Genomic DNA, 461,373 nt, shown 5'->3' on the forward strand with positions numbered 1-461,373 from the left:
ATTGCGATGGTTTTTTCATCGCCGGCACCCAGTAATATCGCAGCAATGCCCAGGAAATAGGTATACCAGAGCGGGTATTCCAGCATGCTGTGGATGCCTAAAATCGTCAGCAGGCTGATTAGCCACCATGTCTCGGGATTGAGCCGGTGCCATTGGAATCCCCGGAACCATACGACCAGGCCGGTCAGCACGATCAGGAATGCAGTAATGCCCATTTCAGCGAGCAGATGCAGGAATAGATTGTGCGCATGTTCAAAAATACGGTTGGCTGATAGCGCTGCTGGACTATCCAGCAGCAGGAACGATGCTGAATTCATGTTGCCGGCACCGATGCCCAGCCAGGGGGATTGCAGGAACAGGCGTATGCTGTCGTACCAGATCTGCAAGCGTGCCGATGGCGTGTCGATATTGATGCCATTCACGATGCGGTCGGTGGTCAGCCTGAACAGGCCGTCAGGCGCAACGTAATATGCCAGCACATGTACGACTGCAAATGCCGGGATTGCAGCCAGGCTCATGTAAAGCAGGCGGCGGGTGGCAGCCGGGTCCTGGCCTTGTTTAACGGTTTTTGCATGCGAGGCCCATGCGAGCAGGGCGACCGCGCACAAATATAACCATGAACTCCTGGATCCTGAAACTGCAAGCATCAGCAGGAACCAGGCGAGTAGCAATGAAAAGAAAGCGAGCGTGAAACGTCCTTTTGCGTACAGGTATATCAGCGATACGGTTGCCAGGGCGATAAAGTCGGCAAAATGGTTCTCCTGTGCAAATGGCCCGTAACTGGGCAGATCCGGCAGGAATGAAATTGCCCCGCCAGTGCGCGTGACGATCTGTAGCACCATCATGCCGCCATTGATGATGCCGGCACTCACCATAAAGAATGCCAGGGTGTTTGCCAGTTTCTCCCATCCTAGCCGGCGGCGCAGGTGGTAGCCAAGCAGTGTGAGCAGGAAGGCCCAGCCCAGGTAAGAAAGCACCAGCAGGACATATTGGGCGGAATGCAGCATGCCGATTGCCCATTGCGCGCTAACAATGGTCGCTAACCCTAAAAAAACCAGTGATATCTGCGGGATTCGAATGCCTGCCGGCGGGAGGCTGCGAAATATGGGGGCTAATGCGGCCAGCCCCAGTACTGCCGTGATCCATTCCGTATAAAAGGCGGTGATCGGCAAACGATGGTACATGTTGATGGCCGGCAGCATCAGCATCAGGCCGACCAGTATCAGGCTCATGTTTGCAGGATCGGGCAAGGATAAACTGCGTTTTGACATTCAGCGGCCATTCGATTTCAAGTGTGCATGACATAACATATCAGTGTGTCTCCATAAAAAAAGAGACCATGGAATGGTCTCTTTTTTTAAGTCAGGTGCTTAGATGCTGCCTACACCTGTTTTGTACATTATGATGACAATGTGCAAGTTGCGCCTTGAGCTAAGTCGCATGTTACAGTTTTTACACCTGGTGATTTAGGACTTGCGGTAATTGTTGCGGTAGCACTTGCTGGTGCACTGAATGGTTGACATGCACCATTTTTAGGATCGCTAACTGAAGAAGCTCCCTGAGCAAATTCAACTAACGCGCTATTAGCATAAGATTTTGCTTCCATCATGCATGATTTCTCAGCTGAAGTGATGGTGTAGTTCTGGTAAGCAGGAATCGCTACTGCAGCCAGAATACCGATAATTGCAACAACAATCATCAGCTCGATTAAGGTAAAACCTTTTTGTACTTGTTTCATGTGAGACCCCTTTGTTATTAATGTGTAATTTTCGTACAACGCAGCCAGCAGGCTGCTTTGTTATTTTTTAAGTAAGCAACGGTTATGCCAACATCTGTCTGAGGTGGTAAATTGTGTTTAATGCACTGTCATCGATATGCTGTGGCAATAGCAAATGCGAGCCTGACCTGCAAGTGCGGGTGGTGCTTTGTTTTTATATATAGTTATTAAAAATCATGTAGATACCGTGGTTTATGAGATGTTTTCGGTGATAGGGTGCCAGTGTCTGTCTGTTGCTGCAGCTGGTGATGCCAGTGTGTTCGTATGCAGTACAAGCAATAAAAAAGCGGAGCAATTGCTCCGCTTTTTTATTGCTTGTACTGCCTGTTTTTGTCATGCCTGCTGCATGGACTGTCAAAAATGGTCACGTATCCATTGCGTGAGTGACCATTTTTGTGCGTTTTTGCGGTCTTTTATTTTGCAGATTCGGCAGCTTTTTGTAAGCCGGCTAAACCGCTATCAAAAATTTCGTTGATCGCTTTTAATGCGGTCTCATCATCCTGGCCAGCCGGGATAGGTGGGTTCAGTTTGTACAGGCGATAGAAGCGGCCAACCCATTGCACATTGGTCTCACCTGGTTTTGCGCCTTTGGTCACGACCATGAATGCGTTGTAGTCGGTGAGTGGTAAACCGCTGCTTACGATCTCGTATCTGATTTTCATGTCACCTTCATCGATGCTGCGCAGTTTCTCGTAGATAGTGCCACCGCTTTTAAGCGTCAGTGTACGGAACGTCTCATCACCTTTTTTCTCCAGTTTGGTGCTGGCGATAGCCGGGTGCCATTTTTGCATATTGCCAAAATCTTTTACCAATGCCCAGACTTTTGCAGGCTCAGCTTTAATGGTGACTGATTTGTCCACTTTCAGTGGTGATGGGCCATGTGCAGCCGCTGTGAAAGAAACTAAGCTGGTGCTCAAGCTAAGTGCGATTAAAGCCAAGAATTTTTTCATTCATTTTTCTCCAGATTTCTCATGTGTGAGACGATTAATTCAAAAACAACAGTGCATTATAAATGACAAGCTTTGTTTATAGAATCTAAATTTGATCGCCCCGGTGTGAATCGTCGCGGATTGTCGCCTGTCACGCTATGCCAGCGGCAATCCTGTTTCCATCATCAATAAACCGTAGCCAATCAACAAGTGCTTCAGATCCAGTTCGCTCAGCTTTATCAATAGTGCTGCTGATGTTCGGTTAACGCCGGCTGTGATGCCAAGGTTGACAGTATTGTGCGGAGATGTGCGTTTTTATCGAAAGCGGCGATGTGGCATGCAGCCGGTGCCTATTCAGGTGATGGGCGGCTCAGGATGAATTGCCCGAAAGCGCGGCTTTTGTCGCCGGTTTTAATCGTGGTTAACAGGCGATTGGTCTTTGTATCGATCACGCTGACATTATTGCTACCCCAGTTGGCGATGTAGGCGCGCTGCAGGTGGTGGTCTATGCTGATGCCCTCCGGCGTGCTGCCTACATTGACTGTTGCAATCGGTGCTCCCGAACCCACATCCAGCACCGATACGCTGTCATCCTGGGTGTTGGTCACATACAATGTTTTTTCGTCCAGGCTGAATGCGGCACAGTAGGGGTGGTAGCCCACTTTGAGCGTTTGTTTGCGCCCGGATTCTGTATGGATGATATCGACGGTGTCATCCTGAACGTTGACGCTTGCCAGCAGTTTCCCGCTGTGGCTGAGTGCCAGGCCGAACGGGTGCTTCCCTACCGGGATGCGTCTGCTGATGGTGAGCGTAGCGGTATCAATGACTGCAATGTCGTTGCTGTCCCGGTTGGCGATATACAGTGATCGGTTATCAGGGCTGACTACCAGGCCGGCGGGTGCGTCACCCACACTTAATTCCCGGATGTCGCTGAAACTTCGTGTGTTGATGGCCAATATTTTATTTTCAAACCAGTCTGCAACATAAAGCGTTTTATTATCCGGCGCTAAAGCCAGGCCTACCGGGGAGCCCTTGATTTTTATCATGTCGATAAGCTTGTTATTTTGCGTGTCAATGACAGATATTTCCTGGCTTTCCACATTGGAAACAAAAGCGCGCTGCAGTTCTGTGGAAACCGCAACGCCTACGGGTGCTTTGCCGACGGGAACCGTAGTTGTCACCAGGTTGGATGCGGTGTTGATGACGGAAACGCTGTGTTCACCCTGGTTGGTGATATAGGCATAGCTGTCCTGGGTTAATGCAGGCGCTGATGCGCATGCCGTTAACAGGAGGCCGGCGAGTAGTGTGCATGTATGCCGGTAGTGGTTTAATAAAACAGTAGGCTGAAAGGTCATGTCAATTCTTGCTTTAATTGGGGCTGAGATAAATGGTTGCTTTCAATAATGCTGGAAATATGAAAAAATTGCATTAAATTATTAAGGCAGTATATAGCTATGTTAGATCGTGACGGGTTTCGCCCGAATGTTGGCATTATTTTATGCAATGCCAGCAATCAGGTATTTTGGGGTAAGCGTATCCGTGAGCATGCCTGGCAGTTCCCGCAAGGCGGCATTAACTATGGCGAAAGTCCAGAGCAGGCCATGTATCGTGAACTGATGGAAGAAGTTGGCCTGAAGCCGGAACATGTGAAAATTCTCGGGCGCACTAAAGACTGGCTGCGCTACGAGGTGCCGACCAGCTGGATCAAGCGCGAGTGGCGCGGCAGTTATCGGGGACAGAAGCAGATATGGTATCTGCTGCGTTTGCTGGGGCGCGACAGCGATGTGTCTTTGCGTGCAACCAGTCATCCGGAGTTTGATGCATGGCGCTGGAGTGATTATTGGGTGCCGCTTGAGGATGTGATTGAATTCAAACGCGCCGTGTATGAATCCGCCTTGAACGAGCTGGCCCCACATCTGCATCATAAGTCAGTACACCATAAATAGATCGGCAGCTTGCAGGAGCTGATTGACTCCTGCAAAGTCTGCATCAACACTGGAGTGAATGCTAGCGGCTGATACCGTTAGCCATCATTTCACCGAGTTTTACCGCACCTGCGGCTTGCCAGTCTGCGTTGAATTGCAGTGAGCCTTTACGGAACAGCATGACCACGGTGGAGCCCAGCAGGAAGCGCCCCATTTCATCACCCTGTTTCAGGGTAATGTTCTGGTCTGCATAAGTCCATACTTGGATATGTCCACGTCGAGGCGGGTTGATGATGCCGTCTTTTGCATTGTGCCACACGGTAGCCATGCTGCCGACAATGGTTGCGCCAACGAGTACCATGACGAAATTGCCGTGTTTTTCTGATGAGAACTCGCATACCACGCGTTCGTTGCGTGCAAACAAGCCTGGCACGCCCTGTGCGGTGACCGGATTCACCGAGAACAGGTCACCGGGCACGTATGTCATTTTTTCCAGCTTGCCGTCACACGGCATATGAATGCGATGATAATCCCTCGGGCTTAAGTAAAGGCAGGCGAAATTGCCGTTCAGATAATACTGTGCGGCAGACTTGTCACCGCCCAGCAATGCCGTGGTGGAATAGTAATGACCTTTGGCCTGAAAAATCTGATCCTGTTCGATGTGCCCCAACTGGCTGATTGCGCCATCTACCGGGCATATGAAGTCTGCCTGTGCGATGGGCCTTGCACCTTGCCGTAATGGGCGCGTAAAGAACGCATTAAATGTTTTGTAGCTGCTGATGTCAGGGTTGGCTGCTTCGGCCATGTTGACGTTATAGCGTTTTACAAACCATTTAATGACTTTTGTTGTGGTGTTTCCGCCTTGGTGGTGCGCCAGCTTCCCGGCAACGGCAGTGATTGCCTGCTTGGGAATGGCATACTGAGCTAAAACTTTAAGACGATTTTTCATGATGGTTTCTTGTTGTTCAGTATCACAAATAAAATAGGGCAAAACGCATAACGCTTTGCCCTACAAGTACTAATTGCCAATGAGTTTGACTCGATCAGCTTTTAGGATTAGTTCTTAGATTGGTCAACTAACTTGTTTTTAGCAATCCAAGGCATCATGGCGCGCAGTTGGCCGCCAACTTGTTCGATTGGATGTGCTGCGTTCAGGCGACGGCGTGCCGTCATCTCTGGGTAGTTAGTACGGCCTTCCAGGATGAAGCGTTTAGCGTACTCACCGTTTTGGATGTTAGCCAGGCACTCTTGCATTGCGTAGCGTGATTCGTCATTGATCACTTTAGGGCCGGTTACGTATTCACCGTATTCGGCATTGTTTGAGATCGAGTAGTTCATGTTGGCAATGCCGCCTTCGTACATCAGGTCAACAATCAGTTTCAATTCGTGCAGGCACTCGAAGTACGCCATTTCAGGTGCGTAGCCAGCTTCAACCAGTGTTTCAAAACCGGCTTTAACCAGCTCAACCGCGCCGCCGCATAGAACAGCTTGTTCACCGAACAGGTCAGTTTCTGTTTCTTCACGGAAGTCAGTCTCGATTACGCCGCCTTTGGTGCCGCCGTTTGCCGCTGCGTATGAAAGCGCGATGTCTTTTGCTTTACCTGATTTGTCCTGGTAAACAGCGATCAATGATGGTACGCCGCCGCCTTTCAGGTACTCTGAGCGAACAGTGTGGCCTGGGCCTTTTGGCGCGATCATGATCACGTCCAGGTCAGCACGTGGTGTGATCTGGTTGTAGTGAATGTTGAAACCATGAGCGAAAGCCAAAGCCGCGCCTTGTTTCAGGTTTGCAGCAACTTCTGCGTGGAAAATTTCCGGCATGGTTTCGTCAGGCAGCAATAACATGACTACGTCAGCTTGTTTGGTCGCTTCTGCGATTTCCAATACGTTGTGGCCCGCTGCAACGGCTTTAGCCCATGAGCTGCCGCCTTTGCGCAAACCGATGGTTACGTTAACGCCGCTGTCTTTTAAGTTGGCTGCGTGTGCGTGACCTTGTGAACCGTAACCTACGATCGTTACTTGTTTACCTTTGATTAAGCCAAGGTCTGCGTCTTTGTCGTAATAAACTTTCATTTCTTTTCCTTTAAAAAGGGGGTTGGGAGCTGGTCCCCAGCTCCTGGCCCCTGATGTTAACTATACCTTTAAAATTCTGTCGCCACGTCCGATGCCGGATGCACCGGTGCGGACTGTCTCTAAAATTGCTGTTTTATCCAAACCTTCAATAAACGCGTCCAGCTTGTGACCGGAACCTGTTAATTCAATGGTAAAAGTGCCGTCGGCCACATCGATAATACGGCCGCGGAAAATATCGCACATGCGTTTCATCTCTTCGCGGAATGCGCCGGTGGCTTTCACCTTAACCAGCATCAGTTCCCGCTCGATGAATTTTCCATCGTTCAGGTCAAGCACTTTGACCACATCTACCAGCTTGTTTAGCTGTTTGATGATTTGTTCAATAACGTCTTCTGAGCCTGAAGTCACAATCGTCATGCGTGACAATGTGGCGTCTTCAGTCGGTGCCACGGTCAGTGACTCGATGTTGTAGCCGCGCGCAGAGAACAGGCCGGCAACGCGCGAGAGGGCGCCGGCTTCGTTTTCCATCAGCAGTGAAATAATATGGCGCATTTATAGATCCTCCGCCAAAATCATTTCAGACAGACCTTTTCCGTTAGGAATCATCGGGAATACGTTTTCTTTCTGATCGGTGATGAAGTTCATAAATACAAAACGGTCTTTCATTGCAAATGCATCGGTGAGGGCACCTTCAACATCTTCCGGTTTTTCAATTTTCATGCCGACGTGACCATAGGACTCGGCCAGTTTTACAAAGTCAGGCAGGCTGTCCATGTAGGATTCCGAGTAGCGGTTCTCGTAGAAGAACTCCTGCCACTGGCGAACCATGCCCAGGTAACGGTTGTTGAGCAGAATGACCTTGATCGGCAGGTTGTACTGTTTACAGGTTGAAAGCTCCTGGATATTCATCTGGATACTGCCTTCACCCGTCACACAGGCAACCTGTGCTTTCGGGTCTGCGAACTGACAGCCCATCGCGTATGGCAAGCCAACACCCATGGTGCCCAGCCCGCCGGAGTTGATCCAGCGACGTGGTTTATCAAACTTGTAGTACTGTGCCGCCCACATCTGGTGCTGGCCGACGTCCGAAGTCACGTAGGCGTCGCCTTTAGTAACTTCCCACAGTTTTTCAATGACATACTGCGGCTTGATCAGGCCGTTAACATTGTTGTAGCTCAGGCACAGTTTGCTGCGCCATGCTTCGATTTGAGCCCACCAGGCTTTAAGCGCAGGTGACTGCTGTGGTTTTTCCTGTGAAACCAGGTCGTTCATTTCACCTAGCACGGATTTCACATCGCCTACGATAGGCACGTGAACCTTGACGCGTTTGGAAATCGAAGACGGGTCAATATCGATATGGATAATGGTGCGGTCTTTGTTGTAGAAATGTTCCGGATTGCCGATCACGCGGTCATCAAAGCGCGCGCCCACAGCCAGCAGCACGTCACATTCGTGCATCGCCATGTTCGCTTCGTAAGTGCCGTGCATGCCCAGCATGCCCAGGAACTGTTTGTCTGTGGACGGATAGCCGCCCAGGCCCATCAGCGTATTAGTGACAGGCAAGCCCAGTGCCTGAACCAGCTTTACCAGCAACTCCGAAGCATCGCCCAGCACTACGCCGCCGCCGGTGTAAACCATAGGGCGTTCAGCTTCCAGCAGCAATTTAACCGCTTTTTTAATCTGGCCGCTGTGACCTTTGGTGACCGGGTTGTAAGAGCGCATTTCCACCGTGTTCGGGTATACGAACTCGGCAAGGTTGGCGGTAATGTCTTTAGGGATGTCGATCACTACAGGACCCGGGCGACCGGTTCTTGCAATGTGGAAAGCTTTTTTCATGGTGGAGGCGATGTCTTTGACATCTTTTACCAGGAAGTTATGTTTGACACAGGGGCGGGTAACGCCAATCATGTCGACTTCCTGGAAAGCATCCAGGCCAATGGCGGCAACAGGCACCTGGCCACTGATGACTACCATCGGGATCGAGTCCATGTAAGCGGTTGCGATGCCGGTAATCGCGTTAGTGGCGCCAGGGCCGGAGGTGACAAGTGCTACGCCAACCTCGCCGGTTGCGCGTGAGTAAGCATCTGCGGCGTGAACGGCAGCCTGTTCATGACGCACGAGAATATGTTTGAAGTGGCCTTGTTTGTATATTGCGTCGTAGATATGTAGAACCGCACCGCCTGGATAGCCAAAAACGAATTTGACATTTTCCTGCTCCAGGGATCGGATTACAATTTCTGCGCCAGTGATTTGACTGGTATCTTGATGCGGTTGAGATGTCTCTGCCATAAATCTTTATGATTTTTAAATAGTTTATTCGGTAACCCTACACGATAACCGTTTGAGCAGTTTTGGTCAAGAATAAAAGTGTCAGGAATGAAAGGCTTAACATTGAAACATGCCTGGCTGGATGCGATTGGCATGCCGGGTTTCGCATCGGTAAAACCACGTTTTAAAAGTAGTTTTATTCAATTTCCAGGGGTGGTGCCACTTTCAGCAGTTCTTCTATCGTGGTGAGACCCGCAGCCACTTTTTCAGCGCCGTTGATAATCAATGGCTGCATGCCTTCCTGGTAAGCCTGTTTGGTAAGCTTTGCCAGGTTGGTGTCAGGCGTGATGAGTTTTCTCAGGGATTTGCTCATTGACAGCATTTCATAAATGCCGCTGCGGCCTTTGAAGCCGGTGTTGCGGCATTCCGTGCAGCCGACCGGCCGGTAGATATGATCGGGTTTAGGGATGTTGAATGCGCCAACCAGTGCGCTCCAGTCGCTTTGCGTGATCGGTTCCGGCACTTTGCAGCTGGGGCAAAGCGTTCTCACCAGGCGCTGCGCCATGATGCCGAGCACGGTCGAATGTATCAGGTAGGACGGTACGCCCAGGTCCAGCAGCCGGGTGACGGCAGAAGGGGCGTCGTTAGTGTGCAGCGTTGACAGCACCAGGTGGCCGGTGAGCGCGGCCTGGATGGTCATCTCGGCGGTTTCGATATCGCGGATTTCGCCCACCATCACAATGTCCGGATCCTGCCGCATCAGGGTGCGTATGCCTTCTGCAAAGCCAAGCCCGATATTATGCTGGACCTGCATCTGGTTGAAAGCAGGCTCGACCATTTCTATCGGGTCTTCCACCGTGCATACATTGACCTCGGAAGTGGCGAGCATGCGCAGGGTCGAGTAGAGTGTCGTGGTTTTGCCGGAACCGGTAGGGCCGGTTACCAGAATGATGCCATTGGGTGCGGTGGCCCATGCGTTCCATTTGTCAGCCTGGGTCTGCGAAAAGCCCAGTGCTATGAAATCTTTGTTTGAGATGTCGGGTGAAAAGATGCGCATCACAAGTTTTTCGCCGAAGGCGGTCGGCATGGTCGAGAGGCGTAGCTCGATTTCACTGCCTTCCGCGGATAGCGTTTTAATGCGGCCATCCTGCGGGCGGCGTTTTTCAACCATGTCCATGCGGCCCAGCAGTTTGATGCGGCTGGTGATCGCATTCATGATGTTGGGCGGAATCTGGTATACCTGATGCAGCACACCGTCTATCCTGAAGCGCATCAGGCCTATGTTGCGCCTGGGCTCCAGGTGAATGTCGCTGGCGCGCTGCTCGAAAGCATATTTGAACAGCCAGTCTACAATGTTCACCACATGCTGCTCATTGGCATCGAGGTTCTTATCCTTGCCCAGCTCCACCAGCTGTTCGAAATTCTGCACCCCGACAATCTGCCCGGCTTTGGCCAGGTTTGCCGCATGCATGGAGTTGGCAAGGTTATACATTTCCGGCAGGTAACGGTTGAGTTCCAGCGGGTTAGCTACCACCAGCCTGATTTTCATTTTGAGCATGCGCTCCAGGTCTGACACCCAATCCGTGTTGAATGGCTCTGAGGTGGCGATAAGCGCCTCGCCGTTCCTGACTGAGATCGGCATGATTTTCAGGCGTTCTGCGTAGCCTTTGGAAACGACCTGGGAGGCATCGCCAAAATCCAGTTTGAGCGGGTCGATCTGGTAATAATCCAGCCCTGAATGTTTGGCAAGCCATGATGACAGCCATTCTACCGACAGCGCGTCATGAGATGGCTTAAGGCTTTTCCACTTCTGCTCACCGATGACAACCAGTGGATGCAGGTTGGAAGTATCCAGCTTGCGGTCTTTATACAGTTTTTCAGCCTGGGCTTTGTCGATAATACCGTCGTTGATCAGCATGCGCAGCGTGTCGCCTAAGGTGATACGCCCGCTGGGCTTGATAAACGCGGTGGCTTTGTTCATGGCTGATGTCTTCTTGTTTTGGTATGGTGAGAATGTTTAACGAATATTAGCATGCACCAATTCATCAACACGCATCGAGAGGTCAATCGCCCGGATGTTTTTTGTGAGGGAGCCAATCGATATGCGGTCAACCCCGGTCAGTGCTACTGCGCGGACATTATCCAGCGTGATGCCGCCTGAGGCTTCAAGGGTCGCTTTTTTGCCTGCCTGCTGATTGATGTTGACTGCTTCGCGCAGCAGGTCGTTGCTGAAGTTGTCAAGCAGGATGCTGGTTGCGCCAGCTTCCAGAGCCAGTTTCAGCTGCTCCAGGGTTTCTACTTCAATCTGTATGCTCTTGCCTGTATTCAGCGCAAACGCCTGCTGCATGACATTGGCAATGCTGCCTGCGGCAGCGATGTGGTTTTCCTTGATCAGTATGCCGTCGTATAGTGCGAGGCGCTGATTATGGCCGCCGCCGACGGTCACTGCATATTTCTGCGCCAGCCGCAGGTGAGGAATGGTTTTGCGTGTATCCAGGATTTGTGCGCCGGTTCCCGCTACGGCATCTACATATTGATGTGTTTCGGTAGCGGTGGCCGAGAGTGTCTGCAGAAAATTCAGCGCGCAGCGTTCTGCACTCAGCAGCGACCTGGCCGGGCCGCTGATCCTGCATAGCAATTGCCCCGGTTGTACACGGTCACCTTCATGGATCAGCCATTCGAGCTGTACGCTGGTGTCAATCAGGTTGAAGCAGGCGTTCACCCAGTCGATGCCGCAGATAATCGCAGTTTCACGCGCAGTGATCGTGGCATTGACCTGCTGTTTTTCCGGGACCAGCAATGCCGTGAGATCGCCGCTGCCTATATCTTCCTTAAGCGCAGCCTGTACCTGTGTGTTGACCAGCTCATGAAAAGCGGCTGAACCGATCGGGTAGTATTTATTAAATAGCGTCATATAGTTATCGTGAGCAAAGCGGAGTTTGAATTATAATGCTAGCGACAAACTAATGTGACCAAATAACACCATCCAAATAACACCATAAGTAAAAATCATGAAGCTTTTATATACCCCTAATAGTCCTTATGCCCGCAAAATCCGCATTGTGGCAGCCGAGAAACACATTGATATCAAACTGGAAGAAGTGGTGCTGTCTGCGCCGGATTGTCCCGTGAAACAGTACAACCCTTTGGGTAAGGTGCCGGTGCTGGTTCTGGGTGATGATAACGATAGCTTATACGACTCACGCGTGATAGCCGAATACCTGGATAACCGTACACCGTTGGCACATTTGATCCCTAAGGACAATACGGCTAAATCAGCGGTACGCAGATGGGAGGCTCTGGCTGACGGCGTGTGTGATGCGGCGGTAGCCATCATCATGGAGCAGCGCAAGCCTGAGCAGAAGCAGGATGAAGCGTTTGTAGCCAGGCAGATGGATAAAGTGACGCGCGGCCTGTCTGTGTTGAATAATGATCTCGGCCATAACAAATGGTGCGTAGATGATACATTCAGCCTGGGTGACATTGCTGTTGGCTGCATGCTGGGCTATATCAAGCTCAGGTTCGGCAATACGATAGACCTGGCTGGCGACTACCCGAACCTGGAACGGTTGCAGTCAGTTTTAGTTAAACGACAGTCATTTATTGACAGTATGCCGGTTCCGAACTAAGCGGTCATCGCCTGATGGCGGCATCAGGCGATATGCCCGTTGTCATCGAGCAGGCTTGATAGCTGCGTTTTTTTACGCAATGACTGCCTGTCGTTCAGACGTTTTTGCGCTGCCGGTGGAAAGTCGGTAAAGCGTATCATATTGCGTTCGACCATCAGCGTGATTAAATCCTCCAGCACGCGCGCCAGATGGATGTCGCTCTCGCGGAACGGGTCACTTTTTGCGAGAGACCTTTCCAGAAAATCCAGATACTCTTTTGACGTATCCTCTACGAAAGTCCAGTTGGCGCCCTGGTTTTCAGGTGTATTGGGGTTTTCAACCGAACTTGCGGCAACCACTTCACCTTGGGAGTTCTTGATTATATATGCCATAGCGACCTCAATTGCCCGGAGTTGTTTTTCAGGATTAATTGTTCAGGGTTGTTTTAAAGCGCGCCGGTAATGATACCGCCGCCCAAGCAGACATTGCTTTCATAGACGACGGCAGACTGGCCTGGGGTGATCGCCCATTGTCTCTGCCCGAATTTGATCGTGGCTTCTTCAGCGTCGACCGCGTCAATCTCGCAAGGGGCATCCGGCTGGCGATAACGTGTTTTTGCAGCATAGACCCAGTTGGTGATCGGCTGCTCCTCGCTGATCCAGTGCAACTGGCCGGCTTTTAAGCCGTCGTTAAGCAATAAGGGGTGTTCATGCCCCTGCACGACAATCAACTCATTCCTGGTCATGTCCTTTGCTGCGACAAACCATGGTTCTCCGCTGCTATCGCGGCTGCCGCCGATTTTCAGGCCCTGGCGCTGCCCCAGGGTGTAATACATCAGGCCTTCGTGGCGGCCGACTATTTTGCCCTCCGGTGTCTTCATGTCACCGGGTTCACGCGGCAGATACCTGCTCAGGAACTCCTGGAACGGGCGTTCGCCGATGAAGCAGATGCCGGTTGAATCTTTTTTCTCGGCATTGATCAGGCCGGCATTGCGCGCGATTTCGCGCACTTCGCGTTTCAGGTAAGTGCCGAGCGGGAATAGCGTTTTTGAAAGCTGCGCCTGGTTGAGGCGGTAGAGGAAATAGCTCTGGTCCTTGCTGCCGTCGTCTGCTTTCAGCAGCTGGTATTTGCCGGGCTGCAATGGGTTTTCACGTACCTGCGCGTAGTGGCCGGTTGCAATCAAGTCTGCCCCCATGCCCATGGCATGGTCGAGAAATGCCTTGAATTTGATTTCGGCATTGCACAGGATGTCAGGATTAGGGGTGCGTCCCGCCTGGTATTCGCTCAGGAAGTTTGCGAATACGCGGTCTTTGTATTCTGCGCTGAAGTTAACCGCTTCTATATCAATGCCGATTTTATCCGCCACGGATACCGCATCAATCAGGTCCTGCTTGCTTGAGCAGTATTCATCGGTATCGTCATCTTCCCAGTTCTTCATGAACAGGCCGGTGACTTCATAACCTTGCTGCTTAAGCAGCAGTGCCGTAACGGAAGAATCCACGCCGCCGGAGAGGCCGACCACGATTTTTTTCTTTTGTGATTTGTTCAGGTTCATAGGTGTTTATTTTATAAATGCGTAACAACTGATAGTGGATAACGCTGTCCGTGCAGGTAATCTTCGATGCATGTGATCACCTGCGGGCTGCGCATGAGCGCTGCATTGCTGCGAATTTCTTCGGCCGTCATCCAGACGCTGCGGATGATGCCGTCATCCAGCGCAAGCAGCGGCTGGTGATTGCTCACACTGCCGATGTAGGCAAAGCGCAGGTAAGTTGTCTGGTTATGCTCATGCTTCCAGTGGTAAATCCCCAGTAATGCACTTGGCTCAAACGTGTAGGCGGTTTCTTCCAGCGTTTCGCGGATAACCGCTTCAAGCATCGTTTCGTTATCTTCCAGGTGGCCGGCCGGCTGGTTAAAACGATTGCCGCGATCGGTTTCTTCTTCTACCAGTAAAAATTTGCCGTTTTCTTCAACAATTGCCGCGACGGTGGCATGTGGCTTCCATTGCATAATCGATATTTTAAATTTAAGTTAATGCGTATTTTACCCGATGCAACAATATTCGCGGGTTTTGATTTTCAGTCATCTGTCCGGAAAGCATCAGGCAAACAGTTTAGGAAACAGTCCGCTGAGTCCGTGGGCGATAAATTCAACGGACATGGCTGCCAGGATCAGCCCCATGATGCGCGTGACGATATTGATGCCGATTTTCCCCAGCTTGTTTGCAATGACAACCGCCAGGGTCAATACCAGCCAGATGATGAGGGCTACCACAAAAATCGGAATGGTTAACGACAGGTGGCCGGCGACGCTGCTGTTTTGCTGGGCTGCAATAATCATGTTGCTGATAGACCCTGGCCCTGCCAGCAGCGGAATGCTGAGAGGCACGATGGCGATCACTTCTTTTTCCGCCAGTGAATCCCTTTCTTCCAGGGTCTGGTGCGCAGCGCTTTGTTTTGCATGCATCATTGAAATTGCGATCAGCATCAGCAATATGCCGCCGCCGACCTGGAATGAGGGAATGGACACCCCGAAGAAATCCAGTACCTGGTCACCGATAAACGCAGAAATAGTGAGTACAATGAATACCGTGAATGCAGCGGTTTTTGCGGTACGTGCCCGCTCCTGGTGGCTCCAGCCGCTTGTTGCGCTGATAAATACGGGAACGCTGCCGATGGGGTTTACAATCGCAAACAGGGCGATACCGATTTTGAGGAGACTGGGCCAATCAATCATATAAGCTACCTTTGTAAGTTCTTTTTATAATTAAGAGCGAATGTATTTAATCTTTGTGAATTTAGAGATAGTAAATTAAAGTGCGAACATGCGTAACCATTTTGAACAACATCCGGCACTCTACCTTGCTTCGCGGAGCCCGCGCAGGGTAGAGCTATTAAAACAGATCGGCATTCATTGCATCACGCATCCTGCCGATATCGATGAAACCCAACTGCCAGGCGAATCGCCCGAGCATTATGTCAGCAGGCTGGCGCAGGAGAAGGCTGAAGCCTGCCTGCGCGGGCTTTCTGCCGCGCAGCGCAACCATCCGGTGCTCGGCGCGGATACGACCGTGTCATTGGCTGGCAAGGTGTTGGGCAAGCCTGAGGATGACAATGATGCGCGCAACATGCTGATGGAGTTGTCAGGGAGTACGCACCAGGTGCATACGGCAGTGGCACTTGCTGTGATGAACAAAATAGAAGTCGTCCTGTCCTCTACTACTGTAGAGATGGTCGGTTTCTCAGAGCGGCAGATTGAATATTATATCGCATCCGGGGAGCATCGTGACAAAGCCGGTAGCTACGGCATACAAGGTTTGGCTGGGGCGTGGATTAAAAAAATCGAGGGTAGCTACACCGGAGTGATGGGGTTGCCGATATGCGAAACCGCCGCGCTGCTGAGAAAACACCATATTATCCAGATATAAATTTTATTTAAATTCCTTTACCAGGATCAAAAAAAGCCGCAGTCAGGAAGTGTAAATTGAGCGAAGAAATATTAATTAACGTTACTCCACAGGAAACGCGTATCGCCATGATGGAAAATGGCGTCGTACAGGAGTTGCAGATCGAACGCAGCTCATCATTGGGCTTGGTCGGCAATGTTTATCGCGGTGTGATTTGCCGCGTACTGCCAGGCATGCAGTCGGCGTTTGTAGAGGTCGGCCTGCAGCGGGCGGCATTCCTGCATGCGGGTGATGTCATTGAATGCGGTGTTTCTGAAGGGCAGCGGCCGATTCAGGAAGTACTGCACGAGGGGCAATCGGTGATGGTGCAGGTGATCAAGGAGCCGATTGGCACCAAAGGCGCCCGCCTCACAACGCAAATCAGCATAGCCGGCCGTTTCCTGGTGTATCTGCCGCAGCAGGGCCATATCGGCGTGTCGCAGCGGATTGAGCTGGAGACCGAGCGAGAGTCATTAAAAGCGCGTCTGTTAGGCCTGCTGCCCGAGCAGCATAAAGGCGGCTATATCATCAGAACCATGTCGGAAACCGCAACGGATGACGAGTTGCGGGCAGACATCGATTACTTGACCAAAACCTGGAAACATATCCAGGAAAAAAGTGTGACGGTGCCTGAACGCACGTTGATTTTCCAGGACCTCAACCTGCCGATGCGCGTGCTGCGCGACGTGATGTGTGAAAACACCGAGGTAGTGCGGGTGGACTCAAGCGAGACTTACCAGAAACTGATTGATTTCGCGAACCTGTATGCCATCACTGCACTTGATAAGCTCGCGCATTACCAGGGCGAGCGACCGCTATTCGATCTGTACAGTATCGAGCAGGAAATTGAAAAGGCAATGTCGCGTAAAGTTGAGCTCAAATCCGGAGGTTACCTGATCTTTGACCAGACGGAAGCGCTGACAACGGTAGATGTGAATACCGGCAGTTTCGTCAGTGGAAAAAATCTGTCGGATACCATATTCAAAACCAACCTGGAGGCTGCGCAATCAATTGCGCGGCAGTTAAGGCTCAGGAACCTGGGCGGCATCATCATCATTGATTTTATCGATATGGATGAAGATACCCAGCGCGAGGCCGTGCTTGAAGAGCTGAAAAAAGAAGTGGCACGCGACCGCGCACGCACCGGTGTCAATGGATTTACGCCTTTGGGGCTGGTGGAGATGACGCGGAAACGCACGCGGGAAAGCCTGGCACATATCCTGTGTGAGCCCTGTTCCTGCTGCCAGGGCAGGGGGGAGCTGAAGACTGCGCAAACCGTGTGCTATGAGATATTGCGTGAACTGCTGCGTGAAGCGCGCCAGTTCAATGCACGGGAGCTGCGCGTGCTGGCGGCACCCAAGGTGATTGATATGCTTTCGGACGAAGAATCGCAAAGCCTGGCCAATTTATCCGATTTTATTGCCAAGCCGATCTCATTGCAGGTAGAAGCCAGCTATGGCCAGGAGTCATTCGATATTATCCTGATGTAGTTTGTAAAGGAAAAGGAGCCGCCTGCATATCAGTACCTATCCCGCGTATTGCTGATATGGAAACGAGGCGCAAGCTGAATGGCGATCAGCGTGCCCAGCTACTCGGAAAAATACTGGATCGGCTTCGGGTGCAGTGCCTTTAAATGTTCCAGGCATTCATGACGCCATTGGTTGAGCTGGTCGATGCTGATGTTTTTCAGCTCCGGCTCAAATAAGGGATTGTTGCCGCTGAACACCTGACCTACATCCTTCATGATGACTTGTGTTTTAGCAAGGTAATAGACAAAGTTCTGGTGGATATCCTTATCCAGCACGCGCATTACCCTATAAATGACATGCGGCAACCTGACCAGCCTGAGCAGCCCGTCCGCATAGGCCAGTTTTTTCAGTGCCGAGCTGGTGACGTTCTCGGGGCAGCTGAAATGCGGGGAAATGAATTTTGATATGGCAGTGCGATGCTTATTCAAAACCCGCCTTGGCGTGGTATCCATCAGGGGTGTCAGGTAGGCATCCATTGCCCATTCAGATGCGATATGCGTCGCAATCGTGCGTTTGAACCACATGGCTTCGTGCGCCGGCACGAAATGGTGATGTGCAATGACATCAATATACAGGTGGCTGACATAGCCGGCCGCAATCGCGACTTCCTCATCCGTTTGTGCATGCTGTAAAAGCCGGTGGGCATTCTGCCAGACATGTGTGTACCTGAAGCGGTAACTGATCAATGCCAGATCCGGTAAGCAGGCCCCGGCCATGACCAGCTCAGGGAAGCGCCTGATCGCATTCTGCACACGTGCATCCAGCAGCGGCATTGCCCAAACCAGGGATTGCGCAAAATACAGATGCGTTACCAGCCCCCATGCGTAAGCATCATTTGAATAAATGCAGCATGGAAGCCACCACCAATATTTCTTGCAATATTTCCTGATAAAGGCACGCATCTGCATGCTGCCGACTATGGCGTGCGTCTATGAACGCAGCATGTCAGCCTAGTTAAAGTTTAATGACAATCCAAGCTGCTGATTGACAGCAGCTTGTTCCAACGGGCAGCCTGCCTCATCGGGTGAAGTTTCATGCCAGGCCTTGTTATTGGACTTTTCCACTGACCAGGTAAAGCTGCCCGTCCTCAACCAGTTCAACGTCGTCAGATTTCGCGTGTATCTGCATTACGCCTAGAAAATACCTTTTATCTTTTTCAGCCCAGCTTGCATTTTGAACCAGGTGCGTGATTTCAATGATGCCGGAGTTTTCTTCATCTTCAGTAACGTAGAGCGAACTGTTTTTGTCCAGAAAGTGCTTGGGGTCAGATTCCAGCACTTTTTCAGCCTTGCCGGTTTTAGGGTCAAAAAGCCAGATCGCCGCCAGGTGCTGATGGTTACCGGGATCCTCCTCAATTAAAAGGCTGCCGTTACCCATTACAGTCAGATTATCAAACATCTGCGCGCCTATTGCCTTAGCGTTGAGTATGGCTTTAATCTCACCGCCTTTTTCGGGGTGGTTTACATCATCAAACTTCAACCGGAAAATCTGGCTTTCCCCATCGATCTTCGCGGTGGTTGCAAAATAAAATATATTGGGGTTCTGGGTGTCCCAGGCCCCATCCTCCGGGCGCATGAATTTGCTGACGGCAGACTGTTCGCCTGCTTTTTCAAGATCGGCGCCGCTCATTGCCGATACGTCACCAAAGCCTGCCAGGCTGAAGCGTCCGCCATCGGCTTTGATGGCATACAACTGCCCTTTTGACAGGCCGGCTTTTTCTACCGGGTTACCTGTCGCGCTTTTTTCACCGGCATATACATAAATCTGCCCGTCCTGGTTGTCGTCCATGCCAACGACTAGGGTAAGGTCGCCTGTGGCAGGGTTGGCAACGGCATTTTCCCATGCGAATTTACCCAGGTACGGCAGTTCATAGCTGGTTCCGGCTTCCTCCCCGGAAACGATATGGGCAAAGGCGCGTCCGCCATCCTTGCTTTCTTCGCCGTTAAGGAATAAGCGTTCTTTGTAGCCTTTTCCGGAGCTTGGGTTAAAAAACGCGGATGCCGGCGCCAGGTCGGCAGAGCATAGCTTATTGAATTGATTGCCGGTACTGGTGGAGTAGCGCTGGTCTGTTGCAGACCATAACATCACTTTTTTGATCAAGTCCTGCCCGCTGATGACGTTCAGGTTCTCAACATCAAATGTCCATCTGGAAACAAAAGCCCCGTTTGCGCCATGCAGGCGCTTGATGCCTTTGTCTTTTCCCAGTTCATGGTTCATTAATACCGTCATTGTCCCGTCAGCGTTCCTGAAAGCACCCAAGCCGTCAGGAATGCCAACCATGCGATACGCGTTGGCAGCGTGCTGGCCGACATCCAGAAGTGGTTTTACGCTCCACTGGGCACTGGTTGGGTTGATTAGAGCAGCGCCTGGTTCGGCATGGCTTGCGCATATGCCGGAAAATGAGAACACAAGGCAGACTGCTGTACGGGCAAAGTTAGAGGTATTCATGATAGACATTCGGGTCAGGTTGAAAAGGTTCGATCAGTATGACGTATTAATTTGACAGAATTATTATCGGGTATTGCATATATAAATACTTGTTACTGGAATACCAAGCGCAGAAATACCAGGCACTGATGAAATCCAGCCCTGGCGCTCTTGCCATATGGATTGATATAGCATTTATGTAATGAAGGTGTCATATCAATTTAATATAAATGCATTCTGAACCTAAGCAGGAAAGAATATTATGATTGGCAGGACCATCGTTGGTAAATCCTATAATGTGCTCATTTTAGGGACTGCAAACTCTGCAACCAGCATTATGGCGGAAGCGCTGTTCAACATTATGGGGCACGGCGTTTTTCATGCGTATAGTGCTGGCAGCACCCCGGCCGGCGTGGTCAGCCGTTTTGCGGTGGAAGAGATCAGGAATACCGGATACCCGACTGAAAAATTCAGGAGTAAAAGCTGGCATGAGTTCACGCATCCCGATGCGCCGGTAATGGATTTTGTCATTACCGTTTGTGACCATGCTGCCAAAGAAAGCCCCCTGGTCTGGCGTGGGAAGCCTTTGATGGCGCATTGGAGTTTCGATGACCCGACGGCTGTCAAAGGGACTTTTGAGGAAAAACGGGCGGCGTTTAAAAAAACATTTCTGCAGATAAGGGACAGAATCGATCTGTTTGCTCAACTGCCTTTAGCGCATCTGGATCAGATGACCTTGAACCGCAGCATGGCGAGGCTGGAAAAGGAGTTCGCCGATATGGCAAGCGGGGAGCCGGTTGCTGTGGCAGGGTAAGCCGCAGCGGCTTAAATAGCCGGTTTTAATCAACGGAATGCCACATGGCTATCGCAATCTTTGAATAATGATTCGTAGCGGCAGGGCGCACAGGTTTACCGTGCGCCGCATATTTTTATTATGGTTTACAGGATGGAAAGCAGGTTGTTCTCTAATGGCACCAGTATGGTGGTGAGCACCAGCTGTGCTGCAATAATGAACACCAGCGGGCTTAAGTCGAAATTCCCGGCAGGCGGAATGTACTTCCGGAATACCCGCAGTACAGGGTTGGTCAGGCTGTTCAGGATCGGTGCCGCAGGGGTGTGCGGATTGATCCAGCTTAAAACCGCCTGTATCAATACTGCGTACAGGAAAATGGAAAGGCTGAGGCTTATGATGCCGATCAATGCCAGGCCTAGCATCACAAACCAGACGGTATTCCCCGCAACAAATATAGGAAAGCCTTTCAGTAGGAAAGCCAGGAAGTGAAGAACCAGTTGTGTTAAATAGGCCAGCAGCAGGGTTGAGACATCAACCTTGCCCAGGCCGGGGATCACGCGCCGGAATGGCTTGACCGCAAAGTTGGTCACGGTGACGATGAGCTGTGCGAACTGGTTCTGGAACGAGGCTTTTGTCAGCTGGAAATAGAAGCGCAGCAGGAATGCAATTGTGAGCAGCCCCAGCGTGGTTTCCAGCAGAAATAAAATGGCATTGTTGATCATGATCATTGCACCCCGGCAGGTTTATTTGCCCAGCAGGTCTCCAAGCATTACGGATTTGTCAGCGGCTGCTTTGGCGGCTTTGCCGATAATGTCCTTGATATTGCCCGTTTCTAAAGCCAGTATGCCTTGCTCTGTGGTACCGCCTTTGGAGGTTACCTGGGCACGCAGGGTTTTGATGTCGTCTTTGCTTTGCGTCGCGAGCAGGCTCGCTCCCGCAAATGTTTCCAATGCCAGGAGTTTTGAGGCTTCGGCATCTAAACCGAGCGCCAGTCCTGCATCCTGCAATGCTTCAATAAAATAGAACACGTAAGCGGGACCGCTGCCGGAAATGGCGGTCACCGCATCCATTTTTGCTTCATCATCCAGCCAAAGCGTTTTGCCGGCAGCTGCCAGAATCATGCCGGCCTGGTCGCGCTGGGCCTGGCTGACTTCAGGCATGGCATACAATGCCGAAATGCCGGCGCGGATCTGCGCCGGCGTGTTGGGCATGACCCGGACAATAGCCGCGTAGTTGCCCAGCCAGCGCGAAATGTCGTTGCTTCTTACGCCGGCAGCGATCGAGACCACAAGCTGCGACTTCAAAACCGCATTCAAGTCCGTGCATACCTGCTTGAGCTGCTGGGGTTTTACCGCCAATACAATGACATCGGTATTGCTGAAACCTGCATAGCTGTCGGTCACCTGGACATTGAATTCCTGCGCCAATGCTGCGCGCTTTTCTGCATCCAGTTCCAGTACGGTGATGGCTGACATGTCCAGGCCGTTTTGTTTCAGGCCGCCGATGATGGCGCGTGCCATATTGCCGCCGCCGATAAAATTAATTTTCATATGATGTTTCCAGACCTTCTGTTTTTATATTCGATTGTTCCGTATCAGCCATTGCCCTGTTATGGCAATTTTAACCGGTCGTTCAGCTACCCCTGCGCCTTGGCTGGCCTGGCGCCAAACAATGCCGACCCGATGCGCACCAGGGTTGCCCCCTGGGCGATTGCAGCCGGATAGTCATCGGACATGCCCATTGATAGCGTATCAAGGCTAAAGCCTTTTGCCAATAACGCATCATAGCATTGCCTAAGCTGTTTGAACTGTGCGATTTGCCGGTTTATATCCTGGGTAGGGGCGGGTATCGCCATCAAGCCGCGCAGTTTTAATTTCGGCAGTTGATTGATTTCTGCCGCCAGCGCGGCGAGGTCATCCGGCAGAACGCCGCTTTTGCTTTCTTCATTGCTGACATTGACCTGGATGCAGACTTGCAGCGGCGGTAGGGCCTGCGGGCGCGATTCATTCAGGCGCTGGGCGATTTTCAGGCGGTCTACGCTGTGCACCCATGAAAAGTGCTGGCTGATCGGCTGTGTTTTGTTGCTCTGTATCGGGCCGATGAAGTGCCATTCAATATTCAGGTCGGTCAGCTGCGCCTGTTTTTCCAGCGCTTCCTGCAGGTAGTTCTCACCGAATACCCGCTGGCCGGCCTGATAGGATTCGCGGATTGCCGAAGCTGGCTGCGCTTTGCTCACCGCCACGAGCTGAACCGGCTGGCCTGGCGAATTCGCTGTCCGGGCCGATTCAATAGTTGCTAGAATATCTTGCAAGCGATTGCTAATTGTGGTCATAATTCATGAGGCCTAGTTTATACACATATAACAACCAAAAATTATAACAGGAGCAGGTTGTGGACATTTCAGATTTACTCGCGTTTTCAGTTAAAAATAAAGCATCAGATTTACATCTTTCCGCAGGCCTGCCGCCGATGATCCGCGTACATGGCGATATCCGTAAAATCAATGTACCGGCAATGGATCACAGCCAGGTGCATGACATGGTGTATGACATCATGAATGATGGGCAGCGCAAGGTGTATGAAGAACACCTCGAATGCGACTTTTCTTTCGAAATCCCCAACCTGGCGCGTTTCCGTGTCAATGCGTTTAACCATAACCGTGGTTCCGGTGCGGTATTCCGTACCATTCCCTCAAAAATCCTGACGCTGGAGCAGCTGAACTGCCCGGCAATCTTTAAAGAGATCGCTGAAACGCCGCGCGGCATCTGCCTGGTGACCGGCCCGACCGGCTCAGGGAAATCAACCACGCTGGCGGCAATGATTGACTACATCAACGATAATGAATATGGGCATATCCTGACCGTAGAAGACCCGATCGAGTTCGTGCATCAGTCCAAGCGATGCCTGATCAACCAGCGTGAGGTCGGGCCGCATACGCTGTCATTCAACAATGCGCTGCGTTCTGCACTACGTGAAGACCCGGATGTGATCCTGGTCGGCGAGATGCGTGACCTGGAAACGATACGCCTGGCACTGTCAGCCGCGGAAACCGGCCATATGGTGTTTGGCACCCTGCATACCAGTTCAGCCGCTAAAACCGTAGACCGGATTATCGATGTGTTCCCGGCCGCCGAAAAGGAAATGGTGCGCTCCATGCTTTCCGAGTCGCTGCGTTCCGTGATTTCGCAGACCCTGCTGAAAACCAAGGATGGTCAGGGCCGCGTTGCTGCGCACGAGATTATGATCGGCACCCCGGCCATCCGCAACCTGATCCGCGAGAATAAGATTCCGCAAATGTATTCAGCGATCCAGACCGGCCAGAGCGTGGGCATGCAGACGCTGGACCAGAACCTGCAGGATATGGTCAAGCGTAATGTGATCTCAGCCAATGAAGCGCGCTCCAAAGCTGCCAATAAAGACTCCATCATCGGGTAAGGGCAGGGCGTAGCGCCAGCTTATGAGCAATGTGTACGGTAATGCGCTAACCGTAAATTAAGTGTAGTTGAAAGGGAATTAACGTGCAGAGTCAGATGGAAAAAGGTCAGGCCGAAAAGTTTGTATTTGATTTATTGAGATTGATGCTGGCAAAAAAAGCGTCCGACATGTTCATTACGGTCGGCTTTCCGCCGGCAATCAAGATCGACGGCAAAGTGACGCCAGTGAGCAGCCAGCCCCTTTCGCCGCAGCAGGCACGCGAGATTGCGCGCTCCATCATGAACGACAAGCAGACCGCGGAGTTCGATGCGACAAATGAGTGTAACTTTGCGATCGGCATCCCGAATGTTGCGCGTTTCCGTGTCAATGCATTTGTGCAGCGCGGTTCGGTAGGGCTGGTGTTTCGTACCATTACCACCAGGATTCCGGAGTTTGAAGAACTGGGTTTGCCGGATGTACTTAAAGATGTGGCCATGTCTAAGCGCGGCCTCGTGATTTTTGTCGGCGGTACCGGCTCCGGCAAGTCTACCTCGCTGGCTGCAATGATCGGTTACCGCAACCAGAACAGCCATGGGCACATCATCACGATTGAAGACCCCGTTGAGTTTGTGCATGAGCACAGAAACTGCATCATTACGCAACGTGAGGTCGGGGTGGATACCGATAGCTGGGAGATCGCACTTAAAAACACGCTGCGGCAGGCTCCGGATGTGATTCTCATTGGTGAGATCCGTGACCGTGAAACCATGGATTACGCGGTTGCATTTGCTGAAACCGGCCACTTATGCATGGCTACCCTGCACGCCAACAGCACCAATCAGGCGCTGGACCGTATCATCAACTTTTTCCCGGAAGAACGCCGTCACCAGTTGCTGATGGACTTGTCATTGAATGTCCGCGCTTTTATCTCGCAGCGCCTGATTCCTAAAAAAGAAGGTAAAGGCCGCGCGGCTGCCATGGAAGTCATGTTGAACTCACCGCTGATCTCTGACCTGATTTTCAAGGGTGAGGTGCATGAGATTAAAGAGATCATCTCCAAATCCCGCGAGATGGGCATGCAGACTTTTGACCAGTCATTATTCGACTTGCATGAGGCGGATGTGATTACCTATGAGGATGCACTGCGCAATGCGGATTCCGTGAATGACCTGCGCCTGAAAATCAAGCTGGAAGGCAAAGGCGCGCATGACAAAGACTTGTCAGCTGGGCTTGATTCGCTGGGGATCGTTTAGATAGCGCTTTGCACGAAAATCACGAGATTAATACGAAGTCATTCCGGCCTCCGCCGGAATGACGAAATCAATAGGTTTTTAGGTTGAAAGTAATTTGTGCAAAATGTCTCAGATAAAATTACATATTAATTTTAGCGCTATGAAAAAAGGCGCGCTGAATTTATTCCAGCGCGCCTTTTGGTTGTTTAAAGTACAGATGTTTTTTTAGGTTCTCTGCTGATAGACGATTTGCCCATGCACTAAAGTAAACTTCACTTTCCCTGCAAGTTCCAGATTGGTGAACGGTGTGTTTTTACCCTGGCTTTTCAGGGTATCAGGGCATACTTTCCAGTATTCGTTAGCATCGAAAACGCATAAATCCGCATCGCTGTTCACGCTTAAATCACCGGCAGGAACGCCCAGTATCCGGGCGGATGTCTGAGTAATCGAACCGATAGCCTGCAATAGACCGACTTTCTGTTCGGTTGCCCATTTTAATGTAAGCGGCAGCAGCAGTTCGAGGCCGGTTGCGCCGATTTCCGCTTCAGCAAATGGCGCCAGTTTTGCATCATCATCGACTGGCGTATGGTCTGAGCAAATGGCATCAATCGTGCCGTCTTTCAGGCCTGCACTCAACGCTTCTTTATCACGCTGTGTACGCAGCGGCGGTTTGAGGTGGCAGTTGGCATCAAAATAGCCGATATCATGTTCGGTCAGGTGTAAATGATGGGCGCTGACATCGCAGCTGATTTTTAGACCCTGTTTCTTGGCCGCACGCACCATCTCCACGCCTTCAGCAGTAGACAAGCGGCTGATATGCACTTTTGCGCCGGTTTCCTGGGCGATGCGCAGAATCGTCGACAGCGCCAGGGCTTCCGCGGCGCTAGGAATGCCTTTCAGGCCCAGTCTGGTTGCAACCTCGCCGTCATGCGCTACGCCTTTTGCTGCCAGGAATGGTTCCTCTGCATGCAGGAATAATGTAAAGCCAAAGGTGGCGGCATATTCCATGGCGCGCCACAATACCTGTGTATCGGTGATGGCGACATTCGCCTGCGAAAACCCTACGCAGCCTGCGGTAGTAAGTTCGCTCATTTCCGACAGGGCTTTGCCTTCCAGCTGGCGGGTGAGTGCGCCCAGTGGATATACATGGGCAAGCCCCTGCTGTTTTGCACGGTGCTTCAGCATTTCCACCAGCCCCGGCTCATCCAGCACCGGGTCAGTGTCCGGCGGGCATGCCAGGCTGGTGACGCCGCCTGCGACAGCAGCCTGCAATTCGCTTACCAGGCGTGCTTTATATTCATCGCCCGGCTCACGCAGCCTTGCGGATAAATCTACCAGGCCCGGACAGACAACCAGGTTGTCTGCTTCAACGACCTGGTTGGCAACAAACCCTTCAGGGCTGTGGCCGATGGCAACGATTTTCCCGGCGGCAATAAATACATCCAGTTTGCTGTCGATATTGTTTTTGGGGTCTATCAAGCGACCGTTTTTTATTTGTATTTTCAAGACGCATCTCCTGCCGTGGCAGTCGGGCTGCCTCCGGTACCCTGTTGTTGTGCCGGCGATCCGCCTGCCAGCAGTGCCATGACCGCCATGCGGATTGCGATACCATAAGTCACCTGCGGCAGTATCACCGACTGTTTGCCATCGGCAACATTTGAATCGATTTCAACGCCGCGATTCATCGGACCCGGGTGCATCACAATCGCGTCCGGTTTTGCCAGTTTAAGTTTTTCCTGGGTCAGGCCGTAGGTTTTGAAATACTCCTGCGAACTCGGCAGCATGGCACCGTTCATGCGCTCATTCTGCAGGCGCAGCATCATGATCACATCAACGTCTTTCAGGCCTTCTTCCATGTCGTGGAACACATGCACGCCCAGTTTTTCCACCTGGGCTGGCAGCAATGTCTTGGGTGCGATCACGCGGACTTCAGGTACACCCAGAGTCGTGAGCGCGTGGATTTCAGAGCGAGCGACACGGGAGTGCAGGACATCGCCGACGATTGCGATTTTCAGGTTATGCAGATCAGGTTTGTATTTACGTATGGTAAAGACATCCAGCAGACCTTGTGTCGGGTGTGAATGGCGGCCATCACCGGCGTTGACCACGTGAATGTGCGGCGGTACATGTTTGGCGATCAGGTGTGCCGCGCCAGACTGCGCGTGGCGTACCACAAACATGTCAGCGTGCATCGCGATCAGGTTGTCAACGGTGTCGAGGATGGTTTCGCCTTTTGATTGTGAAGATGTGCTCACATTCAGGCTGATGACGTCGGCAGAAAGGCGTTTTGCGGCGATTTCAAAAGTAGTGCGGGTGCGGGTGCTGTTCTCAAAGAACAGGTTGCATACGGTTTTTCCGCGCAGCAGCGGCACTTTTTTAACTTCGCGTTCCGCAACCCCGACAAACGACTCTGCGGTATCCAGTATCTGGTTGAGTATCCTTTTAGGCAGGCCTTCGATTGAAAGCAGGTGTTTCAGGTTGCCGTCACGGTCGAGTTGAGGATTATTCATGCTCTTGAGTTCTCGCGCTGTTGTTTTTAGTTAGTTCAAGGGCCAGGGTGCCGTTTTCCAGTTTGGTTAACTGTAAGTGCTGTGCGGCATCCAGCAGTATGTCGGCCGCCGTTATCTGCGGCACGATCGGCAATTCGCGCCCGCCGCGGTTGACCAGGGCAACCAGACTGATGCTGGCAGGGCGTCCGTAATCGAATAGTTCGTTCATGGCCGCACGTGTGGTGCGTCCGGTGTAGAACACGTCGTCGATCAGGATGATATCCTTGTTCTCTACGTCGAATGGGATCTGGCTGGGGCGGTTCTCTGCTTTCAGGCCGCGCTGCGCATAGTCGTCACGGTAAAATGATACATCCAGTGTGCCATGTTCGATTTCGTGCCGGCTGATGGTGTTTTCCAGCAAGGCCAGCAACCTGTGCATGAGCCATACGCCGCCGCTATGAATACCGACGAGCGCGGTATTTCTCTGCAATAAGGGTTCCAGTTTCTGTGCGAGAACCTTTAACAGGTCTTCTGCATCGGGCAGCTGCGGGGAGGTCGGGTTGGAATGATTTTCTGTCATGCCGTTATTTTACTGAATATTTATCGTTGCTAGTAAATCTTCTTGTCGGCATGGTGCAAAAAACCTCTTAAATCATTGTGATAGGCCATCAAAATAACTGCGCAGAATGGTCTGCGCGGCAACCTGGTCCAGCATGGCTTTCTGCGCACGGCCTTTGATGCCGGTTTCATTCAGCAGCTGGCTGGCTTCTGCTGAGCTGTAGCGTTCATCGACCAGGGCTACAGGCAGGTTGAAGCGGCCATTGAGGCGGCGTGCGAATTTTTTGCAGAGCTGGGTCATATCGGTTTCGCTGCCGTCCAGGCTTAATGGCAACCCCACTACCAGCAGCGTCGGCTGCCATTCGTTCACTAGCTGGGTGATCGCGGTAAAGCGCACCGCATTGCTTTCGCTGTCTATAGTGGCAAGCGGATTTGCGCTATGAATCAAATGCTCTCCTACCGCAACGCCGATGCGCCTTTCACCGAAGTCAAAGGCTAGCACCGTGCCCGACTGCACCTTGCTTTTGTCGTAAACATTTTCATTGTCAATGAGCTGCATAGAGTGGCGGTTTTGGCGTCAGGCGTGTCCTGCCACGTCTGACAGCATGGATGCATCAAAGCCGAGCAGCGCCATCGCGGCTTTCAGCTGTTCTTCATGCGGTGTGTCAAACAGCACTTTGTTCAGTGTTTCCTGATCCTCTGGTTTGACGGACAGCCAGGCATTCTGGGAAATTTCCTGTTCCAGCTGGCCAGCCGTCCAGCCGGCATAGCCAAGTGAAAGCAGCAGTTTTTCAGGGGCATTGCCGCCGGCCACGGCATCCAGGATGTCTTTTGAGGTTGTCAGTGCGGTATTGCCCGATATGGTGATGGAGCTATCCCAGGCGCCGGGCGGCTGATGCAGCACAAAACCGCGTTCTGGCTGTACCGGTCCGCCATAAAGTACAGGTTTGGCCGCCAGTGCCTGATCCTCCAGCTTGAGATTGATCTTTTCGAACAAAGTCCCGTAGGTCATTTCGGTAGGCTGGTTGATTACAATACCCATCGCACCATCCTGGTTGTGTGTGCAGATGAAGGTGACCGACTTTGCAAAGTAAGGGTCGGTCAGGTTGGGCATTGCAATTAAAAAGTGCCCGGTGAAGTTGGTGTTTTCTAGTGTCATAACGTTTAAGCTGCGGAGCCTGCTTCCAGGTATCCGGTCACCTCCAGGCCAAAGCCCGCCATGCTTGGCATTTTGCGTGGGCTGGCCATCAGTTTCATTTTTCTTACGCCGCAGTCCAGCAGTATCTGCGAGCCGATGCCGTAGGTTCTGAGTTCCTGGTTGACGCGTATCGGCTCATCTGCGCCCTGGATGCGCTCGATGATGTCCTGGCCGGTCTCCTGCTGGCGCAGCAGCACCATGACGCCGACATCTGCCTTGGCGATCACTTCCATGGCCTGCAGTGTGTTCCAGCTATGCGAGCGATTGGTGCTGTCCAGTAAATCGAATACTGAAAGCGGTTCGTGTACGCGAACCAGCACCTCTTTATCCGGAGCAGGGGTGCCTTTGATGAGTACCAGATGCGTCTCTTTGCCGATTTTGTCGGTGTAGGCGATCAGCTTCATTTCACCGTAAGGTGTTTCTATCATGCGCTCGGCGCTGCGTTCGATAAAACTCTCGGTTTCGGCACGGTAGTGGATCAGGTCTGCAATCGTGCCGATCTTGAGCTGGTGTTCTGCTGCGAACAGCATCAGATCGGGCAGGCGTGCCATGCTGCCATCGTCTTTTAATATTTCGCAGATGACGCTTGCGGGTTCCAGGCCTGCCAGCGCAGCCAGGTCACAGCCTGCTTCGGTATGTCCGGCGCGTACCAGTACGCCGCCATCCATGGCGGTGAGCGGGAAAACATGCCCGGGGCTGACGATGTCCTGCGGCTTGGCGTTTTTTGCTACCGCTGCATGCACGGTACGTGCGCGGTCGGAAGCCGAGATTCCGGTAGTGACGCCTTCGGCGGCTTCAATTGAAACGGTAAAGTTGGTGCCCATGCGTGCGCCATTTTTCTGTACCATTTTTGTCAGGTTCAGCTGGTTGCAGCGTGCTTCGGTCAGCGTCAGGCAAATCAGGCCGCGACCGAATCTGGCCATGAAATTGATATGTTCCGGCGTAGTGAATTCGGCGGCTAAGACCAGGTCACCTTCGTTTTCACGGTGCTCGTCATCCACCAGGACGACCATGCGCCCGGATTTGATTTCTTCAATGATTTCCCTGGCAGGGCTGATCTGGTTGCTCATGTTGCTGTTGCCCTTTATTGTTGTGGTTGACCTGTATTCCCGGCTTGCTGCGGGGTTTCGTTTTCCCACAGTGTCATGCGCTCTACATAGCGTGCAATCTGGTCGACCTCAAGGTTGACTTGATGGCCGCTCGCCAGTGATTTCAGCGTTGTATTATCGAGTGTATGCGGAATCAGGTTGATGCTGAATATGTCGTTGGCAATGCTGTTTACGGTGAGGCTTACACCGTTGATGCAGATTGAACCTTTGACCGAAATGTATTTTGAAATGGCATGCGGCGCGCGGATATTAAGGCGCCAGCAGTCGCCGAGCGGCTCAAAGCTGACCACCTGGCCTACGCCGTCAACGTGGCCGCTGACCAGGTGACCGCCAAGCCGGTCGCTCAGGCGCAGCGCCTTTTCCAGGTTCACCGGGTGTGGCTTGTCGAGCCCGACGGTCACCGATAGTGTTTCCCGGGACACGTGGGCATCGAACTGGCCGGGCGCCAGTTTGATGACAGTCAGGCATACGCCGTTAACGGCAATGCTGTCGCCTAACTGGACATCTTCCATGTCAAGCTGATGGGTTGCAATAGCAAGCTGTATATCTGTACCGACCGGGGTAGCTTGCGTAATCGCGCCGACGGATTGAATGATTCCTGTAAACATGGATGGAATTTTAACAGATAACGCTGGATAACAATTAGAAGCCTGCTAAAATCAGTGATATGAAATCACTACCCTATGAGTTATTTGTCGGCTGGCGTTATACGCGGGCCAAACGTAAAAATCACTTTATTTCCTTTATTTCCCTTACCAGCATGATAGGCATTGCGCTTGGCGTGGCTGCGCTGATCGTCGTGCTGTCGGTGATGAACGGTTTCCAGAAAGAGCTGCGTACGCGCATTCTGGGGGTGGCCTCTCACCTGGAGATCACCGGAACCAATAATCAGCTTGCCGACTGGCCGCGTATCAGTGCGTTTGCCGACAAGGCTCCGCATGTGCTGGCAAGCGCGCCTTATATTACGGCGCAGGGTATGCTGAGTTATGATCAGGGCGTGCAGGGCGCCATCATCCGTGGTGTTGTGCCGGATGCTGAAGATAAAGTTGCAGATCTGGGTCGCCATATGAAAGCGGGCAAGCTGAGTGATTTGCGCCCCGGTGAGTTCGGCATTATCTTAGGCGCAGACCTGGCGTTTGCCCTGGGGGCGCAGATTGGTGACAAGGTGTTAGTGATGGCGCCGAAAGGGCAGTTCACGCCGACAGGCGTGGTGCCGCGCCTTAAGCAGTTTACGCTGGTCGGCCTGTTCCAGATCGGCATGTATGAATATGATGCAGGCCTGGCGCTGGTGCATATCGACGATGCCGCCAAGCTGTACCGTATGGGCAGTTATGTATCCGGTGTGCGCCTGAAACTGAATGATCTATTTGATGCGCCTGCGATTTCAGCTTCGATGAGTGAGCAGCTGAACCGGCAGGGCAACCCGGACGGCAATTATTATGTGACGGACTGGACGCAGCAGCATGCCAATTTTTTTCGCGCAGTGCAGATGGAAAAGCGCGTGATGTTTATCATCCTGACGCTGATTGTTGCAGTAGCTGCTTTCAATATCGTATCCACGCTGGTGATGGCGGTGACCGACAAGCGCGCTGATATTGCGATCATGCGTACCTTCGGCGCCAGCCCGGCCAGTATCATGAAGATATTTATTGTGCAGGGCGCCATGATCGGGGTCATCGGTACGGTGCTGGGAGCCGTTTTCGGCATACTGGTTGCGCTCAACATAGAAACCATCGTGCCTTTTATCGAGAATCTGTTCAACGTGCAGTTCCTGGCAAAAGATGTGTATTACATCAGCGACCTGCCTTCCGACCTTGTGTGGTCGGATGTGTCTACGATCGTTGTCGTATCTTTCATGTTGAGCTTGCTGGCTACGCTCTACCCAAGCTACAAAGCAAGCAGAATCAATCCGGCAGAGGCATTGCGTTATGAGTAGTTCAGTTCCCCAATCTATTATTTCCTGTGTCGATCTGCATAAAACCTATCAGGGGCTGGACGTTGCCGTGCTGAATGGCATTGATCTGGCAGTCAAGGCGGGTGAGCAGGTGGCCATTGTCGGTGCCTCGGGTTCCGGCAAAAGTACATTGCTGCATCTGCTGGGAGGGTTGGATATCCCCAGCCGCGGCGACGTACATATACTTGGCAGCCATCTCGCGCAGCTATCCGAAACGCAGAAAGGGCAGTTACGCAATCAGGCTTTGGGTTTTGTTTACCAGTTCCATCACCTGCTGCCTGAATTCACTGCGCTGGAGAATGTCGCCATGCCGCTGTTTATTCGCCGCATGGCACGCGAGCAGGCGCTTGCACAGGCGAGTGAAATGCTTGCCAAAGTAGGGTTGGCGCATAGGCTGGAGCATATGCCGGGTGAGCTTTCCGGCGGTGAGCGCCAGCGCGCGGCGCTGGCGAGGGCGATGGTGACGCAGCCGCAATGCATACTGGCCGATGAGCCTACCGGCAATCTGGATCGGCATACTGCACATGCCGTATTTGATTTGCTGCTGGAAATGAACAGCACGCGGAAGGTAAGCTTGATCGTGGTGACGCATGACACAGAGCTGGCTTCAAAAATGCAGCGTCAGTACAAGCTGGTTGACGGCAGGTTGCTGCCGATCTGAGTCAATGGTTTTTCCGGCACTGATTTTTGTTTTCGGTGCTTTCTGCCTGCAGCAGCTGCCTGTGTTGCCGGATCCCCTGTGGGTGTTGGTGTTTGTTCCGCTGTTATTGATTTGCATCGGTGCTGCGCGTGTTAATCAATACGCCTCTTCTTCACTGAATCGTCCCGCGCTCGTACTGCTCAGTTTCTTTCTTGGTTTTTTCTGGGCGGCTGCAATGGCCGCATTCCGTCTTGGCGATGCATTGCCTGCGGCCTGGGAAAACAAACCGATACAGATTGTTGGCGTGGTGGCAAGTGTTTCCGAACTGCATGAACGGGGTGAACGTTTCCGCTTCGATGTGGAAGAGGTTCTGACAGAGGCAGCCGTCGTTCCCAGGCATATTTCCCTCAGCTATTACCAGCCGCGGGTTGCGGGCGATATTTCTACCTACCAGGGCAAAAATGCCGCAAAGTTCCGGGCGGGTGAGCGCTGGCAGTTTATCGTGCGTTTGAAGCGCCCGCATGGGGTGCAGAATCCATATGGGTTTGATTTTGAAGCCTGGGCCTTATCCGAGAATATTCGTGCCACCGGCAGTATCAAGGCCAAGGCAGGCAATAAAAAGCTGCAGGATTTTGTCTGGCGCCCCGGCTACATGGTTGAGCATGTACGTGAAATGGTCCGGCAGCGCATCACTCGCGTGCTTGCAGGAAAGCCATATAGCGGAATTGAACAGGCGCTGGTGATGGGCGATGATAGTGCAATCGACGCCAATGACTGGCAGTTGTTCCTGCGTACGGGCACCAGTCATCTGATGAGCATTTCCGGCCTGCATATCACGATGCTGTCCGGGCTGGTATTTGCATTGGTCAGTTTTGTATGGCGGCGCGTGCCTGCATTGACGATGCGTTTGCCTGCGCGCAAAGCTGCGGTGGCTGCCGGCATGCTGGCAGCGCTGGTCTATGCATTGGTTGCCGGTTTTTCCGTACCTACGCAGCGCACTTTATACATGCTGGTGATATTGGGCCTTGCTTTGTGGTCGGGGCGGCAACTGGTGATTGCCCAGGTGCTTGCGCTGGCGCTGGTGGTGGTTGTGTTGATTGACCCGTTTGCCGTGATTTCCCCGGGTTTCTGGCTGTCGTTCGGTGCCGTGGCAATGCTGGGTTACGCACTCGGTGCGCGCATCGGCCAGCTTCATTGGTTAAGAATCTGGCTGCATACGCAGTGGGCGGTGACTATAGGCATGGTGCCGCTGCTGCTGATCATGTTTAACCAGGTTTCAATCGTTTCACCGCTGGCCAATGCGATTGCAATTCCGTTAATCAGTTTTGTTGTGACGCCGCTGGCATTGCTTGGCAGTTTTTTGCCTTTGGATATTGCATTGATGCTTTCGTATCAGGTGCTTGATTTCTGCATGCATCTGCTGGAGTGGTTTAACCGGCTGCCTGTTGCGGTATGGCAGCAGCAGGCTCCGCCGCTATGGACATTGCTGCCGGCGGTAATCGGTGTGTTATGGCTGCTGCTGCCGCGCGGAGTACCTGTGCGCTGGCTTGGATTGTTTGGTTTTCTGCCGATGCTGCTGATTGCGCCGCCGCGGCCGGATGCAGGCGATATGAAAGTGACGGTGCTGGATGTAGGGCAGGGCCTGAGCGTGGTTGTGCAGACGGCAGCGCATACTCTGCTGTATGACGCGGGCGGTAAATTCAGTGAGCAGGCTGATGCCGGTAGCCGTATCGTATTGCCTTATTTGCGGGCTGCGGGCGTCAGCAAACTGGATGGTTTTGTTGTGAGCCATAACGATACTGACCATAGCGGCGGCATGCCGGCGATATTGGCGCAAATGCCTGTGGCCTGGCTGCTCAGTTCCTTGCCAGGCTCCGCAGCATTGCATTCTGATGTTCACCATATAAGATGTTTTGCAGGACAGCGGTGGCGTTGGGATAAAGTCGATTTCCAGGTGCTGCATCCGCAGTCGGGCAGTGATGCGGATACCCTGACGGACAATGACCGCAGCTGTGTCGTCAAAATCACCAGTGCATCAGGCAGCGTGCTGCTTACTGGAGATATAGAAAAACAGGTTGAGTCGGCTCTGGTCGGACAGCAGTGGCCGTCCTCAGGGCACGTGTCTTTGAAAAGTGACGTCATGATTGCGCCGCACCACGGCAGCAAGACCTCATCCAGTAAGGAATTTATTGCGGCTGTGCAGCCTGGTCTGACGATATTTACAGTCGGATATTTGAATCGGTTCCGGCACCCCAGACCGGAAGTCGTAAAGCGTTACCAGGATGCGCAAAGCCGCATCCTGCGCTCGGATTATGACGGGGCGGTCACGCTGGATTTTGTTGCCGGCGATCCTTCCCGTGATTCCGGGGTTACGGTAAAAGCTGCTGGCTGGCGTAAACAGGGCAGGCGTTACTGGCATGATGTTTATTAGCGTACGGCAGGTGCTGCGACTGATGCTGAATGCAAAGGGATTGCAGCGGGAGCTTGCCGAAAAGCGGGCGACAGGCTAAAGTATCGCACGGATTAAATTTAGGAAATGCAGAACCAGCGCTTGCGCAGGCAAGTGGATGTGCCGGCCGGTAATCGTAATCTCGCTGTATCACATATATAGCGTCCAGGCTTTTGTGATTTGTACGGCTTGCGTTCTACGTCGCTTGGTGGCTTGGTTCTGTAATTTAGCGTTTTTATTTGGATATTGAATTTAGGGAGTTCCACTGTGTGGCAAATTATTTTAGCAGCCGGTTGGCCTATCTGGCCGCTTATCATCGCATCAGTTGTTGCTGTGGCCATTATAGGCGAGCGGCTTTTTGCGTTGCGTGAAGGCATTATCGCTCCAAAAAACCTGCTGCCGGAAGTGCAGAAATGGCTTGCCGCAGGCGGCATTAACCGGGATATGATTGAGCGTTTGGAGCAGAACTCCCAGCTAGGCCGCGTTTTTGCAACTGCGCTGGCAACAGCGAAACAGTCGCGCGATATCACTAAAGAGTCTATTGAAGAAACAGCGCGTGCAGTAGCACATGACCTGGAAAAATATCTTGCGACATTGGGTACGATTGCTACAGTGGCGCCATTGCTCGGTTTGCTGGGTACCGTTATCGGTATGGTGGAACTGTTCGGCGCCTTTACGACTACCGGGCATGATGTGGCGCAATTTGCGCGCGGTATTTCAGTCGCACTTTACAACACGGCGGCAGGTATCGTGGTTGCAGTGCCGGCGATGATCGCTTATCGTTATTTCCGTACCAAAGTAGATGCCATCCTGATCGACATGGAACAGCAGGCAATCAAGCTGGTTGAAATCCTTCACGGCGAGCGTTAATCCTGGCGTTTGAATAAATTAACGCTGGTTTGTAGAATACTTGAATTTGCAGATTGCAGGGGCGGGCGGTTTGGCCCTTGCCAGAAGGAATAACAAATGAATTTTCAACGTGGAAAAAGACACGAAGAGCTTGAAATCAACTTCATTCCGTTGATTGATGTATTGCTGGTGATCATTATTTTCCTGATTATCAGTGCGACATTTTCGCGTACCAATGAGTTGCAGATCAATTTGCCGACTGCGGAAGCAAACGCGCCGCAGGATAAACCATTGATGATCGAGGTGGCGGTGGACGCCACCGGGAAATACCTGGTCAATGGCAAGTCCCTGGCTGATAGTTCAGTGACCGGCATCAGCGCTGCGCTGCAGGCCGCAGCCAATGGCGGCGGCAAAGAGCCTACGATCGTGATCAATGCCGATGCCAACAGCACGCACCAGTCCGTGGTGAATGTGATGGAAGCATCGCGTGTGGCAGGCTACACACATATTACATTCGCTACACAAGTACAGTCAGGGCATTAAGCTTCAGGCTTCATGTCGCACCAGTTTCCATTAATCGCAGTTTTATATAGTCAATCGACGTAACGCATGTCGTCAAAAATCAAAAAATCTAAAACCCATCTGCAGGATGCAGTGCATGTTCCAAACGCAAAAGCTGTTTATTTGCGTTTGTTTCGTTATGCATGGCATTACAAATATGTCTTTAGCGTGAGTATTCTTGCGCTTGTTATTTTATCGGCCAGTAATACGGCTTTTCTTGCGCTGATCAAACAAGTCACCGATGAAGGTTTTGTAAAAAAAGCGGAAGGCCAGGCAATCCTTTTGCCGCTGATGCTGATTGCATTGATGGTTGCCAGGGGCTTGGCCGGATTCGTATCGGCTTATTGCATGCGTGTGGTTGCGCGCCGTGTGGTCGAAGATTTCCGCAAGGAAATGTTTGCCAAATTGATGCTGTTGCCCGTGCATTATTTTGATGCAAGGTCCGCCGGTTCAGTGGTATCTAAATTCACCTATGATGTTGAACGCCTTTCCGTTGCAACCACGCGCTCCTGGATGAATGTATTGCGCGATACGCTGACCGTAATCGGCTTGATTGGGTACATGTTTTATCTGGATTGGAAGTTAACTTTGATATTTGCGGTAGTGCTTCCTGTCATCGGGCTTTACCTGAAAAAAGTTACGCCCAAGTTGAAAGCAAACGCTAAAGAAGTACAACACAGTGTCGGTGAAATGACTAAATCCGCAGAAGAAGCCATTGCCGGCCAGCGTATTGTCAAGATTTTCGGGGCCCAGGAGTTTGAATATAACCGTTTTGCTCAAATTGTGAGTAACAACCGTCGCATAGAGCTGCGGGTGACCCGCATTTCAGGATTGAGCAGTTTTGTCGTTGAGGTGTTTGCGGCATTGGCGTTGGGCTTGGTGATTCATTATGCGATCGGTCATTTTTCGGTGGGTGAGTTTGCAGCCTTCGTGGGCGCCTTGCTGATGCTGATTTCACCGATTAAGCATATTGCGGCCGCCAATGAGGATCTTCAGGTTGGTTTAACTGCTGCGCAAAGCATTTTCGATGTCATTGATTCACAAAAAGAAGTCGATGACGGTCAGAAGCTGATTGGCCGCGCCAAAGGTGAAATTGAATTCAGGAACGTCACCTTACGTTATGAAAATGCGTCTGCACCGGCGCTGGATAACCTGAGCTTTAACATCAAGGCTGGTGAAAAGGTCGCGCTGGTAGGGCGGTCGGGTGGCGGCAAAACGACGCTGGTGAACTTGTTGCCGCGCTTTTATGAACTGCAGCAGGGGGCAGTGCTGCTGGATGGCGTTGATGTCCGTGAATTGAAGCTGAATAACTTGCGTGAGCAATTTGCGCTTGTAAGCCAGGACATCATTTTATTCAATGATACGATCTTCAATAACATTGCTTATGGCGTGCTGCGTAGCGCTACAGAAGAAGAAGTGATTGCCGCAGCAAAAGCTGCCCATGCCTGGGACTTTATTCAGCATCTCCCGAATGGTTTGCAGAATGAAATCGGCGACCGCGGGATCCGCTTGTCTGGCGGACAGCGCCAGCGTATTGCCATTGCACGTGCCATTCTGAAAAACGCACCGATTCTGTTGCTGGATGAGGCAACCTCAGCGCTTGATACTGAATCTGAACAGCATGTACAGGCAGCCATGGATGCATTGATGCAGAATCGCACCAGCATTGTGATTGCACATCGCCTGAGCACGATTGAAAATGCAGACCGTATCATGGTCATGGAGCGTGGCCAGATTGTTGAAAGTGGCACGCATGCTGAGCTGATGGCTCTGGCGGGTCATTATGCCAAGTTATATCAGAAGCAATTTAACTAGTATTATTCCAGGTCAATGATGACTGATTGGTTTCAAAAGCAATGGGCTGGTTTTACATACTGGCACATCGTCCTGATTCCGTTATCCTGGCTTTTTGGGATGGTTGTCGGTTTGCGCCGGTATCTCTACAAGCGTGGCTGTCTTAAAAACACTCGCTTGCCGGTTCCTGTCATCGTCGTTGGTAATATCAATATTGGCGGTACTGGCAAAACCCCGCTCGTCATCTGGCTCGCGGAGCAGATGAAGCTGAGGGGCTACAGACCGGGCGTTATCAGTAGGGGGTATGGCGGCAATGCCCTGCAAGTAAGCGAAGTGTTTCCTGACAGCGATGCGCTGGTGGCAGGAGATGAGGCGGTCCTGATCGCAGCGCGTACCAATTGCCCGGTATTCGTCAGCACAGATCGAATATCTGCCGGGCAACACCTGTTAAAAGCACACCCTGAATGCAACATCATTATCAGTGATGATGGTTTGCAGCATTACCGCATGCAGCGCGATGTCGAAATTGTCGTGTACGACAGCGCTAAAGGTTTTGGCAATGGTGCTTTACTGCCTGCGGGACCGCTGCGTGAATCGCAAGACCGGTTGAAGACTGTAGATGCCATTGTGCGCAATGGTGCAGAACATGGAAAAAATTTGCATGGCATAACATCTATCGATATGCGGCTTGTTGCGACGGATTTTTACAATCTGGCCGATCATCAACTAAAATCAGCTGCACAGGCGTTTATTGGCCGAAAAATAATAGCGGTTGCCGGCATAGGCAACCCTCAGCGCTTTTTTGACCAGTTGAGTGATATGGGCTTGCAATTTGAAAACCGTGCTTATGCTGATCATTATATATTTCAGGCACAAGACTTCGCAGGTGTGAATGCCGACGCGATCCTGATGACAGAAAAAGATGCGGTTAAATGTAAGCCGTTTGCTGCCGCCAATTTCTGGGTATTGCCGGTGAATGCTCAAGTGGATAATGGCTTAATGCCCATTGTATTGAATAAGTTAAATCGTAAGTGAATCGAGGCGTATATGGATGCAAAGCTCCTGCAAATTCTGGTTTGTCCTGTGACTAAAGGGCCATTAATCTACAACAAAACTACAAACGAGCTGATTTCAAAAGCCGCACGTTTGGCTTATCCGATCAGGGATGGCATTCCAGTCTTGCTGGAAGATGAGGCGCGCAAGTTAACGGATGATGAAGAAATTGCCTGATATGCAAGCTGTGGTTCCCAAATTTTATGCAGTCATTCCTGCGCGTTACACCAGTACCCGGCTGCCGGGTAAGCCTCTGCTGGATATTGCCGGGAAGCCTATGGTGATTCATGTGGCAGATCGTGCCAGGTTGAGCGGCGCAGCCCAGGTTGTTATTGCGACAGATGATTTGCGTATCGCGGAAACTGCTAAACAGTATGGTTATGATGCAATGCTCACGCGTGCAGACCATGTCAGCGGAACAGATCGCATCGCTGAAGTTGCGTCGCGCAAAGGCTGGCAGGAAGATGTGATTGTCGTCAATGTACAGGGTGACGAGCCTTTGATCGATCCGGCACTCATTTCCGAAGTCGCAACTACATTGGCTAATAGCAAAGACGCTGTGATGGCAACTGCATGCCATCACATTCATGTTAAAGCTGATTTCATTAATCCTAATATTGTAAAAGTGGTATTGGATCGATATGGGCATGCACTTTATTTCAGCCGTGCGCCAATTCCATATCCCAGGGATACCTTTTTCGGCGATGCTGAATTGCCTTCCGATATGCCGGTATATCGACATATCGGTATATATGCCTATCGTGCGCAATTTCTAAATCAATATGCACATATCCAACCAGCAGCAATCGAACAGTATGAAAGCCTGGAACAGCTGCGTGTATTGTATCAAGGTTATAAAATAGCCGTTGCTGTTACTGACAATGCCCCGGCAACCGGGGTTGATACCGAGGCTGACCTGGCGTACGTGCGCAGCGTGATGAGTTAGCTTCTACATATATTTGAATGTGAATCATCAAAATTATTGTAGAAATTTACAATAATGCTTGCGGTAGGTGTCATGGTTTGCTATAGTTTCACCTCTCGACAGCAATCAAGTCGAATCGGACGCGGGATGGAGCAGTCTGGCAGCTCGTCGGGCTCATAACCCGAAGGTCACAGGTTCAAATCCTGTTCCCGCAACCAATAAATCTAAAGTGTGTAACACTTTAGATTTTTGCAGTAAAAGAAGTAAAAAGGCGTTAAGAAGTACGGTTAATTTTAATTAAGAAATAATTCGAAATTAAGGTTGACGAGCTCGGAAAGCTCTGTATAATGCGCACCTCGTTAACGCAAAGCGTAACGCGGATTGAAATAAAAAGCTCTTTAACAATATAACAACTGATAAGTGTGGGTGCTTGTGAACTAGGCAACTGACCTGATCGCTACGGGATTTATCCGGTAGTTTGGTATCAGGATCAGACCTCAGAAAATACAAGTGCTTACACTTAAATTTATGACAAGTATGTACATGTGCTTTTATAGCAACACATACCTTGAAATGAATTTGAGTCACCGGCCTTTAAATAGGCTGGTAAAGCAAAAGCGAAATACCACCTCGCAAGAGGAAAAAAGTAATAGTTGTGAATTAAACTGAAGAGTTTGATCATGGCTCAGATTGAACGCTGGCGGAATGCTTTACACATGCAAGTCGAACGGCAGCACGGACTTCGGTCTGGTGGCGAGTGGCGAACGGGTGAGTAACATATCGGAACGTATCCAATAATGGGGGATAACTAATCGAAAGGTTGGCTAATACCGCATACGCCCTACGGGGGAAAGCTAGGGACCTTCGGGCCTGGCGTTAATGGAGCGGCCGATATCTGATTAGCTAGTTGGTGAGGTAAAGGCTCACCAAGGCGACGATCAGTAGCTGGTCTGAGAGGACGACCAGCCACACTGGAACTGAGACACGGTCCAGACTCCTACGGGAGGCAGCAGTGGGGAATTTTGGACAATGGGCGCAAGCCTGATCCAGCCATTCCGCGTGAGTGAAGAAGGCCTTCGGGTTGTAAAGCTCTTTCGCAAGGGAAGAAAACTTACCCTCTAACATAGGGTGAGGTTGACGGTACCTTGATAAGAAGCACCGGCTAACTACGTGCCAGCAGCCGCGGTAATACGTAGGGTGCGAGCGTTAATCGGAATTACTGGGCGTAAAGCGTGCGCAGGCGGTTTTGTAAGTCAGATGTGAAATCCCCGAGCTCAACTTGGGAACTGCGTTTGAAACTACAAGACTAGAATATGTCAGAGGGGGGTAGAATTCCACGTGTAGCAGTGAAATGCGTAGAGATGTGGAGGAATACCAATGGCGAAGGCAGCCCCCTGGGATAATATTGACGCTCATGCACGAAAGCGTGGGGAGCAAACAGGATTAGATACCCTGGTAGTCCACGCCCTAAACGATGTCTACTAGTTGTTGGTGGAGTAAAATCCATGAGTAACGCAGCTAACGCGTGAAGTAGACCGCCTGGGGAGTACGGTCGCAAGATTAAAACTCAAATGAATTGACGGGGGCCCGCACAAGCGGTGGATTATGTGGATTAATTCGATGCAACGCGAAAAACCTTACCTGGCCTTGACATGTAACGAACTTTCCAGAGATGGATTGGTGCTCGAAAGAGAACGTTAACACAGGTGCTGCATGGCTGTCGTCAGCTCGTGTCGTGAGATGTTGGGTTAAGTCCCGCAACGAGCGCAACCCTTGCCATTAATTGCCATCATTTAGTTGGGCACTTTAATGGGACTGCCGGTGACAAACCGGAGGAAGGTGGGGATGACGTCAAGTCCTCATGGCCCTTATGGCCAGGGCTTCACACGTAATACAATGGTCGGTACAGAGGGTTGCCAACCCGCGAGGGGGAGCCAATCCCAGAAAGCCGATCGTAGTCCGGATTGTAGTCTGCAACTCGACTACATGAAGTCGGAATCGCTAGTAATCGCGGATCAGCATGTCGCGGTGAATACGTTCCCGGGCCTTGTACACACCGCCCGTCACACCATGGGAGTGGGTTTTACCAGAAGTAGGTAGTCTAACCGCAAGGAGGACGCTTACCACGGTAGTATTCATGACTGGGGTGAAGTCGTAACAAGGTAGCCGTATCGGAAGGTGCGGCTGGATCACCTCCTTTCTAGAGACGACCGAATTTGCAAGCATTCACACTTATCAGTTGTTAGAAGTCAGCAGCATCAATGATTGACCAAACATTGGCGGAAACGCTAAGTAAACCTTGAGGGTCTGTAGCTCAGCTGGTTAGAGCACCGTCTTGATAAGGCGGGGGTCGATGGTTCGAGTCCATCCAGACCCACCAGATTCACCTGAAAATGGGGGATTAGCTCAGCTGGGAGAGCACCTGCTTTGCAAGCAGGGGGTCAACGGTTCGATCCCGTTATCCTCCACCAAGTATTGATGTTGTATGTAAGAAATTAGAAGTAAGTGTTCGCTTGAATATTTACTTCTGGTTTTTAACTAGACTGTTCTTTAACAAAATGGAAGAAGTAAAGAGAATGCACACTGTGTGATGACAGTGATGTATTCAAAATGGGCAATATATCTTAGTCGGATATATTGAATGATTGCAAAATCGAAACATTTGCTTCGTTAAGTCTCAATACTGCAGCAATGCGGTATTCAGAAATAATGAAACAAATAAACCATCTTAATCTGTACAACCTTGCAGATTAAGAAAAGTTGCTTTAGAAAGCCTATGACGGGTGTCTCATGCACCATGAAAACTGGATAATTAAAAGGGTTCAGGTTTTAACGTTATAGGATCAAGTGAATAAGTGCATATGGTGGATGCCTTGGCGATTACAGGCGATGAAAGACGTGATAGCCTGCGAAAAGGTTCGGGGAGCTGGCAAATAAGCTTTGATCCGGACATGTCTGAATGGGGAAACCTACCCGCAAGGGTAACCGCTCCTGAATATATAGGGAGATGGTGGCAAACCGAGTGAACTGAAACATCTAAGTAGCTCGAGGAAAAGAAATCAACCGAGATTCCGTAAGTAGTGGCGAGCGAACATGGAATAGCCTGTTATTTTTAGCACATGCGATAGTAGAACGGAATGGAAAGTCCGGCCATAGAGGGTGATAGCCCCTTATACGAAATCCCGTGTGTGGAACTAGGGTAACGAAAAGTAGGGCGGGGCACGAGAAACCTTGTCTGAACATGGGGGGACCATCCTCCAAGGCTAAATACTCGTAATCGACCGATAGTGAACCAGTACCGTGAGGGAAAGGCGAAAAGAACCCCGGGAGGGGAGTGAAATAGAACCTGAAACCGTATGCATACAAACAGTGGGAGCGGACTTGTTCCGTGACTGCGTACCTTTTGTATAATGGGTCAGCGACTTACATTCAGTAGCAAGCTTAACCGATAGGGGAGGCGTAGCGAAAGCGAGTCCGAATAGGGCGTCTAGTTGCTGGGTGTAGACCCGAAACCAAGTGATCTATCCATGGCCAGGATGAAGGTGCCGTAACAGGTACTGGAGGTCCGAACCCACAAATGTTGAAAAATTTGGGGATGAGCTGTGGATAGGGGTGAAAGGCTAAACAAACTTGGAAATAGCTGGTTCTCTCCGAAAACTATTTAGGTAGTGCCTCGTAAATCATTCTTGGGGGTAGAGCACTGTTATGGCTAGGGGGTTCATAAGAACTTACCAAACCATTGCAAACTCCGAATACTGAGAAATGCAATTACGGGAGACAGTCCATGGGTGCTAACGTCCGTGGACAAGAGGGAAACAACCCAGACCGACAGCTAAGGTCCCAAATGACGTGCTAAGTGGAAAACGAAGTGGGAAGGCATAGACAGCCAGGATGTTGGCTTAGAAGCAGCCATCATTTAAAGAAAGCGTAATAGCTCACTGGTCGAGTCGTCCTGCGCGGAAGATGTAACGGGGCTAAGCACGTAACCGAAGCTTCGGATGCTGCATTCTTCGGAATGTATGCATGGTAGGAGAGCGTTCTGTAGGCCTGCGAAGGTGTGCTGTGAGGCATGCTGGAGGTATCAGAAGTGCGAATGCTGACATGAGTAGCGATAAAGGGAGTGAAAAGCTCCCTCGCCGAAAACCCAAGGTTTCCTGCGCAACGTTCATCGGCGCAGGGTGAGTCGGCCCCTAAGGTGAGGCAGAGATGCGTAGCTGATGGGAAACAGGTTAATATTCCTGTACCTGTATACAATGCGATGTGGGGACGGAGAAGGTTAGGTCAGCCGGGTGTTGGATGTCCCGGTTCAAGCGTGTAGGTTGGTTCTTTAGGCAAATCCGGAGAGCTAAGACTGAGACGTGATAACGAGCGTACTTGTACGTGAAGTGATTGATACCATGCTTCCAAGAAAAGCCACTAAGCTTCAGTTGTATAGAGACCGTACCGCAAACCGACACAGGTGGGTAGGATGAGAATTCTAAGGCGCTTGAGAGAACCCGGGAGAAGGAACTCGGCAAATTAGCACCGTAACTTCGGGAGAAGGTGCGCCCCGGTAGAGTGTAGCGACTTGCTCGTGAAGCTCGATGGGGTTGCAGTGAAAAGGTGGCTGCGACTGTTTAATAAAAACACAGCACTCTGCAAACACGAAAGTGGACGTATAGGGTGTGACGCCTGCCCGGTGCTGGAAGATTAAATGATGGGGTGCAAGCTCTTGATTGAAGTCCCAGTAAACGGCGGCCGTAACTATAACGGTCCTAAGGTAGCGAAATTCCTTGTCGGGTAAGTTCCGACCCGCACGAATGGCGTAACGATGGCCACACTGTCTCCTCTCGGGACTCAGCGAAGTTGAAATGTTTGTGAAGATGCAATCTCCCCGCGGCTAGACGGAAAGACCCCATGAACCTTTACTGTAGCTTTACATTGGACTTTGACAAGATTTGTGTAGGATAGGTGGGAGACTATGAAGCGGTGTCGCCAGATATCGTGGAGTCATCCTTGAAATACCACCCTGATGTTGTTGAGGTTCTAACCTAGGTCCGTAATCCGGACTGGGGACCGTGTATGGTGGGCAGTTTGACTGGGGCGGTCTCCTCCCAAAGAGTAACGGAGGAGTGCGAAGGTAACCTAGGTACGGTCGGAAATCGTACTGATAGTGCAATGGCATAAGGTTGCTTGACTGCGAGACGGACAGGTCGAGCAGGTGCGAAAGCAGGTCATAGTGATCCGGTGGTTCTGTATGGAAGGGCCATCGCTCAACGGATAAAAGGTACTCTGGGGATAACAGGCTGATTCCTCCCAAGAGTTCATATCGACGGGGGAGTTTGGCACCTCGATGTCGGCTCATCACATCCTGGGGCTGTAGCCGGTCCCAAGGGTATGGCTGTTCGCCATTTAAAGTGGTACGTGAGCTGGGTTTAAAACGTCGTGAGACAGTTTGGTCCCTATCTGCCGTGGGCGTTGGAAATTTGAAGGGACCTGCTCCTAGTACGAGAGGACCGGAGTGGACAGATCTCTGGTGGACCGGTTATCACGCCAGTGGTATAGCCGGGTAGCTAAATCTGGAAGAGATAAACGCTGAAAGCATCTAAGCGTGAAACTCGCCTTGAGATGAGATTTCCCTGGGGGTTCAACCCCCCTAAAGAGTCGTTCGAGACCAGGACGTTGATAGGTCGGATGTGGAAGCGCAGTAATGCGTTAAGCTGACCGATACTAATTGCTCGTGAGGCTTGATCCTATAACCTTAAAACTTGAACTAAACACCGTAAAAAGTGAAATGTGAAAAGTGAAACGGTTGTTTAAAGCACGATAATGTAGTCATACCCATTTGAGTTCATGTGATACACATGAATGACTTTACTTCTTCCAATTTGTTACAGACGCCTCATGAAAATGAGACGGCAACACAGCATTTCTGCTGATGAATCGACTGAAAAGTCAAAGCATCGGTGATACCAGTTATGCTTGGCGGCCATAGCGGTTTGGACCCACCCCTTCCCATCTCGAACAGGGCCGTGAAACGAACCAGCGCCAATGATAGTATGCTTCTTGCATGCGAAAGTAGGTCACTGCCAAGCTATTTATACCAAAACACCCCTCCATGAAAGTGGCGGGGTGTTTCTATTTGGGAAGCGCGAATTTAATCTTCTAAACTGCATCCGCTCAATCTATATATCCTCGACGTGGGGGGGTGGCTTGTTGTGCAAGCGGTACCAGGCAACGTGTTTATTTGTTTTCAGATGAGGTGTTTTCGGCACCTGCCTAGTAGGCAATTAAAAGCCCACGATATGTGGGCTTTTGTCTGCATGGCATCTGCTATAGCGTAGGATGGCTTAAAAACCTTTGGTTAAGCCGGTATTGCGCTGTTGATGTCAGTGACCAAAATACGTTCTCTGCGCTTATGTTTTCTGTCGGCATTCATTTCCCATGGCTGTACGACAAACGGGTAAAATTTGCTGACATTCTTAAATGCGATTTGTAGCAGCATACCCCAGGATAGCCCCCCTTTAGGCAGTATGAATGTACTTTGTACACCTGCAGGTATTTCTAGCTTAATAAGCATATCTTCAAGCGCTTTAATAATTTCTGCATGTGACAGCTCGCAGTCATTTTTCGGAATATGATCAGGGATCTGTTTAAATACAAGCTGCTTAACTGCACCGGTGCTGATTGTATTGATCTGTTCAATCACCATTTGCTGTTCGATAGGCGATAGCGGTTCATCTATATAGTAAGTTAGCAATTCACGTTTCCTGTTCAATTAATCTTCAATCAGCGATTTCAGCATTTCGATACCAAAACCTACGCCAAAGCCATTTGTGTCAGCTTCAATAGCGCCAAGGCCGCCTTTGCGGTTGGCCGATGACAGGTCGGTGTGTAGCCATGGAATGTCGTGTTCAATGAATTTCCCCAGGAATCTTGCGGCATGTATGTGATCGCCGCCGCCTTCCAGGGTGCATTGTTTTATGTCTGCGACATCACTTTCCAAATCACTGTCAAAATCTTCTTCGTATGGAAAGGCGACGACTCTTTCGCCAGCCATATTACCGGCCCCGATGGCTTTGCAGGCAAGAGCGGGACGATTAGAAATCACGCCGCTGATGCGATCACCCAGTGCCGTGATCATGCTGCCCGTTAATGTCGCAAAGTCGATCATGTAATCAGGTTTCTGACGAGATGCTAATGTGAGTGTATCTGCCAACACCATGCGGCCTTCAGCATCTGTGTGTACGATTTCAATCGTCATACCGTTTAATGCTGTTACGACGTCATTTTGCTTATAGGCGGTTGGGCTGATATGGTTTTGTGCAATTGCCAGCCAGCAATCGATTTTGACCGGCAATTGCATTTCGCTGGCAGCTAACAATATCCCCAACGCGACGGCTGAGCCATTCATGTCTTCATGCATGCCAAGCATATATTTCGCTGGTTTCAGGTTATGGCCGCCGGTATCGAAGCAAATACCTTTACCGATGATTGCAATATGTTTTTTTGCCAGTGCCGGCTGATAAGTGAGGTGCACAATTGCCGCATCTTGCGGGTCTGAACCTTGACCTACTGCAACAAATGCACCGGCACCGATTTCTTTGAGTTTCTGCATGTCAAATTCTTCGTGCTGCCAGCCATGTTGTTTTGCGAGCGTGCTAACTTTTTCTCTGTAGCTTGAGGGCGTTAAATCATTGGGTGGGGTGGTTGTTAATTGCCTGCATAGCGTATTGCCTGCCACGCGTGCATTAACAAAACTGAAATCATGCTCTGCCTGGTATCCAAACAGGTCTATAATCTTTAAATGGCTTTTTGCATGATCTTTTTTACGGTTCGTCAGCTGCGCAGCATTTGCGGTCAGTACGTAATAGGCTGCGCAGGCATTCATGCTGCGTGCAGTTTCACTGCCATAAACGCATAACGCTATGTTCTCAGGATGCTCTTCAATAATCTGTTTTATGGCTTTCCGCAGCAGTGTGTGGCGCTGGAATGGTGTCAGGTTTTCATTCAAAATGATGAAACTTGCTAGTCCACCATGAGGTAAATCCACGGTAAGCGGTGATTTCTCCAGGTCTTTATATTTTTTCTTGACTCTACTTAGCTTTGTAAATAACGTCTGCGAAAAAGGCAGGTTCCTGTCTTCGTTCTCAGGTAGGACAAAAATCGCATATTGATAGCTGTTAAGTGTATTTTCGGTGGCATTAGCGACATTTTGTGTTAATTTTATTGACATTTATGATCCTGTAATTGATGTGTGATTGATGTTAACTGGCGCGTATTAACTGGTTTGCAAACACGAGTAAACTTGACCAAAACCCCTAAAAAAGACACACTACGGTTTTATAAAAAATTTTAATTACATCGCATCCGTATGGTGCGGTGTATTCAGACACGCAGTATTTGATTTTGTTACTTTTAGTCCATGGGTAATTATACCCATCCAAGTCAAGGCATGAAGGCTAAATTTATTCCACAAATACCGCAACACGGAGTCCTAACTGAATGTCATTGAACACAAATTTGAACAGTCCAGATATTGATAGTCAAGAAACCCAGGAGTGGCTTGATGCATTGATGGCCGTTATTGAAAACGAAGGTCCCGAGCGCGCGCACTTTTTGATAGAGTCTATGATCGACAAAGCTCGCCGCACAGGTGTTAACCTGCCTTATAACGCGACTACTGCTTATTTAAATACCATTCCTACGCATCTGCAGGATAAATTGCCCGGAGATCCTGAAATGGAACGCCGCATCCGCGCACTTGTGCGCTGGAATGCGATTATGACAGTGCTGCGCGCTAATGAAAAATCACCAGGCGTGGGCGGGCATATCGCAAGTTTCCAATCCGCTGCTACGCTTTACGATACTGGCTTTAACTATTTTTTCCGTGCGCCTAATGAAAACTTTGGCGGCGATTGTGTTTATTTCCAGGGACATTCTTCACCGGGCGTTTATGCGCGTGCCTTTCTTGAAGGCCGCATCACGGAAGAACAGATGGATAATTTCCGTCAGGAAACAGGTGGCAATGGCTTGCCAAGCTATCCGCATCCGTGGCTGATGCCTGATTTCTGGCAATTCCCAACCGTTTCCATGGGCTTGGGGCCATTGGCCGGTATTTATCAGGCGCGTTTCCTGAAGTACCTGCATGATCGCGGTATTGCTGATACCAGTGATCGCAAGGTATGGGTGTTCTGCGGAGACGGTGAGATGGATGAGCCTGAGTCATTGGGCGCTATTTCGCTGGCGGTACGTGAAAAACTGGATAACCTGATTTTTGTGATCAACTGTAACTTGCAGCGTCTGGATGGCCCTGTGCGCGGTAACGGCAAGATCATCCAGGAACTGGAATCTGATTTCAGAGGCTCAGGCTGGAATGTGCTGAAGGTCATCTGGGGTTCTTACTGGGATCCTCTGTTGGCGATGGATAAAGATGGCCTGCTCAAGAAACGCATGGAAGAATGCGTAGACGGTGAATATCAGAATTTCAAGCAAAAAGGCGGCGCTTACACACGTGAGCATTTTTTCGGAAAATATCCGGAGCTGAAAGCAATGGTCGCAGCCATGAGTGACCAGGATATATGGCGCCTGAACCGTGGCGGTCATGATCCGCATAAAGTATTTGCGGCTTACAATGCAGCTGTGAATCATAAAGGCCAGCCTACAGTGATTCTTGCCAAGACCGTTAAGGGGTATGGTATGGGTGAAGCTGGCGAAGGCCAGAACACGACGCACCAGCAAAAGAGCATGGATATCGAGTCACTTAAGAAATTCCGTGACCGCTTCGACTTGCCATTGACTGATGCACAGGTTGAGAGCCTGAGTTTCTACAGACCGGCCGAAGATTCACCGGAAATGAAATATATGGCTGAACGCCGTGCCGCCATGGGTGGTTTTGTGCCGCAGCGCCGCCGTAAAGGTAACGAACTGACCGTTCCGCAGTTGTCGGCTTTTGAGAATATGCTCGGGGCTACCGGTGAGCGTGAGATTTCTACCACGATGGCGTTTGTGCGTATCCTGTCAACCTTGGTACGTGATAAGGAGCTGGGCAAGTATGTAGTACCTATCGTGCCGGATGAGGCTCGTACTTTCGGTATGGAAGGCATGTTCCGTCAGCTTGGTATCTATGCGAGCCAGGGGCAGCTTTATGAACCGCAGGATTCTGACCAGGTGATGTTCTATAAAGAATCTAAAAATGGCCAGATTCTGGAAGAGGGCATTAACGAGGCTGGTGCATTCTCAAGCTGGTTGGCAGCGGCAACGTCATACTCTGTCACCGGCACGCAGATGATTCCGTTCTATATCTATTATTCAATGTTCGGCTTCCAGCGTATTGGCGACCTGGCATGGCTGGCAGGCGACTCCCGTGCGCGTGGTTTCCTGCTGGGTGCGACTGCAGGTCGTACAACATTGAACGGTGAAGGCCTGCAGCATGAAGATGGCCATAGTCACCTGATGTCGGCAACAATCCCGAATTGCGTGTCTTATGACCCGACATTTGCGTATGAATTGGCTGTGATTATTCAGGATGGTTTGCGCCGCATGGTGCAGAACCAGGAAGATGTGTACTACTACATCACCTTGATGAATGAAAACTACAGCCATCCGGAAATGCCAAAAGATTCTGCGGAAGGCATCCTGAAAGGTATGTACAGCTTCAGCAAATCCAAGGTCAAGGGTGAGCGCGTGCAGTTGATGGGTAGCGGTGTGATCTTGCGTGAAGTTATCGCTGCCGCTGAATTGCTTGAGAAAGACTGGGGGGTCGCTGCTGATGTATGGAGTGTGCCTAGCTTTACGGAATTACGCCGCGAAGGCCTGGATTGCGATCGCTGGAACATGCTGAATCCGGACAAGCCGCAAAGGGTCAGCTATGTTGCAGAATGCCTGAAAGATGCAAAAGGCCCTGTCATTGCTTCTACAGATTACATGAAGAGCTTTGCAGAGCAGATTCAGCGTTTTGTGCCCAATAGGTTTGTAGCGCTTGGTACGGATGGTTTCGGCCGTTCAGATAGCCGTGAAGCCTTACGTGACTTCTTTGAAGTGAATAAATACTACGTTGTGGTTGCCGCATTGAAAGCTTTGAGCGATGACGGAAAACTGCCTGCTGCCAAAGTGGCAGAGGCGGTTAAAAAATACAGCTTAGATTCCAACAAGCCAAACCCAACGACAGTTTAAGGAAACACACAGATGGCAGTTCAAGACATATTCGTCCCTGATATCGGTAATTTCGATAGCGTGGATGTCATTGAAGTATTAATAAAAGCAGGCGATACCGTTGCCAAAGATGATTCGCTGATGACGGTTGAGTCTGATAAAGCGTCTATGGATATTCCTGCCCCGTTTGCAGGTGTGGTGAAAGAAGTCAAGATTAAAGTGGGTGACAAAGCCGCACAAGGCACTTTGATCCTAACCATGGATGTCAATGATGCAGCAGCCGTTGCCGAACCGCCCGCCCCAGTCAAGGCGGAGCCTGCGGTACAGGCGCCTAAAGCTGTAATTCCTGAGCCTACCCGGCCTGCTCCAGAGCCGCCAAAACCAATCGCACCGGTACATCAGCCGGCGCCAGTGGGTGAGAGTGTGGTTGTAGCCCCTGGCAAGCTGTCTCATGCCAGCCCTTCCATTCGTCGCTTTGCGAGGGAGTTGGGTGTGAACCTGGCGCTGGTGAAAGGTACCGGACCTAAAAACCGCATCGTGCAAAGTGATGTGCAGGCTTATGTGAAGGGTGAGTTAGCCAAACCACGTACCGAAAATATGGGTGCTGGCCTAAGCAGCCTTGCAGCGCTGCCGATGCCGGTCATTGATTTCAGCCAGTTTGGCGCGATTGAGACCAAGCCTTTATCACGCATCAAAAAACTGTCTGGTGCCAACCTGCACCGTAACTGGGTGACGGCTCCGCACGTGACCCAGTTTGATGATGCCGACATTACGGATCTTGAAGACTTCCGCAAGTCCATGCAGGGGGAAGCCGAGAAACGTGGAGTTAAACTCACGATGCTGGCTTTCCTGATCAAGGCTTCAGTGAATGCATTAAAAGCTTACCCTAACTTTAATGCTTCATTATCACCGGATGGCGATAGCCTGATCCTGAAAAACTATTTCAACATCGGCTTTGCCTGTGACACGCCGGATGGTCTGGTGGTGCCGGTGGTGCGTGATGTACACCAGAAAGATGTGCTGGACATCGCACGTGACCTCGGGGAGCTTTCAGCCAAAGCGCGTGAGCGTAAATTGAAAGTTGAAGAGATGCAGGGCGGCTGTTTCACAATCTCAAGCCTGGGCGGTATTGGCGGCACGATGTTTACGCCGATCATCAATTGCCCCGAGGTAGCGATTCTAGGCGTATCCCGTTCATCCATGCAGCCGGTATATGATGCAAAAACCAAGACATTTGAACCGCGCCTGATTTTGCCGATGTCACTTTCATATGACCATCGTGTGATCGATGGCGCTGACGGTGCGCGTTTCACCAGCCATATGCGTATGATGCTGAGTGATGTAAGAAGGTTGCTGCTGTAATTTTTACAGGCAGTGAAGAGGGTGCGAAATTCGCGCCCTTTTTATTTAATGGATTGAATGTTTTATTGCTGTGACTGACCGTGCGATTGCGCAGCCAATGGCGGTGAATGGCATGGTTTAATGATAAAATTGCAGCAAATAACCAAAGTTTAGAGCAAGGGATAGGCATGAGTAATTTAGTTGAAGTATTGGTACCTGATATCGGCAACTTTGATAGCGTTGATGTGATTGAAGTGCTGGTGAAAGCAGGCGATGTGATTGCGAAGGAAGACTCCTTGATTACGGTAGAGTCTGATAAAGCATCTATGGATATTCCATCCTCCCATGCCGGTACGGTAAAAGAAGTTAAGGTTAAGGTTGGCGATAAAATCGCGAAAGACACGCTGATTTTGTTGGTAGAGGCGGAAGCCGCAGTGGCTGCTGCTCCAGCTAAAATAGAAACAGCTGCAGCCAGCCCTGCACCGGCAGCGCCCGCTGCGGCAGTTCCATCTCCGGCGCCAGCTGTTGCACCAGCTGGCAGCAGTGATATCAATACGCAAGTTGTAGTGCTGGGCAGTGGCCCAGGCGGTTATACCGCTGCTTTCCGTGCTGCTGACTTGGGTAAACAGGTAGTGCTGATTGAGCGTTATGCAACTTTGGGTGGAGTTTGTCTGAATGTCGGCTGTATTCCATCAAAAGCGTTATTGCACACGGCAAAAGTGATTACAGAAGCTGAAGAATCCAGCCATCACGGTGTGAGCTTCGGTAAACCTAGCGTAGATCTCGACCAGTTGCGCAGCTGGAAAGCAAACGAAGTGGTGGGCAAGCTCACTGGCGGCCTGGCAGCGATGGCAAAACAGCGCAACGTTACGGTGGTGCAAGGTGTAGGTAAATTCACCAGCCCTAATCAGATTGCGGTCACGGCTGAAGATGGCAAAGTGACTACGATAGGGTTTGAAAATGCAATTATCGCAGCTGGCTCGCAAGCGACCAAGTTCCCGGGTGTGGCTGCAGATGAACGCATCATGGATTCTACCGGTGCGTTGGCACTGGCTGACGTACCAAAACGCATGCTGGTGATCGGCGGCGGTATTATCGGCCTGGAAATGGGTACGGTTTACGATGCGCTGGGTACCAAAGTGAGTGTGGTTGAGTTTACCGATGGCCTGATCCAGGGTTGCGACCGCGACTTGGTACGCCCACTGCAAAAACGCATGGAGAAACGCTTTGAAACGATTATGCTCAACACGAAAGTGGCGAGCATGGAGCCTAAAACAGATGGTATCCATGTGACATTTGAGGGTGTTAACGGCAATGCGGAAGCGCCTAAAGGTGTGGAAGTGTATGACCGTGTGCTGGTTTCTATCGGCCGCCGCCCTAACGGCAAGAACATCGGTGCCGAAAATGCGGGCGTCGCGGTCGATGATTACGGCTTTATTGCCGTCGATAAGCAGATGCGTACCAATGTGCCGCATATCTTTGCGATTGGCGATATTGTCGGTCAGCCTATGCTCGCGCATAAAGCAACGCATGAAGCTAAAGTCGCGGCTGAAGTGATTGCCGGTGAAAAAGTTGAGTTTGTTGCATCCGTGATCCCGTCAGTTGCCTATACCGACCCTGAAGTGGCTTGGGTGGGCGTGACGGAAACAGAAGCCAAAGCCAAAGGCATTGCCATTGAAAAAGCCAGCTTCCCATGGGCAGCCAGCGGCCGTGCATTATCCATTGCACGTACCGAAGGCACCACCAAGCTGATATTCGATAAAGAAACCCATCGCGTGATCGGCGCCGGTATCGTCGGTACCAATGCCGGTGAATTGCTGGCTGAAGCCGTGCTGGCGATTGAAATGGGCGCAGATGCACATGATTTGGGTCTCACCATTCATGCCCACCCGACTTTGTCTGAAACGGTGTGTTTTGCCGCCGAGATGAAAGAAGGCACGATTACGGATCTTTACATCAAAAAGCGCTAATTTACAGAATCGGTGTCAGTTTTCATTATCGTTTAAGCAACCCACAGGGTCTGTATAGCCCCTGTGGGTTGCTTGCGTAACTATCATGTGCTGATTGAAGCGGTGTTTGTACTGAATCCGGGCCAGCTGTTCCAGCAGCCTTGCTTATTGGCAGCGGACTTCTTTCAGTTCAGCCGCCGGAAAATCCGGTTTTAATTTCTTAAGCTTGGCAATGTCGCTCTCGGTCATGTTGTTAAGTGCAAGGCTGTGGTGCCCTTTACCGTTGCTGCGCAGGGTTTTTTCAAGATTATTAATCCCTTTCTCCCGCAGTTCCCGGATCAGCTTGTCGGCCAGTTGTTCATCTTCAAAGATGCCGAATGAAATAGCGTTTTTCCATTTTTCTTCCTGCACCACAAACAGGTCGTCAACGCCAAGCGCCTTGAATTCTGCGGCTTTTCTTTGTGCTTCGGCTGCAGTTTTTAGTGGCGCTTTATAAACCCAGTATCGTTTGGGTTGGTCTGAATTTTCTTCTTTTGCGGTCGCCTGAATTTCTATTTTGGATAACGCTTTTTGCGCTTTTAAAAGACTGGCGTCAGAGAAAATCCCCCATTGAAAACACATGGCTACAGGCTGTGGCTCGATGACAGCTTGCGGTTCAATGATGGGCCGTGATGGTTCTGCTTTTTTAGGCAGGCTATCGATCTCTGCCTGTGTCAGCAATTTGATTTTATCCGGGTGGATTTCTGTCAGTTTGATTTCCGGTTTGCCTGGCAATATATAAGCAATGTTGAAATAGGCCAGCAAACCTATGTTGATGAGAGCCGATAACCAGAAAAAACGTTTCATTGCATGTCACTTTATATTTTTTATACGTTATATTTTTTATTATAAAGGTAATCAGGCACAAGTTTAAACATGACAGCCATGTTCACGCTGCTGTTTGATTTCAGCTGCCTTGGGCTGAATACATGATTACGCCATGCGGTATTGTCCAGCAAACCAGCCTGGGTGTCTATCATCGCTTTGTTCCCTGCTGTGAGACGTAAACACTGCGAGCCGGTTTCTGGGCGCGGTTCAGTAGCGAGTCTCGCTCATTGCTGAGGCGGTTGTTCAGTCTGGTTGAAATAATCCAGCAGATACAGGCCGTTCAGAACCAGGTTGTCAATGATTACGGTCGGGTTTGTCACGCGGTCAGTGAGGTGGTGCTGGATGACGTCGGCGTCACCGCCGCTCAGGATAATGAAAGGTGTTTGCCAGCATTGTGCTTCCAATGCAGCGGCCATGCGTTCAACGGCGCCGGTGATCGCATTCAATGCCCCGGCATCCATGGCTTGTGCGGTCGATTTTGCAAAAATATTGACGGGAGTGTTCTCAGCGGATTCACGTATTGCGTTTTTAAGCGGCAGCTGTGCCGTACCAACACCAAGGCTCGCTTGCATCAGGCGGATTCCGGGAAGTATCATGCCGCCAAGGAATTCGCCTTGCTGCTTGCTGCCTGATGCGCCATGCAGTGCATCTACAGTGACTGCTGTTCCGGCGTTAACCACTACGCAGGCGGTATGCTTACTGTGCCATGCTGCAATCAGTGCGGCCCAGCGGTCGGTGCCCAGCGTTTCAGGCTCGGCATAACCATTGATGACATTGCAGGCTTCGGGGCTGGCAGTGACACACAGCACCGGCTGGTGATGGCTTGCCAGCAATTTTTCAAGGCGGGAAGCATGGACTTTGCCGGCTACGTTGGAAATAATGACCCGTTCGTAACCTAGTGTTCTGGGGCTAAGGTCAATACCTGCCAACTGGTCATTGGCACACACGCCATTGTGGGTGATTTCACCATTCCGGTTAAATACCGCCCACTTGGTTCTGGTGTTTCCGGCGTCTATAGTCAAAAGCATATTTTTCCAGAGGATTGAACTGGCATTAGCTGCATTCTATCACCAAGTGTTGCAACGGCGGAGCTGCTGCAAACCTGCGTCAGGTTCCGCGCAGGCTGATTTCACCGGATATGAAACGCTGCATGCCGGCTGCGGTTGCGACCAGCAAACTGCCATCCTCGGTAATGCCTTTTACTACACCGTGTATTTCACGGCCATCCGGCATCAGCATGCGTACATCCTTTTCATGGTAGGCGTGGTGTTGCGTCCATTCGTCACGTAATGCAGCAAAACCGCCTTGCTCGAATGCAGTCAATACATCAGCCAGGTGTTTCAGCAATGCAGCCAGCAAGTGGTTAGGGTTAAGTTCGCCATTCAATAGGCTTGCCAGATCTGTCACCGGCTGGTCGATCTGCTGCTTCAGCTTGTCCGGCAGATTCAGGTTGATGCCCATGCCGATTACGGCGGTACTCGGGCCTTCCATGTCTCCTTGCAGTTCAATCAGGATGCCTGCCAGTTTTTTACGGCCGATCAGCACATCATTGGGCCATTTAAGCTGCGTGCCGGTCATGCCAAGCCCATGCAGGCTGCGCATCAGCGCTATGCCTGCGGCCAGGCTCAGGCCCGACAATGCCGATGCCCCGCACTGAAAGCGCCACAGCACGGAAAAAGTCAGGCTTGCGCCTAGTCCCGCATGCCAGCTGCGGCCACGCCTGCCGCGGCCGCCGGTTTGCAGGTTGGCCGCAACGCAGGTGGCGTGCCTGGCTGTGCCGATGTTCTGCATAAGGTAACTGTTGGTAGAGGCTAAGTGGTCATGCACCTCTACGTGCAGTGACGTGCCATATTCATCAAGTGCGCCTGATATGGTTTGCGCATCAAGCAAAGTGACAGGCTGCGGCAGTTTATAGCCGCGTCCCGGTACCGAAAAGATTTCGACGCCCAGTTGTCCCGCATATTGCAGGGCATTCCATACCGTTGCGCGGCTGACATGGAAATGGCGGGCTATCGCTTCGCCGGAATGAAATTTTCCGTCTGCCAGGAGTCTTAAAATAGGAAAGGTGAGGGCGTTCATGACGGCCATGATTTTAGCATAGGCGTTCCGGACCCCATGTAATCAATTTCCTGAGCTAGCCCATACAATACGGCAAGCTGGTGTAAAATAACGGTAACTTAAATTAGAACGTGTTGCCATGTCATCCGAAAAAAATCCAAATAGCGCATCAGCGCCAGCTTCCAATTTTATTCGCGCCATTATTGAAAAAGATTTAGGCCAAAACAGATACGCCGCAAAAAAGTGGGCAGGCAATCCAGGTGATGCACAGCATCATGAGGCCGGCCAGGTTGATTTTGCCAAAATCCGCACACGCTTTCCGCCGGAGCCGAATGGGTACCTGCATATTGGTCATGCCAAATCCATTTTCCTGAATTTTGGCCTGGCGCGTGATTTTGGCGGCATATGCCATATGCGTTTTGATGACACCAATCCGGAAAAAGAAAGCCAGGAGTATGTAGACAGCATTTCAGACGGCGTGAAATGGCTGGGCTTCGGCTGGGAGAATCAAGGTCCGAATGGCACCGAGTCCAATCTTTATTTTGCCAGCGACTATTTTGATTTCATGTACCGCGCGGCTGAAAGCCTGATTGAAAATGGCTGTGCTTATGTAGATGAGCAAAGCGCAGATGAAATGCGCATCAACCGCGGTACACTTACCGAACCAGGCAGGAACTCGCCGTTCCGTAACCGCACTGCGGCTGAGAACCTGGCGCGTTTCCGTGAAATGCGCGACGGCAAGCATGCAGACGGCAGCATGGTGCTGCGCGCCAAGATCGATATGGCATCGCCAAATATCAACATGCGCGACCCCGCGATCTACCGTGTGCGCCGCGCGCATCATCATAACACCGGCGACAAATGGTGCATCTACCCGATGTACACGTTTGCGCATCCGGTAGAAGATGCGCTGGAGCGCGTCACACACTCAATCTGCACACTGGAATTCGAAGACCAGCGCCCATTCTACGACTGGCTGCTGGAGCGGCTGGCCGATGCCGGCCTGCTGGCACATCCGCTGCCCAAGCAATACGAATTCGCGCGTCTGAACCTGACTTATGTCGTGCTTTCGAAACGCAAGCTGATTCAGCTGGTGGAAGAGAAGCACGTGACAGGCTGGGATGATCCGCGCCTGCCGACGCTCGCCGGCGCGCGCCGCCGCGGCTATACAGCGGCCGGTTTCAGGCTGTTTACCGATCGCATCGGCGTCAGCAAAGCTGATTCATGGATCGAATACACGATACTTGAAGACTGCATGCGCGAAGTGCTTAATGTGGATGCAGAGCGCCGCATCGCCGTGCTCGACCCGATCAAGCTGGTGATTGATAACTATCCGGAAGGTCAAAGTGAAGACTGCTTCGCTCCAAATCACCCGTTGAAAGCGGAGTTGGGCAAACGCACCGTGCAATTGTCGAAAGAGCTGTGGATCGAGCGTGAAGACTTTATGGAAGCGCCGAGCAAAGGCTTCTTCAGGCTTACACCAGGCGGCATGGTGCGCCTGCGTTACGGCTACGTAGTGCAATGCACCGGCTGCGAAAAAGATGCAAACGGCAATGTGACCGTAGTGCACTGCGAATACTTGCCCGACACAAAATCCGGCACCCCGGGTTCTGACAGCGTGAAAGTAAAGGGCAACATCCACTGGGTATCGGCGGCACATGCTTACGAGTGCGAAGTGCGCCTGTATGACCGCTTGTTCAAAGAAGCGAACCCAGGCAGCGGTGACCGTGACTTTCTGGATGACATCAACCAGAACTCCGTGCAAGTGATCACGGCACAGCTGGAGCAAAGCCTGCGCGATGCCAGAGCGGAAGACAGCTTCCAGTTCGAGCGTCATGGCTACTTTGTGGCAGACAGTAAAGACAGTGTCGCCGGCAAGCCTGTATTCAACCGTACCGTGACCTTGCGGGACGCATGGCAGAAGTAGCGATGCGGCGTGTAGACCTGGCAAAAGCTTATTACCTGCTTAACCATGGCCCTACCATTCTTGTGACTTCCGCCCATGCCGGCAGGCGCAACATCATGGCCGCGGCATGGAATGTGCCGCTGGATTTTGACCCGCCAAAGCTGATTGTGGTCATAGACAAAAACACCTATACGCGGGAGCTGGTTGAAGCCTCCGGCACTTTTGCGATCAACGTGCCGTGTGTGGCGCAGATAGACACCGTTTATTAGGTCGGCAGCAGTTCAGGCCGAGACCTGGAAGGTACCGATAAATTCACTGAATATCACCTGCAAACTTTCCCTGCCGAAGCAATCGATGCGCCGTTGCTCAAAGGCTGCGTGGCATGGCTGGAATGTAAAGTCATCCCTGAGCCGCATAACCAGAACACTTATGATCTGTTCATTGCCGAAGTGGTGGCTGCCCATGCCGATGAGCGTGTGTTCTCGCAAAATGAACATGGCCAATATCGCTGGCATTTCGAGGGGCATGATGATCTGCGCACGATTCATCATGTGGCAGGAGGCAGTTTTTTTGCCGCCGGTGCCATGCACCAGGCTGGCCATTCCGGTTAAAGTTTGTTACGGTAACCATTTCACTGCGGAAATGCCTTATGAAAAAAACGCGCTTACATGGTCGCAGAAAGCATCATGCCAAGAAAAGCGGCCTGCCGCCGGGCTCCCTGATCTATGTGGGGCCGGGGGATGAGGATGTGACCAAGCTGGCATCGCCCAAGCTGACTTTGATCAGCTATGATGCTGCCGGCCTGTGCGAGAAGATTATTCATGTCGATGAGCTTGCTGCGCTGGATCTGGGGAGTGCAGACAAGCTGTGGCTGAATGTGCATGGTATCCATGACGCTGCTTTGATTAAACAGATTGGCCTGGTGTTCGGTCTGCATCCGCTGGTGCTTGAAGATATCCTGAATACGGAGCAACGCCCCAAACTGGATGAGTATAACCAGTATTTATTCCTGGAAACGCGGCATTTCTATTACGAAAAAGACACCTTGTCAGTCAGCTCCGAGCAGATCAGCATGGTGCTTGGGCATCATTTCCTGCTGACGTTCCAGGAGCGGTCAACCGGTGCATTCGCCCCGGTGCGGGAGCGCCTGCGTGCGGAGCATTCGCCGATGCGCGCGCTGGGTGTGGATTATCTTGCCTATTCGCTGCTGGATAGCATCGTTGATAAATATTTCAATGTGCTGGAAGCCATGGGGGATGACAGCGAAACGCTGGAAGATGCACTCCTTGCCAAGCCGAACATCACGCAACTGCACAGCATACACCAGCTGAAACGGGCAAGCATTGAATTGCGGCGTGTGGTGTGGCCGATGCGTGAAGTGGTCAATCACCTTACCCGTAATGAAAGCGGTTTTTTCAAGGCAGGCACGATCCCTTACCTGCGTGATGTTTATGACCATACGGTTAATTTTATCGAGTCCCTGGAATCTATCCGGGATAGCCTGGGCGGGCTGATGGATATTTACATGACCAGCGTCAGCAACCGTGTGAACCTGGAAGTGCGCGCATTAACCGTGGTTGCCATGCTGTTTATGCCGGCCACCCTGATTGCCGGTATTTTCGGCATGAATTTTCATGATATGCCGTGGGTTGCCGAACCCAATGGCTTCTGGTGGGCCATGGCGGTCATGGGCGGCATAGCCCTGTTCATGCTGATGATCTTCTGGCGCAGGCAGCTGCTGAGCAGCAAGGGTTAAGCAAGACCGGGTCGTTCGCAATGCGGGCTGCCGCTACAGCGTTACTTACCTTTCATCCTTCACCAATTGTGCATATTTTGCCCTTATTTTCGCAGCCTTGGGGGCGGCTACTGCCATGCAGTATGGCTGGAACGGGTTGTTGGCAAAGTAATATTGGTGGTAATCCTCTGCCGGGTAAAATGTTTCTGCGCCGTTTACCTGCGTCACGACCGGGTTCGGCCAGATCCCCTCGGCATTCAGCCGGTTGATCATGGCAACGGTCGCCGCCTTCTGCCCATCATCCTGGCAAAACACCGCAGAGCGGTATTGCGTACCGACATCATTGCCCTGGCGGTTTAACGTGGTGGGGTCGTGCGACACAAAGAATATTTCAAGCAGCGTTTCGAAATCGATGATGGATGCATCAAATGTAATCTGGATCGCTTCGGCATGACCGGTGTCGCCGTTACAGATCTGTTTGTAGCTCGGGTTGGCGGTGTGGCCGCCAATATAACCGGAGACCACTTTGCTGACACCTTTCAGCTGGCTGAAAACCGGTTCGGTGCACCAGAAACAGCCGCCTGCGAATACTGCAATTTGTTCGTTACTCATTTTTTGGACCCTGCCTTGATTTGTGTATATCCTGATTTTAAATCCAACAATATTTAATTGTTTTACCTTAGTCAGTTCAATTCAGCAAAGATTACAATTTTAAGTATGAAATTAAATGCACTTTACGTCGACTTTAACTCCTACTTTGCTTCCGTGGAGCAGCAATTGGTTCCGGAGTTGCGCGGGAAACCGGTTGGTGTGCTTGCCGTCATGGCAGAAACCACCTGCTGTATTGCCGCGAGTTACGAGGCCAAGGCATTCGGCGTCAGAACCGGAACGATCGTCAGCGATGCGCGCAAAATGTGCCCCGGCATCATTTTTGTAGAGGCGCGCCCGCCGGTTTATGTGCAATACCACCATCAGCTGGTTGAAATGGTCGAAAGCTGTGCGCATGTAGAAAAGGTGCTTTCAATCGACGAAATGGTATGCAAGCTGACCGGCAGCCAGCAATTGCCGGAAAATGCGCTGAAGCTGGCTGCAAAAATCAAACAGGCAATTGCCGCCAATGCGGGTGATTACATTAAATGTTCTATCGGTATCGCCCCCAATACTTTCCTGGCGAAAGTGGCTTCCAATATGCAGAAGCCGGATGGCTGCGTGCTGATTGAGCCACACGAGCTGCCGCAGCGTTTGTATGCGCTGAAATTACGCGACTTGAACGGCATAGGCAAGCAGATGGAAGCGCGCCTGAACCGTTATAAGATCACGACCGTTGAGCAGTTGTATGCAGCGAACCGCCAGCAACTGCAAACCGCGTGGGGTAGTGTCGAAGGTGAGCGCATGTATGACAAGCTGCGTGGAATTGAACCGCATTACGTCAAAAATGCACGCAGCAGCCTGGGACATTCCCATGTGCTGCCGCCTGAGCAGCGTAATGAAGCAGGTGTCAGGGCGGTGCTGCACCGCTTGCTGCAAAAGGCCTGCATGCGTATGCGCAGCTATGACTTATTAACCTCGCGCATCAGCGTGAAAATCAAGTTCCGGAATATGCCGAGCTGGCTCATGGAAAGTGCGCTTTCACCAACCGACAACACTTTGCAGCTGATCCATGCGCTTGAGCAGTTCTTGCAGCATTACCCCGAGACCCGGCATGAGCCTTATGCAGTAGGCGTGTCTTTTTCAGGTTTGTTAACTGCTGATGAGGCTGCACGTGACCTGTTTCAGGTGACCCCGCTGGAAAACGTGCAGAAACTTAACAAGGCGATTGATACCTTGAATCTGAAGTTCGGTAAAAATACCATCTACTTTGGCGGCGCACATGAAGCCCTGAAAGATGCGCCGATGCGCATTGCATTCAATCACATTCCGGATCTGGTCGTAGAGGGTGATGAGGCCGATGACAGCTCATGAAAATCATGAGTTACAAATATTAACAACTCTTCTGTAAGCCATATCCAGTGAAGCACCGTTGAACGGCTACCTGCATGATTCACAAAGATGCAGAAACCGGATCGCCAGGTTTCATTTTAGGTGTGCAAATAGCTTGATAAAAACAGGCAATAAAGGAGAAGTTAAATGCGTAGTTTCGAGTTGAACGTTGTAAATGTCCTGCGAGTTTCCATGCTGGCGCCGGCTTGTGTGGCAGCTGCATTTGCAACGCCGGCACTGGCAGATGACCAGTATATGGACACAGCGCGGGTGCTTTCAGTGACGCCGCAGACAGAACGTGTGAATGTGCCGCGTGAGGAATGCCGCACAGAATATCAGCAGCAGAGTTACAGCCGTGACAGCGACCATTCCATTGCCGGTGCCGTCATCGGCGGTGTTGCAGGTGGCCTGTTAGGCAGTACTGTTGGCCGCGGCAGTGGCCGTGTGGCAGCGGCAGCCGTGGGTGCCGGCGTAGGCGCCATCGCAGGTGACCGTATCGCCAATAATAGAAATAATGTTGTGACGACACGTACGGTCCCGGTGCAATCCTGCTATCAGGTTGATAACTGGCAAACGGTGACTTCCGGTTATCTGGTGGCGTACGAATATAACGGCAGAACCTACAATACGGTTACCGCTGAGCATCCGGGTAGATATATTGATGTCAATGTTGCGGTTGCGCCCAATAGCCGGGTAGTGTCACAAGTGGGCTATCTTGAACCTGGGTATTACGAAAAGCCGGGCAAACGTAAAGGTCATGGCAGAGATCGTGGCTGGGATGACAGGGATGACCGGGAGTACCGTGATGCGTACCGTTATTATTAGAATCATTTACATGTAGTTTGTGCCGTCAATATCCCCGGCAGCTTTAACAGGCTGCCGGGTTTTTTATGGCTTTTCGCGTAGATTTGCCCCTGTTGCCGCGACTTACAAGTAAAATTGCAGCTAATCTAATTTCTGCAAATGGACCCCGTGAAACTTACCGTAGATTGCGCTTTGGGCAATAGCCTGCTCGCCCTGGCTGGTGATAGTGCTTTGGCGCGCTTGCTATCAAAGGCAAGCGTCAGGCTGCTGGATTTGCCGCTGGAGGCGGTAATCTGCATGCAGCATGGGCTGGCAGCCGGGCCGGATTATCCAATTGCGCCAATCGCGGCACATGCGGATGGCCTGGCTGTAGGGGATGCCTACTGGCTGCGCGCGGATCCGGTGCATCTGCTTTTGCAGCGCGACAGCTTCAGCCTGAGCGAACCTGTTCCCTTGCCGGTGACGCACGCACAGGCCGAGCTGATGATCGCCACCCTGAACCGCCATTTTAGTCGGGATGGCATGACGTTCTTCACCGGCAGGTCCGGCGCTTGGTATGTCCGCCTGGACAAGACTCCTCAGATACAGACCACCTTGCCTTGTGTTGTGCTGGACAGGAATGTCTATCCATTCATGCCGCAGGGTGCCGATGCCCCGGTCTGGATTTCATACCTGAATGAAATCCAGATGCTGCTGCATGACCACCCGGCTAACATGCAGCGTGAATCCGGGCACCAGGCGGTGATTAATAGCGTATGGTTTTCCGGCGGCGGTGTGATGCCGCAGCAGCCAGCCGGAAATGATGTTGATCGGTTTGTTGCAAGCAGCCCTTTCTACCATGGCCTCGCGCAGTGGTCCGGTGTGACGGTACAGCTTGTACCGCCACTAGCTGAACTGTTTCGGCACTCAGGCGATAGCCTGCATGTGCGGCTGGAGCTGCCGGGGCAGCATGTGTCCGATGATATGCACTTCGACGCGATATATGATGCGTTAAGAGCCGGAAAAATCAGGCAGCTGACATTAAACCTGGGTTGTTATGAGAAGACGCTGACGGTTACACTGCGGCCGGTCGATACCTGTAAATTCTGGCGCAGCCGTAAACCTGTCAGTACTTATTTTAAAGATGACGGTTCAAAATGACAGTGATCAAACAGCGCCCCGTTTCGCAAATTGCCGCCGATTCTTTACAAAGTGCTGGCCTCACGCCGCTGATGTCACGCCTTTTTGCTGCGCGCGGCGTGGCGGATATCGCGCAGGTTTCCGTTAATTTAAGTGGTTTGCTGCCTCCGCATACGCTCACGAATAACCGCAGGATGGCTGGATTGCTGGCGGATGCGATCCAGGCCGGTAAAAAGCTGCTGGTGGTCGGCGATTACGATGCCGATGGCGCTACAGCAACCGCAGTTGCCGTTAAAGGCTTGCGTGCATTCGGTGCGGATGTGGGCTTTCTGGTTCCGAACCGTTTTGAATACGGGTACGGCTTGACGCCGGAAATCGTAGCGCTTGCGGCCGCACGGAAACCGGATCTGATCATTACCGTAGACAACGGCATTGCCAGTGTTGATGGCGTGGCTGCTGCCAATGCGCTTGGCATGCAGGTGCTGATTACCGATCACCACCTGCCGGGGCTGGAAACGCCGCAGGCGGCCTGCATCATCAACCCGAATCAGCATGGATGCAGCTTTGCCAGCAAGAACCTGGCGGGTGTGGGCGTCATGTTTTATGGTTTGCTGGCCTTGCGTGCAGAATTTCGCGAGCGCGGTGTTTATGCGCAGCAAGCGGAGCCTAACCTGACGGAACTGCTTGACCTGGTGGCTTTGGGTACAGTGGCGGATCTGGTGAAGCTGGATGAGAATAACCGCATATTGGTAGAGCAGGGCCTGCGCAGGATCCGCGCCGGTGCGTGCTGTGACGGTATTGCGGCCTTGTTGCGGATCGCCGGTCGCGAGCCTGCAAGAGCCACGGCGCAGGATCTGGGCTTTTATGTGGGCCCCCGCCTGAATGCCGCAGGGCGCCTGGATGATATGACGCTGGGGATTCAGTGTCTGCTTGCCGGCTCGGAGGCGGAGGCCGCGCAAATGGCGCAGCAGCTTCACAGCTTGAACCTGCAGCGGCGCAGCATCGAAGCCGATATGCAGGATGGTGCCAATGTTGCGCTGGATGAAATCGAGATGGAAAGCCAGTATTCCATCAGCATGTTCCAGCCGGATTGGCATCAGGGCGTCATCGGAATTTTAGCTTCACGCATCAAGGAGCAGTATCATCGGCCGGTCATTGCCTTTGCAGATGCCCAACAAACGATTGATGGGCATGGCCTGCTCAAAGGTTCCGGGCGCTCGATCCCCGGTTTGCATCTGCGTGATGCGCTTGATCTGTTAAGCAAGCATCAGCCGGACCTGATCCTGAAATTCGGCGGCCATGCCATGGCTGCCGGCTTAACGATAAAAAGCGATGATTTTGAACTGTTCAAGCATGGTTTTGAGGCGGTAGTCAGAAGCCTGATTACAGAAGCGGATCTGGAATCTGTGCTGGAAGTGGATGGTGGCCTGGCTGTGCAGGATATGACATTCCAGACTGCGCAGCTGTTGGAGAACCAGGTATGGGGGCAGGGTTTTGCACCGCCTTTGTTTTTTGGTGAGTTTGAAGTGCTTGCGCAGCGGGTACTTGCCGAAAAGCACTTGAAGCTGACGTTAAAGCCGTTATCCGGTCAGACGGTTCAGCATCATTCTGGCATGCAGGTGGATGCCATTTATTTTAACCGGACTGATGTGCCCGGTCATCGTATCCAGGCGGCTTATCAGCTGCAAACCAACAGTTATAATGGTGCGCAGAAGGTGCAGCTGAACCTGCGCTACGTCAGCGGGTAATCAAAACGGGATTGGGGCATATTATGGATAATCGCCAGGCTGATCAGCACTTGTTGGTGGAAAGCATGTTTTATCATACGCTGCCGCCGCGTCAACGCGATGCGCACAAAGGCAGCTGTGGCAGTGTTGCGGTTATCGGCGGCGATGAAAGCATGGTCGGCGCTGTGCTGCTGGCCGCGCGTGCCGCACTGTACAGCGGGGCGGGCCGGGTGTATGCCGCAATGCTCAGTAAACATGCACCGTCCGTAGATATGCTCCAGCCGGAAATCATGATGCGCAGCCCTGCGGCGCTGGCGCACCTCAAGCAGCTTGACTGTGTTGCAATCGGGCCAGGCCTTGGGCAGTCCGTTGCGGCGATTGAGTTGCTTATCTTGTGGCTGACCGAACCGGCCGGGCAAGATACACCCATGGTACTGGATGCCGATGCACTGAATCTGGTGGCTGAGCATGTGCACCTGGCCAAGCTGCTTAAGGGCAGGCGGGCGCAGACCGTGATTACGCCGCATGTGGCTGAGGCGGCGCGGCTGTTGGGAACCGAGGTTGAGTTCGTGCTGAATAACCGCATTGATACGGCTTTAAGGCTGGCCGAAGCTTTCAAGGTGACTTGTGTGCTTAAGGGTGCGGACAGCATCTGCGCACATCATGACGGCACTCTTTTTGTAAATAGCACCGGCAATCCGGCACTTGCCAGCGGCGGTACCGGCGATGTGCTGACCGGGCTTGTTGCCAGCCTGATTGCACAGGGCGTTGCACCGCTGGCTGCCGCAAAGCTGGGGGTTTTTGCACATGGGCTGGCGGCGGACAACCTGGTGGCAAAAGGTGTTGGCCCCAGAGGCGTGACTGCTTCGGAGGTGCTGCATGAAGTGCGCGATGTGCTCAATCGGCTAAGCCGGCATGGGTGATGCAGTCACGGCGTATTTATTTCAGCTGCCAGCGTAGCCATGTAAACAGGATATTGCCATTGTCCCGGCCGCCGAAGATGTAAGCGGATTGCAGTGCCAACTGTTTGTATTCAATCGAAGCTACGGGAGCCAGTACGGGTAGTGGCAGGTAGTTGAAATCTTTACGCAAGGTGAGTCCGGCCGTATAGCCGGCGCCCAACCGGAATTCATCAGTAGGTCGCCACATTTTCTGGAATGCGTAACCGGCTACCGGCTCCATGTCGTTGTGCGAGTCGGCAAACGCCATCATATAAAGGCTGTGCCAGTCACCATCGCGGTCATACCTGTATTTGCCTATACCCAAGCCCCAGGGCTGTTCGTTGTAGCCGTCAATTTTTTCTGAGCTGTAGTAATGGCGGTTATGCCAGGTGCTGACTGGAACGAACAGTTCGTAATCGTCAGCTGCCCAGGTCTGGGATAGGGTATCTTTAATATAGCTATAAGTGCTGCCGGATTGGGGTTCGTCCGCATGCGAGAGAGGAGGCGGTAGCAGGAGAGCGACCAGTGCGGCCGATAGGTAAAATCGTTTCATGTTGGAATGCTGCAAATATTCATCATCGTTAATTTTAAACTATACAGGGTTTTCATTGGATGCCGGATCCATCTTAATGTAAATACGCTACAAATGTGAATCTCTGATTAGCTAACCGGACAAGATGCGCTACAATTACGCAATATTATAGTAAGGCTAATATTGCGGTGTTGCCTGCCCATTACAGCGCTCAGTACTCTGGCTGGAATTGGGGCTGAGGCTGTATTTGGATTTAAGAAAAATTAGGGATAGCATGCATCGAAAACTAGTGGTTGCCAATTGGAAAATGCATGGCAGCTTGGCTGCAAATCAGCAGTTGCTGGAAGGATATATTCAACGGTTAAAACCGTTGGAAAATGTTGATGTGGTCGTTTGTGTCCCTTACCCATACCTTGGGCAGGCGCAGTCATTATTGCAGGGAACTTCCATTGCATGGGGTGCGCAGAATCTGAGCAAAGATCTGGCAGGGGCCTATACCGGTGAAGTTAGTGTTGCGATGCTGCAGGACTTTGGTGCAACTCATGTCATTGTGGGGCACTCTGAGCGGGCGACTGCTTATTGCGAATCTGATGAAAATATCGCGACAAAATTCATGCAGGCCAAGTCGCATGCGCTTACGCCGATTCTGTGCGTGGGTGAAACGCTGATTGAACGCGAAGCCGGTGTGATGGAAATGGTTGTTGCCAAGCAGATCGACACCATTATCAGCATGTATGGCGCATCGATGTTTGCGGGTGCGGTAGTTGCGTATGAACCGATATGGGCAATCGGTACGGGTTTGGCAGCTACACCCGAGCAGGCGCAGGCTATGCATGAGTTTATCCGGGGAAGAATCGCCGCCCACGATAAAGATGCTGCAAATAGCTTGAAAATCCTTTATGGGGGCAGCGTAAATTCCCAAAATGCGGTACAATTATTCGTTATGCAGGATATTAATGGCGGTTTGATCGGCAGGGGCTCGTTAAACGCTGAAGAATTTGAGGGAATATGCCGCGCAGCGAACTGATTTCAGCCTTGAGTTAAGGTGTTTCAGGTCTAAATTTTGATTGGGCTGGCTGGCGTTAAAGGTTAAAAATGGAAAAATTGGTTTTAGTGATTCATGTGTTGGCTGCTATTGGTGTAATTGGCCTGGTGCTTTTACAGCATGGCAAGGGTGCGGATATGGGCGCATCCTTCGGTAGCGGTGCATCTGGAAGTCTGTTTGGCGTATCCGGATCTTCTAACTTCATGAGCCGTGCAACTGCGGGTTTTGTTGTGGTGTTTTTTACCACAAGCCTGGCGCTTGCTTATATGGCAAGCAATAAGGCTGGGCATGTGAGTGTGGTGAAATCGCATGCGGGTCAGGTGGTTGGTGCTGAAAAAGCGGTGCCTGCTGCCAAGCCTGAAGCGCCTGCTGCTGAGGTTGTGCCTAAGTAATTGAAGTATTGGGCGTTTGCCCAAAAATGCCGTCGTGGTGGAATTGGTAGACACGCTATCTTGAGGGGGTAGTGACGAAAGTCGTGAGAGTTCGAGTCTCTCCGTCGGCACCAGATGTTGGTAATGTTGTCGGTATGTATCGGCAATGTGTTGTTTGAGTGGTGGTTGGTTGTTTCTGGCAGTTTGGTTGTTTATGAAAAGTGTCTTTGTCATTAAAGTGTGATGAAGCCAAGTGAAAATGATGTTTTTACGTATTTGTAAATTTATTTATTGCGATAGTGTGATTCAGTCTGGGGTTTTCCGGTGCTAGAAAATTATTACCCGATATTGTTGTTTATTCTTGTTGGTCTGGGTGTGGGTGTCGGCCCGTTGGTTCTGTCGAGGCTGGTCTCTCCGAGCAAGCCTGATTCTCAAAAAAATTCTCCTTATGAGTGCGGCTTTGAAGCGTTTGAAGATGCGCGTATGAAATTCGACGTGCGCTACTATCTGGTTGCCATTCTGTTTATTCTTTTCGATCTTGAAATTGCATTTTTATTCCCATGGGCTGTAGTGCTGCAGGAAATTGGCCTGTTTGGATTTGTTTCCATGATGATATTTTTGGGTGTGCTCGTGATTGGCTTTATCTATGAGTGGATGAAGGGTGCGCTGGAGTGGGATTGATTTCTGGCTTTGGGGCAGGTGGCGAAAATCAAAACCTGCTCTGTCAGATTCAAACTGCTGTACCGGCTTGCGCTGCCTGGGCTTCACCTCCTTGTCCTTTTTGATTTTGAAACGAAATTATTCGTATGAGTATTGAAGGTATTTTAGAAAAAGGTTTTGTCACCACTACGCTGGATACGGTGATTAACTATACGCGTACCGGTTCCTTATGGCCGATGACCTTTGGCCTTGCCTGCTGTGCGGTTGAGATGATGCATGCGGGTGCGTCACGTTACGATCTGGATCGTTTTGGCATTGTGTTCCGTCCAAGTCCTCGGCAGTCTGATGTGATGATCGTGGCCGGCACCCTGGTCAACAAGATGGCACCGGCACTGCGGAAGGTGTATGACCAGATGGCTGAGCCGCGTTGGGTGATCTCGATGGGGTCGTGTGCGAACGGCGGCGGTTATTACCATTATTCATACGCTGTGGTGCGAGGCTGTGATCGCATAGTTCCTGTGGATGTATACGTGCCGGGCTGTCCGCCAACGGCAGAGGCGCTGCTCTATGGTATCGTGCAGTTGCAGAAGAAGATCAAACGTACCAGCACCATCGCCCGCTAGAATTCAGATACGAAATCAAGAGAATATGTCAGCTAAATTAGATCAGTTATCGGCCAGTTTGAAAGCTGTGCTGGGTGAAAAGATCACCAGGCAGGTAGTAGCGCTGGATGAGGTCACCATTGAGTGTAAATCGTCGGATTACCTGGAAGTCTGCCAGTTGCTGCGTGACGATGCCAGTTTGAAATTTGAGCAGTTGATTGATTTATGCGGTGTAGATTACCAGGAGTATGGCGATGGCAGTTACGATGGCTTGCGTTATGCGGTCGTCAACCATTTTCTCTCTGTGAGCTTGAACCAGCGCTTGCGTTTGCGCGTGTTTGCTGCAGATGAAGACTTTCCGATCCTGCCGACTTTGGTCGATCTGTGGCCTGTCGCCAACTGGTTCGAACGTGAAGCGTTCGACCTGTATGGCATCATGTTCGAAAACCATCCTGACCTGCGCCGTCTGCTTACAGACTATGGTTTTGTGGGTCATCCATTCCGTAAAGATTTCCCAATGATAGGTAACGTTGAAATGCGTTATGATCCAGAGCAGCAGCGTGTGATTTATCAGCCTGTTTCAATCGAACTTCGCAACAATGTCCCGAGAGTCATCCGCAGCGAAGGAGCGCACAATGGCTGAGATTCGTAATTACACGATGAACTTTGGCCCGCAGCACCCGGCTGCGCACGGCGTGCTGCGTCTGGTTCTGGAGCTGGATGGCGAGGTGATCCAGCGTGCCGATCCGCATATCGGCCTGTTGCACCGCGGTACTGAAAAACTGGCTGAGAATCGCACTTATCTGCAGAGCGTGCCGTACATGGACAGGCTGGACTATGTTTCCATGATGTCCAACGAGCACGCTTATGTCATGGCCATCGAGAAAATGCTGGGTCTGGAAGTGCCGGTTCGCGCCCAATATATCCGCGTCATGTTTGATGAGATCACCCGTGTTCTGAATCACCTGCTGTGGCTGGGTGCGCACGCGCTGGATGTGGGTGCGATGACGGTTTTCCTGTATGCGTTCCGTGAACGTGAAGACCTGTTCGATGTATATGAGGCTGTGTCCGGCGCGCGTATGCACGCTGCTTACTATCGTCCAGGCGGCGTTTACCGCGATCTGCCTAATGTGATGCCGCAATATGAGGTGTCGCCGTTCCGTAATGCTAAAACCGTAAAAGCGCAGAATGAGAACCGCCAGGGTTCATTGCTCGATTTTATCGAAGATTTCACCAAGCGTTTCCCGGCCTATGTGGATGAGTATGAAACACTGCTGACAGATAACCGTATCTGGAAACAGCGTACCGTCGGTATCGGCGTGGTCACTCCTGAACGGGCGCTGGCGCTGGGGATGACTGGCCCGATGCTGCGTGGTTCCGGCATTGAGTGGGATCTGCGTAAAAAGCAGCCTTATGAAGTTTATGCTGATCTGGATTTTGATATTCCGGTCGGCGTGAATGGTGACTGTTACGATCGCTATCTGATCCGTGTTGAAGAAATGCGCCAATCGAATCGTATCATCAAGCAGTGCGTGGATTGGCTGCGCAAGAACCCAGGTCCTGTCATTACGGCTGACCATAAAGTTGCGCCGCCTGACCGTGAAGGTATGAAAACCAACATGGAAGACCTGATTCATCATTTCAAACTGTTTACAGAGGGTTTTCATGTGCCTGCAGGTGAGGCTTATGCGGCTGTTGAGCACCCGAAAGGTGAGTTCGGTATTTACATGGTTTCAGATGGTGCCAATAAGCCTTATCGCCTGAAAATACGCGCACCTGGCTTCCCGCATCTGGCGGCGCTGGATGAGATGACCAGAGGTCACATGATTGCTGACTTGGTGGCTATCATCGGTACCCAGGATATTGTATTTGGCGAAATAGACCGATGAGATATTTTTTGTTCCGCTGTGTCGGCGTTAATCGGCGGTTTTAAAGAATTTAGATTTGAATAGACCATAAATGTTAAGTCCAGAAGCTATTGAAAAAATTGATTACGAACTGACCAAATATCCGGCTGACCAGCGTCAGGCAGCGGTGATGAGCGCATTGCGCATCGTGCAGACCGAGCGTGGTTGGCTTTCAAAAGAGAGCATTACGGAAGTGGCGCAATATTTGGGCATGCCTGAGATTGCAGCAATGGAAGTGGCTACTTTCTACAATATGTATGACTTGAGTCCGGTAGGTCAGTATAAGGTCACCATCTGTACCAATATCTCCTGCATGCTGCGCGGATCCGATGAGATCGTGAATCACTTGCAGACAAAGTTGGGTGTAGGCTTTAATGAAATCACCCCGGATGGAAAATTCTGCCTCAAAGAGGGGGAGTGCATGGGCTGCTGCGGCGGTGCGCCTTTGATGCATGTGAACAACACGCAGATGCATGAGTTTCTGACCACTGAAAAAGTGGATGCGATTTTAGAAGAATTAAATCAAAGGGGGCTGAAATAATGGTTACCTCTGCGAGACCAGTCGTAAAGACGGATCTGACAGGCCAAACGCTGGTTACCCTGCGTACGCTGACCGAAGAAAATCCGGCGTCATTAGATACGTATCTTAAATTAGGTGGCTATGCGGCATTGAAGCGCATCGTTACTGAAAAGGTAAAAGCGACGGACATTATCACCGAAGTCAAAACTTCAGGTTTGCGTGGCCGTGGCGGGGCGGGTTTTCCTACCGGCCTTAAATGGAGCTTCATGCCGCGCTATTTCGACGGCGTGAAATACCTGGTGTGCAATACCGATGAAGGTGAGCCGGGTACGTTCAAAGATCGCGACATCATTCGCTACAACCCGCATCAGCTGATCGAAGGCATGGCGATCGCCGCCTACACACTGGGTGCGCGCGTCGGTTACAACTACATACACGGTGAAATCTGGCAGGATTACGAAACGTTTGAAGCCGCTTTGCATGAGGCTCGGGCTGCCGGTTACCTGGGTGAGAACCTGTTCGGCACCAATTTCAGTTTTGACCTGTATGCAGTGCATGGTTACGGTGCCTATATCTGCGGCGAAGAAACCGCATTGATTGAGTCCATCGAGGGCAAAAAAGGCCAGCCACGCTTCAAACCGCCATTTCCCGCCAGCTACGGCGTTTTTGGCAAGCCGACCAATGTAAACAATACTGAAAGTTACACCAGTATTCCATGGATTATGCAGAATGGCGGACAGGCATTTGCGGATCTGGGTGTGGCGAACTCCGGCGGTACAAAATTGTTCTCGATTTCCGGACATATCGAAAAGCCGGGCAATTATGAAGTCAAAATGGGTATGCCGTTCGCTGAACTGCTGGCAATGACCGGCGGTGTCTGGAAAGGGCGCAAATTAAAAGCGGTCATTCCAGGCGGTCCATCAACAGCCGTCGTGCCGGCATCAGTCATGCTGGAAACGACCATGGATTATGACGGATTGAGCAAAGCCAGGTCCAGTATCGGTGCCGGCTCCATGATCGTGATGGATGACAGCACATGCATGGTGAAAACCTTGCACCGCCTGTCTTATTTCTTCTATGAAGAGAGCTGCGGCCAGTGTACGCCATGCCGTGAAGGTACCGGCTGGGTGTATCGTGTGCTGGATCGTATTGTTAATGGTCAGGGCAAGATGGAAGACCTGGATCTGCTGACGGACATCAGCAATAACATTTCAGGCCGCACCATTTGCGCCCTGGGTGAGGCGGCTGCTACGCCTGTATTAAGTTTTATCAAACATTTCCGTCCTGAATTCGAGTATTACATTCAGCACGGCAAGAGCATGGTTGACGGTAAATGACAAATCTATTTATTGCGTACATTGCATTAAATAAATTTTAGAGATTGATTAAATGTTAAATATTGAAATAGATGGCAAGTCAGTAGAAGTCGAACACGGCAGCACCATTATTGATGCTGCGGACAAAATCGGTGTTGCGATTCCGCGTTTCTGCTACCACCCGAAACTTTCTGTGGCTGCCAACTGCCGCATGTGCCTGGTGCAGGTTGAGAAATTCAACAAGCCATTGCCAGCCTGCGCGACGCCAGTTGCAGATGGTATGAAGATTTTTACGCGCTCAAAAGCTGCGATTGAAGCGCAGCAGAGCGTGATGGAGTTCCTGCTGATCAATCACCCGCTGGATTGCCCGATCTGTGACCAGGGCGGCGAGTGTGATTTGCAGGACATCGCCGTAGCCTATGGTGCCAGCGGCTCACGCTACACTGAAGAAAAACGCGTTGTGTTCAATAAGAATATCGGGCCTTTGGTGAGCACCGATATGACACGCTGCATTCAATGTACGCGTTGTGTACGCTTCCTCAAAGAGGTAGGCGGCATGCAGGAACTCGGTATGGTTGGCCGCGGCGAGCATGCTGAAATTACGGCATACGTTGATAAAAGCGTTAACTCAGAGCTGTCGGGAAACATTATTGACTTATGTCCGGTAGGCGCATTGACCAGCAAGCCATTCCGCTACTCTGCCCGCAGTTGGGAGCTGACACGCCGTCCAAGCATCGCGCCGCATGACGGCCTGGGTTCGCATATTGAAGTGCAGGTTAAAGATAACAGAGTCATGCGTGTAGTTCCGCGTGAAAAAGAGAGCATCAATGAATGCTGGCTATCAGACCGCGATCGTTTCTCATACGAAGGCCTGAATAGTCCCGACCGCCTGAAGGCGCCAATGATCAAACACAATGGCGCATGGGTTGAAACAGACTGGAAAACCGCGCTGGAATTCGCCGCCGGCCAGCTGAAAGACATCACCAATGAATTTGGCAGTGAGGCGTTGGGCGTTCTGGTTTCACCAAACAGCACTATGGAAGAAGGTTACCTGGTTAAAAAACTGGCGAATGGCTTAGGCTGCGGCAACGTAGACTATCGTCTGCGCCAGACTGATTTCAGGCTGGACGGCAAGCGTCAGGGTACGCCCTGGATGGGCTGCAATATTCAGGAGATTGAAGACCTGGACCGTATCCTGGTGATCGGTTCAAACCTGCGCAACGAGCACCCGTTGCTGGCGCAGCGTTTCCGTAAGGCCGTTGCCAATGGCGCCGAACTTTCAATCGTGAGCCCGCTGGATAATGACCCGCTGATGGATGTTGCGCATAAAGTGGTTGTGCGCCCGAATGACATGGTGAATGTGCTGGGGCAGATTCTGAAAGCGATGTCCGGTTTGCAGCGCCTGTCACTTTGCCTGCCGCCGTCACTGACTGCATTGCTGGAAGATATCAAGGTGCGTCCGAATACACAGGCGATCGCCGAAAGCCTGGCCGGCCATGGTAAAGATTATGACCTGGTGGCGCCAAGGGTGGGCCTGTTCCTGGGCAACATGGCATTGAGCGATCCGCGTTTTACCGAAATGTACAGCATGATGGAAGCGATTGGCGGTATTTCTGGCGCCAAAGGCGGCATCTTGCCGGCAGCCGCAAACAGTACCGGTATGCACCTGATGGGCGTCATGCCATCAAGCACCGGCATGCATGCACGTGCCATGCTGGAAGTGCCGCGCAAAGCGTACCTGCTGCTGAATGTGGAGCCGGAGCTGGATTGCCAGCATGCTGCACTGGCAAAAGCGGCGATGGAAAAAGCTGAATGCGTGATTGCGTTGACTGCGTTTAAATCAGAAGCGCTGGAACATGCAGACATCCTGCTGCCGATAGCGCCGTTTACGGAAACATCTGGAACCTTCATGAGCATGGAAGGCCGTGTGCAGAGCTTTGCCGCTGCCGTCAGGCCGCTGGGCGAATGCCGCCCAGCCTGGAAAGTGCTGCGTGTGCTTGCCAATACACTGGGCTTACAAGGTTTTGACTATGAGTCAAGCGAACAGGTCAAAGACGCCGTGTTTGCCGGCGAGAAGCCTTCATCGGTGGTATGGCGCAGCCTGAACAACAACCTGAAGGAACTGGTGGAAATTCAGGTCAATATCAAAAAAGAAGGCCTGCAGCGTATCGGTGAAGTGCCGCAATATGAGTCTGATCCTATCGTGCGCCGTTCTGCACCATTGCAGAAAACAAAATACAATATCACGCCGATGGCACGCATGTGTGCCGCACAGTTGGCAGCGTTAGGCCTGACCGAAGGTGAAAAGGTGCTCGTGAAACAGGATAACGGCAGTGCAGTGCTTACCGTACGCCTGGATAACCATGTAGCGATGGGGTGCGTACGCGTTGCTGCTGCGCATGAAGATACCGTTGGCCTGGGTGACCTGATGGGGGATATCACAGTTGAAAGACTCCCGTCATCACAAGTGCAGGCCGATAAAACAACATTGACAGAAGAGCGTGCCTAATGGAATGGTTGGCAAATCTATTCGGTAGTTACTGGCCTGGTGTGGAACTCACGGGCTGGACTTTGATTAAAATCGTGGCGATTGTCGCACCGCTGATGGGTGCCGTTGCTTACCTGACCTTGGCCGAGCGTAAAGTCATCGGCTATATGCAGGTACGTATCGGGCCTAATCGTGTGGGGTATTTTGGTTTGCTGCAGCCGCTGGCTGACGGTATCAAGCTGCTGTTCAAGGAAGTGGTATTGCCTACGGCAGCCAATAAAGGGCTGTTCCTGCTGGGACCGGTACTGGCGATCGCACCGGCTTTTGCAGCGTGGGCAGTGGTGCCGTTCGACATGAACATGGTACTTGCCGATATCGATGCAGGCTTACTGTATATCCTGGCGATGACTTCTGTTGCCGTTTACGGCGTGATTATTGCGGGTTGGGCTTCCAACTCCAAGTATGCGTTCCTCGGTGCCATGCGTTCGGCAGCGCAGATCGTTTCTTATGAAATTGCCATGGGTTTTGCGCTGGTGGGCGTGCTGATGTGTGCAAACAGCCTGAATCTCGGCAAGATTGTCATGGGTCAGTCCGGCGGTTTGCTGCATTGGTATTTCCTGCCATTGTTCCCGCTGTTTGTCGTGTATTTCATCAGTGCGGTGGCTGAGACCAACCGTGCCCCGTTTGACGTTGCCGAAGGCGAGTCCGAGATCGTTGCGGGTTTCCACGTTGAGTATTCAGGCATGGCGTTCGCGGTGTTCTTCCTGGCTGAGTATGCCAACATGATCCTGGTTTCCATGCTGGCGGCGCTGATGTTCCTTGGCGGCTGGCTGTCACCGGTGTCATTCATTCCGGACAGCTTCCTATGGCTGCTGGCGAAAGTCGGTTTCCTGCTATTCCTGTTCCTGTGGTTCAGGGCTACATTCCCGCGCTACCGTTATGACCAGATCATGCGCCTGGGCTGGAAAGTATTTATCCCCATTACGATCGTCTGGATTGTATTTGTAGGCGGTATGATGCAAACCCCTTGGGCACACCTGTTTCACTAGGCTCCGCGAGGCAGGCGTAACGATTAGGCTTTGATGATTAGAAAAACATGATTAAATCAATTAAACAGACACTTGGCAGCTTGATGCTGTGGGAACTGCTGAAAGGCATGGCACTCACGGGACGCTACTTTTTTGCACCAAAAATCACGGTGCAATATCCGGAAGAAAGCACGCCGCAGTCAAACCGTTTCCGCGGTTTGCATGCGCTGCGTCGATATCCCAACGGCGAAGAGCGTTGCATCGCATGTAAATTATGCGAAGCCGTTTGCCCGGCCATGGCAATCACGATCGAATCCGAACAGCGTGAAGACAACACACGTCGCACCACGCGCTATGACATCGATTTGACCAAATGCATTTTCTGCGGCATGTGCGAAGAGTCATGCCCAGTAGACTCCATTGTCGAGACCCGCGTATTCGATTATCACGGTGAACAGCGCGGCGACCTGATCTATACCAAGGAAATGCTGCTGGCAGTTGGTGATAAGCATGAAAAACAGATTGCGGCTGACCGCGCGCAAGATAAACAATTTAGATAGAAAGGCAGTGAAGTGTGAACTAGAGAATATGAAATGCCGATGTGTACAGGGTTTCATTTTTCAATTTTCATTTTTCACGGAGTTTAGATGACATTTTTTGGCTTACCTTTTCAAGACATAGTGTTTTATACACTAGCCGCCATTTTGCTATATGCCGGCCTGCGTGTAATCACCACTCGCAACCCTGTGTATGCAGCGCTGTACCTGGTGCTGGCGTTCTTTACGGCAGCCGGTATCTGGCTGCTGCTGCAGGCTGAGTTCCTGGCTATCGTGCTGGTGCTGGTCTATGTAGGTGCCGTGATGGTGCTGTTCCTGTTCGTAGTGATGATGCTGGACATTAACCTGGACAGGTTGCGTGAAGGTTTCTGGAGCGCATTGCCGGTTGCGTTGCCGGTTGGCGGCCTGATGGCTGTTGAAATGGTGATGATCGTAGGCGTGCGCAATTTTGGCGTGGATAAAGTGGCTGCACCGGCGCCGCATCCTGCTGATTACAGCAATACAGCAGAGCTTGGCCGTGTGCTGTACACGGATTACCTGCTGCCATTTGAGTTGGCGTCTGTCGTGCTGCTGGTTGCTATCGTTGCCGCAATCGCACTGACGCTACGTGACCGTAAAGACAGCAAGTCAATGGATCCTGCGAAACAGGTACTGGTTAAAAAGGCAGATCGTATGCGTATTGTGAAAATGCAGGCTGAAGTGACAAAAGCAGCGGCAACAGAGAATGCTGAGGAGGCTAAATAATGGTCGGGTTGTCTCATTACCTGGTGTTGGGATCGCTGTTGTTTGCAATCAGCGTGATCGGCATTTTTCTTAACCGTAAGAACGTGATTATCCTGTTGATGGCAATTGAGTTGATGCTGCTTGCGGTCAACCTGAATTTCGTTGCTTTCTCGCATTACCTGAATGATGTTGCAGGCCAGGTTTTTGTGTTTTTCATATTAACCGTAGCGGCGGCTGAGTCTGCTATCGGTTTGGCGATTCTGGTGGTGCTGTTCAGGAACTTGCGCACTATTAATGTTGACGACCTAGACTCATTAAAAGGCTAGATAGTTTGAAAGGCTATGTAAATTAGTATGACCATGCAACAAATTTATCTCGCAATTCCACTGCTGCCATTGGCGGCGGCTATCATCATCGGCCTGTTCGGCAAGCAGTTGCCGCGTGCCGCCGCACATATCGTGACGATCGCCGGTGTGGCGGTTTCCTTCGCGCTTTCTCTTTATGTGCTGAAAGATGCACTGGTCAGCGCGCCGTACAACGGAACCGTTTACTCATGGCTTAAGAGCGGTAATTTTTCTTTCGAAATCGGTTTCCTGATTGACCGCCTGTCAGCAATGATGATGGTGGTGGTCACCTTCGTGTCATTAATGGTGCATATCTACACCATCGGCTATATGCATGAAGACAAAGGCTATGCGCGCTTCTTCAGCTATATCTCATTGTTTACGTTCTCCATGCTGATGCTGGTCATGAGCAACAACTTCATGCAGCTGTTCTTCGGCTGGGAAGCAGTGGGGCTGGTGTCATATCTGCTGATTGGTTTCTGGTACACACGCCCGACGGCTATCTATGCAAACCTTAAGGCTTTCCTGGTGAACCGTGTAGGTGACTTCGGTTTCCTGCTCGGTATCGGCCTGGTGCTGTTCTATTTCGGCAGCCTGGATTACGCGGCTGTGTTCTTCGTTGCACCGCAGATGGCTGACATCAAGATCAACCTGATCGGCAACGCTTCATGGTCATTGATGACCGTGACCTGCATCCTGCTCTTTATCGGAGCAATGGGTAAATCTGCACAAGTGCCCCTGCATGTATGGCTGCCAGACTCCATGGAAGGCCCGACCCCGATTTCAGCGCTGATCCATGCCGCAACGATGGTAACGGCCGGCATATTCATGGTGGCACGTATGTCACCGCTGTTCGAGCTATCGACCACGGCACTGTCGTTCGTGCTGGTCATCGGCAGCATCACTGCATTGTTCATGGGCTTCCTGGGTGTTATCCAGAACGACATCAAACGTGTAGTTGCATATTCGACTTTATCTCAATTAGGTTACATGACGGTAGCGTTAGGCGCTTCAGCTTATTCAGTGGCGATTTTCCACCTGATGACGCACGCGTTCTTTAAAGCGCTGTTGTTCCTCGGCGCCGGTGCAGTCATCATGGGCATGCATCACGATCAGGATATCCGCAACATGGGTAACCTGAAAAAGTACATGCCTGTCACCTGGATCACTTCCCTGATTGGCTCATTGGCATTGATTGGAACCCCGTTCTTTGCCGGTTTCTACTCTAAAGACAGCATTATTGAAGCCGCTAAATTCTCTACCATTCCAGGCAGCGGTTTTGCTTACTTTGCTGTGCTGGCCGGTGTGTTTGTCACGGCGTTTTACAGCTTCCGCATGTATTTCCTGGTGTTTCATGGCAAGGAGAAATGGCGAGAAGTGAAGCATGACGCACATCATGATGATGCGCATGACGATCATGACCACCACCACGGCTTAAGCCCAAGCGATGATCCACACGAGCCGGGCTGGGTCGTCAAGCTGCCGCTGATCCTGCTGGCGATACCTTCATTGCTGATCGGTTATGTTGCAATCGAGCCTATGCTGTATGGCGACTTCTTTAAAGGCGTGATTTTCGTGAACGCTGAAGCGCATCCTGCAATGCACGAACTGACGCACCATTGGCATCATATATTCCATTCGGCTGCAGGCATGGCGATTCACGGCTTTATGACATTGCCGTTTGCATTGGCGGCTTCCGGTGTTTTCGTGGCATGGTTCTTCTACATGAAGCGCCCGGATATTCCGGCCGCGATCCAGAAACGTTTTGCCTTGATCAATACCATACTTGAGAACAAATACGGTTTTGACAGCTTCAATGACCGGGTCTTTGCGGCAGGCTCACGTTTTATCGGTGGTAAACTGTGGCAGATCGGTGACGTAAAACTGATCGATGGTGCAATGGTTAACGGCACAGCCAATTTGATCGGCAAGTTATCTACCGTTGTGCGTAAACTGCAGACCGGTTTGATTTACCACTATGCATTCGCCATGATCATCGGCGTATTTTTAATGATCACGTTTTTCTCTAAAGTGTAAAAAATGCTTGAATACTTTTTGCAACATATCTTAAGTTTCTCTATCTGGCTGCCTATCGCCTTCGGTGTGGCTGTGCTGTTTACGGCTGATGATAATAAACCTTGTGTCACCAGATGGCTGGCATTAGCCGGTAGTCTTGCCAGCTTCCTGGTAACGATTCCGTTATATACGCATTTCAATTTTGCAGATGGCGGCTTTCAGTTCCAGGAGCGTTTCCTGTGGATCGCATCATTCAACATCCATTACCATCTGGGCGCCGATGGCTTGGCGGTACCCCTGATCCTGCTGACCAGCTTTACTACATTGATCGTGGTGCTGTCAGCGTGGGAAGTGATTGAGAAACGCGTTGCACAGTATATGGCATCATTCCTGATCATGAGTGGCCTCATGATCGGCGTGTTCAGTGCGCTAGATGCGATTTTCTACTATGTGTTCTGGGAAGCGATGCTGATTCCGATGTTCCTGGTGATCGGTATCTGGGGTGGACCGAACCGCGTCTACGCTACGGTCAAGTTCTTCCTGTATACCTTGCTCGGCTCACTGCTGATGCTGGTGGCATTCATCTATATGTATCACCAGACCGGCAGTTTCGCGATTACCGACTACTATGAGATGCCGATGCCGCTCAATGTGCAGATCCTAGTGTTCTTGGCATTCTTTGCAGCATTTGCGGTGAAGATTCCGATGTGGCCGGTGCATACCTGGCTGCCGGATGCGCACGTAGAAGCGCCTACCGGCGGTTCCGTCGTGTTGGCGGCAATTGCCCTGAAACTGGGCGGTTACAGCTTCCTGCGCTTTGCAATGCCGATCGCACCTGATGCGTCCCATTATTTATCAGGCTTTATGATCGCATTGTCACTGATAGCAATCGTTTACATTGCATTGGTGGCACTGGTGCAGAAAGACATGAAAAAGCTGATTGCCTATTCATCCATTTCGCACATGGGTTTTGTGACCTTGGGTTTCTTTATTTTCAATAACCTGGGTCTTGAAGGCGCAATCGTGCAGATGATTTCACACGGCTTCATTTCTGCGGCAATGTTCCTGTGCGTCGGCGTACTGTACGACCGCGTGCATAGCCGCCAGATCGATGCCTACGGCGGTGTTGCCAACACCATGCCTGCATTCGCAGCGTTTGCGGTGCTGTTCGCAATGGCAAACAGCGGCTTGCCGGGAACTTCAGGCTTTGTAGGTGAGTTCATGGTGATACTGGGTTCCATCCAGGAGAATTTCTGGTACGCATTCCTGGCATCATTTACGCTGATCTTCGGTGCGGCCTATACCTTGTGGATGGTTAAGCGCGTGTTCTACGGCGAAGTCGCCAATGAAAATGTAGCTGCACTCAAAGACCTGAATAAACGGGAGTTCCTGATCCTGGCGATTCTGGCTACGCTGGTATTGGCATTGGGTATCTATCCTGAGCCTTTAACCAATGTCACAAACGCTACCGTTGACCAACTTCTTTCACACTTATCTCACAGCAAGCTGCCGACAGGCTTTTAATTCATGGAAAATATTCGTTACGATCTTATAACCGCCTTACCTGAAATGGTTCTTTTGGGTATGGCGATGCTTGTTTTAATCGCTGATCTGTTCTTAAAACAATCTAACCGCATTGCTATTTATGGTTTGTCGCAGCTTGCATTGCTGATGGCTGCCTATATTACGTTCACAACCCATTCACCTGGCGCTGGCTATGCATTCACCGGCACATTCGTAGATGATTCGATGTCCGATGTGCTGAAACTCATGATCTATCTGGGTACATCGCTGATTTTTGTCTACAGCAGGCAGTATCTGCAGCAGCGCGATATGTTCCGCGGCGAGTTCTATGCGCTGACGCTGTTCTCGGTCGTCGGCATGATGATCATGGTGTCTGGCCAGAATATGCTCACGCTATATGTCGGCTTGGAGCTGCTGTCATTAAGCCTGTATGCACTGGTGGCGATGGATCGTGATAATGCCCGTGCCACAGAAGCTGCGATGAAGTACTTTGTGCTGGGCGCACTGGCATCAGGCATGCTGCTGTACGGCATGAGCATGATTTACGGCATGACCGGCAGCCTGAACCTTGCAGACATCCATAATGCGTTGATGGCAACAGAGAAAACGCATTCGGTATTGATCCTGGGCCTGGTGTTCATTGTGGCTGGTCTGGCATTCAAGCTGGGCGCCGTGCCGTTCCAGATGTGGGTTCCTGATGTGTATGAAGGCTCGCCAACTGCGATCACCATGCTGATCAGTTCCGTGCCGAAACTTGCTGCATTTGCATTTGTCATCAGGCTGCTGGCACAGGGCCTGCAGACCATGGCGGTTGACTGGCAGCAGATGCTGCTGGTCATGGCGGTGCTGTCCATTATTATCGGTAACGTGACTGCGATTGCACAAACCAACCTGAAACGCATGCTGGCTTACTCTACCATTTCGCATATCGGCTTTGTATTGTTTGGCCTGATGAGTGCGAGTATCAACGGCTTTGCATCCGCGCTGTTTTATATTGCAAGTTATGTGCTGATGTCACTGGCTGGCTTCGGCATCATCCTCCTGCTGTCACGCAAGGGCTTTGAAGCTGACAAACTAGATGACCTTAAAGGCTTGAACCAGCGCAGTCCATGGACCGCGTTCCTGATGCTGATCGTGATGTTCAGTATGGCCGGCGTGCCGCCTACCTTGGGTTTCTATGCCAAGTTTGCCGTGTTGCAGGCTGCGCTGCAGGCCGGTTTCCTGTGGCTGGTCGTGTTTGCAGTGTTAATGGCAGTGATTGGTGCCTTCTACTATCTGCGTGTGATCAAGCTCATGTACTTTGACGAGCCGGTGGATCATCACCCGATTCAGGTACCTGCCGACATGCGCGTAGCCTTAAGCGTAAACGCTTTTGCGCTGCTGTTCATCGGCTTGATGCCGCAGGGCCTGATGAGCTTGTGTGGCTATGCTATTGTCAGAAGCCTGAGCTGATCCCTGCTTTTTAATCAATGATTATCCGGTATGCACGCCCGCAAAGGCTGTGCATATCAAAGTGCAGGCAGCCCGGTTTTGCGTCATAGCGCGATACAAAACCGGGAGCCTGTACGTGATACAACGAGGTTGCGGTTACCGTATAAGCTGGTAATGTGGCTGAAGAATTTGTTTTTAGAGGTGACTGAATGACTAACTGGGCAATATTAGGGCTGATATTCTTTGCTGCGAACTTACCCTGGTTTTCGGATAAGCTGTTTTATGTCGTGCCGCTGAATCGTTCTGCCAAGCCGGGATTCAGTAAAAATATCGCGTGGTGCCTGCTTGAACTCAGTATCCTGTATTTTCTGACCGGTGCCTTCATGCGTTACGCCGAGCATGCTACTTTGGGTCAGGTTGCGCCTCAGGGCTGGGAGTTCTACGCAGTGACTGCCTGCCTGTTCCTCGTGTTTGCTTTTCCCGGTTTCGTTTACAAAGTGCTGTGGAAAAGAACAAACTAGGAAAGCTCCGGTAAAAAGTTGTATTTTTGATATTTTTTAAAATATCATTAAACCATCACGCTTTAATTCCCTCTTTTGATCGCTAGTGCGATCAAACCGCTGCCAAGTTATTTGCATATTTCCATCTTTTATTCAAGAATGCCTACTGTGCCGGTTAAGTCCGGCTTCTGATATTTCATACTGTTGCGGGGCTTAAAATGCGCTTAGATGATGAACGTGAAAGTAACAACGTAGAAGACAGGCGAGGCGGGGGTGGCCTGCCGGTCGGCGGTAAAGGCATCGGCATTGGTACCATTGCGCTTGTTTTGCTTGCGATGTATTTCGGGGTTGATCCTTCCACCGTGCTGAACCTCACTCAAGGCCTGGGGCAGCAGGCACCTGTAGAGGCGCGGCCTATTCCGGCAGATGACCCTATGGCCGTATTTGTCGCCAAAGTTCTGGCAAGCACGGAGGACACATGGGGTGCCATATTCCAGAATGCAGGGCATGCGTATCCAGCGCCAAAACTGGTTTTATTCACTGGTCAAACGCCTACGGCCTGTGGCTCAGGCCAGGCTGCGATGGGGCCGTTTTATTGTCCTGCCGACCGGAAAGTCTATATCGACCTGGGTTTTTACCAGGAGATGAAGACACGTTTTAAAGCCCCTGGTGATTTTGCGCAGGCCTATGTGATTGCGCATGAGGTCGGTCATCATATACAAAACCTGATGGGTACTTCAGATAAAGTGCAGCAGGCAAAACAGAACGCCCGTTCTGAAGCGCAGGCGAACCAGTATTCCGTAAGGCTGGAGCTGCAGGCCGACTGTTATGCCGGGGTATGGGCAAATCATGCCGATGGCACTAACCGTATCCTGGAGCAGGGCGATGTTGAAGAAGCAATGACAGCCGCTGCCGCAATCGGTGATGATGCATTGCAGAAACAGGCGCAAGGGTATGCGGTCCCCGATAGCTTTACCCATGGTACATCGCAGCAGCGCATGCACTGGTTTAACCTGGGCTTGAGCTCAGGTGATATCAGGCAGTGCGATACATTCAGGGCTGCGTCACTTTAGGATTTCTGATGGATCTGACCGAACACTGTTTAAGTTCAGAAGTATTGGCGCAGGGCGATATGCTTACGGTCAGGCGTGACAGCGTACGTTTGCCTGACGGCAACGTCAGCCGCCGTGAGTATGTGGTGCATCCCGGCGCGGTTGTCATCGTGCCTTTGCTGCCTGGCGGCAACGTAGTGCTGGAGCGCCAGTTCAGGTATCCCTTGCATCAGGTATTTATTGAATTGCCGGCCGGTAAGATCGACCCGGATGAAGATGTTTTAAGCACCGGACAACGCGAACTGCTGGAAGAAACCGGCTATACAGCGCAAAATTGGGTCAAGCTTGGCATACAGCATCCCTGCATCGGTTATTCCAATGAAGTGATCCATATTTATCTTGCAGAAAACCTTACGGCGGGCGCCCATCAGCGCGATGAAGATGAAATGCTGGAAGTGTTTGATCTGAAAATGGAAGATTGCCTGACTATGATACAGCGCGGAGAGATTACCGATAGCAAAACGATAGTCGCGTTGTTCATGGCGTGGCAGTATCTGCAGCAAGATGGCAGGTAGCACATGATGGAAAGCACGTTGACAAAAGTATTAATTGTCGGGCTGGGTGACCTTGGCGCCGAAACCGCCAGGCGGCTGGCACAGTCCGGTATCCAGGTTGTCGGGCTCAGGCGCACTGTTGCAGCAGCCATGGAACAATCCGCAAATGACGGCACAGGGATGATCGCGGCAGATGTCACGCAGCCTTCAACTCTGACCGGGCTGGAATCGCTTTGCCCCGACATGATTGTTTATTGCGTCGCGGCTGGCGGACAGACCGATGCCGAATATAAGGCTGCCTACGTGGATGGCTTACGTAATGTGCTGGCAACCCAGGTGAATAACAGCCGTTTAAAACATGTGTTTTTTGTTTCCAGCAGCCGGGTGTATGGTCAGGATAGCCAGGCATTGCTGGATGAGAACACGCCTGCGCTGCCGGCAGATTTTGGCGGTCAGCGCCTGCTGGAAGCGGAACATTTGCTGCAGGCACTGCCCTGCGGTACAACTGTTTTGCGTTTATCCGGCATATATGGCCCCGGCCGGCTGCGCATGCTGAACCTTGCAAAATCGCCCGGCCACTGGCCTAAGCAGAATACCTGGAGTAATCGAATACACAGGGATGACGCGGCGGCATTCATTGCATTCCTGATCCATCAGGTTCTGGCAGGCAGCACGGTTCAAAGCTGCTATATCGTGACCGATTCCAGGCCGGTGCCGCAGTACGAGGTTCTGAGCTGGCTGGCTGCACAGCTGCAGATGCCTAAGCCAGCGCAATTGCCCGCGAGCGCCGGCAAGCGGCTGAGCAACAGCAATATGCTGGCAACCGGGTTCAAGTTGCAGTATGCTGATTATGAGGCGGGTTACCGCACGTTGCTGCCGCCGATTCCGGATTGATGTTTATGAAACACATGAACAGCCGACTATCCAAACTGGCATCAGTGCTGGCTTTGGCGCTGGCATCCTTTGCTTCATGCGCACAGGATGGATTTTCAGGTTTTCTGGAAGATTTACGCATAGAGGCCATGGTCTCCGGTATTTCTGATGAAACCGCCAATAATGCAGTCAGCCATATCGAATTCCTCCCCGATGTGATTGCCCTTGATCGCTCACAGCCCGAATTTATCAGCCCATTCCTGGATTATTACCAGAAACGGGTCAATGCCGCCAAGGTGCAGAGAGGCCGACAGTTACTGTTGGAGCATGAGGCGATGTTTAACCGGATCGAAGCTCAGTATGGTGTATCTAAATATACGCTGGCGGCATTCTGGGGCATGGAAACGCAGTACGGCCGCAATCAGGGTAAGCTCGATATCCTGTCGTCACTGGCGACCCTGGCCTATGACGGGCGGCGCACCGAGTTCTTCCGTGGTCAGTTGCTGGATGCAATGCGCATGATTGACATCGGGCATGTTGCGCCTGGCGCCCTGACTGGTTCATGGGCAGGGGCTTTTGGCAACATGCAGTTCATGCCGACCACATTCATGATGTATGCCGTAGATGGTGATAGTGACAACTTGATCGATGTTGTGGATTCATTGCCGGATGCAATTGCGTCGGCAGCCAATTACCTATCCCAGGTGGGCTGGCATAGTGACGAACCGGCGATGCTGGAAGTGCAGTTGCCGACCGGCTTTGACTGGGGGAGTGCGCAATTGTCAGTCAGGAAGCCGGTGGCTGAGTGGTCCCGGCTCGGTGTGCGAGCCTTGCATGTTGATGCAGGGGCGCCTGGTTTTGGTTCAGGGGCGGCAGTGGGGCAAGAGGTGTCCAATAAAAAAACGAGATTAAATCCGGAAAACATTAAAAAACCTGCCACTCATAAAACGGACAAATCTAAAACGCAGAGGCCTGCACAGCCGGAGCAGCAGAATGTTTCGGTCGGCACGGTAAGCCTGGATGTTTTAGGGCTGCAGGTAAAAGGGCCGGCAGCCATCCTGTTGCCGCAGGGTTACCGTGGCCCCGCCTTCATGGTGTTTGATAATTTTGATGTAATCATGGATTGGAACCGATCCGTAAACTATGCGCTTTCTGTCGCACAATTGGCAGAACAGCTACGGCATGAGTCAAGAATCGTAGGTGGAAAATTCGCAGAGGAGGGCGCACTCAGTTTTCAGGAAATGCTGGATCTGCAAACCATGCTCAACACGCGCGGCTTTGATGCAGGTGAACCAGACGGCTTGCCTGGCCTGATGACGCAGGAGGCCATCCGCAAGTACCAGGTGGCCAACCAGTTGCCGGCGGATGGCTATGCCAGCCGCAGCCTGTATCAAAGGCTCTACGCCGAGCAGCAGTGATGCCTGCCTGGCGGATCAATCAGCCTTGCGCTACTGCTGCGGCCTTGACAGAAACCAGCCGGTCAGGCTGATTCTTTCTTTGTAGGTTGGCATCACTTCGTGATAGAACGTATCGGATAGGAAAATGACCGCCCTGCCGGCCAGCGGGGAGATCAGGATTGATTTGTATTTGTCGGATTCATCAGTCTCATTCAGGTAGAGCTTTAACTGGCCGCCATCCTGCATGTGCCAGCCCTGGTTCAGGTAAACGATGCAGCTGATCTTGCGCTGCGGTTTTTGCGGGTTGTGGCCGGCGAAGCAATCCAGGTGTTTTTTGTAGAACCCGCCTTCGGGATAAACAGCCAGATGGCTTTCCAGCCCGAACAAGCCTAAATAAAGATGCCGGTTTAATTCAAGCCTCAGGTTTTCCATCTGCCCGAAATAACTGCGCTGTGCTTCTGTAGCATCGCCTTCATCCAGCCAGTAAATGCTGTCGCCGCGAATTTCCTTATTGACGTTCAGGTGCTCACGGCCGATACCGGCCTCCTGCATGACCTGAGTGTGTTTAAGCCTTTGTGCTTCATTGGCCAGTGCGTTAACGGTAGCTTCCGGCAGGAAGTCATTAATGACACAGAAGCCATGCTCGGCGATGTGGTCAACCAGTTCTTCGAAATTTGTACTTTGTGTGGAAATGCGCATATAAATAATATTATATGTGATAGTCAGTTTGCGTGCGGAGCAACAATAGGCTAAAATCGCGTTCTGTTTGAAATCGCAGGTTCAAAAGAACTGTGTTTTGAAGCAAGAGGCGGTTAGCTCAGTTGGTTAGAGCGCTTGGTCGACATCCAAGAGGTCAGCAGTTCGAATCTGCTACTGCCTACCAGAATTTTAAGTTTAATATAATTATTCAAGTTCAATATTTAAGCCAAAGCCGTTCATTTAAACGGCTTTAATTGTTTTTACGGGATACAGTTATGCCTATCATACGCTTGCCAGATGGCTCACAACGTCAATTCGATGCGCCGGTGACGGTTGCCGATGTTGCCATGAATATTGGTGCAGGCCTGGCTAAAGCAGCGCTGGCTGGCAAGGTGAATGACAAGATCGTTGATACCAGCTTTCTGATTGAAGCCGATTGCGATTTGGCGATTATCACCGATAAAAACCCGGAAGGACTGGACGTTATCCGCCATTCAACAGCGCACTTGCTGGCTTATGCCGTAAAAGAGCTGTTTCCTGATGCACAAGTAACGATAGGCCCTGTGATTGAAAACGGGTTTTATTATGATTTCTCCTACAAGCGTCCGTTTACCCCAGAAGATTTAATTGCCATTGAAAAGAAAATGGCGGAGCTGGCGAAGAAAGACGAGCTTGTAACGCGCAAAGTAATGCCGCGTGATGAGGCGATTGCCTATTTCACAAGCATCGGTGAAGCCTATAAGGCAGAGCTGATTGCATCTATCCCGGCTGGCGAAGATGTCTCGCTGTACACCGAAGGTAACTTTACCGACTTGTGCCGCGGCCCACATGTGCCGAACACAGGAAAATTAAAAGCTTTCAAACTGATGAAATTGGCCGGTGCGTACTGGCGCGGTGACAGCAGTAACGAAATGCTGCAGCGCGTTTATGGCACTGCGTGGCGCAATAAAGAAGAGCTGGATGCGTACCTGTTTCAGCTGGAAGAAGCCGAAAAGCGTGACCATCGCAAGCTGGGCAAGCAGCTGGATTATTTCCACATGCAGGATGACGCACCGGGCATGGTGTTCTGGCATCCGCGCGGCTGGAGTATCTGGCAGGAAGTTGAGCAGTATATGCGCCAGATGTTCCGTGATTACGATTATCAGGAAGTGCGCACCCCAACCGTCATGGATAAAACCCTGTGGGAGAAATCCGGGCACTGGCAGAACTATCGTGACAATATGTTCGTGACCGCATCAGAGAGCCGTGACTATGCGGTGAAGCCGATGAACTGTCCTGGCCATGTGCAGATTTTCAATAACAGCCTGCACAGCTACCGTGACTTGCCTTTGCGTCTGGCTGAGTTTGGCTCATGCCACCGCAACGAGCCATCCGGTTCGCTGCATGGCCTGATGCGCGTGCGCGGCTTTACGCAGGATGATGCGCACATTTTCTGCACCGAGGAGCAGATTGAAGCGGAAGTGGCTGATTTTATCCAGATGCTGTACAAGGTGTATGGCAACTTTGGCTTTAATGACGTGTTGGTGAAATTATCTACCCGTCCGGAAAAACGCGTGGGCGCTGATGAAACCTGGGATAAAGCTGAAGCGGCGCTGGCAAATGCGTTGAACCAGAATAACCTCGCTTTTGACCTGCAGCCGGGTGAAGGTGCATTCTATGGTCCGAAAATCGAATTTACATTAAAAGACAGCCTGGGACGTTTGTGGCAGTGCGGCACGATACAGCTGGATTTCAACTTGCCGGAACGCCTTGGCGCCGAATATGTGGCAGAAGACAACTCGCGCCAGCGTCCGGTGATGCTGCACCGTGCGATTGTTGGCTCCATGGAGCGTTTCATCGGTATCCTGATCGAGCATTATGCCGGGGCGATGCCGTTGTGGCTGGCACCGGTGCAGGTGATGGTGTTGAATATTTCTGAAAGCCAGGCGGACTATGTGCGCCAAGTGGTTGAAACTTTGAAGAAAAGTGGCATCCGATGCGAATTTGACTTGAGAAATGAAAAGATTACCTATAAAATACGCGAACATAGCATGCAAAAAATGCCTTATCTGCTTGTTGCGGGTGAGCGCGAAATGCAAGCCGGACATTTGGCCGTGCGTACCAGAAAAGGTGAAGACCTTGGATCTATGCCGATAGATGCCTTGATTGAGCGTCTGAAAGCAGAGATAGGATCTAAGGTTTAACTGTTGGTGCACGGCTTAACTATTTGAGCGTCATCACTCGTGATTTAATTTGGAGAATTTGATATAGCACAGGATAAAGAAACCCGGATCAATGGCGACATTACAGCGCCACAAGTCCGATTGGTGGGTATGGAGGGTGAGCCCTTAGGTATTGTGTCTTTGGCTGAAGCGTTTGCGAAAGCTGAAGAGGCAGATATTGATCTTGTAGAGATTGCACCGAATGCGGCTCCGCCTGTGTGCAGGTTGATGGATTACGGCAAGTTCAAATATGCCGAAAGTAAAAGACAACACGAAGTTAAGCTCAAGCAGAAACAGGTTGTTGTTAAAGAGATTAAATTCCGTCCGGGTACAGATGATGGTGATTACGCGATTAAAGTGCGTAACATCATTCGCTTTATCCAAGATGGAGATAAAGCAAAAATCACGCTCCGTTTCAGAGGCCGCGAAATTACCCACCAAGAGTTCGGTATGGCGCTGTTGAAACGTGTTGAAGCGGATTTAAAAGAATATGCAATGGTTGAGCAGTATCCTAAAATGGAAGGTCGCCAGATGGTGATGGTTTTAGGGCCAATCAAAAAAGCAAAATAATTTAGTTTGTTGCTGAATTATTGAAAGAAGTAGTCAGCAAAACTGATAAGCAACACTAACTTGCTTCGCAAGAAAGTGTTGCTAATAACCCTGGGTGATACGGCTAAAAGGCATGCCTAAGCACTCTTAACCTAAGTTCAAGGAGAACAAAATGCCAAAGATGAAAACCAAGAGTGGCGCCAAAAAGCGCTTCAAATTCTTGGGTAATGGTAAAGTGAAGCGTACACACTCTCACTTGCGCCATATCCTGACTAAAAAGACCACCAAGCAAAAGCGTAAATTACGCGGCACGGCGATCATTTCTTCAACTGATGTCAAGCGCGTCCGCGCTATGATGCCAACACAATAGGAGTAGAACATGCCTAGAGTAAAACGTGGTGTCATCGCTCGCGCTAGACACAAAAAAGTATTAAAAGCTGCCAAAGGCTACCGTGGTCGCCGTAAAAACGTTTACCGCGTTGCCAAACAGGCGGTAATGAAAGCTGGTCAATATGCTTACCGTGACCGTCGCCAGAAAAAACGTCAATTCCGCACCTTGTGGATTGCGCGTATCAACGCGGCTGCACGTGAGTGTGGTTTGACTTACAGCCGATTCATGAATGGTTTGAAAAAATCATCAGTGGAAGTGGATCGTAAGGTATTGGCTGACGTTGCTGTGTTTGATAAAGCTGCTTTCGCTAAATTCGTAGAATTGGCAAAAGCTGGTTTAGCTGCATAACTTGTCAAGCTGAAAATTTCACACTTAGCAATAAGTTTGAGTAAAAAAAGAGGCTTCGGCCTCTTTTTTTTGCGGTAAAATTCAACTTTTGATTTTGTGCGCAAAATCAAAGCATTATGAAGTTAATCTGGTGGTTTTTTGGTATCTTCACCAGTCGATTGATAACAACTAAAGATCAAAAATCTCATGGCAGACTTAACGCATTTAATTGCAGAAGCAGCAGCTGACTTCGCAAACAGCGCTTCAATGAACGACTTGGAAATTGCCAAGGCGAAATACCTGGGTAAATCCGGCTTGCTTACAGATGCTTTAAAAGGCCTGGGCAAATTAAGTGCAGAAGAGCGTCCGGCAGCAGGCGCTGCGATCAACGTCGTCAAACAGGCCGTTGAAGCTTCGCTCACTGCACGCCGCGAGGCAATCCTGAATGCTGAGCAGGCAAAACAGCTCGCGCAGGAGTCTATAGACGTAACGCTACCGGCACGTACACAGTCGCAAGGTGGCTTGCACCCGGTGACGCTGACATTGAAACGCGTTGAAGAACTTTTTCACTCCATTGGTTTTGAAGTGGCAACCGGCCCTGAAATTGAAACCGATTTTTATAATTTCACGGCACTGAATATCCCTGAAGATCATCCGGCACGTGCTATGCATGATACGTTTTATATTGATGAAGCCAACGTGCTGCGTACACACACCTCACCGGTGCAGGCGCGTTACATGGAAAACGCATTAAAGAACAACCAGACGCCGCCATTTAAAATCATTGCCCCTGGCCGCGTTTATCGTGTGGATTCGGATGCAACGCACTCGCCGATGTTTCATCAGGTTGAGGGTTTATGGGTGGATGAAGAGATCAGCTTTGCAAATTTAAAAGGTGTGGTGCAGGATTTTCTGCAGAAATTCTTTGAGCGTGACGATTTGACCGTACGTTTCAGGCCTTCATTTTTCCCGTTTACCGAACCTTCAGCTGAAATGGATATGAGCTGGAACGGCGGTTGGCTGGAAATTGGCGGTTGCGGCATGGTGCATCCGGAAGTGTTCAAGCACGTGAATATCGACAGTGAAAAGTATCGCGGATTTGCATTTGGTCTAGGTATCGAGCGTTTGACCATGCTGCGCTACGGCGTGAATGATTTGCGTCATTTCTTCAATAACGATTTGCGCTTTTTAAGCCAATTTCGATAGTTTAAATCTTTTAATTAGCCACTGATAAACACAGATACACACAGATTTAAAAAAATCAGGTTTTATCCGTGTGTGTCTGTGTTCATCTGAGGCAAAAATATTTTTTTCGCAAGTGCGTTTATCACTATAAGGCATTAAAGCATTATGCAATTTTCAGAAAACTGGTTACGAAGTTTAGTTGACACCAATTTAGATAGCGAGGCACTGAGCCACGCTTTAACCATGGCCGGGCTGGAAGTGGAAGAGATGCAGCCGGTCGCTGCGTCTTTCAGCAAGGTTGTTGTTGCCAGAATTGTTTCCGCCGAAAAACATCCTGATGCTGACCGTTTGCAGGTGTGCAAAGTGGATGTGGGTTTGGCTGAACCTTTGCAGATTGTCTGCGGCGCTGCCAATGCCCGTGCCGGTTTGCTGGCGCCATGCGCAATGGTAGGTGCTGAGTTGCCGGGTTTTTCAATCAAGCAAGCCAAAGTGCGTGGTGTTGAGTCATTCGGCATGATGTGCTCATCCAAAGAGCTGGGCCTTACCGCTGAAGCGACAGGCTTGCTGGAGCTTGATAGTGATGCTGTTGTCGGACAGGATATTCGCGAGCATCTGGATTTGAACGATCATCTGTTTACACTGAAACTGACCCCTAATCGCAGCGACTGCCTGAGCATTACCGGTATTGCCCGTGATGTAGGTGCTATTACTGGTGCTGCAACACGGTTTGAAGCAATCAGCCCGGTTGCCGTTGCGTTGCCGCAAACTAAAAATGTGACTGTAGCCGAACAGGCAGCCTGTCCGCGCTATGCTGGCCGTTTGGTAGCTGGCATCAACGCCAAAGCTGCAACGCCGGCCTGGATGGTGAAACGCCTGGAGCGCAGCGGCTTGCGCAGCATCAGCGCGGTTGTTGATATTACCAACTATGTGCTGTTGGCCTTGGGGCAACCTATGCATGCGTTTGATGCAGCCAAGCTCAATGGCGACATCAATGTGCGTTTTGCAAAAACAGGCGAGCCGCTGGAGTTGTTGAATGACGCAACAATTGAACTGAAAGCTGATGACCTGGTGATTGCAGATGCCCAAGGTGCTGTTGCCCTGGCAGGGATCATGGGCGGCAAGCCTACATCCGTGAGTGACGAAACTGTAGATGTATTTCTGGAGAGCGCATTCTTTGTGCCGTCCGTGATTGCGGGCAAGGCGCGTCGGCTAGGATTAAGCACGGATTCATCCTATCGTTTTGAGCGTGGGGTTGATTTTGGCAACACACGCAATGCGCTTGAGTATGCCACAGCGTTGATCCTGCAGATTTGCGGCGGCAGTGCCGGTGCGGTCACTGAAGTGCTTGGCGCATTGCCGGTACGTCAGGCTGTGCAGTTAAGAATGCCTCGACTGGTTTCTGTATTGGGTATTCCTTTCGCGCAGGAAAAAGTCGCTCAGTTACTGAGCCAGCTTGGTTTTGCGTATACTGTGGCTGGTGATGTTTTTACCGTGACGCCGCCTAGCTATCGCTTTGACATTACGATCGAAGAAGACCTGATTGAAGAAGTGGCGCGTTTGCATGGCTATGACCACATTCCTGCAACAGCGCCGGTTGCCGCATTGAGCATGCTGGCTGCGCCTGAGCGCCAACTGCACCTGAACCAGGTGCGTGATACGCTGGTTGCAGCAGGCTATCAGGAAGTGGTGACTTACAGCTTTGTGGATGAAAGCTGGGAACGTGACCTGTTAGGCAACCATACGCCAATCAAGCTTAAAAACCCGATTGCCAGCAATTTAAGCGTCATGCGCACCAGTTTATGGGGCGGCCTGCTGGATACGCTGGGCTATAACCTGAACCGCAAGCAGGATCGTGCGTACCTGTTTGAAATCGGCGCAGTGTTCCATCAGGCTGATGGCGCATACCAGGAGACCGCCCGTATTTCCGGCCTGGCTTATGGCAGTGCAAAACCTGAGCAATGGGCTGTCGGTAACACTGAGGTTGATTTCTTTGATGTAAAAGCCAATGTCAGCGCTTTGGTTGGTCAGGAATGCAGTTATGAAAAGGCCGAACACAGTGCCCTGCACCCAGGCCAGACAGCACGCATTCTGCTGAACGGTAAAGCAATCGGCTGGCTGGGTAAACTGCATCCGAAATGGCAGCAGCATTATGATCTGCCTAAAAGCGCGTACCTGTTCGAACTGGATGCGAACGCTGCGCTGAACCGTCAGTTGCCGGCTTATCAGGAAGTGTCAAAACTGTTGCCGATTCGTCGGGATGTTGCGATTGTGCTGGATGAAACGATTGCAGCGGAAGCCGTATTAAGCACGATCAGGAAAGCCAATATTCCGCTGCTTCTGGATGTTGCACTGTTCGATTTGTACCAGGGTAAAGGTATCGCTGATAACAAAAAAAGCCTTGCATTATCAGTACTTATGCACGATACTCAAAAAACTCTGACAGATAGCGATGCCGATACAGTCATTACTAATTTGCTCCAGTTATTGCAGAATAATTTTGATGCGGCACTCAGAAACTAAATAAAAAGACACCAGAAACCAAAAAAATATCCTGTTGTCAGGGTTGTTTGAATTTCACTTGAAGTTTGCCGCTGCGAAAAGTTTGCTGCAAACTTTATCAATGAATATTTAAATATAAAAAAATCGTTATTGCTTTGAAAAATGGGAGTGTAGTATGACTTTAACAAAAGCTGAACTTGCTGATTTATTGTATGAGCAAGTTGGGTTAAATAAACGTGAAGCCAAGGATATGGTTGAAGCGTTTTTCGAAGAAGTGCGCATCGCGTTAGAAGCAGGGGATAGTGTTAAATTATCAGGTTTTGGTAATTTTGAATTACGCAAAAAATCCGAACGACCAGGCCGTAATCCAAAAACCGGTGAGGAAATACCAATTACGGCACGTCGCGTAGTGACTTTCCACGCCAGCCAGAAGTTAAAAAGCAAAGTTGACGCAAACTTTGCCAGTTAAAGTGTCCGTGTACTGAAATCGTTGTTGAATATTAGTTTTTAAAGCATTTTGATGTTCTCCTAATTTATTTCGTAAGCAAGTGAGAAAGTCGCAAGTATGATCGAGCAATCCGCCAAGCTACAATTGCCGCCTATCCCAGCAAAACGTTACTTTACCATCGGTGAAGTCAGTGAGCTGTGCGGTGTCAAGCCTCACGTGCTGAGGTATTGGGAGCAGGAGTTCACACAGCTCAAGCCGGTGAAGCGCCGCGGGAATCGCCGTTACTACCAGCATCATGAAGTGCTGCTGATCCGTCGTATCCGTGAGCTGCTGTATGAGCAAGGGTTCACGATCAGCGGCGCACGCCATCGCCTTGATGATGGCGATTTCAAAGAGAGCGACCTGCACTTGCATTCAGAGACATCTGCCAATGGCAAAGATGCAGCCGGCCTGTCGACTCAGCCTGATTTGGCGTTGCGGCCAGTGGGTGCGGAGCAGGGTCATTTTGATTTTGCATCCGTTAAGGCAGAATTGCGTTCAATTTTAAACCTGCTGCGTACAGGGGCAGATCTGCGCACGTCTTGAGCGTTTCAGTATTTATTTCTTGCTGCGGATTCATGAGAACTGCGCTTTACGCTATAATGCCGCCTGTTGCATGAAAATGTAACAACGGTTCGGGGCGTAGCGCAGCCTGGTAGCGTACTTGCATGGGGTGCAAGGGGTCGTGTGTTCGAATCACACCGTCCCGACCAAGTAAACAAGCCATTCTAAATGAGTGGCTTTTTTTATTTAGCCTAAACGTAGCTGATTCGTAACTTCCTCTTTTACACCGCTTCTAATAATTCCAGAAACGTTCTCAACATGCTCTGATAAATGACTGGGTGATAAATGTGCGTACTTCTGCACCATGTCCATATCAGCCCAGCCGCCTAGTTCTTTTAACACATATATCGGCGTGCCGTTTTGCACATGCCAGCTTGCCCATGTATGACGTAAGTCAGGCCATCTAAAATCTACAATCTGTGCACGTCTTAAAGCAGCCTGCCAAGCCTTTGTATTAACTTGTGTAATAGGCTTGCCTCTGAACGTAAAAACATGTGTAGGATGTTTAAAACGTTCTTTACGCAGCACTTCTAATGCTTCTGTAGACAAAGGTACAGGAATAGCTCGTTTACCTTTGGCTTGGTCAGCATGAATCCATGCGCGCCTATCTTGCAAATTAACCTGCGACCACAACTGTGAAAAATATATACCGGAAATTAAATATTTCATCCCGTGCTGAAGCCGCGCTCTCGGCGCAGCGCATGGGATTGATTTGAATGCCGTCACTCATCAGGCCGGAGTGGACAATCGGATAGTTGATGGCGATCTGTATTTTTACGTTATGGTTATAAACATATAAAATATAATTATTAAAAGTTATAAGCAACCCATTATATTATCGTGCCAAATTCAATTGGAGCACTTTATGGGACATATCGCATTTAATGATTATGGTGAGGCAGAATATAAAGCATTAAGCGGCCCTTCCGTTATCACATTCAAGAATCCAAGCCAGGTAAGCTTATCCATAAGGGCAAGCGCCCTAGTTTTTGAGGATGCTGAATCACGTAAGCTGCTTTCTTTGATTGAACGCGTTGCCCCCAGTGACGTGACTGCTTTCATCATGGGAGAAACGGGAACCGGTAAAGAGTTGGTCGCACGGCATTTGCATGCGCTAAGCCCCAGAAGGTACGGGCCATTTGCAGCCATCAATTGCGGCGCATTCTCGGAGTCTTTGGTCGAAAGTGAATTGTTTGGACATGAGAAAGGTTCTTTTACCGGTGCGATTGCCAGTAAACAAGGATGGTTTGAAAGTGCAAACGGCGGCACATTGTTTCTGGATGAAATCGGTGATCTTCCCTTGTCGACGCAGGTCAAATTATTGCGTGTGATCCAGCAGCGTGAGATCGTGCGTGTTGGTTCCAGAAAGGCGATACCCATTGATGTAAGGCTGGTGGCCGCAACCAATGTGAACCTGGAAGATGCGGTCAAAGCCGGGCGCTTTAGGGAGGACTTGTACTATCGGATCAATGTCGTGCCTATTCAGATCGCGCCGTTGCGCAATCGGCCTGGCGACATTCTGCCGCTAGCAGAGCATTTTTTATCCATCTATAAAAGCAGGCTGCAAACCAGGCAGCCTGCATTATCAGCTGAAACCATACAGTTGCTGCACCAGTATCCATGGCCGGGCAACATACGCGAGCTGGAAAACGTGATTCACCGGGCACTGCTGGTCAGTGATGGCATCGAACTGCGCCCGCGTGACCTGAACTTGCCGTCAATACAGCTGGGTTCAGGCACATCTTCAGCCGGTGCTGTGCACGAAGCAGGATCCCATTCGGTAAACCAGCAAACATGCACATTGGATAAAGCCCTGGCTGAAATGATTCAGCATGAGCCTGAGAAACTGTATGAGACCGTTAACCGTAAATTAGTGCTCGGCGCTTACGCATATTGCAGGGAGAACCAGGTGCAGACAGCCAGGGTGCTTGGCATCAGCAGAAATATATTACGCACGCTCCTTAAGCAGTTCGGCGTGATTCAATAATCTGGAAATACCCTTTGTTAGCTTTGCAACACCTCTGCTTCCAAATGAGCAGAGGTGTTTTTTTTTAGCTAAGAATTCAGCAGAAACCTACTGTTTCAGTCATTTTATCCGGGCACGGATCGTGCTAACCCTATTGATGGATAGCATGGCTATGTTTAACTTAATGACGCATTATTTGCATAAGGATTAAAAAATGAAAATCGTTGGTATATCAGGAAATATCAGTGCGCCTTCCCGCACCAGGGCTTTGGTTGAGAATATAACGCAGCAAGCTGCGCAGAAAGCGCACACCAAACCCACGCTGATCGATATTGCCCAGTTTGCAGCTGAGCTTGGCAGCACGGTGAGTTATGAAAACTTCCCGCAGGTACTGTCGGATGCCTATCAGGCGATTGAAGCCGCTGATCTGATTGTCATTGGCACTCCAGTATACAAAGCCTCATATACCGGGCTGTTAAAACACTTCTTTGACTTGCTGGATCCTAAAAAGCTGACTGGCAAGGTTGCGATCCTGGCTGCCACTGGCGGTACAGACCAGCATGCGCTGGTGCTGGAGTATCAGCTAAGGCCACTGGCCAGTTTCTTTGGTGTGGCAACGGCGCCCACCGCAATATATGCACGTGATAATGAGTTCATAGATTACCGGCTGAATAGCGATGCCATAGAAAGCAGGATCGATACTGCGGTTAATCAGGCGTTTAATTTATTGGATCACAAGGCCGCACAGGCACTCGCAGCTTAACGGTTGTAGCGGTTGATGTAAAAAAGCCCATGCATTCCCCGCATGGGCTTTTTATTGGTTCATTGCGGCTGTTTTAATTGGATTGCGTTATTACCGCAAGCTTGGTGATGCCGGACCGTTCAATCGCAGCCATTACTTTGGCTACGGACCCGTATTTAACGGACTCGTCTGAACTCAGGTGGTATACCAGCTCAGGGTTGGCGTCGTGTCTCGATTTCAGTTCCGGTTCAAGTGCTGCAAGTGTCACGGCCTGTTTGTCGATGTAAACATTGCCTTCAGCATTTACGCTGATCGTCACCGGTTTACCTGGATCGGGTTCTTTGGTCGCCGCGGTCTTGGGCAGGTTCACGTGGATCGCATTATTCAGCAGCGGCGCCGTGACGATAAACACCACCAGCAGCACCAGCATGACATCCACCAAGGGCGTCACGTTGATCTCGCTCAGAACGTCATCGCCATCACTTTGAGATGAGAAAGCCATTATGCTATCGCTCCTTTCAGGCTATGCACCACCGATTTTTCAGTTGAAGCGGCAACCGCTTCAACATTCTTCCTGAACGTTGCTTTACGTGACAATGTGATAAAGTCTTCAGCAAAGTCATCCAGGTTGTTGCTGCTGGTTTTTAGCCTGCGCAGGAAAAAGTTATAGGCCAGCACCGCCGGTACAGCCACAGCGATACCGACCGCAGTGGCAATCAGCGCTTCACCGATCGGCCCGGCAACCACGTCAAGGCTGGCAGAACCGGTCTTGCTGATTTCAGTCAGTGCATGCATGATGCCCCAGACGGTGCCGAACAGACCCACAAAAGGTGCCGTGCTGCCGATGCTGGCAAGCACGACCAATCCGCTCTCACGTGTGACGCGCTCTTTTTGTATCTGCTGACGCAGCGCACGTTCCAGCACTTCCTGCCTGTCACCGAAATGCTGTAAATCATTGGCTGAGTTTGAATCGATATCCTTCAGCGCGTTAAAACCTACCGTGGCCACCCTGAACGCCGGGCCATTGTGGCTTTCCAGGCTCGCTGCGGATTTAAAATCAGGCGCGCTCCAGAACGCGGCGCGGAACCTGACGTTCTGTTTACGTATCAGCCATACCTGCAATGATTTGGCGAGTATCAGTGTCCAGGTGATGACCGATCCTGCGATCAGCGTGAAAAGCACGCCCTGAACCACGATTGATGTAGAAGAAGAAAAATTAAACATTGTTATATCACCTTTATTTAGCTAGTTTGAATTCAATAGGGACAGTCGCCCAGCCATCGATGGCAGTGCTGCCACGTTTGGAAGGAATGAATGTCCAGTTTCTGACGGCAGTAAGTGCTGATTCATCCAGGGTTTTGCGGCCACTGGATTGTTTTATTTCCACTTTGTCTGGCTTACCGCTTGCCAGCACGTGAACGCGCAGCAATACTTTTCCTTCCCAACCCTGGCGTTGCGCGAATGCAGGATAGTCCGGGGACGGGTTGTTTAAATACGCCGCGTTGCCGATTGCCTCGGTAACGGGCTCTTCTGCCTTCACAGCTTGCGGAGCCTCAGGCACCGGTGCGGCAGCAACCACAGGTGCGCTACTGACCGGAGCCTCACGGTTCTCAGGCACGGTAATGGCGGCGGGTGCTGCATTCTCCTGCGCGGCGGCAGTACGCAGGGCAGGCGCCGGTTTGGCCACGGGCGGCGGCGCCTGTTTGATCACTTTAGGCGGTGGCGGCGGTGGTGGTTTCGGCGGTTCAACTACCTCGGGCGGCTGGGGTTTGATAAACTCAATTTCGACTTTGTTGACCTTAGGCTGCGGAACGGTTGTTGATTCCGGGTAGTTCAGGTATGCAAGCACCGCAGCACCATGCAGTAAAACGGTCAGGCCAGCCAAAGCCCAGGTGCTGCGGCCGGCAGGAATTGCGTGACCAGCCTCTTTGTCAGGATGCAGATCGCCTGGTGCCGCTGTCCGTCTTGCCGCAGCTTCAGGCTTATTTGAAGTCGCCACGGCGCTGTTTTCATCAAGCTCATAAAATGTCGCTGTAGCGTTTGTGAATGTTGCCATGCTATCTCTCCTGCCAAATGCGTTTATTTACAGATCGCATCACTCAACCTCGACGATTGCAAAATCAGCCATGACATCAGCCTTGATGCTCTGGAATAAAAAAGATGACCTGTCGCGTGGCCGGGCCAGCGGCACCGGAACGATACGCCGGATGCGGCCAGGATGGGATTCCATGACCACGATACGGTCGCCGAGAAACACAGCCTCCTCAACATCGTGCGTTACCAGGATAGTAGTCAGGCCTTCATGTTCCCACAGGCGCTGCAGTTCCTGCTGCAATTTGAGGCGGGTAAGTGCGTCCAGTGCACCGAAAGGCTCATCCAGCAACAATAGTTTCGGCTTCAGAACAAGGGCTCTGGCAATCGCGACCCGCTGTGACATGCCGCCTGATATCTGGTGCGGATAGGCTTTTTCGAATCCATTCAGGCCTACCGTGCTGATCTGTTTTGCCACGCGCAGCTTGCGCTCTTCCCTGGAGACGTCGGTTGCAGTGAAAGCCAGTGCAATATTTTCTTCAACCGTGAGCCAGGGGAATAAGCGGTGTTCCTGAAATACTATGCCCCGGCTTAGATCGGTGCCGGTAATGGCCTGACCCTGATAAATGATGGATCCGGTATAGCTGGTATCCAGCCCTGCTATCAGCCTGAGCAGTGTGGATTTGCCGCATCCGCTGGCACCGACGATGGAAAGGAACTCGCCAGGCTTGATTTCCAGGTGAATACCATTCAGGACATTCAAAGACACATCATGCAGCTGATAGCTCTTGCTGACATCTTGAATGAGCAAAGAAGCATCATTAATTTCCTGATGGCTCCCTTCGATGCCAGAACCTTCAGCGTTACTGGCTCCTGAATGGTAATTTGCCGCTATCTGAACCCTCGCTGAAGGCGCCGCTCTTTTGTCGAGGCTGATAGCTACGTTATATGTTGTCATGCCTTTGATTCTCCATACCGATAAACAATAGCCATAAATGGCGATAAACCTATACAGCAATCGCTATGCCAATATATTTTTATCATTTAAATCATATGGTTAACATTTTTTGACATGGGGTCGCGGGCTTGGTTTGCTGTTTAAGCAGCAGTTGTTAAAAACATGCTGTTGAATTAGCAGCATGTCGAATCTGCTGCCTGTACAGCAGGGCTGCTGCCCTTTGCGCATATCCGCTGTATTTTATCCAGCAGCTGGCAATCGTCTTTCAATCTATTTTTTTATAAGTTGTTGATTTTTATTTATTTATTTTTATGGCACGAAGTGTGCTCATGCCTATATGTAAATAAATACAACATCAGGCACGGGCCTGCATTTATATAACTTAGGAGAGATTCATGAGTAAAGTCTTAGATACGCTTTGGTATACACGCTGCCCTGTGCCGACAGGATTGGGGATCGCCGTGCAGAAAGGCTGGCTGGAAGAGAGCTTCCGCGCAAAAGCCACAACCATCAGATCACTGCGCGAATCCGCCGATCAATCAGTGCGTGAATCGCATTTTGATCATACGCTGGCCAATTCAGTCAGGCATGGTGGCAATATCCCTGCGATATGGGCACGTTCAGCTGGCCGTGAAACCAAAGTGATCGGTCTCTCATGGGCAGACGAAACGCAGCTGATCCTGACACTGCCCGGTTCAGGAATACGTCATGTCAAGGATCTGAAAGGGCGTAAATTCGGTTTGCCGAAATGGGTGAATGTGCAGATTGATTTTGTGCGTGCCCAGGCATTGCGCGGTCTCGAAAACGCGCTCAGTCTGGAAGGTCTGGCCGTGAGTGATGTTGAGCTCGTGGACTATGTGATTGATAGCGGCTACAGCGATGCGCCGGCCAAAAAAAGCGAAGATGGCAGCTATATCTTCGGCAGCCAGTCAGGCAGCCGTAATGACGAGCTGATTGGCCTGCTGCGCGGCGAAGTCGATGCGATCTTCCTGAAAGGCGCCAGTGCCGCGGCGCTGGCATATCAATTTAACCTGGTTACGGTCATTGATACCGGTGTGCATCCTGATCCGCTGATACGTGCCAATAATGGTACGCCGCGCACGCTCACGGTTGATGCCAGCCTGATTGAGAACCACTTTGATGCTGCGGAGCGCATTGTCGAACAGGTGCTGCGTGCCGAAGACTGGGCACATGAACATCCTGATGAAACAAGGCGTTTCCTCGCCAAAGAGACCAACAGCAGCGAGTATTGGGTAAGCGTTGCTTATGGGCAGGATGCACATCTGCGTCTGCGTACGGATTTTGCCCGGGAATCTGTAGATGGACTACAGGATTTCGTGAACTTCCTGCATCGCTGGCAATTTATTCCCAAGCGATTCGATGTGAATGACTGGATCGATACCCGGCCTTTTGACGCAGTGATCCGCAAGCGCCTGATCAGTGCTGCCTGATTGCATAAGGCCTGCTTCCGTCAGGCCTTATCTTGTTTTTGAATGTGAGAATAGAATGATTTTTAATATTAAAAAAAATATATCTTTGGCAGGTTTATTCCTGCTGGCCATTTCTTTTGTGTTTGGATTGCTGTCAGATGCGCAGGCGGCTGATAGCGCCAGGGAGGTCAGGATCGCTACCGTTGCCTATAATGTGAACGGTAAAATCGGTTTGAATGGAAGCGCTGCAATTGTAGAAAAGCAGGGCTGGTTAAGGGATGAACTCGCCAAACAGGGGGTAAAACTGACCTGGGTTCCCGTCACGGCACAATCCGTGGGGGTTACGATTAACGAGGCATTCGCCAATAAGAGCATCGATTTCGCCGGTTACGGCGACCTGCCATCGGTGATCCTGAATGCAGGCGGGGTAGAGACCCGTATTGTGGTGCCAGGCGGACGCGGCAATAATGTATACCTGCTTGTATCCCCGAACTCCACTGCAAAAAGCCTGGCTGACCTGAAAGGAAAACGCATCGCCCTGCATCGCGGCCGTCCGTGGGAAATCACATTTGCCCGCTATGTCGAGTCGAATGGATTGAAGTTCTCTGATTTCAAGATATCCAACCTTAACCCGGGTGCCGGTGCCGCGGCGCTGGCTGCCGGTAATGTGGATGCTTTTGTGACGCTCAGTGATGCCTTCCAGCTGGAAGATAAAAAGATCGGAAAGATCATATGGTCAACCAAATCTTCTACTCAGGATTGGAAAATGCGCGCCGAGTTATGGGGAGCCAGGGACTTCATCGCCAGCAACCCTGCCATTACACAGGTGGTGGCCACTGCTTATGTGAAAGCTGCCCATTGGACATCGCAGCAGGCTAATTTTAATGAATATCTCAAAATAGCCAACCAGAACGGTCAGTCTGAAGACGTTTTCAGGCGTGAATATGCCGATGACTCTACGACATGGCAGTCACGCTGGAGCCCGCTGTTCGATGATCTGGTTCTAGACCATTATGCAAACGCGGCGCAATACAGCCGCAAAGCCAATCTGATCCGCAAGGATCTGAACGTCAGCCAGCTGTTTGAGCCACGGTTTTTAAACGCAGCACTCAAAACACTCAAGCTCGAAGGCTACTGGCAGCCGAGAAAAACCGCCGGTAAAGTTTCCTGATGAATGGGGTTGGTCATGATTGATTTACGCGTTCCGGCTAATCGTTTCCGCACGCATGCGCTGTATTTTATATCGCCGCTGCTATTACTGCTTATCTGGGCATGGGTATGCCGTGCCGGCATATTCCCGGAACAGATTCTGGTATCGCCGGCCGGCGTTCTTGAAACCGGCCACGAACTCTGGGCCAACGGAGAACTGCCTGCACACTTGCATGATAGCCTGTTGCGGTTAAGCTGGGGTTTTGCTATCGGTGCTTTCCTGGGCCTGCTGTTTGGCGTATTGATGGGCTTGTTCAAATCAGTGGATAGCTTCTTTGCGCCATCGTTCAATGCGATACGCCAGGTACCAACCATTGCTTTTATCCCGATGCTGATCATGATTTTTGGTGTGGAAGAGACATTCAAGATCGTGGTCGTGGCAAAAGCTGCGTTCTTCCCTGTCACGCTGGCAACTTATGATGCAGTCAAGGGTATTCCGCGGACATATTTTGAGGTGTCCAGGGTATATCAGCTGCCAACATGGCATTTGATTACGCGTATTGTATTGCCGGCAACGACGCCACCGGTGCTGACAGGGTTCCGTTTGGCTTTAGGCCGTTCATGGATGGTGCTGGTGGCAGCCGAACTGATCGCTGCCGATAGCGGCATCGGGCAGATGATGGAAATGGGCAGGCAAATGTTCCGAATCGACATCGTGCTGGTGGGCGTGCTCGTCACCGGTTTGATAGGTTTCCTGCTAGACCGCGGCTTGCGTTCTGTTGAAGCACACCTTGGGAAGTGGAAATACAGGTAATGGCTACTCTTATCAATTCAATCTTTTTTCTGGAAGTGCCAGAATTGTCAGGGACAACACGATGAAAAAAATAAAACAGTTCACATCCAGGCTGTCGCAGGTAAACGGGCTCTGGCTGCCGATAGCCGTGGCTTTAATCTGGGAAATCATGTCGCGCCAGGGAGATGCTTACGCTTATACGTTTGTATCCTTGTCGCAGATCGCGATTGGTTTTTCGGAGCTGGTCACAAGCGGCGAGCTGCTGGTCAACCTGGCGGCGACATTGCAGACTACGGTTATCGGGTTATTGATCGGAGGCATTACAGGCTTGCTGGTTGGCGGCCTCATGGCTGTTTCACCCACCGCCGATAAATTGATCGGGCCGCTATACCACACCCTGCGGCAAGTGCCGTTATTGGGGTTGATTCCTTTGATCGCACTCTGGTTCGGTAATGGCCTGTCTTCAAAAATCCTGATTGTTAGCCTGGCTGCGTTCTACCCGGTAGTGCTGAATACTTATGAAGGCATGCGCGGTGTGGAAAAGAAATTGATAGAAGTGTCTTCCGTACTTAAGTTAAACCGCCTGCAGCTGTTCCTGAAGGTTCTGCTGCCGGCAGCGATGCCATCCATCCTGACCGGGGTTTCCCAGGCCTTGGCTTTTGCCTGGATTTCCACGGTGGGGACTGAACTGCTGTTTTCTACCGGGCCAGGTCTTGGCGGCTTGATGCAGATCGCACAGGAAGCCTCCAGGATGGACATCGTCATTATCGGGGTTGCCAGTATCGGCTTGACGGGATTGCTGATGAACGCGGGCCTGTCTCGCCTGAGTCAATATCTGCTGCGCTGGCGCAGCGTCAGATAAGCACAATTGATCTACAGGCAATTGAATGCGGTGCATTGGAAAATGCGCCGCATTTTTTTATACGCCTCAGCCAGGCAATCTTTACGCCAGCCAGGCAATCAATGCATCGACGCGCCTATGACGCTACTGTTTCTAAGCAAGCAGTTGTTCAATACCCTGTTGCCAGCACAACACAAGCCAAAACCAAAAAATGCGTTTATGGTTTTTTTAATCAATTAAATCAATTGGTTATTATTTTGATTGCCACTGGCACAGATTCTGCAATATCTCTCTTGTTGATGCGCATGCAAGCGCAAGGCAGATTTTATTAACAGTAAAGAGAGTATTCAATGAGAAGTGAAGCAATCAATCACGCTTACCAGCGTCACGGTAAATTTAAATTAAAGCCATTGGTCAAGCATGTATCCATTGCACTGGCAATCGGGTCCGGTGTTGTTTTAAACGGTGGCTATGCCTATGCAGAAGAAGCTGCGCCAATTCAGGCGCAAGACAAATCCTCAATAGATGACAAAACAAAGTTAGATGACAAAACAAAAGCAGAAGGCACGGCTTTGCCTTCTGTCACGGTGACGTCACAGAAGCGTGAAGAAAGCGTACAGGAAGTCAAGACTGCGATTACCGCGCTGAATGGCAAGGATCTTTTAGACCAGGGGGTAGGGCGCTCTGCAAGTGAAGTGCTGAACTATGTACCTAACGCTTCTGCCGGCACGCAGCTGCACGGTCGCCCACGCTGGTGGATCCGCGGTGTTGGCGCTGGACAGCAGCAGTTCGACCTTGCGAGCCCGGTCGGATTCTATCTGGATGAAGTGTATATCAGCAATGCCACGGCGACAGGGTTTCCTTTGTTTGACCTGGAGCGTGTTGAAGTACTGCGCGGTCCGCAAGGGACGCTGTGGGGCAAGAACACGACCGGCGGCGCCGTGAGTGTCGTTTCAAAAAAACCGTCATTCAACGCCGATGCCAAAGATAATTATGTGAAGGTTGATTATGGCAGCTATAACGATAGGATCGTGCAAGGCGGGGTAGGCGGTGTGATTCTGGATGAACGCCTGGCAGGACGCGTTTCTTTCTATCAGCAGGATCAGGATGGGCGCCTTAAAAATGACTTTACCGGCGGTAAAGATGGCGGCCTGAGTGAAGGGGCGATTCGCGGCCAGTTGTCAGCCATCCTGACACCGAACCTGGAAGCGCTCCTGAATGTGCATTACCGTAAATATGAGACTGATGGTGCCATCACCACTACCAAAAGCTATGCGCCGAACGGCGTGGTGCGTAATGGCTATGCGCCGAATACCGATATCAAGCATGTCAGCACGAATGCGCCGGATTCAAGTGACTCAACCCAGAACGGCATCAACCTGAACCTGAAATGGCAGCTTGGCCGCTATGCATTGACTTCCATTACCGCCTATGAAGATTTTGAAACCAATATCCTGACCGATAATGACTACACGCCATTAGAGATTTCCAGGTCACATACCGATGGCAAGAGCAGGCAGTTCACGCAGGAAATCAGGCTGGCTTCACCCAGGGAAGACCGCTGGAACTGGTTGGCCGGCGCACATTATTTCAATGAAAACATTGATTTCACCACGCAGGGCGCCAAGCTGCCGTCCGCTTCAGTGCCGGGTCTGGCAGGCGCTCCGCCTGGCGCGACTTACAATAGCTCAGACCTCAATCATAAGGCTGAGAGTTTTGCATTGTTCGGCAGTAATACCTATAACTTTACCGACCAGCTGAATGCGACATTGGGCTTGCGATGGACGCGCGAGACCAAAAAATATGACCTGGACAGGAAAGCCTCAACAGGCGCGGGGACATGGAGCAACCTGTCGCAGTGGTGGGATACTTACACCGGCGCGTATGCGGCAGCAGGCCCGTTGGGTTCCGGTACATTCAGCAGCAGTGATTCCAAGACCTGGAATGCGTTTACCTATGACATCACGCCTGAATACAAGATCACGCCGCATGACCGCGTGTATGCAAAATATTCGCATGGCGTGAAGTCCGGTGGTTTTAATACTGCCGCCACCAGCCTTGCAGCGGTGAATACGGTGAAACCTGAGCAGTTAAATGCGTATGAGATCGGCTACAAGTCAGAATGGCTGGGAGGCCGGGTTAACTTCAATGCCAGCCTGTTCCATTACGATTACCAGGATGTGCAGGTGAACGTGGTCGGGTATAACGCCAATGCCGGCGCCACCGTTTCTTATCTGCAGAATGCCAAGAAGGCGACTGTGAATGGCGCGGAGTTCGAAATCGAAGCGCTGCCTGTCGAGAACCTGCATGTGAATGCAAGCCTGGGCCTGCTGGATACCGAATATGATGAGCTGAATGTGCTTAACGGCGGTGCCGATTTGAAAGGACGTTCCCTGGTGCGTTCTCCGCATGTCACAGCCCAGATCGCGGCTGATTACACGATCCCTGTGCAGTACGGAAAAATCATTGTCGCGGCAGATGCACGTTATCAGGGTAAACAGTATTACTTTGTTGACCCGCAGTCTGAAGCGCGTGAGCACTTGAATCAGGATGGTTACACACTCGCAAATGCAAGGCTTTCGTTCGCCACCCATAACGACAAGTATGTCTTTACAGGTTATGTGAATAATCTTTTCGATAAAGAATACAAGAACCATTCACTGCCGGCATTCAATCCGGGATTGGGTGTCAATGGCGACAGCGTCTACTGGGCAGCACCAAGAACGGTAGGCGTTTCCGTAACGACCCGCTGGTAACGCGTTATCACGTAGTTGGTTCCGATGACGCCAGATTTCCGCACGGTGATCTGGCGTCATTTTTATCGGCAAACCGACCCATCTCCGTTGCATCAGCACGAAGCACCATCATTTATCCAATTAGAATTTGAAAGCGCATCAACATGAGTCAGTCGAATACGCTCAATACACAGCCACGATTATTGGCGACCAACCATTTTACATTTGCATTTGTAGGCCTTGCCTTGATGAGCGGCATCACCATCGGTATGAACAAGATACTGGTGACGCTGCTGGCATTGCACCTGAATGCGGAGTCCTGGCAGATCGGGCTGCTGATCGGTGCGGAAAGCCTGTCCATGATGCTGATGTCGCTGCCGGCAGGTATTTACATCAGCCGTTTCAGCGCCCGCTGGGTATATGGCATCTCCAGCCTGGGCGCGATGGCGCTCTACCCATTGATCGGATACTCCAGTTCCTGGTATCTGGCAGCGCTGTTTTTATTCATTGCGGGCATCTGTATCCCATTCCGCGTGGTTGCCATGAACACGTCATGGCTGGAGCGCCTGCCGGAGGTCGGTACCAGCCGCGGAGGCTGGTACCGGGGCACGCTGATGCTGGGCATAGGCCTGGTTGGGCCGCTGCTGGGCAATCTGGCTTCCAGCCATTTCGGGGTGCATGGCAGCTACTGGATCACCAGCATCCTGTTTGCGGTGATGGCGTTCTACGGCTTTTCCATTCTCTCGCATACACGCAGCATGGATGACGCCAGAAGTGTCAGCGGCGGCGTAAAAGACATGCTGCGCTACCTGACAGACCCGATGGTGCGCCAGGTATGCATCTATGATGGCCTGGGCGGCATGGTGCGCGGTTTCTTTGGCACCTTCATCATCATCATTGCCGTCAGGCAGTTCAACTGGAGCGCACAGCAGGGGATTACGCTCATGGTGGTGGAAGGGGCGACTTTTGTTGCCGTACTGCTGCTGCTTGGCCATTTTGTGGCGAAACTGGGCGAGAAAACCACTTATAACTTGAGCCATGGCAGTTTGATCACTGGCCTGCTGTTCCTGGGCTTGAGCAGCAGCGTTATCGGCCTGTTGATTGGCGCTGTGCTGCAGGCGATCGGGCAGGCGCTTAACCATCTGGTCAATATTTCGCGGCTGGCGCATTCCGGCAAGAACATGGGGCATGTTTCCGGATTGTTCACCATGGTAGGCATGGCTGGCGGCTTTGCCGGTGCAACCCTGGGCGGCTTTCTCAGCAAAGGGTTTGTGCTGCAGGATATATTCCTGCTCTGGATTCCGGTCTGGCTGGCGGTATGTCCGGGTTTCAGGGCATTCATAAAGAACATCTTCAAAAAAACGGCATAGCTGTCATTTCAGTGTTTTGTCCATGTTCTGCAAAATCAACAGTGCTGCTTCCGGCTTTGTTGATTTTGCAGCAGAAATTCACCCTATCTCTCATTCACAGTTCATTCGTATTTAAAAATACCTATATCAATCATATGGATATGGTTATTTTGATTGATGCCTGATATTGGCATGCATCCTGCAATTTTAAGTGCATTGTCGCTATATTTTTGTAGCTAACGGATTCAGATTAACTTAAGGAGCCAATGCATGACGACTGAATTTTTATGGCAATTACCGACCAGCGGTGATGGCCGCTATGGGAACAGTAAAAAAGAACGCCGCGGTGAACGCAGTTCAGCCCGCCACCCTTATTCGGAAGGGGTGACTGACCCGCGCGGTCTGAATTTTAACTATTTTGATTACCTGCACCAGGTAGCCCGTGCTGCCGAGCTTGCCGGCTTTGAAGGAATCCGTATCCCTGAAGACATCAATGGCGATGAGCCTTGGATCGTTGCCGGCTATGTTGCGCGCGGCAGCAGGCATTTAAAGCTGTTGACCGAGTTTGACGCTTCGCGCGGCTCTTCGGTATATGCCGCAAAGAACACCGTAAGTTACCAGCGCTTCACTGATGGCCGGTTTGCATGGCAGATCAGCGCTGGCGGCAATGCGCAGCATCGCCGCTCATTGGGCGATTTTGCCGCAGATGATGAAATCATCCCGCGTATCGAGGAGTTCGTGACAGTTGCCCGCGGCGTGCTGACGCAGGCTCCTTACACCTTCAAAGGTAAATATTTCGAGGTGTTGAATGGCGGCTTCCAGGGTGCGCTGGCTAACCATAAAGTACCGCCGGTATATCTATCCGGCAATAGCAGCGAAGCATTGGCACTTTCTGCAAGAAGCGCTGATGTACATATTTTTGACGCTGCAGGTGTGGATGAGATCAGGCAACAGGTCGATGGATTAACTACGCTTGCCAGGCAGCATGGACGCAAGCTCGGTTTTGGCCTGCGTATCGATATCGTTGCGCGTGAAACGGAGCAGGAGGCCATTTCTGACGCACATAGGTTCCGTGAGCAGTCAGCTAACAAAAACGGCAGCCATGCCCAGCTTGCAGGCAGGCATCTATGGGCAGGGCTTTCAGCAGACATTACCGGCGCCAGCGCTACCCTGGTAGGCAGTTATGCGCAGGTCACGCAGGCGCTGGTTGATTACGCATCAGCCGGCATCACGAGCTTTCTGCTTTCATCGGTTCCCCATTTTGAAGAGGCCTGCCGCCTGGGGGAATACGTATTGCCTGCTGTTCGCGCTCAAATCGCACGTGACCAACGCCGTGCGGCTTAATTAACTAAAGGAATATTTTATGACTATTGATGTTTTTTGGCGTATCCCGACTCACGGGGAACCCAGTTCACACCGCAACCGTACTCCGCATCGCGGCGACTGGTTCCCGGGTGACGATTCCAAGGCTGAGTCCGGCAGCGTGGGCAAAGGAAGCAACGGTGCGAACTACATAGATTACATTGCCGAGATCGCACATGCTGCAGAGATTTCAGGTTTCCAGGGCGGGCTGATCCCATCGTTCCCGATGACGGATGAACCGTGGGTGATTTCTTCATTGCTGGCACGTGAGACCTCTACTTTCCGTTTCATGATCCCATTCCAGCCTGGCTTCCTGAACCCGGTCGTGGCTGCGAGAATGACCGCGAGCCTGCAGCGTGCGACCGGCGGCCGCGCCTTGTATAACATCATTACCGGTGGTGGTGGCCCGGCACAGTTATGGTGGGGTGATTCCGCATCGCATGATGACCGCTATGGCCGCACAACCGAGTTTCTGGATGTATTGAAAGGTGTCTGGAACGGCGGCCCGTTCTCGTATCAGGGCAAGTTCTATCAGGTGGAAGATGCCGGTCTGGCCGATCCCTTATCCAAAGAAGAATATCCTGAGATCTATTTTTCAGGTTCATCCGATGCAGCGCTCGCTTCCGCCTCCAGGCATGCGGATTATTACCTGACCTGGCTGGAGCCGTTTGACCAGCTGCGCGAGAAATTCGACCGCGTGAAGACGCGTACGCAAATCCTGGGCCGCAAGATCAAATGCGCCATTCGCGTAGACATTATTGCACGCCCGACAGAGGAGGAGGCCTGGGCCGAGATTGAAAAAGGCTTTAACAGCCTGAGCCGCGAGGCTTTGGATAAGTTCCAGAATCCGGACGGCAGCGATTCCGTAGGCGCTGCACGCCAGCGCGGCAACCGCCCGACCACGATCAACAGCTATAAAGACCTGATTATCGAGCCCAATGTCTGGTCTGGCTTCAGCTTGCTGCGCGGCGGACAGACTAACGGTATTGTCGGCAGTTACGAGCAGGTGGCGGAACGGCTTGACGAGCTGGTGGCCTTAGGCGCTGACGCATTCATTCTGGCCAGCACCCCGCATCTGGAAGAAGCGTATCGTGTCGGTGAAGAAGTGCTGCCGCTGCTGCGCGGTAAAACCGATACTGCAATCCTGCGTGCGGTGGGTTAATCGATATGGCAAACCAATTATCGTCATCTCAGGCTGATGCATCAGCGCTGAAGGAAATCTGGTTTACCCGCTGCCCGGTACCCACGGCAACCGGCCTGGCATATAAACTGGGGTGGCTGCAGGATGAGTTCGCAGGCGATGGCATATCGGTGGCAACCATACAGGACGCACCGAAAGCACTGGCGCGCCATCATTACGACCATGAAATCAGCAGCCTGATCCGCGAGGGCGGCAGCCTACTGGCGCTTGCGGCAAAAGCGCAGGGGGCGAGGACAAAGCTCATCGGCCTGACATGGATAGATGAATGGCAGGTGATCCTGGTGCGGCCTGGTTCCGGCATCAGCAAACCGGCTGACTTGAAAGGCCTGCGCGTGGCCTTACCCGCTTATGTAGCGCGTGAAATTCCTGCCCATGTCCGCGGCAGCAGCATTGCCCGCGGCATGAGCCTGCAAGGCATCAAGGGTGCGCTGGCACATGACGGCCTGACGCTGGATGACGTGAACTTTGTCGAGGTGGGTTCCGGCCAGGAGACCGGGGCTGGCTTGGGCAACCTGTGGGAAGGGCTGGAATATCTGGCGCGCGGCGAAGTGGATGCGGTTTATGTCAAAGGCGCCTCTGCGGTAGATGCAGCCAAGCGCTACGGTGCAGTGGTGGGTATCGACATCGATCACTTTACCGACCGCAGGTACCGCGTCAATAACGGCACGCCGAGGCCTATCACCGTGCATGAAGATTTCATTGAAAACCACTTTGATCTTTTAGTGCGGTTTCTGGCGCAGACCTTGCGTGCCGCAGATTGGGCGGCGTCTGATCTGGCAGGCGTGCATGCCATATTGAAAAGTGAGACGCGCTCCGGTGATGAGGGTGTCGCCACCGCATACCGCAACGGGTTTCATCATTCATTGCAGCCGACCCTATCCGGAGAGTTGCTGGATCTATTCAGGATACAGAAGAATTTCACACTGCTGCATGGGGTGTTGGACCGTGATTTTGATCTGGATGCATGGATCGATCCACGTCCATTGGCTGCTGCCCGGCAGTGGCTGGATGCACATGATCAAACGCAGGTAAAAGCTGCGTGATTTTTTATTTATTCATATTCAAGGAGTTTTAAAATGGGAAAGATTGATACCGAATTAGCCGCCGATGTAACGGCATTTGCACAGAACGTAGCGCGCGAGGCGGCTCATGCCTTTAAGGTGCTGCGTGAGACGGATACGACAACGGCCTACGGCACAGTAGGTTTTACCGTGCGCGTTCCGGGGCATGAGAAACTGGTGGTGGTGAACGATCCCGGCCCATGGGATAGAGGTGCTGAAATCACGCCGGCAATCATCGGCTTTGACGGTACTGTCTATGCCGGGCACCACACTGGCGGCAAGCGCTATAACAAACTGTTCATCGAGCGTCCTGAAGTCAGCATCATTTCACATGTCCACACCCTGTACCTGGCGGCGTGGGGGCAAACGCACCGTACTTTCCCTATCAATTATGTTGCGCTGAACCGTCACCACCTCGTGCGTGAACTCCCGGTCTACATCAACCGCCTGCAACCGGAAGTGGATTTTATCGTCGAAAAAGTAAATGAGAACCCGCACAATTTTGCCATCGTGGAAGCCAACGGCGGCGGCACCGTCTGGGGCAAGGCCGGTATCCGCGAGCTGACGGATACCATCATCCTGCTTGAAGAGGCGGCACGCTTGCAGCTGCTGGCTGAGGCTGTAGGCGGCTCACGTAATTATGGCGCCGGTGCACTGCGGCAGAACTGGAAGATGACGGGTCTGTTCGATGAAGCCAAGACCCTTGGTTTGCTGCCGATCACGGATATTTAATCCCTGCTGAATGGCCTCCCGGCGATTCAGGTGATTTCAATCGCCTGATTGCCGGGAGGCAACTTCTTGATTTGCATGCCCGTGCCCGCCTTCGGGGGCTTGATCTGCCATCATAGAGTGGTTCAAAACCGTCTGGTAAACGCGTGGTGGTTCCTTCCCATCTGTTATGCTTTTTTTTAGCGCAACTGTCTCTGTTGTAAAAACCGGCAAATCTATATCTTGATCACTGTTAAAACAACCCGGCATTTCAGTCAGCCGGAAATTTAAGGTGATGGCATGTATATCTATGATGAAATTGACCAGAGGCTGGTAGAGCAGCGCGTTGCGCAATTCAGGGGGCAGACGCAGCGGTTCCTGAAAGGCCAGCTGACAGAGGAGGAGTTCCGCGTTCTGCGGTTGCAGAATGGCCTGTATATCCAGCGCCATGCGCCTATGCTGCGGGTTGCCATTCCCTATGGCATGTTAACTTCAAAACAGCTGCGGACACTGGCTTATGTCGCCCGCCGCTGGGATAAGGGTTATGGCCATTTGACCACCAGGCAGAATATCCAGTTTAACTGGCTGCGGCTGGAAGATGCCCCCGATGTGCTGGCCAAGCTTGCAACGGTGCAGATGCATGCGATCCAGACCAGCGGGAATTGCATCCGCAATACCACCACGGATCACTTCGCCGGCGTTGCTGCTGATGAACTCATCAATCCCCTGGTCTGGTGCGAAATCATCCGCCAATGGTCGATGCTGCATCCTGAATTCGCATTCCTGCCCCGTAAATTCAAAATCGCAGTGAGCGGATCCATGACCGACCGGGCTGCCGTCGGCGTACATGATATCGGCCTGCAGGCTGTAGAGCGCAATGGAATATTCGGTTTCAGGGTTTTCGTAGGCGGCGGTTTAGGCAGGACGCCGATCGTAGGCAAACTCATCAAACCTTTTGTGGAGTGGCAGGATTTGTTGACCTACCTGCAAGCCACGCTGCGGGTGTACAACCTGCATGGAAGGCGCGATAACAAATACAAGGCGCGCATCAAGATACTGGTGAAAGACCTGACGCCGGAAGTGTTCGCGCATGAAGTCGATGCGCAATGGCAGCTGATCAAAGGCGGCCCGGATACCGTAAGCGAAGCGTTTGTAACAAGCATCGCAGGCAAATTCAGGTGGCCGGAATACGACCTGGATACTGAAATCAGCGAGACATTCTATTTCAGCCAGTTATCAGCCGACGCGAAATTCAATCGCTGGTCGCGCACCAACGTCCATCCCCATAAAGTGTCCGGATATGCATCGGTCACCATTTCATTAAAGGCAACCGGTGCGCCTCCCGGTGACATTAGCGCAGACCAGATGGATGCGGTAGCCGACCTGGCTGAGAAGTATGGTTTCGGTGAGCTGCGCATCTCCCACGAGCAGAACATCATCATGCCGGATGTCAGGAAAAGCGATCTTTACATGCTGTGGCAGGAGTTGCAGCTGCTGAGCCTGGCTACGCCGAATATCGGATTCATTACCGATATCATTGCCTGCCCGGGCGGGGATTACTGCAGCCTGGCGAATGCGGTCACGCTGCCGATTGCAGAAGCCATACAAAGCAGGTTTTCCGATCTTGATTATATCTACGATATTGGCGAGCTGGACCTCAATCTGTCCGGCTGCATGAATTCCTGCGGCCACCACCATATCGGGCATATCGGCATACTGGGTGTCGATAAAGCCGGGGAGGAGTGGTACCAGATCACGATAGGCGGCAGGCAAAGCGGGGCGCTGGACAATCACCTCGGTCATGGCCTGGCTCATCGCGCCCGGGCTGATGCAGGCGCTGGCGGTTCAGGAACTGACAGCGCTGGAGCCAATGGCGCCGGCGCTGCAATCGGGCGGGTGATTGGGCCTTCATTTGCCCGTGAACAGATACCGGATGTGATCTCCCGCCTGATAAACACCTATCTGAGGCTGCGCGACAGTGAAGAGGAGCGGTTTGTCGATGCGGTGCATAGGCTTGGAATCGAGCCATTCAAGAAAGATGTCTATGCCGATCCTTTATTTTCCAAATCTTTGACTTTATCGAAAGAGACCCATGTTTGAGGTGACCCCAAGGCTGCTGCGTAACGGCCAAATTGAGTTGAATGAAGCGCTTTTGTTCGATGCAGGCGCTGAAACGAACGGTTCTGAAATCAATGGTTTTTCAGGCATCCCGCCTGACCAGAAGCATTGGATGATGCGACTGGATGCCTGGCTGGAAAAGCGTGAGCTCTTATTAAACCGCAGATTTCCGGTCGGCATATTCATTTCGTCCGACACGGATCTGGCCGCTACATTAGGTAAGCAGGGCGCTCTGCTGCAAACCGGGCTGTTTCAAACCGCGGATGTCGCATTTATTGCGATTGATTTCCCAAGTTATACCGATGGCCGTGGTTATTCCTTAGCCCAGCTGATTAAAAGCATTTACGGCTGGCACGGAGAATTGAGGGCGGTCGGCGACGTCATGATAGACACGGTCTTTTATATGGCAAGGTGCGGCTTTGACAGCTTCCTGATTAAAGAAGGGCATGATCCCCAGCTGGCATTGGAAGCGCTGGGTACTTTTACCGAGCCGTATCAGAAGTCCTATCAGTTGCCGGGCGTGCCCCTCAGTTAAACGCATCGGTCACGGCCAGACCCAGGGGTGTGGGTTTGAATAATGCAATCATCAAGTAAGGAAACAGCATGACAACAGCTAGCAAGCCATCAAGGAAAGTGATTCCAATCGCAAGCGATCATTCGGCAGATAAGTTGAGGCCAACCTATGAAGCGCAGCACAAGATATATCCACGCAATATATCCGGCATCTTCAAGAACTGGCGCTGGATCATGATCTGGGTTACGCAGATCGTGTTCTACGGCACGCCCTGGCTGATGTGGAATGACAGGCAGGCGATGCTGCTCGACGTCAGCACGCATCGTTTTTACATTTTTGGTCTGGTGCTATACCCTCAGGATCTGATATACCTTGTCATTATCCTGATTATCTCTGCACTGGCATTGTTCCTTTTTACGGCGGTTGCCGGGCGATTATGGTGCGGTTTTTCGTGCCCGCAATCCGTGTATACCGAAATATTCTTATGGATGGAACGCAAGATTGAAGGGGACCGCGCTGCCCGCATGCGCCTGGACAGTATGCCCTTCGGTTTCAGGAAGTTTTATAAGAAATTCCTGAAACACGCCGCCTGGATCGGTTTTTCAATGGCGACCGGGTTTACTTTCCTTGGCTACTTTTCGCCGGTGCGGGATCTGCTGGATAACATCATCCAGTATCGATTAAGCCCATGGGAAACATTCTGGATCTGTTTTTATGGCTTTGCCACTTACGGCAATGCCGGTTTCCTGCGTGAACAGGTCTGCAGGCACATGTGTCCATACGCCCGCTTCCAGAGCGCCATGTTTGACAATGACACCCTCATCGTGACTTATGACCAGGCGCGCGGCGAGCCACGCAGTGGCCGTTCGCGCAGCGTGGATGCGAAAAAGGAAGGCCTGGGTGACTGTATCGATTGCAGCTTCTGCGTGCAGGTATGCCCGGTTGGGATCGATATCAGGAATGGCCTGCAGTATGAGTGCATCAGCTGCGGCCTCTGTGTTGACGCATGCAACAGCATCATGGACAAGATGCAATACCCACGAGGCTTGATTAGGTTTTCGACCCAGAATGGCGTTGAGAAACATTGGTCACAGCGTGAGATCATCAGGAAAATATTACGTCCGCGCGTACTGATCTATAGCGGACTGTTAATCCTGCTGTCTTTAGGGCTGGTATTCTCCCTGTCGATACGCCCGGCGTTCAAGGTCGATGTCAACCGTGACCGTGGCGTCATGTCACGCATGGCTCCCGGAGGCATGGTGGAAAACGTATATCAGATACAATTGACCAATGTGACGGAAAGCCAGCACGCTTACAGGGTATCGGTGCATGGCCTGCAGGGCGTCTCGATCGCTTCAGAAACCGAGTTTACCGTCAATCCGGCAAGTGAAAGACTGGTCGCCGTGCGCTTGCAGATTGCCGACGGGTCAATCCGCAGAGGCACGCATCCCATTATGTTTGACGTTGAATCCGTTAACTCTAAAGAGCATGTGAAGCAGAAATCCAGTTTTTACATGCCCTGATGATTAAACGGTGCGTCAACCCCGGCTTCCCAAGACGGTAAAGCGCCAGGTCTGGCCTGGCCGCAGTTTTCCGGAGTTGACTTCAATGGCAGTAGCGTGTCTACTAGTGTACGAGTGTAAAAAAAGAACTTCTGATGACACCTGTAAATCCACCGCTACTTTCGGTCATTGTCTGCGTTTATAACGAGGCACTGGTATTGCAGCAATTCTTCGCGCGCTTGCTGCCGGTTGTTGAAGCGGTCGCGCAGGGGGATTATGAGCTGGTCTGTGTCGATGATGGCAGCACGGACGACTCGTTATCCATATTGATGCAGATGGCGGAAGCCAACCCCAGGCTGCGCGTGGTCGAGCTGTCGCGCAATTTCGGCAAGGAGGCCGCGCTGACTGCCGGCATTGAATATGCCACCGGCCAGGCGGTCATCCCGATCGATGCAGATTTGCAGGATCCGCCGGAGCTGATCCATGCGTTGGTCGCACAATGGCAGAAAGGCGCGGATGTAGTGCTCGCCCGGCGCAGCAACCGGGATTCCGATTCATTGTTAAAACGCCAGAGTTCACAGTGGTTTTACCGTCTTTATAACAAATTATCCAATACGCATTTGCCGGACAACGTCGGTGATTTTCGCTTGATGGACCGCATGGTGGTAGATGCGGTGCGTGCATTGCCGGAGCGCCAGCGATTCATGAAAGGTATTTTTGCCTGGGTTGGATTCAAGACCGTGACTGTAGACTACACGCGTGCGCCGCGGGTAGGGGGTAAAACCAAATTTACAGGATGGCGGCTTTGGAATTTCGCGCTGGAGGGGATCACCAGTTTTACCACAGTGCCTTTAAGGGTCTGGACTTATATCGGCCTGATCGGTGCCGGCCTGTCTGCCGCCTATGCCTGTTTTATCATCCTGCGCACACTGATTTCGGGGGTCGACGTGCCTGGCTACGCTTCACTGCTGGTCGCGGTTCTGTTCATGGGCAGCATGCAGCTCGTGAGCGTCGGATTGATCGGTGAATATATCGGGCGCCTTTATGTCGAGGCCAAGCAGCGGCCGATTTTCATCGTTCGCCGTACGGTAGGCTTTGATCCCGCCGTGGGCGGGAGTGATGCCCACGAAGCGCGTCATGGCGCAGCATGAATCCTGAAGTCTACCTGCAGATGGAGTCAGTGGAACGTGAGCACTGGTGGTTCCAGGGCAGGCGGGCGATCATTTCACATGTGATCGGCAAGATGGATCTGCCGCAGAACCCTGCGATCCTGGAAGCCGGGTGCGGTACTGGCGGTAACCTCGCAATACTTTCTCAATTAGGCGCCACCTGCGCATTCGAGATGAATGATGCCGCATTGGATATCGCGCTCAAGAACGCATGCGGCGCAGAAATCCACCGTGGGCAGCTGCCCGATGCCGTGCCGTTCCAAGGGCGGCAGTTTGACCTGATCTGCATGTTCGATGTGCTGGAACACATCGCGGATGATGTGCTGGCTGTCGAGGCGCTGTCGCACCGGCTGGCGCCGGATGGCTATCTTTTTGTGACGGTGCCTGCGCTGCCCATGCTGTGGAGTGAGCATGACGTCAAGCTCCATCATCACCGGCGCTATGCGCGCGGGCAGCTGATGCGGGTGATGGAGCAGGCCGGGCTGGCGGTGTCATGGGTTTCATATTTTAATTTCTCTTTGCTGCCGGTTGCGGTAGCCAGTCGTTTATATGCAAAGATACGCGGCATCCGGCCTACCGGTGATGAATTGCCGCCCGCATTCGTAAACCGTGTGTTTGCCGGCATGCTTTCCATGGAAAGACATATGCTTTTCCCGGGGCGCCTGCCGATAGGCCTGTCGCTTGCTGCAGTGGTACGCCACCGGCGGTGATAAGGGCTGCGGTTGCATTGGTTCACAGCCCGGCTGCCTGTCCTGGTGCCGTCATTTTTATAAATCAATGATGAACAGTTGTTGAGTTCATCAACATCATTTATATTGTCTTCAATGATGTTGACATGAGTAGATGCGATGAAAGTTAACCTGATTCCCACCCAAGCTTTTAATGACCAGAAACCCGGCACTTCCGGGTTACGCAAAAAAGTTAAAGTTTTTCAGCAGCCTAATTATCTGGAAAACTTCGTACAAAGTTTTTTTGATACGCTGACCGTGCCGGCCAACGCTACGCTGGTAGTCGGCGGTGACGGGCGTTACCACAATCGCCATGCGATCCAGACCATCATCCGCATGGCTGCCGCGAATGGCTTCTCACGCGTTCTTGTCGGCCAGGCCGGCATACTGTCTACGCCTGCGGCATCGCATGTCATCCGCAAATACCGCACATTCGGCGGCATGGTGCTATCTGCCAGCCATAACCAGGGCGGCGTGAACGGTGACTTCGGCATTAAATACAATATCGGCAATGGCGGGCCGGCACCTGAAAAAATCACGGATGAAGTGTACGCAAAAAGCAAGCTGATTACACAGTATAAAGTTGCCGATGTGCCGGAAGTGAATATCGATGCGATCGGCTGTACTGAATTTTCGGGCGTGAATGCCGGAGAGACGTTCACGGTGGAAATCATCGACGCGGTGCAGGATTATGCTGACCTGATGCAGAGCCTGTTTGATTTTCCCGCGATCAGGAAACTGCTGGCGAATGGTTTCGAGATGAAGTTTGATGCCATGCATGCGGTCACCGGGCCTTATGCCAAAGAAATCCTGGTGAACCGGCTGGGCGCATCCGCAGACAGCCTCATGAACTGTGAGCCATCAGAGGATTTCGGCGGCGGCCATCCCGACCCGAACTTAACTTATGCTGAAGACCTGGTGAACATCATGTTTGCCGGCGAGGATGCACTGGACTTTGGTGCGGCATCGGACGGTGACGGTGACCGCAACATGATACTTGGTCAGAATTTCTTCGTGACGCCTTCAGACAGCCTGGCAGTTCTGGCAGCAAATGCAACGCTGGTGCCGGCTTATGCAGGCGGCCTTGCGGGTGTGGCCCGTTCGATGCCGACCAGCGGCGCGGTGGACAGGGTTGCCGCCAAGCTGAATATCCCATGTTTTGAAACGCCCACCGGCTGGAAGTTCTTCGGCAACCTGATGGATGCCGGCAAGGTCACCCTGTGCGGTGAAGAAAGCTTTGGCACCAGCTCCAGCCATGTGCGCGAGAAAGACGGTTTGTGGGCGGTATTATTCTGGCTCAATATCATTGCTGCCAGGAAGCAGGGCGTAGAGGCGATATTGACTTCACACTGGCGCGAATTTGGCCGCAATGTGTATTCACGCCATGATTATGAATCCATCCCGACCGATGCCGCCAATAGCGTGATCGCGCATATCAAATCGCAGTTCAGTGCTTTGCCGGGCCAGGGTTTCGGCCGCTATACAGTGAGCAGCTGCGATGATTTCAGCTACCTGGACCCGATCGATGGTTCGGTCAGCACTAACCAGGGTACGCGTATCCTGTTTACCGACGGTTCCCGTATCGTGTTCAGGCTGTCCGGAACCGGAACAGAGGGTGCAACCTTGCGTATCTACCTGGAAGCATTTGAACCGGATAGCGCCAAACATTATCTCGATGCACAGGTCGCACTGGCAGAAATGATCCAGATTGCGCTGCAGATCTCGCAGCTGGCGGAAAGAACCGGCCGCACTGCGCCAACCGTCATTACTTAGAGCGTTTGCAAGTGATTTGAATGGGGGCTGGCGATCAGGCAACCCCATTCAAACCATGGAACTGTTCCGCTTATTCGTAGACCTGGCTGATGGTCATCTCGCCTTTGTACAGCCGGACATCCATTCTCCCCAGAAACGACATGCCGAGCAGCACATCGCCATCCAGGCCGGGAGCGATCATTGCCGCAACATTGTTGGCACTCACCCCGCCAATCTTTACTGACTCCAGGCGTACCATGTAAGCTATGCTCTCACCATTGGCGGTAGTGGTGCGCACGGCGTTGATGCTTCTGAGCTTGAGCCGGTCTGCGACTTTCTGTGATATCGCTACCCCGGTGGCGCCCGTGTCAACCAGCACATTTACTTTTTCGCCGTTGATGAGCGCTTCGCTGCGGTAATGCCCATCCGGGCCGCGCTTCAGCACGACCGAATCAGCATTGCCCAGGCGGCTGAGTTTGTTCGGGTTCTGTATGTTATCGGCAAAGTAATAGATCAACGCCGCCAAGCTTAGCCACACGATTAACGAGATGAATGTATTCTTGGTCATGGGTGTGAACGTGCTAAGGGCGGGTTGGGCGCATCAGGCCCTGAATGCCCACCAGACAATGGCGAAGTAGGTGAGATGGTGCAGCAGCTGGTCTAAACCCAGTAAAAACCAGAACCATTCGCTGTTGTCGGCATTCAGTTTGAATTTTTTATTGATGTTCATCTTTGCCCAGTCGATATGGTAGTGAACCGCGAGGTCAGCCAGCGCCAGCACCCATGCATCGTTCACCTGCAATACACTCAGCACGAGATAGGTGCCGGCGCCATGGATCGCGGCGTGCGTCAGGCCGCCCAGGTGCCCATAGCTGGCTTTGTTCTGGTACATCCACGGATGCGCCTGCAACGGGAAGTCACAGATAAAGTGTTTGATGAACAGCCATAACAGGGTTTCAAACATGCGGGTGCTTATGCTGCTTCGTCAATCCACGCGAGCTGTATGGCTTCCAGAATGCGTTCGCCGCAATGGTCTGCCGCATCGTTAAAGCCGTCCAGATGCATGACCCATTCCATCAGGTCGGTAAAACGTATGGTCTTGGGATCGGTGTCGGGAAACTTGTCGTAGAGTGCTTCTGCAATAGCCTGGCTATCTGTCCATTTCATATCGGTATTCCTTTTGATTGATTTAGTGCAATTATAGTCCTGTAGCCGACATGCAACAAAATATGAAAATATTTTTATGGAATGACAATTTGTAGAACGGTAAAAAAAGCCCGCAGTGCCTGAAAAGGCAGTGCGGGCGAGGTGAGCGTTATTTTGGAGAAGTACGCAATTGAATATATGCAAGACTGATGCCAAGTATTAGTTTCATATGATTCAGTCACTTAGTGTGTTTCATGGTGATTCCTCATGCACCAATTTAAACCAGGCTGGTTGAATTCAGCCATGATTATTGAGTGACGTTACGTGTTTTGAATATTAATGGAGGCTTTAACGTTGCGGCGTTGGCGTGGTAAAATGCAACAGCTTCTTTTTATTCAAATATTTGGAAAACTAAAAACCATGTCACTTGCTTCACCAAATCAGGCACCATTTAACTACGCAAATACCTTAAACAAAGCCGATCCTGCTTTATGGGGCATGATCGAGCAAGAGGTTGTGCGTCAGCATGAACATATCGAGTTGATTGCCTCTGAAAACTACACCAGCCCGGCAGTGATGCAGGCACAGGGTTCTCAGCTCACCAATAAGTATGCTGAGGGTTATCCGGGTAAACGCTTTTACGGCGGCTGTGAATTTGTAGACCAGGTCGAGCAGCTGGCGATTGATCGCCTGAAAGCGCTTTACGGTGCCGAATATGCCAACGTGCAGCCGCACTCAGGCTCACAGGCCAATCAGGCCGTTTATTTCTCCATCCTGAAACCGGGCGATACGGTCATGGGCATGAACCTGGGTCATGGCGGGCATTTGACCCACGGCTCACCGGCCAACCTTTCCGGCAAACTGTTCAATATCGTGCCTTATGGCCTGAACGATAAAGAGGAAATTGATTACGACGAGATGGAGCGCATTGCCGTTGAATGCAAACCTAAACTTCTGATCGGCGGCGCTTCTGCTTACGCCTTGCGCTTTGACTGGGCGCGCATGGCCGAGATCGCGAAAAAAGTAGGGGCTTATTTCATGGTGGATATGGCGCATTATTCAGGCCTGATTGCCGCCGGTGTTTATCCGAACCCGGTGCCGCATGCTGATTTTGTGACTTCAACCACTCACAAAACGCTGCGTGGGCCACGCGGCGGTATCATTCTTGCCAGGGCCGAGTTCGAAAAATCATTGAACTCCAATGTATTCCCAAGCCTGCAAGGCGGCCCGCTGATGCACGTGATCGCAGCAAAGGCGACTGCGTTCCTTGAAGCATCACAGCCTGAATTCAAAACCTATCAGGCACAAGTGCTGAAAAATGCACAGGCGATGGCGGAAACGCTGGCCAGTCGTGGTTTACGCATTATCTCAGGCCGCACCGAGTCACATATGTTCATGGTGGACCTGCGTCCTAAAGGCCTGACTGGCAAGGCTGCCGATGCCGCACTGGGTCTGGCGCATATCACCGTCAACAAGAACGCCATTCCTAACGACCCGGAAAGCCCGTTCGTGACTTCCGGCATCCGTATCGGCGCGCCGGCAATCACTACGCGTGGCTTCAAGGAAGAAGAGGCAAGGCAAGTGGCTAACCTGATTGCCGATGTGCTGGATAACCCGGCTGATGAAGCCGTGATTGCAGCGACAAAAGCTAAAGTGCATGCTTTGACAGCCAGGTTCCCGGTTTACGCTTGAAAACCTGTGAAAGGTGAAATGTGAAAAGTGAAAAGTGTTTAGATGTGAGGCGTAACCTACATAATGAAACTGTTGGTGATTTCCCACGTTTCACATTTCACGTTTCACCCACTGTGTGTTTTTCACGTTTCACGTTATCATGAAATGCCCTTTCTGCGGTGCTGACGATACACAGGTCATTGATTCACGGGTCAATGACGAGGGTGACTCCATTCGCCGCAGGCGTAAGTGCGTGGTCTGCGATAAACGTTTCACGACTTACGAAACGGCAGACCTGCACCTGCCGCAGGTAGTCAAGCAGAATGGCACGCGCGAGGAATTCAAGCGTGATAAATTGCGGCTTTCATTCACGCGTGCGCTGCATAAGCGCCCGGTGCCTACAGAGTATGTAGATAAGGCGCTTGACCATATCACGCAAAAAATCCTGGCGCGCGGTGACCGCGAAGTGCCGGCGCGCGATCTGGGTGAGATGGTCATGCATGAACTAAAAATGATGGATAAAGTCGCTTATATCCGCTTTGCATCGGTATACCGCAGTTTCTCTGATGTGGATGATTTCAGCGATGTCATCCGTGACCTGGATTAACGGCATCATTATCAGGCTATACCTTTGGAGGCTGCATGAAACTGATCAGGAACGCGACAATTGCTTTCGCAGTATTTACATTCATTCTCACGATAGTGTTTTTTACCTGGTGGGCATTCAAGGATAAATTCGTGTTTAACGGCGAGAAGTTTGACCAGGTGAAATGGATACAGCTTGCCACCAGCACTAAAAATGAATGCAAGCGCGGTGACATGGCTTATGACCTGCAGCAGAACATCCTTGCCAGGGGCGCACAGCGCCAGGCTGTCACGGCTTTGCTTGGGCGTCCTGCATTCGAGGATGAAAGCTCGATTGAATATGACCTGGGTAAATGCATGCACGTCTATCATGGCTTGCTCATTTTCTTTGACCAGGATGGCCGCTTGGTCAGCAGCCGCATCTCTTCTCACTAAATTTCACGATATTTCATTATGGCAGTGCCTACCAATCAAGATTTCCGCTGGATGGCGCAGGCGTTGCGCCTTGCCGCGCAGGGTTTGTTCACCACCACCCCTAATCCGCGGGTGGGCTGCGTGATCGTTAAAGATAACCATATGGTCGGATCCGGTGCGCACCTGAAAGCGGGCGAGCCGCATGCGGAGGTGCATGCGTTGCGCCAGGCAGCTGCGCAGGCCGAAGGTGCCGATGTTTATGTGACGCTGGAGCCATGCAGTCACCATGGCAGGACGCCGCCGTGTGTGGAGGCCGTGATTGGCGTAAAGCCCAGGCGCGTGATTATCGCGATGCAGGATCCGAATCCGCTGGTGGCCGGACGCGGCGTTGCCGCGCTACGGGCACTGGGCATAGAGGTGATTGTAGGCGTCATGGAGCATGAGGCGCGTGCCTTGAATGCGGGGTTTATCTCGCGTATGACGCGTGGCTTGCCTTATGTCCGTTCTAAAATTGCAGCGAGCCTGGATGGGCGTACCGCGCTGAACAACGGTAAAAGCCAGTGGATTACGGGTGAACAGGCGCGGCAGGATGTGCAGCAGTGGCGGGCGCAATCTTGCGCCATTATCACCGGTATCGGCACGGTGCTGGCCGATGACCCGAGCATGACGGTGCGGCTCGAAAATACCACGCGGCAACCGCTGCGGGTGATTGTGGATAGCCGCCTGCAGACGCCGCCAGATAGCAAGATCCTGGATCCTGTGATCCTGAAGCATAGCCCGGTACTGGTGGCATACGCGGAAGGCCATCCGCAGCGCGCCGCCAGGCTCATGCAGGCGGGTGCGGAACTCCTGCCGTTGGCTGACCCTGCAAGCAAAGTAGACCTGCAAGGCTTGCTGCGTGCGCTCGCGCAGCGCGGCATCAATGAAGTGCTGGTGGAAGCCGGGCAGGGCCTTAATGGCGCGCTGCTGCATGCAGGCCTGATCGATGAGTTTATTTTCTATTACGCTCCCAAACTGATGGGGGATGCTGCAAAGGCGATGTTTGCGATGCCGGAGCTCACGCAGATGCAGCAAGTGACGGTTCTGCAGCTGCTTGATGTGCGTCAGGTTGGCCGTGATCTGCGGATACAGGCAAAACCTGCCAAGACGCTCACTTAAGGTTTATCCAGTCCATGATGCTCATCGATACACATTGCCATCTTGATGCAGCGGAATTCGATGCGGACCGGGACAGTATTGCCGGGCAGGCCATGCAAAAGGGCATCTGCGGCATCGTGGTGCCGGCTGTGGCGCGAAATAACTTCGACGATGTGATTGCGTTAGGGGCCCGGCACCAGAATTGCGTTTATGCCCTGGGTATTCATCCTATGTATGTTGATGCGGCACAGCCGGAAGACCTGCAAATACTGGAACAATATGTCCGGGATAATGATCCGGTGGCGATCGGTGAAATCGGTCTGGATTATTTTCTGACGAACCCGCGCGATAATCCTGATAATACCGGGCGCCAGCACCTGTTTTTTGTGGAGCAGCTGAATATTGCCCGGCATCACGGGCTGCCGGTGATTCTGCATGTGCGCAATGCCATTGATGATATTCTGAAACAGCTGCGCAAATATAAACTGTCGGGTGGTATCGCGCACGCATTCAACGGCAGTTTTCAGCAGGCGCAGCAATTGATTGACCTGGGTTTTAAGCTTGGGTTTGGCGGTGCCATGACTTACAGCCGCGCATTGAAGATACGTGAGCTGGCTGCGAAACTGCCTTTGGAGGCCATTGTGCTGGAAACGGATGCCCCGGATATACCGCCTGAATGGGTAGGCCGCGGGGGCAGGAATAGCCCTTTGGAATTGCCTGGAATCGCACAGGTTTTAGCCGGATTAAAGCAGCTCAATGTGTCGCAAGTGGTTGATATTACTAGTGCCAATGCCTTAAAAGTTTTGCCGAAAATGGCTGACTTATGCACATCAGTTAAAGTGCTACTTTAACGATTTGTTAAAAACGCTTATTAATCAATGGGTGTTATGTAAGCTATTGATTTATAAAGGTTAAATAATAGATTAAAAAATAGGCGTTTTTAAAAAAACCTTATAAATTGGTATGTTACATTTTGTAATCACAATTATTCACAAAGTTATCCACAGATATTGTGGAGCATTTTTTTCAATTTTTTGAACTCGTTAAAAGTCAACTTTTAAATTAAATTTTTTTAACGCTAAACAGTATAAAAAGTTAGTATTTTTATGTTAGTAGACAATCAGCATTATCGGACGATCTGGCCTGATACCAGCGGAGGTGTCCCATCGGTCAAAATAATAGACCAGACCAGGCTGCCTCATGAGTTTAAGGTGGAAACCATTACCAGCCTTGAGCAGATGGTCGTCGCAATCAAAACGATGCAGGTGCGCGGGGCGCCCTTGATTGGCGCTGCTGCCGCTTATGGCATGGCACTGGCGCTGCTTAATGCGGCTGATGATGCCTATCTGCACATCTCGGCAGAACGGTTGATCGCCAGCAGACCGACTGCGGTGAACCTGAGGTGGGCGGTCGAGCGCATGCTGCTTCGCCTGCTTGCCTTGCCTGAGCAGGCGCGGCGGCAGGCAGCGTGGGATGAAGCCGCATTGATCTGTGAGGACGATGTGCTGCTCAATCAGGCAATCGGCACACATGGCCTGCAACTGATTGAACGGATGCAGGCTGAAAAATGCCGCACGCTCAATATACTGACACACTGCAATGCGGGGTGGCTGGCAACGGTTGATGTTGGTACGGCGCTGGCACCGGTGTATGCGGCACACGATGCCGGCATCGATGTGCATATCTGGGTGGACGAAACCAGGCCGCGCAACCAGGGAGCCAGCCTTACCGCGTGGGAGCTGGCGCAGCACGGTGTGCCCTATACGGTCATCAGTGACAATGCAGGTGGTCATTTGATGCAGCAGGGGCAGGTGGATATGGTGGTCGTAGGCGCGGATCGCGTGACGTCAGCCGGGGATGTATGCAACAAGATCGGCACTTACCTGAAAGCGCTGGCCGCTTTCGACAGTGCCGCATTCGGTCACTGGGTGCCGTTTTATGCGGCGGTGCCATCGCCAACCATAGACTGGAATGTAAGCGATGGCGTCAAAGCGATTGAAATTGAAGAACGCCATGCCGATGAGATGGCATGGATGAGCGGCAGGCTTGCCAGTGGCGAGGTTGCGCGCGTGAATATCCTGCCGCAAGGCGCAAATGTCGCGAATCCGGCATTTGATGTAACACCGGCGCGCCTGGTGACCGGCATCATTACCGAACAGGGCGTATTTGCACCGGACCAGCTGCATATGATGCAGAGAACCCATTTCTAACCGTTCTGGAAAGATAAGCATGCAACAACAGCGGCAGCAATTATTGGATGCCAGCCGGCAATTATGTCACCTGGGTTTGAACCGCGGTACGTCCGGCAATGCTAGCGTGCGGGTCTGTGCTGATGATGGGCAGCCGGGTTTCCTGGTCACGCCGTCCGGCATGGCTGTGGACCGGATGACGGTTGACGATATGGTCTGGATGGATTTTTCCGGGCACTGGCACGGACGCTGCGAGCCCTCCAGCGAGTGGCGCTTCCATTCCGATATCCTGCAGCACAGGCCGGAAATCAATGCAGTGATTCATACGCACAGTATGTTTGCCACCACGCTCAGTACATTCAGGCGTGATATTCCGCCATTTCATTACATGATTGCCGTTGCAGGCGGCGATACGGTACGCTGCGCGCCTTATGCGCTGTTCGGCAGCCAGCTGCTGTCGGATCATGCCCTGGCGGCATTATCCGGGCGCAAGGCATGCCTGCTTGCGAATCATGGCTTGATCGCGATCGGCGCGGATCTGCATCAGGCTTTGCAGGTGGCAGAGGAAGTCGAGACGCTGTGTGAACAGTACCTGCGCGCTTTGCAGGTAGGGGAGCCGCACCTGTTGACGCATGAAGAAATGCAGGAGGTGCATGAAAAATTCAAAAGCTATGGCGCATGGGCCAGGCGGACCTAGCCCATGTGACTGTAACTATGTGACTGTACCCATGTGGCTTAGCCGGGCATGTATTATTTTTTATCGCTGTCCAGCGGCTTTGCCGTCAGGAACAGGCGAAGAAAAAATGCTGCCATGAGCAGTACAAATACGATGACACCCAGGCTTAGCATGCCGGTATATGAGCTGAATAATTCCTTGTACATAATTTAAATCCCCCAGTGTTGATTGTTAGGCAGAATCGCTAAGCTTAATTTTATGGAGGAGCGGGGATATTCGCTTGATTTATATCAACTACCGCTTAATCAGCAGTCATTCCGCGACTGTGTTATGCAAAGCGGCATGTTTAAAATTAACATTCAATTAAGAGTTTTTGTTTGTAGGCTAGGGGGCTTTAAAGTAAAATAGACTCCCGTCTGAAACAAATAATTTAAAGCTCCTTTCCCATGACCAAATATGTATTCGTAACCGGCGGTGTTGTTTCCTCTCTTGGTAAAGGTATCTCCGCTGCCAGCCTTGGCGCAATCCTGGAATCACGTGGTATCAAAGTCACCATGCTGAAACTGGATCCTTATATCAACGTTGACCCCGGTACCATGAGTCCATTCCAGCATGGTGAAGTGTTTGTGACGGATGATGGGGCGGAAACCGACCTTGACTTGGGTCACTACGAACGCTTTATCAGCCAGCGCATGGCTAAACGCAATAGTTTTACTGCCGGCCAGATCTACGAAACAGTGATCAAAAAAGAACGCCGCGGTGAGTATTTAGGCAAAACCGTACAGGTGATCCCACACATTACCGATGAAATCAAAGCCCAGGTGAAACGCGGCGCAGCTGGCGCCGATGTGGCTATTGTTGAGGTTGGCGGCACGGTGGGCGACATTGAGTCACTGCCATTTCTTGAAGCTATCCGCCAGATGGGTTTTGAAGAAGGCAGGGAAAATACCTGTTATATCCATTTAACCCTGTTGCCATGGATTCCAACCGCAGGCGAACTCAAAACCAAACCTACCCAGCACTCGGTAAAAGAGTTGCGTGAAATCGGTATTCAGCCGGATATTCTGCTGTGCCGTGCTGACCGCGACATTCCTGAAGAGGAGCGCAGAAAAATTGCCCTGTTTACCAACGTGGCTTCCGAAGCGGTGATCAGCGTGATTGATGCGGAGTCTATTTACCGGATTCCCGGCATGCTGCATGGCCAGCACCTGGATAGCATCGTTTGCAAGAAACTGGCGATTGCCGCTAAGCCAGCAAATCTTATTGAGTGGGAGCGCATTGCTACCGCGCTTGCTAATCCGAAACACCTGGTCAATGTGGCGTTTGTTGGTAAGTACGTCGACTTGACAGAATCTTATAAATCGCTGACAGAAGCATTGATTCATGCCGGTATCCACACCGAGTCGAAAGTTAAAATCCATTACATAGACTCGGAAGATATTGAGCAGAATGGTACCGGCGCACTTGCCGGCATGGATGCGATTCTGGTGCCCGGCGGCTTTGGTGTGCGGGGTACGGAAGGCAAGATCGCGGCGATCCAATACGCACGTGAAAATAAAGTGCCTTACTTAGGCATCTGTCTTGGTATGCAGTTAGCAGTAATTGAGTTTGCCCGTCATGTTGCAGGCCTGGAAGGTGCGAACAGCACCGAGTTTAACCCGGATGCGGCACACAAGCTGATCGGCCTGATCGATGAGTGGCAGGATGCCTCGGGCAATACGGAAAAACGCGATGAGAATTCCGATCTGGGCGGCACCATGCGCCTGGGTGCGCAAAGCTGTCCAATCGTGCCTGGCACCTTGGCTGCCGGCATTTATGGTTCACATGTCAATGAACGGCACCGTCATCGTTATGAGGTGAATAACCATTATGTAGAGCAGCTTAAAGCGGCTGGCCTGGTGATCTCTGCGAGGACGCCGACAGAAGACCTGTGTGAGATGGTTGAATTGCCGCAGAACGTGCATCCATGGTTTGTGGCGTGCCAGTTCCATCCTGAGTTTACGTCTAATCCACGCACCGGGCATCCGCTGTTTACGGCTTATGTGAAAGCGGCATTGGCGAATAAGAAATAATTTAACCGCCGATGAACGCCGATACACGCCGATAATTCAATTGCGTGGGATGTAGAATCGAGAGTTAAATCAGCGTTTATTCAGTAACATCACTATTAAGGTTTTATCCGTTTTTATCGGCGTTCATCGGCGGCTAAAAAGAATTTAAGGTTTAACTAAATGAAACTATGCAACTTTGATGTAGGTATTGAGCACCCACTGTTTTTAATCGCCGGCCCTTGTGTCATTGAATCACAGCAGATGGCGATCGACACCGCCGGCCAGCTTAAGGAAATTGCGAGCGCGCTGAATATTCCGTTCATCTATAAATCTTCTTACGATAAAGCGAATCGCAGTTCCAACAAGACTTTCCGTGGCTTTGGCATGGAGCAGGGGCTGAAGATCCTTGACGAAGTGCGCCGTCAGATCGGCGTGCCGATTCTGACCGACGTGCATACCGAAGAGCAGGTGCCGCACGTGGCCGCCGTGGTAGATGTGCTGCAGACGCCTGCATTCCTGTGCCGACAGACCGATTTCATCATGGCGTGTGCCAAATCCGGCAAACCGGTGAATATCAAGAAAGGCCAGTTCATGGCGCCGGGCGACATGAAGAATGTGGTAGAAAAAGCCAAGGAAGCCAATGGCGGTGCAGACAATATCATGGTGTGTGAACGCGGTGTTTCATTCGGCTATAACACCCTGGTATCCGATATGCGCGGCCTGGCCATTATGCGCAATACCGATTGCCCGGTGGTGTTCGATGCAACCCATTCAGTGCAGCAGCCGGGCGGGCAAGGTGACAAGAGCGGCGGCCAGCGTGAGCATGTGCCGGTACTGGCGCGTGCGGCAGTGGCCAGCGGCATTGCGGGCGTATTCATGGAGACGCATCCGGATCCTGCCAAGGCATTGTCAGATGGCCCGAACGCATGGCCACTGCATAAGATGAGAGATTTGCTGGAAGTATTGGTGGATTTAGATAGGTTGGTAAAAAAAGCTGGTTTTATTGAAACAACGCTTTGATTTTCGACCGCCGATAAACGCCGATGCACGCCGATAAAAACAGTTAAGATGAATTTATTGTTATGTTATTGAAATAGCGGTGGTTATCCTTATTCAAAAATTTAAATTTTTGATTTAAGTCATCGGCGTGCATCGGCGTTTATCGGCGGTTAAATTGGTTTTAATGTTGTTTGGTAAGCGGCTAATAATAAATTTAGTTAAATTGAGGAGAAAATAATGAGCGCGATTGTAGATATTATTGCCCGCGAAATTTTGGATTCACGTGGTAACCCGACTGTTGAGGCTGACGTATTGCTGGAGAGCGGCGTAATTGGGCGCGCAGCCGTGCCTTCAGGCGCTTCTACCGGCGCTAAGGAAGCCATGGAGCTGCGTGACGGTGACAAAAACCGTTACCTGGGCAAAGGCGTGTTGCAGGCGGTTGAAAATGTAAATACTGAAATCACCGAAGCGATCATCGGCTTAGATGCTGAAGAACAAAGTTTTATCGATAAAACCCTGATTGAACTGGACGGCACGGAAAACAAGGACCGCCTGGGCGCCAATGCGATCCTGGCTGTTTCCATGGCATGTGCGCGTGCAGCAGCTGAAGAATCAGGCTTGCCCTTATACCGTTACCTGGGTGGTTCAGGCGCAATGCAATTGCCAACCCCAATGATGAACATCATCAACGGTGGTGCCCATGCCGACAACAGCGTGGATATGCAGGAATTCATGATCATTCCGGCTGGCGTGCCTACATTCCGCGAAGCGATTCGCTGCGGTGCAGAAATTTTTCATGCCCTGAAAAAAACACTGCATAAAAAAGGCCTGGCAACGACAGTGGGCGACGAGGGTGGTTTCGCACCGAATCTGCCATCTAACGAAGCTGCGATCCAATATATCCTGGAAGCGATTTCAGACGCAGGCTACGAGCCTGGACGTGATGTGTATCTGGGTCTTGATTGCGCAAGTACCGAGTTCTACAAAGATGGCCGCTACCACCTGGAATCAGAAGGCCTGGCACTGACTTCAGCACAATTTACCGATTACCTTGCTGCATGGTGTGATAAATACCCGATCATCAGCATTGAAGACGGCATGGGCGAGTTTGACTGGGAGGGCTGGGATATCCTGACCAAGCGCCTGGGTAAAACCACACAGCTGGTGGGCGATGACCTGTTCGTGACCAACAGCAAGATCCTGCGTGAAGGCATCCAGCGCGGTGTTGCAAACTCCGTGCTGATCAAGGTGAACCAGATCGGTACGCTGACCGAGACATTCCAGACCATCGAGATGGCGAAGCGTGCAGGGTATACCGCCGTGGTTTCACACCGTTCAGGTGAAACGGAAGACAGCACGATTGCGGATATTTCAGTCGCAACCAATGCATTGCAGATCAAGACCGGCTCACTGTGCCGTTCAGAGCGTATTGCCAAGTACAATCAATTATTACGTATTGAAGAAGAACTTGGCGATGCAACCAGCTATGCAGGCAAGTCTGCTTTCTACCAGCTCTTCAAGTAACCATCTTGTATTCGAACCGACACCTTGCCGTATGTGCCAGCCGTGCTGATTGCGCGGCGTCTGCCCATGCGCCTGGTGTTGCTTCCGATGCAAGCGTACTGCGTTTAAAGCGTTAAAATTGAAAGCCCTTACGCTCATCTTCGTTATCCTGATTGCCCTGCTGCAGTATCCGCTGTGGCTGGGCAAAGGGAGCTGGCTGCGCGTGTGGGAACTCAATCGCAAAGTGCAAGTGCAGCAGGAAAAAAATTCTGCATTGAAGGCGCGCAACGCGATGCTGGATGCAGAAGTGCGTGATTTGAAAAGCGGTAAGGCCGCTATTGAAGAACGTGCCAGAAGCGAGCTCGGCATGATCAAGCAGGATGAAGTGTTCTTCCAGGTGATTGAAGCGCAGCCGCAGCAGCAAGCCCAACCTCGGGCGCAATTACAGCAGCAGGCCCAGCCTTAGCGCTATAGAGGCCATCAAACCTGCGTTTGTCAGGTTCAACAGCACTGCATCACATTTTTATTTCAAGCTTGGATTTTATAAGGCGTAGGGCAATTGCAGGATGTCCAGGGCACTGCCATTCACATTTAACGATCCAGCTTCAACACTTTCCAGCCTGATTTCTGCCAGCAAGTCATAGCCGCCGTTATAAGAGGGCGCGCATCTTGCAACTTTACCTACGATGTCGCCGCTGCTGTTGAGCACGTTGTCGCCAGGCTTTGGCGGGGTTGTACTATTTTCAGTATGCGTTTCAATATGCGCCAGGTGGCTGCGGCGCTTGACGGTACCTAAATAATGGGTGCGTGCCACAATTTCCTGCCCGGTGTAGCAGCCTTTTTTAAAGTTGATGCCATTCAACAGGTCAAGATTCAGCATTTGCGGTACGAACTCCTCCTGCGTGGCCGGGTACACTTCAGGAATGCCGGCCTGAATCTCCAGTAGTTCCCAATAGGCTGCATTGACGGTTTTGGCATGCTGCGACAGCTTATCCCAGATGGCAGGCGCATGGGCGATGTCGGTAAAAATCTCGAAGCGTGGCTGGCTGCCCGGCAGCCTGATGAGTGCGCCGCTATCCAGAGCGGTCAGCGCATAGTCGGTTTGCGGTATTTCTGGAAACAAGCTGCCCAGCAGCTCGATCGACCTGGCGCCATATACACCGATTTTAATGATGGATTCGCTGACATCCTGAATCTCGACTTTGCTGCGCATCACGTACATCTTAAGGCGTTTGGCAATCGGGGCGATTAAATCCTTAGGCAGCTGCAAATGTATATGCTCCTGATGCGCAAATGCCAGGAACAAGGCCAGCAAGCGGCCTTTAGGGTTACAGTAGCCACTGTAGTGCGCCAGATTGCCATTCAGCTGTTTGACATCATTCGTGACCTGACCCTGCAGGAAAGTAAATGCATCCGCGCCTTGCAGTTGCAGCAGCCCCAGGTGAGAAAGGTCGCAAATGACGGTTTCATTGATTAACGATGGTGAAATTTCACTCAGAGGATGTTGTTGGGCAGAGGCCTGGAGAAATTGATGCCATTGTTGTGTACTCATGTTAACCTTTATTGAAATAATTGATATGCAGTCATGAACGATAAGATGAAGCCCATACGGCTTAATTTCAAGCCCTCGATTACACTCACCTTGATGATCTGCATGATGGGTCTGGGTGCTGCTGCCATTTTAATACTGCCGGCCCTGTCTTGGCAGATTAAATTGCTGGCGGGCATGGCGGTGTTCACGGCTGTTGCTTATGCGGTGTGCCGGCATGGCCTTTTGTGGCTGCCATGGTCATGTGTTGCCCTGCGCGTGAGCAGCCGCAATCAATTGCAGCTTGTACGCAGGGATGGCAGAGTCTTATCCGTGGATGTATGCAGCGATTCGGTAGTCACGCCATATCTAACGGTTGTGAACTGCAGGGAGCCGGATGCAAAATGGCTTGCATGCATATTTGCGCCGCGGCTGGTGATTCTGCCGGACATGCTTGATGCGGAATCATACCGGCAGCTTCGGGTCTGGCTGCGCTGGGGCAGGGCGCGCGACGTCTCAGGAAGCAAGCCCAGTGAACGAAACCCCTTCTGATTTTACTGAATGCGCTGAAAACCTGTCCCGGTTCAGCGGCGCTTGTCAGCCTCGTTCTGCTGTTCCCTGGCCAGCAGTTCCGCAACACTGCATAACTGACTCGCCATCAACAGCAGCAGGTCATCAAGCGTGATGATTCCGGTCAGCCCGCCGTCTTTCCTGACTACCGGCAGGCGGCGCACCCCTTTATCGGCCATCAGCCTGATGGCGTCGGACATTCCGGCATCTTCTTCTATGGTGAAGATGACCGGCAGCATGATGTCGCCAACGGTGATGACATGAGGATCCAGCCCCGGCGCGACTATTTCTATGACCACATCACGGTCGGTCACAATGCCTGCCGGCAGGACTGCATCCTGTATTTTTTTGACAACCAGCACATCTCCGATATGATTCTGGCGCATCAGTTCCGCGGCTTTAAAAACCGTATCGTCGCGGCCGACGGCAACAAAATCTCGTTTACAAAATTCTCTGATCGACAAGATATTCCTCCATGTTTCCGGTTAGCGCTGCGGGCTACGCTTCATGTTTCAGGGTTCGTATAAGTCACGCCGGGTCAACGGCAATGGCGGAAAGCTGTTGTTCTTGCGCACGGCCAGTATCTGGTAAATTCCGGTCTGCCCCTGTTCGAACTGCAATGCGCAGCCTGTCATGTAAAGCCGCCAGATACGATAGTTGCGCTCTCCCACCAGGCTGATGGCTTTTGCATGGTTTTTTTCAAGCCTGTGCACCCAGTGCCTGAGCGTCAGTGCGTAATGCGGGCGCAGGCCTTCAACATCGTAGATTTCGAAGTCTGCATCTTCCATCAGTGATTGAATCGTGCTGACCGTTTCCAGTTCGCCATCCGGAAAAACATGGCGGTTGATGAACCTGCTGGAAACGCAGTTGCCCCAGCCTGACTCGTCCGTAGTGATGCCGTGGTTAAGGAACAGGCCATTCGGTTTCAGCAGGCGGTTGACGATAGAAAAATAGCCCGGCAGGTTTTTGATGCCTACATGCTCAAACATGCCGATGCTGGAAATCTTGTCATAAGAGACCGCCTGGTCAAGCTCACGGTAATCGCGCAGCTCTATGAATACCCTTCCTTGCAGGTGCTGCCTGTTTACTTCTTCACAGGCATGTTCATATTGGCTCTGGCTGAGCGTGATGCCGTGTGCATGTACCCCGTAATGTTTGGCTGCCCAGCATGCCAGCGCACCCCAGCCGCAGCCGATGTCAAGAAAGCTTTCCCCGGGCTGCAAACGCAATTTACGGCAGATATGGTCAAGTTTGTTGCACTGCGCCTGTTCAAGGTTCTGCTGCGGATGTTCAAAATAGGCACAGGAGTAGATCATGCGCTCATCCAGCCATAAGCGGTAAAAGTCATTCGATATGTCATAATGAAAGGCGATGGTTTCCCTGCCGTTATCGCGCGCAGCTTCTCCATCCCTTACAAACTCTATCGGCCGTCCCGCTTTGTATCTATTCAGGAACAACACTTTCATCAGCAGCGTCAGCTTTTTGCCCAGCGGCAGCTTGAGGTCTTCCAGGTAATGACGCAGGCCAAGTGCCGCATTAAAGTCACCGTCCACTTCAATTGCACCGTCGAAATAGGCTTCGGCAAGCCTGACCGGGTCGCGGAACAGTATCAGGTCACGCAGTACGCCGGCATCTTTTATTTTCAGTGTGAATTCGGAAAGGTCGCTGCCTATGCGCAGTTTGCTGTCATTCCATAAGTGGATCACAAATGACCCCAGATAATCACTGAACAGGTACGACAGAATCTGCTGTGCCGCGATATGGCGGTCACTGTGATCGAATTGCAAGTTTGGGTTGATATCCATTTCCATCATCATTACCTTTCTGCATGAGGACTTTTAACCAGCAAGACCGGCACATGGCTGGTCCGCAGCACATTCTCCGCATCGCTGCCCATGACCAGGCGGCTGATACCCCTCAGACCGTGCGTTCCCATCACGATGAGGTCTGCAGGCCATCTTTCCGCTTCTTTAACAATGTAGAAAGCTGCCCTGCCGCCGACAGCTTCCATGCACTTTGTGTCGGCAGTCACGCCGGATTTCCCGGCGGCGGCAAGCGCTTGCCTGATGATTTTATCTCCGTTTTCCCGCAGGATGTCGATCATATAGGTGACGTTGAAATCGCCCGCCATATCGACTATCGGGATATAAGTGTCTATCACATGGAAAAAATGCAATTCTGCATGCTGCTCTTTCGCTAACTTGATCGCTTCAAGCATGCCCGCGGTTGAGGCCATGCTGCCATCAATCGGGCAGAGTATGTGTTGGTACATGGGGTCTTCTCCTGGTAGCGGAAAAAGCGGCTTCAGAACATGCAGTCAAGTGGGGATGTGGCATAAGAATCACTGGGGAATCGATTTAAGTATCAGGGGCGCTTTACGCGAGCTGGGGCTGGCTTCCGTTCTTGGGTAACCGACAATGATCGGTGCAACCGCTGTAAATTCCGGAGGAATGCCCAGTGTCACCTTGACATCCGGCAGGCACATCGCCGGCAATGCCGATGCAATGACGCAACTGCCCAGATTCATGGCACAGGCGGCCAGCATCAGGTTTTCCGCCGCCATCCAGCAATCGGCAATCGGCATCTGGCCATTAGCCCTGGCGCAGATGATGATCAGGGTGCCGGCATCATAAAAAAGGTTTCCCGCGGTGTTTTTTAAAATATCCTCCCTGGTGCCTGTTTTCCTGAGCTCTTCAAGAAACAGCGGTTTTGCGATCGTAGAAAGGTTTTGCAGGAGATCTTTATTCTGTACGATAACAAATCCCCATGGTTCTTTATGCATGGCCGTAGGTGCCCACACGGCTGCTTCCAGCAGTGTTTTCAAGACCCCATCTTCAACTTTTCTTAGCGCATAGCTCCGTACCGAGCGCCTGCCAAGGATGGTTTCAAATATGGTTTGTTCCAATTCGGGTAACGGCATGGCATATCGCCTTTGTAATGCATTACTTCAGAAAATATTTTCTGACCGAGTGTGGATAAAGTAGCAATATTTTTGCACTAAGATAATCCGCGCGAACACGTATATTGATTTATCCAGTGCTGATATCCGGGTGTAAGGAGCATGCAGGCGGCGTTGATGCACCAGTCTGGCCATTCTTTATTCATGTGCCATGCGCTGGTGCAGGCATTGCCGGGATCGAAGTTTTTTTGCCAGGAAAAACGGTTGAAGAAAATAAAAAATCCCCTGTTTTTCTATAGTCCGCATGGATAAAAGGATTGAGTGACTACGTGTTAGCCCTTACGTGTTTACACTCATTTTGTTAGTCGAAATTAGGTTGTAAATTTGACGCTATTGAATTAATTGTAGTCATCCGCATACTTTTGGGCACGGAAATCAGGCACGGTGTTTTTGCAAACGGGTAAGTGTCGTGAATTATTAGTGCCGTGAATGAAAAGTATTTTGTCCTGAAGCGTAATTGTTCATCCTTAAATCAGCAGGTAACCGCCGTATCCATTGGTTTCAGTACCGTAACAGGTGTTAATAGCAACTAGGCAAGTGGATTCCGGGTGAGGTGTGAGGCGGATGAGCTATAGAATGCAAACAAGGAGATACAGCAATGATTGCCCAGCGTACCCCCCCTTTGATTGAGTATAAACATTTTTCAGTGAGCAAAAAGCCGCTTGCAGTAGAAGATGATGACGAAAATAGACTGGTTTTAACGCTGCATTACAACGGCATGATTACTGAATGCAATAAAGCCGGTAGCAGGTTGCTGCACTGCATGCCATCGGAACTGATCTGGCAGCATATTTCCAGGTTGTTACCGCAGCTAAAGAACGTCGCGCTCATGGAAGGCTCAAACCTGAACCCATACCTGCATTTCCTGACACGCGTCGGATATAAATTCGAAGTGATCAGCCTGAACGGCGCACGCTTGGTTGCGCGCGTGTTTTTTTGCGAAATCGGGAGTACCGAGCACAGGTTCCTGCGGGTCATTATCTGCCCGCTTAGCCAGGAGAGAATGGCGTCGTAGCTGATGCTTGAATAACCTTGCGAGGCATGTCTTTTTATTGGTGCTGGGTATGGGTGCTTGCGATACGGAATGATCTATTTTAAACTGGGTTCAGGCGTAAACTGGTCTGGTAGCTTATTTTCATTCAATAACAAGAAAGAAGTGCCATATGAACTATTTTAAAGTCGTTCTTGCCACAATCATGATCCTGTTCCTGGGTTCATTTCACGCTACGGCAATGGGGTTCCTGCCACCGGAAAACCTGGCGGAAACGCCAGCGGAAGCATTCGCCCCCGATCATATAAGCACAGAGGTGGATTTCGCAAAATGCCTGTCCTATACGGCTGCGGATGGCGCCTGTTATATCTCCGGAGGCATCAGCGGCGATGAGGTCAGCCAGTTCAAATCACATGCCAAGGAATACCTGCTGGAGATCGTATTCGTACGGAAAGCGGATGCCGAAGACAATGACCGCATAGAAGAGTACATTGCGGACGTGCAGCTGCAGATCAAGGATGCCAAGGGCAATGCCGTTGTCGAGACGGTGACTGAAGGCCCTTTTTTCCTGGCAAACCTGCCGCCGGGAAAATACCAGATCAGTGCTGATTATGCAGGTGTGGTGAAACATAACATGGTGACTATCTCGGCAAAGAAACATCTGAGAATCGTATTTCTCTGGCCTAGATAATTTTTGCAGGTCACTTTATTCAGGTCACTTTATCCGGGTAGCTATATTCAGGCATAAGCGCCGATCACGATCGGAATGCGTTTCCTGCCGAAATCTCCTGCCATGCGGTCAAAGTGCCCGGCAATCCGGGCATTGCAGTCCGGGCAAAATCCATTTTCGGTCAGCCGGTACTGCTTGATCTGATACCAGTCGCGCACGATCAGCGATGTCTTGCATTCCGGGCAGAAAGTAGTATCGCCTTGCTGGTTATGCACATTGCCGGTGTAGACGTATTGCAGGCCTGCCTGCATGCCGATTTCACGCGCGCGTATCAGTGTGGCGGGCGGTGTGGCCGGAATGTCCGGCATTTTATAATCGGGGTGGAACGCCGAGAAATGCAGCGGCACACCGGTGCCCAGCTCCTTTTTTATCCACTGGCACATGGCAGCGAGTTCTTCATCTGAATCATTCTGGCCAGGAATCAGTAATGTGGTAATCTCGAACCATACATCGGTCTCATGCCTGAGGTAGCGCAGGGTATCCAGTACCGGCTGCAGTTGTGAGCCGGTAAGCCGGTAATAGAATTCTTCAGTAAAAGCTTTAAGGTCAACATTGGCGGCATCTATTTTCGCGTAAAAGTCGCGCCTGGGAATGTCGTGCATATATCCCGCAGTGACGGCAACGGTTTTGATGCCGCGCGCATGGCAGGCATCGGCGACATCCATCGCATATTCGGCAAAAATGACCGGGTCGTTATAGGTAAATGCCACGCTCCTGCATTGATGATGTTCGGCAGCCATCGCGATGGCCTGGGGGGAAGCCTGATTCATCAGCCGGTCCAGGTCCCTGGATTTGCTGATATCCCAGTTCTGGCAGAATTTGCATGCCAGGTTGCAGCCGGCAGTCCCGAAAGACAGCACACTGCTGCCTGGGTAGAAATGGTTAAGCGGTTTTTTTTCTATCGGGTCTATGCAGAACCCGGATGAGCGTCCGTAAGTGGTGAGTATCATCTGGCTGCCTTCACGCATGCGCACAAAACAGGCACCGCGCTGACTGTCATGCAGTTTGCAGTCCCTGGGGCAGAGGTCGCACTGCATGCGGCCATCATCCAGCATATGCCAGTAACGCGCCTGATAGTGGGTTTCGTTCATGATGCCAGCCTTTCTGTGCCGTACTGCCGCAGGTTTTCTTCTTCGAATTCTGTAACCGTGTAGCGGTAAATTTCAACGTCATCGCACCAGAAATCCGGACTCAGTCCGGCTTTACGTTTCAGCTGTGCCATGAATGCTGCCGGGTCGGTTAATTGTTTCCATACCTGCGGCAGGAAAGTGCTGCGGTAATGGCCGTACTTGAACACCAAGCCGTCAATCTGCGGGCGCAGCTGTGCCAGGGCATCGGCCTCATCTTTAAACGAAAGCGGTTGCAGGGTGGATAGCAGCGAGATTTCGATATGGATGGCATCCAGTTCGGCTGCGGTCAGCGGCGGGAACCTGGGGTCGCGGAAAGCTGCGGCATAAGCATTGGTTTTGATATCCTGCAGCAAAGGCTGCACGGCCTCAAGGGTGCCAATGCAGCCGCGCAGTTGGTGGTTCATGGTCAAGGTGACAAAGCTCGCGCCTTTGTCATGCAGCCATGGCAGGTTTTCGTCTACCGGTTCCCCCTGCCTGCCTAAGGCTTCGGCAATCACGCTACGGGCGATGGACAGTAATATCCTGCCTTTCTGTTCTAAGCTGCCAGGTATTTCAACCGGATTGCGATTATTTATTGTGTTATGCATTGGCTGTGTCCTCTGCGAACGCAAATGCGGCGTAACCGACCACGCGATTCTTATCACCGGCAGTGTCGCCGGAATTGCATAAATCCAGCAGCACGGGATGTAGCCCATGTTTTTTTGCCGACAGGATCAGCCCATTGACCGGTGTGCCGCCACAGGCTTGCTGATGCGTCAGTCCGCCCTGCATGCCGAGTATGTTTCTGACAGTGGATTTATCCACCTCGCTGGCGACGGCGTAAGGCAGAAAGTGGGACAGGTCCGAGCTGACTATTATCATGGTTTCCGGGCCGCCCCATAAGGTTTCCATGACTTCGGCCACTTCCTGCGGTGTGGCATCCCCAACCGCCAGCGGTACCAGTTTGAAGTCGTCCAGCACTGATTGCAGGAACGGCAGCTGCACTTCCAGGGCGTGCTCCTGTGCATGTGCAGGGTAGCTATGCACCACTTGTTGCATGTGGGAGACAGAGGCTATCGCTGCCTTGTCCAGCTTCACTTCACCCAGCGGGGTGGTGAACGCATCTACATCCGGCAGTGCCAGTCCCCTGACTGGCACTCGATGCACCGGCCCCAGCAGGATGACGCGTTTGATGACGGTGCGCCATCTGGTGAGATGGCTGTAGGCAATGGCCGCAGTCTGCCCTGAATAAATATAGCCCGCATGCGGCACTATGATGGCTTTGGGCGGTGCCGTGCCTGTGCCCAGGCTGACAGGGGTGCCGGCAGCGGCCTGCTGAAGCAATGCGCCAATATTGTCAGCCAGCGCTTGGCGATCACCCGGATAAAAACTGCCGGCAACTGCGGCGGGGCGTATAGTCTGCACCTGATCCTCCATCACCTGACCCTTCATCACCTGGCTCCCCATTAAGCTGGATCAATACATCCATGCGACTGGAGCATGACCATACCCTGGCCAGGCATTAAAAACACTTGAATTGCAGTTACTCTAGCAAAAACGCGAGCGCAGGATAATCCGCGCGAGCACTTATTACAGGGGAGGCCGGGCTAGAGGTTTCAGGTGCAGGCTATTCAAGCAGCCGGCCTTCACTGGCGATCCTTGCCAGGTCCAGCAGGTTGGTGGCGCCGGTTTTATGCATGATCTTTGATTTATGGATTTCTACAGTGCGGTGGCTGATGCCCAGGCGCCGTGCAATTTCCTTATTGGGGGAGCCGGCGACCGCGAGTGTCATGACTTCGCGTTCCCGTTCGGTCAGGTCTGCCAGTTTTGATTTTGCATCCTGGCCATTCTCCAGCTGGGTAACCAGCCTTTGGCTTTCCAGCAGTGCAGACTTGACTGAAGACAGCAGGTTCTCGCGCGTGACGGGTTTGGTGAGGAAATCAACGGCGCCTGTTTTTACTGCCTTGACGCTAAGGGGAATATCGCCGTGACCCGTCAGGAAAACAATCGGCAATTTGATATTGCGCCGGTTCAGTTCCTGCTGCAATTGCATGCCATCCATACCCGGCATGCGTATGTCGAGTATCGCGCAGCCGTAAATGCCGTTCTGGCAGACGCTCAGGAAATCCTCACCATTACCGTATGTTTCTACCCTGATGCCTTCCTGCTCGATCATCAGCATCAGGGAGTCTCTTACAGCCGAATCATCATCTACAATAAAAACCGTGGCTTCGGAAATATTCATATTGATTTTTTCATGGTGCGAATGGTCGCGTGAGATGAATTATAGCCGCTGTTTCCGGATTTGGTACATGTAAAACGTATCGTCGCGAGCCGCAGCCAATGTGTAACGATAGCCGTGATTGGCAGGCCGGATTGATAGATGCGCGTCACTTAACATATCGCCTGACCTGAATTAACTTGAATGGTGATTGGCTTGATCTGGATTAAACCCTGATGCCGTGCATCGTGTATATTGCTTTTAATTGAACCCATTCAGATAGAGGGTATATTCAGGCGCAGGCATGCCGGTGTCTGTACCGGGTTTGTTCGCCAACATGTATCGTCAGGCACGCTATTTGCAGTGTAAACTAATTGAACGTGCTGCTAAGCAGATAATGAAACCAAAAGATAACTAACGATAAGGCAGGATGGATGAGTATCGAGGGCTTAGACCAAGTAAAAAGCGATGGCACAGGTGACTCTTTATTAGATAGCCTGGCATTGATTTGCCGCCTTTATGGCGTGGCGACTTCCAAAGACGCGTTAGTGTCAGGTTTGCCTCTGCGTGATGGCAAGATGACGCCGGCGCTGGTGAAACGATCAGCGGATCGCGTTAACCTGGCCGTGACTATTTTAAAGAAACCCCTGAATGAAATCAGGCCGGAGTTCTTGCCGGCTATCCTGCTGCTTAAAGATGAAGAAGGCTGTGTCATCACCAGGCTGGACCCTGCCAGAAATGAGGCGGGTGTCATTTTTCCCGAACTCGGTGAAGCCGAAGTCGTGATGCCCTTAGGCGAACTGGCCGAGCGCAGCCTGGGTTATGTGATTGTTGCAAAACTGAAATATGTGTTTGACCAGCGAGCGCCCAGTATCGGCAAGGTGCGTCTGCAGCATTGGTTCTGGGGGTCGCTGGCTGAAAACAGCCGTATTTACCGCGATATTATGATCGCGGCTTTTGTCGTGAATATGTTCGCGCTGGCCATGCCGCTTTTTACCATGAATGTTTATGACCGGGTGCTGCCAAACCGCGCTACGGAAACCCTATGGGTGATGGCAATCGGCATATCGGTTATCGTGATCGGCGATCTGATGCTGCGCACCATGCGCGCTTACTTTCTGGACTGGGCAAGCACCAGGATCGATGTGAAACTGACCCGGCGCATCATGGAACATGTGTTGGGAATCCGCCTGGAGCAGCGCCCTAATTCGGTAGGCTCATTTGCGAACAACCTGCGCTCATTCGAGACTGTCAGGGATTTCATCACATCTGCCACAATTACGACATTTATTGATATTCCGTTCGGCCTGATTTTTGTCGGGGTCATTGCCTGGATTGCCTTGCCGATGATTATTCCGGTTCTGCTGGGTGCGGTGGTCATCCTGATTTATTCATTCAGCGTGCAGACCAAAATGCATGACCTGTCAGAGACCATGTACCGCGCAAGCGCAATCCGCAATGCAACCCTGATTGAGAGCCTGGTCGGCCTTGAAACCGTCAAGGCGCTGGGCATCGAAGGACAGATGCAGCGCAAGTGGGAGCATAGCTCGCATTTCCTGACGGAAGTCAGCAGTAAATTGCGCCTGCTGACTAACTCTATCAACAACGGCGCCGCCAGCATACAGCAGCTTATTACCATTGCGATCGTGGTGCTGGGCGTGTACCTGGTGATTAACGGTGAACTGACCATGGGCGGCCTGATTGCATGTTCCATGCTGGCGTCCCGCGCCCTGGTACCTGTCGCGCAGACAGCCGGCCTGCTGACGCAATACCATAACGCGGCAACCTCTTTGACCTCGCTGGACGAAATCATGAACCGTCCGGTTGAACGGCCTCTGGATGGCACGTTCCTGTCCAGGCCGCAATTCAACGGTGACATTGAGTTCAGGGAAGTGACATTCCGTTACCCAGGTGCTGAAGAAGATGCTTTAAGCAAGGTGTCTTTCAAGATCAAGGCCGGTGAGCATGTGGCGATATTGGGTCGCATGGGTTCGGGCAAAACGACCATACACAAATTGATACTGGGCTTATACCAGCCTACTGCAGGCGCGATTCTGGTTGACGGTATCGATGCGCGCCAGATTGACCCGGCGGAGTTGAGGCGCTGTGTGGGCTATGTACAGCAGGATACGCAGCTGTTTTATGGATCCATGCGTGACAATATAACGATTTCATCTCCGCATGTGGATGATGACACCGTGCTCGCAGCGGCGCATGTGGGTGGTATCGATGAGTTTGTGAACGCACATCCCAAGGGGTTTGATATGCTGATCGGCGAACGGGGCGAAACCTTGTCCGGCGGGCAGAAGCAGGGGGTAGGCATCGCACGCGCCTTCATTGCCAGGCCATCGGTCATATTACTCGATGAGCCAACCAGCGCCATGGATCACTCCGGCGAAGAAGCGATTAAACGCAGGCTGGTTGAAGCGACCAGAAGCAAAACACTGTTGCTGATTTCACACAGGTCTTCCTTATATGACCTGGTAAACAGGATCATTGTGATTGATTCCGGCAGGATCGTGGCTGACGGCCCTAAAGACCAGGTAACTGATGCACTGAGAAACGGCAAGATAGGTAAGGCGCTATGAGTGAGAAACTGTTTGATAAGCTGGGAACCCTCAATCGCGTTCTGAAGAGCCAGACTTGGCTCACCAAGCCGATTTATTATTTTATTGACCGTACCGTGCCGACCGAAACCCGGGAAGACCTGCATTGGGAGGATGAGGCCGACCTGGCCATACTGGAGCAGACCCCGGTCAAAGCCAAAGCCCTGCTGTATGCAATTGCCATTGCGCTGGGTGCGCTGATTCTCTGGGCATCGATAGCCAAGGTGGATGAAGTCACAAGGGGCGAAGGGCGGGTCATTCCATCCAGGCAAGTGCAGGTGATCCAGTCTCTCGATGGCGGTATTGTGGCCGATATTCTGGTCAAGGAAGGTCAGGTGGTCACGGTTGGCACGCCGCTGGTACGTATTGATGAAACGCGGGCAGTCTCCTCCCTCAGGGAAAACCAGGCGCAGTACCTGGCATTCCTCGCCAAGCAGTCCAGGCTCAGGGCGCTGGCGGAAGGCAAACCGTTTACACCGCCTCCTGAGGTGCGCAGTGAGGCGCCGGAGGTTTATGACCAGGAGTATGCTTTGTATATCTCCAGCCAGGAAGAACTGGCATCGGCAATTGATATTGCGCGCAACCAGATGGTGCAGCGTGAAAAAGAATTGCAGGAAGTTCAGTACAAGAAAGAGATCGCGGAAAAGAATTTTGAATCTGCGAACAAAGAACTGGCTGCAAATAAGCCCTTATTGGCCAGTGGAGCCGTATCGGAGATTGATATCCTGAAGCTGGAACGTGAGGCGACCAGGGCCAGGGGCGATATTGACCAGTCACGTGCGCAGATCGCCAGGATCCAGAGCGCGATTGGTGAGGCGCGTCGTAAAATCAGCGAAGTGGAGCAGAACTTTAGAAGCAAGGTTCGTACGGAACTGAGCGATGTCACTGCGCGGCTGAACAGCCTGTCTGAGGTCAGCGTTTCACTCCAGGACAAAGTCAATCAGACCACGTTGAAATCACCGGTGAACGGTAAGGTTAGCCGCTTGTTCTTTAACACGGTTGGCGGTGTGATACAGCCCGGAAAAGAAGTGCTGGAAGTGGTGCCTACAGATGATGCGCTGATCCTTGAAACCAAGATCCAGATCAAGGATATTGCTTTTATCCGCATGCTGCAGCCTGCTGTTGTGAAACTGACGGCTTATGACTATACGATTTATGGCGCCCTTGATGCCGTGGTCGAAAATATCGCAGCTGACTCTATTGTGGATGAAGAGGGCAATGCTTATTATCTGGTGAGGGTGCGTACACTGAAATCCAGCCTTGGTAAAGGTTTGCCGATTATTCCTGGCATGGTGGCCCAGGTGGATATTATTACGGGTAAAAAGACGATTCTTTCTTATTTGCTAAAACCGGTGTTAAAAGCAAAGTCATACGCTTTCAGTGAGAGATAAATGCAGGATATATTTGTTAGTACGTTGCCCAAGTTGGTGAGCAGCTGGGTAGAAGCTTTCCCGGATGCATTGTTGATTCAAGATGTTCTAGAAGCGGGTTCGAATTTAGAGATTGTTTCCAGTTACAGTGCTGCCCTGGTATTCTGGCTGCATATCAATGACAGCCAGAATGGCTCGCTGCCTGCAGCGATAGCATCAGTGCTGCGCAGTTACCCGGATGCCAAAATCGTGGTTCTGGCCAATACGCCCGGCCATGCCGAGACCTTGCAGGCTTTGAGTGCCGGGGCAATGGGCTATGCGCATGCGTATTCGGCTCCGGAAATGCTCAAGGAAATAAAGACCGTGATTCATCATGGCGGTATCTGGCTTGGGCACCAGCTTTTAAAACGGCTGATCGAGACTTCGGTGAAGCTTACGGGCAATTCACCTGAACTGGTTGAAGAGTTGCTGGGCCGTTTGACCAGCCGTGAAAAAGAAGTTGCGATCGAAGCGGCCAAAGGCATGAGCAATAAGGAAATCGCACGTGTATTGCAGATCACGGAGCGTACGGTTAAGGCGCACCTGGCCAAAAGTTTTGAGCGCCTGGGCGTGAAAGACCGGCTGCAATTGGCGCTGATGCTCAATAAAAAATAACCTCTGGCCTGAGTCCAGGGGTTATTTGCAGGGTGTCAGGAGATTCATCCCTGATCTCCTGACCCATCTTAATCCATCTTATATCCTGATGCCCGGCCCGGTCATGCCATCAATGCCGATTTGTTTTAACACGGCGATTTCAGGCTGCGTGTGTACGCCTTCGGCGATTGCGATGACGCCGATCGAATGCGCAATCATGCACAAGCCGCGCAGCAATGTTTTGTTTGCCTCACTGCTGTCAATGTCGCGAATCACTGAAGCATCGATCTTGATGTAGTGCAGGCCGATGTCGTGCAGTTCACCCAATCGCGAAATGCGCGTGCCAACGTGCTCGATGCCGATTTTGCAGCCGAGTGCCCTGATTTTTCTGCAGAACTGGTGAAATTCCGGCAGGTGGTCAAAGGCTTCCTGTTCCGGTATTTCAAAATACAGCTTATCGGCAATATGCGGCCGGGCACGGACGGTGCCGGTGATTTTTTCTATAAAAGACTGGCTGCGCATGGCGCTGGCCGATACATTGAGGCCAATGGCCTGGGCGCCATTGCTGAGGGATTCGGCTGCGGTTTCAAATGCCAGTTCATCCAGGCGCGTCATCAGGTTGAGCTGGGTTGCCCAGGTGATGAACTCACCGGCACAGAACCATTTGCCATCAGGTTCGAGCTGCAGGCGTGCTGGCGACTCGAAATGCAGCAGATTGCCGGCCTGGTTGATGACAGGATAACGCTCAAGTTTGATTCTCCTGTTATCCAGCGCCGAAGTGAGCAGGTTCAGCCATTCGTTTTCATGGTGATCCTGGTATTGATCAAGGTCGCCGGAGCTGATGACGTGCAGTACGTTGCTGTGTTCAGCGCCAATTTCATTCAGCAGTTTGTTGCTGAGCGCGATCATTTTGCCAGCATCGTCCGTGCCGGTAACGCGCATTGCAACGGTAGTGAAGTTGATGTTGATCGATTTGTTATTGGTACCTTCGATTTTTTCCAGCAGTTTTTTGATGTGATTGCCGAAAGAATAGCTGTCAGCGGGCTGGTTGGAAAAAACGGCAAAGTCCGTACCGTTTAAACGTCCGACAGATAAGCCCGGTTGCAGGCTGCAAGCGTTTTGCAATGTGTCGCTGATCGCTTTCAGCAGGGTGTTGGTTTCTTTATAGCCCAGCTTATGGTCAATGGCCGCGAGGTTGGTGAGCCTGGAGATAATGAGCGCACCTTCATGAAAGTATTCTTCGTGGCTGATGTTCGCATCCAGGTTTTTAACGAAATAGTCATGATTCATGAGGCCGGTGATATGGTCATAATTGTTGTCCAGGCGCAGCTGATCCAGCCTGGCGGATTCCTCGCTGACGGTTTTCTTAACGCGGTTGGAGAGGGTGTTCATCGCATTTACAACTGCTTTGAACTCCTTGGTTCTCGGCACGCTGATGGTAATGAAACGATTTTCGCCTATGGACTCGGCCTGGCTGACGACATCGCTCAGCGGATTTAATATCCGTCTCAGGATCTGGCTGCCGGCCACGCCGCTAAGGAATCCGATCAGTAACACCCAGAGCGCTGTCAGTACCGTGTTATCCCATAATTTATCGTAAACAACATTGGAATCGCTTTCGATTTTCAGCGTGCCGTATTGTGACCATCCATCCTGAATGTCTGCCTGGCCGGGCTGCAGCCGCAGCGGGGTGAATTTTACAAACCAGTCCGGCGCCTTGGTTCTGCTTGTGTTGTTGATGCGCTCGCTGATGACTTTTCCGTTCGGGTCCACCAGGCCAATGTAATGGTAATGACCGGTATCAAACTGGGCGGAAATCAGCAGGTCCAGCGCAACAGGATCTTTCTCGATCTGCGTGATCGACAGCGCAAGCGTGGTGGCATTGTCATCGTTCTTTGCCTGAAGCTGCTGCTCGAAATAGTGTTTGCTGGCTACCGTGCTTAAAATAAACGCCCCGGCAAACGCCAGTGACAGGATCACGACAATCGCCAGCCATAATTGCTTAATTAAAGACATATCATCTTCCTAACCATCATTTATTCTAGACCTTCCATCTGCATACGCAACAGCACATCACGCCACTTTGAAAGGTGTGATTGTGCATCGTCTTTTGGGTTCGGGTTGCTGCCGACCCAAATACCTTTATCGTTAAAGCTGAAAATAGGGGATAAGTCTTTTCTTTCGGATGCAGGGTAAATCCCGGGGACCAGGTTATCCAGAATCAATGGTTCCGCCTGCGGCGTTGCATAATAGCTCAGCACCATGTGTGCCCGTACTGACTTCTGGCCGCCATTATTGAGCTGTGCCTTGACATAAGTGAGCCTGAGCTTGTTGTTCGGTATATTCGCGGCCTTGAGGAACATGTATTTTGCGATGCTGAAATCTTCGCAGTCGCCAGCCTGGCGCCCTATAGACTCAAGAGGCGAAGACCAGTAATCGGATTGCCCCCAGATTTCAATATCGTCGGCAAACAGCATTTTTTTATTGAAAAAATCGTTTATTTTTCTGAGTTTTTCAACATCAGGCGCGGTTTTCAGCTGAGAGACCAGCTGCTGCAGGTCTTCAATATCTTTTTGTGCCTCTTCGCCATATCTTTGCCTGGCAAGCGTGCCTAATTTATCGAAATCATAACCCGCTGCAAAAATACAGGAAAAACAGAACAACATCAACATCATGCAAACGGCAATGCAGAATGGATGCTTGAATGTTATTGGATTTATTTTAAGACCCGTAGGCACTTACACTCCATTGGTGCAATGAGGGGCTGCCGAGCTTGACGGTGAAGCAGTGCCCATTAAATTAACCGAAAGCTACCCAGGCTATGCATTGTTGCCATCTCCAGCAGCACGGTTTCAATATCTTACCTGTATTGGCCATCAGTACAATATGTTCGTTTACAAATAACGTGTTTAATGCGAAAGCGGTAAAAGAAAAAAATACTAAACACACTAAAAAGTTAAGGTGCAAAAAATGGCATTAATCGGCAGAATCGTTGGCATGACAGGCGTAGCTTCACTGATCACAGGTAATGGAGAGAAACGCGACCTGCATCTTGGTGACAGCATCCAGACCGGCGATACCATCCAGACGCCGCGTGGCGTGGAAGTGGATCTTGAACTGGCTAACGGACGTGTGATCCATATCAGTGCCGAACAACTGGTCGCTTTTACCGAAGATCTGGGCAGCGTGTTTGTGCCCGATCCGCTGGATAGCTCCATTAACCTTGCCACCATTGATACCGTCATTAAAGCCATCGAAGAAGGCAAAGACATCAACGCGGTATTGGAAGAAACCGCAGCCGGTATCGCCGGGCAATCAAATGCCTATGGTTTTGGTTTTGTGGATTTGCTTAGGATCAGTGCTGAGCTGATAGGCGGCCAATATGCACTGGATGCAGATGCAACCCGTGTAAGCGATTCATCTGTTGTGAGTAGTTCATCGTCGATTAATAATCAAATAATCGGCGATGAAACCGCCCCTGTAATTAATTCTGGCGGCACTGCTGCCGCGATCGATGAAAATACCGGAGCAGGTCAGGTTATATATGTTGCGACTGCCACAGATGAAAGTGCCGTGACCTTTAGCCTTGGTGGTGCTGATTCAGCATTGTTTAGTATTGATGCGGTTACGGGAGCGGTAACGCTGATTGGCAATCCTGATTACGAGAGTCAGTCAAATTATAATTTCATTGTCATTGCAACAGATACATCAGGTAATGTTTCCAAGCAAGCGGTGACGCTCGCCGTCACCAACCTGGACGAAGTGGCCCCGACCATCACCAGCGGCACCACCGCGACCGCCATCGCAGAAAACTCCGGCGCCGGCCAGGTCGTGTACACCGCGACCGCCACCGACAACGCCGACATCAGCGCCGGCATCACCTACAGCCTGAGCGGCACTGACGCTGGCCTGTTCAGCATCAACAGCAGCACCGGTGCGGTGACCCTGATCGGCAACCCGAACTATGAAGGCAAAGCCAGCTACAGCTTCACGGTCGAAGCCAGCGACGGCGTCAACGCGGCGACCACGCAAGCGGTCACGCTCGCCGTCACCAACCTGGACGAAGTGGCCCCGACCATCACCAGCGGCACTACCGCGACCGCCATCGCCGAGAACTCCGGCGCCGGCCAGGTCGTGTACACCGCGACCGCCACCGACAACGCCGACATCAGCGCTGGCATCACTTACAGCCTGAGCGGCACGGACGCCAGCCTGTTCAGCATCAACAGCAGCACCGGTGCGGTGACCCTGATCGGCAACCCGAACTATGAAGGCAAAGCCAGCTACAGCTTCACGGTCGAAGCCAGCGACGGCGTCAACCCGGCGACCACGCAAGCGGTCACGCTCGCCGTCACCAACCTGGACGAAGTGGCCCCGACCATCACCAGCGGCACTACCGCGACCGCCATCGCCGAAAACTCCGGCGCCGGCCAAGTCGTGTACACCGCGACCGCCACCGACAGTGCCGACATCAGCGCTGGCATCACCTACAGCCTGAGCGGCACTGACGCCAGCCTGTTCAGCATCAACAGCAGCACCGGTGCGGTGACCCTGATCGGCAACCCGAACTATGAAGGCAAAGCCAGCTACAGCTTCACGGTAGAAGCCAGCGACGGCGTCAACCCGGCCACCACGCAAGCGGTCACGCTCGCCGTCACCAACCTGGACGAAGTGGCCCCGACCATCACCAGCGGCACTACCGCGACCGCCATCGCCGAGAACTCCGGCGCCGGCCAGGTCGTGTACACCGCGACCGCCACCGACAACGCCGACATCAGCGCCGGCATCACCTACAGCCTGAGCGGCACTGACGCCAGCCTGTTCAGCATCAACAGCAGCACCGGTGCGGTGACCCTGATCGGCAACCCGAACTATGAAGGCAAAGCCAGCTACAGCTTCACGGTAGAAGCCAGCGACGGCGTCAACCCGGCCACCACGCAAGCGGTCACGCTCGCCGTCACCAACCTGGACGAAGTGGCCCCGACCATCACCAGCGGCACCACCGCGACCGCCATCGCAGAAAACTCCGGCGCCGGCCAGGTCGTGTACACCGCGACCGCCACCGACAACGCCGACATCAGCGCTGGCATCACCTACAGCCTGAGCGGCACTGACGCTGGCCTGTTCAGCATCAACAGCAGCACCGGTGCGGTGACCCTGATCGGCAACCCGAACTATGAAGGCAAAGCCAGCTACAGCTTCACGGTAGAAGCCAGCGACGGCGTCAACCCGGCGACCACGCAAGCGGTCACGCTCGCCGTCACCAACCTGGACGAAGTGGCCCCGACCATCACCAGCGGCACTACCGCGACCGCCATCGCCGAGAACTCCGGCGCCGGCCAAGTCGTGTACACCGCGACCGCCACCGACAACGCCGACATCAGCGCCGGCATCACCTACAGCCTGAGCGGCACTGACGCCAGCCTGTTCAGCATCAACAGCAGCACCGGTGCGGTGACCCTGATCGGCAACCCGAACTATGAAGGCAAAGCCAGCTACAGCTTCACGGTAGAAGCCAGCGACGGCGTCAACCCGGCGACCACGCAAGCGGTCACGCTCGCCGTCACCAACGTGGACGAAGTGGCGCCGACCATCACCAGCGGCACTACCGCGACCGCCATCGCCGAAAACTCCGGCGCCGGCCAGGTCGTGTACACCGCGACCGCCACCGACAACGCCGACATCAGCGCCGGCATCACCTACAGCCTGAGCGGCACTGACGCCAGCCTGTTCAGCATCAACAGCAGCACCGGTGCGGTGACCCTGATCGGCAACCCGAACTATGAAGGCAAAGCCAGCTACAGCTTCACGGTAGAAGCCAGCGACGGCGTCAACCCGGCGACCACGCAAGCGGTCACGCTCGCCGTCACCAACGTGGACGAAGTGGCGCCGACCATCACCAGCGGCACTACCGCGACCGCCATCGCCGAAAACTCCGGCGCCGGCCAGGTCGTGTACACCGCGACCGCCACCGACAACGCCGACATCAGCGCCGGCATCACCTACAGCCTGAGCGGCACTGACGCCAGCCTGTTCAGCATCAACAGCAGCACCGGTGCGGTGACCCTGATCGGCAACCCGAACTATGAAGGCAAAGCCAGCTACAGCTTCACGGTCGAAGCCAGCGACGGCGTCAACCCGGCGACCACGCAAGCGGTCACGCTCGCCGTCACCAACCTGGACGAAGTGGCGCCGACCATCACCAGCGGCACTACCGCGACCGCCATCGCCGAGAACTCCGGCGCCGGCCAGGTCGTGTACACCGCGACCGCCACCGACAACGCCGACATCAGCGCCGGCATCACCTACAGCCTGAGCGGCACTGACGCCAGCCTGTTCAGCATCAACAGCAGCACCGGTGCGGTGACCCTGATCGGCAACCCGAACTATGAAGGCAAAGCCAGCTACAGCTTCACGGTAGAAGCCAGCGACGGCGTCAACCCGGCGACCACGCAAGCGGTCACGCTCGCCGTCACCAACCTGGACGAAGTGGCGCCGACCATCACCAGCGGCACTACCGCGACCGCCATCGCCGAGAACTCCGGCGCCGGCCAAGTCGTGTACACCGCGACCGCCACCGACAACGCCGACATCAGCGCCGGCATCACCTACAGCCTGAGCGGCACTGACGCCAGCCTGTTCAGCATCAACAGCAGCACCGGTGCGGTGACCCTGATCGGCAACCCGAACTATGAAGGCAAAGCCAGCTACAGCTTCACGGTCGAAGCCAGCGACGGCGTCAACCCGGCGACCACGCAAGCGGTCACGCTCGCCGTCACCAACGTGGACGAAGTGGCGCCGACCATCACCAGCGGCACTACCGCGACCGCCATCGCCGAGAACTCCGGCGCCGGCCAGGTCGTGTACACCGCGACCGCCACCGACAACGCCGACATCAGCGCCGGCATCACCTACAGCCTGAGCGGCACGGACGCCAGCCTGTTCAGCATCAACAGCAGCACCGGTGCGGTGACCCTGATCGGCAACCCGAACTATGAAGGCAAAGCCAGCTACAGCTTCACGGTAGAAGCCAGCGACGGCGTCAACCCGGCGACCACGCAAGCGGTCACGCTCGCCGTCACCAACCTGGACGAAGTGGCGCCGACCATCACCAGCGGCACTACCGCGACCGCCATCGCCGAAAACTCCGGCGCCGGCCAGGTCGTGTACACCGCGACCGCCACCGACAACGCCGACATCAGCGCCGGCATCACCTACAGCCTGAGCGGCACTGACGCCAGCCTGTTCAGCATCAACAGCAGCACCGGTGCGGTGACCCTGATCGGCAACCCGAACTATGAAGGCAAAGCCAGCTACAGCTTCACGGTAGAAGCCAGCGACGGCGTCAACCCGGCGACCACGCAAGCGGTCACGCTCGCCGTCACCAACCTGGACGAAGTGGCGCCGACCATCACCAGCGGCACTACCGCGACCGCCATCGCCGAAAACTCCGGCGCCGGCCAGGTCGTGTACACCGCGACCGCCACCGACAACGCCGACATCAGCGCTGGCATCACTTACAGCCTGAGCGGCACGGACGCCAGCCTGTTCAGCATCAACAGCAGCACCGGTGCGGTGACCCTGATCGGCAACCCGAACTATGAAGGCAAAGCCAGCTACAGCTTCACGGTCGAAGCCAGCGACGGCGTCAACGCGGCGACCACGCAAGCGGTCACGCTCGCCGTCACCAACCTGGACGAAGTGGCCCCGACCATCACCAGCGGCACTACCGCGACCGCCATCGCCGAGAACTCCGGCGCCGGCCAGGTCGTGTACACCGCGACCGCCACCGACAACGCCGACATCAGCGCCGGCATCACCTACAGCCTGAGCGGCACTGACGCCAGCCTGTTCAGCATCAACAGCAGCACCGGTGCGGTGACCCTGATCGGCAACCCGAACTATGAAGGCAAAGCCAGCTACAGCTTCACGGTCGAAGCCAGCGACGGCGTCAACCCGGCGACCACGCAAGCGGTCACGCTCGCCGTCACCAACCTGGACGAAGTGGCGCCGACCATCACCAGCGGCACTACCGCGACCGCCATCGCCGAGAACTCCGGCGCCGGCCAGGTCGTGTACACCGCGACCGCCACCGACAACGCCGACATCAGCGCCGGCATCACCTACAGCCTGAGCGGCACTGACGCCAGCCTGTTCAGCATCAACAGCAGCACCGGTGCGGTGACCCTGATCGGCAACCCGAACTATGAAGGCAAAGCCAGCTACAGCTTCACGGTAGAAGCCAGCGACGGCGTCAACCCGGCGACCACGCAAGCGGTCACGCTCGCCGTCACCAACCTGGACGAAGTGGCGCCGACCATCACCAGCGGCACTACCGCGACCGCCATCGCCGAGAACTCCGGCGCCGGCCAAGTCGTGTACACCGCGACCGCCACCGACAACGCCGACATCAGCGCCGGCATCACCTACAGCCTGAGCGGCACTGACGCCAGCCTGTTCAGCATCAACAGCAGCACCGGTGCGGTGACCCTGATCGGCAACCCGAACTATGAAGGCAAAGCCAGCTACAGCTTCACGGTCGAAGCCAGCGACGGCGTCAACCCGGCGACCACGCAAGCGGTCACGCTCGCCGTCACCAACGTGGACGAAGTGGCGCCGACCATCACCAGCGGCACTACCGCGACCGCCATCGCCGAGAACTCCGGCGCCGGCCAGGTCGTGTACACCGCGACCGCCACCGACAACGCCGACATCAGCGCCGGCATCACCTACAGCCTGAGCGGCACTGACGCCAGCCTGTTCAGCATCAACAGCAGCACCGGTGCGGTGACCCTGATCGGCAACCCGAACTATGAAGGCAAAGCCAGCTACAGCTTCACGGTAGAAGCCAGCGACGGCGTCAACCCGGCGACCACGCAAGCGGTCACGCTCGCCGTCACCAACCTGGACGAAGTGGCGCCGACCATCACCAGCGGCACTACCGCGACCGCCATCGCCGAAAACTCCGGCGCCGGCCAGGTCGTGTACACCGCGACCGCCACCGACAACGCCGACATCAGCGCCGGCATCACCTACAGCCTGAGCGGCACTGACGCCAGCCTGTTCAGCATCAACAGCAGCACCGGTGCGGTGACCCTGATCGGCAACCCGAACTATGAAGGCAAAGCCAGCTACAGCTTCACGGTAGAAGCCAGCGACGGCGTCAACCCGGCGACCACGCAAGCGGTCACGCTCGCCGTCACCAACCTGGACGAAGTGGCGCCGACCATCACCAGCGGCACTACCGCGACCGCCATCGCCGAAAACTCCGGCGCCGGCCAGGTCGTGTACACCGCGACCGCCACCGACAACGCCGACATCAGCGCTGGCATCACTTACAGCCTGAGCGGCACGGACGCCAGCCTGTTCAGCATCAACAGCAGCACCGGTGCGGTGACCCTGATCGGCAACCCGAACTATGAAGGCAAAGCCAGCTACAGCTTCACGGTCGAAGCCAGCGACGGCGTCAACCCGGCGACCACGCAAGCGGTCACGCTCGCCGTCACCAACCTGGACGAAGTGGCGCCGACCATCACCAGCGGCACTACCGCGACCGCCATCGCCGAGAACTCCGGCGCCGGCCAGGTCGTGTACACCGCGACCGCCACCGACAACGCCGACATCAGCGCCGGCATCACCTACAGCCTGAGCGGCACTGACGCCAGCCTGTTCAGCATCAACAGCAGCACCGGTGCGGTGACCCTGATCGGCAACCCGAACTATGAAGGCAAAGCCAGCTACAGCTTCACGGTAGAAGCCAGCGACGGCGTCAACCCGGCGACCACGCAAGCGGTCACGCTCGCCGTCACCAACCTGGACGAAGTGGCCCCGACCATCACCAGCGGCACTACCGCGACCGCCATCGCCGAGAACTCCGGCGCCGGCCAAGTCGTGTACACCGCGACCGCCACCGACAACGCCGACATCAGCGCCGGCATCACCTACAGCCTGAGCGGCACTGACGCCAGCCTGTTCAGCATCAACAGCAGCACCGGTGCGGTGACCCTGATCGGCAACCCGAACTATGAAGGCAAAGCCAGCTACAGCTTCACGGTAGAAGCCAGCGACGGCGTCAACCCGGCGACCACGCAAGCGGTCACGCTCGCCGTCACCAACGTGGACGAAGTGGCGCCGACCATCACCAGCGGCACTACCGCGACCGCCATCGCCGAAAACTCCGGCGCCGGCCAGGTCGTGTACACCGCGACCGCCACCGACAACGCCGACATCAGCGCCGGCATCACCTACAGCCTGAGCGGCACTGACGCCAGCCTGTTCAGCATCAACAGCAGCACCGGTGCGGTGACCCTGATCGGCAACCCGAACTATGAAGGCAAAGCCAGCTACAGCTTCACGGTAGAAGCCAGCGACGGCGTCAACCCGGCGACCACGCAAGCGGTCACGCTCGCCGTCACCAACGTGGACGAAGTGGCGCCGACCATCACCAGCGGCACTACCGCGACCGCCATCGCCGAAAACTCCGGCGCCGGCCAGGTCGTGTACACCGCGACCGCCACCGACAACGCCGACATCAGCGCCGGCATCACCTACAGCCTGAGCGGCACTGACGCCAGCCTGTTCAGCATCAACAGCAGCACCGGTGCGGTGACCCTGATCGGCAACCCGAACTATGAAGGCAAAGCCAGCTACAGCTTCACGGTCGAAGCCAGCGACGGCGTCAACCCGGCGACCACGCAAGCGGTCACGCTCGCCGTCACCAACCTGGACGAAGTGGCGCCGACCATCACCAGCGGCACTACCGCGACCGCCATCGCCGAGAACTCCGGCGCCGGCCAAGTCGTGTACACCGCGACCGCCACCGACAACGCCGACATCAGCGCCGGCATCACCTACAGCCTGAGCGGCACTGACGCCAGCCTGTTCAGCATCAACAGCAGCACCGGTGCGGTGACCCTGATCGGCAACCCGAACTATGAAGGCAAAGCCAGCTACAGCTTCACGGTCGAAGCCAGCGACGGCGTCAACCCGGCGACCACGCAAGCGGTCACGCTCGCCGTCACCAACGTGGACGAAGTGGCGCCGACCATCACCAGCGGCACTACCGCGACCGCCATCGCCGAGAACTCCGGCGCCGGCCAGGTCGTGTACACCGCGACCGCCACCGACAACGCCGACATCAGCGCCGGCATCACCTACAGCCTGAGCGGCACTGACGCCAGCCTGTTCAGCATCAACAGCAGCACCGGTGCGGTGACCCTGATCGGCAACCCGAACTATGAAGGCAAAGCCAGCTACAGCTTCACGGTAGAAGCCAGCGACGGCGTCAACCCGGCGACCACGCAAGCGGTCACGCTCGCCGTCACCAACCTGGACGAAGTGGCGCCGACCATCACCAGCGGCACTACCGCGACCGCCATCGCCGAAAACTCCGGCGCCGGCCAGGTCGTGTACACCGCGACCGCCACCGACAACGCCGACATCAGCGCCGGCATCACCTACAGCCTGAGCGGCACTGACGCTGGCCTGTTCAGCATCAACAGCAGCACCGGTGCGGTGACCCTGATCGGCAACCCGAACTATGAAGGCAAAGCCAGCTACAGCTTCACGGTCGAAGCCAGCGACGGCGTCAACGCGGCCACCACGCAAGCGGTCACGCTCGCCGTCACCAACCTGGACGAAGTGGCCCCGACCATCACCAGCGGCACTACCGCGACCGCCATCGCCGAGAACTCCGGCGCCGGCCAGGTCGTGTACACCGCGACCGCCACCGACAACGCCGACATCAGCGCCGGCATCACCTACAGCCTGAGCGGCACTGACGCCAGCCTGTTCAGCATCAACAGCAGCACCGGTGCGGTGACCCTGATCGGCAACCCGAACTATGAAGGCAAAGCCAGCTACAGCTTCACGGTCGAAGCCAGCGACGGCGTCAACCCGGCGACCACGCAAGCGGTCACGCTCGCCGTCACCAACCTGGACGAAGTGGCGCCGACCATCACCAGCGGCACTACCGCGACCGCCATCGCCGAGAACTCCGGCGCCGGCCAGGTCGTGTACACCGCGACCGCCACCGACAACGCCGACATCAGCGCCGGCATCACCTACAGCCTGAGCGGCACTGACGCCAGCCTGTTCAGCATCAACAGCAGCACCGGTGCGGTGACCCTGATCGGCAACCCGAACTATGAAGGCAAAGCCAGCTACAGCTTCACGGTAGAAGCCAGCGACGGCGTCAACCCGGCGACCACGCAAGCGGTCACGCTCGCCGTCACCAACCTGGACGAAGTGGCCCCGACCATCACCAGCGGCACTACCGCGACCGCCATCGCCGAGAACTCCGGCGCCGGCCAAGTCGTGTACACCGCGACCGCCACCGACAACGCCGACATCAGCGCCGGCATCACCTACAGCCTGAGCGGCACTGACGCCAGCCTGTTCAGCATCAACAGCAGCACCGGTGCGGTGACCCTGATCGGCAACCCGAACTATGAAGGCAAAGCCAGCTACAGCTTCACGGTAGAAGCCAGCGACGGCGTCAACCCGGCGACCACGCAAGCGGTCACGCTCGCCGTCACCAACGTGGACGAAGTGGCGCCGACCATCACCAGCGGCACTACCGCGACCGCCATCGCCGAAAACTCCGGCGCCGGCCAGGTCGTGTACACCGCGACCGCCACCGACAACGCCGACATCAGCGCCGGCATCACCTACAGCCTGAGCGGCACTGACGCCAGCCTGTTCAGCATCAACAGCAGCACCGGTGCGGTGACCCTGATCGGCAACCCGAACTATGAAGGCAAAGCCAGCTACAGCTTCACGGTAGAAGCCAGCGACGGCGTCAACCCGGCGACCACGCAAGCGGTCACGCTCGCCGTCACCAACGTGGACGAAGTGGCGCCGACCATCACCAGCGGCACTACCGCGACCGCCATCGCCGAAAACTCCGGCGCCGGCCAGGTCGTGTACACCGCGACCGCCACCGACAACGCCGACATCAGCGCCGGCATCACCTACAGCCTGAGCGGCACTGACGCCAGCCTGTTCAGCATCAACAGCAGCACCGGTGCGGTGACCCTGATCGGCAACCCGAACTATGAAGGCAAAGCCAGCTACAGCTTCACGGTAGAAGCCAGCGACGGCGTCAACGCGGCCACCACGCAAGCGGTCACGCTCGCTGTTATTAACCTCAATGACAATGCACCAGACATTGTGAATACTACGGTTGCTTTTGATGAAAATATCGACCCTGGTACCCTGATATATAACGTAAATGATAGTTTCACGGGTACGGACTTTGACCGTGATGGCAATAGCATTACTTACAGTATTACTGGAGGCAATGCGGCCGGTATCTTTGAAATTAACTCAGCTACGGGTGTAATCACGATTGCCGCCGGCAAGACGTTGAATTACGAGGCTGCAACCGTACATAACCTGACTATTACGGCTTCAGATGGTAGCTTTAGCGATACTGCTACGGTGACTGTTAATGTGAATAACCTGGTTACGGAGGCATTCAATGATTCAGGGGCGGTCAATGAAAATGCTACGCTGACCGTAGGTACGCCCGGCGTGCTTGTAAATGATTTCGATAATAACGCTAATCCAATCCACGTATCTGCCGTGAATGGTGTTGCCGGTAATGTCGGAACATCTATTCCAGGTACTTATGGTTCGCTGACGCTGAATGCAAACGGCAGTTATACCTATGTGGCTAATAATGCCGAGAGCCTGGCGGCAGGCGTTACCGTGAATGATGTCTTTAACTACACTATATCCAATGGCTTGTCCGGTGCTGATACTGCGACACTGACGATTACAATTACCGGCACTAATGATTTGCCTGTATTCAGTGGCGCTGATACCGGATCCGTAACAGAAGATCTAGCAGTTGCCGGAGGTATGCTGACTACGGCAGGGACCCTGATTGTGACTGATCCTGACAGCGGGCAGTCATTGATTGACACATCCGTTCCTGTCATCAGCAATGGCAATCTTGGTACTCTGATGATCAACTCTGCTGGCCAATGGACTTACGCAGTATCGAATGATGATGTTCAGTACCTTGCGGAAGGCCAGACGCGTTCGGAGGTCTTTACTGTTACCAGCAAAGACGGAACGACCCATAATATTACGGTAACGATTACCGGTGATCAGGATAATCCTACAGCGCAGGATGCGACTATTCCTATTCCGAAAAATGCTACGCATGTGCTGACGGCTGACGATTTCGGTATCATTGATAAAGACGCAAATGATGCGCTGGTTGTTACGATTACCTCCGTGCCGGGTCAGGGATTGCTGAAATATTACAATGGCACTGCATGGGTAACCGTCACTGCTAATACGCAGATTCCATATACGAATATCGAAAATGGTTTGCTGGTGTATGTGCCTGCCACAAACGATACCGGTAATGAATCCTTTACCTATACCGTGACTGATGGTACTTACACCACTACGGGCAATACGGTTACATTCAGCATCAATATCGAGTTGTCGGTTTCCAGCCCGTTACCGGTGGATGAAGGTAAGGCGACCGTGTTTGCAGTAGAATTGAGCGACCCACGCACTGTCAGCACGACCTTGAATCTGACTCTGGGCGGGGAGGCGACAAGCGATGATTACGTGACGCCGATGCAGTACCGCATTCAGAATGCGGATGGTTCTTATACTGCATGGCAGAATGTGAGCGGTAGCCAGATTACGCTGGCAATCGGCCAGACCAGGGCTGAAGTCAAAGTCAAGACCGTGGTCAATGATGATGGTTCAGGCGTAGTAAGTGAGTCATTGACGCTGACCGCCACCACAACGGCTGCGGCTGACTTGGCAAATACAAGTGCTACCGGCGAGACCTCGATCAATGATTTACCATCACTGCTGGTGAGCGGGGCTTCGTATGTGTCTGAAGGCAATACAGCCATTTTTGCACTGGAATTAAGTTCTACCAAAGCAAGCGCTACGGTTGTGAGCCTTACATTTGAAGGTGTTGCGACACCGGGTGCGCTGGCGGATTATGAATACAGCCTGAATGGTGGCGCGACATGGTTGAGCTTAGCCAGCAATACGATAACAATTCCCGGCAGTACTACCAGCAACCCGACGGCAGAGATCCAGGTCCGAACACGTGCTGATGCGCTAGCAGAGCCTGATGAAGTGATCAGGCTGGTGGCGACCACAGCAGATGCCGGTATTGCCAATAGCGGTGTGGGTGTCAGCGCTTCAACCTTGATTGTGGATCCTATCGTAGTCAGTGCTACTGAAGATACGGCGCTGACGATTCTGTCCGGAGCCAGTTACGACTATGCGGTGCTGGGTCAGGCTGCACACGGTACGGTAACGAACTCAGGCGGTGACCTCATTTACACGCCGAATGCCAACTGGTCCGGCACTGATAGCTTTACGATCACCAAAACCAATGAGGTAGGGCTGAGCGTGACTTCTGTAGTGACGGTCAATGTTGCAGCGGTAGCGGATGCTCCAGGGGTTACGATCAACGTGAGCAGTGTGCCTGTGAACGCCGGCACTACATCACAGAATGTCATTACGAATGGTGATTTCTCCCAGGCGCTGACTACAGGCTGGACCACAGGCAATTCTGGCGGTGGTACAGCAACGCTGACTTCCAGCGCACTGGTGCTTAAAACAGGTAACGGCCAGGCTACTCACACGGCATATGCCGAGCAGGCGGTAAGCGGCTTGACGAGCGGTCAGAGTTATACATTTACCGTTGCTTCCTCTACTGCACCTAGTGCGGCAAACGGTATCGTGCGCTGGAATGGCGTTGCCCTGACGCCAAGCAGTTATACGGGCGGCATTGCAACATTCACTGTGACAGCCGGGGCCAGCAATACACTGCGGCTTACTTCGCCATCTACGGCTGGTGCAAGCGTAACGCTTGATAACGCCACGCTGAATGTCACCGGCGTATTCAGCTATACCTACACCGTGAATGCGGCGGCGGCGCTGAAGGATACCGATGGCAGTGAAACCCTTGGTAACACTATCACCATTACCAGTTCAAACCTGCCTGCAGGCGCCGTGTTGAAATTAAGTGACGGTACAACGCTGGTGGCGGATACCGATGGCTCGAGCGCTTACAGCTGGACCGTGACGCGTGCCCAGGCTGCCGGTCTGCTGTTAACGGTGAATAAATCCGCCGGGACCCAGTTTACGCTGACCGCCAGCGCAACCAGCACGGAATCCGCAGGCGGCACGGCAACCGGTTCAATCACCACAGCCTTGATCACCATGCCGGCCAGCGGTACCGGTACCGCTAATCCGGTACCGACGATTGCCGATGCAGTGGCGACCTTGAACAATGCGATACAGACGCAGAATATTACGACTTCGTTCGGTGATGGCACGAATACATTCTCCTGGGTAACGGTCGCAAATTCGCTGCCGAAGATTTATGCGAATGGCGAGGTGGTTCAATACTCCATGAGCGTGAGCCCTGACGGGCAATTAGGCACCATTACCGGTACGACTTCAGTCGGTACCGTGTTTACTTTAAGCATTGCCTTGGGCACGCCAAATGCCGTTGCTACTTATACGCAGTACACGAGTCTGCAGGGTACCTTGGTGACGGCTTCCGGGTCGAACATGCTGACCAGCGGCAATGGCAGCGAGCTGCTGCTGAATTTTGATGCGGGCGGCGGAACAACGGTCAATGCGGTTGTTACCGGGGAAAATTATATTGATGGCACGACAACTACCATTAATACCAATAATAAATATATCGGTGCTTCCAACAACCTGATGAATCCTGGTGAGCGCGTGACGATGGACTTTGCCGGCGGTACCAGTGGCAATGCCGTTGCGTCCATGAAGATATCGTTCTTTAACTTTGACAGTGCATCTGCCAGCGCGCCGGATGAGTTAACCATTTACGGTACGACAGTAGATGGCTCGACATTCACTTATCGTGTGACGAATGCAAGCCTGGATGCAAATGGCATGTATACCATCGTGGCACCCGGGAATGAGCTGATCAGGGAGCTGGTATTTGAAGCCGGAAGCCAGGGCTCATTCAAGTTGGGTATCGAGACCATAAGTGCGGTGAACGATGTGCCGAGTTTCACCGTGCCACTGACATATGCGCTTACGGATGCAAGCGGCGATACCGATACCGGTACGATCAGTGTAACGCTGGGCGGCCTGAGCGGTACGTCAGGTAACGATACCTTGAATGGCGGCGCTAACAGTGATGTAATCAGTGGCGATGCCGGTAACGACATCATTAACGGCGGCGCCGGCAATGACATGCTCAACGGCGGCGCTGGTGATGATGTGATTACCGGCGGTAAAGGTGATGACGTTATGACCGGCGGCCTGGGAGCCGATACCTTCAAGTGGATGCTTGCAGATGCAGGTACCGCTGGCTCACCGGCACGTGATGTGATTTCCGACTTTGATACTACCGTCAATAGCGATAAGCTGGACTTGCGTGACCTGCTGACAGGTGAGAATTCAACTAACCTGGCTAGTTTTCTGCATTTTGAAAAATCAGGCACCGATACCATTGTTCATGTAAGCAATAACGGTGGCTTCTCCGGCGGTTACAACGGTGCTAACGAAGTGCAGACCATTACCTTGCAGAACGTGGACCTGGTAACAGGTTTTGCTAATGACCAGGCAATTATTGCAGACCTGATCAGCAAGCAGAAACTGATTACCGATTAACTGTGATTTAAAGTGAGATAGTTGAACATAAAGCCCTTAACCGTATCTGGTTAAGGGCTTTATTGTTTGTTACGGAAATTCAGCTTGATATTTTCAGCTTAGCGTTGTTGATGCAATTCTTGTAACAAGTGATGAATATATGACACATTCAGTCACCATGATATGGTTGCTGATATGGTTTTAAAAGGCATTCATGGGAGCCTGTCTGGCAGATGCGCTTTTTGTTTTGTGACCGAATGTAAAATTTTGTTAATATCTTCATATATTTTATACAAATTAACATACAAGTGATTGATACAGTTAGAATTACTCGCTTGAAATTGTTGTGTAACTATTAACCGGCTGAATTCAGCCAATCGGTTAAATCATGTTGATTTATTTCGGGTATGGATTTTGCTTGTAGATTTTAAGCATTGGTTGCGATGTGGCGTTCGTAATTGCATCGTTTAAAGATCACCATGTTAAAGATCGCCATGTGAAATATTTTTATTAACTGCCATAGTTTTTCTAGGTATCTAAACTAGCCAGATTTGAACTATGTCTGGCTGATTTGCCAAATTTCGGAAAGTAAAGATTTGAATAAAAAATATAAATTTACAGCACGATTGATACTGCTTTGCATGACCGCAATGACAGCTGAGATTTCAACAGCGCAGCCTTTGGTTTCATTAAAGGACATGGTTGAAAAAACAATCACTTCCAATCCTGAAGTCCAGGCGCGCTATCACAAGTTTTTAGAGGCGGGCTATGAGCAGGAAGTTGCGCGTGGTAATTTTCTGCCTGATGCCAATATCGTTTCCACCTACAGAAAACAGGAGGAAATGATTAAGCTGAACAATGGCACGGCTACACCCCGTATGAATAATGAGCTGGTTTTAAGGCAGATGATATTCGACGGTTTTGCAACAAGCAATGATGTGAAGCGCTTGGGGCACACTAGCCGCGTCAGGTATTACGAGTTGCAGAGTGCGATGCAGAACACTACGCTGGAATTTATGCGCGCCTATATTGATTCCTTGCGCTACCGTGAACTGATCCAGTTTGCCAAAGATAATTATGTCGTACACAAGCAGCTTTTTGACCGTATCCAGGAACGCGTGACTGCCGGTGTGGCGAGAAAAGTTGACCTGGAGCAGGCAGGCGGACGTTTGGCATTGGCTGAAGCTAACCTGCTGACGGAAATGACCAACCTGCATGATGTAACCGCACGTATGCAGCGTTTATATGGCGATTTGCCGCCAGATACTCTGGAAGCGCCTACGTTTTTTAATGGCGGTGTGCAGCCCAGCGCTGCCGAGGCATTGAAGCTGGCTTATCTGCAGAACCCAGATTTGCTTGCAGCGATGGAAGATATCCAGGCTAAAGAGAAGGAAATCAAAACCAGCGAGGCACGCTATATGCCTAGATTGGATCTGCAGGCACGTAAAAACCTCGGTACCAGTTCCGATGGTGAAAACAGCAATGCTGCGGCCGACGTGCTGGAACTGACAATGAACTTTAACCTGTTCAATGGTTTTTCAGACAGCAACCTGGTCAAGCAATCGGCGGAAAGATTGAATGGCTCGCGTGATTTGCGTGATAAGGCTTGTGTTGATGCACGCCAGATCGTTTCTATCGCGTACAACGACATTAACCAGTTGGCTGTGCAGCGTACCTATCGTGAACGACACACGACCTCTATCGAAAACGCGCGTGAAGCTTACCGCAGGCAGTTTGACATCGGACAGCGCACCTTGCTGGACTTGCTTGATACTGAAAATGAGTATTTCCAGTCCAAGAGAAGTTTGGCGAACACACAATATGATTTGCAGGTTGCTTATGCCCGTGTGTATGCGGGGCAGGGTGAACTGTTAAGGAAAGTGGGTGCGGCACGAGGTAACTTGCCTGAATATTCCAGGGAAGAATATATGGATGCCGAGAATGTGTGCCAGGCTGTAGCGCCCGTACAGATCATTGTGGATAAAGAGGCTTTGCTGGCAAATGCAAAACCGTTAAGCAGCACTTACACATCATTGGCAAAACCCTAACCAGGACGTAAATCCCCGCACCTCAATAAGCTGGATAAAGTGTCTAGTTTTTGGGGTGCAGTTCACTTACAGACATTGCTTTTTTGGTTGACTTCACTGATTCAAACCATGTGCCTGCGTTTTTGATGGCATATCTAAAAAAATATCAAAATTTCCATGAAATGATGATGAAAAAATCCCAGTAAGTGTTAGAATACGCACCGCAATTTGATGAACACCTTCCATCCGCCCGGGTGGTGAAATTGGTAGACACAAGAGACTTAAAATCTCTCGCCTCTCAAGGGCGTGCCGGTTCGATTCCGGCCCCGGGCACCACATTTTTCCCCTTGTATTTACGCCAGGCTCTATTCGGATTACATCGCCGATACGAGGTTTCTTTTAGGCTCATAGTGTTGACTCCTGCTGGTATGTAACCTGCATTTAGCTGGCTTCATTGCGCTATGGATTTTTTGGCTCCGGACGTTTGCTCACCATGCAGGAATTCAGTGCTTATACGATTGCCGATGGTTTGCAGGTCTTGATATTGTGTCATTCAATCATCCATGGCTTATGAATAAAAAAAGAAGGTAGCCGAAGCTACCTTTAAAGGGGCCTCGCATGATGCGAGGATTCTATGGCCTATGACCAGACCATAAAATTCTTTTCAGATTTTTCTTTTTGATAATCCTTATATATCTGGGTGACGCATTTGAATGTGATGCATTTAAATATTAAGTGCAGCATATTCTGCCTTGATTCCACACTGGCTGATTGCTGTCTGTGGCAATGGCACGTCAGTCAGATAGTATTATGGCATAACGAAATTAAAAATGGAAATTTTTCCCGTTTATTTTGCGGGTTTCTACAAATCGGCGCGAGGTCATGGAAGGCGATGGCTGTAAGGCCATCGTGTCTATGTGCGCCTTAAGCGAGCATGCAGTTGCAGGGGTCGGGTCAATACCCGTAGCGTACTGCAGGTTTGAGCTGATTCAGTTCATCGTCGCTGTACAGGCGGCCTTTGGTGATAAAGGCCTGACCCGTACCGCATTCCAGTGAAAATGAGCCGCCAGAGCCAGGCACGGCATCGAGAGTGGTGTGTGTATTCGCGCTGAATGAGAAGTGGCTGTCACTCATGTAAAAAACAGCGCCGGCAATTTCCCCTAAAATGACGTCTGATGGACTTGGCCTGAATTCATTTGCGGGCATGCAGAGCGGGCCGCTTCCTTCGCAGCAGCCGCCAGACTGCATGAATATGAGCGGGCCATATTGAGCGCTAAGCTTTTGGATAAGCTCGATAGCTGATGGTGTTGCAGAAATGCGATCTGTCATAAGGCAGGTTCCCTGATCAATAAAAAAAGAGGCGGTATAGCCGCCTCTTTAGTCTTTTATAGCCACCATGAAATAATGGCCGCTGTCGCTAACGCAATTGCATTAGAAGAAGCCTAGTTTTTTAGGACTGTAGCTTACCAACAGGTTTTTGGTTTGCTGATAGTGATCCAGCATCATTTTGTGCGTTTCGCGGCCGATGCCAGATTCTTTATAGCCACCAAATGCCGAGTGGGCAGGGTAGGCATGGTAGCAGTTTGTCCATACGCGGCCAGCCTTGATGCCACGGCCCATGCGGTATGCCTGGCTGCCATCGCGTGTCCATACGCCTGAACCCAGGCCAAAGACCGTATCATTAGCAATTGCCAGCGCTTCAGCTTCATCTTTAAAGGTGGTCACAGCGAGTACCGGGCCAAAAATCTCTTCCTGGAACACGCGCATTTTGTTGTGGCCTTTAAGCAGTGTTGGCTGTACATAGTAGCCATCGGTAAAGGTGCCGCTGATGACATTGCGTTCGCCACCGATCAATACTTTAGCGCCTTCATCTTTGCCAATGTCAATGTAAGACATGATTTTGTTGAGCTGGTCCTGGGAAGCCTGTGCGCCGATCATGGTGCTAGGGTCTAGCGGGTTGCCTTGCTTGATGGCTGCAACACGCGGCAGAACGCGTTCAATGAATTTCTCGTAGATGGATTCCTGGATCAATGCACGTGTCGGGCTGGTACAGACTTCACCCTGGTTGAAAGCAAACAGCACCAAACCTTCAACGGCTTTGTCCAGGAAGTCATCATCTGCATCCATGATGTTTTCAAAGAAGATGTTAGGTGATTTGCCACCTAATTCCAGCGTTGCAGGAATCAGGTTGCTGGCTGCAGCTTGTGCAATCACGCGGCCAGTAGCGGTGGAGCCTGTGAAAGCGATTTTGGCAATACGTTTGCTGTTTGCCAATGGCGCGCCTACATCGCGACCGTAACCGTTAACAATGTTGATCACGCCTGGCGGCAAGATGTCAGCAATCAGTTCCATCAGAATCAGGATGCTGATAGGCGTGAATTCAGCAGGTTTCATGACCACGCAGTTACCCGCTGCGACAGCAGGCGCTAATTTCCATGCAGCCATCAGAATCGGGAAGTTCCATGGAATGATCTGGCCGACAACGCCTAATGGCTCGTGGAAATGGTAGGCTACCGTGTTCTCGTCCAGTTCGCTGATGCTGCCTTCCTGTGAGCGCAGGCAGCCTGCGAAGTAACGGAAATGGTCGATCGCCAGCGGAATATCAGCATTTACGGTTTCGCGAATCGGTTTACCGTTATCAATCGTTTCTGCGGTGGCCAGCAATTGCAGGTTAGCTTCCAGGCGGTCTGCGATTTTCAATAGCAAATTGGAACGTTGTGCCGGAGGGGTTTTAGCCCAGCCATCAGCCGCGGCATGCGCTGCATCTAGAGCAAGTTCAATGTCTTCGGCACCCGATTTAGCCGCTTGCGTATACGGTTTGCCGGTGATGGGGGTGATGACATCGAAATATTCACCCTTGACAGGGGCTACCCATTTGCCGCCGATAAAATTATCGTATTTAGCTTTGTAAGGTATATTTACGCCAAGACCTTTTAGTAAATCTAAACTCATGCTAACTCCTCTAGGATTCTATTTAATAACTACAGTAATGCCTGTTCAATTTGCCGCTTAAATCCTGCCGCGTCAATTGATCAGTGAATAGCCTGCAATTTACCTATTTAATCTAATAGGTAAATATGCAGGAATATTAGTTTAGGAACAATAAACATAAGTCTGGTTCAAATCAAGTAATAGATATAGTTTTACTAAAATTAAGTATTTTACTTAGTCATATATAATATCTATATATCTTATATATGACATCTTGTAGTGTTATGATTTTAAAAGGATTTTGTTTTTCAATCCTTGCGTGTGCTGTTGCGCAAAGCCAAAGCCTCCAGCGATGTTTTCTTGTCCGGTGACCAGTATGCAAGCAAGTCGGTCGTGTGGACGCAAAGTATCCGGCGGCCTAAAACACGATTGATTGAACGGATGCGATTAAATATCTCCATCATTTAAACAGATTAGGTAAGATTTTTGTGTCGATTTGGACTATAATGCGCGCGTCTTCGGAAGAGTGGATGAGTGGTTTAAGTCACCACCCTGGAAAGGTGGCATAGGGGTAACCCTATCGCGAGTTCGAATCTCGCCTCTTCCGCCAGTTATATAGTAAATACGCCACTCTCGTGGCGTTTTTGTTTTATACCCGCCATAAATCCCACCAATAAAATATATACCATCAATGCTTATTCAGCATTTCAATAGTTCAATCTAATTGGTTCCTTTAAGTTTGTGCATAGTAGTGTATTTAACTTGACATTAAATGCAATTATGTGCGCCACAATTCATTGTCAATTAAAAATTAGGGGCCTTGTGATGGGGCAGTCCGGCAGCAGGTTTTATTTTGCTGTGTACCGACGAAGTATTAAGACGCATGAGTGTCTTAATAGGTTTGGGGTGAGAGCCAATGACTTTGTCATTAGATAGTTAGTTGATCTAATGATATGGGGCACCGCCAAATTGTGTTTTACACCACCTAGTTTTTATTCTTGCAAAGAGCGCTTATATACCTAGCGGGCAACAAGGTCTTTGTAGCTGGTAAGTCACCATCTGCGTAACTTGCTTTTTGATTAAACCCAAAAAGCGCGTTATGAGACTTTAATTATTATGAACGCAAATACAAAAGAATGGGGAACCGTTAAAACGGTTGCTGCAATTACTGAGACTTCAGTGCGATGGGTTTGGAATAAAACAAAAGACGGCACTCTGCCCCAGCCAGTTAAATGGGGGCCAAGAACGACAAGGTGGGATTTAGATGAAGTAAGAGCCGCCCTTAGAAATTTTAAGGGGGCTACAAAGTGAAACCTTTAAATATTGAGCTGAAAACAAGAAAAGATGAGGCCGCCACTGAAAACGACCTCACCCAAAATCACACCAAAGGCAATTCTACACTCAGTAATTGCATTACAAATATTGACAGTAATGACGCTGAATCTCAGCGATCAAGACTTTTGGAACATATTCAGCGGTTTGGTTCAGTCACAACAATTGAAGCAAGAAGAGACCTAGATGTTCTTGCTCCGGCGCCACGCATGTACGAGCTGCGGCATTGGTATGGCTATCAGATTGATACTGTTTTGGTATATCAGCAAACTGATTGCGGTAAAGCGCATAGGATTGCTAAGTACGTTTACCGTGGTAATGGCAGTACCAATGATTTATTTGGAGGTGCTGCATGATTGCACTTCAAAAACTGCTAGTGGCATACGAATGTCGTGATTTCACAACTCTGAGTTTGTCAGAAATTTTTCAATTATTAGAACGGCGCTACATCAGCATTGAAACGGCTAGAAGGTTAGCAATGGAGGTGCAGCATGGCCGTTAGAGTGCTTTCTAAAGTGTGGGACGGCTTTCCAGGTGGAGGTACTGAGTTATTAGCTTTGTTAGCTCTAGCAGATTGGAGTGATGACGAAGGCCGCTGTTACCCATCAATAAAATCTATCGCAAAGAAAATGCGTTTAAAAGAGCGGCAAGCCCAGCGTGTAGTAAATAAATTAATCAATGATGGTTTTGTAAAAATAATCGGCAATAAATTTGGAGGTGCGCCAGGAGCAACTCGTCAATATCAGATAATTATGAGTGCTTTGACGGGTGTACTAGATGACACCCCTAAACATAAGACGGGTGTCATGCAGGACGCAGACGGGTGTCATATCACGCCGGAGACGGGTGTACTAGATGACACCCAAACCGTCATAGAACCGTCAATAACCGTCAGTGAAAAATTTTCTAAATTTTGGAACGCTTATCCTAAAAAGAAAAGCAAGGGTGATGCAGAAAAAGCATTTAAAGCTATCAATCCAGACTCAGAAACTTTTGAGCAAATACTTGCTGCTATTGAGATGCAAAAGAAAACTGACGAGTGGGCTAATAATAACGGTAAATATATTAAATATCCTGCAACTTGGCTTAGGGATAAAGCCTGGCTAGATGAGTTGTCAGTCGAGAATAATAGTGACCTTATGGATGGTGTGCTATGAGTAGCGTTCACAATTTACTAAATAGGTTGGATAAGGTAAGGAAAACTGGCAAGGATAGTTGGAAAGCTTGCTGCCCAGCGCACAGAAGCACTAAGCAAAGCCTGGCAATACGTGACGACAACGGCAAGGTGTTAATTCATTGCTTTGCCGAAGGCTGCGCTATTGAGGATGTGTTAGGTGCTGTTAAATTAACCTTTGCCGATATTATGCCGGAACGTATTGGAGAATCTAAAGCCAGCAAGAAACCGTTTTACGCAGGTGATGTTTTGCAAATTGCTAGGGATGAAATCCTAGTGGCTTACCTGATTGTTAAAAATGCACTTGGCGCCATGGCTAACACTAGTGACACACAGAGGTTGCTTACATGTGCCAGCCGCTTACGCCATGCATGTGAAATTGCTAATGATGGCAATGGCGTGCCAGTGATGGAAGCTGCTAGAAGTCAAATGCACGTTGAAAGGATTTCAAATGCGAAATGACAAATTAGCTGCCTTTGATGACAGTGCGCAAAACTCTCAAGGCTACTTGAGTTCACTCATGATAAATGAGAGTGAATTAAACAGCTACATGGTTGAACGCGATGCTTCTGAACATGCAAATGTTAAGCCAGCTAGTGAGTTTCTTAATGAGCTCATTACTTTTTTTAACTCAGATAGCGTTTATTCCGGAGCCTCTCTGCCATGGCAAAAGACGCATGAGCAGTTTAGATTGCGCCCAGGTGAAGTGACATTGTGGGCGGGCTTCAATGGTTCAGGTAAAAGCCTAGTACTAGGACAGATCATGTTGCATCTGCTTAAGGAGCAGAAAGCTTGTATAGCCTCGTTAGAAATGAAGCCAGTTACAACACTAGCGCGGATGTGTCGGCAAGCGCTAGGATCAAACAAACCAACTGACGAATATGTAAAGCGATTCTGTGAACGTGGTGGCGATAAGCTTTGGCTCTATAACCAACTAGGTACCGTAAACTCGGAGCGCATTATTTCAGTTATTCATTACGCAGCGGAAAAGTTAGGTGTACATCACTTCGTAATAGATAGTTTGATGAAGTGTGGAATTTCCGATGATGACTACACAGGACAGAAGCATTTTGTAGACAGATTATGCGCTGCAGCTAAAGACACTGATTGCCATATTCATCTAGTTGCACACTCTCGTAAAGGTCAGGATGAATTAACACCACCTGGCAAGATGGATGTAAAAGGCTCTGGTTCGATTACAGACCAAGTTGATAATGTCATGACAGTATGGAGAAATAAACGCAAGGAGCAGGCTATAGCGTCAAGCAAAGCAGATGAAAAAATACTTAACGAACCTGACACGCTTGTTATTTGTGACAAACAACGTAATGGCGAATGGGAGGGCAAGATCGGTCTTTGGTTTAATCAGGCGAGTATGCGTTTTTTAGAGAGTAGGAATAGTTTTATTGGAATTAGTGATTAGGAGATCAGGCTGATTATATTTTTTAACTATTCGATAATATCGGACAGTTGAAAATTAAGTTTTAAACATTAGATAGACCGTCATCAAGACGGTCTTTTTTTTATGCCTATAAATAAACTATAAATAAAAGCTTTCAGAAAAACGGCGATTTTCTGAAAAAATGTGCAGCATTTCATATGCAATTATTGGGGATAAGATTCTGCAATGTTCTTTGATTTACACAACAAAGTAGGCATTTTCCAAGGATATTGAAAGGAGTATCAAATGCATTTAGCAACTCAAGAAAATATAGAGGCCTGTTTTTCAACTAATGAAGTAGCTAAAAAGCTAAAGGTTTCACAAAAGCATCTAATTAATCTTCGCAAACTCGGCACGGGACCTGCCTATTTTCGTGTAGGTAACCTGGTTAGATACTCTGCTGATTCAATAGATAATTTCATTAATGGACAAAAAAATGGTGTTTAAAAGTGGATTGCCAAAAATTAGATTTTTGCGCCGAACAATTAGAATTTGAAGCATGAGGAGGATTGCAGTGAAACCACAGATACAAGAGTTTCCTACTCATGATCCTAAAAATGGGTTAATTGGAGATTGTTTTCGCGCTGCCATTGCGTCTGTTTTAGGACTTAATATCAAACGTGTTCCACATTTTGTACGTGATTATTATGGTGATAATGATGGCTTATACAATGCCATTTATTCTTATTTAGCTAAGCACGGCTTCTTTATGCTGGATGTGCTATATCCAATAGGATTGAAGCTGTTAAAACATCAAAATAAAACCTTAAATATAAACTGTTACCATCTGATTACAGGTATTGATCATGATGGTAATCCACATGTATGTGTTGGACTGAATGGTAAGTTAATTCATGATCCACATCCTTTGCATCGTGGGTTTGTAAATCCGCCTAATGAATGGAAGATTTTATTTTTTGTTGCACTCGATCCGAGTATAAACAAAGACGATAGTGTAACTACTAAGGCCACAAGGCAGCAAAGTGGATCTATACCAATTAACCAATATAAATTAGGATTAAATCAAAGAAGGCTGGAATCTTAAGCTTTGTTATATTTTTGGTATCTATAATCTAGCTAGGTTAAATGTAGCAGAAATGATATTCGGGGGTAAGGTTAGATTTGTGTCCAATAAGCATCTGCTAGGACACAGCAAGTTGTATCACCCAACTCTGTCAGATATATATTAGAGCGCGTTAAAAGCTAATACAGTAGGCTTGATGTAAGTCAGTATGAATATGACAGTGTAAATTAAACAGCAATGCTAGAGCTGATGATCTGGCAAACGTAAGGAGTATGTTATGAAGTATGCACTAGTCGTATTAGCCTTGGCGTTTTCTCTTTCAGCAGTAGCTCATTCTGGCCGCACCGATGCTAATGGATGCCATTATGATAGAAGTGCCGGCACGTATCATTGTCACTAACCATTAAATAGTAAACACAGCTTAGTCTAAGTAGGTTAATATTAAATTGTTCGCTGTTGACACTGTTAAGCAATGCAATGATAATCGCGAACTTTTGAAACGCAATGAAGTCAGAATGTGCGTATTAAAGAAATTAACTATATATTTGGAGAGTGTATGAAAGCAACATTTAATGAAGGCTGGGATGGCTACTAATGGCAGCAGCAGAGTGTGCTAAAGCAGTATTATTTCTTGGTGAATCAAATGGCTTCTGGATACAAACAGGAGCCATTATTTTATCTGCAATTGCAGGTGTTTGGGTTATTAGAAGTAATGGCTTTTCCTCTCGGCGCAGGGCAACAATAGACCACATCATTCATCAAAAGACTGATGAAAAACTAATACAAGATACAAGAACTGTATTTGATTTACATAGAAAAAATGTAAAGTTTAGTGAGTACAGCGATAAAAAAGACTCTGCTGAACGGAAAGCCATACTCTCAGTTCTAAACAACCATGAGTTCATTGCATTAGCAATTAGGCGTGGGGCATTTGAGGAAAAGATATATAAAGAATTGCAATTCACAAACTTCAAAAAAGTTCACACAGCCTGTGTTGGATTTGTTGCTGAAATTAGAAAAAGCGAAAATAACCAGATGATATTTCAAGAGTTTGATTGGCTAATTGATAAGTGGGATTCATGCCCATTAAAAAAAATTAAAGACCAAAAATCATGGTGTAACCCAATGCGATTTTTTGAATAACCACAACCTGCTTCGGCAGGTTTTTTTACGTCCATTAAGTTAAATTAACCGTAAGATTCCCCAAAGTAGCTTGGCATTCAAGGGATGCCATCCATAAAAGACGGTAAGGCCAAGGGCGAGATTAGGGCGATTTTGATTGTAATAACTTTGATCTTGATTACACTAAGGTTACAGCGACATTGCAGCGAGGTTGGAATAAGTCTGACGGGGAGATTACGGGGATGTATAGCGTCAACAGAAAGCAAAAAGGTAATGGGCAACGGCAAAATTACGGCAAGGTTTAATACGATTGTTTCTTGTAAATTACTACAAGATTATAGCAAGATTACAGCAAGAATTAGAATCAATTAAATATTATGATCAGGATAATTTCAGAGGTGGCATGATGTGTATCTATGACGAGCCCCTTACGGAAGAGGCTACAGTAATGTTATTGCAAATTGATAAAGAATCAAAAGGATTGCATCCTGCAAAGCAAGACGGTAGAAATAGTGGGGTATGGCGCCCCATTGTACCTGGGTTTGAATCTTTGTCTGAAATGCGGAAACAAGTGTTTGCAGAGCATTTAATCGAGTGTTACCCGGATATTACGAAAGAACAGCTGGAAACGGTAGATCATCAACTGCTGATGGAAGTACGCAAAATGCTGCCATCAACACCCCTAAAAAGAGCAATTCTTATCGCGCAGGAATCAGAACGGCAAAGAGAGCAGCTCTCTTCAATACCTTTTTACGCGCACAGAGCGGCGAATTACGGAATCAGTTATTGGGTTCGTATGTGCGCGAGTTACAGAGCTTGTGATTTTTAAGCGATAATATTTTTATGAATTTTTGTGGTGCAGACGCGATGAATAGCTCAGAGTCAGATCCAGTAAGGAAAGAGAAACTGCTACAGAGGCTCGCGTCTTTAACGCCGGCAGCGAGAATGGCGGTGCTGGAAGCGGCGTTAGAGCAGAAGGTTTTGCGGACAGGCACCCAAAAATCAAAAGACCCAGTGCAAGACAGGAGGCTAGGCGGAAGTGTTTAGTAGTTTTAAGGATAACTTTTGGAGTGATGCTTATGAGCAGATTTTCTTGGCGTTCACAAAGCAGCAACAATTGCGTAGGCTATATTGCTAAAAGTAAGCTTAGTGATCCATACGAGCTTAATCCCTAGTGGCAGTGATAGCCACCAGTCTTTCTATCATGATGGCAGCCATTAGCATCGGTACGGCCAGAGTGTGCAACTGCTGAGAGTGAAAATGCGAAAGCTAAAACGATTAGTGCATATTTCATAATATTACTCCTTGCGTTTGCCAGATCATCAGCTCTAGCGTTGCTGTATTAAGCCTATAAAGCTTATAAAGCAATATCTACGTATAGGCATTGGCACCATTAGGTTCAAATGTTGTAACTGAAGCTACTATCTTATCAGCAGTTATAGTAATCCAATTTTCTATCTATAGACTCGTGAACATTTTTGTAAGCGCTTATATTATCTTTGTGCCTGTTCTGCGAACAGTATCGATATTAAGTCCTAGAAAAAGGCCGCTATCGTGAAGAGATTGTAATCTAATGTTAGTGTCTTATGGAGCCTTATGGAAAAATGCGGTCTTTGTTTTTTGTGCTATTAGGGCGGTAAGTTACGTTACTGTGCGCTTTGTTCGCTAAGCATGCCTATATTTTTTAACTGGTTAAAAATGTCATCAAGCTCAGGTGGCATTTCCTTTGAGTTGGAAATTAATTTTTTAACTTTTCGTTTTGTGTTTAGGGAATGTCTCCCTGCAAGTTCAATTACTGCTTCGTCAAGATGTGGGGCTAAGCTAAGTCTTAATGTACTCTCAATTTGAACAATATCATCTTTCGATAGTCCCGCTGATTCAGTTATGCTACGAATGGTTGCCAGGAGGTTGGGGAGGGTGTTTTTTGATCTCAGATGAAATGCCAGCATAGGATCTAATCCTGCCAGTAAAGAAATCGCATTGTCATAGCGTTTGTGAACATCATTATTTAACGGGGACATCTGTTCAATTAATGTTTGCAATATTAATGATGCCTCTGCTGGAATATCAAAGCGTTTGTGCATCGCTTCAAATATAACTTCTATGCCTGATATGTGATGCCTGATTTCTAATAAATCGGTAAGCGCCAGTGCAATTGTGCGTTTGCGTTCTAGTTTCGCTTGAATGTAAGTCCCAAGACCTGTTAGTAAAGAGCCAATTATTACACCAATAAGAGGTAGTGCTACTTGAAATAATTCCATGTTTTATTATGAGATGCCACTTGAATTAAGATTAACAACAAGATGTTTAGAATTAAAATATATTAACTAACTTTATTTGGGCAATTAAGTTAGGGTGCTTGATTGAGTACCGCACGCCCTGTTTCTACAACATGGCTCTGAGCTCCAAGTAGCACTGACACATTGCGCTTACCGGAGGCGGCGGCTTGTATGGCAAGTCCTAGTTTAGTTGTTGCATTATTAAGTGCGGAATCGGCCTGGTTTGTTGGATTTAATAGAAGTTGAACACGATGAATTAATGTGACTACCTTACTGTAGTCAAACTCTGCATGAAGTTCTGGGTCCGTAGATGCGATAAGATCGGCAAGTGCATCCATTAGCAAGTCTTGTTTTCGGCCTAGCAAGCGTGTGCGAGCCTCACCTTTAATTTGGAATTGGAGCTTGGTAAGTTCTGCAGCTATGAGGGATTTTGTATTTGCTCGCTGGAACCATCCAGTTAAAATGCCTCCAAGCGCAACGCCGGCGAGTGCAATAAATGCGACTTGCAATGACTCACTCATATATTACTCCCGTAACTTAACAGTTGAATTTAAGGATGCCCGTTGGCAGTTTTTGCAGATTGGCTTCATATGCCAAACTATTATAAAGAACGAGTGACGTTCATTTGATTGTAAATCAAACAGTAATATAAAATTAGATAATTTGGTGTATTAATGGAGTTTGCTTAACATTTAGCAAAAATTAATTAAATATAAAAAGCCCACGACTTAGGTGGGCTTGTGTAGTTATAGTCATTATAGGAACGCTATGTTGCAGTTCCATTCTGATTGGATTGAAGGCCTATTGTTATAGGGCTTTCGTTCCATCTTGGGCGAGGTTTTACATGGTCTGGCTTGGGGATAAGTCCTGACTTGATATAGCGAGATACCGTTGATCTGCTTGCGCCCAGGTACTCCATCCAGTCTTTAATTTCGTAAATGCTCTTCATTATTAACTCCTTTAATTAGTGTCAATACTGATTAAACCTAGATTGATAAATGTCTTTTACTTGTCCAACAACCTTAATTTTTGCCAACATATCCGGTGTTGCAGCTTCGTCATGATGACTGCCTATAATTCTTAATCTAGGCTCTATAGGTGAAAAATGAAAGCGCCTATAGCCTATCCAGCCATCATCTAGTGTTATGACATACAGGCCATCTCTATCAATTTTATTTGCCGTAAAATCAATTCTTAAAAGATCATTGGCTTTTATGCCAGCAGTAATATCTTCATGATTTGCCACTACAATCGCATTATCTTTGTCGCGGTGCGGATCGCTGAATAACAAGGTACCAAGTCTAAGATTAAAACCGCTGTTATTCATTTCTGATTGCACTAAACTACTCATGATCAAAACCTCTAACAGCGTAACCAATTGCGCTATCTGTTGATAAACAAGCTATACGTGCTGCTTCAAGCGCATTTTCATAACTTATTATTGGCTCCAAGCTAATACTTTTACCAACATCCAAACCAAGTTCTTTATCATATTCGCAATCCATCAATATGATAGGGGTGTATGCTGAATAATGTTTAGGTGCCGCATTAGAAAAGTAAGATGGAATAGTGACAAAATTAAAAGCTTTATAATTGGCTAGATTAGCTAGTGTAGAATTGGCGTTAGCCATGGTGTGATACTCCATTAAAGTATTTCATTGTGGTTAGGCTTCGCTGGTAGCTTTTCGACGGGTACCGGCGTTGCCGCTTTTGCTCATGATCCGCATGAGTAACGGTGTTGCTCTTTTAAACAGCTACCATTTCATTGATGTTAATCACGTTGTCTGCTTTTATATGAACTATGTCACAGTATTTAGCCCACTCATTCATCAATCCAATTCGCTTATCAAATAAGCTACCACGCTGATAAGCAGCTTCGGCTTTATCTTTCAGTCTGTGGGCGAGGGCGTGTTCACAGACTTCACGTGGAAAGTTTGTTTTTTCGCCAGCCCAATCTCTAAATGTTGATCTAAAGCCGTGTACGGTTATGTCTTTGCGTCCCATTCTCTTCAATACGGCAGTTAGTGTCATGTCAGACAGCATGCCTTTCGTGCCTGAGAAAACATAAGGATTGTCAGACATTACGGGCATAGCCTTTAAAATATCAACAGCTCTTTTTGATAATGGGATGTAGTGTTCCTTACCCGCCTTCATTCGCTCGGCTGGAATAATCCAGAGTTTTTTATCTAAATTAAATTCAGACCAAGTTGCGCCTCTAACTTCACCTGATCGAGCTGCTGTTAAAATGGTAAATTCAAGCGCTTTGGCACCAAAGCCCTCAAGTAATCTAAGTTTTGCCATGAATGAGCCAATGTCATCGTAATGAAGAGCAGGGTGGTGTTCTATGGTTTTAACTTTTGATGAGGGGGCAAGCTTAAATTCTAGATTGTCTTTCCACCTGGCAGGGTTGTCGCCGGATCTATACTTACTTGCTATAGCCCATCCTAAAACCTTTTCTAACCTGCCTCTTAGTCGTGATGCTGTTTCATTTTTGCTTATCCATATTGGGTTGAGAATTTTAAGGATATGGGCTTCATCAACATCTTTAATCTGTACATTGCCAATAACAGGATTAGCATAGGTTTCAATAGTATTTTCCCATTGAGACGCATGTTTTGCATTCTTCCAGCCATGTGACTGAATGGCAATATACTGATTAGCGGCCTCTTTAAATGTGATTGCCTTGGCTAGTTCTGCTCTTAGCTTATTTTTCTTTAATTGTTTCTCAGCAACCGGATCAATGCCTTGAGAAATTTCATCTTTTATTTTTCTTGCTTTGTCTCGTGCGTCAGATAAGCCCACATCTGGGTAGCCGCCCAACCCGATCTCTTTCCTCTTGCCACCAACTACAGTACGAAATATCCAAGATTTTGCGTTTGTTGAGCTGACCTGCAGATACAAACCAGCAACGCCTCCTACTGAGAAGAAGCCTTGGTTTTTTAATCTCGATACGGCTAAAGCTGAAAGTTCTTTTGCACGTCTTGGCATAAGCCCACCTTAGTACCCACCATAAAATAATTCATTTTATAGTATCTAAAATACACTTATTGCACAATCTATTTTTTAACTTGTTGATTTTTTAAGTAATAAATTTAATTTATTGCATCTTGATGCACTACGTTTATACAGACGCCTCTTCCGCCAATATATCAATAGATAGCACATCAGTAGAAAATACATTCATAGAAAATCTTTGTTAAGCCGCTTGCAAGCGGCTTTTTTATTTTCCGCGCTGGTTTTTTTCTGCTGCAATATCAATACCAGGCTACTTTGCGCCGCATCTGATTCCACAGTTTCTGTGGATAAGCTTGTTGAACCGATGGGGATAGACAGGTTAAGTGATTGGTGTGGCAATGAAAAACTGCATGCATGAAGTTTTAATCAGACAGGCGCAACAATCGATGTGTCACGTTTAATTCCGGCTTTGGGATATTCAGTTATGCCCACTATAAGTGAACCATAAAAAGGCATATGATATTGGTGCAGTACATTTAATCCACCAGGAGAATGTTATGAAAAAACTAATACTCACAATACTTATGACCACATTCTGTCTTTCAGCAAATGCAGGACCCCAGCAGGAAAAAATGAAAGCCTGTAACGCGGATGCCGCTAAGAAGGAGCTGGCCGGTGATGCGCGCAAAGCGTTCATGAAAGACTGTCTGTCTGCCAAGAATGATTCAGGGATGCACTCGCAGCAGGATAAGATGAAGATGTGCAATGCAGACGCAGGTAAAAAAGAGCTGAAAGGCGATGAGCGCAAGGCTTTCATGAAAGATTGTCTATCCAGCAAGCACGACACGGCAATGGCTGCTACGCCAATGACTGCACAGCAGGGCAAGATGAAGACCTGTAATGCTGACCCGAAAGCAAAGACATTGAAAGGCGATGAACGTAAAGCCTTTATGAAATCCTGTTTATCAGGAAACTGATGCAAAATCGCCCCAATTCAAACGCACGGGAAACTGGGTTGGGGCGTAATTAATGAGTATGGGAAACAGCATGCCCGTTATGGGATCAGACATTTTCTGACCATGCTTTCACTGATTCAGTACCGGGAGAATCCCGAAATAATTGATAAGCTACGCACTGGTGAGCGCGCGTAGGACGGATTGCAATATACCCGGAAACTTCTGTTCGATTTCTTCCACCCTGAGCGAGTTCATGTGCTCGGTGCCTTCAATGAGCGTCTCAACCAGGCCTGCTGCCCTAAGGATTTTAAAATGATGGGACATGCTTGATTTCGGGCGATTCAAATCCAGCTCCCCGCAGGTCATCTTACGTCCTGCCTTTGCAAGACGTCCTATAATTTCGAGACGTGTAGGGTCGGATAGGGCATACATGATGTCCGTCAGTTCTACTTGATCCATATTGGGATGTTTTATTTGCCGCATACATGAAATCTATCATAATGCTTGATATTATTCTATAGTTCGATTATATTCGAACTATAGAATATAAACCGTCATTTGAAAGGACTATCATGGCTGACTTGTTTTCAAGCTACAAATTGAAGGATATTACCCTCAGGAATCGCATAGCAATACCGCCAATGTGCCAGTACATGGCGGAGGATGGCTTTGTCAATGATTGGCACAAAGCCCATTATGCCAGCCTGGCACGTGGCGGCAGCGGCCTTGTGATTGTGGAAGCTACGGCTGTTTCGCCAGAAGGGCGTATTACGCCGGGATGTCTTGGCATATGGAATGATGCGCAGGCAGAAAAGCTCAGGGAAATCGCTGCATTAATCATAGCTGCCGGCGCTGTCCCCGGTATCCAGATTGCACATGCCGGTCGCAAAGCCAGTGCAAATAAACCATGGGAGGGTGATGACCATATCCCGGAAACCGACGCAAGGGCATGGCAAACGATCGCACCTTCTGCAATTGCCTTTGGCGGAGATTTACCCCGCATCCCTCACGCAATGTCCATAGAGGATATTGCACGTGTTAAGAATGATTTTGCCGCGGCTGCCAAACGTGCGCACGATGCCGGATTTGAATGGCTGGAAATACACTTTGCCCATGGCTACCTGGGACAAAGTTTCACTTCTGCGCACGCCAACCAGCGCACTGATACCTATGGCGGCACCTTCGAAAACCGTTCACGATTCACGGTTGAAACGCTGGATGCCATCCGCGATGTGTGGCCAGATAAGCTGCCGCTCACGGCACGTTACGGCGTGATTGAATATGACGGCAGGGATGAAGAAACATTCAGTGAGTCAATCGAACTGATCAAAACATGGCGTCAGCGCGGTCTCGATATGCTGAGCGTAAGTGTAGGCTTTACGATTCCTGAGACCAATATTCCCTGGGGCCCGGCATTCCTGGGGCCAATCGCAAAGAGCGTAAGAAATGAAACAGGCCTGCCGGTTTCTTCTGCCTGGGGTTTTGGTGCGCCGTCACTGGCGGATCAGGCTATACGTCAGGAGCAACTTGACCTTGCGATGATCGGGCGCGCTCACCTGGAGAATCCTAACTGGTCATATTTCGCCGCCAAAGAGCTTGGTGTGGATAAGCCCGCATGGGTTTTACCTGCGCCATATGCGCACTGGCTTTCAAGGTACAGAAGTCCTACCCTGTCGTGATTCTGGCCTGGCCATTCCTGATATGTCCCGCTGGGAGTCCGCTGTTAAAAATACACGGGGCATCATTGAATGCCGGCCAGGGCTCATGATTCACGATATATGGTAAAAGTATTCCTGCCGCTTGCTTTGGATTGATACAGGGCGATGTCTGCTTCTTTATTCAGCTGGTTCAGGGTGGTGGCAGTCCCGGGCCGGTAGACGGAAGCGCCCATGCTGAGATGTACGGAGATTTCTTCCCCCAGGATCACCAAAGGCAGGGTAAAGGCTTGTTTCAGCTTGTCGGCGATTGCGACTAAATTTTCTTCCGAATGCAGGTCCCTTAATACGACTATAAATTCATCCCCGCCGATACGGCTTACCGTATCGCCAGCCCTGAGCGAGGTTTTGATCGCCAGCGCGACGATTTTCAGCACTTCATCCCCAAAGTCGTGGCCATACGTGTCATTGATCTTCTTGAAGTAATCAATATCAACCGCCATGATCGCCATCAGTTTCTGGGAGCGCATGGCACCGGCAAATGCCACTTGTATCCGGTCGTTCAGCAGTCTTCTGTTGGGCAAGCCGGTCAGGCTATCCAGCATGGCATCATCCGAGAGACGGTAACGCTCTTTTATCAGGTAATAGACTAGGAAACCCGTTATCAGGCTGATAAAAATGCTGCCTGCCTGATAAAAAACCATCTGGTTCGCAAAGCTGGATGCATGGTTCTTGATCGCCCATTCCCATTTCCCGTTGGGCACCAGGCTCGTTTGCTTGAAGGTATCTTTATCCATGAACAGGTTAGGATCGCCGTAAAAAACCTTTTTGTTATCGACAGTCCTGATCGCGAATTCATGCATATCGCCCGACAGGTTCTTGAATGCGGCTTTCAGGAAGGTATCCGTGTTGATCACCGTGGACATGATGCCCCAGTATTGATCGCCAATGAATATCGGGTAGCGATAGATGATCCCGCTGCCGCCTTGTATCAGTTGTACTGGCCCATCCAGCACGCCTTGGCGCGTGTCAATCGCTTGCTTGACCTTCGGCCATTGCTGCGGAATCTGGCGGAAATCCTTACCGATGATCTGCTGGTTGCTGGATTCCGGATATACATAAGTCAGCTTATAACCTACCGCTACGCCCAGGTTGCGTACATGCTTGGTCTGCAGCCACAGGTCTTTAAGAACCGCCTTGATTTTTTTTGGTTCCAGCTGGTCATGATAGACATTGATATAGCTTGCCATTCCATTGGAAATGAACAGCAGGGAGTTGAGCTCTCTGTCCACTTCCGTCCACAGCAGGTTGCCATAAACCGCAGAGCGCAGCTGTTCATCAGCCTGGTATCTGTGGTTCTGCAACTGGATCAGATACTGGCATAGCACCAGAACAAGCAGGCTCGCTACCGCAGCAATTACCTGGCACCTGATGCATACTTTTGGGCTGTCATTCATTAACATTTTTTTATGATGGGCATTGTTAAGTCTTTCATCTATTGGCAGTCTAAATGAGCTGCTGGATAAAATAAAGCACGTTCAAATGATGGCAGCCGGTACTTTTGTCTGGTGCATAAACGCCGCCAGGTTTATTGCATTGGCTGGATAGTGCGTTTTTGGCTGCGGCAAAGTATTGCAAAGTGGCTAAGGCTTTTTTCAGCACAGACAGGGCTTTACAAGGCAGGAACTAATAGTATACTGAATTAGTCAACTTAATAGGAAGGCTCAACCGGTCACCGGAAAAACGAGACCGGTAGCGTAGCCACCTGATAAGGTTGAGGAGGCAGTATGAGTACTGCAACCAGACAATTGGATGAACTGATAGGCCGTGAATACAGCCATGGCTTCTATACGCCGATCAAAACGGACAAAGTGCCGCGCGGACTGAGCGCAGATACCATACGCATGATTTCAGCCAGGAAGAATGAACCTGAGTTCATGCTGGAATGGCGCCTGAATGCTTATCAGCACTGGCTGACCATGAGCGAACCGCATTGGGCAAACGTACGCTACGCGCCGATTGATTATCAGGACATCTACTATTACTCCGCGCCAAAAACCGATAAACCGGGGCCACGCAGTCTGTCGGAAATTGATCCGGAACTGCTGCGCACTTACGAGAAACTGGGCATACCGCTCAAAGAGCAGGCAATTTTGGCCGGTGTGGCCGTTGATGCGGTATTTGATAGCGTATCGGTTGCGACCACTTTCAAGGATAAGCTGGCGGAACTCGGCATTATTTTCTGCCCGTTTTCCGAAGCGGTGCAGCGGCACCCTGAGCTGGTTCAGCAGTATCTCGGCACAGTCGTGCCTTATACCGATAATTTCTACGCGTGCCTGAATGCCGCCGTGTTCAGTGACGGCTCGTTCTGCTATATCCCGCCGGGCGTGCGCTGCCCGATGGAGCTTTCTACCTATTTCCGCATCAATGCCAGGAACACCGGGCAGTTCGAACGTACATTGATCATTGCGGATGAAGATGCCTATGTGAGCTATCTTGAGGGATGCACGGCACCGATGCGCGACGAAAACCAGCTGCATGCGGCCGTGGTGGAGCTGGTCGCAATGAAAGGCGCGCGTATCAAGTATGCCACAGTGCAGAACTGGTATCCGGGTGATAAGGAAGGCAAAGGCGGTATCTATAATTTTGTGACCAAGCGCGGTGATTGCCGCGGCGAGCGTTCGCATATTTCATGGACACAGGTGGAGACCGGCTCCGCCATTACCTGGAAATACCCGAGTGTGATCTTGCGCGGCGATCATTCAATTGGCGAGTTTTATTCCGTTGCGCTTACCAACCATTTTCAGCAGGCCGATACCGGCACCAAGATGATTCATATCGGACGCAATACCAAGAGCACCGTGCTATCCAAGGGTATTTCCGCCGGACATGGGCAGAACTCATACCGGGGTTTGATCAAGGTGCTGCCCAGTGCCGAAAATGCGCGTAACTACACACAGTGCGATTCATTGCTGCTGGGCGGTCAATGCGGCGCGCATACCTTTCCGTATATCGAGGTCAAGAACCCAAGTGCCAAAGTCGAGCATGAAGCGTCAACCTCGCGCATCGGCGAAGACCAGTTGTTTTACTGCACCCAGCGCGGCATTGCAGCGGAGGATGCGGTCTCCATGATTGTGAGCGGGTTCTGCAAAGCGGTGTTCCAGGAACTGCCGATGGAGTTCGCAGTCGAGGCGCAGAAATTACTGGGTGTAAGCCTTGAAGGCGGTACCGGCTAGAGAAGGGAGTCATCATGCTTGCCGTAAAAAACCTGCACGTGGAGATTGATGGTAAGGAAATATTAAGCGGACTGGATATTGATATCAAAGCAGGCCAGGTGCACGCAATCATGGGGCCGAACGGCTCAGGCAAAAGCACGCTGGCACAGACGCTGGCCGGCCGGGATGGCTATGCCGTCACTGCAGGCAGTGTACGCTACCTGCAGCATGACCTGCTGGCAATGACGCCGGAGCAGCGCTCACGTGAAGGCCTGTTTCTGGCATTTCAGTATCCGGTGGAGATTCCGGGGGTCAGCATTGCGCTGTTTCTCAGGACTGCGCTGAACGCGATACGTAAACAGCAGGGGCTGCCGGCGCTGGATGCCATGGATTTTCTGGGCTTGGTGCGCGCCAGGATGCAGCAGCTTGATATGGATGAGTCGTTCTTGTCCCGTGCGGTGAACGATGGGTTCTCCGGCGGCGAGAAAAAACGCAACGAGATCCTGCAGATGCTGATTCTTGAGCCGCGCCTGATTATTCTTGATGAGCCGGATTCCGGCCTTGATATCGATGCGCTGCGGTTTGTGGCAGACAGTATCAATAAAATGCGCAGCCCGCAGCGTGCAATCGTGCTGGTAACGCATTACCAGCGCTTGCTGAACTACATTGTGCCGGATGTCGTGCATGTACTGTCGCAGGGGCGTATCGTGAAATCCGGCAGCGCGGCGCTGGCGCGCGAACTGGAAAAACATGGCTACGGATTGATAGAGACTGAAGCCGCAGCAGGGCAGGTAGCCTAGGGGGCCGCAATGAGTGCGCAGCTTGAATCATGGCGTAATATGGATCTGGAGCATGTGCCGCACAGGCTGTCCGGCTATGATGCGCCGTGGGTACTGGCTGCGCGGCAGTCTGCATTCCAGCGTTTTTCCCTGCATGGGTTTCCGGCGCGGCGTGAAGAGGAGTGGAAATATACCGATGTGACTTCAATCGGCAGGCGCACCTCGCTGGCACCCGATACCATTCCGCCGGAACCCTCGTCTGACGCTAAATTGCTGGCGTGGACGCTGGCTGTTGAAGGCATGCACCTGATGGTGTTTGTTAACGGCCATTATGACGCCATCCTGTCTGCCGCCGGCAACCTGCCGCCCGGCGTGCGGCTGGAAAGCCTGGCAAAACTGCTGGATAACGGAAGCCGCCTGCCCGAAAGGTTTTTTGAACAGCGCCATGAACATACGGTTTTCTCCAGCCTGAACAATGCCTTTACTACCGGCGGGGCAGTGCTGATCATACCGGCCAATGTCGTATTGAAAGCACCGGTTTACCTGCTATTTATTGCCAGCGGGCACGGTGCGGCCATTTACCCGCGCAATATTATCATTGCCGGTGAAAACAGCCAGGCCACGATTATCGAGCATTACACGGGTACGCTGGATGTGCATAACTTTACCGATACCATCACCCAGCTAGACCTTGCCGCCGGCGCGAACATCGAACACTGCAAGCTGTTGGAAGAAGGCCCGGCGGCGGCGCATATTGGCGGTATCCATGCGGAGCAGGCCGCTGCAAGCCACTTTACCTCACATTCCTTTGCGCTGGGCTGCCACCTGGGGCGTAACGACATTACCGTCAAGCTGCAGGGACGCGGTGGCTGTAGCACGCTCAATGGTTTGTATGTGCTGAATGAGCGCCAGCATATGGATCACCATACGCGTATAGACCACCTGTCGGCAGCCTGCGTCAGCCGTGAATATTATCGCGGCGTGCTGGATGGTGCCGCGCATGGCGTGTTTAACGGCAAGGTCGTGGTGCACGCATCGGCATACGGCACGGATGCCCATCAGGAAAACCATAACCTGCTGCTGTCGAGAAATGCGGAAATCGATACCAAACCGCAATTGGAAATATTTGCCGACGATGTTAAATGCACACACGGCGCAACGGTAGGGCAGCTGGATGAGGACCAGCTGTTTTACCTGCGTTCACGCGGAGTCGATGCTGATCTGGCGCGCTCGCTGGTGATTTACGGTTTTGCCGATGACATCATCGGCCGCATTAAGGTGGCATCCCTGCGGCCGCATATCGAGAGCAGGCTGCTGGATCGGCTGCCGCAGGGTGAACTCGTGAAGGAGCTGTTATGAGCAGGTCTGAACATGAGCCTGTCCGCAACCATATGCCGCCAGCGGAACTGATAGGGGATGATTTCCTGGTTTTGCTCTGGCGCAATGATTTTCCTATCCTGCAGGTCACCGTGCACGGCGTGCCATTGGCTTATCTGGACAACGCAGCAACAACACAGAAACCCTTAAGTGTCATTGATGCTGAAAATCACTATTACCGCAATAATAACGCTAATGTGCATCGGGGCATCCATGCGCTGAGCCAGCGCGCGACTGATGCATTTGAGGCCGCGCGCGTGAAAGTGCAGCACCTGATCAATGCCGCAAGCGCGAATGAAATCATTTTTGTGCGCGGCACTACTGAAGCGATCAATCTGGTGGCGCAGAGTTATGGCCGCAGCTTTTTTAAAGCCGGTGATGAAATTATCGTGAGCGGAATGGAGCATCATTCCAATATCGTTCCCTGGCAGATATTGTGCGAACAGACGGGTGCAGTTTTGCGCATCATTCCGGTGAATCATAGCGGCGAGCTTGAGTTCGAGGCCTACAACCGCTTGTTTAACCAGCACACCAGGCTGGTCGCGGTAACGCATGTTTCCAATGCCCTGGGTACAGTCAATCCGGTCAGGGCAATGATAGACCTGGCCCATATTCGCGGAGTTCCGGTCCTGCTGGATGGCGCGCAGGCCATCGCCCACATGCCGGTTGATGTACAGGGGCTGGATTGTGATTTCTATGCATTCTCCGGCCATAAACTATACGGCCCGACCGGCATCGGCGTGCTGTACGCCAAGTCAGCTTTGCTGGACATCATGCCACCCTATCAGGGCGGGGGCGACATGATTCGTTCGGTCAGTTTCGATGGCACTGTTTATAACAGCATTCCGTATAAATTTGAGGCTGGCACACCCAATATCGCCGGTGCTATCGGCCTGGGGGCGGCAGTGGATTATCTGTCGAATATCGGTTTTGATAAGGTGATCCGGCATGAGCAGGCGTTGCTGAGCTATGCGACGCAGTCGGTCATGCGTGTGCCCGGTGTGCGTATCATTGGTAACGCCCTGGAAAAAACCGGAATCCTGTCATTTGTGCTGGAAGGCGTGCATCCGCATGATATTGGCTCCATACTGGATCTGCAGGGCGTAGCGATTCGCGCAGGCCATCATTGTGCCATGCCGCTGATGAAGCATTTTGGATTGTCAGCCACAGCCCGCGCTTCGTTCGGCCTTTACAACACGAAGGATGAAGTGGACAAACTGGTGGCGGCGATCTTTCATGTCAAGGAGGTGTTCGGCGTATGAACGACCTGCGGGAGCTGTATCAGGAAACGATTCTTGACCATTACCGCCAGCCGCGTAATTTCAGCAGGCCTGCCCATGCCAACTGCATGGCGTCCGGCCATAACCCGCTGTGCGGAGACCAGCTCAAGCTGTACCTTCAGCTCGAGGATGGCATTATCCGCAACGCTGGGTTTGAAGGTTCCGGCTGCGCGATATCGACGGCTTCCGCCTCGCTGCTGACAGAAACCATCAAGGGGAAATCCAAAGCGCAGGCGCTGGATTTAATGAGCCGGTTCCAGGATATGGTCACCGGCCATGCGCCGTCTGCCGACATGGGCAAGCTTGCAGCGCTGGCAGGAGTATGCGAGTTTCCGCAGCGCGTCAAATGCGCCACACTGGCCTGGCACACGATGAAGGCCGCTTTGGAGGATGAGCATGAAGCGGTCACTACAGAATAGGTGAGTAGATGTTTGACTGGAAAAAATTCAGCGAGCAGCAGCAGGAACAGCTGCCCCCGGATAAAGGCGAGCTGGAAGCGCGTGTCGTTGAAATGCTGCGCACGATTTACGATCCTGAGCTTCCGGTCAATATCTATGACCTTGGCCTGGTTTACGCGCTGGAAGTGCAGCCCGCAGGCAAGGTGAATATCCGCATGACGCTCACGGCGCCCAATTGCCCGGTCGCGCAGACTTTTCCGCAGAGCGTGCAGGAGGCGCTGGCATGTGTGCCCGGCGTCAGTGAGGTTCAGGTGGAGCTGGTCTGGGATCCCCCCTGGAGCCGCGAGCGCATGACCGAGGCGGCAAAGCTGGAGCTTGGGATGCTATAACGTGTGCAGGATATGACAGGAGGTAATATATGAGCGAATGGATCGATGTTGCCGCAGTTGAAGATTTCCCGTCCGGCAGTTTCCGCCTGGTGACAGCCAATGAGATGTCTATTCTTGTATTTAACCTGAGCGGCCGTTATTACGCGGTTGATAATATATGCACGCATGAATATGCGCAGCTGTGCGAAGGCAAGCTGGAAGGTGAACATATCATCTGCCCGCTGCATGGCGCCCATTTCTCGGTCATTACCGGTGAGGCGCTGACTGCGCCGGCTTATGAGAATCTACGCACTTTCCCGGTCAGGGTGACTGATGGCTGGCTGGAGGTTGATGCCGAAGCCGAATCGGATATTGCATAGCGCTGGCATGATGCAGGCATGAAGGCACCGCGGGGTAGTGACCCCCATTGTGGATATGGCCTACACTTGCAAGCGGCGCGGCGCCTGGCTAAGCGCTAGGGGAATATGACATGCTCGGTAGGCCAGATGCCGCTGAATGCCGCTTCAGGATGCTGGTCTGCGACCAGTTTGCGGATTTCCTGCACGCGGTGGAATGGCGCGAGCACAATCATCAGCACCTGCCCTCCGGCGATCCGTTTTTCGAATTGTTTCAGCTGGCTGTTCGGGATGCTGGTGGCGGCCAGTGCCGTCCACATGCCGCCGGCCACAAAGCCGACTGCCGTGCAGATCAGTATGGTGGCAACAAAAGGGATAGGCTTGGTATACCACCAGGTTGGCACCATGATGGCTACAAAACCCAGCGCAAGCCCAACCAGTGCTCCCAAGCCCATGCCGGTCTCCCATCCTTCAATCAGGTCGGTACGTTCGGAAACGGAAGCTTCCGGCAAATTCTGCATCGGTGTGCCCGGCTTTGCCAGAAAATGAATATGGCTGGCGTCTATGCGAGCCAACAGCAAGTCATTCAGCATTGCGTGCGCGCTTTTTACGTCAGGTAACATGAAATATAGTCTGCGGTTCATTTGAGTCTCCTTGTAACAGGGTCAAAAAATATAAAAGGTCAGCCTACCCACTTCCGTATGGCGGGGCATCATGTCGTAAAGCAGGTCTATCCTGAACTGTCTTATCCGGCCCGGCCGGTTTCCAGCGGCCATCGGTTCAGGGTCAGTGTCCTTTGCTTAACTGGCTGCCGGGCAGTTTCTTCATCGAAAAATACCAGTCGGAAACCTGGTATTCCGCATTGTCCGCACGCAGTTCAGCATCTTCCAGTGTCATCGGCGCCGGGATGATCACATCCTGGCCGCTGGTCCAGTTGGCAGGGCATGCCACTTTATTGGCGTCGGCTGTCTGCAGGGCGTCGATTACGCGCATGATCTCAGCGAAATTACGGCCTACGTTCATCGGGTAGTAAATCATGGCGCGCAGTACGCGTTTGGGGTCGATGAAAAATACACAGCGTACAGTGGATGTGTTACTGCTTAACTCATGGATCATGCCGTAAAGACGTGATACTTTCTGGTCAAGGTCGGCAATGATGGGGAATCTGATGTTAACCCCGAATTTATCCTGGATGTTGCGCATCCAGGCAATATGGCTGTAGATACTGTCTACCGAGCAGCCCAGCAGGGCTACGCCTTTGTGCTTGAACTCATCCTGCTGTGTGGCAAACGCCATCAGTTCTGTTGTGCAGACTGGCGTAAAATCGGCCGGGTGCGAGAACAGGATAACCCATTTGCCCTGTTCCCATTCCGATAGACGTATCATGCCATGCGTCGTCTGCGCGTCAAAATCGGGAACAGGCGCATTTAACTCTAACCTGACCGGTGCGGTATCTACTGAAGTTGCAGTCATGGCACACCTCCTTGTCCGTATACCGAAGCAATGCACTTAAGGCAATGTGCCGAGGTTTACGTACCAGTTCCGGACATTGTTCAAGCATTACTTACTCACATAAGATTAGGCCGCATCATGCAGTAAAAGTTCTGGTGGATTCCAGTTGTTTGCTGTGCTTTCATTTATGCATGGTTTACGCATGGCCTGATGGTTTCCATGATGGATACGATAGGTCAATTTCCATATCGGCATGGTGTCGATAATTAAATGACAGGATTGCCTTTCAAATCTGCTTATTGTTGTTACAATAATCAAATGAGTGACGTCCATCATAAAAGTACCGGCAAGCATGGGGGTGTCCGGCAAGGTGCCGGTCGCAAACCCGGCACCGGTAAGTTCGGCGAACCGACTTCGGTGTTGCGTGTGCCTTCCAGCCAAACCGCGAATATTAAAAACTTCTTAACAGCCTACCAGCAAAAACGTATGAAAACAGATTTAGACAGTGTCGGTGAGTTTGAGTATCCCAGCATGGAGATGGTGCCGGTACCTTTGCCTTTATATTCTTCCAAAGTCTCAGCTGGCCTGCCTAGCCCGGCTGACGAGCATGTGGAAAAACGCCTGGATCCAAGCGAGTTCCTGATTGACCGTAAAGATTCGACCTTTTTTGTCACGATCCAGGGCTACTCCATGGTCGATGCAGGGCTGCTGCCGGGAGACAAGGCGGTTGTTGACCGCTCCAAGCTTGCATCCGTGGGGGATATTGTATTGGCCGTGTTAAACGGTGAATTTACGATTAAGACCCTGAGCCGCCACAAATCAGGCGCTCCCAGGCTGCTGCCTGCCAACTCAAGCGGTGAGTATGTCCCCATAGAAATTACCGAAGACATGCAGTTTGAGATATGGGGCGTCGTTATCGGGTCGTTCCGTCGCTTTAAATAATCCTTTTATGCCTGTTGGCGGTTGCTGCCAGGCGTTTGCGGGGTCGCGCCATCCTTGATTAAATAATCACCATTGCTGATTATCCATCACCAAACAGTCACTTATGCGGCTTACCCTAAGATGATTAACAGCGTTATCCACAGATAATGTGGGTTGCAGGAGGCGTTAATTATTCTGCCCCGCCTGATCTTGCCGTTTAAACCGCTTTGTTTGAAGTTCTCTGACCCATAACCGCTGCCAAGTCATTTCAAATGAACCTGGCATGCTTATTGGAATGCGTAATGATGACCCATGGTCTAGCGTTTAAGCAGTCGGTAGATTGCCATGCCGATCAGCATGGCAATGACAAACAGCAGCACTTCAAAACCTCCGGTAGCAATGGATGCTATGGCAGGGCCCGGACACAAGCCGACCAGCCCCCAGCCAATACCAAACAGCACGGCCCCTATTATCAGCGGCAAGTCGATTTGCCTGGCGGTTGGCAACTGCATCTGCTCTTTAATCAGGCTCAGGGATAAACCGCTGGCTTTTCTGAACGCAAAAAAGCTGACGCCAATCGCGCCAATCATCACGAACATCAATGAAGGATCCCAATCACCGAAGATATCGAGAAAGCCAATCACCTTGGCCGGATTGGTCATGCCTGAAAGAATCAGGCCGATGCCGAATAGCAAGCCCGCGAATAATGCGGATAGATTTTTCTTGAACATATTGCGTTAGCCCATGTGATGCGTGATGTAAACGGTGGCAATACCGGCTGCCATGAATACTGCGGTGGCAATGATGGAGCGTCTGGACATTCTGGCAATGCCGCAAACGCCGTGACCGCTGGTGCAGCCGGAGCCATAGCGGCTGCCTATGCCAACCAGCAAGCCTGCAATGATAATCTGCAGATCGGGTACAGCAAGCTTCGCTGCAAACGGCTGACTGAACAGCATGTATGCAAACGGTGACAGCACCAGCCCGGCAAGAAAGGCCATGCGCCAAGGCACATCAGATTTGTGTGCATCGGCTATGCCACCAAGAATGCCGCTGACGCCGGCAATTCTGCCGTTAAGCAGAATCATCATCGAAGCGGAGAGTCCGATGAGAATACCGCCGATGAGTGATGCAATAGGGGTGAAGTCTTCCATATATGCTCCTGGTTCAAATCAACGCCATATTTAGCCGTGCTGCACATCGGGCACGCCGCATTTGCGGTTGGCAGGCACAGCAATGTCGATCATTTTAGGTTTGGGCAGATTAAGGTTTGCCATCAGTTCAATGAATTCATCTCTGGTTTTATTGGCCAGCCGCGGGTTAATGCCTTTTTCCTGCGCGATTGAGCTGACGCGCCTGCCGTTATAATCGTGCCCCGGGTAAACCAGCGTTTCACCAGGCAGTGTGAACAGGCGTTTAGTAATGGCATCGTAGAGTTTACCTGCGTCCCCACTCTGGAAATCAGTACGCCCGCAGCCGTTAATCAGCAGGCTGTCGCCGGTAAACAGGCGGTCGCGCCACAGGAAGCTGACACTGCCTGCTGTATGCCCCGGGGTGGCAATCACCCGGATGCTCTCTTCGCCAAATGTAATCACATCCCCGTCGTTGAGCTGAATATCCGCCGTGTCAGCACCGCAGGCTGTGCTGACGGCTGTTTTTGCCTGCGTGATGTTCTTCAGCTTGCCTCCACCGGTAATGTGGTCGGCATGCACATGGGTTTCCAGTGAATACAGCAGTGCTAACCCATGCTGGTTAATGATCCCCAGATAGTCATCAATATTTTCGGTAACCGGGTCTATCAATACTGCCTGCCTGCTGTTTGCATCTGCAAGCAAATAAGTGAGCGTGGATGATGCTTCATCATAAAATTGTCTGAACATGATTATTTCCTTTGCAAAAATATGCTTGCGCTATTATACACATCAATATACAATTTTATATATTATATTTACTTTAATCAATACTGACGATGCAAAACAAAAATATTGATTTTGATGCGCTGAGAACTTCTGCCGATAAAGCCTGCACCTTAATGAAAATTATGGCAAACAGTGACCGCCTGATGCTGCTGTGCCAGCTGTCACAACAGGAAATGTCAGTGGGCGAACTGGAACAGGCGCTGGATATTCGCCAGCCTACGCTTTCGCAGCAGCTTACTGTGCTGAGAACAGCCGGTCTGGTGAATACCAGGCGTGAAGGCAAGAATATTTATTACTCCATTTGCAGCCAGTCTGCATTGGCTATCATGAATGTACTTTATCAGGAAATTTGCCTGAAGAAAGAATAAGGAGCAGATGATGCAGATTCATAAACTTAATGAGAACTTCAGCTTTACTGCACAGATTACAGCAGCTGATATTGCTGAACTGGCCAAACTTGGCTTTAAAACCATTATCAATAACCGCCCTGATGGCGAGAGTGAAGACCAGCCATCCAGCGCTGATCTGGCAGCCGCGGCGCAGGCACATGAGCTAAACTACGTGCATATCCCGGTGATTCCCAACCATATTCAGCCTGCGCAGATACAGGCTTTTCTACACACGTATCAGACATCGGCCAGGCCCATCATAGGCTTCTGCAAAACCGGCAATCGCGCTTCCACTTTGTGTAGGCTGGCATTGGAAGACCATGATGGCTGATCCTGCCATCATAGCGGCGCTGATCGGCCTGTTTATCGGCTTGCTGGTAGCCGTCACCGGAGCTGGCGGCGGCATATTATCCGTACCGCTGCTGATGTTTTTTCTGTCGCTGAGCATGCAGCAGGCCGCCCCCATCGCGCTGATGGCAGTTTTTGCTGCAGCTGCTTATGCCAGCGTCATCGGCCTCAGGCAGGGGATTGTGCGCTACAAGGCAGCTACGCTGATGGCGATTAGCGGGGTGATACTGGCACCGCTGGGAGTGATGGCTGCACATCAATTGCCATCACTGTTGCTGCAATTATTGTTTGTTGCGGTACTGGTATATGTAGCAGGCATGGTATTGATTAGAGAAAAAGATCACGTGCATATGAAAGAAGATATCTGCAGCACGGTCGCCCCCTGTGAAATCAACCCGGTAACTTCAAAATTTTTTTGGACAACCAACTGTATCAAGCGACTGACTATCACCGGTGGCGTTGCTGGGTTTCTATCAGGTTTGCTGGGCGTAGGCGGTGGCTTTATCGTAGTGCCCAGTATGCGCAAAATCAGCAACCTTGAACATCGCATGATTGTAGCGACTTCACTTGCGGTGATTACACTGGTGTCCCTTGCCGGCATCGTGTCTTATGCCGGGCATGCAGATATCAACTGGAATATCGCCCTGCCGTTTGTAGGGGCAAGTCTGGCGGGCAGTCTTGCCGGGCGACATTTTTCCGGAAAGCTGTCGCCGCGTGCCAGTCACGTAATCTTCGGCATGATGGCCATTACCATTGCAGCGAGCATGCTGCTTAGAATCATTCTTTAAGATAAGTCGTGGACAATAAGGAGCTATAACGGGCAGACCACGGTTAATGATGGGGTTTCGGCATGTGAGTTAAAAAAACACGGACTGTTCCAGATTGCTGTCCGCTGCCAGGCATTCGCGAAGACGCCTCCATCCTTGATTAAATAATCACCATTGCTGATTATCTATCACCAAACAGTCACTTATGCGGCTTACCCTAAGATGATTAACAGCGTTATCCACAGATAATGTGGGTTTGAAATTTACAATGTTAATGATTGTAAATTCAAATGTAATAATTTCCCATTTAAACTTTGGCGGTATATGATGTCACATTGGTTGATTGCCGCTGACAGCCTTAGCGTAATTGTTTGCATTATCCCCATGATTAAAAGTGCTGCATTCATTTCAAAATAATTTTAATGATCCATAATGAAGAAGTTGATTAAGATTTTACAATTACAGCCATTCTATAACGTTAAGTCCGATGACACTTCAGATCTGGCCGAGCAAATCGTCAATGCCTTTCCCAAAGATAAGTATGAAGTAACATCGGCTTACTTGAGCGGTAACCCAGGGGCTACCGGGTATAAGAGCAGCGCTGCGAAATCTCATTATTTTAATTTCAAGCAAAAGGATCTTAAAGGATTAAGAATCAAGCCGCTGTATGAGATTTATAAACATTGCAAAGAAAACAATTACGATGCGGTGATTTGCAATAGGTTTAAAACTGTAAGCCCCATGCTTCAGCTTAATAAGTTATTAAAAATACCATTATGTATAGGAATATCACACATCATGGATGAGTACGCGAGGAACTACCGCAGGTTGCAGGTAAGGTTGCTTGCAGACAGCAGGTGGCATATGGTGGCGGTGTCAGGGGCAGTTAAAGAAGTGTTGATCAGTTACAGGTGTGGTTTTAATTCGCACAATACATCTGCGATCACCAATGCGATCGATACGCAGAAACTGATCGGGCTCATGTTAACTAAACAGGAGGCTAGAAGTAGGCTGGGCTTGCCGTTAGACCTGAAAATTATCGGGGCCATCGGCAGGTTGGTCGGGGTTAAAGGGCATGAGTATTTGATACAGGCCTTTGCCGCTATTGAAAATGATTACCCTGATGCAATTCTAGTTATCATTGGCGAAGGTGGAGAACGAAACAGATTAACCCGATTGATCAATGATCTGAATATCAGTCACAAGGTCTATTTATTGGGTTCTAAAGAAAATGCAGCGCATTATATTAAAGCTTTTGATATTTTTACGATGCCTTCTATTCAGGAAGGATTGGGCCTGGCTTTACTTGAGGGGATGTGTGGCAGCCTGCCTGTCATTGCATCTGATATTCCCGCAATGCGGCCGCTTATCAACGGTGCAGGCGGGGCGGCAGTAACGCCTAAGGATGCGCATGCATTGGCGGAAGCAATCCGCGATTATTTAGATCTTAACGAGTCAGAATTAGCGCTTAAGGGAAGTAACTGCCTTGATTATGTATTGCACAATCATACGATTACCCAATATCGCCAAGATTTTTTAAGTTTGATCGAGAGACATATTCGTGAGTGAATCTGCAAATGGAATTGTGAGGTTACTCAACGATAAAAGATACTGGAACGGTATTTTTATTATCTGGATTTGCAGTTTCTTCATATTGCCTGATGCTACATCGGTAAGACTTCTGTTTTATTGCTTTATTACGATCCCATCACTTTTCTTAATCAGCCAGATCAAAATATCCCAGCATGCAAAATTTGGTTTGCAGAAGTCATTATTGGTTTTAATGATCGCAATCCTGCTTGCCAGTTCACTGCATCATGACCTGCTAAAGCAAATCAAGTATGTCGGGATACTGATCCTGTTTTACTTTGCGGTAAGCAGGCTGGATGTCTCGAACCTTAAGGATGTCTGGAGAGTTGCCTGGTTTTTCCTGGCAATCACATTTGCTTATATACTCATTAATATGTTGCTGAAAAGCCAAACAAATGAATATGGCTTAGGCCAGCGGCTGAGTCATTTAAGCGGAAAGATCAGTAATCCGATATTTGTAACAGACTTTATGGCAATCATGCTGGCCGCAATTACGGCATTAAGCCTGAAACTTCAGAAATTCAGATCATTAATATTGGCTCATTTTCTTGTGCTTTTATTCAGCCTGCTGGTATTGCAGTCGCGTAGCATTATCCCGGTATGGATTGCGATTCTGGGGCTCACCATATTGGATATTCGATTGGTGAATGGTCAGTATAAATACATCATGGTCAGCCTGCTTTTATTATTGGCGTTTATAACGGCTTTCATCCTGATGAACACAGATATCGGAGCTGCAATATTACAAAGAGGCGATAGTTACAGGCTGGAAATATGGAGCGCTTATATCGCAGCTGCACGTGAGTGCGGGGTCGTTGTTGGCTGTGGCAACCTTGACAAATTCCAGTTCATTGCTAAAGATGGATTACGTATCTCGCACGCACACAATATTTTCATAGCCTATTTCTTTAAATATGGATTGATAGGGCTGATTCCATTATTGTCAGTGGTTGTTTGGGCCGTTTATTATGGTTTAAAAAAAATACCCTGGGCTGCCTGGATGTTGATTGCAGGCGTCGTGAGCTTATCTTTTGACGGAAACAATATATTGAAAAGAGCGAATGAAACCTGGTTAATATTTCATTTGCCGCTAGCCATAATATTGGCCGCTTATTTCGAAGGGCTTTGACCTGCGGGTTGGTTGCCGAGCTAGATACTGTCGGACAATACGCACCGCCTACGCAGTATTTATGGGCTCTACACATCTATTGCAACCTTAATTCTTTATCGCATTGGAAAGATTAAGTAACCTAATAAGTCTAAGTCGTTAAATCCTAGCATGGTTATTCGAGCCTATATTAAATCAATGACCGTCCACTTTGTCCGGCAAATTTGCCAAAGGCGTGTTAATCCGAAAGCTGACTGTTAACTATAGAAGCTAACTGACTGTGATCGGCCCGTTGCTGCCATTCACTCAAATGCCCCTAAACGACCGCTAAGCTGTGAGTTCGATCTCTGCAACGAACTAACGGTAGGCCCTATTTCCGCACGAAACCGAGCGGTCAAGCAATGCCTCGACTTAGCATTCGCGAAGCCCTATAATAAAAACTTTGTCGAAAGAACCGTCATGGCCGCAGCCATGAAGGGCTTTCATTCTTTCAGCTAAGTGTGGTGAAGATGAGTAAGCCTTTCATTTCCCTGTGTCCCGAGATCACTAGGGCAGACGCGCTCAAGCTCATGGACTGGTTAGAAGACGAGTGCGTCACCCGCTACCTGAGCGATTCGCGCCATGTCTCCCGGTTCATCGAACAGGTTATCGGACGGGTCCAATTGCCTATCCTGACCCATCTGTTCAACCAGGGCGGTCGGTTCTTCATGGCCTACGACCAGCATGACGTGCCTGTGGGGTTCGTACGCCTCGTCAAGACAGGCACGGACTGCGAAATGGTCCTGGTCATCGGCAACCGCGACTCTTGGGGGCGAAAGCTCGGGGCCAGCACCATCCGCGAAGGCATGAAGCTCGCGTTCTTCGAAATGCGGGCCGATAAGCTCATTGCCAAGATCCACGTGGAAAACATACGCTCGCTGAGGGCTTTCGAGCGCTGCGGCTTCCTGCTTGAAAGTCAGATGCCTAGCATGAAGTCCTTCACCATGACCTCTGAGCGTTATCTTCGGCTCTTGCGCGAAAGTTCTGCGGATCATGACAGCGGCATCCAGATCACCGAAATCGACAAAGCACGGCTCACGAACCTGCTCGCGCTCGAACATCCCTCGGCTGTTTTCGAACTTGAGCATGAGATCGAGCGAGCCATCATTGTCGATTCGTACCAAGTGGCGCAGGATGTCGTCACGATGAACTCCAGGGCCCTAGTGCAGTTGGACGACGAGGAAGTGGAAGTCGCCGTGGTCTACCCAGAGGAAGCGGATTGCAGTGACGGGAAACTGTCGGTTTGCTCAGATATTGGTACCGCGATACTGGGCTACAAGGAGGGCGATGCCTTCGACTGGCGCATAACGAACCGTACCCGCCATATTCGGATTGGGAAAGTGCTTTATCAGCCGGAGGCCGCAGGCGATTTTCACCTATAGGTTCGCACGCTTCGCCATAGTCGCCGATCGCTGAAGTCAAAAAAACCTAAGCTGAACGACAGCTTTGTCCCGCTTAGTTGCCGTTCATGCATAATTATCAACTGCCCCTGTTGACAAAATGGGAGCATTCATAAATTTTCAACGTGACAGTTTTGTCACGTTATGACGAGTCTAAACAAGTAAATGCGGGCCTAAAACACTATATAAATGATGATTTTTAAAGTTGAAAAAACACTATAATCTACGTAGCGCATCATTAATTAAATGCGTTCCAATCACTATTGAGTGTGGGTATCGCCTGTTAAGTGATAAGTTAATCTGTAAAGGAAAAATGTAATGAAATTGAATGCGTATGCAGCATTATTCGCAGGTTTTATATTCGCAAACCATGCAATGGCTGAAAATAGCACGCTCAAAACCGCGGTTGGCGGCGGCGTAGGCGCTGCAGCTGGTACGGCGGTTGGCCAGGCTGTCGGCGGCAGCACCGGTGCGATCGTAGGCGCTGCAGTTGGTGGAGGTGTCGGCGGTGCTGTGACCACTAAAGGCGACGCACGCACGGGCGCAATCATCGGCGGTGCTGCAGGCGGGGCGACCGGAGCGGTAGTCGGGCAGAAAGTCGGCGGCAGTACGGGCGCAATCGCGGGGGCAGGTGTTGGCGGAGCGGGTGGGGCGGCTGTCGGCAAGGCGATTGCTGAACCGGATAATAAACGTGCTTCAGTGCGAAGAGGCAGTGGTGTTTATAGTGGTGTATATTATGACGATTCATATCCTGTGAAAAAAGGACATCCGGGTAATGGTCATGCTTATGGGCATTACAAAAATAAAAATAAACATAAGCATAAACATTAATTCCTCACGTTAACTGGATAAAACAAATGAGGCGCCTTAAGGCGCCTCATTTGTTTTATTGCTGCATTTTTTATGGTTTCTTATCGGTTGGCTGTTGTTTGCTTTTTCAGGCGTTGGCTGGCCTAGGCAATTACAAGCGCCTGGTTTGTTCGAAAATAGCTTTATTCTTCTATTCTAAAGCCTACTTTAATCGTGACTTGAAAGTGGGCGACTTTACCGTCCACAATGTGGCCGCGCGTTTCTATGACTTCAAACCAGTTCAGGTGCTTCAGTGTAAGCGATGCCTTGGTGATGGCTGTCTGGATTGCGTCATCTGAGCTGATGGGGGAAGAACCTACCAGTTCGATCACTTTATAAGTATGTGCTGACATATACCCTCCAATGTGTTGATGAAAGATTCACACTGCCATAATAGCGCTAATTCAAATATAAAAACACCGCTTATTCATTCACCAAGCCAGTCTTTATGCATGAAGATGCAGAGATAAAAAAAGCCCGATTTCTCGGACTTTTTCAATTTTAAATCAGCTTACTTATTTTGTGTTTCAACCATCACCAAAGGTTCAGTTGCTGCTGTTTCGGTGGCCTGTTTCTGCCATGAGGCAGCCCTGCGGGGGGCGCGAGGTTTTTCTTCAGTAACCGGAGCAACCACTTTTGCAGCATCAGCTTTGGTTTCCACCAGCTGCAGGCCTGCTGCTGCCAAGTCTACCGGGGCTGATTCCGTTTTAGCTTTGCGTGGACGGGCAGGGCGTTTTTTATCTCCTTTTGCCGCTTTTTCAACAGCATCGGTAGCTATTTCAGCCGTTTCACCAGCAGGCTCTGCTTTAGCTTCCGTTTTTTCATCTGAGGCTGCATTGTTTGCCGGTGCTTTTTTAGCAGCGTTTTTTGCCGGCCTGGCTTTTTTGGATTCAGCTGCTGGTGCAGTTTCCTGGCTAGGCGTCTCACTGCCTGTAACAACGGCCTTTACCTCTGCAGGTGATTCTGATGCAAGGGCTTTTTCAACCGGAGCTGGCGCAGCGCTTTCAGCTTTGGCTTCTGCCTGGCTTGGTACCTCGACAGTGACGTTAGCCTGATTTGCAGTAATCTCTTCATTAGGGACAAAAGGACGATTGCTGTCGCGTGCTGCATTCTCATCACGGTCACGGCGGCCACGGCGATTGTTGCGGTTACGGCGGCCGCTGCGCTCAGAGCGCTGCTCAGCAGTTTCGTTAGCTGCGCCTTCATTGGTCACATTTGCAGCTGCTACGTTTGCCTGCTGGTTGCGTTGGGGTTCCTGGCGTTGCTGCTCATTACGCTGCTGCTGTGGTCTAGGCTGACGTTGTTCCTGTGCCTTGTTCTCAGCAGGGCGTTGTTCTTGCGCTTTTGCTTCCGGGTTGCGGTTCGGGCGGTCTTGTGCTGCATTTTTCTCGCTGCGTTCACCACGGCTACGTTCGTTGCGGTTACGGTTGCGATTGCGGCCACGGTTGTTATCTCGGCGTGATTCACCGGTTTTCTCTTCAGATTTTTCTTCTTTAGCCTTGCTTGCTGAGGTAAAGAAGTTCTTAATGCGGGCAAACAGTGAAAGCTTAGGTTCAACCTTTTCGGCAACAATCGGTGCCGGTGCTGCCGGGGTAATGCCTTTTACCGCAGCTACGGGTTTTGCCGCCTTGGCTTCTTCGGCTGCATGTGCCACATAAGTGGTTTCCGTCGGCAGTTCTACCATGTTGTAGCTGGCGCGGTTGTTATCCTGGTTAACATCATCATGTTTAATGCGCATGATGTTGTAGTTAGGTGTCTCAAGATGGATGTTAGGAATCAATACGACTTCTACACCCATGCGCTGTTCGATTTTATGAATGTCTGCACGTTTTTCATTAAGCAGGAAGGTTGCCACTTCAACCGGCAATTGCACCTGGATAATTGCGCTGTTTTCTTTCATTGCATCTTCCTGCGTGATACGCAGAATGTGCAGTGCCGTTGATTCAATACCACGGATATGGCCAGTGCCATGGCAGCGTGGGCATGGGATATGGTTGGTTTCACCAAGGCTCGGACGCAGACGCTGGCGTGATAGTTCCAGCAGGCCGAAGCGCGAGATCTTGCCGGTTTGCACACGGGCGCGATCCAAATGCAGGGCGTCACGCAGGGCGTTTTCAACTTCACGCTGGTTGCGTTGGCTTTCCATGTCGATAAAATCGATGACAACCAGGCCGCCCAGGTCGCGCAGGCGCAGTTGGCGAGCGACTTCTTCAGCGGCTTCCAGGTTGGTATTCAATGCGGTTTGTTCAATGTCGCTGCCACGGGTTGCGCGGCCTGAGTTGACGTCAACAGAAACCAGGGCTTCCGTGTGGTCGATTACGATTGCGCCGCCTGACGGCAGACGTACTTCACGTGCGAAAGCGGATTCAATCTGGTGTTCGATCTGGAAACGTGTGAACAGCGGGATTTCATCCTGATACAGTTTTACGCGCGCCACATTGCCTGGCATCACGTGGTTCATGAACTGTACAGCCTGCTCGTGGATGTCCGGCGTATCGATCAGGATTTCGCCGATGTCTGAGCTGAAGTAGTCGCGGATCGCACGGATTACCAGGCTGCCTTCCTGATAGATCAAGTATGCGCCCGGCTGCATGGCTGAAGCGCCATCGATGGCTGTCCATAATTGCGTCAGGTAGTTGAGGTCCCATTGCAGTTCTTCAACGCTGCGACCAATGCCGGCGGTGCGTGCAATGATGCTCATGCCTTTAGGCACTTCAAGTTTGGCTAATACGTCACGCAGTTCGTCGCGGTCTTCACCTTCGATACGGCGTGATACACCGCCTCCGCGCGGATTGTTTGGCATCAGCACCAGGTAGCGACCAGCCAGTGAGATAAAGGTGGTGAGCGCGGCGCCTTTGTTGCCGCGTTCGTCCTTATCGACCTGAACGATGATTTCCTGACCTTCTTTTAAGGCATCCTGAATGCGGGCGCGGCTGTCGGCACCCTCTTTATAGTAGCTGCGGGCGACTTCCTTGAATGGCAAAAAGCCGTGGCGATCTTGTCCGTAATCGACAAAAGCCGCTTCTAATGATGGTTCTATGCGGGTGATGACGCCTTTGTAGATATTGCTTTTGCGCTGTTCTTTACCGGCGTGTTCAATATCCAGGTCGATGAGTTTCTGACCATCTACGATCGCAACGCGTAATTCTTCCGACTGCGTTGCATTAAATAACATGCGTTTCATTGTTTGCTCCTGCGCTTCATTGCGCGAGCAGACTTATTGCTTAAATGTAAGCTCCGAATAAAAGGTGAAAGTGCCAAACTGCGGCGGAATCACTGTAGAAGCGCCATGTTTTTGTGGTGACATGGGCCGGTTGAATTTCAACGATTGCGAATGCAGCCATTGTGCAATTTAACGAGATATTGCGCATGAGCGCTATACATTTAGATCTGGTTGAGTCGGTCAACTGGACCGAGTCTGTGTAAATGATCTAAATTTTATTGTTTAAACAGAGTGGCTCATGTTGAAACAGGTATATTCGTTCGTTAAAGCAAACTAATTGCTATATTTATGCTTAAATGCGGCCAGGTAATCTGCCTGCTGTAGCTTAAATTCGTTAAAATTCTATCTTTAGTAAATTCCAATTTGTAAAATCGGTGAGCTGCTTATAAGCCGGCCTAACCGATATATGCCAAATTTGACGATCACTTTAAGTCGCGCTTTATCTTTGTTTGTCTGCGGCGGCTTGAGCGCTATTTTTTACTTACCGCTACTTTATAATATGGCGAGCGGCGTTAACCAAGTAATTTTTTTGCCACTAATTTTTTATAAACACACCATCTACAATAAAATGTCCTGATGCGATGTGTTTACTGATATTAAGTGTATTCTTATCGGGAATTTAACATTAACTCCATTTGTTAAACCATTAAGAATCATCGCAGTATAAGCTACATCAATCATTTAAGCAAAGCATGAACAATTTAATTACAGAAAATCAAGGCGGTAAAATTTCTAAAGTCAGTGAATCGGCTGCGGCATTCCTGACTGTTGATGAGGCTAGCGAAGGTCAGCGCGTTGATAATTTTTTGACCAAGACCTTAAAAGGCGTGCCGAAAAGCCACGTTTACCGCATTTTGCGCAGCGGCGAAGTGCGCGTGAATAAAAAACGCATAGATGCAGACTTTCGCCTGAGCCTGGGCGATGTTGTGCGGGTACCACCAGTCCGGGCAACCATCGCAGAGAAACCTGAAGGCGCAGTACCTGCTGCTTCAAAGTTTGAAAACGCAATCATTTACGAAGATGATGCGATGCTGGTCATTGATAAAGCGGCCGGTTTTGCTGTTCATGGCGGCAGCGGTGTCAGCCGTGGCGTGATCGAGCAGTTGCGTATGGAACGGCCAAAAGCCAAGTTCCTGGAACTGGTGCATAGGCTGGATCGCGAAACTTCAGGCGTGCTGATGCTAGCCAAAAAACGAAGTGCGCTCGTTGCCTTGCATGAGGCGATCCGCAATAACCAGACTGACAAACGTTATTTGATGTTGGTGCAAGGTGAATGGCTGGAGCAGAAAAAACGTGTAGTGCTGGATTTGCAGAAATATGTTCTGCCAAATGGTGAGCGCAGGGTGAACGTGGTGACTGATGCCAGCAAAGATAAATTCGGTGAACGCCAGACTTCAGAAACCATGTTCCGCTTGATAAAGAACTATAGCCACCCCATTATAGGTAAGTACTCCCTGCTGGAGGCACAATTAGTGACAGGCCGCACCCATCAGCTGCGGGTACAATTGTCGCATTTGGGTTTTCCGATTGTTGGAGATGATAAATACGGTGATTTTGCATTGAATAAGGCGCTTGTAAAACATGGCCTTAAACGCATGTTCCTGCATTCGTCAGTAACAAAAATCAGGCATCCGCTCACACAGGAGAAGCTGGAGCTGGTCGCGCCTATGCCGACAGAGTTGGGTAAGTTTCTGAAGAATTTAGAGAAAGAATAATAGCAGTATGGTAAAGCAGTATGATTTGATCGTGTGGGATTGGGATGGCACGCTCGCCGATTCAACCGGCATGATCACAAGGGCAATTATCAAGGCGGCAGAGCAGGCGGGCCTGCCACCGTTAACAGCGCAGGCAGCCAGCAGCATTATTGGCTTAGGCCTGCGCGAGTCGATTGATACCTTGTATCCCGGCATTTCTGACACGCAGGCCAAGGTGCTGGCCACGCAGTACAATGTGAATTATTTTGCAGGCGAGAGCGACATTCCATTGTTTGCCGGTGCTGCGGATACGATCAGGGCACTGAACCGGCGTGGTTTCAAATTGGCCGTGGCTACCGGAAAAAGCCGCCGCGGGCTTAATCTTGCCCTGGAGCACACACAATTGCGCAATTTCTTTCATGCGACCAGAACCGTGGATGAGTGTTTTTCAAAACCGCATCCGCAGATGCTGGATGAACTCATGGATGACCTGGTTGTACTGCCGGAACGCACCTTGATGATTGGCGACACCAGTTATGATCTGCAAATGGCAAAAAATGCCGGTGTACAGTCTATCGGCGTGAGCTATGGCGCCCAATCGGCTGATGCCTGGCAGGATTTGAGCCCGGTTCAGCAATTTGATGATTTTAATGCATTAAGTCAGTGGCTGCTTGAATATGCATAATTTACCAGGCATGGATATTGATGTGGATTCAGTGGTTTTAAACAGCGCAGACCTCGAGGATGGCGGTAAAGGCCTGCGTTTTGCGCTACCGGCCTTGGGGCAGAATGTGACGGGGTTTGTTGTCCGGTATAAAGGTAAGCCTTATGCTTACGTAAACCAGTGTGCGCATGTTTCGGTGGAGCTGGATTGGAATCAGGGTGAGTTTTTCACTGCGCAGCAAGACTTTCTGATCTGTGCAACACATGGCGCGCATTATCGTCCGGACAACGGGTTTTGTGTCATGGGGCCGTGCAAAGGAAAAAGCTTGAAGCCATTGAAAGCCATTGAACAAAATGGCCAAATTATCATCAACATCACATCCGCTATTTAAACGGTATTTTATTAATCGCGATATTTAAGCGTTAACTCAGGAATTTTGAATCATGTCAGAACAGAATCAGCAAACAGAAGCTGCAAATGAAGCAGGGCAGAAACCTAATACCATTGAAGATGCAAAATGGCAGCGAGACGTGATCGAAAAGCTGGCTTTTTCCGCATTGACCGAACAGAAAACGGCTCGTCGCTGGAGCACGCTGTTTAAAAGCCTGACCTTTGCATACCTGCTGGTGTTGTTGTTGATGGCGCTGGGTGTGTTTAATGACGGTAAAAAGACTTTTGATACGCATACCGCACTCATCGATATTTCCGGCGTGATCGAGGCCGGTGGAGAGGTGAATGCCGATGCCGTGATGAACAGCCTGCATGATGCATATGACAGCAAAGGCACCAAAGGTATTATCCTGCGCATCAACAGCCCGGGCGGCAGCCCGGTGCAGGCTGGCATTATCAATGATGAGATCAAGCGCCAGAGAAAACTGCATCCGAATATTCCGGTTTATGCGGTAGTGGAAGATATCTGCGCTTCAGGCGGTTATTACATCGCAGCGGCAGCTGATAAGATTTATGTGGACAAGGCCAGTATCGTTGGCTCTATCGGGGTGCTGATGGATGGCTATGGCTTTACTGAAGCCATGAAAAAAGTCGGTGTCGAACGCCGCCTGATGACTGCCGGTGAAAACAAAGCGATGCTTGATCCATTCTCGCCGGTTAATCCCAAACACCAGGAATTGGCGCAAGCGATGCTGAATGAAGTGCATGAGCAATTTAAAACCGTGGTGCGTGAAGGCAGGGGCACACGCCTGAAAGAAACGCCGGAAGTTTTCAGCGGCCTGTTCTGGAGCGGCGAGCAAAGCATCAAGCTTGGCCTGGCTGATGCTTTGGGCAGTGCCGATTATGTCGCACGTGAAGTCATCAAGCAGGAAGAAATTGTAGACTTTACCTATCAGGAAGACTTTGCCAGCCGCATTGCCAAACGCATTGGCGCCAGCGTGAGCGCTACGCTGGGCGAGGTGATTGCCAGGCAGTTGATCAGCTCGGGCGAGGTCAAGCTGCGTTAAGCGGCATTTGCAGGGGCTAATCCTCGATCCTGATGGATTTATATTCTGCCGGTGCGGCAGGATATTTCAGGTTAAGGTTTTTTAAGGTTTTGAGCAGCAGCCTTGATACCAGCAGGTTCCTGTTGGTTTTGGAATCTGCCGGCACGATGTACCAGGGAGCATGTTTGCTGGAGGTGGCTTTGATTGCCTGTTCGTAAGCCACGGCATAGTCTGGCCATAATTCACGCTCCTTGAGGTCGGCTGGGTTGAATTTCCAGGTTTTTTCAGGGTCGTCCAGACGTTCCTGCAGGCGTTTCTTCTGCTCGTCTTTGGAAATATGTAAAAAGCATTTAATGATAGTCGTGCCGGTCTCTGCCAGCATGCGTTCAAAATCATTGATCTGTGCGTAGCGCCGGGTGCATTCCTCGTGATCAATCCAGTCGTGCACTTTCACGATAACAACATCTTCATAATGGCTGCGGTTGAAAATGACCAGTTCGCCTGATTTAGGCACTTGCTGATGCACGCGCCACAGGTAGTCATGCGCCAGTTCCTCGCTGCTTGGTGCCTTGAAATTAGCCAGGCGTATGCCCAAGGGGTCGCACTCGCTGAATACATGGCGAATCGTGCCATCCTTGCCGCTGGTATCCATGCCCTGTAGTACCAGCAGTATCTTGTGCTTGCCTTGGGCATGCAATATATCCTGGTATCGGTTGATTTCCGACACCAGCTCTGCAAACGCAACCGTATCTTCTTCCTTGGTAACGCTACGCTCGGATTTATCCCGTGGGTTGAAGTCCTTGAGTGAAAAGCTCTTCGGATTAACGCGGTATTGATCAAGGTTTGCCATTTTTCGTCCCTGAAATAATTTTTGGATATTGTGAATATTAAACAACAAAAAAGCCCAATAGTGTTATCTATTGGGCTTTTGCGTCTGAGGCGACAATACTTAATGTATTTTACACATCAATTTTGAGTAATTTGGTGTAATTGATCAAACCGTTGGTCGAGCTGTCGTAGTTGGTCACGACTTCGTCGCTGATCAGCTGCGGCAGGATCTGTTGTGCAATCTGCTTGCCGTACTCAACACCCCATTGGTCGTAGCTGTTGATGTCCCAGATAATGCCTTGTACGAATATCTTGTGTTCATACAGTGCAATCAGTTTACCCAGGGTGTTCGGTGTCAGTTTGTCGAACATGATGGAGGATGTAGGGCGGTTGCCTTCAAACTCTTTATGCGGCAGCAGGTCTTCAAGCGCTTTGCCGCTGAACCCTTGCTGTTCAAGTTCGGCGCGCGCCTGGTCTCTGGTTTTACCCAGCATCAGTGATTGCGTCTGCGCCAGGAAGTTGGCAAGCAGGATCTTGTGGTGTGTGTTACCGTTTTCGCCAACTTTGTATTGGCTGTGCACCGGCATCAGGAAATCGGCAGGCACGATCTGCGTACCCTGGTGAATCAGCTGGTAGAACGCATGCTGGCCGTTCGTTCCAGCTTCGCCCCAGACGACCGGTCCGGTCTTGTATGGCACACGCGAGCCGTCACGGCAGATGAATTTACCGTTGCTTTCCATATCTGCCTGCTGGAGGTATGCCGGGAAGCGCGCCAGACCCTGGTCGTAGGGCAGGATAGCCTGCGTGTCGATATGGAAGAAGTTGTTATACCACACGCCGATCAGCGCCATAATCACCGGCATGTTCTGTTCCAGCGGAGCTGTCCTGAAGTGTTGGTCCATTTCAAATGCGCCGGTGAGCAAGGCTTCAAAATTATCCATGCCTACATATAAGGCGATAGATAAGCCAATCGCGGACCATAGTGAGTAACGGCCGCCTACCCAATCCCAGAATGTGAACATGTTGGCGGTGTCGATACCGAAATCCTGGACGGCTTTGGCATTGGTTGAAAGCGCAACGAAGTGCTTGGCAACGTGGGAATCGTCATTGGCTGACTTCAGGAACCATGTGCGCGCGGAACGTGCGTTGGTCATGGTTTCCTGTGTCGTGAATGTTTTTGAAGCCACAATGAATAGCGTGGTTTCCGGATCGCATACATTGAGCGCGCGCATCAAATGAGCGCCATCGATATTGGATACGAAATGTACATTCAGGTCTGGGCTGGCATATGGTTTCAGTGCATCGCACACCATGACCGGACCCAAGTCAGAGCCGCCGATACCGATGTTGACGATGTCGGTAATGCGCTTTCCGGTATAGCCAGTCCAGCTGCCGTTACGCACTTTATCTGAAAACTCGCGCATCTGAGCTAATACTGCATTGACGTCAGGCATCACATTGTGGCCATCGACCATTACTGGCGTATTGGCACGGTTACGCAGCGCGGTATGCAGAACGGCGCGGTTTTCTGTGATGTTGATTTTTTCACCGGCAAACATTTTGTCGCGCCAGTCTTCAATTCTGGCTTCACGTGCCAGCTGGAACAGCATGGGCAATGTTTCATCGGTGATGCGATGTTTGGAGTAATCAAACAGAATGTCGGCAAATTTAAGGCTGAATTTGTCAAAGCGCTGCGCATCCTGAGCGAATAAATCGCGCATGTGCAGTGATGCGATATTTTGCTGATGCTGGTTAAGTTTATGCCATACCGGAAGTTTGTGAAGTGTAGCCATTTATGTCTTTAAAGTTTTTTATTCAATGAGTTATTTAATTTGCAGTACGATCCCAGCCAGTGGCGGCAAGGTGATTACAAGCGATTGATGATGGTGCATCCATGCTACATTCTCAGTGCTTAATCCGCCGCCGTTGCCTTGGTTGCTACCGCCATAACAGCTGGCGTCGCTGTTGAAAATTTCCTGGTAATTTCCAGCTTGCGGCACACCGATGCGGTAGTTACTTCTTAAAACAGGCGTAAAGTTAAGTATTATTATAGCAAAACTATTGTCTAATCCGCGCCTTAGATAACTGATAATTGATTGTTCCGTATCGTGACAATCTATCCATTCGAAACCCTGCACTTCAAAGTCCAGTGTATGTAATGATTTAAGGCTTTTGTACAGGTTGTTCAAGTCAGTATTCAGTTTCTGGATACCCTGGTGCCACTGGTGTCCGGGGTAACTGTCGCCAAGCAGGTGCCAGTCCAGGCTGCTGTTGACATTCCATTCGCGGCCTTGCCCGAATTCATTGCCCATGAAGTTGAGTTTTTTACCGGGCGAAGTCATCTGGTAGGTGGTCAGCAGGCGCAGGTTGGCAAACTTCTGCCAGGTGTCGCCGGGCATTTTGTCCAGCAGTGATTTCTTGCCATGCACGACCTCATCATGGGAGAACGGCAGTACAAAGTTTTCCGAGTATGCGTAAAGCTGGCCGAAAGTCAGTTTCTCATGGTAGTAGCGTCTGTGTACCGGATCGTTTTCTATATAGCTCAGCGTGTCGTTCATCCAGCCCATATTCCATTTCATGCTGAAGCCTAAGCCACCCAGGTAGACCGGGCGTGACACCATCGGCCATGCGGTTGATTCTTCTGCAATCGTCAGCGCGCCGGGAAAATCTTCGCCGACCATGACGTTGAGCTGCTTCAGGAAGTCGATCACATCCAGGTTTTCACGCCCGCCAAATTTGTTCGGCAGCCATTCGCCGGCCTTGCGTGAGTAATCCAGATAAAGCATCGATGCAACGGCATCCACGCGCAAACCATCAATGTGGAATTCGTTGAGCCAGAAGTAGGCGTTGGCAATCAGGAAATTGCGGACCTCGTTACGGCCATAGTTGAAAATGTAGGTGCCCCAGTCCTGGTGTTCACCGAGCCGCGGGTCTTCATGCTCGTATAGCGCCGTACCGTCAAACCTTGCCAGCGCCCAGTCATCTTTCGGGAAATGTCCCGGTACCCAGTCGAGGATAACGCCGATATTCGCCTGGTGAAACGCATCAATCAAAAAGCGCAGGTCATCCGGCGAGCCGAAACGGTTGGTGACACCGAAGTAGCCTGTGGTCTGGTAGCCCCATGATTCATTCAGCGGGTGCTCGGTAATCGGCAGCAATTCAACATGCGTATAGCCCATGCTGGCTACGTGCGGCACCAGTGATTTGGCAAGTTCGCGATAAGTTAAAAAGTGGCCTTTTGCATTACGCTGCCAAGAGCCCAGGTGTACCTCATAGCAGTTGAACGGGCTGTGCAGCCAGTCACGTTTCTTGCGTGCAACCAGCCATTCCTTGTCCTGCCACTGGTGGTGGCTGGCGCTGATTTTAGCTGCAGTGCCCGGGCGCTGTTCGTATTCGAAACCGTAAGGGTCTGTTTTGACCAGGACAGCGCCGCTGTGGCGATTGCGGATCTCGAATTTATACGTGTCGCTCGTGCTGAGGCCGGGAATGAAAATATCCCAGATTCCGCTGGAGCCATGAGCGCGCATTGGATGTATGCGGCCATCCCAGTTGTTGAAGTTGCCGATGACGCTGACGCGCTCGGCGTTAGGCGCCCAGACGGCAAAGCGCACACCGGGTATGCCGTCCTGCGACATGCACTGTGCGCCTAATGTTTTATAAGCCTGTTTCAGGCGGCCTTCAGCAAACAGGTAAAGTTCATCCTGGCTGATGCTGCTGTTGAAGGTGTAGGGGTCATGAATTTCATAGCTATGGTCAGCGGACTGAATTTTTAGCTGACATGGGGTTGGCAATGCGGTTTTGTAGCAGAGTTCGAACAAGCCGTCCTTATGTGTTTTTTCGAGCTTGTCCCAGGCTGCTCCATTCTTGATGAACACCTCTCCGGCACTTGGAATGAATGCCCGGTAAACAAATCCGCTGCCGCTGTCGTCATGGTTCACATGCTGTCCCAGATAGCTGAAAGGATCGTGGTGACTGGCATGTAAAATGAGCTGGCGCGCGTGAGAATTTGCTTTGGATGTTTTGGAATTTACCAAGATGGATAGCCCCTGATGTATTTAAGGATATTTCGGCTTTTATTTGTGAAAAATTAACTGTTTAAGCTAGATTATAGTGCTTTAAGCTGATTATAATGTAATCAATCGCAGTCGGAAGTAAAAATTAGCCGGTTGGCCCAGCCGGCACAGATAAAGTAACTATACAAACTTCAGGAGGGCATCATGTCGACTAATCGGCAAACAGACCAGCATTCAGATCGTTTTATTAGTACCTTAACCAAAAACACTGTCGCGATTATTCTTGCGGGTGGACGCGGTAGCCGATTAAAGAGCCTTACCGACTGGCGAGCGAAGCCCGCAGTGCAGTTTGGCGGCAAGTTCCGCATCATCGATTTCCCTTTATCCAATTGCGTCAACTCCGGCATTCGCCGCATCAATGTGGCAACGCAATACAAAGCACAGAGCCTGATCCAGCATATTCAGCGTGGCTGGGGGTTTTTACGCGGCGAGTTTAATGAGTATGTGAACATTATCCCGGCCCAGCAGCGCATCTCTGAAGAATGGTACAAGGGAACGGCCGATGCGGTCTACCAGAACATAGACCTGCTGCGCGAGGGCGGCGCAGAATATATCCTGATCCTGGCCGGTGACCATATCTATAAAATGGACTACGGCAAAATGCTGGCAACGCATGTGAGAAACAATGCGGATATGACGGTAGCTTGCATTAATGTGCCGCTTGAAGATGCCAAAGGTTTCGGTGTGCTGGCAGTGAACGAAACGGACAGGGTGGTGGAGTTTGCAGAGAAGCCGGCAAACCCTAAACACATGCCTGGTGATCCGACCAAAGCGTTTGCCAGCATGGGGATTTACGTATTCAACGCCAAATTCCTCTATGAGCAGCTGATCCGTGATGCGGGTGATCCGAAATCAAGCCACGATTTTGGCGGCGACATCATCCCTTACATCATCAAGAAATATAAAGTGCAGGCACACCGCTTTACCGATAGCTGCGTAGGTGCCAAGAATGAGAATTTCTACTGGCGTGATGTCGGAACGATCGATGCCTATTGGGAAGCGAATATGGAGCTTACCAAGGTCATCCCCGAACTGAACCTGTATGACCGTGAATGGCCGATCTGGACTTACCAGGAGCAGTTGCCACCGGCCAAGTTCGTGTTCAATGATGAAGGGCGCACCGGCAAGGCGACTGATTCGCTGGTATCCGGCGGCTGCCTGATCAGCGGCTCCTGTGTCACCAATTCCGTGCTGTTCTCGGATGTGCGCGTGCATAGTTATTGCGATATTCAGGGAGCGGTCATTCTGCCGAAAGTCACCATCAACCGTAACACGATCCTGAAAAACGTTGTGATTGACCGCGGGTGCATCATCCCCGAAGGCATGCAGATCGGCGTGGATCTGGCGCTGGATGCCAAGCGGTTTTATGTATCGGAGAAAGGTATCGTGCTGGTGACGCCTGATATGCTGGGCCAGGACCTGTACCGTGTCGTTTGATCGCGCCTGAAAGTTTCAAACCAGAATACTTAAGTCAAGAGCGCGGGCTGCTGGATGATTAAGTATTCGCCCCGGTGTTAAAAGTGTTTTAAAGTATTGATTAATAGTTAAGGTTTATTCTGAAGTGAAAGCTGACCGTCCAAAGTTATATCTCAACCTGTACTGGCATATGCACCAGCCTGATTATAGGGATCTGGTGACCAATGAGTATGTGCTGCCGTGGACCTATCTGCACGCCATCAAAGACTACAGCGATATGGTGTACCACCTTGAGGCGAATCCGCAGGCGCGCGTGAGTTTTAATTTCGTGCCGATCCTGTTGGAGCAGCTTGAAGATTACGCGCTGCAATTCAAAAATAACACGATACGCGATCCGCTGCTGGCGTTATTGCAGAATGATGATTTGAATGCAATCAGTCACGAGCAGTGCTGCCTGATCGTGGATAGCTGCTTTAAGAGCCATCATGAACAGATGCTGAGCCCGTTCCCGCATTATCAGCGCCTGCTGCAGCTGTATCAGCTTGTAGAACCCATCATGAACGAGCAATTGGGCGGCTCACAGGATGAGTTCCATTATCTGTCTGCCCAATACAAAGCTGATCTGCTGGTGTGGTATCACTTGGCATGGTGCGGCGAGAGCCTGCGCCGCAACAACCCGGTAGTACTGAGGCTGATGGCGAAAGGCGTGCTGTTCACGTATGAAGAGCGTATCGAGCTGTTTGCAGTAATCACCGAAACCATTTCGGGCCTTATCCCGCGTTATAAGGCATTGATGGCACGCAAGCAGATCGAGATTTCGACCACGCCTTACTACCACCCGATACTGCCTTTGCTGCTTGATTTCAGGTCGGCACTGGATGCAATGCCGGAAGCCCCGTTGCCAAACAGCTTGGCCTATCAGGGCGGCCAGGCGCGTGCGGTTGCGCACCTGCTGTCCGCAAAGCAATCCCATGCACATCATTTCGGTGAGGTGCCGCGCGGTATGTGGCCGGCGGAAGGCGGCGTTTCGCATGCAGCGCTGTCATTGATGGCCGAGCATGGCGTGGAGTGGGCGGCAACCGGCCAGTCGGTTCTTTCAAACAGTCTGCTCAAGTCACATCTGAGCAATGCCCATAAGGATAACTACCTTTATCAGCCTTACCGGGTGACCAATGGCGTGAATGATATCCTGTGTTTTTTCAGGGATGACCAGCTTTCCGACAAGATTGGCTTTGAATACGCAAAGATACACTCGCGTGATGCCGTGAATGATTTCATCAGCACACTTGAAAATATCCAGCAGAACAATACGACTGAGCAGCCCAGGATCGTGAGTGTGATTCTGGATGGTGAAAATGCATGGGAGTATTTCCCTTACAACGGCTATTACTTCCTGACCGAGCTGTATGCAGCGCTCACCAGCCATGCAGATATCAAAATGACGACATTCAGCGATATTGTTGACATGTATCAACATGCAAACGCCCCTGATCAGGGATCATCGGCGCCTGTGCTGCCGCAGGTTGCTGCCGGCAGTTGGGTGTATGGCACTTTCAGCACCTGGATCGGCAGTAAAGACAAAAACCTGGCCTGGGACTTGCTGTGTGCCGCCAAAAAAACCTATGACAGCGTGGTGTCACAGCACACCTTGACGGCAGACCAGCTCAAGGCCTGTGAACGGCAGCTGGCGATCTGTGAAGGCTCCGACTGGTTCTGGTGGTTTGGTGACTATAACTCGTCGGATAGTGTTGCAAGTTTTGACCAGCTTTACCGCCGTAATTTAATCAACCTGTACAAGCTGCTTGGCCAGCCGGTGCCGGAGATCCTGCACCAGAAGATCAGTGCAGGCGGCGGTAATTCCGAGAATGCCGGAACCATGAGGCGAGGGCAGTCATGATGTAATACTGCTATTACAGCTGCTATGTCTGATTCTGACGTGCAATACACAGTGGAAGCTCATCACCTGACCGAGTTTTTGAATTGAAGTACGGACCTTTAAGAATAAAAAATATCTATGACATTGCAAGCGAATCCATTATCGAACAATCCACGCCACGCTGGTGTCCTGCTGCACATCAGTTCATTGCCCAGTGCTTATTACACCGGCGACCTGGGGGCAGAGGCTTACCGGTTTGTCGATTTCCTGCATGAGATCGGCGCCACTGTCTGGCAGACGCTGCCGATCAACATGACGCATGCCGATAACTCGCCGTACCAATGCCTTTCAGCCCATGCGGGGAACCCCGACTTTATCAGCCTTGAAGCTTTGCAGGCACAGGGCCTGCTCACCAGGCAGGATTTAAGCGGCCTGATCACAGAAAAATCCGAATTGCTTGCCAAGGCATACTCAGCTTTTGCCGAGCGGTCCGATACCCAGGAGTTCACCGATTTCATGAACTTCTGCGACAAGCAGGTTGATTGGCTGCATGATTTTGCCTTGTTCCTGGCCTTGCGTACAAAATTCAACCAGGCCGGCTGGCAGGCATGGCCGGAGGCGTATAAAAAACGCTATATCCCCACATTGAGAGAAGCAAGGGAGGAGCTGGCTCAGGAAATTGCGGTCATTAAATTCACGCAATTTGTATTTTTCAGGCAGTGGATGGCGCTTAAGCAATATGCAAACCAGAGGAACATTAAATTGTTCGGGGATATACCGATTTTTGTTGCCTACGACAGTGCCGATGTATGGTCGCACCCGTATCTGTTCAAGCTGGATGCAGAGCAGAATATGACGGTAGTGGCCGGCGTGCCGCCCGATTACTTCTCGGCTACAGGCCAGCGCTGGGGTAATCCGCACTATAACTGGCAAGCCATGGCCAAGAAGAAGTTTTCCTGGTGGGTAGGGCGCATGACCACGCAGGCCGAACTGTTTGATATCGTGCGTATTGATCATTTCAGGGGATTGGAAGCCGCATGGGAAATCCCGGCCAATGAAGAAACGGCCATTAACGGGCAGTGGGTGGCTGCTCCGGGCGATGCTTTGCTTGGCGCAATTAAAACCGCGCTGCCGAATCTTGACCTGGTGGCTGAAGATCTGGGTATTATCACCGCGGAAGTCGATGCCTTGAGGAAAAAATATCATCTGCCCGGCATGAAAATCCTGCATTTCGCATTCAGCGGCGAGTCTGATAATCCTTACCTGCCGCATAACATCGAACCTGACAGCGTGGTTTATACCGGCACGCACGATAACGATACGACCATAGGCTGGTATGACAGCCTGGATGAACGGCAGCTTGAGCATGTCCATGCGTATCTGCGCGAGAATGGAAAACAGGGTCAGAATCAAGGCCAGTGCCAGGACTTTAATATACTGGATACCCTGATTGAAATGGCGATGATGTCCGCGGCCAACCTCGCGATCATTCCCATGCAGGATATTCTGGCGCTGGATGCAACGCACAGGATGAATACGCCCGGAACTGCGTCAGGTAACTGGCACTGGCGTTTTAACTGGCAGCAGCTCACGCAGCAGCAGAAAACATCATTTAAAAACCTGGTTGCACGCAGCGACCGGCACTGAATCATGGCTTTGTTGATAGGGATCGATGTCGGCGGCACAAACCTGCGTTTAGGCGTAGTAGAGTGTGGCGATGCAACTGGCGCCCCTCCGCAGCTGCTCGAGGAGATGCGGTTTCAGGCAGATTTTTCCGGATTCTGCAAATCTCATCAGCAAGCGCCTGAACAAGCCTGGCGAAAAATCCTGGGTACGATAGCGGACGCAATCGACACCGTGCGTGCGTCATATCCGGCCGTTGCCGCTGTCGGTATCGGTTTTCCCGGGTTTATCGATCCGCACACACAGAAAATCTCCCTATCCCCGAACCTGCCGGGCTTGTCTGATGTGGATTTAAGCCAAGACCTCAGCGCATTGATCGCAATGCCTGTGATTACCGAGAACGATGCGCTGGCTGCGGCATACGGTGAGCTTGCGGCTGCCGGGACTGTTGGCAGCCTGGTTTACCTGGGGCTTGGCACCGGAGTGGGCGGCGGCTTGATACTGAACCGGCAGCCTTTTGCCGGGCAGCACGGTGTAGCGATGGAAATCGGGCATTTGATCGTTGCGCCAGGTGGCCGTTTATGCGGCTGTGGGAATTATGGCTGCATGGAGCAGTATGCCTCAGCCAGTGGCGTTGCGATCACATATGAGGCATCTACCGGCAGCAGTTGCAGTGCGGCAGAAATCGCTGCCCGCGCCGAGTCCGGCGACCCGCGTGCGCAGGCTGCTTATACGCTGGCTGGCGAATCGCTGGCACAGGCGTTGGCGCATATCCTGAAAGTCATCGATGTCACGGATGTGGTGATTGGCGGCGGCATGAGCGCCGGCTGGCAGTTGATGCGGCAGGCGTTTGAGCAAAGGCTGGATCAGGACTTGATTCCTGTACTGCGCGGCAAGGTCAATGTGCGTATTTCCGCTATGGGCGACCAGGCTGGCATCATCGGGGCGGCGCTGCTGGCACGGCAGAAAACCTGCGGCTGAAATACAGCGCCGCGTTCCAGCACTATCAATATCGGTGCTATAGGTTCAGCACTACAGGTTCAGCACTACAGGTTCAGCGCTACAGGTTCAGCTTCAATAGAGCCGCAGCCTGTATCAGCCTGTCATGCCGGGCCGATAGAAACGGCTGTCCTGACATAGGTTTCAAATTGTTCCGCAGGCATCGCTTTGCTGAAATAATAACCCTGCACTTCATTACAACCTTGCAGACGCAGGAAAGCCAGCTGGCCTGCTGTTTCCACGCCTTCGGCAATGGTGCGTACCCCCAGGCTGGTCGCCATGTTGATGATGGCGGCTACAATGGCTTTGTCTTCAGCATCTTCCGTGATGTCGTGTACAAAAGAACGGTCGATTTTCAGCTTGTATACCTTAAAGCGTTTCAGGTAGCTTAATGATGAGTAACCGGTGCCAAAGTCATCTATCGACATGCGTATGCCCAGGCTGTCCAGCTTGTCCATCATCGTGACCGCGGCTTCCGGGTTATCCATCGCGGCCGCTTCCGTCAGTTCCAGTTCCAGGTAATGGTGCGGCAGGTTTTCCTCATCAAGGATGGAGGTGACCAGTACCGGGAATTTGCTGTCACGGAACTGTATCGCCGAGATATTCACAGCAATCACTGGTATGGTCAGACCGGCATCGAGCCATGCTTTCATCTGCCTGGCTGCGTTACGCAGTACCCATTCACCGATTTTCGCAATCTGTCCAGTATTTTCGGCAACAGCAATGAATTCAGTGGGGGCTATCATGCCCAGGTCAGGATGCTGCCAGCGGATTAAAGCTTCTGCGCCGATGATATGGCCATCATCTACAGAAACCTGCGGCTGGTAATGCAGCGCCAGCTGGTTGCGTTCAATCGCAAAGCGCAAAGCGTTTGCCAGCTGCAGGTTGCGTTCAGTGTTGGACTGCATTTCCTGTGTAAAGAAGCGGAAGCCGTTGCGGCCAGCCTGCTTGGCCTTATACATCGCGTTGTCGGCATTTTTATAAAGCATTTCTATGTCGTTGCCATCATCCGGGTAGATGGCGATGCCTATCGAGGCGGTGGTAATCAGTTCATGCTGGTCGACGACGAAAGGGCCGGAAATGATTTCCAGCAATCTATCAGCAAGATTGGCGGCATTATTTGCCGATGCCGTAGGTAGGACGATCACGAATTCATCACCGCCTGAGCGTGACACGGTGTCTTCGTCGCGCAGTACGGATTTGATGCGTTTTGCCAGTTCTATCAGCATCTGGTCGCCTATGCTATGACCCAGGGTATCATTGATGTATTTGAAATGATCCAGATCTACGAGCATGATCGCAAGGTTATTGCTGCTGTGCTGCGCCAGGCTGAGTGCATACCGGAAATGATCCTGCAGCAGGGTGCGGTTAGGCAAGCCGGTAAGCTGGTCGAAATGCGCAAGAAACTGGATGCGTTCACCAGCCTGTAATTTCTCGGTAATATCGTCTTTGATGGCAAGGTAGTTCGAGATATTGCCTTCATCGTCACGAATCGGGGAAATCATGACATATTCAACATATTCAGTGCCGTCTTTGCGGCGGTTGATGAGCTCGCCTTTCCAGATTTCGCCGCGGGTGATGGTTGCCCACATATCGGCGTAGGTTTGTTTCGAGGTCTTGCCGGATTGAAGGATGCGCGGGTTCTGGCCGATGACTTCGCTTTCGCTATAGCCTGATGACTTGAGCAAAGCCGAGTTCGCGAACACAATTCTGGCATCCAGGTCGGTAATGACGATGGAGTTCGGGCTTTGTTCTACGGCTAGTGATAATTTACGCAAATCGTCCTGCATCTTGTTTTTTTGCAGCGCATCTTCAAAACGGTTGATGGCAGAACTGATGTCCGATGCCATCTCCGACAGCAGTTTCTGCACATCTTTTTCGAATGCATTGAGTTCGGTAGAGTAAAAAGTAATGGCGCCAATGACTTTTTCTTTTTGATGAAGCGGCAAAGAGGCTGATGCATTCCAGCCGAATTTCCTGCCACGCTCATGCCACGGCGCTGTCATCGGGCTGTGTGTAAAGTCCTGGCACCAGACCGGCCGGTTTTCACGTATGGAGATGCCGGTAGGGCCCTGGCCTGAAGGGTGGTCGGCAAGCGTCGATATCTCAATGCCGTTCAGGTATTCGGTATATTGCCCATAGGCTGCAACCGGGTTCACGAGATGTGTGGTTTCATCGTGAATGCCTATCCAGCACATGCTCATGCCGCCATGCGCCACCGCATCACGGCAGATGGTGTCAAACAGTTCCGTCGTGTCTTTGCTGCGCACAATGGCTTCGTTGCAATAGCTGAGCGCAGCATAGAAACGTGTGAGCCTGTCGTTATCGGCGCGTGCTTTGGAAAGTCGCCGCTGTGTTTCCGAAAGCCAGCCCATGACACTGTTTTCCATGCCTTTGCTGACCGGGATCGCATCTTCGAAGTCGCCGCTGCCTATCCTGGCGATCTGTGACTGCACATCGTAAAGCGGGGCGCCCAGCGTTGCGCGCATGGATTGGTATGTCCTCCATAAAAAAAAGATCAGCATGAGCCCAGCCAGGATAAGCGTATAACGGCTATAGAGGGCGAGCTTTAACTCGGAGCCCACCAGGTCGGATGTACGTTTCTCCATCATGCGGTAGCCATCGGCGATGAGTTTCATGATCTCGGCTTTTGCCTGATTGTAAGCATCGTCATGCAGCAGTTGCAGCGCCGCGGTATGATGTTCATCGTCGGCATGTTTCGAGGCCTCAAACAGCTTCATCGCCGCGAACTCGGTACTGGTGAGCTGGTCAGATTTCTTTTTGGCTTCGGATAGCTTGGCAAGCTCTTTTTCACTGAATCCCGCTTTGCTTATCAGTTCCATCAGCGGATGTGTCTCGCCGGGAACAGAGCCTGATGGCCGGTTATCCTGATGGCTGAAATCCCAATAGGCAATGTCATATTCATGGCGGCGCGGGAGCTTGCCGTCACGGATGGCAATGATTTCAGCATGGTACTGTTTGTAAAAGGGATTGCCGCTGGCGACATAAGCGCGTGCGGTGCGGGTAAGGTCATCCGAAGACTGACGCAGTTCGTTTGCCAGCAGGAAGGATTGATGACGTAACTCATTCGCGGAATCGATCCGTTTTTCCGCCAGTACATAAACCGTGAATAAAATACTGTAAATCACCAGGCAAATCGATGCCAGGAGCAGGTTGAGCATAAATGAGCTGGAGTTGTTGTTGCGCGCGGTCATGAGTGAGGATTGTAGATGAATTTGATTGCTTGTACATTCATATCTGCACGGCATGTTTTATGTTTTGGACAGGCATCGGATGCAGCATCTGTTTTGACTAGGTTTAGCGTTATCGGTATGGGCGGCATGATACCTCTTTTGCGGCAGTTGAATTTGCTGCAAATCAAGTCTTGAAGAAATCATCATGCCATAATGAATTAAATGGCTTGCATCCAGTCTATCGACAAGCGCACGGTGATAACAAAAATAAATAATAGTGGATGACGAAAAATAATAGTGAAACTTTAATCGGCTACAATCGTTGCAGTGATAGCTGCGATGCAAATTTCAATGAGAAGGTCATGCATGCTGGATCGAACTTTTAAGAATATTTTTAATGATGCGCATAAATAATGTACGGGAGTGATACCCAGAAATGATACCCAGAAATGATACCCAGAAATGATACCCAGAAATGATACCTAGATATGTTGCGTAGACCTATTATTACTGCACTGGTGCTGACATCCGCCCTGGTGGCAGTTCCACAGGCCATGGCCGCAGGCTCGATCTGGTATGGGGATGCGGATCCTTTATCTACCGCACTGGAATTGCCGCCTGCTGTGTATGGCGCAGGATTCAAACCTGAAATGGCAGGACAGACCTGCACCGGCCTGGATGTCAGCCGGGCGCTGACTCTGGCCGATGTTACGGAAGCGGCTTTATGCAACAACCCGCAGACGCGGGAATCCTATGCAAATGCCAAGGTGCAGGCGGCGCAGCTGGGCATTGCCAAGTCAGCCTTTCTGCCGACCGTGACTGACAGTATCAGCGCGAATCAGAACTTCGTGAGACCTGAATCAGCCAGCAGGGGGCGTGAGTTCAATAATCTGAGCAACAGCCTTGCCGTTTCTTACCTGCTTTATGACTTTGGCAACCGTGATGCTGCGCTGGAAAACGCGCGCCAGTTGCTGAATGCAGTCAGCGCGACCCAGAGCGCCATTGTCCAGAATATATTGCTGTCGACCGTAAAAGCCTACTATCAGGTGCAGACGGACATTGCCTTGCTGGACGCCACCCGGGAATCGGAGCGCTTTAACCTGGAAAGCTTCAAGGCGGCAGAGGCTAAATATAAAGCCGGTGTATCCACGCCGGCTGATAAGCTGCAGGCAGAAACCGCTTATGCCCAGGCTGTGCTGAACAGGATCAGTGCCGAAGGCACCCTTAAAACCGATTACGGTATCCTGGCCAATGTCATGGGCTTGCATGCCAATACGCCGCTCAAGCTGGCGCCTGGCGTGAATTCGCCGGTCAATACAGCGGAAATAGAGCGTGATATCAACCAGCTTATCGAATATGCACGTGTGCGCCGTCCGGACCTGATGGCGAGCGAGGCGCAGGTCAGTGCGGCAAAAGCCAGTATCGAAGCAAGCCGTGCGGCGGCCAAGCCAACTGTTTCTGTCGGGGTATCCAACAGTTTTCAGGATGGCAGCAGCCTGTCTTCCAGCAGCACATCCACACTGGGGCTGACGGTGACAGTGCCGATCTTTGCCGGTTACGGGCCAACGTATAGAATACGTGCGGCAGAAGCAACGGCAGAGGCCAGGGAAGCGCAGCGCGAGCAGCTGAAACTGCAGATATCGCTGGATGTATGGACTGCGTTCCAGAACCTGCGGACTGCACATGAAACGATCAGATCGGCCGAGGCACTGGTCAGCAGCGCAAAAGAATCAGCCCGTGTGGCGCTCGGGCGTTACAAGGCTGGTGTCGGCAATATCATCGATACACTGAATGCGCAGAGTGCGCTGGCAAGTGCGGATCAGCAGAAAATCAAGGCCGATCTCGGCCGGAATATCGCCCGTGCCGCATTGGCACAGGCGATCGGCTCGCTTGACAGTGTGATGATCCAGTCCTTGCCGGGTGGCGGTAAGGCACTTACAGAAGAGGCTCCTTAAAAGTACATCCATGAGAAAAATCATTAAACAATCCACCCTGCCGCTGGTCGCGATCCTGTTGCTGGCAGGCGGCTATTATTTCTATCAAAACAGCAGGCAGGCACAGCCGGAAGACCTGTATAAGTTCGGGGCGGTGACGCAGGGCAATGTGGAACAGGCCGTCTCCGCCAACGGCACGATCAACCCGGTCACACTGGTAAGTGTAGGCACGCAGGTTTCAGGCCGGGTCAGCAAGCTGTATGTGGATTTCAACGATAAGGTGGAAAAAGGCCAGGTGCTGCTGGAGCTGGACGATGCTTTATTTACAGCACAGATAGCACAATCGCAAGGCAGTGTGCGCAATGCAGAAGCCTCGGTAGAGCTTGCCAAAGCGAATGAGGCCAGAATCAGATCGCTATATGAGCAGGAGTATGTGTCCAGGCAGGAGCTGGACCAGTCGGTACAGGCATTGAAGTCTGCCAGGGCGGTGCTGGAAAGTGCGCGAGCCCAATTGCAGCGTGATAAAACCAATCTGTCGTATTCGATCATCCGCTCACCGGTATCGGGGATTGTGATCGACAGGCAGATCGACGTCGGCCAGACAGTCGCCGCGAGCTTCCAGACGCCGACATTGATCAAGATCGCACAGGATCTGTCCAAGATGCAGATTGATACCAGTTTTGCCGAGGCGGATATCGGCAACATCAAAGTCGGGCAGGTTGCCAGATTCAGTGTTGACGCCTTCCCGAACCTGAATTTTGAGGGAACGGTCAAGCAGATACGCCTGAATCCGGTCACGACCTCTAATGTGGTTTCATATAATGTGGTGATTTCCGTGGATAACCCGCAGCAGATACTGCTGCCCGGCATGACGGCTTATGTGAGCATTGTGTTCGCAAAGCATGAAAACGTCATGTTGGTGCCCAATGCCGCGCTGCGCTATAAGCCCAAGCTTGATAGCGATGCCGAAGGCGTCAAGGCGACTGGGAATGGCAGCGATGCCGGCCAGGGGCAGGGCAAGAGCCGCAGGAAAAAACCTGCCGAGATGGCGGAGGCCGGTGGTTTCGGGCGTGGCAAAGTATTTGTGCTGCAGGATGGCAAGCCGCAAGTGCGGCAGGTCAAGGTCGGCATTACGGACGGCAAGCTGACTGAAATCATCAGCGATACGCTGAAGCCGGGCGACCAGGTGATTACCGGCAATGCCCAGGCTGATGGCCAGGCGCCGGCTAACGCGATGCGTGCGCCGCGAATGTTTTAACTCTTGACGGCAAATACCTCCAGATGAGCAATGTGATTGAAGTGCACCATATCTACAAGGATTACCAGACCGCGGCTGGCGCTTTTCCTGTGCTTAAAGATGTGAACCTGAGCATAGCACGCGGTGACTATGTGGCTATCATGGGGCCTTCCGGCTCCGGAAAATCCACGTTCATGAATATATTGGGTTGCCTGGATCGGCCAACAGACGGCGATTACCTGCTGGATGGACATCAGGTCGCGCAGCTGGAGGGTAATGCCCTGGCACGGCTGAGAAACAAGACGATAGGCTTTGTGTTTCAGGGTTTTAACCTGCTTGCCCGTTCCAGCCTGCTGGATAATGTCGCTTTACCGCTGGTGTATTCCGGTGTGGATAAAAAGACGCGGCATGAGAAAGCGGCGCAGGTGCTGGCTAAAGTCGGCCTCGGCAATTATCTTAACTCGCGTCCCAGCCAGATATCAGGCGGGCAGCAGCAGCGCGTGGCGATTGCCCGGGCGCTCATCAATACCCCGCGCCTGATACTGGCCGACGAGCCCACCGGCAACCTTGACAGCAAGACCAGTGAAGAGATTATGCAGCTGTTTGATAGCCTGAACAGCGAAGGAATTTCCATCGTACTGGTCACGCATGAAACCGACATTGCCGAGCATGCAAAACGTCAGGTGCGTTTCCTGGACGGGAAAATCGTGCATGACAGCTACGCATTGCCCGCGGCAACGGAGGCAAACTGATGTTTACGGCAATGCTGGGTGAAGCATGGCATGCCATGGGTGCAAACCGCATGCGCACATTCTTGACCATGCTGGGCATGATGATAGGGGTGGGCGCGGTGGTGATGATGATGGCCATAGGCGAAGGCGCGCAGCAGTCCATCAAAAAGTCCATCAGCTCCATGGGCAGCAATCTGTTTATTGTGCTATCCGGGCCACCGAATGCCGGCGGAGCTAGGTCGGCCACGGGCAATGCGCTTTCGTTGAACGTAAAGGATGCCGACGCCATTGGCGAACTGGATGGCATCGCAGGCGTTGCGCCGACCACGATGGGCAGTGCGCAGGTGATCTATGCCGGCAACAACTGGAACACGACGATTATTGGCACTACGCCAAGCTATATGGAAATTCGTGACTGGGTGATTGATGACGGTTATGTCTTCTCCAATTCTGACATGCGTTCTGCCACGCGGGTTGCCCTGGTCGGCAGAACCGTTGCAGATAACCTGTTTGGCGACACTGTTGATCCGGTAGGCAAAACGATCCGGATCAGGCAAAGCCCGTTTATGGTGGTCGGGGTCCTGAATCCCAAAGGCCAGAGCCTTGATGGACGGGATCAGGACGATACCATCATCGTGCCGCTGACTACGGCGCAGCGTAAGTTGTTCGGCAACCAGGTGCCCGGCAGCGTCAGGATGATGATGGTGCAGGCTGAGTCAGATAAAGCCATGCCGCAGGCTGAAGAAGACATCAACAACCTGCTGCGGCAGCGGCATAATATACGCGAAGGTTCCGACAGCGATTTCTCCGTGCGCAACCTGACCGCCATTGCGAATACCGCCGCTGAAACTACGCGCACGATGGCGCTGCTGCTGGGGGCGATCGCTTCAATCTCGCTGCTGGTGGGCGGCATCGGCATCATGAATATCATGCTGGTGTCGGTGACGGAGCGTACGCGTGAAATCGGCATCCGCATGGCGATAGGCGCCCGCGAGCGCGACATCCTGCTGCAGTTCCTGCTGGAAGCGTTTGTGATTTCTATCGTGGGTTGTGTGATCGGCATACTGATAGGCGTAGGCGGGGCGATGCTGGTAAAGAACTTCACCGGTACTGATGCAATCGTGACTACGCAGTCAATTACACTGGCGTTTGCGGTAGCGGCCAGTGTCGGCATTTTTTTCGGGTTTTACCCGGCACGCAAGGCGGCGCGGCTGAATCCGATTGAAGCGCTTCGTTATCAGTAGTTAAAAGTGTAACTATTAGTTAATTAACAGCCAGAAACGCTGCAATTTGAAAAACATCCCGTGAGAATTAATACATGAAGTATCGCTAATAATAAAAGGTAAATTTTCTTCATTAAATTTTTCTTTTTGAATCAAATATTTCCTGCCAAATGTTTATCAAGCGCCCAGCTGATATGTTCCCGCAACATCTCAGAGGCTTCATTCAGGCGTGATTGCAGTGCGGCGACAATTTCAGGCGAGGTCTTTGCGTTGCCCAAGCCGATTGCAATATTGCGCAGCCATTGCTCATAACCGATACGGTAGATGGCGCTGCCTGCCATGTTGGCCTTGAACGCATCTTCACTCCAGTTGAAGCAGTCGATCAGGCTGATGTCATCCAATCCGTTCCTTACTGCGAAATCGGTTTCTCTGGTGATTTCGGCGAATTTGTTCCACGGGCAGAACAGCTGGCAGTCGTCGCAGCCGTAAACGCGGTTGCCGATCAGCGGGCGCAGTGCAAGCGGAATGCTGCCTTTTAATTCAATGGTCAGGTAGGAGATGCAGCGCCGCGCATCGACTTCGTACGGCGCGGTGATGGCTTGGGTCGGGCATACCTCCATGCAGCTGGAGCAGGTGCCGCAGTGGTTGCTTGCCGGCGCGTCGGTTGCCAGCGGCAGGTTGGTGTAGATTTCGCCCAGAAAAAACCATGAGCCGCGATCTTTGTTGATGAGCAGGGTATGCTTGCCACGCCAGCCCAGCCCGGCTTTTTCTGCGAGAGCGACTTCGAGCACCGGCGCGCTGTCGGTGAACACGCGGTATTCAAATACGGGGGTGGTTTTATCGCCACCCCCACCCTGACCCTCCCCCTCGCAGGGAGAGGGAATGTTGAGTGTGCTGAGTTCGGCCTGGATCTTTTCACAAAGTTTCTGCAGCCTGCTGCGCATGACTTTGTGGTAATCGCGACCCAGTGCGTAGCGTGAAATAAAGGCTTTTTCACCGTTGTGCAGGATACTTTCACTGTCGGCTGCATTCGGCGGCAGGTAATCCATGCGCACGGAAATCACGCGCAGTGTTTTTGGCACTAATTCGGCAGGGCGGGTGCGCTTAATGCCATGTTTTGCCATATAATCCATTTCACCATGGAAACCTTTTTTTATCCAATCCTGATGCCTGGCTTCGGCCTCATGCAGGTCAGTGTCGGTAATGCCGACATGATTGAAACCCAGTGCCAGTCCCCAGTCTTTGATGCTGGCACTCAGTTTTTGCATTTGCAGATTGACGGGTTGGGTGGTGGAGTCGGTCATGGGGGATGATTTTACACTTGATTTGGCAGACGAAGCGGCAACGATTGAGTTTGGTGCTGCGATAGCCGGGGTGATCATACCTAACCTGACCATTTACCTGCATGGGGATCTGGGCGCCGGCAAAACGACCCTGGTACGCGGGTTGCTGCGTGGCCTGGGGTATGTGGGGCGCGTGAAAAGCCCGACTTATACGCTGGTCGAGCCTTATGAAATGCTGGATAGCCATTCAGCGCAGCTGGATCTGTATCATTTTGACCTGTACCGGTTTAACGACGATGAGGAATGGGAAGCCGCCGGGTTCCGGGATCACTTCAATCCGCATAGCGTATGCCTGATTGAATGGCCGGAAAAAGCGGCACAGGTATTGCCGGAACCTGATATTGAAATCAGTTTTATTATCAGGGAAACTGGCCGCAGTGTCCGTGTTTCAGCGCACACTGCACGCGGGCAGCAGTGCATTCAACACATCAAATTCAAATAAGTATGTTTGGTATTCACAATATGATTCGATACTTGATGACTCACGGCATGGAAAATTTTATGGCAAAGCGCATATTCGCTGCAGTATCAGGCCTGGCCTTTGTTTTTGGCATTTTCGCCACCCAGGCAGCATATGCGGCCGACAACATCGTCACCGCCGCACGTGTCTGGCCGGCTCAGGACTATACGCGCATCACGCTGGAAGCCGGTAAGCCGATTGCTTATAAAATGACGCTGCTCAAAGACCCTGAGCGCATCGCGATCGATATTGATAATGTCGATATCAATCCTGCCCTGAAGTCGTTAAGTGAAAAGATACTGAGCAATGACCCGTATATCGCTCAGCTGCGCATGGCCAGATATAAACCAGGCACAGTGCGCCTGGTCGTGGATCTAAAAACGGAAGTCAAACCTGCGATCTTTACGCTGCCACCGGCGGGTGATTATAAACACCGGCTGGTATTGGATATTTACCCGGTTAAAGACCCGCTCATGACCATGCTTGCGGAGCTTGACCAGGGCACCAGACCGGCAGAAACCACTGCGGCAGCGCAGCCGCAGCTGACAGCGGAACCTAAACCGTTACCGCATGGCAATGTTGAGCAGCAGATCATTACGCAGAAGAATGAAGTCAAGCCTGAGGTTGAACCGGCAATGCAGGACGTGCAGGCTGCAACCGCCAGCCCAAGCCCTGCATCTGGCGCGAGCGCTGCAAAAAGCGGTGATAAAGCCGTTGAAAAAACCGTATTCGTTCCGGATGGCGCAAGCATCAAGAACATTCCCAATCCGGGCATGGATAGTAACGGGGTACGTAAAATCACGATTGCGATCGATCCGGGGCATGGCGGGGAAGATCCGGGAGCAATGGGCGCCAGCGGCAGCCGGGAGAAAGACATCACTTTGATGGTGGCGAAAAAACTCAAAGCTAAAATTGATAGCGACCCTAATATGCAGGCAGTACTGACGCGTGACGGCGATTATTTTATTCCGCTGCATGGCCGCGTGGTGAAGGCGCGTAAATTGCAGGCTGATCTTTTTATCTCTATCCACGCCGATGCGTTCACCAACCCGGCGGCACGCGGTTCATCGGTATTTGCGCTTTCTGAAAAAGGGGCAACCAGCGCCAGTGCACGCTATCTGGCTAAAAAGGAAAACGAGTCTGACCTGATCGGTGGCGTAAGCCTGAATGTTAAAGACCCGGTGCTGGCGAGGACACTGCTGGATTTATCGCAGACGGCCACGATTAACGATAGCCTGAAACTTGGCAAGGCTGTGCTGGGTCAGATCGGCAACATCAACAAGCTGCATAAGAACCATGTGGAGCAGGCCGGTTTTGCGGTACTGAAATCACCGGATATTCCATCCATACTGGTTGAAACTGCGTTCATCAGCAACCCGGAAGAAGAACGCAAGCTGAATGATGAAACTTATCAGGATACTTTGGTCACTTCTATTTTTGAGGGTGTCAAAAAGTATTTTGCGACCAACCCCGCGCTGGCCAAGACCAAGATTGCGCTGGATTGACCAATGCCAGGCTAGGCCGGGTGATGTCGCAGGTTTGAAGGCGGGCAGTTTTTACCAAGGAGGGATGGCATGCAACTCAAGTTTTTAGGCGCAACGGGTACTGTAACCGGATCCAAGTATTTACTGACCAGTGATAAATATCGTGTCCTGATCGACTGTGGCCTGTTTCAGGGGTTGAAGCAACTGCGCCTGAAAAACTGGGCGCAGCTGCCGATCAAGCCTGCAGAGGTCAATGCGGTGGTGCTGACCCATGCACATATTGACCACACCGGCTACCTGCCGCTGTTCGTGAAGAACGGTTTTTCCGGCAAGGTCTATTGCACGGAGGCAACGCGCGACCTGTGCAAGATCCTGCTGCCCGACTCGGCGCACCTGCAGGAAGAAGAAGCGGAATATGCCAATCGCCGCGGATTTTCCAAACACCATCCGGCATTGCCCCTTTACACAACGGAAGATGCCTTCAAAGCACTGGAGTTGCTTACCCCGGTGCCGTTCGACCAGGACATCAATATCGGCGATGACCTTACGCTCAGGTATTATCCTAACGGGCATATCCTGGGGTCGGCATTTGCGCGCATCCATAACAAAAAGACATCCGTCCTGTTCTCCGGCGATATAGGTCGCTCCAATAACATCCTGATGAAACCCCCGGTGACGGTGAAACAGGCGGACTACCTGCTGCTGGAGTCGACTTACGGCAACCGCCTGCATGAGCGTGACGACCCGATGCTGAAGCTGGCGACCATCATCAACAGAACCGTGAAGCGCAAGGGCGTGGTCGTGATACCGGTGTTTGCCGTCGGGCGCGCGCAGGAGCTGCTGTATTACATTCATCTGCTTAAGGCTTCAGGCGCTATCGCAGACAATATCCCGGTGTACCTGAATAGCCCGATGGCCGTGGATGCAACGGCGATATTCAGCAAACACCGCGGCGAACACCGGCTGTCAAAAGAAGAATGTGCCGCATTGAGCCGCACCGCGCGTATGGTAAACAGCGTCGAGGAGTCGCGCGCCCTGAACCAGATGAAAGGCCCGATGATTATTCTGTCAGCCAGCGGCATGGCCTCGGGCGGGCGGGTGGTGCATCACCTGAAAGCATTTGCGCCAAAATCCAACAATACCATTCTGTTTGCCGGATTTCAGGCAGCAGGCACACGCGGCGCAGCCATGCTTGATGGCGCAAAAGAAATCAAGATACATGGTGAATACGTGCCGGTAAGGGCAACTGTTACCTCCATCACCAATCTTTCGGCACATGCCGATTATTCCGAGATCATCACCTGGCTCCGGGGTTTTGAATCTGCACCTAAAAAGACCTTTATCGTACACGGTGAACCGGTAGCCGCCGATAGCATGCGGCGCCATGTTGAAGAAGAATTGCATTGGCACGCGGAGGTGCCGGATTACCTGGAAACAGTGAATCTCGATTGATGTATCGTCTTGATGGCACCCATCACCGTTTCCCGGTCATCAGGTAATCGATTTCACGGCTGGTATCACCGTAGCCAGACTGCGTGAGCAAGGCACGCTCAATGTAGCGGCTGACTTGCTGCCGTAACGCAGTGACCAGCCTGCCGTCCGTGAAAAACTGCGGAAACTTGAAACTGAGCCATGCATACAGGCTCAGGTTGTGGCTGAGCAGTTCCGCTTGTTCCAGATGCTTCGGGCTTTCTGAATCGAGCCAGGCAGGGCGGAGAGGGAGGTGTCTTGCCCTGGATTGTGCGACACTTTGCAGGCATAGCAGGTAATAGTCTTTTTCAAACGCTACATTGAGCGAGATAGGTGCACAGGTAAATATGTACTTGTCTTTCAAGGACATGTCGGGAGCGTATTCATCTACCAGCAATGCCTGGTTGATCTGGCTATTAACTGAAGCCATTGCAAAAAGCGCATGCGAAAAACGCGTACGCTCCTGGTGGTAGATCAGGATCTCGGATATTTTGCGCGTGTGCAGTTTAGCGGCAATGCCATCAATCTGCATCATGTCGATATTGACAGGCAGCTTTGCCAGGTCTGCGGTATCATCTGCTGTCAGCATGTGCTCAATATGGATCAGTTCATCCTCCTCCAGCACATTCACGTAGCCGGTGTCATAAATGCCAAACCTGCCGGCGCGGCCTGCGATCTGCCGCACTTCTGTCATGTTGAGCATGCGCGGGGCAATGCCGTCAAACTTGTGGATATGCGAAAAGATCACGCGCCGTATCGGCAGGTTCAGGCCCATGCCAATCGCATCGGTGGCCACCAGTATGTCTGCCTGGCCGCTGCTGAAGCGCTCGGACTCGGTGCGGCGCACTTCCGGTGCCAGTGCCCCGTAAATGGTGGCTACCGTAAATCCCCATTGCCTGAACCTTGCGCTGAACGTCAGCACGTCCTTGCGGCTGAAGGCAATCACTGCATCGCCTTTCTGCAATTTCGGCTTTAACTTCTGTTTGCTGTAGCGTTTGCCGCACAGGCTTTCATGTTCCAGCACCAGCGGGGTTTTACGTTCCAGATAAGTGACATCATAGCTTTCGTCCAGCGTTTCAATCACGTCGATACAAGGCTTGGTGACCGCAGTCGAGCCGCAGATGAAAACTTTGGCGGCAGGGGCGCCCACTAAAGCAGCCGTCCATGCCGAGCCGCGATCCGGATCCAGCAGCATCTGGATTTCATCAATAACGGCAACTTCAACCTGCGTGCGGGGGTTCATCATTTCAATGGTGGAAGCGGTATGCCTCGCGCCTTCCATCAGCACGCGCTCTTCGCCGGTAATCAGGTTGCAGGGTACGCCTGCAGCAACCAGCCTGTCGCGGACTTCCATTGCCAGCAGCCGCAGCGGCGCCAGGTATACGCCGGACTGCGCTTTCTCCAGTGCAAGCAGTGCCTGATAGGTTTTGCCGGAGTTGGTCGGCCCCAGGTAAAAATGATGGTGGCGTTTCAGGCTGCGGGCAACGCTGAAACTATCCGTGAAACCGGTGACTGATAAATCTTTGGAGTTTGAATGCATACTTTCAGGAATTTAGCTTAAAACAGGTAAAATAACCATCGTTAAAGTTAACTTGAACCTATTGATCAATCCCATGCATATTCAGTTATTACCCGACCAGCTTATCAGCCAGATCGCCGCAGGCGAGGTGGTGGAGCGGCCGGCATCCGCATTGAAAGAGTTGCTTGAAAACAGCCTGGATGCAGGCAGTACGGATATTCAGGTGGCCCTGCTGCAAGGCGGCATCAAGCAGATACGGGTGGCGGATAACGGCAGCGGTGTGGCGAAAGAAGACCTTGAACTTGCGTTGACGCGCCATGCCACCAGCAAGATCGCCAGCCTTGAAGACCTGGAATCGGTCGCCAGCCTGGGTTTTCGCGGTGAGGCGCTGGCAAGCATCGCTTCCATTTCGCGCACGCAGCTGCTAAGCCGGCAGGTTCAGGCAAAACACGCATGGCGCATCACTTCGGAAGGCAGCGATATTTCCGCGATTGAACCTGCCGCGCTGGACGCCGGCACGGTGATCGAGGTTTCAGACCTGTATTTCAATACGCCGGCACGCCGCAAATTCCTGAAAACGGAAGGCACCGAATTTGGTCACTGCGAAGAGGTGTTTAACCGGATCGCGCTTTCGCGCCCGGATGTCGCGCTGATGCTGCAGCACAATGGCCGTGCCCTGAGCCGCTATGCGGCGAGCCAGCCGGAACGCAGGTTTGCCGAGGTACTGGGCAGCGAGTTTGCCGCAGAGTCGATCAGCCTGGATGAGTCCGCGGCCGGCTTGCGTTTATGGGGCATGGCAGCCAAGCCTACGTTTAACCGTAACAGCCGCGATACCCAGTATGTCTATGTGAATGGCCGTTTTGTGCGCGATAAACTGATTGCGCATGCGATTCGCCAGGCATACCAGGATGTGCTGCATCATGACCGCCATCCGGCATTCGTGCTGTTTCTGGAGCTTGACCCCGTACTGGTCGATGTGAATGTGCATCCTGCCAAGACCGAGGTCAGGTTCAGGGATGCGCAGTCAATGCATCGTTTTATATTCCACTCACTGAACAAGGCTTTGGGCACGCCTACCGGCGTATCCAGTGCGGTGACGGCCAGCCAGGCCGGGTATAACCCATTCAGCCAGCAGCAGCCTTCGAATACTCCTTACCCTGCTTATCAGTCGCAGATCAACCTGCGTGCAAGCGAGCCGGCCGGTTTTTACGACACCATGTTCGGCACAAGGGGAATGGGTGCAGGAGGCAATGGCAGCGCGCAGGTGCAATATGCAAGCCCGGTGTGTTACGCACCTGAATTTGAAACTGAAAGTGCGCTTAACCAGCCACAGCCGCATACGGAAGAATACCCGCTCGGTTTTGCCGTAGCGCAGATCCATGGCGTTTATGTACTGGCACAGAATGCGCAGGGACTGGTCGTGGTGGACATGCACGCCGCACATGAACGCATCATGTATGAAAAACTCAAATCCGCGCTGGATAGCCAAAGCGTGCCGATGCAGCCCTTGCTGCTGCCGGTGAGTTTTAATGCAGACAAGCTTGAAGTGACAGCGGTGCAGGAAGTGCTTGGCATGAATGATGACAGCTTGCGGCAGCTGGGTTTCGATATTGCCGTGCTGTCACCGACCACACTTGCGGTACGCGCGGTGCCAACCATGCTGCAGAATTCGGATGTGGTGGAACTGGCGCGGGATGTGCTCAGGGATTTACGCGAATACGGCGCGAGCAGGGCGCTGACCGAGCGGCGCAATGAATTGCTGGGAACTATGGCCTGCCATGCGGCCGTGCGCGCAAACCGCAGTCTGACGATCACTGAAATGAATGCATTGCTGCGTGATATGGAAGCGACTGAACGCTCCGGCCAGTGCAACCACGGCCGCCCAACCTGGTTCCAGGTGTCCATGGGTGATCTGGATAAGATGTTCATGCGGGGGAAATAATGCTCATATCATTCCAGGGCTCCGTCAGAATGATGTGATTGGTAGGCATTTAGCCTAAAAGATGATTTGCACAAAGATTATCCATTGATATTTCGTACGTAAAAGCGTACCATTGTTTCTGGTTTATCGGAGATTTAATTATGCAGACATTATCAGCCAGTACAGCACGTACTAATCTATATCGCTTGATTGATGAAACGGCTGAATCACATCAGCCTTTGGTGATTACAGGTAAGCGCAATAACGCTGTGCTGGTTTCAGCAGAAGACTGGGCGGCCATGCAGGAAACCTTGTTTTTACTATCCGTTCCCAATATGCGTGAGTCTATTCGTGAGGGCATGAGCACGCCTGTGACCGAGCTTGCCGATACGCTGGATTGGTAATAAATGGCAACTTGGCAGCTGTTGTACACGAAAGCGGCGCAGAAAGATGCCAGGAATCTTGCGGCAGCAGGGTTGAAAGACAAGGCTTTGCAGCTGTTGGATATATTGGCTGAAAATCCGTTTCAGAACCCTCCGCCTTATGAAAAGCTTGTGGGGGATTTAACAGGCGCCTATTCGCGTCGTATCAATATCCAGCATCGTTTGGTTTATCAGGTGCTGGATGCAGAAAAAATCATAAAAGTATTAAGGATGTGGTCACACTATGAGTAGTTTACTGCAATGAGTAGTTTATTGCAGTTTCTGCTTTAGCCAGCGCCAGACCAGGCTATCCGGTATTTCAATGCCATCTATGACGTAGGTCAGTATTTTGCTGTTGTTGAGTAGCGTGGGCAGCGCAGACCTGGCATCAGGGGTGCCGCAGAACAGGACACGGTCACCCATTTGCAATGCAGTCGAAACCGGCGGTACCAGCATGGGCACACCATCGCGCAGCAGTAGCAGCGGTACGAGATTGAGCCGGATGCTGCGGTTGGCAGGATCCTGCGTCAGGTTGTGCAGGGAGACCGGGGTGCTCTTGCCCAGCAGTTCTGCAATGGCCGGCGTGCTGTCTTTACTGACTGTGATCGCCCATCTTTCCGGCACGGTTTCGCCGACGACCGAAACCAGTTCACTGATGAGCTGATTCGCCCAGCTGTTGCTCTGGTTGCGCACCAGGGTCAGGAATTGGGCTAGCAGGGGTGCAATCATGTGCGCCAGGCACTCGTGCGCAATGATTTCGGTAGGCTGCATGGTGATGTCGGCATTAAACTGCCTGAACAGGGTATCGTTATGGCGCCGGTTTTTCCGTATCACCACAAACAGTTTTGGATTCAGCTCATAAGCCGTCATGACGATAGACAGATTATTGATGTCATTGTCGGTGCCGGCTACGATGCCGACAGCGTTTTCAATATCCGCTTCCAGCAGTGTTTTCGACTCGGTGCCGCTGCCGACAATACATTCATCGCAGCCAGTCAGTTCCGGCATCGCTTCTACGATAGTGGTCGTAATGTTTTCGCGCTCCAGGTTTTCCACCACGGATTTTCCGAAACGACCGTAGCCGCATACGACCCAGCGGCCCCTAGGGGGCGTTTCAGGCGGCAGCAGCGTGTCACCCGGAACATCCGTCAGCCATTCATGCAGGATATAAGTGCCGATGGCATGTACCCGCATTGCCAGCTGGTCACCAAACAATGTGTAGGGGTTGATGATGTGGTCGGTGCCGAACGATGCCATATTGGCTGCAATATCATCACGCTCGGCGCGTGCCAGTACCGGCAGGGTCGGGTTCATCAGCTTGACGGCAACCGCCACGGCAAGGTTGACTTCGTCGTTGTCGGTCAGCGTGACTACGCCACTGCAAAGCGGATGATGCACGCCTGCGCGGATCAGGTTTTCTGGTAGTTTTGCATCTGCGCACAGGTGTGGAATCACGCTGTAGGTTTCGGCCAGGTCCAGTTCGTTTAAACGCTCCTGCTGCGATTCAATGACCACGACACGCATGCCTTTTTCATCCAGTGTCCTGGCCAGTACGCTGGCAGATTCGCCATAACTGCATAATATGTAGAACGGTTCCTGCAGCGCTTTTACGGCGCGGGCGAAACGCTCTGTCGTAATTGCCGCCCTCAGCGCGGTGTCCTGCAGCAGCGTGATGATTTTGCCGATGGCGTAAAACCATGGGATCACCGTCAGGTAGATCGAGATCGTCAGCCACAGCCGCTGGGATTGGCTGTAGGCATACGGGATTTCGCCAAACCCGATGGTGGTTGCGGTGTAGCTGATGACATAGAGCGCTTCGAATATGCTCATGTGCCATGGGCGACCTTCGTTGTCGAGCCCGGGCATGAGCGTAAGCCCGAAAATGGCAATCGAAAAGCAAACGATGATCAGGATCAGCGGCCGCCGCAGGCGACGCAAGATCAGGAACAGGATGCTATTCATTTAGGGCTGTACGCACTGGTTGATGATGTGCCAGCCTCGATTAACGGCGCTGGCCTATGGTTTCCGCAATCAGCAGTATTACTGAGACAAAATTGGCCATCAGCGCGCCGCCTGAGAGTGAAACAATATAGGTGATCAGGCTTGGCTCATCCATTTTTCCACTCAGGGCCGCCCATAGTATGGCGGCAGTAATCAGCTGCAGGTCGGCAGCCAGGCTTGTGGACAACAGGATGGCACCTACATGTGTGCGGTCGCCGAATTTAAGCACGGTGGCAATCAGGCTGACAACGATTGCCGCATATAACTCATAGACATGGTGGTGGCTGGGGTTGTCGATATCACCCAGGAAAAAACCGAAATTCAGTGTCATTGCCAATACGATAAAAAAACCGAAAATAACTTTTTCTAAATTCATGGATGGGCCCGTCAGTAAAATGAGTACTAAAAATTGGATGCGATGATGAGTAACATCATATGGGTGAAATCATAAAGCTACAGTAAGATGTATTATATACGCACTTATATTCACTTTCTTAATTAAGCACATAAACCCGCCGGCATGCGGCAAGTATAGATTGCATCATGCCGGCAATATACCACTGCAGAACCATAGCTGATGAACCATACCGCATTACCCCCTGCAATTTTCCTGATGGGCCCGACCGCCAGCGGCAAAACCGGCGCTGCTGTCGCACTGTATTCCCAATTGCCGATAGAACTTATCAGCGTCGACTCGGCGCTGGTGTTCCGCGACATGGATATTGGCACGGCAAAACCCGATGCTGAAACGCTGGCAATAGCCCCGCATCACCTGATCGATATCATTCCGCCGACAGCCGCTTATTCTGCAGCTAATTTCAGGACGGACGCCCTGCGCCTGATGGCCGAGATTACGGCGCGCGGCAATGTGCCTGTACTGGTAGGCGGCACCATGCTTTATTTCAGGGCGCTGCAGAGCGGTTTAAGTCATTTGCCTGAAGCAGATCCGCAAGTACGGCAGCAGATCGAGCATGAAGCTGCGCAGATCGGCTGGCCTGTCATGCATGCAAAACTGGCGCAGGTTGACCCTGAAACGGCGGCGCGCCTGCAGCCTAACGATGTACAGCGTATAGAGCGTGCTCTGGAAGTGTATCGCCTGACCGGCCAGACCATGACCGCTTTGCACCAGGCATCTGCCGGTGAGGCGTTGCCATATCGCCTGCTCAAGATTGCACTGGTACCCAGCGACCGCAAAGTGCTGCATGAACGCATTGCGCTCAGGTTTGACCAGATGCTCGCCGATGGATTTATCGATGAAGTGAAAGCGCTCGTGAAAAAATACCCCGAGCTGACCGCAGACAGCACATCCATGCGCTGCGTGGGTTATCGCCAGGCGCTGGAATACCTGGCCGGCCTGTATGACAGCAAGGAACTGCGTGACCGGGGCATTTTCGCAACGCGCCAGCTGGCTAAACGCCAGTTGACCTGGCTGCGCGCCATGGATGATATTGTAGAGATCGATTGCCTGAGCCCGAAACTGCATGAAACAGTACTGCATGAAATAACCGCATTCATTAAGGAGTAAAGTCATGAAGGATTTCATTAAAGCCAATCTGGTGCTCGTGGTTGGCCTGACATTGCCGCTGTTGTTGGTCGTACTTTTCTTTGCTGCGACGGTAGTCCCCAAGGCATTCGGTACGCCGCCGCAATATGAAATGCTGTTTACCACGATGCGTTATGATTACCGGGCTGCTCCCGATTATGAGATTGATTTTGCAGTGAAAAATCAAAAGCTCATGGTTAAATCCCGCAAGAATGAACATAAAGACCGTGGCTATCACTCGAAATTATTGATGGTCTACGATGCACAAAGTGAAACCGTCCGTGAAATCAATGTAGATGCCGTTAAAGCCGGCGCTGCGGTAAATAATAATGAAACTGTGCTGGATGAAACGGCTGGCTGGACTATCGATACATCCAAAGTGTCTCCGGATGGTTATATTCTGGACGGGCCCAGCTACAGCGGTGGCGGCATGCTCGTTGGCATGTTCGGTGCTGGTTATCGCAATGACGGTTTCAGGATCAAAAAGGGCAGTGTCGCTTACCGGATACCTGACACACAGGGTGATTATTACTACAACCAGGTGCAGTTCGTCGGCTGGGTCATCAAAAAATAAGGGGGCAATATGTCGCTTAAAGAAGATGCATTGCAGGACATCGTTTCACTCGCCAGGCACCACCAGCTTACGCTTGAAGAAATAGCCCAGGCGCTGAATGACCCTGAATCCGGCCGTGAAAAACAGTCAGCCGGTATTTTATCCAGGCTTTTTGGCTATGTAGGCGGCATTTTTGTATTTGCAGGTATCGGCGTCTTTATCTCAATGTATTGGGATGACTTTGGGTCGGCAGCACGGGTGATCGTTACGCTCGGGGTTGGGCTGGTGGCTTTTTTGATGGGGCTGGTGTGCCTGGCTGAGCAGAAATATGAGCGTGCCGCTACGCCGCTGTTCCTGATGGCATCGTTGCTGCAGCCAACCGGGATTCTGGTGATGCTGCAGGAATATGCCTCAGGCGGTGATGCGCGGCACGGTTTGCTTTTTATGGCGACTTACATGCTGATTCAGCAGGGGAGCGCTTTCTGGGCCAGGCAGCGCAGCGTCCTTGCCTTCAGTGCCATCCTGTTCGGCTGTGTTTTCTTTGCCAACCTGTTCGATATTCTGGACATCAGCGAAAAGCTTACCGGGCTGGTGATCGGCACCTCACTGCTTTTTGTTGCGTATGCGCTTAACCAATCCAGGCACATTGCGATAGCGGCTTTCTGGTATTTTGCCGGCGCTGTGATACAGCTGTGGTCGATATTCGAGCTGGTGAAGAACTCGTCACTTGAACCTGTATACCTCGGCGCATCTGCATTGATGATATTCATGAGCACCTATGTGCGCAGCAGGACGCTGCTGCTGGTTGGTACGCTGTCCATGCTGTGCTACATCGGCTATTACACGGCAAAACATTTTGCGAATGCCGTAGGCTGGCCGATTGCGCTGGTGCTGATCGGTATCGCCCTGATAGGGCTGAGCTCACTGGCCGTGAGGCTGAACAACAAATATATCAGAGCAGCAGCTTAAAAAAAAGCACCGGTAAATCTGCAAGCAGAACTCAGCGGTGCTTTTTATCCTGGGTTTGAGTCATCATGGCTTTGCGTGACGGGCTGTTCCAGTTTCGGGGGTGCAAATTACAGATGCAGGTGCTCGCGTATGCGCTGCGCTGCTTCCATGCACTCATCATAAGAGGCAACCAGCGCGATACGCACGAAGTTCTTCCCTGGGTTGACGCCATGTGCCTCGCGCGCGAGAAAGCTGCCCGGCAATACCGTGATATTCAGGTCGCGGTAGAGTTTTACAGCCAGTTCAGTGTCGGAAATGTTCTGATCTTTGATTCTTGCCCATAGATAAAACGCAGCATCCGGAATAACCGCTTCCAGCACATCGGTCAGCAGCGGTGTAACGTCTTTGAATTTCCGGGCATACTGAGCGCGGTTTTCAATGACATGCGTCTCATCGTTCCATGCGGCAACTGACGCAGCCTGCACGGCAGGGTTCATCGCGCAGCCATGATAAGTGCGATACAGCGTGAATTTTTCGATAATGGCTTCGTCACCGGCCACGAAGCCTGAACGCATGCCGGGCACATTGGAGCGCTTGGAAAGCGAGCTGAAAACAACCAGGTTCCTGTAGTTTCTGCCAAGCTGGTGCGCTGCCTGTAACGCGCCTAATGGCGGGTGCGCTTCATCAAAATAGATTTCCGAATAGCACTCATCTGCCGCAATGACAAAGCCATGACGGTCTGACAACTCAAAAAGATCTTTCCATTGTGCCAGGCTCATTACTTTGCCGGACGGATTGCCGGGGCTGCATACATAAACCAGCTGGGTGCGGGCCAGTATATCAGCCGGTACGCTGGAAAAATCCATGACATGGTTATGTTCCGCATCCTCGTGCGGCAATGTGTTCAGGAAATAAGGCTCGGCGCCGGCCAGGAATGCCGCGCCTTCGTAAATCTGGTAGAACGGGTTTGGCGAGATCACGACGGGGGTGATCTCTGATGCATCGATGATGGCCTGTGCGAAAGCAAATAGCGCTTCACGGCTGCCGTTGACAGGCAGTATTGCTTTTTCGGCGCTTAATGCCGGGATGTTGTAACGCCTGGCAATCCAGCTGGAAATTGCTTCGCGTAGCTCGTTTGAGCCGATAGTCGTGGGATAATTGGCTAAGCCGGACAGGTTTCCAACCAGCGCATCTTTTATCAGTTGCGGCGTAGCGTGTTTAGGCTCTCCGATTGATAAATTGATCGGCGTAAAAGCAGGGTTGGGAACAATCCCTTTAAACAGGTCGCGCAAGCGCTGGAAAGGGTAGGGCTGCAGTAAATTCAGATTAGGATTCATAGGCATCATTATAATGAGCAATAGCGATAATAAAAACTCTTTTGCAGTCTTCGGTTTACTTTTTGGCGCCCTGTGCTGGGGCATTATCTGGTATCCGTACCGCATCATGGCTGATGCCGGTGTGTCGGGCATCGTTTCCAGTTTCTATACCTACAGCATTGCCGTAGCGCTGGCAGGGGTCTATTTTGCTGCCCACTGGCGGGGCATATTCAAGTTACCGTTGAGCATAGTGTGGCTAAGCCTCGTAGCAGGGTGGACCAACCTGAGTTATGTACTGGCGATTATCGACGGCGAAGTCATGCGCGTGATGCTGCTGTTTTATCTTTCGCCGCTGTGGACGCTGATACTCGCGCATTTCTGGCTTAAGGAAAAGACGCACCTGCCTGGGGTGGCCGCCATCATTACATCGCTGCTTGGCGCTTATATCATGCTGTATGACCCGGCTGCCAGCCGGTTTCCTGTGCCTGCAAACAACGCGGAGTGGCTGGGGCTTTCTTCCGGATTCGGCTTTGCGCTGACCAATGTCATGGCAAGAAAATCCGTACATCTGACGCTGCGTGCAAAATCTTTCGCGATATGGACAGGCGTGATGCTTGTCTGCCTGATCGCCATGCCGCTGATGCAGGTTCCTCTCATGTCACCTGTAGTGTTCACATCAGGCAACTGGCTGATTATGGGCTTGATTGCGATTCTGCTGATTGCGGCTACGTTTCTTGTGCAATATGGCGTAACCTTGATCAAGGCCACCAGGGCTTCAGTGCTGTTTTTGTTTGAACTGGTGGTGGCGGCAATTGCTGCATATTTCCTGACGGATGAAACAATGCAGATGAATGAATGGATAGGTGGTGCCCTGATTGTGGCAGCTTCCATATTTGCTGCATTCAATCATCGGGACTGATGACTGCCGTAATTGAATCAAGCGATCATGACTGTTGCTACAAGGGAGCCCCAGGCTCCTTTTTACTGGCTGTCATATTTCCGGGGTATGCAAGGGCATGATACAAGGGAAAGCCAAGTGCAGACTTGCATAAAAAAACACCCCGACGAATCGGGGTGTTTTCTTTGAATCAACTAGGTATTAGCTAGTAATCTTTTGTTTTGCAACAAGCGATTACAGGCTGAATACTGTCAATGCACCGCCGCCAGGAGCCGCGTTGTATTTAGTCAATTCTTTGTAACCACCAGCAGCACCCAGTGCGTCTGTGTCGTTAGTCATACCAAGGTTCATCGCTACGCCAGCCCAGCCGCCGATACCAGACAGCACGCCAACGTATTGTTTACCTTTAACACCGTAGGTGAATGCATTACCAATCACGCCTGAACCCACTTGGAATTTCCAGAGTTCTTTACCTGATTTGGCATCAACAGCTTTGAACCAGCGGTCCAGTGTGCCGTAGAATACCAAGTCAGTAGCTGTTGTCAAAGCACCGCCCCATGCAGAGAATTTCTCTTTGTTGTACCAAACTTTTTTGTTGGTCATTGGATCATAAGCAGCAAAGCCACCCATTACGCCGTCAGGACCAGCAAACATCGTCAAGGTAGCACCAACCCATGGTTGACCTGCAACGTATTTAGACTCAACTGGCTCGTATGTCATACATACGTGGTTCAGTGGAGAGTACACTAAACCAGTTTTTGGTGAGTATGCAGCTGGTTGTTGGTCTTTTGTACCCAATGCAGCTGGGCATACGCCTTTAGCATTGTAGTCTTGGTGAGTTGAAGCTGATGCCAGTTTGTTTGGTACACCAGTTTTCATGTCAACGTCAGTTGCCCAGTTAACGAATGGGTGTACTTTTTCTGCAGCTTGCAGTTTACCGTTGTGTGCGTTCCATGTGTAAGCGAAGCCGTTACGGTCATGGTGCCATGCGTAAGTTTTGCCGCCTTTGTCGAACAGGATGACTTCGTTGATGCCGTCATAGTCCCACTCGTCGTGTGGTGTCATTTGCATGCCCCATTTTGCAACGCCTGTGTCCAGGTCACGTGCAAATACAGTCATTGACCATTTGTTGTCGCCTGGACGTACGTCCGGGTTCCAAACAGATGGGTTACCTGTACCGTAGTAAACCAGGTTGGTACGTGCATCATATGGCCACCAGCCCCATGTAGAGCCACCACCATGTTGCCAGCCGTCTTTCACAGCTTGTGGTTTCAACCAGGTACGTGTACCCAGTTCTTTTTCGCCGATTTTCAGTTGGTCGTTAGGGATCTTTTTGAAAGAACCGCCCATTTTGTTACCGCCGTTTACGTCTTGGTAAACTGACAGTGCGCTGTATTCTGGTGTGTCTTTGTTGAAGTCTGCACCGATCAGCATTTCAGCGTCTGGGCCTGTTGAGTAGGCTTTCCATGCCAGTGAGCCGTCTTTCAGGTTGTAGGCTGCCAGGAAGCAACGTACGCCGAACTCAGCACCTGAGCAACCAGTCAGTACTTTGTCTTTGATTACGTGTGGTGCGTTGGTGTTAGTTGCACCTACTTTTGGATCTGTGTTTTGTACAGACCATACTTTAGCACCGGTTTTTGCGTCTAAAGCAACCAGGTTGCCGTCGTTCTGTTGCAGGAAGATTTTACCGTCGCCGAAGCCAAGACCGCGTGATACGTTGTCACAGCACAGTACAGCTTGTACTGATGGGTCTTGTTTTGGGAAGTATGACCATACGATTTTTTGGTTGTCGTTCAGGTCAAGTGCGTATACGTTGTTTGGGAATGCAGTGTGAACGTACATTACGTTGCCAACCACAACTGGTGAACCTTCGTGACCACGGTTTACACCAGTGGCGAATGTCCAGGCTGCTTTCAGGTTTTTAACGTTGCCTTTGTTCACTTGTGACAAAGCGCTGTAGCCTTGGTTGTTGTGCTGACCGCGTGGGTGTGCCCAGTTGTTCGCGTCTTTCATCGCTGCTTCTTGATCTGCAGCTGCTGAGGCTACCAATGGCAGCGCCATTGTCATACCTGCAACTAAGCCAAGTGCTAACTTGATTTTGTTGATTTGCATATTATTCTCCAAATATTTTTCTGCATCGGGATGTAAAACATAACAAAAATGATCGCAAGAGTGATCCTGCAAAATTAATTTCAAACAGTAATCTTTTGGAATCGCTTTGTTATCGGTACTCCACATTCGTGGAATGCAGCCAATGTATTAGGTATTAATACGAATAGCAACATATATTTTTTACAATTTTGTTACATGTTTGTGTAATTTGACATGGTGCAATAGGCCTGAGCCTTTCTGCGCCTGGCTTACAGCGAAATTTTACCTGTATGTTTATTGGTAATGTTTTTTACAGGTTTGCTGTCAGCGATCAAACCATCGTTCAGGCTGTTTTTTAGGGATGCTTATTATTCGCGGCTCTTCAGCCAGTCAGGCTTGATTCACGCCGCTTGATTTTTAAAGTGGATTCATTTTTTTCTGTAACATCTTATTTACAAATAGTGAAAATGCGTTAATACTTGTTTACGCAAGCATCGTGTTAAGGATAGTGACAAAGTAAGACTGAATTAAGAAAAACAAATACAGTGTAGGCAGCGTTTTTTCAGCTGCAACGCATTGCCCGATTGCCATATTTTGCGTAAAGGATAATGTTCATGAGTCTGTTAAACTTATTTTGGCTGTTTGTAGTACCTAACAAAGGATGGCGGCGTCTGGTGCAGTCCAAACCATCGATGCACCGCCTTTTCTTTCTGCATGTTGTTCCGCTTTCACTGATTCCCCCTTTATTTATTTATTACGCTGCCGGTGATTTTGCAGGAGATTTGCTGCCGGTTTTATCCAGTGCCAAGCTGCTGCTGGTCTCGATTATTCTGTTTGTCGTTGAGCTGGCAATCGTGCCGATCATGGGCCTGGTCGTGCGCCAGCTGGCCGAGGTGGCGGAGATTCACCCCAGTTACCATGATTCATTCATCCTGGCGGCAGTGGCGCCAACGCCGTTATGGCTGATGCCGGTATTTTTCCTGATCCCGAGTATGCTGCTGAGCCTGGTGGTGCTGACGGCCGCGCTTTTGTATACGACCAGCTTTATCTACTATGGCATCCCTGCCGTGTTTCATATCAAGGAGCGCGGACATGCCATGCTCCTGTTCGGTGCGGTGTTGACTGCCGGCGCGGTCGCATGGGGGTTCCTGATGGTTGCAACACTGGTCATATTGGGCAGTGTGCAGAGCCTGTAGCTCAGATTGCGTGTCATTGTATGAACGATACAAGCGGTCAGGCTTCTAGCCGCTGACCGCTTGGTTATATAGGTTATGTACGCCGTTTTAATGTCGACTTATCCGTCAGATTGCAGTTAAAATTGTTTAATGCAATTAAATGGGTATGCACATGACATCAAAGTATTCTAGCCCCTGGTTATTTATCCCGATTGCGCTGGCAATGGTTGTGGCAGCACTATTCTCATGGCAATATTTTCACCGGGCAAAAACCCCTGAATCGTTTGCGTCCGGCAACGGGCGCATTGAGGCTACCAGCATCAATATCGCAACAAAAATGAGCGGCCGCATCAAAGAGGTTCTGGTGCGTGAGGGGGATGACGTTGTCAGCGGGCAGGTGCTGGCTTATATGGATACCGCCACGCTTGTGGCCGACCTGCATGAGGCGGAAGCACAGGTCAAGCGCGCCAGAAGCGCCAGGCAGATAGCACAGGCCAATGTAGCGCAGCGGGAAAGTGAGAAAGCCGCAGCCAATGCCTTGATCGCACAGCGTGAAAGTGAATTGGCATTGACCGAAAAAGACCTGCAGAGAACGCAGCAGCTGATCGATAAAGGCTTTGTTTCCCCGCAGAAGCTTGATGTAGATAAATCCAGAAAAAACAGCGCAGCGGCTTCAACCCGGGCTGCCAGGTCGCAGCAGAACGAAGTCCAGTCATCCATCAGCGCAGCCCAGGCTGCCGTGAATGAAACGCAGTCTGCCATAGAGGCAGCAGAAGCCAAGGTTGAAAAAATCAAGGCAGATATCAGGGATGCCGCCCTGACGGCACCGATCAGCGGCCGTGTCCTGTACCGTCTGGCAGAGCCGGGCGAAGTGCTGGGTGCAGGTGGCAATGTTGTGACACTGCTTGATATTACTGATGTTTACATGACCATTTTTCTGCCTACATCACAGGCCGGGCGCATCGCTATCGGTACTGATGCCCGGATTGTGCTGGATGTACGGCCTGATATTTCCATTCCGGCTACGATTACTTTTGTCTCGCCCGAAGCGCAGTTCACGCCAAAATCCGTAGAAACGCGCACCGAACGCGAGAAGCTGATGTTCCGTGTGAAGGTCAAGATTCCAGAAGCCCTCCTGAAAGCGCACGCCAGGCGCGTGAAGACCGGCTTGCCCGGAGTCGCTTATGTGCGCCTCGATGCAAACGCAGACTGGCCGGATACTTTGCCGCCTTTAGTGAATGATAAAAATTCACGATGAGTGAAGGTATTGTTGCCAGCCTGAACGGAGTCAGCCTGCGCTATGGCGACCATATCGCGCTGGAAAATATCAATCTGGAAATTCCAGCCGGCGTAATGGTCGGGCTCATCGGGCCGGATGGTGTCGGCAAATCCAGCCTGCTGGCACTGGTCTCCGGTGTGCGCAGGATACAGTCCGGCACCGTAGTGGCGCTGGGCGGCGACATGGCAGACAAAAGCCACCGGCTTGCAGTCTGCACCCGTATCGCCTACATGCCGCAGGGTTTGGGTAAAAACCTTTATATGACACTTTCCGTGTTTGAGAATGTGGAATTCTTCGGCCGCCTGTTTGGACAGGGGCGGGCGGAGCGTGAGGCGCGCATCGCGGAACTGCTTGAGAGTACCGGGCTGGCGCCATTCCGGGATCGGCCAGCCGGCAAACTTTCAGGCGGCATGAAACAGAAGCTGGGGCTGTGCTGCGCCTTGATCCATGACCCGGATTTATTGATCCTGGATGAGCCGACTACCGGGGTTGATCCATTGTCCAGGCGCCAGTTCTGGCGGTTGATTGCGCATATCCGTGAGCGCAGGCCCGGCATGAGCGTGATCGTTGCAACCGCATATATGCAGGAAGCCTCCGGTTTTGACTGGCTGGTTGCAATGGATGGGGGCAAGATACTGGATACCGGCAGCCCCGCAGCCCTGCTCAGCCGTACAGGTGCAGATGACCTGGATGCGGCATTTATTCAGCTGCTGCCTGTAGAAAAACGTCGGCATCACGAACGGCTTGCCGTGCCGCCCAGGCAAGTGCAGGCGGATGCATCGCCGGCCATTCGTGCAGAGAACCTGACCATGCAGTTTGGCGGCTTTACCGCAGTCGACCATGTGGATTTTGAGATCAGCCGCGGCGAGATATTCGGGTTTCTTGGATCTAACGGCTGCGGCAAAACCACTACGATGAAAATGCTTACCGGTCTGCTGCAACCGAGCGAAGGCCAGGCCTGGCTGTTCGGCAAGCCGGCAAAGGCGCATGATCTTGAAACCCGTAAACGTGTCGGTTATATGACGCAGGGATTTTCCCTGTACGGCGAATTAACGGTGGTGCAGAATCTTGAATTGCATGCCCAGTTATTTCATCTGCCTGCCGGGCAGATCGCATCGCGCGTGCAGGAGATGGTCGACCGTTTCGGCCTTGGCGGCCACCGGAACGAGCGCGCGGCCAACCTGCCGTTAGGTATCCGCCAGCGCCTGTCACTGGCGGTTGCGGTGATCCATAAACCGGAAATGCTGATACTGGACGAGCCTACATCCGGTGTAGACCCGATCGCGCGGGATGGTTTCTGGAAACTGCTGATCGACCTGTCACGCCGCGATGGCGTGACGATTTTCATATCCACGCATTTTATGAACGAGGGCGAGCGCTGTGACCGCATTTCGCTGATGCATGCCGGCCGCGTGCTGGCATGCGACGCTCCGCAGAACCTGATCGCCCGGCGCGGAAAAGCTTCGCTGGAAGATACCTTCATTGATTACCTGGAGCAGGCCACCGGTGATGATGGTGGTGCGCCAGGAGTGGAACCCGACGCTGCAGCCATTCCTGCACGCACGACGGCCTTGCCGTCAAGGTTTAGCCTGCGCCGGTTGTTTGGCTACGCTAACCGTGAGTTCCTGGAGGTCATGCGCGATCCGGTGCGGCTGGTATTTTCCCTGCTGGGATCTGTACTGCTGATGTTCCTGATGGGTTATGGCATCAGCATGGATGTGGAAGACCTGCGTTTTGCGGTGCTGGATCGTGACCAGACGCCGGAGAGTCGCAGCTATATCCAGAATATTGCCGGGTCACGCTATTTCAGTATGCAGCCGGAGATCAACAGCAGCAGTGAGCTGGATCTGCGGATGGCTAGCGGGGAGGTCAGTGTGGCGCTTGAGATTCCCCCGGACTTCGGTAAAGACCTGATGCGCGGCAGGGCGGCTGAGATCGGGGTGTGGGTCGACGGTGCAATGCCGTTTCGCGGTGAAACCATCGTGGGTTATATGCAGGGCATGCACTATGATTACCTTGCCAAAGCTGCAAAATACCAGCCGGGTGGTGTGGCCGTGCAAAGCCCTGCCGATATCGAGATGCGATACCGTTACAACCAGGATTTCAAAAGCCTGTATGCGATGGTGCCGGCGGTCATTCCATTGTTGCTGGTATTCATTCCGGCGATCCTGATGGCGGTAGGCGTCGTGCGCGAGAAAGAACTGGGCTCGATCACCAATTTATACGCCACGCCGGTGACGCGCCTGGAATTCCTGCTTGGCAAGCAACTGCCTTACGTGGCGGTGAGTATGCTCAGTTTCTTCGGCCTGGTGGCACTGTCGGTTTTTATCTTCGACGTGCCGCTTAAAGGCAGCCTGTTTACCTTGAGTTGTGCGGCTTTCATTTTTGTCACCGCAACCACCGGCATCGGCCTGCTGATGTCGTCATTCACCAGGACGCAGATTGCGGCACTAGGCGCCACTGCCATTGCCACATTGCTGGCGACGGTGAGTTTTTCCGGCCTGACGAACCCGGTGTCTTCGCTGAGCGGCATGGGCGCGCTTATCGGGCAGCTGTTCCCGGCGACGTATTTCCTTAACATCAGCCGCGGTGTGTTTACCAAAGCGCTTGAGTTTAAAGACCTGTATATGGATTTTCTGGCGCTGGCCGCATTCATACCCGTGCTGACCCTGTTAAGCGTGGTATTCCTCAGCAAGCAGGAGAGATGACGATGCGGCGCATCTGGAATGTTTACAGGCTGGGAATCAAGGAGCTGCGCAGCCTCGGGCATGACACGATACTGCTGGTGCTGATCGTCTGGGCGTTTACCGGTGCGATTTATGCCATTTCAACCGCAGCTTCGCAGGAGCTGCATAATGCGCCGATCGCATTTGTTGATGAAGACCAGTCTAACCTTTCCGCACGCATGATCAGTGCTTTTTATGGCCCGTATTTCAAAAAGCCGGTCATGATCAGCGAAAACCAGATTGATCCTGGGCTGGATGCCGGCATCTATACCTTTGTCGTCAATATCCCGCCAGATTTCGAGCGTGATGTGGTGGCTGGCCGCAGCCCGGATATCCAGGTCAATATTGACGCCACGCGGATGTCGCAGGCTTTTATCGGTGCCGGGTATATCCAGAATATCATCAACGGTGAAATCTCGGGTTTCCTGCAAGGCTTCCGGAAAGATGCGACGCTGCCGGTCAGCCTGAATACACATGTTAAATTCAACCCCAATTTAAGCAGTGCATGGTTCAGCAGCATCATGGAGATCATCAATAACATTACCATGCTTTCCATCATGCTGACCGGCGCCGCGCTGATACGTGAGCGTGAACACGGCACGCTGGAGCACCTGATGGTGATGCCGCTGAATGCCGCCGAGATCATTCTCGCCAAGATATGGTCGATGGGCCTGGTGGTGCTGGTGGCAGCATGGCTATCGCTGCAGTTCATGGTCAAGGGCGTTCTGCATGTGCCGGTGCAGGGGTCGATCGCATTGTTCATGTGCGGCGTCTTTCTGCACTTGCTTGCGACGACTTCTATCGGTGTTTTTATGGGGACGGTTGCCCGCAATATGCCTCAGTTGGGATTGCTGATGATACTCACGGTGCTGCCGCTGCAGATGCTGTCGGGCGGCGTGACCCCCAGGGAAAGCATGCCGATCGTGGTGCAGAGCCTGATGCAGGCTGCGCCAACCACGCATTTTGTCAGCATGGCACAGGCGATTCTTTACCGTGGCGCCGGTTTTGAAGTGGTATGGCCCAGCTTTGCCGCGGTTTTTGTGATCGCCGTGGTCTTTTTCACCCTGTCGCTGGCGCTATTCCGCAGAAGCCTGGCTTCTGCGTGACAGCGATTTGTCCTGTGCTATCGCTACCTTATTGAATAGTTTGTCATTTATTTACGCAGCCTGGATACCAGCCTCCGCTGGTATGACGCATAAGTGGTCATGATTAGATCATTGGACTATTTGAAAAAGCAGCTAAAATTCAGCCACTGAAGCCGCCGCGGCTGCCTTCTGCTGCAAAGCGGATTTTCAGTGACAGGTCATTGCGCGAATCTGCGTTGGCCAATGCATTATCCTCATCGATTTTTCCGCTGGAAAACAGCTTGAATAAAGACTGGTCAAAAGTCTGCATGCCGATATCCGTGTTCTCGCCCATGATTTCCTTGATTTCACTCATCTTCTGCTTCTGGATCAGCTCCGCCATATAAGGGGTATTGATCAGGACTTCGGTCGCAGCCACGCGTTTGCTCTGTTTCCCCGGAACCAGACGCTGCGAGATAATGCCGACAAGGTTCATGGACATTCCCAGTAGCAGGCCGGCCCTGCCATCTTCAGGGAAGAATGAAATGACACGCTCCAGCGCCTGGCTGGCATTGTTTGCATGCAGGGTCGCCAGGCACAGGTGCCCGGTTTCGGCATAGGCGAGTGCGTTTTTCATGCCTTCCATATCCCGTACCTCGCCGATCAGGATCACATCCGGCGCCTGACGCATTGCGTTTTTGAGGCCATTCTCGAACGATAATGTGTCGATGCCGACTTCGCGCTGGTCCACTACGGATTTCTTGTGCGGATGAACGAACTCGATCGGGTCTTCAAGCGTCAGGATATGCCCGTTTGAAGTTTCATTGCGGTAGTCGATCATCGAAGCCAGCGTGGTGGATTTGCCGGAGCCGGTTGCACCTACTACCAGTAGCAGGCCACGTTTGCGGGTTACCAGTTCCTTGAGGATCGCAGGCAACCCCAATGTGTCGATGGAGGGGATTTCGGTTTTGATATGACGAATCACCATGCCAACTTCGCCGCGTTGCCTGAACACGTTGACACGGAAACGGCCAATATCGTTTTTACTGAGTGCAAAGTTGCATTCCAGCGTGGATTCGAATTCACGGATCTGGTCTGCACTCATGAGCGAGTAGGCGATTTCCTTGATCATGCCAGGTGCCATGGGCTGGTTGTTAATCGGGATAGTATCGCCTTCTATTTCGATATGGATGCTGGCGCCGGTACTGAAAAACAAATCTGAACCGCCCTTATCCAACATGAATTTTAAAACCGGGGAAATATCAATGGCTGCCATAAGTGTGTCCTGAAACTATTTTTAAGTATTATTGTTTTCGTCACAGCCTTGCTTATCGATTCATTGGCTGTGCGCTAAAGTTAGCATGACTTTAGCATATATTTTATATGCTTCGCCAAGCCGGAATTTCGATTTTGCCGGTTGCAGGCACTTTAACCCCGGTTGAAATATGCATGCCACATGTCTTCGTAAATAGCTTCTAGCGATCTGGCGAAGCTGGCGGTATCGAAGAGTGGGGAAGACATTTTCTCCGCAATCAGCTTTTGCCGCATGGGTGCAAGAAGTTGCGGGTTACAGGCCAGATGCAGTGCTTTTGCTTCGTAATCCTTCAGCGAACCGGTCACCAGCTCGTCTAAACCTGCTGCTTTGAGCAGGCTGCCCGCAACCCGAGAGGCGAAGGTGTCGCCTGTGCAGGTCAGTACCGGCAAGCCCATCCACAGCGCGTCGCTGCAAGTGGTATGTGCATTGTAGGGCAGCGTGTCGAGAAACAGGTCAGCATGTGTATGCCGGGCCAGGTGGCTTGCCAGGGAAACACGCGGCGCAAAGATCAGGCGCTCAGCTGCGATACCGTACAGTTCAGCCTGTTCGATCAGGTTCTGCCTGGCCCAGCGGTTGCAGTCCAGCAGCCATAGCACGCTGTTCGGCACCGCGTTGAGCAGGCGCATCCATATATTGAAAAAATCGGCGGTGATCTTGAATGTCTGGTTGAAGCAGCAGAACACAAAGGCATCATCCGGCAGAGCGCAATCAGCGCGTGGCGGTATTGGATCGACAGGGCGCTTGCGATCATTGGGCTGGTAGCTGTGGGGCAGGGCGGCCAGCTGTTCTGCATAATTGCCGGCGGCTTCGGGCAGCGTAATGAAGTGATCCGTCAGCAGGTAGTCGAACAGGGGGAGGCTGACCATGCCGTCCTTGGTGAAACTGCCCATGGTTCCCGGAAACCCCAGCCAGCTGACGCTCACGGGCGCCGGGCGCAGAGCGACGATGCCGCAGCGGCTGTTCTGTGTGAAGCCGGTCAGGTCTACCAGAATATCAATGTCGCAGTCATGTATTTTCCTGGCGGCATCGATTTCAGGGAGGCAACGGATATCATGAAACGCATCAAAGGCTTTTTCTATGCGTTTCCTGGCGTCGGTACCATCATCCGCGCCATAAGAGAAACCGATGATTTCGAACCGGCTCCGGTCATGCAGTTCCAGCAGTTCGCTGATCAGGAACGCAAGCGGATGCAGCCTGAAATCCGCTGACATATAAGCGATCCTTATCTTTTCCTGGCCAGGCTTTTTCTGGTGTTGAAAGTTGAGCTGCCTGCCATGTTCAATCAGGGAGGCGTAGCGGTTATTGACCCAGTTGTCCGCACACAGTTTCTGTTCTTCTGCGGTGGTGCCGGGCATCGCCAGGAATGCAAACGGCGATATCTGGGCTTGTGGCCGCGTTCTTACCCAGTTGCGGATTTCGGCAATCTCCGTATCAAGGTCATTCCAGTCGCAGATATGCTGTTTCTGGTGAACCAAATGCACCTTGGCATGGTAGAGCTGCGGATTGAGCGCCAGTGCCTGCCGGTAGCTGGCAATCGCGAGGTCGAGCTGGCCTGATTCACGCTGCACATTGCCCAGGTTGTTGTAAATATCCGCATCATCGGGCGTAAGCTGAAGCGCTTTGGCATACTGCCTGGCGGCTTCCGCCGGTTTGCCGAGTTCGCGCTGGGCGTTGCCCAGGTTGTAAAGAGTGGCGGCATCGTGTGGATTGCATTGCAGCGCCTCCTCAAAACAGGCTTCAGCCCGTGCGAAGTCGCCGAGGCTGTGTGCCTGGTTGCCAAGACTGGTCAGGCAATGGCACAAAGCCTCGCGCACCTCATCATTTTTTGGCATTGCACGCAGTATACGGCGATAGTAACCGGCGGCTTCTTCATGGCGGTCCAGCGTGAGCAGGGTGTTGGCAAGGTTGAACTGGATGTCCAGGTCTTTAGGCTGCAGCAGCACTGCCTGCTGCAGGCTTTTGACTGCGGCTTCCGGCTGGCTGGCGGCTCGCAGGCTGAGCGCGTAATGGTTCAGGTAGTCCGTGTTTTTCGGATGGATTTTCAAAGCCTGTGAAATCGCGCTGACCGCCTGCCCTGCGCGGCCGGTCTGGTAGAACACGACACCCAGCATGTGCAGCGCATCGGCGTGTGCCGGGTTTGACTGGAGTACCCGCTGGTAAAGCGATTCTGCCTGCGCCAGCTGCCCGGCACGGTGATGGTTGACGGCGGTGAGATATAGAGTTTGTGACATGCCTTGATTTTAACCTGAATTCCGGCATTGGCTTCAAGCAGGCATCATTTTTGCCAGGCGCTTGAGGCCCATCTGCCTGAGCTGGAAGCGGTTGGGGTTAAGCAGCCCGGCAAGCGCGTCCGGAACAGGCAGCGCCTGGCCGAGCGCCATGCATGCGATCAGCTCCGCGCATAATGGTGCAGTAGTAAAGCCTTTGCTGCCATGGGCAATATTCATGTATAGCCCATCGACCCATGGCAGCGAGCCTGCATTTGCATTGGCGCGCGGCGGGGCATGGTTCAGCTTGCCGGCATCCAGCAGCTGGCCTGCCAGCGGCCAGTAATCCATCGCGGCACAGCGCAGCGATACACGGCCGCCAGTGATATGGTCTTTAAGTTCTGCATGCAGCGAGCCGGAGATGTGATGCAGTTTTTCGAGATTAGCCAGGTGATCCTGGTTTTCAACGGTGAATGCGCCCAGGGTATTTTCACCTGCGGCGATATTGGAAAAAGTGGCTCCCAGGCAATGCAGCTGTTCGGCGTGCCTGCGGTATGTGGCCGGGCTGAGGTAGCCATCGCTGCATACGATCTTTTGCAAAGGCCTGCTGGCGCCGGTGGCGCTGACCAGGCTCACTTGCCCGCGCACGGCCTGAATGTTGAGCTGCAGTTCCGGGTACAGCTGCCTTGCACTGTTTGCATTTGCGATGACGACAATATCCGCCGTGTGTACGCTGTTTTGATTGCTGATGACTTCAAACGAATCATTTATTTTGCGTATGCTGAACACATTTTCATGTGTCGCGGTGGTGATGTTTTCATGCCGGGTCAGGCGTCGGCACAGCTGCTGCGGGTTTACCCAGGCTGCGTCGGGGAAATGCAGCGCATCGTGTTCGATGTCGATCCCGGCCAGTTCACTTGCCTGAGTCCGGTCTGCATACTCCACAATGCTGCTGGCGTGGCCTTGTGCCGCCACCTTGCGGATGCGCGCCGATTCTTTGGGGTTGAAACCTAATTGCAGCATGCCGCAGCAATCAAAGTCAGCTGCCGGCAAGCCTAATGAACGATATAGCCGCAGGCTATGCAAATAAGCAGCCAGGGCAAACTCGGTGGCTGAGTCACTGCTGTTCAGGCGCGGGTAAAGCATCGCCAGCGGATTGCCTGAGGCCTCGCCGGCAATCTGCGCGTTGCGCTCCAGCAGCGTGACTTCCAGGCCGCGCTGCGCGAGTGCGTAGGCCGTGCTGCAGCCGGCAATGCCGCCGCCGATAACGATCGCATTTTTAGCTGCCATGGCCGTGCCCGATAAAGTAGCCGGTGATCATTTCACGTTTTCTGCCAAATCCCGGTATTTTAACTACCTTGAACCCTGTCGCAGTGAGTCCGCGCCTGACGATGCCGGCGCTGGTAAAAGTGGCGAATGTGGTTTGCGGATGTGAAAGCCTTGCCATTTGGGCAAATAACGCAGGTTGCCACATGTCAGGGTTTTTGGCAGGTGCGAACCCATCAAGGAACCATGCATCGGCTTTTGTGCTGCACCCGGATAAACAGGCAGTTGCATCCCCGAACAGTACCTGTAGCTGTACGCGGTCATTAAAAAGGCTCGCCGTACCTGTTTCCAGCAGCGTGTCATAGTGCGTGAGCAGTTCACTGGCCATCGCATGCAGGGGCTGCCAGTGCAGCAGTGCTTTGTGCATGTCAGCGGCGCCCAAAGGGTGTTTCTCTACGCTGATAAAGTGCAGTGCCGCATTGACCGGGGCATGTGTCAGCCAGGCCCTGCACGCACATAGAAAGTTTAACCCGGTGCCGAACCCGGTTTCCAGGATGGTGAAGGTGTCGCCTGGCAGCTGCTGCCAGCGGTTAACAAGCGCGTTGCCCTGTATGAAAACATGCTCGGTCTCAAGCAGGCCATCGTCACTGGAAAAATACACGTCATTGAATGCCGGTGAGTAGGGCAGTCCATCCCGCCATTCTAATGCTGCCTGGGTGATTGGTTTTTGCGTCATAGTGAAATCAGTGTTCGTTCTTGTGGCCGATAATGCCTAACAGAAAGCGTACGGCGCCGTACGCGATCCATGATGCGATACGTTTGACGATGCTGGCTTTCACCCACTCCTGCGGGGTGATTGCAAAGCTGCCATTTTGGATCAGGGATTCGATGTCGGCATGCAATTCCGCCGCAAACGGCTGGTCCTGGATGATCACATTCGCCTCGCGCGCCAACAACAAACTAAAGGGATCGATATTGGATGAGCCTATGGTGGCCCAGTGCGTATCGATCACCGCAACTTTGCTGTGCATGAAGCTTTTGCGGTATTCATGGATTTCGATGCCGTTACTCAGGAACTCATTGTAGAAAGCATGCGTTGCAAACATCAGGAAATACTCTTTGCGGCCTTGCAGCAGCAGCCTGACTTTGACACCGCGTTTTGCCGCACTGATCAGCGCCTTGCGGAACTTTCTGCCGGGGATAAAGTAGGCATTGGCGATCAGGATTTCCGTATGTGCGGCTTTAATCGCACGCAGGTAGGCACTCTCGATGTCGCGGCGGTGCAGGATGTTGTCGCGGATGACAAAAGCCGCCTTGATGTTGCCTGTGCCGTGATACTTGTGGTGGCTTTCCTTGATGGGCGGCACGTACAGGCTATGCAGGTGCATCCATTCCAGCCGTCGCCAGAGCTTATGCACGCTGGCACTGATCGCGGGCAGCAGGTTGCCTTCGATCCTGACGGCATAATCGATCCTGGGCGGCGTCTGGTGCGGCGAGTTATGGTCATCAATGATATTGATGCCACCGACAAAAGCGATGCGGCCGTCAATGACCGCTACCTTGCTGTGCAGGCGGCGCAGGCGGTTCTTCTTTAAGGTCCATGGCGAGATCTTGGGCCGATAGAACATCAGCTTTACCCCGGTATCCCGCATGGTCTGCACATACCGGCTGGGCAGGTGCTGGGAGCCGAAGCCATCGAGCAGGACATTGACACTGACGCCGCGCTGCGCCGCCTGCATCAATGCATTGCCAATGCGGATACCGGAAACATCGGGTTCGTAGATATAGGCCTGCAGGTAAATTTCCTTAGCTGCGTTCCGGATCGCCAGTTCCAGCGCAGGGAAATATTCAACGCCGCTGCGCAGTAGCTTGATGTCATTTCCGCCGATGAAACGCATGTTTCCTATACCGCCCTGGCTAAAGTCGCAGAAAGCAGGGCATGGTCGGATAGCTTGAGGAAACGCGGCCCGGCATGTACTTCAACGTGCTTGACATGAAAACCGCGTATATAGATACGGTCCAGCCTCAGGATAGGCAGCCATGAAGGAAAGCTGCGTGCCGGCCGGCCGGCATGATGTTCGAACACTTCATGCAGCTGGGCATTTTCGGCAAATATCCTGCCGGCACGCGTACCCCAGTCGTTGAAATCGCCGGCCACGATCAGCGGCTCATCTGGCGGTATGTGCTGCCTGATATAGTCTGTGACCATGAGCAGCTGCTGGCGCCGCCAGTGCGCGAACAAGCCCAGGTGCACGCAGATGGTGTGCAGTGGTTTATCCCATTTCGGCATATCTATCACGCTGTGCAGCATGCCGCGTTCCTCGGTGATGTGTGCTGAAATGTCGGTATTGGTAGAACGGATAATCGGGAATTTTGAGAGCAGTGCGTTGCCGTGGTGACCGGCAGGGTAAACTGAATTCTTGCCGTAAGCGTAGTCATTCCATATCGCATCGGCCAGGAACTCGATCTGGCCTGCGTCCGGCCATCCGGCAAAGCGTTTGCTGTGCTCGGAATGCTCATCGCGCACTTCCTGTAAAAACACCACGTCTGCATGCAGTTTCCGCAACAGTTCGCGCTGATGGTGCAGCGAGAATCTGGCATTGAAGTGGGTGACACCTTTATGGATATTAAAAGTCGCAATACGTAGCGTGTTGTGCAAGATCGACTCTCTAGGTTGGATTTACATTGATGGCCTGCCTGATTGGATCAATCAGTCTTCCGCATCCGGACTGCTGCTTTTATGTTTCTTCAGCACCTCGGCTGCTTCTCCTATATGCGACTTTCCGCGCTGCTTGGCTAACTGCACCTGTTTCTGGCGTTCTTTAAGCCGGGCACGTTTGTCTGCCGAAACTTTATCATAGCAGTGCGGGCAGGATATGCCGGGCTCGTACCTGTCACTTTTCATTTCTTCAGGAGACAGTGGATGGCGGCAGGCGTAGCATTGGTCGAACTCGCCAACTTCAAGGTTATGTTTGACGGCTACGCGCTGGTCGAACACAAAGCACTCGCCCTGCCACAGGCTTTCGGCTTCGGGTATGGTTTCCAGGTATTTAAGAATACCGCCCTGCAGGTGGTAAACCTCATCGAAGCCCTGGTCCAGCATGTAGGACGACGCTTTTTCACAGCGGATGCCGCCGGTGCAGAACATGGCTACCTTTTTGTGTTTGGTTTTATCGAAATGCTGTGCCACATATTCCGGAAACTCCCTGAAAGTTGTGGTTTTCGGGTCGATGGCTCCCTTAAAGGTGCCGATGTCGACTTCGTAGTCGTTGCGCGTGTCTATCAGCACTACCTCCGGGTCAGAGATCAGCGCGTTCCAGTCTTCCGGTTTTACGTAGGTGCCTACTTTTTTGGTCGGGCTGACGCCAGGCACGCCCAGGGTGACGATCTCTTTCTTGAGCTTTACTTTCATGCGGTAAAACGGGTGCTCGTCCGCGTAAGACTCTTTGTGTTCCAGGTCAGAGAACCGGCCTTTAAACAGGGGGTCTGTGCGCAGGTAATCCAGGATTCTATGTATATCGTCGGGCAGGCCGGCGATGGTGCCGTTGATGCCTTCTTCCGCCAGCAGCAGGGTGCCTTTGATGCTGTTGGATTTGCATGCCTCAAGGACAGGCGATTGCAGATCCCTGAAATCAGGCAGGCTTACAAATTTATAAAGGGCGGCGGTTAAATACTTAGGCATAGTGAATTCGATAAAACGGGTAAAACGTCATTCTAACAGAGGCACCCCTGTCATGACTGATAATACTTGTACATCAGGCACTTAAAATCAATATCTCACCGTTGCCGCCGTATGCGCTGTCGCCCACAAAACGCTGTGCGCGCAGTGAGTTCAGTGCGCTGAAGCTGGTGTTGTATTTTGAAAACGATTTGAACAATAAGTTTAGGAACGGCAAGGTATGTATGCCGCAATCCTGCATGGTGGCATGCAGCTGCGGTTTTTTCTTTAACAGCAAAGTGCCGCGATGCATGTTGAATGCCGTGTAAACGCCCAGGTCGCCAAGTACGCCGATGGTGCCTGCGATCATGCGGCTGCCGCAATAATCGCCGGCATTGCCTTCAATCAGGATCAGGCCGCGCCGCATCTGGTCGCCGGCACGGTCACCGGCATTGCCTCTGACAATCACCGTTCCGCCCAGCATGCCTTTGCGCGAACCTTCAGAACCGGCACCTAAAAAGTCACCGGTATTGCCGTTGATGGTTAACAGGCCGCCCCGCATATTGCTGGCGGCAAATGCCGCGGTATTGCCTGTGCAGAGTATTTCGCCGTTTCTCATGCCGGAACCAAGGTATGCCCCGGCATCACCTTCAACGGTGATGCTGCCGCTGCTCATGCCGGCGCCGATATAATCAAGTCTTGCCGTGGCATTTTTAAAGCAAAGCTGCTGCGTATCGCTGCCGCTGATTTCAAAAACATCAGCCGCCCGTAATGGATGCTTATCGGATGTCAGGCTGATGCTGCCGATCTCGGCCGCGGTTTTTCCGGCCAGGTTATCCGGCGTTAAAGCACTGCAGTTAATGCTTTGCTGCAGGTTTTGTTTCAAGGTAAAGGTTAATGCATTCATAATAACTCCGTCATGCCAGCGGAGGCTGGCATCCAGACAAGTCTCGTTACTAGGAGTTTTGCTGTATTCATAAAATTCATATTGTAAATTTCAAGGTTAGTGCATCAAAGATGCTCATTGCAATTTCACCCTGACTGGATACCAGCCTTCGCTGGTATGACGAATTGTGGGGTGATTTTAGAAATCTGAAATACGGGATAAGCATTAACCAGTCTTTTTCAGGATTTCATGTAAATTAAACAAATGCGGTCCCAGCTTGCCGCCATAGTTGCCGGCGGAGATGCGCTTGACGCCGCTGGCAGGGCCCAATGCACAAATGGCTTCAATGCCTGCTTTCATCGATAGCGCAATATCGTCAAAGGTCAGGCCGTCGATCACGATTTCCATCACGCTTTCGATTTCGGGCGATAGTTCGCTGTTGGTAACGCCTTTGAGGGTGGGGCAGAACGCATCATTGGTGGAGGCGAACATGCTTTTGTATTTGCTGCCGACTTTAGAGCCGGAGCGCACTACGCCGCCGGGGAAGGGCATGATGACGTTGGGTATTTTTTTCATGGCGTCAATCGCAGTTTCGGCTGCGGCTAATGCCGCCGGCTGCGAGGTGGCCAGAATCAGGAAGTTGCCGCCGCCGATGGCGCGCACCATGCCGGTGGTTTCTTCGGTCAGGAACTCGCCATCCATGACCGGTATGCGCCAGTAACGTTTGCCGGCGATGAGTTTCGAGGTCTGGTAGCCATCACCGAAGTAGCGCAGGTGTTTACCCAGGCTGATCATGTCTTCACTTGCAATGCCGGAAAATGCCGCTGCGGTAGGGCAGGTCAGGATGCATTGTCCCATGCGCGTTTCCAGCTGCTGCATCAGCACTTTGCTGCCCATGGCAAACATCAGGATGCTGACGCCTGGCCTGCCGTCCGGCGTTTCTTCCGCGGTCATTTCCCGCTCGATGCCGGCTTCAACACCGCAGCCGATCACCGAGGTGGCAAAGCCGGTCATGGCGTTTGCGGCATGGTATGCCCATTTGTGATTCTGGGCGGTGATGATGACGCGGGTGCCGCGCATATTGAATGCTTCGGCAAAGGTGTCGTCGATTTGTATGCTGTTCAGTAACATAAGTATAGGGTTCTGGGTTTAAGCCGTCGGGTCGCCCGATTTGATTTTTTCTATCCATTCTTCAATCTGAATGGTGCCGGTTTTTTCCACTTTTTTCAGGTCAGCTTCAGGAATCACATCCTGCATCAGGTCGATGCGCTTCCATTCCGCCACCGGGGTTTCGCATGCGGCCCTTGGCACATAACGCGAATCGCGCACTTTGGTGCGCTGATGGATGTAGCGCGGGCAGTTCTGCCATAGTTCGGATAAGGTCACGCGCACGATGAACTCCGCTTCTTTGTATTCCTGCATCAGCGGGTCGGTGCGGGAAACGGTGGCCGTGCCCTGCACCCGGATGCGGTGCGGTGTTTCGAATGAGATGAACAGTAGCCCGACCTGCGGATTGGTGCTGATGTTGCCCATGGAAAAAAACATGCCGTTACCATCGTAACTAGGGAAAACCAGGGTCTTGCTGTCAATCACCTTCACAAAGCCGGCATCGCCGCCTTTATAGGAAACGGTAGGGCGACCCTGGTGGTCGACCGTGGACAGGAAAAACATATCCATATGCTCGATGAAACCTTTTGCTTCATCGTCAAATTCGGTTTTACAGGCAATATCTTCAACGCGGTCCGCCATTTTGCGGGTGCCGAACTCGTCCTGGAATTTGCGATGCTGCTCGCCGTACAGTCTGCTCATCATTGATCCTTTATTTTTTGTTGTTGTGATGCGCGACAACCTGGCCGCGGCCATCGCTGCTGATTTCATCATCACTGATTTTAAAATTATCCATCTGCATGGTCTGGTAGCGATCGAAATACTCTTTCAGGTCTTTTTCCACGCCGATATCAAATGCCGGTTTTGCGGTGTGGGTCACGCCCCATACCACTTTGACGACGCGGCCGTCTTTAACCGCCAGGTCGCCATTCTTGAAGACATAATCCGGTTTGCTGAACATGGCTTCGCGGTCGGCCTGGTCGGTATATACGGTAATGTCAGCCGCGGCACCTGTACCCAGGTGGCCGCGGTCATGCAGGCCGATCAGTTTGCCGGCGCCGGCACGGGTCATGATGGCGATCTCATACAGGCTGTATTCGCGATCCAGACTGGTCAGGTTGCTCATGGCTTGCGCATCCAGGTTCAGCTTGGCAAAGGCTTCGTTCCTGAAGGTCTTGTCCATCAACAGACGAATCAGGTGCGGGTAGCTGGTAAACGGTGCGCCGTTGGGGTGGTCGGTGGTTAAGAAGATGCGCCACGGGTCTTCCACCGAGAGGAATAACTCCAGGCCAATCGCCCATTGCAGGGCGTTCACGTAATTCTGGTCACGGTATTTGAATGGCAGCACACCGCAGCCGGCGTCGCATTCAATATCCATGATTACCGATTTTTTCGGGTTCGCATGTTTTGCATTCAGGTGCTGCATCATGGAGTCGCCGGAGGCGGTCACAGTTTGCCCGAACAGGATCTGCCCGACATCGGTGGTGATATGCTTGTTTTTATTGATGGCCTCGGCAATCTGTGCCGCAGCGGATGAAAACTTCTTGTCGCCTTCCGTGCCGTAGCTGTGGAACTGGATGTGGGTGAGGTGCATAGGCAGGCCGCTGCTGGCACTCATGGTGTCTAAAGTAGTGGCAAAGTTGCCCGCAGCCCCGAGGTTGTTGCAATGCACATGCAGCGGTTTGGCAATGCCAAGGTCATGCACGGCACGGCTTAAGCTTTGCAGGATTTCACGCGGCGTGACCTGGTAGTGCACATTGTTTTCATCCAGGTTCAGCCTGCGCTGGTTGAATTTGAAAGCATTGATGCCGCCGGGGTTAACGACCTTGATGCCGATAGCCTGCGTCGCATGCAGTATCCATGCAACATAGTCATTGATGGCTTTCTGGTCTTTTTTTGCCGCTAGCATGCGCAGGAAGTAATCATCATTGCCCAGCATGGCGTAGCCGCCTTTGTCTATCATCGGCGTGTCACCCATTTCCAGGTGTGCCTGGCGGGCGTTGACCGGGGAGATTGCAGGCTCGAATGCTGCGGTATAACCCATTTCGATATACCTGAAGCCGGTGTCGGTCGTGCTCGGTGTTGCATGGTGGCTGCAATGCGGCGTGCAGATGTGCGCTTCCGGCTCGCTCAGGTTTTTGATTTCCTGCCGCTGCTTTTCCTGATATTCCGGCAGCATCATGCGTGCAATGTTGATTTTGCCGCCGCCGATATGGCTGTGCATGTCGATCGCACCTGCCATGACCACTTTACCGCTCAGGTCAAAGGTCTGGCTGATTTTTTCTGTGTCCGCAGGTTTTGCGATGATGCGGCCGTTATGGATGTAGATATCCTCAATCACGCCATTTTTCTGGTGTGCAGGGTCATAGATTCTGCCGTTCTTAAGCAGGGTAATCATGCTGTAGTCTCACTCAAAAGCTGTGCTTCAATTTTTGCCATGACTTCATTCAGGCTGGGCAAACCGCTGTCACGCACCTTTTTCAGCGGCAGCGTGATGGAGCTGTCCATGCGGAACATCAGGCCGGCATGGTCAACACCGGGGATTCCTGTCGGAATGAACACATCGGGGACGTGCCCACATTGAATATCCGGGTGGCCGATCACGATCGCAGGGGGTTGGGTTTCCGGCACCTTATGCGGATTGAACGTGCTGATCCACATGACAGCATCGCAGCTGTCCAGCTGTTTTTGCGTCGAGAAGTGGTATGTGTCATATTCAGGTATGCCGTTGCGGTAGCGGCTTCTGGTCGGGTAGCCCGAGAGCCATGTGCTCACGTTGTTGACCGAGCTGTCGCCGTCCCCTGAGTTCAAAGGCAGGCCAGCGGCGCGAGTGCTCTCGTTGAGCTTGCTGACCAGCTGTACGATGCTCTGGATGGCCAGTTCCGCATGCGGGATTTTCAAGGCGCCGGCTGACCATACGATGACTGCGTATTTTGCGGCTTTTAATTTCTCTATCAGTCCGGTCAATGTTTCCGGTGCAATGCCGGCGATGTGATCAGCGTTTAATTTCTTTCCGCTCAGCAGGGCGTTAAGCGCATTGATGACTTCCGGCAGCTGGCTTGTGGCGGCGGGGATGAGCGTCGGCGCCTTGCCGTCAGGTGCGACATTCGCTTTTGCCGTTTCAGCCGGTGCCCCCAGGAAAATGAGTTCCGGTGTTGGCTTGCTGAAGAGCTGGTCGGTGTTCCACGCCAGCTTTTCAAAAAAACGCGGGTGGCTGCCGGTAATGTCGGTGCCGATGGCCAGTATCAGGTCTGCGCGGTTTTTGATTTCAGAAAGTGTAGTGGTGAGCCATCCGCTGTTCTGCATGGTGCGGGTATTGTTGACGGTCCCTTCGCTATGCATATGGTCCAGCGTGGCATTGGTTTTTTCTGCAAGGCTGGCTACTGCGCGCATGCCCTGGACTTCAGTTCCCAGCCCGGCAAATAAAGGCTGCCTGCTTTTGCTTAATATCCGCGCAGCTGCAATGATTGCATCTTCCAGGCTGGCTGGTTTGCCTGCCAGCAGCGGGGTGGCGGATGCTGGAGTCGCCAGCGCCCGTTCGAAAAAGCGGATGCCTTTGGTACAGCCGTTTTGCATGGACAATGCAGGATTTGTACTCAGGCTGACATCGTCACACAGCAGGCCACATGCAGGGCAGGTTATGCTAATCGGTACGTCTTCGAGATTGCTATTCTTCATGTTGATATTAATTTTGCCACATTGAGCGGCTATTCTAAACCTGTTTTATTAAAAACTAATCTTAAAAGTTGGTTTATTTTAAGTGCTAAAAATGGTATTTTAACGGTCTTTTCAATAAGTAAACTTAACGGAGTAGTTATGGCAATTCAACGTACGCTTTCTATCATCAAACCTGATGCAGTTGCAAAAAATGTGATCGGTAAAATTTACACGCGTTTTGAAAACGCCGGCTTGAAAATCGTTGCTGCAAAAATGGCGCAATTGACTCAGGCTGAGGCTGAAGGTTTCTATGCTGTGCACAAAGAGCGTCCTTTCTTTGCTGACCTGGTTAAATTCATGATCTCAGGCCCAGTGATGATTCAAGCGCTGGAAGGCGAAAACGCAGTTCAGGTTAACCGTGACCTGATGGGTGCTACCAACCCTAAAGAAGCGGCTGCCGGCACTATCCGTGCTGACTTTGCAGAAAGCATCGACGCTAATGCCGTTCACGGTTCTGATTCTGCTGAGAATGCAGCGATCGAAATCAAATACTTCTTTGGTTAATCGTTTTATTTAGCCACAGATGTAACCGTGAAGGTCATCAACACCCCACTAAAGGGCTAAGTCAGTGTATGGCTTGCCTGTAGAATATATGCACTAAAGTGCATTTTCACATGTCCAAGCCCTAAGTGGGGGGCGTGACACACAGATAAGCACGGATAAAACCAGTTCTGAGATTGTAGTTTTGTTCGTGTGTTCCATTATTAATAGCAGGTATCAACTTTGGTCAATTTACTCAATTTCAATCAGGCACAGCTCGCACAATGGTTCACGGAACATGGTGAAAAGCCTTTTCGTGCCAAGCAGTTGATGCGCTGGATGCATCATTTCGGCGTGCATGATTTTGAGCAGATGACCGATATTGCCAAAAGCCTGCGCGAAAAACTCACAAGAGAGGCAGAGATTGTCCTGCCTGCCGTGCAGCACGAACAAGTATCCAGTGACGGAACCCGCAAATGGCTGGTCGGCACCGATGCCGCCAACAGTATCGAAACCGTGTTTATCCCCGAGGATGACCGTGGTACTTTGTGTGTTTCGAGCCAGGTTGGCTGTGCGCTGGAATGCACCTTCTGTTCGACTGGCCGCCAGGGCTTCAACCGTAACCTGAGCGTATCCGAGATTATCGGCCAGTTGGCAATCGCTGACCGCTCATTGCGTCAGGAAAGCGGCTACGACCTGTTGCCGCCCGGTGAGCGCATCATCAGCAACGTGGTGATGATGGGTATGGGTGAACCGCTGGCTAACTACGATAATGTAGTGACCGCGATGCAGATCATGCTGGATGACAGCGCTTATGGATTAAGCCGCCGTCGCGTGACCCTTTCAACCAGCGGGCTGGTGCCTGCAATGGACAGGCTGAAAGAAGACTGTCCGGTTGCCCTTGCTGTTTCGCTGCATGCGCCAAATGATGCGCTGCGCGATGTGATTGTCCCGATCAATAAAAAATATCCGCTTAAAGAGTTGATGGCTGCCTGCAACCGTTATCTTGAAAAAGCGCCGCGCGATTTTGTCACGTTTGAATACGTCATGCTGGATGGCGTCAATGATACCGTCGAGCATGCACACCAGCTGCTTGAGCTGGTCAAGAATGTATCCTGCAAGTTTAATTTAATCCCTTTTAATCCTTTTCCCAATAGCGGGTATGAGACTTCCAAGCCCAGCCATGTCAGGGTATTCCGTGACATTCTGATGCAGGCCGGATATGTCGTGACCGTGCGCAAAACCCGCGGTGAGGATATTGATGCCGCATGCGGCCAGTTAGCTGGTAAAGTGCTGGATAAAACAAAACGTACTTCCAAGCGAATTCCAATTGAGGCGGTTGAATGAATAAGATAAGTTTTAGCAGGCTGGTTCTGATAGCGTTTATTTCAATGCTGGCTGCCGGTTGCGCCAGCCAGCAACAGCAGGAAGCTGCTGACCGGAACCTGAGGGAGCGCGCGCGTTCCCATACGGATCTGGGAGCGGCCTATTACCAGCAGAAGCAATTGGATATCGCGCTGGAAGAGTTCTCCCTCGCTGCGAAAATTGATCCTAATTACGGGTTGGCCTATAACGGCCTGGGGCTGGTCAATGCTGCGCTGGGCCGTGATGATCTGGCTGAAAAGAATTTCCAGAGAGCGTTGCAGATCGAGCCCGGAAATTCCGAGTCACATAATAACTTCGGTAGTTTCTTATGCTCCAGAAACCGGATTGATGAGTCGATAAAAGAGTTCATGGCAGCAGTCAGGAACCCGTTGTATGTAACCCCGGCGGTTGCTTACACGAATGCCGGCATTTGCTCTGTGCGCAAGCAGGATGTTGCAAATGCCGAGATTTACCTGCAAAAGGCTTTAGAGTTGGAGCCGTTAGCTTCAACCGCTGCATACCAGCTTGCTTTGATCCAGTTTAACCGTGATGATGCGGCCAAAGCTAAAACTACATTGCAGAATGTGGTGTTGAGCCAGCCAACGCCTGAGAATTTATGGCTGTCCATACTGATTGCGCGCAAATTGGGCGCTAAAAACGATGAAGCCAGTTATGCGCTGCAATTGCGCCGTCAGTACCCTAATTCAGAGCAGGCAAAGCTGCTGGCTAGCGGTAAGTAGGGACAGGAAGCGTTATGGCTGAATTACAGGAAATGGAAAAAGAAGCAACGGTCACTGAACAGCAGGATCAACCGGTAACATTGGGGCAGGTTTTGCAGGCGGCGCGGGTAGCCAAAGAGCTTTCATTGCAGGATGTTTCCGATAACCTGCGCTTCAGTGTCAAGCAGATCAGCGCCCTTGAAAACGGGCAGTATGATTTGCTGCCTGATGCAATGATCACACGCGGATTTATCCGCAACTATGCAAGGCTGCTGGAACTGGATGCAGAACCTTTGCTTGTAAGCTACCGTCAGTCTGTGGCCTCTGAAACAGACCGGGGCATTACTGTGCGGTCATCCATGCGTCCGGTGCAGCTCACTAAAGAGAGTCTGCCCTGGCTGAAATACATGCTGGCCAGTATCCTGGTGCTGCTGTTCCTGCTCGCGTGGCTGTTTTATGTGGATTACATGCCTAAAACTCCAGCGGTTGCGGTCGATAAAGCCCCTGAAGTCGCTGCGGAAGCCGCACCTGTTGCTGAGCCTTTGCCGGAAATCGCTTTGCCGGCCGCACAGCGCGAGACTGAAAGCGCAGTCTCCGTGCCTGATCTGCAGGCAGATCCCCAAGCTGCTTTAAACACCGCTGCACAGCCCGCAACTAATGCTGCTGATGTAAAACAGCCATTGGGTACGGTTACACAGGCTGACCTGAAACCGTTAGCGCCGTCGATTGTACCGAGCCAGCCACCTGCCGCCGCCAGCCCGGTTAAACCTGCCGATAAAACCGTCACCATGGTTTTCACCGCAAAAACCTGGGTGAGCGTGACGGATAAATCCGGTAAAGTGGTGTTTGAGAAAATGACCCGCAGCGGGGATCAGGAAACGATCAATGCAGTGCCGCCACTCAACGTGGTGATCGGCAATGCGAGCGGTACTAAATTAAATTTTGGCGGCAAGGATATTGATCTTGCCCCCAATACTAGAGATAACGTAGCACGTATTACTTTGGAGTAGCTGTTGAGCTTGTCTATACAAATTAAGCCACGTCACACATTGCAGGTCATGATCGGCCACATTCCCGTCGGCGGTGGCTTGAACGGCACCATACCGGCGCCGGTGGTGGTGCAGAGCATGACCAATACCGATACCGCCGATGCCGCTGCGACGATTAGCCAGGTTTATGAGCTGTGGCAGGCCGGTTCTGAAGTCGTGCGCATTACCGTCAACTCGCCTGAGGCTGCTGCCCAGGTCGGCAATATCCGTCGCGGGCTGGATGCCTTGGGCTGCAATGTGCCGCTGGTGGGTGATTTCCACTATAACGGCCATAAATTGCTGGCACAGTATCCTGAGTGTGCCGAGGCGCTGGCAAAATACCGCATTAATCCGGGTAATGTAGGCAAAGGCTCCAAACGGGATGAGCAGTTTGCCTACATGATAGAAGCGGCTATCCGCTATAAAAAATGTGTGCGCATCGGCGTGAACTGGGGCAGCCTGGACCAGGCCAAAATGGCACAGATGATGGATGATAATGCCAAGCTTGCAGCGCCGCTGAGTGCGGATGCTCTCATGCGTGAAGCATTGATCCAGTCTGCGTTGGAGAGCGCTGAGCAGGCAGTGGCGCTGGGGTTGCCTGCGAACCAGATTATTATTTCCTGCAAGGTGAGTGATGTGCAGGATCTGGTCAAGGTTTATACCGAGCTGGCTGCACGCTGCGATTACCCGCTGCATTTAGGCCTCACTGAAGCCGGAATGGGGTCAAAAGGCATTGTGGCCTCAACGGCTGCGCTGGCTTTGTGCCTGCAGCAGGGCATCGGTAACACGATCCGCGTTTCCCTGACGCCGGAGCCGAATGAATCACGTACCAAAGAAGTGGTGGTCGCGCAGGAAATCCTGCAAACCATGGGGATACGCTCATTTACGCCGCTGGTGACTGCATGTCCGGGTTGCGGCCGCACGACCTCTACCTATTTCCAGGAGCTGGCCATGCAGATTCAAAGTTATCTGCGCAACCAGATGCCGGTATGGCGCAGCCAGTACGCCGGCGTGGAAAACATGAATGTAGCGGTAATGGGTTGTGTGGTGAATGGCCCGGGTGAGTCCAAGCTTGCGAATATCGGCATCAGCCTGCCCGGTACCGGTGAAGTGCCGGTTGCCCCGGTATTTGTCGATGGCGAGAAGACGGTAACGCTGAAAGGCGATAATATCGCGCAGGAATTCCAGGCGATTGTTGAAGATTACGTGCAAGCGAATTATGGTGAAGGTGGTAAATTACAATTTACTCGTAGGGTAATACCACTAGGGGTAGTTAAATAATGCGTAGATTAAAGAGCCTTTCAGTATCAGGTTATAAATCAATTAAAGACGATACCATCGTACTAGGTACGCTTAATGTGTTGATAGGTGGTAATGGTGTTGGTAAATCGAATTGGATTAGCGTATTTAAGTTTTTGCGCCAAATAGTAGAGGGGCGTTTACAACTCTCTGTAGGTACAAGTGGACGTAGTTTACTTTATAGAGGGGGTAAAGAAGTTAATAGTATTGGTATCAAAGCTGTTTATGAAGAGCCTGTCACTAATGGCGTACTTGAAAACAGTTATGACTTAAAACTAAATGTTACTGATGAGGATGCATTGATTTTTGCAGACGAAACTGTTTGGTTTCATCGAAAACCTCAGTACCCTCATCCTATAAGGCGACCATTAGGTTCAGGTCACAGCGAATCAAAACTATGCAAGACTAAAACAGACATTTCCGGGTGGGTAACTGAGGATTTGGCTAGTTATCGTATATATCATTTCCACGATACTAGTGCCTCTGCGAGTATCAAGCAAATGCAGGACATAGAAGATAATAAAGTTTTATATATGGATGCCGCTAATTTGGCGCCTTATTTATATTGGATGAAGCGGCAACACCCAGATCATTTTGAGGCGATTGAAAGTGCCATTCGCCAGATCGCACCATTTTTTGATAAATTTGAATTAAGTCCATCCAAAAATAATCCGGAAAAAATACGTTTGGAATGGCGAGAAAAAAGCTGGGAGCAGAATCTTAACCCACATTTGTTATCTGATGGTACCTTGCGTTTCATGTGCTTAGCCACATTGTTGTTGCAGCCGATGCTACCTAGAATGATTTTGTTGGATGAACCAGAACTTGGATTGCATCCGGCTGCCATTAAACAGCTCGCGGAACTTTTGAAAGAGGCTTCGCAACAAACACAGCTTTTCGTTGCTACACAGTCTGTTACTTTAATTAATCAATTGGAATTATCAGATATTTTCGTTGCAGATAGAATAGAAGGCGCGACAAAAATACGCCAATTTACTGAACAAGATATGGTTAGCTGGATTGATAGATACTCTATTGGAGAGTTATGGGAGAAGAATTTAATAGGCGGTAAGCCTTGAAGCGTATTTTGATTTTGGTTGAAGGTGAAACGGAGTATGAGTTTATCTCCAGAGTTCTTGCTCCTTATTTACTGGAAAAATTGATTGTACTTACACCTACTATTGTTGAAACAAAAAAAGTAATTGGTGGTGCTTCCCACAAAGGTGGAGGAGATTTTTCTAAAATTAAAGCCGATATTCTCGATTTACTCAATGATAGCAATGCTGTAGCAGTTACAACTTTGTTTGATTTTTATGGCTTCCCGAAAATTCAAGGAGTAGAAGATTCTGTTTATGTTGATATAACACAATTAGAGAAAGCGATAGAAAATCAAATAAATCATCGTCGATTCAAACCTTATTTGCAACGCCATGAATTCGAGGCTTTTTTGTTTATTGATCCAGAATTAACGGCAAAATCTGCATTCAAAAGTGAGTCAGTGACTAGGTTAAGGCAGCATCGCGATGAATTTGATCATGTAGAAGAAATCAATCTTGATATTACAACTGCACCTTCTAAAAGACTAATTGCAACTATCGGCAAGTATAATAAACCAAGAATAGGTGCCGCTGTAACTCAGGAACTGGGCGTTTTAAGACTTGTTAGGGAATGCCCAAAATTTGCAATTTGGGTTAATTGGATGAGTTCTTTTTCTACTAATCTTTAAAAAACAGAAAAAATATAAAGTTAATGAGCAATAAAATTCAAAGTAACGCTAAGTTTCAAAGCATCAAGGGCTTCTACGACATACTGCCTGAAGCAACCCCATTATGGTTCAAGCTGGAAGACACGGCACGCCGGGTCCTTGCGCAATATGGCTATAAAAACATCCGCATGCCGCTGGTGGAGCCAACCGAGCTCTATGTACGCAGTGTAGGCGAGCATACCGATATTGTAGAAAAGGAAATGTATGCGTGGGAAGACGCGCTTAACGGCGACAAGCTGGCACTGCGCCCTGAAGGGACGGCAGGTTGCGTGCGAGCCGTGGTCGAGCATAACCTGACTTACAATGGCCCGCAGCGCTTGTGGTACAGCGGCCCTATGTTCCGTCACGAGAATGTGCAGAAAGGCCGCCAGCGCCAGTTTCACCAGATCGGTGTTGAGGCCTTCGGTTTTGATACGCCGGAGGTGGATGCCGAGCAGATCGTTCTGCTGGCAAGGCTCTGGCGTGAGCTGGGTATCCAGGATGTGGAGCTTCAGATCAACAGCATCGGCGATGCGCATGAGCGGGCTGAATACCGCAATGTGCTGATTGCCTATTTTGAACAGCATGCAGACCTGCTGGATGAAGATGCTAAACGCCGGCTGCATAGCAATCCGCTGCGCATTCTGGATACTAAAAATCCGCGCATGCAGGCGATGTGTGAAGCTGCGCCAAAACTCATAGATTGCCTGGGTGATGAAACCCGTGCACATTTTGATGGTCTGTGCAAAAGATTAACCGAGGCAGGGGTGGCCTACAAGATCAACCCGCGCCTGGTACGTGGCCTGGATTACTACAATCGCACCGTTTTTGAATGGGTCACTACGAAGCTTGGCGCGCAGGGCACGATAGCCGGCGGTGGCCGCTATGACACGCTGGTGGAACGCCTGGGCGGCAGCGCAACGTCAGCCTGCGGTTTTGGCATTGGCCTGGAGCGCGTGTTTTTGCTGATGCAGGAATATGGCGTTACGGCGATAGATGCGCCTGATGTTTACCTGGTGAATGTAGGGGAACTGGCAGAGTCTGCCGCGTTTGCAATTGCCGAGCGGTTGCGTCATGCAAATGTGGAGGTTGTCCTGCACGCCGGTGGCGGCAGTTTTAAATCGCAGATGAAAAAAGCCGATAGAAGCCAGGCAAGATATGCCTTGATTTTAGGCGATGACGAAGTGAATACGCAGCAGGTGACATTAAAGCCTATGCAGTCTGAAGCGCAGCCTGACAGCAAGCCAGAGCAGGTGCAGTGCAGCGTTGAGCAAGCCATAGCGCTGATATTGGCAAGCAGAGCTTAAAGTTTTATCAATTTTGAAGTTTTCTTTGAATCTTGGTAACGTAAGTTTTACATATCAATTGGATGAATATGGCGGTCGACTTACAAACTGATCATTCTGCAAAATCGCGGCCCTTGCTGCAGATCGAGCATCTCAGCATCTCATCCAAAAAAATGCCGGATCGTTTGCTGGTGAATGATGTCAGTTTCAGCATCGAAATCGGGAAGACCACATGCGTGGTTGGTGAGTCGGGCAGCGGCAAGAGCCTGACGGCTCTGGCGATCATGGGTTTGTTATCCAGACAGTTACAGCTTAATGGCGGTAAGGTTCTATTTAATGATATTGATAAAGGCGTTGTCGATCTGACCAGGCTGGATGATGAAAGCCTGCGTAAACTGCGTGGCGATAAAATCGCCATGATTTTCCAGGAGCCGATGACTTCACTGAACCCGGTGCTGACGGTAGGCTATCAGATCGGGGAGAGCCTCACGACGCACCTTGGCCTTAAAGGTGAGCGCTTGAAAAACAAGATTGCCGGTCTTCTTGATATGGTCGGCATTCCGCCCGAGCGTGCAAACAGTTATCCTGATGAGTTATCCGGAGGGCAGCGTCAGCGCGTGATGATTGCAATGAGCATTGCATGCGAACCCAGCCTGCTGATCGCCGATGAGCCGACTACGGCGCTGGATGTGACGGTGCAGGCACAAATCCTCAAATTACTGAGTGACCTTAAAAGCCGCATGAATATGGGTATGCTGTTTATTACCCATGATTTTGGGGTGGTGGCCGATATTGCCGATAATGTCGTGGTCATGTTCAGGGGGCAGATCGTCGAAGCCGGAACCAGGGAGCAGGTGCTGGGTACGCCGCAGCACCCCTATACCAAAGCTTTATTGGCGTGCGTGCCGGACGCCGAAGGCACCAAGCAGTTAAGACCGATTGATTATGCATGGCTGGCTGATGAAGGCAAAGAAGTTGCAGCCACGGGAGTGGTGCATGGATGAAAATATCCTGATAGCGAAGAACCTGGTTAAAACTTACACGCAGCGAAGCGGCAGGTTTGGCTTTGGTTCTACGCAAGTAAAAGCCTTAAATGACGTCAGTATCAGCCTGAGTGCAGGCAAGACGCTTGCGGTAGTCGGTGAATCTGGCAGCGGTAAATCCACGCTGGCGCGTTGTCTGTTACAATTGCAACCCTTGGATAGCGGAGAGGTGTTGTTTCAAGGCCAGGATCTAGCCAGATTGCAGCCATCTGCATTGAGGGAAATGCGTAAAAACCTGCAAATGGTGTTTCAGGATCCGTTTGCCTCGCTTAACCCGCGGATGCGCGTGGGTGAGATCGTCGGCGAAGGTTTGCTGATACATGATATTGGCAATGCTGCGGAACAGCAGAAAAAAGTGCTTGCTATGCTGAAGCGTGTTGGCCTGACTGAAGCCGATATGCAGAAATATCCGCATGAGTTTTCTGGCGGGCAGCGGCAGCGTATCGGTATTGCCCGGGCTTTGGTATTGCAGCCGCAGGTGGTCGTATGCGATGAACCTGTTTCTGCACTGGATGTATCGATACAGGCGCAGATTTTACTGTTGTTAAAGGAATTGCAGCAGGAAATGGCGTTAAGCTACATTTTTATCAGCCACGATCTGCGTGTAGTTCGGCACATTGCGGATGACATGGTGGTGATGTATCGCGGCCAGGTTGTAGAGCAGGGTGCGGTGGCAGATATTTATGTACGGCCTGCACATGCTTATACGCAGAACCTGCTGGCGGCGATCCCCGGCAAAAGAGTGGTCAGCGGATAATTTATACGTAACCTTAAGTGTTTGGCTTAATGTTAATTTGGGCGTTATTATCTTGGCGTTATTATCAAAGTACAGTGCATTAAAAGATTTACATCAGATTGGAATATAAATGGCATACGATTTAGAAGAACAAGAGCAGTTGGATGAATTAAAAGCTTGGTGGAAAACTTACGGAAAACTGGTCAGCAATACCGTGCTGGGCTTGGTGGTCGCTTATGCTGCATATCAGGGATGGAATATTTACCAGGGTAAGCAGTCGGTAGAGGCTTCTACCGAGTACCAGGCACTGCAGGTGACGGATGAAAAAGACGTGAAAGCCATTCAGTCAAAAGCAGCCGTGATCATGGATAAATATTCATCTACTCCCTATGCTGGCCGCGCCGCACTGTTTGCAGCCAAGGCAAATTACGCCAGCAATGATGCGAAAAGTGCAAAATCCCAGCTGGAATGGGCGATCAAGCATGCAAAAGAAACCTCTGTAAGCGCCATCGCGAGTTTACAGTTGGCGAATATTCTGGCTGAAGAAAAAGACTACCAGGGTGCGCTGAAACTGCTGGAAGCGGAGCATGATGCAGGTTTTGACGGTTTGTTCTCTGATCTGAAAGGCGATGTCCTGGTTGCATTGGGCAAAAAAGCCGAAGCAAAAGCTGCCTATGAGCATGCGCTGACTAAATTAGACGCTCAGGGCAAATATCATGTATTGACCCAACAAAAACTTGAGGCTTTAGGTTAAAAATTGACGCAACTCATTAAAAAATCAAAATTACTGCTGCTGTTGAGCAGCCTGCTGCTGCTCGCATCGTGCGGCACGCTCTCGGATTTAAAAACCGATTTGTCTGAACGTGTGTTTGGACGTGAAGCAGCTGAGCCACCCGAGCCTCTGGCTGAGATCAAGGAAACCGCCAGCGTAAAAATGCTATGGCAGGCTAAACTTGGCGGCACCGGTATTTATGATTTTACGCCAGCGGTAGAAGCCGGCTATGCTTATGTAGCGAGTGCCGAGGGGGAATTGGCTAAGCTGGATGTGACTAACGGTGCCCAGGCTTGGCGTATCAATGTCGGCGAGAAACTGACCGGCGGAGTCGGTGCAGGCGGCAGCCTCGTTATCGTCGGTACGCAAAAAGGCTCAATCTATGCCTATGATATTTCAGGCAAGCTGCAGTGGAAATCAAAATTAAGCAGTGAGGTTTTAAGTGCGCCCAAGTATTTTGACGGGTTGGTCATTACCCGTACCGGTGATAACCGCATCTACGGCATCAATGCGAATGACGGCAGCCGCAAATGGGTTTATGACCGCACTGGCCCAGCGTTGAGCTTGCGCAGCAGTGCCGGCGTGGTGGTTGACAGCGGTGCCGTTTATGCCGGTTTCGCCGGAGGCAAGCTGGTTTCTATCCGTGCCGACAATGGCAAGATGATGTGGGAAGCCTCTGTCGCACAGCCCAAAGGCGTGACTGAAATCGAGCGTATCGCAGACATTACCAGCCTGCCGGTTGTAGATGGCCCCCTGGTATACGCGGTTGCGTACCAGGGACGCATCGCGGCTGTTGATAGAACCAACGGCCGAGTGATATGGAACCGTGATATTTCCAGCCTGTCAGGCCTGACTTTTGAGGATGGCAGGATTTTCGTATCACATGCTGCCGGGTCGGCTTATGCCCTTGATTACAGTACCGGTAAAACATTCTGGCGGCAGGGTGCGCTTAAGAACCGCCAGCTTACTGCGCCGTTAGCCATGGGGTCATTGATTGCCATTGGCGATGTTGAAGGCAATGTACATTTCCTGAGCCGCGAAGATGGCGCATTCAGTGCGCGTGTGAAAACCGGTGCTGAACAGATTTTGCCGCAGATGGTGCTAATTAATAGCAGCACACTGCTGGCACAGGCACGCAGTGGCGGTGTTTACGCGCTGCAGATCAAATAATCGGCAGTTGCAGCGGCGCAGGGTTGTTTAACCCTGGTCTGCCATGCAACTGCAACTCAATCAATAACTTAGCTTGATAAGATTATTAAAGAATCATTTCAGGAAACGCTGATCAGCAAGGCGGGCAGGATATAAAGCGAGGCGCGGAATAGCGTAACCGGGATGATGTATGCCTGAGGTTACGCGTGCCGTGCAGCGCAGCAATCCGCTTTTGCCTGTTTTAACAGCGTTTCTTTGGCTTAGGCACTAAATAGAAGGCTTTTATGATACCTACCATTGTACTGGTTGGCCGACCCAATGTTGGCAAGTCAACCTTATTTAACCGACTTACAAAAAGCCGGGATGCGCTTGTCGCGGATTTTCCTGGACTCACCCGGGATCGCCACTATGGTCGTGGTGTAGGTGCAAGCCAGCCTTATCTGGTGGTAGACACCGGTGGTTTTGAACCGAATACCGATAACGGCATTCTTAAGGAAATGGCAAAACAAACCCTGCAGGCGATCGATGAAGCCGATGCGGTTATTTTTCTCGTGGACGGGCGCCAGGGTGCTACCCCACAGGATATGGACATCGCTAATCGCCTGCGTAAGTGTAAATGCCCGGTATTGCTGGCCGTGAATAAAACCGAAGGCATGCAGAAAGCGGTTGTCAGTGCGGACTTTCATGAATTAGGGCTTGGTTATCCCTTATCTATCTCTTCTGCGCATGGCGAAGGCGTACGCGACATCGTTGAGCTGGCGCTGGAAAACTTCAACGTAGACGAAGATGAACCTGTCACCGATTATACCGGCGACAGGATTCCTAAAGTGGCTATTGTTGGTCGCCCTAATGTCGGGAAATCCACACTGGTGAATGCATTGCTCGGTGAAGAACGCGTGATTGCGTTTGATGAACCGGGTACCACGCGTGACTCCATTCATATCGATCTGGAAAAGAACGGCAAGCATTACACCTTGATTGATACTGCCGGTGTGCGTAAACGTGGCCGCGTGTTTGAAGCGATTGAGAAATTCTCCGTCATTAAAACCATTCAGGCGATCGAAGAGGCCAATGTCGTGATTCTGGTTGTGGATGCACAGGAAGGCATTACCGAGCAGGATGCGCATGTGGCAGCCTATATACTGGATGCCGGCCGTGCGCTCGTGGTGGCCATCAATAAATGGGATGGCCTCAAAGAGGATGAGCGTGACTGGATCAAGCGCGAAATTGACCGTAAATTGCAATTTCTTGATTTTGCCGAGTTTCACTATATTTCAGCGTTACGCAAGAAAGGCTTGCCTGAGCTGTTCAAATCAGTGGATATCGCCTATAAAGCCGCATTTGCAAAACTGGCAACACCGCAGCTGACGCGAGTGCTGCTTGATGCGCTGCAGCAGCATCAGCCGCCAATCAGTAAAGGCATACGACCCAAGCTGCGCTACGCGCACCAGGGCGGCAGCAACCCGCCTATTGTCGTGATTCACGGCAGCCATGTGGATGGCGTGAAGGATGCCTACACGCGTTTTCTGGAAAAAACCTTCCGCAGGACTTTCCAGCTTTCAGGTACGCCGCTGCGTGTACAATACAAGCAGGGTCACAATCCGTTTGCCGAAGATGAAGAAAAACGCAAGCCGGGTGAGGGTATCGTAAGCATGCGTCGCCGCAAGACTGCGCAGCGTGCCGAACTTAAAGCCAAGAAAGATGCAGAGGAAAAAGATAGAAAAGCTAAAAAGCGTTAATCAAGACAGCGCTGGCAATGAGAGCCGGATGATGGCTGTTATCTATTCGGGTATTGCTCAAGCTTTTTGTTTTCTTTAGGTAATTCATAAGGGTCTGCGACATAAGCAGGCCCTTTCATGATCATTACCACGATACAGCCGATTGCGGCTGCCCCGACAAAGAAAAAAATACTGAACAGTATGCCAAGGCACAGGTAGATTGTTTTCAGCTGCTCCGGATCAAGTGTCTGGTTGCCGAAATAAAGCAGTAGCATCGCAGTAACTGGTACTGCCGCACTCACCGCAAAGATTAAAGGTAATTTTCTTAGGAGAACCCATTCAATCCCTGAGGGTGTTTTAATAAATCCCGGAAGTTTATTAAAGTATCTCATTGATTAAATGATTGTATTTTCAATGATTAGTTCAAACCATTAGTTCAATACATACTTTCCCAGAATTTCCACCAGATGCGTTCGTCGGTTGGAGCATTCTTGTTCAGCAGGGCGCTGTCCGGATAGTTTTGTTTCAATACGCGCAGCGTGTCATTTTTAAGGTCTTCCACTCCCAGCAAGTCGTATGCGCTGATTTGAATCACTAGCGCTTCTTCAACGCCGGGTGACTGCGCGTAGTTTTCGATGACATATTTGGTGCGGTTAACCGCTGCCAGGTAAGCCTGACGTTTCATGTAGTAACGTGCAACGTGCAGTTCATGCTCTGAAAGGCTGTTTGACAGGTATACCATGCGCTGTGAAGCATCTTTCGCATAGCGGCTTTTCGGGAAACGGGTAACCAGGTCTTTGAATGTCATGAAAGAATCACGCAGTGCACGCGGGTCACGGTCACTGACCTGTTGTTTGGTCGCTTTTTCGATAATGCCGCGCTCGGTGAAAATCGCCAAACCTTTTAAGTAGTATGCATAGTCGACGTTGGGGTGATTAGGGTGCAGTTTTATAAAGCGGTCTGCCGCGGCAACGGCTAAAACGGGGTCTTGTTTTTTATAATGAGCGTAAGCGGTTTCCAGTTGCGCTTGCGTTGCATATTTACCATGCGGGTAACGTGATTCAAGTTTTGTGAAATACTCGATGGCTTTCACATAATCCCTGTCGGTCATTTTTGCCGCACCCATCTGGTAGATACGTTCCGCAGATAAACCCCTGGTGTCATCAAGCTCGGTGGGCTCGCCGAAAATCGCACAAGCATTGAGTAACAAGGTAAATGTTAAAATTAAGATATACTTCATGCCAAACCACCTTTATGAATTTGCAGCAATTATAACCGATGACAGACGCTACTCCACAATCTCTTAGCAATTCCCTCACATTAACTGTACCACATGATTTAGGCGGCCTCAGGCTTGATGTCGCTTTGCAGCGTTTGCTGCCGGAACACTCGCGTTCCCGTTTGCAGGCATGGATCAAAGATGGCCTAGTGACCGTTGATGGAAAAGCCTCAACCGCTAAAACTAAAGTGTGGGGCGGGGAGCGCGTTCTGGTCGAAGTGCAGGCAAAGCCTGAACAGCATGCTTTCAAGGCGCAGGATATACCGCTGAACATCGTTTATGAAGATGACCATATACTCGTCATTAATAAACCTGCGGGCATGGTGGTACACCCGGCAGCAGGAAACTGGGAAGGCACCTTGCTCAATGCCTTGTTGTTTCATGCGCCGCAACTGCATGACGTGCCGCGTGCCGGTATCGTGCATCGCCTGGATAAAGACACCAGCGGCTTGCTGGTCGTGGCAAAAACCCTGAACGCGCAAACGCACCTGGTGCGCCAGCTGCAGGCGCGCACGGTCAAGCGTGAATACCGCGCTATCGTGTGGGGGCAGCTATGGCGCAACGGTACCGTTGACCAGCCGATAGGGCGCGACTCGCGCTCCCGCACCAAAATGGCGATTAACCGCATGGGCAAGCCGGCGATCACGCGTTATGAAATCCTGGAGCGTTTCTCGGTGCAGACCTATCTGCGCTGCAATCTGGAAACCGGACGTACGCACCAGATCCGTGTGCACATGCAGTACCTGAAAGCACCGTTAGTGGGTGATCCCGTATACGGTTATCGCGGCATTGTGCCGATTCGTTCCATGACGCAGACACTGCGCGACGCGGTCAGCAATTTTAAGCGCCAGGCCCTGCATGCCATTAAATTGGGCTTGATCCATCCTGACACCAACGAGTTTATGGAATGGCAGATCGAACTTGCGGATGACATGAAAGTGCTACTGGAAGCGATGCGGCATGAAGACGTGAAAGAAGATGAAGAAGCGTTCGAATTCAGCACGGAACCATACCTGGCCGATGAAGACTATGAATACGACGACGAAGATGATGATTTCGAAGACTTGGACGAAGACGACGATTTAGACCTGGATCAGGAAGAAGAATAGCTTGGCGTTACAGCCCTGCGCTGGAAACTTGAATCAAAGGGCTGGTTCAGGCCAGCCTTGCACAGGGCGTGGAATGGGGTTTCGCTTAGCGGATACGCTTGATGATGAATCCATTTTCCACCTTCTCGAATCCTAGTTTGGGGTAATACTCCATAGCCTCAGGCGCTGACAGCAGAATCAGCGCCACCTCATCACCAATCGCTTGCTGCACGCGGGCAATCAGTTCCTTGCCAATGCCATGTTTCTGGTAAGCTTTATCCACCGCAAGGTCAGATAAGTAACAGCAATAACTGAAATCAGTCAGCGCCCGGCATACCCCAACCAGCTTGTTTCCATGCCAGGCGGAAATGACAAGGTTTGCATTCGCAAACATGCGCTCGATCCGCGCCAGGTCTGCAGAAGGCCGGCGAATGCCGGAAGCGTCAAAGACTGCAGCGATGTCTGCGGCTGCAAGTGAAATGTTTTGGCGGTATTCAATTGTCGTCATAAAAACCTGGTGTCTAAAGTAAGCTGTTTCGTCAGAATGGGCTGGTTAGCCATCTTAGGTCGCCTGACCAATCATCAAGTTTAGAAAAGATAAGCCGTTTTTTGTTGTTAACAGCCAGGCTAGGATAGCGCAATTGGCAATCACTGTAACCCCAAAAACGGTCTGGAATGTCTGTTTTTTTGATTTATGACGCAAGGTTTTCTGTGCCACTAAAGCGCCAGGCCAGCCACCAGCCAGGCTGAACAAATGCAAAGTGCTTTCTTTTGTTCTCCAGCGATTATTCTCTGCGGCTGATTTATCTATGACATACGCAATAAAAGTGACGATGCTTAAAGTGAAGTATAAGCCTGCAATTTCTAATGGTAGCCGCCCCAGTAAGGCAGACAGGGCGAGAAACAGGCCAAAAATAATAGTGAAATAGGTGCTGAATGCACTGGATTTATCCGAAGCGCCGGGTGTTGCTGCATCTCGTGCAAATCGAATGTTTTTTGCAATAAAGCGACCGCGCTCATCAGTCGCAAGTTCGTAAGTAATGATGTCGCCCTCTGTGGGGCGATGAGCATGATGAGAAAATGCCTTGATGTGCACGAATGCTTTTTGGCCACCGCCGTTAGGGGTGACAAAACCAAATCCCTGATCGTCTTTCCAGCCTGAAACTTTACCCTGATAACGCATGTAAGCTCTTGAAATAGTTAGTTTGAGTTAAGGAAAGCGCTTCTACTCATAATAGGTTTTAGCATATCTATCCTGCGGGGTACTTTTAACGGCTTAGCATATCCTGTTCGAATGAGAGGTTAACTTATGAACGGAAGAAAGCAACACCATGCCCCCTCAAATGCTGCCCATTTAGTACAAAATGAAGCTTTACTATTGATTTTATTGCTTGTGATTTTATTGCTTGATGAGTCATGCTTCTGCTCCGATAGTAAAACATAAGCAGAGTAGCATTTCTTTGCTTGTGAGAAAACTGACAATATACCTGCAATCGTACCGTGATCATAAAAGACATTTTTTACTGCATTGGAGCATGAATCTTGGCCATGCAATACATGATAAGCACAGCAAAAGCCTTTTTTTAGGTGAAATTTCTCTCTGATACCAGTTAATGGCTGAAACCGCATCGTTTGCAAGAAATTTTATGTGACCTCTAATGTTCGATATTTAGCGTAGCGTCCCGCTTGATGGATGGGTTAGGCATCGGGCTATTTTAAAGTCTGAATTTTGGTTGGTTCGCACCATACATATGTATCGATGCATCTGAGCATATTTTGACGATAGTTAGCAGGGCAGGTGTCATTCATATTTTTGATACGAAACCCTTGACGGGCTTTCATTGTGTGCATCGATGCGAGGCAACAGCTATTTCCTTTGCACGCACGTTCCATAGCATAATAATCGTTATCGGACGATGTCTGAGCTGGCGGTTCGGTGGCACAGCCTAATCTGAGGTATGACATTAAAAGCAGAAACGCGACGATGCGCTTACGGTCCCAAATAACAACCGGATTAGTTACGGCGCTAATGGCATGCAGAGCAATGCTGCGATAGTTTCTGGGATGAACAGGTATCAGCCTATCTCTTGCCATATCTCTTGCTTCCTAACGTTTGAATTAAGGGGCGCCGTTAGGCGTCCCGCTTGAATGATGGGTTAGGCATTGCTTGCTTCATCCTTGAGTTGCCCTCTGAGGAACTTTCCTGAACCACCTTTTAGCTCACTTCGATTAAATATCTTGCCTGTGAACTGAAAATCCTCATCAATGCGCACGATGAGCAGTTGCTCAAAGTCTCCTTGGCTCTTAACAATGACATGATCGTTGGCTTTCTCTGGAGAGATAGTTTTTACTTCGACTAGTTTTCCTGCAATCGTGCCGTCAGAACCTTCCTTGTGAGAACCATGACGGCAGAGGCCGAATTTGATCTCTGCGTAAATCTCTCCGAGCTCTCCCCAAATTTGCAAGTACCTACCAGTATTTTCAAAATGACGTGTAGCACAATCAATCAGATCGTAAAAAATTTCAGCTTGTTCTAGCGTGCTATATGGAAATCCATCTCTACTCTTAAATATTTTTTTCGGTTGGTCTTCCGTGGGTTCTTGCAACTGAGAATCAACCCAGGCGGGGTCAATATCAATGTATGTGACCTCCCAAGGGTTATATCCACAGGCTGCGGCATCAGCTATTTGTTCTGGGCTGTAGCCGTCGCTATGCATGTCATGAAGAAAATCCCAGTCGCTCATATTAATTGCCTAACGTTTGAATTAAGGGGCGCCGTTAATGTCCCGCTTGAATGATGGGTTAGGCTGCGCGTGATACACGGCTACCAACCCAACTGCCAATAAAAGCCCCAACCGCAAGGGAAGCCGGGGAACCCAATAAATAGAGAAACCACCCATTTGCAGCCTCATGGGAGCTAGAAGTGAATACAAGTATTGCTGTAGCTACCAACAAAAAGTGTGTGCCGAAGAAGCCTCCAAATGCACAAGGGCGTGATACATCTAAATATCCAGAGAGCAAAAACCAAAGCCAATGCGGAGCAGAGAACATGATATAAGTTACCCACATATTCGATGCGCCCCAACCCCCAACAAAAACGGCGATGAAAGTAGCCAAGAGCGGAAAGGAAAGGTGAAGAACCCAAGACATAGCAGCCTAACGTTTGACATAAGGGGCGCGATTTAGCGCGTCCCGCTTGATGGACGGGTTAGGCGATATTGAATTATTTTGGCCACTTGGTAGATTATGGCTTTTCTTGAGCATTTGGATTTCCACCTTGAGCCAAATAATTGAACCACAATAGCTTTTTACCGTTTTTAAAAGCTGGCTCTAACGCGTGGAATTCAGAAAAATAATAGCCTTCGTATTTCTCGAACTCTACTGCCAATTGCCCTAGTAGACCTTTCATTAGCCAAATATCTTTTTCATTAGAACTAGTGTGAAATTTCTCTTCGGCTAAACTGTATTCTTCGGCCTCGCAACTAGCTTGAATAATTCGTGCAAGTTCCGAAATTATTGGTTCGTAGTCTGCCAAACAGATGTGGTACGTGTTCGCCATTTTCGCCTAACGTTTGACATAAGGGGCGCGCTTTAGCGCGTCCCGCTTGATGGATGGGTTAGGCATTATTACCTTTGACCGACAAGCTCGGATGTGCATTTTGAGAAGGGGAATGTGGAGGCCCGTCATCATTTGAAGAGTAGTCATCAGCGAAATCCATAAGCTGACGTCTGCGATCCCCTAGTTGCTGGAGTATTTCGCGAACGGAGCTTGTGTCGAATTCATTCTGCGTCCACTCGTCGGGGGAGCCTCTCTTGCCCTTTCGAACTTTGGCTAGGAAGAGCCTTTCCTCGTGCTCAAAGAACATACCATGAAAAATCTTGTTCCTTTCTATGAAGAGTCTATGAATGTCTTCAATGGCGTCGAACCAGGCATCCAGAGCCCCGGGGGAAACTCTGTGATGGCAAAGACGACGAAGTAAGTCGAGATTCTCTGAGACACCGTTTGATGACGGCACGAGTGCCTTTGCAAGATTATGCTCCCGCGAGAGCACGATGATCATTGTGCGAATCGCAGACTCCATGAAGCCGAAGTCCAGCACGGCCTGCCCTAAAGCATTTACGAAATCAGGTGTAATTTGAGTTTGTCGCATAGTGCCTAACGTTGAATTAAGGGGCGCGTGTTAGCGCGTCCCGCTTGAATGCCGGGTTGGGCAAGACTTCAATCTGAACTTGACCCGATAAAAACAATTGCATCATTGTTTATCTCAATTAAGTATGCAAAGTCCCAGAACACGGGATAGAAAGGATGCCCTTCTTTTAGCCAAAACGACATGATTGTGTCGGCTCCATCAACCAGCTTTCCCACTTCGGACATAACTAATTCTGCATTTCGTTGAAACTCGACGCTTGCCAAGTAACCACGATCTGGATGTGATCCATCGTCCCCTTGGTAATAAAGCGCTTCTTTCACGCTCACCAATAAATCAGCTTCTTTGGCTGATTGCGTACCACCGATTACTACGGTGCGCCTAATGGCTAAATCAATCAGCTTTTGAAGTGATTGACCTGCCATGCCTTTTAATTCAACAACTAGAAAGCTTGGAGAGTAATTCAAGCTCCCAACATAAAGTCCGTGCGAAATACTGTCGAGCGTAGTGCCAATAGATTTAGTCATGCTTTTATGGCTCCGCCCAACGTGAAGGTAACCGGACGCCGGAGCGCGAAGCGCGGAGGGAACCAACAGCGCAGCTGTTGGCGTTCCGGTTGACCGTAGGGTTAGGGCTTGGGGGCAAAACAAACATTGGGTGTTTCGTTATTGTGCTCATTTATACCTCCGGCAATATCCAAGTTTTCAATGTTCCCTCATATTCAAACTCAGCTTGTTCTTTCGCATCTTCTAGCGTTTCGTGCCAAGTGTCGGAAAGGCTATTCCAGTTTTCGTCGCAGCCGAACAAGTAGAAGGCGTCTTCGCCTTCGTATTGGCATATGGCTAGACCGCTGGTCGGTCCGAGCACAACACCATCAACGATTTGTTTCGTGTTGCCGGTATGGCGGTGGCGCAAGTCTATAGCCGTGCAGCAGATTACTTTTGCACCGCCTACAGTTGAAGGCACTGGCTGCATGTATTGGGGAGCCCTAACGTTGAATTAAGGGGCGCGCGTTAGCGCGTCCCGCTTGATGGATGGGTTAGGCGACCTGGCATGAAAGCTGTGCTATCCGGGCCACCAAACCGCGTACCGTTGACAAGGGCAACAAACGCCTCTCCGACCTCAATGAGGCTAGAAGTCTCAAAGTCGGTTGTGAATTCGCCGCTAATACCCATGAGATTGATAACACTTCTGTCCAAAAAAGGGGGGGGCTTTTCCTCAGTGCGTGTAATAGTGAATCAATTGCAGAGAGAACAATGACCTTTCCTTTTGGCGAAGCTGTATTTGACTCCAATGACAAAGGTACAGAGCCATTGAAGTAGCCGCGTGATGCAAGAAGCCATTCATCTCGAATTTTGTGGGCGATTGAGTCAGTTTCGACCTGATCTTCGATATGAAGTGCTGCGAGACGCAGGAATAATTCTAGGATGGAATCACGCATCCAAAAGCCATTTCCACAGATTTCAACAAACGATGTTCCCATGCGCACGCCTAACGTTTGAATTAAGGGGCGCCGTTAGGCGTCCCGCTTGAATGATGGGTTAGAGAGCTTAGGATATGATGAAACTGATGACCTTGTTTTAGTAAAGCTACACCTGCTATAAGTAGCAAAGACGTTGAAAACAACCCTTTTAGTAGTTTTAGATTTGTGTACTCTGTAAAAAAGCATAAATTGACTAGCAATGCAATTGCACCTGTGAAAAGCACGGTGCATATAATTGAGGCGGCGCCACCCTTGTATGATTTTTTTTGCGCAATACCCAAAAGAATGCTCCAAAAAATAATTATTAGGCCTGAAGTTATGCCGGAATAGGCGTATAAATATGTGGCCTCGGCCATATTCCAATAAATAACGAATGCACCAAATGTTGCTAGCAAGAGTGCAGGAGTAAGTTTTATTAGTTTCATAATCTCTAACGTTTGACATAAGGGGCTGCGAAGCAGTCCCGCTTGATGGATGAGTTAGAGAGTTTATCTTTATATGACATTGCAGAAATATATCAATAAACGGGAAAATATACCATTTATTTTTTTTGTGGTATGAATGATAGGTATTTAATAAGACTAAATGATGATGTTTTGAAACATAGCGACTGAATGGTTTTAATTGATGAGAGAGAATGGTTAGTCAGAATGGTGGTGCTGTTTCTTAAAGAATCTATGTCAATTACACATTATCTCTAACGTTTGAATTAAGGGGCGCCGTTAGGCGTCCCGCTTGAATGATGGGTTAGCCTTGCGATGCACTTAGACTGCCAAGTGAGAACCCGCCAACCTCACAAATACGGCCGCGCCACCACACCCCCTTGTTGCCAGGGATTGGGTTGCCAGCGGTATTAAAGAACCGAGTATTTTTTAAATGAATATATTGTGGTGGGGGTTGAATTTTATTTTCGTCATTAGACTTATATAAATCGCCATAAGAAGAAATATTGGTTTTTATCGATTCTGCGTCCTCGGAATTTGTGAATGCGCTAGAGAATTCTGTAGCAAAACCATCGAAGTATTGCTTATGACTGACTAAGTTTCCAGACACGAGCATGCCACTAACTTGTAAAGTTATACCGATTTCTAATGATGCTTCATTAGCGAAACTTACTAGTGATTGAAGAAACCAATCAGTTTCAGCGACTAGAGGTGGCGCTATGATTTCTGCTTCGTTTGTCATTTAAATTTTCCTGTTGTAAAAGGGCTAACATTTAACATAAGGGGCTGCGAAGCAGTCCCGCTTGATGGATGGGTTAGGGAATAATGCGGCCTAGGCACCATGTATTGAAACCCAAAGGATAATAACGGTAAACCCAGATATTGCAATAAGTGGTGGAGAGTAGACTACTTTTTTGGCTAGAACCCCATTGCCTTTTTGCTTTAGTGAATATGCTACGGGAAAGGCAATAAGGATAAAGGCTGGGTAAAGGTGAAATAGGATTAGGCTGACATTCGTAAAGCTAAAGCCAGGAGAATATCCCATCCCTGCGAGCGCCGCTAGAGGAGCCCAGAGCACCAAAGAAAGTAACTGAGCTATGAGGGGAATTCGCAAAGAAAATTCTGTATTTAGTTTTTCATCGCCGGGAAATTGGTTAGTAACTTGCATCACTCTCCCTAACGTCTGACATAAGGGGCGCGCTTTAGCGCGTCCCGCTTGATGGATGGGTTAGGCATTTGAGGCCTCATAGCTTGCAAAGGGACCGAAAAACAGAAGTTTAGAAGGTAACTTGGAAATTACCTCACTTTGCTTTGGAAAATGCGCCACGAATTCAGGCCAAGCATCCATCACATATGAATCCCATTTCAGAGGGTCGAGCTGATGAATTTTTCCATCTGCAATATCAATAAATTCGTAGCCTTGACGGGTGAGGTTGGATACAACTTCGTGAGCCGCAGCCTCATGGTTTGGGGCTGCAACGAACGCTGGAACATAAGCCCCAACAAGATTTGTTGGTATTTCTGTATTTGTTCCGCGACCAATGTGCATATTTATCAAAAACAATATGTTCTCAGGTGTCTTTTGCTTCTTGTTGAGCATTCCAAACATAACGTTTTGCCTAACGTTTGAGGTAAGGGGCTGGCCGCCCCAAAAGCTGGCTGAAGCCACCGAAGGAAACTTTACCACCGACCGTAAAAACTGCGACCATCGGCCAGTCCCGCTTGACCGATGGGTTAGGCGCAGTTAAGTGCGAGGTGCCTAATATTTTCAGACTCCTTGGCATAGCCGTCTTTTTCAAGTGCTTGAGCCAGTATTTGAAGGTAGTGTTTTTCGCTCACCATAAAATGTTCACTTTTGGAGCAAAATCCAGCGTCGATATAAAGTTCAACTTGGCCTTCGGGGATGAAATATTTTTCAACTTCTTTGTCGTATTCGTCAAGATCGCCAGGGTACAAAACACCGTATGGTTCAGAGCCATAGCCATGGCGCTCTTCAGCGAATGTTGCGAGTTGAGCCTTATCGTGCCAATGCGAAATTAGTAGTCGAATAACAATATCAATGTCCTCCTGACTCGCCGAAGTATCCATTTCTAATTCGCCTAACGTAAAGTATGCATCCTAAAATGTACTTATGACTACGTCAATAGAGCCACCTAAGTTGTTAGATCAAGTGCGCGGAAAAATCCGTTTGAAGCATTACAGTATCCGCACAGAGCAGGCATATGTAGATTGGATTAAACGCTTTATTTTATTTTTTGACAAGCAGCACCCCAAAGACTTGGGTGTAACAGAAGTTGAGCGGTTTCTGACTTACTTGGCTGTAGAGAGTAAGGTTGCGGCAAGCACGCAGAATCAGGCAAAAAGTGCTTTGTTGTTTCTTTATAAAGAGGTATTGGGCGTTGAGTTGCCGTGGCTGGATGATGTGGAGCGTGCTAAAGCGCCTAAACGCTTGCTTGTGGTATTAACACAGCAGGAAGTGCAGGCTATTTTAAAGCAATTGGAGGGTACGCATCATTTGGTGGTAAGTTTGCTCTATGGTACCGGCATGCGTATTTTAGAGGCCTTGCGCCTGCGAGTTAACGATTTGGATTTTTCACGTAAAGAAATTTTAATCCGTGATGGCAAGGGTTTTAAAGATAGGGTCACCATGCTGCCTGTCAGTTTAGCTGCGCCATTAAAGGCGCATCTGGAAAAAGTAAAGATTTTGCATGAGCAGGATTTGCTGGCGGGCTATGGTGCAGTGCATTTGCCTTATGCGCTGGCTAAAAAGTATCCTTACGCAGCGCGTGATTGGTCATGGCAGTACGTGTTTCCTTCGGGCAAGTTGTCAGTTGATCCGCGTAGCGATGATGCAGTTATCAGGCGGCATCATGTGCAGGATCAGGCTATTCAGCGCGCGGTGCGTCAGGCGGTGGTAGATGCCGGCATTACTAAGCCAGCCACGCCGCATACTTTCAGGCATAGTTTTGCTACGCATCTGCTTGAGAATGGTTATGATATTCGCATTGTTCAGGAATTATTGGGGCACAGTGATGTGGCAACAACCATGATATATACGCATGTGTTAAATAAAGGCGGGCGAGGTGTGAGCAGCCCGTTAGATGTGTTGTAGCTTGTACAGTAGAAACTGCATATAGCTGCGAATATACCTTCAATCAAATCGTTCATGGCTATATGCTGCTTTTACACATTTGCGTTTATTGCACCCTAGTAACAATCGGTTTATTATAACAATTGTTATAACTTTTTGATTAAGAGGTCTTTCATGCAAACTTTAAAACTCACCCAAATCGGTAATTCTGTTGGGTTGATTTTGCCTAAAGAAGTATTAGCGCGCTTAAAGCTTGAAAAAGGTGACACAGTGTTTTTAACAGATGCGCCAGGTGCAGTGACGATTACGCCGCATGACCCTAAGTTTGAAGAGCAGCTTGATATAGGGCGTGAATTCATGCGGGAGTACCGCGACACATTTAACGCTTTGGCAAAATAGCTATGAATCAATTCAGGTGGATTGATAAGCAATTACTCGTCACCCTGCATGATGAAAGCTTGGCGTTGCATGGCGGGGCATCGGGTATTCGCGACGAAGGGCTGCTGGATTCGGCGTTAAATCGCGCCGTAAATCTGGTTATGTACGGTAGCCCTGATTTTGCAGAATTAGCGGCTGCTTATGGTGTTGGGCTTGCTAAGAATTATGCTTTTATTGATGGTAATAAACGTACTGCTTTTCTTTCTGTTGGTTTGTTTTTGGGCTTAAATGGGTATAAATTAAAGGCTACGCAAGTGGATGCTACGCTCACAATGCTCGCAGTTGCCGCTGGCGAAATGGATGAGCAGAATTTCGCAGGCTGGATTCGCAAAAATGCTGTGCAAAGATAAGCGGCGATTGTTTGTTTTTCTACGGCTGGTTAGTGCTGACTGGCTTTATATTTTATGAGTATTCGTAATACGTGGTTGATAGCAACCACGTATTACGATCTATGGTTCATCTAAAATCGACTCTATCCAGCCCCGTCATAGCTCCATAGTTCTTGACACCCCGATTTAATGTAGTAACATAACTACATTAAATATTCAATGTAAGAGGTTCCGTTATGACAATCACAACCCTATCCAGCCGGGAGCTGAACCAAGACGTTACTCGTGCAAAGAAGGCTACCAAGAAAGGTCCTGTATTCATCACAGATCGCGGCAAGCCTGCTCATGTGCTGTTGAGCATTGAGGAATATCAACAACTTACAAAGCAGCGTCGCAGCATTGCTGATTCGCTGGCTATGCCAGGCATTGAAAACATTGAGTTTGAGCCCCAGCGCGTAACTATCGAACCCCGTCCGGCTGATTTCTCATGATGTATGTTCTCGATACCAACGTGGTGTCCGAACTACGAAAAGTTCGTATTGGCAAGGCCGATCCGAACGTGGCGACATGGGCTGAAAACGTCGATGCCGCCAACCTGTTTGTGTCCGCCATTACTATCATGGAGTTGGAACTTGGCGTTTTGTCGATTGAGCGCAAGGACGCCACCCAAGGAGCCATGCTGCGTGCGTGGTTAGAGCAACATGTATTGCCGGAGTTTTCTGGGAGAACGTTGCCCATTGATACAACCATAGCACAGCGTTGTGCTAAGCTGCACATACCAGACAAGCGTGGCGAGCGTGATGCACTCATTGCTGCGACGGCTCTTGTGCATGGCATGACGGTAGTCACTCGCAATGTGGCTGATTTTCAGTCCACAGGGGTAACAATTTTCAATCCGTGGGAGCCAATCCAATAATGGCCGAAAATGTGGCAGTATGTTGATATCAACCACGAAATACGGATAGCCTATTTTATTTCACTCATTGCTGATTCATGACCAATTCGATTAATTTTATTCAACCCCAATGGCCCGCGCCATCTAATGTTAAAGCTTTGCAAACTACACGTGCAGGCGGGGTGAGTATTGCACCTTATGCCAGCTTGAATCTGGGCGCACATGTCAATGACGACCCGATTGCCGTGGCTAAAAACCGCCAGTTGCTAAGCCCGTATCTGCCTAGCGAACCGGTGTGGGTGAATCAGGTGCATGGGGTTGAGGTGATTGACGCGGCGGATAGTGGCTGCCTGCAGAATGCGGATGCCTCGTTTACTACCAAGCCAAATGTAGTCTGCGTGACGATGACGGCAGATTGCCTGCCGGTATTGCTTTGCGATAAAAAAGGCTCAGTGGTTGCCGCTGCACATGCGGGCTGGCGTGGCCTGTGCGATGGCGTGATCGAAGCTGCCGTTGCCAGGATGCAGGTGCCGGCGAGCGAGATTCTTGCATGGCTGGGGCCAGCGATTGGCCCAAATGCGTTTGAAGTGGGCGATGACGTCAAAGCACAGTTTTTAGCTCAAGATGGCAATGCTGAACTGGCATTCAAGCGACATGGCGATAAATGGTTATGCAATATGTATTTAATTGCCAGGCAGCGTTTGAACGCTTTGGGTGTGACTGAGATTTACGGCGCGAGCGTGAATGAGGATTTCTGTACCTATAGCGATGAGACGCGTTTTTTCTCGTTCCGGCGCGACAATGTCACCGGACGCATGGCAAGCATGATTTGGCTGGAGAATCGCTAGGGGCTGTGGGTTGCCGCGCGTTGCTCGCGACAACGGGATCAACTAGCGCGTTCTTAGGTTTGAACCTTTTTCTAAATGATAGTCGTCTAAGTTATAATGGCGGTTATTCATTTCTTTCAAGTGCCGCATGACCATCCCTGATTTTTCCATCCTGACCTGGATTATCGTTGCCAGCTTTGCCGGCGGCTTGTTGAGCGTTTCCCTGGCGGCGATTTTTGCGCTCAATTTGCGCACAGCCTGGATTCCGATGCTGGTCAGTTACGCGATTGGTGCAATGCTGGGCGCGGTGTTTCTGGAAATCCTGCCGCACGCGTTTGAGGAGGCGACCAGTGTAGAGAGTGTTTCGGCAACCCTGCTGTTTGGGTTGCTGCTGTTCTTTGTGCTTGAGAAGCTGGTGATCTGGCGCCATTGCCATGGAGACCACTGTGAGGTGCATGCGATTCATAGCGAGGCCAATTGCCCGGATGTAAAGCAAAGCAGTTCAGCGCAGGAGGGCGGGGCTAAATTCAGGCCCGTAAGCTCTCATTCGGCTTCGCATGCGCCGTCTATCATGCAAAGCCATGCGCACGCCCACAGTCACCATGATCATGGCCGCAGCGGCATGATGATTATGATAGGCGACACTTTTCATAATTTTGTCGACGGCGTTTTAATTGCCGCAGCGTTCCTGGTGGATGTAAAGCTAGGCATGGTAACAGCGCTGGCAATCATTTCGCATGAAATCCCGCAGGAAGTCGGCGATTTTCTGATTCTGCTGCATTCAGGCTACAGCAAGAAACAGGCATTTGTTTTTAACATGGTGTCAAGCCTGGCTACGCTGGTGGGCGGTCTGATCGCATACTTCGCGCTGCAATTTGTAATGGGCTGGATACCGTATATTCTTGGGCTGGCTGCGGCAAGTATGCTGTATGTGGCGGTTGCGGACCTGATCCCCAGCCTGCATAAGCGTACCGAATTAAAAGCGACGATCAGTCAGGTCTTGCTGATCAGCCTGGGGGTCGCCACTATCTGGTTCGCGCACATCCTGCTCGAGTAATTGCCTGTTCCTGTAATGGCGGCGATGTTTTGTGCCGAGTAGCCACAACAGCAGGGCGCACGGAAGCAGGCCGTAGAAGGTAAAAGTGAGCAATCCGGCAGCGATGGATTTTTCGGTGGCTGCCATTAAGATCACTACGTAAAGCCATGCAATAACAATAATATACATGGCGTCATCATAACGATATTTTTTAAGATTTATAGGTTTTTTATGACAAATAAAACAGTAAGCAATAACGCTACTCCTAAGGTAGGCTTTGTATCCTTGGGTTGTCCCAAGGCAGGTTCCGATGCCGAGCGCATTCTCACCCAGCTGCGCGCTGAAGGTTACGAAATTTCGGGCAGTTACGATGAAGCCGACCTGGTCGTGGTGAATACCTGCGGTTTTATTGACAGCGCTGTTGAAGAATCGCTGGATGCGATCGGCGAAGCCATCAACAAAAACGGCAAAGTCATCGTGACAGGCTGCCTTGGTGCGAAAGCTGGCGTGGTTGAAGCCGCACACCCCAGTGTGCTGGCAGTGACCGGGCCGCACGCGCTGGAAGAGGTGATGACTGCGGTGCATGCAAATTTACCCAAGCCGCATGAGCCGTTTGTTGATCTGGTGCCGCCGCAGGGTATTCGCCTGACGCCTAAGCACTACGCATATCTCAAAATATCGGAAGGCTGTAACCATCGCTGTAGTTTCTGCATTATTCCTAGCATGCGTGGCGACCTGGTCAGCCGACCGATCGGTGAAGTGCTGAATGAAGCCGAGAACCTTGTCAATGCAGGAGTCAGCGAGATTCTGGTGATTTCGCAAGATACCTCTGCTTATGGCGTGGATGTGAAATACCGCCCGGGTTTCTGGAATGGGCGCCCGGTAAAAACACGCATGACAGAACTTACCAAGGCATTAAGCGAGCTCGATGTATGGGTGCGCCTGCATTATGTATACCCGTATCCGCATGTGGATGAAGTGATCCCGCTGATGGCGGAAGGCCTGATCCTGCCATACCTGGATGTGCCATTCCAGCATGCGAGCCCGCGGATACTCAAGTCCATGAAGCGCCCGGCCAGCAGCGAGAACAACCTGGCGCGCATCAAGGCATGGCGTGAAGTCTGTCCTGAAATCACGATCCGCAGTACTTTCATTGCGGGCTTTCCGGGTGAGACGGAAGATGACTTCAAGATGCTGCTGGACTTCCTGGAAGAAGCGCAGCTGGATCGTGTAGGCTGTTTTGCTTATTCTGCCGTGGATGGTGCAGCGGCCAATGCGCTGCCGGGACAGGTGCCGGAAGAAATCAAGCAGGAGCGTTTAAGCCGCTTTATGGAAGTGCAGGAACGTATCAGTGCAGCCAAGCTGCATCATAAAATCGGCAGCATTCAAACCGTGCTGGTAGATGAAATCGTGACGGATGTAGAAGGCAATATCGAAGCCATCGGCCGCACCAAGGCAGATGCGCCTGAAATTGACGGCGTTGTTTACCTGGAGGATGCAGAAGGCCTGACACCGGGTGATTTTGTTGAGGTTGAGATTTACAGCGCGGACGGACACGATTTGTGTGGCGGGCCGCCAAAAGACCGGTAGTTCTTCGAAAACACATTAGCCACTGATAAACACAGATTCACACAGATAAAAACCAAGCTTAAATTGTGAGCCTAGTGAGGCTTTATCTGTGTTTATCAGTGTGCATCTGTGGCTAATAGGTTTATAAAAGCAATTGCTGCATAAACTTATCTAACCGGCACCGAACAAATCCGGCATGATGGGGGCAGGGCGTTCGCTGTCGGCACGCTCTTCCAGAAAATCCAGAGTCAGCGGACAGCGCGTTGGTTTCTTTGCGGCTTTTTTACGTTTGGCGGAAGTTGCTGTCAAGTCTATGTAGGGCGTCTGACTGATGCGGATATAGCCAGAGCTTGCGAGTTTCTGTTCGGTGGTTTCAAACAGGCTGAGTGGGTTGTCTATGTTTTGCAGCGTGACTACCTGTTTGCTGACTTTCAGCACGTTGTACATCACGAATCTGTTTGCGGTTTGTTTACCGTAAATTTCGCCTGACTGTATCACGATGCCTCCTAACCCCAATGGGGCGTATGGTATCGCTACAACCGGCGATTAACAAGCGTTTTGCCAGCTAATTCTATTTCCTGCGCAGATTGATGTGTGATTTGATCAGGTCAATCGCCTGGTAGCGGAACCTGCTGCCGTCGGCATCCTTGACCCACATATGCAGCAGGCCGCCGAAAAACAAGTGAGTATCCAGAGCCAGTGCGCGCGGGCTGAGGGAGGTTGCCAGCAGCCCCTGGGACTGCGCGCGCTCGTAAGCCGCCTCAAGTTTTTCGACAATGCATGAGCAGTTGTTGAGCATTTGGTACAGCACGCTGGCAAATTCATCCACATACTCGCATTTGATCATGATGATCTCATAGGTTTCGCGCATTTCAAGGTTGCTGCTGAGCTCGTTAATGGTATTGCAAAGGCTGGCTTCAATCTGGTTTAGCGGGCTGTCGCTGTCGCTGTTGCTGGTGGCGGGTGCCAGGGTGTCGTCTATACTGTCTATGAGCGGTAAAAAAACCTGTTCGCGTATGGCATGGAAAATATCTGTTTTATTTTTAAAATGCCAGTACACGGCGCCGCGGGTAACGTTAGCTTCTGCAGCAATATGTTCCAATGTCGATTTGCTTACGCCGCGCTTGAGGAACACTGCACGTGCAGCATCTATGATTCGCTGCCGTGTAAGTTCTGCATCTTCTTTAGTTTTTCTGACCATTGAGTTTACTCGGTTTTACAAAATTTAACGTGTATTATACAAAAATGTCATTTACATACATTCCTGTTTGTATATAATATACATGCAAATATGTATGTAAGCAAGCCCTAAATCAAGTTCGAATTCAATAAAAACATAATCTAATTAATAGGTTATAAGTACATAAGCTTGGAGTAAGTAATGGTATTCAAAACAGGTCAGCATTTTTCATCACAAAACAGTACGCGGGTTGCAGAAGACAAAAGCACAGTTTTTACGCTAAGTGCAATTTTATTAGCCATCACTTTGCTTGCCTTGTCGGCTTGCAGTAAAAAGGATGATGCCGCCAATGCCGGGGGCGCAATGCCAGCGATGCCTGTGTCTATCGTCACTTTGCAGGCGACCACTGTGCCAATCAGTGCAGAGGCCGTTGCGCAGACCGAGGGCGCCAAAGAAGTCGAGATTCGTCCTCGAGTAGGCGGCATTCTGCTTAAGAAGCTGTTTGAAGAAGGGGCGCCTATTAAAGCCGGCCAAACCATGTTCCTGATAGACCCTGTACCATTCCAGATCGCGCTATCCAATGCTAAAGCGCAGCTGGCACAGCAGAAGGCAAGGCTGGAGCAGACGCAGCGTGAAGCACAGCGTTTGCAGGTGCTGGTTGCAACACAGTCCATCAGCCAGCGTGAAGCGGATAATGCAACTTCCGATAACGCACTGGCGCGGGCAGGTCTGGCGCAGTATGAAGCTGCTGTGCGTGAAGCTGAGCTGAATTTATCCTACACCAATGTCACGTCACCGATATCGGGAATTGCCGGTCGTTTTGAGTTGTCTGAAGGCGCGCTGGTGAATGCAAATACCAGCCTACTGACCAAAGTGAGCCAGATCACACCGATCTGGGTGCGTTTCAGCCTGTCGGATAACGAGCTGGCACAGCTGGGCGGCCCTTTGACACAGGCTAATGTCAAAAGTGTAGGCCTGATACTGCCGAACGGCGAGGAATATACCAAAAAAGGGCAGCTTAATTTTGCAGCAAGCAGCATTGACCCGCAATTGGGTACACAGCAGTTGCGTGCTGAATTTAAAAATGAAGACAAACGTCTGCTGCCGGGCCAGTTTGTGAGAGTACGCGTCATCACTGGGCATAAAGATGGCGTATTTGTGGTGCCGCAAACTGCGGTCATTGCAAATGACCAGGGTAAGTTTGTGTATGTTGTCAATGATAAGAATGAAGCTGTGCTCACACCTATTGTGCCTGGAAACTGGGTAGGCAGGGACTGGGTGATTTTAAGTGGCCTGAATGCAGGCGATAAAGTCATCGTGGATAACATTATCAAGATACGCCCTGGTGCAAGCGTTGCCCCGCACCCGGCAGGGGAGCCGCCTGCTCCCCCAGCTGAGGCAGCGAAAAATCCGGCAGCTGATTCAAAAAAGTAAGTCTGATTAATAAGTCTAAAAATAAAGACTTAAGCGAGAATTCATATGAGTAAATTTTTTATTACAAGGCCTATCTTTGCCAGTGTCCTGTCCATCATCATTGTGCTGGCGGGCCTGGCTGCGGCAATGAAATTGCCAATTGCGCAATACCCGCAGATTGCGCCACCCACAGTGCTGATCACTGCCACTTATCCTGGCGCCAGTGCCGATACGCTATCAAAGACCGTTGCCGCACCGATTGAGGAACAGTTGAGCGGTGTAGAGGGTTTGCTGTACTTTAACTCGAGTGCAGACTCAAGCGGTAGCCTGACCATTACTGCAACTTTTGAAGTGGGCACCGATGTCAACCAGGCAACTTTCAACGTAAGCAACCGCGTAAACATTGCGCTGCCGCGCCTGCCGGAAGAAGTGCGCCGTACCGGCGTCATCGTGCAGAAACGCTCGAATGACATCTTGCTGGTAGTCATGCTCACGGATAAGCAGAAAAAATACGATCCCCTGTTTTTAAGCAATTACGGTACGCTCAATGTGCTGGATGAGCTGAAACGCATTAAAGGTGTGGGTGATGCCATTATTTTCGGTGCGCAGGATTATTCCATGCGTATCTGGCTGCGGCCGGATCGTATGGCGCAGCTGGGGGTTACCACAACCGATGTGGCCAATGCCATCCGTACACAGAATGCGCAGTATGCTGCCGGTAAAATCGGTCAGGAGCCATCACCGTCCGACCAGCAGCTGGTTTATACGGTAACCGCAAAAGGCCGCCTGATAGACCCAGCCGAGTTTGCAAATATCATCATTCGCGCCGATGGGCCGCGCGGCGTACTGTACCTGAAAGATGTTGCCCGCATCGAGCTGGGTTCACAGAGCTATAACGTCCGTACTTTGCTAGATGGCAAGCCTGGCGTGGGTATCCCTATCTTTTTACAATCCGGTGCGAACGCGCTGGATACGGCTAATGCAGTTAAAGAAAAGATGGATGAGCTGAAACAGCGCTTTCCAGCCGGCGTGGATTGGGAGGTGCCGTACGATACCAGTGATTTTGTGAAAGCCTCAATCGGCGAAGTGGTTAAAACACTGGCTGAAGCGATGGTGCTGGTAGTGCTGGTGGTATTCCTGTTCCTGCAAAGCTGGCGCGCGACCTTGATTCCATTGATTGCGGTGCCGATTTCACTGGTCGGTACTTTTGCAGGCTTATGGATATTCGGCTTCTCAATCAACACCTTGACCTTGTTCGCCATGGTGCTTGCTATCGGTATCGTGGTGGATGATGCGATCGTGGTGCTGGAAAACGTCGAGCGTTTGATGGATGAAGAGAAGCTTTCACCGATCAGGGCTGCCGTGAAGTCTATGGAACAGGTTTCTGCTGCGGTAGTGGCGATTGTGCTGGTACTTTGTGCGGTATTCGTGCCGGTTGCCTTCCTGGGCGGTATCGCCGGTGAAATGTATCGCCAGTTTGCCGTTACCGTTGCAGTGGCTGTGGTCATTTCCGGCATCGTGGCGCTGACTTTAACGCCAGCACTGTGCGCGGTACTGTTGAAATCAGGGCATATAAAATCCCCTGTTTTTATCAGGTTTAACCGTATCTTTGATAGATTCACGCACTTTTATACTGCGGTAGTGAACCTGACGCTGCATCACCGCATCATCGGTACCGTGGTTTTTGCGGCCGTCATCGGCGTGGTGGTGGTCCTGATCAGGGTGGTGCCAGGCAGCTTTGTGCCGGCTGAAGACCAGGGTTATGTGATTTCCGCTGTCATCATGCCGGATGGCGCAACATTGGCCCGCACCAGCAAAACAACCGAGAATGTACGTTCCGTGATAGCCAAGGATCCTGCCGTAGCGCACCAGTTTGCGGTGAACGGGTTCGACCTGATCGGTGGCGGTAATAAAACCAGTGCCGCTACGATGTTCGTGCGTATGAAGGATTGGGATGAGCGTGAAGCCACCGCCGATGACATCGTTAAAAAGGTGTTCGGTATCGGCATGCAGCAGCCGGATGGTATGGCAATTGCCTTTAACCCGCCTGCAATCCGCGGTTTGGGCAGTTCCGGCGGCTTTGAGCTGTATGTGCAGAGCCGTAGCGATTCCAATCCGGCAAACCTGTCGGCAGTGGTGAATAACTTTATCGGCGCCCTGAAAAACGAGCCGCGCCTGGCAGAGTTGAATACATTCTTCCGCCCGACAGTGCCGCAGCTGTTTGTCGAAGTGGATGAAGCAAAAGCGATTTCGCAGGGTGTGCCTGTCGCCAGCATTTACGACACATTGCAGAGCACCATGGGCTCGCTGTATGTCAACGACTTTAATAAATCTGGCCGTACTTACCGGGTGCAGTTGCAGGCAGAGGCGGAATACCGCATGAAAGCCGAAGATTTGGGCAAAGTCTATGTGCGCTCAGATAGCGGCCAGATGGTGCCATTATCAGCACTGAGCAAGGTCAGCTCTATTGTGGGTGCAGAACAGCTGGAACGTTATAACGGCTTACTGTCTGCCAAGGTTCTGGGTAAAGGTGCGGCAGGAGTGAGTTCTGGCGATGCCATCAAAATGGTAGAGAAAATTGCTGCGGAAAGCCTGCCTGACGGATACCAGATCGCATGGACCGGCCAGGCCTACCAGGAAAAACGCACCGGTTCTGCCGCAGTGTTCGCTTTTGGCTTTGCGATCATTATGGTGTTCCTGATCCTGGCTGCGCAGTTTGAGACCTGGGCCTTGCCGCTGGCCGTGATTATGGCCGTGCCGTTTGCGCTTGCAGGGGCTTTGCTGTCCGTGCTGATACGTGGCATGCCTAATGATATTTATTTCCAGATTGGCCTGATTACGCTGGTTGGCCTCGCGGCGAAAAACGCAATCCTGATCGTGGAGTTTGCCAGCCAGAAAATGGAAGAAGGCATGCCTGTTGCCGAGGCGGCCCTTGAAGCGGCACGCATGCGTTTCCGGCCGATTGTCATGACGTCGATGGCGTTTGTGCTGGGTATCTTGCCGCTTGCTATTGCATCCGGTGCCGGTGCGGCAGCTCGCCGCTCAATGGGTACCGGCGTGCTGGGCGGCATGTTGCTGGCTACTTTTGTGGCAACGATATTCATCCCATTGTTTTTCACATGGCTCAGTAATAAAAATGTACATAGAAAACATCATGAATTGCCGCCGGAAGACTCGGTGTCTTCAGAAGCGGCTACCGAAACAAATGGAAAGAGTGCAGTATGATGCAGCATCACAATCTAAAAGGTATTAAGCCGGTTTATGCGGTCGTAGCGGCAGCGCTATTGATGTCAGGTTGCCAGATATGGCCGGATTATCTGCGGCCCGAGGTCAGCGTGCCGGCGCAGTATGTCGAGCCGGCTCAGCAGGCAGCAGCAGAGCATGCGGACCTCAATCGCTGGTGGACCTTGTACCAGGACCCGGTTTTAAATACGCTGATTGAAAATGCGCTGCAAAACAATAAAGACATCAAGCTGGCGGTCGCCCGAATTGAAGAAGCGGATGCCGTGATGCGTGAAGTTGGCGCGTTCCTGTTTCCGCAGATCGACCTGGATGCCGGTGCCAAGCGCTCCCGTGTGACGGAGGCTGGGGCTAACCAGCAGTTGACAAACAATCCGCGCAGTAACTATAACGGCCAGCTCGGCACGACCTTTGAACTGGATTTCTGGGGTAAATTGCGTCGTGGAAAAGAAGCTGCCAGGGCGCAGGCTTTATCCACACGCTATGCGAAAGACACGGTGGCTTTGTCGTTAACGGGTTTAGTGGCGACCAATTATTTGAGTTTACGCAGCCTGGAATCGCAGATTGCCATTGCCCAGGAAAACCTGAAAAGCCGGGATGCCAGCCTGGCTCTGACCAAACGTCGCCTGGAAGGTGGCGTGGCGTCATCCCTGGATGTACTGCAGGCACAGGTGGCGAGTTCTAATCTAAGCGCGCAGATAGCGGATCTGAATCGCCAGAGGTCATTAAGCCTGCATCAGCTGGCGGTATTGACCGGGGATTTGAACCTGGCAGTCACTGGTTTGACGGCATCTGCACCTGAACTGAACGCATTGCCAATTCCGCCTGCACCGCCGGCGGGATTGCCTTCTACTTTGCTGGAAGCCCGCCCTGATATCAAGCAGGCGGAAGAACAGATGGTGGCGGCAAATGCCAATATCGCGGTGGCCAAGGCGGCTTTGTACCCGACTATTTCCTTAACGGCCAGCCTGGGTGGCGAAAGCATGGAGTTGGGAGATGTGCTGAAATCGGCCGCGCGTATCTGGACCGGTGGTGTTTCCTTGTATCTGCCCGTATTTGATTCAGGCAAGCTGAATGCCAGAGTCGATCAGGCCAGCGCCAAGCAGAAACAGGCGCTTGCAAATTATGAAGGTGCCATTCAGTCTGCATTCCGGGAGGTCAATGATGCTTTGGTGAACCTGCGTCAATATACCGAGCGTGAACAGGCATTGAATATCAGCCAGGAAGAGGCGAAAAAAGCACTCGCGGTCTCTGAAAACCGTTATCAGTCAGGCTACTCATCCTATATCGATGTGCTTGATGCGCAGCGCGCTTACAATGACTCAAGCCTGGCTTTTGTACAAAGCCGTCAGGCACGGCTGACGGCGACTGTGGATTTATTCAAAGCACTGGGTGGTGGCTGGAAACCTGCCGATCAGAAGTAACTGATCTTGTATCACACCGGGTTTTTGCCGATGTTTGTTAGCGGTATGAAGCCCGGCAGTGAACTGGATCACATCGGCATTCGTTGCAGGTGCGTGTTTTAGGCGGTCTGCGGCGTCATTAGACTGTCTGTAATGCTGTGTGCGACCATTCGGCCGCGAGCGCCGCAAGTGTTTCGGCAGCATATTTTTCCGAAATCAGTTCTTTTATTTGACGCTGTTTCGGCGAGATCTTGTATTCGATAAGCAGTCTGCATAGCTCGATCTTTGAGTTTACATCTTCAAAACACCAGTAGCGATGGCTGTCGGCAGCGCTAAAATCCTTGATGCGCCTGGCGGGAACGTTGGCTGCCGTGTCTACATAAAACAGATGGTGCTTTGCATCATAAGCGGTATCAATCGATATTTTTGAAGCCCATGCGGATAAAAGCCTGCTGACGATCTCAATTTGCTGCGGCCTGAATTCGATGGTCTGTACAGACCCCAGCATGCAAGCCTGAATATAGGCGCTGGACAATGATGTGGGTTCCTGGCCGCAATAAGATTGTATTTTTGCGGTTAACAAGGCAAGTTGTTCGGCGGCTTTGAATATGCCTGAAATCTCTGACCAGAAATTGGCTGGTTCATGATGCAGGTTGTAGGGTTGCCATTTGATCATCTGGGTTGCATTTTTCAGAGCCCGGGAGAGCACAATATGCAATGTGCGCTGATTGGTATGTGATAGATTTCTGCTCAATCCAACATAAATCCTGAACAACTGGAGGTGATATAAAAATACGGCATTTGAGATGCGTATTTTCAGGTCATGATCGATATTTTCGATCACAGCGTAATATTGTGTGATTCTTTCGACAATGCTGTGCGTTTTTCCGTCGATGGAAGTTAATGCCTCTATGTTTTGCGCATTGCAGAATACATGCTGCTGAAAATCATGCGCTAATTTTTCTGTCAGGACCTCAATGGCGCAAATGTCGTCCATGCTTGATAAATCAGCAATCCATGCAGCGGATATTCCATTCTCAGGTTCTGACGGGGGGCTGAATATTTTGTGCAGAATGCTCATGAATTACTTGAAGTTCTCAATAGCGGTAAATCAATGACGCAATTAATATGCCAATCAACACTGGCAATCATCTAAATTTAGATGATTTAACATGGCTTTAATCGCAAGCTGGCAGTTTCTACATGATAAAATGCGGGCTGATTAAATTTATGGTTAAGTTCTGCTCAATTATGACTGTTCGTACACGTTTTGCTCCTAGCCCAACCGGCTTTCTCCACATTGGCGGTGCCCGAACCGCATTGTTTTCATGGGCTTTTGCCAAAAAGCATGGCGGGAAATTTATCCTGCGTATCGAAGATACCGATGTTGCCCGCAGCACGCCTGAGGCGGTGCAGGCGATACTGGATGGCATGAACTGGCTGGGGCTGGATTATGACGAAGGCCCTTTCTACCAGATGCAGCGCATGGATCGCTATAAGGAAGTCATCCAGAAAATGCTGCAGGATGGCTCTGCTTACTATTGCTATTCTACAAAAGAAGAACTGGAAGCGTTGCGCGAAAGCCAGATGCAGCAGGGTTTAAAGCCACGCTATGACGGACGCTGGCGCCCGGAGGCGGATAAGGTATTGCCTGCGCCGCCTGCTGATGTTCCGCCGGTAATTCGCTTTAAAAACCCTAAAGACGGCTACGTGGTCTGGAACGACCTGGTGAAAGGCGAGATCAGCATTGGCAACCAGGAGCTGGATGACCTGATCATTGCGCGGGCAGACGGTACGCCTACCTATAACTTCTGTGTGGTTGTCGATGATTGGGAGATGGGGATTACGCAGGTCATCAGGGGTGACGACCATGTGAATAATACGCCGCGTCAGATCAATATGCTGAAAGCCCTGGGCGCCACCATTCCGCAATACGCACATTTATCCATGATTCTGGGTGATGACGGGCAAAAGCTGTCCAAGCGCCATGGTGCTGTGAGCGTCATGCAATATCATGAAGACGGATACCTGCCTGAGGCTGTGCTTAACTACCTGGCGCGTCTGGGCTGGAGCCACGGCGATGAGGAAATATTCAGCATGCAGCAGTTCTGTGAATGGTTCGACCTGGATCACATCACGCCATCAGCCGCGCAATTCAATACCGAAAAACTGAAATGGCTGAATGCACATTACATTAAGCTGGCCGATAAAGGCTCTCTAGTGAATGATATTACTGCGCGCCTGGCTCAACTCAATGTTGCGGTGACTGCTGCGCCGGATTTATCTGCAGTGATTGATTTATATAAAGAGCGTGCAAGCACGCTGAACGAGTTGGCGGAGAGCATCGTTTATTTCTACCATAAACCGATCATTGATCAGGCGGCGGCTGAAAAACACCTGGTCGCGGATATCAAGCCCGCCCTGGAAAAATTATCAGCGCTGCTGCATGCAGTAGACTGGAATGCAGAGGCGATTCACCATGCCATCAATGATGTCGTGACCGAGTTTCAGCTGAAGTTTCCCAAGGTGGCAATGCCGTTGCGCGTCCTGCTGACGGGGATTGCGCAATCCCCGAGCATTGACCAGGTGATGGCTTTGCTGGGGCGGGAAGAGGTGCTGGCCAGGATCGGCGAATTTAAATAGAAAATAACGGGCGAATATTTTTTGCTCGTTAGCCCTCTTGTTTTTTCTCATAGAGGTCTTCATATACAGGATGTACACTTCAGCGTACATATTTTACCTGGATGATTCTTTAATGGTTTGACTGACGGCTATTGGCTTACGTGCGTACCGGAATGACGATTGTGCTGCTGACCTTTCAGGGCTGGCCCATGCTTTTGTTTTGGTAAAAAAGTCTTGAATAGTTAATTTCAGTAAAAAGAGAACGATTTGAGTTGTTCTTACTCTGAACGAGAGTAGTATTGCAATGTGTGCGCAAAAATAGTAAATGTAGTCAGTACTTTAATTTAATCACTTTTATTTAACTCCAAACAATAGGAGACACCATGAATCAAAAAGGGCAAATGTTACAAGACCCATTCCTTAACGCTTTACGTAAAGAACATGTCGCCGTATCTATCTATCTCGTTAATGGTATCAAACTGCAAGGTCAGGTAGACTCATTCGATCAGTACGTCATACTGCTCAAAAATACTGTCACTCAAATGGTTTATAAACATGCCATTTCTACTATCGTACCTGCACGTGCAGTCAGTATCGGCTTGTCGGAAGGTGATGATTAAGCATTGAAAGATTTGTTTGAAAGGCCAAGTGGCGGCGAGTCCGCTATTCTGGTCAGTGTTGATTTCGGAGAGAGCGACTATCAGGAAAGCCTCGAAGAGCTTCGTCAGTTAAGCCTGAGTGCAGGTTTGGCTGTGCAGGGCACTATTGAAGGCAAGCGCTCGACGCCTGATGCCAAGCTATTTATCGGCAGCGGTAAAGCGGATGAGTTGCTGCAGGCGATGCGTGCAGCAGAATCCAATATTGCCGTGTTTAACCATGACCTGACACCTTCGCAGCAGCGCAACCTGGAGCGTTTGCTGCAGGCGCGCGTGGTGGATAGGACCGGTTTGATCCTCGATATCTTCAGTCAGCGTGCACAGACGCATGAAGGTAAGCTGCAGGTGGAGCTGGCGCAGCTTGAACATTTGTCTACGCGCCTGGTGCGTGGCTGGACCCACCTTGAACGTCAAAAAGGCGGTATCGGCGTGCGCGGCGGTCCTGGCGAGACACAGCTGGAGCTGGATCGGCGTATGCTGCGTGTGCGCGTAAAACAGCTGCGGGAGAAACTGCTCAAGCTCAAATCCCAGCGCGGAATGCAGCGCCGTGCCCGTAAACGTTCCAATGTGATGACGGTATCCCTGGTCGGTTATACCAATGCCGGGAAATCCACCATTTTCAATCGCCTGACCAAGGCAAATATCTACGCGGCGGATCAGTTGTTTGCAACGCTGGATACCACCACGCATAAAATCTATATCGAGGGCTGTGGGCAGGTGGTGCTTTCCGATACGGTAGGTTTCATCAAGCATCTGCCGCACGCGCTGGTCGAAGCCTTCGGCGCAACGCTGGAAGAGGCGGCACAGGCAGACTTGCTGCTGCATATTGTCGATACGGCCAGCAGTAACCGAGATGAGCAGATTGCACAGGTCAATAAAGTGCTGCAGGAGATCGGCGCCGCTAAAGTGCCGCAGATTCTGGTGCATAATCAAATTGACCGTGCAGGCCTGGAGCCTGCATTGGCGCGTGATGAATGTGGTAGAATTTCGACTTTGCATGTATCAGCCAAAACAGGAGAGGGAATGGATCTGCTGAGGTTAGCAATGGCAGAACATTATCAGTATTTACAAAAGCAAAGCACCGAAGAAAGTGCGTACGCATAACTTAAGTTGGTTAAATTAATTTAGTTAAATTAATGCTGTATCGGTAAGTAACTTAGTTTGATGATAATTAACAAATGTTTTTTGGAGTAGTGAATGATTAAATTTCCTGGTTGGAGAGCACAAAATAATGAAGGTCCGCCAGACCTTGATGAGGTGATGCGTGACTTGAGCCGCAAAATTAACACCTTGTTTGGCAAGGGTGGCGGTCATCAATCAAATCCGCAATCCAGTCGGCCACAGCCTGCAAACGTCAATCTGCCATTGTTGCCTATATTCGGTTTGGTTGGCCTTATCTGGCTGGGCACCGGCTTTTACATTGTTGACCAGGGTTCGCTTGGCGTAGTGCAGCGATTCGGCAAGGTTCAGGATGAAGTGACTTCACCTGGCCCACGCTGGCATCTGCCTTACCCGATAGAGAGTGTTCAGGTTGTGAATATGGAACAGGTGCGCAGACTCGAAGTCGGCTACAGGAGCAATGCGGAAGGTAGCGGCGGCAAAACAAGGCTGCCAAAAGAATCTTTAATGCTGACTGAAGACGAAAATATCATCGATCTGCAGTTCGCGGTGCAATATAATCTCAATAATGCAAAAGATTACCTGTTCAGCAACCGTGCCACGGACGATGCCGTGATGTCGGCAGCTGAAACGGCTATTCGTGAAGTGGTGGGCAAGAACAAGCTGGATGACCTGTTGCAAAAAGGCCTGGCTGACACTTCAGAACGCATGCAGGTGATACTTGACAGTTATAAAACCGGCGTGAAGATCATCAGCGTATCTTTGCAAAGCGCACAGCCGCCTGAGCAGGTGCAGGAAGCATTTGAAGACGTTAACCGGGCAAACCAGGATAACCAGCGCCAGATCAATGAAGGCCAGGCTTATGCCAATGACGTGATACCAAAAGCCCGCGGTACGGCGTCACGCCTGCTGGCCGAGGCTGCCGGTTATAAATTGAAAATTGAAAGTGAAGCGCGTGGTAACGCGAGCCGTTTCGACCAGATTCTCGCTCAATATAACAAAGCGCCTGAAGTCACGCGCCAGCGTCTCTACCTGGATGCGCAGGAGCAGATCATGTCTAGCGTAAGTAAAGTGATCGTTGACCAGAAGTCCGGTAACAGCTTGCTGTACTTGCCATTGGATAAACTGATCAGCGCTTCTGGCAATGATGGTGCGCAGCAGTCGCAGTCCCTTCAGTCTCTCAATCCGCAGCCTGATGCCGTACCAGCGGCGAGCCAGCCTGCAGCCGGGGAGCGATCACGTGATGCATTGCGTAGCCGTGACAGAGAAAGCAGGTAAGGAATAATATGAAAAATTCAAAAAATATTCTTATTGTCGTGGTGATGGTTCTGGTGTTGCTGTCATTGTCAGCATTTACGGTGAACCAGACACAATACGTTCTGGTGCAGCGCCTGGGTGAGATCGTCGCTGTCAAGAAAGAACCGGGGCTTTATTTTAAAGTGCCGTTTGTAGATAACCTTAAATATTTTGATAACCGCATCCTGACGCTTGATTGGGAGCAGCCGGCGAAGTTCATCACCAGTGAAAACAAATACATGATGGTGGATTCTTTTGTCAAATGGCGTATTGTCGACCCGAAAAAGTATTATGTTTCGATTAAAGAGGGTGGGGAAATCGCTGCGGAAGACCGATTGTCAAAAGTAGTGAATGCGGGCTTGAGAAGTGAGTTCGGCATTCGTACCGTACATGATGTGATTGCCGGCGAGCGTGGCGTGATCATGGATAACCTGCGCAAAAAGGCTGATCTGGAAGCGCGCCAGATGGGTATCGAGGTGGTCGATGTCCGCTTGAAACGTGTGGATTACTCAGAAGAAATCAGCAAGTCGGTATTTGACCGCATGATCGCCGAGCGTAAGCGTCTTGCTAACCAATTGCGCTCTGAAGGTGCGGCTGCGTCTGAAAAGATTCGTGCAGATGCCGATAAGCAGCGTGAGGTGATCATTGCTGAAGCCTATCGTGAAGCTCAGAAGACAAAAGGTGAGGGTGATGCAAAAGCCTCAGAGATTTACAATCAGTCCTATAGCCACAACCCTGAGTTCTATGCGTTTTACCGCAGCCAGGAAGCTTACAAGAACAGCTTCAAGAGCAAGAGTGACGTGATGGTGCTGGATCCGAACTCTGATTTCTTTAAATATATGCGAAGCCCTAAAAAGTAGTCATCGGCTATCCGCATGAAGAATGTATTGTTAACCGCGCTGGGATTGATGCTGGTGATCGAAGGCATCTTGCCGTTGCTGTTGCCGCAGGCATGGCGTGATACATTCAAACGCATGGTGGAGCTTAAAGACGGCCAGTTGCGTTTTGTTGGCCTTGCATCGATAGTCGGTGGTTTGATATTAATTTTATTAAGTAAGTAATAGTTCCGGGCAATCGCTCCAGGCATCGATGGTGATCGTGTTGATGCTGAAGCGGTTACTTGTAAAAAGTGATGATGATAATGCGTAATTGGTTACTGCCAGAATACATAGAAGACGTTTTGCCCGCAGAGGCGGCACGTATTGAAACACTGCGCCGCAGGTTATTGGACCTGTTTAAGGTGCATGGCTATCAATATGTGATCCCGCCTATGCTGGAATATATGGAATCGCTGATTACCGGTGTCGGGCATGATCTTGACCTTGCAACCTTTAAAGTCGTGGATCAGCTGACCGGGCGCTCCATGGGCGTGCGCGCCGACATGACACCGCAGGCTGCCCGTATAGATGCGCATCTGCTGAATCATCAGGGCATTACGCGCTTGTGCTATGCGGGCAGCGTTTTACGCACCAAGCCGGATGGGCTGGCACAGACGCGTGAGCCGCTGCAATTAGGCGCAGAACTGTACGGGCATGCGGAAATCGCCAGCGATATAGAGATTCAGCGCCTGCTGATCAAGGCATTGCACGCCATCGGTATTGAGCAGGTGCACCTTGATTTCAGCCATGTCAATGTGTTCGGCAGCCTGATCGAGTCCAGCCAGGTGAACCCTCAACTAGAGCAGGACTTGTATGCTGCGTTAAAAGGCAAGGACCAGTCTGCTGTTGCTGCGCTGACCAAAGCGCTGGATAAGACAACGCGTGAAGCCTTGCTCAACCTGACCGAGTTGAATGGCGATAAAAGCATCCTGGCGCAAGCGGCCAGATTGCTGCCGCCAACGCCTGCCATCACGCAGGCCTTAAGCAGCCTTGAACAGGTGGCGCATGGTCTGCAGGATCTTGGCGTGAGCGTGAGTTTTGATTTGAGCGAGCTGCGTGGTTATCACTACCACAGCGGCATCGTGTTTGCAGCCTATGCACAAGGCTACAAAGGCCCCTTGGCGCTTGGTGGCCGTTATGACGAGGTCGGGCAGGCTTTTGGCCGCGCGCGCCCGGCGACCGGATTCAGCCTTGACCTGCGGGGGGTGGTGACAGCGTTGCCGCCGGCACAGCCGGAAATGGCGATTTTCGCGCCAGCGGCAAATGACAGTACGCTGACTGCCAAAATCGATGCACTTAGGGCTGAAGGCCATGTGGTCGTTCAGGAGCTTCCGGGTGTTAAGCCTGATTTTGCAGAATTGAACTGCCATAAAAAACTTGAGCATTACAATTCCGGCTGGCATGTCGTGGATATTGCGAAACCTTAAAAGATAATCAGCAAAGATAATCAGTAGTGCCGTTAGTTGCGGCATTGTTAACCATTTGAATATTAACATTAAATTAAAAAGTCGACGTTATGGCAAATAAAGCAGCAAAAAATGTAGTCGTCATCGGTACCCAGTGGGGCGATGAAGGTAAAGGTAAAATCGTGGATTGGCTGACAGACCACGCGCAAGGTGTGGTGCGTTTTCAGGGTGGCCATAACGCGGGCCATACTTTAGTGGTGGGCCAGGGCGACGCACAGCGTGTTTACAAACTTAACCTCGTGCCATCAGGTATTGTCCGTGCCGGCGTTAACTGCTATATCGGCAATGGTGTCGTATTGGATGCAGGGCATTTGCTGAGCGAGATTGCAGCCCTGGAGAAAGATGGCCTGGAAGTGAAGAATCGCCTGAAGGTCAGCCCCGGCTGCCCACTCATCCTGAGCCATCATGTTGCTGTGGATGTGGCGCGTGAAGCCAAACGCAGTGCCGATAAAAAGATCGGCACCACCGGCAAGGGCATTGGCCCGACCTATGAAGACAAAGTTGCACGCCGTGCATTACGTGCCTATGACTTGTTTTACCCGGAGCGTTTTGCCGAAAAACTGCGTGAAGTGATGGATTATCACAACTTTGTGCTGACCAATTACCTGGGTGCCAAAGCCGTGGATTTCAATCAGCAATATGATGCCAGCATGCAGCATGCCATTGCCTTGAAGCCGATGATTGCAGATGTGTCCGCGGAGATCTATGCAGCCAATGCCAGAGGAGAGAACCTGCTGTTTGAGGGCGCACAGGGAACGTTGCTCGATATTGACCATGGTACATACCCTTATGTGACATCTAGCAACTGTATCGCGGGTCAAGCATCAGCAGGAACCGGTGTCGGTGCCAATATGCTGCATTATGTACTGGGCATTACCAAAGCCTACACGACACGCGTCGGCGGCGGACCTTTCCCGAGCGAGCTTGATATCGAGACTGCAGGTACGCCCGGTTACCAGATGTCTAACAAAGGCCAGGAAATCGGCACGGTGACCAAGCGTAAGCGCCGCTGTGGCTGGTTTGATGCGGCAGCGCTGCGCCGTTCAGCCATGATCAACGGCCTGACGGGTTTGTGTATCACCAAACTGGATGTACTGGATGGTATTGAGTCACTCAATATCTGCACAGGTTACGAGCTTGACGGCAGGAAAATCGATTTATTACCGGTAGGGGCTGATGACGTCGCCGGCTGCAAGCCAATCTATGAAACTTTGCCGGGCTGGACTGAGAGCACGTTCGGCGTTAAGACCTGGGATGGCCTGCCGAAAAATGCACAGAACTACCTCAAGCGTCTGGAAGCCGTATGCGGCGTGCCGATCGCGATTGTTTCTACGGGTCCGGAGCGCGACGAAACGATAGTTATTGAGCATCCTTTTGCAGCATAGTGCATGTTAAGCGTTTGCATGGGCTCGACGCATGCAAACGCCAGAACTGACAAGTATTAAGACTAATCAGTAAGTTTATAGCCAGCGATGCTGGTGTCGGTATGAAAGTTGGTGAACGAATGAATCAACGCCTGGCATGGGCCATTACTGGCTCTGGTCATTATCTGCGTGAGTCACTTGCAATATTGCAGACATTGAAAAATGTTGACGTTTTTTTAAGCAAAGCCGCAGCGGAAATTATTCAGCAATACGGGTTTCAGGAACAGCTGATCAATACCGGCCACCGTGTCTATCAGGATAAAACCGCGAGCAGCGTGCCGGTAGAGCTGTTTTATGAGGGCAAATACCATACGCTGGTGATTGCGCCCGCCACATCGAATACGATTGCCAAGATGGCTTACGGATTTTCTGATAGCCTGGTCACCAATCTTTACGCGCAGGCCGGCAAGACCCGGGTGCCCAGTATCGTGTTCGCATGCGATACCGCACCCGAGCTGGAGTCTGAAGCGCCGCGTGAGAACGTGGTGAAGGTATATCCGCGCGGTATTGACCTGGAAAATGTCAGCAAGCTCAGTAGGTTCGAAGTGACTACGGTCGTCGCAGATATGCAAAGCCTGTCCCAGGCTGTTCAGGACAGGTTGAAAACACTGGCATAGTGCCCGCTCATGACCCAGAATCTCCTTTTTCTGACCGGCAAGCTTGCGGAAAAAAGCCTCAATAAGGTTTTAAGCGAGGTACAGAGTAATCCGAAAACTCCTCCGTTCAAATATCGTATTCTACAGATCGGCGTATCGGTTGCAGCATTAATGACTTCGGATCTGATCGGGCGCAGGCTTAAAGAAACCGGTGATGCTGACAAGGTGATCGTTCCCGGTTTATGCCAGGGCGACCTTTCCAGGCTGGAGGCGCAATATGGGATACCGGTAGAGCGTGGCCCCAATGACCTGAAAGACTTGCCGCAGTATTTCGGCCACGCCGGCGTCGCACCCGACCTGAGCCGTTACAGCGTAGATATTTTTGCTGAAATCGTTGACGCACCTTACCTGAGCATTGAGGGGATTATCCTCAAAGCGAAGCACTTTCAGGCACAAGGCGCCAATGTGATTGATATTGGCTGCTTGCCCAGCGTGCCTTTCCCGCATCTGGCGGATACGGTCAAGGCGCTGAAGGCAGCTGGGTTCAAGGTTAGCGTGGATTCCCTGAATACCGATGATCTGCTCGTTGCCGGCCGCGCCGGCGCAGACTATCTGCTGAGTCTTACCGAAGAAACGCTGTGGATCGCTGGCGAAGTGGCTGCTACGCCAGTGCTGATCCCGGCAAAACCGCATAGCCTGCCATCGCTGTATCGTGCGATTGATGCCTGTCTCCGGGCCGGAAAACCTTTTATCGCGGATGCGATCCTGGATCCTATCCATTTCGGCTTGACCGATTCTATTGTGCGTTACCAGAAGCTGCGTAAGAAATATCCCGATATTCAGGTCATGATGGGCATCGGTAATTTGACTGAGCTTACCGATGCGGACACAACCGGGATTAATGCCATGCTGTTCGGCATGATCAGCGAACTGAACATCAATGCCGTGCTCGCAACCTCGGTGAGCCCGCATGCGGTCAATGCGATTGCAGAAGCCGACATTGCCAGGCGCACGATGTATGCGGCAAAGCAGGACGAAAGGCTGCCGCGCGGTTATACCAATGGCTTGCTGGGTTTGCATGACAGGCGGCCATTTACCTATAGCGAAGATGAAATCAAAGAGATTGCGGCGCAGATTAAAGACCCCAGTTTCCGTATCCAGGTGAGTGAAAGCGGCATGCATGTTTATAACCGCGACGGTATATTCGAGCACACCGACCCGTTCGCGCTGTATCCACACCTTAAAGTCGATGATGATGCTTCGCACGCCTTTTATCTTGGGGTGGAGCTGGCGCGTGCGCAGATTGCATGGCAACTGAAAAAACGCTATGTCCAGGATCAGGAACTTGATTGGGGCGTTGCCAGCGAGGTGCAGAACAAGGTTGCCAAAACTGCCCACCGTGAAGCGTCTTTGAAAGAAAAGCGTGATAAAAACAGGTAATGAAATGATATACGAAACGATAGTAACCACTGTGAACCCGCAAGGTGCCGCGCATACAACGCCATTTGGCATACGCATGCAGGATGGACTGGTGGTCATTTCGCCTTATAAGCCATCAGCGACATTGGAGAATATATTATCGACAGGGCATGCCGTACTGAGTTTGACGGACGATGTGCGTGTGTTTGCCGGTGCCTTGACCGGGCGCAAGCCATGGAACCTTATCTCAGCAGTAAAGGTGCATGGATTTCGCCTGGCGGATACCCTGGCCCATAAGGAATTGAAACTGATCAAAGTTGAAGATGACCCGCTCAGGCCGCAGCTGTTCCTGGAAGTGGTGTACGAGGCGCAGCATGCTGCTTTTCAGGGCTTCAACCGCGCGCAGGCCGCTGTTATTGAATTGGCGGTGCTGGTCAGCAGGCTGAAAAGGCTGCCGATGGAGAAAATCCAGCAGGAAATGGATTACCTGCGTATCGCAATAGATAAGACAGCCGGGGAACGTGAGCTGGAGGCGTGGTCATGGCTGACTGAGGCCGTCAGTAATCACCAGGCTGTCTTAAATAATGAGAATCTGGCCTGAATATGCCGCAGCTTTTAATCAGTGTTACCTCTTTGCAAGAGGCGCAGATGGCATTGCAGTGCGGTGCCGATATTATTGATCTGAAAGATCCGGTTCAGGGCGCCCTCGGCGCACTGCCGTTGGAAGTCGTCACGGAGGTTGTGGCTTTTATCCATGCAAAAGGCCCTTCTGCAAGAAGGCTGACCAGTGCCACGGTGGGTGATCTGCCGATGCAGCCGGAGTTGCTGCGAGAGCGGGTTCTGGCATTGCTGCAGACTAAAGCGGACATTATTAAAATCGGTTTTTTTGCTGACTTGAGCGCCGGTTTGGCCGATTATCAGCCATGCATCGATGCATTGATGCCGATTGCCCGCAGCGGTGCCAAGCTGGTTGCCGTATTGTTTGCTGAATACGAGTACCCGTCAACGGTAATATCTGCAATCGGGAATGCCGGTTTTTATGGCGTAATGCTGGATACCGCTGAAAAAAACGGCAACACTTTTCTGGATTATTTTTCTGTCGATGAAATTAAAGCTTTTGCTGAGCGTGTGCAGGCTCAGGGTTTGCTATTCGGTCTGGCCGGTTCGCTTAACTTGCAGCATGTGGCAAGCGCCAGCGAAATAGCGCCGGATTATATAGGTTTCAGGGGCGGCGTCTGCATGGAACACCAGCGCAAGTCAGCACTTGATTCCGGTAAAATCAGGGCGATTCGCAGAATCATGTAGATATGTTGTGAAAATGCAACAATGCTTGGTTTTCTGTCGTGTTTATATGGGTTTTCGCATTGCGTTAGCTCGTATCTGTGCGTATTATTCGAGTGTGGAGTTATCTTTAACCAGGAGTAAATAATGAAAAAAAATATGATCAATATCGCAGTAGCGGCCTCATTGGGCTTGGCTGCCTTCGCAGCAAGCGCTGAAGATATGTATCGTGGTGCTTGGTATGCATTGCCAGGTCTTAGCTATATGGACACAGATAGCGATTTAGAAGCTAACAACGGTGGCGGTGGCTTCCTGAAATTAGGTAAAGAGTTGTCTGAGCATTGGGACATCCAGGCTGGTTTGGGTTACAACCGTGCCAGCGAAGACAGCAACATTGCAAACGTAGGCGGCCGTTATAAACAAACGACATTAAGTGCAGATGCGCTTTATATGTTCAGCCGCGATAAATTCCGTCCATTCCTGCTGGCTGGTTTGGGTGTTGCACGCAACAACGTTGATTACAGCCATCCTACAGCTGATGTAAGCGATTCAAACACATCATGGCTGGCAAACGTCGGTGTGGGTGCACAATACCTGTTCAGTGACAATTTCGGCTTGCAAGCTGATTTGCGTCACCAATGGACACGTGCAGACGTGATCAATACCAGCAATATTTTTGCAGGCAATTCACGCGAAACAATCGGTAACACATTGTTAAGCATCGGCGGTATTTTCCGTTTCGGTACACCAGCTCCGGTTGTTGCTGTTGCTGAACCAGCACCGGCTCCAGCTCCTGTCGCTGCACCGGAACCGGCACCGGCTCCAGAACCAGCTCCAGTGGCTGCTCCAGAACCATGCCAGCCAAAATTTGAAACGATCACTTTACAGGCTGAAAGATTGTTTGGTTTTGACAAGTTCAAACTGAACGGCGATGCAGTATCTGAAGTGGATGAAGCGATTGCAACATTGAAAGCTCACCCAGAGTTTGACGTAGTTGTAGTGACAGGCCATACAGACCGTATCGGTTCAGAGCAATACAACCAGAAACTTTCAGAAAAACGTGCTGAAGTGATTAAACAACACCTCGTATCACATGGTATCGAAGCTAGCCGTATCCGCGCAGTTGGTAAAGGTGAATCACAACCTTTAGTTGCTTGTGACGGCGTCAAAGGCAAGAAAGCATTGGTTGAGTGCCTGGCACCTAACCGTCGCGTAGTGATTAGCGGTGAAAGACAGCACGCATTGAATGAGTGCAAGTAATACAATCTGATACTTAAATTTAATAATTTAAGTTTTTAGTAAAAAGCCTCGCAATTGCGGGGCTTTTTTATTGGTAAAATGGGTGCCATGAATTTAAAACACTTAAATCTGGCGCCAGCCGAGGTGGATCATATTATTGAGGCCCGCTGGCTGGCAACGGTTGTTAAAGATGTACCGTTTCTGGAGCACTACTCGGTGATGGTGCGGAATGACACTATCATCGACCTGTTACCTACGGAGCAGGCCAGGGCGCAGTATACAAGTGCTGACAGGGTGAGCCTGGATGGGCATATCCTGATGCCAGGATTAATCAACCTGCATACGCATGCGGCAATGAATCTGATGCGCGGTATCGCAGATGACCTGCCTTTGATGCAGTGGCTTAATCAGCATATCTGGCCTGCTGAGCGGGCTGTGGTCTCGTATGATTATGTGAAGGATGCCTCGCTGCATGCATGTGCCGAGATGTTAAGCGGCGGCACTACTTGTTTTAATGATATGTATTTTTTCCCGCAGGCGACGGCTGCCGCTGTGAACCAGTCCGGCATGCGTGCAAACCTGGGCTTGCTGGTATCGGAATTTGCAAACAGTTACGCCACAGATGCCGATGACTGCCTGCAAAAAGGCTTCGAAGCGCATGATAGTTGGCGCGGCAACCTCATGATTTCGTCATCGATGGCGCCTCATGCCCCGTACACGGTATCCAACCGCTCGTTTGAAAAAATCATTACCTATGCAGAGCAGTTAAGCATAGGCATTCACACGCACTTACACGAAACGCGTGATGAGATCAGCCAGAGTGAAACTGAGTTTGGAGCAAGGCCAATCCGGAGACTGGCTGCGCTCGGTTTACTGGGACCTAATTTCACGGCTGCGCATGGGGTACATTTGCTGCCGTCCGAAATTGACATGCTGCGTGAGCATGGTTGTCACATTGCCCATTGCCCAAGTTCCAACCTGAAATTAGGCAGTGGCATCGCTCCTGTGTCTTTGTTGCTGAAAAACAACGTGAATGTTGGGATCGGCACTGATGGTGCCGCCAGCAATAACAGGCTTGATATGTTTGCAGAGATGCGGCTTGCTGCGCTGCTGGCAAAAGGTGCCAGCGAAGACCCAGCTTCGCTGCCTGCGCATCAGGCGCTGGAGATGGCAACGGTCAATGCCGCTAAAGCGTTAGGGCTGGATGACAGAATCGGCACGATTGAAGTCGGTAAACAGGCTGACCTTGTTGCAGTAAAGTTAGACGAGCTCACTATATCCCCATGTTACGACCCGGTTTCACATCTGGTTTATACCTGTGGCCGTGAACATGTAACCCATACATGGGTTGCTGGAGAACTGCGTTACAGCAATGGCCTCTATGCCAATATAGAACCATTGGAGTTAAAGGAAATTATTAAAAAATGGCAACCGAAACTAAAACAGCACAAACAGTGAACGCCGATGAAATCGAATTGAAAAAATTCGGTGAGCTGGCACACAAATGGTGGGATAAGAACAGTGAATTCAAGCCGCTGCATGAGATCAATCCATTGCGTCTGGCTTATATTGACAGCATGGCAGGCCTGGAAAACAAGCGAGTGCTTGATGTCGGCTGCGGTGGCGGCATTCTGTCCGAATCCATGTTTTTCAAAGGCGCTGATGTGACTGGCATTGACCTGGGAGAAAAGGCGCTTAATGTTGCCAGGCTGCATCAGTATGAAAGCGGTTCAAAGGTTGATTACCGACTGGTGTCGGTTGAGCAGCTGGCCGATGAGCAGCCTGCCAGTTTTGATGTGGTGACCTGTATGGAAATGCTGGAACATGTACCTGATCCGGAAGCTATCGTGAGGGCTTGTGCCAGGTTGGTGAAACCTGGAGGCGCAGTGTTTTTCTCCACCATCAACAGGTCGCCCAAGGCTTATCTGTTTGCGGTGATCGGTGCTGAATACGTACTGAACATGCTGCCAAAAGGCACGCACGATTATGCCAAGTTCATCAAGCCATCTGAGTTATCAACCTGGGCCAGAAATGCAGGACTGGATGTTTCCGGCTTGCGCGGCATGAGTTATAACCCGATCACCCAGCATTATTCCCTAGGGCATGATGTCTCTGTAAACTACCTGATGCATACTCACCTTAGTGAATAATAGTGGCTTTAAAATGATTCTATTTGATTTAGACGGCACCCTGGTTGATACCGCCCATGATCTGGCTTATGCGCTGAATTTGCAGCGCGAACGGCATGGAATGGCTGTTTTGCCTTTGGATGTCATTCGCCCTTATGCTTCACATGGCTCTAAAGGCTTGTTGTCCATAGGTTTTGACCTGACGCCCGAAGATGCGCGTTTTGATGTGATGCGCGAAGAGTACCTGGCGTTGTATGACCAGGTGCTGACGCGCAAGCCAGTCCTGTTTCCAGGGGTGGCGGAGCTACTGGCGGCGCTGGATGAGGAAAACATGCCATGGGGGGTCGTGACCAATAAGCCGCGACGTTTCACACAGCCTTTGCTGCAAAATATCGGTTTGCTGGAACGTGCTGCCTGTGTCGTGAGCGGTGATGATGCGTCACGCCCCAAACCGCATCCTGATACCTTGTTTCTTGCCTGCGAACAGGCTGGTATCAATCCGCATCGTTGCTGGTATGTCGGTGATGCTGAACGCGATATCCAGGCGGGCAGGGCCGCTGGTATGAAGACAGTGGTGGCGCTATATGGTTATCTGGGTACTGACGATCGTCCGGACGAGTGGGGCGCAGATGTTTCCGTGAATGCCCCCCTGGAGTTGCTGCGGCTCATCAACGGCAAGTAGCCCCTATACGCTGCGCCGCTCAAGCATTGCCTGGGCAAGCGTGCCGGTATCGACATACTCGATTTCGCCGCCCATCGGCATGCCGCGGGCGATACGGCTTACTTTGATGCCGCGCGCGCGCAGCAGTTCACTGACGTAATGTGCGGTGGCGTCGCCTTCCACCGTGTAATTGGTGGCGAGTATCACTTCCTGCACAACACCGTCCTGTGCACGTTTAAGCAGTTTGTCTAAATGAATTTCCTTAGGGCCGACGCCATCAAGCGGTGACAGGCGCCCCATCAGCACAAAATACATGCCGGAATAGGCGCGCGTATTTTCAAGCATCATCAGGTCTGTCGGCATTTCTACGACACACAGCACGCTATTGTCGCGTTGTGCCGACTCGCATAACGGGCATACCGGCTGTTCGCTGAAAGTGTTGCAGAGACGGCAGTGGTCAACCACCTGCAATGCGTTATCCAGGGCCAGTGCCAGGCCGCTGGCACCTTTCCTGTCGCGCTGCAGCAGGTAGTAGGCCATGCGCTGCGCCGATTTCGGGCCCACGCCCGGCAGGCAGCGCAGGCTTTCGATTAACTGTTCAAGCGCGGGCGGGTTTTTCATCGTGATGCGTCAATCCAGGATCAGAAAGGCAGTTTCATTCCTGCCGGCATGTAGCTGGACAGGCGTGCTGAAGAAGTTGCCTCTGCTTTTGCCGTGGCATCCTTTAACGCAATGACCAGCAAGTCTTCGAGCGTTTCTTTATCGTCCATGACGCTGTCATCCAGTGTCACGCGCTTTACTTCGTTTTTACAGGTCATCAGCACCTTTACCAGGCCGTTGGCTGCAATGCCTTCAACCTCAATATTGGCCAGTTCTTCCTGGGCCTTCTGCATATTTGCCTGCATTTGCTGGGCTTGCTTCATTAAATTGCCCATGCCGCCTTTCATCATGTGTCTCTCCTTCAAAAAATATCGATATTAAAGAACTTAAATGCTTACCCGTCAGATGGGCTTGATTGAATTGGGGATAATCGTTGCGCCAAAATCATTGATGAGTGCCTGCACGAAACCGTCTTCCTCAATCGCTGTTTCGGCATTGGCCTGTGCCTGCGCCTTTTCCTGGGAAATCTGCTTGGCCGGCGTGTTGCCTGTGCCGCCGATGCTGAACTGGAGCTTGATCTTTTTGCCAAAATACTGCGTAATCGCAGCACCCAGTTTTTCCTGGTAGTTCGGGGATAGCAGGTGTTTTTGCGCTTCCGGTACACTTAGTGAAATACTGCTGTCATCATAAGCGACCAGTTCACAGTGTTTTGCCAGTTCGCGCGCAAGGCCGAGTTTCAATTCATCCACCAGGCCGCGCCAGTTACCGTTGAAGTCACTGCTGCCTTGTTCATCAACGTATTCTGATGGTGCGTTAATCTCAGCAACCTCAGCTTGAATCTGCATCTCTGCGGGCGGTGGCTGAACAGGGGGTTCAACCGTAATGGCTTGTTGTCCGGCTGGTTCAGCTGCGGCAGCGGTTGCTACCGGCCTGGCCGCCGGCTTGCTTGTCTGGCTGTCAGCCTTGATGGCTGCAGTGGCGCGTTGCGCTGCAAGGGCCGCTGGTGCTGGCTTGACGGTATTGGCTGTGCTGCTGGTTTCGTTGGGGGTGAATGCCAGCATGCGCAGCAGACTCATGGTGAAGCCTGCGTATTCGTCTGGTGCGAGGCTTATGTCACGGCGCCCCAGCAATGCAATCTGATAGTAAAGCTGCAAAGTTTCAGCGGATATTCTCTGTGCCAGTGACAGTAAAACCTCGCGTTCAGGCAAGTCATCCGCCACGCTTTCAGGCACAGTCTGTGCAATTGCCACCTGATGCAGCAGCTGCGCAAAGTCATTGAGTGCCGCTTCAAATGAAATACTGCGTTCTTCCATCAGCTTGGCCTGGCTGATGATACTGCTGCCATCACCGGCAAGCAGCGCGTCTAATAATCGGTACAGATAGCTTTGATCGATAGCGCCCAGCATGGCGCGGACTTCGGTTTCATTGACTGCCTGGCCGCCGTAGGCAATGGCCTGGTCAGTCAGTGACAGCGCATCGCGCATGCTGCCGGCGGCGGCACGTGAAATCAGGTGTAGCGCGGTTGGCTCAAATGGAATGTTTTCCTGGCTGAGGATGTTCTGTAAATGGCCAATGATAGAAGTGCCGGCCATCTGGCGCAGATTGAATTGCAGGCAGCGCGACAGCACTGTCACAGGCACTTTTTGCGGGTCAGTGGTGGCCAGTATGAATTTAACGTGCGCTGGCGGTTCTTCGAGTGTCTTTAACATCGCGTTAAAAGCACTTTTGGATAACATGTGTACTTCGTCGATGATATACACCTTGAAGCGGCCGGCAGTCGGGGCATATTGAGCGTTATCGAGCAGGTCGCGCATCGCGTCGACTTGTGTGTTGCTGGCCGCATCCACTTCGATCAGGTCAACAAAACGGCCCTTGTCGATTTCTGTACAGGCGTTGCAAACGCCGCAGGGCCTGGCGGTAACGCCGGTTTCGCAGTTGAGAGATTTAGCCAGAATACGTGCCAGGGTGGTTTTGCCGACGCCGCGCGTCCCGGTAAACAGGTAGGCATGATGCAGGCGATTCTGCTCGAGGGCATTGGTGAGCGCGCGCACTACATGGTCTTGCCCGACCAGTGTTTCAAAGGATTTTGGGCGCCATTTACGCGCCAGGACTTGATATGACATAGCCTAAACTTTAGCTGAAAAACATCTTTCCGTCTGTAAGTTTGGTGTATTTTTTTGTGATTTATGCTTTTAAAATGCAAGCAGAAAAAGAAGTGGCGAGCCTTTACCCCGGCACTTGCTCAATAGTTGTGGCTGCTTGCTTCCGCACCTGACCAGATTGGCTACTTCACAATGCGGGGGGGCCCGCCGGACGTAATTTTACAACACTTTACCAAGTTCACGGTAATCTAAAATCGGATATTTTTATTAAGACTTGTGTTTATCTACCCGGCGCCATTGGCAAAATCTTCCAGCACCTGTAAAAAGTCGTCGCCATAGCGCGTGAGCTTGGCCTGGCCTATACCGCTGATATTACCCATATCCGTCAGGCTGCCGGGCTTCTGGTTAAGGATTTCCAATAAAGTGCTGTCATGAAATATGACATAAGGCGGTACACCTTGTTCTTTTGCAAGTTCAGTGCGTTTGGCTTTGAGTGCGTGCCATAGCGGGTCTTCATTGGCTTCGGCATAGCCTTCTTTCACGCGGGCGCCGCGCTCGGCTTTGCTGGATCTGCGTTTACTTGTGTCTTCGTCGCGGCGCAGCCAGACTTCTACTTCATTGCGTAACACTGGACGACTTGCTTCTGTGAGTTTGATGCCGCCATAAGCTTCAATGTCGGTTTGCAGAAAGCCGCCGCTCACCAGCTGGCGAAATACACTGCTCCATTGCTGTTGTGACAATGCTTTGCCTATGCCGAAAGTGCTTAGCTGATGATGCTGGAACTGCTCGACGCGACTGTTTTGTCTGCCAAGTAACACATCAATCAGGTGTACAACCCCAAAGCGCTGACCCGTGCGGTAAACACATGACAGCGCCATTTGTGCTGCCTGAGTGGCATTCCAGGTGTCAACCGGTTCCAGGCAATTATCGCATTGCCGGCAGTTGCCATCGTGCTGCTCGCCAAAATAGCGCAATATGGTCTGGTGACGGCAACCGGTCGATTCGCAGAAGCCGAGCAGGGCGTCCAGTTTTTTCCTTTCAACCTGTTTGCGTTCTTCGGGTGCATCGCTGGAATCCAGCATCTGGCGCATGCTGACGACATCGCCCAGGCCATAGGTCATCCACGCATTGGCAGGCAGCCCATCCCGTCCGGCACGTCCGGTTTCCTGGTAGTAGCTTTCCATGCTTTTAGGTAAATCCAGGTGCGCTACAAAGCGTACATTCGGTTTATCAATGCCCATGCCGAAGGCGATGGTCGCCACCATGATAATGCCTTCTTCACGCAGAAATCTGTGCTGGTTGGTGTTGCGGATGCTGGCATCCAGGCCGGCATGGTAGGGTAGTGCATTCCAGCCGCGAGATTGCAGCCATTCGGCAGTTTCTTCCACTTTACGGCGTGACAGGCAATACACGATACCAGCATCGTTCGGATGCTCTGCTTCCAGGAATGCTTCCAGCTGCTGGCGAGCGTTGTTTTTCTGTGTGATGCGATAGCGGATATTGGGACGGTCAAAGCTGGAAACAAACTGGTGCGCCTGTTCCAGATTGAGTCTTTCCACAATCTCGGCACGTGTCGGTGCATCGGCTGTTGCCGTTAAGGCAATACGCGGCACCTTGGGGAATCTTTCGTGCAGCGCCGTGAGCTTGCGATATTCGGGGCGGAAATCATGCCCCCATTGCGATACGCAGTGTGCCTCATCAATGGCAAACAAGGCAATGCCCACGCGCTGGTCTAGCTGTTCCAGCAAATATGAGAAATTGCCTGTCAACAAACGCTCCGGCGCGACATAGAGGATTTTTAATTCGCCTTGCAGCAGACGGTCAGTAATCGTATTGGCCTGTTGTGCATCCAGACTGGAATTCAGAAACGCCGCGGCTATACCCAGTTGCTGCAACGTGTCTACCTGGTCTTGCATCAGCGCTATGAGCGGTGAAACAATAATCGCCACACCATCGCGCAGCAGTGCGGGTAACTGGTAACACAAAGATTTTCCGCCGCCGGTAGGCATCAGCACCAGCGCATCGCCACCTGCGACGATGTGTTCAACCACGGCTTGCTGTTCGCCGCGGAAAGCGCTGTAACCGAATACTTCTTGCAGGCAATGCCGGGCGGACGAGTAAGACATAGATGCGTAATGTTCCGCTAATTGTGGTGTGAAAATGTTAGTAAGGCACCATGGTTTCCATGGTGCCTTACTGGAAAGTCTAAAGATGCCAGCTTAAGGTTATTCCACACCTTGGCTGAGCAGGTAGTCTTCATAGTTGCCGGTAAAGTCTACAATGCCATCTGCTTTGATTTCCAGAATACGCGTAGCGATCGAGCTTACAAATTCACGGTCATGGCTGACAAAGAACAAGGTGCCCTTGTATTTGTCCAGGGCGGTATTCAATGCTTCGATAGATTCCATGTCCATATGGTTGGTCGGCTCATCCATCAGCAATACGTTGGTGTGCGCCAGCATCAGTTTGCCATACAGCATGCGGCCTTTCTCTCCACCTGACAGTACCTTGACCGACTTTTTGGTGTCTTCGCCCGAGAACAGCAAACGGCCCAGCATGCTGCGCACCGTCTGGTCATCATCACCTTGCTGCGTGAATTTTGACATCCATTCAAACAAATCTTCGCCTTGCTCAAATTCGTATTCGTGGTCTTGTGCAAAATAGCCGATTTTCGCTTTTTCAGCCCATTTCACTTCACCGTGCTTGGGTTGCAGGTCACCGGCCAGGCAACGCAGGAATGTGGTTTTACCGATACCGTTTTCACCGATGATCGCCACTTTTTCACCGGCTTCAAACATCATGTCGACGTCGTTGAATAGCAGATGGTCAAAGCCATGGCTGAGTTTTTTCAGTTCAACTGCATTGCGGTGCAGTTTTTCGCGGTCATCATATTCAAAGCGGATAAACGGATACTGACGTGAAGACGGCTTGAATTCTTCGATCTTGATTTTATCGATTTGCTTGGCGCGGCTGGTTGCTTGCTTGGCTTTTGACGCATTAGCTGAGAAGCGGCGCACAAAGTCTTGCAAATCAGCAATTTGCTGCTTGGCTTTAGCGTTGTCTTTAGCCTGCTGCGCGCGCGCCGCAGTGCTGGCTTCCATGTAATCGTCATAGTTGCCTGGGTAAACCGCCAGCTTGCCGTAGTCCATATCGCAGGTATGGGTGCAGACCTGGTTCAGGAAGTGTCGGTCATGCGAAATGATGATCATGGTGCAGTTGCGGTTATTCAGCACATCTTCCAGCCAGCGAATGGTGTTGATGTCCAGGTTGTTGGTCGGCTCATCCAGCAGCAGGATATCCGGGTTGGCAAACAGCGCCTGCACCAGCAATACACGCAGTTTCCAGCCTGGTGCAACCGCACTCATCGGGCCATTGTGCTGTTCGATCGGTATGCCTACGCCTAACAGCAGCTCGCCGGCGCGTGCTTCAGCGGTATAGCCATCAAATTCTGCAAATACGGCTTCCAGCTCCGCTGCACGCATGTAGTCGTCTTCGGTGGCTTCCATGTTTGCGTAGATCGCATTTTTCTCTACGTTTGCGTTCCACATCTGTTCGTGTCCCATCATGACTACGTCCAGCACGCGCTGGTCTTCGTAGGCAAACTGGTCTTGTCGCAAGAATGCCATGCGTTCATGGTTGTCGATTGAAATATTACCGGCAGTCGGTTCCAGTACCCCTGCGAGGATTTTCATGTAAGTGGATTTACCACAGCCGTTGGCACCTATCAGGCCATAACGGTTGTTATCGCCGAACTTGACTGAAATATTTTCAAACAGCGGCTTGGCGCCAAACTGCATGGTGATGTTATTACTGATTAACATGTATTACTTTCTTTAAAAATACTATATAGCCACAGATGAACACGGATAAACACAGATTAAAAACCAAATGCGTGAGAATCATTTATCTGTGTTCATCGGCGTTTATCGGCGGTTGAACAGACTTCTCGTTCTATTCAGAACTTGTTGTAAACCACAACTTCATCCATTTTTAGCTGGCCACCACGCGGCTGGGCTTCTTTTGCAGCCTTGCCTACAACAACAAACATCACAGGGGTGTGGTCGTCTGGCAGGTTTAACAGCTTGGCTACCGCGTCAAAGTCAAAGCCATCCATCGGGCAGGTGTCATAGCCCATTTCTTTGGCCGCCAGCATGATGGTCATGGCGGCCATGCCGCATGAGCGCATCGCTTCATCGCGCTGTACCAGTTCATTACCGGCATAATACTGGTCAATCGCTGATACCAGGTAATCCTTTACCGGTTTGGATGCGTTTTCCCAGTAACGCTCAGGTTGTTTTGCCCAAGCGTGCAAGTCCGCAGTGAGTACGACTAGTAGCGAGGCTTCTTCAACCTGTGCCTGGTCCCAGCTCACGGCGCGGATTTCCTTGCGCAGTGCCGGGTCGGTAACAACAACGAAACGCCAGTTCTGGATGTTGAATGCAGTAGGGGAAAGCATCGCTAATGACATCAGCCTGGCGATCTCATCTTCACTCATTTGGTGTTGCGGGTCATACGCCTTGACTGAGCGGCGTTCTAAAATGGCTTGGCTAACTTTCATGATTTGTAATGAATATCCAGAATTTCTAAATTAATATTGCCGGCAGGACGTTGCCAGTTAACGGTTTCGCCGACCTTGTGACCGATTAGCGATTTCGCCAGCGGGGAAACCCAGCTCACCTTGTTGATGGATGCATTGGCTTCGTCTTCACCCACGATATGGAATGTATGGCGGCTGCCTTCTTCATCTTCAACTTCAATGGTGGCGCCGAATAGCACCGTGTCGTGGTTTTGTGCCTTGGGGTCGACCAGGATGATCGAATCCAGGCGCGCACGCACGTAACGCAAATCGCGCTCGATCTCTGATACTTTGTCTTTTGCAAAAGTATCGTCATGCACATCTTTCAAGCTATTGAGCTGTGCGACCAGTGCTTCTTCCTGCGTTTGCAGCTCAAGTGCGCCGGTCGGCGTGACATAATTAGGGTGTTCGCTGATCGGGCGCTCTACAAGCTCTTCACCGCCTGCCTGTTCAAATCTTTCTTCATTTACAAATGCACGGCTCATAAACCAGTCCTTCCATTATTCCCATTCTATGGTCGCCGGCGGCTTGCCTGAAACGTCATAGACGACGCGGTTAATGCCGCGCACTTCGTTGATGATGCGGTTGGAAACGCGGCCTAGCAATGCGTAAGGTAACTCAGCCCAGTGGGCGGTCATAAAGTCGCTGGTAACCACAGCACGCAAGGCAACCACGTAGTCATAGGTGCGACCATCACCCATTACGCCTACTGATTTCACGGGCAGGAATACGGTAAATGCCTGGCTGGTCAGGTCGTACCAGGTTTTGCCGGTTTTTTCATCCACTGTATTGCGCAGCTCTTCAATGAAAATCGCATCGGCACGGCGTAACAGGTCGGCAAACTCTTTTTTCACTTCGCCTAAAATGCGCACGCCTAAGCCAGGGCCTGGGAATGGATGGCGATATACCATTTCTGCCGGCAGTCCTAGAGCCACGCCCAGCTCGCGCACTTCGTCCTTGAACAGGTCGCGCAATGGTTCCAGTAACTTCAGGCCTAATTGTTCCGGCAAGCCGCCCACATTGTGGTGGCTTTTGATGGTGACCGCTTTTTTGGATTTGGCGCCGCCCGATTCGATGACGTCCGGATAAATCGTGCCTTGTGCCAAAAAGGTTGCGCCCTTATGGCCGCTATCGCCAGCCTTGAGTTTTGCAGCTTCAGCCTTAAAGACTTCGACAAACTCGTTGCCGATAATTTTACGTTTGGCTTCCGGGTCGCTGACGCCAGCAAGCTTGCCCATGAATTGTGCTGTCGCATCGACATGAATCACTCTTGCATGCAAGCGGCCTGCAAACATTTCCATGACCATTTTGCCTTCGTCCAGGCGTAACAGGCCGTGGTCTACGAATACACAGGTGAGCTGGTCGCCAATCGCACGGTGGATCAATGCAGCGGCAACGCTGGAATCCACGCCGCCCGATAAGCCTAAAATGACCTCTTCATCACCCACTTGGCTGCGGATTTTTTCTACAGCCTCAGCAATGTGGTCTTTCATGATCCAGTCTGGTCTGGCGGCACAAATATCCAGTACAAAGCGGTTAAGCATGGCCTGGCCTTGCTTGGTATGCGTGACTTCCGGGTGAAATTGCACTGCGTAGAACTTGCGTGTTTCATCGGCCATTGCGGCAATCGGCGTGGTGTCATTGCTGGCGATCACTTTAAAGCCTGGCGGTAATTCCGTTACTTTGTCGCCATGGCTCATCCATACATCCAGCAAGCCGTGGCCTTCTGCATTGGTGCTGTCCTGAATATCTCGGAACAGGGCAGAGTGGCCTCTAGCGCGCACTGCGGCATAACCGAACTCGCGTTTATGGCCGGCTTCAACCTTACCGCCCAATTGCTGCGCCATGGTTTGCATGCCGTAGCAGATGCCCAATACCGGCACACCTAATTCAAATACGGCCTGCGGCGCTTTGTCTGTCTCTTCTTCATACACGCTGGCATGGCTACCGGAAAGGATGATGCCGTCAGCGCCAAAATTCCTTACAAAGTCGTCTGTTACTTCGCATGAGTGAATCTCACAGTAAACATGCGCTTCACGCACGCGGCGAGCGATAAGCTGGGTAACTTGTGAGCCAAAATCTAGGATGAGGATTTTTGAATGCATAGAATGTGTGCGATTGAGATGATTAAAATGAAAAGTGGGCGGTTAACATAACCGCCCACCCGGTAAGATGCTATTAGTCAACGCGGTAGTTCGGTGCTTCTTTGGTGATTTGCACGTCATGTACATGAGATTCGCGCATGCCGGCAGAGGTGATCTGCACGAACTCTGCTTTGTTGCGCATTTCCTCAATTGTTGAGCAGCCTACGTAACCCATGGAAGCGCGCAAGCCGCCCATCAATTGATGAATCACTGCCAGTACGCTGCCTTTGTAAGGCACGCGGCCTTCGATACCTTCCGGCACTAATTTATCGGCGTTGCTGTTGTTGTCCTGGAAGTAACGGTCGCTGGAACCTTTTTCCATTGCACCGATAGAGCCCATGCCACGGTAGGATTTATATGAACGGCCCTGGAACAGTTCTATTTCACCGGGAGCCTCTTCAGTACCGGCAAACATGCCACCCAGCATCACGCTGTGCGCGCCTGCGGCGATGGCTTTGGAAATATCGCCTGAGAAGCGGATGCCGCCATCAGCAATGAATGGTACACCAGTGCCCCTTAATGCTTCTTCAACATTTGAGATAGCGCTGATCTGCGGTACGCCGACACCAGCGACGATGCGAGTGGTACAGATCGAACCTGGGCCGATACCGATTTTCACACCGTCTGCACCGGCATCTACCAAAGCAAGCGCTGCACTCGCAGTGGCAATGTTGCCGCCGATCACGTCAATGTTAGGATAGTTCTTTTTAACCCATGTTACGCGGTCCAGCACGCCCTGCGAGTGGCCGTGTGCCGTATCCACCACGATGACGTCCACGCCTGCTTCAGCCAGCGCGGCTACGCGTTCTTCAGTGCCTTCGCCTACACCTACAGCTGCACCAACACGCAGCCTGCCTTGCGCATCTTTGCATGCGTTAGGGTGGTCGGTTGATTTTTGTATGTCTTTTACGGTAATCAAGCCTTTGAGTGTGTCATCTGCATCAATGACCAACACGCGTTCAAGGCGGTATTGGTGCAGTAAACGAATCACGTCTTCTTTGGCAGCACCTTCACGCACAGTGACTAATTTGCTGCGCGGGGTCATGATGTTGCTGATTGGCTGGTCCAGATTGGTTTCAAAGCGCAAATCGCGGTTGGTAACGATGCCGACGATCTTGCCGTGATCCACTACTGGAATGCCGGAAATCTTGTGTGTGCGGGTCAGTGTGAGCACATCGCGCACTGTCATGTGGCTTTGAATGGTGATGGGGTCATTCACTATGCCGGATTCGAAGCGCTTGACACGCGCGACATGTGCCGCCTGCTTCATGGCAGTCATGTTCTTGTGAATAAAGCCCAAGCCGCCTTCCTGTGCCAGCGCAATCGCGAGCGGAGCCTCGGTCACAGTGTCCATGGCCGCAGACAGTAGGGGAATGTTAAGCTGGATGTTGCGAGACAGTTGTGTTCTAAGAGACACTTCGCGTGGCAGCACGTTAGAATGTGCCGGAACCAATAAAACATCGTCAAATGTAAGTGCTTGTTGCAGTAAACGCATTCGTAAATCCTTTTACCCAAAACGAAATTATACAGAGTTATGTGCGTCTTAGCGAGTATGCTGGACATATTTTCAATAATTAAAATGTATTCTTGATGAAAAACCACTATGTTTATTGCGGTATTGATTGTCGCCCTGATAACCAATAACATGTACATAGACTTAATTAATTCAAAAGAGGTAATGTGATGAGAGCAGGTTCGTTATTCGTGTGGGCGGTGCTTCTGCCAGCCATGTTGCCGGCATTGGCGCATGCGGAAATTTACAAATGGAAAGATAAAGACGGCACGACCCGTTACAGCGATGTACCGCCGCCATCCAATATCAAGAATGAGTCTATGGGTAAAAAAATACCTAAAGCATTACCGCCGGCAGCTGCGGCACCAGTAGAAGGCGCCGCTGCGCCGGCTTCCGGCAAGGGCGGTGATGCGGCAGCGAAGGGCGGGGCTCCACTGACTAAAGAAGAGGCGGCTGCCAAACGTGCCCAGGAGGCCGAAGCGCAGAAAAAGGCTGATGCAGTCAAGCAGGCAGAGTTAAAGTACAGGCAGGAGAGCTGTGCGGCAGCCAGAAAAAACCAGGCGATGTTCGGTAACGGCGGCAGGATGATGACGACGGACGATAAGGGCGAGCGCCGCTATATGGGTGATGAAGAGATCAGCAAGGGTAAGGCTGATGCGCAGCGTGATGTAGAAAAGTTTTGTGACTAGGCAGGTTTGTATTTGCCTGTGCCAAGGGGGGGAGGCCCCGGGCACGCCGGCGGTACGCGGCTGTGCAGATGTTATTCTTCAGGAAGGTCGCCGCCGCCTTTTCTCATGATCTTTCCATCTGCCGCCCGTTGTTTGCGCACCTCTTTAGGGTCGGCAATCAGCGGCCGGTAAATTTCCACCCGGTCTAAATGCCTGAGCACAGTATCCAGCCTGGTCGCTTTGCCAAAGATGCCTATTTTATTGGTGGCCAGGTCAATCTCCGGAAATTTTCTAATAATGCCTGATGCATGGATTGCATTTTCGGCGGTCGTACCGGCCTCTACTTTAACCGGGACTATCAATTGCTCATGCGGCAAAGCATAAGCGACTTCAACAGTAATTTCAGATGGGCTATTCATTTGGAACCTTTATAAAACGCTTACATTTATTTGTATATTTTATCTGCACGGACCACAAAGCCGTCAACAAAAGTGTTGGCAATATGGTTGAAGACAGGCGCGATAATTTTTTCCAGAAACTGATTCGAAAATTCGTAGTTTAGCGAAAATTCGATTTTGCACGCTTCGTCGTTAAGAGCGATGAACTGCCAGTTGCCATCCAGATGCTTGAAAGGGCCATCTTTAAGCTGGATCGTCATGGCGCTTGGAAAGGTTTTTGTGTTCTCGGTGGTGAACTTCTGATGCAGGCCGTGATAGGCGATATGCAGGGTTGCTGTCGTTGAATGGTCATTTTGCTCGATTAAATCGACGCCGCCGCACCAAGGCAGGAACTCCGGATATTTAAGTACATCGTCTACCAATAGAAACATCTCACCAGCTGAATGGTTGATAATGATGGTTTTTTTAACTTGCGCCATGCTTTTCCCTGAAACGACTCAATAAACCAAACCTGCGAGTATGCGGTCATGCAGGTTTTGTAGTTCAAAACTTTTAACCTTAAAACGAACAAGTTAAGAAGTAGAGTAAAATGCTGATTTTAAGCTATTCGCCAAGAAATATTCAGTTTTATGAGCATCGCACAAAATAAAAAAGCATTCTTTGATTACTTTATTGAAGAAAAATATGAAGCCGGTATCGTTCTTGAGGGCTGGGAGGTCAAGGCTATTCGAGAAAACCGGGTCAATATAAAAGAGGCTTACGTGATTATCCAGCGTGGGGAGATTTACCTGATCGGCTGCCATGTCACGCCTTTAGGTGCGGCCTCAACCCATATACGCCCCGACGCCATCAGAACGCGTAAACTTTTATTGCACAACGAGGAAATCGCAAAGCTGATCGGCAAGGTCGAACGTGCCGGTTACACGCTGGTGCCTTTGGATATGCACTTTTCCAAAGGTCGCGTTAAAGTCCAGATCGGTCTTGCCAAAGGCAAGAAACAGCATGACAAGCGCGATACCGAGAAAGCACGTGATTGGGAACGCGAAAAAGGCCGGATCATGCGCGCGCATAACAAATAAGCTAGCTGCGAGTTCTCTGAACGCGTATAATTGAAACACGCGCTGAACTTTATGTAAAAGTAAGGTGTCACACGCGTACTGTTGAAAAAACACCTGTTTACAAAACACAAAGGGGCTGACCAGGTTTCGACGTGGGTTGCAAAGCAGTGCAGGGCATACCGAGGCCTAGTCACCTCGTAAATAAACTAGAAAAAAGTATAGTCGCAAACGACGAAACTTACGCTTTAGCCGCTTAATCCCGGCTGAACGCTGCACCGAAGGGTCTCTCGGTCGGGCCAGGCAACTGGCAGCAGCGTCATAAAGAGAGACTCGTGTTGTATTGGGTTACTTAATACATCACTAAATCCAAGGTGACTCGCTTCACATTTGCTTGCTCGTTGGTGGGTGTGTGGTTAAATTAAACAACACAGCTAAGTATGTAGAACTGTCTGTGGAGGGCTTGCGGACGCGGGTTCGATTCCCGCCTGCTCCACCATTTTTAAGTATCACCATGTTTTAAAAAGTATCAAAAGCCTAGTAAATTCAACCTTCTAGGCTTTTTTTACGTCTATTGACTTCCCTTGATGTTGCCTGACATACCCAAGATGACGCTGTCAGGCGTTACCCTAAAGGTTAAAATATATAAAGAGGAAGCAGGTAAGGGTATCCCTGTAGTATCCATGACGATCCATGGCTTGTATGTTGCAAGTTACGGCGAATGGGGAGGCTAGTGGCGTTTCAAATACCGTGATGCTGGTAAAGAAAAGCTTTTATTAGTGGGCGTGTATCCGGATGTGGCTCCAACTTAAGCAATGGGGCGGTGAGATAGTGCTGGAAAATTGCTTGTACAAATTGTAGAATTTCAAGCAAATAAATAACAAAATGAAAGGCACCAACATGATTTCTAAGAAATGCAACCTCACACTACTTCTATTACTTTCCACAAGTTTCTCTCTCAATGCCGCTGAAAACTGGGCAGGGGCAAATGTGGGGTTGAGTATCTCGTCATATGATTATGAAAATAAGGGACATGGTGCTTCGTTCGACGATACATCCCCGTCGGCATTAAGTGTATGGGCGGCTACCAATGATAAAAAGTCAGACAATGGAGTTGGTGTCGGTATTAAAGGCGGATATAACTGGCAAACTGATAATTTTGTCTATGGGGTTTTGGCAGACTTAACTTACATTGACGCTAAAATTAAAAGTGAAACGCCTGGTGGAATCCATGATGGTTTTTACAGCTACAAAAGAGTGGATGAGCTGAATTGGCTGGCCACTGTTCGCGGCAAGGCAGGTATTGATTTAAACGGCTTTCTACCCTATGTAACAGCCGGTCTCGCAGTGGCTGATGTTGAAAACAAGCATCAAACCATTACATGTTGCCCTACTCTGTATGAGAGCAGTGATAACGATACTAAGGTGGGTTATGTCATTGGCTTTGGTGTAGAAAAGAAGATTAATGAGAATTGGGGTGTCAACTTTGATTATTCATATATTGATCTTGGAAAAGACCGCGGTAATGCGCATGGTGTAGTTGGCAGTGCTACTGCTAATCCAAGCAGGGTTAAATTGGAAAATGAATTAACTCTGATAAATTTAGGGCTGAATTACTATTTCTAAACGTTTAGTATTTTTTTAAGAGCCACTCAAATTGAGTGGCTTTTTTACTGCTAAACAACGGTTCGTACGTTTGTTCAGCCATGTGTTTTTGCAGGCGACTTTATAATGACCGAGCACGTCATGCCTGCCACCAGTATTAAGTCCTTTGGTATTTCATCCAGGGCAATGTGTACCGGTACGCGCTGTGCCAGCCTTACCCAGTTGAAGCTGGGGTTAACATTGGCCAGCAGGCGTACATCAGTAGGGTTATCGCGGTCGGTAATGCCGCGCGCGATACTTTCCACATGGCCTTGCAGGATGCGGTCGGAGCCGAGCAGGCGTATTTCTGCCGGGTCGCCGACTTTCATCAATGCCAGTTTATGCTCTTCAAAATAACCGTAAACCCAGAACGAGTGCTGGTCGATGACGGCCAATTTGGAGGTTCCGACCTGGGCAAAGTCGCCAGGGCGAACCAGCAGGTTCGAAACCCAGCCATCTACAGGTGAGCGCACAGTGGTGCGCTGCAGATTTAATTTAGCCTGGTCAAGTTCTGCCAATGCTGCCTGGTATTCCGCTTTGGCACTGACTGCGGTCAGGTCAGTATCTTCGCGGTTCTCACGGGAAATCACCTGGTCATCAAGAGCAGCGCGACGCCTTGCCTGTCCGCGCTTCATTTCCAGCAGGGCTTTTCGCTGTTCTACCAGCGACTGCGCCTGTGCCTGCGCATGCTTATAGTGTTCTGCGTCAATCTGGAATAACACGTCTCCGCGATGCACGTACTGGTTATCCCTTACTGCCACTTCGGTTACCAGTCCTGCGACATCGGGCGCGATGTTGACTACATCCGCGCGCACGCGCCCATCCCGTGTCCAGGGTGAATCCATATAACGTACCCAGAGCGTATGGCCAAGGATAATGGCGGTAATCAATAGCGCAAAGGTAATTGATAATCGCAGCAGTTTTTTAGTCAGGGTTTTCATCAAATATTCCTTAAAGTGTTCCTTTTAATAAATCCACAGGCCGCACACCGCAAACAGGCAGGCAAATAAGCTGACCCTGAATAGCGCCGGATACCAGATATGGCGATAGATGTCGTAACGGGTAAACGCCCAGTCCAGCAGCAGTGACCCTAGCCCCGCCGCAATAAATGCAAACAGCAGGGTAGGTACCAGAGCGTCAAAGAGTGCAATTTCGCGTGGCATCGTTAGCGGTTCTCCAATCTTTTAATGGCATTTACCGACAGCACTGATTCTTCGTCCAGCAATGCGCTGTGTATAAAGTGCAGCATGGTCATCAGTTTGTGCCTGGTTGATTGCATCAATACCAGTCTCATGGCATCGGTAGATAGATGCTGCATTGCCAGATCGATGCTGCTGATTGCGTCTTGGCGGTGTGCCGGGGTCGGGTCATCGTATAGGTTTGCAATCGCATCCAGGCATTTGAGCATAGGCGGCGGTACGATTGAATCATGTACTTCCTGGAGATATTCCCGCAATGCAATGACCGCATGCCCGATTTCCAGAGTAGACAGCAGCCAGTCGACAATCAATTGATCCTGTTCTTCTGCAATGCGCTGGGCGCTGCCGGCGCGCTGTACCAGGTCGCGAGCTGCGCTTTCCAGGCGGGCACGCCTGAATGGCAGGGCATCTCTGCAGGCAGACACCACAAGCCGGCGCAGGGATTGTGCGGTTCGTAGTTTTGACCAGCGACTGTTGCTGAGGTCGATCAGGCTGAATAGCACACCAGATAAAAGTACAGCGAGCAAGTCAGCAATCGCGTCGTTCATGAATGTAACCGGATTGGCACTGTAGGTGCTGTTGAACCCGATGTGCATCAGGTAGACCATAAACATGCCCGATCCGACGACGGCGGTTGAGGGGCGGGTTGTTAGCCAGGCCGCCAGCATAATGCCAGGGGAAACCGCGATTGCCAGCAGCAGGAAACCCTGTGCCTGCGTTAACCAGTGGAAGTTGCAGAAATAGGCGAGGATAGTGCCCAGCACTGCGCCGATAAAGAATTGCTTGACGGTATGGCCAGGGGATGGAGAGGTTGCGAATAAAGTGCTGGTGATTACGCCGAGTGTAATGGCCTCGATGCCGGAGCGCCAATCGGTCAGTATCCATACGGCAGACAGTATGGCTAATGCCAGTGCGCCCCTTAATCCGGCAAGCGCTACGGCCAGTGTGTCAAAATGCATTTCCTGCTGCGGAGCCTGTTGGTTCAGGCTGGTTGTGGGTTTCCGGTCTTTTGGCGCAGCGAAAGCGCTGTAGGTTTTTGCATATGTGTACAGTTCGTCACTGAGCCGTTCCAGTAGTTCGATCCCTGTATCAAGCTCGATTCTATCCCGGTCGCTGAGTGTATGCGCGAGCTCACTGCGGGCGTCTGCGGCTATTTGTGCAAACCGTTTCCTGTAGCCGGATAGCTGCCTGCTGATCTGCAATGCTTCCTGTTCGTTATGCGCGCTGCGTCCATCCAGGGACACGCTATCAGCGAGCTTCCGGTAAATGCCAAGCAACGCTGCTCCGATGTCGGGGCGACCATGTCGGGATTGGCGTTTTAACAGTTGCTCGAACGCGTGAAAGCTGGTTGATACCTGCATGAACTCATTGTTCATCTGGCTCAGGTGCAGCCGGTTTTGCCTGGAGGCGTCATTTTCCATGACGGCAGACGCGCGGAATGTCTCTAACCTGAAAATATCACCGATAAAGCGCAGTAACGCCGGTTCTGACACTGCTTCCGGTGTCCGCACTGTTGCCGGGTTAACGGCAGCCGTTCGCAGCAGGTCGGAAAAATCACTGAAACGGCGCCGTACAGAAGTCAGCATCATATTCCACATGCGCTGCGGAAAGATAAGGTCGCTGACTAATGTTGCGCTGAATAAGCCAATCAGTATTTCTGATATTCGGGTGATGCCTATGTTAAATGTTTGCCCGGGAGCGAGTGTCGCAGGCAGGCCAACGATGCAGAGTGTATAGCCGGCAAGTACGAATGCGTAAGACTGGTGATTGCGGTAGATCATGGAACCTGCCGTACATAAACCGATCCACAAAGCCATGTAAAGCAGGAACGGGATTCTCTCCTGGGCAAATAACGCAACCAGTATGAACGATACGATAACGCCTACCAGCGTACCTATCAGGCGGTAATAGCTTTTGGCGAATACCATGCCGGAGCGGGATTGCATCACGATCGCAACGGTGAGCATGGCTGTGCGCGGCTGGTCCAGCTCAAACCGTAGCGACAGCCACATTGCCAGCAGGCAGGCAAGCAGCACTTTCAGCATGTAGCCAATCACGGGGGCGTCTTCGCTCAGCCACTCCCGCCATGCTGAACGCAGTGGCGGCAACGCAACCCTGCATAACGACCTGAAATGATGGTACGCAGTCATGGCTGGGATAATGCCGGTTGCTCTGCAGCAGCTTGCATGGTGCCGCCGCCCAATGCGCGCATCAGGCCTGCATAAGTGTCTAGCCTGCTTGCCTGCAGGTGAGCGATGATTTCTTTCTGCCGCAAGATGGTTTCGTGGGTAGCCAGCACATGCAGATAGTTGCTTAATCCCGCTTTGTATTGGGATTGTGCCAATTCATGTGCTTTCAGTGCCGTGGCCTGCGCCTTTTCAGTTTCTGCGCGTTGCCTGGCATTGGATTGCAGCACCGCCAGCTGATCCGAAACATCCTGCAGCGCCTTGATGAGTATTTCATTGTAATTCTCTACGGCTATGTCATAGCTGGCAGTTTTTGCCGACAGGTTGCCGCGGCGGCGTCCGCCATCAAAGATCGGCAGGCTGATGGCAGGGCCAGCGCCCGCAATCGCTGCCGCATTGCTGATGAGTTGCCCAAAGCCCAGTGCCTGAAAACCGATAAAAGCAATCAGGTTGATATTCGGGTAAAAAGCCGCTTTTGCCCCTTCGATATTCTGCCGGGAAGCTTCTACGCGCCAGCGGTAAGCGAGTACATCAGGCCTGCGGCCTACCAGGTTTGCCGGTAATTTGTCAGGTAAGCCAGCCTCAGCATTCAATGCGAGCGCCGGGCGCATGATGGTTTCACCTGCGCCGGGGCCTTGCCCGGAGAGTGCTGCGAGCTGGTTGCGCAGCAGCTTGATCCTGGAATCGATGGCTTCAATCTTTGCATGAACCAGCGGCAGTGGCGTTTCCGCTTCCAGCAGCTGCATTTTTGTACTTAACCCGGCTTTATAGCTGCGCTTGGTGATGGAAATGAGTTCCTCCAGTTCATGCAACTGTTCTTCTGCAATGTCCCGCAGCGTGAACTCCATTGCCAGCTGCACATAGGTGCGTACGATCGCTGTTTCCAGCCCCAGTTTGACCTGCTGCGCTTCTGCTGCTGTTGCGCGGCTTTCGCCTATCGCTGCGCGCCATATGCTTTCCTGGCGCCCCCATAAATCCAGGTCGTATGCCAGCGATAAGGTCGCTTTGTTATTCCAGTCGAACTGGCCACCCCAGGGCGGCGGTATGAATTGCAGCTCGGTAAATCGTTCGCGTACCATGGATGCGTCGGCGCTCAGGTTAGGCTTTGTTTCCGCCAGCATTGAGTCGGCAAACGCGTTTGACAGTGTGATTCTGGCCTGCGCTGCGTGCAGGGCAGGGCTGTCTTGAATGGACTGCATGATGAGACGATCAAGCTGGGGATCGTTATAAGCAAGCCACCATTGTTCATCCGGCCACGCAATGGCCGGAGCCGAAGCGATTGTCTGGTCTGGTTTTAGCTGCGCTGGATCTAAGGTTTTTGCCTGTGGAAATATGCCCGACATGCTGACACATCCGTTGAGCAGCAAAATGCAGCTGCATACTGCATATATTTTTAACAGTGATTTCCTGCTTTGGATTTGGTGTGTTTGGTCAGGCATAGGTCTTAAAATTCGGGTTTGTTGGTATGGAGCCTTGCTAAGTGGTTAAATTTTTTAAGCGCTTACTTTATCAACTCCGAATGTAACGACAGTATCTGCAGGCTTTTAATCATGACAGCGCGTTGTTCCGCTGTGAGCGTGGACATCAATGCACTGACTTTGCTGTAATAATCTGGCATGACCTGGTCGAGTTTCTGCTGGCCGGCAGCAGTGAGGCGTATCAGGAATTTCCTGCGATCCTGATTGTCCAGTAACCTGGTTATCAAGCCTTCACGTTCCAGGCCATCGATAAACCCGGTCATGGTGGCCTTGGTTACGCCGGTTTTCTCGGCAAGGGCAGAAGGCGATGATGTGAGGTCAGGCTGTCTTAACAGCAGCACCAAAACCCACCACCTGCCTTGCAGCAGGGCGTGTTTTGCCAGCAGTTTGTCCAGCGCGTCTGAAATGTCGGACGCGGCGCGCAGCATGATTGCGAAATCCAGGATCGCCTGAATATCAGCTTCAGGGTAACGTGCCAGAAACTGTTCAAGGCTTTTCGAGTTAGGTAATTCTTTTAACAGCAACATAGTACGGAGCAGTATAGTACGGAACCATACTTAATTGCAATAGCTTGTTTTACATTTGGCAAAGCATCCGAAATGTTAAGCTGGGCTATCAGAAAGATATATTTGCAGAAGGCCGTATTTGCGGCAGGCCATGTTTGCTGTTACATTCACCTGGCCACGCCATTTAAAACTCCGGTAACCGAAGGCATGAAAAGCTATGGGCGGGTCATTTCCCGTATTGAAGATTAATTAACGGATTTGGGGATTCACTTGTTTGAGTTGAAAACGATAGCGCTATTCATCGTCACCGCCATCGCGGAGATCGTTGGCTGCTACTTGCCGTATTTATGGCTGACGCAGAATAAAAGCCCTTTGCTACTGATTCCGGCAGCGGTCTCACTGGCCTTGTTTGCCTGGCTGCTGTCGCTGCATCCTGTCGCGGCGGGCAGGGTATATGCAGCTTATGGCGGTGTTTATATATTTGTCGCCATTTTCTGGTTATGGCTGGTGGATGGTATCAAACCTACGTATTGGGACCTGTTGGGCGCAGGCGTGGCTTTGATCGGCATGGCCATTATCATGTTTTCGCCACGAAGTGCCTGACAGGGCCGAATACTGATTCATTACCATTGCAGTAATGAATCAGTGTGGTTTATACGAGACCTACCTCAACCAGGTTGTCACTGAATGTCGTGGAGTGACCCATGTCCCCGAACTCAGCCGAGCTGATGCAATTGACCGTGCCATTGTTAAGCTGTCGCCAATAACCCAGCGTTGCGACTACGATGCCCGCATTCACGTCATCGGAGATCTTGGCGATACATTCAAACGCACCGCGGTCATTAAATACTTTGACCGTGTCACCTTCCTGAATGCTGCGTGCTTTTGCATCCAGTGCGTTAATCAGTACAAATTGCTCGCCTTGACCTTTAATTTTCTCTGTCACATTGGCATAGCAGGAATTTAAAAAGCCATGGCTCTTGGGTGAAATGATGTTAAGCGGATATTTTGCCGCCAGTGACGGATTGGTCGCCGGCGTTTCACGGGAGGCTACGTAATCCGGCAGGCTATCCAGGGCTTCGCCTGGCTGGAATCCATCGTACATCTGACGGAATGGGCCGGCGACAAAGTTTTTTGCACCTTCCACTAAAAAGTGGCATTTGCCGCTAGGGGTGGGAAACTCGCCATTTGCATGGCGCGCACGCATGTTTTTGTCGCCAAAGGCTTTTAACCGGGCAAAGCCATGTTCACGCATGTAAGCCAGGTCTATCCCTTCGCAGGTGGGTGAATTCCAGTCCACGTAGTGTTCCAGGCATTCACTGTCATTCCACTTGAAGTTATCATCTTCATAGCCCATGCGTTTTGCCAGTTGTCTGAAAATCTCATTATTCGGAATCGCTTCACCTGGCGGGTCAATGCATTTGGCATTGTAGGTGAGGTAGAGGTGACCCCATGACAGCACCATATCTTCCATTTCCGCGCCCATGGCGGCTGGCAGTACAATGTCTGCATAAGCTGCAGTATCGGACATGAAGTGTTCAGCCACTACAAGGAATAAATCTTCACGCTCCAGGCCTTTGATGATTTTGTCGGTTTCCGGTGCCTGTGTAATCGGGTTGGTGTTCCATACCATCATCGATTTGATCGGTGTTTCGAGCTTGATCTCGCCTGTGAGTACGCGGCCCAGCTGCAGGTTGTTTACCACAGGCGTGCCTTCGGGAATTAGATCCGGACGGCAGATCACATCAAATTTGTATGGGTGCTCCCATACCGGGAATTGCAGTGCCCCGCCGCCTACATGGCGCCATGCGCCAATCAGTGCCGGCAAGCTGGTCACTGCACGGATAGCCTGGCTGCCGCCATAGCTTCTTTCCAGCGCTACGCCCAGGCGAATCGCGGCTGGCGGTGTCGTTGCATATTCCCTGGCAAACCTGCGGATATCCGCAGCAGGAATGCCGGTGATCTCTTCTGCCCATTCCGGCGTCCTGGTTTTGGCGCGTTCCGCCAGTTCCGCGTAGCCTACGGTGTAATGATCTACATAATCCTGGTCTACCAGGCCTTCTGAAATGATCACGTTCATCATTGCCATGGCGAGCGCACCATCGGTACCGGGTTTGGGGGCAATGTGCCAATCGGCCTCTTTTGCGGTTTTTGAAGCGTAGGAATCAATCACTACGACTTTGGCGCCGCGTTTCTGTGCTTCATGAATAATATGCCAGTGATGCAGGTTGGTGCTGACTGAATTACAGGCCCAGATCACGATATATTTAGAGTGGCTGAAGCTTTCCGGGTCCACGCCTGCGGTTGGCCCCACGGTCAGCAGCCATGCAGTGCAGGAGCCCTCACCGCAGAAGGTGCGCTCGCAGACTGTTGCGCCCATGCGGTTAAAGAAAGCATCGCCGCCGTTCAGGCCATGCACAAGCCCCTGGTTGCCCAGGTAGCTGTTGGGCATGATCGCGTGCGGACCATCAGTGGCAATGATCGCTTTCCATTTGCTGCTGATTTCGCTTAAAGCTTCATCCCATGAAATACGTTTGAATTGTTTGCTGCCTTTGGGGCCGGTGCGCTTGAGCGGGTAGAGCAGTCGATCCGGATGGTAATGGCGCTTTTCATAATCTTTTAATTTTACGCATAATCCGCCGCGCGTCATGGGGTGGTTTTTGTTGCCGGTAACGGAGATCAGCCTGTTGTTTTCAACCGTGTAAACCATGCTGCAGGTATCAGGGCAGTCATGCGGACAGCCGCCGTGAAAGGTTTTTACATTTTTTGATAAGTCATCCATAGCACTCTCCCTGGTTTTTCTGTGAATTCGATCGTGGCAATGCAGTAAAAAATGAACACTATTTCCGGGATGGCTGCCGGATTTTTTATTCAATCCGGCTATGTCATCACTTTACGACACTTAAATAATTTATAGCTGAATAATTTGTAGTTGCTCAGTCCATGTGCTGATAAAAATCGATTGTAGACAGACCTGTCTTTTTGTCAATAAGTATTTTTAACCATAGCCATGTTTCTATGGATAATATTTTTTAATGGCTGGCTGATTTTGCTCGCTTGGGCAGGCAAAAGCAGCTTGGTATCATGAACAATCATGAGGTTCTGATTTCAAAGTATAGAGTTTCAGGCATTTATTGGAGTGATGGCGCTTTTCTGCGATAATGATATTTTTGATTTTTTTATGAAAGCTAAAGCAAATGGCGCAATTTGATAATGTCAGTGTGAAAAAGAAAGCCAACATCTATTTTGACGGCAAGTGTGTAAGTCATACTGTCATGTTTCCTAACGGTACGCGCAGCACTATTGGCGTTATATTCCCTAGTTCGCTTACGTTCAATACCGCAGCGCCTGAACTGATGGAAATCAACGCAGGTGTTTGCAAAGTACGCCTCAGCGGTGAGAATGAATGGAAAACTTACTCAGCGGGTGAAAAGTTTACTGTACCAGGTAATTCTTCGTTTGATATTGAGACAGTGGAAACACTAGACTACGTCTGCCACTTTGAATAATTATGGCTCAACTCTGCGTTGTTTTTCCGCTTGCCGTGCCGTACGTACTGTCTGCGCGGAAATGCCTTGCAGAGTTATCGCTTGAAAAATTTGTTGGAGATTTGAATGCCTAGTTTTGATATTTCTTCAGAAGTCGATATGGTTGCGTTGAAAAACGCGATTGATACTGCCGGTAAGCAGATTACCAATCGTTATGATTTTAAAGGTACTTCAGCCAAAATCGACCTGAATGAAAAAGATAGCATAATCACGATTTTTGGCGACAACGACTTTCAGCTTGACCAGGTGAAAGATATTTTATTGCCGGCCATGGAAAAGAAAGAGCCGGATTCGGCAAAACGTCTTGATCATAAGGATGTCCAAAAAATATCGGGCAACAAGGTGAAGCAGGACCTGAAAATCCGTGCGGGAATCGATAGCGATTTAGCCAAGCGCATTACTAAACTGATTAAAGATTCCGGCATGAAAGTACAGGCCAGCATTCAGGGCGATACAGTGCGCGTGAATGGTGCCAAGCGTGATGTGCTGCAGGATGCGATTGCGTTTGTTAAAAAGAACGTAACGGACTTTCCGTTGCAATTTGGTAATTTCAGAGACTAAGCAAGTTTGATTTAAGGCTGCTTGAAGCAGAGAATTATGGCAAAAACGTTATACGATAAATTGTTTGATTCCCATGTTGTGACCGAAGAGAATGGCACAGCGTTAATTTATATTGACCGTCACCTGGTACATGAGGTCACGAGTCCGCAGGCTTTTGAAGGCCTGCGTCTGGCTGGGCGCAAACCATGGCGTGTATCTTCTATTGTGGCCACTGCCGACCACAACACGCCAACCACCGGTTGGGACAAAGGCCTGGCGGGTATTGCTGACCCTGTAGCACGTTTGCAGATAGAAACCTTAAGTGACAATATCCGTGAATTCGGCGCAAAAGCCTATTTTCCGTTCATGGATGCGCGCCAGGGCATCGTGCACGTGATGGGGCCTGAGCAGGGTGCTACCTTACCGGGGATGACCGTGGTCTGCGGCGACTCGCATACCAGTACGCATGGTGCGTTCGGCGCGCTTGCCCATGGTATCGGTACCTCTGAAGTTGAGCACGTGATGGCGACGCAATGCCTGGTGCAGAAAAAATCCAAAGCCATGTTGGTGACGGTCGAAGGAACCCTGCAAAACGGTGTGACGGCCAAAGATGTCGCGCTGGCGATCATCGGCAGGATCGGCACCGCGGGCGGCACCGGCTACGCGATTGAGTTCGCAGGTTCGGCAATTCGCGCCCTGAGCATGGAAGGCCGCATGACATTATGCAATATGGCGATTGAAGCGGGTGCGCGTGCCGGTATGGTTGCTGTAGACCAGACTACGGTTGATTATGTAAAAGGCCGCCCATTTTCACCGGGCCCGGAACAATGGGACGCTGCGGTTGCTTACTGGCGTACCCTGCATAGCGATGAAGGTGCCAAGTTTGACGCGACAGTCGCGTTCAAGGCTGAAGATATCCAGCCGCAGGTCACCTGGGGTACGTCTCCGGAAATGGTAGTTGGTGTTGACGGTAAAGTGCCTAGTCTCGACCTCGCCAGGAATGATGTGCAGCGCGGTGATTGGGAACGCGCTTATGCGTATATGGGCTTGACGGCTAATACGCCGATTACCGAGATCGCGATTGACAAGGTGTTTATCGGCTCATGCACCAATTCACGCATTGAGGATTTGCGGGCAGCGGCTTCTGTTGCCAAAGGCAAGCATGTGGCGCCCAATGTGAAATTGGCGATGGTGGTACCTGGCTCCGGCCTGGTAAAAGCACAGGCGGAGCAGGAAGGCCTGGACAAGATTTTCAAAGAGGCGGGTTTTGAGTGGCGTGAACCAGGCTGTTCGATGTGCCTGGCGATGAATGCCGACAGGCTGGAGCCGGGTGAGCGTTGCGCTTCTACTTCAAACCGTAACTTCGAAGGCCGTCAGGGTCAGGGCGGCCGCACGCATCTGGTCAGCCCGGAGATGGCTGCCGCAGCTGCTGTAGCTGGTCATTTTGTTGATGTAAGAACTTTGAATTAATTACTAATAAGGAAACTCGAGTTTATGAAAAAAATATTCTTTTTTGTGATGGTGGCGGTATCTCTTTCAGCTTGCAATACAGTGCAGGGCCTTGGCAAGGACATTGAAAAAGGTGGCGAAGCCATTCAGAACTCAACTAAGTAAATCATCTTCTTTAAAAATATACTTAAGAACATAACATGCAAGCTTTTACGCAACTAACAGGATTGGTAGCCCCACTGGACCGCGCTAACGTGGATACGGACGCTATTATTCCCAAGCAGTTTTTAAAATCTATCAAGCGTAGCGGCTTTGGCCCGAACGCTTTTGATGAATGGCGTTATCTGGATCGCGGCGAACCCGGGATGGATAACTCCAGCCGTCCGTTAAATAAAGACTTCGTGCTGAACCAGGAACGTTACCAGGGTGCGCGTGTTTTGCTTACACGTGAAAACTTCGGCTGCGGTTCAAGCCGCGAGCACGCGCCATGGGCGCTGGAGGACTATGGTTTCAAAGTTATCATCGCGTCAAGCTTTGCCGATATTTTCTTTAATAACTGTTTTAAAAACGGCATGCTGCCGATTGTGCTTAGTGCTGAAATCGTCGATGCGCTGTTTAAGCAGGTGGTTGCGAATGAAGGCTATGCATTGAATGTTGACCTCGCGGCGCAGACAGTGACGACGCCGGGCGGTGAAGTGTATCCGTTTGAGATTGACGCTTTCCGTAAACATTGCCTGCTGAATGGTTTGGATGATATTGGCCTGACGATGCAGCAGCAGGATAAAATCAAGGCGTTTGAGGCCAGGCATCGCCAGTCGCAGCCTTGGTTGTTTGCATAAGCACCCATAAGTTTGCTATTTGATTACATTTAAGTTTAAGAAAGCTAGTTCATGAAAATCGCAGTATTGCCAGGTGATGGCATCGGTCCGGAAATTGTTGCTCAAGCCGTTAAAGTTTTAAATGCGCTGAATTTGAATATCGAAATGACCGAGGCGCCGATTGGCGGCGCGGGCTACGAGGCTGCGGGTGATCCGCTGCCGGACGCGACCCTTAAGCTCGCAAAAGGCGCAGACGCGGTGCTGCTGGGCGCGGTCGGTGACTGGAAATATGACAAGCTGGAGCGTCACCTGCGCCCGGAGCGCGGTTTGCTGCGTATCCGCAAGGAACTTAATCTGTTTGCAAACCTGCGTCCTGCGTTGCTATATCCTGAGCTTGCATCTGCATCTACACTGAAGCCTGAAGTGGTTTCCGGCCTGGACATCATGATCGTGCGTGAATTGACCGGCGATATTTATTTCGGCCAGCCGCGCGGAATCAGCACGCTGGAAAACGGTGAGCGTGAAGGCGTGAACACCATGCGTTATTCAGAATCCGAAATCCGCCGTATTGGCCGGGTTGCGTTTGATATTGCCATGAAGCGCAATAAAAAAGTATGTTCGGTCGATAAGGCCAATGTGCTGGAATGTACCGAACTTTGGCGCCAGGTCATGATTGAGCTTTCAAAAGAATACCCGGAAGTCGAATTGAGCCATATGTATGTAGACAATGCCGCCATGCAGCTGATTCGCGCGCCTAAACAGTTTGACGTGATGGTGACTGGCAATATCTTCGGCGACATCCTGTCTGATGAGGCTTCCATGCTCACCGGTTCAATCGGTATGCTGCCTTCAGCATCGCTGGATGCCAATAACAAAGGCATGTATGAGCCTAGCCATGGTTCTGCGCCGGACATTGCCGGTAAAGATGTGGCTAATCCGCTGGCGACGATTTTATCTGCGGCCATGATGCTGCGTTATACATTTAACGATGAAGCGAATGCGCAGCGCATTGAAAATGCCGTGAAAAAAGCCTTGGCCCAAGGCTACAGGACGGCAGATATCTGGACTGAGGGTACCAATAAGGTTGGCTGTGCTGCCATGGGTGATGCAGTGGTTGCGGCGCTGTAATAACAGAATTGCCAGGAATTGTGCTGGCTTGGACGTAGTTTGCTGAATGAAAATCAGCATTTCAGTAATTTTAAATTTGGATAATTAAAATGTTAAAGGTCGGTTTTGTTGGTTGGCGCGGTATGGTTGGTTCCGTACTCATGCAACGCATGATGGAAGAGAATGATTTTGCGTTGATTGAACCACAGTTTTTCACTACTTCACAAGTCGGCGGCAAAGGCCCGAATGTAGGTAAAGAAACGCCGGCTTTGCTGGATGCCAAAGATATCAACGCGCTTAAGGCGATGGATGCAATCGTATCCTGCCAAGGCGGCGACTACACGACTGAGATATTCCCGCAATTAAGGAATAGCGGCTGGAACGGTCATTGGATCGACGCGGCTTCTACCCTGCGTATGGAAAAAGACGCCGTCATTATCCTTGATCCGGTCAATATGCATGTCATCAAAGATGCGATGCAGCAAGGCACTAGAAACTGGGTGGGCGGCAACTGTACCGTATCATTGATGCTGATGGCTTTGAATGGCCTGTTTAAAGCAGACCTGGTCGAGTGGGCAACTTCGATGACTTATCAGGCTGCATCCGGCGCCGGTGCGCAGAACATGCGTGAGTTGCTGAAGCAGATGGGCGAAGCGCACCGTGTGGCGAGTGACTTTCTTAAAGACCCGGCGTCAGCGATCCTCGACATCGATCGTGAGGTTGCCGGCACACTGCGCGATAAAGAGTTTCCGACAGCGCATTTTGGCGTGCCGCTGGCTGGCAGCCTGATTCCCTGGATCGATAAAGACCTGGGCAATGGCCAAAGCAAAGAGGAGTGGAAGGGCGGTGTTGAAACCAACAAGATCCTCGGTCGTGAAACCAACCCGGTTCTGATCGACGGTTTATGCGTGCGTATCGGCGCAATGCGCTGTCATAGCCAGGCTTTGACAATCAAACTCAAAAAAGATGTGCCGCTGGATGAGATTAGCCAGATGCTGGCTGAAGCTAACCAGTGGGCGAAAGTTGTGCCAAACGAGCGTGAGGCCAGTATGAGGGAGCTTACGCCGACAGCAGTTACCGGCACGCTGACTACCCCGGTAGGCCGTTTGCGCAAACTGAATATGGGTAATGATTATTTATCTGCCTTTACGGTAGGCGATCAGTTGCTGTGGGGTGCGGCGGAGCCTCTGCGCCGTATGTTGCGGATTTTAATAGAAAAGTAAATAATTGTTAACTTAAGCCCGTTGTGATGTTATAACTGTGATGGTCTGCAAGTAGATAGCTCATGAATATAATGTGCATTATGAGCTTGCATAGCTAACTATTTGATGTTATTTTCATATCGCAGAAATCAGTTTGATTAAAGGTAGCAATGTGCATAAGTCTAAAATAAATAAAATATCATTAGCGGTCTGCCTGGCATTTATGCCGATTTACGGATTAGCAGCGGGCTTGGGGAAGCTCAGCGTTAATTCAGGCTTGGGAGAGCCGCTAAAAGCTGAAATCGATCTGTTGTCGGTCACGCCAGATGAGCTTTCATCGCTGACGGCAGTGATTGCCTCTGAAGAGGCTTATGCCCTGCAAGGCATTCCTCGTCTTGGCGTGCATGGCAATATCAAAGTGGAACTTGCCAAAAACCCGGATGGGTCACCGGTGTTAAGGCTGCGTTCACTGCAGCCTATCGATGATCCGTACCTTGACATGCTGATACAGGTCGACTGGGCATCGGGACGCCTGCTGCGCGAATACACGATATTGCTTGACCCCCCGGGATACAAGCAATCCATCAATGAAGAGCGTGCAACATCCGTTATTAACAAGCCTGGTTCCGCTGCAACAGGCAATATAAGCACACAGTCCGGCGCGTACGCGGCAACCGCATCCCAGCCTGCTCCGGCTAAAGCCAAATCATCTAAAAAGTCGGGTACCAAAAATACTAAAGACAGTGAGCCGACTGAGTCTTCTATCGGCGCGACAGAATCCTATGAGCTGACAACGCAGCGTGGCGACACGTTGAATACGATTGCAAAAGGAATGCAGGTAGATGGCATCAGTCTTGACCAGATGCTGGTCGGGCTGTTTGAAGCCAATAAAAATGCTTTCGTTGATGGCAATATGAACCGCTTGAAAGTCGGCCAGATTGTCAAGATCCCATCTAAAGAAACGTTGTCTGCTATCAGCCCCAAGCAGGCTGCACAAGAGGTTAAAGTACATTCCGAAAACTGGAATGCATACCGTAACAGCCTTGCTGGCAATGTGATGGCTGCACCTGCCACTGAAGAGTCAGAGCGCAAGCAGTCAGCCTCGGGCAAGATCGCATCCGCTGAAGATAAGGCGGCACCAGTCAAGTCCGGCCCTCAGGATGTCGTGAAACTGTCAGCCGGCGGTAAAACCGCAGAGCAAGGCGGTAAATCCAGTGCGGAAGCAGATGCAAAAGTGCTGGCCTTGCAGGAAGAAGCGACTGCGCGTGAAAAAGCGCTGAAAGAGGCACACGAACGAACCACGGCGCTGGAAAGCCAGATTGCTGACATGCAGAAACTGCTGGCTTTAAAGAGTCAGACGATGGCAGATATGCAAAAGACTGCGGATGCTGCTGCCAAACCTGCCGATGCCAAGCCTGTTGAGCAGGCGCAGCCTGCACAAGCGGCCGCGCTTCCTGATGCAGCTCCGGCAGCGCCTGAGGTTGCTAATGCCGATCAGCCGGCAGCAGAGCCTGCCAAGCAGGTGGCTCCTGCTGCAGAAGCCAAAAAGCCTGCCGTTGTGAAAGCTCCGGTGCAGGCTCCACCGGAAGAAGAACCATCATTCCTTGCCAGCCTGCTGGAAAGTGTCAACCTGTTCATGCTGGGTGGTGCCGGCGGCGTGGCGCTGCTGGGTGCCGGCTGGGTTTACTTGCGGAATAAGCGCAGAAAAGAGCTTGATAGCTTCGAGCGCGGTATCCTGACTTCTGGCGGTCTTCGTGCAAATACGGTATTCGGTAATACTACCGGTAATGCCACGAGCTCAGCGGATACCTCATTCCTGACTGACTTTGCGCAGAGTGCTGACGGCGGCATGATTGATACCAATGATGTCGACCCGATAGCAGAAGCAGAAGTGTATATGGCTTACGGACGTGATGCGCAGGCTGAAGAAATACTCAAGGATGCCATCTCAAAAGAGCCTAAACGCTACGAACTGCATTTGAAATTGCTGGAAATGTACGCAGCCCGGAAAGATGCTTCTGCATTTGAGGCTATCGCCGGTGAGCTTTATACGACATTAGGCTCGGACGACCCTACCTGGGCTAAGGTTGCTGAGTTGGGCATTACCGTTGAGCCTGATAATCCGCTTTATGACGTCAGCCAGATTGTACCTTCAGTACCGGCAGCCAAGTCCGTGGAAACGAATGTAGTTTCTGATACGGCTGATGCGGGGCTTGGCAATGACCTGGAATTTTCCTTCGATCAGCCAAAACTGGAGAGTGCAGCCCAGCCTGCATTGGACTCAGCATCAGCCCAGGTTGAGTCTTTTGATCTAGGCGGACTGGGTGATAATGCGAATGCCCAGGATGTTGTTGCAGCAGATGCCATTGCTGCAGATACCATTGCTGTAGATACCATTGAAAGTGCGGCAGCGGAAAACAAACCGGCCGCGGATAATTCCATGGATTTCAACTTCCCCGATTTTGGAACATTTGCTTCCGCAACAGAAGGTGCTGCCACGATAAGCGACGAACCTTCGTTTGCTCCGGCTGACCAGCAGAGCGCTGCATTGACGGCAGCATCAGTCGCTGAGGATTCAAGTGCTGTTGCCGGGCTGGATTTTAATTTCGCCCAGGCGGAACCCGCAGAAGCCCCGGTAGCCATGGCAGAGACATCTGACTTTAATTTTGAAGCATTTACTGACACCGTTACGCCGGCTGACGAAGAAGACAAAACAGGATCCAGTGCGCTTGACTCTATGGATTTTAGTTTTGAAGGCTTTGCCGAGCCGACTGAGGTCAATGGGAGCAAGGCAGATACCAGTGCATTTGAAGGTATCAACCTTAACTTTGAAACTGAAGTCGTTTCCGGGGCTGCTTCTGGTATGTCGATTGCTGAGGATAAACCTGAAGAAATTTCATTTGATTTCCCGTTGGTGGATGAGCAGGAGTCTGGCGATTTAATGCAGAGTGAGGCTAATAACTTTGATTTCTCGGCAATCAGCCTTGATTTAAGCGGTGGTGAGCCTGTTGTGGAGGAAGCGCCGCAGGTTGCTGCTGATGTTGCTGTGCCTGAACTGGCAGCAGTTGCTGCTGAGAATCCGGATATTGATATCAAACTGGACCTCGTTAAAGTATATATCGATATGGAAGATGTAGAAGGTGCCCGCGACCTGCTGGATGAAGTGCTTAAAGAGGGTGGGCCTCAGCAGCGTTTAACAGCTGAAAAACTGTTGGCAAGCCTGGCCTAGATCTATTTGGCAATAAAAAAGCCGAGCGATAGCTCGGCTTTTTTGTTCAATATCCATTAGCTGTTCAGGCCAACGATAGTATGATTCAGCAATTAATGCATCCAATTACAATGACTGATGGAAATACATGCATCCATTCATAAAAATTCTGTGTTTTATCGCGCTGTTATTGCTCATGGGCATGGTCAGCACGCTCATGCTTTTTGCCCTCATGATGCTTTGTCTGGTGCTGGTTTCCAGCCTGAAAGTGCCTGCTTTCCTGCACGCGGTTAAGCGTATGCGCTGGTTATTTTTATCCATATTCATGATTTATGCGTTTGGCACCCCCGGGGAACTGATCCCCACTTTCCCTGTTTACTTCGCGCCTACTTACGAAGGGCTATGGTCGGGGTTTGTGCAAATAGAAAAACTGTTGATCGCATTGGCTGCCTTGAGCCTGCTATTGACTGGAACGCCAAGGGGACAAATGATGCTGGGCTTGTATATGCTGCTGACGCCGCTTAAGTTTGCAGGCTTAAATATAGAACGCTTTTCTGCGCGGCTGATGCTGACGCTGGATTATGTGGAGCAGCTTGCTGCAGAAGATAAAAATAATTTCAGTTTCAGTCAGTTGGACGAAATTGACGCATCAATAGGCAGCCTGCCGCAGGTGGGCATGGTTTCGTTTCAGAAGCTGCCATTTGGCTTTGTTGACAAAGTGATGATGTTTTTGCTGACGGCGATATTTGTTTTTATGATTTACCGAGGTTTTGCATGAGGGTTGCATTAGGTGTTTCTTATGATGGGGCGCAGTTCTGCGGCTGGCAGAGCCAGCCATCGGCCTGTGGTGTGCAGGATACACTGGAAGCCGCAATTGCGGCGGTTGCCCAGCATGCGGTCAGGATCCATGCTGCCGGCCGCACGGATACCGGCGTGCATGCGCTAGGCCAGGTTGTGCATTTTGAAACGCATGCGCAGCGCCCGCTATCTGCATGGGTGCGTGGCGTGAATGCCCATCTGCCGGATACGGTCAGGGTGACCTGGGCGCATCTTGTTGCTGATGAATTCCATGCGCGCTTTTCAGCATTCAGCCGCAGTTACCAATATCTGCTATATAACGCACCGGTGGCTTCTGCCTTGATGGCGGGCAAAGCTGGCTGGTTTCATCTGCCGCTTGATTTTGCCGCAATGCAGGAGGGCGCTGCGTATTTGCTCGGCGAGCATGATTTTAGTGCTTTCCGCGCTTCCGAGTGCCAGGCAAAGTCTCCGGTCAGGACGATCACGCAAGCTGAAATCCAGGTGTGCGGGCGTTATTTTGTATTTTCTTTTTCAGCTAATGCTTTTTTGCAGCATCAGGTAAGGAATATGATCGGTGCGCTTATCTATGTCGGTAAGGGTGCGCATCCGCCAGCTTATATCAAGGAGCTGTTGCAGCAGCGAGACCGGACTTTGTCGCCGCCAACATTCGCACCTTGCGGGCTTTACCTGACCGGGGTAGGCTACGACGGCAAATGGGGCTTGCCAGCAGGCAGTGCGTCAGATGGCTTGCATGTGCTGATTTAGCGTTACAATGGCGTTTTCCGGTTTTGTATCGGCAACAGGGATGATCGATTGAGAGTCAGAGCTAAAATTTGCGGCATTACACGCGTTGAAGATGCCATCAGCGCAGTGGATAACGGGGCTGATGCAATCGGCCTGGTTTTTTATGCGCCAAGCCCGCGTAAAGTTGCGATTGAGCAGGCTGCTGAAATAGCGGACAGGATCCCGGCTTTTGTGACGGTGGTCGGCTTGTTTGTGAACGCCGAGCCAGATTTTGTGCGTGAAGTCATCGCACGCGTGAAGCTCGATTTGCTGCAATTCCATGGTGATGAAACGCCGCAGCAGTGCGCAAGTTATGGTTTGCCATTTATCAAGGCGATACGCGTTAAGTCGGACACAAATTTGGTACAATGTGCGAAAGATTTTTCCGCATCGAAAGCATTGCTGCTCGATACCTTCACCGAAGGCGTTGCAGGCGGCACCGGTCATGTGTTCGATTGGAACCTGATTCCTGAATCGCTGGGCAAGCCAGTCATATTGGCAGGCGGCCTCAATGCGCAGAACGTGGCGCAGGCAATCAGCCAGGTCAAGCCATACGCGGTAGATGTGAGTGGCGGTGTGGAAATATCAAAAGGCATCAAAGATGCGGCAAAAATTGCCTCATTCATGCAGCAGGTTTATATAAAACAGGGAAACACGGAATAAATCGCCGGGCGGGATAAAGCGTAGCCGTCAATGGCATGTCCGTAGAGTGATGCGCTGTACCAGTACCTGGTATATAACAAGGGGCAAGTAGTGCAGAATTTTGTTCCTGCAGGCACTTGTTCCGCGTTTCCTTAGGTCTAAACGCACAGGTTTTTTGGAGAGTGAATAATGCAGTTATATGACATGCCGGATGCACGTGGGCATTTTGGACAATATGGTGGTACGTTTGTAGCGGAAACTTTGGTGGAAGCGCTGGAAGAACTGCGCGTGATGTATGAGAAATACCGCCATGATCCAGAGTTTCTGGCCGAGTATCATTATGATTTGAAGCATTTTGTTGGCCGGCCAAGCCCGATTTACCACGCGAGGCGTTTATCGGAAAAAGTAGGCGGCGCCCAAATCTATCTCAAACGCGAAGACCTGAACCACACCGGCGCGCATAAAATCAATAATACTATTGGCCAGGCATTGCTGGCCAAGCGCATGGGTAAGCCGCGCGTGATTGCAGAAACCGGTGCCGGCCAGCATGGTGTGGCAACTGCAACCATTGCAGCGCGCCTGGGTCTGGAATGCGTCGTTTACATGGGTAGCGAAGACGTCAAGCGTCAGGCGCCGAACGTGTTCAGGATGAAATTGCTGGGTGCAACCGTGGTTCCGGTTGAAAGCGGCTCTAAAACCCTGAAGGATGCTTTGAATGAAGCGATGCGCGATTGGGTCACCAATGTGCATAATACTTTTTACATTATCGGTACCGTGGCTGGACCTCACCCATACCCGATGATGGTGCGTGATTTCCAGGCAGTGATTGGCGATGAAGCCAAGGTGCAGATGATGGAGATGGCAGGTCGCCAGCCGGATGCCGTCGTTGCCTGTGTAGGCGGCGGTTCCAATGCGATGGGCATTTTCTACCCTTATATCGATGTGCCTGGCGTACGCCTGATCGGTGTTGAAGCCGCCGGCCATGGCCTTGAATCCGGTATGCATGCCGCACCGCTGACTGCGAACAGTCCGGTAGGGGTTTTGCATGGTAACCGTACTTACCTGATGCAGGATGCCGATGGCCAGATTATCGAGACGCACTCGGTTTCAGCCGGCCTGGATTATCCTGGCGTCGGCCCTGAGCATGCCTGGCTGAAAGACATCAAGCGTGCTGAATATGTGGCAATTACGGACGATGAGGCGATGGCCGCTTTCCATAACCTGTGCCGTACCGAAGGCATTATTCCTGCGCTCGAATCCAGTCATGCGCTGGCTTATGGCGAAAAGCTGGCTAAAACCATGAGTAAAGACCAGATCGTGCTGGTCAACTTGTCCGGCCGTGGCGATAAGGATATCAACACGGTTGCCAAGCTTGCTAATATCACGCTGTAAAATGCAGGCTCTGCACCGCAGGCGCGCTGGCTTTGCAGGCACTCAGCCGCCTGTGATGCGGCGTGCCGCCATGCTTTGCTGCATGGAGGTTTGCCTGCCCGGGCACTTTGCATCCCCTAATTTTTTTAAATATTAATAAAACATCATATGTCACGTATTCAATCAACGTTTGCTTCTTTGAAACAGCAAGGTAAAACTGCTTTAATCCCTTACATTACTGCAGGTGATCCGCACCCGAAACATACAGTCAATTTAATGCACACGCTGGTTAAGCACGGCGCGGACATGATCGAGCTTGGTGTGCCTTTTTCTGACCCTATGGCCGATGGTCCGGTGATCCAGCGTGCCAGCGAGCGCGCTTTGGTGCATAAAGTGGGTTTGACAGCAGTGCTTGAGATGGTGAAAACCTTTCGCCAGACTGACCAGAAAACGCCGATTATCCTCATGGGTTATGCCAACCCGATTGAAGCAATAGGCGCAACCGTATTTGCTGACCGTGCCAAGGCTGCGGATGTTGACGGCGTTATTACTGTGGATTACCCGCCTGAAGAATGCGGTGATTTTGTTAAGGAATTGCGCGCACGCGGCATTGATCCGGTATTTTTGCTGTCACCGACGACCGAGCCTAAACGCGTTGAGCTGATCGTGAACCAGGCCAGCGGTTTTGTCTACTATGTTTCGCTCAAAGGGGTTACCGGTGCCGCCAACCTGAATATTGAAGAAGTTTCAGGCCGTGTTGCCTCAATTCGCAAGCAGACAGACCTGCCGGTAGGGGTGGGCTTTGGCATTCGTGATGCGGCTACGGCGAAAGCGACCGCTGCGATTGCGGATGCTGTCGTGGTGGGCAGCCGCATGGTACAGGCGATTGAAGCGTCCAATGACGATAATCTGCTGGATAACGTCGCCGCGCTTATGACTGAATTAAAAACAGCAGTTGATGCTGCTAAAAAATAAAGGGAATACACAATGGGCTGGTTAAATAAATTACCGCAAAAGATTAAGCGTGTTGTTGGCGCTGATAAAAAAACCGTTCCTGAAGGCTTATGGATCAAATGTCCATCCTGCCAATCAGTGCTTTACCGTAAGGATCTTGAAGATAATGCCGAAGTTTGCCCGAAATGCAGCTACCATAACCGTATTGGTGCCCGTGCGCGCCTTGTGCAGTTGCTGGATGCTGAAGGGCAGTTTGAAATCGGTGCCAGCGTGCAGCCGACGGATCCGCTGAAATTCAAAGACAGTAAAAGCTATGCTGACCGTATTAAAGAGTCACAAAAAGCCGTCAACGAAAAAGATGCATTGATCGTGATTCAGGGCGCAATCAAGGGTGTTCCTGTGGTGGCTGCCGCTTTTGAGTTCAAGTATATGGGTGGCTCGATGGGCTCGGTGGTCGGTGAGCGCTTTGCACGCGGTGTGCAGACGGCGATCGATAACAAGATGGCATTCGTATGTATCTCGGCCAGTGGCGGCGCGCGTATGCAGGAAGGCTTGCTGTCACTGATGCAGATGGCAAAAACAAGTGCTGCACTGACTCAGTTAAGTAATGCGGGACTGCCTTTCATTTCTGTGCTGACCGACCCGACCATGGGCGGTGTTTCAGCGAGTTTTGCCATGCTGGGCGATGTGATCGTGGCTGAACCCCAGGCGCTGATCGGTTTTGCCGGGCCGCGCGTCATTGAGCAGACTGTGCGCGAAACCTTGCCTGATGGTTTCCAGCGCGCTGAATTCCTGCTGGAGCATGGTGCCATCGACCTGATTATTGACCGCCGTGAAATGCGTAACAGGCTTGCTGCATTGCTTTCCAGCTTAATGCGCCTGCCGGCAGCGGCTTGATAAAGGTTCGCACTCCTCAGTCGGCTTCACTTTTTATGCGCTTATTGTGTCATACGCCTATTTTGAAAGGGTCTGCAAAGACCGAGATTGACTTGCATGTCTGAAGAACCGGCAGTAAACATCGTACAAAGAGACCTGACCGCATGGTTAAGCCATATTGAGCAGCTCCACCCCAAAGCGATCGCAATGGGACTGGAGCGGGTCAGGCTGGTGATAGAGCGTTTGGCATTGGTGCCGAACTTCAAAATTATCACAGTTGCCGGCACTAACGGCAAAGGTTCTACCTGTGCCATGCTTGGGCAGATTTACAAGCAGGCCGGCTATCGGGTCGGCTGTTATACCTCACCGCATTTGCTGCGATATAACGAGAGGGTGCGTATCAATGGCGATGAAGTCGGTGACGCGGACCTTTGTACCGCATTTGCGGCTGTAGAACAAGCCAGGCTGGGGCTGGCTGGTGGCGATGAAGAAATAGCCCTGACCTATTTTGAAGTCGGCACGCTCGCGGCAGTCTGGCATTTTGTCCAGTCGCGAATCGATATTGCAATACTCGAGATCGGGCTTGGCGGGCGCCTGGATGCCGTTAATGCATTCGAGCCTGATTGCGCTGTTGTAACCAGTATCGATATTGATCATCAGGAGTTTTTGGGCAACACGCGCGAAAGCATCGGCGCTGAAAAGGCCGGCGTGTACCGCGCTTCCATTCCTGCCATCTGCGGTGACGCAAATCCTCCTCAAAGCCTTGTTTCCTACGCACATAAAGTCGGTGCGGATTTTAAATGCATCAGGCGTGACTTCGATTGCGAAACATCGGCATCTGGCTGGCACTACCTGGTGAATCAGCAGGTAGTGTACGCTTTGCCGCTACCGGCGCTGGAAGGCGACTACCAGTTGATGAACGCATCATGTGCCGTTACTGCTGTTCAGTCGCTGCAGCCTGTGCTGCCTGTAGGCGGCGAGGCAATAGCCGCTGCAATGAGCGCCGTGAAACTTGCCGGCCGTTTTCAAACGGTTTCAGAATCACCCCGGCTGATTCTGGATGTTGCACATAACCCGCATGCTGCATGCGTGCTGGCAAAAAACCTGAAAGCGCACAGGGTGCAAACCAGTCATGAAGGTCATGCAAAAGCAGGCAAAACAATCGCCGTATTCGCAATGCTGGCAGACAAGGATATTAAAGGCGTTGTGAATGCAGTCAAGGATGAGGTCGACTACTGGTATGTAGCCGATGTCGATCATATACGCAGTGCGCCAGCCAGCGAGCTGGTAAAAACGGTTCTTGAAGTCGTGCCGCAAGCCCGGATTAAAATATTCGATTCTGCAGCCGATGCCTGCAGGCAAGCTTGTATTGATATGGAAGTCTGTATTGATAGAAACGAAAATGATAAAATAATCGTGTTCGGTTCCTTCTTTACCGTTTCAAATGTAATGCAGTACCTGAACGATCATGCAGATATCCATTTTTGAAGGAAGCAGTAATGCCACCTGATTTACCTAACGAGCAGGAGCTGATGCTAAAGAAAAGGGCGCGCCGCCGCCTGGTGGGCGCGGTAGCACTTGTGCTGCTGATGGTCATTATCCTGCCGCAGGTGTTGCAGGATCGCGCGCTCCTGGCGCAGCAGGAACCTATCCGGATCACGATGCCGGAAATTGCAAATGCAAGCCCAGAACCCACAGTTAATCATGCTGTGGCTGAGCCAGCCGGCCAGCAGGATGTTGCGGCGCCTGAACTGGCAAAACCGGAGCCGGCAAAACCTGTTGGACCGGTTTTGGATGTTAAAGCGCTTGTGGAAGCCAAAAAACCTGAAATTACACCGCCGGAAGAAACCTTGGCGCCTAAGCCTGAAAAGAAAGTTGAAGTGAAGGCTGTTGAGGCTGGCAAACTCCCTGAGGCCGGAAAAACCGAAACAAAAACGCCTGTTAAGTCTGCTGAGTCATTTACGGTGCAGGTTGGCGTCTATTCTGACGTCGCTAATGTTAAGCGCTTGCAGGAGCAGTTAAAGCAGGCAGGATTCAGCACCCACACAGAAAAAGTCACAACGCCTAAGGGCGACAGTCTCCGTCTTAAAGCAGGTAACTTTAAGTCTCGCGAGGATGCGGTTGCAGCCTTAGGCAAGATTAAAGCAGCAGGATTGTCCGGTATTGTCATCGGTAATGATTAAAACATTGGTGGAAGTTACCCCGGCTATTTTTTCGGTGCCGGACCGGTTAATTGCAATTGAGATAAAAAACGATGACGTTTTTTGATTATGCAGTACTGACAATCGTAGGGTTGTCTGTCATATTTAGCGTGATGCGCGGTTTGGTCAAGGAAGTGCTGTCGATTCTCGGTTGGATCGCTGCGTTTTATGTGGGCCGGACGTACACCAGCCAGCTGGTGCCGATGATGCCGCCGGACATACCTACGGAATCGCTGCGTATACTTGCGGCATTCCTGGTGCTTTTTTTAGCAACACTTTTGCTTTCAACTTTACTTGCTATAGCAATTTCTGCAGTCTTTAAAAAAATCGGCCTGGGATGGCTTAACCGTTTACTGGGGGCTTTCTTCGGAGTGCTCAGGGGCTTATTGATCGTGTGCATACTGGTATTTCTTGCCGGGCTGACTGAGATACCGAAAGATGCAAGATGGAAAAACGCGATGTTCAGTTCGCCAATCGAGGCGCTGGTCATTGGCATGTTGCCCTGGCTGCCTGCGAGCATAGCCGGGCATGTTAAATACGACTAAAGAATTTACTATTTTTAAATATGCAATTTATCAGTTAAGGTTCAAAACATGTGTGGAATTATAGGCATCGTAGGTAAAAATCCAGTCAATCAGCTGTTGTATGATGGCTTGCTGGTGCTGCAGCACAGGGGACAGGATGCGGCGGGCATCGTCACCTGTGACGGCAATACGTTTTTTATGCACAAAAACAATGGCCTGGTCAAAGATGTATTCCAGACCCGTCATATGCGTAACCTGGTGGGCAATGCAGGCATTGCGCATGTGCGTTACCCAACCGCAGGCTCATCCAATGCGGCTGAAGCGCAGCCGTTTTACGTGAACTCCCCATTTGGCATTGTGTTAGGCCATAACGGTAACCTGACTAACTCGGAACAGCTGAAATCTGAAATGTTCCGTCAGGATTTACGTCACATTAATACCAACTCTGATTCTGAAGTGTTGCTAAACGTGCTGGCACACGAAATTGAAAAAACATCACGCAATGCTGTGTTGAATACAGACATGGCGTTTGATGCGGTTGCCGGCGTGCACAAGCGCTGCAAGGGCGCTTATGCAGTGGTGGCGATGATTGCCAATTTCGGCTTGCTGGCTTTCCGTGATCCTAATGGCATTCGCCCGCTGGTGATCGGTAAAAGTGAAACTGACAAAGGCACTGAATACATGGTGGCTTCTGAGAGCGTCGCGCTGGATGTGCTTGGTTTTCAGATGGTGCGCGATGTGGAGCCTGGTGAAGCGGTGTTCATCGATATGGACGGCAACTTTTTCTCTCGCCAATGTGCTGAAGATGCCAAATTGAATCCATGTATTTTCGAGTATGTGTATCTGGCGCGCCCTGATTCGGTGATCGATGGCGTATCTGTTTACCAGACGCGTCTGGATATGGGCAAAAGCCTGGCAGACAAGATCAAGCGCGAATGGGCTGATAAACAGATCGATGTGGTGATTCCTATCCCTGATACAAGCCGTCCCAGCGCGTTGCAGGTTGGTTTGGCACTAGGCCTGGATTACCGTGAAGGGTTCATCAAGAACCGTTACATCGGCCGTACTTTCATTATGCCCGGCCAGGCATTAAGGAAAAAATCCGTACGCCAAAAACTCAACCCTATCGGCATTGAGTTCAAAGGCAAAAACGTATTGCTGGTGGATGACTCAATCGTGCGTGGTACGACCTCGCAGCAAATTGTACAGATGGCACGCGATGCCGGAGCCAACAAGGTTTATTTTGCATCTGCGGCACCTCCGGTACGTTTCCCTAATGTGTATGGCATTGATATGCCCAGCCGTGACGAATTGCTGGCAACCGGCCGCAGCGATGAAGAAATCTGCAAGGAAATCGGCGCCGATGCACTGATTTACCAGGATCTGGATGCCTTGATTGCTGACGTTAAATTCAGGAATCCGAAAATCAAGAACTTTGATTGTTCTTGCTTTGATGGCAAATATGTGACCGGAGACATCACTGAGACTTACCTGGCGAAAATCGAATCCGCACGGGCTGATGGAAAGAAAGGCCAGAAACCGGCGAACTCCATTACGCAGCTTGATCTGAACCTGATCAATACCAATGACCTGCAAGTGGAAGAGAGTGCGTGAATATTATCCAGGATTTAGTCCGGCAGCACTTGACTCTGTGTTGCTGGAGTACTAACATGAAATTGCGCTGATTTGAGTTTGCCAACATTAATCAAGGCCACACTCAGCTTGCGGGCGCATTATAAATACAGCTAAAGCGAGTAAAAAAAGACCCGTTTTAGCTTCGCGCTTCAGCGGGTTTTTTATTATCCAGACAGATTGAGAACAATATGAACGACACACAATATTATCCTGAAACATTAAGCGTGCGTGCCGGCACTGAGTCGACAGAGTATGGAGAGAATTCCGAAGCGCTGTTCCTGAACTCCAGTTTCAGGTTCAAAAGCGCAGCACAGGCAGCTGCGCGTTTCGGCGGCACCGAGCCTGGCAATATTTATTCCCGCTTCACAAACCCGACTGTGACCATGTTCCAGAATAAACTGGCTGCGCTCGAGGGGGCTGAGCAATGTGTTGCCACATCAAGCGGTATGTCTGCAATTCTGGCTTGCGTCATGGGCTTGTGCTCGGCCGGTGATCATGTGGTGGCATCACGCAGTATTTTTGGCACCAGCGTGCAGCTGTTTGGTAATATCCTCAAACGCTGGGGCCTGAATGTCACGTTTGTTTCACTGACCGATCCTGCTGAATGGCAGGCAGCCATTACTGACAAAACCAGGCTGTTTTTTGTGGAAACGCCTTCCAACCCCATGACTGAGGTTTGTGATATCCGGGTGCTGGCAGACGTTGCACATGCAGCAGGCGCTTATCTGGTTGTGGACAATTGTTTCTGCACACCGGCAATTCAGCGGCCTTTGGCGTTGGGGGCTGATATCGTCATTCACTCTGCCACCAAGTATATTGACGGACAAGGGCGTTGTCTTGGCGGTGCTGTATTGGGTTCGAAAGCTTTAATGGAGCCGGTGTATGGTTTCTTGCGTACTGCAGGCGTGACGATGAGCGCATTCAATGCCTGGGTGTTTTTAAAAGGGCTGGAAACTTTGCATGTGCGTATGGAAGCCCATGCTAAAAATGCGCTGGCATTGGCAAGCTGGCTGGAAACGCAGCCTTGGGTCGCTCGTGTGCATTACCCGGGCCTGGCGTCGCATCCGCAGCATGCACTGGCTATGCGCCAGCAAACCAGCGGCGGCGGTATCGTTACGTTCGAAGTGAAGCCCAGGGCAGGGCAAACACCGCAGGAAGCGGCATGGGCGCTGATAGATGCTACGCAGCTGATCTCGATCACGGCTAACCTTGGTGATGCCAAAAGCACGATTACGCACCCGGCTTCCACAACGCATAGCCGGGTCACTGCTGAAGCGCGTGCAACCGCGGGCATTACCGATGGTCTAGTGAGGATTGCGGTCGGGCTGGAGCATATTGAAGACTTGAAAGCGGATTTGGCGCTGTTAACTGCATAAGCAGTTTAATGGATGTCTGTGCCGTTTTTATGTCTTGATTTGCTGGTTGCAGTTGATGTAGATCTTTAAAAAACCAGGGTAATCCTACCCTGGTTTTTTTACGTGGCGAACAATGCTAAAAGTATGCTTGAAACCGTTAATTTACGCGCTATTCATGCTAAAATTTGGGCAATATAAAAACCATTAAAAGTCAGTCAAAATATGGATCAATTCGCTAAAGAAACCCTGCCGATTAGTTTAGAAGATGAAATGCGTCGGTCTTACCTTGATTATGCGATGAGCGTAATCGTGGGGCGTGCATTGCCAGATGTGCGTGACGGTCTGAAACCGGTGCATCGCCGCGTTTTATACGCGATGCATGAGTTATCCAACGATTATAATAAACCTTATAAAAAATCCGCACGTATTGTCGGTGACGTCATCGGTAAGTACCATCCTCATGGCGATACGGCTGTTTACGATACCATCGTGCGCATGGCACAGGATTTCTCGCTGCGCTACATGCTGGTGGATGGCCAGGGTAACTTCGGTTCTGTGGATGGCGACAACGCTGCGGCGATGCGTTATACCGAAATCCGCATGGCGAAAATCGCACATGAGTTATTAGCGGATATCGATAAGGAAACCGTTGATTTCGGCCCTAACTATGACGGATCCGAAAATGAGCCGCTCATCATGCCGGCACGTATCCCCAACCTGCTGATTAACGGCAGCTCCGGTATTGCAGTGGGTATGGCGACCAATATTCCGCCGCATAACCTGAATGAAGTGCTGGATGCCTGTTTTGCGCTGCTTAAAAACCCTGAAACAACCGTTGACGAGCTGATTGAGCTGGTGCCGGCGCCTGACTTCCCGACGGCGGGTATTATTTACGGTACCGCAGGAGTCAAGGAAGGTTATCGCACCGGCCGCGGCCGCGTGGTGATGCGTGGGCGTACGCACTTTGAAGATATGGATAAAGGCGGGCGCCAATCCATCATCATTGATGAATTGCCATATCAGGTGAACAAGAAAACGCTGATTGAGAAAATCGCCGAGCTTGTTAACGAGAAGAAGATCGAAGGTATTTCTGACCTGCGCGATGAATCTGACAAATCAGGCATGCGCGTTGTGATTGAACTCAAGCGCGGCGAAGTGCCTGAAGTCGTGCTTAACAACCTCTATAAACAGACCCAGCTGCAAGATACCTTCGGCATGAACATGGTGGCATTGCTTGATGGCCAGCCGCGCCTGCTTAACCTTAAGCAGATGCTGGAAGCATTCCTGCGTCATCGCCGCGAAGTGGTGACACGCCGTACCGTATTCGAGCTGCGCAAAGCGCGCGAACGTGGACATGTGCTGGAAGGCCTGGCCGTAGCGCTCGCAAATGTCGATGAGATGATTGCTATCATCAAAGCTGCGCCAACACCGCCGGAAGCCAAAAAAGACTTGATGGCCAAAGCCTGGCATTCGCCAGTGGTGGAAGAGATGCTGAAACGTGCGGCGATGGAAGCAGCACGTCCGGAAGGCTTGGCAGTTGACTTCGGGTTGACGCCAGGCGGCTACAAACTAAGTGATGTACAGGCGCAGGAAATCCTGCAGATGCGTCTGCAGCGCCTGACCGGCCTTGAGCAGGACAAGATCGTCAATGAATACAAAGAGATCATGGATGTGATCGCTGACCTGCTGGATATTCTAGCCAATGCATCACGTGTGACTGCAATCATCGTTGATGAACTCACTGAAATCAAAAAACAGTTCGGGGATAAACGCCGCAGTGAAATCGTGGCGAATGCCCAGGACCTGTCGCTGGAAGACCTGATTACGCCGCAGGATGTAGTCGTGACATTGTCACATACCGGCTATATCAAATCACAGCCGCTGGATGAGTACCGTTCGCAGAAGCGCGGTGGCCGAGGCAAGCAGGCGGCTGCAACGAAAGAAGATGACTTTATCGACAAGATGTTCGTGGCGAATACCCATGACTATATCCTGTGTTTCTCAAGCCGTGGCCGCGTGTACTGGTTGAAAGTATATGAAGTACCGCAAGGCAGCCGCGCCAGTCGCGGCAAGCCTATCATTAACCTGTTCCCGCTGGAGGAAGGCGAAAAAATCAATGCCATACTTTCAGTAAAAGAGTTCGATGAGAACCGCTTCATCTTTATGGCCACATCATTGGGCACGGTCAAGAAAACTGCGCTGACTGAGTTCGCCAACCCGCGTAAATCCGGCATTATCGCGATCAACCTGGACGAAGGTGACTACTTGATCGGTGCTGAGATCACCAATGGCAACGATGACATCGTGCTGGTTTCCAGCGGCGGTAAAGCGGTGTGGTTCGATGAGGAAGAAGTGCGTGAAATGGGGCGCGCCACACGTGGCGTGCGCGGCATGAAACTCGCGCCTGAGCAGCAGGTGCTGTCGTTGCTGATCGCGCAGGATGACCAGCAGACCGTGCTGGTTGCTACAGAAAACGGCTACGGGAAACGTACCGTGTTAGCGGATTTCCGTCATTCCGGCCGTGGTACGCAAGGCGTCAAAGCGATTGCGGTAAGTGAGCGTAATGGCCTGGTCGTAGCAGCGAAACTCGTGAATGATGAAGATGAAATTATGCTGATCACTACGGGCGGCGTGTTGATCCGTACCCGTGTGAAAGAGATCCGTGAACTGGGGCGTGCAACGCAAGGCGTGACACTGATCAACCTCGGTGATGGCGAAAAACTTTCCGGTATCGAGAAAATAGTTGAAACAGACGATGAAGATAGCGCTGAGGATGTGATTGAAGGCGACGCAGGTGATGCAGCTGCAGGTGATGCAGAACCGCAGGATCAATAAGCGTTTTTACTTTCTGGGATTGGCTATCAATTTAGCTGAGATTTAAAAATAAGGTTTAAGTAATCAATGAGACAAATTTATAATTTTTCTGCGGGTCCTGCCGTATTGCCAAAACCCGTGCTTGAGCGTGCGCAGGCGGAGATGCTGGACTGGCACGGCTCCGGTATGAGCGTGATGGAAATGTCGCATCGCGGGAAGGAATTTACCAGTATCCTGGCCAAGACCGAGGCGGATTTACGTACTTTGCTCAATATTCCGCAGAACTACAAAGTGCTTTTTCTGCAAGGTGGCGCGATTGCGGAAAACGCCGTAATCCCGATGAACCTGCTGAATGGCGGCGAGGCTGACTATGCCGTAACCGGTGCATGGTCCAAACGCAGCGTGGAAGATGCCAGCGCTTACGGCAAGATTAATGTCGCGGCAAGCAGTGAAGCCGATAAGTTCACACATGTGCCCACATTCGATACCTGGAAACTGAACCGGAATGCACAGTACCTGCATATCTGTACCAACGAAACCATTAACGGGGTTGAGTTCGATGGCCTGCCTGATGCCGGGGATGTGCCTATTGTGGCTGATATGTCTTCGCACATACTTTCCAGGCCTATCGATGTAACGCAGTATGGCGTTATTTATGGCGGTGCCCAGAAAAATATCGGCCCGGCAGGTTTGTGTATTGTGATCGTACGTGAAGACCTTCTGGGTAAGGCGTCGCCGCAGACCCCAGCAGTGTTCAACTGGAAAACGCAGGCTGAAAACCAGTCCATGATCAATACGCCACCAACTTATAGCATTTATATTGCTGGCCTGGTGTTTGAGTGGCTGCTGGAGCAGGGCGGTGTGGCCGAAATCGAGAAGCAGAATATCGCCAAGGCAAAATTACTTTACGATTATATTGATAGCACTGATTTTTACCGGAATAATGTTGCGATCAATAACCGTTCACGCATGAATATCCCTTTTTTCCTGAAAGATGAATCGCTGAACGATGCGTTCCTGAAAGGAGCGGAAGCGAATGGCCTGCTGCAGTTGAAAGGCCACCGTATGGTAGGCGGTATGCGCGCCTCTATTTATAATGCGATGCCGATCGAGGGTGTGCAAGCCTTGGTCAGCTATATGAAAGCCTTTGAAAGCGCACACTAGAAATGTCAGATATGCAGCCATCAAACAAACTGAAGCAGCACCGTGATCAAATCGATGCCATTGATGAGCAGATACTCAAACTTGTCAATGACCGGGCAAGCCATGCCCGCCATATCGGCGAACTCAAGGATGACGGTGTCATCTATCGCCCTGAGCGTGAGGCACAGGTGCTGCGGCGGTTAGTTGAACACAATAACGGCCCGTTACCGGCAGAGTCGGTTACCAATATATTCCGCAGCATCATGTCTAACTGCCGTGCGCTGGAAAAAGAACTCACTGTTGCATTCCTTGGCCCGCTAGGCACTTACAGCGAAGAAGCAGCGCTCAAGCAGTTTGGACAGGGACGGGGTGCTGTTGTCTGCGGCTCCATTGATGAAGTGTTCCGTTCCGTAGAATCCGGACAGGCAGATTACGGTATTGTGCCTGTAGAAAACTCCAATGAAGGCGCTGTGGGCTTAACGCTGGATCTGCTCTTGAGCAGCCCGCTGAAGATTTGTGGTGAGGTGACGATACCGATCCATCACTGCCTGCTTTCCGCCCAATCCGATATCAGCAGAATCAGGCATATTTTCTCTCATGCGCAGTCGCTTTCGCAGTGTCATGAATGGCTTAACCGGGTAATGCCCAATGTGACACGCGAGGCAGTTGTGAGCAACGCGCTTGCGGCACAGATGGCACATGACCTGGTGACTTCTGAGAATACTCCGGTCGCGGCAATCGCCAGCAAACGCGCAGCAGAACTGTTTAACCTGAATGTGCTCGCAGAAAACATAGAAGACGATCCCAAAAACACGACGCGTTTCCTGGTGCTTTCAAGCCATGGCGTTGCGCCATCCGGCCATGACAAAACCTCGCTGGTGATGGCAACCAGGAATCAGCCCGGCGCCATTCTTGAATTGCTTATGCCATTGGCCGAGCATGGCGTAAGCATGACCAAGCTTGAATCTCGGCCATCAAAAGCCGGCATGTGGGAATATGTGTTCTACGTGGATATCGAAGGCCATGAGCAGAGCACGCATGTAGCAGCGGCAATCAGGGAAATCGCAAGCCGCGCCTCGTACCTGAAGCATCTGGGCTCTTATCCTGCTGCTGTCGTATAAAAACTTAAAAGCGGTTCAAGCTTAACCATCCATTACATACTGACCTTAAAATGACTATTCAAGCCCCAGCCTATATCCGTGAAATTGCACCATACCAAGGCGGAAAACCAATCACCGAACTTGCCCGCGAAATGGGGCTGCAAGTCGAAGACATCGTCAAGCTGGCATCCAATGAAAATCCTTTAGGGATCAGCCCTAAAGCCGAGTATGCGATACAGGATGCGATTCTTGACATTGCACGTTACCCTGATGGTAACAGTTTCGCTTTGCGTGAGGCTGTCAGCAAGAAATTCAATGTCGCGCATAACCAGATCGTGTTCGGCAACGGTTCTAACGATATTCTCGAGCTGGCCGCACGTGCTTACCTGACAGGCGATAGCGAAACCATCTATTCGCAGCATGCTTTTGCCGTTTATCCGCTGGTCACGCAGGCCATGGGCGCAACGGGCGTGGTTGTGCCGGCCAAGAATTATGGTCACGACCTGGATGCGATGCTGCAAGCCATCAGTGCCAGCACACGCATGATTTTCATTGCCAATCCGAATAACCCGACAGGTACCTTGCTCGGCAAGGATGCGCTTTATGCTTTCCTGAAACAGGTGCCTGAAAATATACTGGTGGTGCTGGATGAGGCTTACGATGAATATTTGCCGGCAGAGCTGAAATCCGAAGCCATTAAATGGCTGCCGGAGTTCAGTAATCTGGTGATCTCACGCACTTTATCCAAGGCTTACGGCCTGGCCGGATTGCGTATCGGTTTCGGTCTGTGCCATGCTGATGTGGCCGATATGATGAACCGCGTGCGCCAGCCGTTCAATGTGAACAGTATTGCACAGGCGGCGGCGGTTGCCTCTCTGGCAGATGATGATTTTGTAGAACGCACTTATGCCCTGAATCAGGCCGGGATGGCGCAATTGAAGCAGGGCTTTGATAAGCTGGGCCTGGAATACATTCCATCTTTTGCGAATTTCATCAGCGTTAAAGTCGGTGATGCGGCCGCTTATAACCAGAAATTGCTGCAAAAAGGCATCATCGTACGGCCTGTAGCCAATTACGAAATGCCCGAGTACCTACGCGTGAGTGTCGGGCTGTTTTCTGAGAATGCCAAGTTCCTGGCTGCCTTGGAAGAAATTGTGAAAGAAGCCGGAAACAAGGCTGGGAAAAAGGCATAGTGCCGCAAGGCAGTCTACGCTGCGGTTTGCCGGCCAGTCATGGTCTTATGCTCCGGGCATCATGAATTTACTTAGTACTTATTCCGTAACTTCTCAGTGTTGTAGTTAGCTCGCATGGGGCACAATGCTTCTCACGTTGTAACGATTTAGTTGCCGCGAAAAACAAACTAACAATCAACTTTAAGGAGTTTTATTATGTGGACTAAACCAGCTGCTACAGAAATGCGTTTTGGCTTTGAAGTAACAATGTACGTAATGAACAAATAATTAGCGTAAACGTTAATTGAAAAAAGGCTGCCGCAAGACAGCCTTTTTTTGTAGAGGCTATTCCTGTAATCGGGCGTTAAAGCCTTTTTACAAAAACGACTTGACCAGCATGGCCCGGTTGGCAGTTGATAAGAATCAAAAGTTGAATAACTGTTTTTAAAGAATTGTAGATTGATATGCACATACATGTATTAGGCGCAGGTGCCGGCGGCGGATTCCCGCAGTGGAACTGTAATTGTTTTAATTGTGATGGTTTACGTAAAGGTACAATCAAGGCGACAAAACGCACGCAGTCATCAATCTGCGTAAGTGGCGATGGCGTTAACTGGGTATTGTTCAATGCATCGCCGGATGTCCTGCAGCAAATCCAGGATTTCGCTCCACTGCAGCCAGGCCGTGCAGTACGCGATACCGGCATACAGGCGATTGTGCTGATTGACGCACAGATTGACCATACCACAGGTCTGTACATGCTGCGCGAAGGCTCAGTGAAACGCGAGATCTACTGTACAGAGGCCGTGTACGGCGATTTAACCAGTGGTAACCAGGTCCTGAATATATTGGGGCATTACTGCGGTATCAATCATCATGATGTGCCGATCGATGGCCAGACCAGCTTTACTATCCCGAATGTGCCAAATCTTAGATTTACGACGGTTGCCTTGAAGAGCGCTGCGCCTCCATACTCACCGCACCGTAACAACCCGCAGCCGGGCGACACGATAGGCGTGCTGATCGAAGAAATCAGCACCGGTAAAAAATGCTGGTATTCACCGGGTCTGGCCGAAATCGAGCCGCATCTTCCAGTGCTGATGAACCAGGCTGATTGCATCATGGTCGACGGTACTTTCTGGACGGATACCGAAATGCTGGATCTAGGCCTGATGACCAAGACTGCACGCAGTATTGGCCACAACCCGCAGTCAGGGCCTGGCGGCATGATTGAAAACCTGGATAAATTCGGTGATGTGCGCAAAGTCTTGATACACATCAACAATACCAACCCTATTTTGCGTGAAGATTCTGCCGAGCGTGCGATTTTGAATGAACACAAAATCGAAGTCGCTTATGACGGTATGGATATCATCTTATGAAAAACTCAAACCTCGTCATGATGCTGCGCCGTTGCTGAATTTCTTGCCGCTTGCATACTCATGCAGGCTGCGCCTGAAAAATTTCTTAGGCCTTGTTTCATGTTGGAGCTTTGAATTTTAAAAAAAGGAAAAAATGAAATGACTGAACAATTAGCACCATGGAGCAAAGAAGAGTTTGAAGCTAAATTGCGTGAAAAAGGCAAGGGTTACCATATTTACCATCCGATTCATGTGCTGATGTATGAGGGTAAATTATCACAACCGCAGATGCAGGCATGGGTAGCAAACCGTTATTACTACCAGATCGCTATTCCGATGAAAGATGCAGCGATTCTTTCAAACTGTCCTGACCGTGAATTGCGCCGTGGCTGGATCCAGCGCATTTTTGACCATGACGGCAGCGGCCAGATCGCCGAAGGCGGTGAAGGCGGTATCGAGGCATGGATTCATCTGGGGCATGCCGTAGGTTTGACGCGAGAAGAAGTGATGTCCCAGAAACTGGTGGCCCCAGGCACCAGATTCGCAGTGGATGCCTATATCAATTTTGCAAAACAGCGCCCGTGGCAGGAGTCTGTGTGTTCCAGCCTGACAGAATTGTTTGCGCCGCACATTCACCAGCAGCGTATTGATTCATGGCCTGATATGTATCCGTGGATCAATCCTGAAGGCATGCAATACTTTAAGAACCGCCTGACACAGGCGCGTCGTGACGTCGAGCAGGGACTGCAAGTGACCCTGGATTATTTTGGCCAGAGCCGTGCCTTGCAGGAACGTGCATTGGAAATCCTGCAGTTCAAACTTGATGTGCTGTGGGTCATGGCTGATGCAATCATGCTCCAAAGCACAGACATCAAGGTGGAAGGTCGCGATTACCTGCGCCAGCCAGTCATGAACGTGAGTTAAGAAAAAACCATTATGGATATTCAAATACAGTATGCCGATATTTATGCGCTTGCACATCACCATCGTTTTCAGTGGGAAGAAGCGCAGAACAGTTATGTGATACTTTTTCCCGAAGGCATGGTCAAACTGCATGGAGGTGCCGGTGAAGTGTTGAAACGGGTAGACGGCAAGGCGACAGTAGGGGCCATCGTGGCGGAGCTGAAAGCCGCCTTCCCCGATGCCGAGGATATCGAAAGCGACATTACCGGGATGTTTGAGCTTGCATACGGCAAAGGCTGGCTGCGTAAGGTTCAGTAAACAATAGCGACACAGAGGGTAAATCCTGTGAGTTTAGGAGTAACAAAATGACACAAGCCTCTTTAGGTGAATCAGTCGTACAAAAAACCGTGCATGCCGCTACCAATAACGGGGTTGCGGCCAGCGTGACACAAACACAGCCATTATGGCTGCTGGCTGAAGTGACGTATCGCTGCCCGCTGCATTGTGCATTTTGTTACAACCCGACTGATTTTGATAAACATACCCAGAATGAACTGACTACCGAACAATGGATACAGGCATTGCGTGATGCACGCAAGCTGGGGGCGATCCAGCTAGGTATTTCAGGCGGTGAACCACTGCTGCGTGATGATATTGAAGATATCGTGATCGAAGCGAAAAAACTGGGTTATTACAGCAACCTGATTACATCCGGTGTCGGCTTGACCGAAAAACGCATCCAGGCTTTTAAAGAAGGTGGTTTGGACCATATTCAGCTTTCGATGCACGATATTACCGAAGAGATCAACAACTTCATCACCAATACCAAGACCTTCGAACTGAAGAAAAAAGTCGCAGCGATGATCAAAGGCCATGGTTACCCCATGGTGCTTAACGTAGTGATCCACCGCTATAACATCGGCCATATGAAAGAGATCCTGGAAATGGCAGATGCGCTTGGCGCTGAATATATCGAACTCGCCAATACGCAGTATTACGGCTGGTCATTAGTCAACCGCAGTCAGCTGATGCCAACCAGGGAGCAGGTCGAAGAAGCGGAAAAAATCACCAACGAGTTCAGGGAAAAGTCCGGCAGCAAGATGAAAATATTTTTCGTCGTACCGGATTATTTCTCCGACCGCCCTAAGAAGTGTATGAATGGCTGGGGCGAAGTGTTCATGATCGTGACAGCAAACGGCGATGTGTTGCCATGTCACTCCGCACGCGTATTACCTGGCATGAAGTTCCCGAATGTTAAAGATACAGACCTGGGCTGGAGCTGGAAGGATTCACCGGCGTTCAACAAATACCGTGGCAACAGCTGGATGAAGGAGCCATGTCGAAGCTGTGATGAAAAAGAAAAAGACCTGGGCGGCTGCCGCTGCCAGTCATTCTTGCTGACAGGCGATGCTGAAGCGGCCGATCCGGTATGCAGTAAATCACCGCACCATCACCTGATTGAGAAAGCGATTGAAGATGCGCAAAACCCGGTCATTGCTGCGCGGCCAATACTGTTTCGCAATGACAAGAACTCGAAGAAGATTATTTCAGGCGAGCTTAAAACGCTGACTGATGAGTTCCATGCACTGCCATAATTAGTTGCTGAGTATTAACCATAGACTTGAAAGTTATGGTTAAATTGAACGCGCTGCCAGATATGAATCTGTAGCGCGTTTTTATTTGAGAAAATAGATTGAAACCCCAGTTATCCCCTTTATTTTTATCTGTCGTACTTGCAAGCCTGGCAGCACTGGCGCCGTTTGCAATAGACACCTACCTGCCGGCATTCCCGGTTTTAGAGAATGATTTCCAGGCGACATCGCTGCAATTGCAGCAAAGCCTTACGTTCTACCTATTGCCCTATGCGCTGATGACGCTGTGGCATGGCGCCATTTCTGATTCAATAGGGCGTATTTCAGCGATTAAGTGGGGCTTGGGCGTTTTTGTCATTGCCTCGATAGGCTGCGCTTTTGCAAGCAACATTGAAACCTTATGGTTCTTCCGTGCATTGCAGGGCTTGTCCGGCGGTGCCGGCAACGTCGTTGCACGGGCGATGGTACGTGACCTGTTTTCAGGCGCGCAAGCGCAGCGTGTCATGGCAACTGTGCAGATGCTGTTTGGCATTGCACCGGCTATCGCGCCGATCATCGGCGGGCTGCTGCTGGGTATCCACTGGCAGGCGATTTTTATATTCCTTGCCTTGTATTCAGGAGCCAGCCTGCTGGCGGCAATGCGCTATTTGCCCGAGACTATGCCGGCCGGGAAGCGTGTGCCACTGTCAGCCAGGCAGGTGATTAAAGATTACCGTGCTATTTTCGGTGATAAAGAATTTAATTATGTCGTGTTTGCTTCGGGCGCAAACTTTGCCGGCTTCTTTGTGTATGTATTGGCAAGCCCCGTCTTCCTCGTGAAGCATCTGGGGCTGGGTGACCACCAGTTCGGCTGGATGTTCATTCCTACGGTGTGCGGCATGGTGATCGGATCTTACCTGGCCAAGCGTGCAGCCGGGAAGTATGCGCAAAATAGAGTGATCAAGGCTGCTTATTGGTGGATGTTCGCAATGGCTGCACTGAATATATTCGTGTGCACTGTGCTGCCGACGAACCCGGTATATAACATTGCACCCGTTGCGTTGTTTAATGTAGGTATGGCGTTGGCAATGCCGATATTATCGCTGGCGGCGCTGGATCGGCACCCTAAAATTCGCGGCACTGCCGCCTCCGGGCAGGCGTTTATCCAGATGCTGCTGTCTACGGTATCAGCTGGTGTGGTGGTGCCGCTGGTGTGGTATGCGCCATCAGGGCTTGCGATAGGGATGGCTTGCTACCTGCTGGCGGGCTGGCTGATGATGCGCCAAAGCAAACTCTGGTCTAGCCAAGTATAGGTTTAGCCAGCCGCAGGCCTAACCGATGGCAGTTTTGCTGTCGTTCTTCCAGAACAGGTAAACACGGCAGTCAAATTCGTACTGGTGGTAATTGGGTTCCATGTACTGGCACAACTGATAAAACGCTTTATCATGGTTGCGTTCCTTCAGGTGAGCCAGTTCATGTATCACGATCATGCGCAGGAATTCAGCCGGTGTTTCCTTGAAGAACGAAGAAATGCGGATTTCTTTTTTTGCCTTGAGTTTGCTGCCCTGTACCCGTGAGATTGCGGTATTGAGCCCTAATGCATGCTGTTCTATGCTTAACCTGTTGTCGTAATGCACTTTGTCCAGCAGCGGTGCGTTGCGCAGGTAGGCCTGCTTGATCTCGGTGCTGTATTCATACAGGGCTTTATCGGTCTGGATGCTGTGCGATTGCGGATAGCGTTGCGCGATATAGTCGCCAAGCTGGTTCTGCCGGTGCAGTTGGCGGATTTTATCCTGCAGAGACGCAGGGTAATGCTGCAGGTATTGAAGCGGGGCGGTCATTGGCTGATTTGTCCGCGATAGACCGGATCCGAAAACAAAAGGAGGCAATTGCCTCCTTTGGGTGTTCAGATCCGTATTGATTACTCAATCAGCAAATCACGTTTTTCCGGAACGCCGTTCATTGCATCGGCATCTTCCAGCGCGTCTTTGCGTGAAGTAATCACTGGCCATATTTTTGCCAGACGTGCGTTCAGTGCAATAAAGTCCTGCTGATCTTCAGGCACGTCATCTTCTGCAAAAATCGCTTCCGCCGGACATTCTGCAACACATAATGTGCAGTCGATGCACTCGTCCGGGTTAATCGCCAGAAAATTAGGGCCTTCTACAAAGCAATCGACAGGGCATACATCAACGCAATCGGTGAATTTACATTGGATGCAGTTTTCGGTGACGACATAAGTCATTTTTAATCCTTTACAGCGTTAATAGCCAAAACGTTATTTTAATTAATTTTCTTCTCTTTTGATACAAAAAACCGCAATGACAAGGCAAATCAGCTCAGGCTGTATATTTCTAGCGCGGCAAGCAAATGTGACGCCGCCAATGCGGGATTCCTGTATTAAAAAGCTAGATGATCATGCCGGCGCCAACTGTGTTGTTGCTTGATTCATCAATAATGATAAAAGCACCGGTGCTGCGGTTATCTGCATAGCTGTCAACCATTAATGGCTGCGCCAGTTTGAAACTGATGCGGGCGATATCATTCATTTTAAGGTCAGTGGCGGCCTGCTGTTCCAGCGTATTGACATCGACTTTATAGCTGATAGTGCCGATTTTGGCTTTGGATTCGCGTGTAGTGTGGCGAACGACATAAGTGCGTGCAGGTGACATCGGCGTTTCCGATAGCCAGCAGACAAAAGCCTCTATCTGCTTAACCGGCTCTTTTACATCGCTCGATTTCACAATCATGTCGCCACGTGAAGTATCGATCTCGTCTTCCAGCAGCAGGGTGACGCTTTGTTCGGTGGTGGCCGATTGCAGTTTTTCTTCACCCAATTGAATGGCTTTAACCTTAGAGGTATAGCCATTCGGTAATACCGTCACCGCATCGCCTACGGCAATTTCGCCTGATTCAATGCGCCCCATAAAGCCGCGGAAATCATGAAGCTCATGATCATCGGAAGCATGTGGTCGGCATACGAACTGCACCGGGAAGCGGAATGCCTCTGCATGTTCAGAATGGGCGGTAGGGGCGGCTTCCAGTTTCTCCAGCATGGTCTGGCCGGTGTACCAGGGCATATTGTCGAGGCGGTCAACCAGCATATCGCCATTCAGTGCTGACATCGGGATAAAGCTGATGTCGTTACCGGCTGCAGTTTTGCTTTGCGCCAGGCCGATTTCATTTGCGAAATCCAGGTAGTCGGCACAGATTTTGTCATAGATCGCCTGATCGTAATTGACCAGGTCCATCTTGTTCACGGCTACTACAATATGCGGAATGCCTACCAGATGTGCGAGGTAAGTATGGCGGCGAGTCTGCGTCAACACGCCTTTGCGCGCATCGATCAGAATAATGGCAAGGTTTGCCGTAGAAGCTGCTGTCACCATGTTGCGCGTGTATTGCTCATGGCCAGGCGCATCGGCAATGATGTATTTGCGTGTGCCGGTGCTGAAATAGCGATAGGCCACGTCAATCGTGATGCCTTGCTCACGCTCGGCTTGCAGGCCGTCCGTCAGCAGTGACAGGTCAACAGCTTCCATACCGCGTTTTTGTGAAGTGCGTTCAATTTGTGAAAGCGTATCTGCCAGAATCGTTTTGGTGTCAAAAAGCAAACGGCCGATTAAAGTGCTTTTGCCATCATCTACGCTGCCGCAAGTCATGAAGCGCAACAGGCTGTCGTTATGGTTAGTGTTCTGATTTGTATGTGTGCTTGTCATATTAAAACCTGTTTAACCGCCGATAAACGCCGATGAACGCCGATGTTAAAGATTAATCGAGAGTTCTATCCTTATTTTTCTTTGGCTATATTAAATCCTGATTTAAAAACGCTCAAATCGCCGATGTTGTATCTGCGTTCATCGGCGTTTATCGGCGGTTAATATTTTTAAAAGTAACCTTCTTTTTTACGTTGTTCCATCGAAGCATCCGAGGTCTGGTCATCCAAACGCGTAGCGCCGCGCTCGGTAATGGTGGTGGTCGCGGTTTCGAGCACGATTTTTGAAACGTTGTCCGCATCGCTGATCACCGGCGCCGTGCAGGTAATGTCACCGACAGTTCTGAAGCGCACCTGCATGTTGATGACTTCTTCACCGGCTTTCGGTGGGTTGATGACTTCACCGTTAGTGAGTGGCACATTGATTGGCACAATGGCGCCGCCGCGCATCACAACATCGCGCTGGTGTGCAAAGTAAATGCTTGGCAATTCAAGTTTTTCACGTTCAATGTACTGCCAGACGTCCATTTCCGTCCAGTTGGAGATCGGGAATGCGCGGATGTTTTCACCTTTGTGTGAGCGGGCGTTGTAGAGATCCCACAATTCCGGGCGCTGGTTTTTAGGGTCCCATTGGCCGAACTCATCACGGAAACTCATGATGCGCTCTTTGGCGCGGGCTTTTTCTTCATCACGGCGTGCGCCGCCGATGCAGCAGTCGAAACCGAATTCTTCAATCGCTTCCAGCAAAGTAACCGACTGGTGTTTGTTGCGTGGTTCATCAGGACTTTTCAGCACGACCGTACCGCGTTTCATGGAGTCTTCCACTGAACGTACGATCAGGCGTTCACCGAGTTCTGCCGCGCGCTGGTCACGGAAGTCGATCACTTCCTTATAGTTGTGGCCGGTGTCGATATGCATCAGCGGGAACGGAAATTTCCCGGGGCGGAAGGCTTTTTCCGCCAGACGTAAAATACAGAGAGAGTCTTTGCCGCCTGAAAACAGCAGAACCGGGTTTGAGCATTGGCCTGCAACTTCGCGCAGGATGTAAATAGCTTCGGATTCGAGCCAGTCCAGGTGCGAAAGAGGTTTATTGTTAGGTTGTTTAGTTGATGTTGTCATTTGTTAAAACCAAAAATTAGCCACAGATAAACACGGATGAACGCAGATGAATTTTAACATTGCGTTATTTCTTGTTTACTTTGGTTAGTTATTAAATCTTCCTAAAAATCAGACTGCAATTTTAAAATCTTTCATCTCCCTTGCACGGGAATGATGAATGGGTTTAGCAGTGCGCATCCACAGTTAAAGTTATTTCTTTACGTGCAGTCCGCATTCCTTGCTGGTTGGGTCTTCCCACCACCAGCGGCCGGCGCGGACATCTTCACCCATCGCCACTGCGCGAGTGCAGGGCGCACAGCCTATGCTGGGGTAGAACTGGTCATGCAGCTTGTTGTACGGCACTTCGTGCAGGCGAATATAAGCCCAGACTTCTTTTTCTGTCCAGTCGCTGAGCGGATTGAATTTTTCCAGCTGGTTACCGCTGTCAAATTCGCGTAACGGCAAATTAACACGCGTTGCGGACTGCTCGGCACGCATACCGGTAATCCAGGCTTTTTTGCCTTTCAGTGCGCGCTGCAGCGGTTCTACTTTGCGCATGTAGCAGCAGGCTTTACGCAGGTCTATTGATTCATAAAAAGCGTTGATGCCGCTGGTGTTGACGTAAGCCTCTACTTTTTCCGCACTGGGGAAAAACACTTTCAGTTTTGTATCGTAATGTTTCTCAGTGGCAGCCATCAGGTCATAGGTTTCTGCCGGCAGGCGGCCGGTATCCAATGAAAATATCTCGATATCCAATGCGGCTTTTTTAGCCTGGTAGTTAAGGATGATGTCGGTCAGCACCATGTCTTCAGCGCCGAAACTGTTGGCAAAAGTAATGCTGCCGCCATCAAACTCAGTGGCTGCCTCACTTAGCAATGCATGCACCTGGTCGGCTTTGCGGTTGACGCTGGCAACCAGTTCATCCGTTAAAGCAGGTCTGGTTGCCGGGTTGTTTGCGCCGGGTTTCAGCATGACGACTTGGCCTAGGTCAATATCAGTAGCCATCAGGCACCCCTGTTATAGCGTCTGAATACGGGTTTAGGTTCATCCACAGCGCCCTGGTAGGGTTTGCTGAAGTCATTCAGGCTGGCAATGGCATCCGTTGCCGAGCGGTCCTTGCGGATCATGAAGCTGGTGTAACCGCTGCGTTTAAGGAAGAAAAGCTGGTCGCGCAATACGTCGCCAAAAGCACGCAATTCGTTTTTGTAGCCATAGCGGGTACGCAGCAGCGTGCCCAGCGAGAAAATCCGCCCATCGGCAAAGCGTTCAACGAATACGGCAATAATAGGCAGGACGTTCAAGTCAGCCTGTTGCTGTATCAGGTATTCCAGCAGTTCATGCGTAGCCAGCCATACACCGACTTCGCCTTGGGCGATGCGGCTTGCCAGTTCATTGTTGCGCTCTACAAATACGCTCAAGGGCACAATGATTTTGCCAGTTGCGGGAATGACTGTGTCGGCGATCTGCTCTTCTGTTACCGTGCTTTCGCCGGTCAGCTTGAATAACACGACCTTGCCGGCCTGCTTACGTTCTTCAACCTGTGTGGCAGGCAACTGAACCAGGGTCCAGTCATCAGCAGCGACAGCGGCGATACCGTTCTCGATTTTAACTAAGTTGCTCATGCTGATACCTCATCTTTTGCATAAACGTGTTTTTTGAATGGCACTGCGCCCAGGCGACGCACCGTATCAATAAAACGCTCTTCCGGGGTACGCTCTTTAATGTAGACCTCGATCAGTTTCTGTATCACGCCTGGCATCTCTTCTGCCGAGAATGATGGCCCGATGACGGTGCCGATGCTTGCATCATTGCCTTGTTTGCCGCCGATAGTCACCTGATACCATTCCGAACCGTCTTTATCCACACCGAGAATGCCGATATGGCCAACGTGGTGGTGACCGCATGCGTTCATGCAGCCTGAAATGTTAAGTTCGATATCGCCGATGTCGTGCAGGTAATCAAGGTCATCGAATTGCATCTGGATCGCTTTTGCAATCGGAATGCTCTTGGCATTCGCCAGTGAGCAGAAGTCACCGCCCGGGCAGCAGATGATGTCGGTCAGCAAACCGATATTCGGTGTTGCAAGACCTTGTGCTTTTGCTTTTTCCCACACGGCAAACAGATCGCTTAACTTGACATCAGCCAGGATCAGGTTCTGTTCATGTGAAGAACGCAGCTCACCAAAACTGTATTCGTCGGCCAGGTCTGCCACTGCCCACATCTGTTCGGAGGTGATGTCGCCGGGAGCGCTGCCATGCGGTTTCAGCGAAAGCGTGACTGCGCGGTAGCCTGGCTGTTTGTGTGGATGAATGCTGCGTTTAGCCCATGCTGCAAAAGCTGGGTTGTTGGCAAGCGCGGCATCGAAGCCAGCGTCCTGATCAGGCAGGTTTTCATAAGGCATTGCTTCAAAATGCTTGGAAACGCGCGCCAGTTCTTCTTCGGTGATCGTGTTCGCGCCATCTTTCAGATGCGTCCATTCTGCTTCCACCTGGTTGCGGAACTCATTGATACCTATGGCTTTTGACAAGATCTTGATACGTGCCTTGTACATGTTGTCGCGGCGACCATGCAGGTTGTACACACGGATAATCGCCTCGCAGTAGGTCAGGGCATGCTGCCAGTCCAGGTGTTCGCGGATGACGGAACCCAGGATCGGGGTGCGGCCTAAACCGCCGCCGACCCAGACTTTGATCGCAACTTTATTGTTTGCATCACGGTAGAATTCCAGGCCGATGTCATGCGCCTGAACAATGGCGCGGTCCTGCTGGGTGCCGGAAACCGCAATCTTGAACTTACGCGGCAGCAGTGCGAATTCGGGGTGGAAGGTACTCCATTGGCGCATGATTTCTGCGATGGCGCGCGGGTCGATCACTTCGTCCGGCGCGATGCCGACGAATTGGTCGGTTGTGATGTTACGGATGCAGTTACCGGAAGTTTGAATGGCGTGCATTTCAACGGTAGCCAGTTCAGCCAGTATGTCCGGCGTGCTTTCCAGCTTAGGCCAGTTCAACTGCAGGTTCTGGCGTGTACTGAAGTGGCCGTAGCCCCTGTCGTATTTTTTTGCGATGTCGCCCAGTTTACGCAATTGCTTGCTTGAGAGCATGCCGTAAGGCACTGCAATGCGCAGCATAGGTGCGTGACGCTGAATATAGAGGCCATTTTGCAGGCGCAATGGGCGGAATTCATCTTCAGACAGTTCTCCGGCGAGGTAGCGGCGTACCTGATCGCGGTATTGAGCTACGCGCTCATCAACAATCTGCTGATCTATTTCATCATATTTATACATTTTATAAAGACTTCTTTAAACTAAATTTCGTTAAGCAAAAACAAACTTCAAACCAATAATCAGTAATAGTGTCGCTAGTAACGGACGCAACACTTTTTCCGGAATTTTTACGCTTATGTGGCTGCCGATCCAGATGCCGGGCAGTGAGCCGATAAGCAATGTGCCCAGTAACGTAAAGTCCACATGGCCTAATGACCAGTGACCAAAACCTGCAATGGCTGTTAATGGAATCGCATGCGCCAAGTCAGTGCCTACCACTTTGAGCGTGCTCATTTTAGGGTACAGGAACAGAATCGCTAGCGTGCCTAATGCCCCTGCGCCTACAGAAGAAATCGTGACCAGTACACCCAGTATTATGCCAGTAAAGATGGTCGCCGGGACTTGTATTTTCTTAAAACGGCCGCTGCTGATGATGCTATCTTCAATTTCACGTATCTTTTTACGTGTCAGGTAACTGCGAATCAGCACGGCAATCGCCGTAAGTATTAATGCAACCCCCAATGTCGAGGTAATGATTCCGGTAATATCTTTTTCAATTTTGATTAAATGCTTAATCAGGAATATGGTTGCAATTGCAGCGGGCAGGCTGCCCATGGACATCCAGGTGACGACGCGCCAGTCGACAGATTTGTGCGAGTTATGATGCACAAATACGCCGCCGGTCTTGGTGATGGCGGCATAGAGCAAATCAGTGCCTACTGCGATTGCCGGCTTGAAGCCGAACAGAAATACCAGCAGGGGAGTCATCAATGAGCCGCCGCCAACGCCTGTAACGCCAACGAGCATGCCTACGGCAAAGCCGGAGATTATATAACCAAATTCCATATGGAGTATCCGTTATTGATTTTAAATTGAGGTGCGCACTATAGCAATCATTAAATGTTTTTTTTAAGAATATGTTATTCTATATATATATCATTTAATTATATAGGCGCTGCCTGGTGGCTATGGTGCTGGGGATGGAATTATGAAGCTGCATCAGTTACGTTATTTGCATGAGGTTGTGAAACATGGCCTGAATATCACCAATGCCGCCGACGCATTGTACACCTCGCAGCCGGGTGTCAGTAAACAGATTCAGCTGATAGAAGAAGAGCTGGGTCTGCAGATTTTCAAACGTAACGGCAAACGCCTGACCGGCTTGACTGAGCCAGGCGAGCAGATATTGCATCTTGCATCTCAGGTGATGCGCGATATTGAAAACATCAAGCGTGTCGGTGACGAGTTCAGCGATGTCGAATCGGGTACATTCACGATTGCCACTACCCATACCCAGGCACGTTACAAGTTGCCGGCCGCAGTAAAGGCATTCATGTCCAAGCACCCCGGGGTCAAGCTGAACATCCATCAGGGCAACCCTAGCCAGGTTGCGGAGCAGGTTGTTTCCGGCGAAGCGGATATCGGTATCGCAACCGAGTCCATCAGCAGTTACAGCGAGCTGCTATGCCTGCCTTGCTATCACTGGAACCGTTGCGTTGTTGTGCCACATGGTCATCCGCTGGTATCGGGCGGACTTTTGACTTTAGAGAAGCTGGCCGCGTTTCCGCTGATTACCTATGATTTTGCTTTTACCGGCGGTACGCTGGTGTCCAAGACATTCAGTGATGCCGGTTTAACGCCAAATGTTGTTTTGACTGCCATTGATGCGGATGTGATTAAAACTTATGTCAGCCTGGGTCTGGGGGTTGGATTGCTTGCCAATATGGCCTATGACCCGGAGCGTGATACAAATTTAGTTCGAATTGATGTCAGCCACCTGTTCCCGGACAGTACGACATACCTGGGGGTGCGCAAGGATGCCTTTTTGCGCGGGTACATGTATAGTTTTATAGAGTTGATTGCGCCGCATTTCAATCGCGCTGCGGTCAATTCGGCCATGAAAATCAGCGAGTAGGCTCACTGTGCTGTACTATGGACGGATGCCTTGATATATCAGGACTATAAAAATGCGCAGAACTGATGTTTACGCGGAAGCGACCCCTCAATCTCCAGTGGCTCATTTGCCCAGGTTTTATTTAAAAGCGCTGATGGCAGTGCTGGTCTTGTCTGTTACGGCCTGTGCCGCGAACAAGCCGGTAGCAACCGCCCACAATGAATTGATCGGTAAAGTCAGGCCCGGTATGCCGGCGATTGACCCCGGCACCGCAATTTATGAGCTGGCAGTGAATGATGGCGTAAGCTACCAGGACGTGGTGGATAGTTTGAAAAGCCTGTCCGAGGGGCTGAATTTTGTGAACCCGGCGAACTTTCCTATCGGCGAGCATATGAAGCTACGCGGTGTTGATCCGCAAGGTATGAAGGAAGTGCGCTCGTTCTGCAATTTAAGCATGGGCACCGAAATCATTCTGGATCATCCTGAATTCCTGGTGTTTGCACCGTGTCGCATCGCCATATATGAAAAGCCGGATGCGGATCATAAGCTGAAACTGTTTATTGCGATGGATCGTCCGACCTATGACCTTAAAAGCATCAAGAACCCGACTGCGCGAGCCCAGAAGTCAGCGCAAGAGCTGGAAACCGTGCTGCTGGAAATCATGGATAGGGCGCGTAAAGGCGATTTCTGATTCTTTAAAACTTAACCGCAAGAAAATTTAACCGTAAGATCATTAACCAACACATCATTACCTAGAGAGCTTGTATGTCTGAACCAATACTGATCGCAAAGAACAGCAAAGTATCAAGTTATATCCTGCCAAAAATGGCGAATCGCCATGGCCTGATAGCCGGCGCTACCGGCACCGGGAAAACCGTGACATTGCAGACGCTGGCAGAGGGTTTTTCAAAGCTTGGCGTGCCGGTTTTCATGGCCGATGTAAAAGGCGACCTGTCCGGAATGTCGCAGGCAGGCGGTGGCAATGCCAAGATTGAGGCGCGCATCCAGCAATTGGCGCTGACCGGTTTCAGCTATGAAAAATCACCGGTCACGTTCTGGGATGTGTTCGGGGAGAAAGGGCATCCGGTCCGTACGACCATCGCTGAAATGGGGCCTTTGCTGCTGGGGCGGCTGCTTAATCTCAATGATGTGCAGGCCGGTGTCTTGAATGCCATTTTTAAAATTGCCGATGATAACGGCTGGCTGCTGCTGGACCTCAAAGACCTGCGCGCCATGATGCAGCACACTGCCGAAAACGCAGCGCAATACCAGGCGCAGTACGGCAACATCTCGGCTGCCAGCGCAGGCGCAGTCCAGCGTGCATTGCTGCAGCTGGAGACCGAAGGTGCCGATCGCCTGTTTGGTGAGCCTGCCCTGAACCTGGATGACCTGATGCAGACGGATGCCAACGGCCATGGCATTATCAATATTCTTGCCAGCGACAAGCTTTTTAATTCACCGCGCATCTATGCGACTTTGCTGTTGTGGCTGCTGTCGGAACTGTTCGAAAAACTGCCGGAGGCGGGCGACCTGGATAAACCCAAGCTGGTATTCTTCTTCGATGAAGCGCACTTGTTATTTAATGATGCGCCGGCCGCTTTGCTGGAAAAAATCGAGCAGGTGGTACGTTTGATCCGTTCTAAGGGCGTAGGCGTATATTTTGTAAGCCAGAATCCGCTGGATATTCCTGATGTCGTGTTGGGGCAGTTGGGTAACCGGGTTCAGCATGCCCTGCGCGCTTTTACGCCGCGTGACCAGAAAGCGGTCAAATCTGCCGCTACAACCTTCAGGGCTAACGCCGGCCTCGATGTTGCAACGGTCATCACCGAGCTTGGTGTGGGGGAAGCCCTGGTTTCATTCCTGGATGAGAAGGGAATTCCCACCCCGGTCGAACGCAGCTTTATCTGCCCGCCAGGTGGCCGCATTGGCCCGGCAACCGATGCCGAACGCAGCCAGGTCATCAGGTCTTCAAACGTATTCAGTTTTTACGAGAAAACCGAAGACCGTGAATCTGCCTACGAAATCCTGAAAGGCCGCGCAGCGGCATCTCCGGCAGAAGAAAGCCCGGATGAAGGGTTTGACTGGGGTGGTCTGTTCGGTGGCGGCAGCGATAAGAAAAAAACCGCCGGCAGGCGTTCTGACGGAGTGCTGGAGGCTGCTGCAAAAAGTGTTGCGCGTACAGTCGGTTCTGAGTTGGGGCGCCAGATAGTGCGTGGCGTGCTAGGCAGCATTTTAGGTGGGCGTAAGTAGTTGCAAGTCATATTACAGACCGGGTTTGCCGAGCAAACCATCAATAAATCACGTTTTATCGCAATGGCTGTGCAGTGTACGACTGAACGTGAGGTCGGCGCTGCCTTGCGTGCATTTGCAACGCAGCATCAGAATGCACACCATCTGGCTTATGCATTCCGTATTAAAACGGAGCAGGGTATCGTGCAGCGGTTTTCTGATGCCGGGGAGCCGTCGGGCACAGCGGGGATGCCGGTGCTGAAGCTGATCGAAGGGCGTGACCTGATCAACACCTGTGTTGCGGTAATCCGCTATTACGGCGGGATTAACCTGGGTACAGGCGGGCTGGCGCGTGCCTACGGCGGTACGGCAAAATCAGCAATCGATGCTGCCGTAACCGGAGACTTTGTGGAAATGCAAACGGTTGCGCTCACAATTCAATATAATCAGATGGACGCACTGACCAGGGCGTTAAGCAAGTGTAATGGCAGCATCCTGAGAAAAGCATTTAATGAGCAGGTGGATCTGGAACTCACTTTACCAAAACATGAGGTTGTGAATTTTTTAAACAGGTTTAATTGAATAACAGGCCCCTGATACTGTTACATGGAAAGCATCGATAATTTATGATTAAAAGCGTACATGAGCCAGCCACTATCCATGAAATATCAGCGTGGATCCTGGCTGCCTTCACCTTGTTTTTTGTTGTTAAATTAAGCCTGCTGCCGGCGCTCATTTCCGGCCTGCTGGTGTTTCAGCTGGTGCATATCATTACGCCTTATATTGCCCGCCGCTTCCCCAGCAAACGGCCAGGTAATTATTCAAAAATATGGGCTGTGGGCATTCTGGTGGCTATCATCGTGAGTTTGCTTGCTGTAGCCGGAGCCAGCCTCGTTGCTTTCTTGCGCTCTGATGCCGGGAGCGTTACGGTGCTGCTGGCGAAAATGGCGCAAATCCTGGAAGATTCACGCAAAATCCTGCCAGGCTGGGTGCTGGAGCATTTGCCGGCGGATGCGATCGCTTTCAAGGAGCTGGTGACAACCTGGCTGCGCCTGCATGCAGACCAGCTGCAGGTGGTAGGCAAAGAAGCCGGTCGCGTTACGGTACACATCATCATCGGCATGATCATCGGCGGCATCGTCGCACTTCGCGAAGCGGTCACAATCGATCACTACAAGCCATTCGCCCGTGCACTTGCAGGACGGGCGCATTTGTTCAGCGACGCATTCAGGCGTGTCGTTTTTGCACAGATACGCATTTCCGCAGTGAACACCTTTTTTACTGCGGTTTACCTTGCAGCAGTATTGCCTATGGCTGGGATTCACCTGCCGCTCATTAAAACCATGATCGCCATCACTTTCATTGTCGGGCTGATCCCGGTAATCGGCAACCTGATTTCCAATACCGTGATTGTTGTTGTGAGCTTAAGCCAGTCCCTGGGCGTTGCTATCGGTTCCTTGCTATATCTTATTGTGATCCATAAGTTTGAATACTTTCTGAATGCGCGCATCGTCGGTACCCAGATACGCGCTAATGCATGGGAACTGCTAATCGCAATGCTGTGCATGGAGGCTGCCTTCGGCCTCGTGGGCGTGGTCGCCGCACCTATCTACTATGCATATGTCAAGGCTGAACTGCGTGCGCGCGATTTAATCTGATCGATACCTTGAAAGCCTGAAATGATTGCTGCCTTTGCATTGAATGCGGCTATTGTCGCTGTTGCGGTACTGATTCATTTTGAAGCATTGAACATGCTGTCCATCCTGACGCCGAAAATTCCCGTCAGGCACCGTCTGCGTGTGTTGATCGGGGTTTTTGGCGCATTGATAGCACATGTGGTTGAAATATTCCTGTTTGCTTCCGGTTACTACTTCATGGCAAACCATACCGGGTTTGGCACGCTGGTTGGCCGGATCGACAACAGCCTGATGGATTGCATGTATTTTTCATTTGTCAATTTCACGACCCTTGGCTTGGGTGACATTATCGCAACCGGCGATATCAGGTTCCTGACCGGGCTGGAGGCGTTAACCGGTCTGGTGCTGATTACGTGGACAGCATCTTTTGTGTTTGTCGAGATGGAAAAGCAATGGAAATACAGGTAGCGTTTCCATTGCTTGGCTTCAATGCGGGAACCGGCATTTGAAAACAGGCGGCATTGCCTACAGTAACGCCTGGCTGTGCTCTCCCTGCTCGTAGACGATATGCGCCCGCCCCACCAGCAATGGATCCAAGGCGCCGATTGCCGCAATGTCTTTTTTGGAATAGGGCAGTTTATGCAAGACGTAGCGCATGGCATTCAGGCGCGCACGTTTTTTGCAGTCTGACTTGATCACGGTCCATGGTGAATCTGCGGTGTCCGTGTGAAAGAACATGGCTTCTTTTGCTTTTGTGTAATCGTTCCATTTGTTTAAAGAAGCCAGGTCTATCGGGCTGAGTTTCCATTGCTTCAGTGGGTGCAGCTGCCGTTCCTTGAATCTTCTGCGCTGTTCTTTCTGGCTGACCGAGAACCAGAACTTGATCAGGTGAATGCCGCTGCGGCTGAGGTTGCGCTCGAATTCCGGAGCCTGACGCATGAATTCGATATATTCTTCGTTATTGCAGAAACCCATGACACGCTCAACACCGGCGCGGTTGTACCAGGAGCGGTCAAACAGCACGATTTCACCCGCAGTCGGTAGTTGCGTCACATAGCGCTGGAAATACCATTGGCCGCGTTCTACCTCGCTTGGTTTTTCCAGCGCAACGACACGCGCACCCCGTGGGTTCAGGTGTTCCATGAACCTTTTGATGGTGCCGCCTTTGCCGGCTGCATCGCGGCCTTCAAAGATAATGACAACACGCTGGCCGGTTTCTTTGACCCAAGCCTGTAATTTGAGCAGTTCTACCTGTAGATGGTATTTCTGCTGTTCGTAAGATTTCCTGGAAAGCAGGTTTCTGTAAGGGTATGCACCCTCCCGCCAGTCTTTGGCAAGCGCGTTGTCAGCCTGCTCACGAGACTTCTGGGTTTTGGTGCTTTTCATGCTGTCGAGCGCCTTGCCAAGCGCCAGGGCATCATCCGGCGAAGTGCCTTCCATGATGGTTTTAATGGCTTCCGGTATGCAGGATTCATCATTTGCGCCGGATATGCGGTTCATGATGTCCTGCACGGCAGTGGATTTTGATTCGCGTGCTGCCGTTACATTTTCGCTGACTGCAAATGTTTCAAAGCCATGCAGGTTTGGTTCCGGCGCCACGTCACCCGCTGTTGCCTGGCGGGTTTTTGCCGCCCGGTATGCCGATGCCGCCGGTGATTTGTAACCGGGTTTTCCGGTATTTGACGATCTTTGTTTTTCTGTCATGATCAACCTTCAGGATAGACGTTACAGCTTAATTCTTCGCCTTAAAAATCGAGATGTCAAATACCCTGGTCAAGTAAACTTCACTTCATTACCGAGGCTTAAAGCGAGGCTTAGTTTTTGAGCTGATAAAACCTGTTTTCCAGTGTTTTCCCGTTCTTGACGTTATCCAGTTTATTGCCGATGGCATCCCCCAATGCCACCAGTCTTTCATCCGGGTGAGGGTGGGTTTTGAACAACAGGGCAACGCTGCCGTCGTTTTTATTGGTCTGGCCGATGGCCTGCAATACTTCCGTTAAGCCATAAGGCTCGTAGCCGGCACGCGTGGCGTAGCTTAAGCCTAATCTGTCCGCTTCGTATTCAGCTGATTTGTCGAGACTGCGTGCGCTGATCTCGGCACCGGTGCCGATCGCCTTGCTGGCCAGTTTGTTATCCTTCGCGTATTTGTCGCTTAAAAAGCCTGCGCCGATGTTCAGTAATTGTTGTTTCTGCAATACCTTGAGCTGGTGTTTCTTAACGACGTGCCCGATCTCATGGCCTAATACGCCAGCCAGCTGTGCTTCATTACTGAGTTTACGATACAGGCCCTTGGTCAGCATGATATAGCCGCCCGGTGCCGCGAAAGCGTTGAGGTCTTCGCTCTCGATCACGCCAAAGCGCCATGGCAGGTCAGGACGCTCAGACTGTGATGCTACCCAGCGGCCGACAGAGTTAACGTATTTTTGCAGGGCAGCATCTTTCACCAGGGGGGCAGCACCCAGCAGGTTGCCGGCAATTTCACGCCCCAGTGCGATTTCCTCTTCCTTGCTGGGGTTTTTCCAGTTAAATTCAGGCTGGCTGCTGGTGCTTGTTGTGGATGACTGCGTTTGGGTTTGCTGCGTCTGGCTGGCATCGGCAGCCGGCGTTTCAGGGCTTTTCCCCAGCTCTTTTTCTGCGGCTTCTTTCAGTACGCCTTTGAGGTCAAATGCAAAGCTTTGTGTGCCTGACAAGCCTAAAACGCCTGCCAGCAGTGCTGAGACCAGCAGGCTGTGGCCTGCCTTGATTTTTGAGTGTTTGCGCATAGGGCTGTGAGCCGGGTTTGTGTTTTTTATCAATACGTTCATTTCGTGTCACCTTTCGCGGCTTTCAAGTTGGCAAATGCAATGGGTTTGAGTTTACCGGCATCGGCAAAGTTGCGGCCATCGTCAGCACTGAGTGTGTAGCTCTCCATGGTTTTTATCTCGGACTCATTGAATTTTGCAGCTTTGAGTTCCTGTTCGCTCAGGCCGCGAACCCCAGTGGTGGATACGACCTGGCCGGTGCCCGCACGGCCGCTGGCGGCAGCAAGGACGCCAGCTGTCTGATTGCCTGCGGATGATGCGCCCCGTTTTACCGACAGCAAGCGTACCCAGCCTGTGCTCTTCTTAGTTTTCACCTGCAGCCAGGCGCCTTGTTTGCCGAGTATTTCCAGGCTTTCGCCCCGCGTGAAACTGCCGGCTGATTTGGCATCGGCATAAGGTTCTTTGCGTATGGTGTCATTCTTTAATGCCGTGCCGGTTTCGGCCGCCAGTACAGCCGATCCATAAAATACGGGCAGCAGGCATGTGGCCATGAACATGGTTTTGAATTTTGATTTCATTATTGTTCTCTCTCCAGGATATCTAATTTAACAATCGCTTGTGCAAACAAGCCGCGCCACTGGCTTGCCATCGGTTTTTCGGTATTCAGTGCGCCGGTATGTATTGCATAACGCACCGCAACATCATCCGGCATACCGGAGTGCTGCAATAAGTGCTGCAATTGCGAGCCTAGCTGCGAGGCGTCCTGCTGAACCCCGGCAGCCTCATCGCTGCTGTCATGCGCGTAAGCCCAGCTTACGACGATCATATCGCTGAACAAGCCCCAGATGCCGCTTTGGGTCCCTTTCAGGAACTCTACAGTCGCAGGTCGATGCAGTTGCTGCTCGACAGCATGCCTCAGCTTTTTGAGCATGCTGTCTGTAAATGGAAACCGGCTTTCAATGACGATCGGCATCAGCAGTACATTGGCTCCTTTTTTGCCGGATTCGACATCGCTGGCCAGCATGCGCTGCATGGCACGGTCGTTGGCTAGCGCATATATTTTGGCCACACTGAAGTACATGACGGCCCAAGTGATGGGGCCGGTAAAGTCCAGGTAAGTGTTGGTCAGGTTGATTGCAGTATATGAAAGCGCCAGCAGGGTGATCTGGCTGCTGCTGAATACGGTGGTCAGCCTGTCGCGATCCATGTTGCGGAAAAATGCCAGGGCAGTCAGCCATATCAGCATCAGGCTCATCAGCACATAGGGAATCTTGCCGCGCCATACTTTCAGGTCATCGTTGTGCCTGACATTGTCAATGGCCGTTGCCAGGATTTCCACGCCGGGGTGTGCCTTGGCCATGGCTGTGGCTTTGAGGTCGAATAAGGAGGGCGCCGTAGAACCGATGATCACGATCTTGTTTTTGAACTCATCTGCCGGGCGTTTTTTAACTTTACTCGCCATATCAGCGTATACGTCGCTGAAGGTAACGTACTGGTAGGTGAAGGGTTTGCCGCGCCAGTTGATGAGAATGTTCTGTGCCGGAGATGAAGGGATCACCGGTGCGAAATTGCCTACGGCCAATGGCAATGATGGCAGTATCCAGCCATTTTCGTCGTGCCAGAGTCGATACTCGCGCACGATGCCGTCCTTATCCGGATAGATGTTGTGGGTGCCCAGGTGTTTTGTGTTCAGCGCGGCCTCAAAATGCGGCAGGACAATCGCGATGGGTTGTTTCTGTTTTTCTGCGGTGCCGTCCTGTGGCTGCACATATTGAATGCCGGGAATCATATCGGGCGTGATGCTGCTCAGGTGGTCGCTTTCCTGTGCCAGCCGCAGCATGGGGAAGAATGTGTTTTTAGTGCCTGCAATGACCTCGTTGAAGTAGGCATCGCTGTCCGGGTTATAAACATCGGCGTCGCTGAACAGTATGTCAAATACCACCGCTTTCGGCTGCTGAGCCTCGATGTTTTCCAGAAACTCACCCAGCACCTGCCTTGGCCATGGCCAGCGGCCGTATTCGCCAGCCATCGCACTCAGCGAGGCTTCGTTGATATCGACAATCACAATGTCAGGGTCAGGCTTGGGCACCATGATGCGGTTTTTCACCATCAGGTCAAATGCCTTGTCGCGCATGTTTTCACCGATATGCAGCAGGCTGGCGTCAACCAGTACGAATACCGTCAGCAGCGCGCTTAGGTAAAGATAGAAGTTGTTATGCAGCTTGCGTGTGATGTCGGCAAGCCATTGGTTGATGAATAGGATTAATCTGTTCACGGTATGCCTGTGTGTAGGGTTGTTAACTGCAAGTTTGGCATAAAGTGCAGTGTTTTAGGAATAGTCCTTAAGGAAAACTTGCATAATTGCCGGATCTTGCTGCGTTATTTCGGTAGCTGCCTTGCCTGGCTTAGAAACTTGAATGACTCGAGGTGCCCATCAGGTATAATTGGCAGCTATGATACAAACACTGATTCTAATTGTCGCAATTGCGATTCTCGTCCTGCTGCTATGGAAAATCTGGCGTGATCACCAGCTTGACAGCAATATCGCCATCCTTCAGCAACTAGAAGAAAAACACCGTGCCATGCTGCTGGATTTTAACGATGGCCTGAACAAGCTCGGTGATCGTTTAAGCGCGGCATCCAGCGAGATGAGCGAACGCCTGCGCCATAGCGTGGCAACGGAATTGCAGGCCACGCGCGATGCCATGCAGGCCTTGCAGCTGGCGCAGAGCAACAGCCTGTCATTAACCCGTGAAGCCGTGCTGGAGAAGCTGCATACCACGCTGGCGGAACAGGGCAAGGCAGAACAGGAACTGATCCAGACCACGATGCGCAATGCGACCATGCAGCTCACGGCAAGCATCGAGGCTTTGACCAAATCGGTAGACGGCCGCCTGGAGCAGATCGGCGGCAAAGTTTCTGAACGGCTGGACGAAGGTTTCAAGAAAACCAACCAGACCTTCATGGATGTGATGGCGCGGCTGGCAACTATTGATGAAGCGCAGAAGAAAATCGACGGCCTGACTACAAATGTTGTCAGCCTGCAGGAGCTGCTGGGCGATAAGCGCTCGCGCGGCGCATTCGGCGAGGTGCAGCTGGAAGGGCTGGTGCGTAATGTGCTGCCGGCCAATTCTTTTGCGATGCAGCATACCTTTGAAAACGGCACGCGTGCTGACTGCGCCTTGTTCCTGCCTGAGCCTACCGGTACGGTTGCAGTGGATAGCAAGTTCCCGCTTGAAAACTATCACCGCATGTTCGATAAGCACTTAAGCGATGCGGAAAGGCTGCTGGCCGAAAAGCAGTTCAAGCAGGACGTTAAGAAGCATGTGGATGATATTGCAGGCAAGTACATTATTTCCAACGTGACCTCAGACGGAGCGGTCATGTTTATCCCGGCCGAGGCGGTGTTTGCAGAGCTGCATGCACACCATGCCGATGTGATCGAGTACGCGATGAACAAGCGAGTGTGGGTCGTATCCCCCACCACCCTGATGGCGGTGCTGAACACTGCGCGTGCGGTGCTCAAGGATGTTGAAACACGCAAGCAGGTGCATGTGATTAAAGAGGCGCTCGGCAAGCTCAGTAAAGATTTTGGCCGCTTTGATGTGCGCATGAAAAAACTGGCGGATAATATTCGCCAGGCGCATGAAAACGCGCAGGATGTCCATATTTCCAGCCAGAAGATCACGCAGCGTTTTGCGCAGATCGAGCGGGTGGAGCTGGCTAACCAGCCAGCCGATGTGCTGGATATTGTTGATGATAAAGAAGTTTAACTATTGGCTTTAACTGTATGAAAATTAAATTATTTTATTTTGCAAGGTTAAAAGAATCGCTCAAGTATTCAACAGAGGACCTTGAGCTTTCCGAGGCAGACGGCCCGTGGACGATCTTGAAACTCAAGGCTTTGCTGTCCAAGCGCGGTGATGTCTGGGGGCAGATGCTGATGGGTAAGCTGAAAGTGCGTGCCGCTATCAACCATGCGCTCGTGCATGACAATGCCGCCATTGCCGATGGTGATGAGGTGGCGTTTTTTCCGCCGGTGACCGGCGGTTGATTCATTGCCAGGACTGATATGACTGTTCGTGTACAGACAGAAGATTTTGATGCTGGTTTTGAAATCAACCAGCTGCGCAGGGCACGCAGGGATGTCGGTGCCGTGGTCAGTTTTATCGGCCAGGTGCGCGATATCAACGAAGGGGACGAGGTTTCGCAGCTGACGCTGGAACATTATCCGGGCATGACTGAAAAGTCTCTGGAGGCGATCATTGCCCAGGCCAGAACGCGCTGGAACATTATGGATGTGCTGATTATCCATCGTGTCGGCACATTGCAGCCATGCGACCAGATCGTGCTGGTGGCCGTGAGCGGCGGGCATCGCGGTGAAGCTTTTGCCGCCTGTGCATTCGTGATGGATTACCTGAAAACCGAAGCGCCATTCTGGAAGAAAGAAGTGACGCAATCAGGTGAGCGCTGGGTGGAAGCTAAAACTTCGGATGATGAGGCCAGGGAGCGCTGGGATAAGGCTCCGGAATGAAACACCAAAACAAGACACTGGACTCAATGCCAGGTACAGGAAAAATGATTAATTTATGCATCATGTTGATGACGTGATGCGAATATTGGAAATATGCAGAATACACTTACACCTCAGCAGCTGACATTGAATATCGACGCCGGGCAATTTAACTTTGCCGATACGTCGGAACTGATTGTCGACGGTCAGAACAGCCCGCAATACCAGGCTTGGGTAACGCAGGCGGAAGCTAAAAAAGCGGCGGAGTTCGGGTTAAGCATCCGGCATCCGGGCTTTAACCTGCTGGCATTGGGCGAACCAGGCTCCGGCCGTACGACATTGATGCTGAATATGATGCATGAGGCTGCTGCAAGATCGCCGGTGGTCAGCGACCTGGTTGCCTTATACCAGTTTGATGCCAACGGCAAGCCGATGTTCCTGAAACTGCCTGCCGGTGCCGGTACCCAGTTAAAACAGGCCATGGATAATTTTGTGCGCGTTTTTGCCAAAGACCTGCCGGCTTTGCTAGAAGCCAAGACACAGCAGAACTCCATAGCGCCGTTGCAGATATTTCTTGAGGGCCAGCTGGCCACAGTCAAGGCCAGCCTCACTTTGATCGGCGCTGACAAAATCCCTGCGCATTACTTCACGGCTTTGCAGCAGGATATCCTGGATACGCTAGACGCATGGCAGCCCAGCCCGGGTGCTGAGGGTGAATCGAACATCGAAGCACTCATGAATGAGAGTTTCTTTGGCCGCTACCGCGCCAATCTGCTCGTGGAGCATCATGCAGGGCAGCATGCGCCCGTCCTGTATGACAACGATCCCAGCCTGCAATCTTTGTTCGGCGGCATAGAAAGCGCCAGCGAGGCGAGCAATATTCCCGATTTCATGCGTTTGCGTGCCGGCAACCTGCTGCGTGCCGATGCCGGCACTTTGCTGCTGCACCTGCGTGATATTCTGGCCGATGAACAGAATGGCGCGCATATCCTTGAGAAACTGCATCGCTTTTTACGTAACGGCACGTTGCAGATCGAAGATTTAACAAGCAGCAGCAGCCAGGGCAGCAGCCTGATCAATGCACAGGCGGCAATCCCGGTTTCCGTGAAGATCGTACTAATCGCAACGCGTGAGGATTATTACGAACTGCTCGGCATTACACCGGATTTCTTCGATTACTTTCCGATCAAGATCGAATTTGCCGACCAGGTGAAAGCCAATGCGGAACATTATGCCGCATACGCATCTTTTGTTGCATACAAGTGCCAGCAGCATCACTGCCGACATTTTACGGCAGAGGCATTGGCTGGCCTGCTGCAGGCCATGCACAGGCTGATTGAAGACCAGACCCGGCTCAGCACCAAATTCGGGGTGCTAGAAAAACTGCTGCTTGAAAGCTCGGTTGCAGCAGAGCTGCGTGGCGCAGCCCTGGTAGGCATCGAGGATGTGAAATCAGCGATACAGCGTAAATATGCCCGCCACAGCTATATTGAGTCGCACATGCGTGATTCAATCGTCGATAAAGAATTGATTATCAGCGTGTATGGTGAATCTGTCGGGCAGATCAACGGCCTGACGCATATCGACCTTTCGGAGGCGAGCTTTGGCTCGCCGGTGCGGATTTCGGCCAACTGTTATGCAGGCAGCCGCGGTGTGCTGACCATTGACCGCGAAGTCAGGATGAGCGGCCCAACGCATGATAAAGGCGTGATGATTCTGCAAAGCTGGCTGCATAGCAATTTTGCACATCTGAATCCTTTGAACCTGACGGCTTCACTGGTGTTCGAGCAGGAATACAGCGGCGTGGATGGCGACTCGGCTTCATGTGCCGAACTTTTTGCATTGCTGTCTTCATTGGCGCAGTTGCCGATAAAGCAGGGCATTGCGGTTACCGGCGCCCTGAACCAGCACGGTGAAGTGCTGCCGATCGGCGGTTTGAATGAAAAGATCGAAGGTTACTTCAGGGTCTGCAAGGAGATCGGCCTGGATGGCAAGCAAGGGGTGCTGATCCCTGAGCGCAATATGCGGCACCTGATGCTGAGCGACGAGGTCATCCAGGCTGTGAGTGACGGCCGGTTCCATATTGCGACCATGAATAACGTGGCCGACGGTATACAGCATGTCACGGGACGCAGCCTGCAGGAATTGAATAGCCTGGCTGAACAAGCGCTGCGGGGGTTTAAGCAGACGCTTGAAGCGAACTTGCCTAAACTGGACCGTTGATTGCCAGCCGGATAACACATTTATTTTATTCACCCAACTATTCAGACCATGATGGCAAATGAAGATGATATTAAATGCAGGCTTGATAAATGGCTGTGGGCTGCGCGATTCTTTAAAACACGCAGCCTTGCAACGACAGCCATAGAAACCGGTAAGGTGCATGTCGATGGCGACCGGGTAAAACCCGCTAAAGAGGTGAAAATTGGGCAGATTGTACATATCCGTAACCGCGACTTTGAGATCGAGGTTGATGTACAGGCTTTGTCGAATGTACGTAAAGGCGCGCCTGAAGCGGCCTTGCTGTACCAGGAAACACAGGCCAGTATCGCTAAGCGTGAACATGCGAAACTTACCGGCGAGCACGAATTTGCACAGCGTGACCGCGGTGCAGGGCGGCCTACCAAACGCCAGTTAAGAGACATTAAAAAATTTACAGGCAACAGCTACGGTTAGCCGTATTGAATCCGGCATTGTTTAATTAATGAGCTAAAGTAAGAGTTACAGTAGTAATCAACCAAACTAATGATTACAAGAGTTATCCACTTAGTTGCATGTCTTTAAAAATCAATTCTAAAAAACGTGAAAAATAATTTAAAAAAAATATTATTAATTTTAAGCCAAGAGGAGCGAAAACGCGCGGCCATATTACTTCTACTTATGATATTTGTAGCCTTTATGGAGGTTGTTGGGGTGGCTTCAGTCGTGCCTTTTCTAGCTGTGTTGGGAAACCCTCAAGTTATTGAAACAAACACATACCTTGCAATAGTTTATAAGTTGTTAGGTTTTTCTGATCAATATTCTTTTTTGTTGGCGCTAGGGGTAATGACATTAGGTTTAATGATTTTAACCGCGGTCGTAAGAGTTGGTTTTCAATACGGACTAGCTCGATTCTCTTCAATGAGAATTCATAGTATTGCGAATCGTCTTTTGGAAAGCTATTTGAGCCAACCTTATAGTTATTTTCTTGAAAATAATTCTAGCAACATGTCTAAGACTATACTTTCAGAGGTTGATGAGGTGGTTAAGCAAACCTTTGCACCAATGATGAGTTTCATATCTTATTCTTTAGTTTCGTTAGCTATTTTTTTTCTTCTTGTCGTTGTTGACTCCAAATTAGCTATTATTCTTTCGCTTGTTTTTGGTGGATTTTATGGCCTTATGCACTTGATTTTTAGACGTTTTTTGAAAAAAATTGGTAATGAGCGTAAGAAGGAAAATGCTAAGCGTTTTCAAATTGCGGCTGAAATATTTGGAGGAATTAAAGATTTAAAAGTCTTGGGTAGAGAAAATGCTTATTTGTCAGCCTTCAGGAAGCCTTCGCTTTTGTATGCCAAGCATCAGTCTACAGCCATAATTCTTTCTCAATTACCCAGATATTTTATTGAAGTATTTGTATTTGCAGCAATCCTTGGAATCGCCTTAATCTCTTTGAATAAAGATGATACAAATCTCGGGCAACTTTTACCCGTGCTTGGTTTGTACGCTATGGCAAGCATGAGGTTGAAGCCTGCAATGGACCGTATATATGAGTCTTTAAGTAAAATGAGTTTCGGGGCTGCAGCGCTTGACCATATATTAAATGATTTAAGTTGCAATAAGAAAAGGATTAAGCAGTTTGAATCCGAGAGTCATAAAATATCTTTAAAAAAAGAGATTCAGTTAAGTGGTATTTATTTTAAGTACTCTGGTGCTCATAACGACTCTTTAAAAGATATAAATCTTACCATCCGAGCAAAAAGCTCATTAGGTGTTATTGGAGCTACTGGAGCCGGGAAAAGTACTCTGATTGATTTAATACTTGGTCTTCACGTACCTGATAAAGGAAAGATTTTTATAGATGGTGAGCCATTAACAGAGAAAAACACGCGCTCATGGCAAAACTCTATTGGATACGTCCCACAACATATTTTTCTAGCCGATGATAGTATTTTGTCGAATATTGCTTTTGGAGTTTCCAAGGACAGCATAGATTTCAAAGCATCAGAGCTGGCGGCACAATTGGCGATGTTGGATGAATTTATATTATCTTTACCAAAAGGATATGAAACGCATATAGGCGAGAGAGGCGTGCGCTTGTCTGGTGGGCAGCGACAGAGAATTGGCATAGCTCGAGCGCTATATCACAACCCTGATCTTTTGATTTTTGATGAAGCCACCAGCGCGCTAGACAATGAAACTGAAGCTGAAGTGATGAAGGCAATAAATAGTATCAGTGGAAAGAAAACCATCATCATGATTGCGCATAGACTGAGTACATTAGATAAGTGTGATCAGGTGATCAGACTGGATTCTGGGTTGGCAACAATAGAAAAGCGTAAAAGTATATAAATGAAAAAAAATCAAAAAGGTGTTATTTATGTAGTGACATCGCAACAGACCAATGTTTATATTACCGCTGCAATACAATCTGCAAAAAGTTTTGTTGAGCATTGTCCAGGTATCCCGATACATATTTTTACAGACACGGGAGGGCTTGATTTCATTTCTGGTATGCAAGGCTCCCCATTTAGCTCATTTGAGCTGATAGAGAATCCTCATTATCGGTCAAAGGTAGACTATATGTCTAAAACGCCCTTTGAATATACGCTGTATCTTGATTCAGATACCATGATTGTTGATGATGTTTCAGAGATGTTTGGTCTTTTAGATCGATTTGATATTGCTATTGCACATGCACATAAAAGGAACTTTTATTTAACTTCTGAGCAATGGAGGGAAAGCATTCCGCCAAGTTTTCCTCAGTTCAATAGCGGAGTGATACTCTATAAAAAGTCTCCGCAGGTTAGTTCATTTCTAGGTAGCTGGAGAGATAGTTTTCATACTGCCAAGATCAAAAAAGATCAGGTAACGCTTCGTGAGTTAATATGGTTAAGTGATTTGCGGATAGCGACTTTACCTCCTGAATACAATATTAGATATCAAAAATATATAAGAATTTGGAGCCCTGTCGAGGCTAACCCTAAGATATTACATATGGCTAAATTCCATAAAACTAAATTGCAGTCATTATTAGAATTGAAAGATAGACTGCTTTCTAAACTTCTCAAATTAAAGTAATACTTACAGATGAACAAAGTCACTCCTAAAGTTTTCATTATTGGCTTTCATAAAACCGGAACTTCTTCAATTTCTGTAGCGTTGGAGTATTTGGGTTATAACGTGATTCATGGTGATTCTACATCTGCTTTTCATGGTGGAACCGAAGGTGTGGCTTTACTGGAAAAGTACATCAAACGCGGTAATTATCAGTTACCAACGCTCGATTTATATGATGCCTTTGCTGATAATCCATATTTTTCTATATGGGAAGAGTTGATCAAACAATATCCGGACGCTAAGTATATTCTCAGTATAAGAGATGAGGATAAATGGATAGATAGTTGTGTCCGATATTATGCTGGCAGAAGAGTGAGACCAATGCGTGAGTGGATGTTCGGTCAGCATGCTGACCCTTCCGCAAATGAAGAATCTAGGCAGCAATGGTTAAAAAAGTACCGAAATCATAATCAAAAGATTATGGATTATTTTAAATCCATCAATAAGGATTTACTTGTAATAGACATTTCAAAAGGGGATGGTTGGACAGAGCTTTGTGCCTTTCTTGGTCAAAAAATACCTCAAAAAGATTTCCCTCATATTAATAAAAGTATAGATGGAGGTATACGTAACGCAATAACTAAATTTAAACAGGAACTTAAAGCCTTTTGTATTAAAGGGGTTACTTTAAGGATATATAAAAAGTTATTTCAGATTTATTGTAATTATCATCCGGTATATAGTGCGGTTGATTCTCGTGTTCCTAAAATCTGGGTGGCAAGTCGCAGCTCATTTCAAAAGACTGGTAAGTATTGTTATTTTCGCATTCCAAAATGTGCCAACTCAACAATTAGTAAGACATTAGCTCATTATGACCCCTCGATTGTTTATGATGACAATAATGATATAGATGGCAAGGTTGCAAAAAGTAAGTTTGCTAATATTGGCGCAACTCATGTATTGAGCAAAACTAGCCTAAGAAAAAAATACTCCTTATTTACATTTGTACGCAACCCATATACCAGAGTTCTCTCGGCCTATCTGGATAAAATAGACGGTTTTAAGAAAGCGTTCTTTGAAACCAGGAGTTCGGTCAGGCAGTTTTCTGAATCCGGTAACGTCACTTTTGAGGCTTTTGTGACTTATCTGGAAAATGGCGGATTGTTTCATGACCCACATTGGGCACCTCAAACATATCTTTTGCCCTTGGCACCTTCAGAGATTCCATTTATTGGGAAAGTTGAGAATATTGATAAGGATCTCTCAGCACTGGTTAATCATCTTTTTGGAGAGGGTGCATATAAAGATCCAAAAAACAGGGAAGACAGTCGAAAAAAATCCAGTGAAATTGCGTCAGACTATTACACGGACGATTTAAAAAATCGTGTTTACAAGTTATATAAAGTTGACTTTGACGCATTTTCTTATCCACAAGACACACCATTTTAGTGATTTAAAATTTTGCTTTATGACCAGAGTCTGATGCCTGATTCATTACAACAAGATATTCAGCCGGTATTTATCGGCGGGTGTGACCGGAGCGGAACAACCTTTTTAGCGTCAATGATTGGCAACACTGACTGTGCAATCACCACGCCTGAGTCTCAATTCAAAGTTGATTTCTTAAGTTGCAATGGGAAAAACTTTCACTCGCCATCGATATGGCGACTTAAGTTGTGGGGGCTATCTAAGAAGCGTTTGGAAGAGATATTTAAGTGTTCGGTTAATGGAAAAGAGCTAGTGACAAGGTTGGTTTTCGAATATGCTCAAGTTTATAAAAATAATCAGCCGCAATATTGGATAGATCATACTCCCACGAATTTTCAGAATTACAAGGTGCTTAATCAGCATTACCCGAATGCAAAGTTTGTCCATATTATAAGAGATGGACGTGCTGTTGCCTCATCTGTAATGCCCTTGGCATGGGGTCCAACCAATTCGAATGATGCCGCCGTATGGTGGCTAACTAAAATTAGCTTTGGTTTGGCTGCCCAGCTGTCAGCACCTGAAAAAGTTATCACCGTTAAGTATGAAGATATTTTGCAAAATCCAGAAACTGAACTTAAAAAAGTTTGCGCTTTTATAGGGATGCCTTATAACAAAGATATGTTGCTGGGCAAAGGGTTTTCTGTACCTGGCTATACAAAAAAACAACATTCCTCCATTGGCCAGTTGCCAGATAATAGTAAAACAGATAATTGGAAAAGTAACTTAAGCAAGCGTGATATTGAGATTTTTGAATATCATTCCTTAGGTATGCTGGAAAGTCTGGGCTATGAAGTCATACATCACAGGCCTTTAGCCATTACTAGAAAAGAGCGGTTTTTCTTTTTTTTGAATTATATTTTCCTGCAATATCTAAAGCAGACTATTCGTCGAAAATTGCGAACTTACCGAGAATTAAAGTAAATAAATATGCTTACATAATGTTCCCGATATATTGCTGTAATAATGATTTTTATCAATTGTATCAATAGGAAATTATAGTTTGAATATGATTGTAAACACTCCGGAAACCATGGCTATCAGAGTCATGATGATAGTAGCTTTTTACCCTTACCCTATAATAGGCGGTCTCGAACATCAGGCGCATGAGTTGTCAAAAAAACTTATGAGCCTTGATGTCAATGTGCAGGTTGTGTCTGGTAAGTTTGATTCTTTAAGTCCTGATAATGAAACTGTTGATGGGGTGCCAGTTTGCAGAATAAGTTTGTCGGAAATTAGACTATTACGGTTTATTCAGACTCCAATATGGTTTTTCTGGGCTATGTACACTAGGCGGAATACATTTGACATCGTTCATGTACATCAACTTTCCTGGTTTGGGTTGTTTGCCATTCTGATCGGTAAGCTATTAGGAAAGCCGGTGATCACTAAATTACCAAATGTCGGGTTTAAAGGGATCCCAGGTCTTGTCAATAGCGGTTTTGGAAAGTTGAGATTATTGATTCTTAAACTTTCTGATTCAATTGTGGCTATGTCTGATGCTAGCGTGTCTGAGCTCGAATATGTGAACTTTTCATCAAATCGTATATTGAGAGTTGCTAATGGCATTTCTTTAAAAGAATGTTCATCGAAAAGCAAAAGTGAGCATGTTGCAAAGCAATGTAAGGTAGTTTTTGTAGGTAGATTGGTGCCACAAAAAGGTGTAAGTGATCTTTTTATCGCTTGGCAGAGGATAGAAAAAGTACATCAAAATGTATCTTTAGAAATATGGGGTGATGGGCCTCTTAGAGAAAATTTAGAACGACTATGTCAAAGTCTGGGAATAAAGGACTCTGTTAATTTTGCTGGGAATGTTGCTAATGTACGTGAGAAATTAGTAGCTATGGATATATTTGTTCTACCTTCTTATGTAGAAGGGAATTCAAATGCTATTTTAGAGGCAATGTCGGTTGGGTTACCAATTGTCGCTACAAGCGTTGGCGGTGCAGAAATGCAGGTTGGTGAACAAGGGAAGGAGTTTTTGTTTGAGCCAGGAGACACTGATGGTTTGTATAGAGCTTTAGACACCTTGATTACTAATAGTGACTTACGGGGAGAGGTAGGTGAAGCTATGAGGAAAAGAATAGCCGAAAATTTTGACATTAGCTCGGTGGCTCGTTGTTATATTAAAGGATATATTTATTTAATTTCTGATAAAAAAGATGAGATATACAGCGCATCTATAATTTGACTCTGCAATCATGCTGGATGTTTACCGAAACATTTTTACAGTTCATGGTTTAGGCTTATTTTTTCAGTTTTTTAAGATTGAATGTATACATCGAAAAATGTTATTTAACGTATGAATATGCAAGGCTGCGGATAGCGATTCTGGCTTTAGACCACCTGCTGAAATCCGGCATATCCAAAATCGAAGCCCAGGACGAGATTTAAAGGCGTTCCCAGCCTAATTGTTAATTTCGGTTAAGTCGGTTGTAACCGTGGCAAGTCAATGCTATAAGCACTGGTTTTGCTTTAATTATAATAAATATCTGGGGTAGCGTTGAAATTCTCTGTTGTCATTCCTTGCTTTCAAGCATCAAATACCATTGCCAGGGCATTGGACTCACTGGTGCAGCAGACTTACTCTAATTTTGAAGTGGTTCTGGTAGATGATGCATCGGCTGATTTTGATGGGGTCTTATCTGTGATTGAATCATTCAAGAGCCTGCTTGATATTCGCGTACTGCGAAACCAGGTAAACAAGAATGGTGCGTTTGCCCGCAATCGGGGCATCGAAGCTGCACAGGGTGATTTCGTCGCGTTTCTTGATGCGGATGACAGCTGGGTGAATAACAGGCTGGCATCGGCCAAAAAGCTTATTGAGGATCTGACCCACAGGAATTTTATCATCTATGGGCAGTTTGAATTGATACAGAAAGGCCATAACGGTGCATTGCTGCCGTTGCGTGCCATTAACAGGAACGAGCTTGTATCTGAATATGTATTCGCTGCCGGGCAGCCAATGCAGACGAGCACATTTATATGTCCGATTGAAGTCGCCAGAAACGTGCTGTTTGATGAGGACTATTCGCGCCACCAGGATACTGACTTCATGATGCGGGCCCAGAGTCACGGCGTGAAACTGGTTTTCCAGAATGACAAGTGCTCGAATTACTACATCAAGCCTTCGGATATCGTTGCCAGGATCAAAGAAGGCCGCATCAATCGATTGTTCTGCAAAACCTGGCTGCAAGAGAAGTTTGCGTTTTTCAATGCGAAATCTTATGCCGGCTACCGCTTAATCGTGTATTCAAGGGTTCTGTACCTGGAAGATCGTATTTTAAAGGCATTAACGGTAGCGTTCATGTCTGCGCCCAGAATAGGATTCAAGAATTTTATTGATTTAGTTAAAACCAAAGCGCATATTATCAAGGGCAGGCTGGCTTGGGTATGTTTACTGAATTCAAATCTGTATCTGTGTTTTTCTGAATTCGGCATAGACTCCGGCATGGCAGCAACAGCTTTATTCATTTAAATATTGCAAGCCTGCATTTGTGGCCGGCAGGCTGAAATAGGCTGAAATGATAGAACAATAATGTGCAGAAGAGTGTTTGTGTAAATTGACACCTAATTAAAGACACAGGGGGCCGGTTGATGTTGCATCCATTGGTAGTGGATTTGGACGGGTCTATCATCAGTACGGATATGCTGCATGAATCCGCATTGCGGGCTTTCCGGCATCACCCTTTAGATCTGTTCCGCATCCCGCTATGGCTGTTTAAAGGCAAAGCCGCACTCAAGCGCATACTGGCTTCCCGCGCTGCATTTGACCCGGAATCGCTCCCCTATAACCAGGAACTATTAACCTGGCTCAGGCAGCAGAAAGCCGATGGCCGGACGCTGGTGCTATGCACGGCCTCAGACCGTTCGATTGCCGATGCTGTCGCGGCCCATTTGGGTATTTTCGATGAGGTGATTGCCAGTGATGGTTCAGTCAATCTTGCAGGAAGATCCAAGGCTGAGTTGCTTGAACGGCGTTTTGGCCATTCAGGTTTTGATTATGTCGGCAATTCCTGCGCCGATTTAGCGGTTTGGGAGCGCGCCAATCGTGCAGTGGTCGTCAATGCCTCCGCCGACCTGACCAAAAGAGTGGAAACCGTTTGCAAAGTCCAGCAGGTTTTCTCCCGGGAGCTGTTAGGCCTGATGACATTTTTGAGCGTGCTGCGCGTTCATCAATGGCTGAAGAACCTGTTGCTTTTCGTTCCGGTCATTGCCGCCCATCAGATGATGGTTACCGATAAGCTGGCAACGCTGGTGTTTGCTTTTTTCTCTTTCAGCATCTGTGCATCTGCCGTTTATATCATTAACGATCTTTTTGATCTGGAGAGCGATCGCCAGCACCTCCACAAAAGAGCCAGACCATTTGCTTCCGGCCAGGTTCCGGTATGGATGGGGGTAGCCCTTGTTCCGCTGCTGCTGGCTGCCAGTCTGATCCTGGGGATGTATGCCGGCCATCATTTCATTGGCTGGCTGGCATTTTATTTTCTTGTGACGTGCGCCTATTCGTGGGGCATCAAGCGCCTGGTGCTGCTGGACTGCCTGGCGCTGGCCATGCTTTACACCTTGCGTATTATTGCCGGCGCCGCTGCCGCCGGGCTGGCGATGTCTTTCTGGCTGCTGGCTTTCTCGATATTCCTGTTTCTGTCATTGGCATTCGTCAAACGCTATGCCGAACTGGCCTTGCAGCGTCTCAGCGGTAAGGAACGTACTCACGGAAGAGGATACCTGACTTCCGATGCGCCTATGATCCAGGCACTGGGCATTCCCTCCGGCTATGCTTCGGTATTGGTGCTTGCGCTTTATATTAACAGCGATGCAGTTGTCAGGATTTACCGGGTTCCCGAATACATCTGGGGAGCGGTGCCGATCATGCTGTTCTGGGTAAGCTGGATGTGGATGCAGGCCCATCGTGGCAATATGCATGATGACCCGCTGGTATTTGCTGTGAAAGACAAAACCAGTTTGCTGTGCGGGCTTGCTTTCGCAATGGTCGTGTTGATTGGCACGGTTGGCTGGACATGGTAACAGTTTCGTCATGGGGGAGGCTTGAGCAGGCTGAGCATCATGTGCAAAGCCTGACGCACAGGGATGAAGTCGCAGATGTCATCAGGCAGTCCCGCCCCGGGCTTGCCCACGGCATGGGGCGCAGTTATGGGGATGAGTGCCTGAACCCCGGAGGCACGCTGTGGCTGACGGCAGGGTTGGATCGGTTTATCCGCTTTAATGAAGAAACCGGCTGCCTGTTGTGTGAATCCGGAGTCCTGCTGCGCGATATCCAGCGGTTGGCTGTCCCGCGAGGCTGGATTCTGCCGGTGACCCCGGGCACGCAGCTGGTGACGGTAGGCGGTGCCATTGCGAATGACGTTCATGGCAAGAACCATCATGCCTATGGCTCATTTGCAGACCATGTGCGGCACATGACCCTGCTGCGCACTGATGGCGATATGATCGAGTGCGGGCCATCACAGCATCCTGAGTGGTTTGCCGCCACTGTGGGCGGCCTGGGGCTTACCGGTTTTATCCTGACGGCGGAGATTCAATTGCGGCGCGTGTCTGGCCCATGGTTGCAGGCCGAGACGATACCGTATCGGAATCTGCATGAATTCTTTACGCTGGCGGATGCTTCCGAGGCGGATTGGGAGCATACGGTTTCCTGGGTGGATTGCATTTCATCCGGCGGGGGCAGGGGGCTGTTCATGCGCGCTAATTACAGTGGGCCTTCAGGGGCGGCAGCACCGGCCGCAGCAAACATCAGCATGCCTTGCGTGCCGCCGTTTTCATTGGTGAATCCATGGACGCTAAAGGTGTTTAATGCAGCGTACTTTAACGTCAGGAAACGCCTTGCCGGGCAGGAAGATTTGCATTATGAGCGTTTTTTCTACCCGCTTGATAATATAACGGGGTGGAACCGTATGTATGGGCCTAAAGGTTTTTACCAGTATCAATGCCTGGTGCCCAGGGCGGATGGCCAGCAGGCAATACAGGCGATGCTGCATGAAATTTCGCGTACTGGCGATGGATCGTTCCTGGCGGTTTTAAAAACATTCGGCAGCAGGGCATCTTTGGGCATGCTCGGTTTCCCACAGCCCGGGGTGACACTTGCGCTGGATTTTCCGAATCAAGGCGGCAGATCATTAACGCTGTTTGAACGCCTGGATGCCATTGTGAGAGAGGCCGGCGGCAGGGTTTACCTGGCAAAGGACGCGCGTATCTCGCGTGATTTTTTTGAAGCCAGTTATTCCAGGCTGGCTGAGTTTTTACCGTACCGGGACCCTGGCATTACATCTGCCATGTCACGGCGTTTAATGGGGAGTTGATGTGTCAAGAATCATGCAACGGATCGTGATCATCGGCGCCAGTTCTGCCATTGCTGAGAAGTGTGCGCGGCTCTGGCTCAGGCAGGCACCGGCAGACATGGTGCTGGTGGGGCGGAACATTCACAAAATAGAAGCGATTGCCGCTGATCTCAGGATCCGCAGCCCTGAATCCAGCATTACATGCCTGGAAACTGATTTTAATGATCCCCTGAAAATTCGGGCACTGGTTGATGGCATTGCAAGTGCCGCCAGGGTCGACATTGTGCTGATAGCGCATGGAGCATTACCGCAGCAGCAATGCTGCCAGCAGGATCTGGTCTTGTGCCGCGAAGCTTTGGATATCAATGCCATATCGCCGGTCCTGTTTGCAGAAGCATTTGCCGGGCGTATGGAGGAAGCCAATGCCGGTACCCTTGCAGTCATCAGTTCAGTTGCGGGTGACCGTGGCCGTAAATCGAATTATGTGTATGGTGCCGCAAAAGGCCTCGTTACGCGCTATGTACAAGGCTTGCAGCACCGACTGGCAGGCACCGGGGTGAAAGTGGTTCTCATCAAGCCAGGGCCAACCGATACGCCCATGACCGCGCAGCTCAAACAGCAAGGCAAGGCACTGGCGGATGCGGACGCAGTTGCCGCCAGTATTGTGAAGGCGATCAGGCAAGGCAGGTCACTGGTTTATGTTCCGGCCAGGTGGCGCTTGATCATGATGGTCATTCGGCATTTGCCGGAATGCATTTTTAAAAGAATGGATATTTGAATGATCAATAGAAAGTTTTTTGATCGTGAAGATTAAACTTACGGATATTGGTGCCTTATGCAGCGCATAAAAACGAATACCTTGTTAAAGGCTGGCATGGTTTTTCTCATCGCATTCGTACTGTTTTTTTTAAGCATGGACAAACGCATCAATGTCTATGACGAAGGCATTGTGCTGACTGCGGCGATGCGGGTGAATGCGGGGGATATTCCGCATCGGGATTTCTATATCAATTACGGACCTGCCGAGTTTTATATATTGTCATGGCTGTTCGATCTGTTTGGCCAGCACGTGATCGTTGAGCGCTTGTTTGATTTAACCGTGCGGGCAGGCATCGTGACTGCGGTCTATACACTGCTGATGCAGCATTGCAGAACATTGATCGTAGCCATCATCAGCGCGATTGCTGCATTGTGGCTGGCTGCGATCAGCATGCATGGTTACCCGATATACCCGGCCTTACTCCTCGCTATCGTGGCGACCGCGATCATGGTTAAGAGCGCTAGCTCAGGCGCCTCAAGCCGGTATCCGCTTGCGGCGGGACTGCTGACCGGGTTAACGGCTTATTTCAGGTACGACATCGGTTTTTTGCTGTTTGTTGCCAACCTGGTTTCGGTATTGCTGATCAGTTTATCGGGTTTGAAAACCCATGCCGACCAGATGATAAAGAATATATCCCTATACACTCTCGCAAGCGGCATCCCGGTCCTAATGCTGTTAGGCTTTTACTGGCTGAACGGGGCGATCGCATCCTTTGCTCACGACATCATATTTTTCCCTGTAGGGCATTACGCAAAGTTCAGGGGGCTGCCATTCCCCGAGGTGTTTTCAGTGGAATCAGGCGTGGTATATTTTCCGCTCATTCTGGTGTTGGTCGTGATCGCCGCATTTCTGGCAAAAACGATCCAGGCTGATGAAAAGACGCGTCGCCATGCGTTATTGCTGGGGGGATCTCCCCAGCATGGAAGTGTCAACTTCCTGATATTTTTTACAGTATTGCTTGTTTTTTTCTATGCCAAAGGCATTGTCCGCATTGGCCCTGCACAAATGCAGCTGGCGCTGATCCCGGCGTTAATGGTCCTGGCCATGATACTGGAGTACGGCATCAGAACCCAAAGCTGGCTGGGCTGGATTGCAATCATCCTCGTCATACATACAAGTGGCTCGGCCCTGACTTATGGCTTGGTAAAAATGTTCGTAAAATGGCATGATCATATCGTGGTGAAAGAGCTATACCGGGCTTATGGCCGGGTTGCTCCGGATCCGGTGATCAGCAGCAGGTGCAGCGCTTTTCTGGCTGAGTCCAGGCAGGTGTTTACAGAATTCAGCCTTGAGCCGGATAGAAATGCCGCAATTGATTTCATCAAAAAGCACACGGCGCCGGATGAACGTATCTATATCGGCCTGAACCGGCATGATAAAGTGTTTGTGAATGACGTTGCCAGTTACTTCCAGGCGCAAAGGATGCCTGCGACCAAGTGGCATCACTTTGACCCCGGGCTCCAGACTGCCGCAGGCGTGCAGGCTGAGATCATTGCTGAACTGGAGAAGCGCAAGTTGCAGTATGTCTGGCTGGAAGCCAGCTGGGATGATGTTGCTGAGCCGAATGAGAGCGCAAAAAGCAGCGGCGTACACCTGCTGGATGTTTATATACGCAATCATTATCACCTGGAACAGACGTTCGGCAGGATCGCAATCTGGAAACGCATAGCTGATTAAGGAATAACAATAAGGCGGAGGTTATGATGGATGCAGTTGAACGTTACATGCATGTAGCCGGACGGATATGCTGATGCAACGGAAAATAGTCTTGCCCGGCGGCGCCGGGCTTGTCGGGCAGAACCTTGTTGTGCGCCTCAAGGCACAGGGGTTTACCGATATTGTGGTTCTTGATAAGCATAGGGCGAATCTTGAAGTCCTGAAACGGCTGCAGCCTGAGATCGCGGCTGAGTTTGCAGACCTTGCCGAACCCGGCGATTGGCAGAGGCATTTCAGTGGTGCCGATGTTGTCGTCATGCTGCAGGCCCAGATAGGCGGCACGGACTACCGTGAGTTTGTACGGAATAATGTTGATGCTACACGCCTTGTGCTCGATGCAATCAAGGCTAACAATGTACCGCATCTGGTGCATGTAAGCTCATCAGTGGTAGAGTCCGCCGCTGAAGATTATTACACGTGCACGAAAAGAGACCAGGAGCAGCTGGTGCTGCGCAGTGGTATCGCCTGTGCGATACTGCGCCCGACTTTGATGTTTGGCTGGTTTGACCGCAAGCATCTGGGCTGGCTTTCGCGCTTCATGAAGAAAGCGCCGGTATTCCCGGTACCGGGAAACGGCCGTTACATGCGCCAGCCGCTTTACGTGGGTGACTTTTGCAACATCATCATCAGCTGCATCCGCAACAATATTGATCGCGGTATTTACAATATATCCGGGCATGAAAAGATCGATTATATCGACATCATCCGCGAGATCAAACGCGTAACCGGTGCAGGCGCGCCTATCGTTCATATTCCATTCGTGCTGTTTTACAGCTTGCTTTGGATTTGGGAGGTGTTCGACAGGAATCCGCCTTTTACCACGCAGCAGCTTGCTGCCTTGATTGCAAAGGACGAATTTGAAGTGATTGACTGGCCTGGGATGTTCAATGTGCCTGCCACACCTTTAGCCAAGGCGATAGAGGAGACTTTTGGCCACGCCGAATACAGCAAAGTGGTTCTGGAGTTCTGAGTTCCGATCAGGCCCCTTAATTGAAAGCATGTTAATCAACGCTGAAAACACGACTTGAATGAACATTGATTCAAATGAAAATTAAAGTACCCAATCCAGAGACCTTATCCATGCTTTTTATCGTGGCACTCTGGGGCATGATGATCGCAGCGGCCAACCCGGTCGGGGATTTTCCGCTGATTGATGACTGGGCGTATGCAGAGTCGGTAAGAGCCCTGCTGTATCAACACCGGCTGGTGATTTCAGACTGGTCGGCAATGAACTTGCTGACGCAGGTGGTATGGGGGTGGTTTTTTTCATGGCTGCTGGAGCCGTCATTCACTGTGCTGAGGATGTCGGTACTTGTGCTCGGCCTGCTGGGTGTCATGACTGCATTCAGGTTAAGCCGTGAGGCTGGCGTGCCATTGCCATTGGCCTTGCTGGGAGCGGTGCTGCTGATGGTGAATCCGGTTTATTTCACGATGAGCAATACGTTCATGACGGATGTGCCGTTTTTTGCTTTTTCTGTAATGTCGTTATTGTTCTTGGCCAGGGCTGTGCATAGTGACAGGACGCAGGATATCGTTGCCGGCACCGTGATGCTTGTCCTTGCGCTGCTGATCCGGCAGCTCGGTTTCGCAATTGCAATTGCCTATGCGCTTGCTTATATGGCCGGGCGCAGGCTGTCGCTGAATGCAATCACTCGGGCAGTCCTTCCTTTGCTGGCTTGCCTGCTTGTGCAGTTGTTATATCGTGCATGGCTCGATGTACATCACCAGCTGCCTGCGATGCATGGCTATCAGATTGATCAGATCAGGCGTGCATTTTCATTGCCTTTGCTGGATTTCGTGACGGTATTCGGGCTGAATGTTTTTAAAACGCTATTGTCTTTCGCACTGTTTCTATTGCCGCTGATACTGCTTATTTTTTTCTATTTGAATAAAAAGATCGATACCGTTACCGCTTGCCTGTTGGCGATCGGCACGCTTCTGCTGTATTACAGCCTGCGCCTGGCAGGCATGCAGCTGTTCCCGTTGCAAAGTTATCTTGAAGGGGCATTTGGTTTTGGCGGCAATATCCTAAGCGCTTTCGGGGTCGGCCCTTCATTGCAGTATGGCGCGGTGGGCTACTTCCCTGAATACCGGATCACGGTGGGTTACTGCTGGTTATTTATAGGCTTGCTGATCGTTTTTGCAGCAGGGCTGATGCTGCATTTTTTATTCACTGCGGTGCGCGGTTTGTGGCGCAGCAGGGATAAGATTGCGAAGGTATGGTTCTGCGAACAGGCTGAAGACATGCGGAAGATACGGCTATATATCTTATTCGGTGCTACCGCGCTCATCTATTGCGTACCTACTTTTCTGCTGCCTACCCTGTACGACCGTTATTTGCTGCTTCCCATGCTGGCCGCCAGTTTCCTGATGCAACTGAAAGTGTCTGCCGCCACCACACTTACACATGAACTGTCGCGTTCAAAAGTCGCCGTTGTCATTGTCATAACGGTGTCCGGCGCGATCATGACCAGCCTGGCTGCACATGATTACCTGGCCTGGAACCGCGTGCGCTGGGCAGCCCTGGACGACCTGGTGAAGCGGCAGGGCGTGGCGCCGGAGCGGATAGACGGCGGTTTTGAGTTTAACGGGATGTACCTTTTTTCCAAAGACCACCTGAAGCCACGCCCCAAAGGCTGGTGGGTAGAGGATAATGAATACCTGGTTGCATTTTCACCAGTGTATTTCACGATCGTTAAAGGCTATACATTAGAGGCAAGCTATCCGGTCGAGGCATATTTACCTTTCAGCCCCCAGCATATCCATGTGTTGCATCGAAAATAAAGCGTATGAACGATCAAGTTGACAGTCGTAAGAGCTCACAGCCCATCGCGGTACTTGGTGCCGGCCCGATGGGGCTGGCTGTTGCATACCAGCTGGCTCTTGATGGATACCGCCCCGTATTGTTCGAGGCGGATGACCGCATAGGCGGCATGACTGCCAGTTTTGATTTCGGGGGGATTGATATAGAGCGCTATTACCATTTTCATTGCATTTCCGACCATGCTTTTTTATCCATGCTTGATGAATTAGGCCTGGGCGGAAAAATGCGGTGGGTAGAAACTAAAATGGGCTATTGGTATCAGGGGCAGCTACAGCCATGGGGAAACCCGCTGGCGCTGCTCAGGTTTCGTGGCCTCGGGCTTGCAGCCAAGCTGCGTTATGGCCTGCATGCCTATCTCTCCACTAAGCGGGTTAACTGGCAGGCGCTGGATCAGGTTGAAGCCACCGCCTGGATCAGGCGCTGGGTAGGTGACGAGGCTTATGAGGTTCTGTGGCGCAGGCTGTTCGATTATAAGTTCTATGATTATGCCGGCGGGCTTTCCGCAGCCTGGATATGGAGCCGCATACGGCGCATCGGGCGCTCACGCTACAGCCTGTTTCGTGAAAAACTGGGTTACCTGGAAGGCGGCTCCAATACACTGCTGAATGCCATCCGGGATGCGATTGTGGCAAAAGGCGGTGAAATCCGCCTGCAGGCGCCTGTGGGCAAGGTGGTCATGCAGGAGGGCAGGGTGACCGGGCTGCAAGTGAATGGCCGGTTTGAGGCCTTTGATAAAGTCATCAGTACGATACCGTTGCCGCATGTAGCCAAGCTCATGCCGGATCTGCCGCATGACGTACTGGCTGCATACCGGTCACTTAAAAACATCGCTGTGGCATGCGTCATCGTCAGGCTATCCAGGGCAGTTACAGAAAATTTCTGGCTTAACACTAACGATCCGGAAATGGATATCCCGGGCCTGGTGGAATATACGAACCTGAGGCCAATGGCGCAGCATATCGTTTACGTGCCTTTTTACATGCCTGGGGAGCATCCTAAATTCTCTGACCCTGACCAGACCTTTGCCGATAAAGTGAAGCAATACCTGAAGAAGATCAATCCGGCACTGAGCGATGAGGATTTTATTGACATCCGTGTCAGCCGCTACCGTTACGCGCAGCCGGTGTGCGAACCTGGGCACCTGAGCAGGCTGCCTCCGGTTGCATTGCCTGTCAAAGGACTCTGGGTGGCAGACACCTCTTATTATTACCCTGAAGACAGGGGAATTTCCGAAAGCATAGATTTCGGGCGAAAAATGGCAAAGGCAGCGCTGGCATGATGCGGCAATTCAAATCCAGGCAGTTTATTTTTTTCCTGGTTACCGGCGGCATCGCTGCGGCAGTGAATTTTGCCAGCCGCATCGTCTTTAACTGGTGGACCAGTTTCTCGCTGGCCATTATTCTTGCTTACGTGGCAGGAATGGCGACAGCCTTTATCCTCGCCAGGCTTTTTGTATTCAAGGATAGCCGTAAGTCTCTGCAGCGTTCCGGCATGCTGTTCGTACTGGTGAATCTCGTTGCGGTACTGCAAACCTGGTTAATCAGCATGGCATTGGCCTATTATGTGCTGCCTGCAATCGGCGTGCAGGCGTTTGTACATGAGATCGCACATGCGACAGGGTTGATCGTGCCGGTGTTTACCAGTTACATCGGCCATAAAAAATTTTCTTTCTCGTAACATTGAATTGGGTGCAATATCCATCTATAGTCACATCACATTTCTGACCTGCACCTAAGCTACCATTCATAATGAAGACTAAAAACCAGCAATACTTCGAATATCTCCAGGGCAGAAGCTGTATCGGCGGGCTATATCGCAAGTATTTCCTTTATCCCAGGCTGAATCGCTACCTGAAAGGACGTATGCTTGATGTTGGCTGCGGCATCGGTGATATGCTTGTTTTTCGCCCCAATTCCATTGGGGTGGATATTAACCAGTTAGACGTGGAGTATTGCAGGCAGCGCGGTTGCATCGCCTATGAGATGCCTATCGACAAACTGCCTTTTGAAAACAGCTGTTTTGATTCCGTGCTGCTGGATAATGTTCTTGAGCATCTGGCAGACCCGCTTCCCTTGCTTACCGAAATCAAGCGCGTGATGCGCAAGGATGCGGTTCTGCTGATCGGTGTGCCTGGCATGAAAGGGCAGTCCGCTGACCCGGACCATAAAGTCTTTTATAGCGAGGATGCATTAAATAAGCTGGCTGGTAAGCTGGGTTTTCATGTGAATGTCATGCTGCATTCACCGCTCTGGAAATCGGATTACCTGAGCAGGAAAGTTCGCCAGTATTGCATTTATTCGCAGTGGTCATTAGAAGGCTGACCCAAGTTACCCTTATGTTAAGAAGCGGTTTATCCTTAATCGTTGCTCAAAGGCTATGGCAGGGCTTTGCCGGCCTGCTGACAGTACTTGTGATCAGCTTTACTCTGACACAGGAGCAGCAAGGCTGGTATTACACTTTTTTAAGCCTGGCCGCGCTGTATTCCGTGTTTGAAATGGGACTGGCAGCCGCCCTGATCCAGGTCACTGCCCATATGTTCGTCAATATGCACTGGCTGCCCCAGGGGCGGGTGGCTGGCGATGCTGCTGCGGTTTTTTCGTCATTTTTCTCCCGCTCGGTAAAGGTTTATGCAGTTTTTGCCTTGTTGTTTTTACTGGTGGCGTTCACCGTGGGGTTCAATGTCTTCAGCCACAAGACCTCCCAGGCCGTCTCAGCGGAAACGTGGGGATTGCCGTGGGTTTTCCTGGTAATGATGACGGCATTGAACATGCTGACATTGCCATTTCTGGCAGTGGTCGAGGGCAGCGGGGAGATCGCCGAGGTGTATAAAGTCAGGCTGTTGCAGGGCGTGACAGGGGCGATTGCATGCTGGGCGGTGCTGTATCTCGGGGGCTGGCTGTGGGCAGCCATGATGATGCCGCTGTGCGGGATTATGGTGACGGTTCTGTGGATACTGAAAAAACGCAGCGGATTGCTGCGGGGGCTGGCCGGTAAAAACACAGGCGCCGGTTTTAATTGGACACATGAGATTCTTCCATTGCAATGGCGCATCGGCTTGAACTGGATCAGCGTGTTCCTGATGTCACAATTGGCTACGCCGATTTTATTTTATTACCAGAACCCGGTAGTGGCTGGGCAAATGGGGCTGTCGCTTACGATTGCCCATATGCTTGGAATTGTTGCACAGTCGTGGATCGCGCGCAGGGTGCCTGCGCTATCCCAGGCGGTGGCGAAGAAAGAGTGGGGACTACTTGACCGTTTGTTTAAAAAGGACCTCAGGCATTCGCTGCTTGTGTTTTTTGCGGGTGCGTGCGTGGTCATGGCAATGCATTCCCTGGTTGAAAAAACGGAATATTTCGCAAGGGTGCTGCCGTTCTGGCCATTTGCAGGGTTATTGGCATTCGTATTTTTTTACCATATCAATGGCGCGTTTTCTTCACAGCTGCGATCGTTCAAAAAGGAGCCTCTGGCCTGGGTGTCTTTGGCCGGCGCCTTGCTCATTCTACCGGGGTCAGTCTACGCGGCTAAACTTTACGCTGCGAGCGGGGTGGTGATGGTGATGCTCAGTGTGCAGGCTTTGTTTGTGTTCCCGCTGTCATTCTTCCTGTGGCGTCAATTTAACCGGAACTGGCGCGCGGCAGCAGGGGGCGCATAAACGATGCCTTCTATTGCAGTGATTCTGGCCGCCTACAACGGCAGCATCTGGATTCAGGAGCAGATCGCGTCCATCTTTGCCCAGAAAGACGTTGATGTGACATTGTTCGTGAGCGTCGATGTCTCCGCTGACGGCACCGAGGCCTTGGTCGAGCGCATGGCGGCGGTAGATGGCCGGATTGTCGTGCTGCCGCATGGGCAGCGTTTTGGCGGTGCTGCCCCCAATTTTTATCGCCTGGTCAGGGATGTCGATTTTGCTGCATTTGATTATGTTGCGCTCGCTGACCAGGATGACATCTGGTTAATGGATAAACTCAGCCGTGCATGCAGTGTGCTGGCAGCAGCCGGCGCTGATGCCTATTCCAGCAATGCGACTGCCTTCTGGCCAGACGGGCGGCAGATGCTGATTAGAAAATCCCAGCCGCAGGTCAAGTGGGATTTCCTGTTTGAAGCCGCCGGTCCAGGCTGTACCTATGTGCTGAGCCGGAAATTGGCGCTCGAAATACAGCATCACCTGATGTCCAAATGGGACGAGGCGCAGACTATAGGTTTACATGACTGGCTGTTTTACGCCTATGCCAGGGCTAACGGCTACCGATGGGTGATTGATGACTTCTCCGGAATTCGGTATCGCCAGCATGCGCATAACCAGGTGGGCGTGAATGCCGGGCTGAAAGCGTTTCTGCATCGGTTTACCAAGATCGCCAATGGCTGGGGATTCACGCAGGCTGCTAAAATAGCGCATATGGCGGGGGTGGCTGATGACCCGTTTGTAAGCCGCTGGGCAAACGGCAGCCGCACCGGTTTGCTGTATCTGGGTTTGCATTTTTATCAATGTCGCAGGCGGTTCAGGGATCAGGTTTTTTTCCTGCTGTCCTGTGTGCTGTTAAGTGTTCTAGGAAAGCGCAGGCAGTGAACCGATCCAGAGTATTAATTACCGGGGCCAATGGATTTGTCGGACGAGCCCTTACGCATCACATGCTTGAAAAAGGCTGGCCGGTGACTTGTGCCGTGCGTTCAGATGACAGTCCGGATGACGGGAGAGCGCGGAAAGTTATTTTACCTGCGATGGATGAGTGCACCGCATGGAGCGATGCGTTATCAGGGTGTGGCGTGGTGATTCATCTTGCGGCCCGTGTGCATGTCATGAATGAAAGCGCTGCAGACCCGCTGGCGGAGTTCAGGAAAACCAATGTCGAAGGTACGCTTAACCTTGCGCGGCAAGCCGCCGCCGCCGGAGTGAAGCGCTTTGTTTTCATCAGCTCGGTCAAGGTCAATGGCGAGCAGACATTACCGGGACAGGCTTTCACGGAGGCAGATGCTGCCAGACCGCAGGATGCTTACGGACAATCGAAATATGAGGCAGAGCAGGGCTTGATGGCGATTGCAGGGCAAACCGGCATGGAGGTTGTGATCATCAGGCCGCCGCTGATATATGGTGCGGGGGTCAAGGCAAATTTTGCCAGCATGCTTGATTACGTCAAACGCGGCATACCGCTGCCGTTGGGGGCTATCCATAATAAGCGCAGTTTTGTTTACCTGGGCAACCTGTTAAGTCTGATCGAATGTTGTGCTGATCACCCTGCAGCGGCAAACCAGGTATTCCTGGTTTCCGACGGAAATGACCTGTCGACGACAGCACTGCTGCGCGGTTGTGCCACGGCATTGGGCATAGAAGCGAGGCTTTTGCCGGTGCCGCAGGGGCTGATAGCGTTTTGTGCCGCAATCCTGGGTAAAAAAGCAGTGGCGCAGCGGCTATGCGGGAATCTGCAGGTGGATATCAGCAAGGCACGTACCGTGCTTGGCTGGACTCCCCCGGTTTCGGTGGCGGATGGTCTGCGGGCAACCGTGGTTGATTTGTTTAAGATGGATAAAGAATGAAACGTTTTTTTGATTTATGCCTGTCGCTGTTTGCATGCATCATTTTGCTTTTGCCTATATTGCTTGTGGCGCTCATGGTGCGCATGACTTCTGCCGGCCCGGTCATTTACTGGTCTGACCGGGTAGGGCGCAACAACCGGGTATTCAGAATGCCCAAGTTCCGCACGATGCGGGTTGATACGCCTGCGGTGGCGACCCATCTGCTGGGTGATCCTGACCGCTATTTGACGCCGGTTGGGTCTTTTTTGCGTAAATCCAGCCTGGATGAGTTGCCGCAGCTATGGAGTATCGTGCATGGCGACATGAGTTTTGTCGGGCCCCGCCCCGCATTGTTCAATCAGGATGACCTGATCGGGCTGCGTACGCAATATGGCGTGCATGCACTGACGCCCGGCCTGACAGGCTGGGCTCAGATCAATGGCCGTGACGAGCTGCCGATCCCGGATAAGGTCAAGCTGGATGTGGAGTATATGCAGCGGCAGTCTTTTCTGATGGACATGAAAATTATTGTTCTCACTTTTGTGAAAGTGCTGAGCAGAGAAGGTATACAGCATTAAAATAGATAAAGTTAATCCAATAAAAGACATTACATGAATAAAACACCGATTAACCTCCGTACTTTTCTTGCGTTGCTGCATGATATTGCCGCTGCCGCGATTGCCTGGGTGAGCGCTTATCTGCTGCGTTTTAACTTTGCCATTCCGGAGGAGTTCACTGCCAGCATGCTGCATTCATTAAGCTGGGTGGTGTCCCTGCAAACGCTGGTGTTCATCAGTTTAGGTCTCTACCGTGGCGTATGGCGCTTTGCGAGCGTTTCAGACCTCAAACGCATCTGCCTGGCAATAGCATCGGCAACCGCGCTGGTTATTGCTGCAATCTTCATGCTGCAAACCGGTATCGTGATACCGCGTTCGGTCATCATACTGGACCCGCTCCTGCTTATCCTGATGATGGGTGGCAGCCGCTTTGCCTACCGGGCATGGAAAGAGCATCAGCTCTACGGTATCACGCTCAAGCAAGGCCGCCCGGTGATCGTGCTGGGGGCTGGTGAAGCTGCGGTGGCTTTGGTCAAGGACCTGACGCGAAGCACGCAATGGCAGGTTGTCGGGTTGCTGGATGATGACAGCAGAATGCTGGGACGTGAAGTTTTTGGTGTAAAGGTTCACGGTGCAATCCATACCCTCAGCGCAGTCAGCCAGCGTTTGAATGTTGACCATGTGATCATTGCGATGCCTTCTGCGCATCACCAGAAGCGCAGGCAGGCGATCGAGCTGGCTAACCAGCTTGGCCTGGAAGTGCTGACGGTGCCGGCCATCGATGACCTGATCAGCGGCAAGGTCAGCGTGTCGCAGATCCGCAGGGTGGATGTTGAGGATTTGCTCGGCAGGGATGCTGTCAGCCTGGATAACTCAGGTTTGACGAAACTGATTGGCCGGCAGACGGTGCTGGTAAGCGGAGCAGGCGGTTCAATCGGTTCCGAACTTTGCCGACAGATCGTGAAGTTCAATCCTGACGTGCTGATCTGCCTGGATATTTCAGAGTTCTCGTTATATCAGCTTGAACAGGAACTGGCTTCACGGCAGTTGCCGACCAGGCTGGTATATGTGACTACCGATGTTAAAAACAAGGAGAGGGTGGCCAGCTTGCTTGCTCAATACCAGCCTTCGGTGGTGTTCCATGCCGCAGCCTATAAGCATGTGCCGATGATGGAAACGGCCAATGTATGGGAAGCCTTGTCAAATAATGTGGTTGGCACACATACGCTGGCCCAGGCCTGCAAAGAGGCCGGCGTGTCAAAATTCGTACTGATTTCAACAGATAAGGCGGTAAACCCTACCAATGTAATGGGGGCAAGCAAACGCCTCGCGGAAATGGTCTGCCAGGGCCTGCAGGATGACCTTGCCGAAGATATGGCCGGCACCCGTTTCGTGATCGTGCGTTTTGGCAATGTGCTAGGCAGCAGCGGCAGCGTGATCCCGAAATTCCGTGAGCAGATCGCCAAAGGCGGCCCGGTCACGATTACACACCCGGAAATCACGCGCTATTTCATGTCTATCCCTGAAGCCGCGCAGCTGGTCATGCAGGCCGGGCTGATGGGCAAGGGCGGCGAGATATTTGTGCTTGATATGGGAGAGCCGGTCAAGATCGCTGCCCTGGCAGCTGACATGATCAGGTTGTCAGGTTTGCAGCCCGATGAGATTAAAATTGAATACGTAGGGCTGCGCCCCGGCGAAAAGCTGTATGAAGAATTGCTGGCAGACGATGAACACACGATGCCGACGCCGCATGATAAGCTGCGTATCGCAAAGGCCAGGAAATCTGATTCCGCCTGGGTGAAAAGGCTTTTGAACTGGATTGCGGGCGCGACCAATGCCGATGAGAATGTCCTGAAAGCAGAATTGGCCGTCTGGGTGGAGGAGTATAACCCCCAGATCCAGATCGACACGAAAACGGCGTCTATGGCTCATCCCGAACAGCTGACGCTGCATTAGAAGCTTTTAGTTGCAGCATGATTCTTTTAACAATATTTCCCGGCAGGTGATCAATTGAGTACACTACATCCACAGCACTTGCTTGAACAGGCTGAGTTAATCCATTCCACCGAGGTGATTCACGCCGCAATCCGCAGGCTGGGAGCAGAAATCTCCAGCGTACTGGAGCATGAAAACCCTGTCGTCTTGTGTGTGGTGAGCGGTGGAATTGTCTTTACCGGGCAATTGCTGATGCAGTTTGATTTCCCGATGGAACTGGACTATGTGCATGCCAGCCGCTACCAGAATGCAACCGTGGGTCGCTCCCTTGAGTGGGAGGTGCTGCCCAAGCTCAAGCTGGACAATCGTACCGTATTGCTGGTTGATGATATCCTTGATCAAGGCGTTACCCTGAAGGCCATACAGGACAAGTGCTTTGAATTAGGCGCGGCAAAAGTGCTGAGCGCGGTTCTGGTGGAAAAGCTGCTTGACCAGGAAAAGCCGATTGCCGCTGATTTTGTAGGGCTTGTGGTGCCCGATCGCTATGTATTCGGTTACGGTATGGACGTTTATGGATGGTGGCGCAACCTGCCTGCCATCTATGCTTTAAAGGCGTCATGATCTCCTTGTAACGACCTGTCATAAAACTGACAGAACGGTTGAATTCATAACGATTCCCAGAAATGTAAATAACGGTAACTTTTGTAAACTACTGTTAATTAAGTATTTTTTTCTCTGGCACCTATTTTGCGTGTATTAAAGCATCGTAGGTAAGCGTTCGACAGGTGCATCAAAATGGATATTGAAGTTAAAGGATATTATCTGGACAGGCTGTTCTCAGCGATCCAGCGATCTAATAAAGTAAAAAGACATGTCGATTTTTTTACGTGGCTGCAGAACTCCGTTGCAGAGTTTATTCCGCACGATGCGCTGCTGGCAGCCTGGGGCAATTTCAGCGAAGGCGCTGATAATGCCAGGCTTCAGTATGACGTGGCCTCCAGTCTTGATGCATTCAATACGCGCGCCATCATCGGGGCATCAAAAGAAGTCAATCAATGCATGGCCTATCTGTATCAGCTATGGCTGGATAATAACCGTCATTTCTATGCGCTGAATAATTTCGGTACCAGTGAATTTGATTGCAAATTCCGTAAAGTGTTTCCTGAACTGCCGAATGAGCTCAACTCACTGTTGGTGTTCGGCGTGAGTGACCTGCGTGGCGGCAACGATTGCCTGTATGTATTTTTCAGCAAATACAATAAGTTTCAGATCAAGAATACCGTGATGGATTTCATGATGCCGCACATTGATTATGTGCTAAGGAAGATCCAGCATTTAGGTCCCGTAAAAACCCTTTCCAAGATCAGTCTGCCGTTTAATCTATCCTCTCTTACAGAGAGGGAGCTGGAAGTCATTGAATGGATCAAGGCGGGTAAAACCAATCAGGAAATTGCAACCATCCTTGACATCACCCAGAACACCGTAAAAAGCCATCTGAAAAGAATCTATCAGAAACTGAATGTCGGTAAACGGGCGCAGGCTGTAGCGTTATTGGCAAAGCATTGAATAACAGTGCCGAGCGTTAAATCGGAATATTCCGAAAATGGCTTCGGTCTGTCAGCTTGTGATTTTTCTGTATTGACTGCGATATATTTTTACAGGCAGCATAATGAATGCTGATGCAATGATATGTGAACGTGAAGAGTAGGCTATAATGCGCCTATGTCTGATGCGTTAACTACTGCGATGTACAAATCATTACTTGTACATCAGTGCTACACCACAATCCCTTGAGAACATCTATGAACAAGGGTTTGATGGTGCCCAAAAGAGGACTCGAACCTCCACATCTTTCGATACTAGTACCTGAAACTAGCGCGTCTACCAATTCCGCCATCTGGGCTTTTGTTTGCAAAATAACTATACTGCAACAAGAGAGACGCAATTTTATATTAAAGGCAGGCTTTGTCAATGACTAAACATAAAAATAAAACAAATAGAAGTAATGATCCACATGCAGCACGTGAAGCAAGCCGGTATGAAACGCCATTGCCGAGCCGAGAGTTGATCCTGAGTACCATGGCGGACCAGGGCGTTCCGCTCAGTGTGGAGCAGCTTTATATACTGCTGGATATCAGCGGAGATGAACGCGAGATTTTCAATCGGCGCCTCAGGGCCATGGAACGCGAAGGCCAGATCATGCAGAACAGAAAGGGCGCCTTATGCATTACCGACAAGCTGGATCTGATTGCCGGTGTCGTGCAGGGGCATCCTGATGGCTTCGGTTTTCTTGTCCCCGATGACAAAACCAAAACCAATGGCGAGGATTTATTCCTGAGCCCCAAGGAAATGTCACAGGTCATGCATGGCGACCGTGCCATGGTGCGCATGAGCGGCCTGGATCGAAGAGGGCGCCCGGAGGGCAAGATCGTGGAAGTGCTGGATCGCCGCACACAGAAGCTTGTAGGCCGCGTTATCCAGTCGAGCGGTGTGACTATCGTAGCTGCGGAAGATAAACGTGTTAACCAGGATATCCTGATTCCATATCATCTGGATATGGGTGCCAAATCCGGCCAGGTGGTGATGGTGGAACTGACCGCACAGCCATCCGCGCATGCGCAACCGATGGGTAAGATCATCGAGATTCTGGGCAATTATGCCGATAGCGGCATGGAGATTGAAATTGCCTTGCGCAAACACAACCTTCCGCACGAGTTTAGCGCGGAGGCGGTAAGGATTGCAGAGTCATATCCTAAATCAGTTCAGGCGGATGATTTTAAAGGCCGGATCGATTGCCGTGAAATGCCTTTGATTACGATTGATGGCGAAACGGCACGTGATTTTGATGATGCGGTATTTGCCGAACGTCAGGGCAAGGGCTGGCGTCTGGTTGTGGCAATTGCCGATGTCAGTTTTTATGTGAAACCCAAAGATGCTTTAGATAAGGATGCTTATGACCGCGGCAATTCGGTGTATTTTCCGCGCCGCGTGATACCGATGCTGCCAGAAGCCCTGTCTAATGGCTTGTGTTCGCTGAATCCTGATGTAGAGCGGCTCTGCATGATCTGCGATATGCAGATCGATGGCGCCGGTATCGTCAAGCAATATAAGTTTTACCCATCTGTGATGCGCTCCAAAGCGCGGATGACGTATACCAAAGTCTACGATATCCTGCAGAACCCGGAAGGTGAACTGGCGCATGAATATGCATGGCTGAACCCGCATTTGCAGAACTTGTACAGCGTGTATCAATTGCTGCTCAAACAGCGTGAGAAGCGCGGTGCGATTGAGTTTGAGTCATCAGAAACCATCATGGTGTTCAATGAGAACGGCAAGATTGAGCGCATAGAGCCAAGCGTGCGCAATGAAGCGCATCGGTTGATTGAAGAATGTATGCTGGCTGCCAATGTCTGTGCGTCCGAGTTCCTGAAAAAACATGAGCACCCGGCTTTGTATCGTATTCATGAAGGCCCGACACCCGAAAAACTGGAGCTGCTGCGTACCTTCATGGCTGAGTTCGGGTTCGGTGTAGGCGGCGGTGAATCGCCCCAGGCCAAAGATTACTGCAAACTGCTGGATCGCATCAAAGACCGGCCAGATGCGCAGCTATTGCAGACGGTATTGCTGCGCTCCATGCAACAGGCGGTTTACAGCCCTGACAATGTCGGCCATTTCGGCCTTGCCTATGACGCTTATGCGCATTTTACGTCGCCTATACGGCGTTATCCCGATTTGCTGATACACCGGGCTATCAAAGCAGTGTTGAACGGCGATAAATATAAAGCTGGAGACTGGAGCGAATTGGGCATACATTGCTCCATGACCGAACGGCGGGCAGATGATGCTACGCGCGATGTAACGAATTGGCTCAAATGTTTCTATATGCAGGACAGGATAGGCGAAGTGTTCGAAGGCACGGTTGCCGGCGTGACCAGTTTTGGTCTGTTTGTGGCATTGGATGGCGTCTACGTTGAAGGGCTGCTGCATGTGACCGAACTGGGCAATGACTACTTCCACTATGATAAGGCGCGCCACGAAATGGCCGGTGAACGTACCGGTGTACGTTATCGCCTGGGAGACAGGTTAACGGTCAAGTTGGTACGTGTTGACTTGGAAACCACAAAAATAGATTTTACTTTAGTAAATAAAAACAATGAATTAGATGCTAAACCTGAAGTTGAATATGCTAAAAAACCCGCGGCAGTTAAAACGAGCGTTAAAAGCCAAACTGCGGTAAAATCCACGCCTAAATCTGAAGGCAGTAAACCTGATGCCGCATTTGGCAGGAAGCCGGCCAGCCGGTCAGCTAAAGGTGCTGCCAAACCAGCTGCCGGTTCAGCAAAACCCAAGCCAGAGAGTAAACCAGTTAAATCTAAAAAAGTGGCTAAGAAAACCACGAAACGCAAGGTGAAAAAATGAGTGATGCACGTATCCTGTTTGGCTTTCATGCAGTATTAAGCCGTTTACGCCAACATAGCGCGAGTGTACAGGAGATTTTAATCGATCGTGACCGTGTGGATGCACGTATGAAAGACCTGCTCAGCATGGCTGAATCTGCCGGTGTGCGCATCATGCAGGTAGAGCGTGCGCGCCTGGATGGCATGGTCGGCATGAATGGCCGCCATCAGGGCGTGATTGCACGCGTGGTAGATACGCCTATCCCTTACAAGGATATCCATGACATTCTGGAATCCGACCTTAAAGAGCCGGCGTTTTTCCTGATTCTGGATGGTGTTGAAGACCCGCACAATCTGGGCGCATGCCTGCGGGTTGCAGATGCCATGGGCGTGCATGCGGTGATTGCGCCTAAAGACAGAGCCGCTGGCTTGAATGCCACCGTGCGTAAAGTGGCGTGCGGTGCAGCGGAGACCGTTCCGTTCATTGCCGTGACCAATCTGGCCAGAACCATACGGGAGTTGAAAGAGGCCGGCGTTTTTGTCGTAGGTACGACCATGGATGCCCCAGGCACTTTGCTGAACACCAAGCTGGAAGGGCCGATCGCACTGGTGTTGGGTGCCGAAGGTGATGGCATGCGTCGCCTGACGCAGGAAACCTGTGATGCACTGATTACGATCCCGATGTACGGCTCTGTCGAAAGCCTGAATGTAAGCGTTGCCAGCGGTATCTGCCTATACGAGATACGCCGCCAGCGTGAACAGGTTTAACAACCACAAATGCGTAAATGCAAGCTATGAAAGTGCAAGTTGTGAACAGCTAAGCGAAACAAACAGGCCTTCATTCATGAAGGCCTGTTTGTTTTTAAAACCGGGCGCTAAGTGAGCGCAGCGTCTGCTAATCCGATGATAACTGCAATACCTGAAGTGTTCTTGCGCGAACCTTTTTCAGCAGCCCTGCATCATCAATCAATGATTCGCCGTAGCTCGGCACCAGTGCTTTTAACTTTTGCTGCCATTCTGGGCTTGCCAGTTGCGACTTGAAGCAGCGCTCTATCACATTGATCATGGCCTGTACGGACACCGATGCGCCCGGGGATGCGCCCAGCAGGGCTGCAATACTCCCATCTGCCGAATTGACAATCTCGGTGCCGAATTCCAGTTTCCCGCTTTTATATTCACACTTTTTGATGATCTGCACACGTTTACCGGCATTCTGCAGGTGCCAGCTGCTATCAACCGCCTGTGGGTAGAATTTGCGCAGGGTATCCATGCGTGATGCGTGAGATTGCAGCGCCTCGCCCACCAAATAACGTGTCAGGTCGAAATTATGCCAGGCTACGCCCAGCAACGGCTTCAGGTTATTCGCCCTGATGGACTTGAACAGATCCAGATACGAACCTTGTTTCAGGAACTTGGTTGTGAATCCGGCATATGGGCCGAATAATAAGGCCGGTTCACCATTGATGATGCGCAAATCCAGGTGCGGGACAGACATCGGTGGCGCCCCCAGGGCGGCCTTGCCGTAGACCTTGCTATGATGCTGTCTGATCACATCCGGGTCTTTGCATACCAGCCATTGCCCGCTGACAGGAAAGCCGGCGTAGCCATAGCTTTCGGGAATTTTAGATTTCTGCAGCAATTCCAATGCGCCGCCACCCGCGCCAAGAAATATGAAACCGGCATCAACCGTTGATGTTGCGCCATCGTTGATGTTCGTTAATTTAACCTGCCAGCGACCATTGCCGGTTTGTTTTAATGCGCTGACTTCGGTGTTCAGCTTTAACGTAAAGTTGTCCCTGGCTTGCAGGGATGCCAGCAGGCTGCGGGTCAGCGCGCCAAAGTTCACATCGCTTCCGTAGCTCACACGGGTAGCGGCAACCGGCTGCCCGTCTTCCCTGTGCTGCATGATCAGGGGCATCCACTCCCGTAATCTTGCCTGATCATCGCTATATTCCAGGTCCTGGAATAAATGATGTGTTGAGAGCGCCGCATGGCGTTTGCGCAGAAAGTCGATATCCGCTTCACCCCAGACAAAACTCAGGTGGGGCACCGCGTTGATGAAATTTTTCGGTGACGGTAATACATTCTTTTCAACCAGTGAAGACCATAGCTGCAAAGAGACTTCAAATGAAGCATTGATGGCGAGCGCGCGGCTGGTCACTACGTTGCCTGCATCATCCATTGGCGTATAGTTCAATTCACAGTAGCCGGCGTGGCCGGTGCCTGCATTGTTCCATGCATCGGTGCTCTCGGCGGCTGCATCGGGCAGGCGTTCGAGCATCATGATGTTCAATGAGGAATCCAGTTCCGACAGCAGGGCAGCCAGGGTAGTGCTCATGACGCCGCTGCCGACTAATAGTACATCTACTTTTTTTTCATTCATATCGTGATTGCCAGGCAAGGTTACTGGTTTGGTTTGTTTGTGATGGATAACAGCACATCAACATCTTTGTTATCCAGTTTTGCGGTCGGGTTAAGCCCATCAGCATAATGTGAGTGATGGAAATTATGACATGACATGCAATTGCTCGCGATTCGCTTATGTTTTGGCGTGTTGCCGGAGTGGCATTGCAGGCAGGATTTGCGGTCAGGTATCGCCACATCTGCGCTGCTTTCCGACTCTTCCACTTTATGGCAGCTGATGCATTGCTGCGTGCGGTGGGCGCCATGGTTAAACTGCGCCTTGCTGAACCAGTCCTGGTTGATGCGCAGCGGAGCCACGCGCCACGGCTGGGCGCTGCCTTCTTTTGATTCCGTGATTTCATGGCAATAAGCGCAGCCGTTTTTCATCAGGTTGTCGGAATAGCTTGAAAACTGTTTTGGCGCATATAACTTCAATGCGTTGAATACATTCTGTTCATTGCCGTGCGGCACCGTTATTTTCAGGTCTTTAGGTCCCAGTTCCAGCTCTTTGGCATGGCAGGAAACGCAATTGTTTTTAAAAGTAAGCGGTTTGAAGCGCATTTCCTTACCTTCGGGCACATGGCAGTTGGTGCAGGAAAGCTCGCGCACATCCCAGATGCCATTAGGCCCCTGTACCTTACCTGTGTGCTGGTAATGCGGAAATTTTAGCCCGGACTTTTCAACCAGGCGCGCTTTATCTGATTGGGGGATTCTTTCCACATCTGTCGCAGCATCGCCTGTCCTGAATGTGAGCTTGAATTCCGGGTGATCGCTGTCGAAGTCATGCACATTCGAAAGCGTTGTTTTTGCATCGATCGCCTTGATGTTGCCGTGGCATTTGACGCACATGCCGTTATCCTGCTTTGCAAGCGGATGCGGCGCTTTGTGTTCTTCATGACATTCTGCGCAGCGTGTGGTGCCGATAAAGCGGTGTGCCGCGTTGAAGGTGTTTTTCTGCAATGCGGAATCCGCAATATGCGGTCCGATGTCGCGGTGACAGGTCATGCAGGCTTTGTCTGAAACTTTTTGCAGCGGTACCTGGTGGCAATTGAAACACTGGGAACCGAAATGCATGTGTGAAGCCGATATGCGCCCGGGGCTCCATATGCGGTCGAAGCCGAACGGTAATTCCGCCATGGCTTTATGTACCGGAGGCATCAGGTTCTGCATCAGCGGCAACACCAGCCCCAGCATGGTGATCATGATGGCAAGGAAGATCGATAAACGCCTTTTAAAGGAAGATGCGCCAGCAAGTGGCTTGTGGGTGCGTGCCTTGAGATCCTGGAAATCATCCGGCATGCGATGCGCCAGTACCAGTGAAATCGCCAGGTCAACGTCTGGCGGGGCAGGTTCAACTTTCAATTCATATGGCCCCACCATTAACCTGGTGCCATAAGCGAGTTCCGTGCCCGGTATCAGCGCGCCATCCATTTCGAGTTCACCGTTTAATGCCTGCACGACAAAATGGCCTTCTACGTTTTGCTTGATCACCGCGTGATGCATGGACAGGCGAGGATCCGGCAGATGCACGTTGCATTCAGCGCCGCGGCCAAGCATCAGCTCATGGGCGGCGATGGTGCGGTAGCTCCTGACCGGCAAGCCGCGGGAGTTGTAGGTGATTTTTATTAAAAGGCAATTAAACATAGGGTAGTTTCAATCAATTCATCGTTTGAGCGCATTGCCGTGCTGGCTGCCGCTCATATCACGCATTGCCGGATGTCCTTTTCATTTTTTTACCAGTAAACAAATACGGCAATGATGTGCGCCGTCATTGCCACCAGCAGGGCGATAGTAAAGGGAACATGCAGATACAGCCAGATGCCTAGCCGTGCACGGTACATCAGATCCTGGCGGGCGCGTTTCACCAGCGACAGGCGGCGTACCATGATGGTGTATAGCTCACGGTACAGCTTGCGCTGATCAGGCGTGAGTTCATTCGCCATCGCTGTCAGGTCATCCACGGCCTGTGCGGAAGGGCAGTTGGGCTGGTAGCCTCGCAGCTGGTCAATGAGCCCCAGGCCTATTGATGTCTCCCGGCAGGCGCGCGACACCGTGTTGTTGATGGCGTCAGGCATGACGAGTGCGATCTGGCGCGCAAGCTTGTCGGCCTCCGCAATGCGCAGCAATAAGCTATCCAGGCTATCTTCGCCCATATTCTCGCTCATCTGGCGCGGGTAAATCATGTAGGTATAGTTGCCGAAAAAACCGCTGGCGACCACAACCAGCAGCAAGGCATAAGCCAGCGTATGGATGTTGATGCCATAATGAAAACCGCTATGCAGGGTAACCAGAACCGTCATGGCCGTGCCCAGGTAAATGTGTGCGGACAGCCACCCCTGTGTCGAACCGCTGCTGCGGTAACGTCTTTTGCGGATGCCGTACCATGCCATCCATAACACCATCAGTGCGGAAACCGTACCCAAGCCATAACCGAGCACGCTGCCGCCATAATGGCCTACCGCCGGCTCAAAGATCAGGTAAGCGGCGAAGGCAACCAGGATAACAAGGACTGCAATCTTGAAATAGCGATAGTTTTTGTAATCGAAAATATTGCCGCGCTGCATCAGCTGTTCTTTCTATTCATCATCGGAACCCAATAAACTGACTTCACCCGATGTTCCGCTTGCATAGCCCAGCAGGCCTTCCGGGTTTACGCGCAGTGCAGCGCCGACCGGGCAGGCACGCACACAGACCGGGCCTTCCTTGATGTCTTTGCACATATCGCATTTAACGGCCACTTTTGTGCCTTCAGTATCATCATGCACCTTGGGGGTAATGCCCAGCATCATCTGCCACAGGCTGCGCTCAGGCTGTTCGCGGATGACTGCCATCTGAATCACATCATATGGGCAGTTCTGCTGGCAGTTACCGCAGCCTATGCAGCTGTCATCGATATAAACCTCGCCATGCGGAGCGCGATGGATTGCATCGGGCGGGCAATCTTTCATGCAGTGAGGGTGTTCGCAATGGCGGCAAGAGGTAGGAACGCGGATGTTGGCGAAAATCGGCCCTGTCTCGCGGTCCAGGCGCGATGCACCGCCATGGGTGGCGGCACAGGCGTCTTCACAGTAGTTGCAGCGCACACATAGGGACTCATCGATGAGCAGCACATCGGTGGCTTCGCCGACACCTTGCTGTATCAGGAATGAAATCAGGTTCGACTGGGTGGACTGGCTGGTAAAAGAGCCGCCGCCACTGGGCGCGCTTTCCAGCTGTTCGCGTTTTTCCTGGTCCTGCAGGTGCTGAAGGTAACGTGCGTCCAGCGAGCTGCGTATTTCCGGGTTGCGCGCGATGATTTCACGCATACGGTCAGCCTTGATCATGACCGCATCTGTCGCGACCGCGGCACGCACTGTAGCGTAGCGCGGCTCACCGGATACCAATGACATTTCGCCGACATAGTTGCCTGCGGCCACATAGAACAGCACGACTTCTCTGCCGGCGATCATGCGTGAAACCGTGACCGAGCCGCTTTGGATCAGATACAGGCCATCGGCTTCGTCACCTTCGTGGAAAAGCTCTTCTCCAGCCTCGAAGCTTTTTAATATGGCATGGCTGGCAACATCGTTGAGTTCTTCTTCATCCAGTGAAAGACCGATGCAGATCTGCACAACGGTCTTGATTGCAACCTCATTCAGTACGCGGCGCATAGATTGCACCGAGTTGATGAGTTTCTGCATCAGGCGTCGCGGGGTTTCGATCAGTACGCACTTGGTGCGTGCCTGTACGGTGCCTGGTCTGCGTCGGCCTGATACCAGTGCCATTTCACCGAAAAATTCCCCCGTTTTAAGATGACCATCCGGATGTTCGTCATCGTCGATCAATACATCGAGTTCACCTTCCACGATAAAAAAGAACGTGGTGCTGTAATCGTTGCGCTTGAAAATATAATCACCGGGCTCAGGCAGCAGTATATTGCTTTCCAGTACAAGCTCCCGCAATTGCAGTGTGCTGAGCATTGCCAGCAACGGTACGTTTTTCTGGATTTTCAGAATGACGTCATCAACGCCGCGGTCATTGCAGAAGGTCGAGAATTTCTCGCGCAGCATTTCTGTATCGGCCGATTCCACGGGATTGCCAAGAATGTGCTCGATGACTTCATAGCCCTGGTTGATGCCCTGTTTGATCAGCGGGTAGCCGGCCAAAGCGCCGATGATGTAAAGGCCGGGTACATTGGATTCATAACTTGCGGAAAGCAGGGGCAGAGCGCCGGCATCGGCAGTCGGGAAAGCGACGCCGAAGTTTTCCAGTACCGGACGGGAGGGCAGTGCGCCAAGGCGCGCGATTATCCTATGGCAGGGGATGCGTTCAATGCCATTGGGTGTGCTTGCAAACAGCGTGATAGGAAAATCGCCGCTGTGGTTTATTTCTATGGATTGCGGTTTTGTCTGCAGCAGCCAGTCTACAGTGCCTTTCTGCCTGGCTTCGGTCAAGTGGTTGAGGTTGCTGTCTTTCAGGTTGCTGAAATCTTCAGCCCGGTTAAGGATGATGACCTGATTGCGGCCGGTAAGTGCCAGCGCGTTCTCTACACCGGTGTCACCGCCGCCGACTACCACAATGGTTTCGTTCTGGTAAGCATCCGGATCGTCCAGGTGATATTGGACCTCAGGTACGTCACCGCCCGGAATTTCAAGTTTACGCAGATTGCCTTGTACGCCGATTGCCAGGATCACATGATCCGCAGTGATTTTTTCACCGCTTTCCAGCTGAACTGCCAGATGTTTCGTGGTGCGCGAAATGCCGGCAACCTTGGCGTTATAGCGGATGTTGATTTTTTTGTCCGCGATGGTCTTTTCCCAGGTTTCGAGGACATTTTCGCGCAGCGATGCACTGAAAGGCAGCGGGCTGCGCAGTGGCAGGGCGCGCGGTTCGGCCATCACCAGTTTGCGGCGCTGGTAATGACGAATGGTATTGGCAGGCGCTGACGTTGCTTCAAGCAGCAAGTAGTCCGCATTTTGTTCAGCAGCGCGTGTGGCAGCCGACAGTCCGCTGGGACCCGCGCCGATAATGATAATGTTGAAATGTTTAGCCATGTAGCCCAATTATACTTTTATACTGTGTTTAAGTGGTGCCATATCCGTATATTATGGCGTCAAATATGACTGAATATGCAGGCCGAGATTTACATGAACGGTGTTTTTACTGACTGTATGCCATGGAGCGGCAGGTTCTGCCATTCAATCAATGCCTGACGGGGGTGAGGGAAAATATGGATAAATTTATGCAGGCAGCCATCGACGAAGCGCGAATCGGTCTGGCTGAAGGCGGGATACCGATAGGTTCGGTTATTGTCCATCAGGGTGGCATTATTGGTAGGGGGCATAACCAGCGCGTTCAGTGCGGCAGCGCGATTCTGCACGGGGAAATGGCGGCTTTTGAAAATGCCGGCCGCCAGCCGGCCAGCGTGTATAAGGAATCTGTGCTGTATACCACATTGTCTCCCTGTTCCATGTGTGCCGGTGCCATTCTGCTTTATGGCATTCCCAAGGTCATCATTGGTGAAAACCGGACATTTATGGGCGAAGAAGACCTGCTGAGATCGAGAGGCGTGGAAGTTGTCGTGATCCAGGATGCGGCCTGCATAGCATTGATGCAGGCTTTCATCGCTGCAAAGCCGCGGCTATGGAATGAAGATATCGGCGTCGTGTGAATGCAGCCACGGCAGGTTTCCGGCAGGCAAGGCCATGCCTGAAGCTAATCCAGCAATATCTCGCCTTTGCGCAATAGCAGCTCAAAATCCCTGGCGGGTAATGGTTTGCTGAACAGGTAACCCTGGATCTGATCGCACTGCTGACTCTGTAAAAACTCCAGCTGCTGTCTTGTTTCCACGCCTTCGGCAATCACCTTGAACCCAAGCCCTTTCGCCATGCCGATGATGGCGGTGATGATTGCCGCATCTTCAGGAAACAGCCCCATATCCCGTACAAATGACTGATCTATCTTGAGTTTATCGATCTTGAACTGTTTCAGGTAATTGAGTGAAGAATAACCGGTGCCAAAATCATCAATCGAGAGATTGATGCCGAGCACCTTGAGCTGGTTCAGCACGCGGATGGTGCGTTCAGAATCTTCCATGGCGATACTCTCGGTCATTTCCAGTTCAAGCATGGCAGCGTCAAGCTTCGTTTCGCGCAGCGCGTCGCAGATGGATTCGTACAGAGAATCCTGGCGGAACTGCACGATGGAAAGATTGACGGCAACCGGCACGATGGCGATGCCTGCAGACTGCCACCCGGCTAATTGCTGCAAGGCAGTATTCAATACCCAGTTTCCGATTTCATTGATGAGGCTGCTTTCTTCGGCAATCGGTATGAAACTCGCGGGCGATACCATGCCTTTTTTCGGGTGCCGCCAACGTATGAGGGCTTCAGCGCCGATAATTTTTGATGTGACGATATCCACCTGGGGTTGGTAATACAATTCAAATTCACGCTGTTCCAGTGCCTGCCTGAGTTCATTTTCGATCTGCAGCACTTCATAGGCCTGCTCGTGCATCTGCTGGGTAAAGAACTGGAAATTATTGCGGCCGGCTTGCTTGGCGCGATACAGCGCTGCATCCGCAGATTGTGCGAGCTGTTCAAAACTGTCACCATCCTGCGGAAACTCGGCAATACCTATACTGGATGTCAGCGTGATGCGCTGTGAACCGAAAGTGAATGGCTGGGATACGATTTCCAACAGTTTTTTTGCTACGTGGGCAGCGCCTTCTGCATCCGTGCCGGGCAGCAGCATGATGAATTCATCCCCGCCTTGTCGGCTTAAAGTATCTTCGGGGCGTAAAGTGTTCAGCAGGCGTTTTGCAAGCTCTTGCAGCAAGGCGTCGCCAGTGCTGGGACCCAGGGATTCATTGACGAACTTGAATCGGTCAAGATCAAGGTAAATCAGCGCCAGAGGCTCGTTGCTGCGATTAGCGGCAGCCAATGCCAGCTTTGCCCGGTCACTAAGCAGGCTGCGGTTCGGCAGTTGTGTGAGCGCGTCAAAATTACTCAAAAATTCTATGCGCTGTTCTGCCAGTTTATGCTCTGACAGGTCGCTGATGATGCCGATATGCTGTGTGATCTTTCCATCCTGATTGCGGATGGTGCTGATAGACAGGCGTTCGGAGAAAAACTCACCGTCTTTACGACGGTTGAGAACTTCACCTTGCCAGTATCCTTTGTGGGCGATCTGCTGCCACATTGCTTTGTAGAAGGCTTTGTTGGTAATGCCGGATGCCAGTACGCGTGGATTCTTGCCGATAATTTCCTCGGCTTTATAACCGGTGATCTCAGTAAAGGCTTTGTTGACGGTCAGGATGTTATTGCAGGCATCCGTGGTGATAATGCCTTCGCGGCTGAATTCAAACACTTGTGCGTTGACGCGTAACCGTTCTTCGGCAGCTTTACTATCGGTAATGTCCAGCCATGCACCTACCACCTCAACCGGTTTTCCTTCGCCGTCCCGGATCAGCATCAGCTGGTCATCTATCCATATCACGCTGCCATCGGCATGCATAAAGCGGTACTGGTGGTTCAAATAGCCTTGTGACAGCAATTCCTGCTGAGCTTTCATGACGGTAGCCCTGTCCTCAGGGTGCACGTGGTTGAGCCAGAATCGTGGACTATGCCAGTCTTTAACCGCGTAGCCTGTCAGTTTCTGGATGTTGTCACCGATGAAATCAACGACAAAATCCTTATGCCCGGGGTGAACTTTGAGTGAGTAAATAATAGCCGGGTTTACATTCAGTATATGATTGATACGGTTGTAAGCGCCTTCCAGATCCTGTACCAGTTTCAGACGCTGCGCTTCGTGATCGAAATTGTTAAGTGCAAAACTGATGTCGGTCGTCAGTTCTTTCAGCAAATTGGTGATTTCTTCATCAAAACCATTGGGCTTGGTCTGATACACGTTCAGGGCTGCAAACGGTTTGCCGTTGCGCTGGATAGGGAAGGTTGCCGCGGACTCCCAGCCGAATTGTCTTGCCAAGTCATGCCAATGCTCGGTGATTTTGTTGGTCAGGTAGTCATTCAGGATCATGATCCTGTTTTCTCTTAAGCAAATACCGGTTGGCCCCTGTCCGCCAGGCAAGTCTTCCAGTATCGAGAGTGACAGGTTTTCAGTATATTCAACGCCGCTGCCATAGACCGCTACCGGTAATATTGCTGAGCTTGCTTCGTCAAGCTGGCCTATCCATGCCATTTTCATCCCACCGAAATCAACGGCGCACCTGCACACCAGTGGGAACAGGTCGTCTTCATTCTCCATGCGCACAATGGCCTGGTTGATCTGGCTTAGCGCCTGATAGAGCTGGGTCAGCTGTTTGATCCGGTCTTCGGTTTTTTTTCTTTCGGATAAATCGCGCACGTTGAGGAAGTAAGTCTCAGCGTCAAGTTTCTGGCAGCTGACTTCCACCATAAACTCTTCGTTATTACTGCGGATGAATGTACATTCTTCATACAAGACTTTGCCGGACATGACTTTTTTGACGCTGGGTTCCAGCCGCGCAAGCTCACGCGCTGCCAGGATGTCATGCATACGCATTTTTAAAAGCTCATCACGTTCATGATGCAGCATCTGCAATGCTGCATTGTTGGCTTCCAGTATAGCGTGCTCACGACTCAAGACCAGAACGCCATCGCCCGTCTGATCAAACAATTGCTGATAACGGGCATCTGCGCTCTGGCGGCTCCTGATCAGGAACCATATTGACAGCCCCAGCAGCATTGTCAGCGCAACACCTGTCAGAGCGACCAATGTTGATTTTTTGTTGGTGATGATCCGTTCCGTAAAAGCGGGAGTCGTATTTAATAATATCGTCCAGTGGCTACCGGCGATATCCAGTATCCGTGTTGTCTGCAGGTCGCCTTGTGCGCGTCTCTGGGCATGACCAGTTTTATCGGAATGATATAAAAGGGTGGAGTTGGATACTGTATCGCTGTCATAGATTTCTATATCGATATCCGGGTCGATTTCGCCGCTGAGCCCTGCCATTAAATCATTCAGGCGAAAGGGAATATCTACCCAGGCCGTGATCGCATCACGTCTTTCAGCTACTGTATTGAGCTGGGCGCCTTTTTTGTAGATAGGCAGGTACATGACGAATGCATGGACTTTATCTTTGTTTATATCCTGTATCAATGTGAAACGGGAGGTGATCCTGATGTCATTGTCATCTCTTGAACGCGCCATTGCGATACGTGCTGCAGATGCTGTGGAGGTGTCAAAGCCCAGGGCTTTGGCGTTTTCTTCATCGAATGGTTCAATGGTCGTAATCGGGGTATAGAAATCACGTTGCCCTTCCGGGTAGATTTTGTAATCCGGGAATCCATGCTGACGTTTGTCTTTGATATGACTTGCTTTGTCGGCATCTTTCACCAGCTGGACTAAAGCGATCCCTTTCAGGCCGGTGTAAGTATTGAGCCGCAGTGATTGAACGTACTGGTGGAACTCTTCGGTGGTGACTTCATTAGAGCCATCAATATAGCCTTTTACGCCACGCATCACGACTTGAAAAGCGTTGATGCGGTTGAAAATGTTGGTAGCGGTCACATCCGCGGAATATTCGAGGCTTGCGCGTAGTTTTTTACTGTCATCCCGCTGCGCTGTCACCCACAGGCTGTAGGTGATGAGTGATCCGGCGAGCATGACCAGCCCTGATAAAAGCCAAGGCGTTAGCTTCATGCTGATCAATCTGGCAACATGTTTTTTAAGTGTCGATAACAGGCTCATCTGGTATCCGTTTTATTATTGCTATTATTAGCATCGGAGTTTACACCTAATTAAATTTGAGTTGGGATAAAATCTAATGTATCTCATAGCGTATCAGTGCAGGGTGCATGGAAGCAGGCGCGCAGGTACAGCATATGTGTCATTGGAACGTATGCCGCCTGCCTGATGATTGCTGGCAGATGTAAGCGGAATAAATGGGTATACCTGTATTAATTAGCTGCCGATCGTGTTCTCATGATTGCGTTTGTGCGTTATTCATGTCGTGACCGGATGTGTTTTGAAGTCATTAAATCAATGGAGTGCAGTTTATGAAAAAGAATTTTGCCTTTGTTTTTGCTGTACTGATGCTTGCCCTGATTTTATGGGGCTTGTTCTTTGAAAACAGCGCTACGACCATTATGATTAATGGTCAGGAGATTGCCGGACCGCTGAAAGGTGTGCTGGGAGCGGGCGGCCTGGTAGTTGCGCTGGTTGCCATGATTTGCCTTGCTATCCTGCTAATGCTGGCTTTTGCCGGAACCGGTGTGATCATTCTTGGCTGTTTTATTGTCGGTGCCGGAATCGTTACAGCGTTCATGTTTCCTTTTTTATTCCCGGTGCTGATTCCATTAGCCCTGATCTGGGCTTTTGTTACCCTGGTGCGTAAAAAAAGCTGATGCCGGCGATTTGCCTTAGCCGGTCATGGCAATGCCCTTAAGTGTTCGCACGCATTTACCCTGGGCACGGATTTCATTACATTGCCAATAACGGTGGCACGCTATGCGGAGTTATTTTAATCAGATCAATGCTTCGCGATTTCCCCCTTTGGTGCCACCGTTTTTTGCTGGCGTCCGTGATGTGGCACTGTTTAGGGAGAAACTGCGGCCGGTTATCGCGCATATTTTGCAATAATGTCGGCATAGCGTGGCACGTTCCGTACCAATACTGAGTGATGGCTGTCTGCATAAACCAGCCGGAAGTCGCCGCGTACCCGCAGCAACTGCGACAGCGGCTCGTTGAGGCCGGTAATCACGTAATCAATATCGTACTTGTCGAATGCCTGTTCCCAGCCAGGCTGCACTTTGGCAATTTTCACGTATTCATTCACAAAGTCATCGCCATACATATCGGCACGTCCGTCGATGAAGACTTTCTGTTCCGGGCACAGGCGGTAGATGAGGTAGCCCCCGAAGTTATAGCTATTGAACATGTGCCCGCTGATGCCGGTACTTTTGATAAAGTCGGTAGCTTTCACCGGCAGTATTGCATTGATCTGGTTTTCAATCCTGGCGTTATAAACCGGATAGTATGCGGTCAGTCCAAGTGCTATGACTAATAATGACAGCCAGTTCAGCCAGTGTTCCCTATGGTTTATCTGTTTGCCGCTGCCTATCCACTTTTTATAGCACTGCAATAGCCTTGACTGATGCCAGGCCGCACAGGCGCCTTCCGGATTGATTCGTGCCGATGCGATGGCAATGAAAGGCATGAGCGTCAATGTGGCCAGCGGTACATGCCGGATGGCGATAAACCCGAGCAGCATGAAGAATGTGGGAATAGCCAGCTCGGTCAGGTCGGGTTTGCGCGGCATGTAGGTGTATGAAATAAAGAATGCCAGCACGATAAGCAGGTAAGACCTTGTCCCCCAGTCCTGGAACCCGGGGCTTTTCCATTCGGATATCTGCCTGGTCACATCCATGCCTGCAACCTGAAAAGGATATAGCCAGTGACTTATAAACTCAGGATTGATCGCACTTGCTGCGATTGTAGCCGCCGCTGCAATGGTGAGTTGGCACAGCTGATGTTGCCTTTTTAAATCGTGAGTGTAAAAAATAAGGTAATTTGCCCATTCGCATACGGCAAACAGGCCAAAAAGCAGGATGCCTGCCAGGTAGCCGCCATGCGCATTGACCCAGATCACCATGAGCAGGGGCAGAATGAACAAATGACGGCTTGCCTGGGAGTATTTGTAATGCAGCAGGGCATAAAGAAAACTTGCAAAGAGTACGTAAGTCACCAGCTGCGGCCTGGGCGCAATGCCAAGGCCAAATGGTATGCAGGCAGCAAGCAACAGGCCGAACGCGATTGAAGGTGTTGCGCTAAAGCGTTTGAGTGTCAGGTAGGTGATGGCCAGTGCGGCCATGGCGAGTGAGGCTGTCAGCAGTTTGACTCCGAATGGCCCCAGCCAAACAAACATGCCGTAAAGCGCCACTTCAAATAACCATTCGTGCAGTACCCATGGCTGATTAAAGTGAGTAAACGAAAATATGTCACCCTGGGGCAGGGCGCCTAGCTTGACGATATATTCACCGGTTTTCAGGTGCCAGAAATAATCGAAGTCGGTCAGCGGGAGCAGTGTCACCAGCAACATGTACATCGAGATAAAAACCAGCCCTCTCAGATTAAGAAGCTTGATTACATATTGCATGTATTGGTATCCCATTAAGCCATCGGTAATGGCGCGCTGCTATGCGCATCGATTCATTTAATCATAATCTTGCCGGTGCGTCTATTTGCGCTGGAGGCTGTGCTTGATGGCAGAGTGCGTTGTGCAGGGCGGTTAATGCGCCCGGTGCCGGTATGCTAAGTATGCTGTGGGATATTGGGCAGGTGATAAAAACAAAAAAACCAGTACATCACGCAAAGATGTGCTGGTTATGTTTAGTTTAAACATGTTTGATACTGCGACTTTCAAAATGACCGGAAACTGATAGTCATCACCGATGAAAGTGGCGTCCCCACGGGGATTCGAACCCCGGTCGCCTCCGTGAAAGGGAGGTGTCCTAGGCCTCTAGACGATGGGGACCTTGAACATTTCTTTAAACCGTAACACACTTTTTTAGGCCAATATCACTGCTGTGATACAACGACTTCAAATCAAGTGCGCGTATTACTATATGATGGCGTCCCCACGGGGATTCGAACCCCGGTCGCCTCCGTGAAAGGGAGGTGTCCTAGGCCTCTAGACGATGGGGACCTAAGAATTTACCGCTTAACCAAACATTACTGCTCAGTAACTGCAAGTGCAGCATTTTACTACAATCTACTGACAAATCGAAGCGATTTTTAACAATTTTGGTGGAGGTAAGCGGGATCGAACCGCTGACCTCTTGCATGCCATGCAAGCGCTCTCCCAGCTGAGCTATACCCCCAAATCTACATCGTTTCCGCTTTGAATCTATCGCGGTGTCAGCGAGGCGCCATATTAAAGATGGGCGCGGCGCTTGTCAATCACTTTCATTCTATATTTGCTTAAATTTCCCAAGCTGGAATTATCAAGCCGTTACATCAGCCGGTTTAGTCCTGCTGGCTTGGGTTACGGGTTTAACCGCGAATGTTGGATTGGCTTTCAAACTGCGTTAACTCTACGCGAGGTTGCGGCTGCCATCCGGCTTTGCGGTGCTCGGCAATTACGTTGGTGAATACACCGCCACGCACGAAGAATTTCGCTGTTACGCGCATGAATTTTGGCTGCGTGACCGCTACCAGGTCATCAAGAATGCGGTTGGTTACAGCTTCGTGGAAGCAGCCTTCATCGCGGAATGACCACATATACAGCTTCAGGCTCTTCAGTTCTACGCAGGTCTGGTCTGGAATGTAATCCAGGTAGATCACGGCGAAGTCAGGCTGGCCTGTTTTCGGGCACAGGCAGGTAAATTCCGGGATTTCCATATGAATATGAAAGTCGCGGTTTGGGTTCGGATTCTCAAAAGTTTCCAGGGTTTTAGTGGGTTGCGCGGTGGGCTTCGCGCCTAATGATTGATCGCTCATGATGGATGTGCTGCTTTTTGCTTAAAAAACGTTATTATAACGCTTAAGGGCGCTTCTATAAATGCAGAGTTTTGGGATGTATTGCTTACCTTAACCGCATAAAGCCGCCGTGTGCCCAGGATATCGGGTTATAGAAGCATGTTTGATAATTCAAACAAAATAATTCAAATAAAAAACTCTACTGGCCTTTATATCTTAACTTTGCGTTTAACTCATTTAAAATTAGCCGGATTCAAATCATTTGTTGATCCAACAACGCTGCATATTCATGGGCAGCGCGTCGGCATCGTCGGGCCAAATGGCTGCGGTAAATCCAACGTGATGGAGTCGGTGCGCTGGGTACTTGGTGAATCTTCCGCCAGGGAGATGCGTGCTGATGCGATGGATGCGGTCATCTTTAACGGTTCCGGCAACCGTAAATCCATTTCTCGGGCCAGTGTCGAACTCGTGTTTGATAACAGCATGGGCAGTGCCGGCGGGGAGTGGTCGCAATATGCCGAGATTTCGGTCAAGCGCGTCATCGAACGTGATAAAGGCTCTACTTACTATATCAATAATACCGTCGTGCGCCGCCGGGATGTAGCTGACCTGTTTCTGGGTACAGGGCTGGGCGGGCGCGCTTATGCCATCATTGGCCAAAATACCATTAGCCGTATCGTTGAGGCCAGGCCGGAAGAAATGCGCGTGTTTTTGGAAGAAGCCGCCGGCATCACCAAATATAAAGAGCGCAGACGCGAGACAGAACTGCGTTTGCGTGATACCCGGGATAATCTGACGCGGGTAGAGGACGTGCTGCGTGAGCTTGATAAACAGATTCTGCGCTTGCAGTCCCAGGCAGTTGTTGCGGCTGAATACCATCGTTTGCAAGCGGCCTTAAGCCTTACCCAAGGCCAGATATGGCTGTTGAAGAAGCGTGAAGCCAGTGCCGGCTGGGAAAAAGCCGGGCGCATTGTTGAAAAACTGGTAAATGAGCTGGAAGCGAAAACTGCCAATTTGCGCAGTAGCGAGAATGCGCTGGAAACGGCCAGGCAGCAGCATATTGCTGCCACTGAAGCCGTCAATGCCGCACAAGCCTCATATTATGAGGCGAATGCAACAGTTTCAACACTCGAAAACCAGGTCAGGAGTACTGCGGATGCGCGAGATCGCATGCAGCAGCAGTTACAGCAGCTGCTTAGCCAGCTGGAGAGAAATGCTGCACAGCATGCAAATGTTGAAAGCAGCTTGCTGGAGGCAGGCAATAAATTGCTGGCAGCAAATGCTGATTTGGATTCGGCTGAATCGCTCACATTGGCCGCACGAGATGCTTTGACTGCTCACACAAAGCAATACCATGCCGCCCTCGCGGACTTTAACGCCAGCCAGTCAAGCTGGCTGGAATCAGAGCAAAGGCTGCGACTGGAGCAGGCCAATATCGGTCACGTTACCCGTGCAATCAACGACATGACAGAGCAGTTGAAGCGATTGCGGCAGAATTTATCTGCGCTGGAAATTCCCGCTAATGAATCGCTTGTTGAAAAGCAAGCGCAACTGGAAGTGCTGGAAGCCGAGGTTAAAGCCGCAGAAGCCAGGATTTCGGATATGCTTGAAAATGAAGCCGCAATCCGGGAAGCCATCAAAACCGCACGTGAGTATGTACATGAGCAGCAGCGTAGCCAGCATGTGCTGGAAGCTGAAATCAACTCCTTGTCAAAAATTCAGCAAGCGATGCATGATGCGAACAATGAAGCTGCTTTAGCTTCATGGCTGAAACAATCCGGGCTGAATAACAACGCGCGCATCTGGCAGCTGATTGGTATTCAATCCGGCTGGGAGACAGCGCTGGAATCGGTTTTAGGTAGCCGGCTCAATGCTTTGGTGCATAAGGCGCAGCCTGAAACCAGGCCGCCAACTGCGCTTAGTGTCGCTTTCAGCCGCGGCGAGATTCATCATGCGGCAGTAAATGCCCATGGATATTCGCCGATACACTCCGTGATTGAGCGGATAGATGCTACCTGCCAGGCCGTGTTGCATGACTGGCTCGCAGGTGTATATCTGTTGACGGACGATATGAGCCCGGCTGCTGCCAGCCAACAGCTTAACCAGGGGGAGTGCCTGGTCAACCGGCATGGTGATATTTACACACGCAACAGCGTTGATTATTTTGGAGCGCAGTCGTTGCTGCATGGCGTGCTCGAACGTCAGGCAAGGCTGGAGCTGTTGCAGCGACAGTTGCCTGAGCATCAGCAACGGTTAGCCGCCGCAGCCAGCCAGTTGACGCAGCTGGAGGCAGAGTTGCAGGAGTCCCGTACGAGCCAGCATACCGGGCAGCAGCACCTGAAAAGTATCACTCAGCAGGCGCATCAGCTGAATTTAAACCTGCAGCAATTAAAACAGCAGCAGCTAAGTGCGCTTCAGCGTAAAGACATGCTGGAAACAGACAGTGTTCATGCCAGCAAAAAACTTGAAAGCCTGCAAACTGAAAAGTCGCTTAAAGAAGCACAGGTTGCCGGGATCAATGCGGATTTATCACAGATGCAGACGCTGAAATCTGCCAATGAACTTAATAAGAAACAGGCTGAAAAACAGCTTAATGCAACGCGCAGTGAGTTGCAGGCGCTGGAGCGTGCTCACCAGGAAAAAGCATTCAATATAAAACTTATTCAAAATAATATCAAAGAGTTGGAATCAAAAATTCAATTCTTACATGAAGAAAAATCCAGCCTCAGGATTCGTGGTGATGAGCTGGAAACTGCACTGACTGTGACACCGATGGAAACGCTGAAAGCAAACCTGGAAGCTGCGTTAAACGTGAAGCATGCCTGCGAGGATGGGCTTGCTGCAGCGCGCAATGCATTGGCTGAATGCCAGGAAGCTTTAATGCAGCAGGAGCGCACACGCCTGCAGAATGAGCAGATGCTGCACCCGGTCAGGGATAAGCTTGAAGCCGGCCGGCTCAATGAGCAGGAAGCGCGGCTGCATTTCGAGCAGTGTCAGGCCGGGCTTGCATCCTGCGGAATGGATGAAGCTGTGCTGGCAGATAGCTTGCAGCAGCACCAGAACCAGCCGAAAACCGGCGACCTGGAAAGCATGAAAGGTAAACTGGAGGCTGACATCGAGGCATTAGGGGCGGTGAACCTGGCTGCCATTGATGAGCTGGCGTCTGAGCAGACCCGTAAACAGTACCTTGATAGCCAGTGTCTTGATTTAACCGATGCAAGCCAGACATTGGAAGATGCAATCCGCAAAATAGACCGGGAAACAAGGAGCCGTCTGCAGGCGACTTTCGATGAAGCCAATCTGCATTTCAATGAGCTGTTCACGACCTTGTTCGGGGGCGGCCAGGCCAGGCTGGTGCTGCTTGGGGATGAAATCCTGGATACGGGCATGCAGGTGTTTGCACAGCCGCCCGGCAAGAAAAACAGCACCATTCAGCTGTTATCGGGCGGTGAGAAAGCGTTAACGGCGCTTGCCCTGGTGTTTGCCTTCTTCAGGCTTAATCCAGCCCCATTCTGCCTCATGGATGAAGTCGATGCGCCGCTGGATGACAGCAATACCGAGCGCTTTTGTGCCATGGTGAAAAAAATGTCGGAAAGAACGCAGTTTTTATATGTAAGTCATAATAAAATTACGATGGAAATGGCGCAGCAATTGATAGGTGTTACTATGCAGGAGTCTGGAGTTTCGCGTATCGTTGATGTAGATATGGATGCCGCAGTGCTAATGGCTGAGGCGTGAATCCTCGGTATATAAATCCTCGGTAGTTGAAATATAGTTGAAAGTTTAATGTAAATGAGCGATTTGCAAATAGTTCTAATTGTCATCGGTGGCCTGATTATTGTTGCCGTTCTGGTATTTAACTGGTGGCAAGAAAGGCGCTTTCATCAACAGGTGGAGAATAACTTTTCCAGTATCAAAAGCGATGCATTGCTTGAGGAGCCATCTTTGGATACGGCGCAGCGCTATGATACGGAAGATGATCCTGATCACGATGCGTTCTCGATCAGCCATGACCTGATCCATGAAACGCCGCTTGCCAAACAAGAGCCGGCGCTTGAAACCCATGACCATATTGATGACCAGGCTTTATACTCAGAACCGGAAACCACATACATCGCGCCTGAAGCGATCCAGACGCCTGAAATCAGTGAAGCTGCCGATGCCGAAATGCCTTATGTAGAAGCGCCTTTTGCTGCTGCGGAGCACAACGATTCGTTACCGCAAGCAAAACCAGTGAATCATGATGGCATAAAAGCTATTTTTCAGGATGCATTCAGCAAAAGCCCGGATGCCGTCAATACGCAGGAACTTGCTGCTGGCAGAGCGCTGGGCGCCGCCGACAGGGTAGAGCCGGAAGCAGCATTGGCACAGAGCCTGCCGGCCAGACTCCACGCACAAGTCGACCTGATAGCATTGCTGCATCTGGCGGATGTGTCTACCGTTAGCCAGGTCAGCGGCGTTTTAAAAAGCGATTTTGACGGCTTTGACAAGCCTATGTTTATACATGTGCAAACGCCAGACTCACGCTGGCTGCTACTGAGTGACGTAGCTTCCAAGCCGGATTTCGCAAACCAGAAAATATCAAAAATCGCATGCAGCTTGCAGCTGGCGGATCGGGCTGGCCCGGTTACGCGCAATGTCGTGAACCGTTTCCAGCTGGCTGTGGAAAGCCTTGGCCTGGATGTCAGCGCGCATGTGGAATGGCAAAGCAACGGTGATGCCGTCGCAGATGCCGCAGCTTTGGATGCTTTCTGTATCGATGTCGACAAAACCATGGGCTTTCATCTGCTGCATGGGGAAAACGGGGCATTTACCGGTACCAAACTCCGGGGGTTGGCTGAGGCCCAGGGGCTTGAGCTGTCCGCAGACGGCAGTTTCAAGTTTTTTGACGAAGCGGCTCAAAAACATGCAGCACTGGTTTCAACAGCTGCGACACCTTCTTTTGTCATGTTCAATCGTGAGCATCATCCCTTCAGCCCTGACATGCTGAGGCAGTCTGTAGTGAAAGGGATCACCTTTCAATTGGATATACCGCATGTCAATAACAGTACAGAGGCGTATAACCACATGGTGCAAGTCGCAAAGCAAATGGAAACCGGCCTGCATGCACAACTGGTTGATGATAACAACAGGCCTTTGGGCGATGCACAGATCGAGAAAATACGGCATCAGCTTAAAATCATCCAGGCCACGATGCTGACACGAGGTATTGTTCCCGGATCAGATGTTGCACATCGTTTATTCTCTTGATCCCGGGTATGCAATTCATGTTATTTGGCGCTGATCAGCGAGACACGGCATCACGTATGCAGGAACTGCGTGATTTAATAGCCCGTTATGATTACGAATATTATGTGCTTGATGCCCCTAGCGTGCCGGACAGTGAGTACGATAAAGTCTACCGAGCGCTGCAGGAGCTGGAGCAGCAACATCCATCACTCATTACGCCGGATTCGCCTACACAGCGCGTCAGCGGTTCTGCGGTCAATGCCTTCAACAGCATCACGCATCGCCAGGCCATGCTGTCATTGAATAATGCTTTTGAAGACAGTGAGTTAAGCGCTTTTGATAAGCGCATCAGTGAAGCACTCGGTATTGCCGAGGTGACCTATGCGGTCGAACCCAAGTTTGACGGCCTGGCCATTACGTTGACGTATGAAAATGGTGTTTTTACACAGGGCGCGACACGTGGAGACGGTTACACCGGTGAAGACGTGACGCATAATTTGCGCACTTTGCGCGCGATCCCGATGCGATTGAGCTGCAAGGAGCCGCCGCAGCTTTTAGAAGTGCGTGGCGAGGTGCTGATGCTGAAGCGCGATTTCGACAAGCTGAACCAGGCGCAGCTGGCCAAGGGCGACAAGCTGTTCGCTAACCCGCGCAATGCAGCTGCGGGCAGCTTGCGGCAGCTTGATGCGCGTATTACAGCGCAAAGGCCCCTGACATTCTTTGCTTATGGATTGGGCGCGGCAGAAGGTATTCCGACCTTGACCAATCATGCGATGGCGATGGATTACCTTGCCGGTCTACATTTTCCGGTGAGCCATGAGCGTGGTGTCGTCGCAGGTGTAGCCGGGCTCAGGTCTTATTACCAGAAAATCGGTGAAATACGCGATCGCCTGCCTTTTGATATAGACGGCGTAGTTTATAAAGTGAACGAATTCAGCCAGCAGAACGAGCTGGGATTTGTGTCCCGCGCCCCGCGCTGGGCTGTGGCGCACAAATTTCCTGCACAAGAGGCGCTCACGGTTGTGGAAGACATTACCGTGCAGGTGGGGCGTACTGGCGCAATCACGCCGGTCGCCAGGCTGAAACCAGTGTTTGTGGGTGGCGTGACCGTGACAAACGCGACTTTGCATAACGAAGATGAAGTGCGGCGCAAGGATGTGTACATCGGCGATACGGTCAGTGTGCGCAGGGCAGGGGATGTGATTCCTGAAGTGGTGTTCACGCTGATTGAAAGGCGTCCGGCCGATGCGCGTCGCTTTGTAATGCCTGAGGTTTGCCCGGAATGCGGCTCGCATATCCTGAAACAAGCCGATGAAGCGGTGGCACGCTGCACCGGCGGTTTATTTTGCCCTGCACAGCGCAAACAGGCCATTACGCACTTTGCCTCACGCCGGGCAATGGATATTGAAGGCCTGGGAGATAAACTGGTCGATCAGCTGGTTGAGGCTAATCTCGTGCATACGCTGGCGGATATCTACAAACTGGATCTGGATACACTCAGCAGCCTTGAGCGTATGGCAAACAAGTCGGCGCAGAATGTTTTAAATGCACTGGAAGCCAGCAAACAGACGACGCTGGCGCGTTTTATCTATGCGCTGGGAATGCGCAATGTCGGTGAAGCGACAGCCAAAGACCTGGCCAGATATTTTGGAGATCTGCCGGCCTTGATGAACGCGAATACTGAAAAACTGCTGGAAGTGAATGATGTGGGTCCTGTCGTTGCAGAGTCCATTACCAATTTTTTCTCTGAAGCACACAATCAAAGCGTGATTGCCGAACTTGTGTCAGCCGGCATCACCTGGCCTGTGACTGAAGGGAAGCAAACCTCTGGCGGCGTGTTGCTGGGTAAAACCTTTGTACTTACCGGTATCTTGCCAACCATGTCGCGCGATAGTGCAAAAGAGCTTATCGAAGCGGCAGGAGGCAAAGTGAGCGGCAGTGTTTCGAAAAAGACAGATTACGTAGTTGCCGGCACTGAAGCCGGAAGCAAGCTGGATAAAGCTCAGGAGCTTGGCGTGACAATTTTGGACGAAGCCGGTTTATTGGCATTATTGGGATAAACAATGGAAAATAATCACTATCATCAATATTTGGACGCCGTCATTGAAATTGCCAAAAATGCAGGCGAAGCGATTATGAAGGTGTATGAAACAGATTTTGATGTAGAAAATAAATCTGATAATTCACCTTTGACACAGGCTGACCTGGCGGCACATAATCTGATCGTGAGCTCATTGAAACGGCTGACGCCTGACATCCCTATCCTGTCCGAAGAATCGGAAACGATAGATGCTGATGTGCGCAATTCCTGGCAGCTATATTGGCTGATCGATCCGCTGGATGGCACGCGCGAGTTCGTAAAACGTAACGGGGAGTTTACGGTCAACATTGCCTTGATCGACAGGCATTCTCCGGTCATAGGCGTGGTGTATGCGCCGGCGACAGATTTGCTGTATTTTGCATCTTTGGGGCATGGCGCTTTCAAGCAGGCTAAAAATTATGCGGCTTTTCAGATCCATACCAGGCCGTTTAATATCGAGAAACTTATCGTGGCCGGCAGCCGCTCCCACAGCGACCATCAGGTCCAGCGCTTTCTCAATAATATCCATGTTGAAACCGGTGCTGTCCCTGAACTTATCAGCATGGGAAGTTCTCTAAAAATCTGCCTGGTTGCGCAAGGCTCGGCGGATGTATACCCAAGGCTTGGACCAACCTCGGAGTGGGATACGGCTGCAGCGCATTGCATACTGAAGGAAGCCGGTGGGGATATCGTTGATGAGGCAGGGCGCCAGCTGCGTTATAACACCAAGCAATCATTATTGAATCCCCATTTCTTTGCGACCGTTCAGAAGTCATTCAACTGGTCTGAGTTTTTATAAACACGCATGCAGCTGCTGCATTTAACTTAAAGAATATTGATGAACATGAAACTGCAATTAACGCTAACGACTTTAATTACTGCATTGTATTTTAATAATGTTTATGCAATTTCTGATGATGCGTATGCCTGCAATAAGGCCTATGAGCAGGGGGATTTTTCTACTGCATCTACATTGGCAGGCAAAGCATTGAGCGTCAATAGCCGGGATCGTGATGCCTTGCTTTGCCAGGGGCGTACCTATAGTGCACAAGGTGATTTGAAGTCTGCGTTAAGCGCTTTCAAATCCGCCGAAAAGTTTTCTTCCGATGCATTCGAAAAGACGATTGTTGCACTGGTCACTGGCCATGCCTATAAAAATGCCGGCCAATACGAACAGGCCATTGCCAGTTACCAGGAAAGCCTGAAACAGGCAGGGCTTGCAAAAAGCAAAGCGTTTGAGCGTGTGTCACATATCGGTATCGGTAATGCACACTTTGAAACCAAGCAGTATCCTTTAGCGCTGGAATCTTATTTAACCGCAACAAAACTGGATGCTAATGATAATGAGCGCGGTGAAAGTTTTGAAGATATTGCGGAGACTTATCACCTGATGAATCAGCATGACCTTGCACTTGAGTACCAGATCAAAGCTTACTTTATGCACCAGAAATCGGGCACTCCGGACCAGTTTGCACATTCCAGCATTGAACTTGGCCGTTATTATGCGGCTGCCAGGAACTATGCCAGTGCAGAAAACACCCTGAATAAAATCATCAAGTTTGCCAATGAGCAGGGTGGTGCTTACTATGAAGCTCAGGGCAGCTATGTGCTGGCACAGGTCAAGGCCGCCCGCGGAGACATGCAGTCGGCAAAAGCGCTGGTCGAAAAAGCCAGGCTGATCGCTAAAAATACCAATGATCCGGCATTGGATGAAGAAATCACAAAAGAAACCCAGAATTTAATTCAATAAAATTTTATTAAATCACCCTGTAATTTTGTAAGGAACTGACTGGCTGTTTGACTAACTAACGTTATCAATGAGCTTGATGGGTAATGGCCTGACGGCTATCCATCATTTAAGGTTACGCCATGATTATCCAGACAAAATCCGACATTCTTTCATCAGAGATTACGCCTAAGGAGGTCTTTGACGGCAGGCGCCAGTTCCTGCAGCAGGCCGGTTTCGGGCTTTTGGCCAGCGCGACAGGTTTGCTGGCCAGCCCGTCATTCGCCACTTCCGGCAACCTGCCTACGCAGTACAAGGCCGGCAGGCCTTTGTTAAAGCTCCCCGATTTCACTAAGTCAAAATATGGAACCGGAGAAAAGCTGACTTCTTTTGAAGATATTACTACCTACAATAACTATTACGAGTTCGGCACCGGCAAGGATGAGCCTGCCGTGCATTCAAAACTATTCAAGCCAGTGCCCTGGACTGTCAGCATTGAAGGGCAGGTCAAGAAGAATAAAACCATCAGTATCGAGGATATTTTAAAGCTCGCGCCGCTGGAAGAGCGGATATACCGCATGCGCTGTGTTGAAGGGTGGTCTATGGTGATTCCCTGGATCGGATTCCCGCTTGCACAGTTGATTAAATGGGCGGAACCCAATTCGAATGCCAAGTATGTTGAGTTTGTATCTTTGGCGGATACACAGCAGATGCCGGGTGTAAACCTGCCGATACTGGACTGGCCTTATATCGAAGGCCTGCGTATGGATGAAGCGATGAACCCGCTTACGATCATGGCTGTCGGATTATACGGCGAGGCTTTGCCTAATCAGAACGGGGCACCGATGCGCCTCGTGGTGCCCTGGAAGTATGGTTTCAAAGGGGCAAAAGCAATTGTCAAAATCCGCTTTACCGACAAAATGCCGATGACTACATGGATGAAGGCCGGCCCGAAGGAGTATGGTTTTTATGCCAACGTCAACCCACAGGTTGACCACCCGCGCTGGACGCAATCTTCAGAGAAACGTATTGGTGCAGGCCTTTTTGCCGGGCGCATCAAAACGCAGATGTTTAACGGTTACACAGAACAGGTAGGGCAGATGTATGCCGGCATGGATTTACGAAAAAACTATTAGGCTGCAATGGCTAGCTTTTATCAGCAAGGTGCCGGATAGAAAACTGGTCGCCAGGTTAAAGTTTGCCATTTTCCTGCTGTGCCTGATTCCTTTGTTGCGCCTGTTCTGGCTGGCTTTTCATGATAATTTGACTGCCAACCCGGTAGAGTTTGTTGAAAGATCAACGGGTTACTGGTCATTATTCATGTTGTTAGCCACCTTGAGTTTGAGCCCGATCAGGTTAATGACAGGGCGCTCATGGCAATTGCAGTACCGGCGTATGCTGGGGCTTTTTATGTTCTTTTATGCCTGCCTGCATGTGACGGCCTATTTATGGCTGGATTATGCTTTTGACTGGGCAGACATTGCCAGGGATATCGTTAAGCACCCGTACGTGCTGGTAGGCGCTTCAGCTTTCATGTTGACTTTGCCGCTGGCCATTACTTCTAACAATGCCATGATCAGGCTATTGCGTGAGCGCTGGAAACAGTTGCACAAGTTGGTTTATGTGATTGCTATTTTAGCTGTGGTGCATTTCTTGTGGCTGGTGAAAAAAGACCTGCGTGAACCCATGCTGTATGCAGTGATATTGGCTTTGCTGCTGGCTATCAGGATTTACTACAGAATATCGAAGCGCAAAGCTTAAGATAGTGTAAGTAGTGCTCCTTGATTACGACTAATGCTTATCGTTAATCTTAAATTAGGGAGAAATTCTGATGAAGGCAGGTTCTGTATTGAATATGGGCGTAGGGCTTTATTGCAAGGCGATAGCGCAGGTCAATGTTTTTGCCGATTATATTCCGCCATTATTTTTACGCTTGGTTCTGGCAATAGAGTTTGGTGAATCAGGTCTTCAGAAGTTTCATGGCACCAATTGGTTTCAGGAAGTCGCATTCCCTTTCCCGTTCAACCTGCTGCCACCGGATATCAGCTGGCACATTGCTACTTATTTTGAAATATTAGGTGCAATTGCCCTGGTGTTAGGTTTTGCAACACGGTTCTTTTCGGTATCGCTGGTGGTTTTAACGATTGTCGCGATTGTTTCAGTACATTGGCCAGCCCAGCTAACCAGTATCAGTGACCTGATAACCGGTTACAGGATCGTGGATGAAGAGGGTGATGGTTTGGGTAACTATAAGCTGCCATTGCTCTATATTGTGATGTTCTTCCCTTTGATATTCAAAGGTGCCGGAAAGGTCAGTGTTGATTATTTGTTGATTGCTTATGTAAAGCCGATAAAAACAGTTATGTCATAGCAAGATAAACTGTAAGCAGCCCGCCAACCAGTGCTACTGATAACGTTAATAAAGAACCCAGGCAGGTGATCGCTAATTCAGGGACATCTGCCGGCGGTAATGTTTTCACATAGCGATGATGGTTATACTGCGCCCCTAATGTGATTGCAACGCCAATCATTACAAGTGCCATGCCAAAGAAGTTGGAGAAGTCGCTTCCTTGGTGGATATGGTGATCGCCAGCACCTGCGGTAGTCAGCAAGGTCAGGAATAAACCGAATTTAGCCACTACAAAACCAAGCGCCATTACGGTAATGCCTGACCTGACCCAAGCCAGTAGCGTGCGTTCAGCTGCGAAAAAGACTCTAGGATCTGAGTTCAAAATATTTCCTATATTAAAATGTACATGCAAGCAGGTGAGGGCAAGGAGGCTGTAAGTCCTGCTCGGTTCCAGCCTTTACCTGCTCATGAATGGTTGTATTTAACTATTGAAACATTACTCTACAGCAATCAGTGAATACAAGCTGAACATGATAAGAACGACGATAGGCGCAAATATATATTTTCTGACTCTATTGATAGAGCTAGATTTGGCCTTATCATGGGATTCATAACCAATTGATTCTTCAAGTAACTTTTCTGTCAATTTTGAATTGAACGAATTTTTGTCAACTGTGTAATCCTTGAATCTCAGCTTTTCTACTTTTTCAAATGGCCTGTTTATGTAAAATAGCTCCGGGTTCCATTCAGAGTGCTTTTTGCTCAATAGCATTTTAGTGACTGTCACATGATCCAGCACCGCATTGACCGTGTCGGTAGAGGAGGCATGCCAGATGTGTTTAGGCGACCAGGTCATTGCATCGGCCATATAAACCTTGCAAAAAGTAATATATTTATCTTTCTCATCGGCACTGAATGTCGTAAATACATTAAATGTTTCATCATCAACGATCACTTCAGTCAAAATGGATTTATCTGTTAAATGTGTAGTGATAATTTTAGTAATCAAAGTTAATATCCTGTATAAATAGTCATGTAAATTAATTGGTTACTGGTTTTCTCTTCAGTAACCTGTGAGGAAGGCGCGGGCAGGTGCCCGGCTTACACATTCATGACTTTGATCACTTTCAATCGCCTGGATTGCTTCTGCGGGAAAGGCCAATCAATCACCTGGCCTTCTTTCAGCCCGAGTAAAGCAGAGCCCACAGGCGATAATACGGAGATTTTTCCATACTTCATATTGGCACCCTCCGGGAATACTAATTCCACCTCCCGGCTTAATCCCACGCTTTCGTCTGTGTAAATTACACGTGAATTAATTCTCACCACATTGTGCGGCATTTGATCCTCTGGAACTACAATCGCCAGGCTCAACTCATCGCTAAGCACGTCATCATTCGCCAGCATAGATAGTCGCGCGTAGTCTAAATCCGAAATAATTATCTTTTCAAGTTCCATGATGATATCCATAACATACAATAAATAAATGCCCAGACAATCAGCCTGGGCAGCACTGAATCATAATGGCTATGGACATATTAAATAAGATAGACCGGTCGAACATGACTGTTTCCTTATTGGATACAATTAATGTGAATAATGTCATCATTTGCATGTTAGTTACCTGGCTAATGCATCTGCAAGTTTTATATATTTATTGGCTTTAATATCGGCTGTGCAATAAGTGTTGACGGATTTGTCTATGTTGGATTTGAATTTGCAAGATTGAGATTCTACGAGTAGCAAAGATAAGTAATCATATTTGTTTAATCGTGGTAGCTTAAATTTTCCAGGCTTGGTTGATTACTTAAAATCAAGGTGGCAAGACGAGTGAGTATTGGTTCGCGGCATCAAACGGTGAATTATGCTTGGAGTATAAAAGCCTGGCTGCTATTTTGATGTATGTTGAATTTTACATAATATACATTATACGAAATTAAATAACCGAAGAAATCGACCCTTGCATGCAACTAATTCAACCACCACTCAGGGATTGGAAAATATAAACGGTTTGATTTTCCGTTACATGATCAGAGAGTTTAATTTTATCAATCACCATGGTGTTGTTGATGCATAGATTCACATGCCTGCGCAGCGCACCATGTTCGTCGAGCACGTAATCGCTAAAACCTGGGGCGATCTCGTTGACTGCGGATATGATTTCCGCAACTGTGCCGGCCGGCACGGTGATGGTCCGGTTTTTTAATTGCGGAAAAAACCGGTATAGCTGCTGCGTCATTTCAACACCAGGCATGGTTTTCAGCCAAACCGCACTGAATAAATCGGCGGGAAATTGTTGCCTAGGCACCGCCATGTTTCACCGCGGTCTTCTGACAGATATACATTGCCGGTCGAGCTTCCAAAACATACGCTATTGCCTGCTGCATCCAGGCTATGCCGCAGGACAATATCGTAGGCGTTATCCTGTGGCAGTCCGCTTTGAAAACGCTGCCATGTCTGACCGCCATCGGTCGTGCGTGCGACGAACAGGCCGCCATCAATCGCCATTCGTTCTGAATCAGCACGCGCCGGGACGACCCATGCAGTGCGTCCATCATGTGCATCAGCAACAATCGGGAAGCCGAAATTCACGCCAAGGTCGGGCATGCTCACTTTTTCCCAGCGTTTTGCCCCGTCATTACTGTAAAAAACACCGCAGTGGTTTTGCTGCCATAGGTGATCTGGCTGGCCAGGGCAGCATGTCACGAAGTGTGGATCGTGACCCCATTCGGATTCAGGGTCAGGTAGATAGTCCATCAGCATGCCTTGATTGCGCCCTGTCCAGCTTTTGCCGCCATCCACTGTCTCGATGACCCCCGCTGTTGATACCGCAACATAAAGATGAAGCTGATCCCGCGGATCTACGATGATTGAATGAATGCCAGGTTCAAACACACCGTAATCAATACTTGCAGGTGTGCCGTTCCAGTGATTTTCAGTCGTTGTATCGCCATCGAACAGGTCACCACCGCGGCTGTGGTGGTTCCATAGCGGTCGGTTGAGTTCCCAGTTGTCGCCGCCATCGTCACTGACGAACAAGCCGCCGGGGATCGTGCCTGCATATAGCCTGCCCGGTTGATTGGCATTGCCAAATGCAATGTTCCAGATTTTAAGTATGCTTGCATCGGCATACTCCGGTAGCGCGGTCGGCGATTTCGGGTTGAAATCCGGGGTGGGCAGGTATTTGACGATATAGCGTGCGCCTTTAGGGTACTTCAGCGATGAAATGTCGGTCCAACTGGCACCCCTGTCACGGGAACAGGACAATTTAGGGCCCCAGTGCCCATGATCCAGTGAGGCCCACAAGGTGCCGTCACGAGGGTCAGATGCTGCGTAACATACCGGAATGCCTGCATGTGCGATTGGGCGCGGCCGCCAGCCAGCATGTGTATGATCGAATATTATGGTGCCTTTGCGAGTGCCCA

417 protein-coding genes, 12 tRNA genes, 3 rRNA genes, 2 other RNA genes and 1 pseudogene (1 of these 435 only partly in view) are annotated in these 461,373 nt (G+C 51.0%); 277 read left to right on the top strand and 158 right to left on the bottom strand.

The window, feature by feature from the left end; genetic code table 11:
• From GQ51_RS00005 to GQ51_RS00025, 4 genes are all read right to left on the bottom strand, one after another.
• On the bottom strand, nt 1-1,271 hold a 1,271-nt coding region (locus tag GQ51_RS00005), incomplete at its 3' end, for an O-antigen ligase family protein (RefSeq protein ID WP_052177615.1).
• 128 nt (nt 1,272-1,399) lie between these two features.
• Nucleotides 1,400-1,738 (bottom strand): pilin, encoded by a 339-nt coding sequence (locus tag GQ51_RS12630; protein WP_047548231.1) that lies wholly within the window; start codon nt 1,736-1,738, stop codon nt 1,400-1,402.
• 452 nt (nt 1,739-2,190) lie between these two features.
• Nucleotides 2,191-2,727 carry an SRPBCC family protein gene (locus GQ51_RS00020; protein WP_047548237.1) on the bottom strand — a complete coding sequence of 179 codons (537 nt, stop codon included), beginning with the start codon at nt 2,725-2,727 and terminating at the stop codon, nt 2,191-2,193.
• Nucleotides 2,728-3,056: 329 nt separating this feature from the next.
• The gene (locus GQ51_RS00025; RefSeq protein ID WP_052177616.1) at nt 3,057-4,061 is read right to left on the bottom strand and encodes a YncE family protein; all 1,005 of its coding nucleotides are present in this window, start codon (nt 4,059-4,061) and stop codon (nt 3,057-3,059) included.
• Nucleotides 4,062-4,160: 99 nt separating this feature from the next.
• Here GQ51_RS00025 and GQ51_RS00030 point away from each other — a divergent pair, with 99 nt between their 5' ends.
• Nucleotides 4,161-4,652, top strand: coding sequence for an RNA pyrophosphohydrolase (locus GQ51_RS00030; protein ID WP_047548240.1), 492 nt, complete (start codon nt 4,161-4,163; stop codon nt 4,650-4,652).
• 61 nt (nt 4,653-4,713) lie between these two features.
• On the opposite strand, the gene asd (GQ51_RS00035) is transcribed toward GQ51_RS00030, so the two are convergent.
• The 6 genes from asd (GQ51_RS00035) to nadC all read right to left on the bottom strand — a co-directional run bounded on the left by asd (GQ51_RS00035) (nt 4,714) and on the right by nadC (nt 11,886).
• Nucleotides 4,714-5,580: an archaetidylserine decarboxylase gene (asd, locus tag GQ51_RS00035; protein ID WP_047548243.1), complete on the bottom strand. Its 867-nt coding sequence runs from the start codon at nt 5,578-5,580 to the stop codon at nt 4,714-4,716.
• 107 nt (nt 5,581-5,687) lie between these two features.
• The gene (gene ilvC / locus GQ51_RS00040; RefSeq protein ID WP_015831563.1) at nt 5,688-6,704 is read right to left on the bottom strand and encodes a ketol-acid reductoisomerase; all 1,017 of its coding nucleotides are present in this window, start codon (nt 6,702-6,704) and stop codon (nt 5,688-5,690) included.
• 60 nt (nt 6,705-6,764) lie between these two features.
• Nucleotides 6,765-7,256: an acetolactate synthase small subunit gene (ilvN, locus tag GQ51_RS00045; protein ID WP_047548249.1), complete on the bottom strand. Its 492-nt coding sequence runs from the start codon at nt 7,254-7,256 to the stop codon at nt 6,765-6,767.
• On the bottom strand, nt 7,257-8,993 hold the full coding sequence (locus GQ51_RS00050) for an acetolactate synthase 3 catalytic subunit (RefSeq protein ID WP_047548252.1): 1,737 nt from the start codon (nt 8,991-8,993) through the stop codon (nt 7,257-7,259). It lies immediately after the preceding gene.
• A 175-nt stretch (nt 8,994-9,168) separates the two neighbouring features.
• A complete protein-coding gene (locus GQ51_RS00055) occupies nt 9,169-10,953 on the bottom strand; it encodes a GspE/PulE family protein (RefSeq protein ID WP_047548255.1) in 1,785 nt (594 codons plus the stop codon).
• A 36-nt stretch (nt 10,954-10,989) separates the two neighbouring features.
• Nucleotides 10,990-11,886: a carboxylating nicotinate-nucleotide diphosphorylase gene (gene nadC / locus GQ51_RS00060; RefSeq protein WP_047548257.1), complete on the bottom strand. Its 897-nt coding sequence runs from the start codon at nt 11,884-11,886 to the stop codon at nt 10,990-10,992.
• Nucleotides 11,887-11,983: 97 nt separating this feature from the next.
• On the opposite strand from nadC, the gene GQ51_RS00065 reads away from it, so the two are divergent.
• Nucleotides 11,984-12,601, top strand: a complete 618-nt coding sequence (locus GQ51_RS00065; protein ID WP_047548260.1) for a glutathione S-transferase family protein — start codon at nt 11,984-11,986, stop codon at nt 12,599-12,601.
• A gap of 23 nt (nt 12,602-12,624) precedes the next feature.
• On the opposite strand, the gene GQ51_RS00070 is transcribed toward GQ51_RS00065, so the two are convergent.
• From GQ51_RS00070 to GQ51_RS00085, 4 genes are all read right to left on the bottom strand, one after another.
• Entirely contained in the window at nt 12,625-12,972 is a 348-nt protein-coding gene (locus GQ51_RS00070) for a hypothetical protein (protein WP_047548262.1), read from the bottom strand.
• 53 nt (nt 12,973-13,025) lie between these two features.
• Complete coding sequence (mnmA, locus tag GQ51_RS00075; protein WP_047548265.1) at nt 13,026-14,135, bottom strand: tRNA 2-thiouridine(34) synthase MnmA; 1,110 nt, start codon at nt 14,133-14,135, stop codon at nt 13,026-13,028.
• 11 nt (nt 14,136-14,146) lie between these two features.
• The gene (locus GQ51_RS00080) at nt 14,147-14,590 is read right to left on the bottom strand and encodes an NUDIX hydrolase (protein WP_047548268.1); all 444 of its coding nucleotides are present in this window, start codon (nt 14,588-14,590) and stop codon (nt 14,147-14,149) included.
• Nucleotides 14,591-14,680: 90 nt separating this feature from the next.
• Entirely contained in the window at nt 14,681-15,316 is a 636-nt protein-coding gene (locus GQ51_RS00085) for a YchE family NAAT transporter (protein WP_047548272.1), read from the bottom strand.
• A gap of 88 nt (nt 15,317-15,404) precedes the next feature.
• Here GQ51_RS00085 and GQ51_RS00090 point away from each other — a divergent pair, with 88 nt between their 5' ends.
• Together GQ51_RS00090 and rng are read left to right on the top strand one after the other, a co-directional pair.
• A complete protein-coding gene (locus GQ51_RS00090) occupies nt 15,405-16,007 on the top strand; it encodes a Maf family protein (RefSeq protein WP_047548275.1) in 603 nt (200 codons plus the stop codon).
• A 56-nt stretch (nt 16,008-16,063) separates the two neighbouring features.
• Nucleotides 16,064-17,515, top strand: a complete 1,452-nt coding sequence (gene rng / locus GQ51_RS00095; protein WP_047548278.1) for a ribonuclease G — start codon at nt 16,064-16,066, stop codon at nt 17,513-17,515.
• Nucleotides 17,516-17,613: 98 nt separating this feature from the next.
• On the opposite strand, the gene GQ51_RS00100 is transcribed toward rng, so the two are convergent.
• Both GQ51_RS00100 and GQ51_RS00105 read right to left on the bottom strand, forming a co-directional pair.
• Complete coding sequence (locus tag GQ51_RS00100; RefSeq protein WP_200884379.1) at nt 17,614-18,456, bottom strand: zinc dependent phospholipase C family protein; 843 nt, start codon at nt 18,454-18,456, stop codon at nt 17,614-17,616.
• A 145-nt stretch (nt 18,457-18,601) separates the two neighbouring features.
• A complete protein-coding gene (locus GQ51_RS00105) occupies nt 18,602-20,002 on the bottom strand; it encodes a hypothetical protein (RefSeq protein ID WP_152604086.1) in 1,401 nt (466 codons plus the stop codon).
• Between the two features lie 241 nt (nt 20,003-20,243).
• Between GQ51_RS00105 and GQ51_RS00115 the strand changes: the two genes are divergently transcribed.
• Nucleotides 20,244-20,795, top strand: a complete 552-nt coding sequence (locus GQ51_RS00115; RefSeq protein ID WP_047548287.1) for an arsenate reductase ArsC — start codon at nt 20,244-20,246, stop codon at nt 20,793-20,795.
• Nucleotides 20,796-20,920: 125 nt separating this feature from the next.
• On the opposite strand, the gene GQ51_RS00120 is transcribed toward GQ51_RS00115, so the two are convergent.
• From GQ51_RS00120 to GQ51_RS00130, 3 genes are all read right to left on the bottom strand, one after another.
• Nucleotides 20,921-21,496, bottom strand: a complete 576-nt coding sequence (locus GQ51_RS00120) for a YggT family protein (RefSeq protein WP_047553382.1) — start codon at nt 21,494-21,496, stop codon at nt 20,921-20,923.
• Between the two features lie 21 nt (nt 21,497-21,517).
• Complete coding sequence (gene proC / locus GQ51_RS00125; protein ID WP_047548291.1) at nt 21,518-22,324, bottom strand: pyrroline-5-carboxylate reductase; 807 nt, start codon at nt 22,322-22,324, stop codon at nt 21,518-21,520.
• A gap of 86 nt (nt 22,325-22,410) precedes the next feature.
• Complete coding sequence (locus GQ51_RS00130; RefSeq protein WP_047548294.1) at nt 22,411-23,106, bottom strand: YggS family pyridoxal phosphate-dependent enzyme; 696 nt, start codon at nt 23,104-23,106, stop codon at nt 22,411-22,413.
• Between the two features lie 59 nt (nt 23,107-23,165).
• Here GQ51_RS00130 and GQ51_RS00135 point away from each other — a divergent pair, with 59 nt between their 5' ends.
• Complete coding sequence (locus GQ51_RS00135) at nt 23,166-24,209, top strand: type IV pilus twitching motility protein PilT (protein WP_047548297.1); 1,044 nt, start codon at nt 23,166-23,168, stop codon at nt 24,207-24,209.
• Nucleotides 24,210-24,304: 95 nt separating this feature from the next.
• Entirely contained in the window at nt 24,305-25,441 is a 1,137-nt protein-coding gene (locus tag GQ51_RS00140; RefSeq protein ID WP_047548298.1) for a PilT/PilU family type 4a pilus ATPase, read from the top strand.
• 204 nt (nt 25,442-25,645) lie between these two features.
• Here GQ51_RS00140 and GQ51_RS00145 read toward each other — a convergent pair whose 3' ends face one another.
• From GQ51_RS00145 to GQ51_RS00175, 7 genes are all read right to left on the bottom strand, one after another.
• The gene (locus GQ51_RS00145) at nt 25,646-26,926 is read right to left on the bottom strand and encodes a dihydroorotase (RefSeq protein ID WP_047548301.1); all 1,281 of its coding nucleotides are present in this window, start codon (nt 26,924-26,926) and stop codon (nt 25,646-25,648) included.
• The gene (locus tag GQ51_RS00150; RefSeq protein WP_052177617.1) at nt 26,923-27,930 is read right to left on the bottom strand and encodes an aspartate carbamoyltransferase catalytic subunit; all 1,008 of its coding nucleotides are present in this window, start codon (nt 27,928-27,930) and stop codon (nt 26,923-26,925) included. Before GQ51_RS00150 ends, GQ51_RS00145 begins: the two co-directional genes overlap by 4 nt.
• Nucleotides 27,923-28,489 (bottom strand): bifunctional pyr operon transcriptional regulator/uracil phosphoribosyltransferase PyrR, encoded by a 567-nt coding sequence (pyrR, locus tag GQ51_RS00155; protein ID WP_047548304.1) that lies wholly within the window; start codon nt 28,487-28,489, stop codon nt 27,923-27,925. Before pyrR ends, GQ51_RS00150 begins: the two co-directional genes overlap by 8 nt.
• Nucleotides 28,490-28,561: 72 nt before the next feature.
• Nucleotides 28,562-29,026, bottom strand: coding sequence for a Holliday junction resolvase RuvX (gene ruvX, locus GQ51_RS00160; RefSeq protein ID WP_052177618.1), 465 nt, complete (start codon nt 29,024-29,026; stop codon nt 28,562-28,564).
• 18 nt (nt 29,027-29,044) lie between these two features.
• Complete coding sequence (locus GQ51_RS00165; RefSeq protein WP_047548305.1) at nt 29,045-29,626, bottom strand: YqgE/AlgH family protein; 582 nt, start codon at nt 29,624-29,626, stop codon at nt 29,045-29,047.
• Nucleotides 29,627-29,631: 5 nt separating this feature from the next.
• Entirely contained in the window at nt 29,632-30,735 is a 1,104-nt protein-coding gene (ribBA, locus tag GQ51_RS00170) for a bifunctional 3,4-dihydroxy-2-butanone-4-phosphate synthase/GTP cyclohydrolase II (protein WP_047548307.1), read from the bottom strand.
• Nucleotides 30,736-30,749: 14 nt separating this feature from the next.
• Complete coding sequence (locus GQ51_RS00175; RefSeq protein ID WP_047548309.1) at nt 30,750-31,382, bottom strand: riboflavin synthase; 633 nt, start codon at nt 31,380-31,382, stop codon at nt 30,750-30,752.
• Between the two features lie 59 nt (nt 31,383-31,441).
• On the opposite strand from GQ51_RS00175, the gene GQ51_RS00180 reads away from it, so the two are divergent.
• From GQ51_RS00180 to rrf, 15 genes are all read left to right on the top strand, one after another.
• Nucleotides 31,442-32,710 (top strand): lipoprotein-releasing ABC transporter permease subunit, encoded by a 1,269-nt coding sequence (locus GQ51_RS00180; RefSeq protein ID WP_047548312.1) that lies wholly within the window; start codon nt 31,442-31,444, stop codon nt 32,708-32,710.
• Nucleotides 32,703-33,389 carry a lipoprotein-releasing ABC transporter ATP-binding protein LolD gene (gene lolD / locus GQ51_RS00185; RefSeq protein WP_047548314.1) on the top strand — a complete coding sequence of 229 codons (687 nt, stop codon included), beginning with the start codon at nt 32,703-32,705 and terminating at the stop codon, nt 33,387-33,389. Before GQ51_RS00180 ends, lolD begins: the two co-directional genes overlap by 8 nt.
• 4 nt (nt 33,390-33,393) lie before the next feature.
• On the top strand, nt 33,394-35,799 hold the full coding sequence (locus tag GQ51_RS00190; RefSeq protein WP_047548318.1) for a DNA internalization-related competence protein ComEC/Rec2: 2,406 nt from the start codon (nt 33,394-33,396) through the stop codon (nt 35,797-35,799).
• A 285-nt stretch (nt 35,800-36,084) separates the two neighbouring features.
• Nucleotides 36,085-36,687 (top strand): MotA/TolQ/ExbB proton channel family protein, encoded by a 603-nt coding sequence (locus GQ51_RS00195; protein WP_047548320.1) that lies wholly within the window; start codon nt 36,085-36,087, stop codon nt 36,685-36,687.
• Nucleotides 36,688-36,783: 96 nt separating this feature from the next.
• Entirely contained in the window at nt 36,784-37,209 is a 426-nt protein-coding gene (locus GQ51_RS00200; RefSeq protein ID WP_047548322.1) for an ExbD/TolR family protein, read from the top strand.
• A gap of 66 nt (nt 37,210-37,275) precedes the next feature.
• Nucleotides 37,276-39,042, top strand: coding sequence for a lipid A export permease/ATP-binding protein MsbA (msbA, locus tag GQ51_RS00205; protein WP_052177619.1), 1,767 nt, complete (start codon nt 37,276-37,278; stop codon nt 39,040-39,042).
• 18 nt (nt 39,043-39,060) lie between these two features.
• The gene (gene lpxK, locus GQ51_RS00210) at nt 39,061-40,056 is read left to right on the top strand and encodes a tetraacyldisaccharide 4'-kinase (protein ID WP_047553393.1); all 996 of its coding nucleotides are present in this window, start codon (nt 39,061-39,063) and stop codon (nt 40,054-40,056) included.
• Nucleotides 40,057-40,068: 12 nt separating this feature from the next.
• Nucleotides 40,069-40,251, top strand: a complete 183-nt coding sequence (locus GQ51_RS00215) for a Trm112 family protein (RefSeq protein WP_047548325.1) — start codon at nt 40,069-40,071, stop codon at nt 40,249-40,251.
• Entirely contained in the window at nt 40,235-41,020 is a 786-nt protein-coding gene (gene kdsB, locus GQ51_RS00220; protein ID WP_081987053.1) for a 3-deoxy-manno-octulosonate cytidylyltransferase, read from the top strand. Before GQ51_RS00215 ends, kdsB begins: the two co-directional genes overlap by 17 nt.
• A gap of 120 nt (nt 41,021-41,140) precedes the next feature.
• Nucleotides 41,141-41,217, top strand: a tRNA-Met gene (locus GQ51_RS00225).
• Between the two features lie 444 nt (nt 41,218-41,661).
• Nucleotides 41,662-43,199 (top strand): 16S ribosomal RNA (locus GQ51_RS00230).
• Nucleotides 43,200-43,302: 103 nt separating this feature from the next.
• Nucleotides 43,303-43,379: transfer RNA gene (locus GQ51_RS00235), tRNA-Ile, on the top strand.
• Nucleotides 43,380-43,394: 15 nt separating this feature from the next.
• A tRNA-Ala gene (locus tag GQ51_RS00240) sits at nt 43,395-43,470 on the top strand.
• 370 nt (nt 43,471-43,840) lie between these two features.
• Nucleotides 43,841-46,733, top strand: a 23S ribosomal RNA gene (locus GQ51_RS00245).
• A 226-nt stretch (nt 46,734-46,959) separates the two neighbouring features.
• Nucleotides 46,960-47,073 (top strand): 5S ribosomal RNA (gene rrf / locus GQ51_RS00250).
• The 16S, 23S and 5S rRNA genes sit together here with 3 tRNA genes alongside, the layout of an rRNA operon.
• 269 nt (nt 47,074-47,342) lie before the next feature.
• Here the strand turns inward: rrf and GQ51_RS00255 are convergent.
• Nucleotides 47,343-47,687, bottom strand: coding sequence for a hypothetical protein (locus GQ51_RS00255; protein ID WP_152604087.1), 345 nt, complete (start codon nt 47,685-47,687; stop codon nt 47,343-47,345).
• 69 nt (nt 47,688-47,756) lie between these two features.
• Nucleotides 47,757-49,214: a M17 family metallopeptidase gene (locus tag GQ51_RS00260; RefSeq protein ID WP_047548331.1), complete on the bottom strand. Its 1,458-nt coding sequence runs from the start codon at nt 49,212-49,214 to the stop codon at nt 47,757-47,759.
• Between the two features lie 269 nt (nt 49,215-49,483).
• Here GQ51_RS00260 and aceE point away from each other — a divergent pair, with 269 nt between their 5' ends.
• The 3 genes from aceE (at nt 49,484) to lpdA (ending at nt 55,443) form a co-directional block, all read left to right on the top strand.
• Nucleotides 49,484-52,153: a pyruvate dehydrogenase (acetyl-transferring), homodimeric type gene (gene aceE, locus GQ51_RS00265; protein ID WP_047548335.1), complete on the top strand. Its 2,670-nt coding sequence runs from the start codon at nt 49,484-49,486 to the stop codon at nt 52,151-52,153.
• A gap of 12 nt (nt 52,154-52,165) precedes the next feature.
• Entirely contained in the window at nt 52,166-53,494 is a 1,329-nt protein-coding gene (gene aceF / locus GQ51_RS00270) for a dihydrolipoyllysine-residue acetyltransferase (RefSeq protein WP_047548337.1), read from the top strand.
• 167 nt (nt 53,495-53,661) lie between these two features.
• Nucleotides 53,662-55,443 (top strand): dihydrolipoyl dehydrogenase, encoded by a 1,782-nt coding sequence (lpdA, locus tag GQ51_RS00275; protein ID WP_047553399.1) that lies wholly within the window; start codon nt 53,662-53,664, stop codon nt 55,441-55,443.
• Between the two features lie 144 nt (nt 55,444-55,587).
• On the opposite strand, the gene GQ51_RS00280 is transcribed toward lpdA, so the two are convergent.
• The 4 genes from GQ51_RS00280 to birA all read right to left on the bottom strand — a co-directional run bounded on the left by GQ51_RS00280 (nt 55,588) and on the right by birA (nt 58,368).
• Entirely contained in the window at nt 55,588-56,268 is a 681-nt protein-coding gene (locus GQ51_RS00280; RefSeq protein ID WP_047548340.1) for an SPOR domain-containing protein, read from the bottom strand.
• 20 nt (nt 56,269-56,288) lie between these two features.
• The gene (locus GQ51_RS12435; protein ID WP_160279987.1) at nt 56,289-56,441 is read right to left on the bottom strand and encodes a hypothetical protein; all 153 of its coding nucleotides are present in this window, start codon (nt 56,439-56,441) and stop codon (nt 56,289-56,291) included.
• Between the two features lie 72 nt (nt 56,442-56,513).
• Nucleotides 56,514-57,317 (bottom strand): type III pantothenate kinase, encoded by an 804-nt coding sequence (locus tag GQ51_RS00285; protein WP_047548344.1) that lies wholly within the window; start codon nt 57,315-57,317, stop codon nt 56,514-56,516.
• A gap of 79 nt (nt 57,318-57,396) precedes the next feature.
• Nucleotides 57,397-58,368 (bottom strand): bifunctional biotin--[acetyl-CoA-carboxylase] ligase/biotin operon repressor BirA, encoded by a 972-nt coding sequence (gene birA / locus GQ51_RS00290; RefSeq protein WP_047553402.1) that lies wholly within the window; start codon nt 58,366-58,368, stop codon nt 57,397-57,399.
• Nucleotides 58,369-58,486: 118 nt separating this feature from the next.
• Here birA and GQ51_RS00295 point away from each other — a divergent pair, with 118 nt between their 5' ends.
• The 3 genes and pseudogenes from GQ51_RS00295 (at nt 58,487) to corA (ending at nt 62,009) form a co-directional block, all read left to right on the top strand.
• Nucleotides 58,487-60,274 (top strand): glutamine--tRNA ligase/YqeY domain fusion protein, encoded by a 1,788-nt coding sequence (locus tag GQ51_RS00295; protein WP_047548347.1) that lies wholly within the window; start codon nt 58,487-58,489, stop codon nt 60,272-60,274.
• 2 nt (nt 60,275-60,276) lie between these two features.
• Nucleotides 60,277-60,864, top strand: a pseudogene (locus GQ51_RS00300) (flavin reductase family protein).
• 38 nt (nt 60,865-60,902) lie between these two features.
• Nucleotides 60,903-62,009, top strand: coding sequence for a magnesium/cobalt transporter CorA (corA, locus tag GQ51_RS00305; protein WP_047548348.1), 1,107 nt, complete (start codon nt 60,903-60,905; stop codon nt 62,007-62,009).
• Nucleotides 62,010-62,054: 45 nt separating this feature from the next.
• Here corA and msrA read toward each other — a convergent pair whose 3' ends face one another.
• On the bottom strand, nt 62,055-62,600 hold the full coding sequence (msrA, locus tag GQ51_RS00310; protein ID WP_047548351.1) for a peptide-methionine (S)-S-oxide reductase MsrA: 546 nt from the start codon (nt 62,598-62,600) through the stop codon (nt 62,055-62,057).
• Nucleotides 62,601-62,705: 105 nt separating this feature from the next.
• Between msrA and GQ51_RS00315 the strand changes: the two genes are divergently transcribed.
• From GQ51_RS00315 to GQ51_RS00335, 5 genes are all read left to right on the top strand, one after another.
• On the top strand, nt 62,706-63,950 hold the full coding sequence (locus GQ51_RS00315; RefSeq protein ID WP_047548356.1) for a DNA polymerase Y family protein: 1,245 nt from the start codon (nt 62,706-62,708) through the stop codon (nt 63,948-63,950).
• Between the two features lie 165 nt (nt 63,951-64,115).
• Complete coding sequence (locus GQ51_RS00320) at nt 64,116-64,793, top strand: glycine zipper 2TM domain-containing protein (RefSeq protein ID WP_047548359.1); 678 nt, start codon at nt 64,116-64,118, stop codon at nt 64,791-64,793.
• Between the two features lie 138 nt (nt 64,794-64,931).
• Complete coding sequence (locus tag GQ51_RS00325) at nt 64,932-65,912, top strand: hypothetical protein (protein ID WP_235276127.1); 981 nt, start codon at nt 64,932-64,934, stop codon at nt 65,910-65,912.
• The gene (gene recJ / locus GQ51_RS00330; protein WP_047548362.1) at nt 65,909-67,639 is read left to right on the top strand and encodes a single-stranded-DNA-specific exonuclease RecJ; all 1,731 of its coding nucleotides are present in this window, start codon (nt 65,909-65,911) and stop codon (nt 67,637-67,639) included. The genes GQ51_RS00325 and recJ overlap by 4 nt, the downstream gene beginning before the upstream one ends.
• 23 nt (nt 67,640-67,662) lie before the next feature.
• Nucleotides 67,663-68,541, top strand: coding sequence for an NAD(P)H-hydrate dehydratase (locus GQ51_RS00335; protein ID WP_047548365.1), 879 nt, complete (start codon nt 67,663-67,665; stop codon nt 68,539-68,541).
• A gap of 16 nt (nt 68,542-68,557) precedes the next feature.
• Here the strand turns inward: GQ51_RS00335 and pagP are convergent, their stop codons facing one another.
• On the bottom strand, nt 68,558-69,112 hold the full coding sequence (gene pagP, locus GQ51_RS00340) for a lipid IV(A) palmitoyltransferase PagP (RefSeq protein ID WP_047548368.1): 555 nt from the start codon (nt 69,110-69,112) through the stop codon (nt 68,558-68,560).
• Nucleotides 69,113-69,365: 253 nt separating this feature from the next.
• On the opposite strand from pagP, the gene tpiA reads away from it, so the two are divergent.
• From tpiA to GQ51_RS00450, 22 genes are all read left to right on the top strand, one after another.
• The gene (gene tpiA, locus GQ51_RS00345) at nt 69,366-70,118 is read left to right on the top strand and encodes a triose-phosphate isomerase (RefSeq protein ID WP_047548371.1); all 753 of its coding nucleotides are present in this window, start codon (nt 69,366-69,368) and stop codon (nt 70,116-70,118) included.
• A 68-nt stretch (nt 70,119-70,186) separates the two neighbouring features.
• Nucleotides 70,187-70,528: a preprotein translocase subunit SecG gene (gene secG, locus GQ51_RS00350; protein WP_047548374.1), complete on the top strand. Its 342-nt coding sequence runs from the start codon at nt 70,187-70,189 to the stop codon at nt 70,526-70,528.
• Between the two features lie 28 nt (nt 70,529-70,556).
• A tRNA-Leu gene (locus GQ51_RS00355) sits at nt 70,557-70,641 on the top strand.
• Between the two features lie 190 nt (nt 70,642-70,831).
• Complete coding sequence (locus tag GQ51_RS00360; protein WP_047548377.1) at nt 70,832-71,188, top strand: NADH-quinone oxidoreductase subunit A; 357 nt, start codon at nt 70,832-70,834, stop codon at nt 71,186-71,188.
• 125 nt (nt 71,189-71,313) lie between these two features.
• The gene (locus GQ51_RS00365; protein WP_047548381.1) at nt 71,314-71,790 is read left to right on the top strand and encodes a NuoB/complex I 20 kDa subunit family protein; all 477 of its coding nucleotides are present in this window, start codon (nt 71,314-71,316) and stop codon (nt 71,788-71,790) included.
• A gap of 25 nt (nt 71,791-71,815) precedes the next feature.
• Nucleotides 71,816-72,412 carry an NADH-quinone oxidoreductase subunit C gene (locus tag GQ51_RS00370; RefSeq protein ID WP_047548384.1) on the top strand — a complete coding sequence of 199 codons (597 nt, stop codon included), beginning with the start codon at nt 71,816-71,818 and terminating at the stop codon, nt 72,410-72,412.
• Complete coding sequence (locus GQ51_RS00375) at nt 72,405-73,658, top strand: NADH-quinone oxidoreductase subunit D (protein ID WP_047548387.1); 1,254 nt, start codon at nt 72,405-72,407, stop codon at nt 73,656-73,658. The genes GQ51_RS00370 and GQ51_RS00375 overlap by 8 nt, the downstream gene beginning before the upstream one ends.
• 70 nt (nt 73,659-73,728) lie before the next feature.
• Nucleotides 73,729-74,217, top strand: a complete 489-nt coding sequence (nuoE, locus tag GQ51_RS00380; protein ID WP_047548390.1) for an NADH-quinone oxidoreductase subunit NuoE — start codon at nt 73,729-73,731, stop codon at nt 74,215-74,217.
• Nucleotides 74,217-75,533: an NADH-quinone oxidoreductase subunit NuoF gene (nuoF, locus tag GQ51_RS00385; protein WP_047548393.1), complete on the top strand. Its 1,317-nt coding sequence runs from the start codon at nt 74,217-74,219 to the stop codon at nt 75,531-75,533. Before nuoE ends, nuoF begins: the two co-directional genes overlap by 1 nt.
• A gap of 52 nt (nt 75,534-75,585) precedes the next feature.
• On the top strand, nt 75,586-78,021 hold the full coding sequence (gene nuoG, locus GQ51_RS00390) for an NADH-quinone oxidoreductase subunit NuoG (RefSeq protein ID WP_047548397.1): 2,436 nt from the start codon (nt 75,586-75,588) through the stop codon (nt 78,019-78,021).
• Nucleotides 78,021-79,049 carry an NADH-quinone oxidoreductase subunit NuoH gene (gene nuoH, locus GQ51_RS00395; RefSeq protein WP_047548400.1) on the top strand — a complete coding sequence of 343 codons (1,029 nt, stop codon included), beginning with the start codon at nt 78,021-78,023 and terminating at the stop codon, nt 79,047-79,049. Before nuoG ends, nuoH begins: the two co-directional genes overlap by 1 nt.
• A gap of 47 nt (nt 79,050-79,096) precedes the next feature.
• Entirely contained in the window at nt 79,097-79,588 is a 492-nt protein-coding gene (nuoI, locus tag GQ51_RS00400) for an NADH-quinone oxidoreductase subunit NuoI (RefSeq protein WP_047548404.1), read from the top strand.
• A gap of 87 nt (nt 79,589-79,675) precedes the next feature.
• Nucleotides 79,676-80,329 carry an NADH-quinone oxidoreductase subunit J gene (locus GQ51_RS00405; protein ID WP_047548407.1) on the top strand — a complete coding sequence of 218 codons (654 nt, stop codon included), beginning with the start codon at nt 79,676-79,678 and terminating at the stop codon, nt 80,327-80,329.
• Nucleotides 80,329-80,634 (top strand): NADH-quinone oxidoreductase subunit NuoK, encoded by a 306-nt coding sequence (nuoK, locus tag GQ51_RS00410; RefSeq protein ID WP_047548409.1) that lies wholly within the window; start codon nt 80,329-80,331, stop codon nt 80,632-80,634. Before GQ51_RS00405 ends, nuoK begins: the two co-directional genes overlap by 1 nt.
• Nucleotides 80,635-80,661: 27 nt before the next feature.
• Complete coding sequence (nuoL, locus tag GQ51_RS00415; protein WP_047548412.1) at nt 80,662-82,689, top strand: NADH-quinone oxidoreductase subunit L; 2,028 nt, start codon at nt 80,662-80,664, stop codon at nt 82,687-82,689.
• A 3-nt stretch (nt 82,690-82,692) separates the two neighbouring features.
• Nucleotides 82,693-84,192 (top strand): NADH-quinone oxidoreductase subunit M, encoded by a 1,500-nt coding sequence (locus GQ51_RS00420; protein WP_047548415.1) that lies wholly within the window; start codon nt 82,693-82,695, stop codon nt 84,190-84,192.
• A gap of 3 nt (nt 84,193-84,195) precedes the next feature.
• The gene (gene nuoN, locus GQ51_RS00425) at nt 84,196-85,644 is read left to right on the top strand and encodes an NADH-quinone oxidoreductase subunit NuoN (protein WP_047548418.1); all 1,449 of its coding nucleotides are present in this window, start codon (nt 84,196-84,198) and stop codon (nt 85,642-85,644) included.
• Nucleotides 85,645-85,832: 188 nt separating this feature from the next.
• Entirely contained in the window at nt 85,833-86,144 is a 312-nt protein-coding gene (locus GQ51_RS00430; RefSeq protein WP_047548421.1) for a DUF2818 family protein, read from the top strand.
• 197 nt (nt 86,145-86,341) lie between these two features.
• Entirely contained in the window at nt 86,342-87,196 is an 855-nt protein-coding gene (gene ypfJ / locus GQ51_RS00435; RefSeq protein ID WP_047548424.1) for a KPN_02809 family neutral zinc metallopeptidase, read from the top strand.
• Nucleotides 87,197-87,204: 8 nt separating this feature from the next.
• Entirely contained in the window at nt 87,205-87,750 is a 546-nt protein-coding gene (locus GQ51_RS00440; protein ID WP_047548427.1) for an NUDIX domain-containing protein, read from the top strand.
• A gap of 18 nt (nt 87,751-87,768) precedes the next feature.
• Nucleotides 87,769-88,623, top strand: a complete 855-nt coding sequence (locus GQ51_RS00445) for an SDR family oxidoreductase (RefSeq protein ID WP_047553407.1) — start codon at nt 87,769-87,771, stop codon at nt 88,621-88,623.
• A 5-nt stretch (nt 88,624-88,628) separates the two neighbouring features.
• Entirely contained in the window at nt 88,629-90,020 is a 1,392-nt protein-coding gene (locus tag GQ51_RS00450; protein ID WP_047553410.1) for a lytic murein transglycosylase, read from the top strand.
• A gap of 30 nt (nt 90,021-90,050) precedes the next feature.
• Here the strand turns inward: GQ51_RS00450 and GQ51_RS00455 are convergent, their stop codons facing one another.
• On the bottom strand, nt 90,051-90,698 hold the full coding sequence (locus tag GQ51_RS00455) for a 2OG-Fe(II) oxygenase (protein ID WP_047548430.1): 648 nt from the start codon (nt 90,696-90,698) through the stop codon (nt 90,051-90,053).
• Between the two features lie 107 nt (nt 90,699-90,805).
• On the opposite strand from GQ51_RS00455, the gene GQ51_RS00460 reads away from it, so the two are divergent.
• The 10 genes from GQ51_RS00460 to GQ51_RS00505 all read left to right on the top strand — a co-directional run bounded on the left by GQ51_RS00460 (nt 90,806) and on the right by GQ51_RS00505 (nt 99,050).
• A tRNA-Val gene (locus GQ51_RS00460) sits at nt 90,806-90,882 on the top strand.
• A 91-nt stretch (nt 90,883-90,973) separates the two neighbouring features.
• Nucleotides 90,974-92,881, top strand: coding sequence for a threonine--tRNA ligase (thrS, locus tag GQ51_RS00465; RefSeq protein WP_047548432.1), 1,908 nt, complete (start codon nt 90,974-90,976; stop codon nt 92,879-92,881).
• 63 nt (nt 92,882-92,944) lie between these two features.
• Nucleotides 92,945-93,469: a translation initiation factor IF-3 gene (gene infC, locus GQ51_RS00470; protein WP_081987055.1), complete on the top strand. Its 525-nt coding sequence runs from the start codon at nt 92,945-92,947 to the stop codon at nt 93,467-93,469.
• Nucleotides 93,470-93,620: 151 nt separating this feature from the next.
• On the top strand, nt 93,621-93,818 hold the full coding sequence (gene rpmI, locus GQ51_RS00475) for a 50S ribosomal protein L35 (protein ID WP_019897898.1): 198 nt from the start codon (nt 93,621-93,623) through the stop codon (nt 93,816-93,818).
• A gap of 9 nt (nt 93,819-93,827) precedes the next feature.
• Nucleotides 93,828-94,187 (top strand): 50S ribosomal protein L20, encoded by a 360-nt coding sequence (gene rplT, locus GQ51_RS00480; protein ID WP_047548439.1) that lies wholly within the window; start codon nt 93,828-93,830, stop codon nt 94,185-94,187.
• A 186-nt stretch (nt 94,188-94,373) separates the two neighbouring features.
• On the top strand, nt 94,374-95,372 hold the full coding sequence (pheS, locus tag GQ51_RS00485) for a phenylalanine--tRNA ligase subunit alpha (RefSeq protein WP_047548442.1): 999 nt from the start codon (nt 94,374-94,376) through the stop codon (nt 95,370-95,372).
• 144 nt (nt 95,373-95,516) lie between these two features.
• Nucleotides 95,517-97,871: a phenylalanine--tRNA ligase subunit beta gene (gene pheT / locus GQ51_RS00490; protein WP_047548445.1), complete on the top strand. Its 2,355-nt coding sequence runs from the start codon at nt 95,517-95,519 to the stop codon at nt 97,869-97,871.
• Between the two features lie 154 nt (nt 97,872-98,025).
• Entirely contained in the window at nt 98,026-98,319 is a 294-nt protein-coding gene (locus GQ51_RS00495) for an integration host factor subunit alpha (protein WP_047548449.1), read from the top strand.
• Between the two features lie 96 nt (nt 98,320-98,415).
• Nucleotides 98,416-98,883: a MerR family transcriptional regulator gene (locus tag GQ51_RS00500; protein ID WP_047548451.1), complete on the top strand. Its 468-nt coding sequence runs from the start codon at nt 98,416-98,418 to the stop codon at nt 98,881-98,883.
• Between the two features lie 90 nt (nt 98,884-98,973).
• Nucleotides 98,974-99,050 (top strand) — tRNA-Pro (locus tag GQ51_RS00505).
• A gap of 37 nt (nt 99,051-99,087) precedes the next feature.
• On the opposite strand, the gene GQ51_RS00510 is transcribed toward GQ51_RS00505, so the two are convergent.
• Nucleotides 99,088-99,570: a site-specific integrase gene (locus GQ51_RS00510; protein WP_052177620.1), complete on the bottom strand. Its 483-nt coding sequence runs from the start codon at nt 99,568-99,570 to the stop codon at nt 99,088-99,090.
• Between the two features lie 196 nt (nt 99,571-99,766).
• On the opposite strand from GQ51_RS00510, the gene GQ51_RS00515 reads away from it, so the two are divergent.
• Both GQ51_RS00515 and GQ51_RS00520 read left to right on the top strand, forming a co-directional pair.
• On the top strand, nt 99,767-100,888 hold the full coding sequence (locus tag GQ51_RS00515; protein ID WP_047548454.1) for a sigma-54 interaction domain-containing protein: 1,122 nt from the start codon (nt 99,767-99,769) through the stop codon (nt 100,886-100,888).
• A 193-nt stretch (nt 100,889-101,081) separates the two neighbouring features.
• Nucleotides 101,082-101,630, top strand: a complete 549-nt coding sequence (locus GQ51_RS00520) for an NAD(P)H-dependent oxidoreductase (RefSeq protein ID WP_047548457.1) — start codon at nt 101,082-101,084, stop codon at nt 101,628-101,630.
• 73 nt (nt 101,631-101,703) lie between these two features.
• Here the strand turns inward: GQ51_RS00520 and GQ51_RS00525 are convergent, their stop codons facing one another.
• From GQ51_RS00525 to GQ51_RS00540, 4 genes are read right to left on the bottom strand one after another with little or no spacing between them, the layout of a single operon-like run.
• Nucleotides 101,704-102,111, bottom strand: a complete 408-nt coding sequence (locus GQ51_RS00525) for an ExbD/TolR family protein (protein WP_047548460.1) — start codon at nt 102,109-102,111, stop codon at nt 101,704-101,706.
• Nucleotides 102,111-102,833: a MotA/TolQ/ExbB proton channel family protein gene (locus GQ51_RS00530; protein WP_047548463.1), complete on the bottom strand. Its 723-nt coding sequence runs from the start codon at nt 102,831-102,833 to the stop codon at nt 102,111-102,113. Before GQ51_RS00530 ends, GQ51_RS00525 begins: the two co-directional genes overlap by 1 nt.
• Before the next feature lie 13 nt (nt 102,834-102,846).
• On the bottom strand, nt 102,847-103,665 hold the full coding sequence (locus GQ51_RS00535; RefSeq protein WP_081987056.1) for an energy transducer TonB: 819 nt from the start codon (nt 103,663-103,665) through the stop codon (nt 102,847-102,849).
• A gap of 39 nt (nt 103,666-103,704) precedes the next feature.
• Nucleotides 103,705-104,598: an ABC transporter ATP-binding protein gene (locus GQ51_RS00540; RefSeq protein WP_081987057.1), complete on the bottom strand. Its 894-nt coding sequence runs from the start codon at nt 104,596-104,598 to the stop codon at nt 103,705-103,707.
• A gap of 395 nt (nt 104,599-104,993) precedes the next feature.
• Between GQ51_RS00540 and GQ51_RS00545 the strand changes: the two genes are divergently transcribed.
• The 17 genes from GQ51_RS00545 to GQ51_RS00630 all read left to right on the top strand — a co-directional run bounded on the left by GQ51_RS00545 (nt 104,994) and on the right by GQ51_RS00630 (nt 125,031).
• Nucleotides 104,994-106,049 (top strand): ABC transporter substrate-binding protein, encoded by a 1,056-nt coding sequence (locus tag GQ51_RS00545; RefSeq protein ID WP_047548466.1) that lies wholly within the window; start codon nt 104,994-104,996, stop codon nt 106,047-106,049.
• 85 nt (nt 106,050-106,134) lie between these two features.
• Entirely contained in the window at nt 106,135-107,199 is a 1,065-nt protein-coding gene (locus tag GQ51_RS00550; protein WP_235276128.1) for an ABC transporter substrate-binding protein, read from the top strand.
• Between the two features lie 15 nt (nt 107,200-107,214).
• Nucleotides 107,215-107,991 carry an ABC transporter permease gene (locus tag GQ51_RS00555; protein ID WP_052177832.1) on the top strand — a complete coding sequence of 259 codons (777 nt, stop codon included), beginning with the start codon at nt 107,215-107,217 and terminating at the stop codon, nt 107,989-107,991.
• Between the two features lie 61 nt (nt 107,992-108,052).
• The gene (locus GQ51_RS00560) at nt 108,053-108,832 is read left to right on the top strand and encodes an ABC transporter permease (RefSeq protein ID WP_052177622.1); all 780 of its coding nucleotides are present in this window, start codon (nt 108,053-108,055) and stop codon (nt 108,830-108,832) included.
• A 101-nt stretch (nt 108,833-108,933) separates the two neighbouring features.
• Nucleotides 108,934-109,143 carry a hypothetical protein gene (locus GQ51_RS00565; protein ID WP_235276129.1) on the top strand — a complete coding sequence of 70 codons (210 nt, stop codon included), beginning with the start codon at nt 108,934-108,936 and terminating at the stop codon, nt 109,141-109,143.
• An 18-nt stretch (nt 109,144-109,161) separates the two neighbouring features.
• Nucleotides 109,162-111,567 carry a TonB-dependent receptor gene (locus tag GQ51_RS00570; protein WP_047548472.1) on the top strand — a complete coding sequence of 802 codons (2,406 nt, stop codon included), beginning with the start codon at nt 109,162-109,164 and terminating at the stop codon, nt 111,565-111,567.
• Between the two features lie 143 nt (nt 111,568-111,710).
• Entirely contained in the window at nt 111,711-112,916 is a 1,206-nt protein-coding gene (locus tag GQ51_RS00575; protein WP_081987058.1) for an MFS transporter, read from the top strand.
• Nucleotides 112,917-113,165: 249 nt separating this feature from the next.
• A complete protein-coding gene (locus GQ51_RS00580) occupies nt 113,166-114,239 on the top strand; it encodes an LLM class flavin-dependent oxidoreductase (RefSeq protein ID WP_047548477.1) in 1,074 nt (357 codons plus the stop codon).
• Nucleotides 114,240-114,258: 19 nt separating this feature from the next.
• Complete coding sequence (locus tag GQ51_RS00585) at nt 114,259-115,419, top strand: LLM class flavin-dependent oxidoreductase (protein WP_047548480.1); 1,161 nt, start codon at nt 114,259-114,261, stop codon at nt 115,417-115,419.
• 5 nt (nt 115,420-115,424) lie between these two features.
• Nucleotides 115,425-116,501, top strand: a complete 1,077-nt coding sequence (locus GQ51_RS00590; RefSeq protein ID WP_047548483.1) for an ABC transporter substrate-binding protein — start codon at nt 115,425-115,427, stop codon at nt 116,499-116,501.
• A gap of 33 nt (nt 116,502-116,534) precedes the next feature.
• Complete coding sequence (locus GQ51_RS00595) at nt 116,535-117,251, top strand: class II aldolase/adducin family protein (protein ID WP_047548484.1); 717 nt, start codon at nt 116,535-116,537, stop codon at nt 117,249-117,251.
• A 276-nt stretch (nt 117,252-117,527) separates the two neighbouring features.
• A complete protein-coding gene (locus GQ51_RS00605; protein WP_047548491.1) occupies nt 117,528-119,327 on the top strand; it encodes a nitrite/sulfite reductase in 1,800 nt (599 codons plus the stop codon).
• Nucleotides 119,320-119,880, top strand: coding sequence for a DUF934 domain-containing protein (locus GQ51_RS00610; RefSeq protein ID WP_047548494.1), 561 nt, complete (start codon nt 119,320-119,322; stop codon nt 119,878-119,880). Before GQ51_RS00605 ends, GQ51_RS00610 begins: the two co-directional genes overlap by 8 nt.
• A 68-nt stretch (nt 119,881-119,948) precedes the next feature.
• Nucleotides 119,949-121,382, top strand: a complete 1,434-nt coding sequence (gene ccoG, locus GQ51_RS00615; RefSeq protein WP_047548497.1) for a cytochrome c oxidase accessory protein CcoG — start codon at nt 119,949-119,951, stop codon at nt 121,380-121,382.
• Between the two features lie 134 nt (nt 121,383-121,516).
• Nucleotides 121,517-122,512, top strand: a complete 996-nt coding sequence (locus tag GQ51_RS00620; RefSeq protein WP_081987059.1) for a glycosyltransferase family 2 protein — start codon at nt 121,517-121,519, stop codon at nt 122,510-122,512.
• Complete coding sequence (locus GQ51_RS00625) at nt 122,509-123,240, top strand: class I SAM-dependent methyltransferase (protein ID WP_047548500.1); 732 nt, start codon at nt 122,509-122,511, stop codon at nt 123,238-123,240. The genes GQ51_RS00620 and GQ51_RS00625 overlap by 4 nt, the downstream gene beginning before the upstream one ends.
• Nucleotides 123,241-123,378: 138 nt before the next feature.
• Entirely contained in the window at nt 123,379-125,031 is a 1,653-nt protein-coding gene (locus GQ51_RS00630) for an alpha-D-glucose phosphate-specific phosphoglucomutase (RefSeq protein WP_047548503.1), read from the top strand.
• A gap of 70 nt (nt 125,032-125,101) precedes the next feature.
• Here GQ51_RS00630 and GQ51_RS00635 read toward each other — a convergent pair whose 3' ends face one another.
• The 3 genes from GQ51_RS00635 to iscX are packed head-to-tail and all read right to left on the bottom strand — an operon-like array spanning nt 125,102 to nt 126,177.
• Complete coding sequence (locus GQ51_RS00635; protein WP_047548506.1) at nt 125,102-125,578, bottom strand: retropepsin-like aspartic protease family protein; 477 nt, start codon at nt 125,576-125,578, stop codon at nt 125,102-125,104.
• Between the two features lie 33 nt (nt 125,579-125,611).
• On the bottom strand, nt 125,612-125,974 hold the full coding sequence (locus GQ51_RS00640; protein ID WP_047548510.1) for a DUF3307 domain-containing protein: 363 nt from the start codon (nt 125,972-125,974) through the stop codon (nt 125,612-125,614).
• Between the two features lie 8 nt (nt 125,975-125,982).
• Nucleotides 125,983-126,177 (bottom strand): Fe-S cluster assembly protein IscX, encoded by a 195-nt coding sequence (gene iscX / locus GQ51_RS00645; protein WP_047548513.1) that lies wholly within the window; start codon nt 126,175-126,177, stop codon nt 125,983-125,985.
• Nucleotides 126,178-126,576: 399 nt separating this feature from the next.
• Between iscX and glyA the strand changes: the two genes are divergently transcribed.
• The 7 genes from glyA to GQ51_RS00680 all read left to right on the top strand — a co-directional run bounded on the left by glyA (nt 126,577) and on the right by GQ51_RS00680 (nt 132,849).
• Nucleotides 126,577-127,848 (top strand): serine hydroxymethyltransferase, encoded by a 1,272-nt coding sequence (glyA, locus tag GQ51_RS00650; RefSeq protein ID WP_047548516.1) that lies wholly within the window; start codon nt 126,577-126,579, stop codon nt 127,846-127,848.
• 139 nt (nt 127,849-127,987) lie between these two features.
• A complete protein-coding gene (gene nrdR, locus GQ51_RS00655; RefSeq protein WP_047548520.1) occupies nt 127,988-128,434 on the top strand; it encodes a transcriptional regulator NrdR in 447 nt (148 codons plus the stop codon).
• 35 nt (nt 128,435-128,469) lie between these two features.
• Nucleotides 128,470-128,847 carry a hypothetical protein gene (locus tag GQ51_RS00660; protein WP_047548523.1) on the top strand — a complete coding sequence of 126 codons (378 nt, stop codon included), beginning with the start codon at nt 128,470-128,472 and terminating at the stop codon, nt 128,845-128,847.
• Between the two features lie 18 nt (nt 128,848-128,865).
• A complete protein-coding gene (ribD, locus tag GQ51_RS00665) occupies nt 128,866-129,984 on the top strand; it encodes a bifunctional diaminohydroxyphosphoribosylaminopyrimidine deaminase/5-amino-6-(5-phosphoribosylamino)uracil reductase RibD (RefSeq protein ID WP_047548527.1) in 1,119 nt (372 codons plus the stop codon).
• A gap of 17 nt (nt 129,985-130,001) precedes the next feature.
• On the top strand, nt 130,002-130,814 hold the full coding sequence (locus GQ51_RS00670) for a TatD family hydrolase (protein ID WP_047553436.1): 813 nt from the start codon (nt 130,002-130,004) through the stop codon (nt 130,812-130,814).
• A gap of 255 nt (nt 130,815-131,069) precedes the next feature.
• Nucleotides 131,070-132,173 carry an S-methyl-5-thioribose-1-phosphate isomerase gene (mtnA, locus tag GQ51_RS00675; RefSeq protein ID WP_047548530.1) on the top strand — a complete coding sequence of 368 codons (1,104 nt, stop codon included), beginning with the start codon at nt 131,070-131,072 and terminating at the stop codon, nt 132,171-132,173.
• Between the two features lie 19 nt (nt 132,174-132,192).
• Nucleotides 132,193-132,849, top strand: coding sequence for a class II aldolase/adducin family protein (locus GQ51_RS00680; protein ID WP_047548533.1), 657 nt, complete (start codon nt 132,193-132,195; stop codon nt 132,847-132,849).
• 53 nt (nt 132,850-132,902) lie between these two features.
• Here the strand turns inward: GQ51_RS00680 and GQ51_RS12090 are convergent, their stop codons facing one another.
• On the bottom strand, nt 132,903-133,034 hold the full coding sequence (locus GQ51_RS12090; protein ID WP_081987060.1) for a DUF3149 domain-containing protein: 132 nt from the start codon (nt 133,032-133,034) through the stop codon (nt 132,903-132,905).
• Between the two features lie 240 nt (nt 133,035-133,274).
• Between GQ51_RS12090 and GQ51_RS00685 the strand changes: the two genes are divergently transcribed.
• The 4 genes from GQ51_RS00685 (at nt 133,275) to ftsB (ending at nt 137,847) form a co-directional block, all read left to right on the top strand.
• Entirely contained in the window at nt 133,275-134,900 is a 1,626-nt protein-coding gene (locus GQ51_RS00685) for a CTP synthase (protein WP_047548534.1), read from the top strand.
• A 159-nt stretch (nt 134,901-135,059) separates the two neighbouring features.
• On the top strand, nt 135,060-135,899 hold the full coding sequence (gene kdsA / locus GQ51_RS00690; RefSeq protein ID WP_047548536.1) for a 3-deoxy-8-phosphooctulonate synthase: 840 nt from the start codon (nt 135,060-135,062) through the stop codon (nt 135,897-135,899).
• Nucleotides 135,900-136,115: 216 nt separating this feature from the next.
• Complete coding sequence (gene eno, locus GQ51_RS00695; RefSeq protein WP_047548539.1) at nt 136,116-137,402, top strand: phosphopyruvate hydratase; 1,287 nt, start codon at nt 136,116-136,118, stop codon at nt 137,400-137,402.
• A 118-nt stretch (nt 137,403-137,520) separates the two neighbouring features.
• Nucleotides 137,521-137,847 carry a cell division protein FtsB gene (gene ftsB, locus GQ51_RS00700; RefSeq protein ID WP_047548543.1) on the top strand — a complete coding sequence of 109 codons (327 nt, stop codon included), beginning with the start codon at nt 137,521-137,523 and terminating at the stop codon, nt 137,845-137,847.
• Nucleotides 137,848-137,922: 75 nt separating this feature from the next.
• Here the strand turns inward: ftsB and ygfZ are convergent, their stop codons facing one another.
• Entirely contained in the window at nt 137,923-138,933 is a 1,011-nt protein-coding gene (ygfZ, locus tag GQ51_RS00705) for a CAF17-like 4Fe-4S cluster assembly/insertion protein YgfZ (RefSeq protein ID WP_047548544.1), read from the bottom strand.
• Nucleotides 138,934-138,966: 33 nt separating this feature from the next.
• Here ygfZ and GQ51_RS00710 point away from each other — a divergent pair, with 33 nt between their 5' ends.
• A complete protein-coding gene (locus GQ51_RS00710; RefSeq protein ID WP_152604088.1) occupies nt 138,967-139,461 on the top strand; it encodes a protein YgfX in 495 nt (164 codons plus the stop codon).
• A 32-nt stretch (nt 139,462-139,493) separates the two neighbouring features.
• Here GQ51_RS00710 and GQ51_RS00715 read toward each other — a convergent pair whose 3' ends face one another.
• The 4 genes from GQ51_RS00715 to GQ51_RS00730 form a co-directional block, all read right to left on the bottom strand.
• Complete coding sequence (locus tag GQ51_RS00715; RefSeq protein ID WP_047548551.1) at nt 139,494-139,943, bottom strand: CBS domain-containing protein; 450 nt, start codon at nt 139,941-139,943, stop codon at nt 139,494-139,496.
• Between the two features lie 48 nt (nt 139,944-139,991).
• Nucleotides 139,992-141,284, bottom strand: coding sequence for an SAM-dependent methyltransferase (locus tag GQ51_RS00720; RefSeq protein WP_047553441.1), 1,293 nt, complete (start codon nt 141,282-141,284; stop codon nt 139,992-139,994).
• Between the two features lie 11 nt (nt 141,285-141,295).
• Nucleotides 141,296-141,751 carry a universal stress protein gene (locus GQ51_RS00725; protein ID WP_047548554.1) on the bottom strand — a complete coding sequence of 152 codons (456 nt, stop codon included), beginning with the start codon at nt 141,749-141,751 and terminating at the stop codon, nt 141,296-141,298.
• Between the two features lie 69 nt (nt 141,752-141,820).
• The gene (locus GQ51_RS00730) at nt 141,821-142,399 is read right to left on the bottom strand and encodes a nitroreductase family protein (protein WP_047548557.1); all 579 of its coding nucleotides are present in this window, start codon (nt 142,397-142,399) and stop codon (nt 141,821-141,823) included.
• A 637-nt stretch (nt 142,400-143,036) separates the two neighbouring features.
• On the opposite strand from GQ51_RS00730, the gene GQ51_RS00735 reads away from it, so the two are divergent.
• Together GQ51_RS00735 and GQ51_RS00740 are read left to right on the top strand one after the other, a co-directional pair.
• The gene (locus tag GQ51_RS00735) at nt 143,037-143,453 is read left to right on the top strand and encodes a hypothetical protein (protein ID WP_052177623.1); all 417 of its coding nucleotides are present in this window, start codon (nt 143,037-143,039) and stop codon (nt 143,451-143,453) included.
• A gap of 148 nt (nt 143,454-143,601) precedes the next feature.
• On the top strand, nt 143,602-144,120 hold the full coding sequence (locus tag GQ51_RS00740; RefSeq protein ID WP_047548560.1) for a carboxypeptidase-like regulatory domain-containing protein: 519 nt from the start codon (nt 143,602-143,604) through the stop codon (nt 144,118-144,120).
• Nucleotides 144,121-144,167: 47 nt separating this feature from the next.
• Here the strand turns inward: GQ51_RS00740 and amrS are convergent, their stop codons facing one another.
• The 4 genes from amrS to GQ51_RS00760 form a co-directional block, all read right to left on the bottom strand.
• The gene (amrS, locus tag GQ51_RS00745; RefSeq protein WP_047548563.1) at nt 144,168-145,250 is read right to left on the bottom strand and encodes an AmmeMemoRadiSam system radical SAM enzyme; all 1,083 of its coding nucleotides are present in this window, start codon (nt 145,248-145,250) and stop codon (nt 144,168-144,170) included.
• Nucleotides 145,247-145,876, bottom strand: coding sequence for an AmmeMemoRadiSam system protein A (gene amrA / locus GQ51_RS00750; RefSeq protein ID WP_052177624.1), 630 nt, complete (start codon nt 145,874-145,876; stop codon nt 145,247-145,249). The genes amrS and amrA overlap by 4 nt, the downstream gene beginning before the upstream one ends.
• A complete protein-coding gene (gene amrB / locus GQ51_RS00755; protein ID WP_235276130.1) occupies nt 145,869-146,720 on the bottom strand; it encodes an AmmeMemoRadiSam system protein B in 852 nt (283 codons plus the stop codon). Before amrB ends, amrA begins: the two co-directional genes overlap by 8 nt.
• Before the next feature lie 175 nt (nt 146,721-146,895).
• Complete coding sequence (locus GQ51_RS00760) at nt 146,896-147,513, bottom strand: response regulator transcription factor (protein WP_047548566.1); 618 nt, start codon at nt 147,511-147,513, stop codon at nt 146,896-146,898.
• Nucleotides 147,514-147,923: 410 nt separating this feature from the next.
• On the opposite strand from GQ51_RS00760, the gene GQ51_RS00765 reads away from it, so the two are divergent.
• Genes GQ51_RS00765 through GQ51_RS00775 form a run of 3 tightly spaced genes read left to right on the top strand, consistent with a single transcriptional unit; the run spans nt 147,924 to nt 152,119 of the window.
• On the top strand, nt 147,924-150,077 hold the full coding sequence (locus tag GQ51_RS00765; protein WP_047548569.1) for a type I secretion system permease/ATPase: 2,154 nt from the start codon (nt 147,924-147,926) through the stop codon (nt 150,075-150,077).
• Nucleotides 150,074-151,486 carry an HlyD family type I secretion periplasmic adaptor subunit gene (locus GQ51_RS00770; protein WP_047548572.1) on the top strand — a complete coding sequence of 471 codons (1,413 nt, stop codon included), beginning with the start codon at nt 150,074-150,076 and terminating at the stop codon, nt 151,484-151,486. The genes GQ51_RS00765 and GQ51_RS00770 overlap by 4 nt, the downstream gene beginning before the upstream one ends.
• A complete protein-coding gene (locus GQ51_RS00775) occupies nt 151,487-152,119 on the top strand; it encodes a helix-turn-helix transcriptional regulator (RefSeq protein ID WP_047548574.1) in 633 nt (210 codons plus the stop codon).
• Between the two features lie 78 nt (nt 152,120-152,197).
• On the opposite strand, the gene GQ51_RS00780 is transcribed toward GQ51_RS00775, so the two are convergent.
• Nucleotides 152,198-154,114 carry a bifunctional diguanylate cyclase/phosphodiesterase gene (locus tag GQ51_RS00780; protein WP_047548577.1) on the bottom strand — a complete coding sequence of 639 codons (1,917 nt, stop codon included), beginning with the start codon at nt 154,112-154,114 and terminating at the stop codon, nt 152,198-152,200.
• 20 nt (nt 154,115-154,134) lie between these two features.
• On the bottom strand, nt 154,135-154,773 hold the full coding sequence (locus GQ51_RS00785) for a transglutaminase-like cysteine peptidase (protein WP_081987061.1): 639 nt from the start codon (nt 154,771-154,773) through the stop codon (nt 154,135-154,137).
• A gap of 295 nt (nt 154,774-155,068) precedes the next feature.
• Between GQ51_RS00785 and GQ51_RS12370 the strand changes: the two genes are divergently transcribed.
• From GQ51_RS12370 to GQ51_RS00800, 3 genes are all read left to right on the top strand, one after another.
• On the top strand, nt 155,069-169,744 hold the full coding sequence (locus GQ51_RS12370) for a retention module-containing protein (protein WP_047548580.1): 14,676 nt from the start codon (nt 155,069-155,071) through the stop codon (nt 169,742-169,744).
• Nucleotides 169,745-170,364: 620 nt separating this feature from the next.
• Nucleotides 170,365-171,771, top strand: coding sequence for a TolC family outer membrane protein (locus GQ51_RS00795; protein WP_081987156.1), 1,407 nt, complete (start codon nt 170,365-170,367; stop codon nt 171,769-171,771).
• A gap of 227 nt (nt 171,772-171,998) precedes the next feature.
• Nucleotides 171,999-172,086, top strand: a tRNA-Leu gene (locus tag GQ51_RS00800).
• A 618-nt stretch (nt 172,087-172,704) separates the two neighbouring features.
• Here GQ51_RS00800 and GQ51_RS00805 read toward each other — a convergent pair.
• The 3 genes from GQ51_RS00805 to GQ51_RS12440 form a co-directional block, all read right to left on the bottom strand.
• Complete coding sequence (locus GQ51_RS00805; protein ID WP_047548583.1) at nt 172,705-173,079, bottom strand: DUF779 domain-containing protein; 375 nt, start codon at nt 173,077-173,079, stop codon at nt 172,705-172,707.
• 102 nt (nt 173,080-173,181) lie between these two features.
• Nucleotides 173,182-174,702 (bottom strand): acetaldehyde dehydrogenase ExaC, encoded by a 1,521-nt coding sequence (exaC, locus tag GQ51_RS00810; RefSeq protein WP_047548586.1) that lies wholly within the window; start codon nt 174,700-174,702, stop codon nt 173,182-173,184.
• 287 nt (nt 174,703-174,989) lie between these two features.
• Nucleotides 174,990-175,142: a hypothetical protein gene (locus GQ51_RS12440; RefSeq protein WP_160279988.1), complete on the bottom strand. Its 153-nt coding sequence runs from the start codon at nt 175,140-175,142 to the stop codon at nt 174,990-174,992.
• 59 nt (nt 175,143-175,201) lie between these two features.
• On the opposite strand from GQ51_RS12440, the gene GQ51_RS00815 reads away from it, so the two are divergent.
• The 10 genes from GQ51_RS00815 (at nt 175,202) to GQ51_RS00860 (ending at nt 181,603) form a co-directional block, all read left to right on the top strand.
• Nucleotides 175,202-175,291 (top strand) — tRNA-Ser (locus GQ51_RS00815).
• A 697-nt stretch (nt 175,292-175,988) separates the two neighbouring features.
• Nucleotides 175,989-176,369 carry a helix-turn-helix domain-containing protein gene (locus GQ51_RS12195; protein WP_235276131.1) on the top strand — a complete coding sequence of 127 codons (381 nt, stop codon included), beginning with the start codon at nt 175,989-175,991 and terminating at the stop codon, nt 176,367-176,369.
• Between the two features lie 135 nt (nt 176,370-176,504).
• The gene (locus tag GQ51_RS00830) at nt 176,505-177,170 is read left to right on the top strand and encodes a helix-turn-helix domain-containing protein (protein ID WP_047548593.1); all 666 of its coding nucleotides are present in this window, start codon (nt 176,505-176,507) and stop codon (nt 177,168-177,170) included.
• On the top strand, nt 177,167-177,649 hold the full coding sequence (locus GQ51_RS00835; RefSeq protein ID WP_152604089.1) for a DNA primase: 483 nt from the start codon (nt 177,167-177,169) through the stop codon (nt 177,647-177,649). Before GQ51_RS00830 ends, GQ51_RS00835 begins: the two co-directional genes overlap by 4 nt.
• On the top strand, nt 177,639-178,610 hold the full coding sequence (locus GQ51_RS00840) for a DnaB-like helicase C-terminal domain-containing protein (RefSeq protein WP_200884381.1): 972 nt from the start codon (nt 177,639-177,641) through the stop codon (nt 178,608-178,610). The genes GQ51_RS00835 and GQ51_RS00840 overlap by 11 nt, the downstream gene beginning before the upstream one ends.
• Nucleotides 178,611-178,874: 264 nt before the next feature.
• On the top strand, nt 178,875-179,075 hold the full coding sequence (locus GQ51_RS00845) for a helix-turn-helix domain-containing protein (protein WP_047548597.1): 201 nt from the start codon (nt 178,875-178,877) through the stop codon (nt 179,073-179,075).
• A gap of 67 nt (nt 179,076-179,142) precedes the next feature.
• The gene (locus GQ51_RS00850; protein WP_152604090.1) at nt 179,143-179,673 is read left to right on the top strand and encodes a hypothetical protein; all 531 of its coding nucleotides are present in this window, start codon (nt 179,143-179,145) and stop codon (nt 179,671-179,673) included.
• Between the two features lie 256 nt (nt 179,674-179,929).
• Nucleotides 179,930-180,052 (top strand): YHYH domain-containing protein, encoded by a 123-nt coding sequence (locus tag GQ51_RS12635; protein ID WP_152604091.1) that lies wholly within the window; start codon nt 179,930-179,932, stop codon nt 180,050-180,052.
• Nucleotides 180,053-180,246: 194 nt separating this feature from the next.
• Nucleotides 180,247-180,795 carry a DUF4760 domain-containing protein gene (locus GQ51_RS00855; RefSeq protein WP_047548603.1) on the top strand — a complete coding sequence of 183 codons (549 nt, stop codon included), beginning with the start codon at nt 180,247-180,249 and terminating at the stop codon, nt 180,793-180,795.
• Between the two features lie 289 nt (nt 180,796-181,084).
• Nucleotides 181,085-181,603, top strand: coding sequence for a hypothetical protein (locus GQ51_RS00860; RefSeq protein WP_047548606.1), 519 nt, complete (start codon nt 181,085-181,087; stop codon nt 181,601-181,603).
• A 342-nt stretch (nt 181,604-181,945) separates the two neighbouring features.
• Here the strand turns inward: GQ51_RS00860 and GQ51_RS12640 are convergent, their stop codons facing one another.
• The 6 genes from GQ51_RS12640 to GQ51_RS00890 form a co-directional block, all read right to left on the bottom strand.
• A complete protein-coding gene (locus GQ51_RS12640; protein WP_152604092.1) occupies nt 181,946-182,068 on the bottom strand; it encodes a YHYH domain-containing protein in 123 nt (40 codons plus the stop codon).
• 352 nt (nt 182,069-182,420) lie between these two features.
• Complete coding sequence (locus GQ51_RS00870; protein WP_047548612.1) at nt 182,421-183,035, bottom strand: hypothetical protein; 615 nt, start codon at nt 183,033-183,035, stop codon at nt 182,421-182,423.
• 89 nt (nt 183,036-183,124) lie between these two features.
• Complete coding sequence (locus tag GQ51_RS00875; RefSeq protein WP_047548615.1) at nt 183,125-183,574, bottom strand: hypothetical protein; 450 nt, start codon at nt 183,572-183,574, stop codon at nt 183,125-183,127.
• A gap of 449 nt (nt 183,575-184,023) precedes the next feature.
• Nucleotides 184,024-184,404, bottom strand: a complete 381-nt coding sequence (locus GQ51_RS00880; protein WP_047548617.1) for a hypothetical protein — start codon at nt 184,402-184,404, stop codon at nt 184,024-184,026.
• Nucleotides 184,397-184,684, bottom strand: coding sequence for a hypothetical protein (locus GQ51_RS00885; RefSeq protein WP_152604093.1), 288 nt, complete (start codon nt 184,682-184,684; stop codon nt 184,397-184,399). Before GQ51_RS00885 ends, GQ51_RS00880 begins: the two co-directional genes overlap by 8 nt.
• 115 nt (nt 184,685-184,799) lie before the next feature.
• Nucleotides 184,800-186,041 (bottom strand): tyrosine-type recombinase/integrase, encoded by a 1,242-nt coding sequence (locus GQ51_RS00890; RefSeq protein ID WP_047548623.1) that lies wholly within the window; start codon nt 186,039-186,041, stop codon nt 184,800-184,802.
• Between the two features lie 524 nt (nt 186,042-186,565).
• Between GQ51_RS00890 and GQ51_RS00895 the strand changes: the two genes are divergently transcribed.
• A complete protein-coding gene (locus GQ51_RS00895; protein ID WP_047548626.1) occupies nt 186,566-186,985 on the top strand; it encodes a PsiF family protein in 420 nt (139 codons plus the stop codon).
• A 150-nt stretch (nt 186,986-187,135) separates the two neighbouring features.
• On the opposite strand, the gene GQ51_RS00900 is transcribed toward GQ51_RS00895, so the two are convergent.
• Nucleotides 187,136-187,447 (bottom strand): ArsR/SmtB family transcription factor, encoded by a 312-nt coding sequence (locus GQ51_RS00900; protein ID WP_047548628.1) that lies wholly within the window; start codon nt 187,445-187,447, stop codon nt 187,136-187,138.
• 89 nt (nt 187,448-187,536) lie between these two features.
• Between GQ51_RS00900 and GQ51_RS00905 the strand changes: the two genes are divergently transcribed.
• Nucleotides 187,537-188,643 (top strand): NADH:flavin oxidoreductase/NADH oxidase, encoded by a 1,107-nt coding sequence (locus GQ51_RS00905; RefSeq protein ID WP_047548631.1) that lies wholly within the window; start codon nt 187,537-187,539, stop codon nt 188,641-188,643.
• 83 nt (nt 188,644-188,726) lie between these two features.
• Here the strand turns inward: GQ51_RS00905 and GQ51_RS00910 are convergent, their stop codons facing one another.
• Nucleotides 188,727-190,076 carry a diguanylate cyclase domain-containing protein gene (locus GQ51_RS00910; RefSeq protein ID WP_047548634.1) on the bottom strand — a complete coding sequence of 450 codons (1,350 nt, stop codon included), beginning with the start codon at nt 190,074-190,076 and terminating at the stop codon, nt 188,727-188,729.
• Between the two features lie 330 nt (nt 190,077-190,406).
• Between GQ51_RS00910 and sufB the strand changes: the two genes are divergently transcribed.
• From sufB to GQ51_RS00945, 7 genes are read left to right on the top strand one after another with little or no spacing between them, the layout of a single operon-like run.
• On the top strand, nt 190,407-191,855 hold the full coding sequence (sufB, locus tag GQ51_RS00915; RefSeq protein WP_047548637.1) for a Fe-S cluster assembly protein SufB: 1,449 nt from the start codon (nt 190,407-190,409) through the stop codon (nt 191,853-191,855).
• Between the two features lie 14 nt (nt 191,856-191,869).
• Nucleotides 191,870-192,634 carry a Fe-S cluster assembly ATPase SufC gene (gene sufC, locus GQ51_RS00920; protein WP_047548640.1) on the top strand — a complete coding sequence of 255 codons (765 nt, stop codon included), beginning with the start codon at nt 191,870-191,872 and terminating at the stop codon, nt 192,632-192,634.
• Nucleotides 192,635-192,643: 9 nt separating this feature from the next.
• Nucleotides 192,644-193,972 (top strand): Fe-S cluster assembly protein SufD, encoded by a 1,329-nt coding sequence (sufD, locus tag GQ51_RS00925; RefSeq protein ID WP_047548643.1) that lies wholly within the window; start codon nt 192,644-192,646, stop codon nt 193,970-193,972.
• Nucleotides 193,969-195,252 carry a cysteine desulfurase gene (locus GQ51_RS00930; protein WP_327037003.1) on the top strand — a complete coding sequence of 428 codons (1,284 nt, stop codon included), beginning with the start codon at nt 193,969-193,971 and terminating at the stop codon, nt 195,250-195,252. The genes sufD and GQ51_RS00930 overlap by 4 nt, the downstream gene beginning before the upstream one ends.
• On the top strand, nt 195,249-195,689 hold the full coding sequence (gene sufU, locus GQ51_RS00935) for a Fe-S cluster assembly sulfur transfer protein SufU (RefSeq protein ID WP_047548646.1): 441 nt from the start codon (nt 195,249-195,251) through the stop codon (nt 195,687-195,689). Before GQ51_RS00930 ends, sufU begins: the two co-directional genes overlap by 4 nt.
• A gap of 8 nt (nt 195,690-195,697) precedes the next feature.
• Nucleotides 195,698-196,057 (top strand): SUF system Fe-S cluster assembly protein, encoded by a 360-nt coding sequence (locus GQ51_RS00940; protein WP_047548650.1) that lies wholly within the window; start codon nt 195,698-195,700, stop codon nt 196,055-196,057.
• Between the two features lie 29 nt (nt 196,058-196,086).
• Nucleotides 196,087-196,416 carry a Rieske (2Fe-2S) protein gene (locus tag GQ51_RS00945; RefSeq protein ID WP_047548653.1) on the top strand — a complete coding sequence of 110 codons (330 nt, stop codon included), beginning with the start codon at nt 196,087-196,089 and terminating at the stop codon, nt 196,414-196,416.
• A gap of 95 nt (nt 196,417-196,511) precedes the next feature.
• Here the strand turns inward: GQ51_RS00945 and GQ51_RS00950 are convergent, their stop codons facing one another.
• Both GQ51_RS00950 and GQ51_RS00955 read right to left on the bottom strand, forming a co-directional pair.
• The gene (locus tag GQ51_RS00950; protein WP_047548655.1) at nt 196,512-197,036 is read right to left on the bottom strand and encodes a hypothetical protein; all 525 of its coding nucleotides are present in this window, start codon (nt 197,034-197,036) and stop codon (nt 196,512-196,514) included.
• Between the two features lie 142 nt (nt 197,037-197,178).
• On the bottom strand, nt 197,179-197,865 hold the full coding sequence (locus tag GQ51_RS00955; protein ID WP_047548656.1) for a peroxiredoxin: 687 nt from the start codon (nt 197,863-197,865) through the stop codon (nt 197,179-197,181).
• Nucleotides 197,866-198,162: 297 nt separating this feature from the next.
• Between GQ51_RS00955 and GQ51_RS00960 the strand changes: the two genes are divergently transcribed.
• Nucleotides 198,163-198,786, top strand: a complete 624-nt coding sequence (locus tag GQ51_RS00960; RefSeq protein ID WP_047548657.1) for a LexA family protein — start codon at nt 198,163-198,165, stop codon at nt 198,784-198,786.
• Nucleotides 198,787-199,082: 296 nt separating this feature from the next.
• On the opposite strand, the gene GQ51_RS00965 is transcribed toward GQ51_RS00960, so the two are convergent.
• The 3 genes from GQ51_RS00965 to GQ51_RS00975 are packed head-to-tail and all read right to left on the bottom strand — an operon-like array spanning nt 199,083 to nt 200,645.
• Nucleotides 199,083-199,496 (bottom strand): DUF6691 family protein, encoded by a 414-nt coding sequence (locus GQ51_RS00965; protein ID WP_047548660.1) that lies wholly within the window; start codon nt 199,494-199,496, stop codon nt 199,083-199,085.
• Nucleotides 199,497-199,502: 6 nt separating this feature from the next.
• A complete protein-coding gene (locus GQ51_RS00970) occupies nt 199,503-199,919 on the bottom strand; it encodes a YeeE/YedE family protein (RefSeq protein WP_047548663.1) in 417 nt (138 codons plus the stop codon).
• Between the two features lie 30 nt (nt 199,920-199,949).
• Entirely contained in the window at nt 199,950-200,645 is a 696-nt protein-coding gene (locus tag GQ51_RS00975; RefSeq protein WP_047548666.1) for an MBL fold metallo-hydrolase, read from the bottom strand.
• 89 nt (nt 200,646-200,734) lie between these two features.
• Here GQ51_RS00975 and GQ51_RS00980 point away from each other — a divergent pair, with 89 nt between their 5' ends.
• The 7 genes from GQ51_RS00980 (at nt 200,735) to GQ51_RS01010 (ending at nt 207,156) form a co-directional block, all read left to right on the top strand.
• Nucleotides 200,735-201,052, top strand: a complete 318-nt coding sequence (locus GQ51_RS00980) for an ArsR/SmtB family transcription factor (protein WP_047548669.1) — start codon at nt 200,735-200,737, stop codon at nt 201,050-201,052.
• A gap of 10 nt (nt 201,053-201,062) precedes the next feature.
• Nucleotides 201,063-201,404: a TIGR01244 family sulfur transferase gene (locus tag GQ51_RS00985; RefSeq protein ID WP_047548672.1), complete on the top strand. Its 342-nt coding sequence runs from the start codon at nt 201,063-201,065 to the stop codon at nt 201,402-201,404.
• Nucleotides 201,397-202,209 (top strand): sulfite exporter TauE/SafE family protein, encoded by an 813-nt coding sequence (locus GQ51_RS00990; protein ID WP_052177628.1) that lies wholly within the window; start codon nt 201,397-201,399, stop codon nt 202,207-202,209. The genes GQ51_RS00985 and GQ51_RS00990 overlap by 8 nt, the downstream gene beginning before the upstream one ends.
• A gap of 411 nt (nt 202,210-202,620) precedes the next feature.
• Entirely contained in the window at nt 202,621-203,757 is a 1,137-nt protein-coding gene (locus GQ51_RS00995; RefSeq protein WP_047548675.1) for a glycosyltransferase, read from the top strand.
• A 214-nt stretch (nt 203,758-203,971) separates the two neighbouring features.
• Nucleotides 203,972-204,907: an O-antigen ligase family protein gene (locus tag GQ51_RS01000; protein ID WP_152604094.1), complete on the top strand. Its 936-nt coding sequence runs from the start codon at nt 203,972-203,974 to the stop codon at nt 204,905-204,907.
• A 488-nt stretch (nt 204,908-205,395) separates the two neighbouring features.
• On the top strand, nt 205,396-206,307 hold the full coding sequence (locus tag GQ51_RS01005; protein WP_047548681.1) for a bifunctional GNAT family N-acetyltransferase/nucleoside diphosphate kinase regulator: 912 nt from the start codon (nt 205,396-205,398) through the stop codon (nt 206,305-206,307).
• 336 nt (nt 206,308-206,643) lie between these two features.
• On the top strand, nt 206,644-207,156 hold the full coding sequence (locus GQ51_RS01010; protein ID WP_047548683.1) for a hypothetical protein: 513 nt from the start codon (nt 206,644-206,646) through the stop codon (nt 207,154-207,156).
• Nucleotides 207,157-207,317: 161 nt separating this feature from the next.
• On the opposite strand, the gene GQ51_RS01015 is transcribed toward GQ51_RS01010, so the two are convergent.
• Both GQ51_RS01015 and GQ51_RS01020 read right to left on the bottom strand, forming a co-directional pair.
• Nucleotides 207,318-207,527 carry a dodecin gene (locus GQ51_RS01015; protein ID WP_047548686.1) on the bottom strand — a complete coding sequence of 70 codons (210 nt, stop codon included), beginning with the start codon at nt 207,525-207,527 and terminating at the stop codon, nt 207,318-207,320.
• Between the two features lie 158 nt (nt 207,528-207,685).
• On the bottom strand, nt 207,686-210,358 hold the full coding sequence (locus GQ51_RS01020; protein WP_047548689.1) for an Rne/Rng family ribonuclease: 2,673 nt from the start codon (nt 210,356-210,358) through the stop codon (nt 207,686-207,688).
• Between the two features lie 731 nt (nt 210,359-211,089).
• On the opposite strand from GQ51_RS01020, the gene GQ51_RS01025 reads away from it, so the two are divergent.
• From GQ51_RS01025 to GQ51_RS01040, 4 genes are read left to right on the top strand one after another with little or no spacing between them, the layout of a single operon-like run.
• Nucleotides 211,090-212,112, top strand: coding sequence for an RluA family pseudouridine synthase (locus GQ51_RS01025; protein WP_047548692.1), 1,023 nt, complete (start codon nt 211,090-211,092; stop codon nt 212,110-212,112).
• A gap of 7 nt (nt 212,113-212,119) precedes the next feature.
• Nucleotides 212,120-212,776 carry an HAD-IA family hydrolase gene (locus GQ51_RS01030; protein WP_047548694.1) on the top strand — a complete coding sequence of 219 codons (657 nt, stop codon included), beginning with the start codon at nt 212,120-212,122 and terminating at the stop codon, nt 212,774-212,776.
• Complete coding sequence (locus GQ51_RS01035) at nt 212,769-213,146, top strand: Rieske (2Fe-2S) protein (RefSeq protein WP_235276133.1); 378 nt, start codon at nt 212,769-212,771, stop codon at nt 213,144-213,146. Before GQ51_RS01030 ends, GQ51_RS01035 begins: the two co-directional genes overlap by 8 nt.
• 52 nt (nt 213,147-213,198) lie before the next feature.
• Nucleotides 213,199-214,212, top strand: coding sequence for a S49 family peptidase (locus tag GQ51_RS01040; RefSeq protein WP_047548697.1), 1,014 nt, complete (start codon nt 213,199-213,201; stop codon nt 214,210-214,212).
• Nucleotides 214,213-214,228: 16 nt separating this feature from the next.
• Here GQ51_RS01040 and GQ51_RS01045 read toward each other — a convergent pair whose 3' ends face one another.
• The 3 genes from GQ51_RS01045 to glgB form a co-directional block, all read right to left on the bottom strand.
• Nucleotides 214,229-215,041, bottom strand: coding sequence for a polyphosphate kinase 2 family protein (locus GQ51_RS01045; protein ID WP_047548701.1), 813 nt, complete (start codon nt 215,039-215,041; stop codon nt 214,229-214,231).
• Between the two features lie 109 nt (nt 215,042-215,150).
• Entirely contained in the window at nt 215,151-216,812 is a 1,662-nt protein-coding gene (gene pgi, locus GQ51_RS01050) for a glucose-6-phosphate isomerase (RefSeq protein ID WP_047548703.1), read from the bottom strand.
• A 30-nt stretch (nt 216,813-216,842) separates the two neighbouring features.
• Nucleotides 216,843-219,056, bottom strand: a complete 2,214-nt coding sequence (gene glgB / locus GQ51_RS01055) for a 1,4-alpha-glucan branching protein GlgB (RefSeq protein WP_442922107.1) — start codon at nt 219,054-219,056, stop codon at nt 216,843-216,845.
• Nucleotides 219,057-219,236: 180 nt separating this feature from the next.
• Here glgB and glgC point away from each other — a divergent pair, with 180 nt between their 5' ends.
• The 4 genes from glgC (at nt 219,237) to GQ51_RS01075 (ending at nt 224,988) form a co-directional block, all read left to right on the top strand.
• Nucleotides 219,237-220,529 carry a glucose-1-phosphate adenylyltransferase gene (gene glgC / locus GQ51_RS01060; RefSeq protein WP_047548709.1) on the top strand — a complete coding sequence of 431 codons (1,293 nt, stop codon included), beginning with the start codon at nt 219,237-219,239 and terminating at the stop codon, nt 220,527-220,529.
• 124 nt (nt 220,530-220,653) lie between these two features.
• On the top strand, nt 220,654-222,405 hold the full coding sequence (locus GQ51_RS01065) for a glycoside hydrolase family 57 protein (RefSeq protein ID WP_047548712.1): 1,752 nt from the start codon (nt 220,654-220,656) through the stop codon (nt 222,403-222,405).
• A 117-nt stretch (nt 222,406-222,522) separates the two neighbouring features.
• Nucleotides 222,523-224,031: a 4-alpha-glucanotransferase gene (gene malQ / locus GQ51_RS01070; RefSeq protein ID WP_047548721.1), complete on the top strand. Its 1,509-nt coding sequence runs from the start codon at nt 222,523-222,525 to the stop codon at nt 224,029-224,031.
• A 3-nt stretch (nt 224,032-224,034) separates the two neighbouring features.
• On the top strand, nt 224,035-224,988 hold the full coding sequence (locus GQ51_RS01075; RefSeq protein ID WP_047548722.1) for an ROK family protein: 954 nt from the start codon (nt 224,035-224,037) through the stop codon (nt 224,986-224,988).
• Nucleotides 224,989-225,110: 122 nt separating this feature from the next.
• On the opposite strand, the gene GQ51_RS01080 is transcribed toward GQ51_RS01075, so the two are convergent.
• The gene (locus GQ51_RS01080; protein WP_235276134.1) at nt 225,111-228,188 is read right to left on the bottom strand and encodes a sensor domain-containing phosphodiesterase; all 3,078 of its coding nucleotides are present in this window, start codon (nt 228,186-228,188) and stop codon (nt 225,111-225,113) included.
• 500 nt (nt 228,189-228,688) lie between these two features.
• Between GQ51_RS01080 and GQ51_RS01085 the strand changes: the two genes are divergently transcribed.
• Genes GQ51_RS01085 through GQ51_RS01100 form a run of 4 tightly spaced genes read left to right on the top strand, consistent with a single transcriptional unit; the run spans nt 228,689 to nt 233,346 of the window.
• Nucleotides 228,689-230,155: a TolC family protein gene (locus tag GQ51_RS01085; protein WP_052177630.1), complete on the top strand. Its 1,467-nt coding sequence runs from the start codon at nt 228,689-228,691 to the stop codon at nt 230,153-230,155.
• Between the two features lie 10 nt (nt 230,156-230,165).
• Nucleotides 230,166-231,392, top strand: a complete 1,227-nt coding sequence (locus GQ51_RS01090; protein ID WP_047548727.1) for an efflux RND transporter periplasmic adaptor subunit — start codon at nt 230,166-230,168, stop codon at nt 231,390-231,392.
• Nucleotides 231,393-231,415: 23 nt separating this feature from the next.
• Entirely contained in the window at nt 231,416-232,123 is a 708-nt protein-coding gene (locus GQ51_RS01095; protein WP_047548733.1) for an ABC transporter ATP-binding protein, read from the top strand.
• Nucleotides 232,123-233,346, top strand: coding sequence for an ABC transporter permease (locus tag GQ51_RS01100; RefSeq protein ID WP_047548736.1), 1,224 nt, complete (start codon nt 232,123-232,125; stop codon nt 233,344-233,346). The genes GQ51_RS01095 and GQ51_RS01100 overlap by 1 nt, the downstream gene beginning before the upstream one ends.
• A gap of 131 nt (nt 233,347-233,477) precedes the next feature.
• Here GQ51_RS01100 and queG read toward each other — a convergent pair whose 3' ends face one another.
• A complete protein-coding gene (gene queG, locus GQ51_RS01105) occupies nt 233,478-234,629 on the bottom strand; it encodes a tRNA epoxyqueuosine(34) reductase QueG (RefSeq protein ID WP_047548738.1) in 1,152 nt (383 codons plus the stop codon).
• Here queG and tsaE point away from each other — a divergent pair.
• The 3 genes from tsaE to GQ51_RS01120 all read left to right on the top strand — a co-directional run bounded on the left by tsaE (nt 234,628) and on the right by GQ51_RS01120 (nt 238,064).
• Nucleotides 234,628-235,110 (top strand): tRNA (adenosine(37)-N6)-threonylcarbamoyltransferase complex ATPase subunit type 1 TsaE, encoded by a 483-nt coding sequence (gene tsaE, locus GQ51_RS01110; RefSeq protein ID WP_047548741.1) that lies wholly within the window; start codon nt 234,628-234,630, stop codon nt 235,108-235,110. The two genes, queG and tsaE, sit on opposite strands and share 2 nt — an antisense overlap.
• A 59-nt stretch (nt 235,111-235,169) precedes the next feature.
• Entirely contained in the window at nt 235,170-236,633 is a 1,464-nt protein-coding gene (locus GQ51_RS01115; RefSeq protein WP_052177631.1) for an N-acetylmuramoyl-L-alanine amidase, read from the top strand.
• A gap of 69 nt (nt 236,634-236,702) precedes the next feature.
• Nucleotides 236,703-238,064, top strand: a complete 1,362-nt coding sequence (locus tag GQ51_RS01120; RefSeq protein ID WP_047548742.1) for an MBL fold metallo-hydrolase RNA specificity domain-containing protein — start codon at nt 236,703-236,705, stop codon at nt 238,062-238,064.
• Between the two features lie 22 nt (nt 238,065-238,086).
• Here the strand turns inward: GQ51_RS01120 and GQ51_RS01125 are convergent, their stop codons facing one another.
• Nucleotides 238,087-239,622 carry a helicase-related protein gene (locus GQ51_RS01125; protein ID WP_047548744.1) on the bottom strand — a complete coding sequence of 512 codons (1,536 nt, stop codon included), beginning with the start codon at nt 239,620-239,622 and terminating at the stop codon, nt 238,087-238,089.
• 73 nt (nt 239,623-239,695) lie between these two features.
• Between GQ51_RS01125 and mutL the strand changes: the two genes are divergently transcribed.
• The 3 genes from mutL (at nt 239,696) to GQ51_RS01140 (ending at nt 242,196) form a co-directional block, all read left to right on the top strand.
• Entirely contained in the window at nt 239,696-241,543 is a 1,848-nt protein-coding gene (gene mutL / locus GQ51_RS01130) for a DNA mismatch repair endonuclease MutL (RefSeq protein ID WP_047548747.1), read from the top strand.
• Between the two features lie 140 nt (nt 241,544-241,683).
• Nucleotides 241,684-241,926 carry a type II toxin-antitoxin system Phd/YefM family antitoxin gene (locus GQ51_RS01135; protein ID WP_047548751.1) on the top strand — a complete coding sequence of 81 codons (243 nt, stop codon included), beginning with the start codon at nt 241,684-241,686 and terminating at the stop codon, nt 241,924-241,926.
• Between the two features lie 3 nt (nt 241,927-241,929).
• A complete protein-coding gene (locus tag GQ51_RS01140; protein ID WP_047548754.1) occupies nt 241,930-242,196 on the top strand; it encodes a Txe/YoeB family addiction module toxin in 267 nt (88 codons plus the stop codon).
• 18 nt (nt 242,197-242,214) lie between these two features.
• Here the strand turns inward: GQ51_RS01140 and GQ51_RS01145 are convergent, their stop codons facing one another.
• On the bottom strand, nt 242,215-243,906 hold the full coding sequence (locus GQ51_RS01145) for a potassium channel family protein (RefSeq protein WP_047548757.1): 1,692 nt from the start codon (nt 243,904-243,906) through the stop codon (nt 242,215-242,217).
• 40 nt (nt 243,907-243,946) lie between these two features.
• On the bottom strand, nt 243,947-244,321 hold the full coding sequence (locus tag GQ51_RS01150) for a DUF6394 family protein (protein WP_047548758.1): 375 nt from the start codon (nt 244,319-244,321) through the stop codon (nt 243,947-243,949).
• Between the two features lie 201 nt (nt 244,322-244,522).
• On the opposite strand from GQ51_RS01150, the gene miaA reads away from it, so the two are divergent.
• Genes miaA through GQ51_RS01165 form a run of 3 tightly spaced genes read left to right on the top strand, consistent with a single transcriptional unit; the run spans nt 244,523 to nt 247,010 of the window.
• Complete coding sequence (gene miaA, locus GQ51_RS01155; RefSeq protein WP_047548761.1) at nt 244,523-245,470, top strand: tRNA (adenosine(37)-N6)-dimethylallyltransferase MiaA; 948 nt, start codon at nt 244,523-244,525, stop codon at nt 245,468-245,470.
• A 4-nt stretch (nt 245,471-245,474) separates the two neighbouring features.
• Nucleotides 245,475-246,062 carry a hypothetical protein gene (locus tag GQ51_RS01160; protein WP_047548764.1) on the top strand — a complete coding sequence of 196 codons (588 nt, stop codon included), beginning with the start codon at nt 245,475-245,477 and terminating at the stop codon, nt 246,060-246,062.
• Nucleotides 246,063-246,071: 9 nt separating this feature from the next.
• Nucleotides 246,072-247,010, top strand: a complete 939-nt coding sequence (locus GQ51_RS01165) for a DUF2157 domain-containing protein (RefSeq protein WP_047548768.1) — start codon at nt 246,072-246,074, stop codon at nt 247,008-247,010.
• Nucleotides 247,011-247,117: 107 nt separating this feature from the next.
• On the opposite strand, the gene dapC is transcribed toward GQ51_RS01165, so the two are convergent.
• Nucleotides 247,118-248,326: a succinyldiaminopimelate transaminase gene (gene dapC / locus GQ51_RS01170; RefSeq protein WP_047553486.1), complete on the bottom strand. Its 1,209-nt coding sequence runs from the start codon at nt 248,324-248,326 to the stop codon at nt 247,118-247,120.
• A 13-nt stretch (nt 248,327-248,339) separates the two neighbouring features.
• Between dapC and GQ51_RS01175 the strand changes: the two genes are divergently transcribed.
• Nucleotides 248,340-249,224, top strand: a complete 885-nt coding sequence (locus tag GQ51_RS01175) for a DMT family transporter (RefSeq protein WP_047548771.1) — start codon at nt 248,340-248,342, stop codon at nt 249,222-249,224.
• 213 nt (nt 249,225-249,437) lie between these two features.
• Here the strand turns inward: GQ51_RS01175 and GQ51_RS01180 are convergent, their stop codons facing one another.
• Nucleotides 249,438-251,315: a PQQ-dependent dehydrogenase, methanol/ethanol family gene (locus GQ51_RS01180; RefSeq protein WP_047553489.1), complete on the bottom strand. Its 1,878-nt coding sequence runs from the start codon at nt 251,313-251,315 to the stop codon at nt 249,438-249,440.
• Nucleotides 251,316-251,908: 593 nt separating this feature from the next.
• Between GQ51_RS01180 and GQ51_RS01185 the strand changes: the two genes are divergently transcribed.
• From GQ51_RS01185 to GQ51_RS01200, 4 genes are all read left to right on the top strand, one after another.
• Nucleotides 251,909-252,490: a Yip1 family protein gene (locus GQ51_RS01185; protein ID WP_047548774.1), complete on the top strand. Its 582-nt coding sequence runs from the start codon at nt 251,909-251,911 to the stop codon at nt 252,488-252,490.
• Between the two features lie 151 nt (nt 252,491-252,641).
• On the top strand, nt 252,642-253,727 hold the full coding sequence (locus tag GQ51_RS01190) for an HlyD family secretion protein (RefSeq protein WP_047553491.1): 1,086 nt from the start codon (nt 252,642-252,644) through the stop codon (nt 253,725-253,727).
• A complete protein-coding gene (gene rbbA, locus GQ51_RS01195) occupies nt 253,724-256,456 on the top strand; it encodes a ribosome-associated ATPase/putative transporter RbbA (RefSeq protein WP_047548777.1) in 2,733 nt (910 codons plus the stop codon). The genes GQ51_RS01190 and rbbA overlap by 4 nt, the downstream gene beginning before the upstream one ends.
• Before the next feature lie 2 nt (nt 256,457-256,458).
• On the top strand, nt 256,459-257,580 hold the full coding sequence (locus tag GQ51_RS01200; protein ID WP_047553494.1) for an ABC transporter permease: 1,122 nt from the start codon (nt 256,459-256,461) through the stop codon (nt 257,578-257,580).
• Nucleotides 257,581-257,719: 139 nt separating this feature from the next.
• On the opposite strand, the gene GQ51_RS01205 is transcribed toward GQ51_RS01200, so the two are convergent.
• The 12 genes from GQ51_RS01205 to GQ51_RS01260 all read right to left on the bottom strand — a co-directional run bounded on the left by GQ51_RS01205 (nt 257,720) and on the right by GQ51_RS01260 (nt 271,655).
• Nucleotides 257,720-258,814, bottom strand: coding sequence for a PilT/PilU family type 4a pilus ATPase (locus GQ51_RS01205; RefSeq protein WP_047548779.1), 1,095 nt, complete (start codon nt 258,812-258,814; stop codon nt 257,720-257,722).
• Nucleotides 258,815-258,966: 152 nt separating this feature from the next.
• On the bottom strand, nt 258,967-261,084 hold the full coding sequence (locus GQ51_RS01210; RefSeq protein ID WP_047548783.1) for a tetratricopeptide repeat protein: 2,118 nt from the start codon (nt 261,082-261,084) through the stop codon (nt 258,967-258,969).
• 33 nt (nt 261,085-261,117) lie between these two features.
• On the bottom strand, nt 261,118-262,350 hold the full coding sequence (mnmC, locus tag GQ51_RS01215; RefSeq protein WP_047548788.1) for an FAD-dependent 5-carboxymethylaminomethyl-2-thiouridine(34) oxidoreductase MnmC: 1,233 nt from the start codon (nt 262,348-262,350) through the stop codon (nt 261,118-261,120).
• Nucleotides 262,340-263,062 carry a tRNA (5-methylaminomethyl-2-thiouridine)(34)-methyltransferase MnmD gene (gene mnmD / locus GQ51_RS01220; protein ID WP_047548790.1) on the bottom strand — a complete coding sequence of 241 codons (723 nt, stop codon included), beginning with the start codon at nt 263,060-263,062 and terminating at the stop codon, nt 262,340-262,342. The genes mnmC and mnmD overlap by 11 nt, the downstream gene beginning before the upstream one ends.
• A 7-nt stretch (nt 263,063-263,069) precedes the next feature.
• Entirely contained in the window at nt 263,070-264,224 is a 1,155-nt protein-coding gene (gene clsB / locus GQ51_RS01225) for a cardiolipin synthase ClsB (protein WP_047548792.1), read from the bottom strand.
• Between the two features lie 5 nt (nt 264,225-264,229).
• The gene (locus tag GQ51_RS01230; RefSeq protein ID WP_047548795.1) at nt 264,230-264,985 is read right to left on the bottom strand and encodes an endonuclease/exonuclease/phosphatase family protein; all 756 of its coding nucleotides are present in this window, start codon (nt 264,983-264,985) and stop codon (nt 264,230-264,232) included.
• A gap of 51 nt (nt 264,986-265,036) precedes the next feature.
• Complete coding sequence (gene trhO / locus GQ51_RS01235) at nt 265,037-266,008, bottom strand: oxygen-dependent tRNA uridine(34) hydroxylase TrhO (RefSeq protein WP_047548797.1); 972 nt, start codon at nt 266,006-266,008, stop codon at nt 265,037-265,039.
• A 73-nt stretch (nt 266,009-266,081) separates the two neighbouring features.
• Complete coding sequence (locus tag GQ51_RS01240; protein ID WP_047548800.1) at nt 266,082-266,891, bottom strand: formylmethanofuran dehydrogenase subunit C; 810 nt, start codon at nt 266,889-266,891, stop codon at nt 266,082-266,084.
• Between the two features lie 204 nt (nt 266,892-267,095).
• Nucleotides 267,096-268,001, bottom strand: coding sequence for a formylmethanofuran--tetrahydromethanopterin N-formyltransferase (fhcD, locus tag GQ51_RS01245; protein WP_047548802.1), 906 nt, complete (start codon nt 267,999-268,001; stop codon nt 267,096-267,098).
• Between the two features lie 18 nt (nt 268,002-268,019).
• Nucleotides 268,020-268,679: a pyridoxamine 5'-phosphate oxidase family protein gene (locus GQ51_RS01250; protein WP_047548805.1), complete on the bottom strand. Its 660-nt coding sequence runs from the start codon at nt 268,677-268,679 to the stop codon at nt 268,020-268,022.
• A gap of 10 nt (nt 268,680-268,689) precedes the next feature.
• Entirely contained in the window at nt 268,690-270,375 is a 1,686-nt protein-coding gene (locus GQ51_RS01255; RefSeq protein WP_047548807.1) for a formylmethanofuran dehydrogenase subunit A, read from the bottom strand.
• Nucleotides 270,372-271,655, bottom strand: a complete 1,284-nt coding sequence (locus GQ51_RS01260; protein ID WP_047548810.1) for a formylmethanofuran dehydrogenase — start codon at nt 271,653-271,655, stop codon at nt 270,372-270,374. Before GQ51_RS01260 ends, GQ51_RS01255 begins: the two co-directional genes overlap by 4 nt.
• A 138-nt stretch (nt 271,656-271,793) precedes the next feature.
• Here GQ51_RS01260 and ndk point away from each other — a divergent pair, with 138 nt between their 5' ends.
• The 13 genes from ndk (at nt 271,794) to der (ending at nt 285,054) form a co-directional block, all read left to right on the top strand.
• The gene (gene ndk, locus GQ51_RS01265) at nt 271,794-272,198 is read left to right on the top strand and encodes a nucleoside-diphosphate kinase (RefSeq protein WP_047548819.1); all 405 of its coding nucleotides are present in this window, start codon (nt 271,794-271,796) and stop codon (nt 272,196-272,198) included.
• Between the two features lie 219 nt (nt 272,199-272,417).
• Entirely contained in the window at nt 272,418-273,521 is a 1,104-nt protein-coding gene (gene rlmN, locus GQ51_RS01270; RefSeq protein ID WP_047548822.1) for a 23S rRNA (adenine(2503)-C(2))-methyltransferase RlmN, read from the top strand.
• Nucleotides 273,518-274,279 carry a type IV pilus biogenesis/stability protein PilW gene (gene pilW, locus GQ51_RS01275; protein WP_047548825.1) on the top strand — a complete coding sequence of 254 codons (762 nt, stop codon included), beginning with the start codon at nt 273,518-273,520 and terminating at the stop codon, nt 274,277-274,279. Before rlmN ends, pilW begins: the two co-directional genes overlap by 4 nt.
• Before the next feature lie 14 nt (nt 274,280-274,293).
• Nucleotides 274,294-275,268 (top strand): helix-turn-helix domain-containing protein, encoded by a 975-nt coding sequence (locus GQ51_RS01280; RefSeq protein WP_047548828.1) that lies wholly within the window; start codon nt 274,294-274,296, stop codon nt 275,266-275,268.
• Nucleotides 275,269-275,283: 15 nt separating this feature from the next.
• The gene (ispG, locus tag GQ51_RS01285; protein WP_081987158.1) at nt 275,284-276,567 is read left to right on the top strand and encodes a flavodoxin-dependent (E)-4-hydroxy-3-methylbut-2-enyl-diphosphate synthase; all 1,284 of its coding nucleotides are present in this window, start codon (nt 275,284-275,286) and stop codon (nt 276,565-276,567) included.
• Entirely contained in the window at nt 276,567-277,664 is a 1,098-nt protein-coding gene (locus GQ51_RS01290) for an AAA family ATPase (protein WP_047548834.1), read from the top strand. Before ispG ends, GQ51_RS01290 begins: the two co-directional genes overlap by 1 nt.
• A complete protein-coding gene (locus tag GQ51_RS01295; RefSeq protein WP_047548837.1) occupies nt 277,661-278,311 on the top strand; it encodes a DUF4276 family protein in 651 nt (216 codons plus the stop codon). Before GQ51_RS01290 ends, GQ51_RS01295 begins: the two co-directional genes overlap by 4 nt.
• A 23-nt stretch (nt 278,312-278,334) precedes the next feature.
• Nucleotides 278,335-279,636, top strand: a complete 1,302-nt coding sequence (hisS, locus tag GQ51_RS01300) for a histidine--tRNA ligase (protein ID WP_047548840.1) — start codon at nt 278,335-278,337, stop codon at nt 279,634-279,636.
• A gap of 68 nt (nt 279,637-279,704) precedes the next feature.
• A complete protein-coding gene (locus GQ51_RS01305) occupies nt 279,705-280,619 on the top strand; it encodes an ATP-binding cassette domain-containing protein (RefSeq protein ID WP_088178140.1) in 915 nt (304 codons plus the stop codon).
• Nucleotides 280,612-281,415: an ATP-binding cassette domain-containing protein gene (locus GQ51_RS01310; protein ID WP_052177633.1), complete on the top strand. Its 804-nt coding sequence runs from the start codon at nt 280,612-280,614 to the stop codon at nt 281,413-281,415. The genes GQ51_RS01305 and GQ51_RS01310 overlap by 8 nt, the downstream gene beginning before the upstream one ends.
• Before the next feature lie 109 nt (nt 281,416-281,524).
• On the top strand, nt 281,525-282,148 hold the full coding sequence (locus GQ51_RS01315; RefSeq protein ID WP_047548843.1) for a tetratricopeptide repeat protein: 624 nt from the start codon (nt 281,525-281,527) through the stop codon (nt 282,146-282,148).
• 3 nt (nt 282,149-282,151) lie between these two features.
• Nucleotides 282,152-283,336 (top strand): outer membrane protein assembly factor BamB, encoded by a 1,185-nt coding sequence (gene bamB / locus GQ51_RS01320; protein ID WP_235276135.1) that lies wholly within the window; start codon nt 282,152-282,154, stop codon nt 283,334-283,336.
• Nucleotides 283,337-283,599: 263 nt separating this feature from the next.
• Nucleotides 283,600-285,054 (top strand): ribosome biogenesis GTPase Der, encoded by a 1,455-nt coding sequence (der, locus tag GQ51_RS01325; RefSeq protein WP_047548846.1) that lies wholly within the window; start codon nt 283,600-283,602, stop codon nt 285,052-285,054.
• Nucleotides 285,055-285,092: 38 nt separating this feature from the next.
• Here the strand turns inward: der and GQ51_RS12515 are convergent, their stop codons facing one another.
• Both GQ51_RS12515 and GQ51_RS01335 read right to left on the bottom strand, forming a co-directional pair.
• Nucleotides 285,093-285,308, bottom strand: coding sequence for a hypothetical protein (locus tag GQ51_RS12515; protein ID WP_235276136.1), 216 nt, complete (start codon nt 285,306-285,308; stop codon nt 285,093-285,095).
• Between the two features lie 161 nt (nt 285,309-285,469).
• Nucleotides 285,470-286,273, bottom strand: a complete 804-nt coding sequence (locus tag GQ51_RS01335; RefSeq protein WP_047548853.1) for an outer membrane protein assembly factor BamD — start codon at nt 286,271-286,273, stop codon at nt 285,470-285,472.
• A 38-nt stretch (nt 286,274-286,311) separates the two neighbouring features.
• Here GQ51_RS01335 and rluD point away from each other — a divergent pair, with 38 nt between their 5' ends.
• The gene (gene rluD / locus GQ51_RS01340) at nt 286,312-287,421 is read left to right on the top strand and encodes a 23S rRNA pseudouridine(1911/1915/1917) synthase RluD (protein WP_047548855.1); all 1,110 of its coding nucleotides are present in this window, start codon (nt 286,312-286,314) and stop codon (nt 287,419-287,421) included.
• 85 nt (nt 287,422-287,506) lie between these two features.
• Here rluD and GQ51_RS01345 read toward each other — a convergent pair whose 3' ends face one another.
• From GQ51_RS01345 to GQ51_RS01400, 12 genes are all read right to left on the bottom strand, one after another.
• Nucleotides 287,507-287,908: a GNAT family N-acetyltransferase gene (locus GQ51_RS01345; RefSeq protein ID WP_047548858.1), complete on the bottom strand. Its 402-nt coding sequence runs from the start codon at nt 287,906-287,908 to the stop codon at nt 287,507-287,509.
• 54 nt (nt 287,909-287,962) lie between these two features.
• Entirely contained in the window at nt 287,963-288,583 is a 621-nt protein-coding gene (locus tag GQ51_RS01350) for a DUF1294 domain-containing protein (RefSeq protein ID WP_047548862.1), read from the bottom strand.
• A gap of 973 nt (nt 288,584-289,556) precedes the next feature.
• Nucleotides 289,557-290,144, bottom strand: coding sequence for a DUF6998 domain-containing protein (locus GQ51_RS01355; protein WP_047548864.1), 588 nt, complete (start codon nt 290,142-290,144; stop codon nt 289,557-289,559).
• A 500-nt stretch (nt 290,145-290,644) separates the two neighbouring features.
• Nucleotides 290,645-290,935: a hypothetical protein gene (locus GQ51_RS01360; protein ID WP_152604095.1), complete on the bottom strand. Its 291-nt coding sequence runs from the start codon at nt 290,933-290,935 to the stop codon at nt 290,645-290,647.
• Nucleotides 290,936-291,017: 82 nt separating this feature from the next.
• Nucleotides 291,018-291,551, bottom strand: a complete 534-nt coding sequence (locus GQ51_RS01365; protein ID WP_047548870.1) for a hypothetical protein — start codon at nt 291,549-291,551, stop codon at nt 291,018-291,020.
• Nucleotides 291,552-291,619: 68 nt separating this feature from the next.
• Nucleotides 291,620-292,075 carry a hypothetical protein gene (locus GQ51_RS01370; protein WP_152604096.1) on the bottom strand — a complete coding sequence of 152 codons (456 nt, stop codon included), beginning with the start codon at nt 292,073-292,075 and terminating at the stop codon, nt 291,620-291,622.
• A 151-nt stretch (nt 292,076-292,226) separates the two neighbouring features.
• Complete coding sequence (locus GQ51_RS01375; protein WP_052177634.1) at nt 292,227-292,523, bottom strand: hypothetical protein; 297 nt, start codon at nt 292,521-292,523, stop codon at nt 292,227-292,229.
• A gap of 64 nt (nt 292,524-292,587) precedes the next feature.
• Nucleotides 292,588-293,031, bottom strand: coding sequence for a hypothetical protein (locus tag GQ51_RS12395; RefSeq protein ID WP_152604097.1), 444 nt, complete (start codon nt 293,029-293,031; stop codon nt 292,588-292,590).
• A gap of 747 nt (nt 293,032-293,778) precedes the next feature.
• Complete coding sequence (gene gvpU, locus GQ51_RS01385; RefSeq protein WP_052177635.1) at nt 293,779-294,216, bottom strand: gas vesicle accessory protein GvpU; 438 nt, start codon at nt 294,214-294,216, stop codon at nt 293,779-293,781.
• A 90-nt stretch (nt 294,217-294,306) separates the two neighbouring features.
• Nucleotides 294,307-294,642 (bottom strand): hypothetical protein, encoded by a 336-nt coding sequence (locus GQ51_RS01390; RefSeq protein WP_047548878.1) that lies wholly within the window; start codon nt 294,640-294,642, stop codon nt 294,307-294,309.
• Between the two features lie 60 nt (nt 294,643-294,702).
• Nucleotides 294,703-295,083, bottom strand: a complete 381-nt coding sequence (locus GQ51_RS01395; protein ID WP_047548881.1) for a hypothetical protein — start codon at nt 295,081-295,083, stop codon at nt 294,703-294,705.
• Between the two features lie 125 nt (nt 295,084-295,208).
• Complete coding sequence (locus GQ51_RS01400; RefSeq protein ID WP_052177636.1) at nt 295,209-295,562, bottom strand: hypothetical protein; 354 nt, start codon at nt 295,560-295,562, stop codon at nt 295,209-295,211.
• A 43-nt stretch (nt 295,563-295,605) separates the two neighbouring features.
• Here GQ51_RS01400 and GQ51_RS01405 point away from each other — a divergent pair, with 43 nt between their 5' ends.
• From GQ51_RS01405 to rimO, 8 genes are all read left to right on the top strand, one after another.
• Nucleotides 295,606-296,586, top strand: coding sequence for an integron integrase (locus GQ51_RS01405; protein ID WP_047548884.1), 981 nt, complete (start codon nt 295,606-295,608; stop codon nt 296,584-296,586).
• A 153-nt stretch (nt 296,587-296,739) separates the two neighbouring features.
• Entirely contained in the window at nt 296,740-296,964 is a 225-nt protein-coding gene (locus GQ51_RS01410) for an AbrB/MazE/SpoVT family DNA-binding domain-containing protein (protein ID WP_047548887.1), read from the top strand.
• Nucleotides 296,965-296,966: 2 nt separating this feature from the next.
• Entirely contained in the window at nt 296,967-297,353 is a 387-nt protein-coding gene (locus GQ51_RS01415; protein WP_047548889.1) for a type II toxin-antitoxin system death-on-curing family toxin, read from the top strand.
• A 215-nt stretch (nt 297,354-297,568) separates the two neighbouring features.
• Nucleotides 297,569-297,823, top strand: a complete 255-nt coding sequence (locus tag GQ51_RS01420) for a type II toxin-antitoxin system Phd/YefM family antitoxin (RefSeq protein ID WP_047548891.1) — start codon at nt 297,569-297,571, stop codon at nt 297,821-297,823.
• A complete protein-coding gene (locus GQ51_RS01425) occupies nt 297,820-298,248 on the top strand; it encodes a type II toxin-antitoxin system VapC family toxin (protein ID WP_235276137.1) in 429 nt (142 codons plus the stop codon). The genes GQ51_RS01420 and GQ51_RS01425 overlap by 4 nt, the downstream gene beginning before the upstream one ends.
• A 77-nt stretch (nt 298,249-298,325) precedes the next feature.
• On the top strand, nt 298,326-299,075 hold the full coding sequence (gene pgeF / locus GQ51_RS01430) for a peptidoglycan editing factor PgeF (protein WP_047548895.1): 750 nt from the start codon (nt 298,326-298,328) through the stop codon (nt 299,073-299,075).
• Between the two features lie 127 nt (nt 299,076-299,202).
• On the top strand, nt 299,203-300,111 hold the full coding sequence (locus GQ51_RS01435) for a ZIP family metal transporter (RefSeq protein ID WP_047548898.1): 909 nt from the start codon (nt 299,203-299,205) through the stop codon (nt 300,109-300,111).
• Nucleotides 300,112-300,321: 210 nt separating this feature from the next.
• Nucleotides 300,322-301,680, top strand: a complete 1,359-nt coding sequence (gene rimO, locus GQ51_RS01440; protein WP_047548900.1) for a 30S ribosomal protein S12 methylthiotransferase RimO — start codon at nt 300,322-300,324, stop codon at nt 301,678-301,680.
• 150 nt (nt 301,681-301,830) lie between these two features.
• Here rimO and GQ51_RS01445 read toward each other — a convergent pair whose 3' ends face one another.
• Together GQ51_RS01445 and GQ51_RS01450 are read right to left on the bottom strand one after the other, a co-directional pair.
• On the bottom strand, nt 301,831-302,160 hold the full coding sequence (locus tag GQ51_RS01445) for a hypothetical protein (protein WP_052177834.1): 330 nt from the start codon (nt 302,158-302,160) through the stop codon (nt 301,831-301,833).
• Nucleotides 302,161-302,230: 70 nt separating this feature from the next.
• A complete protein-coding gene (locus GQ51_RS01450) occupies nt 302,231-302,860 on the bottom strand; it encodes a TetR family transcriptional regulator (protein WP_047548906.1) in 630 nt (209 codons plus the stop codon).
• A gap of 180 nt (nt 302,861-303,040) precedes the next feature.
• On the opposite strand from GQ51_RS01450, the gene GQ51_RS01455 reads away from it, so the two are divergent.
• Genes GQ51_RS01455 through GQ51_RS01465 form a run of 3 tightly spaced genes read left to right on the top strand, consistent with a single transcriptional unit; the run spans nt 303,041 to nt 308,916 of the window.
• A complete protein-coding gene (locus GQ51_RS01455) occupies nt 303,041-304,273 on the top strand; it encodes an efflux RND transporter periplasmic adaptor subunit (protein WP_047548908.1) in 1,233 nt (410 codons plus the stop codon).
• 45 nt (nt 304,274-304,318) lie between these two features.
• Nucleotides 304,319-307,477, top strand: a complete 3,159-nt coding sequence (locus GQ51_RS01460) for an efflux RND transporter permease subunit (RefSeq protein ID WP_047548911.1) — start codon at nt 304,319-304,321, stop codon at nt 307,475-307,477.
• Complete coding sequence (locus GQ51_RS01465; RefSeq protein ID WP_047548914.1) at nt 307,474-308,916, top strand: efflux transporter outer membrane subunit; 1,443 nt, start codon at nt 307,474-307,476, stop codon at nt 308,914-308,916. Before GQ51_RS01460 ends, GQ51_RS01465 begins: the two co-directional genes overlap by 4 nt.
• A 118-nt stretch (nt 308,917-309,034) precedes the next feature.
• On the opposite strand, the gene GQ51_RS01470 is transcribed toward GQ51_RS01465, so the two are convergent.
• Nucleotides 309,035-309,976, bottom strand: coding sequence for a hypothetical protein (locus GQ51_RS01470; protein ID WP_052177637.1), 942 nt, complete (start codon nt 309,974-309,976; stop codon nt 309,035-309,037).
• Nucleotides 309,977-310,146: 170 nt separating this feature from the next.
• On the opposite strand from GQ51_RS01470, the gene gltX reads away from it, so the two are divergent.
• The 16 genes from gltX to GQ51_RS01550 all read left to right on the top strand — a co-directional run bounded on the left by gltX (nt 310,147) and on the right by GQ51_RS01550 (nt 325,702).
• Entirely contained in the window at nt 310,147-311,538 is a 1,392-nt protein-coding gene (gltX, locus tag GQ51_RS01475; RefSeq protein WP_047553516.1) for a glutamate--tRNA ligase, read from the top strand.
• A 362-nt stretch (nt 311,539-311,900) separates the two neighbouring features.
• Nucleotides 311,901-312,137 (top strand): RNA chaperone Hfq, encoded by a 237-nt coding sequence (gene hfq / locus GQ51_RS01480; RefSeq protein ID WP_047548917.1) that lies wholly within the window; start codon nt 311,901-311,903, stop codon nt 312,135-312,137.
• Nucleotides 312,138-312,149: 12 nt separating this feature from the next.
• On the top strand, nt 312,150-313,277 hold the full coding sequence (hflX, locus tag GQ51_RS01485; protein WP_047553524.1) for a GTPase HflX: 1,128 nt from the start codon (nt 312,150-312,152) through the stop codon (nt 313,275-313,277).
• Nucleotides 313,278-313,370: 93 nt separating this feature from the next.
• Nucleotides 313,371-314,570, top strand: a complete 1,200-nt coding sequence (hflK, locus tag GQ51_RS01490) for an FtsH protease activity modulator HflK (protein WP_047548920.1) — start codon at nt 313,371-313,373, stop codon at nt 314,568-314,570.
• A gap of 8 nt (nt 314,571-314,578) precedes the next feature.
• Nucleotides 314,579-315,448, top strand: coding sequence for a protease modulator HflC (hflC, locus tag GQ51_RS01495; RefSeq protein WP_047548923.1), 870 nt, complete (start codon nt 314,579-314,581; stop codon nt 315,446-315,448).
• 15 nt (nt 315,449-315,463) lie between these two features.
• Entirely contained in the window at nt 315,464-315,649 is a 186-nt protein-coding gene (locus GQ51_RS01500; RefSeq protein WP_047548926.1) for a DUF2065 domain-containing protein, read from the top strand.
• 80 nt (nt 315,650-315,729) lie between these two features.
• Nucleotides 315,730-316,893, top strand: a complete 1,164-nt coding sequence (locus tag GQ51_RS01505) for an ATP phosphoribosyltransferase regulatory subunit (protein WP_047553526.1) — start codon at nt 315,730-315,732, stop codon at nt 316,891-316,893.
• Between the two features lie 89 nt (nt 316,894-316,982).
• Nucleotides 316,983-318,317 (top strand): adenylosuccinate synthase, encoded by a 1,335-nt coding sequence (locus tag GQ51_RS01510; RefSeq protein ID WP_047548929.1) that lies wholly within the window; start codon nt 316,983-316,985, stop codon nt 318,315-318,317.
• A gap of 119 nt (nt 318,318-318,436) precedes the next feature.
• Nucleotides 318,437-318,973: a flavoprotein gene (locus GQ51_RS01515; RefSeq protein ID WP_047553529.1), complete on the top strand. Its 537-nt coding sequence runs from the start codon at nt 318,437-318,439 to the stop codon at nt 318,971-318,973.
• Between the two features lie 9 nt (nt 318,974-318,982).
• Nucleotides 318,983-320,392 carry a DUF6513 domain-containing protein gene (locus GQ51_RS01520; protein WP_047548932.1) on the top strand — a complete coding sequence of 470 codons (1,410 nt, stop codon included), beginning with the start codon at nt 318,983-318,985 and terminating at the stop codon, nt 320,390-320,392.
• 4 nt (nt 320,393-320,396) lie between these two features.
• Entirely contained in the window at nt 320,397-320,972 is a 576-nt protein-coding gene (locus GQ51_RS01525) for a DUF447 domain-containing protein (protein WP_047548936.1), read from the top strand.
• Between the two features lie 2 nt (nt 320,973-320,974).
• Entirely contained in the window at nt 320,975-321,676 is a 702-nt protein-coding gene (locus tag GQ51_RS01530; RefSeq protein ID WP_047548939.1) for a (5-formylfuran-3-yl)methyl phosphate synthase, read from the top strand.
• A gap of 123 nt (nt 321,677-321,799) precedes the next feature.
• Nucleotides 321,800-322,912: an outer membrane beta-barrel protein gene (locus tag GQ51_RS01535; protein ID WP_047548942.1), complete on the top strand. Its 1,113-nt coding sequence runs from the start codon at nt 321,800-321,802 to the stop codon at nt 322,910-322,912.
• A gap of 87 nt (nt 322,913-322,999) precedes the next feature.
• The gene (locus GQ51_RS01540; protein WP_047553531.1) at nt 323,000-324,349 is read left to right on the top strand and encodes a TRZ/ATZ family hydrolase; all 1,350 of its coding nucleotides are present in this window, start codon (nt 323,000-323,002) and stop codon (nt 324,347-324,349) included.
• Nucleotides 324,316-325,041, top strand: a complete 726-nt coding sequence (gene ubiG / locus GQ51_RS01545; protein ID WP_047548945.1) for a bifunctional 2-polyprenyl-6-hydroxyphenol methylase/3-demethylubiquinol 3-O-methyltransferase UbiG — start codon at nt 324,316-324,318, stop codon at nt 325,039-325,041. Before GQ51_RS01540 ends, ubiG begins: the two co-directional genes overlap by 34 nt.
• 13 nt (nt 325,042-325,054) lie before the next feature.
• Nucleotides 325,055-325,702 (top strand): HAD family hydrolase, encoded by a 648-nt coding sequence (locus GQ51_RS01550; protein WP_047548948.1) that lies wholly within the window; start codon nt 325,055-325,057, stop codon nt 325,700-325,702.
• Between the two features lie 3 nt (nt 325,703-325,705).
• Here GQ51_RS01550 and recR read toward each other — a convergent pair whose 3' ends face one another.
• From recR to guaB, 10 genes are all read right to left on the bottom strand, one after another.
• On the bottom strand, nt 325,706-326,302 hold the full coding sequence (recR, locus tag GQ51_RS01555; protein ID WP_047548951.1) for a recombination mediator RecR: 597 nt from the start codon (nt 326,300-326,302) through the stop codon (nt 325,706-325,708).
• Between the two features lie 20 nt (nt 326,303-326,322).
• Nucleotides 326,323-326,631, bottom strand: coding sequence for a YbaB/EbfC family nucleoid-associated protein (locus GQ51_RS01560; RefSeq protein ID WP_047548954.1), 309 nt, complete (start codon nt 326,629-326,631; stop codon nt 326,323-326,325).
• Between the two features lie 51 nt (nt 326,632-326,682).
• A complete protein-coding gene (gene dnaX, locus GQ51_RS01565) occupies nt 326,683-328,404 on the bottom strand; it encodes a DNA polymerase III subunit gamma/tau (protein ID WP_047548957.1) in 1,722 nt (573 codons plus the stop codon).
• A 91-nt stretch (nt 328,405-328,495) separates the two neighbouring features.
• Nucleotides 328,496-328,592: signal recognition particle sRNA small type (gene ffs / locus GQ51_RS12205), an RNA gene on the bottom strand.
• Between the two features lie 75 nt (nt 328,593-328,667).
• The gene (gene recQ, locus GQ51_RS01570; protein ID WP_047548960.1) at nt 328,668-330,509 is read right to left on the bottom strand and encodes a DNA helicase RecQ; all 1,842 of its coding nucleotides are present in this window, start codon (nt 330,507-330,509) and stop codon (nt 328,668-328,670) included.
• A gap of 99 nt (nt 330,510-330,608) precedes the next feature.
• Complete coding sequence (locus tag GQ51_RS01575) at nt 330,609-332,204, bottom strand: ABC-F family ATPase (RefSeq protein ID WP_047548962.1); 1,596 nt, start codon at nt 332,202-332,204, stop codon at nt 330,609-330,611.
• Between the two features lie 134 nt (nt 332,205-332,338).
• A complete protein-coding gene (locus tag GQ51_RS01580) occupies nt 332,339-332,941 on the bottom strand; it encodes a nitroreductase family protein (RefSeq protein WP_047548964.1) in 603 nt (200 codons plus the stop codon).
• A complete protein-coding gene (locus GQ51_RS01585) occupies nt 332,938-333,444 on the bottom strand; it encodes a GreA/GreB family elongation factor (RefSeq protein ID WP_047548967.1) in 507 nt (168 codons plus the stop codon). The genes GQ51_RS01580 and GQ51_RS01585 overlap by 4 nt, the downstream gene beginning before the upstream one ends.
• A 15-nt stretch (nt 333,445-333,459) precedes the next feature.
• Nucleotides 333,460-335,064: a glutamine-hydrolyzing GMP synthase gene (gene guaA / locus GQ51_RS01590; RefSeq protein ID WP_047548970.1), complete on the bottom strand. Its 1,605-nt coding sequence runs from the start codon at nt 335,062-335,064 to the stop codon at nt 333,460-333,462.
• A 73-nt stretch (nt 335,065-335,137) separates the two neighbouring features.
• Nucleotides 335,138-336,598 (bottom strand): IMP dehydrogenase, encoded by a 1,461-nt coding sequence (gene guaB, locus GQ51_RS01595; protein ID WP_047548973.1) that lies wholly within the window; start codon nt 336,596-336,598, stop codon nt 335,138-335,140.
• 188 nt (nt 336,599-336,786) lie between these two features.
• On the opposite strand from guaB, the gene GQ51_RS01600 reads away from it, so the two are divergent.
• Entirely contained in the window at nt 336,787-337,305 is a 519-nt protein-coding gene (locus GQ51_RS01600) for a DUF4124 domain-containing protein (RefSeq protein ID WP_047548976.1), read from the top strand.
• 71 nt (nt 337,306-337,376) lie between these two features.
• On the opposite strand, the gene GQ51_RS01605 is transcribed toward GQ51_RS01600, so the two are convergent.
• Nucleotides 337,377-337,703 carry an RnfH family protein gene (locus tag GQ51_RS01605; RefSeq protein WP_047548979.1) on the bottom strand — a complete coding sequence of 109 codons (327 nt, stop codon included), beginning with the start codon at nt 337,701-337,703 and terminating at the stop codon, nt 337,377-337,379.
• A 26-nt stretch (nt 337,704-337,729) separates the two neighbouring features.
• A complete protein-coding gene (locus GQ51_RS01610; protein ID WP_047548982.1) occupies nt 337,730-338,161 on the bottom strand; it encodes a type II toxin-antitoxin system RatA family toxin in 432 nt (143 codons plus the stop codon).
• Between the two features lie 150 nt (nt 338,162-338,311).
• On the opposite strand from GQ51_RS01610, the gene smpB reads away from it, so the two are divergent.
• The 3 genes from smpB to GQ51_RS01620 all read left to right on the top strand — a co-directional run bounded on the left by smpB (nt 338,312) and on the right by GQ51_RS01620 (nt 340,363).
• Entirely contained in the window at nt 338,312-338,761 is a 450-nt protein-coding gene (gene smpB, locus GQ51_RS01615) for an SsrA-binding protein SmpB (RefSeq protein WP_047548985.1), read from the top strand.
• 111 nt (nt 338,762-338,872) lie between these two features.
• Nucleotides 338,873-339,236, top strand: a transfer-messenger RNA (tmRNA) gene (gene ssrA, locus GQ51_RS12210).
• Nucleotides 339,237-339,637: 401 nt separating this feature from the next.
• Nucleotides 339,638-340,363: an outer membrane protein gene (locus tag GQ51_RS01620; protein WP_235276138.1), complete on the top strand. Its 726-nt coding sequence runs from the start codon at nt 339,638-339,640 to the stop codon at nt 340,361-340,363.
• Nucleotides 340,364-340,437: 74 nt separating this feature from the next.
• Here GQ51_RS01620 and GQ51_RS01625 read toward each other — a convergent pair whose 3' ends face one another.
• From GQ51_RS01625 to GQ51_RS01645, 5 genes are all read right to left on the bottom strand, one after another.
• Nucleotides 340,438-341,322 (bottom strand): efflux RND transporter periplasmic adaptor subunit, encoded by an 885-nt coding sequence (locus GQ51_RS01625; protein ID WP_047548990.1) that lies wholly within the window; start codon nt 341,320-341,322, stop codon nt 340,438-340,440.
• Between the two features lie 24 nt (nt 341,323-341,346).
• The gene (locus tag GQ51_RS01630; RefSeq protein WP_047548993.1) at nt 341,347-341,544 is read right to left on the bottom strand and encodes a DUF1656 domain-containing protein; all 198 of its coding nucleotides are present in this window, start codon (nt 341,542-341,544) and stop codon (nt 341,347-341,349) included.
• Nucleotides 341,545-341,546: 2 nt separating this feature from the next.
• The gene (locus tag GQ51_RS01635) at nt 341,547-343,730 is read right to left on the bottom strand and encodes an FUSC family protein (RefSeq protein ID WP_052177638.1); all 2,184 of its coding nucleotides are present in this window, start codon (nt 343,728-343,730) and stop codon (nt 341,547-341,549) included.
• Nucleotides 343,727-345,205 carry an efflux transporter outer membrane subunit gene (locus tag GQ51_RS01640; RefSeq protein WP_052177639.1) on the bottom strand — a complete coding sequence of 493 codons (1,479 nt, stop codon included), beginning with the start codon at nt 345,203-345,205 and terminating at the stop codon, nt 343,727-343,729. The genes GQ51_RS01635 and GQ51_RS01640 overlap by 4 nt, the downstream gene beginning before the upstream one ends.
• Nucleotides 345,206-345,267: 62 nt before the next feature.
• Entirely contained in the window at nt 345,268-345,771 is a 504-nt protein-coding gene (locus GQ51_RS01645; protein ID WP_047548996.1) for a MarR family winged helix-turn-helix transcriptional regulator, read from the bottom strand.
• A gap of 249 nt (nt 345,772-346,020) precedes the next feature.
• Here GQ51_RS01645 and GQ51_RS01650 point away from each other — a divergent pair, with 249 nt between their 5' ends.
• Nucleotides 346,021-346,353: a YnfA family protein gene (locus tag GQ51_RS01650; RefSeq protein WP_047548998.1), complete on the top strand. Its 333-nt coding sequence runs from the start codon at nt 346,021-346,023 to the stop codon at nt 346,351-346,353.
• A gap of 49 nt (nt 346,354-346,402) precedes the next feature.
• On the opposite strand, the gene GQ51_RS01655 is transcribed toward GQ51_RS01650, so the two are convergent.
• Nucleotides 346,403-348,532: a molybdopterin-containing oxidoreductase family protein gene (locus GQ51_RS01655; RefSeq protein WP_047549000.1), complete on the bottom strand. Its 2,130-nt coding sequence runs from the start codon at nt 348,530-348,532 to the stop codon at nt 346,403-346,405.
• A 415-nt stretch (nt 348,533-348,947) separates the two neighbouring features.
• Between GQ51_RS01655 and ppnP the strand changes: the two genes are divergently transcribed.
• From ppnP to GQ51_RS01795, 29 genes are all read left to right on the top strand, one after another.
• Nucleotides 348,948-349,259: a pyrimidine/purine nucleoside phosphorylase gene (gene ppnP / locus GQ51_RS01660; protein WP_047549004.1), complete on the top strand. Its 312-nt coding sequence runs from the start codon at nt 348,948-348,950 to the stop codon at nt 349,257-349,259.
• Nucleotides 349,260-349,364: 105 nt separating this feature from the next.
• Complete coding sequence (locus GQ51_RS01665) at nt 349,365-349,859, top strand: YajQ family cyclic di-GMP-binding protein (protein WP_047549007.1); 495 nt, start codon at nt 349,365-349,367, stop codon at nt 349,857-349,859.
• Nucleotides 349,860-349,895: 36 nt separating this feature from the next.
• Nucleotides 349,896-351,308 carry a 3-isopropylmalate dehydratase large subunit gene (gene leuC, locus GQ51_RS01670; RefSeq protein ID WP_047549010.1) on the top strand — a complete coding sequence of 471 codons (1,413 nt, stop codon included), beginning with the start codon at nt 349,896-349,898 and terminating at the stop codon, nt 351,306-351,308.
• Nucleotides 351,309-351,332: 24 nt separating this feature from the next.
• Nucleotides 351,333-351,452: an entericidin A/B family lipoprotein gene (locus GQ51_RS01675; RefSeq protein ID WP_047549013.1), complete on the top strand. Its 120-nt coding sequence runs from the start codon at nt 351,333-351,335 to the stop codon at nt 351,450-351,452.
• 35 nt (nt 351,453-351,487) lie between these two features.
• On the top strand, nt 351,488-352,126 hold the full coding sequence (leuD, locus tag GQ51_RS01680) for a 3-isopropylmalate dehydratase small subunit (RefSeq protein WP_047549015.1): 639 nt from the start codon (nt 351,488-351,490) through the stop codon (nt 352,124-352,126).
• 51 nt (nt 352,127-352,177) lie between these two features.
• Entirely contained in the window at nt 352,178-353,233 is a 1,056-nt protein-coding gene (leuB, locus tag GQ51_RS01685) for a 3-isopropylmalate dehydrogenase (protein ID WP_047549019.1), read from the top strand.
• Nucleotides 353,234-353,322: 89 nt separating this feature from the next.
• Nucleotides 353,323-354,435 (top strand): aspartate-semialdehyde dehydrogenase, encoded by a 1,113-nt coding sequence (gene asd / locus GQ51_RS01690; protein WP_047549023.1) that lies wholly within the window; start codon nt 353,323-353,325, stop codon nt 354,433-354,435.
• Between the two features lie 229 nt (nt 354,436-354,664).
• Nucleotides 354,665-357,643 carry a FimV/HubP family polar landmark protein gene (locus tag GQ51_RS01695; RefSeq protein WP_235276140.1) on the top strand — a complete coding sequence of 993 codons (2,979 nt, stop codon included), beginning with the start codon at nt 354,665-354,667 and terminating at the stop codon, nt 357,641-357,643.
• 127 nt (nt 357,644-357,770) lie between these two features.
• On the top strand, nt 357,771-358,400 hold the full coding sequence (locus GQ51_RS01700) for a CbiQ family ECF transporter T component (RefSeq protein WP_047549026.1): 630 nt from the start codon (nt 357,771-357,773) through the stop codon (nt 358,398-358,400).
• Complete coding sequence (gene truA, locus GQ51_RS01705; protein ID WP_047549028.1) at nt 358,397-359,185, top strand: tRNA pseudouridine(38-40) synthase TruA; 789 nt, start codon at nt 358,397-358,399, stop codon at nt 359,183-359,185. Before GQ51_RS01700 ends, truA begins: the two co-directional genes overlap by 4 nt.
• Before the next feature lie 48 nt (nt 359,186-359,233).
• Entirely contained in the window at nt 359,234-359,866 is a 633-nt protein-coding gene (locus GQ51_RS01710; protein WP_047549031.1) for a phosphoribosylanthranilate isomerase, read from the top strand.
• A 168-nt stretch (nt 359,867-360,034) separates the two neighbouring features.
• On the top strand, nt 360,035-361,237 hold the full coding sequence (gene trpB, locus GQ51_RS01715) for a tryptophan synthase subunit beta (protein WP_047549033.1): 1,203 nt from the start codon (nt 360,035-360,037) through the stop codon (nt 361,235-361,237).
• Nucleotides 361,238-361,384: 147 nt separating this feature from the next.
• The gene (gene trpA, locus GQ51_RS01720; RefSeq protein ID WP_047549036.1) at nt 361,385-362,191 is read left to right on the top strand and encodes a tryptophan synthase subunit alpha; all 807 of its coding nucleotides are present in this window, start codon (nt 361,385-361,387) and stop codon (nt 362,189-362,191) included.
• A 12-nt stretch (nt 362,192-362,203) separates the two neighbouring features.
• Complete coding sequence (gene accD / locus GQ51_RS01725) at nt 362,204-363,067, top strand: acetyl-CoA carboxylase, carboxyltransferase subunit beta (RefSeq protein ID WP_047549039.1); 864 nt, start codon at nt 362,204-362,206, stop codon at nt 363,065-363,067.
• A gap of 96 nt (nt 363,068-363,163) precedes the next feature.
• The gene (folC, locus tag GQ51_RS01730; protein ID WP_052177640.1) at nt 363,164-364,534 is read left to right on the top strand and encodes a bifunctional tetrahydrofolate synthase/dihydrofolate synthase; all 1,371 of its coding nucleotides are present in this window, start codon (nt 363,164-363,166) and stop codon (nt 364,532-364,534) included.
• Between the two features lie 11 nt (nt 364,535-364,545).
• Complete coding sequence (locus GQ51_RS01735) at nt 364,546-365,229, top strand: SPOR domain-containing protein (protein WP_047549040.1); 684 nt, start codon at nt 364,546-364,548, stop codon at nt 365,227-365,229.
• A gap of 71 nt (nt 365,230-365,300) precedes the next feature.
• Nucleotides 365,301-365,792 (top strand): CvpA family protein, encoded by a 492-nt coding sequence (locus GQ51_RS01740; protein WP_047549043.1) that lies wholly within the window; start codon nt 365,301-365,303, stop codon nt 365,790-365,792.
• Nucleotides 365,793-365,840: 48 nt separating this feature from the next.
• Entirely contained in the window at nt 365,841-367,385 is a 1,545-nt protein-coding gene (gene purF, locus GQ51_RS01745; protein ID WP_047549046.1) for an amidophosphoribosyltransferase, read from the top strand.
• A 209-nt stretch (nt 367,386-367,594) separates the two neighbouring features.
• Complete coding sequence (locus tag GQ51_RS01750) at nt 367,595-368,782, top strand: O-succinylhomoserine sulfhydrylase (protein ID WP_047549048.1); 1,188 nt, start codon at nt 367,595-367,597, stop codon at nt 368,780-368,782.
• Nucleotides 368,783-368,983: 201 nt separating this feature from the next.
• Complete coding sequence (gene gyrA / locus GQ51_RS01755) at nt 368,984-371,596, top strand: DNA gyrase subunit A (RefSeq protein WP_047549051.1); 2,613 nt, start codon at nt 368,984-368,986, stop codon at nt 371,594-371,596.
• A gap of 66 nt (nt 371,597-371,662) precedes the next feature.
• A complete protein-coding gene (gene serC, locus GQ51_RS01760) occupies nt 371,663-372,739 on the top strand; it encodes a 3-phosphoserine/phosphohydroxythreonine transaminase (RefSeq protein ID WP_047549054.1) in 1,077 nt (358 codons plus the stop codon).
• Between the two features lie 2 nt (nt 372,740-372,741).
• Nucleotides 372,742-373,839: a prephenate dehydratase gene (pheA, locus tag GQ51_RS01765; RefSeq protein WP_047549055.1), complete on the top strand. Its 1,098-nt coding sequence runs from the start codon at nt 372,742-372,744 to the stop codon at nt 373,837-373,839.
• A gap of 50 nt (nt 373,840-373,889) precedes the next feature.
• Nucleotides 373,890-375,011 (top strand): histidinol-phosphate transaminase, encoded by a 1,122-nt coding sequence (hisC, locus tag GQ51_RS01770; protein ID WP_047549058.1) that lies wholly within the window; start codon nt 373,890-373,892, stop codon nt 375,009-375,011.
• A 195-nt stretch (nt 375,012-375,206) separates the two neighbouring features.
• The gene (gene pqqA / locus GQ51_RS12215) at nt 375,207-375,278 is read left to right on the top strand and encodes a pyrroloquinoline quinone precursor peptide PqqA (RefSeq protein WP_081624291.1); all 72 of its coding nucleotides are present in this window, start codon (nt 375,207-375,209) and stop codon (nt 375,276-375,278) included.
• 176 nt (nt 375,279-375,454) lie between these two features.
• Entirely contained in the window at nt 375,455-376,372 is a 918-nt protein-coding gene (gene pqqB / locus GQ51_RS01775) for a pyrroloquinoline quinone biosynthesis protein PqqB (RefSeq protein ID WP_047549061.1), read from the top strand.
• Nucleotides 376,373-376,510: 138 nt separating this feature from the next.
• Nucleotides 376,511-377,275, top strand: a complete 765-nt coding sequence (pqqC, locus tag GQ51_RS01780) for a pyrroloquinoline-quinone synthase PqqC (protein WP_047549064.1) — start codon at nt 376,511-376,513, stop codon at nt 377,273-377,275.
• 12 nt (nt 377,276-377,287) lie between these two features.
• The gene (gene pqqD / locus GQ51_RS01785) at nt 377,288-377,572 is read left to right on the top strand and encodes a pyrroloquinoline quinone biosynthesis peptide chaperone PqqD (RefSeq protein WP_047549067.1); all 285 of its coding nucleotides are present in this window, start codon (nt 377,288-377,290) and stop codon (nt 377,570-377,572) included.
• Between the two features lie 47 nt (nt 377,573-377,619).
• A complete protein-coding gene (pqqE, locus tag GQ51_RS01790) occupies nt 377,620-378,849 on the top strand; it encodes a pyrroloquinoline quinone biosynthesis protein PqqE (protein WP_047549070.1) in 1,230 nt (409 codons plus the stop codon).
• 98 nt (nt 378,850-378,947) lie between these two features.
• Nucleotides 378,948-380,138, top strand: coding sequence for a multidrug effflux MFS transporter (locus GQ51_RS01795; RefSeq protein ID WP_047549074.1), 1,191 nt, complete (start codon nt 378,948-378,950; stop codon nt 380,136-380,138).
• 18 nt (nt 380,139-380,156) lie between these two features.
• On the opposite strand, the gene GQ51_RS01800 is transcribed toward GQ51_RS01795, so the two are convergent.
• The 8 genes from GQ51_RS01800 to GQ51_RS01835 form a co-directional block, all read right to left on the bottom strand.
• Nucleotides 380,157-380,666 carry a YgjP-like metallopeptidase domain-containing protein gene (locus GQ51_RS01800; protein WP_047549077.1) on the bottom strand — a complete coding sequence of 170 codons (510 nt, stop codon included), beginning with the start codon at nt 380,664-380,666 and terminating at the stop codon, nt 380,157-380,159.
• An 80-nt stretch (nt 380,667-380,746) separates the two neighbouring features.
• Nucleotides 380,747-381,070 (bottom strand): ferredoxin FdxA, encoded by a 324-nt coding sequence (gene fdxA / locus GQ51_RS01805; RefSeq protein WP_047549079.1) that lies wholly within the window; start codon nt 381,068-381,070, stop codon nt 380,747-380,749.
• A gap of 163 nt (nt 381,071-381,233) precedes the next feature.
• Nucleotides 381,234-382,544 (bottom strand): sulfate adenylyltransferase subunit 1, encoded by a 1,311-nt coding sequence (locus GQ51_RS01810; protein WP_047549082.1) that lies wholly within the window; start codon nt 382,542-382,544, stop codon nt 381,234-381,236.
• A gap of 167 nt (nt 382,545-382,711) precedes the next feature.
• A complete protein-coding gene (gene cysD, locus GQ51_RS01815; RefSeq protein WP_047549085.1) occupies nt 382,712-383,659 on the bottom strand; it encodes a sulfate adenylyltransferase subunit CysD in 948 nt (315 codons plus the stop codon).
• 189 nt (nt 383,660-383,848) lie between these two features.
• Nucleotides 383,849-384,643: a phosphoadenylyl-sulfate reductase gene (locus GQ51_RS01820; RefSeq protein WP_047549087.1), complete on the bottom strand. Its 795-nt coding sequence runs from the start codon at nt 384,641-384,643 to the stop codon at nt 383,849-383,851.
• Nucleotides 384,643-385,260, bottom strand: a complete 618-nt coding sequence (locus GQ51_RS01825) for a DUF934 domain-containing protein (RefSeq protein ID WP_047549089.1) — start codon at nt 385,258-385,260, stop codon at nt 384,643-384,645. The genes GQ51_RS01820 and GQ51_RS01825 overlap by 1 nt, the downstream gene beginning before the upstream one ends.
• Entirely contained in the window at nt 385,257-386,924 is a 1,668-nt protein-coding gene (locus GQ51_RS01830) for a nitrite/sulfite reductase (protein WP_047549092.1), read from the bottom strand. The genes GQ51_RS01825 and GQ51_RS01830 overlap by 4 nt, the downstream gene beginning before the upstream one ends.
• 30 nt (nt 386,925-386,954) lie before the next feature.
• The gene (locus GQ51_RS01835) at nt 386,955-387,749 is read right to left on the bottom strand and encodes a sulfite exporter TauE/SafE family protein (RefSeq protein ID WP_047549095.1); all 795 of its coding nucleotides are present in this window, start codon (nt 387,747-387,749) and stop codon (nt 386,955-386,957) included.
• Between the two features lie 142 nt (nt 387,750-387,891).
• Here GQ51_RS01835 and cysB point away from each other — a divergent pair, with 142 nt between their 5' ends.
• From cysB to GQ51_RS01865, 6 genes are all read left to right on the top strand, one after another.
• Complete coding sequence (gene cysB / locus GQ51_RS01840) at nt 387,892-388,818, top strand: HTH-type transcriptional regulator CysB (protein ID WP_047549098.1); 927 nt, start codon at nt 387,892-387,894, stop codon at nt 388,816-388,818.
• Nucleotides 388,819-388,951: 133 nt separating this feature from the next.
• Nucleotides 388,952-389,488 (top strand): DUF302 domain-containing protein, encoded by a 537-nt coding sequence (locus GQ51_RS01845; RefSeq protein WP_047549101.1) that lies wholly within the window; start codon nt 388,952-388,954, stop codon nt 389,486-389,488.
• Nucleotides 389,489-389,562: 74 nt separating this feature from the next.
• Nucleotides 389,563-391,047 carry a helicase HerA-like domain-containing protein gene (locus GQ51_RS01850; RefSeq protein WP_047549104.1) on the top strand — a complete coding sequence of 495 codons (1,485 nt, stop codon included), beginning with the start codon at nt 389,563-389,565 and terminating at the stop codon, nt 391,045-391,047.
• Entirely contained in the window at nt 391,048-391,608 is a 561-nt protein-coding gene (locus tag GQ51_RS01855; RefSeq protein WP_047549107.1) for an IMPACT family protein, read from the top strand.
• 44 nt (nt 391,609-391,652) lie between these two features.
• Complete coding sequence (locus GQ51_RS01860) at nt 391,653-392,684, top strand: AI-2E family transporter (RefSeq protein ID WP_047549110.1); 1,032 nt, start codon at nt 391,653-391,655, stop codon at nt 392,682-392,684.
• Between the two features lie 21 nt (nt 392,685-392,705).
• On the top strand, nt 392,706-393,131 hold the full coding sequence (locus tag GQ51_RS01865; protein ID WP_047549113.1) for a potassium channel family protein: 426 nt from the start codon (nt 392,706-392,708) through the stop codon (nt 393,129-393,131).
• A gap of 57 nt (nt 393,132-393,188) precedes the next feature.
• Here the strand turns inward: GQ51_RS01865 and ppk2 are convergent, their stop codons facing one another.
• The 4 genes from ppk2 to GQ51_RS01885 form a co-directional block, all read right to left on the bottom strand.
• Nucleotides 393,189-394,367, bottom strand: a complete 1,179-nt coding sequence (gene ppk2, locus GQ51_RS01870; RefSeq protein WP_047553547.1) for a polyphosphate kinase 2 — start codon at nt 394,365-394,367, stop codon at nt 393,189-393,191.
• A gap of 110 nt (nt 394,368-394,477) precedes the next feature.
• The gene (locus tag GQ51_RS01875) at nt 394,478-395,467 is read right to left on the bottom strand and encodes a M48 family metallopeptidase (protein WP_442922083.1); all 990 of its coding nucleotides are present in this window, start codon (nt 395,465-395,467) and stop codon (nt 394,478-394,480) included.
• Nucleotides 395,464-395,982, bottom strand: coding sequence for an SH3 domain-containing protein (locus GQ51_RS01880; RefSeq protein WP_152604098.1), 519 nt, complete (start codon nt 395,980-395,982; stop codon nt 395,464-395,466). The genes GQ51_RS01875 and GQ51_RS01880 overlap by 4 nt, the downstream gene beginning before the upstream one ends.
• Entirely contained in the window at nt 395,982-397,679 is a 1,698-nt protein-coding gene (locus GQ51_RS01885; RefSeq protein ID WP_047549116.1) for a CHASE2 domain-containing protein, read from the bottom strand. Before GQ51_RS01885 ends, GQ51_RS01880 begins: the two co-directional genes overlap by 1 nt.
• Nucleotides 397,680-397,857: 178 nt before the next feature.
• On the opposite strand from GQ51_RS01885, the gene GQ51_RS01890 reads away from it, so the two are divergent.
• The 27 genes from GQ51_RS01890 to epsA all read left to right on the top strand — a co-directional run bounded on the left by GQ51_RS01890 (nt 397,858) and on the right by epsA (nt 427,892).
• Nucleotides 397,858-399,177: a DNA recombination protein RmuC gene (locus GQ51_RS01890; RefSeq protein WP_047549120.1), complete on the top strand. Its 1,320-nt coding sequence runs from the start codon at nt 397,858-397,860 to the stop codon at nt 399,175-399,177.
• A 17-nt stretch (nt 399,178-399,194) separates the two neighbouring features.
• Nucleotides 399,195-399,458, top strand: a complete 264-nt coding sequence (locus tag GQ51_RS01895; RefSeq protein WP_047549123.1) for a MoaD/ThiS family protein — start codon at nt 399,195-399,197, stop codon at nt 399,456-399,458.
• A gap of 18 nt (nt 399,459-399,476) precedes the next feature.
• Nucleotides 399,477-399,938, top strand: coding sequence for a molybdopterin synthase catalytic subunit MoaE (gene moaE, locus GQ51_RS01900; RefSeq protein ID WP_047549126.1), 462 nt, complete (start codon nt 399,477-399,479; stop codon nt 399,936-399,938).
• 93 nt (nt 399,939-400,031) lie between these two features.
• Entirely contained in the window at nt 400,032-402,140 is a 2,109-nt protein-coding gene (locus GQ51_RS01905) for a Lon protease family protein (RefSeq protein WP_047549129.1), read from the top strand.
• Between the two features lie 51 nt (nt 402,141-402,191).
• The gene (locus GQ51_RS01910; protein ID WP_047549131.1) at nt 402,192-402,593 is read left to right on the top strand and encodes an RNA-binding S4 domain-containing protein; all 402 of its coding nucleotides are present in this window, start codon (nt 402,192-402,194) and stop codon (nt 402,591-402,593) included.
• A 126-nt stretch (nt 402,594-402,719) separates the two neighbouring features.
• The gene (locus GQ51_RS01915) at nt 402,720-404,468 is read left to right on the top strand and encodes an ABC transporter ATP-binding protein (RefSeq protein WP_047549135.1); all 1,749 of its coding nucleotides are present in this window, start codon (nt 402,720-402,722) and stop codon (nt 404,466-404,468) included.
• A complete protein-coding gene (locus tag GQ51_RS01920) occupies nt 404,469-405,197 on the top strand; it encodes a hypothetical protein (RefSeq protein ID WP_047549138.1) in 729 nt (242 codons plus the stop codon).
• Between the two features lie 9 nt (nt 405,198-405,206).
• Nucleotides 405,207-406,625 carry a sulfotransferase gene (locus tag GQ51_RS01925; RefSeq protein WP_047549142.1) on the top strand — a complete coding sequence of 473 codons (1,419 nt, stop codon included), beginning with the start codon at nt 405,207-405,209 and terminating at the stop codon, nt 406,623-406,625.
• A gap of 33 nt (nt 406,626-406,658) precedes the next feature.
• A complete protein-coding gene (locus tag GQ51_RS01930) occupies nt 406,659-407,585 on the top strand; it encodes a sulfotransferase family protein (protein WP_152604099.1) in 927 nt (308 codons plus the stop codon).
• A gap of 85 nt (nt 407,586-407,670) precedes the next feature.
• Complete coding sequence (locus GQ51_RS11950; RefSeq protein ID WP_052177641.1) at nt 407,671-408,852, top strand: glycosyltransferase family 4 protein; 1,182 nt, start codon at nt 407,671-407,673, stop codon at nt 408,850-408,852.
• A 312-nt stretch (nt 408,853-409,164) separates the two neighbouring features.
• Nucleotides 409,165-410,139, top strand: a complete 975-nt coding sequence (locus GQ51_RS01940) for a glycosyltransferase family 2 protein (protein ID WP_235276141.1) — start codon at nt 409,165-409,167, stop codon at nt 410,137-410,139.
• 119 nt (nt 410,140-410,258) lie between these two features.
• The gene (locus GQ51_RS01945; RefSeq protein WP_047549146.1) at nt 410,259-411,689 is read left to right on the top strand and encodes a UbiA family prenyltransferase; all 1,431 of its coding nucleotides are present in this window, start codon (nt 410,259-410,261) and stop codon (nt 411,687-411,689) included.
• Nucleotides 411,683-412,981, top strand: a complete 1,299-nt coding sequence (locus GQ51_RS01950) for an FAD-binding oxidoreductase (protein WP_047549149.1) — start codon at nt 411,683-411,685, stop codon at nt 412,979-412,981. The genes GQ51_RS01945 and GQ51_RS01950 overlap by 7 nt, the downstream gene beginning before the upstream one ends.
• 1 nt (nt 412,982) lies before the next feature.
• Nucleotides 412,983-413,738 carry an SDR family NAD(P)-dependent oxidoreductase gene (locus GQ51_RS01955; protein WP_200884384.1) on the top strand — a complete coding sequence of 252 codons (756 nt, stop codon included), beginning with the start codon at nt 412,983-412,985 and terminating at the stop codon, nt 413,736-413,738.
• 57 nt (nt 413,739-413,795) lie between these two features.
• Nucleotides 413,796-415,457, top strand: coding sequence for a hypothetical protein (locus GQ51_RS01960; RefSeq protein ID WP_047549155.1), 1,662 nt, complete (start codon nt 413,796-413,798; stop codon nt 415,455-415,457).
• A 73-nt stretch (nt 415,458-415,530) separates the two neighbouring features.
• Nucleotides 415,531-416,466, top strand: coding sequence for an NAD-dependent epimerase/dehydratase family protein (locus tag GQ51_RS01965; protein ID WP_047553559.1), 936 nt, complete (start codon nt 415,531-415,533; stop codon nt 416,464-416,466).
• Between the two features lie 74 nt (nt 416,467-416,540).
• Entirely contained in the window at nt 416,541-418,280 is a 1,740-nt protein-coding gene (locus tag GQ51_RS01970; RefSeq protein ID WP_047549159.1) for a glycosyltransferase family 39 protein, read from the top strand.
• 5 nt (nt 418,281-418,285) lie between these two features.
• Nucleotides 418,286-419,599 carry an NAD(P)/FAD-dependent oxidoreductase gene (locus GQ51_RS01975; protein WP_047549161.1) on the top strand — a complete coding sequence of 438 codons (1,314 nt, stop codon included), beginning with the start codon at nt 418,286-418,288 and terminating at the stop codon, nt 419,597-419,599.
• Nucleotides 419,596-419,997 carry a GtrA family protein gene (locus GQ51_RS01980; RefSeq protein ID WP_047549164.1) on the top strand — a complete coding sequence of 134 codons (402 nt, stop codon included), beginning with the start codon at nt 419,596-419,598 and terminating at the stop codon, nt 419,995-419,997. Before GQ51_RS01975 ends, GQ51_RS01980 begins: the two co-directional genes overlap by 4 nt.
• A 71-nt stretch (nt 419,998-420,068) precedes the next feature.
• Nucleotides 420,069-420,641 (top strand): class I SAM-dependent methyltransferase, encoded by a 573-nt coding sequence (locus GQ51_RS01985; RefSeq protein ID WP_047549167.1) that lies wholly within the window; start codon nt 420,069-420,071, stop codon nt 420,639-420,641.
• A gap of 14 nt (nt 420,642-420,655) precedes the next feature.
• The gene (locus GQ51_RS01990; RefSeq protein WP_047549171.1) at nt 420,656-421,975 is read left to right on the top strand and encodes a hypothetical protein; all 1,320 of its coding nucleotides are present in this window, start codon (nt 420,656-420,658) and stop codon (nt 421,973-421,975) included.
• A 3-nt stretch (nt 421,976-421,978) separates the two neighbouring features.
• Nucleotides 421,979-422,890: a glycosyltransferase gene (locus tag GQ51_RS01995; protein WP_047549174.1), complete on the top strand. Its 912-nt coding sequence runs from the start codon at nt 421,979-421,981 to the stop codon at nt 422,888-422,890.
• A complete protein-coding gene (locus GQ51_RS02000) occupies nt 422,809-423,855 on the top strand; it encodes a UDP-glucose 4-epimerase family protein (protein ID WP_081987064.1) in 1,047 nt (348 codons plus the stop codon). Before GQ51_RS01995 ends, GQ51_RS02000 begins: the two co-directional genes overlap by 82 nt.
• Nucleotides 423,852-424,412, top strand: coding sequence for a sugar transferase (locus tag GQ51_RS02005; protein WP_047549180.1), 561 nt, complete (start codon nt 423,852-423,854; stop codon nt 424,410-424,412). The genes GQ51_RS02000 and GQ51_RS02005 overlap by 4 nt, the downstream gene beginning before the upstream one ends.
• 33 nt (nt 424,413-424,445) lie before the next feature.
• Complete coding sequence (locus tag GQ51_RS02010; protein ID WP_047549183.1) at nt 424,446-426,347, top strand: polysaccharide biosynthesis protein; 1,902 nt, start codon at nt 424,446-424,448, stop codon at nt 426,345-426,347.
• A gap of 54 nt (nt 426,348-426,401) precedes the next feature.
• Nucleotides 426,402-426,947, top strand: a complete 546-nt coding sequence (locus GQ51_RS02015) for a hypoxanthine-guanine phosphoribosyltransferase (RefSeq protein ID WP_047549186.1) — start codon at nt 426,402-426,404, stop codon at nt 426,945-426,947.
• Nucleotides 426,948-427,121: 174 nt separating this feature from the next.
• A complete protein-coding gene (epsA, locus tag GQ51_RS02020; RefSeq protein WP_047549189.1) occupies nt 427,122-427,892 on the top strand; it encodes an XrtB/PEP-CTERM-associated transcriptional regulator EpsA in 771 nt (256 codons plus the stop codon).
• A gap of 252 nt (nt 427,893-428,144) precedes the next feature.
• Here epsA and GQ51_RS02025 read toward each other — a convergent pair.
• Nucleotides 428,145-428,229 (bottom strand) — tRNA-Leu (locus GQ51_RS02025).
• Nucleotides 428,230-428,297: 68 nt separating this feature from the next.
• Here GQ51_RS02025 and rnr point away from each other — a divergent pair.
• Both rnr and rlmB read left to right on the top strand, forming a co-directional pair.
• A complete protein-coding gene (gene rnr, locus GQ51_RS02030; RefSeq protein WP_052177642.1) occupies nt 428,298-430,745 on the top strand; it encodes a ribonuclease R in 2,448 nt (815 codons plus the stop codon).
• The gene (rlmB, locus tag GQ51_RS02035; RefSeq protein ID WP_047549193.1) at nt 430,742-431,491 is read left to right on the top strand and encodes a 23S rRNA (guanosine(2251)-2'-O)-methyltransferase RlmB; all 750 of its coding nucleotides are present in this window, start codon (nt 430,742-430,744) and stop codon (nt 431,489-431,491) included. Before rnr ends, rlmB begins: the two co-directional genes overlap by 4 nt.
• Before the next feature lie 127 nt (nt 431,492-431,618).
• On the opposite strand, the gene mqo is transcribed toward rlmB, so the two are convergent.
• The 4 genes from mqo to GQ51_RS02055 form a co-directional block, all read right to left on the bottom strand.
• Nucleotides 431,619-433,106: a malate dehydrogenase (quinone) gene (mqo, locus tag GQ51_RS02040; protein WP_047549196.1), complete on the bottom strand. Its 1,488-nt coding sequence runs from the start codon at nt 433,104-433,106 to the stop codon at nt 431,619-431,621.
• Between the two features lie 20 nt (nt 433,107-433,126).
• A complete protein-coding gene (locus GQ51_RS02045) occupies nt 433,127-434,770 on the bottom strand; it encodes a cytochrome c3 family protein (protein WP_047549199.1) in 1,644 nt (547 codons plus the stop codon).
• An 89-nt stretch (nt 434,771-434,859) separates the two neighbouring features.
• Complete coding sequence (locus GQ51_RS02050; protein WP_047549202.1) at nt 434,860-435,690, bottom strand: hypothetical protein; 831 nt, start codon at nt 435,688-435,690, stop codon at nt 434,860-434,862.
• Between the two features lie 12 nt (nt 435,691-435,702).
• Nucleotides 435,703-438,159 carry a cyclic nucleotide-binding domain-containing protein gene (locus GQ51_RS02055; protein WP_047553564.1) on the bottom strand — a complete coding sequence of 819 codons (2,457 nt, stop codon included), beginning with the start codon at nt 438,157-438,159 and terminating at the stop codon, nt 435,703-435,705.
• Nucleotides 438,160-438,335: 176 nt separating this feature from the next.
• On the opposite strand from GQ51_RS02055, the gene GQ51_RS02060 reads away from it, so the two are divergent.
• Nucleotides 438,336-438,776 carry a nucleoside deaminase gene (locus GQ51_RS02060; protein WP_047553567.1) on the top strand — a complete coding sequence of 147 codons (441 nt, stop codon included), beginning with the start codon at nt 438,336-438,338 and terminating at the stop codon, nt 438,774-438,776.
• Between the two features lie 44 nt (nt 438,777-438,820).
• Here GQ51_RS02060 and GQ51_RS02065 read toward each other — a convergent pair whose 3' ends face one another.
• Entirely contained in the window at nt 438,821-442,786 is a 3,966-nt protein-coding gene (locus tag GQ51_RS02065) for an EAL domain-containing protein (RefSeq protein ID WP_235276143.1), read from the bottom strand.
• Between the two features lie 356 nt (nt 442,787-443,142).
• Between GQ51_RS02065 and GQ51_RS11955 the strand changes: the two genes are divergently transcribed.
• Nucleotides 443,143-443,490, top strand: coding sequence for a hypothetical protein (locus GQ51_RS11955; protein WP_052177644.1), 348 nt, complete (start codon nt 443,143-443,145; stop codon nt 443,488-443,490).
• 212 nt (nt 443,491-443,702) lie between these two features.
• Here GQ51_RS11955 and GQ51_RS02075 read toward each other — a convergent pair whose 3' ends face one another.
• The 5 genes from GQ51_RS02075 to queF all read right to left on the bottom strand — a co-directional run bounded on the left by GQ51_RS02075 (nt 443,703) and on the right by queF (nt 446,584).
• A complete protein-coding gene (locus GQ51_RS02075) occupies nt 443,703-445,241 on the bottom strand; it encodes a hypothetical protein (RefSeq protein WP_152604101.1) in 1,539 nt (512 codons plus the stop codon).
• A 302-nt stretch (nt 445,242-445,543) separates the two neighbouring features.
• Nucleotides 445,544-445,619 (bottom strand) — tRNA-Glu (locus GQ51_RS02080).
• 95 nt (nt 445,620-445,714) lie between these two features.
• A tRNA-Glu gene (locus GQ51_RS02085) sits at nt 445,715-445,790 on the bottom strand.
• A 99-nt stretch (nt 445,791-445,889) separates the two neighbouring features.
• Nucleotides 445,890-445,965: transfer RNA gene (locus GQ51_RS02090), tRNA-Ala, on the bottom strand.
• A gap of 172 nt (nt 445,966-446,137) precedes the next feature.
• Entirely contained in the window at nt 446,138-446,584 is a 447-nt protein-coding gene (queF, locus tag GQ51_RS02095) for a preQ(1) synthase (RefSeq protein ID WP_047549210.1), read from the bottom strand.
• A 201-nt stretch (nt 446,585-446,785) separates the two neighbouring features.
• Between queF and smc the strand changes: the two genes are divergently transcribed.
• From smc to GQ51_RS02135, 8 genes are all read left to right on the top strand, one after another.
• Entirely contained in the window at nt 446,786-450,301 is a 3,516-nt protein-coding gene (gene smc, locus GQ51_RS02100) for a chromosome segregation protein SMC (protein WP_047553588.1), read from the top strand.
• A 54-nt stretch (nt 450,302-450,355) separates the two neighbouring features.
• Nucleotides 450,356-451,813 carry a cell division protein ZipA C-terminal FtsZ-binding domain-containing protein gene (locus tag GQ51_RS02105; RefSeq protein ID WP_047549213.1) on the top strand — a complete coding sequence of 486 codons (1,458 nt, stop codon included), beginning with the start codon at nt 450,356-450,358 and terminating at the stop codon, nt 451,811-451,813.
• Nucleotides 451,814-451,821: 8 nt separating this feature from the next.
• Nucleotides 451,822-453,852 (top strand): NAD-dependent DNA ligase LigA, encoded by a 2,031-nt coding sequence (ligA, locus tag GQ51_RS02110; RefSeq protein ID WP_235276144.1) that lies wholly within the window; start codon nt 451,822-451,824, stop codon nt 453,850-453,852.
• A gap of 3 nt (nt 453,853-453,855) precedes the next feature.
• Nucleotides 453,856-454,671: a 3'(2'),5'-bisphosphate nucleotidase CysQ gene (cysQ, locus tag GQ51_RS02115; RefSeq protein ID WP_047549215.1), complete on the top strand. Its 816-nt coding sequence runs from the start codon at nt 453,856-453,858 to the stop codon at nt 454,669-454,671.
• Nucleotides 454,672-454,716: 45 nt separating this feature from the next.
• Complete coding sequence (locus GQ51_RS02120; protein WP_047553593.1) at nt 454,717-455,622, top strand: tetratricopeptide repeat protein; 906 nt, start codon at nt 454,717-454,719, stop codon at nt 455,620-455,622.
• A gap of 119 nt (nt 455,623-455,741) precedes the next feature.
• Nucleotides 455,742-456,734 (top strand): protein-methionine-sulfoxide reductase catalytic subunit MsrP, encoded by a 993-nt coding sequence (gene msrP / locus GQ51_RS02125; protein ID WP_047549218.1) that lies wholly within the window; start codon nt 455,742-455,744, stop codon nt 456,732-456,734.
• On the top strand, nt 456,703-457,359 hold the full coding sequence (locus tag GQ51_RS02130; RefSeq protein ID WP_081987065.1) for a sulfite oxidase heme-binding subunit YedZ: 657 nt from the start codon (nt 456,703-456,705) through the stop codon (nt 457,357-457,359). Before msrP ends, GQ51_RS02130 begins: the two co-directional genes overlap by 32 nt.
• Nucleotides 457,360-457,453: 94 nt before the next feature.
• The gene (locus GQ51_RS02135; RefSeq protein ID WP_052177838.1) at nt 457,454-457,969 is read left to right on the top strand and encodes an HvfX family Cu-binding RiPP maturation protein; all 516 of its coding nucleotides are present in this window, start codon (nt 457,454-457,456) and stop codon (nt 457,967-457,969) included.
• Here GQ51_RS02135 and GQ51_RS02140 read toward each other — a convergent pair.
• From GQ51_RS02140 to GQ51_RS02160, 5 genes are all read right to left on the bottom strand, one after another.
• Nucleotides 457,959-458,330 carry a YidH family protein gene (locus GQ51_RS02140; RefSeq protein ID WP_047549224.1) on the bottom strand — a complete coding sequence of 124 codons (372 nt, stop codon included), beginning with the start codon at nt 458,328-458,330 and terminating at the stop codon, nt 457,959-457,961. The two genes, GQ51_RS02135 and GQ51_RS02140, sit on opposite strands and share 11 nt — an antisense overlap.
• A 114-nt stretch (nt 458,331-458,444) precedes the next feature.
• Entirely contained in the window at nt 458,445-458,957 is a 513-nt protein-coding gene (locus GQ51_RS02145) for a hypothetical protein (RefSeq protein ID WP_047549227.1), read from the bottom strand.
• Nucleotides 458,958-459,049: 92 nt separating this feature from the next.
• Entirely contained in the window at nt 459,050-459,406 is a 357-nt protein-coding gene (gene rnk / locus GQ51_RS02150; RefSeq protein WP_047553598.1) for a nucleoside diphosphate kinase regulator, read from the bottom strand.
• Nucleotides 459,407-459,923: 517 nt separating this feature from the next.
• Nucleotides 459,924-460,202 carry a MoaD/ThiS family protein gene (locus GQ51_RS02155; RefSeq protein WP_047549229.1) on the bottom strand — a complete coding sequence of 93 codons (279 nt, stop codon included), beginning with the start codon at nt 460,200-460,202 and terminating at the stop codon, nt 459,924-459,926.
• A gap of 5 nt (nt 460,203-460,207) precedes the next feature.
• Nucleotides 460,208-461,373: the 3' portion of a WD40/YVTN/BNR-like repeat-containing protein gene (locus GQ51_RS02160; RefSeq protein WP_047549232.1), read on the bottom strand. It continues 19 nt past the right edge of the window; the window shows 1,166 of its 1,185 coding nt (coding positions 20-1,185); its start codon lies off the right edge, out of view; its stop codon occupies nt 460,208-460,210.

The organism is Methylotenera sp. G11 (assembly GCF_000799735.1).
Lineage (GTDB): Bacteria > Pseudomonadota > Gammaproteobacteria > Burkholderiales > Methylophilaceae > Methylotenera.

Excerpts from the sequence above, each read along its gene's own strand:
- GQ51_RS12630 (WP_047548231.1), bottom strand. The coding sequence starts at position 1,738 with ATGAAACAAGTACAAAAAGGTTTTACCTTAATCGAGCTGATGATTGTT.
- GQ51_RS00020 (WP_047548237.1), bottom strand. The coding sequence starts at position 2,727 with ATGAAAAAATTCTTGGCTTTAATCGCACTTAGCTTGAGCACCAGCTTA.
- GQ51_RS00025 (WP_052177616.1), bottom strand. The coding sequence starts at position 4,061 with ATGACCTTTCAGCCTACTGTTTTATTAAACCACTACCGGCATACATGC.
- GQ51_RS00030 (WP_047548240.1), top strand. The coding sequence starts at position 4,161 with ATGTTAGATCGTGACGGGTTTCGCCCGAATGTTGGCATTATTTTATGC.
- asd (WP_047548243.1), bottom strand. The coding sequence starts at position 5,580 with ATGAAAAATCGTCTTAAAGTTTTAGCTCAGTATGCCATTCCCAAGCAG.
- ilvC (WP_015831563.1), bottom strand. The coding sequence starts at position 6,704 with ATGAAAGTTTATTACGACAAAGACGCAGACCTTGGCTTAATCAAAGGT.
- ilvN (WP_047548249.1), bottom strand. The coding sequence starts at position 7,256 with ATGCGCCATATTATTTCACTGCTGATGGAAAACGAAGCCGGCGCCCTC.
- GQ51_RS00050 (WP_047548252.1), bottom strand. The coding sequence starts at position 8,993 with ATGGCAGAGACATCTCAACCGCATCAAGATACCAGTCAAATCACTGGC.
- GQ51_RS00055 (WP_047548255.1), bottom strand. The coding sequence starts at position 10,953 with ATGAACAAAGCCACCGCGTTTATCAAGCCCAGCGGGCGTATCACCTTA.
- nadC (WP_047548257.1), bottom strand. The coding sequence starts at position 11,886 with ATGACGCTATTTAATAAATACTACCCGATCGGTTCAGCCGCTTTTCAT.
- GQ51_RS00065 (WP_047548260.1), top strand. The coding sequence starts at position 11,984 with ATGAAGCTTTTATATACCCCTAATAGTCCTTATGCCCGCAAAATCCGC.
- GQ51_RS00070 (WP_047548262.1), bottom strand. The coding sequence starts at position 12,972 with ATGGCATATATAATCAAGAACTCCCAAGGTGAAGTGGTTGCCGCAAGT.
- mnmA (WP_047548265.1), bottom strand. The coding sequence starts at position 14,135 with ATGAACCTGAACAAATCACAAAAGAAAAAAATCGTGGTCGGCCTCTCC.
- GQ51_RS00080 (WP_047548268.1), bottom strand. The coding sequence starts at position 14,590 with ATGCAATGGAAGCCACATGCCACCGTCGCGGCAATTGTTGAAGAAAAC.
- GQ51_RS00085 (WP_047548272.1), bottom strand. The coding sequence starts at position 15,316 with ATGATTGATTGGCCCAGTCTCCTCAAAATCGGTATCGCCCTGTTTGCG.
- GQ51_RS00090 (WP_047548275.1), top strand. The coding sequence starts at position 15,405 with ATGCGTAACCATTTTGAACAACATCCGGCACTCTACCTTGCTTCGCGG.
- GQ51_RS00100 (WP_200884379.1), bottom strand. The coding sequence starts at position 18,456 with ATGCGTGCCTTTATCAGGAAATATTGCAAGAAATATTGGTGGTGGCTT.
- GQ51_RS00105 (WP_152604086.1), bottom strand. The coding sequence starts at position 20,002 with ATGAATACCTCTAACTTTGCCCGTACAGCAGTCTGCCTTGTGTTCTCA.
- GQ51_RS00115 (WP_047548287.1), top strand. The coding sequence starts at position 20,244 with ATGATTGGCAGGACCATCGTTGGTAAATCCTATAATGTGCTCATTTTA.
- GQ51_RS00120 (WP_047553382.1), bottom strand. The coding sequence starts at position 21,496 with ATGATCAACAATGCCATTTTATTTCTGCTGGAAACCACGCTGGGGCTG.
- proC (WP_047548291.1), bottom strand. The coding sequence starts at position 22,324 with ATGAAAATTAATTTTATCGGCGGCGGCAATATGGCACGCGCCATCATC.
- GQ51_RS00130 (WP_047548294.1), bottom strand. The coding sequence starts at position 23,106 with ATGACCACAATTAGCAATCGCTTGCAAGATATTCTAGCAACTATTGAA.
- GQ51_RS00140 (WP_047548298.1), top strand. The coding sequence starts at position 24,305 with ATGGAAAAAGGTCAGGCCGAAAAGTTTGTATTTGATTTATTGAGATTG.
- GQ51_RS00150 (WP_052177617.1), bottom strand. The coding sequence starts at position 27,930 with ATGAATAATCCTCAACTCGACCGTGACGGCAACCTGAAACACCTGCTT.
- pyrR (WP_047548304.1), bottom strand. The coding sequence starts at position 28,489 with ATGACAGAAAATCATTCCAACCCGACCTCCCCGCAGCTGCCCGATGCA.
- ruvX (WP_052177618.1), bottom strand. The coding sequence starts at position 29,026 with ATGCAGCTCATTGACAATGAAAATGTTTACGACAAAAGCAAGGTGCAG.
- GQ51_RS00165 (WP_047548305.1), bottom strand. The coding sequence starts at position 29,626 with ATGACACTAGAAAACACCAACTTCACCGGGCACTTTTTAATTGCAATG.
- ribBA (WP_047548307.1), bottom strand. The coding sequence starts at position 30,735 with ATGAGCAACCAGATCAGCCCTGCCAGGGAAATCATTGAAGAAATCAAA.
- GQ51_RS00175 (WP_047548309.1), bottom strand. The coding sequence starts at position 31,382 with ATGTTTACAGGAATCATTCAATCCGTCGGCGCGATTACGCAAGCTACC.
- GQ51_RS00180 (WP_047548312.1), top strand. The coding sequence starts at position 31,442 with ATGAAATCACTACCCTATGAGTTATTTGTCGGCTGGCGTTATACGCGG.
- lolD (WP_047548314.1), top strand. The coding sequence starts at position 32,703 with ATGAGTAGTTCAGTTCCCCAATCTATTATTTCCTGTGTCGATCTGCAT.
- GQ51_RS00190 (WP_047548318.1), top strand. The coding sequence starts at position 33,394 with ATGGTTTTTCCGGCACTGATTTTTGTTTTCGGTGCTTTCTGCCTGCAG.
- GQ51_RS00200 (WP_047548322.1), top strand. The coding sequence starts at position 36,784 with ATGAATTTTCAACGTGGAAAAAGACACGAAGAGCTTGAAATCAACTTC.
- msbA (WP_052177619.1), top strand. The coding sequence starts at position 37,276 with ATGTCGTCAAAAATCAAAAAATCTAAAACCCATCTGCAGGATGCAGTG.
- lpxK (WP_047553393.1), top strand. The coding sequence starts at position 39,061 with ATGACTGATTGGTTTCAAAAGCAATGGGCTGGTTTTACATACTGGCAC.
- GQ51_RS00215 (WP_047548325.1), top strand. The coding sequence starts at position 40,069 with ATGGATGCAAAGCTCCTGCAAATTCTGGTTTGTCCTGTGACTAAAGGG.
- kdsB (WP_081987053.1), top strand. The coding sequence starts at position 40,235 with ATGAAGAAATTGCCTGATATGCAAGCTGTGGTTCCCAAATTTTATGCA.
- GQ51_RS00260 (WP_047548331.1), bottom strand. The coding sequence starts at position 49,214 with ATGTCAATAAAATTAACACAAAATGTCGCTAATGCCACCGAAAATACA.
- aceE (WP_047548335.1), top strand. The coding sequence starts at position 49,484 with ATGTCATTGAACACAAATTTGAACAGTCCAGATATTGATAGTCAAGAA.
- aceF (WP_047548337.1), top strand. The coding sequence starts at position 52,166 with ATGGCAGTTCAAGACATATTCGTCCCTGATATCGGTAATTTCGATAGC.
- lpdA (WP_047553399.1), top strand. The coding sequence starts at position 53,662 with ATGAGTAATTTAGTTGAAGTATTGGTACCTGATATCGGCAACTTTGAT.
- GQ51_RS00280 (WP_047548340.1), bottom strand. The coding sequence starts at position 56,268 with ATGAAACGTTTTTTCTGGTTATCGGCTCTCATCAACATAGGTTTGCTG.
- GQ51_RS12435 (WP_160279987.1), bottom strand. The coding sequence starts at position 56,441 with ATGATAGACACCCAGGCTGGTTTGCTGGACAATACCGCATGGCGTAAT.
- GQ51_RS00285 (WP_047548344.1), bottom strand. The coding sequence starts at position 57,317 with ATGCTTTTGACTATAGACGCCGGAAACACCAGAACCAAGTGGGCGGTA.
- birA (WP_047553402.1), bottom strand. The coding sequence starts at position 58,368 with ATGAACGCCCTCACCTTTCCTATTTTAAGACTCCTGGCAGACGGAAAA.
- GQ51_RS00295 (WP_047548347.1), top strand. The coding sequence starts at position 58,487 with ATGTCATCCGAAAAAAATCCAAATAGCGCATCAGCGCCAGCTTCCAAT.
- corA (WP_047548348.1), top strand. The coding sequence starts at position 60,903 with ATGAAAAAAACGCGCTTACATGGTCGCAGAAAGCATCATGCCAAGAAA.
- msrA (WP_047548351.1), bottom strand. The coding sequence starts at position 62,600 with ATGAGTAACGAACAAATTGCAGTATTCGCAGGCGGCTGTTTCTGGTGC.
- GQ51_RS00315 (WP_047548356.1), top strand. The coding sequence starts at position 62,706 with ATGAAATTAAATGCACTTTACGTCGACTTTAACTCCTACTTTGCTTCC.
- GQ51_RS00320 (WP_047548359.1), top strand. The coding sequence starts at position 64,116 with ATGCGTAGTTTCGAGTTGAACGTTGTAAATGTCCTGCGAGTTTCCATG.
- GQ51_RS00325 (WP_235276127.1), top strand. The coding sequence starts at position 64,932 with ATGGACCCCGTGAAACTTACCGTAGATTGCGCTTTGGGCAATAGCCTG.
- recJ (WP_047548362.1), top strand. The coding sequence starts at position 65,909 with ATGACAGTGATCAAACAGCGCCCCGTTTCGCAAATTGCCGCCGATTCT.
- GQ51_RS00335 (WP_047548365.1), top strand. The coding sequence starts at position 67,663 with ATGGATAATCGCCAGGCTGATCAGCACTTGTTGGTGGAAAGCATGTTT.
- pagP (WP_047548368.1), bottom strand. The coding sequence starts at position 69,112 with ATGAAACGATTTTACCTATCGGCCGCACTGGTCGCTCTCCTGCTACCG.
- tpiA (WP_047548371.1), top strand. The coding sequence starts at position 69,366 with ATGCATCGAAAACTAGTGGTTGCCAATTGGAAAATGCATGGCAGCTTG.
- secG (WP_047548374.1), top strand. The coding sequence starts at position 70,187 with ATGGAAAAATTGGTTTTAGTGATTCATGTGTTGGCTGCTATTGGTGTA.
- GQ51_RS00365 (WP_047548381.1), top strand. The coding sequence starts at position 71,314 with ATGAGTATTGAAGGTATTTTAGAAAAAGGTTTTGTCACCACTACGCTG.
- GQ51_RS00370 (WP_047548384.1), top strand. The coding sequence starts at position 71,816 with ATGTCAGCTAAATTAGATCAGTTATCGGCCAGTTTGAAAGCTGTGCTG.
- GQ51_RS00375 (WP_047548387.1), top strand. The coding sequence starts at position 72,405 with ATGGCTGAGATTCGTAATTACACGATGAACTTTGGCCCGCAGCACCCG.
- nuoE (WP_047548390.1), top strand. The coding sequence starts at position 73,729 with ATGTTAAGTCCAGAAGCTATTGAAAAAATTGATTACGAACTGACCAAA.
- nuoF (WP_047548393.1), top strand. The coding sequence starts at position 74,217 with ATGGTTACCTCTGCGAGACCAGTCGTAAAGACGGATCTGACAGGCCAA.
- nuoG (WP_047548397.1), top strand. The coding sequence starts at position 75,586 with ATGTTAAATATTGAAATAGATGGCAAGTCAGTAGAAGTCGAACACGGC.
- nuoH (WP_047548400.1), top strand. The coding sequence starts at position 78,021 with ATGGAATGGTTGGCAAATCTATTCGGTAGTTACTGGCCTGGTGTGGAA.
- nuoI (WP_047548404.1), top strand. The coding sequence starts at position 79,097 with ATGATTAAATCAATTAAACAGACACTTGGCAGCTTGATGCTGTGGGAA.
- GQ51_RS00405 (WP_047548407.1), top strand. The coding sequence starts at position 79,676 with ATGACATTTTTTGGCTTACCTTTTCAAGACATAGTGTTTTATACACTA.
- nuoK (WP_047548409.1), top strand. The coding sequence starts at position 80,329 with ATGGTCGGGTTGTCTCATTACCTGGTGTTGGGATCGCTGTTGTTTGCA.
- nuoL (WP_047548412.1), top strand. The coding sequence starts at position 80,662 with ATGACCATGCAACAAATTTATCTCGCAATTCCACTGCTGCCATTGGCG.
- GQ51_RS00420 (WP_047548415.1), top strand. The coding sequence starts at position 82,693 with ATGCTTGAATACTTTTTGCAACATATCTTAAGTTTCTCTATCTGGCTG.
- nuoN (WP_047548418.1), top strand. The coding sequence starts at position 84,196 with ATGGAAAATATTCGTTACGATCTTATAACCGCCTTACCTGAAATGGTT.
- GQ51_RS00430 (WP_047548421.1), top strand. The coding sequence starts at position 85,833 with ATGACTAACTGGGCAATATTAGGGCTGATATTCTTTGCTGCGAACTTA.
- ypfJ (WP_047548424.1), top strand. The coding sequence starts at position 86,342 with ATGCGCTTAGATGATGAACGTGAAAGTAACAACGTAGAAGACAGGCGA.
- GQ51_RS00440 (WP_047548427.1), top strand. The coding sequence starts at position 87,205 with ATGGATCTGACCGAACACTGTTTAAGTTCAGAAGTATTGGCGCAGGGC.
- GQ51_RS00450 (WP_047553410.1), top strand. The coding sequence starts at position 88,629 with ATGAAACACATGAACAGCCGACTATCCAAACTGGCATCAGTGCTGGCT.
- GQ51_RS00455 (WP_047548430.1), bottom strand. The coding sequence starts at position 90,698 with ATGCGCATTTCCACACAAAGTACAAATTTCGAAGAACTGGTTGACCAC.
- thrS (WP_047548432.1), top strand. The coding sequence starts at position 90,974 with ATGCCTATCATACGCTTGCCAGATGGCTCACAACGTCAATTCGATGCG.
- rpmI (WP_019897898.1), top strand. The coding sequence starts at position 93,621 with ATGCCAAAGATGAAAACCAAGAGTGGCGCCAAAAAGCGCTTCAAATTC.
- rplT (WP_047548439.1), top strand. The coding sequence starts at position 93,828 with ATGCCTAGAGTAAAACGTGGTGTCATCGCTCGCGCTAGACACAAAAAA.
- pheS (WP_047548442.1), top strand. The coding sequence starts at position 94,374 with ATGGCAGACTTAACGCATTTAATTGCAGAAGCAGCAGCTGACTTCGCA.
- pheT (WP_047548445.1), top strand. The coding sequence starts at position 95,517 with ATGCAATTTTCAGAAAACTGGTTACGAAGTTTAGTTGACACCAATTTA.
- GQ51_RS00495 (WP_047548449.1), top strand. The coding sequence starts at position 98,026 with ATGACTTTAACAAAAGCTGAACTTGCTGATTTATTGTATGAGCAAGTT.
- GQ51_RS00500 (WP_047548451.1), top strand. The coding sequence starts at position 98,416 with ATGATCGAGCAATCCGCCAAGCTACAATTGCCGCCTATCCCAGCAAAA.
- GQ51_RS00510 (WP_052177620.1), bottom strand. The coding sequence starts at position 99,570 with ATGAAATATTTAATTTCCGGTATATATTTTTCACAGTTGTGGTCGCAG.
- GQ51_RS00515 (WP_047548454.1), top strand. The coding sequence starts at position 99,767 with ATGGGACATATCGCATTTAATGATTATGGTGAGGCAGAATATAAAGCA.
- GQ51_RS00520 (WP_047548457.1), top strand. The coding sequence starts at position 101,082 with ATGAAAATCGTTGGTATATCAGGAAATATCAGTGCGCCTTCCCGCACC.
- GQ51_RS00525 (WP_047548460.1), bottom strand. The coding sequence starts at position 102,111 with ATGGCTTTCTCATCTCAAAGTGATGGCGATGACGTTCTGAGCGAGATC.
- GQ51_RS00530 (WP_047548463.1), bottom strand. The coding sequence starts at position 102,833 with ATGTTTAATTTTTCTTCTTCTACATCAATCGTGGTTCAGGGCGTGCTT.
- GQ51_RS00535 (WP_081987056.1), bottom strand. The coding sequence starts at position 103,665 with ATGGCAACATTCACAAACGCTACAGCGACATTTTATGAGCTTGATGAA.
- GQ51_RS00540 (WP_081987057.1), bottom strand. The coding sequence starts at position 104,598 with ATGACAACATATAACGTAGCTATCAGCCTCGACAAAAGAGCGGCGCCT.
- GQ51_RS00545 (WP_047548466.1), top strand. The coding sequence starts at position 104,994 with ATGAGTAAAGTCTTAGATACGCTTTGGTATACACGCTGCCCTGTGCCG.
- GQ51_RS00555 (WP_052177832.1), top strand. The coding sequence starts at position 107,215 with ATGATTGATTTACGCGTTCCGGCTAATCGTTTCCGCACGCATGCGCTG.
- GQ51_RS00560 (WP_052177622.1), top strand. The coding sequence starts at position 108,053 with ATGAAAAAAATAAAACAGTTCACATCCAGGCTGTCGCAGGTAAACGGG.
- GQ51_RS00565 (WP_235276129.1), top strand. The coding sequence starts at position 108,934 with ATGCATCGACGCGCCTATGACGCTACTGTTTCTAAGCAAGCAGTTGTT.
- GQ51_RS00570 (WP_047548472.1), top strand. The coding sequence starts at position 109,162 with ATGAGAAGTGAAGCAATCAATCACGCTTACCAGCGTCACGGTAAATTT.
- GQ51_RS00575 (WP_081987058.1), top strand. The coding sequence starts at position 111,711 with ATGAGTCAGTCGAATACGCTCAATACACAGCCACGATTATTGGCGACC.
- GQ51_RS00580 (WP_047548477.1), top strand. The coding sequence starts at position 113,166 with ATGACGACTGAATTTTTATGGCAATTACCGACCAGCGGTGATGGCCGC.
- GQ51_RS00585 (WP_047548480.1), top strand. The coding sequence starts at position 114,259 with ATGACTATTGATGTTTTTTGGCGTATCCCGACTCACGGGGAACCCAGT.
- GQ51_RS00590 (WP_047548483.1), top strand. The coding sequence starts at position 115,425 with ATGGCAAACCAATTATCGTCATCTCAGGCTGATGCATCAGCGCTGAAG.
- GQ51_RS00595 (WP_047548484.1), top strand. The coding sequence starts at position 116,535 with ATGGGAAAGATTGATACCGAATTAGCCGCCGATGTAACGGCATTTGCA.
- GQ51_RS00605 (WP_047548491.1), top strand. The coding sequence starts at position 117,528 with ATGTATATCTATGATGAAATTGACCAGAGGCTGGTAGAGCAGCGCGTT.
- GQ51_RS00610 (WP_047548494.1), top strand. The coding sequence starts at position 119,320 with ATGTTTGAGGTGACCCCAAGGCTGCTGCGTAACGGCCAAATTGAGTTG.
- ccoG (WP_047548497.1), top strand. The coding sequence starts at position 119,949 with ATGACAACAGCTAGCAAGCCATCAAGGAAAGTGATTCCAATCGCAAGC.
- GQ51_RS00620 (WP_081987059.1), top strand. The coding sequence starts at position 121,517 with ATGACACCTGTAAATCCACCGCTACTTTCGGTCATTGTCTGCGTTTAT.
- GQ51_RS00625 (WP_047548500.1), top strand. The coding sequence starts at position 122,509 with ATGAATCCTGAAGTCTACCTGCAGATGGAGTCAGTGGAACGTGAGCAC.
- GQ51_RS00630 (WP_047548503.1), top strand. The coding sequence starts at position 123,379 with ATGAAAGTTAACCTGATTCCCACCCAAGCTTTTAATGACCAGAAACCC.
- GQ51_RS00635 (WP_047548506.1), bottom strand. The coding sequence starts at position 125,578 with ATGACCAAGAATACATTCATCTCGTTAATCGTGTGGCTAAGCTTGGCG.
- GQ51_RS00640 (WP_047548510.1), bottom strand. The coding sequence starts at position 125,974 with ATGTTTGAAACCCTGTTATGGCTGTTCATCAAACACTTTATCTGTGAC.
- iscX (WP_047548513.1), bottom strand. The coding sequence starts at position 126,177 with ATGAAATGGACAGATAGCCAGGCTATTGCAGAAGCACTCTACGACAAG.
- glyA (WP_047548516.1), top strand. The coding sequence starts at position 126,577 with ATGTCACTTGCTTCACCAAATCAGGCACCATTTAACTACGCAAATACC.
- nrdR (WP_047548520.1), top strand. The coding sequence starts at position 127,988 with ATGAAATGCCCTTTCTGCGGTGCTGACGATACACAGGTCATTGATTCA.
- GQ51_RS00660 (WP_047548523.1), top strand. The coding sequence starts at position 128,470 with ATGAAACTGATCAGGAACGCGACAATTGCTTTCGCAGTATTTACATTC.
- ribD (WP_047548527.1), top strand. The coding sequence starts at position 128,866 with ATGGCAGTGCCTACCAATCAAGATTTCCGCTGGATGGCGCAGGCGTTG.
- GQ51_RS00670 (WP_047553436.1), top strand. The coding sequence starts at position 130,002 with ATGCTCATCGATACACATTGCCATCTTGATGCAGCGGAATTCGATGCG.
- mtnA (WP_047548530.1), top strand. The coding sequence starts at position 131,070 with ATGTTAGTAGACAATCAGCATTATCGGACGATCTGGCCTGATACCAGC.
- GQ51_RS00680 (WP_047548533.1), top strand. The coding sequence starts at position 132,193 with ATGCAACAACAGCGGCAGCAATTATTGGATGCCAGCCGGCAATTATGT.
- GQ51_RS12090 (WP_081987060.1), bottom strand. The coding sequence starts at position 133,034 with ATGTACAAGGAATTATTCAGCTCATATACCGGCATGCTAAGCCTGGGT.
- GQ51_RS00685 (WP_047548534.1), top strand. The coding sequence starts at position 133,275 with ATGACCAAATATGTATTCGTAACCGGCGGTGTTGTTTCCTCTCTTGGT.
- kdsA (WP_047548536.1), top strand. The coding sequence starts at position 135,060 with ATGAAACTATGCAACTTTGATGTAGGTATTGAGCACCCACTGTTTTTA.
- eno (WP_047548539.1), top strand. The coding sequence starts at position 136,116 with ATGAGCGCGATTGTAGATATTATTGCCCGCGAAATTTTGGATTCACGT.
- ygfZ (WP_047548544.1), bottom strand. The coding sequence starts at position 138,933 with ATGAGTACACAACAATGGCATCAATTTCTCCAGGCCTCTGCCCAACAA.
- GQ51_RS00710 (WP_152604088.1), top strand. The coding sequence starts at position 138,967 with ATGAACGATAAGATGAAGCCCATACGGCTTAATTTCAAGCCCTCGATT.
- GQ51_RS00720 (WP_047553441.1), bottom strand. The coding sequence starts at position 141,284 with ATGGATATCAACCCAAACTTGCAATTCGATCACAGTGACCGCCATATC.
- GQ51_RS00725 (WP_047548554.1), bottom strand. The coding sequence starts at position 141,751 with ATGTACCAACACATACTCTGCCCGATTGATGGCAGCATGGCCTCAACC.
- GQ51_RS00730 (WP_047548557.1), bottom strand. The coding sequence starts at position 142,399 with ATGCCGTTACCCGAATTGGAACAAACCATATTTGAAACCATCCTTGGC.
- GQ51_RS00735 (WP_052177623.1), top strand. The coding sequence starts at position 143,037 with ATGATTGCCCAGCGTACCCCCCCTTTGATTGAGTATAAACATTTTTCA.
- GQ51_RS00740 (WP_047548560.1), top strand. The coding sequence starts at position 143,602 with ATGAACTATTTTAAAGTCGTTCTTGCCACAATCATGATCCTGTTCCTG.
- amrS (WP_047548563.1), bottom strand. The coding sequence starts at position 145,250 with ATGAACGAAACCCACTATCAGGCGCGTTACTGGCATATGCTGGATGAT.
- amrA (WP_052177624.1), bottom strand. The coding sequence starts at position 145,876 with ATGCATAACACAATAAATAATCGCAATCCGGTTGAAATACCTGGCAGC.
- amrB (WP_235276130.1), bottom strand. The coding sequence starts at position 146,720 with ATGAAGGGTCAGGTGATGGAGGATCAGGTGCAGACTATACGCCCCGCC.
- GQ51_RS00760 (WP_047548566.1), bottom strand. The coding sequence starts at position 147,513 with ATGAATATTTCCGAAGCCACGGTTTTTATTGTAGATGATGATTCGGCT.
- GQ51_RS00765 (WP_047548569.1), top strand. The coding sequence starts at position 147,924 with ATGAGTATCGAGGGCTTAGACCAAGTAAAAAGCGATGGCACAGGTGAC.
- GQ51_RS00770 (WP_047548572.1), top strand. The coding sequence starts at position 150,074 with ATGAGTGAGAAACTGTTTGATAAGCTGGGAACCCTCAATCGCGTTCTG.
- GQ51_RS00775 (WP_047548574.1), top strand. The coding sequence starts at position 151,487 with ATGCAGGATATATTTGTTAGTACGTTGCCCAAGTTGGTGAGCAGCTGG.
- GQ51_RS00780 (WP_047548577.1), bottom strand. The coding sequence starts at position 154,114 with ATGTCTTTAATTAAGCAATTATGGCTGGCGATTGTCGTGATCCTGTCA.
- GQ51_RS00785 (WP_081987061.1), bottom strand. The coding sequence starts at position 154,773 with ATGATGTTGATGTTGTTCTGTTTTTCCTGTATTTTTGCAGCGGGTTAT.
- GQ51_RS12370 (WP_047548580.1), top strand. The coding sequence starts at position 155,069 with ATGGCATTAATCGGCAGAATCGTTGGCATGACAGGCGTAGCTTCACTG.
- GQ51_RS00795 (WP_081987156.1), top strand. The coding sequence starts at position 170,365 with ATGACCGCAATGACAGCTGAGATTTCAACAGCGCAGCCTTTGGTTTCA.
- GQ51_RS00805 (WP_047548583.1), bottom strand. The coding sequence starts at position 173,079 with ATGACAGATCGCATTTCTGCAACACCATCAGCTATCGAGCTTATCCAA.
- exaC (WP_047548586.1), bottom strand. The coding sequence starts at position 174,702 with ATGAGTTTAGATTTACTAAAAGGTCTTGGCGTAAATATACCTTACAAA.
- GQ51_RS12440 (WP_160279988.1), bottom strand. The coding sequence starts at position 175,142 with ATGGAGATATTTAATCGCATCCGTTCAATCAATCGTGTTTTAGGCCGC.
- GQ51_RS00830 (WP_047548593.1), top strand. The coding sequence starts at position 176,505 with ATGGCCGTTAGAGTGCTTTCTAAAGTGTGGGACGGCTTTCCAGGTGGA.
- GQ51_RS00835 (WP_152604089.1), top strand. The coding sequence starts at position 177,167 with ATGAGTAGCGTTCACAATTTACTAAATAGGTTGGATAAGGTAAGGAAA.
- GQ51_RS00840 (WP_200884381.1), top strand. The coding sequence starts at position 177,639 with ATGCGAAATGACAAATTAGCTGCCTTTGATGACAGTGCGCAAAACTCT.
- GQ51_RS00845 (WP_047548597.1), top strand. The coding sequence starts at position 178,875 with ATGCATTTAGCAACTCAAGAAAATATAGAGGCCTGTTTTTCAACTAAT.
- GQ51_RS12635 (WP_152604091.1), top strand. The coding sequence starts at position 179,930 with ATGAAGTATGCACTAGTCGTATTAGCCTTGGCGTTTTCTCTTTCAGCA.
- GQ51_RS00855 (WP_047548603.1), top strand. The coding sequence starts at position 180,247 with ATGGCAGCAGCAGAGTGTGCTAAAGCAGTATTATTTCTTGGTGAATCA.
- GQ51_RS12640 (WP_152604092.1), bottom strand. The coding sequence starts at position 182,068 with ATGAAATATGCACTAATCGTTTTAGCTTTCGCATTTTCACTCTCAGCA.
- GQ51_RS00870 (WP_047548612.1), bottom strand. The coding sequence starts at position 183,035 with ATGGAATTATTTCAAGTAGCACTACCTCTTATTGGTGTAATAATTGGC.
- GQ51_RS00875 (WP_047548615.1), bottom strand. The coding sequence starts at position 183,574 with ATGAGTGAGTCATTGCAAGTCGCATTTATTGCACTCGCCGGCGTTGCG.
- GQ51_RS00880 (WP_047548617.1), bottom strand. The coding sequence starts at position 184,404 with ATGAGTAGTTTAGTGCAATCAGAAATGAATAACAGCGGTTTTAATCTT.
- GQ51_RS00885 (WP_152604093.1), bottom strand. The coding sequence starts at position 184,684 with ATGGCTAACGCCAATTCTACACTAGCTAATCTAGCCAATTATAAAGCT.
- GQ51_RS00890 (WP_047548623.1), bottom strand. The coding sequence starts at position 186,041 with ATGCCAAGACGTGCAAAAGAACTTTCAGCTTTAGCCGTATCGAGATTA.
- GQ51_RS00895 (WP_047548626.1), top strand. The coding sequence starts at position 186,566 with ATGAAAAAACTAATACTCACAATACTTATGACCACATTCTGTCTTTCA.
- GQ51_RS00900 (WP_047548628.1), bottom strand. The coding sequence starts at position 187,447 with ATGCGGCAAATAAAACATCCCAATATGGATCAAGTAGAACTGACGGAC.
- GQ51_RS00905 (WP_047548631.1), top strand. The coding sequence starts at position 187,537 with ATGGCTGACTTGTTTTCAAGCTACAAATTGAAGGATATTACCCTCAGG.
- GQ51_RS00910 (WP_047548634.1), bottom strand. The coding sequence starts at position 190,076 with ATGAATGACAGCCCAAAAGTATGCATCAGGTGCCAGGTAATTGCTGCG.
- sufB (WP_047548637.1), top strand. The coding sequence starts at position 190,407 with ATGAGTACTGCAACCAGACAATTGGATGAACTGATAGGCCGTGAATAC.
- sufC (WP_047548640.1), top strand. The coding sequence starts at position 191,870 with ATGCTTGCCGTAAAAAACCTGCACGTGGAGATTGATGGTAAGGAAATA.
- sufD (WP_047548643.1), top strand. The coding sequence starts at position 192,644 with ATGAGTGCGCAGCTTGAATCATGGCGTAATATGGATCTGGAGCATGTG.
- GQ51_RS00930 (WP_327037003.1), top strand. The coding sequence starts at position 193,969 with ATGAGCAGGTCTGAACATGAGCCTGTCCGCAACCATATGCCGCCAGCG.
- sufU (WP_047548646.1), top strand. The coding sequence starts at position 195,249 with ATGAACGACCTGCGGGAGCTGTATCAGGAAACGATTCTTGACCATTAC.
- GQ51_RS00940 (WP_047548650.1), top strand. The coding sequence starts at position 195,698 with ATGTTTGACTGGAAAAAATTCAGCGAGCAGCAGCAGGAACAGCTGCCC.
- GQ51_RS00945 (WP_047548653.1), top strand. The coding sequence starts at position 196,087 with ATGAGCGAATGGATCGATGTTGCCGCAGTTGAAGATTTCCCGTCCGGC.
- GQ51_RS00950 (WP_047548655.1), bottom strand. The coding sequence starts at position 197,036 with ATGAACCGCAGACTATATTTCATGTTACCTGACGTAAAAAGCGCGCAC.
- GQ51_RS00955 (WP_047548656.1), bottom strand. The coding sequence starts at position 197,865 with ATGACTGCAACTTCAGTAGATACCGCACCGGTCAGGTTAGAGTTAAAT.
- GQ51_RS00960 (WP_047548657.1), top strand. The coding sequence starts at position 198,163 with ATGAGTGACGTCCATCATAAAAGTACCGGCAAGCATGGGGGTGTCCGG.
- GQ51_RS00965 (WP_047548660.1), bottom strand. The coding sequence starts at position 199,496 with ATGTTCAAGAAAAATCTATCCGCATTATTCGCGGGCTTGCTATTCGGC.
- GQ51_RS00970 (WP_047548663.1), bottom strand. The coding sequence starts at position 199,919 with ATGGAAGACTTCACCCCTATTGCATCACTCATCGGCGGTATTCTCATC.
- GQ51_RS00975 (WP_047548666.1), bottom strand. The coding sequence starts at position 200,645 with ATGTTCAGACAATTTTATGATGAAGCATCATCCACGCTCACTTATTTG.
- GQ51_RS00980 (WP_047548669.1), top strand. The coding sequence starts at position 200,735 with ATGCAAAACAAAAATATTGATTTTGATGCGCTGAGAACTTCTGCCGAT.
- GQ51_RS00985 (WP_047548672.1), top strand. The coding sequence starts at position 201,063 with ATGCAGATTCATAAACTTAATGAGAACTTCAGCTTTACTGCACAGATT.
- GQ51_RS00990 (WP_052177628.1), top strand. The coding sequence starts at position 201,397 with ATGGCTGATCCTGCCATCATAGCGGCGCTGATCGGCCTGTTTATCGGC.
- GQ51_RS00995 (WP_047548675.1), top strand. The coding sequence starts at position 202,621 with ATGAAGAAGTTGATTAAGATTTTACAATTACAGCCATTCTATAACGTT.
- GQ51_RS01000 (WP_152604094.1), top strand. The coding sequence starts at position 203,972 with ATGATCGCAATCCTGCTTGCCAGTTCACTGCATCATGACCTGCTAAAG.
- GQ51_RS01005 (WP_047548681.1), top strand. The coding sequence starts at position 205,396 with ATGAGTAAGCCTTTCATTTCCCTGTGTCCCGAGATCACTAGGGCAGAC.
- GQ51_RS01010 (WP_047548683.1), top strand. The coding sequence starts at position 206,644 with ATGAAATTGAATGCGTATGCAGCATTATTCGCAGGTTTTATATTCGCA.
- GQ51_RS01015 (WP_047548686.1), bottom strand. The coding sequence starts at position 207,527 with ATGTCAGCACATACTTATAAAGTGATCGAACTGGTAGGTTCTTCCCCC.
- GQ51_RS01020 (WP_047548689.1), bottom strand. The coding sequence starts at position 210,358 with ATGAAACGCATGTTATTTAATGCAACGCAGTCGGAAGAATTACGCGTT.
- GQ51_RS01025 (WP_047548692.1), top strand. The coding sequence starts at position 211,090 with ATGAACAATTTAATTACAGAAAATCAAGGCGGTAAAATTTCTAAAGTC.
- GQ51_RS01030 (WP_047548694.1), top strand. The coding sequence starts at position 212,120 with ATGGTAAAGCAGTATGATTTGATCGTGTGGGATTGGGATGGCACGCTC.
- GQ51_RS01035 (WP_235276133.1), top strand. The coding sequence starts at position 212,769 with ATGCATAATTTACCAGGCATGGATATTGATGTGGATTCAGTGGTTTTA.
- GQ51_RS01040 (WP_047548697.1), top strand. The coding sequence starts at position 213,199 with ATGTCAGAACAGAATCAGCAAACAGAAGCTGCAAATGAAGCAGGGCAG.
- GQ51_RS01045 (WP_047548701.1), bottom strand. The coding sequence starts at position 215,041 with ATGGCAAACCTTGATCAATACCGCGTTAATCCGAAGAGCTTTTCACTC.
- pgi (WP_047548703.1), bottom strand. The coding sequence starts at position 216,812 with ATGGCTACACTTCACAAACTTCCGGTATGGCATAAACTTAACCAGCAT.
- glgC (WP_047548709.1), top strand. The coding sequence starts at position 219,237 with ATGTCGACTAATCGGCAAACAGACCAGCATTCAGATCGTTTTATTAGT.
- malQ (WP_047548721.1), top strand. The coding sequence starts at position 222,523 with ATGACATTGCAAGCGAATCCATTATCGAACAATCCACGCCACGCTGGT.
- GQ51_RS01075 (WP_047548722.1), top strand. The coding sequence starts at position 224,035 with ATGGCTTTGTTGATAGGGATCGATGTCGGCGGCACAAACCTGCGTTTA.
- GQ51_RS01080 (WP_235276134.1), bottom strand. The coding sequence starts at position 228,188 with ATGCTCAACCTGCTCCTGGCATCGATTTGCCTGGTGATTTACAGTATT.
- GQ51_RS01085 (WP_052177630.1), top strand. The coding sequence starts at position 228,689 with ATGTTGCGTAGACCTATTATTACTGCACTGGTGCTGACATCCGCCCTG.
- GQ51_RS01090 (WP_047548727.1), top strand. The coding sequence starts at position 230,166 with ATGAGAAAAATCATTAAACAATCCACCCTGCCGCTGGTCGCGATCCTG.
- GQ51_RS01095 (WP_047548733.1), top strand. The coding sequence starts at position 231,416 with ATGAGCAATGTGATTGAAGTGCACCATATCTACAAGGATTACCAGACC.
- GQ51_RS01100 (WP_047548736.1), top strand. The coding sequence starts at position 232,123 with ATGTTTACGGCAATGCTGGGTGAAGCATGGCATGCCATGGGTGCAAAC.
- tsaE (WP_047548741.1), top strand. The coding sequence starts at position 234,628 with ATGGGGGATGATTTTACACTTGATTTGGCAGACGAAGCGGCAACGATT.
- queG (WP_047548738.1), bottom strand. The coding sequence starts at position 234,629 with ATGACCGACTCCACCACCCAACCCGTCAATCTGCAAATGCAAAAACTG.
- GQ51_RS01115 (WP_052177631.1), top strand. The coding sequence starts at position 235,170 with ATGGCAAAGCGCATATTCGCTGCAGTATCAGGCCTGGCCTTTGTTTTT.
- GQ51_RS01120 (WP_047548742.1), top strand. The coding sequence starts at position 236,703 with ATGCAACTCAAGTTTTTAGGCGCAACGGGTACTGTAACCGGATCCAAG.
- GQ51_RS01125 (WP_047548744.1), bottom strand. The coding sequence starts at position 239,622 with ATGCATTCAAACTCCAAAGATTTATCAGTCACCGGTTTCACGGATAGT.
- mutL (WP_047548747.1), top strand. The coding sequence starts at position 239,696 with ATGCATATTCAGTTATTACCCGACCAGCTTATCAGCCAGATCGCCGCA.
- GQ51_RS01135 (WP_047548751.1), top strand. The coding sequence starts at position 241,684 with ATGCAGACATTATCAGCCAGTACAGCACGTACTAATCTATATCGCTTG.
- GQ51_RS01140 (WP_047548754.1), top strand. The coding sequence starts at position 241,930 with ATGGCAACTTGGCAGCTGTTGTACACGAAAGCGGCGCAGAAAGATGCC.
- GQ51_RS01145 (WP_047548757.1), bottom strand. The coding sequence starts at position 243,906 with ATGAATAGCATCCTGTTCCTGATCTTGCGTCGCCTGCGGCGGCCGCTG.
- GQ51_RS01150 (WP_047548758.1), bottom strand. The coding sequence starts at position 244,321 with ATGAATTTAGAAAAAGTTATTTTCGGTTTTTTTATCGTATTGGCAATG.
- miaA (WP_047548761.1), top strand. The coding sequence starts at position 244,523 with ATGAACCATACCGCATTACCCCCTGCAATTTTCCTGATGGGCCCGACC.
- GQ51_RS01160 (WP_047548764.1), top strand. The coding sequence starts at position 245,475 with ATGAAGGATTTCATTAAAGCCAATCTGGTGCTCGTGGTTGGCCTGACA.
- GQ51_RS01165 (WP_047548768.1), top strand. The coding sequence starts at position 246,072 with ATGTCGCTTAAAGAAGATGCATTGCAGGACATCGTTTCACTCGCCAGG.
- dapC (WP_047553486.1), bottom strand. The coding sequence starts at position 248,326 with ATGAATCCTAATCTGAATTTACTGCAGCCCTACCCTTTCCAGCGCTTG.
- GQ51_RS01175 (WP_047548771.1), top strand. The coding sequence starts at position 248,340 with ATGAGCAATAGCGATAATAAAAACTCTTTTGCAGTCTTCGGTTTACTT.
- GQ51_RS01180 (WP_047553489.1), bottom strand. The coding sequence starts at position 251,315 with ATGCAAATCAACAAAATCAAGTTAGCACTTGGCTTAGTTGCAGGTATG.
- GQ51_RS01185 (WP_047548774.1), top strand. The coding sequence starts at position 251,909 with ATGAGTCTGTTAAACTTATTTTGGCTGTTTGTAGTACCTAACAAAGGA.
- GQ51_RS01190 (WP_047553491.1), top strand. The coding sequence starts at position 252,642 with ATGACATCAAAGTATTCTAGCCCCTGGTTATTTATCCCGATTGCGCTG.
- rbbA (WP_047548777.1), top strand. The coding sequence starts at position 253,724 with ATGAGTGAAGGTATTGTTGCCAGCCTGAACGGAGTCAGCCTGCGCTAT.
- GQ51_RS01200 (WP_047553494.1), top strand. The coding sequence starts at position 256,459 with ATGCGGCGCATCTGGAATGTTTACAGGCTGGGAATCAAGGAGCTGCGC.
- GQ51_RS01205 (WP_047548779.1), bottom strand. The coding sequence starts at position 258,814 with ATGGCAGCCATTGATATTTCCCCGGTTTTAAAATTCATGTTGGATAAG.
- GQ51_RS01210 (WP_047548783.1), bottom strand. The coding sequence starts at position 261,084 with ATGTCACAAACTCTATATCTCACCGCCGTCAACCATCACCGTGCCGGG.
- mnmC (WP_047548788.1), bottom strand. The coding sequence starts at position 262,350 with ATGGCAGCTAAAAATGCGATCGTTATCGGCGGCGGCATTGCCGGCTGC.
- mnmD (WP_047548790.1), bottom strand. The coding sequence starts at position 263,062 with ATGACGCAAAAACCAATCACCCAGGCAGCATTAGAATGGCGGGATGGA.
- clsB (WP_047548792.1), bottom strand. The coding sequence starts at position 264,224 with ATGCGTTTCATCGGCGGAAATGACATCAAGCTACTGCGCAGCGGCGTT.
- trhO (WP_047548797.1), bottom strand. The coding sequence starts at position 266,008 with ATGCCTAAGTATTTAACCGCCGCCCTTTATAAATTTGTAAGCCTGCCT.
- GQ51_RS01240 (WP_047548800.1), bottom strand. The coding sequence starts at position 266,891 with ATGAATGCATTAACCTTTACCTTGAAACAAAACCTGCAGCAAAGCATT.
- fhcD (WP_047548802.1), bottom strand. The coding sequence starts at position 268,001 with ATGTTACTGAACAGCATACAAATCGACGACACCTTTGCCGAAGCATTC.
- GQ51_RS01250 (WP_047548805.1), bottom strand. The coding sequence starts at position 268,679 with ATGAGCAGACTGTACGGCGAGCAGCATCGCAAATTCCAGGACGAGTTC.
- GQ51_RS01255 (WP_047548807.1), bottom strand. The coding sequence starts at position 270,375 with ATGATTACCCTGCTTAAGAACGGCAGAATCTATGACCCTGCACACCAG.
- GQ51_RS01260 (WP_047548810.1), bottom strand. The coding sequence starts at position 271,655 with ATGAAGAATAGCAATCTCGAAGACGTACCGATTAGCATAACCTGCCCT.
- ndk (WP_047548819.1), top strand. The coding sequence starts at position 271,794 with ATGGCAATTCAACGTACGCTTTCTATCATCAAACCTGATGCAGTTGCA.
- pilW (WP_047548825.1), top strand. The coding sequence starts at position 273,518 with ATGAATAAGATAAGTTTTAGCAGGCTGGTTCTGATAGCGTTTATTTCA.
- GQ51_RS01280 (WP_047548828.1), top strand. The coding sequence starts at position 274,294 with ATGGCTGAATTACAGGAAATGGAAAAAGAAGCAACGGTCACTGAACAG.
- GQ51_RS01290 (WP_047548834.1), top strand. The coding sequence starts at position 276,567 with ATGCGTAGATTAAAGAGCCTTTCAGTATCAGGTTATAAATCAATTAAA.
- hisS (WP_047548840.1), top strand. The coding sequence starts at position 278,335 with ATGAGCAATAAAATTCAAAGTAACGCTAAGTTTCAAAGCATCAAGGGC.
- GQ51_RS01305 (WP_088178140.1), top strand. The coding sequence starts at position 279,705 with ATGGCGGTCGACTTACAAACTGATCATTCTGCAAAATCGCGGCCCTTG.
- GQ51_RS01310 (WP_052177633.1), top strand. The coding sequence starts at position 280,612 with ATGGATGAAAATATCCTGATAGCGAAGAACCTGGTTAAAACTTACACG.
- GQ51_RS01315 (WP_047548843.1), top strand. The coding sequence starts at position 281,525 with ATGGCATACGATTTAGAAGAACAAGAGCAGTTGGATGAATTAAAAGCT.
- der (WP_047548846.1), top strand. The coding sequence starts at position 283,600 with ATGATACCTACCATTGTACTGGTTGGCCGACCCAATGTTGGCAAGTCA.
- GQ51_RS12515 (WP_235276136.1), bottom strand. The coding sequence starts at position 285,308 with ATGCTACTGCTTTATTTCGGCAACCAGACACTTGATCCGGAGCAGCTG.
- GQ51_RS01335 (WP_047548853.1), bottom strand. The coding sequence starts at position 286,273 with ATGAAGTATATCTTAATTTTAACATTTACCTTGTTACTCAATGCTTGT.
- rluD (WP_047548855.1), top strand. The coding sequence starts at position 286,312 with ATGACAGACGCTACTCCACAATCTCTTAGCAATTCCCTCACATTAACT.
- GQ51_RS01345 (WP_047548858.1), bottom strand. The coding sequence starts at position 287,908 with ATGACGACAATTGAATACCGCCAAAACATTTCACTTGCAGCCGCAGAC.
- GQ51_RS01350 (WP_047548862.1), bottom strand. The coding sequence starts at position 288,583 with ATGCGTTATCAGGGTAAAGTTTCAGGCTGGAAAGACGATCAGGGATTT.
- GQ51_RS01355 (WP_047548864.1), bottom strand. The coding sequence starts at position 290,144 with ATGAGCGACTGGGATTTTCTTCATGACATGCATAGCGACGGCTACAGC.
- GQ51_RS01365 (WP_047548870.1), bottom strand. The coding sequence starts at position 291,551 with ATGCGACAAACTCAAATTACACCTGATTTCGTAAATGCTTTAGGGCAG.
- GQ51_RS01370 (WP_152604096.1), bottom strand. The coding sequence starts at position 292,075 with ATGACTAAATCTATTGGCACTACGCTCGACAGTATTTCGCACGGACTT.
- GQ51_RS01375 (WP_052177634.1), bottom strand. The coding sequence starts at position 292,523 with ATGCAGCCAGTGCCTTCAACTGTAGGCGGTGCAAAAGTAATCTGCTGC.
- GQ51_RS12395 (WP_152604097.1), bottom strand. The coding sequence starts at position 293,031 with ATGGGAACATCGTTTGTTGAAATCTGTGGAAATGGCTTTTGGATGCGT.
- gvpU (WP_052177635.1), bottom strand. The coding sequence starts at position 294,216 with ATGACAAACGAAGCAGAAATCATAGCGCCACCTCTAGTCGCTGAAACT.
- GQ51_RS01390 (WP_047548878.1), bottom strand. The coding sequence starts at position 294,642 with ATGCAAGTTACTAACCAATTTCCCGGCGATGAAAAACTAAATACAGAA.
- GQ51_RS01395 (WP_047548881.1), bottom strand. The coding sequence starts at position 295,083 with ATGTTTGGAATGCTCAACAAGAAGCAAAAGACACCTGAGAACATATTG.
- GQ51_RS01400 (WP_052177636.1), bottom strand. The coding sequence starts at position 295,562 with ATGGATACTTCGGCGAGTCAGGAGGACATTGATATTGTTATTCGACTA.
- GQ51_RS01405 (WP_047548884.1), top strand. The coding sequence starts at position 295,606 with ATGACTACGTCAATAGAGCCACCTAAGTTGTTAGATCAAGTGCGCGGA.
- GQ51_RS01410 (WP_047548887.1), top strand. The coding sequence starts at position 296,740 with ATGCAAACTTTAAAACTCACCCAAATCGGTAATTCTGTTGGGTTGATT.
- GQ51_RS01415 (WP_047548889.1), top strand. The coding sequence starts at position 296,967 with ATGAATCAATTCAGGTGGATTGATAAGCAATTACTCGTCACCCTGCAT.
- GQ51_RS01420 (WP_047548891.1), top strand. The coding sequence starts at position 297,569 with ATGACAATCACAACCCTATCCAGCCGGGAGCTGAACCAAGACGTTACT.
- GQ51_RS01425 (WP_235276137.1), top strand. The coding sequence starts at position 297,820 with ATGATGTATGTTCTCGATACCAACGTGGTGTCCGAACTACGAAAAGTT.
- pgeF (WP_047548895.1), top strand. The coding sequence starts at position 298,326 with ATGACCAATTCGATTAATTTTATTCAACCCCAATGGCCCGCGCCATCT.
- GQ51_RS01435 (WP_047548898.1), top strand. The coding sequence starts at position 299,203 with ATGACCATCCCTGATTTTTCCATCCTGACCTGGATTATCGTTGCCAGC.
- rimO (WP_047548900.1), top strand. The coding sequence starts at position 300,322 with ATGACAAATAAAACAGTAAGCAATAACGCTACTCCTAAGGTAGGCTTT.
- GQ51_RS01450 (WP_047548906.1), bottom strand. The coding sequence starts at position 302,860 with ATGGTCAGAAAAACTAAAGAAGATGCAGAACTTACACGGCAGCGAATC.
- GQ51_RS01455 (WP_047548908.1), top strand. The coding sequence starts at position 303,041 with ATGGTATTCAAAACAGGTCAGCATTTTTCATCACAAAACAGTACGCGG.
- GQ51_RS01460 (WP_047548911.1), top strand. The coding sequence starts at position 304,319 with ATGAGTAAATTTTTTATTACAAGGCCTATCTTTGCCAGTGTCCTGTCC.
- GQ51_RS01465 (WP_047548914.1), top strand. The coding sequence starts at position 307,474 with ATGATGCAGCATCACAATCTAAAAGGTATTAAGCCGGTTTATGCGGTC.
- GQ51_RS01470 (WP_052177637.1), bottom strand. The coding sequence starts at position 309,976 with ATGAGCATTCTGCACAAAATATTCAGCCCCCCGTCAGAACCTGAGAAT.
- gltX (WP_047553516.1), top strand. The coding sequence starts at position 310,147 with ATGACTGTTCGTACACGTTTTGCTCCTAGCCCAACCGGCTTTCTCCAC.
- hfq (WP_047548917.1), top strand. The coding sequence starts at position 311,901 with ATGAATCAAAAAGGGCAAATGTTACAAGACCCATTCCTTAACGCTTTA.
- hflK (WP_047548920.1), top strand. The coding sequence starts at position 313,371 with ATGATTAAATTTCCTGGTTGGAGAGCACAAAATAATGAAGGTCCGCCA.
- hflC (WP_047548923.1), top strand. The coding sequence starts at position 314,579 with ATGAAAAATTCAAAAAATATTCTTATTGTCGTGGTGATGGTTCTGGTG.
- GQ51_RS01500 (WP_047548926.1), top strand. The coding sequence starts at position 315,464 with ATGAAGAATGTATTGTTAACCGCGCTGGGATTGATGCTGGTGATCGAA.
- GQ51_RS01505 (WP_047553526.1), top strand. The coding sequence starts at position 315,730 with ATGCGTAATTGGTTACTGCCAGAATACATAGAAGACGTTTTGCCCGCA.
- GQ51_RS01510 (WP_047548929.1), top strand. The coding sequence starts at position 316,983 with ATGGCAAATAAAGCAGCAAAAAATGTAGTCGTCATCGGTACCCAGTGG.
- GQ51_RS01515 (WP_047553529.1), top strand. The coding sequence starts at position 318,437 with ATGAATCAACGCCTGGCATGGGCCATTACTGGCTCTGGTCATTATCTG.
- GQ51_RS01520 (WP_047548932.1), top strand. The coding sequence starts at position 318,983 with ATGACCCAGAATCTCCTTTTTCTGACCGGCAAGCTTGCGGAAAAAAGC.
- GQ51_RS01525 (WP_047548936.1), top strand. The coding sequence starts at position 320,397 with ATGATATACGAAACGATAGTAACCACTGTGAACCCGCAAGGTGCCGCG.
- GQ51_RS01530 (WP_047548939.1), top strand. The coding sequence starts at position 320,975 with ATGCCGCAGCTTTTAATCAGTGTTACCTCTTTGCAAGAGGCGCAGATG.
- GQ51_RS01535 (WP_047548942.1), top strand. The coding sequence starts at position 321,800 with ATGAAAAAAAATATGATCAATATCGCAGTAGCGGCCTCATTGGGCTTG.
- GQ51_RS01540 (WP_047553531.1), top strand. The coding sequence starts at position 323,000 with ATGAATTTAAAACACTTAAATCTGGCGCCAGCCGAGGTGGATCATATT.
- ubiG (WP_047548945.1), top strand. The coding sequence starts at position 324,316 with ATGGCAACCGAAACTAAAACAGCACAAACAGTGAACGCCGATGAAATC.
- GQ51_RS01550 (WP_047548948.1), top strand. The coding sequence starts at position 325,055 with ATGATTCTATTTGATTTAGACGGCACCCTGGTTGATACCGCCCATGAT.
- recR (WP_047548951.1), bottom strand. The coding sequence starts at position 326,302 with ATGAAAAACCCGCCCGCGCTTGAACAGTTAATCGAAAGCCTGCGCTGC.
- GQ51_RS01560 (WP_047548954.1), bottom strand. The coding sequence starts at position 326,631 with ATGATGAAAGGCGGCATGGGCAATTTAATGAAGCAAGCCCAGCAAATG.
- dnaX (WP_047548957.1), bottom strand. The coding sequence starts at position 328,404 with ATGTCATATCAAGTCCTGGCGCGTAAATGGCGCCCAAAATCCTTTGAA.
- recQ (WP_047548960.1), bottom strand. The coding sequence starts at position 330,509 with ATGTCTTACTCGTCCGCCCGGCATTGCCTGCAAGAAGTATTCGGTTAC.
- GQ51_RS01575 (WP_047548962.1), bottom strand. The coding sequence starts at position 332,204 with ATGTTAATCAGTAATAACATCACCATGCAGTTTGGCGCCAAGCCGCTG.
- GQ51_RS01580 (WP_047548964.1), bottom strand. The coding sequence starts at position 332,941 with ATGAAAGTTAGCCAAGCCATTTTAGAACGCCGCTCAGTCAAGGCGTAT.
- GQ51_RS01585 (WP_047548967.1), bottom strand. The coding sequence starts at position 333,444 with ATGAGCCGTGCATTTGTAAATGAAGAAAGATTTGAACAGGCAGGCGGT.
- guaA (WP_047548970.1), bottom strand. The coding sequence starts at position 335,064 with ATGCATTCAAAAATCCTCATCCTAGATTTTGGCTCACAAGTTACCCAG.
- guaB (WP_047548973.1), bottom strand. The coding sequence starts at position 336,598 with ATGCGTTTACTGCAACAAGCACTTACATTTGACGATGTTTTATTGGTT.
- GQ51_RS01600 (WP_047548976.1), top strand. The coding sequence starts at position 336,787 with ATGAGAGCAGGTTCGTTATTCGTGTGGGCGGTGCTTCTGCCAGCCATG.
- GQ51_RS01605 (WP_047548979.1), bottom strand. The coding sequence starts at position 337,703 with ATGAATAGCCCATCTGAAATTACTGTTGAAGTCGCTTATGCTTTGCCG.
- GQ51_RS01610 (WP_047548982.1), bottom strand. The coding sequence starts at position 338,161 with ATGGCGCAAGTTAAAAAAACCATCATTATCAACCATTCAGCTGGTGAG.
- smpB (WP_047548985.1), top strand. The coding sequence starts at position 338,312 with ATGAGCATCGCACAAAATAAAAAAGCATTCTTTGATTACTTTATTGAA.
- GQ51_RS01620 (WP_235276138.1), top strand. The coding sequence starts at position 339,638 with ATGATTTCTAAGAAATGCAACCTCACACTACTTCTATTACTTTCCACA.
- GQ51_RS01625 (WP_047548990.1), bottom strand. The coding sequence starts at position 341,322 with ATGAAAACCCTGACTAAAAAACTGCTGCGATTATCAATTACCTTTGCG.
- GQ51_RS01630 (WP_047548993.1), bottom strand. The coding sequence starts at position 341,544 with ATGCCACGCGAAATTGCACTCTTTGACGCTCTGGTACCTACCCTGCTG.
- GQ51_RS01635 (WP_052177638.1), bottom strand. The coding sequence starts at position 343,730 with ATGACTGCGTACCATCATTTCAGGTCGTTATGCAGGGTTGCGTTGCCG.
- GQ51_RS01640 (WP_052177639.1), bottom strand. The coding sequence starts at position 345,205 with ATGCCTGACCAAACACACCAAATCCAAAGCAGGAAATCACTGTTAAAA.
- GQ51_RS01645 (WP_047548996.1), bottom strand. The coding sequence starts at position 345,771 with ATGTTGCTGTTAAAAGAATTACCTAACTCGAAAAGCCTTGAACAGTTT.
- GQ51_RS01655 (WP_047549000.1), bottom strand. The coding sequence starts at position 348,532 with ATGGATGACTTATCAAAAAATGTAAAAACCTTTCACGGCGGCTGTCCG.
- ppnP (WP_047549004.1), top strand. The coding sequence starts at position 348,948 with ATGGCGCAATTTGATAATGTCAGTGTGAAAAAGAAAGCCAACATCTAT.
- GQ51_RS01665 (WP_047549007.1), top strand. The coding sequence starts at position 349,365 with ATGCCTAGTTTTGATATTTCTTCAGAAGTCGATATGGTTGCGTTGAAA.
- leuC (WP_047549010.1), top strand. The coding sequence starts at position 349,896 with ATGGCAAAAACGTTATACGATAAATTGTTTGATTCCCATGTTGTGACC.
- GQ51_RS01675 (WP_047549013.1), top strand. The coding sequence starts at position 351,333 with ATGAAAAAAATATTCTTTTTTGTGATGGTGGCGGTATCTCTTTCAGCT.
- leuD (WP_047549015.1), top strand. The coding sequence starts at position 351,488 with ATGCAAGCTTTTACGCAACTAACAGGATTGGTAGCCCCACTGGACCGC.
- leuB (WP_047549019.1), top strand. The coding sequence starts at position 352,178 with ATGAAAATCGCAGTATTGCCAGGTGATGGCATCGGTCCGGAAATTGTT.
- asd (WP_047549023.1), top strand. The coding sequence starts at position 353,323 with ATGTTAAAGGTCGGTTTTGTTGGTTGGCGCGGTATGGTTGGTTCCGTA.
- GQ51_RS01700 (WP_047549026.1), top strand. The coding sequence starts at position 357,771 with ATGCATCCATTCATAAAAATTCTGTGTTTTATCGCGCTGTTATTGCTC.
- truA (WP_047549028.1), top strand. The coding sequence starts at position 358,397 with ATGAGGGTTGCATTAGGTGTTTCTTATGATGGGGCGCAGTTCTGCGGC.
- trpB (WP_047549033.1), top strand. The coding sequence starts at position 360,035 with ATGCAGTTATATGACATGCCGGATGCACGTGGGCATTTTGGACAATAT.
- trpA (WP_047549036.1), top strand. The coding sequence starts at position 361,385 with ATGTCACGTATTCAATCAACGTTTGCTTCTTTGAAACAGCAAGGTAAA.
- accD (WP_047549039.1), top strand. The coding sequence starts at position 362,204 with ATGGGCTGGTTAAATAAATTACCGCAAAAGATTAAGCGTGTTGTTGGC.
- folC (WP_052177640.1), top strand. The coding sequence starts at position 363,164 with ATGTCTGAAGAACCGGCAGTAAACATCGTACAAAGAGACCTGACCGCA.
- GQ51_RS01735 (WP_047549040.1), top strand. The coding sequence starts at position 364,546 with ATGCCACCTGATTTACCTAACGAGCAGGAGCTGATGCTAAAGAAAAGG.
- GQ51_RS01740 (WP_047549043.1), top strand. The coding sequence starts at position 365,301 with ATGACGTTTTTTGATTATGCAGTACTGACAATCGTAGGGTTGTCTGTC.
- purF (WP_047549046.1), top strand. The coding sequence starts at position 365,841 with ATGTGTGGAATTATAGGCATCGTAGGTAAAAATCCAGTCAATCAGCTG.
- GQ51_RS01750 (WP_047549048.1), top strand. The coding sequence starts at position 367,595 with ATGAACGACACACAATATTATCCTGAAACATTAAGCGTGCGTGCCGGC.
- gyrA (WP_047549051.1), top strand. The coding sequence starts at position 368,984 with ATGGATCAATTCGCTAAAGAAACCCTGCCGATTAGTTTAGAAGATGAA.
- serC (WP_047549054.1), top strand. The coding sequence starts at position 371,663 with ATGAGACAAATTTATAATTTTTCTGCGGGTCCTGCCGTATTGCCAAAA.
- pheA (WP_047549055.1), top strand. The coding sequence starts at position 372,742 with ATGTCAGATATGCAGCCATCAAACAAACTGAAGCAGCACCGTGATCAA.
- hisC (WP_047549058.1), top strand. The coding sequence starts at position 373,890 with ATGACTATTCAAGCCCCAGCCTATATCCGTGAAATTGCACCATACCAA.
- pqqB (WP_047549061.1), top strand. The coding sequence starts at position 375,455 with ATGCACATACATGTATTAGGCGCAGGTGCCGGCGGCGGATTCCCGCAG.
- pqqC (WP_047549064.1), top strand. The coding sequence starts at position 376,511 with ATGACTGAACAATTAGCACCATGGAGCAAAGAAGAGTTTGAAGCTAAA.
- pqqD (WP_047549067.1), top strand. The coding sequence starts at position 377,288 with ATGGATATTCAAATACAGTATGCCGATATTTATGCGCTTGCACATCAC.
- pqqE (WP_047549070.1), top strand. The coding sequence starts at position 377,620 with ATGACACAAGCCTCTTTAGGTGAATCAGTCGTACAAAAAACCGTGCAT.
- GQ51_RS01800 (WP_047549077.1), bottom strand. The coding sequence starts at position 380,666 with ATGACCGCCCCGCTTCAATACCTGCAGCATTACCCTGCGTCTCTGCAG.
- fdxA (WP_047549079.1), bottom strand. The coding sequence starts at position 381,070 with ATGACTTATGTCGTCACCGAAAACTGCATCCAATGTAAATTCACCGAT.
- GQ51_RS01810 (WP_047549082.1), bottom strand. The coding sequence starts at position 382,544 with ATGACAAGCACACATACAAATCAGAACACTAACCATAACGACAGCCTG.
- cysD (WP_047549085.1), bottom strand. The coding sequence starts at position 383,659 with ATGACAACATCAACTAAACAACCTAACAATAAACCTCTTTCGCACCTG.
- GQ51_RS01820 (WP_047549087.1), bottom strand. The coding sequence starts at position 384,643 with ATGGCTACTGATATTGACCTAGGCCAAGTCGTCATGCTGAAACCCGGC.
- GQ51_RS01825 (WP_047549089.1), bottom strand. The coding sequence starts at position 385,260 with ATGAGCAACTTAGTTAAAATCGAGAACGGTATCGCCGCTGTCGCTGCT.
- GQ51_RS01830 (WP_047549092.1), bottom strand. The coding sequence starts at position 386,924 with ATGTATAAATATGATGAAATAGATCAGCAGATTGTTGATGAGCGCGTA.
- GQ51_RS01835 (WP_047549095.1), bottom strand. The coding sequence starts at position 387,749 with ATGGAATTTGGTTATATAATCTCCGGCTTTGCCGTAGGCATGCTCGTT.
- cysB (WP_047549098.1), top strand. The coding sequence starts at position 387,892 with ATGAAGCTGCATCAGTTACGTTATTTGCATGAGGTTGTGAAACATGGC.
- GQ51_RS01845 (WP_047549101.1), top strand. The coding sequence starts at position 388,952 with ATGGCAGTGCTGGTCTTGTCTGTTACGGCCTGTGCCGCGAACAAGCCG.
- GQ51_RS01850 (WP_047549104.1), top strand. The coding sequence starts at position 389,563 with ATGTCTGAACCAATACTGATCGCAAAGAACAGCAAAGTATCAAGTTAT.
- GQ51_RS01860 (WP_047549110.1), top strand. The coding sequence starts at position 391,653 with ATGATTAAAAGCGTACATGAGCCAGCCACTATCCATGAAATATCAGCG.
- GQ51_RS01865 (WP_047549113.1), top strand. The coding sequence starts at position 392,706 with ATGATTGCTGCCTTTGCATTGAATGCGGCTATTGTCGCTGTTGCGGTA.
- ppk2 (WP_047553547.1), bottom strand. The coding sequence starts at position 394,367 with ATGACAGAAAAACAAAGATCGTCAAATACCGGAAAACCCGGTTACAAA.
- GQ51_RS01875 (WP_442922083.1), bottom strand. The coding sequence starts at position 395,467 with ATGAACGTATTGATAAAAAACACAAACCCGGCTCACAGCCCTATGCGC.
- GQ51_RS01880 (WP_152604098.1), bottom strand. The coding sequence starts at position 395,982 with ATGAAATCAAAATTCAAAACCATGTTCATGGCCACATGCCTGCTGCCC.
- GQ51_RS01890 (WP_047549120.1), top strand. The coding sequence starts at position 397,858 with ATGATACAAACACTGATTCTAATTGTCGCAATTGCGATTCTCGTCCTG.
- GQ51_RS01895 (WP_047549123.1), top strand. The coding sequence starts at position 399,195 with ATGAAAATTAAATTATTTTATTTTGCAAGGTTAAAAGAATCGCTCAAG.
- moaE (WP_047549126.1), top strand. The coding sequence starts at position 399,477 with ATGACTGTTCGTGTACAGACAGAAGATTTTGATGCTGGTTTTGAAATC.
- GQ51_RS01905 (WP_047549129.1), top strand. The coding sequence starts at position 400,032 with ATGCAGAATACACTTACACCTCAGCAGCTGACATTGAATATCGACGCC.
- GQ51_RS01910 (WP_047549131.1), top strand. The coding sequence starts at position 402,192 with ATGGCAAATGAAGATGATATTAAATGCAGGCTTGATAAATGGCTGTGG.
- GQ51_RS01920 (WP_047549138.1), top strand. The coding sequence starts at position 404,469 with ATGAAAAAAAATCAAAAAGGTGTTATTTATGTAGTGACATCGCAACAG.
- GQ51_RS01925 (WP_047549142.1), top strand. The coding sequence starts at position 405,207 with ATGAACAAAGTCACTCCTAAAGTTTTCATTATTGGCTTTCATAAAACC.
- GQ51_RS01930 (WP_152604099.1), top strand. The coding sequence starts at position 406,659 with ATGCCTGATTCATTACAACAAGATATTCAGCCGGTATTTATCGGCGGG.
- GQ51_RS11950 (WP_052177641.1), top strand. The coding sequence starts at position 407,671 with ATGATTGTAAACACTCCGGAAACCATGGCTATCAGAGTCATGATGATA.
- GQ51_RS01945 (WP_047549146.1), top strand. The coding sequence starts at position 410,259 with ATGTTGCATCCATTGGTAGTGGATTTGGACGGGTCTATCATCAGTACG.
- GQ51_RS01950 (WP_047549149.1), top strand. The coding sequence starts at position 411,683 with ATGGTAACAGTTTCGTCATGGGGGAGGCTTGAGCAGGCTGAGCATCAT.
- GQ51_RS01960 (WP_047549155.1), top strand. The coding sequence starts at position 413,796 with ATGCAGCGCATAAAAACGAATACCTTGTTAAAGGCTGGCATGGTTTTT.
- GQ51_RS01965 (WP_047553559.1), top strand. The coding sequence starts at position 415,531 with ATGCAACGGAAAATAGTCTTGCCCGGCGGCGCCGGGCTTGTCGGGCAG.
- GQ51_RS01970 (WP_047549159.1), top strand. The coding sequence starts at position 416,541 with ATGAAAATTAAAGTACCCAATCCAGAGACCTTATCCATGCTTTTTATC.
- GQ51_RS01975 (WP_047549161.1), top strand. The coding sequence starts at position 418,286 with ATGAACGATCAAGTTGACAGTCGTAAGAGCTCACAGCCCATCGCGGTA.
- GQ51_RS01980 (WP_047549164.1), top strand. The coding sequence starts at position 419,596 with ATGATGCGGCAATTCAAATCCAGGCAGTTTATTTTTTTCCTGGTTACC.
- GQ51_RS01985 (WP_047549167.1), top strand. The coding sequence starts at position 420,069 with ATGAAGACTAAAAACCAGCAATACTTCGAATATCTCCAGGGCAGAAGC.
- GQ51_RS01990 (WP_047549171.1), top strand. The coding sequence starts at position 420,656 with ATGTTAAGAAGCGGTTTATCCTTAATCGTTGCTCAAAGGCTATGGCAG.
- GQ51_RS01995 (WP_047549174.1), top strand. The coding sequence starts at position 421,979 with ATGCCTTCTATTGCAGTGATTCTGGCCGCCTACAACGGCAGCATCTGG.
- GQ51_RS02000 (WP_081987064.1), top strand. The coding sequence starts at position 422,809 with ATGTCGCAGGCGGTTCAGGGATCAGGTTTTTTTCCTGCTGTCCTGTGT.
- GQ51_RS02005 (WP_047549180.1), top strand. The coding sequence starts at position 423,852 with ATGAAACGTTTTTTTGATTTATGCCTGTCGCTGTTTGCATGCATCATT.
- GQ51_RS02010 (WP_047549183.1), top strand. The coding sequence starts at position 424,446 with ATGAATAAAACACCGATTAACCTCCGTACTTTTCTTGCGTTGCTGCAT.
- epsA (WP_047549189.1), top strand. The coding sequence starts at position 427,122 with ATGGATATTGAAGTTAAAGGATATTATCTGGACAGGCTGTTCTCAGCG.
- rnr (WP_052177642.1), top strand. The coding sequence starts at position 428,298 with ATGACTAAACATAAAAATAAAACAAATAGAAGTAATGATCCACATGCA.
- rlmB (WP_047549193.1), top strand. The coding sequence starts at position 430,742 with ATGAGTGATGCACGTATCCTGTTTGGCTTTCATGCAGTATTAAGCCGT.
- mqo (WP_047549196.1), bottom strand. The coding sequence starts at position 433,106 with ATGAATGAAAAAAAAGTAGATGTACTATTAGTCGGCAGCGGCGTCATG.
- GQ51_RS02045 (WP_047549199.1), bottom strand. The coding sequence starts at position 434,770 with ATGTTTAATTGCCTTTTAATAAAAATCACCTACAACTCCCGCGGCTTG.
- GQ51_RS02050 (WP_047549202.1), bottom strand. The coding sequence starts at position 435,690 with ATGCAGCGCGGCAATATTTTCGATTACAAAAACTATCGCTATTTCAAG.
- GQ51_RS02055 (WP_047553564.1), bottom strand. The coding sequence starts at position 438,159 with ATGGCTAAACATTTCAACATTATCATTATCGGCGCGGGTCCCAGCGGA.
- GQ51_RS02060 (WP_047553567.1), top strand. The coding sequence starts at position 438,336 with ATGGATAAATTTATGCAGGCAGCCATCGACGAAGCGCGAATCGGTCTG.
- GQ51_RS02065 (WP_235276143.1), bottom strand. The coding sequence starts at position 442,786 with ATGAAGCTAACGCCTTGGCTTTTATCAGGGCTGGTCATGCTCGCCGGA.
- GQ51_RS11955 (WP_052177644.1), top strand. The coding sequence starts at position 443,143 with ATGAAAAAGAATTTTGCCTTTGTTTTTGCTGTACTGATGCTTGCCCTG.
- GQ51_RS02075 (WP_152604101.1), bottom strand. The coding sequence starts at position 445,241 with ATGCAATATGTAATCAAGCTTCTTAATCTGAGAGGGCTGGTTTTTATC.
- queF (WP_047549210.1), bottom strand. The coding sequence starts at position 446,584 with ATGAGCGATCAATCATTAGGCGCGAAGCCCACCGCGCAACCCACTAAA.
- GQ51_RS02105 (WP_047549213.1), top strand. The coding sequence starts at position 450,356 with ATGAGCGATTTGCAAATAGTTCTAATTGTCATCGGTGGCCTGATTATT.
- ligA (WP_235276144.1), top strand. The coding sequence starts at position 451,822 with ATGCAATTCATGTTATTTGGCGCTGATCAGCGAGACACGGCATCACGT.
- cysQ (WP_047549215.1), top strand. The coding sequence starts at position 453,856 with ATGGAAAATAATCACTATCATCAATATTTGGACGCCGTCATTGAAATT.
- GQ51_RS02120 (WP_047553593.1), top strand. The coding sequence starts at position 454,717 with ATGAAACTGCAATTAACGCTAACGACTTTAATTACTGCATTGTATTTT.
- msrP (WP_047549218.1), top strand. The coding sequence starts at position 455,742 with ATGATTATCCAGACAAAATCCGACATTCTTTCATCAGAGATTACGCCT.
- GQ51_RS02130 (WP_081987065.1), top strand. The coding sequence starts at position 456,703 with ATGCCGGCATGGATTTACGAAAAAACTATTAGGCTGCAATGGCTAGCT.
- GQ51_RS02135 (WP_052177838.1), top strand. The coding sequence starts at position 457,454 with ATGGGCGTAGGGCTTTATTGCAAGGCGATAGCGCAGGTCAATGTTTTT.
- rnk (WP_047553598.1), bottom strand. The coding sequence starts at position 459,406 with ATGGAACTTGAAAAGATAATTATTTCGGATTTAGACTACGCGCGACTA.
- GQ51_RS02155 (WP_047549229.1), bottom strand. The coding sequence starts at position 460,202 with ATGCCTGGTGTTGAAATGACGCAGCAGCTATACCGGTTTTTTCCGCAA.